This is a genomic window from Cellulomonas sp. P1_G12_2, from assembly GCF_056405535.1.
Genome location: NZ_JBFUBX010000001.1, coordinates 901832 through 1359732, shown reverse-complemented (window position 1 = coordinate 1359732; position 457901 = coordinate 901832). Strand labels below are relative to the sequence as shown.

The window sequence follows — 457901 nt, the reverse complement described above, 5'->3', positions numbered from 1 at the left end:
GACGCGGTTGTGCGCTCGCTCCGGGTCAAGGCCGGAGTCACCGGTCTTCGTCCGGAGCAGCTCCACGTCTTCGACGACCCCGGCCGTGACGACCGCGGATGGGTGCTGTCGGTCGCCCACCTCGACGTCGTCCGCGCGGACCGCATTCCTCCCCGGCCCGAGAGCCGGCTCGTGCCTGTCGCCGAGGTTCCCGACCTTCCGTTCGACCACCGCGCCATCATCGACTTCGCGGTCGACGATCTCCGCGGGCGCTACGAGTCCTCGGCCGACCCGTTCCTCCTCGTCGAGCACGCAGAAGCAGACGGCGCTTTCACCCTGCTGGAGCTGCGGGCCGTCCACGAGGCGGTGGCCGGCCATCGCCTCCTGCCCGACACGTTCCGTCGCGCGATGCGTGGATCTCTCGTCGAGACCGGACGGCGGAGCCAAGGGCGACGGGGGAAGCCAGCCGAGCTGTTCCGCAGACGACCTAGCTGAGGGGTCTGTGTCGGACAGCCCTTTGCCGACAAGGTGCGGACGTCAGCCGTCGTGTCGCACGTCGACCACCACGCGGATCGGGTCGGTGAGCGCGAAGACGCGGAACGGGTGGTCCGGCGTGTCGACCCCGAGGAACGCGAGCTCCTGCCCCTCGAACTGTCCGCGCACGTTCACCTCTCGCAGCGTCGCGTACGTGGGCGTGAGGATCGGGTTGGTGCCGGTCCACGCGAGACCCTCGGCACCCGGCATCTGCACCCCGAGCAGGACCACCTGCAGCGTGCCGTCGCCCGCGATGTCGAGGATCGTGTCCGCCGGGTCGTCGGTCGCGACGTCCGTGTAGCGCACCATCCAGCCGGGTGTGCCGGTGCCGTCGAAGCGGAAGACGACGCGGTCGTAGCCCTCGTGCTCCCCGGTGGTCACGTCGGTCAGCGTCAGCGCCACGTCACCCGAGGACGGCTGCTCGTCCAGCTCCAGGTCGGCCGGGAAGGGCACGGGCTCCTCCGACTCGGTGGCCGTGGGCGCCGGCGGCGTGCTGGTGGGGGTGGCGCTCGGAGCCCGTGAGTTCGTCGACGTCTCCGTCGCTGAGGGCGTCGTCGGCCCGCCGTCCGCGCACGACGCCAGCAGCAGGCTCGCGCAGACGACCAGCCCCGCAATGTGGCGCCGCCGTGCGGTCATGGCTCTCCTCGCGTCGTCGACCCCGACGCTCGGAGCCGGCAAGGCCACCGTACGATGCGAGCACGTGCTGAGCAGGGAGGACACGATGCCCGGACCCGCGCAGCTGCTCCTCGTCGAGGACGACCGGCAGCTCGCTTCGATGCTCGAGCAGATCCTCGTCGGCGAGGGCTACGACGTCGACGTCGCCAGGGACGGTCAGCGCGGTCTGCACCTCGGCCTGACACGGACCTACGACGTGATCGTCCTCGACCGCGGCCTGCCCGCCATCGAGGGTCTGGACCTGCTGGGCCGGCTGCGGTCCAAGGGTGTGGTGACGCCCGCGCTGGTGCTCTCGGCGCTGGGCAACCCCGCCGACCGCGTGGCCGGGCTCGACGCGGGCGCCGAGGACTACATGAGCAAGCCGTTCGACGTGGACGAGCTGGCGGCGCGCCTGCGGGCGCTCCGGCGCCGGACACGCGAGCACGTGGGGATGCTGCACGTGCCGGACGGCACGCTGGACGCGGATACGCGGCAGGTCACGACCACCTCCGGCGCCGTGGTGGACCTGTCGGAGCGGGAGTGCTCGCTCCTGGAGCTGCTCGCCCGGCATCCTCGGCAGGTGTTCAGCCGCGCTGAGATCCTCGACCGGGTGTTCACCGACGCCGAGGACGACGGCGTGGTCGACACCTACGTCTACTACCTGCGCCGCAAGCTGGGCCGGTCCGTCGTCGCGACCGTGCGCGGTGCGGGGTACCGGCTGGGTGCCGGATGACCACCCCGCCCACCACCGGCGCCGAGCGCGAGGCGCTGCGTCGCACGGCCCGACGGCTCGGCCTGCAGACCGCGCTGCTCGTCCTGGGGTGCCTGCTCGTGGTCGGCGCCGCGGTGCTCCTGGTGGTCGTCCGGGCCCAGATCGAGTCGGGACGGTCGCAGCTCGAGGGTGCCGTCCGCTCGATCGACGACGCCCACGACGCTCCACCCGGCATGTGGGTCGCGGTCGCGTCCCCGCGCGGGCTCTCCACCTCCGAGGAGCTGCCGGAGAGCCTCCCGGACCTCGACACGATGCGGCAGGTCGCGCGGTCGGGCGACGAGGTCTGGACGACCGCACCCACCGAGGTGGGCACGGTCCGCGTGCTCACGGGCAGCCACGACGGCACGGTCGTCCAGGCCGCTCTGGACCCGTCGGAGGGCCGCGAGGAGCTGGCGCGGCTCGTGCTCGCGCTCCTGGCGGCGGGTGCGGTCGGGGTGGTCCTCGCGGGGCTCGGCGCCGTGTGGCTGACCCGCCGGGCCGTGCAGCCGATGGTCGCGGCCCTGAGCCTGCAGCGGCGGTTCGTCGCGGACGCCAGCCACGAGCTGCGCACCCCGCTGACGCTGCTGTCCACGCGGACGCAGCTGCTGGACCGCCACATGACCGCCGACTGGGGCACCGCCCCGCCCGACCGCGTGCAGCACGACGTGGACGGGCTGCTCGCCGACGCCGCGGCGCTCACCGCCGTCCTCGACGACATGCTGCTGGCGGCGGACGCGCGCTCGGTGGACGCGGTGCCCGTCGACGCCGCCGAGCTGGCGCACGAGGTGGTCGACGCGGCCCGGGCCTCGGCGGCGGAGCGCAGCGTCGGGATCGAGCGTCAGGGAGCGGACCACGCCGTCGCGCTGGCCTCACCGGTGTCGGTCCGCCGTGCCGTCACCGCGCTGGTCGACAACGCGATCGACCACGCCCGCAGCAGCGTCGAGGTGCACGTGAGCACCCGTGACGCGCGCGTGGTGATCCAGGTCCGCGACGACGGACCCGGGATGCCGCCCGAGAGCGCCGAGGTGTTCCGGCGCTTCGCGTCGCACCGCGACGACGACGCGGACGGCACGCGCCGGCACTACGGCATCGGGCTCGCGCTCGTCGCGGAGGTGGCGGCGCAGCACGGCGGCACCGTGACCGCAGCCGCGCGCGAGGACGGCCGGCCCGGCGCCGCCATCACGCTGGAGCTGCCTGCAGCGAGGTGAGCAGCTCACCGTCGGCGTCCACGGCGAGCACCGCCGCGGCGCCGTGCTGCGAGGCCCACGCGATCCCGTCGGGACCGAGGGCAAGGACGCAGGTGGCCAGGACGTCGGCGGTGGTGAGGTCGGCGGCGACGACGGTCGCCGAGCGCAGCCCGGTCGCCACCTGCCCCGTGCGGCCGTCCCAGACGTGCTCACCGCGCTCGTAGGTGCCGGAGGTCGCCACGGCCCCGTCGCGCACCTCGAGCACCGTGAGGAACGACTGCGGGTCGGACGGGTCACGCACGCCGACGTTCCAGCCGCGACCGGGCTCGGGCTCGCCGCGGACCACGACGTCCCCACCGGCGTTCAGACAGAACGTCGTCAGCCCGGCCGCGGTGAGGGTGTCCGCCGCCCTCTGGGCCGCCCAGCCCTTGACCACCCCGTCCGTGTCGAAGGAGCCGTCCGGCCGCCGGACCGAGAAGGCGCCGCCCGAGAGCTCGCCGTAGCGCTCCGCGATGCCGAGGACCTCGCGCAGGTCGCTGCTCGCGCCGCCGCCGTCGTACCGGCTCACCTCGCTGTCCGGCAGGTAGCGGCTGAACCGTCGGTCGGCGTCGTGCATCCGGTCGAACGCGTCCCGGACGGCCGCTCGCTCGACGTGCTCGTCCACCGCGTCCCGGACGTCCACCGACATCGGGATCCCCATCACCAGCTCCAGGTGGCGCACGGGTCAGCCCTGCTGGTCGATCGCGGACTGCACGGACTCGGCGTACGCCTCGGACGTGTAGGTGGCGCCCGAGACCGTGTCGATCTGCGCCGACTGCGCGGCGACCACCTCCTGCGCGAGGATCGGCGTCGCGCGCGCGTTGATCTGCACGCTCTCGTGGTGGCCGCCGGGGACCTGCAGCGCCTGCACGTCCGTGATCTGGCCCGCGGTGAACGTCACCGACACCTGCACCGGGCCGTACCGGGTCTGCACCGAGGAGCCGACGATCGTGACGGTGTCCGTGGCGGTGGACCCGGTGTCGGTGCTCGTCGCGGGATCGGTGGTCGACCCGGACTGGCCGGTGCCGGCCGCCGCGTCGTCGTCGGACGACGTGCTGTCGGAGGACGAGACCGACGACGACGTGCCGTCGGTGCTCGACTCCGCGACGGTGGCCGGCGGCGCCAGGACGGCGAACTTGGTGAAGCCCGCCGCACCCATGGCTGCCAGCGACCCCACATAGATCAGCGTGCCGCGCCAGCGTGGTGTGGTCATGAGTCGAGCTCCTCTCGGTGGATGGCGGACCGCGGCACGCCCAGGGCGCGCGCCGAGCGGGCGACGGCGTCGGCCATCGCGGGCGGGCCGCACACGAACACGTCACGCGACGCGATGTCGGGCACGAGCCACCCGAGGTGCTGCGCGTCGAGCGGGTCGTGACCCAGCTGGGCACGCCGGCCGGGGACGGGCAGGTATGTGAGGCTCGGAGACGGTGTGAACTCGGCCGCGAGCGCGAGCCCGGCGGCGTCACGCGCGCGGTGCAGGACGACGAGCTGACGGCCTTGTGCCAGCAGCTCCTCGGCGAGCGCGCGCACGGGCCCGATCCCGGCGCCACCGGCCACCAGGAGCACCCGGTCGGAGGTCGCGCGGTCCGCGGTGAAGTGCCCGAACGGCCCCTCGACCAGCACCTTCGTCCCCGGCCGCAGGTCCGCCACCGCGGTCGAGTGGTCCCCGAGCGCCCCGATGGTGAACCGCAGATGGTCGTCGGTCGGCGCCAGGGACAGTGAGTACGGGTGGGCCGTCGCGCGGTGCCCGGGGGTGAGGAAGCGGACCAGGAAGAACTGGCCGCCCCGGGCCTCCAGTCGCGAGAGCCCGCGGCCGTGCACCCAGACGCTGGCCAGACCGTTCGCCTCGGGCACCACGGCGGACACCCGCATCGCGTACCGGCGGTGCGACAGCAGGGGCAGCACCACGCGCCAGGTCAGCAGCGCGGCGGCCGTGCCGGCGTAGAGCAGGATCCAGAGCCCACGGGCGATCGGCGAGTCGACGAAGTGCGTGCCACCGGCCACCTGGTGGGCGAAGGCGAGGAAGATCCCCACGTAGATCGACAGGTGCACCGCGAACCAGACCTCGTAGGAGAGGTGGCGGCGGGCCAGCCGGGCGCTGGACACCCCGACGGCGAGGAACAGGACCGTGCCGATCAGCGCGGGCCACAGGTACGGCTGCGTCGCCAGCACGGAAGGCACCTCGGACCACACGCTCAGACCGTCCAGCAGCGACCCGCCGACGATCATCAGGGCCACGTGGGTGAGCACCAGCAGCACCACGGAGGTGCCGAGCGAGCGGTGCCACGCGACGAGCCGGTCGAACCCGATACCCCGCTCGAACCACGGCACCCGGCCGATGAGCAGCAGCTGCGCGCAGACGAGGTAGGAGGCGAGCAGCCCCGCCAGCTCGCCGAGCGACATGAGCGCACCGCCGGGGGTCGTGCCGGTGGCCGTGGGGGTGCCCGTCCACCAGAACAGCAGCACCGCGACGACGCCGAGCCAGAGCGTCGGAAGGACGGCACTGCGGGTGCGGGTCGGTCGCGGCTGGGCGATCGGCGCCAGAGGCGGCGCCTCCCAGGTCGTCGTGGTCATGAGACGAGTCTGGGCGGGGGTTCTCAGAGGATTCTCGGAGCTACCTGTCCGCGCGCTGTGCGATGGCCCGCGGCGGCGAGGGGACCGCCGCGGGCCATCGTCGGTCAGCTGGCGCCGGCCCGGGCCGATCAGTCGTTGCGGTAGCGCTCCACGAATGCCCGCAGGATGCGCGGAGGCGCCCAGACGTCCGCGCTGCGCACCCGGGCGATCACCTCGTCGTACTCCCCCGGGCGGTAGTAGCCGTAGTCGCGGTAGACCCCGATCCGGGTGGTGATGCCGTCCAGGTCGAGCTCGGGGTGGAACTGCGTGGCGTACAGGTTCTGGCGCACCCGGAACATCTGGACCGGGCACGTGGGCGAGGAGGCGAGCAGGACCGCGTCGGGTGGCAGGACACGGCACGCCTCCTTGTGCCCGACGAACGCCTCGAACGACTCCGGCAGCTCGGTGAGCAGCGGGTCCGCGCGGCCCGCGTCGGAGAGGGTGACCGTCACGGCACCGATGGGCTCGGCGTAGGTGCCGTCGATGACCGCGCCCTGGTGCACGCCCAGCGTGCCGACGCCGTAGCAGGCACCGAGGAACGGGAGGTCCCGGTCCACGATCTCGTCGAGGAGCGACGACATCTCCGCCTCGACGCGGCGTTGCGCCGCCGACTTCTGCGCCTCGGGCTTGCTCGCGTCGTACGGGCTGCCGCCGACGAACACGCCGTCGTACCGGTCCAGGTCGATCGGCAGGAACGGCGCCGCCTCCATCCGCACCTGCTCCAGCTCGTCAGCCTGCAGGCCGCCGAACCGCAGGAATGCCGCCCGCTCCCCGACGGACGCCACGTCCTCGGCACGGGAGCTGAGCAGCAGGAACCGGGTCATCCGACCCCCGCCACCCGGCTGGCGTCGTCGGGCCCGAGCATCCACCGGATCGAGCGCGTCGCCACCGCTCCCGCGGTCCGGGCCGCAGCCAGCCCCACCGGGCCCGGGCGGTCCAGCCCGAGCAGGTCGAACGTCCACTCCGGCATCGACGCGACCGCGGCCCGGGCCAGCAGCGTGTACCCGGGCCGGAGCGAGCGCGGCACCGGCGGCTCGTGCAGGAGGAAGTCGGCCGCATCGCGCGCTGCGGTGGACGGGCCCAGCGCGGGCCGGAACTCGTCGAGCGCCTTGGCCAGCTCCGCCACGGACTCCGGCACCCGCTCCGCGCCGAGCGCGACGGCCACGCGCGAGGCCTGCGCGACGTACTCGTCGGCCCCTGCGGCGTCGAGCGGTCGCTGCCCGTACACCCGGTGCGCCCGCAGGAAGCTGTCGACCTCGGCCACGTGCACCCAGCGCAGCAGCGTCGGGTCACCCGCGAAGTACGCCAGCCCCTCGGGCGTGACGCCGCGGATCCGCTCGTGCACCCAGCGGACCCGGTCGATGGCCGCCGTGGCGTCGTCGATCGTGCCGAACGTGGTGACGGCCAGGAACGTGCTGGTCCGCGCGAGGCGGCCCCAGGGGTCTCCCCGGTAGCCGGAGTGCGCGGCGACGGCCGCCATCGCGGCCGGATGCAGCGACTGCAGGAGCAGCGCGCGCATGCCGCCAACGAACATCGAGGCGTCGCCGTGCACGGTCCGGATGGCGGAGCCCGGCGGGAACCACCGGGGGCCGGGGGTGCCGTGGATACGTTCGCGGCTGGCCAGTCCGTCCGGCCCCGCGACGCGCAGGAACAACGCCGTCCCTGCCCGGTCCCGCACGTCGGCGAGGCTCTGCACCATGGGCCCTTCCGGTCAGCGGATCCCCTGCTCGACGATGCTAGGCGGCTCACCGCCGACACGCCCGTTCCCCCACGTCACGACGGGCAGATGGGCCGTCCGGGTGAGTGCCCGCCGGACCTCCCGCCCGAGGGCCCGGTCCGTCGCCACGATGGGCGCGTGAACCGCCGCCACCTCGTCGTCGTCCTCGTCGGTGCGCTCGCACTGGTCGGCGCCGGCGCCACGGCCTGGGCGAACCGCACGCCTGCGCCCCTGCCGCCCCTCGCGGTGGAGACGCTGGCCCCGCCGGCGGGCATCGACCTCCCGGTGCACGTCGTGGCCGGCGGTGACGACGGGGCCGCCTTCTCTCTCGACTCCCCCACGTCCGGCACCCTCTTCGAGAGCATCCTCACCCTCCCGCTCGCCGACCTGCCGGTGCTGTCGTCGCTCGGCGTGAACTGGGTGCCTCTCTCCGGGGCCTTCTCCTCCGTCGAGGCCTTCACCGACTGGCAGCGGCGCCATCCCGAGGATGCGCAGTTCGGCGGTGACCTCGTGATCGAGCACAGCGCCCTGGGCGCCGCGGTGCGCAAGGACCTGGCGATGACGAGCGGGGTGACGCTCACCCAGTGGGCCGTCGAGCACGACGGGTACCTCTACCTCGTCGAGTGGATGCACCACCCCGATGACGACACGGATCGGCCGACGGTCGAGGCCATGATCGCGTCCTGGCGCTGGAGCTGAGCTCAGGCCCTCGCCCGCACCTGCTCCACGCCCCGGTTGGCCAGCTGGTCCGCACGCTCGTTGCCCGGGTCCCCCGCGTGCCCCTTGACCCACACCCAGCTGATCGTGTGCCGGGCGGTCTCGGCGTCCAGCGCCTGCCACAGCTCCTGGTTCTTCACCGGCTTCTTGTCGCCCGTGCGCCAGCCGTTGCGCTTCCAGCCGGCGATCCACTTGGTCACGCCGTTCATCACGTACATCGAGTCGACGTGCAGGATCACGTCGCACGGCTTGGTCAGCGCCCGCAGCCCCTCGATCACCGCGGTGAGCTCCATGCGGTTGTTCGTGGTCTCCGGCTCGCCGCCGAACAGCTCGCGCTCGTGGTCGCCGTAGCGCATCCAGGCGCCCCAGCCGCCGACGCCCGGGTTGCCCTTGCAGGCGCCGTCGGTCCACATCTCCACCGTCGGGCGCTCGCTCACGGCCCACACCCTAGACGCACGTACGCATGGGACCATCGACGCACGATGAGCACCCCCACCCTGGCCGACCGCATCCCCGCCGACCCCACCGACCCCGACGCGCTGTACGAGGCCTTCACCGGCTGGGCCACCGACCAGGGCCTGACGCTCTACCCGCACCAGGACGAGGCCCTGCTGGAGCTCGTCACGGGCGCGCACGTGATCCTGTCGACGCCGACGGGCTCGGGGAAGTCGCTGGTCGCGGTCGCCGCGCACTTCGTGGCACTCGCGCAGGGTCGGCGCACCTACTACACCGCCCCGCTCAAGGCGCTGGTCAGCGAGAAGTTCTTCGCGCTCGTCGAGGCGTTCGGCTCGGCCAACGTCGGGATGATGACCGGCGACTCGGCGGTCAACCCGGGGGCGCCGATCATCTGCTGCACCGCGGAGATCCTGGCCAACGTGGCCCTGCGCGACGGCGCCGGCGCGGACGTCGGCCAGGTGGTCATGGACGAGTTCCACTTCTACGCGGACCCGCAGCGCGGCTGGGCGTGGCAGGTGCCGCTGCTCGAGCTCACCAACGTCCAGTTCGTGCTCATGTCGGCCACGCTCGGCGACGTCGGCTTCTTCGCCGAGGACATCACGCGCCGCACGCACCAGCCGGTCGCGGTCATCGCGAACGCCGAGCGTCCCGTGCCGCTGACGTTCAGCTACGCGATCGAGCCGCTGCACGAGCTGCTCGACGAGCTGGTCAAGACTCGTCGCGCCCCCGTCTACGTCGTGCACTTCACGCAGAAGGAGGCCGTCGAGCGGGCGCAGTCGCTCATGTCGACGCCCCTGGCCAGCCGTGAGCAGCGGGACCGGATCGCCGACGAGATCGCGGGGTTTCGCTTCGGTCCGGGCTTCGGCCGCACCCTCAACCGGCTCCTGCGGCACGGGGTGGGCGTGCACCACGCGGGGATGCTGCCCAAGTACCGCCGGGTGGTCGAGCGGCTGACCCAGCGCGGCCTGCTGCCGGTGGTGTGCGGCACGGACACGCTCGGCGTCGGCATCAACGTGCCCATCCGCACGGTCCTGCTGACCAGCCTGGTCAAGTACGACGGGGTCCGCATGCGGCACCTGTCCGCGCGCGAGTTCCACCAGATCTCCGGGCGGGCCGGGCGGGCCGGGTTCGACACGGTCGGCGAGGTGATCGTCCTGGCGCCCGAGCACGTGATCGAGAACCGCAAGCTGCTGGAGAAGGCGGGCGACGACCCCCGCAAGCTCAGGAAGATCGTCCGCAAGAAGGCCCCCGAGGGCCAGGTCAACTGGACGGACAGCACGTTCGAACGCCTCCGCGACGCCCCGCCCGAGCCGCTGACCAGCAGCTTCGCGGTCTCGCACGCCATGGTGCTGCACGTGCTGGCCCGCGAGGGCGACCCGGTCGCGGCCATGACCAAGCTCCTCACCGACAACCACGAGCCCGAGGGCGCCCGGGGCCGGCACGTCCGCCAGGCGATCGCGGTGTACCGCTCGCTGCGCACCGCCGGTGTGATCGAGCGCCCCTGGGTGGAGGACCCGACCGCTCCGCACGGCCGCCGTCGGGCCGTCCAGCTGACTGCGGAGCTGGCCCCGAACTTCGCGCTCAACCAGGCCCTCTCCCCGTTCGCCTACGCGGCCCTGGACCTGCTGGACCGGGACGACCCGGCGTACGCGCACGACGTGGTCTCCGTCATCGAGGCCACCCTCGACGACCCCCGCCAGGTGCTCTCCGCGCAGGAGAACCGCGCCCGCGGCGAGGCCGTCGCACAGATGAAGTCCGACGGCCTCGAGTACGACCAGCGGATGGCCCTGCTCGAGGACGTCGGCTACCCCAAGCCGCTCGCCGAGCTGCTCGAGGCCATGTTCGTCACGTACCGGCAGACCAACCCGTGGGTCGCCGACCTCGCCCTGTCCCCCAAGTCCGTGGTGCGCGACATGCACGAGCGCGCGATGGGCTTCGCCGAGTACGTCGCCTACTACCAGCTGGACCGCACCGAGGGCGTGCTGCTGCGCTACCTGGCCGACGCCTACCGCGCTCTGCGCCAGACGGTGCCCGAGGAGGCCCGCACCGAGGAGCTGTGGGAGATCATCGAGTGGCTCGGTGACCTCGTCCGCCGCACCGACTCCAGCCTGCTCGACGAGTGGGAGCGCCTGAGCAACCCGCTGGACGAGCGCGGCGCCGACGCCCCAGGCGGCATCGACGAGGACGTGCCCGAGCCGATCACGGCCAACCCGCGTGTGTTCCGGGCGCTGGTCCGGGGCGCCCTGTTCCGCCGCGTGGAGCTGGCCGCGCGGGAGTCCTACGGCGGGCTGGCGCAGCTGGGCGACGTCGACCCGGACGACGTGCCGTGGGACGCCGACCGCTGGCGGACCGCGCTGGACCCGTACTTCGACGACCACGACGAGATCCTCACCGGTGCGCCCGCCCGCGGCCCGGCACTGTTCCAGGTCACGCCCGGCCGGGGCACCTGGCAGGTGCGCCAGCTGCTGGACGATCCCGAGGGCGACCACGACTGGCGGATCGACGCGGTCGTGGACCTGGCCGGCTCCGACGAGACGAGCGAGGTGCAGCTGCGGATCGTGGCCGTGGGACCGCTCGGCGACCTCGCGGACTGAGACCGGGCGGACCGGGCGCACGGGTTACCGTTCGCGCATGAGCACCCAGCCCTCCGAGCCCCCGGCACGCACCACCAGGTCGCCGCGGTTCGTGTTCCTCATCTGCCTGGCCGCCGCGCTGGTGTCCGCCATCTGGGTGCTCGGGATCCTCACGATCGTCGCCGCCGTGGCGCTGGTGGTCACGGCGATGGTGCTGCAGGCCCGCGGCAAGAACCCTGCGCTCTGGTTCGCGGCGAGCACGGGCGTCGCGGCCGGCACCCTGATCTACCTGCTGATCGTGCTCATCACCGGCCAGTAGTCACTGCCCGTAGGCCGCCATCATGCGGTCGGACGGGACGATCTGCTTGCCCAGCGGGAACAGGGAGATCGGCACCATCTTCCAGTTGGCCAGCGCCAGCGGGATGCCCACGATCGTGATCGCCTCCGCGATGCCCGTGATGATGTGCATGAGCGCCAGCCACCAGCCCGCGACGATCACCCAGATGACGTTCCCGATCACGGACCAGGCACCGGCGGTCGGCTTGTCGACGACGGTGCGCCCGAACGGCCACAGCGCGTAGCTGGCCATCCGGAACGAGGCGATGCCGAACGGGATCGTCACGATGAGGATGCAGCAGATGATCCCGGCGAGCACGTAGCCGAGCGCCAGCCAGAAGCCCGCGAGCACGAGCCAGATGATGTTGAGCAGGGTCTTCACGGTCCCAGCCTGCACCCGGCGCGGTCGCGGACGGTATCCGGGATGACCCTGATCCGCCCCTATCGTGGCTCCGTGGCAAAGAAGGAGCACGCGCCCACCGGCACGCCGGCACTCGTGGCACTGACCGCCGCGGACGTGCCGCACACGGCGCACGCCTATGTGCACGACCCGGCCAGCACGCTCGGCTACGGGCTCGAGGCGGCGGCGGCACTGGGCGTCCCGCCCGAGCAGGTGTTCAAGACGCTGATGACGGTGGTGGACGGCACGCTCACGGTGGCCGTCGTCCCGGTGACCGGTCAGCTGGACCTCAAGGCCCTCGCACAGGCGGTCGGCGGGAAGAAGGCGTCGATGGCGCCGAAGCCCGATGCCGAGCGCGCCACCGGGTACGTCCTCGGCGGGATCTCACCGCTCGGGCAGCGCAGCGCGCACCCGACGGTGATCGACGAGACCGCGTGGCTGTTCGACACCGTCCTGGTCTCCGGCGGACGTCGCGGGCTCGACGTGGAGCTCTCCCCCGACGACCTCATCCGGCTCACCTCGGCGACCGTGGCCGACATCGCCCGGTCCGACGCGTGATCGCCGAGCGGCTCGCCCTCGTGCGTCGCCGCGTGTCGCAGGCCGCGCTCGACGCGGGCCGTGACCCGCGGGACGTCCGCCTGCTGCTGGCGACCAAGACGCAGCCGGCCGCCCTGGTGCGCCAGGCGCTGGACGCGGACGCGCGGGCGCGCGCCGACGACCCCACGCTGAGCGCCGTCCTCGTCGGCGAGAACCGGGTGCAGGAGCTGGTCGCCAAGGGCCCCGAGCTCGCGGGTCTGACCGCGCTCCACCTGATCGGGCCCCTGCAGTCCAACAAGGTGAACGCGGCCCTGCGCTGGGCCTCGTGCATCGAGTCGCTGGCGTCGAGAGACCTGGCCGAGCGGCTCTCCGCACGAGCGACGGACCCCTTGGACGTCTACGTGCAGGTCAACGTGTCGGGCGAGGACACCAAGCACGGCGTGGTGCCCGGCGAGGCGGTCGCGTTCGCCCGGACCGTCGCCGCCCTGCCGAACCTGCGCGTGGCGGGGCTCATGACGGTCGGGGCGCGGTCGGACGACCCTGCGGTGGTGCGCTCCGGCTACGCGCTCCTGCGCGACCTGCGCGACGAGATCGCGGCGTCGGGGACTCAGACCGCCACGGAGCTGTCGATGGGCATGAGCGGGGACCTGGAGCTGGCGATCGCCGAGGGCGCCACCCTGGTGCGCGTCGGCAGCGCGGTCTTCGGTGCGCGCGTCACGTGACCGCCGCGCAGCAGCACCACCTCGGCGGTGCGAGCGGACGCACCCGGCACCCGGCGGCGGACGGCAGACAGCTCGCGCGCGTGCAGCACGCTCAGTCGGCGCAGCTGGCGGTCCAGGTCCGTGTCCATCGATCTCCCCTTCGTCGACGAGCAGGAGCGCGCGGCGGGGCACCTGATACACGTCCGCACGCGAGGATGGGCGCATGAGCGACGAGCGACGGTTCCCCCGGTGGGTCTACGGCACCGGCACCGACCCGGACGCGCGGTTCTCGCTGGCCAACGAGCGCACGTTCCTGGCGTGGATCCGCACCTCGCTGGCCCTGCTGGCGGGCGGCGTGGCGCTGGAGGCCCTCGACCTGCCGGTCCAGCCCGACCTCCGGTTCGCCGCCGCGCTGGTGCTCGTGACGATCGGCGTGCTCGCCCCGGTGCTCGCCTGGATCAGCTGGGCCCGCGCCGAGCGCGCCATCCGGCAGAGCTCCGCGCTGCCGGCCCCGTCCGCCTTCGGGCTCCTGGTGGTCGGCGTGTGCGTCGCGGGTGGCCTGGTGCTCGTCGGGCTGATGGCCGCGTGAGCACCGCCGGCGACGCCCCGACCCTGGCCGCCGAGCGCACCCACCTCGCGTGGCGGCGCACCGCGATCGGCCTCACGGGCGGTGGGGTGGCCGCCGCGCACCTGCTCCAGGAGTTCCTGGGCCCCGCGGCCTGGAGCCTGGCGGCCACCGCGCTGGTCGTCTCCCTCGCCCTGACGGTCGTCTCGCACCGTCGTCACGTCGCCGACGGCGCCCTCCCTCCGGGCGGACGGCTCGTGACCGCCAGCGCGCTCGGCGTCGTGGTCATCGGCGTCGCGGCGGTGGCGTTCGTCGTGCTGCGCGGCCGCTGACTCAGGGCACCCGGGCGGTCCAGTCGGGGTCGGTGAACTTGCTCCGCATCAGCTCGGTCGCCCGCTCCAGCTCCTCGGGCCGGAGCGCTCCGTCGACCGTCGGGTAGCGGCTGCGGAAGTACGCGGCGAACGCGGAGATCACCTCCTCGCGCGGCAGCTGCGTCTGCGAGCGCACCGGGTCCACCCGCTTGTTCGCGCTCGTCGTGCCCTTGTCCGAGAGCTTCTCCCGGCCGATCCGGAGCACCTCGAGCATCTTGGCGGCGTCGATGTCGTAGGACATCGTCACGTGGTGCAGCACGGCCCCGCCGACCATGCGCTTCTGCGCCGAGCCCGCCAGCTTGCCCGCCGGTGACGCGATGTCGTTCAGGCCGCTCGTGAACGCCTGCACCCCGACGTCCGCGAGCGCACCGAGCACCCACTGGTTGAGGAACGCGTACGAGTCCTCGAAGGTCATCCCGTCCACCAGCGACGCCGGCACCACCAGCGAGAACGTGATGCAGTTGCCGGCCTCCATGAACATCGCACCACCGCCGGAGATCCGGCGGACCACCGTGATCCCGTACCGCTCGGCGGCCTCGAGGTCCACCTCGTTGCGCAGCGACTGGAACGAGCCGATGATCACCGCCGGCTCCACCCACTCCCAGAACCGCAGCGTGGGGCCGCGACGGCCGGCGCCGAGCTCCTCGGTGAGCACCTGGTCGAGCGCGGCGTGCAGGGCCGGGGGCAGCGGACCCGGGTGGATCAGCTCGAACGTGTGGTCCGCCCAGGCGGTAGAGAACCCGAGCGCCCGCCGGACGGCCACGGCCACCGCGTGGGCGTCGAAGCCGACCATCGTCACCGGCTGGTCCTCGTGGGCCAGGGCGGTGGTCACCGCGTCCGCCAACCGGCTCACCGGCGAGTCCCGCGGCAGCCCGTCCAGCGACGACGACACCACCGCGAGCGCCTCGTCCGGCTCGAGGAAGAAGTCCCCGCTCACGCTGACGCCGCTCAGCAGCCCGTCCACCACGTCGAGGTCGACCGCGACGAGCTTGCCGCCGGGCACCTTGTACTCACCATGCACGGGCCCAGCGTAGGTCGACTGCTCAGCCGAGCGCCCGGACCGCCTCCTGGGCCGTCTCCTGCACCATCGCGGCCAGGTCCGCCGGGTCGCCCAGGGTGGCCAGCGCAGCGTCGCGGTCACCGGTCGTGAGCGCCTCGGCCGTCCACGTGACGATCGTGTTCCCGACGAGCAGGTGGCCGCGGTACCCCGGGACGTCGGAGCCCTCGCCGGAGTGCGTCACCTCCTGCACGATCGACGGGTAGACGCCCTGCCCCTCGATCGCCGGCTCAGCCGTCCAGGTGGCGCCGTCGATGTCAGGGTTCACCTGGCTGTACTCCGGGCACGCGTCCACGGTGGTCACCAGGGTGCGGAACGCCTCACGGGCCGCCGCGGGGTCGGCCAGCAGGACGACCTCCTGCTGGAACGAGAGGGTGTCGTTGCCCCACAGGCGCGTGTCGTACCACGGGGGCGGCATCGCGACGACGGTGGCCGCGACGAGGCACTCCGGGGGCTCGATCGTCGACCCGATCGGCAGGCCCCACGACAGCTGGCCCGAGGGGATCTGCAGCTGCACCTCGGGGTCGGCCGCGGGGATCTCGGCGAGCAGGTCGTCGGCGGTGACGAACAGGGCGAGGGCAGTCGTCGGGTCGAAGACGGCGTCCGCGCCCGGGACGGCGACCGAGGGCGACGCCGAGCCGGGGGGCGACGACGGCGCAGGGGTGGGGCTGGTGACGGTCGGCGTCACCGACGGCTCGATCTCCACCGGCGCCCACGGCTGCGCCACGAGCGCCGTCACGAGCGCGAACGCGAGCAGGGCGACGAGCAGCCACCACCAGCCGATCCGCGATCGGCCCGGTGTCGGTCCCGGGTCGAGCGGCGGCACGCTGCCGGACACGACCGCTCCCTCCGCACGTCGGCGGCCGCACTGCAGCGGCCGGTCCCCCGAGGCTAGGCCGCTCCGGTCGAACGCGCAGGGATGAAGTTCAGCGCGGGGTGACTCCGCGGTGGCGCAGGCCCCAGATGGCGGAGTCCGTGAGCGCCTCCCACGACGCCTCGAGCAGGTTGGGACCCACTCCCACGGTGCTCCAGGACCGCTGGCCGTCCGTCATCTCGATGAGCACCCGCGTGACGGCGTCGGTGCCGTGCATCGAGTCGAGGATGCGCACCTTGAAGTCGATGAGCTCGAACGACTCGAGCTCCGGGTAGACGGTGACCAGTGCCTGCCGCAGCGCGTGGTCCAGCGCGTTGACCGGCCCGTTGCCCTCGCCCGTGCTGACGATCCGCTCGCCGCCGGCGTGCAGCTTGACGGTCGCCTCGGCGGTGGCCGGTGTCCCCCGACCGCCGGAGCGCTCGACGATCGTCCGCCACGACTCGACGCGGAAGTACTGGGGCCGCTGGCCGTCGATCTCCTCGAGCAGCAGCAGCTCGAACGACGCGTCGGCCGCCTCATAGGTGTACCCGTTGGCCTCGGCGTCCTTGACCCGGTCGGTGACGCGGCCGAGCAGCTCCGGGCGCCCCGCGAGGTCGAAGCCGAGCTCGCGGCCCTTGAGCTCGATCGAGGCGCGGCCGGCCATGTCCGAGATGAGCATGCGCATGTCGTTGCCGACGTTGGCCGGGTCGGTGTGCTGGTACAGGTCGGGGTCCACCTTGATGGCCGACGCGTGGATGCCGGCCTTGTGCGCGAACGCGCTGGCGCCGACGTACGGCGAGCGGGCGAACGGCGAGATGTTGGTGATCTCGCTGATGGCGTGAGCGATCCGGGTGAGCTCGGGCAGGCCGCCCGGCAGCCCGTCGGCGACCTTGAGCACCGGCAGCCCGTACTTGAGCTGCAGGTTGGCGACGACGGACAGCAGGTCGGCGTTCCCGGTGCGCTCGCCGTACCCGTTGACGGTGCCCTGGACGTGCGAGCACCCGGCCTCGACCGCGGCGAGCGTGTTGGCGACCGCGCAGCCGGAGTCGTTGTGCGCGTGGATGCCGAGGACGGCGTCGGGCCCGACGGCTCCGCGGATCTCGTGCACGATCTCCGCGACCCACGTGGGGACCATGCCGCCGTTGGTGTCGCACAGGGCGACCACCTCGGCGCCGGCCTCGAACCCGGCCAGGACGGCGGCGCGCGAGTAGGCGGGGTCGAACCGGTAGCCGTCGAAGAAGTGCTCGGCGTCCACCACCACGCGGCGGCCCTCCCGCACCAGGAACGCGACGGTGTCCGCGATCATCGCGATGTTCTCGTCCCCGGTGGTGCGCAGAGCGCGCTCCGCGTGCCGCAGGTCGTGCTTGGCGACGAGCGCGACGACCGGCGCCTCGGAGTCGACGAGCGCGCGCACCTGCGGGTCGTCCACCGCGCGCGTGCCCGCCTTGCGGGTGCTGCCGAACGCCGCCAGCTCGGCGTTGCGGAAGTCCAGCTCCTTGGCGGCCCGCTTGAAGAACTCCGTGTCCTTGGGCACCGCGCCCGGCCAGCCGCCCTCGATGAACCCGACCCCCAGCTCGTCGAGCAGCGGCGCGATGGCCAGCTTGTCGGAGACGGAGAGGTTCATCCCCTCCTGCTGGGCGCCGTCGCGCAGGGTCGTGTCGTAGACCTGGAACGGGGTGCTGGCGGGGACGGACACGATGGGCTCTCTTCGGTGCTGGGACGGACGACGTCGGTGCTGCGAGCTGAAGGTCTGCCGGCGGGGGTGTGCCGGTGCAGTCGACGGTAGCCGGGGCGGTGGTGGTGCCCCGACCAACAAAAAGACCCCCCGGGGTACGGGAGGTCTGCGCGTCAGCTGGTGGGCCGACGCGCTACTCGATAATGAGGGAGGAGCGGGTCACCCGTGCATCGTGGCACAGGTCACCATCCGTGGTCACGCGTTCCACGCCTTGGACAGGCCGAGCCGCAGCGAATGTCCGATCCCACCGTGTCCGGGCTGTCCGATTCGCTACCGTGGACACGGACCGTCATCGGCGGTACGCAAGGTGGGTCGACCTACCAGGAGGCACCATGTCCACCCCGACTCCCCCTCCGGATCGTCAGTCCGCCTTCCCGCACTCCACGCCGGCCCCGTCGCCCGCCCCGCCGCCACCCCCGGCACCGGAGCCCACCGCGGTCTTCCCGGCCGCGTTGCCGCCCGCCCAGGTCCCGCCCGCGGCCGCACCCGCCCCCGTGCGCCCGGCGCGCCCGGCGGATCCGTCGGTGGACGCCGGGCGGTTCTGGGCCGGGGTCGTCGCCACGGCCCTCGTCGCGGCGCTCGTCGGCCTGGTCGGCGTCGTCATCGTCGACCAGATCCTCTCGATCGAGCTCGCCGTGAAGGACCTCTTCGGCACGAACTCGACCGGAGCCGCCTACGTGGTCGGTGCCGCCGTCCTCGCGGTCCTCGCCGGCGGGCTGCTCCACCTCCTCGTGCTCACCACCCCGAAGCCCAAGGCGTTCTTCGGCTGGATCATGTTCCTCGGCACGCTCACCGCCGCGCTCCTGCCGCTCACCTGGACCGACGAGCTCGAGTCGTCGATCTCCGCGGGCATCGTGAACGCGCTCATCGGCATCGCGATCTGGTCGCTGCTGCTCGGCGTGCTGAGTCGCACGCTGCGCGCGGGGGCCCCGATCGACTGAGGCGGCTCAGTCGATCAGCTGCGCCTGGAGCGCCTTCGCCAGGGGCCACGCCGCCTCGGCGGTCGTGCCGGCGACGGTCACCGTGAGCCCCTCGGCCGGGTCGTGGGTGCTCAGGAACGACGCTCCGGCGTCGTACCCCTCGAGCTGGACGACGTCGCGTGTCGGGTGCACCCAGAACCCGAGCCCGTACCGCCGGGCGTCGTACGGCGCCGTGCTGCGCGGATACACCATCTGGGCGACGGTCTCCGGGCGGACGATCTCGCCGGCGAACAGCGCGGTCCAGAACCGGTGCACGTCCGCGCCGGTGGTGTAGATGCCGCCGTCGCCGGTCCCGAGCACGGGCAGGTGGAACACGTTGGTCCGCCACTCGCCGTCCATCTCGACGTACCCGAGGGCCGCGCGGCCGGGCAGCGCGTCCGACCGCAGGAAGTCGGTGTCCACGAGGCCGGCGGGCGCGCAGACCCGCTGGCGTACGAGGTCGTGGAACGGGACGCCGGACTCACGCTCCGCAAGCAGGGCGAGCACCACGTAGCCGCCGTTGCAATAGAAGAACTTCTGCCCCGCGGGGAACGCGGTCGGGAACCCGTCCAGGACCGCCAGGAACTGCTCCGTCGCGGCCAGGTGCTGCACGGGGACCGTCATCGCGTACGCGCTGATCGGGACGTCGTCGTCCTCGTCGAGGTAGTCGCCGATGCCCGAGGTGTGCGCGAGCAGGTGCTCGACGGTCACGTCGTCGGCGATGAGCGGGAGGTCGGTGCCCAGCAGCGAGCGCGCGGTCGTGCCGAGCGCGAGCGTGCCGTCCTCGACCAGGCTCATCACGGCCAGCGCGGTCATCCCCTTCGACCCGCTCGCGATCGCCACCTGCGAGTCGGGCGTCACGGGGATGCCGTGCCGCCGGTCCGCCAGACCGTACGCGGCCGAGAGCTCCGTGGTCCCGGCGCGGTCCACACGCACCACGCCCGCGAAGTCGCTCTCGGCCGCGATGCGGTCGACGTCCGCCACCAGGGTCATCAGACGAGGCGGTGCAGCCAGCCGTGCCGGTCCGTGGCGCGGCCGTACTGGATGTCGGTGAGCTCCGCGCGGATCCGCGTGGTGACCGGCCCGGCCCCGCCGTCGCCGACCGTGAGGTCGAAGTCGTCGCTGGCCATGCGGCCGATCGGCGTCATCACGGCGGCCGTCCCGCACGCGAAGACCTCGCGCACCGAGCCGTCGGCCAGGCCCTCGCGCAGCTCCGTGAGCGGGATCTGACGCTCGGAGACCTCGTGCCCCGCGTCCGTGAGCAGGCGCAGGATCGACGAGCGCGTGACGCCCTCGAGGATCGAGCCGGTGATCGGCGGGGTGGCCACGCTGCCGTCGGCGTAGACGACGAAGACGTTCATGCCGCCGAGCTCCTCGAGCTGCGTGTTCGTCGACGCGTCGAGGAAGCACACCTGCTCGAAGCCCTTGGCGTACGCCTCCTGCTGCGGGAGCAGGCTCGCGGCGTAGTTGCCGCCGCACTTGGCGTCGCCCGTGCCCCCCGCCCCGGCGCGGTGGTAACGCTGGTCGACCCAGATGGCCACCGGTCGCACCCCGCCCGCGAAGTACGGACCGACCGGCGACGCGATGACCAGGAACTCGGCCTCGAGCGACGGGCGCACGCCGAGGAAGCTCTCCGAGGCGTACATGAACGGGCGCAGGTACAGGCTGGTCTCCTCGCCGGACGGCACCCAGGCCAGGTCCGTCGCGACGAGCGCCTCGATCGCACCGAGGAAGTCGGCCTCGGACAGCTCGGGCAGCGCCAGGCGCCGGGCCGACCGCGCGAACCGGGCGGCGTTGGCCCGCGGCCGGAACGTCCACACGGACCCGTCGGCGTGCCGGTACGCCTTCATGCCCTCGAAGATCTCCTGCGCGTAGTGCAGCACCGCGGTCGCCGGGTCCAACAGCAGCGGTCCGTACTTCTCGACCCGCCGGCCGGTCCAGCCGCTCTCCTGCGAGTACGAGATCCGGGCCATGTGCTCGGTGAACACGGTGCCGAACTTCGGCGACGCGAGCAGGGCCTCGCGGTCGGCGTCGGCGACGGGGGTGTCGGTCCGCGTGATCTCGAAGAGGTCGGCAGACGTGGGGTGGGACGTGGGGTCGGTCAGGGTGCTCATGTGCGGGGCCTTTCACCAGAGTCGGGTTCGACGGTACCGGTGAGGACGGCCGGGTGGTATCCGGGCGGGGCTCAGGAGCCCCGAGGAGTGGGATCAGCCGGCGATGCGCGCGGCGAGGTCCTTGCCCACCTCGGCCGTCGACCGTACTCGGTCGGTCGCGCGATCGGCGATGTCGTCGCCGACCGCCTTCTCGACACGCGTCGCGGCCTCCGGGAGACCGAGGTGCTCGAGGAGCAGCGCGACCGACAGCACGGTGGCCGTCGGGTCTGCCTTGCCCTGGCCCGCGATGTCCGGGGCCGAGCCGTGCACGGGCTCGAACATGCTCGGAGCCGTGCGGTCGGGGTTGATGTTGGCCGACGCCGCCAGCCCGATGCCGCCGGTGATGGCCGCCGCCAGGTCCGTGAGGATGTCGCCGAACAGGTTGTCGGTGACGATGACGTCGAACCGCGCCGGGTTGGTGACCAGGAAGATGGTCGCCGCGTCCACGTGCAGGTAGTCGACCGTCACGTCGGGGAACTCGGCGTTGACGGCCTCGACCGTGCGGCGCCACAGGTGGCCGGCGTGCACGAGCACGTTGTGCTTGTGCACGAGGGTGAGCTTCTTGCGCGGACGGGCCGCGGCACGGGCGAACGCGTCACGGACCACGCGCTCGACGCCGAACGCGGTGTTGACGCTCACCTCGTTGGCCACCTCGTGCGGGGTGCCCACGCGGATGGCACCGCCGTTGCCCACGTACGGTCCCTCGGTGCCCTCGCGGACCACGACGAAGTCGATCTCGCCCGGGTGTGCCAGCGGTGAGGCCACGCCCGGGTACAGCCGGCTGGGGCGCAGGTTGACGTAGTGGTCCAGAGCGAAGCGCAGCTTGAGCAGCAGACCGCGCTCGAGCACGCCCGACGGCACGCTCGGGTCACCGATGGCGCCCAGCAGGATCGCGTCGTGCCCGCGGATGGCCTCGAGGTCCGCGTCCGTGAGGGTCTCGCCGGTCGCGTGGTAGCGGCGGGCGCCCAGGTCGAAGTCCGTGGTCGAGACCGTGATCCCGCTCCCGTGCAGCGCCGTGTCCAGCGCCAGCAGACCCTGCTCGACGACCTCCGTGCCGATGCCGTCACCAGCGACGACGGCGAGGCGGATGTCCCGGGCAGCAGCGGTGTCGACCATGGATCGAGCGTAGACCCCGTCCCACCGCTCGGGACGGGTGTCTCACCTGACGGAACGTGACGCTCAGTCGACCGCGGGCGTCGGACCGCTCGTCGGGTAGATCAGCTCGAACCGCTCGAGCATGACGTCCAACGACGGCGAGAATGCCTCGCCCAGCACCCGCCGCCACGACTCCTCGTGGTGCACCCGCCACTGTTCCAGCGATCCGTCGTCCTCAGCCTCCGCCGCGGCATGCTCGGCACCGACCTGGTCGAACGGGACGACCTCGACCTCCGTCGTGCGCAGCAGCGCGCGCGGCGTGCCCTCGCCGTCGACGACGATCGACAGGTCACCGACGCGCGGGAGCTCCAGACCGACCTGCTCCAGCTCCGCGACCGCGAGCGCGGTGGCCGTCTTGCGTCCGTCGAGGACGCGGGCCAGCAGGTCGTCGGCCTCGGCGTCGTCGCCGTACGACCACGACGGCGGCGGGACCACGTCCTCGGGCGTGCCGCCGACGATGGCGTCCAGCTTGCCGAACCCGACGTGTCCCCGGGCTGCCTGCCAGAACGCCGCGATCCGCTCGTCCTCGACGGCGCCCTCGACACCCTCGGGCGGCTCCACCTGCTGGTCGGTCATCGTCGTCCCCTCCGTCGTCGTCCGCCCATCCTTGCGTACCCGCAGGTGACCGGCACGACCACGCAGCACGGCACCCGGTCGCAGGGACCGGGTGCCGTTCGGTGGTGCAGCGGGATCAGCGCGCGGCGCTGCCCTCGACGTAGTCGGACTCCGCCGGCTTGACCCAGGCGAAGAGCTTGCGCAGCTCGCGGCCGACGGGCTCGATCGGGTGGTTCTGGCCCTTCTCGCGCAGCTCCTTGAACTCCGGCGCCCCGGCGTCCTGGTCGTTGATGAACCGCTCGGCGAAGGCACCGTTCTGGATGTCGGCCAGCACGGCCTTCATGTTCTCCTTCACGTCCGGCGTGATGACGCGCGGACCGGAGACGTAGTCGCCGTACTCGGCCGTGTCGGAGACGGACCAGCGCTGCTTGGTGATGCCGCCCTCGAAGATGAGGTCGACGATCAGCTTGAGCTCGTGCAGGACCTCGAAGTACGCGACCTCGGGCTGGTAGCCGGCCTCGGTCAGGGTCTCGAAGCCGTACTGGATGAGCTGCGAGACGCCACCGCACAGCACGGCCTGCTCACCGAACAGGTCGGTCTCGGTCTCCTCAGTGAAGCTCGTCTTGATGCCGGCGGCGCGCAGGCCACCGATCGCCTTGGCGTAGGAGAGCGCGAGGTCCCAGGCGGAGCCGGACGCGTCCTGCTCGACCGCGACGATGACCGGCACGCCGCGCCCGTCGACGTACTCGCGACGGACCAGGTGACCGGGGCCCTTGGGGGCGACCATGAGCACGTCGTGCTGCGCGGCCGGCTTGATGTAGCCGAAGCGGATGTTGAAGCCGTGACCGAAGACGAGGGCGGCGCCGTCCTTGAGGTTGGGCTCGATCTCGTCGCGGTACACGATGCGCTGCACCTGGTCGGGCGCCAGGATGACGACGACGTCGGCCTCGCGGACCGCGTCGGCCACCGAGGCGACCTTCAGGCCCTGGTTCTCGGCCTTCGCGCGGGACGCCGAGCCCTCGCGCAGGCCCACGGTCACGTCGACGCCGGAGTCGCGCAGGTTGAGGCTGTGCGCGTGCCCCTGGCTGCCGTAGCCGATGACGGCGACCTTCTTGGACTGGATGATCGACAGGTCGGCGTCGTCGTCGTAGAACAGCTCGGCCACGATGGGTCTCCTCAGGTTGGTTCAGGGTCGGTTCTGCGGTGGGACGGAAGTCAGGCGCTGCGGTTGACGCGCTCGAGGGCGCGGTCGGTGATCGAGCGCGACCCGCGGCCGATGGCCACGGTGCCGGACTGAACGATCTCCCGGATGCCGAACGGCTCCAGGGCGGCGAGCAGGGCGTCGAGCTTGCCCGGTCCGCCGGTGGCCTCGATGACGACGGTGTCCGGCACGACGTCCACGACGTGCGCCCGGAACAGGTGGACGACCTCGAGGACCCCGGTGCGCTGCGTGGCGTCGGCCTTGACCTTCACCAGCAGCAGCTCGCGCTGGACGGACGCGGAGTCCTCCAGCTCGACGATCTTGATGACGTTGATCAGCTTGTTCAGCTGCTTGGTCACCTGCTCCAGCGGCAGGGCGTCGACGTCCACGACGACCGTGATGCGGGAGATCTCGTCGTGCTCGGTGGGACCGACCGCGAGCGAGTGGATGTTGAACGACCGCCGCGCGAACAGGCCCGCGACGCGCGTGAGCACGCCGGGCTTGTTCTCCACGAGGACCGACAGGGTGTGACGGGACATGGCTCAGTCCTCCCGGTCCCACGCGGGGCTGATCCCGCGCGCGTACTGGATGTCGTCGTTGCTCACGCCGGCGGCGACCATCGGCCACACCATCGCGTCGCGCGACACGGTGAAGTCGATGACGACCGGCTGGTCGTTGATCTCGAGGGCGCGCTTGATCGTCGCGTCGACGTCACCGACGGTCTCGCAGCGCAGCCCGGCGCAGCCGTAGGCGTCGGCCATCTTCACGAAGTCGGGGATCCGCACCGTGCCGTGCCCGGTGTTGAGGTCGGTGTTGGAGTAGCGGGACTCGTAGAACAGGGTCTGCCACTGCCGCACCATGCCGAGCGACGAGTTGTTGATGATCGCGACCTTGATCGGGATCTCGTTGATGGTGCAGGTGGCCAGCTCCTGGTTGGTCATCTGGAAGCAGCCGTCGCCGTCGATCGCCCACACCGTGCGGGACGGGTCGCCGACCTTGGCGCCCATCGCGGCCGGCACCGCGTAGCCCATGGTGCCCAGGCCCCCGGAGTTCAGCCAGGAGTTGGGCCGCTGGTACTTGATGAACTGCGCGGCCCACATCTGGTGCTGGCCGACGCCCGCGGCGAAGATCGACTCCGGCCCGGACAGCTCACCGATCCGCTGGATGACGTGCTGCGGGGCCAGGTGGCCGTCGGCCGGCTCGTCGAACCCGAGCGGGAACGTCGAGCGCCACTCGTCCAGCTGGCGCCACCAGCCCTCGAGGTCCGGCTTGCCGTGCTGCGTGTGCTCGCGGGCGAGCTCGGGCAGCAGGTCCGCCATGACCTCCTTGAGGTCCCCGACGATCGGCACGTCGACCGTGCGGTTCTTGCCGATCTCGGCCGGGTCGATGTCCGCGTGCACGATCGTCGCGTTGGGCGCGAAGCTGGACAGCAGGCCCGTCACGCGGTCGTCGAACCGGGCGCCCAGGGCGACCACGAGGTCGGCCTTCTGCAGCGCGGCGACGGCGGCGACCGTGCCGTGCATGCCGGGCATGCCGAGGTTCTGCGGGTGCGAGTCGGGCAGCGCACCGCGCGCCATCAGGGTGGTGACGACCGGCGCGCCGGCCGCCTCGGTCAGCGCGCGCAGCTCGGCCGACGCCCGGGCGCGGATCACGCCGCCGCCCACGTAGAACACGGGCCGCCGGGACGTGGCGATGAGCCGGGCGGCCTCCCGGATCTGCTTGGCGTGCGGCTTGGTGACCGGGTGGTAGCCGGGCAGGTTGAGCTCCTGCGGCCACGAGAACGTGGTGCGCGACTGCATGGCCGACTTGGCGATGTCCACGAGCACCGGGCCGGGACGACCGGTCGACGCGATGTGGAAGGCCTCGGCGATCACCCGCGGGATGTCGTCCGGGTCGGTCACCAGGTAGTTGTGCTTGGTCACCGGCAGCGTGATGCCGACGATGTCGGCCTCCTGGAACGCGTCCGTGCCGATGAGCGAGGCGCCCACCTGCCCGGTGATCGCGACCAGCGGCACGGAGTCCATGTGGGCGTCCGCGATGGGGGTCACCAGGTTGGTCGCACCCGGGCCGGACGTCGCCATGCACACGCCCACGCGGCCGGTCGCGGCGGCGTAGCCGGCAGCCGCGTGGCCACCGCCCTGCTCGTGCCGGACCAGGATGTGGCGGACCTTGGTGGAGTCCATCAAAGGGTCGTAGGTGGGGAGGATCGCGCCGCCGGGGATGCCGAAGACGACCTCGACGCCGGCCTCCTCGAGCGAGCGGACGATCGACTGCGCGCCGGTGACCTGCTCGACCGTCGTCGGGACCGGGACGCGGGACGCGGCGGAGGAGCCGGGCGCGGATGTTCGCGGCGGTGCCGGGTGAGGGCCCTGGACCATCGATGTCTCCCTGGGTGGTGCTGCGTGGGTACTGCCTGAGCACGAAAAAGCCCCTCGAGCCGCGTACGGGCTGGACGAGGGGCGAGCGCGCTGACGAGGCCTGTGCGGGAGGCCTCTAGCCGGCGCGCTCAGGAAGTACTACGAGAAGGATCGTCTGCACGCTGTGGACACTACGCCCACGTTTCCGATGTGTCACGTCGCCCCCCGCCGATCTCACATCGTGGTTCACGGGATCATCACGTGGACAGTCCGGGATCCATGTCGAACGCCGGCAGCCCGTCGATGCTGGTCCGGTTCTTGAGCCGTCGGTAGTCGGCCTGGCCCTCCACACCCTTGCGCTCCATGTACGGCGGCAGCAGGTCCCGCTCCCCCTCCAGCGCCATCCGCGGGACGCCGTAACCGCAGGAGTCGGAGACGCGGTCCACCTCGACGACGATCACGGCGCGCGCGCCGCGGGTCTCCGGGAACAGGGCGGCCAGCTCGGCGAAGCCGTCGTCGTAGAGCGTGACGAAGCGGCCGCGGCCGTACAGCCGGACGATGTTGGGCGGGCCCTCGAACGCGCAGAACATCAGCGTGATGCGGCCGTCGTCCCGAAGGTGCGCGATGGTCTCGGCGCCGCTGGCAGTGAGGTCCAGGTACGCCACCGTGTGCTCGTCGAGCACGACGAACGAGCCGGCGATCCCCTTGGGCGAGAGGTTGACGTGCCCGCCGGGGCCGCTCGGGGCCGTCGCGACGAAGAACATCGGCTGCGCCTCGACGAATGCCCGCAGCCGGCCGTCGATGCTCTCGTGCACCTTGCCCACGCCCGCTCCTACCTCTCGACGACCTCCGTGCGAGCGTAGCCAGCGGCCGCCGTCGCGGGGTCGACGATCCGCAGGGCGGGCAGCCCGCGGCGGCGCACCATCAGCTCGGCGACCACGAGGTTCGGCAGCCACGCGAGGAAGGGCACCGCCGCGTAGGCGTTGGCGAACGCCGCCTCGATGCCCGCCTCGCCGTCCACGAACGGGATCTGGATCACCAGCAGCAGGCCCGTCCAGGCCCGGAGCGTGACCGCCGCGAACGTGCACGCGAAGTTCCGGATCATCCAGGCCTGGTGCGCCCGGACGTCGCCGGAGCGGATCGCCCGGTAGCCGCGCCAGCCGGTCCAGAGCCACAGGACGCCGAGCGTGCCGAACCCGAAGAACCCGACGAAGCCCACGCTGGTGAACGGCGCCATCACCAGCGAGGCCACCCCGCCCACACCGACCGCCACCAGGTACGTCCGCCCGGTCCACCGGTGCACGCGCGGGAGACGCCGGCGCAGACCGGCCCAGAACTGCCACGGGCCCAGCAGGAGCGCCAGCCCTCCGCCGACGACGTGGACGTAGAACGCGGCTCGTACGATCGCGGGCTGGTCGACGTAGGCGGGCGCGAGCCCGAACCCCTCGTCCGTGAGCGCCCGCAGCGAGGACGTCAGGTACGGCGTCACGGAGTACGCGACGATTGCGAGCGAGGTCAGGAGCACCGCCGTCCACCCGGCCCGGTGGCGGCGCGTCCGGACCGGCAGCGGGTGGGGCGGGGCCGTCGCGATCGTCATGATCGGGACGCTAACGAGCCCGGAACGCCCCGGTCTGTCCCGCCAGCCCCCGGGTCGGCACGGTGGCAGACCCGACGGTCAGGACCGGTGGACCCGCGCCTCCCACGGTCGCAGGGCCGGGCCGGCCGGGTCCGCGTAGTTGCCCAGCACCAGCTCGCCCAGCTCGCCCAGCTCGAGCCCGGTCTCCTGGACCTCGCCCGAGAAGTTGCCCAGGACCGTGAGCGTGACGTCACCGAGCCGGCGGGTGAACGCGTACACGTGCTCGTGGTCCGGCAGGAGCATCGTGAAGTCGCCGAGCGCGACGACCGGGTCCTGATGCCGCAGGGCGATGAGCGCCCGGTAGTAGTGGAAGACCGAGTCGGGGTCGGCGCGCTCCGCCTCGGCGTTGACCGTCGGGTAGTTCTCGTTGACGGAGATCCACGGGGTGCCCGTCGTGAAGCCCGCGTGCGGGGAGCCGTCCCACTGCATCGGCGTGCGGGCGTTGTCGCGGCCCATCGCGCCGATCCCGGCCAGCAGGTCCTCGTCGGACCCGGTGCCCACCGTCTTCGCCACCGCCACGTGGTTGAGCGTCTCGATGTCCCGGTACTGGTCGAACCGCGTGAAGTGCGCGTTCGTCATCCCGAGCTCCTCGCCCTGGTAGACGTACGGCGTGCCGCGGTGCAGGTGCAGGACGGTCGCGAGCATCGTCGCCGACTCCCGCCGGTACCGACCGTCGTCGCCGAACCGCGACACGATCCGCGGCTGGTCGTGGTTGTCCCAGTAGAGGCTGTTCCAGCCGACGTCGGCCAGCGCGGCCTGCCAGCGCCCGAACGAGGCCTTGAGGTCGCGCAGCCGCAGCGGACGGACGTCGAACTTGCCGCCGGGTCCGTGGTCGAGGCCGACGTGCTCGAACTGGAACACCATGTCGACCTCCCGCCGGGACGGGTCGGTGAAGTCGCGCGCCTGCTCGACCGTGACCCCTGGCATCTCCCCCACGGTCAGCAGCCGCTCGGGACGGCCGGCGAACACGGACTCGTGCATCTCCGCCAGGAACTCGTGGATGCGCGGACCGCACACGTACGACGCCGAGCCGTCGGCGAGCAGGCCGTCGGTGACCACCCCGTCCGGCAGCGCGGTGTCCTTGGAGATGAGGTTGATGACGTCCATCCGGAAGCCGTCGACCCCCCGGTCCAACCACCAGCGCATCATCGAGTACACCGCCTCGCGGACCTGCGGGTTCTCCCAGTTGAGGTCCGGCTGCTTGCGGCTGAACAGGTGCAGGAAGTACTCGCCGGAGCGCTCGTCGAGCTCCCAGACGGGCCCCTGGAAGAACGACCGCCAGTTGGTCGGCTCGGCCCCGGGGGCGCCCGCCGCCATGCCCGCGCGGGGTGGGCGCCACCAGTACCAGTCGCGCTTCGGGCTCGTCGGGTCGCGGGACTCGACGAACCACGGGTGCTCGTCGGACGTGTGGTTGACCACGAGGTCCATCACCAGCTTCATGCCCCGGTCGTGCAGGGCCACCAGCAGCTCGTCGAGGTCCTCGAGCGTGCCGAACACCGGGTCGACCGCCTGGTAGTCGCTGATGTCGTAGCCGTTGTCGTCCTGCGGAGAGGCGTAGATGGGCGACAGCCAGACGACGTCCACCCCCAGCTCCGCCAGGTGGTCGAGGCGCCCGAGGATGCCCCGCAGGTCACCGATCCCGTCGCCGTCGGAGTCGGCGAACGAGCGCGGGTACACCTGGTACACGACGGCTCGGGTCCACCACGGGGCGTCCTGGGTCGTCCACGTCATGCGAGGGGTCCTCTCGTCGGGACCGAGGCGGGCACAAGGACCTGCACCTCCTGGTCCAGGTCGATGCGGTCGACGGCGTCCTGGATCGCGATGGTCGCCGCTCCCCGGGCCCAGGCAGAGAAGCCCGACTCGTCGACGAACAGCTGGACGGGCTCGGCGCGGGGGTCCCGATCGGCCGCGATCGCCGCACGCACCCGCTCCTCCGCGAGGGAGAACAGCGCGATGCCCTCACCGGCGAGCACGGCCGCGGGCTGCAGGGTCAGGTTGGCGGCCATCGCGACGAGACGTCCGAGGGCAGCGGCTGCCTCGTCGACGACGGTCGTCGCCGCCGGATCGCCCTGCGCCGCCAGACGCAGCACCTCGTCGTAGTCGACAGGGCGCTGGAGGGCCGCCGACACCTGGGCGGCGATCGACCCCGAGGTGAGCATCGCCTCGGCGCACCCGCGGTGGCCCGCGTGGCAGACGGGTCCGGTGGTGGCGAGCGGGATGTGCCCACCCAGCCCGACGCCCGCCTCGCGCGAGTGCACCGCCTGACCGTTCACGACGAGCGCGTAGCCGATGCCGGCGCCGATGGTGATGACCACGAACCCGGGGATGCCCCGGCCCATGCCGAACCAGCGCTCGGCCTCGGCGAGGGCGACGAGGTCGTTCTCGATCGACGCGGGGACACCGAGCTCGGCCTCGACCAGCGTCGCGAAGGGCACGTCCGTCCAGTCGAGGAAGGGCGCGAACTCGACGCGACCGTCGCGGACGGCCCCTCCGAGCGAGACACCGACGCCCGCGAGGCGGTCGACGCCCAGCCCCCGCACCGCTCGGGCGATCTCGGCGGCGACGCCCTCCGGGTCGCGGCGCTCGAGGCGGTGCTCCTCGTAGGCGAGGAGCCCGGCGCGCACGTCCGTCGCGACCACGTGCAGAGCCTCTCCCGTGACCTTGACGCCCGCGAACTGGGCCAGGCCCGGCCGCACGTCGAGCGGCCGGACGGGGCGGCCGACCGAGCCGTCGGTGCGGTCGTCGAGCTCGATGAGCAGTCCGCGGTCGAGGAAGGGCTTGGCCAGTCGCGTCAGGCTCGGCGGCGACAGACCGAGCCGGCTGGTCAGCTCGCTGCGCGAGATCGGCCCGTGGATCAGGACCGCGCGCGCGAGGGCCCGCTCGCTCTCGCTCAGCACGCGCTCCACCCGTTCATTGATTCCATCATGACATGAAGGACTGCTCGAACGGGAGGGAATCGCCGAATCGCACGGCTTGTGGACCTTGTTTCTTCCGTGTTAGAACTATCTCATGCACTCTCACGACGAGGTGATCCCCGACGACGGCCCCCGCTCCACCGCGGAGGGACGGGTGCTCCACCTGCACCGCGGCGGCACCAGCGTCGTGATCGACCTCGACACGGCCCCGAACCCCGCGATCGTGCACTGGGGCGAGGAGCTGACCGGTTCGACCGACCAGACGCTGCGCAGCCTGGCCGTCGCCGCCCGTCCGCAGCGGGTCTCGGGCGGGCTGGACGAGCCCGCCCGCGCCACGCTCGTCGCCTCACCTGCCGGTGGCTGGCTCGGCACTCCCGGCCTCGAGGGCCACCGCGACGGGGCGTCGTTCAGCGTGCGCCTCGAGCTCGTCGGCGTCGAGGTCGACGAGCACCGTGCAGTGCTGTCGCTCGTCGACCGGGAGGCACGGCTCACTGCGAAGCTCGAGCTCAGCGTCGGAGTCTCCGGTCTGCTCCACCAGCGGATCACCCTGCGCAACTCCGGCGACTCCCCGTACACCGTCCAGCACCTGCACCTCGCGTTCCCCGTCCCGTGGGACGCCACCGAGATCCTCGACACCACGGGCCGCCACCTGCGGGAACGCTCGCCGCAGCGGCACTCCTTCGGCTTCGGGACGTACCTGCGGGAGAGCCGCCGCGGACGGCCGGGCGCGGACGCCACGCTCCTGCTCGCCGCGGGTCGTCCCGGGTTCGGCTTCGAGCGCGGCCGCGTCCACGCGGTCCACGTCGCATGGAGCGGCAACCACCGGCTCGTCGCGGAGCGGTCCGTGTCAGGCGAGTCGTTCCTCGCCGGCGGCGAGCTGCTCGCCCCCGGAGAGGTCGTCCTCGCGCCGGGTGGGTCGCTCACGTCGCCGGAGGTCATCGGGTCGTGGGGTGACGGCCTGAGCGAGCTGGCCCACCGGTTCCACGACGAGTGGCGCAGCCGACCGGCCCATCCTCGCCGGCCGCGGCCCATCACCCTCAACACGTGGGAGGCCGTCTACTTCGACCACTCGCTCGACCGGCTGACCGCGCTCGCCGACGCCGCGGCATCCGTCGGGGTCGAGCGGTTCGTGCTCGACGACGGCTGGTTCGCCGGCCGTCGCGACGACACCGCGGGCCTGGGCGACTGGTACGTCGACGCGACGGTCTGGCCGCACGGGTTGCACCCGCTGGTCGACCACGTCCACGCCCGGGGCATGGAGTTCGGCCTCTGGGTGGAGCCCGAGATGGTCAACCCGGACAGCGACCTCGCCCGGCGGCACCCCGACTGGATCCTGCGCGCGCGGACGACGCTGCCCCCGGCCGCGCGCCAGCAGCAGGTGCTCGACCTCGCGCACCCCGATGCCTACGCCTACGTGGCGGAGCGCTTGCACTCCTTGGTGGAGGAGTACCCGATCGCCTACCTCAAGTGGGACCACAACCGCGACCTGCTCGACGCCGGCAGCGGCCCGGACGGGAGCGCCCGGGTGCGCGAGCACACGCTCGCCCTCTATCGCCTGCTGGACGACCTCAAGGAGGCGCACCCCGGGCTGGAGATCGAGAGCTGCGCCTCGGGTGGTGCGCGGGTCGACCTCGGCATCCTGGCTCGCACGGACCGGATCTGGACCAGCGACACCCTCGACCCGCTCGAGCGTCTGGTCAACCAGCGGTACACGGCGCTGGTGGTCCCGCCCGAGCTCATGGGCATGCACCTGACGAGCCCCGTCGTGCACTCCACGGGCCGGACGGTCGACCTCGACTTCAGCGCCGCGGTCGCCCTGTTCGGTCACGTCGGGATCGAGTGGGACCTCACCGCCACCGACGCCGAGACCCGAGGCCGCATCGCCACGTGGGTGGAGTACGCCAAGCGCATCCGCCCGCTCGTGGCGACCGGCCGGACCGTCGACGTCGACGGCACCGAGGCCGGCATCGACGTCCGCGGTGTCGTCGCGCCCGACGGCACGACGGCCGTCTTCACCCTCACCCAGACCGACACCACCGCCGCGTACCCCCCGGGACGGGTCCGGATACCCGGTCTCGACCCCGGCCGGCGCTACCGCATCGAGGTTGTCGGCACCCCGACGAGCGCCGCTGCTCAGTCCGAACTCCACTGGGAGGTCTACGACACCACCGTGACGGGTCGCGAGCTCGAGACCGTCGGCCTCCGCCCCCCCGTCCAGTACCCGCAGAGATCCACCGTCATCGAGCTGGTCGCTCAGGACTGAGCAGCCAGCACCCGGCGCAAGGAGGCGCACGATGAGACACCGAATGACGCGACGAGGTCGCACCGCAGCCGCGGTCGGCACGATCGCCCTGCTGGCCGCCGTCAGCGGCTGTGCGAACGAACCGTCCGACGGCGTCACCACCCTGAACTTCTTCCAGTTCAAGGGTGAGGCGCTCGAGGACTTCACTCAGATCATCGCCGACTTCGAGGCGGAGAACCCTGACATCCGGGTGGTGCAGAACCAGGTCGCCGACGCCGACACCGCCATCCGCACGCTGCTGGTGAAGGACAAGGCGCCCGACGTCATCACCCTGAACGCGAGCGGGAACTTCGGCCGCCTCGCCCAGGCCGGGGTCTTCTACGACTTCTCCGACGAGCCGGTGCTCGACACCATCAACCCGGCGGTGCAGGAGATCATCGCGGACCTGGGCACGTACGGCGACGAGGTCAGCGGCCTCGGCTACGTCAACAACGCCAACGGCGTCATCTACAACCAGGACATCTTCGAGGAGCAGGGCCTCGAGGTCCCCGAGACCTGGGACGAGCTGGTCGCTGCCTGCGACGCGCTCGAGGCTGCCGGCATCACCCCGTTCTACGGGACCCTCGCCGACTCGTGGACCGGGCTGCCCTCCTTCAACGCGCTCGGCGCCTACCCCGCCGGCGACGACTTCTTCGACCAGATGCGCGAGCAGGGCGAGGAGACCGGCCCGGACTCGGCGGTGTCGTTCCAGAAGGACTTCGCCGAGGCGATGGACCAGCAGTACCAGCTGTTCGAGTACATGCAGGACGGCTACCGCGGGGCCACGTACGACGACGGGAACGCCGCGTTCGCCAACGGCGAGGTCGCCATGCTGCTGCAGGGCATCTGGGCACTGAGCCCGATCAAGGGCATCAACCCGGACATCCGGGCGGGGATCTTCCCGTACCCGGCCACGGACGACCCCGCCGACCGCGTGCTGGTCTCCGGCGTCGACGTCGTCGTGACGATGGCGAGGGACACCCCCCGCCAGGAGGAGGCGCTTCGCTTCATCGACTACCTCTTCGAGAAGGACGTGATCGAGGAGTTCGCCGCCTCGCAGAACATGATCCCGTCCGTGGAGGGAGCCGAGCTCAGCGACGAGCCTGCGATCCAGTCGGTCGCGCCGTACTTCGACGACGGCCGCATCGCAGGGTTCATCGACCACCAGATCCCGCCCAGCATCCCGCTCGCGGCGATCGACCAGCAGTTCCTGTTCAGCGGCGACGCCGAGGCCGCGCTCGCCACCCTCGACAGCGAGTGGAGCAAGGTCGCCGCTCGCACCATCCCCGTGACGGGAGATTGACGATGACGTCCTCCACGCAAGCCCTGCCCGCGGCACGAGGGGCCGGCGACGCCGGAACCCCCCCGCCGCGACGCGCCACGAAGGACCGTGCACAGTCCACGTTCTACTGGATGGTCTGGCCCGCGGTCATCGCGTTCTTCCTGTTCCACACCGTCCCGGTGCTCGTCGGCATCTTCTTCAGCCTGACGAACTACGCCGGGTACGGCGCCTGGAACCTCGTCGGCCTGTCCAACTACGTCAACCTGTTCAAGGACGACCGGGTCCTGCAGGCGTACGGGTTCTCGTTCCTGTTCGCGATCGCGGCCACGGTGCTGACCAACCTGATCTCGTTGTCCATCGCGATGGGCCTCAACACCAAGATCATGGCGCGCAACTTCTGGCGGGGCGTGTACTTCGTGCCCTACGTCCTGGCGATCCTGGTCATCGGCTACGTCTTCCAGTTCTTCTTCTCGAGCTCGCTGCCCAAGATCCTGTCGGGCATCCCGCTCTTCGCCGACAACATCCTCACCAACGAGACCTGGGCGTGGACCGCGATCGTCGCCCTGGCCGTCTGGCAGTCCTGCGCCTTCGCGATCATCATCTACCTGTCCGGGCTGCAGACGATCCCGCGCGAGCTCTACGAGGCGGCGTCGCTGGACGGCGCGAAGGCGTGGCGGCAGTTCCGGTCGATCACGTTCCCGCTGATCAGCGCCTTCTTCACGATCAACGTCGTGCTGAGCCTCAAGGGCTTCCTGCAGGTCTTCGACCCGATCGTCGCCCTCACCAACGGCGGGCCCGGCACGGCCACGGAGTCGGTCACCCTGCTCATCTTCCGCGGCGGGTTCTCCGGCGGGGAGTTCGCCTACCAGACCGCGAACGCGGTGATCTTCTTCATCGTCATCACGATCGTCTCGCTCTTCCAGTTCCGGGTCCTTCAGCGCAGAGAGGCGGACTTCTGATGACCACCGCCGGAACCATGCTCGGCCAGGCCGAGCCGGTCCTTCCCGAGCCGCGGCGACGACGCACCAAGAACGTCGCCGACGACGACACCCGCAAGATCAACTGGTGGGTCACCGCACTGATCGCGGTGTGCTCGCTGACGATCCTCGTCCCGCTCTACCTGGCCGTGGTCGTGGCACTGAAGACCCCCGACCAGCTCGCGGCCGGCACAGGCTTCGAGTGGCCGAACCCGGTGAGCTGGGGGAACTTCGCCGAGGCGTGGGAGCGGACCAGCTTCCCGCAGGCCCTCATGAACACGGCGATCATCACCGTCGGGTCGGTCGTCTTCACGCTGCTGACCAGCTCGGTCGTCGCCTACGGCATCGCGCGGAACATCCACCGGCCGTTCTTCAAGGGTGTGTTCTTCTACCTGCTGGCGGCCCTGTTCATCCCGTTCCCGATCATCATGCTTCCGCTGGTGAAGCAGACGTCGCTCCTGGGCCTGGACAACCAGGCGGGGATGATCGTGCTCTACACGATCTACGGGTTGTCGCTGAACATCTTCATCTACACCGCCTACATCCGCTCGATCCCGATCGAGCTCGAGGAGGCGGCGCGGGTGGACGGTGCGTCGACCTGGCGGGTGTTCCGGCAGATCATCTTCCCGCTGCTGACCCCGATGAACGCGACGGTCGGCATCCTCACGTGCGTCTGGGCGTGGAACGACTTCATCATGCCGCTCGTGGTCCTCACCGACCCCGGGGCGCGGACGCTGTCGCTCGCGCAGTACGTGTTCCAGGGGCAGTTCAACACCGACTACACGGTGGCGTTCGCGTCCTACCTCATGGCGATGGCGCCCCTGCTGGTGGTCTACATCTTCAGCCAGCGCTGGGTCATCTCCGGGGTCACCCGGGGGTCGATCAAGTAGGCCGACGTGACGACGGGCCCGCTCCCCGAGAGGAGCGGGCCCGTCGCTGCGTGCAACTCAGATGAGCACGGCGCCCTTCGACGCCGACTGCACCAGCTTCGCGTACTTGGCCAGCACCCCACGCGTGTAGGTGGGGGGCAGCGGCGCCCAGCCGACCTTGCGGCCGTCGAGCTCCGCGTCGCTGACCAGCACGTCGAGGGTCTCGTTCGCCACGTCGAGCCGGATCCGGTCGCCGTCCTTGATGAACGCGATCGGTCCGCCGTCGACGGCCTCGGGGGCCACGTGGCCGACGCACAGGCCCGTGGTGCCGCCGGAGAAGCGGCCGTCGGTGAGCAGCAGGACGTCCTTGCCCAGGCCGGCGCCCTTGATCGCACCGGTGATGGCGAGCATCTCGCGCATGCCCGGACCGCCCTTGGGGCCCTCGTAGCGGATGACGACGACGTCGCCGGCCACGATCGTCCCGTTCTCCAGCGCGTCCATCGCGGCGCGCTCGCGCTCGAACACCCGCGCGGTGCCCTCGAACACGTCGGAGTCGAAGCCGGCCGACTTCACCACGGCGCCGTCGGGCGCCAGCGAGCCGTGCAGGATCGTGATCCCGCCGGTCTTGTGGATCGGGTTGTTCATGGCCCGCAGGATCTTGCCGTCGGGGTCCGGCGGGTTCACGTCCGCCAGGTTCTCCGCGATCGTCTTGCCCGTCACGGTGAGGCAGTCGCCGTGCAGCAGGCCTGCGTCGAGGAGCGCCTTCATGACGACCGGGACGCCACCGATGCGGTCGATGTCGTTCATGACGTAGCGGCCGAACGGCTTGAGGTCGCCCAGGTGCGGCACCTTGGCGGCGACGCGCGAGAAGTCGGCGAGCGTGAGGTCCACCTCGGCCTCGTGCGCGATGGCCAGCAGGTGCAGGACCGCGTTGGTGGAGCCACCGAAGGCCATGACCACGGCGATGGCGTTCTCGAAAGCCTCCTTGGTCATGATCTGGCGCGCGGTGATGCCCTTGCGCAGCAGCTCGACGACGGCCTCGCCGGACTTGTGCGCGAACGCGTCGCGGCGGCGGTCGGCGGACGGCGGGGCCGCGGAGCCGGGGATCGACATGCCGATGGCCTCGGCCACCGACGCCATGGTGTTGGCGGTGTACATGCCGCCGCAGGCGCCCTCGCCGGGACAGATCGCGCGCTCGATGCGGTCCACGTCCTCGCGGCTCATGAGCCCACGGGCGCAGGCGCCGACGGCCTCGAACGCGTCGATGATCGTGACGTCCTTCTCGGTTCCGTCCTCGAGCTTGACCCAGCCCGGGGCGATCGACCCGGCGTACAGGAACACGCTGGCCAGGTCGAGGCGGGCCGCCGCCATGAGCATGCCCGGCAGGGACTTGTCGCAGCCGGCCAGGAGCACGGAGCCGTCGAGGCGCTCGGCCTGCATGACGGTCTCCACGGAGTCGGCGATGATGTCGCGGCTCACCAGCGAGAAGTGCATGCCCTCGTGGCCCATCGAGATGCCGTCCGAGACCGAGATGGTGCCGAACTCGAGCGGGAAGCCGCCCGCCGCGTGCACGCCCGACTTGGCCGCCTGCGCGAGACGCTGGAGCGACAGGTTGCACGGCGTGATCTCGTTCCACGAGCTCGCGACGCCGATCTGTGGCTTCGCGAAGTCGTCGTCACCCAGGCCGACCGCGCGGAGCATGCCGCGCGAGGCGGTGGCTTCCAGGCCGTCGGTGACGGTCCGCGAACGGGGCTTGATGTCGACTGCTGGTGGGGTGGAGCTGGAGGCGTTGTCCGACGTCACGGTCATGCTCGCGAGTGTATGACTGCCGTTCCGCCTGGCCACGGGAGGGTCACTCTGCGGACCACGAGGCGGGCGGGCAGCCGTCGGGCGTCAGCGGGGCGGTGCCGTCGATCCCCGCTCGACGAGCGAGGTCACGAGCCGGACGTGGGTCTGCTCGACCGGCTGCCCGGCCATGAGCGTGATGAGCAGCGCGATGGCTGCGGCACCCATCTGCTGGATCGGCTGGTGCACGGTGGTGAGCGCCGGCGTGGTGAGCGTCGACTCCGGGATGTCGTCGAACCCGATGATCGACAGCTCGGACGGGACGTCCAGGCCGAGCTCTTGGGCGATCTCGAGGGTCCCGATCGCCGAGAGGTCGTTGGCGGCGAAGATCGCGGTCGGCCGCTCCGGGAGGGTGAGGAGCTCGCGGGCGGGCTCGTGCGTCGAGTCCTTCCGGTAGTCACCGGCCCGCATCAGGCCGGGCTCGACCGCGATGCCCGCGTCGGCGAGAGCCTTGCAGTAGCCGGCCTCGCGGAGCCGCGAGGACTCGAGGTCGGACCGGCCGCCGATGAAACCGATCCGCCGGTGCCCGAGCCCCAGGAGGTGCTCGACGGCCTGCACGGCCCCGTTGAAGTTGTCCGAGTCGACGGTCGGCAGGCCCGAGGGCCCGGCGTGCGGGTCGATCGCGACGACGGGGACCCCGGCGTCGGCCTCCAGGACCGTCGGGGTGACCAGCACCGCGCCGTCGATCAGGGTGCCGCTGAGCCGGGACAGGTACCGCCGTTCCCAGCCGACCCCGCCGGTCAGCTGTCCGCCGGTGTAGGCGAGGAGCGCGTAGCCGGAGTCGCCGAGCCCGGTCGACGCGCCCTTGAGGATCTCGGCGCTGAACGGCTCGAACTCGGCCACGAGGATGCCGATCACGTTCGTCTTGTGCGAGCGCAGGCTCCGGGCGACCAGGCTCGACTCGTAGCCGAGCTCCTTGATCACCTCGCGCACGTGCGAGGTGGTGCCGCTGGCCACCCCGTACCGCTCGTTGATCACCTTCGAGACGGTCGCGGTGGAGACGCCCGCCCGTCGCGCGACATCGGTGATCGTCACCCGTGGACCCATGGCCTGAGACTACTGCAACGAAAACGTTATCGATAACGTTTGACACGCCCGTCTTTGGGATGCCCGTACTGGTGAGATCCCCAGGATGGCGCGCGGGACCGGCCTCTGTCACCCCACCCGGAGGTACTCGAACCGTTCCACGTGCGCCGTCGTCGTCGTCGGGCGCCCGTTGCTGGTGGCGTACACCCCGATCCACAGCCCGAGGAAGCCGCCGGTCGCGACCGAGTCCAGCGCGCGCCCGTCGACGGTAGCGACCAGCACCGGCTCGCCCTCCCCCTCCCCGGCGAGGAGCGCGTAGTCCTGCCCGCGTGCACGCACGACCAGCGCGACGGGTCCCTCCGCGCCCAGGGGCAGCTCTCCGAGCGTGGACTCGACGCCGCCGCGGCGCTGCACGGCCACGACCCTGCGGCCCCGGGCACCCTCGGGGCCGGTGACGAACAGCCGCACGTGGTCAGCCTCCGACTGCCGCACCGCGAGGCCCACGTCCTCGCCCGCACCGAGCGCGGCCCGCACGAGCACGCGCACGTCGACGTCGGCGTGCTGCTGACGCACGCCGAGGAACGCGGGCGTACCCGGCTCGCTCAGGGTGGTCGGCCGCAGCCTCAGCTCCCACCCGTCCGCCCGGGGCGACGCGAACGCGTCAGCGGGCGCACGCAGGGACGTCCACCGGAGGTCGTCGGGAAGGACCGCTCCGGACACGACACCCTGAGCCGCGCCGAGGCGCGCCGGTCCCGCGAACGGCACCTCGACCTCGGCGGGGACCCGACCGGCACCGGGCGCGAGCACGGGCCACCCGTCCTCCCAGACCACGGGCACCAGGAACGTCTCGCGGCCGAGGTTGTAGTGGTACCCGCCGTACGGGCGCATGCCCAGCAGGACCGCCCACCAGCTGCCGTCCGCCGCCTCGACGAGGTCGGCATGCCCGACGCCGACGACCTCGGACCCCTTGCCGAGGTGCCGGTGCGTGAGCACCGGGTTGCCCTTGTTGCCCACGTAGGGACCGGTCACGGCGTCCGACCGCGCGACCGACACGGCGTGGTGGAACTCGGTCCCACCCTCCGCGGCCACGAGGTAGTACGTGCCGTCGACCTTGTACAGGTGCGGTGCCTCGGCCCAGACGACGCCTCGCAGCGCACCGTTCCAGATGACGTGCTCCGGCCCGACGAGGGTCATGGTCTCGCGGTCGAGCTCGCGCACCCAGACCTCGGTCTGGTCGTGCCACTCCGGCTCGCGCGCGAGGCGGGTGCCGTGCACCCAGACCCGGCCGTCGTCGTCGAAGAAGATCGACGGGTCGATGCCGTCGGCRTCGAGCCAGACCGGGTCGGACCACGGCCCGGCCGCGTCGGTCGCGGTCATCAGGAAGTTGCCGCCCCGCGTCGCGTCCTGCTGGTCGACGAGGGTGCACACCAGCCAGAAGACGCCGTCGTGGTGCCTCAGTGTGGGTGCGTACAGGCCGCCCGAGGACGCGATGCCGTCGAAGTCGAGCTGTCCTGCTCGGTCGACGACGTGACCGACCTGCTCCCAGCTGACCAGGTCCTCGCTCCGGAGCACGGGCAGGCCCGGGAAGTACTCGAACGTCGACGTGACCAGGTAGAACGTCTGCCCGACGCGGCAGATCGACGGGTCGGGATAGCACCCTGGGAGCAGGGGGTTGCGGGCCACCGTCATGAGGAGACGATCTTCACTTCCACCGTGCGGGGGTCGTCGATCGTGACGTCGTGCACCGCGCCGGTGATGGCGAGCCGCGCGCGGTCTGTCGCCGTACCCGGGATCTCGCGGCGCTCCGTGCCCTTGCCGTTGGAGATGACACCTCCGGTGGAGTCCTTGGTGCTCGTCCCGGCGTGCGACGCCGCGGCGTGCGCGCCGATCCACACCTCGACCTCCCCGGGCTCGACGATCCTGACCATGCGACGGTCGGAGAACGCAAACCGGGTGGTCGGCACCGAGAACGTCACGCGGCTGGAGGCGCCGGGCTCGAGCTCCACGCGCGCGTAGCCGAGCAGCGCCGCCACCGGCCGGGTCACCGTGCCGTGCACGTCGTGGCCGTAGAGCTGGACGGCGTCGGCACCGGCCACCGGGCCCGTGTTGGTCACCGTCACCGCCGCCGTGAACGTGCCGCTCGATCCCACGGACGAGTCGACGACCAGGTCGGAGTACGCGAACTGCGTGTACGACAGGCCGAACCCGAACGGACGCAGCGGTGTGGAGTCGGTCGAGGTGACGTCGGACGGCCCCCCGAGGATCGGGTGCAGGTAGGAGTACGGCTGCGAGCCCGAGGAGCGCGGCATCGAGACCGGGAGCCGGCCGGACGGGTTCACCGCTCCGGTGACGACGTCGGCGACGGCCAGCCCGCCGCCCTCCCCCGGGAAGAACGCCTGCATCACGGCACCCGGACGCGCGCCCGGCCCGTCGAGCGCCCAGTCGATCACGTAGGGCCTCCCCGTCAGCAGCACCATCACGACGGGAGTGCCCGTGGCCACCAGTGCCTCGACGAGCTCGCGCTGGACGCCGGGCAGGTCGAGCGACTCCGAGTCGTTGCCCTCACCCACGGTGCCGCGGCCGAACAGCCCGGCCTGGTCGCCGACGACGACGACCGCGACGTCGGCGCCCTGGGCGGCCGAGACGGCCTCGGCGAACCCCGAGGTGTCGTCGCCCTCGACGGTGCAGCCCTCGGCGAACACCAGCTCGGGTTGCGCCATGCCGGCCCGGTCGAACGCCCCGCCGAACGCGTCGAGGACCGTCGGGATCTCGAGGCCCATCGGCAGCTCGGGGTGGTGCGGCAGCACGTGGTTCACGAACGAGTAGCAGCCCATGAGGGCCTCGGCGCGGTGCGCGTTCGGGCCGACGACGGCGACGCGCGACGGCGCAGCGGTGCCCCGGTTCAGCGGCAGCAGCCCGTCGTTCGACAGCAGCACGACCGACTCCTCGGCGAGGCGGCGAGCCAGCGCCTGGTGCTGCGGCGAGTTGAGGTCGATGTCCGTCGGCGGCTCGTCCTCGAACGCGTCGGGGTCGAGGAGGCCGAGCTCCTCCTTCTGTGCCAGAGCACGCAGGACGGCCCGGTCCACGAACCGCTCGTCGAGCTCGCCCGCACGCACGCGGTCCGCCAGCGGCTGCAGGTACGCGTCTCCGGTGGGCAGCTCGACGTCGATGCCGGCCTCGAGCGCGAGTGCGGCCGCCTCGCCCCGGTCGGCGGCGATGGCGTGCATGACCTGCAGGAACGCGATCGCGAAGTAGTCCGCGACGACGACACCGTCGAAGCCCCACCGCTCGCGCAGGAGGGTCGTCAGGTACTCCACGCTCGACGCCAGGGGCACGCCGTCGATGTCGACGTACGCGTTCATCACCGACCGCGCGCCGCCCTCGATGATCGCCATCTCGAACGGGGGCAGGAAGTGGTCCGCGATCTCGCGCGGTCCCGCGCTGACGGGTGCGTGGTTGCGGCCGGACCTCGACCCCGAGTACCCGACGAAGTGCTTGAGCGTCGCGTGGACGCCGGCCTCCTGCAGCCCGCGGACGTACGCCGTACCGATGGTGCCGACCAGGTACGGGTCCTCCCCGATGCACTCGTCGACACGACCCCAGCGCGGGTCGCGCACGACGTCGAGCACCGGCGCGAGACCCTGGTGGATCCCGAGCAGGCGCATCGAGTCGCCGATCGCACGTGCCGCCTCGTGCACGAGCTCGGGGTCGAACGTCGCGCCCCAGGCGAGCGGGGTCGGGTAGGTGGCGGCCTGCCACGCGGCCAGGCCGGTGAGGCACTCCTCGTGGACCAGGGCCGGGATGCCCAGGCGGGTCTCGCGCTTGAGGCGGCGCTGCTCCGACCACAACCAGGCCGCGCGCTCGCCCGGGTCGACCGGACGCGTGCCGTACACCCGCGTGTAGTGGCCCAGACCGTCCCGGGTCACCTCGCCGAGCTTGCTCGAGGTCTGCTGGCCGGCCGCCATCTCGGACTGCATCGGCGCGACCGTGCCGTCCTGGTCCAGCCAGTAGCCCACGATCTGGGCCAGCTTCTCCTCGAGCGTCATCTGCGCGTGCAGGGCACGCACGCGTTCGGACACGTGGGGCATTGCAGGTACGACGTCGACCACGGGGCCCGTCTCCTTCGTCATGGCATTGGGGTGTGTGTCGCCTCGCGACGCACGGACAGCAGGACTGCTCGATGGCACGGCGACCCGGACGCGCGGACGCACCGGCGCCAGGCTCGGGCTGCGGTCAGCCCTTGACCGCACCCGTCAGGCCACCGACGATGCGGCGCTCGAAGAGCGTGAAGAACAGGAGGGCAGGGATCATCGACAGCGACGTGAACGCGAGCACGCGGGCGGTGTCCACGGAGTACTGCGACGCGAACGCCTGGACCCCGAGCGGGAGCGTGTAGCTGTTCTCGTTGTTGAGGATGAAGAGCGGGAGGATGTAGCTGTTCCAGCTCGCGATGAACGCGAGGATCCCGACGGTCACCACGCCCGGGATCGACAGCGGGACCACCATGCGGAAGAAGAACCCGAGCCGGCTCGCACCGTCGATCGACGCCGCCTCCTCGAGCTCCTTCGGGATCGCCCGCAGGAACGGCACCAGGATGATGATCGTCGTCGGTAGGGCGAAGGCGATCTGCGGGAGGATGATGCCCCACAGGCTGTCGCTCAGGCCCAGGCCCCGGATCATGATGTACAGCGGGGTGATCGCGACCGTCATCGGGAACATCAGACCGGCGGCGAACAGGGCGTACAGAGCGGCGCGGCCGTTGAAGTTGTAGCGAGCGAGCACGAAGCTGGCCGCCACGCCCAGGACCACGACACCGATAGTCGTGAAGACACCGCAGATCACGGAGTTGGCGACCTGCCGCCAGAAGATCGAGCTCTGCAGGACCTCGGAGTAGTTGACGAACTGCCACGTCGACGGGAAGCCGGACGGGTCCACGGTGATCTCGGCGTTCGTCCGGAAGCCACCGATGATGATGTAGAGCACCGGGCCGATGCACAGACCCACGAGGGCCCAGGCGGCGACGTAGGTCGCCCAGCCGGCGCGGCTCAGGCTCGGGCGCTTGCCGCCCTTGAGCGGGCGCGGTGCCGTCGGGCTCAGTGGGGGCGCGGTCGTCGTGGCCATCACTTCTTTCCTTCCGTGAGGGCACCCTCGGTGTCACGCCGGAGCACGAACCGCTGGTAGGTCAGGGCCACGACGAGCGAGATGATGAACAGGACCACCGCGACGGCGCTGCCGTAGCCGTAGTTCGCCGCGTTGCGGCCGTTCACCACCATGTAGGTGGCCATGGTCGAGGTCCCGGCCGTGGCGGCCACGTACTGGCCCCAGATGATGTAGACGAGGTCGAAGAGCTGGAGCGCTCCGATGATCGACAGGAACGCCCAGATCCGAATCGTCGGGCCGAGCAGCGGAAGCGTGATGCGCCGCTGGGTCTGCCAGTAGCTCGCGCCGTCGATCGCCGCCGCCTCGAAGAGCTCCTCAGGGATGCTCTGCAGGCCGGCCAAGAAGAGGATCACCGCGAACCCGATGTACTTCCACGTGATGATGATCATCAGCGAGGCCATCGCGACCTTCGGGTCGGACAGCCAGTCGACCGTCCAGTCCGGCAGACCGATCTTGGTGAGCACGTCGTTGACCGCGCCGTTGGTCTGGAGCATGAGGCTCCAGCCGGTGCCGACGATCACCTCGGAGATCACGTAGGGCACGAAGATCAGCACCCGCACGATCGAGCGTCCGCGCATCTTCTGGTTGAGCAGGAGCGCGAGCAGCACCGCGGCCGGGCCCTGGAGCACCAGGGACAGGATCACGATGACGAAGTTGTGCCGGACCGCGTCGTGGAACGTGGTGTCCTTCAGGATCACCAGGTAGTTCTGCAGTCCCACGAAGTCGGTGGGCGGGCCGAAGCCCTTCCACTTGAAGAACCCGTAGTACCCGGCCAGGAGCACCGGGAAGATCACGAACGTGAGGAACATCAGGACCGCAGGGCCTGCGAGGAGCAGGACCTCGAGCCGCTGGCGTACCTTCGACGCGCCGACCCGGTGGACCGGGGACGGCGCCAGGTCGGCGCCGTCCCCGGCCGAGGAGGAACCCCCGGGCGAGGAGGTCACGGCGAGCTTGCCCTCGCCCGAGGAGTCACTCATGGTGTCGTCTACTCCTTCGCCGCGGCGTCCACGACGCCCTGGACGATCGCTTCCGAGTCACCCTGGCCGGCGAGCAGGTTCACCACGCCGGTGTTGAGCGCGTTGCCCACGTTCTGGCCGTACAGCGTGTCCAGCCACAGCGACACGTAGGGCGCGTCGTTGTAGGTGTTCAGGACGTCCACCAGAGCGGGCTCGGTCACGACGCCCTGCGCCTCCTTGCTGGCGGGCAGCGTGTGGAACGCGTTCGCGTAGCCCTCCTGGTACTTCTTCTGCATCGCGAAGTTCAGGAACTCCGAGCACTCCGCCGGTGCGTCCTTGGAGCAGGAGAAGCCGTCGAGGCCGCCCATCATGGCTCCGGCCTCACCGTCGCCGCCACTGATCTCCGGGAAGGGGAACCAGGCCAGGTCGGCCAGCGGCTTCTGGTCCGGCGTCAGGGACGCGATCACGCCCGGGTCCCAGGCGCCCATGAGCTCCATGGCCGCCTGGTGGTTGGCGACGAGGCCGGCCGACGAACCTGCACCCTGCTGGGCAGAGGTCGTCAGGAAGCCCTCGTTGAACGGGTCGGTGTCGGAGAACGCCGCGAGGTCGTCGCCGGCCTTCTGCCAGCACGGGTCGTCGAACGTCATGTCCGCGGCGGCCTTGTCCAGGGTGTCCTGCGAGCACGCGCGCAGCGCGAAGAAGTAGTACCAGTGCGCAGCGGGCCACGCGTCCTTGGCGCCGAGGGCGATCGGGGCGATCCCGGCGGCCTTCAGCTTGTCGACAGCGCCCTCGAGGTCCTCGATCGTCTTCGGGGTCTCGGTGATGCCGGCCTGCGCGAACAGGTCCTTGCTGTAGTAGATGCCGCCCGGGAGGATCGACATCGGCATGCCGTAGACCTTGCCGTCGATCGTGAAGGCGCTGTACGCGGCGTCGCCGGTCGCAGTCTTCGTCGCGTCGTCGACCACGATCTCCTGCGCCTGACCGGCAGCGACGACGTCGGCCAGCTTGCCGCCACCGCGTGCCATGAAGATGTCCGGCGCGTCGCCCGAGTTGAGGGCGGTCTGGAGCTTGCCGTCCATGTCCTCGTTCTGGATGGCCTGGATCTTGATCGTGACCCCGGGGTTCGCGGCCTCGAAGTCCTTCACGGTGGAGTCCCAGTAGGCCTTGCCCTCACCGGTGGTGGAGTTGTGCCAGAAGGTCATCTCCACGTCGCCGCCGGACGTGCTGTCGCCGCTGCCACCGTCGTCGCCACTACAGGCGGTGAGCCCGGCGGCACCCATCACCATGACGGCTGAGACCGCCAGGAGCTTGCGAGCAATCATGAGATCTGTCCTCTTCGTCGAGTTGCACAGAGTGGAAAGCTGGCCCCTTGCTGGGCGAACTGCTACTGCCACCGAGCATCAGCCCGTGTAGGCCGTGCTGCCCGCACTGCCCGTCACCGACGCAGGTCGGCATCGGTGCCGGTTCTGCGCCCGCCTTGCAAGGGCGGCACCACGTGGAGCGTGGTGCAGTCTCTTCATCACGCACGCCCGGTCTCCGCTGACGGTGGGCGCAGACGCCACTGTTGCAGCCGCTGAGCCCGATCGTCAAACGTTATCGATAACGTTTTACTAACGGTCCCCTACGTCAGGTCCGACGACCTGCCCGCGCCGGCCGCTCCGAAAGTATCGGGCGGGCTCACGATTCGATAACGTTATCAATAACGTTGTCGAGAACCCTGGCGCTCGTGTCCGGTTGATGCGTAATCTCCCGCCCGGAGTGGAGACGATCGCGCAAAGGAGCGCTGATGAGACGTGCACGAGTCCTCACCGCGGTGGCAGCAGCTGTGGCACTGGGTCTGACGACGACCCCGCCCGCGCTGGCCGCCGAGACCGAGCCGACAGTGGTCCTGCAGAACGACTTCGAGACACCCGACCCGGCCCCGTGGGGACCCCGGGGGCCGGTCACGCTGGCGGTGACCGCGGACGACGCGCACGCCGGGACCGGGAGCCTGCTCGTCAGCGGGCGGACCGGCGACTGGAACGGGCCGGCGACGAACGTGGCGACCCTGTTCGACGCCGGCACCACCTACACGGTGTCGGCCTGGGTGAAGCTCGCCCCCGGCACGGTGGGGACGGCTCCGGTGCACTTCACGGTCGAGCAGACGCCCGCCGACAACCAGTACGCCTGGGTCGGCTCCCCCGTCGACGTGACCGCGGACGCCTGGGTGCAGGTGGGCGGCACGTACACCAAGGACGCAGCCGTGACGGCCGCGACCCTGTACCTCGAGGCCGGCGTGATCGGCGCGGCGCACCCGAGCTTCCTCGTCGACGACGTGCTCGTCACCGCTGCCGGCGGCACCGATCCCGTGCCCGGCGTCGTGCCCGGAGGTGCCGTGAACCCGACAGCCACACCCGTCACCGCCGCCCGCGGCACCGGCGACGTCGCCGCGCTGACCTTCGACGACGGCCCCAACGGCGCCACCACGGAGGCGCTGCTCGACTACCTCGGTGAGCAGGGCATCCACGCGACGTTCTGCGTGATCGGCCAGAACATCACCGCTCCCGGCGGCGCCGCGGTGCTGCAGCGCATCGTGCGCGAGGGCCACACCCTGTGCAACCACACCACCAGCTACGCCGACATGGGCAGCTGGACGCCGGAGCAGGTGCAGGCCGACCTCGTCGAGAACCTGCAGATCATCCGGACCGCGCTGGGCGACCCGAACGCCAAGGTGCCGTACTTCCGAGCACCCAACGGCAGCTGGGGTCAGACGCCCGCGGTCGCGGTGGCGCTCGGCATGCAGCCGCTCGCGGTGATCAACACGATCAGCGACTGGGAGACGCAGGACGTCCCGACGCTCACCACCAACCTGCGCGCGGCCATGAAGCCCGGTCAGGTGGTGCTCACGCACGACGGCGGCGGTGACCGCTCCGGCACGCTGGCCGCGGTCCGCACGGTCGTCTCCGAACGGCTCGCCGCCGGCTGGCAGTTCACGCTCCCCGCGGGCGGCTCCGACGACCCGGGCGTCCCGACGACCTCCCTGTCGACCGGGTTCGAGGACGGTCTCGGCGTGTGGGGCGCGCGCGGCAACGGCACCGCGCCGATCGTCGCGACCACCACGGCGGAGGCGCACGGCGGCACCCAGGCGGCGTCTGTCTCCGGTCGCACCGACACGTGGCACGGCCTCGGCGCACCGGTCACCGGCGGCTTCCAGCCCGGCCGGACCTACCAGATCTCCGCGTGGGTCAAGCTCCCCGCGGGCGAGGCAGGTTCCGCCGACCTGCGCGTCAGCGTGCAGCGTGACAACGCCGGCACGTCGTCGTACGACACCGTCGCCACCGCGACCGGCGTGACGGCCGGCGCCTGGGTGCAGGTGCAGGCCTCGTACGTGATGGCCGCGGCCGACTCCGCTCTCCTGTACGTCGAGTCGGCGTCCGGCACGGCACCGTTCCTGGTCGACGACATCGTCGTCACCGGGTCCACCGCTCCCCCGGTCCAGCAGGACATCCCGTCGCTGCAAGACGCGCTCCCGTGGCCCGTCGGGGTCGCCATCGACGCCCGCGAGACCATGGGCACGGGCGCCGAGCTGGTCACCAAGCACTACGACCAGCTCACTGCCGAGAACGCGATGAAGCCCGAGGCCATCCAGCCCACGGAGGGCACGTTCACGTTCGAGGCGGCCGACGAGCTCGTCGACTTCGCGCTCGCGCACGGCATCCGCGTGCACGCGCACACCCTGGTGTGGCACAGCCAGACGCCGGACTGGTTCTTCCAGCACGCCGACGGCACCCCGCTGACGGACAGCGCCGCGGACCAGGACCTCCTGCTGGCACGGATGCGGACGCACATCGAGACGTTCGCGGACCACTACCGCACCAAGTACGGCGAGTTCGGCACCGCCGGCAACCCGATCGTCAGCGTCGACGTCGTCAACGAGGTCATCGCCGAGAGCGAGGCCGACGGCCTGCGCCGCAGCGCCTGGTTCGCCACGCTCGGGGCGAGCTACATCGCGGACGCGTTCGAGATCGCCTCCGAGGCGTTCAACGGCGGCGACCCCGACGGACCGGTCCAGCTCTTCATCAACGACTACAACACGGAGCTGCCCGCCAAGCGGCAGGCGATGTTCGACCTGGTCGAGGGCCTGCTGGCCGACGGCGTGCCGGTCGACGGCGTCGGGCACCAGTTCCACATCAGCCTGTCGCAGTCGGTCGACCAGATGCGCACCACGCTCCAGACGTTCGCCCCCCTGGGCCTGCTGCAGGACGTGAGCGAGCTGGACGTGCAGATCGACGGCACGGTCACTCAGGAGAAGCTCGTCGAGCAGGGCTACTACTACGCCAGCGTCTTCGCGATGCTGCGGGAGTTCCCGGACCTGTTCGCGGTCACCATCTGGGGCCCGTACGACAGCCGGAGCTGGCGGGACGGCGCGCCGCTGCCGTTCGACGACGACCTGCAGGCCAAGCCGGCCTACTGGGGCATCGTCGACCCGACGCAGCTGCCGACCCTCACCCGGCAGGCGAACGCCCCGCAGGCCGACGCCCCGGACGCCCTGCAGTGGAGCCTGCTGCCGCTGCAGACCATCTCGGGCGGGACCGGGTTCCAGCTGCGCTGGTCCGGTGACCGGCTCACCGCGTACGTGCACGTGGTCGACGCGACGGACGACGCCGCGGCCGACACCGTCACGTTCTTCGGCTCGGGCGATCCCGTGGTGGTGACTCGCGACGCGGGGACACAGACCGCGGACGGCTGGACCGCCGTGGCGGAGCTGCCCCTGGCCGCACCCGGAGCCGTCGGTACCACCGTGCCGTTCGACGTCCGCGTGGCCGACGGCAGCGGAGGGCTCGTGTCCTGGAACGACCTGGCCCACCACCAGGAGACCGGCGGCCCGCTCGGCGTCGTCACCCTGGTGGAGCCGGTCGGCTACGTGGCGGTCCCCCAGGCCTCTGCGGCACCGGCCATCGACGGTGCGGTCGACGCCGCGTGGGCCGACGCCCCCGTGGTGCGGACCGAGGTGCAGGTCGAGGGCACGCCCGGTGCCACCGCGGACGTGCGCATCCTGTGGCACGACGACCGCGTCGACGTGCTGGCGCAGGTCACGGACCCGTCGCTCGACGCGACGAGCTCCAACGCCTGGGAGCAGGACTCGGTCGAGATCTTCCTCGACCCGGTCAACGCCAAGTCCGGTCCGTACAACCCGGCCGACGGGCAGTACCGGATCAACTACCTCAACGCGGTGTCGATCAGCGGGGACACCGCGGTGATCGGCGACCGGCTGACCAGCGCGACCGCGGTGGTCGACGGCGGGTACGTGGTCGAGGCGTCGCTCTCACTGGGGCGCACCGTCACGGCCGGTGACCTGGTGGGCCTGGACTTCCAGGTCAACGACGGCACCGCCGGGGTGCGCGGATCGGTGCGGACGTGGTCCGACCCGACCGGGCGCTCGTACCAGAACACCTCGCGGTGGGGCGTCGCCCAGCTGGTCGCACCCGTGGCCCCGGAGCCGACGGCCCCGGTGGTGACCGAGCAGCCGACGTCCGTCGCCGGTGACCTCGGTTCCGAGGTCACGCTCACCGCGGCGGCGTCGGGCTACCCCGCGCCGACCGTCCAGTGGCAGGTGCGCGGCCGCTTGCCGTGGCAGTGGAAGAACGTGGCCGGTGCGACTTCGCCGTCCCTGACGCTCACGGTCACCGAGCGCATCGACGGCAGCCGGTACCGCGCGGTGTTCACCAACACCGAGGGGTCGGCCACCACCGAGGTCGCCACCGTGCGGATCGCCCGCACGGCCCCGGTCGTCACGGTGCAACCGACCTCGGTCACCGCCAAGGCGGGCTCGAGGGTGACGCTCACAGCGGCGGCCACCGGGTACCCGCAGCCCACCGTGCGCTGGCAGCAGCGCTCCGTCGGCGGGCACTGGAGCTGGGTCCGGGGTGCGCACAGCACCTCGCTCACGGTGAAGGTGGCGACGCGGGCGACCGAGTACCGGGCGGTGTTCACCAACACCGAGGGCACGGCCACCACGGCCGCCGCGGACGTCTCGCCCAGCCCTGCGCCTCCGCGGCACCACGGGAGGTGACCGGCCGCTGACGGCACGCCTCCCCTGAATGTCGAGGGCCCCGGATCAACCTCCACTCCGATCCGGGGCCTTCGGCTTGCCCCTCAGCTCCTGCCGCGCGCCTGCCACGTGCACACGCAGACCTCGTTGCCCTCGGCGTCGGCCAGCACCCAGAACGCGGGCGCCCGCTCGTCGCTGACCAGGTGGCCGCCCGCGGCCACCGCCGCGGCCACCCGCGCCTCCGCCTGGTCGTGCGCCACGATCACGTCGAAGTGGATCCGGTTGCGCTGCGGACGGGGCGAGTCCATCTGCTGGAACCAGATCGACGGCCCGATCCCCGCCGGGTCCACCAGATCCTCCGCGGCGGTCAGGTCGTACCCCATCACGGCCGCCCAGAACGGCCGCACCGCCGGGATGTCGAGCGCGTCGACGGCGATCTCAAGCATCTCGCTGCGCGGGACGTCGCCGGTCACCCCGAGCTCGTCGGCCAGCGCGCTCACGGTGGCGGCCAGGTCGACGTCGCGCTGGGTCAGCCCGCCGGCGTCGTGGCTCGTGGTGGTCACGGTGACCTGTCCCCAGCGCAGGACGACGTCGGGGTGGTGGTTCGCCGCGTCGGCGGCCGCCGCGATCCGGGCGACGAACGCCGCGGCGGTACTGAAGTCGGGGGTCGCGAACGTCGCGCGCAGCGACTGCAGGAGTACGCGCCAGTGCCGGGAGTCGACCGCGGCCGTGACGTCGGAGTGACGCAGGAGGGTGGTGTCAGCCATCCGTCCACCCTGCCACCGGACGCCCACACGCGTCGCGGTCAGTGCTGCAGGGCCGCCTCCTCGGCCGAGTCCGCCCCGGCCCGGATGTGCCGGGTGACCCACGGGGCGAGCGCGAACATCGCCCCGGCGAACACGAGCGCGATGAGCCCGATGGTGCCGAAGTACGCCGCCGGGCTGGCGTCCGGCGTGGACTGGATGACCTGCGCGGCGATCGCGTTGCCCGCCGACGGCGCGAGGAACCACAGCGCCATCGCCTGCCCACGGAACGCCTTCGGGGCCAGCAGGGTGGTCGCGGCCAGGCCCACCGGGGACAGGCACAGCTCACCGATCGTCTGGATGACGTAGACCACCACGAGCACCCACGCGGGGGTCTTGCCGCCGTCCGCCAGCCACGAGGCACCCGCCAGGAACACGAAGCTCAGCGCCGCGAACGTCAGCCCGAGCGCGAACTTCACCGCGGTCGGCGGGCGGTCGTCGAGCTTGATCCACAGCCACGCGAACACCGGCGCCAGCAGGATGATCGCGGCCGGGTTGATGGACTGGAACAGCTCCGGCGACACCGCCGTGCCGAAGATCGTCAGCTCGGTGTTGTCCTGCGCGTACGACGCCAACGTGCTCGCCGCCTGCTCGAAGATCATCCAGAAGATCATGGCCGCGACGAACAGCGGGATGTAGGCGCGCAGTCGGGTCCGCTCGTGGTCGTTCACCTTGGGCGACCGGAACATGACGATGAACGTCGCGACGGGCGCGGCGAAAGCGAGGTAGGAGATCGCGTCGATGAACGTCGGCAGGCCGAACCCGCCCTGGACCAGCCAGGCGAGGGCGACCGCCGCCGCGATCCCCACCAGCACGGCGGCGAAGAGCCGGACCACGCCCGGGCGGTCCTGCGGCGTCAGCGGGTTCGGTGGGACGTCCCCGGCGCCGCCCAGGTACTTGCGTCCGAGCACGAAGAACACGAGCGCGATCGCCATGCCGATCGCCGCGACGGCGAAGCCCCAGTGGTACCCGCCGACCGCCCGGGCGGCACCGACCAGGAACGGCGCCGCGAGCGAGCCGATGTTGATGCCCATGTAGAAGATCGAGAAGCCCGAGTCGCGACGCGGGTCCTCCCGGTCGTACAGCTCGCCCACCATGCTCGAGACGTTGGGCTTCAGCAGGCCGGTACCCAGCGCGACCAGGACGATGCCGAGGTAGGAGAAGCCGGCCGACGGGACCGTGAGCGCCACGTGGCCCGCGGCGATGATGATGCCGCCGTAGAGCACCGACCGCCGTGCACCGATCACCCGGTCAGCCAGCCAACCGCCGAGCACCGACAGCAGGTAGACCGACGAGCCGTAGATGGCGACGAGCGCCTCGCCCGACGTCTGCTCGATCCCGAGGCCGCCGTTGGCCAGGGTGTCGGTCAGGTAGAACAGCAGGATGGCGCGCATCCCGTAGTAGCTGAACCGCTCCCACAGCTCGGTCCCGAACAGGGTGAACAGACCCATCGGCTGACCGAAGAAGGCCCGGTCGCCGGGCAGCGTGTCCACCTTGCGAGCCGGCGCCGAGCCCCCCGCGTTCGCGTCGCTCATGGGCCCATCGTGGCCTCGCACCCCGCGAGCCACCACCCCCGGGCGCTCGGGCGGCGGCGCGGCGGTCCCCCGGCTACCGTCGCCGGGTGCCCTCGATCCACTGGTTCCGCCGCGACCTGCGGCTCGCGGACAACCCCGCGCTGCTCGCCGCCGTCGAGGAGGCGCGGGCCGCCGACGACGAGATCGTGCCGCTCTTCGTCGTCGATCCGGCCCTCTGGCGCTCGGCGGGCGCACCGCGGCTGGCCTACCTCGCGCGCAGCCTTCTGGCGCTCGACGAGGCGCTCGACGGCCGCCTCGTCGTCCGGCACGGCGCTGCCTCGGCCGTGGTCCCCGCCGTCGCGCGCGAGGTCGGCGCGCCGAGCGTGCACGTCACGGCAGCGACCGAGCCGTACGGCCGGCGTCGCGACGAGGCGGTCGAACGCGCGCTCGACGTCCCCCTGGTCCGCACCGGCTCGCCGTACGCGGTGGCGCCCGGTCGGCTGAGCACGCAGGCGGGCACCCCGTTCCAGGTGTTCACCCCGTTCCGCGGTGCCTGGCTGGACCACGGCTGGTCCGCCCCGGCGCGACGACCGCAGCGCGTCCCGTGGGCCGACCTCCCCTCCGACGGCGTCCCCGCGAACCCGGCGACGGACGTCCGGCTCCCCCCGGCCGGGGAGCACGCCGCCCACGCGCGCTGGTCGGAGTACCTGCGGGACGGCCTGGAGGAGTACGGCACCCTGCGCGACCGGCCCGACCTCGACGGCACGTCGATGCTCTCCATCCCGCTCAAGTACGGGGAGCTGCACCCGCGGACGCTCCTCGCCGACCTGGCGCAGGCGCCGTTCGACACGGCGACCTTCCGGTCCGAGCTGGCGTGGCGCGAGTTCCACGCCGACGTGCTCTGGCACCACCCCGGCGCGGCGCGGCGGTCGCTGCGGACCGTGGTCCCGGAGGACTCGTGGGACGACGGGGACGCCGCGTTCACCGCCTGGGTGGACGGCCGGACCGGGTACCCGTTCGTCGACGCGGGAATGCGCCAGCTCCGCGCGCTCGGCTGGATGCACAACCGGGTCCGCATGGTGGTGGCATCGTTCCTGGTCAAGGACCTGCACGTGCGCTGGCAGCGGGGTGCGCAGCACTTCATGGACTGGCTGGTGGACGGCGACGTGCCGCAGAACCAGCTCAACTGGCAGTGGGTGGCCGGCACCGGCCGGGACGCCGCACCGTACTTCCGGGTGTTCAACCCCGTGACGCAGGGCCAGAAGTTCGACCCCGACGGCTCGTACGTGCGGCAGTGGGTGCCGGAGCTGCGCGGGATCCCCGGGCGCGCCGTGCACCAGCCGTGGACGCTGGGGCTCGAGGCGCCCGAGGACTACCCGGACCCGATCGTGGACCACGCGGCGGAGCGCAAGGTCGCCCTCGACGACTTCCACCGCGGCCGCGGAGGCTAGGCCGCGACGAGCTCCGGGGCGGCCTCCTCGAGCGCCTCGTGGGTCGCGGCGCCCGTGTCGCGGAAGTGTCCGACCGTGGCGAGCAGGAGGCCGAGGACCGCCCACGACGCCAGCGCGACCCAGAGCTGGGTGGTGTCCGCGCGCGGGAAGTACGACTCGTCGCGCAGCAGGGCGGCTGCTGCGCCGGGGGGCATCCACTGGCCGATCGCTCCCCACGGCGCCGGCAGCATCTGCCACGGCTGCGCGGCGGACGCGATCGGGTTGGCGACGAGCAGGAAGAGCACCGGACCGATCGCGATCCCGGCACGGCCGACCACCGACACGCACCCGACGATCACCCCGGCGATCGCCAGGATCGCGAGCGCGACGATCCCCGCGTTCACCGCGTACGAGCCGGCCAGCGCCCCGAACCACCCCTGCAGCACGCCCGCGACCGCGAACCCGCCCAGGACCGAGTACCCGACGACCGCGGTCACCCGACGCCACACGCCGACGACCCCCAGCGAGATCGCGATGCCGCCGATCATGCCGCCGATCACCAGCGGGAACGTGACCGCGCCGAGGATGGCGCCGCGAGGGTCCCCCTCCAGCAGGGGCACCACGTCGGTCACTGGGACCGGCGCACCCACCTGCGCCTGCAGGGCGGGGGCGAGGGCGGTGAGCTGCTGCGCGACGAGCGGGCTCCCGCCCGACGCGGTGAGGATCTCCGGCTGCGCGCCGAGCACGACCGCGCCGTAGATCTCGCGCGTCTGCACGAGGTCGACCGCAGAGGTGCGGTCCTGCGCGGTGACGACGTCGAACACGCCTGGGGCGCGCTCCTCGAGCGCCTGTGTGAAGGGCACGACTGCGGCAGCCGGCCCGGCGACGGCGACCGGCAGGTCGTGCGGCTCGGAGGTGACCGCCGGCCACAGGAAGGCGAGCACCAGCACGGTGAGGGCGCCGGCGAGGCCGACCCCCAGGCCGAGGAGGCGACGCCACGGGGTGTGGGGCTGCGCGTGCATGACAGGGTCCTCTCGTCTAAACCGAACGTTCGTTCTTCTAGACGATCGTCGTCCCCGCGTGTCGCAGTTGTCAAGAACGATCATTCGTTTTTATGCTGCCTCGTGCCCAAGGTCACCGAGGAGTACCGCGTCGCCCGCCGGGACGAGATCGCCGAGGCCGCGCTGCGGGCTTTCCGCCGCAAGGGGTTCCAGGCCACGTCGATGGCGGAGATCATCGCCGAGTCCGGGCTCTCCGCCGGCGCGATCTACGGGCACTACGCGAGCAAGGACGCGATCATCGTCGACGTGGCGTCCCGCGTCGTCGGCAACCGGATCCTCGACGTCGAGCGGCTGGCGGAACGCGATCCCCTGCCAGCGCCGCCCACGATCCCCCGCGTGCTCATCGGCGGCATGCTTGACGCGATCGGCAACCCCGCGATCATGCTGCAGCTCTGGGGTGAAGGGGTCACCGACCCGGCGGTGCGCACCGTGGCGTTCGACGTCATCGTGCGCCTGCGCGGGGCGCTCGAGCGATACACGTCGCTCTGGCACCAGCGCACCCACGGCACCCCGCCCGACGACGCCGACGCCCTCGCCGCCGAGCAGGTCCCGCTGCTGATCGCCGCGGTGCAGGGCTTCGTGGTGCAGTCGGCGATGGTGCCGGACTTCGACGCGGAGGCGTACCTGGCCAGCGTCGAGAAGTACCTGCCGCAGTAGACCCGCCTACGTCGGGATCTGGCTCGCCCGGAACTCGTCCTCGAGCAGCCCCATGAGGATGCCGTCGCACCAGCCCTCGCCGTCGCGGTACGCGTCGCGCTTGCGACCCTCGATGCGGAACCCGAGGTTCTCGTACAGGGACTTGGCGCGCGCGTTGATGCTCAGCACGTCCAGCTCCACCCGGTGCAGGCCGAGCCCGTCGAAGGCGAGCCCGAGCATGAGCTGGATCGCCTCCGTGCCGTACCCGCGGCCGCGGTAGCCCGGACGCATCGCCAGCCGCAGGTTGGCGGAGAGCACCACGTCGTCGATGTCGTTGAGCACGATCTCGCCCAGGTACTCGTCCGCGCCGTTCACGGTCACCGCGAGGTCGATCCGGCCCTCGGCGGAACCCACCGAGGCGCACCAGGCATCGATCTCCGGACGGGTGAACACCGCCGTGGTGCCGGTCAGCCGCCGCCCGTCGGGGTCGCTCACCGACTCCCACACCGCGTCCGCGTCGTCCGCCCGGATGGGTCGGAGCACGATCATCTCGCCCTGGAGCGTGGGCTTCTCCATCGGTGCCTCCTGTCGCCGCGGCGAACGCTACGGCCCGGGTATGGCGGGGACGTTACCGGCGGATCACCGGCACCGGCCCGCGCCCCGCCGTCCGGCGGGGCACGGGGGTGGCTAGGAACCGATCCGCTCCAGCAGCAGCTCGCGCACGCGACCCGCGTCGGCCTGCCCGCGGGTCGCCTTCATGACCGCGCCGATGATGGCGCCGACCGGTCCGAGGTTGCCGGACCGGATCTTCTCCGCGATGTCGGGCTGCGCCGCGAGCGCCGCGTCGATGGCCTCGAGCAGCGGACCGTCGTCGGACACGACCTCGAGGCCGCGCGCGACGAGCACCTCCTCCGGGTCACCCTCGCCGGCCAGCACGCCCTCGAGCACCTGGCGGGCCAGCTTGTCGTTGATCCGGCCGTCGTCGACCAGCTTCTGCAGCTGCCCGACCTGCGTCGGGGTCACCGGCAGGTCCGCCAGCTCGACCTCCTGCTGCTTTGCCGTGCGGGCCAGCTCGCCCATCCACCACTTGCGCGCGGCGGCAGGGCTCGCACCCGCCGCGATCGTGGTCTCGATGAGCTCCACGGCGCCGGCGTTGACCACGTCACGCATCTCGGCGTCGGCGTACGCCCACTCCCCCTGCAGCCGGCGGCGACGGGCTGCGGGCAGCTCGGGCAGCGAGGCCCGGATCTCCTCGACCCATGCGCGGTCGGGGGCGATCGGGACCAGGTCGGGCTCCGGGAAGTACCGGTAGTCCTCGGCGTCCGACTTCACGCGGCCGGAGGCGGTGGTGCCGGTGTCCTCGTGCCAGTGGCGGGTCTCCTGGATGATCGCGACGCCGTCGTCGAGCACGCCCGCCTGCCGGCTGACCTCGTAGCGCACGGCCCGCTCCACCGACCGGAACGAGTTGACGTTCTTGGTCTCGGTGCGGGTGCCCAGCGGCGACTCGGGCGTCGGGCGGATCGACACGTTCACGTCGGCGCGCACGTTGCCGCGCTCCATCCGCGCCTCGGAGACCTCGAGCGCCCGGAACAGGTCCCGCAGGGTCTGCACGTACGCGCGCGCCACCTCGGGGGCCCGCGCGCCCGCGCCGGTGATCGGCTTGGTGACGATCTCCACCAGCGGGATGCCCGCGCGGTTGTAGTCGACCAGCGAGTACTCGGCGCCGTGGATGCGCCCGTCGGAGCCGCCGATGTGGGTGTTCTTGCCGGCGTCCTCCTCCATGTGCGCGCGCTCGATCTCGACGCGGAAGATGCTCCCGTCGTCCAGCTCGACGTCGACCCAGCCCTCGTACGCGATGGGCTCGTCGTACTGCGACGTCTGGAAGTTCTTGGGCACGTCCGGGTAGAAGTAGTTCTTCCGGGCGAACCGGCACGTCTCGGCGATCGAGCAGTTCAGCGCGAGGCCGATGCGGATCGCGTACTCGACGGCCTTGCCGTTGACCACCGGCAGCGAGCCCGGGAGCCCCAGCGAGACGGGCGTGACCGAGGTGTTCGGCTCCTCGCCGAACCCGGCCGGCGCACCGTCGAACATCTTGGTCTTCGTGCCGAGCTCGACGTGCACCTCGATGCCGATGACCGTGTCGTAGCGGGCCACCGCGTCGTCGTAGTCGACCAGCGCGCTCATCGTCCGACCTCCAGCTCGGGAGCCTTGCTGAGCAAAGGTCCGCCCCACTCGTTCTCCAGCAGCGCCTCGAGCGCCGCACCCACGCGGTACAGCCGGTCGTCGGCCTTCGCCGGGGCCAGCACCTGGAACCCGACCGGCAGGCCGTCGTCGGACAGGCCGCTGGGCAGCGACAGCCCGGGGACGCCGGCGAGGTTGGCGGGGATCGTCGCGACGTCGTTGAGGTACATCGCCAGCGGGTCGTCCAGCTTCTCGCCCAGCTTGAACGCGGTGGTCGGCGCCGTCGGCGAGACCAGCACGTCTGCGGCCTCGAACGCGGCGGTGAAATCGCGCTGGATGAGCGTGCGGACCTTCTGCGCCGAGCCGTAGTAGGCGTCGTAGTAGCCGGCCGACAGCGCGTAGGTGCCGAGGATGATCCGGCGCTTGACCTCGTCGCCGAAGCCCTGGCCGCGCGTCGCGGACATGACGCGCTCCGCGGTGGGGTTGTCCTCGGGGACGACCCGCAGGCCGAAGCGCATGCCGTCGAACTTGGCCAGGTTGCTGGACGCCTCGGCCGGGAGGATCAGGTAGTAGGCCGCGAGCGCGTAGGTGAAGTGCGGGCAGGAGACCTCGACGATCTCGGCGCCCGCGCCGCGCAGCAGCTCCAGCGACTCCTCGAACCGTGCGAGCACCCCCGGCTGGTAGCCCTCGCCCTGCAGCTCGCGGATGACTCCGACGCGCACGCCGGACAGGTCGCCGTTCGCGCCCTGGCGGGCCGCGGCGACGAGCGCGGGCAGCGGCTCGTCGATGGACGTGGAGTCGCGCGGGTCGTGCCCGCCGATGAGCTCGTGCAGGAGCGCCGAGTCGAGCACCGTGCGCGTGACGGGACCGGCCTGGTCCAGCGACGACGCCAGCGCGATGAGCCCGTACCGGGACACCCCGCCGTAGGTGGGCTTGACGCCGACCGTGCCGGTGACGGCGGCCGGTTGGCGGATCGAGCCGCCCGTGTCGGTGCCGATCGCGAGGGGTGCCTCGTACGCGGCGACCGCCGCGGCGGACCCGCCCCCGGACCCGCCGGGGATCCGGTCCAGGTCCCACGGGTTGTGCGTGTTGCCGTACGCGGAGTGCTCGGTGGACGACCCCATGGCGAACTCGTCCATGTTGGTCTTGCCGAGGATCGGCAGGCCCGCGGCCTTGATCCGCTCGACCAGCGTCGCGTCGTACGGCGGGATCCAGCCCTCGAGGATCTTCGAGCCGGCGGTGGTCGCCAGGCCCTTGGTGACGACGACGTCCTTGACCGCGATCGGCACGCCGGCGAGCGCGTGCAGCGACTCCCCGGCAGCGCGGCGCGCGTCGACGTCGGCTGCCGTGGCGAGCGCGGCATCTCCGCTGACCTGCAGGAACGCGTGGATCGCACCGTCCACGTCGGCGATCCGGTCGAGGTGCGCCTGCGTCGCCTCGACGCTGGACACCTCCTTCGCGGTGAGCTTCTCGGCCAGGGCCGCCGCGGAGATGCGCGTCAGGTCGCTCACGCGTCCTCCCCCAGGATCTGCGGGACCGCGAACTTGCCGTCGATGTGCTCGGGCGCGGCCGCGAGCACCAGGTCGCGGTCGACCGGCTCCACGAGGACGTCGGGGCGGAACACGTTGGTCAGCGGCAGGGGGTGGCTGGTGGCCGGCACGTCGGGCGTGGCGATCTCGCTCACGCGGGCGACCGACTCGACGATGACGTCGAGCTCGCCCGCGAGGCGGTCGAGCTCCGCCGGCGTGAGGTCGATCCGTGCCAGGCCCGCCACGCGCGCGACCTCGTCGCGAGAGAGGGTGGACATGGCTCGGAGTCTAGACGTTGGGGACCGGCTCCCTACGCTGGGCAGCATGGCGACGAGTCCCGACGACATGCGGGCCGCGGTCACCGCGAGCATGGCGGACCGCACCGGCCGCACCCTCGACGAGTGGGCGACCCTGGTGCACGACACCAGCGGCGTCGACCCGCTCGACCAGAACGCTGTCCGGCGCTGGCTCAAGGACGTGCACGGCGTCCCGCAGAACACCCAGTGGACGATCGCGTTCGAGGTCGCCGAGCGAGCGGGGTGGGAGCGTCCGGACGTGGACGGCTACGTCGAGATGCAGTACACGGGCCGCACGGCCGGGCTGCGGCCGATCTACGACGCGCTCGAGCGCGCCCTGCTCGCGCTGGGCGACGACGTGCGCCGGGAGGGCCGGTCGACCTACGTGCCCTTCGTCCGCGCCCGCCAGTTCGCCGCCGTCGCCGCGACCACGGCCACGCGCGTCGACGTCGGTCTGCGGTTCGTCGACCCGCCCGACGACCCCCGCCTCGTCCCCGCGAAGGCGCCCGGCTCGGCGACGCACCGGGTCGCCGTCACCGACGTCTCCCAGGTCGGCGACCTGCTCGGGCTGCTGCGCGCCGCCTACGAGCAGAACGGATAGTCGGACAGGCGTTCACTTTCCCCGGTGTGTGCTCCCCGATCGACGCCGCCCGGTAAGTACGATTTGCCGAGACTGGTGGTGCGTGGCCGGCCCCTGCCCCGCGGGTCCGATCCGCCGCCTGCTCCCGACCGTGCTCCCCCGACAGGGCCACGCGCCCCCGACGACGCCCCTGCGAGGCCGCCCATGCCACCGAAGCTCAAGACCGCCCTCTTCTGGATCATCGCGATCTTCCTCGTGTACGCCATCGTCACCAGCCCGGACCGCGCCGCCGACCTCGTGCGCGCCCTCTGGGACATCATCGTCAGCGCGTTCTCCAGCTTCGGTCAGTTCTTCTCCAACCTGACCGAGTGACATGGGCACCGTCGAGCAGACCCTGGCGGGGCACCGGACCCTGCGCAAGTACGTGCTGCCCGGCGAGCGCGTCGTCCTGACGCGCCGGTCCCACTGGGCCAAGCTCCTGGAGCCCACCCTCACCACGCTCGTCGCCTTCGTGCTCGTGGCGTGGCTCGTCGACGTGGCCGGCACCGCCGTCGGCGACCGGTCGGCGTGGCTCTGGTGGCTGTGGCTCGCCGTGCTGGCCCGCCTGGCCTGGCGGGTGCTCGACTGGCGCAACGAGTGGCTCGTCGCCACCGACAAGCGGATGCTCATGCTCTACGGGCTCATCACGCACAAGGTCTCGATGATGCCGCTGGTCAAGGTCACCGACATGCGGTACTCCCGGTCCATCCCCGGTCGCATCCTCGGCTACGGGGAGTTCCTGCTGGAGTCCGCCGGACAGGACCAGGCACTGGGGCGCATCGCATGGGTGGCCGATCCCGACGCCACCTACCGCGAGCTCTGCGCGATCATCTTCACGCCCACCCAGTCGCCGCACGTGAGGCCACCGTCCGTCGCGGTGCGCCAGCCCGTGCCTGAGGGGCGTCCTGCCTGGCCGGCCATCCGCGAGCACCTGCCGGGAGACACCCAGCCGATCCGCATCCCGCCGCGGGCGACCACGCGCGACGACGGCCCGGGGTGGGCGGTGTCCGGGGACACCGGCACCTACGTCCCGGTCGAGGACCCCGTCCGCCGCTACGACGACTGACTAGACCCGCTCGATCGCGGCGGCTACCAACGCGAGCAGCGCCTGCGCGTAGGCGTCCGCGGCCGTGTCCCCGGTGAACAGGCGCTCCGGCCGGCCCGAGTGCTCGATGACCACCCCGTACTGCCCGTCGGTGGACCGCGCCAGGCTCCGGAACGTGCCACCCAGCAGCTCGCGCAGCTGGTCCTCGCGCGGCAGCCACAGCGCGTCCTCCTGCGCGACCGAGTCGAGCGCCCACTCGGTGGTCCCGTTGAAGCCCAGGACGGTGCCGGTCGGGTACTCGTGCGGCTCCACCACCATGTCCGAGATGGTGAACACCTGGTCCTCGAGCGTCCGGACGGCGAACCGGTCACCGGGTCGGGGGTGCCAGCTCAGCCCGGCCTCGTGGAGCTGCTGGGCGCGCGCGACGGAGATCATCGATCAAGTATCCGCCCGCGTCCTGATGATCACCCTTCGGCGAGCGCCGCGACGCACTCCCGCAGCAACCGCCTCAGCTCGGCACGGTCCCCCGCGGGCAGCGCCCCGATCATCCGGGACTCCACCGCGGCGACCGCGGCGCTCGCGCGTGCCAGCCGCTCGCGCCCCAGCACCGTGATCTCCGTCGGCAGGACCCGCCCCACCGGCGCCAGCTCGGCGCGCGAGACCAGACCGTCCCTCGCCATCTGCTGCAGGAGCACGTTCATCGACTGCCGGGACACGAACGCGCCGCGGGCGAGGTCGCTGCTCGACAGTCCGGGCCGCTGCGCGAGCAGCTCCAGGCACGAGTACTGCGTGATCGTCATGTCCAGCGGACGCAGCACGGCGTCCATCGCCGCGTGCAGGACGCTCGACGCCTCCTTGAGCAGGTAGCCGATCGACGTCTCGAGCTCCACGCCTTGACCCATGTCAGTAGTCTGACATAGCCTGACGATGTCAGTTAATTGACACGAATCCCGATCCCAGGAGCTCACCATGCCCGTCACCGGCCCCGACTTCGTCTCCCTGCAGGTGCGTGACCTCGAGCGCTCCGCCGCCTTCTACGAGCGGTTCCTCGGCGTGGTCCGCGCGGCGTTCAGCCCACCGCACGCCGTGGTGTTCGACACCCGCCCGATCGCGTTCGCCGTGCGCGAGGTCGCACCGGGGGTCGACCTCGACGCGACCGCGCAACCCGGGCTCGGCACGGCCGTCTGGCTGCACGCACCGGACGCGCAGGAGATCCACGACGCGCTCGTCGCGGCGGGGGTGCCGATCGCGTCCGCCCCGGTCGACGGACCGTTCGGTCGCACGTTCACGTTCGCCGACCCGGACGGGTACCACGTCACGCTCCACGACCGGGGCTGAGACTGAGACCTAGCGGGTGCTGAACGCGGCGTCGAACGACGCGGCCGGCGGGTCGAACGCGTTGCGCTTCACGAACTCCAGCGCCTCGGGAGCACCCAGCAGCCGGTCCATCCCCGCGTCCTCCCACTCCACGGAGATCGGCCCGTCATACCCGATGGAGTTGAGCGCCCGGAACGACGCCTCCCAGGGCACGTCGCCGCGTCCGGTGGACACGAAGTCCCACCCGCGGCGCAGGTCTGCCCACGCCAGGTGCGAGCCCAGCCGCCCGTTGCGGCCGTTGCCCAGCCGGAGCTTCACGTCCTTGCAGTCCACGTGGTAGATCCGGTCACGGAACTCGAGGATGAAGTCGACCGGGTCCAGCTGCTGCCAGATGAAGTGGCTGGGGTCCCAGTTCAGCCCGAACGCCTCGCGGTGGCCGATGGCCTCCAGGGTCCGCACGGTCGTCCAGTAGTCGTAGGCGATCTCGCTGGGGTGCACCTCGTGCGCGAACCGCACGCCCACCTCGTCGAACACGTCGAGGATCGGGTTCCACCGGTCGGCGAAGTCCTGGTAGCCCGCGTCGACGGCCTCCTGCGAGACCGGCGGGAACATCGCGACGTACTTCCAGATGCTCGACCCGGTGAACCCCACGACGGTCTTCACGCCCAGCTTCGCGGCGATCCGGGCCGTGTGCTTCATCTCCTCGGCCGCCCGCTGCCGGACGCCCTCCGGGTCGCCGTCCCCCCAGACGACGTCGGGCAGGATGTCGCGGTGCCGCTGGTCGATGGGGTCGTCGCAGACCGCCTGGCCCTTGAGGTGGTTGGAGATCGCGTAGACCTTCAGGCCGTACCTCTCCAGCAGCGCGAGCTTGCCGGCGACGTACTCCTCGTCGTCCCAGCGCCACGGATCCAGGTGGTCGCCCCAGCACGCGATCTCGAGGCCGTCGTACCCCCAGCCGCTGGCCAGCCGCGCGACCTCCTCGAACGGCAGGTCCGCCCACTGGCCGGTGAACAGGGTGATCGGTCGCGCCATGGTCAGCTCTCCTTCGCCACGGATGTCCACGTGCTGTTGTCGGCCGCGGACCGTTCCACGGCGTCGAGCACCCGCTGCACCGCGAGCCCGTCGGCGAAGCTCGGCTCGGGCTGCCGACGCGACGCGATCGCCGTGATCAGGTCCACCGCCTGGTGCGTGAACGCGTGCTCGTACCCGAGACCGTGACCCGCGGGCCACCAGGCTGCCACGTAGGCGTGCTCGGGCTCCGTGACGACGATCCGCCGGAACCCGGCCTCCCACGCGGGCTGTGACGCGTCGAAGTAGTGCAGGACGTTCATGTCCTCGAAGTCGAACGCGAGCGAGCCCGCCGAGCCGTTGATCTCGAGCCGGATCGCGTTCTTGCGGCCCCACGCGAAGCGGGTGGCCTCGAAGGTCGCCAGTCCCCCGCCGGACATCCGGCCCAGGAAGATCGCCGCGTCGTCGACCGTCACCGGACCGGTCTCGCTGCCCGCCGTGCCGTGCAGGCCGGAGTGCTCCGAGGCGACCGGACGTTCCTTCACGAACGTCTCCAGCACGGCCGAGACACCCGTGACGGACTCGCCCGTGACGAACTGCGCGAGGTCGATGATGTGCGCGCCGATGTCCCCGAGCGCCCCCGAGCCGGCCTTCTGCTTGTCCAGCCGCCACGACAGAGGCGCCTGCGGGTCCGCGATCCAGTCCTGCAGGTACTGCGCGCGCACGTGCCGGACCGTGCCGATGCGCCCGTCCGCGACGAGCGTGCGGGCCAGCTGGATGGCGGGGACGCGACGGTACGTGAAGCCGACCATCGCCAGCCCGGGGGCGCTCTGCGCGGCGCGGACCATCGCCTCGGCCTCCTCGACCGAGTTGGCGAGCGGCTTCTCGCACAGCACGTGCTTGCCCGCCTCGAGCGCGGCGATCGCGATCTCGGCGTGGGTGTCGCCCGGGGTGCAGATGTCGACGAGGTCGATGTCGTCCCGGGAGACGAGGGCCTTCCAGTCCGTCTCGGTGCTGGACCACCCCAGCCTCGCGGCCGCGGCGGTCACCGCGGCGGCGTCGCGGCCGGCAACGGCCGCCATGTCCGGGTGCAGCGGCAGGTCGAAGAACCGGGGGGCGTTGCGCCAGGCCTGCGAGTGCGCGATGCCCATGAACGCGTACCCGACCATGCCGATGCCCAGGCGCGGGACTGCTTGTGTCACGACTCCTCCTCGAGTCCTGTGGGTCCGGGCGGGCCGCTGCGGAACAGCCCGCCCGGACGGGTCAGGCTGGTCAGGACTCGAACGCGGTCGGCAGGTACTGCTCGACGTTGTCCTTGGTCACCACGGGGGCGAACAGCTGGATCGTGCGCGGCACCTCGACCTCGACCAGGTCGCTCATCGACTTGCCCTGCACGAGCAGCCGGGCCAGCTTGATGCCGTCCGCGGCCTGGGTGGACGGGTAGATGACCGTGGCCTTGAGGACGGTGTCGTCGGCCTGGATGGCCTCCATGACGTTCTTGGAGCCGGCGCCGCCGACCATGAAGAACTCGTCGCGACCGGCGTTCTCGATGGCGGCCATGACGCCGACACCCTGGTCGTCGTCGTGGTTCCAGATGGCGTCGAGCTTCGGCGCCGCCTGCAGCAGGTTGGCCGCTGCGGCCTCGCCGCCCTGGACCGTGAAGTCGGCCGCGACGCGGTTGCTCACCTCGAGCCCGCAGGCAGCGAGCGCGTCGGAGAAGCCGCGGCTGCGGTCCTGCGTCAGGGGCAGCGAGTCGATGCCGGCGATCTCCGCGACCTTGGCGTCGGCGTTCCCGCCCAGCTCGCCGCAGATGTACGCACCGGCGCTGACGCCCATGCCGTAGTTGTCGCCGAGGATCGTCGTGCGGGCGGCGTCGGAGTCCTCGAACTCGCGGTCGACGTTGACGACGACGATGCCGGCCTGCATGGCCTTGATGGCGACCTCGGTGAGGGCGGCGCCGTCGAACGGCAGCAGGACGATCGCGTCGACCCCGTCGTTGATGAACTGCTCGATCTGGCTGATCTGCAGGTTGACGTCGTTGGTGGCCTCGGCCTGCACCAGCTCGACGTCGGAGTACTTGGCGGCCTCGGCGACGGCCGACTTGGTGATCGAGCCCATCCAGCCGTGGTCGGCCGCCGGGGCGGAGAAGCCGATGACGACCTTGTCGCCGGGCTCGTCGTTGCCGGTGGCTGCGGCCGCCGGCGCCTGCGCGGTGCCGGTGTCCTCGGCCTCGGGTGTGTTGGACGTGCAGCCGACGACGAGTGCGAGGGCGGCAGCGGTGCCGGCGGCTGCGAGCCACTTCCGGCGGAGCTGTACAGACATGACGATCCTCCTTGATCGGACGGGCGTGGTGCGGGGGGCAGAGCGGGGAGAGGTCAGGTTCCGGCGCGGGAGCGCTCGGCGATGCGCTGCTGGAGCAGCACGGCGACGACGATGATCACGCCCTTGGCGATGGCCTGCGCCGAGATGGACAGGTTGTTCTGCGTGAACACGTTGCTGAGCGTCGTGAAGATCAGGACGCCCAGGAAGGTGCCGACGATGGTGCCGCGGCCGCCGATGAGCAGGGTGCCGCCGACGACCACGGCGGCGATGGCGTCGAGCTCGTAAAGCTGGCCGTTGGTGGAGCTGCCGGCCGTGGTGCGGCCGAGCATCATGACGCCGCCGATGCCGGCCGTGAGACCGCACAGCGCGTACAGGTACATCGTGTGGCGCTTGACCTTGATACCCGCCAGCCGTGCGGCCTCGGGGTTGCCGCCGACCGCGATGGTGCGGCGACCGAACGTGGTGCGGTTCAGCAGGATCCAGCCGGCGACGGACACCAGAACGAAGATCCACACGAGCATCGGCACGCCGATGGGCGACGACCGGAAGAAGTCGAGGAACGGGTCGACCTTGACGATCTGGGTCTGCCGTCTGGCGATGATCTCCGCCAGGCCGCGGGCGGACACGAGCATGGCCAGCGTCGCGATGAACGCGACCACCTTCCCGTACGCGATGAGCACGCCGTTGATCAGTCCCGCGCCGATGCCGACGCCGAGCGCGCAGAGCACGATGATCGTCCAGTGGAAGTCCTCCGCCATGGTCTGCGTGGCCAGCGTGGAGGCCCACACCGACGCCAGCCCGATGACGGAGCCGACGGACAGGTCGATGCCGCCACCGGTGATGACGAAGGTCATCCCGATGCTGATCACCCCGAGCACCGACGCGAGCCGCAGGATGGTGAGGAGGTTGTCGATGCTGGCGAACCGCTCGCCGGCGGTGATGACGCCGAAGACGCAGATCGCCACGAGGGCGATGACCAGGCCGAGGTTGCGCCCGGTGGCTCCCTGGAGGAGTCCCCCACGAGACGTCTCCCCGGCCTTGGCCACCTGCTCCACCCGAGCGGACTCGTCGGCGGCGGGGACTGTCAGGTCCTGGTCGCTCACGCGGCACTTCCTTCCATGACGAGATCGAGCACGCGGTGCTCGTCGATGCGGGACGCGGGTCCCTCGTGGACCACCCGACCCTCGGAGATCACCAGGACGCGGTCGGACAGGCCGATCACCTCCGGGATGTCACTGGACACGACCACCACGGCGGCACCCTGGGCGGCCAGGTCGGCGATCAGCGCGTAGATCTCGGCGCGGGCGCCGACGTCGACGCCGCGCGTGGGCTCGTCGAGGAGCAGCACCGTGCAGCCGTGCACGAGCCAGCGAGCGAGGAGAACCTTCTGCTGGTTGCCGCCGGACAGGGTGCGCGCGCTGCGCTCGGGGTCCGACGGCCGGACGTCGAGCGCGTCGATCTGCTCGCGCGCGATGCGCCGCTCGGCGCCCTCGTCGAGGAACGACGCGGTGGCGTTGCGCGTGAACGTGGAGAGCGTGATGTTCCGGTACACCGGCTCGTCGAGGATCAGGCCCTGGCTCTTGCGCTCCTCGGGGCAGAGCCCGATGCCGGCGGCCACCGCGTCGCTCACGGAGCCGGCGCGCAGCTGGTCCTCCCCGACGTGCACCGTGCCGGCCGTCGCCCTGCGCGCGCCGAAGACGGTCTCGAGGATCTCGGTGCGTCCCGACCCGACAAGCCCGGCGAGCCCGATCACCTCACCGGCGCGGACCTGGAACGACACGTCGGTGAACGCTCCGCGCAGCGCGAGCCCCTCGACCCGCAGCACCGTGGGGGCGTCGTCGGCCACGGCCGGCCGCGGCGGGATGGCGTACTCCACGGTGCGGCCGGTCATGAGCTTGATGAGCTCGGCGGTCGGTGTCTGCGCCGCCGGGAGCCCGGTCGCGACCGTCCGCCCGTCCTTGAGGACCGTGATGCGGTCGCCGATCTGGCGGATCTCGTCGAGGCGGTGCGAGATGTAGACGACGGCGACACCGGACGCGGTGAGCTCGCGGACCACGCGGAAGAGGTTGGTGACCTCCTCGGCGTCCAGCACGGCCGACGGCTCGTCCATGACGATCACCCGGGCGTCGTGCGAGAGGGCGCGCGCCATGCTGACGATCTGCTTGCCCGCGGCCGAGAGCCGGCCGACCTCACGGTGGGGCGAGATGTCACCGTGGCCGAGGCGGGTCAGGAGCGCCCGCGTGCTGGCCGTCGCCGCGCGTCGCTGCGAGAACCCGGCGGTGGCCAGCTCGTGGCCGAGGTAGATGTTCTCCGCGACGGAGAGCCCGTCGACGACGTCGAGCTCCTGGTACATCGTCGCGATGCCGAGCTTGAGGCCCGCGACGGGGTGCGCGATGGTGACCGGCTGCCCGTCCAGGAGGATCTCGCCCTCGGTCGGCTGGTGGGCGCCGGCGAGCACCTTGATGAGCGTGGACTTGCCCGCGCCGTTCTGGCCCAGCAGGCAGTGGACCTCGCCCGCCCGGATCTCCAGGTCGACGCCGTCCAGCGCCCGGGCTCCCGGGAACTGCTTCACGATGCCGCGCATCTGCAGCAGCGGCGGGTCCTCGTTGACCATGAGCAGGAACGTAGAACCACTTCTGCCGCTGGTCAAGCAAAAGTCGCCACTGCTGTGTCATGGTTACGTGAACGTGACCTACGTAAGGCGGAATGGTTCACTGTGCGCATGGACGAGCTCCTCAAGTTCGCTCCCCGGCCGACGGGCGCCGGGGAGATGTTCCAGCTCCTCCGTGACCGCCAGCCGCGCACGCGCTCCGACCTGGCCACGCTCACCGGGCAAGCGCGTTCCACGATCGCCGCCCGCGTCGACCTCCTGCTGTCCTCCGGGTTCGTCGCGCCCGCGGGCGAGGCCAGCTCCACCGGCGGCCGTCCGCCCGCCACCTTCGCGTTCAACCCGGCGGCCCGGGTGGTCCTCGCGGTCGACCTCGGTGCCACGCACTCCCGCCTCGCCCTGACCGACTTGGTGGGCACCGTGCTGGCCGAGCACCACGAGCCCATCGCGATCGCCGAGGGTCCGGCGCCGGTGCTCGACCGTGTCGTCGAGGTCGGCCTCGACCTGCTGGCCACCGCTGGCCGGCCGGTCAGCGACCTCGTCAGCGTGGGCGTCGGCCTGCCCGGTCCCGTCGAGCACTCGACCGGCCGGCCCATCAACCCGCCGATCATGCCCGGGTGGGACGACGCGGACGTCCCCGCGCTCCTGTCCCGCAAGCTGCGCGTCCCCGTGCTGGTGGACAACGACGTGAACGTGATGGCGCTCGGCGAGCACACGTCGCAGTGGCCGGACGTCGACCACCTGCTCTTCGTCAAGGTCGCGACGGGCATCGGCGCCGGGATCATCTCCGACGGCCAGATCCGTCGCGGCGCCCAGGGCGCGGCCGGCGACCTCGGGCACATCGCCGTGCCGGGCGGCCTGGACCTGCCCTGCCGGTGCGGGAACACCGGCTGCCTCGAGGCGGTCGCCAGCGGACCTGCCATCGCGAGCGCCCTGAAGAACGCCACGACGAGCGCCGACGTCGTCGCGCTGGTGCGCGCCGGCGACCTGGACGCCAGCCGCGAGGTGCGCGAGGCCGGTCGGCACATCGGCGAGGTGCTCGCCGCGTGCGTGAGCATGCTCAACCCGTCGGTCATCGTCATCGGCGGCGTCGTGGCCGAGGCGGGCGAGCACCTGCTGGCAGGCATCCGCGAGGTCGTCTACCGTCGCTCGCTGCCGCTGGCCACCCAGCACCTGCGCATCGTCGCGTCCCGCACCAAGGGCCGCGCCGGAGTGCTCGGCGCCTCCGCCATGGCCTCCGAGCACGTGCTGTCCGCCGCCGCCATCGACGCCCTGATCAGCTAGGAGACCCCGCCGTGACCGATCAACGTCGAGCCCTCGTCGTCCGGGGCGGATGGGACGGGCACGCGCCCGAGGAGGCCGCCGAGCTCTTCGTGCCGTTCCTGCGGGAGCACGACTTCGACGTCGTCGTGGAGGGATCGCTCGAGGCCTACGCGGACGCCGAGCTCATGGCCGCGACCGACCTGGTGGTGCAGTGCTGGACCATGGGCGACATCCTGGCCGACGAGCTCCGCGGCCTGCGCACCGCCGTCGCTGCGGGCACGGGGTTCGCCGGCTGGCACGGCGGGATCATCGACTCGTTCCGGATCGCCACCGACTACCTGCAGCTGGTGGGCGGCCAGTTCGCGGCACACCCGGGCGGCGCGCTGGTCGAGCACACGATCAACATCACCGGCGACCACCCGATCGTCGCGGGAGTCCACGACTTCACGCTGCGCTCCGAGCAGTACTGGCTGCTCACCGACCCGCTCAACGACGTCCTCGCCACGACGACGATCGCTCCCGGGCCCGACGACCCCTGGCACGCGCCCGTCACGTCGCCGGCCGTCTGGACCCGCCGCTGGGGCGCCGGTCGCGTGTTCGTCTGCGCACCCGGACACCTGCTGGCCGACCTCGAGGTGCCCGCCGTGCGGACGATCATCGAGCGCGGCCTGCTGTGGGCCAGCCGGTGAGTCAGCCGCGCTCCCGGTAGACGTACCGCTCGGCCGGCTGGAACCCGAGGCCGGAGTAGAGCGCCGCCGCGGCCGTGTTCTCGGCCTCGACCTGCAGGAACGCCCGTCGCGCCCCCCGCTGGGCAGCCTCCCCGAGGGCCCGCACGGTGAGTGCCCGACCCAGCCCGTGGCGACGGGCAGCCGGCGCGACGACGAGGCAGGACAGGGCGACCCACTCCTCCGCGAACGCGGCGCGGACCACGCCGACCAGCCCCGAGGGGTCGGTGGCGGTGAGGTAGAGCGCCGGCGCCCCGCCGAGCACCGCGCGAGCCAGACGCAGGCTCGTCTCGTCGGCCTCCGATGCTGCGCCGGTGGCGTGCAGCCGGGCCTTCGAACCGGACCACGCAGCGAGCCAGGCGTCGTCGGGCCGGTCGACGACCGAGATCCGCACCGGCCCCGCGGCCGTGCGGGCGGTGCCGCGGGGAGTCTCGATCCCGTCCAGCTCGCGGACCAGGACGTCGGTACGGGACATCACCTCGTAGTCGCGCAGGGCGAGCAGGTCGTCCAGACCTCGCGGCGCCGCCCGGCACACGCGCACGATCGACGGCTGCCCCTCCTGCGCGTACAGCTCCTCGACGCGGTCGAGCGTCGCGGTGATGTCGGACGGCGTGCCGAGTGGCAGGACGCTGTTGGCCCGCCGGGTCAGGCCGCCCGAGAGGCCCACGCGCCAGCCGTCCAGGTCGACCACGCGCGCGGGCGGCCACGTCGCGGACTCGACCAGGGCACCGGGCGCGTCCGGCGGGGTCCACGTGTGCACGCGCAGGTGGACCTCGACGTGCCCCCAGTCCCGCTCCGGCACCGCGACGAAGCCGAGCCGCTCGTACAGCCGCTGGGCGGCCTCCATCGAGTCGAGCGTCGAGAGCACCACGCGCTTCGCCCCGCCGGCGACCGCCTCGCGCAGCGCCGCGGTCATGAGCACCTCGGCGATCCCCCGCCGCCTCGCCTCCGGGGCGACCGCGAGCATGCGGATCTCCAGCTCGCCCGGCTCGGCGATCTCCGCGTACGACGTGCCGTAGGGCGCGAGCGTCACGGTGCCGACGACCACCGGCTCGCCGTCGTCCGTGGGCAGCGTGGCGACCAGCAGGGTCGCCTCGCGTGCCCGCCGCTCGGCGTCCCGCAGCTCGTCCGCGTAGGAGTCGGTCGCGTCCAGCAGCCGGTCGGCCAGGTACGCCTCCGCGGTCAGCGCCCCGGCGTCCGCCACCTGCGGACCGACCGCCACCCGCACGACGGCGCCTGCGGCCACCTCACGCCTCCGCGGGTTCGGCCGCGGCGTCTCCCACGCCGGAGGGCCCCTCCGCCAGCAGCCGCTCGAACCCGGCCTCGTCGAGGATCCGCAGCCCGAGCTCGCGCGCCTTGGCCTCCTTGGATCCCGCGTTCTCCCCGACCACCACGTAGTCGGTCTTCTTCGACACGCTCCCCGCCGACTTGCCGCCGCGAGCCAGGATCGCCTCCTTGGCGCCGTCGCGGCTGAACCGCTCCAGCCCGCCGGTGACCACGACCGTCAACCCCTCGAGCGTGCGCGGCGCCGACTCGTCGCGCTCCTCCTGCATCCGCACGCCCGCCGCCGCCCACTTCTCGACGATCGCCGCGTGCCACTTGTCGTCCTCGCCAGGCTGCTCGAACCATCCCACGACCGCGGACGCGATCGTCGGGCCGACGCCCTCGGCTGCGCCGATCTCCTCCTCGGTGGCCGTCGCGATCGCCGGGATGGACGCGAAGTGCTGCGCGAGCGCGCGGGCCGCGGTCGGACCGACGTGCCGGATCGACAGGGCCACGATCACCCGCCAGAGCGCCGCCTGCTTGGCCTTCTCCAGGTTGCCGAGCAGAGCCGTCCCGGTCGCGTTCAGGTCCCCTGCCCCGCGGACCACCCCGCCGACCTTCGAGCTGGTGGACAGGGTGAACAGCGGGACCTTGCGCAGCGCGTCCGCATCGAGCGCGAACAGGTCGCCCTCGTCGGTGACCACGCCCGCGGTGAGCAGCGCGTTGGCGGCCTCCCAGCCGAGCGCCTCGATGTCGAACGCCCCGCGCGAGGCCACGTGGAACAGCCGCTCGCGCAGCTGCGACGGGCAGGACCGCTGGTTGGGGCAGCGGATGTCGACGTCGCCCTCCTTGGCCGGCGCCAGCGGGGTGCCGCAGGAGGGGCACTCGGTGGGCATGACGAACGCGCGCTCCGTGCCGTCGCGCAGGTCGACGACCGGACCGACGATCTCAGGGATCACGTCCCCGGCCTTGCGCAGCACCACGGTGTCCCCGATGAGCACGCCCTTGCGCGCGACCTCGCTGGCGTTGTGCAGCGTCGCCATCTCGACGGTGGACCCCGACACGAACACCGGCTCCATCACCCCGTACGGCGTCACGCGACCGGTGCGCCCGACGTTCACGCGGATGTCGAGGAGCTTGGTGTTCACCTCCTCGGGCGGGTACTTGTACGCGATCGCCCATCGCGGCGCCCGGCTGGTGGATCCGAGCCGGCGCTGCAGCGCGATCTCGTCGACCTTCATCACGATGCCGTCGATCTCGTGCTCGACGTCGTGCCGGTGCTCGCCGTAGTACGCGATCATCTCCCGCACTCCGTCGAGGCCCTCGACGATCCGCGTGTGCCCGGACACCGGCACGCCCCACGACGCCAGCAGGTCGTACACCTGCGACTGCCGCTCGATCCCGGTCCCCCGCCCGGCACCCCAGACGAGCGCGCCGATGCCGTGCGCGTACATCCGCAGGTCCCGGGACGCGGTGACCCGCGGGTCCTTCTGCCGCAGCGAGCCCGCAGCCGCGTTGCGCGGGTTGGCGAACGGGCTCTTGCCCGCCTCGACCTGGGACGCGTTGAGCTCGGTGAACGCCGCGACCGGCAGGAACACCTCGCCGCGGATCTCGATGCGGTCGGGGTGCGTCGCGGGGTCCCCGCCGAGGACGTCGGGGATGGTCGAGATGGTCCGGACGTTCAGGGTGACGTCCTCGCCGGTGCGCCCGTCCCCACGCGTCGCGGCCCGGACCAGCCGGCCCTTCTCGTACAGCAGCGCGATGGCCAGCCCGTCGATCTTCAGCTCGCACAGGTAGTGCAGCGCGGCGTCCGACTCGAGGTCCCGGTGCAGCCGGCCGGCCCACGTGGAGATGTCCTCGTCGGAGAACGCGTTGTCCAGCGAGAGCATCCGCTCCACGTGCTCGACGGACGCGAACTCCGTGGAGAAGGTGCCGCCCACCCGCTGCGTCGGGGAGTCCGGGGTGCGCAGCCCGGGGTGCTCGTCCTCGAGGGCCGTCAGCTCGCGCAGCCGCTCGTCGTACTCCTTGTCCGACGACACCGGGGCGTCGCGGATGTAGTACGCGAACTGGTCCGCCTCGATCAGGCCGGCCAGCTCGGCCCACCGGTGTCGTGCCTCGGCGGGGATCTCACGCGTGGCGGCGGGGTCGTCGATCTCGTTGCTCACCGTCACATCATGTCGCGCGGGACCCACACGCGCGGCGACCTACCGGCGGACCCGCGCAGCGACCAGCAGCCCGACGCTGGTGAGCACGCCACCGACCGCGAGGACCGCCCCGACGGCGAAGAGCGCTGTCGACGCCGACGCCACGACGACCTCCGTCGGCTCCCCCGCGACGTCCCACGTGCAGATGGCCTGCGGCGGGACGACGGTGTACCGCACGGACGCCGAGTCGGTGCCGGCCGAGTAGGCCGCCACGCACGGATCCATGTCGTCGTTCTGCGAGGTCAGGGTGGTCACGCCGATGCCGGTGTAGCAGACGACCAGCAGGACCATGCCGACGATCGCCGCCCCCGACGCCACCAGCAGCGCGAGTGCGCGCGCCACGCTCGGCTGTGCTGCAGCCACGCTCAGTCCTCCGCTCGTTCGGCCACGATCCGGGCGGCGCGCACCAGACCGGCCAGCACCGCGCGCGCGTCGTCCGGGCTGCCCTTGCCGGTGACGTCACCGGCCAGCAGCACGACGTCGCGCAGCCCCGCCATCGCCAGTCCCACGGACCGCCACGGCCGGGTGAGCGTATCGGCCTGACCGGTCACGTCCGGACCGGCGCACTGGGAGGACGCCTGCGGGGGCAGCTCGGGCCAGAACGCGAGCCCGCCCTCGACGACCTCGGCGACCTTCTCCCAGCTGCGCTCGTCCAGCGCGGTGACGGCCAGCCCGAACCCGTCGACCTCGGCGGCTCGGATCGCCCCGAGCGAGGTCCATGCCGTGCCGCCGTGCACGATCACGCGCACGCCGTCCAGAGCGCGCGCCACCGCGCCGATGCGCTCGGCGGCCACCGGCCCGGGGACCGAGCGCAGCGCGGAGTAGCCGGAGAACGACGGCAGCACGCCCGCCATCACCTGGGCGAGCAGCGGCTCGTGCAGGAGGACGGTCGGCTCGGCGCCGGGGACGGAGCGGCGGATGGCCGCGAGGTGCTCGGCGATGCCTGCGGCCAGCGACGCGGTGAGCTCGCGGACGGCGCCCACGTCGGAGACCACCCGGTCGCCGCGCGCGAGGTACAGCGAGGCGGCGAGCGTCATCGGCCCCAGCACGGGGACGACCAGCGGACCGCTCCACCCGTGCCCGGCGACCGCGAGCGCGTCGACGTCCTCGCGCACGTACGCCTGAGCCCGGGCGAGGTCCCGGCTGGGCCGGTCGGCGAGCTTCCAGCCGTGCGGTCCCAGCTCGGTGGGCAGCTCGGCGAGGAGCGCGGACGCCCGGCCGACGCGATCGCTCCACGGCCCGCGTTCGGCGAGCGTCACCGTGAACGGGAGGCCGACCACCTCGGACGGGGTGTCGACGAGGTCACCGACCACCACCGTCTGCGCCTCGAGCACGTCGAGACCGGGCCACGGCCCTGTGCCCGTGACGCCCGGCAGCCCCCCGCTCACCGGGTGACGCCGGCGGTGGCGCGCTGCGCTGCGGTCACGGTGGCCTGACCGAGCACGCGGGTGCCGTCGTACAGCACGGCCGACTGCCCGGGGGCGACGCCGCGCAGCGCACCGGCCTCGTCGAGCGCGATCTCGACGACGCCGTCCCGCACGACCGCGCGGCCGGGCACGGCGGCACCGTGCGCCCGGACCTGCAGCGCGCAGTCGAAGGAGCCGTCCGCGTCGGCGAACCACACGGCCCGGTCCGCCTCGACGCTGCGCACGGCCAGGTCGTCCGCGGACCCGACCACGACACGGTTGTTCACCGGCTCGACCGAGAGCACGTACCGAGGCTTCCCGTCGGCGGCGGGCCGCCCGATCGACAGCCCCCGGCGCTGCCCCACGGTGTACGCGTACGCGCCGTCGTGGGCGCCCAGCACAGTGCCCGAGGCGTCGACGATCTCGCCCGGCTGCGACCCGAGCCGCGAGCGCAGGAAGCCCTGGGTGTCGCCGTCCGCGACGAAGCAGATGTCGTAGGAGTCCGGCTTGGCGGAGACCGACAGCCCGCGGGCGGCTGCCTCGGCGCGCGTCTCCTCCTTGGAGGCGACGTCGCCCAGCGGGAACATCGAGCGCGCCAGCCGCTCCGGGCCCATCACGGCGAGCACGTAGGACTGGTCCTTGGCCAGGTCGCGCGCGCGGTGCAGCTCCCGGGTGCCGTCGGCGCGGGTCTCGATGCGCGCGTAGTGGCCCGTGCACACGGCGTCGAACCCGAGCGCGACGGCCTTGTCCAGCAGGGTGGCGAACTTGATGTGCTCGTTGCAGCGCACGCACGGGTTGGGGGTCCGACCGGCCTCGTACTCGGCGACGAAGTCCGCGACCACCGTCTCCTCGAAGCGCTCGGACAGGTCCCACACGTAGTACGGGATGCCCAGCACGTCCGCGGCACGGCGTGCGTCGCCGGCGTCCTCGATCGAGCAGCACCCCCGCGAGCCGGTGCGGAACTGGTCGCGGGTGCGGGACAGCGCCATGTGCACGCCGACGACGTCGTGCCCGGCGTCGACCGCGCGCGCCGCGGCGACCGCCGAGTCCACCCCGCCGGAGAGTGCTGCGAGGACGCGCATCAGGAGCCCGCCCCGACGGTCGCGAGCCCGGCCGCGCGGGCGCGGTCCACGACGCCGGGCAGCACCGCGAGCAGCGCCTCGACGTCGTCGACCGTCGACGTGTGACCCAGGCTGAACCGCAGCGCGCCGCGCGCCGCGAGCTCGTCGACCCCCATCGCCAGCAGCACGTGGCTCGGCCGCGGGACCCCGGCCTGGCAGGCGGAGCCGGTCGACGCCTCGATCCCGGCGGAGTCCAGCAGGTAGAGCAGGGAGTCGCCCTCGCAGCCCGGGAAGGTGAAGTGCGCGTTCGCGGGCAGTCGCCGGGAGATGTCCCGCGGACCCCGCAGGACCGCGTCCGGAACCAGCGACTCGACGCCGGCGACGAGGGTGTCGCGGAGCGCTCCCACCCGCTCGGCGAACGGCTCCCGGCTCGCGACCGCGCGCTCCACCGCGAGGCCGAAGGACGCCAGCAGCGCCGCGTCGAGCGTGCCCGACCGCACCCCGCGCTCCTGCCCTCCGCCGTGCAGCACGGGCGTCAGGTCGAGCCCCCGCCGTGCCAGGAGCGCACCGGCACCGCCCGGACCGCCCACCTTGTGCCCGGTGACCGTCAGGGCGTCGAGCCCGGACGCGCCGAAGTCGACGGGGACCTGCCCGACCGCCTGCACCGCGTCGGCGTGCACCGGCACCCCGAACCGCCGGGCGAGGGAGACCACGTCGTCGAGCGGCTGCAGCGCGCCCACCTCGTTGTTGGCCCACATCACCGAGATCAGCGCGGCCTGGTCACCGTGCCGCTCCAGCTCCTCGCGCAGCGCGTCGACGTCAAGGACGCCGTCCGCGTCGACGGGCAGCAGGACCAGCTCGGCCCCGGCGTGCTCGGCCATCCAGAACGCCGGGTCCAGCACCGCGTGGTGCTCGACCGCGGACACGAGCAGGCGACGGCGTCGCGGATCCTGCGTCCGACGGGCCCAGAAGAGCCCCTTGACCGCGAGGTTGTCCGCCTCCGTGCCGCCCGAGGTCCACACGACCTCGCTGGGGCGGGCGCCGAGCGCGGCGGCGAGGCGCTCGCGCGACTCCTCCACCACCCGGCGGGCGGCTCGCCCGGACGCGTGCAGGGAGGAGGGGTTGCCCGTGCGCGCGAGCTGCTCGGCGAGCACCCGCGCGGCCTCCGGGAGCATGGGCGTGGTCGCCGCATGATCGAGATACACGCTCATCGCCTCCAGTCTACGAACGGAACGGCCCAGACCCCGACCGCACACCTGGTGGGATCACCCACCGGGTGCCGCGCGCGAACTGGCAGGATGTGCCGCGTGAGTGCCGACGACGTCATTGCCCTCCCGCTCGCCTTCAGCGGCCAGCGGTTGGACTGGCGTGATCTCCCCCGCCACGTGCGGGCACGGATCGCCGAGCTGGCCGGCTCCCAGGTGACCGCGGAGATCAGTGCGACCAGCGGGTTCAGCCCCGGGTTCGCCGCGGTCCTGGAGCTCGCCGACGGCCGCGGGGTCTTCGTCAAGGCCGTCTCCGCCGAGCAGAACCCGCTGTCCCCCGACCTCGCCCGCAACGAGATCCGCGTCTCGCACGCCCTGCCCCCGCAGGTGCCCGCGCCGCGCCTGCTGTGGTCGTCCGACGACGACGACTGGGTCATCCTCGGCTTCGAGGTGGTGCACGGTCGCTCCCCGGAGCTGCCGTGGAAGCCGGCCGACCTGCAGGCGGTCGCGGACGCGCTGGGAGCGCTCGCAGACGCGGAGCCGCTGCCGGGCCACTCGCTGCCCCGCACGGACGACCAGCTGGCCGACGACTTCACGGGCTGGCGCAAGCTGCGCGCGCTCGACCTCGAGACCCAGACCAGCTACGCCGAGCTGGCGGGTGACGTCGGACGGTGGGCCCTGGACCACGTCGAGGAGCTGATCCGCTGGGAGCAGGACTCGCTGCGGGTCTGCGCCGGCGACGCTCTGGTGCACGGCGACCTGCGCGCCGACAACGTGATGATCGACCCCGACCACAACCACCGGGTCTGGCTGATCGACTGGCCGCACGCCAGCGTCGGCGCCCCCTGGCTCGACCTCGCGTTCATGCTGCCCAGCGTGGCGCTCCAGGGTGGCGGGGACCCGGCCACCAACTTCCGCAACCACGCGGTCTCGGACGGCGTCCACGACGACGACCTGCGCGCGGGGCTCGCCGGCCTCTCGGGCTACTTCGCCTGGAGCTCGCGGCAGCCCGCCCCCCTCGGCATCCCGAACCTGCGCCGGTTCCAGGCCGCGCAGGGCGTCGCCACGGTGCGCTGGCTGCGCGAGCTGTCCTGATCAGACCGTCGGGGGCTCGTCCGACCTCAGCCTGTGCTCCCGGTCTCGCAGCTGCGCCTCCCAGTCCTTGAGCATCTTCTCGTGCTCGTCGTCGGACGCCCGCATGCCCGCCAGGAACTCGGGGTCGTCGTCGGGGGACGTCCGGCGGGGCCGCTCGTGCTCGGGGAACCCGGCGGTCTGCGTCGACGGCCACGGCACGTTCCGCGGAGCCCGGTACTCGGGCCGTCCCGCGACGAGCCACGCGATCCCGCCGACCAGCGGCACCAGGATGATCACGAACACCCACGTGGTCTTCGACAGGTTCCGTGGGACGTCGGTCTGGATGCAGTCGATCAGGCAGTAGACCAGCAGGCCCAGCTCGATCACGTACGGCAGGTAGCGGATCACGGTCTCTCCTCGGGCGCCCCTCCCGGCGCACCAGGGCCGGGACCGAGCGAGACGCTAGCGGAGCGGTCACGCCCCTGTCCGGCGCTTCGCCGCGGTCACCCGGACGGCGCAGTCAGCCGAGCACGATCGCGCCCGCGTCGCCCGAGCCGACGAGCGTCGACCCGGTCGACCAGATGCCGAACAGGCCGTCGGGCAGCTCGGCGCGCCAGTCCTCGCCCCCGTCGGTGAGCCGGTACGCGACGAGCTCGTCGACCTCGGGCCAGTCGTCCTGGGTCACCTTGCCGGTCGCATCGGGCCGCTGCTGCGCGCTGAGCAGGTGCCGGCCGTCGGTGACGAGGGCGCCGATGCTCCGGCCCGCCGGCGCGGACGTGCGCCACAGCTCCTCGCCGGTGCGGCCGTCGACCGCGAGCAGGCCGGCCTCCGTGCTCAGGTAGACCCGGCCGCGCAGCACGAGCGCGTTCCCCGCGGTGGCGTTCCGGATCGACCAGCGCGGGGTCGAGCGGCCGCGGTCGTACGCGCGCACCGTCGTGTCGGACATCAGGACCAGTCCGGGCACGCTGCCGTCGTCGGCCGACAGGATCACCCGGCTGCCGGTGAGCACGACGTCCGGCCCGCGGCTCAGGAACGTCGTGCGCAGGAGGCCGTCGGGCGCGAACGCCATCGCCGCCACGGCCCGGGTGGCCGGGTCGACCTCGTAGCCGGCGCGGGCGTCGATGCCTGACCGGACGACGGCCCCCTCGCCGTCGAGCAGGGTCATCCTGCCCGGGGACTGGATCACGGCCACCCCGTCCGCCGTGCCGAACACGGAGGTCCGCCCGTCGACGTACAGGTCGTCCTCCGCGTCGTGGGGCGCGGCCGGGAGCGTCGTCTGCCACCGCTGCTGCCCGGTCTCCAGGTCGGAGGCGGTCACCACCAGCCCGCCGCCCTCCACCGGGACCCCCACCACCGCGAGGCCCGGCCGGGCCGTGAACGCGACGACGCCCGGCGCTGGGTGGTCGGCGAGGACGGCCCCACCGTCGGTGTCGAGCAGGACGACCCGGCTGAGCGTCCCGGTGACCACCTGCACGGACAGCTCCCCGTACTCCAGGTACGTGTCGCTGACCAGGCACAGGACGCGACCGGACACCTCCGGGACAGGCACGCAGCCGCCCACGCCGCTCCCACTGCTGTCGCCCGGGTCGACGGGGCGCGCCGGGGCCAGGGCTGTGGTCCACCGGCGGTCACCGGTCAGCCTGTCGATCGCGACCAGTGCCTGGGAGCCGTCGCGCGCGTGCTCCAGACCGACCATCGCGCCCGCCGACTCGATCCCGGACCAGAGCACCTCCTCGGTCCCGTCCTCGAGCGTCCAGAGCAGCCGCACGTCCTCGTCGACGGGGCGGACGATGCCCGGCACGGTGGCCAGCTCCGCGAGGAGTGCGCGCTCCCGGGCGTCGGTGACCGCCTGCATGCCGGCGAGCGCCAGGACCAGCGCCACGGGGAGCGCGACCCATCGCCACGACGGCCGCCACCGGGCGCCCGCGGGCGTCGACGGCGCGTCCTCGAGCTCGTCGTGCTCGACGAGCTCGACCGCCAGCATCTGCGCGCGACGAGCCATGAGCGCACGGTACTGCGCGGGGATCAGCCCTTGAGGCGCCGGATCTCCGCGGCGGCCTGGGGAACGACCGTGAACAGGTCACCGACCACGCCGAAGTCCGCGATCTCGAAGATCGGGGCATCGGGATCGGAGTTGATCGCGACGATCGTGCCGGACGCCTGCATGCCGCCGCGGTGGTGCACGGCGCCGGAGACCCCGACCCCGATGTACACCCGCGGGGCGATGGTGACGCCGGTCTGGCCGATCTGGGCGTCGTGCCCGATCCAGCCCTCGTCCGTGGCGACGCGCGTGGCGCCGACCGCACCGCCGAGCACGTCTGCCAGCTCCTCGACCACCGAGAAGTCGCCCTCGGTGCCGCGACCACCGGCGACGACGATGCTCGCGCTGCCCAGGTCGGGCCGCCCGCTCGCGGGCCGCTCCGTGCGCTCGACCAGCGTCACGCGACGTGCCTTGTCGCTGACCGCGACCACGTGCTCGCCGATCTGCGGCGCGGACGCACCGTCGACCGGGGCCGGCTGCACCGAGTTGGGCTTGAGGGCGACGATCGCCAGCGGCGCGGTGATCGCGCACGCGGTGGTCCAGGTGCCCGCGAAGACCGTCTTGGACGCCACGTACCGGCCGTCGACGAGCGCGAGGCCGTCGGCGTCGGTGACGACACCCGCGCCGGTGCTCACCGCGAGCCGCGCGGCGGCCTCCTTGTTCTCGAACGACGAGACGACCAGGAGCAGGCCGGCGCCGGTCGCGTCGAGGAGCGAGCCCAGTGCCTCGGCCAGCACCCCGGACAGGTGCAGGTTCGCGTCGGCGACGACCCGGTGGACGTGCGTGGCACCGAGCGCGCCGAGCTCGGCGACGACCTCGGCGGACGGCTCGACGCCGTCGACGGCCCACGCGGCGTGCACGCCGGCGTCGCCCGCCAGCTGCCGGGCGAGCGTGAGCAGCTCGCGCACGGGGGCGCGGACGGCTCCGCCCTCGGTGTGGTCGACGAGCACGAGCACGGGTGCGGTCACGGCGGCGATCCTCTGTTCTTCGAGAGCCGGGTCAGACGAGCTGGTTGTCGACGAGGTACGCGGCGAGCCGGACCCCGGCGTCGCCCGTGTCCGTGACCAGCACGCGGTTGTCGCGGGGCGGGCGGGCGGCGGCCTCGAGCACCTCGGTGCGCGCGCCCGGGGCGCCGACGCGCGACGCGTCGACCTCCAGGTCCGCCAACGTCAGGGTGGTGATCGGCTTCTTGCGGGCCGCCATGATGCCCTTGAAGTTGGGGTAGCGCGGCTCGTTGGCCTGGTCCGTCACGGAGACGAGCGCGGGCAGCGGGGCCTCGAGCACCTCGGACGCGTGGTCGAGGTTGCGACGGACCCGCACGGTGCCGCCGTCGACGGTGAGCTCGGCGGCGAGCGGGAGGGCCGGCAGGTCCAGCAGCTCGGCGAGCGCGGTCGGCAGGAGCGAGGTCAACCCGTCCAGGCCCGCCATGCCGGTGATCACCAGGTCGACGTGCTCCTGGGCGTCCAGGTGCCGGATCGCCGCGGCGAGCACGCGGGCGGTGCCGATGACGTCCGAGCCGGCGATCGCGTCGTCGACCACGTGGACCGCCTCGTCGGCACCCAGCTGCAGGCCGCGGCGGACCGCGTCGGCGGCGTCGTCGGGACCCACGGTCAGGGCGACGACCGATCCCTCGCTCGCCTCGACCAGCGTCAGCGCCGCCTCGACGGCGTTCTCGTCCAGCTCGTTGATCGTGCCGTCCCCGCCGTCGCGGACCACGCGACCGTCGGGGCCCAGGGCCCGCTCGGACTGGATGTCAGGGACATGCTTCACGCAGACGACGATCCTCACCCGCGGAACGTTACCGCCCGTCCCGGACGCGGCCGACACCGGTCCAGGGGCGGAGACACCCGACACGTGTGGGGTTGTGTCCCGCACAATGTGCGGGTGACCCCGCCCTCCTTGCGCCGCCGAGCGCCCCGCCTCGGTGTGCACGTGACCGAGACGGGCGTCGATGTCGCCGTCTACGCGGCCCACGCCACGAGGGTCGACCTGTGCCTGTTCGACGGTCAGACCGAGCGACGCATCCCGCTCGGCGACCCGCTGCACGGCGTGTTCAGCGCCTCCGTCCCCGGCGTCCGTGCCGGCCAGCGGTACGGGTTCCGCGCGCACGGCCCGTGGGAGCCCGCGGCCGGCCTGCGCTACAACCCGGCCAAGCTGCTGGTCGACCCGTACGCCCGCGGTCTCGACGGCGAGGTCGCGCACACGCCGCAGACGTACGGCCACGTGGTCGGCCTCGACCTGGCGGGCGACCCGTACGGCCCGGCCGACCCGCGTGACTCGGCGGGCCACGTGCCGTACTCGGTGGTCGTCGACACCCGCGACCTGCCCGGTCCGGACCCCACCACCAACCGGCCGTGGACCCCGTGGTCGCACACGGTGGTCTACGAGGCCCACGTCCGGGGCCTGACCATGCTCGACGACCGGCTGCCGGAGGAGCTGCGCGGCACCTACGCGGGCCTGGCGCACCCGGCGGTCGTCGACCACCTGCTCGGCCTGGGCGTCACCGCCGTCGAGCTGCTCCCGGTGCACGCGTTCTCCTCCGAGCCGCACCTGGTCGCCAAGGGCCTGACCAACTACTGGGGCTACAGCACGCTGGGCTTCTTCGCCCCGCACGCGGCGTTCGCGACGGCCGCCGCACAGGCTGCCGGCCCGGCGGCCGTGCTCGCCGAGCTGCGCGGCGCGGTGCACGCCCTGCACGAGTCCGGGCTCGAGGTGCTCCTCGACGTCGTCTACAACCACACCTGCGAGGGCGGCCTGCCCGGCCAGCACCTGTCGTGGCGCGGGCTCGACAACGCCACCTACTACGCGCACGACGGCGGGGCGCCGGCCGCGCTGGCGGACGTCACGGGCACCGGGAACTCGCTGGACTTCCGCCGGGCCGAGGTGGTCCGGATGACGCTGGACTCGCTGCGGTACTGGGCGGACGTCGTCGGCGTCGACGGGTTCCGGTTCGACCTCGCCGTGACGCTGGGCCGCGACCCGTCCGGCTTCTCGCCCGACCATGCCGCGCTGGTCGCGATGGCCACCGACCCCTCGCTGCACGGCCTCAAGCTCGTCGCGGAGCCCTGGGACGTCGGCCCCGGCGGGTGGCGCACCGGGCAGTTCCCCGTCCCGTTCGCGGAGTGGAACGACCGGTTCCGCAACGCCGCCCGGTCGTTCTGGCTGGCCGACCCCGGCCGCGCCGCACACGGTCTGCCGGGCCACCGCGTCCGGGACCTGGCCACCCGCCTGTCGGGCTCGGTCGACCTGTTCGGCCACAGCGACCCACCGCTGGTGCGCGGACCGGGTGCGTCGGTCAACTACGTCACCGCGCACGACGGGTTCACGCTCGCCGACCTGGCGGCCTACGACCACAAGCACAACGCGGCCAACGGCGAGCAGAACCGCGACGGCAGCGACGACAACCGGTCCTGGAACCACGGGATCGAGGGCCGCGTGGGGCCGGACTCCCCCGCGGTCGACATCGTGCCCCTGCGCCGGCGCTCGATCCGCAACCTGTTCGCCACGCTCGTGCTGGCGGCCGGCACGCCGATGATCACGGCGGGCGACGAGATGGGGCGGACGCAGCGGGGCAACAACAACGCCTACTGCCAGGACAACGAGATGTCCTGGGTGCACTGGGACCTGACCCCGTGGCGCAAGGACATGCTGGCCACCGCGCGCTGGCTGCTCCTGCTGCGCCGCGAGCACCCCGCGCTCCGCACCGAGAAGTTCTACTCGGGCCGGCCCGCGGTGCCCGGCCAGCGCCCGGACCTCGCCTGGTTCGACTCGTTCGGTCTGCCGTTCGACCACGACCGGTGGCACGACCCGTCCGTCCGCACACTCCAGATGGTGCGCACCGCGCCGCTGCCCGAGCGGGACACCGTGCTCCTGGTCATCAACGGCTCGCTCGACGCGGTGCACCTGATCCTGGCCGACGACCACGGCGGCCGGTGGCGCCTGGCGTGGGACTCCGTCTGGGAGAACCCCGCGGAGGAGCGCGCGGCGGCGATCGAGGGCAGCCTGCACGCCGAGCCCGGGGAGGCCACGGTCGTCGAGGCGCTCAGCCTGCGGGTGTACGTGCTCGTTCAGCCCTGACGGCCCGGGCGGACCATCGCGGTCTCGTCCGGCTCTGCGAAGCCGTACTCCCGGTACAGGCCGTGGGCGTCGCCGGTGAACAAGGTCCAGCGGAAGTCGGCGCCCGGTCCCTCGTCGACCATGGTGGCGACGATCCGCCGGCCGAGCCCGGCTCCCCGGTGGGCGGGGTCGACGATGACGTCCGCCAGATAGGCGAAGGCGACGGCGTCGGACACCGCGCGGGCGAACCCGACGAGCTCCCCCGTGGACTCGACGTAGACGCCGACCACCCGCCACGCGCCGTCGATCTGGCGCTCGACGTCGTCGCGGCTGCGCCACCGCCCCCAGTACGCCTCGGTGGACAGCAGGCGCCAGACCGCGTCCCGGTCCACGCGGTCGACGTCGTCGCTCAGCACATAGGTCACGACACGGATCGTAGAGTTGCCCACCATGACGCACTCCGATGTCGTGGTCGTCGGCGCGGGCCTGGCCGGGCTCGTCGCCACCGCCGAGCTGGTCGCCGCCGGGCGCCGGGTCACGCTCCTGGACGCGGAGCCTGCCGCGAGCCTGGGCGGGCAGGCGTTCTGGTCGTTCGGTGGCCTGTTCCTCGTCGACTCCCCCGAGCAACGGCGCCTCGGCGTCAAGGACTCCGCGGAGCTGGCGCTCGCCGACTGGCTGGGGTCCGCCGACTTCGCGGCCGACGGCTCCGACCGGTGGGGCCGCGCGTGGGCCGAGGGCTTCGTCGACTTCGCCGCCGGTGACCTGCGGTCGTGGCTGCACGCCAAGGGCGTCCGCTGGTTCCCGCTGGTCCAGTGGACCGAGCGGGGCGGGTACCTGGCCGACGGGCACGGGAACTCGGTCCCGCGGTTCCACATCACCTGGGGCACCGGGCCGGGCATCCTGGAGCCGTTCGTCCGCGCCCTGCTCGACGCCCGCCGCGACGGCCTGGTGGACGTGCGGTTCCGGCACAAGGTGACCGACCTGGTGACGACCGACGGCCGGGTCACCGGCGTGCGGGGTGACGTGCTCGTCGCGGACCCCGTGGCGCGCGCGGTGCCCAGCTCCCGCGAGGTGGCTGCGCCGTTCGAGATCTTCGCGGCCGCCGTCGTCGTCGCCACCGGGGGCATCGGCGCCAACCACGACCTGGTGCGCTCGACGTGGCCGGCCTCGGCCGGCCGGCTGCCCGCGCGGATGCTCGCCGGGGTGCCGGACCACGTGGACGGCTCCGGCATCGCCGCCGCGAAGGCGTCCGGCGCGGCCGTCGTGCACGAGGACCGCATGTGGCACTACCCCGAAGGCATCACCAACCACTCGCCGGTGTGGTCGCAGCACGGCATCCGGATCCTCGCCGGGCCGAGCAGCCTGTGGCTCGACGCCGACGGGCACCGCCTCCCCGCCCCGCTGTTCCCCGGCTTCGACTCGCTCGGCGCGCTGCGGCATGTCACCGAGCGCGGCGACGACCACTCCTGGTTCGTGCTGGACAAGACCATCCTCGGCCAGGAGTTCGCGCTGTCCGGCTCGGAGCAGAACCCGGACCTGACCGGCAAGGACGTGTCGCTGCTGCTGGAGCGCGTGAAGCCCGGTGCGGTCGGGCCGGTCGAGGCCTTCGCGGAGAAGTCCGACGAGTTCCTCTGGGCGGACACGCCCGCGGAGCTGGCCGCCAAGATGAACGCGCTGTCGGGCACCGGCCGGATCGACGCGGACGCGCTGGAGCGGACGATCGTCGCGCGGGACCGCCAGGTGGAGACCGGCCTCGGCAAGGACTCCCAGGTGGTGGCCACCGCGATGGCCCGCCGGTATGTCGTCGACAAGCTCATCCGCGTGGCCAAGCCGCACCGGCTGCTCGACCCCGAGCACGGGCCGCTGCTCGCCGTGCGGCTCTCGGTGCTCACCCGCAAGACCCTGGGCGGGCTGCACACCGACCTCGAAGGTCGCGTCCTGCGCCCCGACGGCGAGGTGCTCCCGGGCCTGTGGGCCGTGGGCGAGGCCTCCGGTTTCGGCGGCGGTGGCGTGCACGGCCACCGCGCGCTGGAGGGGACGTTCCTGGGCGGCTGCCTGTTCACGGGTCGGACGGTGGGCCGCGCGCTCGGCGCGTAGTCGGCGCTGCGGATGCCCCCGACCTGGACCAACGGATAGGTTCGGGAGCGTGACGATCAGCCCCGTGCCCCTGGGCACCTCCGTCGGCCGCATTCCCGTCGTCGATGTCTCCCCGGTCGCGGAAGCCGGACGGTTCCCGGCGAAGGCCGTCGTCGGTGAAGCCGTGCCCGTCCGAGCCACGGTGTTCCGCGAGGGGCACGACGCCGTGGCGGCCACCGCGGTGCTCACCGACCCCGCCGGCGTCGACCGCGCGAGCGCCCGCATGGTCGACATCGCGCCCGGCCTGGACCGCTTCGAGGCCCGCCTCGTCCCGACGAGCACCGGCGAGTGGACGTTCCGCGTCGAGGGCTGGTCGGACCCGTACGGCACCTGGGTGCACGACGCCACCATCAAGGTCGAGGCCGGGGTGGACGTCGAGCTCATGCTCGCCGAGGGCGCCCTCCTGCTCGAGCGCGCGGCGGCCCGCACCGGCAAGGACGCGATGCCCCGGGCGGCCGCCCGCGTGCTCACGGACGCGGTGATCGGCCTGCGCGACATCCGCGACACCCCGCGCGACCGGCTCTCCGCCGGGCTGTCGGCACAGGTGCACGCGGCACTGGCCGCGCACCCGCTGCGGGAGTCCGTGACGCGGTCGGCGGCGTACCCGCTGGTCGTCGACCGTCCGCTCGCCCTCGCCGGGTCCTGGTACGAGCTCTTCCCCCGCTCGCAGGGCGCCAGGTACGACCCCGAGATCGGCAAGTGGCACTCCGGCACGCTGCGCACCGCCGCGCTCGACCTGCCCCGCATCGCCGGCATGGGCTTCGACGTGGTCTACCTGACCCCCGTGCACCCGATCGGCGAGAAGTACCGCAAGGGCCCCAACAACTCGCTGTTCGCGGACCTGGGCGACCCGGGCTCGCCGTACGCCATCGGCTCCCCCGCCGGCGGGCACGACGCCATCGAGCCCTCGCTGGGCACCTTCGAGGACTTCGACGCCTTCGTCGCCGCCGCCCGGGGCCACGGGATGGAGGTGGCCCTGGACATCGCGCTGCAGTGCTCGCCCGACCACCCGTGGGTGACCTCGCACCCGGAGTGGTTCACCACGCGGGCCGACGGGACGATCGCGTACGCGGAGAACCCGCCGAAGAAGTACCAGGACATCTACCCGCTGAACTTCGACAACGACCCCGAGGGCATCTACACCGAGATCCGCCGGGTCCTGCAGGTGTGGATCGACCACGGGGTCACCCTGTTCCGCGTCGACAACCCGCACACCAAGCCGCTCGACTTCTGGGAGCGGATCCTGCGGTCCGTGCGGGCCGACCACCCCGACGTCATCTTCCTGTCCGAGGCGTTCACGCGGCCGGCCATGATGCAGACCCTGGCCAAGATCGGGTTCCACCAGTCGTACACGTACTTCACCTGGCGGAACACCAAGGACGAGATCGACGAGTACCTCGCGGAGGTCTCGGGCGAGCAGGGCGCGTGGATGCGGCCCAGCTTCTGGCCGACCACGCACGACATCCTGCCGCCGTACCTGCAGGCCACGGGCGTCCGCGGGTTCGCCGTGCGCGCGGTGCTGGCCGCCCTGGGCGCCCCGACCTGGGGCATCTACTCCGGCTACGAGCTGGTCGAGGACGTGCCGCGGCCCGGGGTCGACGAGCAGATCGACAACGAGAAGTACGAGTTCAAGCCGCGCGACTGGTCCAAGGCCGACGCCATCGGCATCAACCTGCTGCTGGGCCGCCTGAACGAGCTGCGGCACACGCACCCGGCCCTGCAACAGCTGCGGAACCTCAAGGTGCTCCCGACGTCGGACGACGCGCTCGTCGCGTTCTCCAAGCACCTGGACGCCGAGCACTCCCCGACCGGCCGGGCCGACACCATCGTCGTCATCGTCAACCTCGACCCGTGGAACGCACGGGAGGGCTCTGTGCAGCTCGACCTGCACGCGTACGGCCTCGACCCGAACCGGCCGGTGGTCGCGCACGACGTCCTGTCGGACGAGACCTACGACTGGGGCCCGTCGGTGTTCGTCCGGCTCGACCCGATGATCCGGGCCGCCCACGTGGTCAACCTGGTGGCACCGTGACCGAGACGCCTCCCACCGGTCGGCACGCCCGCGAGCCCGCGCCCACCACCGCGCAGATCGTGCTGCCCGGCCACCGTCTGCCCGCGATGCCGCACCCCGTCGAATCCCCCGGGGGTCTCACGGAGGATCGCGAGTGGTACCGGACCGCGGTGTTCTACGAGGTCATGCTCCGCACGTTCTCCGACTCGTCCGGCCAGGGCAGCGGCGACCTGCGCGGCCTCATCGACCGGCTCGACTACCTGCAGTGGCTCGGCATCGACTGCCTCTGGCTGCCGCCGTTCTATCCGAGCCCCCTGCGCGACGGCGGCTACGACGTGGCCGACTACACCGCGATCGCCGGGCAGTACGGCACGATGGCCGACTTCACCGAGCTCATCGAGCAGGTGCACGCGCGCGGCATGCGGATCGTCGTCGACCTGGTGATGAACCACACCAGCGACCAGCACCCGTGGTTCCAGGCGTCCCGCTCGGACCCCGAGGGTCCGTACGGCGACTTCTACGTGTGGAGCGACGACAACACCAAGTACCCGGACGCCCGCATCATCTTCGTCGACACCGAGACGTCCAACTGGACCTTCGACCCCGTGCGGCGGCAGTTCTTCTGGCACCGGTTCTTCGGCCACCAGCCCGACCTGAACTTCGAGAACCCGCGCGTCGTCGAGGCGATGATGGACGTCGGGCGGTACTGGCTGGGCATCGGCGTCGACGGGTTCCGCCTCGACGCGGTGCCGTACCTGTTCGAGGCCGAGGGCACCAACTGCGAGAACCTCCCCGAGACGCACGCGTTCCTGCGCAAGGTCCGCAAGATGATCGACGAGGAGTTCCCGGGCCGGATCATGCTGGCCGAGGCCAACCAGTGGCCCGAGGACGTCGTGCACTACTTCGGCACCGAGGAGGAGCCGGAGTGCCACATGTGCTTCCACTTCCCGGTGATGCCCCGGATCTACTACTCGATCCGCGACCAGCGGGCGACGCAGATCATCGACATCCTGGCCGACACCCCGCCGATCCCGAACAACGGCGCCCAGTGGAGCACGTTCCTGCGCAACCACGACGAGCTCACGCTCGAGATGGTCTCCACCGAGGAGCGCGCGTCGATGTACGGCTGGTTCGCGCCGGACTCGCGGATGCGCGCCAACGTCGGGATCCGCCGCCGCCTGGCCCCGCTGCTGGACAACTCCCGCAAGGAGATCGAGCTCGCGCACGCCCTGCTGCTCAGCCTGCCCGGCAGCCCCTGCCTGTACTACGGCGACGAGATCGGCATGGGCGACAACATCTGGCTGCCCGACCGCGACTCCGTCCGCACGCCGATGCAGTGGACGCCGGACCGCAACGCCGGCTTCTCCACCGCCGACCCGGGCAAGCTCTACCTCCCGCTGGTCCAGTCGCTGGTGCACCACTTCAGCCACACCAACGTCGAGGCCCAGCTGGCGCAGCCGACGTCCCTGCTGCACTGGGTGCACGGCATGCTCACCGTGCGGCGTCAGCACCCGGCGCTCGGCGCCGGCGACTTCGAGGTGCTGGCCTGCGACAACGACTCGGTGCTGGCGTTCTGCCGGCGCACGGCCGACGAGACGATCCTCGTCGTGGCCAACATGGCGTCCACCGCGCGCGCTGCCACGGTGACCCTGAAGGACCGCGCCGGCTGGTCGGTGCACGACGTGTTCGGCGGGGCGCCGTTCGCCTCGATCCGGCCCGACGGCACCGCGTCGTTCACGCTCGGGTCGCGCGACTTCTACTGGCTGGAGCTGACCGCCCCGTGAGCCTGACCGCCCGCACCTCGCCCGACGCCGCGCGCCTGCTGGACGTGCTGCGCCAGTGGCTGCCCACCCGCCGCTGGTTCCCCGCCAAGGGTCAGGTCGCGGAGCTGTCGGCGGTGGCGTCCCTCCCGTTCGCCCCCGACGTGACCGTCCTGCTGGTCCGCGTCCGGGCGGGATCGATCGACGCGGTCCTGCAGGTGCCGCTGGTCCTCACGGACGAGCCCTCCCCCGACGCGCTCGGCACGCTGGACGGTCGCACCGTCCTGGACGGCGCGCACCACCCGGCGTTCCTGCGCGCGTGGCTCGCCGCCGCGGACGGTCCGGGGGCCGACGTCGACGTGTCCGCGGCCCGGCTCGTCTCCGGCGAGCAGTCCAACACCTCGGTGATCCTGCCGGGCGCACGGCCGGGCATCCTCAAGGTGCTGCGCGCGGTCGCGCCGGGCGAGAACCCCGACGTCGACGTCCCGCGCCACCTGGTCGACGTCGGGTGGGAGCACGTCCCCGCGCCGCTGGCCTGGCTGCAGGCCGAGTGGCCCGGTCACGACGGCGAGCCGGTGACCGGCTACCTCGGGGTGCTCGCCGCGTTCGTCGACGCGGCCGAGGACGGCTTCGAGCTGGCCTGCGCCTACGCGGGCCGCGGCGACTCGTTCGCCGAGCTGGCCGACGAGCTGGGTGCGATCACCGCCACGATGCACGACGCGCTCGTGACGGCCTACGGCGTCGAGGACACCGACCAGGGCCCCGAGGAGGTGGCCCGCGCGGTGGCCGCCCGGTACTCCTGGGCGCTGTCCGCCGTGCCGGCCCTGGCGCGCTTCGCGGACGGTGTCGCGGCCGTCGTCGCCGAGGTCCGCGCGCTCTCGTCGGCACCACCGCGCCAGCGCGTCCACGGCGACCTGCACCTCGGCCAGGTGCTCCGGTCRCACGACGCCTGGTTCATCATGGACTTCGAGGGTGAGCCCCTCGCGCCCCTCGCCCAGCGGACGCGCCCTGACCTCGCCCTGCGGGACGTCGCCGGGCTGCTGCGCTCGATCGACTACGCCGCGGCCGTCGGCGGGCTGACGGGTGCCGACGCCGCAGGCTGGACGGCCGACGCCCGCGCCGGCCTGCTGCGCGGGTACGGCGGCGGGGACCAGACGCTCCTGCGCGCGCTGGAGCTGGACAAGACGCTCTACGAGGCCGTGTACGAGTCCCGCAACCGGCCGACGTGGCTCCCGATCCCGATCGCGGGGCTCGAGCGTCTGACCAGCTGATCAGCCCGCGGTGACCTCGAGCGGCAGCTCCAGCGGCATCCGCACGCCCACCTGCCGCGGTGCCAGCTCGCTCTGCAGCACCAGCGCAGCGGCTCCGACGGCCGCGGCCTCGGGGGCGTTCGAGGAGATGACCACCCGCACCGGGTGGCTGCCGCGGGCGAAGAACGACTGCCCCAGCCGACGCTCGATCTCGGGCAGGTACAGCGACCCCGCCAGCGCGAACGCGGGTCCGGTGAGGATGACGAGCTCGAGGTCGAGCACGTTGGCGAGCGTCTGCGCGGCGACCCCGAGGTAGCGCGCCGACCGCTGCAGGAGCTCCATAGGGAGGGCCTCGCCCCGGCTCGCGGCGCGCGCGAGGGAGCCGAAGTTCTCCGCGACGTTCCGGCCGGCGAGCTCGAGGCCCGCGTCCCGGGCGGCCGCGACCACCGCGGCCGGTCCGGCCAGCGCCTCGACGCACCCGCGGTTGCCGCACCAGCACTCCGGGCCGTCGAGGTCGACGCAGATGTGCCCGACCTCCCCGGCGTTCGAGCTGGAGCCCCGGTACACCGTGCCGTCGACGAGGATCCCCGCGCCGATCCCGGTGCCCATGTAGAGCGCGGCGAACGCCGAGCCGGTCGAGATGCCGCCCGACCAGTACTCGCCGATCGCCGCTGCGGTGGCGTCGTTGTCGAGCAGCACGGGCAGGCCGATGGCCTCCTCGAGCGCGGCGCCCAGGGGGAACTCGGTCCAGCGCTGCATCACCGGCGGGGTGAGGGTCATGCCGGTGGACGCGGAGATGGGACCGGGCGAGACGACACCGAGCCCGAGGATGCGCGCCGGGTCGACGCCCACGCGCGTGACGGTCGTGCGGATCTCCGCGGCGATGCGGGCGACGACCTCCCGCGGGTCGTCCGAGCCCGCGCCCGGCCGACGCCAGCGGGCGACGATCGCGCCGCCGAGGTTGGCGATGACGTAGGTGATGCCGGCGTGGTCCAGGTGGACGCCGATGGCGTAGCGCGCCGACGGGTCCAGCTGCAGGAGCATGCGGGGCTTGCCACCGGTCGACTCGGCGCGGCCGACCTCGAGCACGAGGCCGTCGTCGATGAGCCGGCGGACGACGGTGGAGATGGTGGCTGCGGTGAGACCGGTCGCGCGCGTCAGCTCGACGCGGCTGATCGTGCCGGCGGCCCGGATGAGGTCGAGGATCGCCGACCGGCTGCTCGCGTGCGCGGCGCCGAGACCCGGCTGGGAGCCGCTCACCCGTCCTCCTCCATGGGGTGTCCCCCTCGTCGCACACCATAACGATCCGGGAACGGACGCCCATGCCCACGACACGCCCGTTGACTTACTTTGTTCACTTGCCTAAGAATGCCACACGGAGCACAGCGGCTCGACACCGGGCCGCTCTGCCTCATCAGACCCCCGGTCGGCACGCGGAGGTGCCGGCACGACGAGAGGATCAACGATGTTCCCTCAGAAGCGACGCACACGCCTCATGGCGATCGCGGCCGCCAGCTCGATCCTCGCCCTCAGCGCATGCTCCGGCGGCGGGAGCGGCGACGACGAGGCCAACGACGACGGCACCCCCTCCGGGGAGATCACCGTCCTGACGTGGCGTACCGACCTCGTGGAGGACGGCACGTTCGACACGTACGTCGAGGAGTTCAAGGCCTCGTACCCCGAGGTCACCGAGGTCAAGATCGAGGGCCTCACCGACTACGAGGGGGAGGTGAAGACGCGCATGAACACCGAGAACTACGGCGACGTGCTCGCCATCCCTGGCTCGGTCACCCCCGACCAGCTCGGCGACTTCTTCGAGCCGCTGGGCGACCAGGAGGAGCTGGGCAAGGAGTACCGCTGGATCAACGACAAGTCCTTCGAGGGCAAGTCGTACGGCATCCCGGTGGTGGGCAACGTCCAGGGCTTCGTCTACAACAAGCGCGTGTGGGAGGAGGCCGGGGTCACCGAGTTCCCCGACACCCCCGAGGCGTTCCTCGCGGCGCTCCAGGCCATCAAGGACAACGGCGTCGAGATCGCGCCGCTCTACACCAACTACAAGGACGGCTGGCCGCTGTCGCAGTGGGACGGCTGGCTCGGTGCCGTCACGGCCGACCCCGACTGGAAGAACAAGATCGTCGAGTCGGACACCCCGTGGACCGAGGACAGCGACTACGGCGTGGTCGACGGCGTGGTCTACGACGCCGTCGCGCAGGGCCTGACGGAGGCCGACCCGACGACGACCAACTGGGAGGAGTCGAAGCGACTGCTCGGCACGGGCGAGGTCGCGACGATGGTCCTCGGCTCGTGGGCGATCCCGCAGATGGCGGCCGCCGCGGAGGCTGCCGGCGCGAGCGGCGACGACATCGCCTACGCACCCACGCCGGTCCAGGTCGACGGCAAGTTCCACTCCGTCGCGGGCGGTGACTACAACCTGGGCATCAACGTGAACTCGACGAACAAGGCGACCGCGCGTGCGTGGATCGACTGGTTCAACAAGGAGTCCGGTTTCTCGGAGTCGCAGGCCGGCCTGTCCCCGTTGATCGACGGTGCCGTCCCGGCGGCCCTCGAGGGCTTCGTCGCGGAGGTCGAGCTCATCACGCTGAACGCCGCGCCCGAGGGCAAGGAGTCCCTGTTCGCCGACATCGACACCGCGTCCGGCATCGTCACGACGGACCCGAAGTTCCGCCAGAAGAACATCGACGACGCCCGCTCCGGCGCCCGCACCAAGCAGCAGATCTTCGACGACCTCAACGCCCAGTGGGCCGAGGGTCGGGCGTCGGCAAGCTGAGGCTGCTCCCATGACGACCGCTCCTTCGGGTCTGTCCGACCCGACGACGGCGGCCGCGCAGAAGTCCGACGCGGCCCGCACCCCCCGGAAGCCCCGGGGCGGTGCGGGCCGCGGCACCGCGTGGTATCGCCGGCTGACGCCGTACTACTTCCTGCTGATCCCTGTCGGGCTCCTGCTTCTCCTGACGTTCGTCCCCGTCATCAACATGTTCTGGTACTCGGCCACGGACTGGGACGGACTCGACAAGACCAAGAACATCGTGGGCTTCGACAACTACGTCGAGGTCTTCACGGACCCGGACAACGTCCGCGTCTTCTACGTCTCGCTCTACTACTTCGTCGCCTCGTTCGTGCAGATGGCGCTCGCCCTGTACTTCGCGACGATCCTGTCGTTCAAGATCCGGTTCAAGAACCTGTGGAAGGGCATCCTGTTCTTCCCGTACCTGATCAACGGCGTCGCGATCGGCCTGATCTTCCTCAACTTCCTCAAGCCGGGTGGCGGCCTCGACACGGTCCTCATGACGGCCGGTCTCGAGAGCCTGGTCCAGCAGTGGACCGGAGACCCCGACGTCGCGAACTTCTCGCTCGCCGGGGTGTCCGTGTGGCGCTACATGGGTCTCAACTTCGTGATGTTCCTCGGCGCGATCCAGTCGATCAACTCCGAGATCTACGAGGCGTCGGACCTCGACGGCGCCAACCGGTGGCACCAGTTCCGGTACATCATCCTGCCGTCGATCCGCCCCATCATCGGCCTGTCGCTCATCCTCGCGATCTCCGGCTCGCTCTCGGTGTTCGAGGTCCCGTTCGTCATGACGGGCGGCGCCAACGGCACCGAGACGTTCGTCATCCGCACGGTCTGGATGGCGTTCAACCGCAACCTGGTCGGTCTCGCGTCGGCGATGGCCGTCGTGCTCCTGCTCATCGTCCTGATCGTCACCTGGATCCAGCGCAGAGTGATCCCCGACGAGGAGGTGGACCTCACATGATCCGCGCAGCCACCAGCACCGCGAAGTACGTCTCCCTGGTCATCGCGTCGATCGCGATGCTGCTGCCCCTCGGCCTCATCCTGTTCGGGTCGTTCAAGACCGGTCAGGAGTTCCTCGCGACGGGACCGATGACCCCGCCGGCCAGCTGGGGCAACGTCGAGAACTACGTCACGGCGTTCACGCGCGGCAACATGCTCGCGGCCTTCGGCAACACCGTCTTCATCTTCGCCGCCGCGATCGTCGGCACGATCCTGATCGGTGCGGCCACCGCGTACGCGCTCGACCGGTTCCGCTTCGCCGGGCGCTCCGCGGTGCTCGGGCTGTTCCTGCTCGCCACGCTGGTCCCGGGCGTCACGACGCAGGTGGCGACCTTCCAGATCATCAACGGGCTGGGCCTCTACGACTCCCGCTTCGCGCTGATCCTGCTGTTCATGGGCACCGACATCATCTCGATCTACATCTTCCTGCAGTTCATCCGGGCGATCCCGAAGTCGCTGGACGAGGCCGCGATGATCGAGGGCGCCGGGCACCTGCGGATCTTCTTCCAGATCATCCTGCCCAACCTGAAGCCGGCGATCGCGACCGTCGTGATCATCAAGGGCATCGCGATCTACAACGAGTTCTACCTGCCGTTCCTCTACCTGCCCTCGAAGGAGCTGCGGCCAATCTCGACGACGCTGTTCGACTTCAAGGGGCCGTACGGCTCGCAGTGGGAGGTCATCTCGGCGGGGGTGGTCATCACGATCATCCCGATCCTCGTGCTCTTCCTGTTCCTGCAGCGGTACATCTACAACGGGTTCACCTCGGGCGCGACGAAGTGACGGATGGGGGCAGCCGGTCCGGCTGCCCCCATCCCCGTCTCACACCCGCGTGGCTCGCACCAGGGCGATGCGCTCCGGCAGCTGCAGCGGCGCCTCGAGGCCCACACCCGACAGCAGGCGGCCCGGCAGCCGCACGCCCTGCGGGGTCCACCAGGCGGGGGCATGGTCGACCGCGTCGCCCGGCGCCTGCGGACGCACGTCGTAGAGCGCGTCGGGGTCGAGCCCCGGGAGCGTCACGCGCGCCAGGGCGGTGTTCGTCGACCGGCCCGTCATCGCGATCGCGAACAGCGCGTCCGCCCGGTCAGGCGCCACCACCCCGTGCACGGCCAGCACGGGATCGACCGCGTCCGCGTGCACGGCCGTCCCGGAGTGCAGCAGGGGCCGCAGGTCCTTGTAGAGCGCGATCCACGCGGCGAGGTCGGCCCGCTCGGAGTCGTCGGCCTCCTGGAGGTCCCACTCGATCCCCAGGTGCCCGAACAGCGCGGTCGCCGCCCGGAACGGCAGCTCGTGCCGGCGGCCGGTGCTGTGGGCGTGCCCGGACCCGATGTGCGCGCCGATGAGCTCGAGCGGGATCAGCAGGTTGGTCCAGCGCTGGATCTGCTGGCGCTCGAGCGCGTCGATGCAGTCGCTCGCCCACACACGGTCGGTCCGCTGCAGGATCTCGAGGTCCACCCGCGCGCCGCCGGACGAGCAGGACTCGATCTCGACGCCGGGGTGCAGCGCACGCAGCTCGTCGAGCAGCCGGTAGACCGCGCGCGTCTGTCCGTGCACGCCGGGGGCTCCCCCGTGGCCGGCGTCGACCAGGTCCCGGTTGTGGTCCCACTTGAGGTAGCCGATGGGGTACTCGGTGAGCAGCGCGTCCAGGCGCTCGAGGAGGTACGCGTAGGCCTCGGGGACGGCCAGGTCGAGCACCTGCTGGTGCCGCGCCTCCCGGGGCAGCCGGGACGGCACGCGCAGGATCCAGTCGGGGTGCGCGCGGGCCAGGTCCGAGTCGGGGTTGACCATCTCCGGCTCCACCCACAGGCCGAACTGCAGCCCGAGCCCGGTCACGTGCTGGACCAGGGGGTGCAGCCCGTCGGGCCACACGTCGGCGGACACGTACCAGTCCCCCAGAGCGCGGGTGTCGTCGCGACGGTCACCGAACCAGCCGTCGTCGAGCACGAAGCGCTCGGCACCGACCGCGGCCGCGGCGTCCGCGAGCGCGGTCAGCCGGCCGAGGTCGTGCTGGAAGTAGACGGCCTCCCACGTGTTGAGCGTGACGGGCCGGGGCGTGGCCGGGTGTTGCGGACGCGCCCGCATCCAGGCGTGGAACCGCCCGGCGAGCGCGTCGAGTCCCACCCCCCACGACCCGTACACCCACGGGCTGGTGTACGACTCCCCACGGGCCAGCCGGATCTCGCCGGACCCGAGCAGCTCGCCGCCGCCGAGCAGGCCACAGTGGTAGTGGCTGCGCTCGGCGAGCGACCGGTGGTTGCCGGACCACGCCGTGTGCAGGCCCCAGACCTCGCCGGTCCGGTTCGCGAATCCGGGGGTGCCGGCGACGAGCACGAACGCGGAGTCGTACCCGGTGCGCCCGCGGCGGTTCTCGCGCAGCCGCGTCCCGTGCGTGAAGGCGGTGCGCTGGGGGCTGCGCTCGCGTGCCCACCGACCGGAGAAGTCGAGCAGCTCGGTCGCGGTGGCCGGCACGGGGAGCGTGAGGAGGAGCCCGTCGAGCCCGTAGACGTCGTCCGCCTCGTTGGTCAGCACCGCGTGCTGCCGGACCAGACCCTGCGCGGTCAGCTCGAGCACCAGCGTGAGCGCCAGGCGGGCGGCGGCGTCGGCCGCGTCCACGGTGAGTCGCTGCGTCCCGTCGTCGGTCGTCGCCACCTCGTGCGTGCGGACGGCGAACTGCGTCGAGAAGTCCTGCCCCGCCCGGCTCCCGACGAGACCCGGCGTCCCGAGGAAGCCGGCGGACTCCTGCGGGAGCACCGCGATCTCCACCTCGCCGTCGACCGGGAACCCGTGCGCCACGGGCCGCCAGGCGCTGCGCGCCGCGTCGAGGGCTGCCTCGTCGAGGTCGCCGAGGTCGCTCCCCCAGTGCAGGATCCGCGGCAGCGTGCCGCCGGTGAGGTCCACCACCACGCTCACTCCGGAGGCGCGCAGGTGGAGCAGGTCGGGGGGCGTGAGGGCGTCGGTCACGGGCGTGTCTCCAGGTCGGTGCGAGCGTGCGGCTCCACGCTACGTGCGCGCGTCATTGACTTACTTTATTCAGTTGTCTAAGAATGACTCCAGGGTACTTGCCAGACGATCGGCCCCTCCTGAGGGTGCCGACGACGTGCGTCGCGAGGATGCGGCGGACACGCGCCGGACCCCCGGACCCCAGGAGCTCGACCATGCACACCCAGGACCTGTACGACGGCTGGACGCTGACCGCCGTCGCCGGCCCCGTCCCGGCGGAGCTCGTCGGACGCCGCGTGCGTGCGCGCGTCCCCGGCACCAGCCACACGGCGTTGCTCGAGGCGGGTCTGATCCCCGACCCGTACCTCGACCGCCACGAGGAGGACCTCGCCTGGATGCGCCGCGCCGACTGGGTGTACGAGCGCGACCTCGACCTCGCGCCCGCAGCCGACGACGAGCGCGTCGACCTGGTGTTCGACGGCATCGACACGGTCGCCACGCTGACCTTCGACGACCACGAGATCGGTCGCACGGCCAACCAGCACCGCTCCTACCGGTTCGACGTGCGCAGCCTCGTGCGCCCCACCACGCAGCGCCTGCGCGTGCTCCTGAGCTCGGCGCTCGTGCACGCGGAGGCCGAGGCCGCACGCCTCGGCCCGCGCCCGCTGGCGTACCAGCAGCCGTTCAACATGGTCCGCAAGATGGCGTGCTCGTTCGGCTGGGACTGGGGGCCGGACCTGCAGACCGCCGGGCTGTGGCGACCGGTCCGCGTCGAGCGCTGGACGGTGGCGCGCCTGGCCGCCGTCCGCCCGCTCGTCACGGTCGACGCCGCGGGTACGGGCCACGTCGAGGTGCACGTCGACGTGGAGCGCTCCGGCCTGCCCGGCAGCGACCGACCCGTCACGGTGCGCGCGCACGTGGCCGGCGCCGACCTCACGGTGACCGTGCCCGGCACCCAGGACACCGCCGTCGTCACCCTCGAGGTGCCGCACGCGCCGCTGTGGTGGCCCGTCGGCCACGGAGCGCAGCCCTTGGCGGAGCTCGTCGTCGCGCTCGCGGAGCCCGACTCCGAGGAGCCGCTGGACACGTGGACCCGGCGGATCGGCTTCCGCACGGTCGAGCTCGACACCAGCACCGACGAGGACKGCACCGCCTTCACGTTCCGGATCAACGGACGCCCGATCTTCGTCAAGGGCGCCAACTGGATCCCCGACGACCACCTGCTCACCCGGATCACCCGCGAGCGCCTCGCGCACCGGCTCGACCAGGCGGTGGACGCCAACCTCAATCTGCTGCGCATCTGGGGCGGAGGGATCTACGAGTCCGAGGACTTCTACGAGCTCTGCGACGAGCGCGGCCTGCTGGTGTGGCAGGACTTCCTGCTCGCGTGCGCCGCCTACCCGGAGGAGCAGCCGCTCTGGGACGAGCTCGAGGCCGAGGCCCGCGAGCACGTCGCCCGCCTCACCCCGCACCCGTCCCTGGTGCTCTGGAACGGGGGCAACGAGAACCTGTGGGGCTTCCTCGACTGGGGCTGGCAGGAGGAGCTGCAGGGCCGCACCTGGGGCTTCCGGTACGCCACCGAGCTGCTCAAGGGGATCGTCGCCGAGCTGGACCCGACGCGGCCGTACGCGGACGGCAGCCCCTACTCCCCCGGCCACGCCCTGACGGACGTGCACCCCAACGACCCCGACCACGGCACCCACCACCAGTGGGAGGTGTGGAACCGCGTCGACTACCGCGTCTACGGCGACGAGGTCCCGCGCTTCTGCTCGGAGTTCGGGTTCCAGGGACCGCCCGCCTGGGCCACGCTCACCCGTGCGGTGCACGCGGTCGACGGCGGCCCGCTCACCAAGGACGACCCCGCGTTCCTGCTGCACCAGAAGGCCGAGGACGGCAACGGCAAGCTCGACCGCGGCATGGAGCCCCACCTGGGCGTGCCCGACGACTTCGCCGACTGGCACTGGGCCGCCCAGCTCAACCAGGCGCGCGCCGTCCAGTTCGCCATCGAGCACTACCGCTCCTGGTGGCCCCGCACGGCGGGCGCGATCGTCTGGCAGCTCAACGACTGCTGGCCCGTGACCTCGTGGTCGGCGATCGACGGCGACGAGCGCCGCAAGCCCCTCTGGTACGCCCTGCGCACCGCGTACGCCACGCGCCTGCTCACCGTGCAGCCCCGCGACGGCCGTGAGGTCCTGGCGGTCGTCAACGAGACCCCCGCCATCTGGCAGGGCACCGTCCGGCTCTCCCGCCAGCGGCTCGACGGCACGGTGCTGGCGGAGGAGAACCTCGCGCTGGCCGTCGGGGCGTGGTCCGTCGGGCACTTCGCTCTGCCGACCACGGTCGCGAAGCCCGACGACGCGGCGCAGGAGGTGCTCGTCGTGCGGCTCGGCACGCTGCAGGCGGTCCACACCTGGGTCGAGGACGTCGACCTCGACCTGGACCCGGCCCCGCTGCGCGCGTCGGCGACGCCGGTGCAGGACGGCTTCCGCGTGGACGTCACGGCGAGCTCGTTCGCGCGGGACGTCACGCTGCTCGTCGACCGCGTCGACCCCGACGCGATCGTCGACACCGCCCTCGTCGACATCCCCGCGGGGACCACCGCGTCGTTCCACGTGCGCACCCGCGGCGCGTTCGACCCCGCCGAGCTCACGCGGGCGCCGGTGCTCCGGTCGGCGAACGACGTGGTGGTGCGACGGCTCGGTGCGCGTGACCTCACCCAGTCGCGGGCCTGACCGGACGCCCACCGCAGGTACGCTCGCGACCATGGCGAATGGTCTCGACGCGGTGGGCCTGGTCCTGGCTCGGCCCGCCCGGATGCTCGGCTTCGAGCCGTTCTTCATGGAGCTCATCGGCGGCATCGAGGAGTCCCTCGCGGTCGAGGGACGGTCGCTGCTCCTGCACGTCGTGCCCGACCACGACGCCGAGATCCGCACCTACCGTCGCTGGGGCGAGGGCAAGCTCGTCGACGGCGTCGTGGTGGTCAACGTGGCGCTCGAGGACGCCCGGCTCGACGTCCTCAAGGAGCTCGGCATCCCCACCGTCGTCGTCGGCGGACCACGCCCGGACCTGCCGTTCGCGAACGTGTGGATCGACAACGCCCAGGCGATGCGGACCGCGGTCACCCACCTCGTCGGCCTCGGCCACCGACGCCTCGCCCGCGTCAGCGGCCCGCGCCACCTCGCCCACACCCAGGCCCGCACCGACGCGTTCATGGGCGAGTGCGCCCGCCTCGGGGCGCACGGCGTGGTCGTCGAGGGCGACTACGGCGAGGAGTCCGGCACCCGGGCCACCCGGGTCCTGCTCGGTCGCGGGACGCCGCCGTCCGCGATCATCTACGACAACGACGTCATGGCCGTCGCGGGCCTCGGCGTCGCGCACGAGATGGACGTCGCCGTCCCCGAGCGGCTCTCCCTGCTCGCCTGGGACGACTCGGCCCTCTGCCGGCTCTCCCACCCCGCCCTGTCGGCCATGAGCCTCGACGTGCACGCCATGGGCGTCCAGGTGGCCGACTGCGTCCTCAACCTGCTCGCCTCGGGCACCGTCCGCTCGTACACGGCCCCGCTCCCGCGGCTCGTGGCACGCGGGACGACGACCACCGCCCCTCGGGACGACGCCTGAGACGCAGGTCACCCGGAGGACCGTCCTGCGCTCGCACCCTGCGGGTGGTTGGGTAGGGGCATGAGCCCGTCCCCGGTCCCCGTCGACGTCGACACCCTTCGTACCGTCGCCCATGGGGCCCACTACTCACCGCACGACGTCCTCGGCCCCCACGTCGGAGGGGGCGGCGTCACCATCCGCACCCTGCGCCCGCTGGCCGAGTCCGTCGTCGTCACGACGTCGACGTCACGGGTCGCCGCGCGGCACGAGCAGGACGGCATCTGGGTGGCGGTGCTCCCCGGCGCGGACGTCCCGGACTACCGGCTCGAGGTCACCTACGACGGCCACGCCTCCGTCGTCGACGACCCCTACCGCTTCCTGCCGACGGTGCAGGAGCTGGACCGCCACCTCGTGCGCGAGGGCCGGCACGAGCAGCTGTGGACCGTGCTCGGCGCCAACACGCGCAGCTACCCGGGCGAGCTCGGGGACGTGGCGGGCACGGCCTTCGCCGTCTGGGCACCGAACGCCCGCGCCGTGCGCGTGGTCGGTGACTTCAACTACTGGCAGGGCGCGTCCCACGCCATGCGCTCCCTCGGCGACAGCGGCGTCTGGGAGATCTTCGCCCCGGGCGTCGGCGCCGGCGCGCGATACAAGTTCGAGGCGCTCGGCAACGACGGGTCGTGGCGCCAGAAGGCCGACCCCCTGGCGCAGGGCACGGAGATCCCACCCGCGACCGCCTCGGTCGTCATCGAGTCCCACTACGAGTGGTCCGACGCCGACTGGCTGACCGCCCGCAGCTCCCGCGACCCCCACACCGCGCCCATGAGCGTCTACGAGGTCCACCTCGGCTCGTGGCGCGTCGGGCTGTCCTACCGCGACCTGGCCGTCCAGCTGACCGAGCACGTCGTCTCCCTCGGCTTCACGCACGTGGAGCTGCTGCCCGTCGCCGAGCACCCGTTCGGTGGCTCCTGGGGCTATCAGGTCTCGTCGTACTTCGCGCCGACCTCCCGGTTCGGCCACCCCGACGACTTCCGCCACCTGGTCGACACGCTGCACCGGGCGGGAGTCGGCGTCATCGTCGACTGGGTCCCTGCCCACTTCCCCAAGGACGAGTGGTCGCTCGCGCAGTTCGACGGCACCCCGCTGTACGAGCACCCGGACCCCCTGCTGGGCGAGCACCCCGACTGGGGCACCTACGTCTTCAACTTCGGCCGCTCCGAGGTCCGCAACTTCCTCGTCGCGAACGCCACCTACTGGCTCGAGGAATTCCACGTCGACGGCCTGCGGGTCGACGCCGTCGCCTCGATGCTCTACCTCGACTACTCCCGCAAGCCCGGGCAGTGGCGGCCCAACCAGTACGGCGGCCGCGAGAACCTGGACGCCATCTCGTTCCTGCAGGAAGCCAACGCCACCGCCTACCGGCGCACCCCGGGGATCATGATGATCGCCGAGGAGTCGACCGCGTGGCCAGGCGTCACGGCCCCCACCGACGGCAACGGCCTCGGGTTCGGCCTGAAGTGGAACATGGGCTGGATGAACGACACCCTCCGCTACCTGGCCGAGGAGCCCGTCCACCGGCGCTACCACCACAACGAGATCACCTTCTCGATGGTCTACGCCTACTCCGAGCGCTTCGTGCTCCCCATCAGCCACGACGAGGTCGTGCACGGCAAGGGCTCGCTGTACGAGCGGATGCCCGGCGACCACTGGCAGAAGCTCGCCGGCGTCCGCCTGCTGCTGGGCTACCAGTGGACCCACCCCGGCAAGCAGCTGCTCTTCATGGGCTCCGAGTTCGCGCAGCAGACCGAGTGGGCCGAGTCGCGCTCCCTCGACTGGCACGCGCTCGACGACCCCGCCCACCAGGGCGTCCTGCGCTCCGTCGCGGACCTCAACCGGGTCTACAAGGAGACACCGGCGCTCTGGCAGCTCGACCACACGCCCGACGGCTTCGAGTGGATCGACTCCGACGACGCCTTCCGCAACACCCTCGCCTACCTGCGCAAGGGCTACGACTCCCCGCCCGTCGCGGTGGTCGTCAACTTCGCCGGCATCCCGCACGAGGGCTACCGCCTGGCACTGCCCCGCGGTGGCCGGTGGCGCGAGATCTTCAACTCCGACTCCGAGGCCTACGGCGGATCCGGCGTCGGCAACCTCGGCGAGATCGAGGCCCTGCCCGAGCCCCACTACGGTCGGCCCTACTCCGCCTCGATCCGCGTCCCCCCGCTGGGCGTCGTCGTGTTCGAGGCCGGCTGACCCACTACGCGGAGTCGAGACGAGAAGGGGCCCGCACCACTCGGTGCGGGCCCTTTCTCGCTACGGTCGATCCCATGGCGCGGGTACTGGTGACAGGCATGTCCGGCGCGGGGAAATCCACTCTGCTCGCAGCACTGAGCACGCGGGGACACCGGACCGTGGACACCGACCACGACGGTTGGCAGCTGCCCGACGGCACGTGGGACGAACCGCGGATGGCGCAGCTGCTCGCCGCTCACCACGACATCGTCATCTCCGGGACCGTCGAGAACCAGGGCCGCTTCTACGACCGCTTCGAGCACGTCGTCCTGCTCACTGCACCGCTCGACGTCCTGCTCGCACGCGTCGCCACGCGGACGACCAACCCCTACGGAAGGAATGCGGCCGACCGCGCGCAGATCATTGAATACGTCACCACCGTCGAACCATTGTTACGGCGCGGAGCCACGCTCGTTCTCGACGGCCAGCTCTCGGTCGAGGCGCTCGCCGACACCGTCGAGGCACTCCTCTGACCTGCACCGACGCACTCAGAGGACAGCCCGAGAACCCGCACGCAGCTGTCCGGGAAACAGAAAGAGCCACCCCCGAAGGGATGGCTCTTTCTGAATGATGTCCGGCGGCGTCCTACTCTCCCACACCCTGGCGAGTGCAGTACCATCGGCGCTGAAGGGCTTAGCTTCCGGGTTCGGAATGGGACCGGGCGTTTCCCCTTCGCTATGACCGCCGTAACGTTGTCGAGTTGTCAAACGGGTTCCCGTTCGTCTCTCGGGAACCGCACAGTGGACGCGTAGCAACAAATGAATGAAGTGGTGAAGTTGTCGGCTTATTAGTACCGGTCAGCTGCGAGGGTCGTTAGTCCCCTCTTCCACATCCGGCCTATCTACCCAGTGGTCTAGCTGGGAGCCTCTCACCCCTCAAGGGGGCATGGAAACCTCATCTTGAAGCAGGCTTCCCGCTTAGATGCTTTCAGCGGTTATCCCTTCCGAACGTAGCTAACCAGCCGTGCTCCTGGCGGAACAACTGGCACACCAGAGGTTCGTCCGTCCCGGTCCTCTCGTACTAGGGACAGCCCTTCTCAAGTTTCCTGCGCGCGCAGCGGATAGGGACCGAACTGTCTCACGACGTTCTAAACCCAGCTCGCGTACCGCTTTAATGGGCGAACAGCCCAACCCTTGGGACCTACTCCAGCCCCAGGATGCGACGAGCCGACATCGAGGTGCCAAACCATGCCGTCGATATGGACTCTTGGGCAAGATCAGCCTGTTATCCCCGGGGTACCTTTTATCCGTTGAGCGACGGCGCTTCCACAAGCCACCGCCGGATCACTAGTTCCGACTTTCGTCCCTGCTCGACCTGTCAGTCTCACAGTCAAGCTCCCTTGTGCACTTGCACTCGCCACCTGATTGCCAACCAGGCTGAGGGAACCTTTGAGCGCCTCCGTTACATTTTAGGAGGCAACCGCCCCAGTTAAACTACCCACCAGGCACTGTCCCTGGTCCGGATCACGGACCGAGGTTAGATATCCAGAGCGACCAGAGTGGTATTTCAACGTTGACTCCACCGACACTGGCGTGCCGGCTTCACAGTCTCCCACCTATCCTACACAAGCCGCACCGAACACCAATACCAAGCTATAGTAAAGGTCCCGGGGTCTTTCCGTCCTGCTGCGCGTAACGAGCATCTTTACTCGTAGTGCAATTTCGCCGAGTTCGCGGTTGAGACAGCGGAGAAGTCGTTACGCCATTCGTGCAGGTCGGAACTTACCCGACAAGGAATTTCGCTACCTTAGGATGGTTATAGTTACCACCGCCGTTTACTGGGGCTTAAATTCTGAGCTTCGCCTTGCGGCTGACCCGTCCTCTTAACCTTCCAGCACCGGGCAGGCGTCAGTCCGTATACATCGTCTTGCGACTTCGCACGGACCTGTGTTTTTAGTAAACAGTCGCTTCTCCCTGGTCTCTGCGGCCCTTCACGCTCCCCGAGCAAGTCGGTTCACGCTTCAGGCCCCCCTTCTCCCGAAGTTACGGGGGCATTTTGCCGAGTTCCTTAACCACGATTCTCTCGATCGCCTTGGTATTCTCTACCTGATCACCTGAGTCGGTTTGGGGTACGGGCGGCTAGAACCTCGCGTCGAGGCTTTTCTTGGCAGCATAGGATCACCAGATTCCCGCATTCGCGGTCACCGTCAGCTCTCAGGCTATATGAGGTGCGGATTTGCCTACACCTCGCCCTACGACCTTGGACGTGGACTACCATCGCCACGCTTGGCTACCTTCCTGCGTCACCCCTGTTAATACGCTTACCTACTACCGGTTCGGGTCACGCGCTCCACGCCACGGTGTCCCCGAAGGGACGATGTGACGTCTCGGGCGTTTAGCATCACCGGGCTCGGTATGGGCGGTTCTTCGCCGGTACGGGAATATCAACCCGTTGTCCATCGACTACGCCTGTCGGCCTCGCCTTAGGTCCCGACTTACCCAGGGCGGATTAGCCTGGCCCTGGAACCCTTGATCATTCGGCGGACGGGTTTCTCACCCGTCATTCGCTACTCATGCCTGCATTCTCACTCGTGTGGCGTCCACCGCTGGGTTCCCCCGCGACTTCACTCGCCACACGACGCTCCCCTACCCATCCACACGCCTGAACACACCCGAAGGTGCGCTGAGCTGATATGTGAATGCCACAGCTTCGGCGGTATACTTGAGCCCCGCTACATTGTCGGCGCGGAATCACTTGACCAGTGAGCTATTACGCACTCTTTCAAGGGTGGCTGCTTCTAAGCCAACCTCCTGGTTGTCTGTGCAACTCCACATCCTTTCCCACTTAGCATACGCTTAGGGGCCTTAGCTGGTGGTCTGGGCTGTTTCCCTCTCGACTACGGAGCTTATCCCCCGCAGTCTCACTGCCACGCTCTGGCTTACCGGCATTCGGAGTTTGGCTAACGTCAGTAACCTGGTGGGGCCCATCGGCTATCCAGTAGCTCTACCTCCGGCAAGAAACACGTGACGCTGCACCTAAATGCATTTCGGGGAGAACCAGCTATCACGGAGTTTGATTGGCCTTTCACCCCTAACCACAGGTCATCCCCCAGGTTTTCAACCCTGGTGGGTTCGGTCCTCCACGCGGTCTTACCCGCGCTTCAACCTGCCCATGGCTAGATCACTCCGCTTCGGGTCTAGAGCACGCGACTGAGACGCCCTATTCGGACTCGCTTTCGCTACGGCTTCCCCACACGGGTTAACCTCGCCACGTACCACTAACTCGCAGGCTCATTCTTCAAAAGGCACGCTGTCACCCCTGCTAGGGAGGCTCCAACGGATTGTAGGCACACGGTTTCAGGTACTATTTCACTCCCCTCCCGGGGTACTTTTCACCTTTCCCTCACGGTACTTGTCCGCTATCGGTCACTAGGTAGTATTTAGGCTTACACAGTGGTCTGTGCAGATTCACTCCAGGTTTCTCGGGCCCGGAGCTACTTGGGATCCCCTTCGGGAGGCCACGCCATTTCGTCTACGGGGGTCACACCCTCTGTGCCGGGCCTTTCAATGCCCTTCGACTATGACGCGACTTTCTGACTCCCTGTCGGATCGGCAGATCCAACGGAAAGGTCCCACAACCCCGTGCACGCAACGCCTGCCGGCTTGAACACGTACACGGTTTGGCCTGATCCGCTTTCGCTCGCCACTACTCACGGAATATCTCTTCCTGGCGGTACTGAGATGTTTCACTTCCCGCCGTTCCCTCCACACACCCTATATATTCAGGTGCGGGTCACACGACATGACTCGTGCGGGGTTTCCCCATTCGGACATCCTCGGATCACGGTTCGTTTGCCAACTCCCCGAGGCTTATCGCAGGCTACAACGTCCTTCTTCGGCTCCTAGTGCCAAGGCATCCACCCTGTGCCCTTATAAACTTGACCACAAAAATCATTCAAAAAAGATGCTCGCGTCCACTGTGCAGTTCTCAAGCTACGACCGGGAAACTGCCACCCTCACCCCAGCACCTACCCGCACCACCCACACCAAGGTGTGGACCATGCCGGCGGTTTGACTGAGCGGTACCAGCCCGCAGCCACCCGCACCCGCCCCACACCCTCAGGTGYAGACCGCGTGCGTAGCGACCCTGAACGAACAACCTTCCGGCTGTTCCCTCAGGACCCAACAGCGTGCCCAGCCGACCCCTCCCCAGCAGCSSACCGTTCCCACCCAGAACCCCGWAGGGCCTGGCGTACTAGGTCGCCACCAGCTCGAAAGCCGGCCAACAGTCGATGTTCCACCCTCGAGCACCGTCCCCCACTCGTTCGGCAGGGACAACGGGCCTRGACACCCTCCACCACCCATGACAGGCGATGTGGCTGCCAGATGCTCCTTAGAAAGGAGGTGATCCAGCCGCACCTTCCGGTACGGCTACCTTGTTACGACTTAGTCCCAATCGCCAGTCCCACCTTCGACAGCTCCCTCCACAAGGGTTGGGCCACCGGCTTCGGGTGTTACCGACTTTCGTGACTTGACGGGCGGTGTGTACAAGGCCCGGGAACGTATTCACCGCAGCGTTGCTGATCTGCGATTACTAGCGACTCCGACTTCATGGGGTCGAGTTGCAGACCCCAATCCGAACTGAGACCAGCTTTTTGGGATTCGCTCCACCTCGCGGTATCGCAGCCCTTTGTACTGGCCATTGTAGCATGCGTGAAGCCCAAGACATAAGGGGCATGATGATTTGACGTCATCCCCACCTTCCTCCGAGTTGACCCCGGCAGTCTCCCATGAGTCCCCGGCATAACCCGCTGGCAACATGGGACGAGGGTTGCGCTCGTTGCGGGACTTAACCCAACATCTCACGACACGAGCTGACGACAACCATGCACCACCTGTACACCGACCTTGCGGGGCAACCATCTCTGGAAGTTTCCGGTGTATGTCAAGCCTTGGTAAGGTTCTTCGCGTTGCATCGAATTAATCCGCATGCTCCGCCGCTTGTGCGGGCCCCCGTCAATTTCTTTGAGTTTTAGCCTTGCGGCCGTACTCCCCAGGCGGGGCACTTAATGCGTTTGCTGCGGCACGGAACTCGTGGAATGAGCCCCACACCTAGTGCCCAACGTTTACGGCATGGACTACCAGGGTATCTAATCCTGTTCGCTCCCCATGCTTTCGCTCCTCAGCGTCAGTTGCGGCCCAGTGACCTGCCTTCGCCATCGGTGTTCCTCCTGATATCTGCGCATTCCACCGCTACACCAGGAATTCCAGTCACCCCTACCGCACTCTAGTCTGCCCGTACCCACTGCAAGCCCAAGGTTGAGCCTTAGGTTTTCACAGCAGACGCGACAAACCGCCTACGAGCTCTTTACGCCCAATAATTCCGGACAACGCTTGCGCCCTACGTATTACCGCGGCTGCTGGCACGTAGTTAGCCGGCGCTTCTTCTGCAGGTACCGTCACTTGCGCTTCTTCCCTGCTGAAAGAGGTTTACAACCCGAAGGCCGTCATCCCTCACGCGGCGTCGCTGCATCAGGCTTGCGCCCATTGTGCAATATTCCCCACTGCTGCCTCCCGTAGGAGTCTGGGCCGTATCTCAGTCCCAGTGTGGCCGGTCGCCCTCTCAGGCCGGCTACCCGTCGTCGCCTTGGTAGGCCACTACCCCACCAACAAGCTGATAGGCCGCGAGCCCATCCCAGACCGATAAATCTTTCCAGACACCACACATGCGCGTGTGTCTCGTATCCGGTATTAGCCATCGTTTCCCATGGTTATTCCAGAGTCTGGGGTAGGTTGCTCACGTGTTACTCACCCGTTCGCCACTGATCAGACCAGCAAGCTGGCCATCACCGTTCGACTTGCATGTGTTAAGCACGCCGCCAGCGTTCGTCCTGAGCCAGAATCAAACTCTCCGTAAATGTCTACATGGCACCCCACCACCCAAAAGCAGCAGAGCAACCGACACACGAAATGGTCCCGATAAGGACCGTTCAGATTCGGCTGAATTTTGGCACCGCACCCCACGGAGGTGGAGAAACGGCACCTATCTCAACCAAGACCCACCACCCTCGAACACCCCACCCCGAACGGGACAGAACATCCTCCGATAGCGAGCCATATGGCATCGACTATTTGGCACACTGTTGAGTTCTCAAGGAACAGACGCGCATCCTTCCAGGCCTTTCAACCTGTCCGGAGGCAACTGCTCTAACTTAGCGGAGCGGCCCTGCCTCGTCAAATCCCCTGGTCAGAGGAGATTCGGCTTGGCGAGAGCCTGGGCTCCGCGTCCGGACGCTCCTGATGACCGACGATCTGGCCGCCGGTCGAAGAGTCCGAGGATGTCGCTCCGGGGGACCAGCCACTGCGGTTCGATCCGCGGTGTCCGTTCCTCCCTGCCGGGCGACGTCGAGAAGATTACGCAGGCATCCCGCCGGAGAGCAAATCCGCGAGCGGTGACGCGGGTCACTCGGCCTCGAAGCCTCCGACCTGCGCAAACGCGCTCAGTACAACGCGCTGGCCATCGCACGTCGGGCGGCGATCACCCGGGGGTCCTCGCCGCCGATGACCTCGAACAGGTCGACCAGACGGACGCGTACCCGCTCGCGCTCCGGGCCGGCGGTGGTCCGCAGGACGTCGACCAGGCGTGCGAACGCGTCCTCCACCTTCCCGCCCAGGATGTCGAGGTCCGCGACCGCCAGCTGGGCGTCGACGTCCGACGGGTCGTCCGCCGCCGCGGCGCGCGCTGCCTGGAGGTCGGCGTCCCGGGTCCGGTCCAGTAGTCCCACCTGGGCCAGTCCTGCACGCGCGAGCGAGTCGCGCGGGTTCTCCTTCAGCGCCTGCTCGTAGGCGGCGGTGGCTGCGGCGAGGTCGTCGCGCTCGATCGCGTCGTACGCCGCCTGGTGCAGGGGCGGGAGCTCGGGCTCGGCCTCCGGCTCGTCCTGGGCGGCGGCGCCCGTGCTCGGCGCCGCACGGCCGGTGATCCCGTTGGCCTCGGCGGCGGCGAGCACCTGGTCGAGGACGGCACGGACCTGGTCCCGGGGGTACGCGCCCTGGAACAGGGGAAGCGGCTGACCCGCGAGCACGGCGACGACGGTGGGCACGCTCTGCGCCTGGAACGCCTGGGCGACCTGCGGGTTGGCCTCGGCGTCGATGCGCGCCAGCTGCCAGCGGCCACCGTCCTCGTCGGCCAGGGAGGCGAGGTCGGCGGCGACCGTGGCGCTCGCCTCGCTCCGTGGCGACCAGAGCACCACGACCACCGGGTACTGCGTGGAGCTCTGCACGAGGTCGGGGAACGACTCCTGGTCGACGTCCACCACGTAGGTACCGGGCGACGGCAGCCCACCCGGGCTCCCGGGCGGGGGGGTCGCGGGTCGGTTGAGCGTGGAGAGGTCCACCGCCCCGCGCACGTCGAGGCGGGGGCGGGGTCCGGTCGGCTGGGACATGCGTCGGTCTTCCTTCGGCTGCGCGCTGGAGTCGCTGGGGAGTGCGGGGTGCCTGTCGGTCTACTGGGCCGTCGCGGACGTCACGGCGTGCTCGGCGGCGAGCAGCTGCACGAGTGCGGGGCTGCCGGCCGGCGGTACGTACATGACGAGCACGTCGGTGAACGTCCGGACGAAGTTGCTGCCGGCGCTCGTCTTGCCGGTGAGCGCCGCGTAGAACGGGTCGGAGATCGGGATCGTGCCACCCGCGACGGTGAGCGTCACGGTGGACACGGTGGTGAGCTGGCCGACGACGATCGCTCCCCCGTCCACGGTCTGGAGGCTGACCACCGGCGTCGTCGGGTCCGGCGTGTACGTCTCGACCGCGGACCCCGCCGCCTGCACACCGGCTGCCGTCGCCGCGCGCGCCGCCTCGACGCTCGACCTGAAGGTGTCGGGCAGGAAGCTCGCGGCGAACGCCGAGGCGTCCCCGTTGGCCAGGACGTCCGCGTACTGCTGGAAGGCCTCGACCGGGGTCATCACGAGACCGGTGGCGTCCGGGGCGAGCACCGGGCTGCCCGTCTCCGGGGCGGCGGTGGCCGGCATCTGGATGCCGGCACCCATGCGGCCCCATCCCCACAGCTTGTACGGCTCGCGGGGGGTCGCCTGCTGCATCACGAGGATGCGTGGCGCCTGGAGGTCGTCGGGCTGCTTGGTGACGACCAGCTGCGTCCGCGGCCAGGTGTCGGTCTGCGGCACGATCAGCGCCTGCTCGTCCGTGGGCAACGGCGTCGGCGGCTTGGCGCCGGCGGTCGCGGTCGCGCGGACGTACTCCGCGGTACGCACGGCCAGAGCCGGCCCGGCGACGCGTGCCGGCAGCTGCGTAGCGTCGAGGGCCGCGTCGGACGCCGTGAGCACGGCGCCGAGGTCGGCCAGCACGTCCTGGGACTGGACCACGGTGGTGACCGCGGGCGCGACGGCGGGGACGGGTTCGGGCTGGGCCTGCGGCAGCGGGGTGCTGCAGGCGGCGAGCCCGAGCACCAGCAGGCCGCCGAGGGCCGCGACGAGGCGGCGGGACCGCGTTCGGCGTGTCATCGGTCCTCCTTGTTCGTGTCGCTGGGCCGCGCACCCTCGTCCGTGGGGGGCAGCCCCCACGCCCGGCGCCAGGCGTCGGCCCGTGATCCCGCGGTGGCGGACTCGTCGGGGTCAGGCTCGTGAGGCGTCGTGGTCCGCACCCAGGTGGGGCGGCCGGTGTGCACGGGCTCGGCGTCTGGCCCCGCCGGTGAGCCCGGACGCAGCCGGGCGCCCGGCGGCGGTGGGACGGCCGACCACCCGGCGGGGCTGCTCGGGCCGGGGGCTGCGGGGGGCGCCGCCGGTGCGGCGGTGGGCGGGACGGGCGACGTGCCGCGCTGCGCCCACGACGGACGGCCGTGCGGGACCGTGCTGTGCTCGGCGGGTGCGCTCGGCGCAGGCGGACCGGAGACTGCGGAGGCCGACGGACCGGGGGGCGCGACCGGCGCGGGCTGGCGGGCCGACCAGGACGCGGTCGGCACGGGCACCGGCGGGCGCACCGACGGGGTCGCCGTCGGTGCGGACGGACCAGTGGTCGGCGTCGGAGCCGGGGCGGGCACCGTGCGCCCGGGCGTCGGGCTCGTCGGGCCCGGGACGGGGACTGTGCGCTCGGGCGTCGGACCCGTCGGACCCGGGGAGGGGACCATGCGCTCGGGGGTCGGGCTCGTCGGGCCCGGGACGGGGGCCGTGCGCTCGGACGTCGGGCCGGCCGACGCCACCGGGACGGCCCCGGTCGGCGGGCGGAGCGCGCGGCGGCTGGTACCGACGGGTGCGGGCGTCGTCGGGGACGTCGGCGCGGGCTCCCCTGCGGGCGCGCTCGTGGGCGAGGGCACCGCGGGGACGGAACCTGTGCGCGGTCGGGCGGCACGGGCCTGCGACGCCTCGCGCAGCTGCCGACGGGTGAGCACCGGGATCGTGTCGATGTCCGCGGCGCCGATGACCACGGCGGGCGTCGCACCCGTGTGAACGGCGGTCCACTCCGGCTCGTCGAGCCCGGCACGGCGGCGGCGCACGTCCCGCAGCAGGAGCCACCCGGCGAGCAGCACGAGCAGCGTGCCGACGGCCACGCACGGCCACAGCCACGGGGTGGTGACCACCCGAGGCCAGGCGAGCGAGAGGGTCGGCGCGGACTCGCCGGTGCTGACCGCGAGCAGGCTCCAGCGACCCTCCTGCGCGGGCCAGACGAGCGTCGCAGACCCGGTCCCGGTCTCCTCGGCGACCCACAGGTCGGAACCCGTCGGGTCGGCGACGGTGACCGGGGCCTCCGCCTCGCCCTCGGAGGGCGCCGGGGTGGCCGCGTCTGCCGGCGGAGCGGCGGCGTCGGTGGGTGTGACGGCGGGGGTGGGTTCGGGCGCGGCGACGTCGTCCACGGCCAGCGTGTGCCAGCCGGACAGGCCGGTCACCCGGGCGTGCGCGTCGGTCCCCACCCAGCCGTCGACGTCCGTGTCACGGCCGACCGCGAGGACGACGTCGCCACCGTCCGGCACGCTCACCGTGACGGTCACGGGGTCGCCGCCGAGCTCGAGGACGCCGGGGTCGGTGACGAGGGTGTGCGAGCCACCGGACGTCGTCGCGACGAGGACGTCGTCGGCCCGCCACACCGTCGCGGACGCGATGCCGAGACCGATGATGATCAGTCCGGCGACGCCGACGGCGGCGATGATCAGACGCTTGAGCACGCAGGATCCTCCAGGGAAGAGAAACCCCAGGATAGGCAGAGGGGCACGTCACGGCCGAACCGGGATCGAGTGGACGGATCCTCCGCGGTGTGCGTACCGGGCAGGGTCCTGACCACAGCACCGCGAACACGCGTATCCTGACCGGCGGGCTCCGGAAGTCGACGAGCGCCTCGACCGAGGCCGCTCGCACGGAGCCCCGTGCCCAGGAGGACTGCTCGTGCCCGACGCCCGGACCCCCTTCCCCGTCGTCAACTTCCGCGGCTACGAACGCGAAGCCGTCGACGCCCGCATCTCCGGGCTGGAGAAGGCCCTCGCCGACGCCCGCGCCCAGGTCGAGTCCCTCGACGGACGCGCCATGCAGGTGGCGGGTGAGCTCTCCGAGGCGCACCGCCAGCTGCGGGAGGCCGAGCGCCCCACCTACTCCGGTCTGGGCTCGCGCATCGAGCAGCTGCTGCGGTCCGCAGAGGAGCAGTCCTCGGACGTGGTCACACAGGCCAACGCCCAGGCGGCCGACGCGCTCGCCCGCGCCAAGCTCTCGTCGGGCCAGCTGAGGGCGCGCGCGGAGAACGAGGTCGCCGAGGTCGTCGCCACCGCCCGCCGTGAGGCCGACGAGGTCAAGACGACGGCCGCGGCGGAGGCCGAGAGCACGCTCCTGGCCGCGCAGCGCCGCGCGGAGGAGCTGGTCGGCTCCGCGGAGCGCGAGGCCGCCCGCATCCAGAGCGCGATCACCACCGAGGAGAGCGAGCGTCGCAGCTCGCTCGAGCGCGAGCTGGGCACGCTGCGCGCGAGCGTCGAGCACGAGGCGACGCAGCTGCGCATCGCGACCGAGCGCACCGCGAGCGAGCTCCGTGCGCGCTCCGAGGCCGAGACCACCGCCCAGCGCGAGGAGGCCGAGCGCTACGCGCAGGACCTGCGCCAGAGCGCCGACGCCGACACCACCGAGCTGCGCCAGCGGGTCGAGGGCGAGCTCGCGGCGGCCCGCATCGAGGTCGACCGGTACGTGGCCCAGCAGCGCAGCGACGTCGCGGCCGAGGTGGGAGCCGCCCGTCAGCAGGCTGCCGAGGAGGTCACCTCCCTGCGGGTGCAGACCCAGGAGTACGCGGACGGCGTGCGCGCGGCCGCCGAGCGGGACGCGGCTGCCCTCCAGCAGCGGGTCGCGGCCGAGGTCGCGGCGCTGCGGGTCGAGGCCGAGCAGTACGCGGCCTTCGTGCGCGCCCAGGCCGAGCGCGAGACCGGGGAGCTGCGCTCCAAGACAGCCGACGAGCTCGGGGCCCAGCGGGCCGACGCCGAGCAGACCGTCGTCGCCCTGCGCGGCGACGCCGAGCGGTACGCCACCGACCTGCGCGCGCAGGCCGAGCGCGAGACCACCGAGCTGCGCGAGCGGGCCACGCACGAGACGTCGCACCTGCGCGACGTCACGACCCGCGAGGCGGCCGAGCTGCAGGAGGTCACGGCGCGCGAGACCGGCGAGCTGCGCGCGTCCGCTGACCGCGAGACCTCGGAGCTGCGCGAGCGCACCCGCCTCGAGGTCGAGCGTGCCCTCACCGAGGCGCGTCGTGCCGCGGCCGAGCTGACCACGTCGGCGAAGACCCACGCCGACGAGATGGTCCGCTCCGCGGAGCAGCAGCTGGCCGACGCCGAGCTGACGATCGCATCGCGTCGCGAGGCCGCCGAGCGCGAGGACGCCGACCGCCACGAGACCGCGCGCGCCGAGACCGAGCGTCTGGTCCGCGACGCCGAGGCGCACGCCGCCGAGGCCGAGCAGCGGGTGGCCAAGGCGCTGGCGCAGGCCGACAAGGTGCGCACCGACGCCGAGCAGCACGCCAAGGAGCTCATCTCCAACGCCCGCAAGAACGCGGACCGGGTGGTCGCGGAGGCCCGCGAGCACGCCGAGAAGCAGATCTCCGACGCGATGATCGAGTCGGAGCGGGAGCGAACGTCCGCGACGCGGCAGGTCGAGGACCTCAACCGCCAGCGCGAGTCGATCACGTCCTACCTCGACGAGCTGCGCAACCTGCTCGGCCACAACCCCGACCGCGCCACGCTGGACCGCGCGACACGCGCCGAGGCAGCGTTCGAGAAGGAGCAGAAGGGGAAGCCGGCGAACGCGGGGTCCAGCGAGGCTTCCGCGGCGAAGGCGTCGAGCGCGACGTCGGACGACTCAGCCCCGGCCCCCGCCGGGAAGCCGGCCCGGCCTGCGTCCCGACCCACGAAGTCGCGCCCGGCGCCGGTGTCGGCCGCGGTGCCCGTCGTCCCGGAGCCGCGGACCGACGAGGCGGAGCCGTCCAAGGACGCCCCCGTCGACGACGCCGAGCCGGAGAGCCCTGAGGTCAAGGACGCTCCCCCGGCTGCCGATGCCCCGGACGAGCAGCCCGCCAAGGACGACGCAGCCGCGTCCTCCCACTGACGGGTCCACCCGCGAGGGGTCGACGTGACCGAGGAGAAGGCTGACGCGGCCGCGGCCTGGCGCGAGGAGCGTCGGGCAGCGGCGGCGGCGCACGGCGAGCTGCTGGCGGGCCGGCAGCGCGCCGAGTCGGCGCAGGCGCAGGAGCAGATCGACGCGTTCCTGCGCCGTGCACTGAAGTTCGGACCCGCGCCGGTCCCGCTGTCGGCACGCAGCTACGACGGCCGGACCCGCTACCGGACTCCGCTGACCGGCTGGTACCTGCGCCGCGACGAGACCGTCGCCGTGGACACCGAGGGCAGGTTCTACGTGCTGACCACGCCGTCGAGCCTCGCCGCGCGGTTCCGCGGCGTCACCCCGGAGCCGTCCGCTCCCCCGCTGGTCATCGGGGCCGGGGGCAAGGACGGAGAGTCGCTCGACATGTCGGAGGCCCTCGCCCGGGTGCTCGCCCGCTGACGTCTCTCGCCGCGCGCGCTCGGACCGCCCGTGCAAGGCTCCCAGAGGCAGCAGGGGGCCGGCGGACAGGGGCGTCGCTACATGACCGAGATCGTGCACGTCGTCGTCATGGGGGTCGCCGGATCGGGCAAGACGACCGTCGCCCGCATCCTGGCCGAGCGGCTCGGGTGGCCGTACGCGGAGGCGGACGAGTTCCACCCGCCGCAGAACATCGCCAAGATGTCCGCCGGCGAGCCCCTCACCGACGAGGACCGCTGGCCGTGGCTGCGCGCCATCCGGGACTGGATGACCGCGAGGTCGCGGGCCGGTGAGAGCGCCGTCGTCACGTGCTCGGCACTCAAGGTCGTCTACCGGGACCTGCTGCGCGAGGCCGAAGGGCGCGTGCGGTTCGTGCAGCTCGAGGCTCCGGCCGCGCTGCTCGAGGACCGCATGGAGCACCGTGCCGGGCACTTCATGCCGACGTCCCTGCTCACGTCCCAGCTCGCCACCCTCGAGCCGCTGACGGACGCCGAGGACGGCGTGACGATCTCCGTCGAGGAACCGCCCGACGCCGTGGCCGACCGCGCGATGGCTGCCCTCCACCTGTCCGAGGAGCGCTCATGATCTCCCAGCAGCTCGTCACCGCGGCCGCGGAGGGGGTCGGCGAGACCCAGCTCATCATCGCGGCGATCATCGGCATCCTGGTCATCGTCGCGCTCATCGTCGGCCTCAAGATGCACCCGTTCCTGGCCCTGACGCTCGGCGCCGGTGTGCTCGCGGTGCTGGCCGGGATCGGCTACCAGGACGCGTTCACCAGCTTCGTCGCCGGCGTCGGGACCACCGTCGCCGGTGTCGGGCTGCTCATCGCGCTCGGCGCGATCATCGGCAAGCTGCTCATCGACAGCGGCGGCGCGGACGAGATCGTGGACGCGATCCTGTCCCGGACCCCCGTGCAGCGGCTGCCCTGGGCGATGGCCCTCATCGCGTTCGTCATCGGGATCCCGCTCTTCTTCGAGGTCGGCGTCGTCCTGCTGATCCCGGTCGTGATGCTCGCGGCCCGGCGGTCGAAGCTCTCCATGATCGTGCTCGGGATCCCCGCCCTGGCCGGGCTCTCCGCTCTGCACGGGCTGGTGCCGCCCCACCCCGGGCCGCTCATCGCGATCGACGCGCTGGGCGCCGACCTGGGCACGACCCTGGGCCTCGGCCTCCTGGTCGCGATCCCCACCGTGATCATCGCCGGCCCGCTGCTGGCCAAGCCGCTGGCCCGGTGGGTCGTCCTGCCGCCGCCCGACGTGTTCCTGGGCGAGGCGCGCACCGACGAGGACGCCCGCCGTCCCCGGTTCGGGGTCGCGCTCATGGTCGTGCTGCTGCCCGTCGTGCTCATGCTGCTGCGGACCGTGGTCGAGGCGTCCGGCTCCGACGACAACACCGTCGGTCAGGTGCTGGTGTTCCTCGGGACACCGCTGGTCGCGCTGCTCATCACGACGTTGGTGGCCATGGTCGCCCTCGGGACGGCGCTGGGGAACACGCGCTCGCAGGTCAGCAAGCTCGTCGACTCCTCGTTCGCGCCGATCGCGAGCATCCTGCTCATCGTCGCCGCGGGCGGCGGGTTCAAGCAGACGCTCGTCGACTCCGGCGTCGGCGACGTCATCGCCAGCGGGATCACCGACGCCGCGATCCCCCCGCTGCTCGCCGGGTGGATCGTCGCGGTGCTCATCCGGCTCGCGACGGGGTCGGCCACCGTGGCCACGATCACCGCCGCCGGCATCATGGCCCCGCTCGCGACGGACCTCTCGACCACCCACGTCGCCCTGCTGGTCCTCGCGATCGGCGCCGGGTCCGTGTTCCTCAGCCACGTGAACGACGCCGGGTTCTGGCTGGTCAAGGAGTACTTCAAGATGACCGTCGGCCAGACGTTCAAGACGTGGTCCCTCATGGAGACCGTGCTGTCGGTCACCGCGCTGATCTTCGTCCTGCTGCTCAGCCTCGTGATCTAGCCGGGCACGTCAGGCGGAGCCGGCCGCCTGGGCGAGCTCGGCGATCGCCTCCGCGACCGCGGCCGGCTGCTCGACCGACGACAGGTGCCCAGACTGCGGGACCACGACGAGCCGGGCGCCCTCGGCGGTGGACACGAGGTGCTCGGCGGCGGCGACCGGGGTGACGGTGTCCTCGTCGCCGACCACCACGACCACCGGGCCCGTGAACGCCCGGAGGACGTCCGAGCGGTCGGGCCGGGCCGCCATCGCCCGCTGCGACCAGGCGATGCCCGCGGGTTCCTGCTGGTCGATCCAGGCGGCGACCTGGTCGGCCACCTCGGGCCGCGCGGTCCTCGTCGTCTCCCCCAGCAGCGACGTGGCCATGGGTCGGACCGGGTCGACCGACCCCGTCGACTCCGCCTCGGCGGCGATCCGCAGCCGGTTGGCGCGCGCCTCCGGGGCGTCGGCGGTGGACTTCGTGTCGACCAGCGCCAGCCCGGCCACCAGCTCCGGGTGCCGCTGGAGCAGCGCGAGCGCGACGTAGCCGCCCATGGACAGGCCGGCGATCACCGCGCTCGTCACACCGACGCCGCGCAGCACCTCCGCGACCTGGTCCGCCGACGCCTCGAGCGACGGCTCGGGCAGGTCGGTCGCGTGTCCGGGCGTCCCCGCCAGGTCCACGGCGTGCACCGGGTGACCCGGCGGCAGCAGCCGGGCGACGTCGTCCCACATGCGGTGGTCGAGCGGGAAGCCGTGCAGGAGGACGATCGGGACGCCGTCGCCCTCGGCGCGGTAGGTGTGCAGGCTCATGCGTCGTCCTCCGCTGTCGTGCTCGGGCCGGCCCAGTGGGTGGGCAGCGGGATCTCGTGGTCGGGCAGCACGTGCGCGACGATCTCGTCGAGCACCCGGCGGACCGCCGCCTCGCCGACCCACAGGTGCTTGGCGCCGTCCACGCCGATCACCTCGGCCTGCGGGACGCGCGCGAACCGGCGGCGCGCCTCGTCCGGGCGCAGGTAGTCGTCCAGCTCCGGGACCAGCACCACGAGGGGCTTGCCGAACTCCGCCCACGCGTCGAGGTCCGCGTCCGTGGCGCGGTGCAGGGGCGGCGAGAGCAGGATCGCGCCCTCGATCGACGGGTCGCGGCCGTGCATGAGCACCAGCTCGGTGCCGAACGACCAGCCGACCAGCCACCTGTTCGGCAGGTCGTGGAACTCGGCGAACTCGATCGCGGCGTGCACGTCGAACCGCTCGCCGACCCCGCCCTCGAACGCCCCGCCGCTCCTCCCCCGCGGGCTGACCGTGCCGCGCGTGTTGAACCGGAGCACCGCGAGGTCCGCCAGCGCAGGCAGTCGCCAGGCCGCCTTCCGGAACACGTGCGAGTCCATGTAGCCACCGTGGGTGGGCAGCGGGTGCAGGGTCACCAGCGTCGCGGCGGGTGGCGCCTCGGCCGGACGCGCCAGCTCCCCGACGAGCGTCAGGCCGTCGGCGGTGTGCAGCTCGACGTCCTGGCGCGCGGCGGGCAAGACCGTCAACGAGCGGATGAGGCCGGGGTCCTGCGTGTTCGTCGTCATCGCGACGAGCCTAAGGCGCCCTCGGCCAGCGCACCCGCGAGCTCCAGGACGTCGGCCACCCCGTCGTCGGCGTTCGACGCGCACCGTCGCGTCGCCGCGGCGAGCACGGACGCGTGCGCGTTGGCCATCGCGAACGAGGTGCCGGCCCAGCCGAGCATGGACAGGTCGTTGGGCGCATCGCCGACGGCCCAGACGTCCGCCGGGTCGATGCCCCGCGACGCGGCCCAGTCGGCGAGGGTGGCCGCCTTGGTGATCCCGGGACCCGAGATCTCGCCCAGTCCGACGGCGCCGGAGTCCGCGACGACCGCCAGGTCGCCGACGACGGCCGCGAGCTCGTCGGCGAACGTCGCGGTCGGCGGCCGAGCGGTGCGGACCAGCAGCTTGAAGGTCGAGGGGCGCAGGACCTCCTCGATGCGGTCGGCCGCCGGGCTGCCTGCCGGGACAGGATGGCTGGACCGGAACCGGGTCTCGTGCGCGAAGCCGTCCGCGCTCTCCGCTGCCAGGTGGACCATGTCCTGGCCACCCCAGGCCGTTCGGACGCGGTGCGCGATGCTGCCGACGAGCTCCGGGGGCATCCCGCGTTCGGCGAGCACCCGCCCGCTGCCGACGTCGAGCACCGCGGCACCGTTGGCGCAGATGGCGACCCCGTGACCGGCCACGTGCGACGCGAGCTCACGCAGCCAGCGCGGCGGCCGTGCCGTCACGAACACCACCTCGACCCCGGCGTCGGCTGCGCGCACCAGGGCAGCCGCCGTGCGCGGGGAGACCGTGCCGTCGGGGCGCAGGAGGGTGCCGTCGAGGTCGGTGGCGACGAGCCGGGGGGCGCGAGTCATCGTCGGGTCGGTCCCCGTCGGGCACGTGCCTGCCAGCAGGAGGGGTGCCAGTGCCGGCGGTCGTCGAGAGCCTCGCCGAACAGCCCGTCGGACCGCCACGCGACGACGTGCGAGGTGCCCGCGGTCACCAGCTGGTCGCAGCCGGGGCACCGGTACTCACGGTCGGACCCGCGCACCCGCTGGACCACCCACTCGCCGTCGGCCGCGGACTCGGACTGCCGGCCGCCCGTGGCGCGATCGAGGTCGAGCTCGACGTGCTCCGCGCCGTACGGCCGCTTCGTCGATCGTCGTCCCACCGCCCCATCCTCCCCCACGACCCACGGGACGTCCGCACTCCAGCAGGCAGGAACCCACACGAGTGCGGACGTCCGGATGGGGAGACGGCAACGTCCGCACTCGAGGGGTTCGGGACCCGACGGAGTGCGGACGTTGCGGGAGCGGAGTGGGTCAGAGGGCGGCGGACTCCGGGGTCGGGATGGTGTTGGTGCGCAGGAGCTCGCGGTACCAGAGGCCCGAGTCCTTCACCGTGCGCTCCAGGGTGTCGTAGTCGACGCGGACCACGCCGAAGCGGCGGTCGTAGCCGTAGGACCACTCGAAGTTGTCCATCAGCGACCAGACGAAGTAGCCGCGCACGTCCGCGCCGCGCTCGATGGCCTCGCCGACCGCGTCGATGTGGTCGTGCAGGTAGGCCACGCGTCCGGCGTCGTGCACGCGGCCGTCCTCGCTGACCTCGTCGTAGAACGCGGCACCGTTCTCCGTGATCGCCATCGGGATGCCCGGGTAGCGGTCGTGGATCTCGAGGAGCAGGTCCACCAGGCCCTGGGGCTCGATGTTCCAGCCCATCGCGGTGTGCGGCCCCGGCTGCGGGAGGAACTCGACGTTGGCGGCGCCGACCCACGGGCTGTTCTCGGACGAGCGGTGGCCGTCCGGACCCGGGGTGCCGTCGCCGCCGGCGGGCGTGCCGTGCTGCACCCGACCGGTCGAGTAGTAGTTGATGCCCAGCAGCGCGAGGGGGACCTGGATCAGGTCGAGGTCGCCGTCGAGCACGAAGGACCAGTCGGTGATCGCCTCGGTGTCGGCGAACACCTCCTTGGGGTACGCACCGTCGAGGATGGGGCCGAGGAAGACCTCGTTGGCGATGGTGTCGATGCGGCGCTTGGCCTCGACGTCCTCGGGGGCGTCGGTCGCGGCGCGCGTGACGTGCAGGTTGAGCGTCACCGAGATCGGGGTGTCCTGGCCGAGCACGTCCTTGATGGCGCGGCCGGCGAGGCCGTGCGCGAGGTTGAGGTGGTGCACGGCGGCGAGCGCCTTCGCGTCGTCCGTCACGCCGGGGGCGTGGACGCCGGACGCGTAGCCCAGGAACGACGAGCACCACGGCTCGTTCAGCGTGGTCCACAGGTGGATCCGGTCCCCGAGCACCTCGGCGAGCTTGCGCGCGTACTTCTCGAACTGCAGCGCGGTCTGCCGGTTGGCCCAGCCGCCCTCGTCCTCGAGCGCCTGCGGGAGGTCCCAGTGGTAGAGCGTGGCGACAGGCTTGATGCCGGCGGCGATCAGGCGGTCGGCGAGGTCGACGTAGAAGTCGAGGCCGGCCTGGTTGAACTCGCCCGAACCGGTGGGCTGGACGCGGGGCCACGCGATCGAGAACCGGTAAGCCTGCAGGCCCAGGTCCTTCATGATCGCGACGTCCTCGGCGACGCGGTGGTAGTGGTCCGCCGCGACGTCACCCGTGTCGCCGTCGAGCACCTTGCCGGGCGTGCGGGAGAACGTGTCCCAGATGGACGGGCCGCGACCGTCCTCGTCGAACGCACCCTCGATCTGGTACGAGGCGGTGGCCGAGCCCCAGAGGAAGTCGGCGGGGAACTGGCGTCCGGAGGGGCGCGAGGTCGTCATGAGCGGGTCCTTCGATCGTGCGGACGGATCCGGGTGATGGTGGCGGGCGCACGGTCCTCGACCGGCTCCTGCGCCGGACGGCCACGAGCCGCGCCGTGGTGTCGAATCGATACGATACACGTCGTGGGAACGCTCCCGCCACCCCAGGTTCCCCTGGGGTGACGGGACCCGTCAGAGCGTGAGCTCGACCGTGGTCTGCCCCGCGATCGCGCTCGCGCCGGGTCCGTCGAGACCGACCTGCACGTTCCACGGACCGACTGCGCCACGCGCCTCGACGCGGACGGCGTCGCCGGTGCGCTCGACCACGAACGTCGTCGGGTCACCCCCGTCGGAGGCCGGCACGACGACGACCGACCGGTGCTGGTCGGCCAGCTCGAACAGGCGCAGCGTGACGCCGTCGGCCCACTCGTAGTCCGGACGGTCCGTGCGGGCACCCACCGGCAGCACCGAGTCGGGCCGCACGTACACGGGCAGCGACGAGAACCCGTGCTCCTCGCGCACCCAGCGCGGACCGGTCACCTGGTCGCCGGTGAGCAGCGACGTCCAGGTCCCCTCCGGCACGTAGACGTCGACGCGCCCGTCGGCGGAGAACACCGGCGCCACCAGCACGGACTCGCCCAGCATGTACTGCGTGTCGACGGTGGCCGCCCCGGGGTCGTCGGGGAACTCGAGCACCATCGGGCGCATCACCGGCAGGCCCTGCTCGTGGGCGTCGAGCCCCACCCGGCCGAGGTACGGCATGAGCGCGAGCTTGAGCTCGGTGAAGGTGCGCGTCACGTCGACGGCCTCCTCGTCGAACGCCCACGGCACCCGGTAGGAGTCCGAGCCGTGCAGGCGGCTGTGCGACGAGAGCAGGCCGAACGGCAGCCAGCGCTTGAACACCGCGGCGTCGGGCGTGCCCTCGAAGCCCCCGATGTCGTGGCTCCAGTAGCCGAACCCGGACGACGAGAGCGAGAGCCCGCCGCGCAGCGACTCGGCCATCGAGACGAACGTCGACTCGCAGTCGCCACCCCAGTGCACGGGGAACTGCTGGCCACCCGCGGTCGCCGACCGGGCGAACAGCACGGCCTCGCCCGGACCGCGCTCGGCCTCGAGCAGCTCGAAGACCGCGCGGTTGTACTGGTGCGTGTAGTGGTTGTGCATGCGCTCGGGGTCCGAGCCGTCGTGCCAGACCACGTCGGTCGGGATCCGCTCGCCGAAGTCCGTCTTGAAGGCGTCGACCCCCTGGCCGAGCAGCCGGCGCAGGTGCCCCTGGTACCAGGCGACGGCGTCCGGGTTGGTGAAGTCGACGAGTGCCATGCCCGCCTGCCACTGGTCGGTCTGCCACACGGACCCGTCGGCGCGCTTCACCAGGAAGCCGCCCGCCCGCCCCTCCTCGAAGAGGCCCGAACGCTGCGCGATGTACGGGTTGATCCAGACGCAGACCTTGAGGCCCTTGGCGTGCAGCCTCTCGAGGAGGCCCTCGGGGTCCGGGAACGTCGCCGGGTCCCACGTGAAGTCGGTCCAGTGGAACGCGCGCATCCAGAAGCAGTCGAAGTGGAAGACGCTCAGCGGGAGCCCGCGCTCGGCCATGCCGTCGACGAACGACATCACGGTGGCCTCGTCGTACTGCGTGGTGAACGAGGTCGACAGCCAAAGGCCGTACGACCAGGCCGGCACCCGCGCCGGACGGCCGGTCAGCGCGGTGTACCGGCGCAGCACCGCCTTGGGCGTCGGACCGTGGATCACGTAGTACTGCAGGGTCTGGCCCGGGACGGAGAACTGGGTGCGGGAGACCGCCTCGGAGCCGATCTCGAAGGAGACCCGGCCCGGGTGGTCGACGAACACGCCGTAGCCCGCGTCGGACAGGTAGAACGGCACGTTCTTGTACGCCAGCTCGCTGGCCGTGCCGCCGTCCTCGTTCCAGACGTCGACGGACTGGCCGTTCTTCACGAAGGCACCGAACCGCTCGCCGAGCCCGTAGACGTGCTCCCGGATGCCGAGCGAGAGCTGCTCGTGCACGTAGGAGTCGCCCTGCGCGTCCGTGACCACGCCGATGCTGCGCGCGGTCGACGACGTCAGCACCCGCCCGTCGGCCTCGAACTCGACGCCCCACTCCCCCTCGGTGGACACCCGGGCGGTGAGCCCACCGGACCGCAGCGACGCCACGGGGCCGTCGACGACCACCTTGACGTCCGCGGGCGACGTCGCGACCTCGAAGGCGGGGCCGCGGTCGACGCCGCCGACGTGGTGCTCGATGCGGACGCCGATCACGTCGTCCATCGGCGACGAGAACGTCACCGTGACGAGCGGGCGGTTCAGGGTGTCGCCGCGCGACGTGAGCGGGACCGTCGCGCTGTAGACCGTGAGCGTGTCCTCGCCGACCACGACGTCCGCGACGCTGCGCGGGCGCAGCACCTGGACGCCGGGGAGGAGCTGCCAGTACCCGTCGGTGAACTTCATGGTCGCTGCCTTTACTTGACCGCGCCGGCGGTGACGCCGCGGGTCAGGGTGCGCTGGAACAGGAGGAAGAAGATGACTGCCGGCACGAGCGAGACCAGGGCACCGGCGTTGGTCGTCGGTGCATCCATCATCCGGTCACCCTGCAGGGACGCGAGGGCCACGGGGATCGTCTGCGTGTCGTTGGACGTGAGCATGACCAGCGGGATGAAGAACTCGTTCCAGGTCCAGATGAAGAAGAAGATCATCAGCACCGAGAGCGTCGGCCGGACCACCGGGAAGACGACCTTCCAGAGGACCTGCCAGCGGGTCGCGCCGTCGAGCGCGGCCGCCTCGAGCAGCGCCTTGGGGAACGTGCCCAGCACCGAGGAGAGCAGGTAGGTGCCGAACGCCGACTGGATGACGGTGAAGATGATGATCACCGACCACGGGGAGTTCGACAGCCCGGCCTGCTGCGCCATGGTGAACAGCGGGTAGATGAGGGCCTCCTGCGGCAGCATCGTCGCCAGCAGGAAGAGGGTCACCACCCACAGTCGCGCCTTGATCCGCCCGATGCCGATCGCGTACGCGTTCAGCAGCGAGAGCAGGGTGCCCGCGACGGCCACCGCGCTCGAGATCCAGATCGAGTTGACCAGCTTCTGAGGGAAGTCCACGCGCTCCCAGAACGCCTTGACGCCCTCGGTGTAGAACTCCTGCGGCCAGCTGAGCGGGCCGTTCAGGGAGTAGTCGGCGGGCGACTTGAACGCGTTGAGCAGCATGATCAGGAACGGCACGATCATGAGCACGGCCACGAGCACCGCGAACGCCAGCACGAACCAGCGGGTCGTCCCGCGACGGTGACGAGCACCGGCCGGCAGGTCGGCGGGCATCCTCGTCGCCGGAGCGTCGATCACGTCGACGGCCATCAGCCGACCCCTTCCTTGCGCTCGCTGCGCGCCTGCGCCACGAGGATGATCCCGGCGACGATGACGATCACGAGCGTGAGCACGTTGGCCACCGCGGCGCCGTAGCCGACCTTCGACTTGTCGAAGAAGTTGAGGTACGAGTAGTAGCTGGGCACCAGGGTCGAGCTCTCCGGGCCGCCGCGCGTGAGCACGTAGATCGGGCCGAACACCTTGAGCGCGGCGACCGTGCAGGTGAGCACGACGACGAACGTCTCAGGCTTGATCTGCGGGATCGTGATGGCACGGAACCGGCGCCACCAGTTCGCACCGTCCAGCTCGGCCGCCTCGTACAGCTCGGGGTCGACGCGCTGGAGGGCGGACATGAAGATGACGACCGGGTAGCCGATCTGCACCCACACCAGGACGAGCATGACGCTGGGCAGCGCCGTCGTGGGCGAGCCCAGCCAGTTCGGGGGGTTCTCGATGCCGATCGACCGCAGGATCTCGTTCACGGCGCCGGTCTGCGCGTTGAGGATCCAGTTCCACAGCACACCGGCGACGGCGACGGGCAGGATCTGCGGCAGGTAGTACGTGGCCCGCAGCACCGAGGCGGAGCGGGCGCCGAACGTCTTGCCGAGGTAGTCGAAGAGCACGGACGCGAGCAGGAGGCCGATGAGCGTCGGCACGATCACCATCGCGACGATCATCGAGATCGAGTTGCGGAACGAGGTCCAGAACTGCTCGTCGTGCAGCAGCGCCGCGTAGTTGTCCAACCCGACCCAGGTGTGCGGGGCCATTCCGCCCTTCCACTTCTGGAAGCTGTAGACGACGTTCGTCCCGAACGGGATGCCGATGACGACGACGAACCCGATGAGACCGGGCACCAGGTACGGCAGGTAGGAGACCCAGGTGGGGCGGGTCCGGCGGCGACGAGGTCCACCCGTGGCGGGGGGCGCGGCGTCGATCGTGCGGTCGTGCAGAGCGTCGGTGCTCATGGGGTCCTCCGTAGGGCGGGCCTGACGGCCCGGGCGGGTGCTGACTGCGGGCAGCTCCCGCCCGGGCACGGCGGGGTCACTCGCCGAGCAGGTCCTGCTTGCCGGACACGTAGGCGTCCTCGAGGCCGGTGAGCACCTCGTCCGGCGACTTGGACTGGTTGACCAGCGACTGCAGCTGGCTGACGATCACGTCGTAGAAGCCCGCGACCGGCCAGTCGGGGTAGTACGCCAGGCCGTCGTCACCGAGGATGTCGGCGAAGTTCTGCGTGAGCTCCGCCGTCTTCGGGTCCGTGATGGCCGTCGGGTCGCCCGCGACCGGCAGACCGCCTGCCTGGCCGAGCACGTCCTGCACCTCGGGGCGCAGCGTGATGTCGATGAACTCCTCGGCCAGCGACTTCGAGTCGGCGTTCGTCGGGACGACCCAGAGGTTGCCGGACGAGCCCGGGTGCAGCGCGTTCTCGGGGAACAGCGTCTGCGCCCAGTCGAACTGGATCTCCGACTGGAGGCGGCCGAACCACCACGAGCCCGAGACCATGATCGGGTAGGTGCCGTCGATGAACGACACGCCCATGTCCTCGGCGGTCAGGCCGGCCGAGTCGGACGCGATGTAGCCGTTCTTGACCCACTCGTCGAGCTTCTCGGTCGCCTGCGTCATCGCCTCGCCGTGCCAGTCGACGTCGTTGGCGAACAGCTGGTAGTCGTCGACCAGCGCGCGGTCGCCGTAGTGCAGGACCAGCTCGTACCAGAGCTGCCCGAGGGGGTACTCCGCGCCGGCCTCGGCGAGCGGCGTGACGCCGTTCTCCTTGAAGGTCGCCAGGGCGGCCTCGAAGTCGTCGAACGTCGTCGGCACCTCGATGCCGTACTGGGCGAACATGTCCTTGTTGAGGTAGACGCCCACGAACTCGCCGTAGTTGGGCACGCCGTACCACTCGCCCGAGCCCATGAGCCCGTCCTCGTCGTACTGGGCGGTCGTCGCGATGGAGCCGCTGAGCGCGGTGTCCCAGCCCTTCTCCTTCGCGGCGTCCGTCAGCGGCGTGAGCAGGCCCTGCGAGGCCAGCTGCCCGGCGGTCGCGTTGCCCTTGTTGTACTCCATGACGTCCGGGACGTCGTCGCCGGTGAGCACGATCTTGGCGTTCTTCTGGATCTGCTCGAAGGTCTGCTTCTCGACCTCGACGGTGACGTCGGGGTTCTCCTCCTCGAAGATCTCGATGGCCTTGGCCCATGCCTGGCCCATCGCGGACTCGTCGTTCTCGTAGTGCCAGATCGTGAGCGTCTTGGTGTCCGCGTCACCGTCTCCGCCGCCGCTGTCACCGCCGCTGCTGCTGCAGGCCGTCAGTGCGAGCGGGGCCAGGAGGGCGGCGGTACCGACAGCCGCCCATCGCCGTGTGCTGATCCTCATCCGGGTTCTCCTCATCGAGTGGATGGTCGGGTGGGGGTACCCGATCGTCGAAGCGCTTCGATAGGCTAACTGCCGATTCTCATCTTGTCCACCACGAATGCGCGCTTCGCCTGGGAGCGCTATCGTCGAAGCGCTTCGCCTTGGACGACGCCGTCCAGGCGATAGTTCCCCAGCGGGTCGGAGGGGGCCCGCTAGGGTGACTCCCGGCACCCGGCGACCGGGGCTCGACGACTTGGAGGAGCACCGCGGTGAGCACGATCGACGACGTCGCCCGAGCCGCAGGCGTCTCCGTCTCCACCGTGTCGTACGCGCTCTCGGGCAAGCGCCCCATCTCGGCCGAGACCCGCGCCCGCGTCGAGCGCGCGGTCCGCGAGCTCGACTACCGCCCCCATGCCGGCGCCCGCGCGCTCGCCTCACAGCGCACCCAGGTGCTCGCGCTCATGGCCCCCCTACGCGTCGACGTGAACGTCGGCGTGATCATGCAGTTCGTCACCGGCGTCGTCACGCGCGCGCAGTCCTACAAGCACGACGTCCTGCTGCTCACCCAGGACGACCACGACGGGATCGAGCGGGTCGCGGCGGGCTCCATGGTCGACGCCGTGCTGATGATGGACGTCGAGGCCGAGGACCCCCGGCTGCCCATCCTGCGCCGGCAGCGGCAGCCCGCCGTGCTCATCGGGCTGCCACGCGACGCGACCGGGTTCTCGTGCGTCGACCTCGACTTCGAAGCCGTCGGACGGGTCACCGTCGCGCACCTCGCGGAGCTCGGGCACCGGCAGGTCGCACTGATCGGCTCCCCGCGGGCGGTGCTGAGCCGGCGCACCACCTACGCCGTGCGGCTCGTGCGCGGGTTCACGCAGGAGGCCAACCGGCTGGGGATCGAGTCCGTCTTCGAGACCTGCGAGTCGTCGCACAGCGGGGCCATCGAGGCGGTCGACCAGGTGCTCGCCGCTCTGCCGGACGTGACCGCCATCGTCGTGCACAACGAGGTGGCACTGCCCGCGGTCCTCGAGACGCTCCGGTCGCGCGGCAAGGACGTGCCCGGCGACATCTCCGTCGTGGCCGTGTGTCCCCAGGACGTGGCCCTCGGGCAGACCCAGCCGCTGACCTCCGTCGACATCCCGGCGCACGCCATCGGCAGCGTCGCGGTCGACATGGCGATCGGCCGGCTCAACGGGGACCAGCCCGCCGAGACCCGCCTCCTCGCGCCCGTCCTCACCACGCGGACCAGCACCGCTCCCCCGCGCCGCTAGCACCGCGGCACCCCCGGGCGGGACGTGCAGCCGGCCCGCCACCGGCGATCCCGTCAGAAGGTCCTCGCCGTCGGCCGGCAGCACGGCCCGTCGTCGGCGGAACTCCCGCTCGTGGTCGGGGTCGACGTCGCGGGCGAGCCCCTCCCGCCACGACGCCTCCTCGACACGGAGGTCCGGGCCATCGACCACGACGAGCGCGAGGGCGTGACCTTCACGGCGCGCACCCGCGAGGCCGGCGACGCCCTCGAGGTCACGCGGGGCCGCCGCACCGGCCGGGTGCTGTTCCGGGACGTCGACCGTCGCCGGGGGCGGTTCCGTGCGGGTCGAGGTGCGCGACGGACGGTCGTGGCGGCTGCTCGGTCACGTGGACGTCCCCGGGAGCGACCGCTACGACTGGTCGTCGGCGGAGGTCTCCGTGGCGGCGGTGGGTGCACGACCTGCGTCTCGTCCTGGTCGGTGCGGTGCGGCTGGCCTCGCTGCGGGGCCGCGCGTGGCGGCCGCTACGGTGGGGCGATGACGACCCCGGAACGTGCTCCGTGGCTCCCGCCGTCGTGGTTCATCCGGGTCGCCTGGCGGGTGCACCGGGGCCTCTACCGCCTCAGCGGCGGACGGTTCCTCTGGACGCCGTCGAACAAGCGCGGCTGGGGCGCCCTGCGCCTGACGACGACCGGCCGGGCCTCCGGGCAGGAGCGCAGCGTCATCCTCGGCTACCTGGAGGACGGTCCCCACCTCGTCGCGCTCGCGATGAACGGCTGGATCGAGGGGCACCCCGCGTGGTGGCTCAACCTCGAGGCCCACCCCGAGGCCGTCGTCAGGCTGGACGGCCAGCAGGCGCGGCCGGTACGCGCCCGCACCGCGGTCGGCCAGGAGCGTGAACGGCTCTGGAGGCTCTGGTCCGTGGTCGACCCGAAGCTCGACGCCTGGGCCGCCACGCGGACGACCGAGACGCCGGTCGTCGTGCTCGAACCCCGCTAGACCCAGGCGCCCCCGCGCATCACGCGGACGGGGACGAGGTCGTCGTCGGTCACCACCAGGTCGGCTCGGCGGCCCGCGGCCAGTGCGCCCAGGTCGCGCCGGCCCAGGACGTCGGCCGGCACGGTCGCCGCGGCGAGCACGGCGTCCTCCAGGGGGACCCCGGCGGCGACCACCCTGCGCACGATGTCGAGCAGGTGTGCCACTCCCCCGGCGATCGCGCCCGTCTCGTCGGCGATCCGGGCCACCCCGTCGGCCACCCGCACCGCCATCGGTCCCAGCCGGTACTCGCCGTCCGGCATGCCCGCGGCGGCCATGGCATCGGTCACCAGGGCGATCGAGCCCGCGCCCACCAGGTCGAACACCGACCGGACCGTGCCGTCGGCCAGGTGGGTGCCGTCGGCGATCAGCTCGACCACCAGCTCGCCGCGGGCAGCGGCCGCCAGGCACGCGGCGATCGGGCCCGGGTCGCGGTGGTGCAGCGGGCGCATGCCGTTGAACAGGTGGGTGGCCGTGAGTCGACGGTTGGAGGTCGCGGCGAGCAGGTCGAACGCGCGGTCCACTGCGTCGTCGACCTGCTCCGCGGAGGCGTCCGTGTGGCCGATCGACGGCACCGCGCCGACGTCGACGAGGGCCTCCAGCACCGCCTCTGCGCCGGACACCTCCGGCGCCACGGTCATCGTCGCGAGGTGCCCCCGCGCGGCCCCGGCGATGGCGCGGACCAGCTCGGGGTCTCCCGCGAGCATGTCGGCCGGGTTCTGGGCGCCGCAGCGGTCCGCGGACAGGAACGGGCCCTCGAGGTGGATGCCGACGATCTCGCCGGCGTCCGCCAGGTCCGCGAGCAGAGCGGTCTGCGCCAGCAGGACCTGCGGCGCGGCCGTGACCAGCGACGCGACGAGGCTGGTGGTGCCGTGCCGGCGGTGCTCGTCGACCGCCCGCTGGGCGTCCGCGGCATCGGCCGCGTCGGGGAAGCTGGCGCCGCCGCCGCCGTGGCAGTGCAGGTCCACCAGCCCCGGCAGGATCGTCGCGTCGCTCACCGACGGCAGCACCCAGCCGCGCGGCAGCCGCTCGGAGGGGCCCACCCAGACGATCGTCCCGTCGTCGACGACCACGACACCGTCGTCGAGGACCCCCCGGGGGAGGACGAGCCGACCGCGCAGGACCAAGGGGGTCTCGATGCTCACGGGGTCATCCTTCCCCATGGGAGCGCCGCGCCCTGCTCGTCCGTCCATCGGGTCTGACCGGCGTGCACGCGGCCGGTCCACCACCGGGCGACGCCCGCGCCCAGCGCACCCTCGGCGGCGGCCACGAGCGCGTACCAGCCGACGACGCTGAGGTAGTTGAGCATGCCGAACAGCGTGACCGACAGGACCGCACCGACCAGGGCGAACACGGTCACGTGGACCCACTCCCGGGTGGATCCCTGCAGCAGGTGCGCGGTCAGCACGCCCATCGGGAAACCCACCGCAGCGATCGGGACGATCGCCACCAGCAGGCCCACGACGAGGATGTAGACCCCGATGCTCGGGACACCGGCCACGGGGTCGTGGAGATGGCTGATCACGCCGAGCACGGCGAACGCCACCAGGTTGACCACGGTGAGCACCGCCAGGCAGCGCAGGCACAGGGCCGCGATCGCGCGCGGGCCACGGACGTTCATGCCACGCTCCCGACCGTGCGCCGGTCCGCGGCGAGCACCCGGCGTGCGCCGCGGGCGAGCAGTCGCAGGTAGGCGCGCTGCGCGACGACGGTGAGCGGGCCGACGGCGCGCACCCACCAGAGGTCGGGGACGGAGTACGCGCCCACGACGAACCAGAGGTCGCCCGCCGCGTCGCGCTCGACGGTGAACGACTCCTCGCCGCGGAACAGGTGGCCCGACACGGTGCCGTAGCCGAAGCCGACCCGGTCCGCCGTGCGCTCGACCCAGACCACCTCGCACGGCTCGTGCAGCCGGACCGGCCCGATGCCGAGCCGGCTGGCGACCCGCACCCCCGGGGCAGCGGCGTCGGCGTCGTGGAGCAGCCCGATGCCTGCGGCCGCGTGCACCTGCCAGCGCAGCAGCGCGTCGCCGACCCGGGCGAGGTCGTCGGGGCGCGAATCGGGAGTGAGCAGGTGCCGGACACGCAGGTGCCGGTACCCGGCGGGGAGCGGACCGCCCTGGGTCGCACCGACCTCGGTGTACGTCAGCCCGGTCGGTTCCGGGACCGGGCCCCGGAGCCGGAGGCCGAGCAGCGTGCACAGGACGAAGCCGAGCGCGTTGGCCACCCCGTGCGTCGCGGCCATCGACGACAGGCTCGGGTGCGCGATCCCGGTGGCCTCCCCGAGCGCCCACCACAGGGCGAGCACCATCGAGGCGACGATCGTCGCCGCCCCCACGCGGAGCAGGGCGCGCGCCGCCCCAGAACCGGTCAGCCCCAGGGTCGCCGCCGCGGAGCACCAGAGCCCGAGGGTCAGCATCGCGGCGCCGACCAGTTCGGCGGCATCCGAGAAGAAGTAGCCGACGAGGACGAGGACCACGCCTGCGGGTGCCGCCGTCGCGGCGACCCGTGTCACGGGCCCGGCCGCCGCGTGCGCCACGAGGCCGACCACCAGGCACGCGCCGAACCCGGCGAACAGCATGTGCGGAACGGTGAGGGCGAGGTAGTCGCCGGAGAACCCGAGCAGGCCCCAGCCCGCCCGCTCCGCGACGAGCGCCAGCGCCCCGACCAGCGGCGTCGCCAGCGCGACCGCGGTGGACACGAGTCGCACCCGCAGCACGCAGCCGGCCAGGACGACCGCGGCCGCGGCGAAGGGCACGGCGAGCGCGGCCGCGGCGGGACCCACCGGCAGCCAGACGCTCACCGCGGCGAGCAGCCCGACCAGCGGCCAGAGCATCGACGCCGAGCGCGGGACCGCCCGGTCGCCCAGCAGCCGCAGCCCGAGAGGCAGGACGACGACCGTGCCGAGCCCGACGACCACGCGGACAAGATCCCCGGCCACCGGCGACAGCTCGCTCACGCCCGCACCGCCCGCACCAGCGCGAGCACGTCGTCCGCCGCGCCGCGCAGCACCGGCAGCCGCGACAGGCGCACCAGCCGACCGATCAGCGGGGCGATCCCCTCGATCAGCGTCCGCGTCCGCCGCTGGCCCGGCGAGCCGTCGTAGACCCAGAAGAGGGTGACCCCCAGCTGGGCCAACCACAGCAGCTCCGGGAGCTCGTCGCGCAGGACGGTGGGCACTGCGGGCGTCGCGCCGTCCACGAGCTCGCGGAAGATCGCCTGGCTCATCTGCCGGGACTCGCTCGACTCGGCGGAGAACGGGCTCGCCGCCGAGCCGGGGCGGATGGCGACGGTGATGAACTCGCCGCCGAACGCGTGATAGCCCTCGAACGCGTCGACGCCGGCAAGGAGCACTCCGCGCAGTCGGGTCGCGAGGTCTCCGCCCTGCGCGAGGACCGCACGGGCGGCCACGGTCTGCTCGCGGTTCACGTCCAGGTACAGCTCCTGCACCAGGTGGTCCTTGGACGCGAAGTGGTAGTACGCGTTCCCCGTGGCCACCCCGGCCTCCTGCGCGATCGCCCGCATCGTCGTGGCCGCGTACCCGCGCTCCCGGAACAGCCGCAGGGCCGTGGACCGGACGAGGGCCTTCGTGTCGTCGCTCATGCAGCCAGTTGAACATGTTCAACTGAACATGTTCAAGAGCACCAGGATGTGACGTGGTCGGGCTAGAAGAGGCGTGAGCCGCTGTCGTCGACGCCTCGCATGGCGTCGTAGTCGAGCACCAAGCAGCCGATGCCCCGGTCGGTGGCCAGCACGCGGGCCTGCGGCTTGATCTCCTGGGCGGCGAACACCCCGCGCACCGGCGCCAGGTGCGGGTCGCGGTTGAGCAGCTCCAGGTACCGGGTCAGCTGCTCCACGCCGTCGATGTCCCCACGGCGCTTGATCTCGACGGCGACGGTGCCGCCGGCGGGATCCTTGGCCAGGATGTCGACCGGTCCGATGGCCGTCGGGTACTCGCGACGGACCAGCGTGTGCCCCGTGCCGAGCAGCAGGATCTGCGCGGCCAGCAGCTCCTGCAGGTGGGCCTCGACGCCGTCCTTGACCAGCCCCGGGTCGACACCCAGCTCGTGCGCGGAGTCGTGCTGCACGCCGTACAGGTCGATCTCGAGGCGGTCGTCGGACTTCTGGTGCTGGACGGTCCACACGGCCGTGACGCCGGCGGCACGGGCCTCCTCGGACGGCTCGGAGACCGCGAGCGTGCACGGCGGGCTCATCCAGTTCAGGGGCTTGTACGAGCCGCCGTCCGAGTGCAGCAGCACGCTGCCGTCCGCCTTCACGACGAGCAGGCGCGTGGCCAGCGGCAGGTGGGCGTTCAGACGGCCGCTGTACCGAGCGGAGCAGGACGCGACGACGAGGCGCATGAGCTCGCTTCCGGGTGTGAGGCTCAGATGACCGAGCCCACGCGCGACGGCGTGGCCTCGATCCATGACGTGAGACCGGCGTAGGCCTCGGCGCTCATCAGCAGGTGGACCGGCTCAAGGGCCGAGCCCGGGCGACAGGTCACCAAGACCTGGCCGCCGTGCCGCTCGCTGCGCTCCACGACCGTGAGGCCGACGCGCTGCCAGCGGGCGCGGGGCCGCGCCGAGAGCGAGCGGTAGCGCCACCAGTAGAGGCGGTCGGCCCCGTACTGGGCGACGCCCGAGGACCACGGCCCCTGGGCGGTGCGGCCGAGCGAGCACGCGAACGACCCGACCCGGCGGTTGAGCGTATGGACCCGCGAGGCCCAGACGAAGGCGACGGCGAGCAGCAGGACGACGACCACACACGCGAGTGCGACGCCGTGTCCGCTCACCGTCCCGGCGCCCTCAGTGCGTGGCCGGCGAGGTCGCGGGGCGTGCGCCCTCCACGACCTTGTCGGCGACGATGGTCAGGTGGTTCGAGTCGAAGGAGATGAACCCGCCCTCGACCTGCCAGCGCTTGGGCTCGCCGCCGTCCACGGGGAACACGCGGACCTCACCCGGCTGGAGCACGGACAGGATCGGCTCGTGACCGGCCAGGATGCCGATCTCGCCGTCTCCGGCCTTGGCCGAGACCATGCGGGCGGTGCCGGACCAGAGCTTGCCGGCGGTGGCGACGAGCTCGACCTCGATGTCTGCCACGGGACCCTCCTTCGATGTTGTGCGGGACTACGGGTACGCAGGGGCGTCCGTGGTGGACGCCCCTGCGTTGGCCGAGGCGGTCAGACGCCGTAGTCCTTCTGGATGCGGGCCCAGTTGCGCTCGAGGTCCTCGAGGCCACCGATGTTGAAGAAGGCCTGCTCGGCGATGTGGTCGAACTCGCCGTCGGCGATCTTGCCGAAGGCCTCGACCGTCTCCGTGAGCGGGACCGTCGAGCCGACGACACCGGTGAACTTCTCGGCCATGTACGTGTTCTGCGAGAGGAACTGCTGGATGCGACGGGCGCGTGCGACGACCGTCTTGTCCTCCTCCGACAGCTCGTCGACGCCGAGGATCGCGATGATGTCCTGGAGCTCCTTGTTGCGCTGCAGGATCGACTTCACGCGCGTCGCGGCGTCGTAGTGCGCCTGGCCGACGTAGCGGGGGTCGAGGATGCGGCTGGTCGACGTCAGCGGGTCCACAGCCGGGTACAGACCGCGCGACGCGATCTCGCGCGACAGTGCCGTTGTCGCGTCGAGGTGGGCGAACGTCGTGGCCGGTGCGGGGTCGGTGTAGTCGTCGGCGGGCACGTAGATCGCCTGCAGCGAGGTGATCGAGTGACCACGCGTCGAGGTGATGCGCTCCTGCAGGAGGCCCATCTCGTCGGCGAGGTTCGGCTGGTAGCCGACGGCGGACGGCATGCGGCCGAGCAGCGTCGACACCTCGGAGCCGGCCTGGGTAAACCGGAAGATGTTGTCGATGAAGAGCAGCACGTCCTGCTTCTGCACGTCGCGGAAGTACTCCGCCATCGTCAGGGCCGACAGGGCGACGCGCAGACGCGTGCCCGGCGGCTCGTCCATCTGGCCGAAGACGAGCGCCGTCTTGTCGAAGACGCCGGCCTCCTCCATCTCGACGATGAGGTCGTTGCCCTCACGGGTGCGCTCGCCGACACCGGCGAACACCGACACACCACCGTGGTTGAGGGCGACGCGCTGGATCATCTCCTGGATGAGGACCGTCTTGCCGACGCCCGCACCACCGAACAGACCGATCTTCCCGCCGAGCACGTACGGCGTCAGCAGGTCGATGACCTTGATGCCGGTCTCGAACATCTCGGTCTTGCTCTCGAGCTGGTCGAAGGCCGGGGGCTTGCGGTGGATGGGCCAGCGCTCGGTGATCTCGAGCTTCTCGCCCTCCTTGAGGTTCAGCACCTCGCCGATGACGTTGAAGACGTGACCCTTGGTGATGTCGCCGACGGGCACGCTGATCGCCTCGCCGGTGTCGCGCACGAGCGCGCCGCGGACCAGGCCGTCGGTCGGCTTGAGCGCGATGGCGCGGATGAGCGAGTCGCCGAGGTGCTGCGCGACCTCGAGCGTCATCGTCGTGACGCCCGCGGCCTCGCCCTCGCCCTGCGCCGACAGGTCGATGTCGACCTTGAGCGCGTTGTAGATCTCGGGGATCTGGTCGGACGGGAACTCGATGTCGACGACGGGGCCGATGACCCGCGCGACCCGACCCACGCCAGGACCCGACGCGTGCTCGACGGCAGCTTCGGTGGTGGTAGCAGTCATGGTGTTTCTCCGGTTCGTCTGTGGGGACGTAGTCGTCAGGAGGCGAGCGCGTCGGCACCCGACACGATCTCGCTGATCTCTTGGGTGATCTCGGCCTGGCGGGCCTGGTTGGCGAGCCGGGTGTACATGCGCACCAGGTCCTCGGCGTTCTCGGTCGCGGTGTGCATCGCGCGCTGCCGGGCGGCGAGCTCGGAGGCCGCCGCCTGCAGGAGGCAGGTGTAGATGCGGCTGCGCACGTACATCGGCAGCAGCGCGTCGAGCACGGCTTCCGGGGACGGCTCGAACTCGTACAGGGGCGGGATCTCGTTCTCGTCGCGCGCCTCGACGCCCTCGACGATCTCGAGCGGCAGCAGCCGGATGACCCGAGGGGTCTGCGACACCATGTTCCGGAAGTGCGTGAACACGACGTGCAGCTCGGAGACGCCACCCTGGTCCGCCGGCGCCTCGAACGCCGCCAGCAGCGTGTCTGCGATCTCGGCGGCGACCTCGACCGACGGCGCGTCCGAGTTCCCCGTCCACTCACCCGCGAGCTCGCGCCCGCGGAACGAGTAGTACGAGACGGCCCGGCGTCCGGTCGCGTACACGACCGGCTCCTTGCCCGCCTCGGTCAGGCGACCGATGAGGCGCTCGGCCTCCCGGATCGCGCTCGCCGAGTAGGCGCCCGCCATGCCGCGGTCGGACGTGACGACCAGGACCGCGACCCGGTTGGTGTCGCTCCGCTCGGTCACGAGCGGGTGCGTCACGTTCGAGTGCGTGGCCACGGCCGACACCGCACGGGTCAGCGCCCGGGAGTACGGCGTCGCCGCCGTCACCCGGTCCCGCGCCTTGCCGATGCGCGAGGCAGCGATGAGCTCCATCGCACGGAAGATCTTCTTCAGCGACTCTGTCGACCGGATCCGCTGCCGGTAGACGCGCTGCTGACCTGCCACGTCAGCCCTTCTTCTGCCGGACGATCTGCTCCTGCTCGACCTCGACCTCGGCGCCGTCGTCGGACGAGCCGACCAGCGTCGTTCCGTCGCCCACCAGGAAGCCGTTGCGGAACTCGTCGATCGCGTCCCCGAGAGCCTTCTCGGTGTCGTCCTCGAGCTTGCCCGACGACGCGATGGTCGACAGGACGTCCGTGTTGCGACGCAGGTGGTCGAGCAGCTCGGTCTCGAACCGGCGCACGTCGGCGATCGGGACGTCGTCCAGCTTGCCCTTGGTGCCGGCCCAGATCGACGCGACCTGATCCTCGACCGGGTACGGCGTGTACTGCGCCTGCTTGAGCAGCTCCATGAGCCGGGCGCCACGGGTCAGCTGCGCGCGCGAGGCGGCGTCGAGGTCGGACGCGAACATCGCGAACGCCTCGAGGGACCGGAACTGCGCGAGGTCCAGCTTCAGCGTGCCGGAGACCTTCTTCATGGCCTTGACCTGCGCGGCACCACCGACGCGGGACACCGAGATGCCGACGTCGACGGCCGGGCGCTGGTCCGCGTTGAACAGGTCGGACTGCAGGAAGATCTGACCGTCCGTGATGGAGATGACGTTGGTCGGGATGTACGCCGACACGTCGTTGGCCTTGGTCTCGATGACCGGCAGGCCCGTCATCGAGCCGCCGCCCAGCTCGTCCGAGAGCTTGGCACAACGCTCGAGCAGACGGGAGTGCAGGTAGAACACGTCACCGGGGTACGCCTCGCGGCCCGGCGGGCGGCGCAGGAGCAGCGACACGGCACGGTAGGCCTCGGCCTGCTTGGACAGGTCGTCGAACACGATGAGGACGTGCTTGCCCTGGTACATCCAGTGCTGGCCGATGGCCGAGCCGGTGTAGGGCGCGAGGTACTTGAAGCCGGCCGGGTCCGACGCGGGGGCCGCGACGATGGTCGTGTACTCGAGCGCGCCGGCCTCCTCCAGGGCGCCGCGGATGGCGGCGATGGTGGAGCCCTTCTGACCGATGGCGACGTAGATGCAGCGGACCTGCTTGGTCTCGTCGCCCGACTCCCAGTTGGCCTTCTGGTTGATGATCGTGTCGATCGCGATCGCCGTCTTGCCCGTCTGGCGGTCACCGATGATCAGCTGGCGCTGGCCACGGCCGATCGGGATCATCGCGTCGATGGCCTTGAGGCCGGTCTGCAGCGGCTCGTCGACGCTCTTGCGCGCCATGACGCCCGGGGCCTGCAGCTCGAGGGCGCGGCGGCCCTCGGTCTCCAGCTCGCCCAGGCCGTCGATCGGCGTGCCCAGCGGGTCGACGACGCGGCCGAGGTAGCCGTCACCGATCGGGACCGAGAGGACCTCGCCCGTGCGGCGGACCTCCTGGCCCTCCTCGATGCCCGTGAACTCACCCAGGACGACGACGCCGATCTCGCGGACGTCGAGGTTGAGCGCCAGGCCGAGCGTGCCGTCCTCGAACCGCAGCAGCTCGTTGGCCATCGCGCCCGGGAGGCCCTCGACCTGCGCGATGCCGTCGGCGGTCAGGGTGACCCGACCCACCTCTTCGGAGGCGACGCCGGTCGGCTCGTAGGACTTCACGAAGCTGTCCAGCGCGGCCCGGATCTCGTCCGGCCGGATCGTCAGCTCAGCCATTGCTCTTCTCCTGTCGTGACCGCCGGTCGGGCGGTCGTACGTTCGTGCACGTCGTTCAAGGGGCCGGCCTGGGGCCGATACTCAGCTGGCAAGTCGTCGTCGTGCGTCGGCGAGCCGGGCGAGCACGGTCGAGTCGACCACGTCCGCGCCCACCTGGATGCGCAGTCCCCCGAGGATCTCGGGGTCCACGGTCACGTTCAGCTGCAGCTCCTGCCCGTAGGCCTGCTGCAGGATGCCGCCGAGGCGGTCGAGCTGCGCCTGCGAGAGCTCGCTGCCCGAGGTCACAGCCGCCACGAGGCGCTCGCGCCGTGCGGCGGCGAGATCGCCGACGAGGCCGAGCGTCGCGACGAAGCGCCGACCGCGGGGTGCGGCAGCAGCCCGCTTCGCCACCGCGAGGGTGGCGTCGGCCACCTTGCCGCGCAGCAGGTTCTCCGCGAGGACCGCCCGCTTGTCGCCGGGGACCCGCGGGTCGAACAGCGCCTGACGCACCTCGCGCTGGCCGACGAGCGACCGCGTGATGCGGAACAGCTCGTCCTCGACCCGCACGAGCTCGTTGCCGGCCTGCGCCGACGCCAGCACGGCGTCGAAGCCCAGGTGCTCGACGGCCTCGATGAGGTCGTCGGCCGAGGACCAGCGTTCCTGCACGAGCCCGGACACCACGTCGACGACGCGGGGGTCGAGCCGGCCGAGCACGCCCTCCACCAGCCCCGCCTTGGCGCCGCCATCGACCGCGGGGTCGGACAGGGTGCGCCGCAGCGAGCCCGAGGAGTCCAGCGCGTCGACGACGGCGAACAGCTGCTCGCCGAGCGTGAGCGCCTGGGTGCCCACCGAGGCGAGCACCGGCTCGAACCGGAGCTGTGTCGCACGGAGCGACGCCAGGCTCGTGCCGCGCATCAGTTCTCCTTGCCGGCGCTCGTGGTCGCAGACGTCGACGCCTCGAGCTCCGCGAGGAACCTGTCGACCACCCGCGACTGACGGGCGGTGTCCTCGAGGGACTCGCCGACGATCTTGGAGGCCAGCTCGGTGGCGAGAGCACCGACGTCGTTGCGCAGCGAGACCGCCGCCTGCTGACGCTCGGCCTCGATCTGGCGCTGGGCCGTCTCGACCGTGCGTGCCGCCTCGGCGGCCGCCTTCGCCTTGAGCTCCGTGACGATGGCACCACCCTCGGCGCGGGCGGCCTCCTTGATGCGGGCTGCCTCCGTGCGGGCGTCGGCGAGCTGCTGCTCGTACTCCGCGCGCAGCTCGGCGGCCTCGGCCTGGGCGGTCTCGGCGTGCCGCAGCCCGCCCTCGATCTTCTCCGCGCGCTCGTCGAGGACCACCTGGAACTTCGGCAGCACGTACTTGATGAACACGACGGCGATGATCGCCACGATCACCGACGACCAGATGAGGTCGTAGGCGTGCGGGAGGAGGGGGTTGACCTCCTCGACTTCCTCGGCAGCCACCACCGCGCTGTGCGCGGCAGCGACGAGCGGCGCGGTGATCACAGGAAGAACGGGGTGACGATGGCCAGGAGGGCGAGGATCTCGATGAAGGCCAGGCCGACGAACATGGTGGAGCGCAGCTGGCCGGCCATCTCGGGCTGGCGCGCCATGCCCTCGATCGTCTTGCCGATCATGAAGCCGAGGCCGATGCCGGGGCCGATGGTGGCGATGCCATAGCCGATGAGGGCGAGTCCGGTGATTTCCACTGGGTGGTTCCTTTCATCTGCGCGCCGCGCGGCGCGTCCGAGGGGGGCGACGGTCCGGGGATCAGCCCGCCGCGTCGAGACGGTCGGTCAGTGCTCTTCGGTGACGGACATCTGCAGGTACACCGCCGTGAGGATCGCGAACACGTACGCCTGCAGGGCGGCCACGAACACCTCGAACAGCAGGAAGCCGAAGCCGGCGACGAACGTGACAGCGCCGAAGCCCCGGAGCGCACCCGACGCCTCGAAGAAGAGGAACGAGGTCGCTGCGAAGCACAGGGCGAGCAGGAGGTGGCCGGCCATCATGTTGGCCAGGAGCCGGATGACCAGCGTCGCGGGCCGCAGGATGAAGACCTGCAGGATCTCGACCGGGGTGAGCAGGAGGTAGATCGGCTTCGGGACGCCCGGGGGGAACAGGCTGTGCTTGAGGTAGCCGCCGACACCGAACTTCTTGACGCCCTCCGACAGGTACAGGACGTACACCCACAGGGCGAGGATGATCGGCATTCCGATCACCGAGGTTCCCGCGATGTTGAGGAACGGGACCACGCCGGTGATGTTGAAGAACAGGACCGCGAAGAAGATCGTCGTGATGACCGAGGCGTACTTCTTGCCGTCCTTCTCACCGAGGATCTCGATGGAGATCGAGTTGCGGCAGAAGTCGAGCCCCATCTCGAGGACGCTCTGGAAGCGTCCGGGGACCAGCTTGGCGCGGCGGGCGCCGATGACGAAGATCAGCAGGATCGCGATGGCCGCGACGAACCGGACCAAGATGATCCGGTTGATCTCGAACGGGGTGCCCTCGAAGAAGATGGCGGGCGGGAAGAAGTCGGCGATCGTGGGGCCATGGAACTCGGCCCCGCCGTCTTCCGCGGCGAGCGGCAGGATCGTCGCAAGGCTGAACAGGGCGTTCTCCTGTGGTCGTGTGCGCCGAGTGCCGCATCAGTGCGGGCACGAGCACGGCGCCGGGCCGTCATGGATGGGGGAAGCCTAACCCATGCAGGCGTCCACCCCCGACCCGCGCGGGGCTCCTGCGGACCCGGCCGGAATCAGGACTGGAAGTACCCGACCCGCCCGCGCTGCACCGCTCGCGCGTCCAGGACGGCCGACCCGATGACCCCGGCGACCGACACCAGGAAGAGCATCATCGGGTTGTAGAAGTCGTACTGGCGCAGGATCACCAGCACGACGATGACGACGACGAGCTTGGCCAGCCAGGCACCCATGATGACGGCCATCATCATCGTCGGCTCGGAGTTCGCGGTCTTCAGGACCGAGACCACCGTCGTCCCCGAGAAGATCAGTGCGATGCCCACCCCGAGGAGCGCGCCCCAGACCCCGGCCAGGCCGTCCACCAGGTAGCCGACGCCGACGCCGACCACCGCGAGGATGCCGAGGAGCACGAGCATGTCGCGCAGGGCCTGACGGAGGACCGCCGTGGAGGCGGTGGGGGGCGGAGTGGGGACGGGCACGGTCACAGCGGAGCCTCCAGGGGCGGGGTGGCGGCCCGGCCGCGCAGCGGTCCGAGCGTCAGCAGGGTGGCGACGACGACGGCCGCGCCGAACGTGATCAGCACGACGGTCGTCTCCCACCGGACCAGGGCGGCGACCCCGAACGCGAACACCGCCGTCCAGACGTACATGATCGCGACGGCGCGGCGGTGCGAGTGCCCGAGCTGGAGCATGCGGTGGTGCAGGTGCATGCGGTCGGGGTGGAACGGGGACTTGCCGGCACCGACCCGGCGCACGATCGCGAGCCCCATGTCGAGCAGCGGGAGCAGGAGCACCGCGAACGGCAGGAGCATCGGCAGGAACGCCGGGAACCGCTGGCGCACGAGCACCTGCTCCGGGTCGATCTGACCGGTGATGATGATGGCCGCGGCGCTGAACACGAAGCCGAGCACCATCGCGCCCGAGTCGCCCATGAAGATGCGCGCCGGGTACACGTTGTGGGGCAGGAACCCCACGCACGCGCCGACGAGCACCGCGAGCACCAGCGCCGCCAGGTTGGCGTTGGCGTAGGCACCGGGGTTGGCGCCGGCGGTGAGCAGGTAGGCGTAGAGGAAGAACGCGGTGCCGCCGATCGCGAGCACCCCCGCGGCGAGCCCGTCGAGACCGTCGACGAAGTTCACCGCGTTCATGGCGATGACGACGGTGAGCACCGTGAAGAACGTGGCCATCCGCGTGGACCCGAGGATCGGCATGCCCGCGGTGGGCAGCTGGTAGAGCAGCACGCCCTGCCACGCGAGGAACCCGCCGGCCAGCACCTGGCCCATGAGCTTGGTGAGCCAGTCGAGGTCCCAGATGTCGTCGGCGATCCCGAGCGCGCACACGATCGCGGCGCCGCCCATGATGCCGACCAGGGGACGGATGTTGTCGTAGACCCCCGAGAGGAAGGGCAGCGAGCTGACCATGAGGATCGCGACGAGCATCCCCGCGAACATCGCCATGCCGCCCAGCCGGGGCGTGGGGATCGCGTGCACGTCCCGGTCCCGGACGGCGGTGATCGCCCCCCAGCGCAGCGCGCACCAGCGGGCCAGCGGGGTCATGAGGTAGGCCACCGTGGCGGAGATCAGCAGCGCGAGCAGGTATACCCTCACGCGGTGGGTCCCTCGACCGGGGTGACCTCGTTCAGCTGCTCCAGACTCAGGGCGCCGACGCGGACGAGCCGCAGCGTGGCTCCCGTGGCGTCGACGATGCTCGACGCCACCTGGCCGGGGGCGTCACCGGCGTCGAGGTAGACCGCCACGGAGTCGCCGAGCTGGTCGTACGCGGTCCGCGCGGTGACGGCGGCGGGCGAACCCGTCGTGTTCGCGCTGGAGACCGCGAGCGGTCCCGTGCGGCGCAGCAGGGCCAGCGCGGTCTCGTGGTCCGGCACCCGGAGCGCGACGGTGCCGCGGGTCTCCCCCAGGTCCCACGCGAGCGACGGCTGCGCACGGACGATGAGCGTGAGGCCGCCGGGCCAGAACGCCTCGGCCAGCGCGCGGGCACCCGCCGGCACGTCGGTGGCCAGGCCGTCGAGCGTGCGCACGTCGGGGATCAGCACGGGCGGTGGCATCTGCCGGCCGCGGCCCTTGGCGTCGAGGAGCGCCTGGACGGCGGGCGGGGTGAAGGCGTCGGCGGCGATCCCGTAGACCGTGTCCGTGGGCAGGACGACGAGGCCCCCGCGGGACAGCACGTTGACCGCCTCGTCGAGCGCCGGGCCCCAGGTGGTCGGGTCGCTCGCGGGGGTGATCCGGTCGTTCACGGCGCCGAGTCTGTCACGTGCGGCTGAGCGGCTCGCCGCGCGACGAGCATCCGCGGGCGGCCGGTCAGGTCCGGGCGGGACTCCACGTCGACGAACGCGCCCGTGGCCAGGGCGGCCTCGCGCGCGGCCGCGTCCTGCACCTCGGCGTGCTCCATCACCAGCAGCCCGCCGGGGACGAGCAGACGAGCGGCGGCGCGCAGGACGTCACGCGGGACGTCCAGCCCGTCCAGACCGCCGCCGTACAGGGCGAGGTCGGGGTCGTGGTCGCGCACCTCGGGGTCCACCGGCTCGGCGTCGGGCGGGATGTACGGCGGGTTGGCGACGAGGACGTCGACGGTGCCGTCGAGCTCGCCCAGCAGCGTCGGGTCGGCGACGTCGCCGTGCTCGACCCGGAGGTCCGCGCCGACCGCGACGGCGTTGCGCCGGGTCAGGTCCACGGCCTCGGGCGAGAGGTCGACGGCCACCACTCGGGCCGCGCGGACCTCGGTCGCGACGGACAGCGCGATCCCGCCCGCACCGCAGCACAGGTCCACGACGAGCGGGTCCGTCAGCCGCGCGGCCTCGTCGATCGCCACCTGCGCCACCACCTCGGTCTCGGGCCGTGGCACGAACACCCCGGGCTCGACCAGGAGGGTCAGATACCGGAAGCCCGTGGTGCCGACGAGGTGCTGCAACGGCTCACGGTTCCGCCGCCGCTCGACCAGCCCGGCGAACTGCTCCGCGAACCCGTCCGGCACCGGCGGCGGAAGGACCAGCTCGAGCCGGTCCAGGCCCAGCACGTGGGCGGCCAGCGCGGTGGCGTCGTGGCGCGGCGAGGGCACGCCGGCCTCCGCGAGGATCGTCGTCGCCCCCTCCACCAGCGCGCGCAGGTCGGGGGCGGTCATGCCTCCCCCGCCGCGGCCAACCGGGCCGCCTCGTCGGCGTCGATCGCCGACTGCACGACCGGCGACAGCTCCCCGCCGAGCACGGCGTCCAGGTTGTAGGCCTTGTAGCCGGTGCGGTGGTCGGCGATGCGGTTCTCCGGGAAGTTGTACGTCCGGATGCGCTCCGAGCGGTCGACCGTGCGCACCTGCGACCGGCGGGCCACGCTCGCGGCGGCGGCGGCCTCCTCCTGCCGGGCGGCCAGGATCCGGGCGCGCAGCACGCGCATGCCGGCCTCGCGGTTCTGCAGCTGCGACTTCTCGTTCTGCATCGACACGACGATGCCGGTGGGCAGGTGCGTGATGCGGACGGCCGAGTCGGTGGTGTTGACCGACTGGCCACCCGGACCCGACGACCGGTACACGTCGATGCGCAGGTCGTTCGGGTCGATCGCCACCTCGGCCTCGTCCTCCGCCTCGGGGAACACCAGGACGCCCGCGGCCGACGTGTGGATCCGGCCCTGCGACTCCGTGACGGGCACCCGCTGCACGCGGTGCACACCGCCCTCGTACTTCAGGTGCGCCCAGACGCCGTCCTCCGGCGCGACCGTCCCGCGGGCCTTGATGGCCAGCTGCGCGTCCTTGTAGCCGCCCAGGTCGGACTCGGTCGCGCCCAGCAGCTGCGTCGCCCACCCCATCTTCTCGGCGTACCGGGTGTACATCCGCAGCAGGTCGGCGGCGAACAGCGCCGACTCCTCGCCGCCCTCCCCCGCCTTGACCTCGAGGATGACGTCGCGGGAGTCGTCGGGGTCGCGCGGGATGAGCACCTCGCGCAGGCGCGCGGACGCGGCGTCGGCGGCCTGCTGCAGGCTCGGCAGCTCGGCGGCGAAGCTCTCGTCGACCTCGGCCAGCTCGGCGGCAGCCTCGGCGTCGTCGGACGCGGCCCTCCAGGCGGTGTAGGCCTGCGCGACCCGGCCCAGCTCGGCGTACCGGCGGCCCAGCTTGCGCGCGTGCGCGGCGTCCGCGTGCACAGCGGGGTCGGCCAGCTGCGCCTCGATCTGCGCGTGCTCGGCGAGCAGCGGTTCGGCGGCGGCGAATGCCTCGCTCATGCGGGTGTCCTCAGGTGGCTCGATCGGCTCTGGCAACGACGCAGCGCCGGTGCCCACGCGGACACCGCCATGGAGGGCGGTCGTCCGCGCCGGGCACCGGCGCTGCGGGGTTGCTAGTTGGCGGCCTTCTTGCCGTACCGCGCCTCGAACCGGGCCACGCGGCCGCCGGTGTCGAGGATCTTCTGCTTGCCCGTGTAGAACGGGTGGCAGGCGCTGCAGACGTCGGCGTGGATCTTGCCGCTGGTGACCGTCGAGCGCGTGACGAAGGTGCTGCCACAGGTGCAGGTGACCTCGGTCAGGACGTACTCGGGGTGGATGTCAGCCTTCACAGAACTATCTCCTTGGGTGGGTGTCTCCGGGTCCGGACGCGCGACTGGCGCCGGTGAACCGCAGACCAGCGAACCATTGTGCCAGAACAGCGACGGGGCCCGAAATCATCCCGTCGGAGGGCTCAGAGCGTCTGCGCGTCCAGCCGCGCCTTCTCGGCCTCGATGTCGAAGTCCGCCGCCGGCCACTCGAGGTGCAGGTCCTCGAGCGTCTCGCGCAGCAGCCGTCCGATCGCCAGCTGCGCGTACCACTTGTTGTCCGCCGGCACCGCGTACCAGGGCGCGTGCTCCGTGCTCGTCCGGTCCAGGACCGCCTGGTACGCCTCCTGGTAGAGGGGCCACTTGGCGCGCTCGTCGATGTCGCCCGGGTTGAACTTCCAGTACTTGTCCGGGCGCTCGAGCCGCTCGCGCAGCCGGGCCTTCTGCTCCTCGGGCGAGACGAGCAGGGCCACCTTGACGATCACGGTCCCGGCGTCGACGACCTCGCGCTCGAACGCGTTGATCTCGTCGTACCGCGGCTCCCAGACCTCCTGCGGCACCAGCTCGTTCACGCGGACCACCAGCACGTCCTCGTAGTGCGACCTGTCGAACACCCCGATGCGCCCGGGCGTCGGCAGCGCCTCACGGATCCGCTGCAGGTAGTGCTGCGACCGCTCCTTCTCGGTCGGCACCCCGAACGAGCGCAGCTGCACCCCCTGCGGATCCACCATGCCCAGGACGTGCCGCACGATCCCGCCCTTGCCCGAGGTGTCCATCCCCTGGAGGACGAGGAGGACCGAGCGCGTGCCGCCCGAGCGGCCGTCCGCGAACAGCCGCTCCTGCTCCTCGCTGAGGTGCTCCCCATCCTTCAGGAGCCGCTTCTCGGCCGCCGTCTCGCCGTGCTCCCAACCGGGTGTCGCGGCCAGGTCGGCCTTCGCCAGGTCGAAACCCGGCCGGACCCGGAGGGCCTCCCGGGGTGGTGTGCTCCACGACTTCGCCATCGAACGACTCCCCGGACTCGCGCCAGTGCGGACGAGTGCACGGTAGCGGGACGACGACGGCCCCGCCTTCGTACGGAGGCGGGGCCGTCGTCATACGTCATCTGATCCGTCGGCGACCACGGAGCGACGCGTCACGCACACGTGGGTTGGTACGGCACCGGAAGCCTCTCCGAGTCCTAGATGCGCCGGGTCTCATGAGCCCACATGGCGAGCTCCACGCGGTTGCGGGCGCCGAGCTTCCTCATGAGGCTGGCCAGGTGGGCCTTCACGGTGCTTGTGCTGATGTAGAGCTCAGTGGCGATCTCGTCGTTGGTGCGCCCCTGCGCCACCGGGAGGAGAACTTCCTCCTCACGGGCCGTGAGCGGCTCAAGGGGCTGCCGTGCAGGGCCGGCCTGTGAGTGCGCGAACGCTGCGAGGAGGCGGACGGTCACGCTCGGAGCGATGAGCGCATCTCCGTCAGCCGCGGCGCGGATCGCCTGGGTCAGCAGAGCGGGACCGGCGTCCTTGAGCAAGAACCCGCGGGCCCCGGCCTTGAGTGCCTCGTGGACGTACTCATCGAGATCGAAGGTGGTGATCACCACGATGGGCAGAGGGTCGGTGACGTGGGGTCCGGCAAGGTGATGGGTGGCTTCGATGCCGTCCATCAGAGGCATTCGGACGTCGAACAGGCCGACGTCCGGGCGGAGCTGGAGCGCGAGGTGCACCGCCTCGCGGCCGTCCGCGGCCGCGCCGACCACCTCGATATCGGGTTGGGCGTCGAGGAGCATCGTCAGACCGGAGCGGACGATGTGCTGGTCGTCGGCGATCAGTACCCGGATGCTCATCGTGCGGCCCCGGTTCGGGGCAGCGTTGCTTGGACCCTCCAGCCACGGTCGGCGGTCGGGCCTGCGTGGAACGTCCCGCCGAGCAGCGTGGTGCGTTCCTGCATCCCCACCAGGCCGTATCCCGCAGTACCGCCGTCGGCCGTGCTGGGCGCACCATCGTCGTCGACGGTCAGCCGCACGCCCTCGGCGTTACCGACGACAACCACGGTGACCCGCGTCGCGTGGCGAGCATGCCGACGAGCGTTCGTGATCGATTCCTGGGCCAGGCGGTAGATCGCGGCCCCGACGGCCGGGCTGAGATCCCTGAGCTCCCCGGAGAGCGTCACCTGGACATGAGGACGCGCCTCGAGACCGCTGGTCAGCCGCTCGAGGTCGGCCACTGAGGGCTGCGGCGCGAACTCCGCATCCTGCGAGGCGCGGAGGACGCCCACCATGGTGCGCATCTCGCTGAGCGCCTGGGTGGCGGCGTCCTCGATGATGACCAGGGCCTCGACGGCACGCTCGGGGTCCGAAGCCGCTATCGCACGTCCCGCCTGAGCCTGGATGGCGATGCCGGAGACGTGGTGGGCGACGGTGTCGTGGAGCTCGCGAGCAATCTGCTCGCGCTCCCGGGCCTTGGCTTCGTCGATGTCGCGGATGCGGGCGCTCGCGTGGTACCGGATGGCAGCGCCGAGCGCCGCGGAGAACAAGAAGAAGGCGTAGGCGCCCACCGCATCCGCCAGGCTGGTCGGGTCCGCCACGTTGGTGACGGCCAGCCAGACGAGGATGACGCCGAGCCCGATCACTGCCTCACGACCGGCTCCCCACCGGAACAGTGCGTAGGCCAGGACCAGCGCTGCCGCGGTGCTCGTCAGCAGACCGCCCTCCGAGCCCGTCCCGATCCTGACGAGGTCGACCACGGTCAACGCGCCGAAGGAGACCACGACCGCCCGGAGCGGGTGAGTGCGTCGCCAGAGCAGGGGGACGACGATCACGAGCGCGGCGACGAGGACCAGCGAGAGCGGCGCAAGGCCGTCACGGAGCACCGCTTCGGCGACGGACCAGACGGTCAGCACGGCGATGAGCGCCCAGTCCCGGGGGACGCGGGCGGGAGGGTTCGCCGGTCGAGGTTCGGCCCACAGCGCGCGCAGCACGTTGGTGACCATCCGGTCAGCCTAGGGATGCGCCGTGAGCGGCGTATCGGCCGAAAGCACAAGAGGGCCACTGAGCGAACGGCCAGGACAGGTCAGGCTCTGGGGCCGGTGTGCCCAGCACAGCGGTCCGTGATCGTGGAGGAGCCACGCCTCACGACGACAACGGAGCACATGATGAGCATTCGCCGAGACACCACCACCGCGCTGGACGACTCGCGCCTACCCGTGAGAGCGAAGCTCGTCGCAGCGTGGACGAGCTTCGTGTTCCTGTACGCCTACGTGGACATCTTGGGCTTCTTCGTGCCGGGCAAGATCGACGACATCCTCGTCGGCGTCGTCTTCGAGTTCGACATCACCCAGACGTTGTTGACCGCTTTCCTCGCGCTCATGGCCATCCCGATCCTGATGGTGGTGCTGTCCGCCATGCTGCCGGCCCGCGCGAGCCGGGTCACGAACCTCGTCGTGGCATCGGTCCAGGTCCCGTACGCGATGTTCAACGCGGTGGGCGAGTCCTGGACGTACTTCTACTGGTTGGCCGTCGTCCTGGAGGTGATCGTGCTGGCCGTCATCCTTCGGCTTGCCTGGACCTGGCCCCGCCGCGTCGCATCGCCGGTGACCACGGCAGCCAGCGAGCCTCTTCAGACGCAGCATCACGCGTGAGTCCCTCAGGCAGCCTCCTTCTCGAACGCGACGGCCCCGCCTCCCGCGCGGGAGACGAGGCCGTCTGCACGACGAGAGACGGTCAGTCGCTGCCGGGCGTCGTCTTCTGCACCTGGAGCAGGAACTCGACGTTCGACTTGGTCTCCTTGAGCTTGCCGATGAGCAGCTCGATGGCCTGCGTCTGGTCGAGCGCGCCCATCACGCGGCGGAGCTTGTAGATGATCTTCAGCTCGTCGTGCGGCATGAGGATCTCCTCGCGGCGGGTGCCCGACGCGTTGACGTCGACCGCCGGGAAGATGCGCTTGTCCGCCAGACCGCGGGAGAGCCGGAGCTCCATGTTCCCGGTGCCCTTGAACTCCTCGAAGATGACCTCGTCCATCTTGGAGCCGGTCTCCACCAGCGCCGAGGCGAGGATGGTCAGCGAGCCGCCGTGCTCGATGTTGCGGGCCGCGCCGAAGAACCGCTTGGGCGGGTACAGCGCCGAGGCGTCGACACCACCGGACAGGATGCGCCCGGACGCCGGGGCGGCCAGGTTGTAGGCCCGCGACAGACGCGTGAGGGAGTCGAGCAGCACGACGACGTCCTGGCCCAGCTCGACCAGCCGCTTGGCGCGCTCGATGGCGAGCTCGGCGACGATCGTGTGGTCGGAGGCGGGGCGGTCGAAGGTCGAGGCGATGACCTCGCCCTTGACCGTCCGCTCCATGTCCGTGACCTCTTCGGGGCGCTCGTCGACGAGCACGACCATGAGGTGGACCTCGGGGTTGTTGGTCGTGATGGCGTTGGCGATCTGCTGCATGATGATCGTCTTGCCCGCCTTGGGGGGCGCGACGATGAGGCCGCGCTGGCCCTTGCCGATGGGCGCGACGATGTCGATCACGCGCGGCGACAGCTTGCCCTGCTCGCTCTCCAGGCGCAGGCGCTCCTGCGGGTAGAGGGGCGTCAGCTTGTTGAACTCGGGGCGCACGCGGGCGCCGTCGGGCTCGAGGCCGTTGACCGAGTCGAGGCGGACCAGCGCGTTGAACTTGCTGGGCCGGTTGCCCTGCGCCTGCGGCTGCTCGCCCTCGCGCGGCTGGCGCACGGCGCCGGTCACCGCGTCACCGCGGCGCAGGCCGTACCGCTTGACCTGGTTGAGGGACACGTAGACGTCGTTCGCGCTGGGCAGGTAGCCCGTGGTGCGGACGAACGCGTAGCTGTCCATCAGGTCGAGGATGCCCGCGACGGGCAGCAGGACGTCGTCCTCGTTGACCTCGATGTCGTCGAGGCCCGCGAGCTCGCCCGCACCGGGGCGGCCGCGGGTGCCGCGGCCCTTGCGGTCACGGTCGCGGTCCCGGTAGCGGTCGCGCGAGCGCCGACGACGGCCGCCGCGCTCGTCGAGTCCGTCCTCGTCCTGCTCGCGACGCGGTGGGGTGCCCTGCGGGGCGCCCTGCGGCGGGTTCGCGGCCTGCTGGCGGGTGTCGCGCTGCTGGCTGCCCTGCTGGCGGTCACCCTGCTGGCGGTCACCTTGCTGGCGGTCCGCCTGCTGGCGGTCACCCTGCGCACGGTCGGCCTGCTGGCGGTCGGCCTGCTGGCCGTTGCTCTGCGCGCGGTCGGCCTCGTCGCCCTGCGGTGCACCCGCCCCGCGGCCGGCCCGGCGCGAGCGCCGCTCACCGGTCACGACGCCGACGGCGTCGGCCGCACGCGCGGCACGGTCGTCCCGCTGCTCGACGGGAGCGAGCTTGGCGTCCAGCGCGGCCTCGAGGCCGGCGAGCGCGTCGCCGCGCGGTGCCCTGCTCCCGCGGTCCTGCTGCGCCGGGGCGGAGTCGCCACCGAGGTCGAGCTGGGGGGCCTCGGTCCGGGGTGCGCGCGCGCTGCGCGTCGGCTCCTCGGCCACGGCGACACTCTGGTCACGGCGCGGCTCGAGCGCCTGCGGGCGCGAGCCGCCACGAGCGTCCGCGATGGCCTGGACGAGGTCGCCCTTGCGCATCTTGGACGTGCCCTTGACGCCCAGCTGCGAGGCCATGGCCTGCAGCTCGGGCAGCCGGAGCGCCGAGATGCCGGCGCTGCGGGCGGACCCACCGGAGTTGCTCACGGCGGGCTCGATGATGTCTGTCACGAAGGACCCTTCCCCTCGTCAGTGGCCGGGACCCGATGGTTCGGGGATCGGCCGACGTCCGGTCGAGGTGACCTGGACGGTGCTGGAGCCACACACGCGCTGCGTACGACGACGTCTGCGCACGGTGGGCTGGATCGTTCTCGGGTCGTCTACTCATTCTGCGGCGGCCGGTCACGTACGACGCGGGTTACCAGAGGACGAGATCCGGGGAACGTTTCGATGCTATCACTGTCGGAACCGCCGCCAGACCGAGTGAACAACCGGCGTGTACTTCACCCGTCAGACCACGCGCTGGACGGTCGCGCCGGTGCGATCCACCGGGAGCGGCAGGATCTGCCAGCCCCCCATGGCGCCGCCGAACGCGGCGCGCACGGCGTCGTCCGCGTCGGTCGTGCCGGTCCCCGTGCGCCTCGCGAGCACCAGGACGGTCGGCCCGGCTCCGGACACCACCGCGGCCACGCCATTCGCCCGGAGCACGTCGACGAGCGCGAGCGAACCGGGCATCACGGCACGCCGGTACTCCTGGTGCAGCCGGTCCTGCGTCGCGGTGAGCAGCAGGTCCGGACGCCGCCCGAGCGCCTCGACCAGCAGAGCTGCCCGCCCTGCCTGGAACGCGGCGTCGGTGTGCGGGACGGTCGCGGGCAGCACGCCCCGAGCGGCCTTGGTGGACAGGTGGTTCGGCGGGACGACCGCCAGCAGCGCGAGGTCGTCGTGGACGGCGAGATCGATCGCCCGGAACCGGTCGTCACGCCACGCGAGCGTCGCGCCGCCGAGCACCGCCGGAGCCGCGTTGTCGGGGTGCCCCTCGATCTGCGCGGCGAGGTCGATCACCACGTCGTCGGACAGGGCGTACGGCTCCGCGATCAGCCCGCGCGCGGCGACGATCCCCGCGACGACCGCCCCGGCGGACGAGCCGAGCCCCCGACCGTGCGGGATGCGGTTGTGGCAGACCAGGTGCAGGCCCGCCTGCGAGGCCCCGACGAGGTCGAGCGCGGCCCGCAGCGAGCTGACCACCAGGTGCTGCTCGTCGTCGGGCACCTGACCGGCGCCCTCCCCCGTGACCTCGACCTTGACGCCCGGTGCACCGAGCGCCCGCACCTCGAGCTCGTCGTACAGCCCGAGGGCGATGCCGAACGCGTCGAAACCGGGACCGAGGTTGGCGCTGGTCGCGGGGACGCGGACGCGGACGTGGTCCGCACCCAGGCGCATCGCGGGGCCTCAGTCCAGGCCGAGGGCGGTGGCGATGGACACCACGTCGGACGAGATGCGCACGGGGACGACGTCGCTGCCGTCCGGCGTGCGCAGCGCCCACTGCGGGTCCTTGAGGCCGTGCCCGGTGACCGTGATGACGATGCGGGCCCCGGCGGGCACGCGACCCTGCTCGCTGAGCATCAGCAGGCCCGCGACGCCGGACGCCGAGGCGGGCTCCACGAAGATGCCGACCTCCGCGGAGAGCACGCGGTGCGCGGCGAGGATCTGCTCGTCGGTGACCGCCTCGATGAGCCCGCCGGACACGTCCCGCGCCTCCTCGGCCTGCAGCCAGGACGCGGGGTTGCCGATCCGGATGGCCGTGGCGATGGTCTCGGGCTGGTCGATCGGGTGGCCCTTGACGATGGGCGCGGCGCCGGCGGCCTGGAAGCCCCACATGATCGGGGTGCGCGTGGCGACCGCGGGGTGCGCGGCACCGGCGTCGAGCCCCGCGTACTCGCGGTAGCCCTTCCAGTACGCGGTGATGTTGCCGGCGTTGCCCACAGGGAGCACGTGGATGTCGGGGGCGTCGCCGAGGGCGTCGACGATCTCGAACGCACCGGTCTTCTGGCCCTCGATGCGGTCGGGGTTCACCGAGTTCACCAGCTCGACCGGGTACGCCTCGGCGAGCTTGCGGGCGGCGATCAGGCAGTCGTCGAAGTTGCCGTCGACCTGCAGCAGCGTGGCTCCGTGGGCGATCGCCTGGCTGAGCTTGCCCATCGCGATCTTGCCGTCCGGCACCAGCACCGCGCAGACCATGCCCGCGCGGGTGGCGTAGGCCGCCGCGGACGCGGACGTGTTGCCGGTGGACGCGCACACCACGGCCTTCGCGCCACGACCGGCCGCGGCGGACATCGCCGTCGTCATGCCGCGGTCCTTGAACGACCCGGTCGGGTTCATGCCCTCGACCTTGATGAACACCTCGGCGCCCGTGCGCTGCGAGAGCGTCGGCGACGGGACGAGCGGCGTGCCGCCCTCCCCCAGCGTGATGATGCGCTCCTGGACGTGCGCGGGCAGGCGGTCGGCGTACTCGGCGATGACGCCGCGCCACTGGTGGGCCATCAGGCTCCCTCGACTCGCAGGACGGACACGACACGACGCACGACGTCGAGGCCGGCGATGGCGTCGACAGTGCTGCGCAGCGCGTGCTCGGGGGCCGCGTGCGTGGTGATCACCAGGCGCGCGAAGTCGGCCTCGGGCGTCTCGGAGGCCGGCGACTGGCGCACGGCCTCGATCGAGACGTCGTGCGAGGCGAGGACGGTGGCCACCTGCGCGAGCACGCCCGGGCGGTCGGCCACCTCGAGGCGCACCTGGTAGCGGGTGCGCGCCGCAGCGGCAGGCAGGACCGGAAGCTCGGCGTAGCGCGACTCGATCGGACCCTTGCCGCCGAGCACGCGGTGCCGGGCGACCGAGACCACGTCCCCGAGCACGGCTGACGCGGTGGGCTCCCCGCCGGCGCCGCGGCCGTAGAACATGAGCTCACCCGCGGCCTCCGCCTCGACGAAGACCGCGTTGTAGGCACCGCGCACCCCGGCGAGCGGGTGGCTGACCGGGACGAGGGCGGGGTGCACCCGCACCTGCACGCCGTCCACCCCGTCGGCGGTGCCGCGCTCCGCGATGGCCAGCAGCTTGAGCACGTAGCCGGTGCGCTCGGCCCACAGGACGTCGTCGGCCGTCAGCGACGTGATGCCCTCGCGGGACACGTCGTCGATCGAGACGCGGGTGTGGAACGCGAGCGAGGCGAGGATCGCGGCCTTCGCGGCGGCGTCGTACCCCTCGACGTCGGCGGTCGGGTCCGCCTCCGCGTAGCCGAGCGCCTGGGCCTCCTTGACCGCCTGGTCCAGGTCGAGGCCCTCGGAGGCCATCTTGTCGAGCACGTAGTTGGTGGTGCCGTTCACGATGCCGAGCACGCGCGTCACGCGGTCCCCCGCGAGCGACTCGCGCACCGGGCGGACGATCGGGATCGCCCCGGCGACCGCCGCCTCGAAGTACAGGTCCACTCCGGCCTCGTCGGCAGCCGCGTAGAGCGTGGGGCCGTCCTGCGCGAGCAGGGCCTTGTTGGCGGTCACCACGGACGCGCCGCCGGCGATGGCCCGCAGCAGCAGGCTCCGCGCGGGTTCGATGCCGCCCATGACCTCGACCACCACGTCGGCGCGCTCGACCAACGACTCCGCGTCGGCGGTCAGCAGGGCGCGGTCGACCACCGGGTCGCGCTCGACGTCGACGTCGCGCACCGCGACCCCGACCAGCTCGAGGGGCGCGCCCGCACGGGATGCCAGGTCCGACGCCTGCGTCGTGAGCAGCCGCACCACCTCCGTGCCGACGACACCGCACCCGAGGACGGCGACGCGCAGGGGCGGATGGGCGGGCACGGGCGAGGGCACGGGACGGCCTCCAGTCGGATGGGTCGAGAGCGCCCCCAGGATAGGGGTGCGTCCCGACGGGCGGGACGCCTGGTCCGACGGGTGGGCGGCTCAGCCGAGGTCGAGCGCCAGGAGGTCGTCCTCGGTCTCGCGGCGCACGATCACCCGGCTGGTCCCCTTCGACACCGCGACGACGGGCGGGCGCGGGACGTGGTTGTAGTTGGACGCCATCGACCGGCCGTACGCGCCCGTGGCCGCGACGGCGAGCAGGTCCCCGGCGCGCACGTCGGCAGGAAGCTGGACCTCGTGCACGACGATGTCGCCGCTCTCGCAGTGCTTGCCGACCACCCGCGCGAGCACGGTCTGGGTGCTCGCCCGCCGGCCGACGACCTCCGCGTGGTACCGCGCGCCGTACAGGGCGGGACGGAGGTTGTCGCTCATCCCGCCGTCGACCGACACGTAGGTGCGGGTGCGGCCGTCGTCGAGCCGGACCGGCTTGACCGTGCCGACCGTATAGAGGGTCAGTCCCGCGGGGCCGACGATCGCGCGACCCGGCTCGATGGAGAACCGCGGCAGCGCGGTGCCCAGCTCCGCGTTGGACGCCTCGACGGAGCTGGCGACGGCCTTGGCGATCCGGTCGGGGTCGAGCGCGACGTCCCCGGGCAGGTACGCGATGCCGTACCCGCCGCCGAGGTCGACCTCGTCGACCTGGATCCCGGTGCGCTCGGCCAGCCGGGCGCGCAGGGTGAGCACCGCCCGCGCCGCCACCTCGAACCCCGAGGGGTCCAGGATCTGCGAGCCGATGTGCGAGTGGATGCCCAGCAGGCGCAGCTCGGGCCGGGCGAGGACCTTCAGCAGGCCCTGCATCGCCGGGCTGTCGCCGTCGGACGACGCGATCGAGAGGCCGAACTTCTGGTCCTCGTGCGCGGTCGAGATGTACTCGTGGCCGCCGGCGTGCACCCCGGTGGTCACCCGCACCATCACCGGCGCCGGCGCTCCCCCGCGGGCGGCGACCGCGTCGGCCACCCGGTCGATCTCCACCAGCGAGTCGACGATGATCCGGCCGACCCCCGCGTCCAGCGCCCGCGCGATCTCCGCGTCCGACTTGTTGTTGCCGTGCAGCCCGATGTGCGCACCCGGGACCCTCGCACGCAGCGCGACCGCGAGCTCGCCGCCGGTCGCGGTGTCCACGCGCAGGCCCTCCTCGTGCACCCAGCGCGCGACCGCCACGGACAGGAACGCCTTGCCCGCGTAGTAGACGTCGATGCCGGCGCCGATCTCCGCGAACGCGGTCTCGAACGCGCGCCGGTAGCCGCGCGCACGCGCGCGCAGGTCCGCCTCGTCGAGGACGTAGGCCGGGGTGCCGTGCTGCGCGGCGAGCGTGCGGACACCGACGCCCCCGACCGTGACCGACCCGTCGGCCGCCCGCGCGACCCCGGTGGACCAGGGCTCGCCGGGGATGAAGGTGGTCACATCCGCTCCGGGGCGGTGACGCCGAGCAGCCCCAGACCGTTGGCCAGCACCTGGCGGGTGGCGTCGTTGAGCCACAGGCGGGTGCGGTGCACGTCGCCGACCTCCTCGTCGCCGAACGGCGCGACGCGGCGCTGGTCGTACCACTTGTGATAGCTGCCTGCGAGCTCCTCGAGGTACCGCGCGACGCGGTGCGGCTCGCGCAGCTCGGCGGCCTGCGCGACGACCCGCGGGAACTCGGCGATGCTGCCCAGCAGCACCGACTCGCTCTGGTGGTCGAGCAGCGCCGCGTCGAACCCGTCCTCGCGGCGCACCCCGGCCTCGGCGGCGTTGCGACCGACGTTGACCGTGCGCGCGTGCGCGTACTGGACGTAGAACACGGGGTTCTCGTTGGTCGCACGGGTGAGCAGGTCGAGGTCGAGGTCGATCATCGAGTCCGCAGACGAGCGCGCCAGCGCGTACCGGGCAGCGTCCACGCCGACCGCGTCGACCAGGTCGTCGATGGTGACCACGGTGCCGGCGCGCTTGCTCATCCGGACCGGGGCGCCGTTCTTCACCAGGTTGACCAGCTGGCCGATGAGGATCTCCAGGTTGACGCCCGGGGTGTCCCCGAACGCCGCGCAGATCGCCATCATGCGGCCGATGTACCCGTGGTGGTCCGCGCCGAGCATGATGACGACCCGGTCGAAGCCGCGCTCCCGCTTGTCCAGGTAGTACGCGATGTCGCCCGCGATGTACGCCGCCTCGCCGTTGGACCGGATGATCACGCGGTCGCGGTCGTCGCCGAACGTCGTGGTGCGCAGCCAGGTGGCGCCGTCCGCCTCGAAGATGTGGCCGAGCTCGCGCAGCCGGGCGATCGCGTGGTCGACGGCACCCGACTCGTGCAGCGAGTCCTCGTGGAAGTACACGTCGAACTCGACGCCGAAGCTCTCCAGCGACTGGCGGATCTCGGCGAACATGAGCTCCACGCCGCGCGCCCGGAACGCCTCGTTGGCGTCGTCCGTGGGCAGCGTGCGCGGGTCGGGCTCCCCCGCGGCGAGGGCGTCGGCCACCACCTGCTCGGCGATCTCCGTGATGTAGGCGCCGCCGTAGCCGTCCTCGGGCGCATCCTGGCCGAGGGCGCGGGCCAGCAGCGAGCGGGAGAAGCGGTCGATCTGCGCACCGTGGTCGTTGAAGTAGTACTCCCGCGTCACCGCCGCGCCGGACGCCTGCAGCACCCGCGCGAGGCTGTCGCCGACGGCCGCCCAGCGGACGCCGCCGATGTGCAGCGGGCCCGTCGGGTTGGCGGACACGAACTCGAGGTTGAGCGCGACACCGGCCAGCGTCTCGTTCTGCCCGTACTGCGTGCCCTGCGCCACGACGGACCGGGCCAGCTCGCCGGCCGCGGCCGCGTCGAGCCGGATGTTGAGGAAGCCGGGGCCGGCCACCTCGACGGCGGAGACTCCCTCGGTGTTCGTGAGTCGGCGCGCCAGCTCCTCAGCGAACGCGCGCGGGTTGGTGCCGGCCTTCTTGGCCAGCTGCATCGCCACGTTGGTGGCCCAGTCGCCGTGCTCGCGCTGCCGCGGTCGCTCGAGGTGCACCGTCGCGGGGATCGCGGCGGGGTCGAGGGCGAACGTGCCGTCGTCGACGGCGTGCACGAGGGCGGCCCGGAGGGCCTCGGAGAGCTGAGCGGGGGTCACCGGAGAAGGGTACCGAGCCGGACAGAGCCCTTATGCAGCGGGAACGGGGATCCCGCAGATCATCCGCTGGAGGTATGGCGCCGGCCGATCCCCCGGTGTTGACTGCACCGCATGCCTGGGAACGGAGCCTGACCGGATGGTGCGACGGACCGGACTCATCGACACCGCGGTGGAGGAGCTCCGCAGACGGATCGAGTCGGAGCAGTGGCCGGTCGGGGCACGGATCCCGCCCGAGCCCGCCCTCGTTGACCTCCTCGGTGTCGGCCGCAACACCGTGCGCGAGGCCGTGCAGTCGCTCGTGCACGCCGGGCTCCTCGAGCGGCGCCAGGGCTCCGGCACCTTCGTCGTCTCCCGCTACGAGCTCGCCGCCAGCATGGGCCGGCAGATCGGCGACGCCCGGCAGCGCGACGTCGTCGAGGTCCGACGAGCGCTCGAGGTGGAGGCCGCCCGCCTCGCCGCCCGGCGCCGCACCCCGACGGACGCGACCGGCCTGCTCCAGCGTCGGGACGACCGTGCGGCCGCCTACCACGCGGGCAACCTCGAGGCGATGGTCGCGACGGACCTCGACCTGCACCGCGCGATCGTCCGCGCCGCCGCCAACCCCGTCCTGGTGACCCTGTACGAGAACCTCCTCGACGCCATCGGCGAGAACATCCGGTTCAACTTCGTCACGGACACCCACGGGCACGACGCCCACGACGCCCTGGTGGAGGCCGTCGTCGCGGGCGATGACGGCAAGGCCGCCGACGAGACCACCCGCTACCTGTCCGCGCTGCTGGGCGAGTGAGCCGCGGCTGGTAGTGTCGTGCACCGCATGGACCCCCGGGTCCGGTGCCCGGCCCGCGTAGCTCAGTGGATAGAGCGTCTGCCTCCGGAGCAGAAGGTCGAAGGTTCGAGTCCTTTCGCGGGCACACATCAGTGCAGGTCAGATCGAGCACGAATCGGACGGTCACCTGCAGTCCTGCAGCGATCTTGGCGACGGAGGGCACTCCACGGTTCAGGAGCGCTCAAGCTCGCAAGGCATCGCGACGTTCTTGTGCTGCAGCGATGGCCACGTCGAGCCAGTGGGCGCCCTCGGGGTAGCCGTAGGTCATGTCCGCGGGGTCAATCGTGCGGGCGGCCCATCCGATGGCCTTGAGGTGTTCGAGGGCCGGAAGCAGGACAGGGTCGGGCATCGTGGCCGCCACGCCGATCCACAGGTCGGAGACGTCGTCGTGGGCGAGCTGCCGCAGCAGCACTGGGATCACACGGGTGTCCCCACGCTGGGCCAGTGCGTCGGCGGCTTCCGCCGCGGCTTCGCCACCAAGGTCTTGCGTCGCGACGGCGAGCAGCTCGTCGCGGATTCTGGGCGAATCGACCGTCAGCTGGTCGGTGAACGCGAAGACCGCCCAGCTGCGGGCCTCGGGGTCGTGAAATAGGCGCACGAGGGCTTCGACCCCCGGGTCCATGGGTTCAGCGTCCGCGCCGAGCAACCCGGGAAGTCCGACGGCCACCTCGTGACGGACCTCGTCGTCCTCATCCTCGGCGAAGCGCAAGAGCTCGGCCAGGGCCGCGTGCCGCAACGTGTCGGCGACGTCCGGACGCATTGCCGGCAGGGCGTGCGCAACGGCCCACACAGCACCCGCGGCCCGCCAGCGCAGCCAAGCGTCGTCCGGTTCCGAGACCCGACGAACCTGCTCGAGGATCAGCGCCGCTGCGCGGGGAGCCTCAGGGCTCGCCATGTCGCCCAGGGCACCGAGGGCGATACCTCGGACCTCAACGTCGTCGGAGGACCCCCACGACTCGGCCAGCGCCAGCACTGCCTCGACGCCTTCCGAGGCAACGAGCTCCTCGACTGCGCCGGAGAAGTAGTCCGCTCCTCGCAACCTGCTCAGGTGGTCGTCGGCCGTCGTCGTCACACGTACCAGTGTCCTCGAGAAGCGATCGACTCCACCTGCCAACGGCACGGATGCCTCAGCCCATGGACTGGATGTACCGGACGGCCGTGAACCCGCCCAGGACGGCGAGACCCAGGACACCGAGCACCGCGCCGGCCATGAGAGCCCACCCGATGCGCTCTCCCCAGGTGGGCCCGACGACCACGTGGGACGTCGCCCGCGGCTCTGGAGTCGGGAGGGGTACCGCGAGCCACAGTGCCGCGTGTTCCTGACTGCAGAAGATGACGTCGAGCCACTGCCAGTCGTCGACATGGCGTCCCGGCACTCGCGGCCGCGGCTGCTGCACTTCGAGTCCGAACCATGCCTTCGGCACTGGCGCGCCGCAGTAGTCGCACGGCGACGATTCTCCGTCTGGTCGACCAAGTGGCTCCGACATGGGCGGACGCTACCTCGCGATCGCCACTCAACTCGCCGTCAATTCGCTCGGCCTGTCCGGCACCGACGATCCACACGCGGCCTCTCCCGCTGATCTGCCAGCCCGGGCGATCGCCTTGTCCGGGGTCAGTCGCAGGCTGACGGCGGGGACGCGACGCTCGTCAGGCCTCGTCGAGCCGGGTGCGCAGCTCGTCGTCGAGCACGAGGTCGAGCGCGCCCAACGACTCGTCGAGCTGCGCGACCGAGTGGGCGCCGACGATCGGGATGACGGGCGTCGGCCCACCGAGCAGCCACGCGAGCGCGACCTGGTTCGCCGTGGCGCCGGCGTCGCGCGCGATCTCGCGCAGCACCTCGACCCGACGCCGGCTGCTCGGGTGGTCGGCGCCGCCGAACAGGGACTTGTCGTTGCGCGTGTACGCCCCTTGCTGCAGCGGCGAGTACACGGTCACGGCGAGCGGCGGGCGACCGTCGGCACCCGCGGACGCGGCGTAGTCGAGCAGGTCGCCGGACACCCAGTTGGACCGGAACGGCGTCGGGCTCGGGTACACGTAGCCGCCCTGCTGCTGGACGAGGCCGTACGGTTCGACGCCCAGGCGGGCGGCGGTCTCGCGTGCCTCGACGACGCGCCACGTCGTGACGTTGGAGATGCCCGGCACGCCGATCACCCCGTCGGCCACGAGCTTGCCGAAGGCTCCGACGGTCTCCTCCAGGGCGGTGTCGCGGTCGTCCACGTGCCCGTAGAAGACGTCGATCCGGTCGACTCCCAGGTGGCGAAGGCTCGTGGCGGCCTCGCGGTGGATGGTCTCGGCGGCCAGGCCCTGGTAGTTCGTCGGGGGTGTGCCCGACAGGGGCAGCGCCGGGTCCTTCTTGGCGGCGCCGCACTTCGTCGCGATGCGGACGCGGTCCCGCAGCCCGCGCGACGCCAGCCAGGCGCCGATCACGTCCTCGCTCTCGTGCCCGTGGCCGCCCGCGTCCCAGGCGTTGTAGTTGTTCGCGGTGTCGAGGAACGTGCCGCCGGCATCCACGAAGCGGTCGAGGACCTCGAAGGCCGTCTCGCGCGGGGTGTGCGTACCGAAGCGCATGGTGCCGAGGCACAGAACGCTGACGTCGGTGGAGGTGGGGCCGGAGCCGATGGTGCGCTGCTGCATGGTGTTCTCCTCGTGCGTTCTGGTGACAGGTTCGACGCTAGGCGCGCAGCGGACCGGGAGTACGGTCCATTCCTGTGGCAGACGACCAGACCAATCGGTGGGTCGGCGACGCGCTCGTCAGCCTCGAGGGCGGCCAGCCGGTTCATGTCGCGCTCGAGCGGGCACTGCGTGCTGCGGTGCGCGAGGGACGCCTCCGCCCGGGCGACCCGGTGCCGCCGAGCAGGGCCCTGGCCCGTGACCTGGGCGTCTCGCGCTGGGTGGTCACGCAGGCGTACGGCGGCCTCGTGGCCGAGGGCATGCTGGACGCCCGCACGGGCGCAGGCACCCGCGTCGCGTCCACCTCGTGGCCCACCCTCACGCCGACCCGAGCTCCCGACCACGCGGTCCACCCGCGGGCCGCGTACGACCTCGGGCCGGGCGTGCCGGACCTGCGCCACCTTCCGCGTGCGGCCTGGGTCTCGGCGGTGCGCACCGCCGTCGCGTCCGCCACCCCGGGCGACCTCGTCGCGCCGGACCCCCGCGGTGTGCCCTCGCTGCGGCAGGCTCTCGCCGATCGCCTGGCCGTGACCCGTGCGGTGCTCGTCGATGCGGACGCCGTCGTCGTGACGCACGGCGCGACGGAGGGCATGACGCGCCTGGCGAGATCCCTGCGCGCCGCGGGCCACGGCTCGGTGCTCGTCGAGGACCCGAGCTGGCCGCGACTGCGCGACGTCGCCGCGGCTGCCGGCCTGCACCCCGTGCCGGTGCCGGTCGACGAGGACGGGGTGGACACCGACGCGCTCGTCGAGGCGGCCGAGCGCACCGGCGCTCGCGCCGCTCTGGTGACGCCCTCCCACCAGTTCCCCGTCGGCGCCGCGCTCGCCCCGACGCGGCGTGAGGCGCTCGTGCGATGGGCCCGCTCCGTCGACGGAGTGATCGTCGAGGACGACTACGACGCCGAGTTCCGCTACGACCGCCGCCCGGTGGCGGCCCTGCGCGCGCTCGCGCCGGACCGCGTCGCCCTGGTGGGTTCGTGGAGCAAGACGCTCGCTCCAGGGCTCGGGGTGGGGTGGCTGGTCCCTCCTGACGACGTCCCCGCCGCGCGCGCGGGGCTCGACGTCGACGCGAGCGCTCCGCCGTCGCTGCACCAGCTCGCCTGCGCCGCGCTGCTCACCGACGGGGGCTACGACCGGCACCTCCGCTCGGCCCGCGCTCGGTACCGGCGCCGACGGGCGGCGCTGCTCGCCGCGCTCGAGCGATCGCTGCCGGGCCTGCCCGTGACGGGGCTCGCCGCGGGACTGCACGTCGTGCTGGGGCTGCCGCCCAGGGTCGACGAGGACCGCGTGGCCCGGCTGGCTGCGCGACGCGACGTGCGTGTGGTGCCGGCAGGTCGCTATCGCGTCGGGGCCACGGCCCGTCCCCCGGCGCTCGTCGTCGGGTACGGCAACCTGGTCGACGCACGCCTGGATGAGGCGGTGGACCGCTTGGCCGCGGCCGTCCGCGAGGCGGCGTCGTCCTGAGCACGCGAGCTCGCCGACGGCCGCGGCCAAGCGGCGACAGGGCCATGGCCGGTCACGTCTCGAAGATGTACCCCATGCCCGGCTGCGTGATGATGTGCCGCGGGTGCGCCGGGTCCTCCTCCAGCTTGCGGCGGAGCAGTGCGGAGTACACGCGCAGGTAGTGGGTCTCGTCGGAGTACCCCGGACCCCAGACCTCCTGGAGGAGCTGGACGCGGCCCACGAGCCGGCCGCGGTTGCGGACCAGGACCTCGAGCATCGACCACTCGGTGGGGCTCAACCGCACCTCGACACCGTCCCGGAGAACACGCCGGCGCGCGAGGTCGACGGTCAGTGATCCCGCGGTGACGACCGCGTCCTCGGTGTCGGAGGGGACGGACGCCCGCCGGACCGCGGCGCGCAGGCGGGCGAGGAGCTCGTTCATGGCGAACGGCTTGGTGACGTAGTCGTCGGCCCCGGCGTCGAGGGCGTCGACCTTGTCCTCGCCGTGCTGCCGGGCGGAGAGAACCACGATCGGCACGTGGCTCCAGCCGCGGATCGCCGTGATGACGTCGAGCCCGCTCATGTCCGGCAGGCCGAGGTCGAGCAGCACGACGTCGGGGGCGTGCGACGCCGCGGCCGAGATCGCCGAGGCTCCGTCGCCCGCCGTCCTCACGTCCCAGCCGGCGGCGCGCAGCGTGATCGACAGGGCGTGCGCGAGCCCGGGCTCGTCGTCGACCACGAGGATCTTGTTGCCGGCCATCAGGCTGCCGACGCCGCGAGGGGAACCGTCACGAGCATCGTGAGACCACCGCCGGGGGTGTCCTCGACGCTCAGCTCGGCTCCGACGGCGGTCGCGAGCCCGTCGGCGACCGCGAGCCCCAGTCCCAGCCCGTTCCCGGTGGTGTCCCCCAACCGCTGGAAAGCCGCGAACATATGCTCCTTGACGTCGTCGGGCACGCCCGGGCCGTCGTCGACCACCCGGACGACGACGTCGTTGCCGACCACGGCCGACGCCACCACCACCGGGCTGCCGGTCTTCGCGTGCCGCACCGCGTTGGAGACGAGGTTGGCGACGACGCGCTCCAGGAGCCCGGGGTCGGTGTGCACGAGCGGCAGGTCGTCCGGTACGTCGAGCACGACCGTGCCGGGTGGGTAGCCCTCGATCGCGAAGGGCACGATCTCGTCGAGACTCGTCGCCCGCAGCACGGGTCGGACGCTACCGGTCTGCAACCGGGACAGGTCGAGCAGGTTGTCGATGAGGCGCTCCAGGCGCGCGGTGGACTCCTCGAGGGTCCCGACCAGGGCCGCCCGGTCGGCGTCGTCGAGGTCGAGGTCCGTCGACGTCAGACCGTCGACCGACGCCCTGATGGTCGCCAGCGGGGTGCGGAGGTCGTGCGAGACGGCGGCCAGCAGCGCCGTGCGGGTCGCGTCGGCCTGGCCGAGGATCCGTGCCTGCTCCGCCTGCGCCCGGAGGCGCTCCTGCTCCAGCACGATCCCGACCTGCGAGGCGAACGCCTCCAGCACCCGTCGGTCGCTCGCCGGCAGCACGCGACCCGTCAGGGCGAGCACCCGCTCGTCGTCGACGACGAGCACCACCTGAGCCGCCTCGGGGTCGCGCGCGGGGTCGACGCCGTCCGTCGCCAGGACCTCCCACCCGGCGCCGCTCCTCGCGAGCAGCGAGACCGCCTCGAGCGTGAACGTCTCCCGCAGCCGGGCGACCAGCGCGGCGGCGGTGTCCTCCCCCGACAGGACCGACCGGGAGATGGCAGCCAGGGCGGACGCCTCGGCGCGGGCCCGGAACGCCTCGGTCGTCCGCCGGGCCGCGAGGTCCACCACGGAAGCGACACCGGCGGCGACCAGCACGAACACCCCCAGGGCGAGCGCGTTCTCGGGTTCGGCGATGGTGAGCCTCCCGGTGGGGAGCGTGAAGAACCAGTTGAGCAGCAGGAAGCCGACGATCGCGCTGACGATGGCCGGCCAGAGCCCGCCGACGAGGGCGACCAGCACGGTGAGCGCGAGGAAGAGCATGAGGTCGGTGGGAAGGCTCACGAGGTCGCCCATGGCCGAGAGCAGCAGCGTGAGCAGGACGGGACCGAGCAGGGCGACCAGCCAGCCGGCGGTCCGGCGCGGGCCGGACAGCGCGGAGCCGCGGCCCGTCCGTCGGCCTCCGGCGCGGGCACGCTCGTGGGTCACCAGGTGCACGTCGATCATCCCGGCGAGGCGCGCGACCTCGGTGCCGTTGCTCTCCCGGACCGCCTCCCGCCACCGGCTGCGCCGGGACACGCCCACCACGATCATCGTGGCGTTCACCCCGCGCGCGAAGTCGACGACGGCGCTCGGGACGTCCTCCCCGACGACCGTGTGGAACGTGCCGCCGAGGGACTCGACGAGCCTGCGCTGCTCGGCGATCCTGGCGGGCGGGGCGCTCGGCAGCCCGTCGGTGGCCAGCACGTGCACGGCGAGGAGCTCCGAGCCGGCCGCGCGCTGAGCGATCCGCGCCCCGCGCCGCAGGAGGGTGTCCCCCTCCGGTCCGCCGGTGACTGCCACGACGACGCGCTCGCGGGCGGGCCACGGCGACTCGATCCGGTGGTCCCGTCGGTAGGTGGTCAGCGCGTCGTCGACCCGGTCCGCCAGCCACAGCAAGGCCAGCTCGCGCAGCGCGGTGAGGTTGCCGACGCGGAAGTACTGCGTGAGCGAGGCATCGATCTGCTCGGCCCGGTAGACGTTCCCGTGCGCGAGCCGGCGGCGCAGGGCCTCCGGCGCGAGGTCCACCAGCTGGATCTGGTCCGCATCGCGCACGACGTGGTCCGGCACCGTCTCCCGCTGTCTCACTCCGGTGATGGCCTCGACGTCGTCGTTCAGTGACTCCAGGTGTTGCACGTTGACCGTCGTGACCACGTCGATGCCGGCCGCGAGGATGTCGTGCACGTCCTGCCACCGCTTGGGGTGCGCGCTGCCGGGAACGTTGGTGTGCGCGAGCTCGTCGATCATCGCCACCTGCGGCGCCCGCGCAAGGACCGCGTCGACGTCCAGCTCGGTGAACTCGCTCTCGCGGTAGGTCAGGACCCGGCGCGGCAGGACCTCGAGCCCGTCGAGCAGCGCCGCCGTCGCGAGCCGCCCGTGGTCCTCGACGAGGCCGACCACCACGTCCGTGCCACGGGACAGCCGGCGGTGGGCCTCGTCCAGCATCGCGTACGTCTTGCCGACGCCAGGGGCGGCACCCAGGTAGACGGTCAGCCGCCCCCGTCGGGGAGCGGAGCCGCCGTCGGCAGGTCGAGTCATGAGCCCATTGTCTGCAGTGCGAGGTTCAGGCGGAGCACGTTCACCCGGGTCTCGCCGAGCACACCGAGGTCACGGCCGACGGTCGCGGCGTCGACCACCGCCCGGACGTCGTCCTGGGACAGCCCTCGCTCACGTGCGACGCGGGCGACCTGGAGCTGCGCGTACTCCGCAGAGATGTCCGGGTCGAGCCCGGATGCGGACGCCGTGAGCGCGTCGACCGGCACGTCGACCGGGTCGACGGACTCCTCGGCTGCCACGGCTTCCCGTCGTTCCTCGACGGCCGCGAGGAGGTCCGGGTTGAGCGGGCCGAGGTTCGACCCGGCCGACGCCAGGGTGTCGTAGCCGTCGCCGGCGGCCGACGGCCGCGGGTGGAACCACTCCGGGCCGTCGAAGGCCTGCCCGATCAGCAGGGAGCCCACCGCGTCGTCGGGCGACGTGACGCGCTCCCCCGTCGATGACACGAGCGATCCGTTCGCCTGCCAGCGGAACAGCAGCTGGGAGATGCCGGTGACCGCGAGGGGGTAGGCGAAGCCGAGCACGACGGTGAGCACGAGCAGCACCCGCAGCCCGGCCCAGGTCTGACGGGCGAAGGAGATGGTGTCGGAGCCGGTCGAGTAGTGCGGGCGGGTGGCGGTGGTCATCAGGACATCCCCAGGGCAGTGACGAGCAGGTCGATGAGCTTGATCCCGACGAACGGGGCGATGACGCCGCCGAGCCCGTAGACCAGGAGGTTGCGACGCAGCAGCGCCGTGGCCGACGACGGGGTGTAGCGCACCCCGCGCAGCGCCAGCGGGAGCAGCGCCACGATGATCAGCGCGTTGAAGACGACGGCCGAGAGGATGGCCGACTGCGGGCTGCTCAGGTGCATGACGTTCAGCACGCCGAGCTGCGGGAACGTGACGACGAACATCGCGGGCAGGATCGCGAAGTACTTGGCGACGTCGTTCGCCACCGAGAACGTCGTCAGGGCGCCGCGGGTGATGAGGAGCTGCTTGCCGATCTCGACGATCTCCAGCAGCTTGGTGGGGTTCGAGTCGAGGTCGACCATGTTGCCGGCCTCCTTCGCGGCGGTCGTCCCTGTGTTCATCGCGACGCCGACGTCGGCCTGGGCTAGCGCAGGTGCGTCGTTGGTGCCGTCACCAGCCATCGCGACGAGCCGACCGCCCTCCTGCTCGCGCCGGATCAATGCGAGCTTGTCCTCCGGCGTGGCCTCGGCGAGCACGTCGTCCACGCCCGCCTCGTCGCCGATGGCCTTCGCGGTGAGCGGGTTGTCGCCCGTGACCATCACGGTGCGGATGCCCATGGCGCGCAGGGCGTCGAACCGCTCGCGCATGCCCTCCTTGACGACGTCCTTGAGGTGGATGACGCCGAGGACGCGCGCCGACCCGGTGCCGAGCTGTTCTGCGACGACGAGGGGTGTGCCGCCCGACGCGGAGATCGCGTCGACCGTCGCAGCAACCTCGGCGCCCGCGTGGCCACCCGTCGACCGGACCCAGTGCGTCACCGCCGCGGCGGCACCCTTGCGGACCTGCCGAGAGGGCCGGGCACCGGTCGCGGGGAGGTCCACGCCGCTCATCCGGGTCCGCGCCTGGAACGGAACCAGCTCGGCGCCGAGGAGGTCGCCCTCCGGCCGCTCTCGGAGCCCGAACCGCTCCTTGACCAGGACCAGGACCGAGCGGCCCTCGGGGGTCTCGTCGGCCATCGACGAGAGCTGGGCGGCGTCCGCGAGCGCCGCCGGGTCGACTCCCGGCGCCGGCAGCAGGTCCGCCGCCTGGCGGTTGCCGAGCGTGATCGTGCCGGTCTTGTCGAGCAGCAGCACGTCCACGTCACCCGCAGCCTCGACCGCCCGTCCCGACATCGCCAGCACGTTGCGGCGCACCAGGCGGTCCATGCCCGCGATGCCGATCGCCGACAGCAGCGCGCCGATGGTCGTCGGGATCAGACAGACCAGGAGTGCGACCAGCACGATGAGGGGCTGCCGGGCGCCCGAGTACACGGCGAACGGCTGCAGGGTGACCACCGCGAGCAGGAAGATGATCGTCAGGGTGGTGAGCAGGACGTTCAGGGCCACCTCGTTGGGCGTCTTCTGCCGCTCTGAGCCCTCGACCAGCGCGATCATCCGGTCGACGAAGGTGTGACCCGCGGGTGCCGTGATGCGCACGACGATCCGGTCCGAGAGGACCACCGTGCCACCGGTCACGGCGGACCGGTCACCTCCCGACTCGCGGATGACCGGCGCGGACTCCCCGGTGATCGCGGACTCGTCGACGCTGGCGACGCCCTCGATCACGTCCCCGTCACCGGGGATGGTCTCCCCTGCGACGACGACCACGACGTCACCCACCCGCAGCGACGACGACGGCACCTCGGTGGTGTCGTGTCCCACGAGCTTGCGGGCCGTCGTCTCCCGCTGCGTGGCCCGCAGGCTCGCGGCCTGCGCCTTGCCGCGCCCTTCCGCCACGGACTCGGCGAGCGTCGCGAACACGACCGTGAGCCACAGCCACACGGCGATGGACCACGCGAACGCGCTGGGCTCGGCGACCGCGAGAACGGTGGTGAACGCAGCGCCGACCTCGACGACGAACATGACCGGGGACTCCCACAGCCGGCGGGGGTCGAGCCCTCGCAGGGCACCGGGCACCGCAGCGAGGAGCTGCCGAGGAGAGAGCGTCGACGGTGCAGCAGCGACCTTGTGAGGCTTCACCTGCGACGCCTGGAGAGTGGTTGTGCTCATGACAGGGACTCCACGACGGGACCGAGGGACAGGACGGGAACGAAGGTGAGGCCGACCACCACAAGGGTCACGGTGACCAGGAGGCCGACGAACAGCGGCGTGTGGGTCGGCAGGGTGCCGGCGCCCTCGGGCACCCTCCGCTGGCTCGCGAACCGGCCCGCCAGGGCCAGCACGAGCGCGATCGGCACGAACCGTCCGATCAGCATCGCCAGCCCCAGCAGCGTGTTGTAGAACGGCGTGCCGACGGTCAGCCCCGCGAACGCGGAGCCGTTGTTGTTCCCGGCGGAAGCGAAGGCGTAGACGATCTCCGATAGCCCGTGCGGACCTCCCTGCAGCTGCCCGGCCAGCCCGGCCGGCGTCGTGATGGCGATGGCGGAGCCGATCAGGACGACCGCGGGCATCGTCAGCACGTACAGCGCGACGAGGGTGATCTCCTGGCGGCCGATCTTCTTGCCCAGGTACTCGGGAGTCCGCCCGACCATCAGGCCGGCGAGGAACACCGCGACGATGATCAGCACGACCATCCCGTACAGGCCGCTGCCGACGCCCCCCGGCGAGACCTCACCGAGCAGCATCCCCACGAGGGCGACACCGCCTCCCTGGGCAGTCAGCGAGTCGTGCATCGAGTTCACGGCACCGGTCGAGGTCATGGTCGTCGAGGCGGCGAAGAGCGCGGACGCGGCCTCGCCGAAGCGGACCTCCTTGCCTTCCATCGCTCCCCCGGCCGCCGCAGGCACCAGCCCGGGACCGGCCATCTCGGCCCACGTGAGCAGGCCGACGGCCGCAACCCACAAGGTCGACATCGCCGCCAGGATCGCCCACCCCTGTCGACGGTCGCCGACGATCCGGCCGAACGTGCGGGGCAGGCTGAACGGGATGAGCAGCAGGAGGACGACCTCGAGGGCGTTGGTCCACGGGGTCGGGTTCTCGAACGGGTGGGCGGAGTTGGCGTTGAAGAACCCGCCGCCGTTGGTCCCGAGCTCCTTGATGGCCTCCTGGGAGGCGACCGGTCCTCCGAGCACCGACTGCGTTCCACCGGCCAGAGTCGTGATCTCGACGTGCGCGCTCAGGTTCTGGATGGCGCCTGCAGACACCAGGACGATCGCCGCCACGAACGCGAGCGGCAGCAGGACGCGGACGGTCACTCGCACGAGGTCGGACCAGAAGTTGCCGACCCGGCCGTCGGTGCCCGACCGTGCGAACCCGCGTGCCAGCGCCGCGACGACAGCCACACCGACGGCCGCGGACAGGAAGTTCTGCACGGCGAGCCCGGCCATCTGCATGAGGTGCCCGATGGCGGCCTCACCGGAGTACCACTGCCAGTTCGTGTTGGTGACGAAGGAGACGGCCGTGTTCCAGGCGCCGGCCGGGTCCAGCGGCGACATGCCGATGTCGAGCGGAAGGCGGTCCTGCAGGCGCCCCAGCCCGAACAGGAGCAGGACGGACGCGAGGGAGAACCCGAGAAGGGAGAGCAGGTAGGTGCTCCACTTCTGCTCCGCGTCGGGGTCCACGCGCATGATCCGGTAGCCCACGCGTTCGACGGCGAGATGTCTCGTCGAGGTCATCACCCGGAACATGTAGTCACCGAGCGGCCTGTGCGCGGCGGCCAGGACCAGGACGACGATCCCGATCTGACCGACGGCGGTCCACGTCGCGCTCATCGGACCTTGTCCGAGCGCAGCAGCTGGGCGACCAGGTACACCAGGAGTGCGCCGGCGATCACGAGGCCGGCGATGTCGAACCCGCTCATGAGCGGTCTGCCCGGCGGGCGAGGAGCGCGACTGCGGCGAAGAACGCCACGGTCAACGCGAGGAAGGCCACATCGGCCATGGGTCTCACAGCACCTTCGACGGCGGACGGGCGGAAGCCCGTGGCTGCCACCCGGCGACCCGCACCACGGGCCGCATCCGCTGGTCTACCCCTCCGATCGGGGCGTCGCCGGGGGCCTTGACGGGATCTTGACGGCACCGCCGCAACTCTTAGCGCAACGTTGTCGGCGCACATCGCTTCATCGCCGCCATGCTCGAGAGACACCTGGAACGGACCGTCGGTCGACCTCGACCTCCCCAGCCGTTCCTGGGACACGCACAGGAGCAGGAGTGATGGTGGACAGTCCGTCGTTCGTCCGGTCTCATCGACAGGTGGTGCTCGTCTACGCGGTCACCGCACCCCTGATCGTCGCGGCGACCCTGCACGCACTCCGGGACCAGGTGACCTCCACCACGGCGGCACTGGTGCTGGTGCTGCTGGTCGTCACCGCCGCGGCCACGGGGATGCGTTCGGCCGGCATCGTGGCCGCGCTGTCGGCGGGCGTGTGGTTCGACTTCTTCCTCACCGAGCCCTACGGCAGCTTCAAGGTCACCAACGGCGACGACATCCAGGCCACGGTTCTGCTGCTGATCGTCGGTGTGGCCGTCAGCGAGATCGCGTTGTGGGGCCGCCGTCAGGAGGCCCGGGCGAGCAGGCGCGCGGGCTATCTCGACGGTGTCTTCGGCACCGCGGACATCGTCGCCCAGTCCGAGGCCTCGCCGGAGGCTCTGATCAACCGCGTCCGGGAGCAGATCGTGGCCATCCTCGACATCGACGACTGCCGCTTCGAGGCCCGGGGGGCGCTGGGGCGCTCGACGACCCGGCTGAACCACGACGGCTCGGTCACGCAGCGCGGTGCCGAGTTCGACGTCGACCGGCACGGCTTGCCGACCGACGACGTGATCGCGCTGGACGTCAGCCACGGCGGCGTCCTGCAGGGCCGGTTCGCGCTCACCGCGTCGACCCGGGTGGTGCGGCCGACCGTCGAGCAGCGCCGCGTCGTCGTCCTGCTCGCGGACCAGGTCGGCTCCGCGCTTGGCACCCGAGCGCAGGCCCATCGTGCAGACGGAGCGTAGTCAGGCGACCGGGCAGGCTCAGCGCGCCAGCCGAAGGCCGTCCCCGAGGGCGACGACCTGGCCCCTTGATCCCGACTGGTCACGCGTATAGCGTTCTGGTTGTGCGTATAGCCGCGCCGGGCAGCACTCCGGCGTCCGATCTCACCGCGCGGGCCAGGATCCGCGACGCGGCGATCTCGTGCTTCGCCGAGGAGGGCTTCGACGCCTCGTTCCGCACCATCGCTCAGCGGGCCGGCGTCTCCCCCGGGCTGATCACGCACCACTTCGGCTCCAAGGCCGCGCTGCGTGCGGAGTGCGACGCCGAGGTGCTGCGCCACTACCAGGCGCTGAAGACCGACAGCCTCGCCGACCCCAGCGCCTACCTGCTCGCGAACCTCACCGGGCCGAGCGCCGCCGCGCCGCTCGTCGTCTACCTGCTCCGCGCCATCCACGCCGGGGGCAAGCCCGCCCAGGAGTTCCTCGAGCACCTCATCGACAGCGCCCGGGAGGTCATGCGGGCGGGCGTCGAGACGGGCCTGGTGCGCCCGTCGCGTGACGAGGAGGCGCGTCTGCGCTACCTGACCTACCAGACGATGGGCGCGCTGCTCATCCAGTTCCTCACGACCCCCGGCGCCACCCCGGACGAGTTCGTGATGTCGGCCCGGGACGGTCAGCGCGACCAGATCCTCCCGACGCTCGAGCTGTTCTCCGAGGGCCTCCTCACCACCCGACGGATGCTCGACGACTACCTCCTCTACATCGGGGACCCGCCGCGGTCGGAGTCCGAGCCCGACCCTGACGAGCGCAGCGCGTGACGCACTGCACCCCCATCCACGCAAGGAATCGAAGGAACCAGGCATGTCCACCACCGCGATGGCCCTCCAGGTCGAGGGTCTCGAGAAGAGCTTCGGAACCGTCCGCGCCCTGCGCGGCCTCGACCTGGCGGTCCCGACCGGCCAGGTGACCGGCTTCCTCGGCCCCAACGGCTCGGGGAAGACCACGACGATCCGCATCCTGCTCGGCCTGCTGAAGGCGGACGGCGGGCGAGCCAGCCTGCTCGGTGGGGACCCGTGGGCCGACGCGGTCGCCCTGCACCGGCGGGTCGCCTACGTCCCGGGAGACGTCACGCTCTGGCCGAACCTCACCGGCGGCGAGGCGATCGACATCCTGTGCCGGCTGTCCGGCCCGCTGGACCCGAAGCGCAAGAAGGCGATGCTCGAACGGTTCGAGCTCGACCCGACCAAGAAGGCCCGCACGTACTCCAAGGGCAACCGGCAGAAGGTCGCGCTCGTCGCGGCGCTGGCCTCCGACGCAGAGCTGCTGCTCCTCGACGAGCCGACCAGCGGCCTCGACCCGCTCATGGAGGCGGCGTTCACCGAGTCGATCCGCGAGGTGAAGGCCGCCGGACGCTCCGTCCTGCTGTCCAGCCACATCTTCTCCGAGGTCGAGAAGCTCGCCGACCGGGTGACGATCATCCGCGAGGGCGTCACGGTCGAGTCCGGCACCATCGCCGAGCTCCGCCACCTGACGCGCACCCAGGTGAGCACGGTGCTCGAGCGCGGGGCCGACGGCCTCGCGACATTGCCGGGGGTGCACGACCTCCTGGTCGTCGACGGCCGCGTGACGTTCGCGGTCGACGACGCCGAGCTGCCGACCGTGCTCTCCGCGGTGGCGGCCCTGAGCCCGCGTTCGCTCGAGGCCAACCCGCCGTCGCTGGAGGCCCTGTTCCTGCGCCACTACGGCGACGAGCTCGCGGCGCTGGCCACCGGGAGCGAGCGATGACCGCCACCGTCCGGGTGCCGGAGGTCACGTCCACCGCACCCCGTCCGAGCTCGGCGACGCTCGCCGGCGTCGGTCCGATGGCGCGGTTCGTGGTGCGCCGCAACCGCGTGCGGCTCGCGGTGTGGTTCGTCGTGCTCGTCGGCATGTTCGCCTACGTGGCGTCGTACTACACGGAGATGTTCCCGACCCAGCAGTCGCTCGACGACTTCGCGGCCCTCTCCAACACGCCCGGCATCAAGGCCCTGACGGGCCTCTCCGCCGCGGCGGACACCCTCGGCGGCGCGGTGTGGACCAAGAGCTGGATGACGATCGCCCTCGGGCTCGCGATCGGCGCCGCGTTCCTGGTGACCAGGAACGGCCGGGCCGACGAAGAGGTGGGACGCACCGAGCTGCTGCGCTCGCGGATGCTGGGCGTGCACGCCTACTCCACCGCGTCGTGGCTGGTCATCGGCCTGCTCTGCGTCGCGGTCGGGCTCGGCATCGCCCTCGTCTCCGCGTCGAACGGACTCGACCCCGACGGAACCGGGATCGCGGGGTCGTTCGTCATCGGCGCCTCCGTGACCGGCGTCGGCCTGTTCGGGCTCGGCGTGGGCGCGGTCGCGGGCCAGGTGGCGTCGACCTCCCGCGGTGCCAACGCCCTCGCGTCCGCGGTGATCATCGGCTTCTACGTCCTGCGGATGGTCGGCGACCTCGGCAACGGTGCGCTCACGTGGGCCTCACCCATCGGGTGGGGCCAGAACATGGAGCCGTACGCCGGCAACCGGTGGTGGCCGTTCGGGCTGCTCCTGCTGGCCACCGTCGCGCTGCTCGCCGTCGCGACCAGGATCGAGTCGACGCGCGACCACGGCGCGGGCCTGCGTGCCGAGCGCCCCGGCCCGGCCGATGCACCCCCGCGCCTCGCGTCGCCGCTCGGGCTCGGCCTGCGGCTCCAGCGCGGTCCGATCATCGGGTGGACCATCGCGGTGGTGCTCGCGGGGCTGCTCTACGGCTCGGTGATCGACGCGATGACCGAGCTGCTGGACGACGCCGCCGGCGGGGTGAACGACCTCCTGCGGGGCGTGGGCGTCCAGGCGCTGCTCGCCCTGCTCGCCGGGATGATCGCGCTGGTCACCGCGATCTTCGCCACCCAGCAGGCCGTGTCCCTGCGCACCGAGGAGGCGAGCGGGCTGATCGAGCCCCAGCTGGCCGGCTCGCTCTCCCGGACCCGGTGGGCGCTGCAGCGGCTGCTCATCCCCGTCGTCGGGTCGGCGGTGCTGCTGCTCGTCGGCGGCGGGCTGCTCGGTGCGGTCTACGGCTCGGTGATCGGCGACTCGTCGGAGGCCGGGACGATGGCCGGCGCCGCACTGGTGTACTGGCCCGCCGTCATGGTGCTCGTCGGCATCGCCGTCGCGCTGTTCGGCTGGCTGCCCCGCCTGGCGATCCCCGTGACGTGGGGCGTGCTCGCGGCGATGTGGTTCGCGGCGATGCTCGGCGACGTGTTCGGGCTGCCGCGGTGGCTCCTCGACGGGCTGCCGTTCTCGGCGGTGCCCTACCTGCCGCTCGAGCCGATGTCGTGGACGCCGGTCGTGATCATGACCGCCGTGGCGGCCGCGCTCGTGTGGACGGGCGTCGACCGGTTCAACCGCCGCGACGTGCAGACCGGGTGACGCGATGCACCCGCCGCGTTGCCCCGACGGACGTGGTCGGTAGTGTCCGGCCATGGCGCGACGTGGCGAGCTCCAGGAGGTGGAGCTCCTCGACGAGGGCGACGAGGGCGACGGCGGCGATCCTGGTGCCGCACCGGTGCGGCGGCGCCGGCGCACCGCACTGGTCGTCGTCGCACTGGTCGTCGTCGTCACCCTGGCCTGTGTGCAGTGGTTCGTCACCGCCCGTGAGCGCTCCGCGATCGCCGCACTGGCCGCGGTGCCCGGCGTGCTCGCCCCGGTCGACGAGCACCTCGAGATCGAGCGCCGCGTGCCCTCCGACGACGCCGCGGAGCTGTTCGGCTTCGGCGGCGGCTCCTTCGAACGTGCCGCGGACGGGTCGCAGTCGTTCACCTGGGCACCCGCCGGCGACGAAGGACCCACCTGGACCACCGCGCTGGCGGGCCCGTCCCCCGCGCTCGCCCAGCACGCGGCCGACGACGTCATCGCCGGCAGCTACTGCGTGCCCGACAACGCGCCCGGCACGGAGCCGAGCGCTGCGGGCACGATCGTCTGCGTCGTCTCGGACGGCGGCTTCGTCATCGACCACGCCAACAACGACGGCCTCGCGCGCGTGCCGGCCACGACCACGCGGGTGATGGTCCTGTCCGCGGCAGACGGCACGATCGCCTCGACCTGGCCCGTGGAGGCGGGTGACGAACCGGCCGTGTTCGCGGTGCTGGACGACGCCGTCGCGATCGCGTCCACCGCGGCGACCGGCACCACTCTGACCGTCTACGACGTCGTCACCGGCGACTCACGCTGGTCGCGCTCGAGCCCGACACCCGACGGCGCGGAGCGCACCCCGCTCTCGAACGTCGCTCTGTTCCGGGTGGGTGCCGTGCTCGCCTACGCACCGCCGGAGCAGCCGCTGACGCTGATCGCCGGCGACGGCACCGTGGTCCGCGAGCTGGCCGGCTCGATCGGTGACAGATTCGGGTTCGTCACCGACGAGCGCGGCAGGATGAACCTGCAGTCCGCGGTCGACGGCGAGCCGCGCACGATCCTGCTCGCCGACGACGCCGAACCCGCGCACGACGTGACCGTCGACGGCAACGTCGCCTACACCGCGGTGGACGACGGCTCCGTTCCTGACCTGCTCCTGAGCTACGACACCGAGCTGCACGCGTGGGACAGGAACACGGGCGAGCGACGCTGGTCGAACGAGACCGTGGTCAGCGCGTCCGGCGTCCTGATCATGCGAGGTCGCGTCTTCGTGCTGGCCACCGGGTTCGTCGCCGCGTTCGACGGAGTCAGCGGCCGGAAGCTGTGGGCGACGACCCCCGAGGACGCGCTGATGCCGAGCACGATCTCGACCGACGGCCGACACCTGCTCGCCACCCTGGAGCCGACGACGTCCGCGGACGAGCAGCCGACCCTGGTCGCGTACGACCCGGCCAGCGGGACGGAGGTGTTCCGTGCGCCCTACCCCGCGGGGGTCGGCGACGTCTCGCCCGTCAACGGCCGGCTCATCGGGCGCGACACCACGACCGACGGCGCCGACTTCTCCTACGTCCTGCTCCGGTGAGCCGCCCTACCGGGAGCTCGCCGACCTGAGCTCGCCGTCGACCTCGTCGACCCAGCGGGCGACGTGCTCGGCGTCGCGCCAGTCCCCGGCGTGCGTCTTGGCCATCGCGCTCGCCGGGAAGCCCGTGGCGTCGGGCTCGAGGCGGCCGCCGAAAGTCTGGACGCCGCGTGCACCGATCTTCGCCGCCGCATCCTTGACGTGGGGAACCGGCGGGATCTGCCTCGTCGCGGCCGACCCGTCGAGCGGGCCCGTCGCGACGAGCCACACGGGCAACGTGGAGAGGCGATCAGCCTGACGCTTGACGAGCCGCCGCGCGTCCTTGTTCCAGCGGCCCGCGTAGAGGGCGCCCGCGACGATGACCGCGTCGACGTCCTGGAGGTCCGTGACCTCGGCGGCCGGCCGGACGACCGGGTCGTAGCCGCGGCTGCGCAGGTCGTCACCGATCAGCTCCGCGAGGCCTTGGGTGCCTCCCCTCGACGTCCCATAGGCAACCAGCACGTGCGTCATGTTGTCCTCCCACCCGCGAGCGACCCGCGCACCTGCGCGGCCCTCCTCGATGGTCGATCAGGCGCGTCGCGCGCAGCAGGGCCGGAGGTCCCTTGCCTGTGGCCTCCACGAAGCGGCGGACCACAGGAAGAATGAGCCCGTGACGACCGCCGCGCCCGACCACCGACGCGCCGAGGTGCTGCCCGCACCGTGGTCCCTCCCCCCGGAGGAGGTGCTGGCAGGGGTCGCCGGCTCACCCGGCGGGTTGACCGGACGCGAGGCGGAGGCACGGCTCGCCCGGGACGGCCGCAACGAGCTGCCCGAACCGCCGCAGCAGTCGGTCTGGAGGCGCCTGCTGAGCCAGTACGCCGACGTCCTGATCTACATCCTGATCGGCGCGGCGGTGCTCAAGGCCCTCACCCAGGACTGGGTCGACTTCGCCGTGATCGTCGTGGTGATCGTCGCGACCGGCCTGATCGGGTTCGTCCAGGAGGGGCGCGCGGCGTCGGCGCTCGCGGGTCTGCGCAGGATGCAGTCGCTCGACGCGCAAGTGAGACGCGACGGTGACTGGGGGGTGGTCGACGCCGCGAGCCTCGTGGTCGGTGACGTCGTCCGGGTGCGCGGCGGGGACCGCGTGCCGGCCGACGTGCGCCTGCTCGCCTCGGCCCAGCTGCAGGTCGACGAGTCCGCCCTGACCGGGGAGTCGGTGGCGGCGACCAAGTCCGCCGAGGCCAACGAGGCGGACGCGGGCATCGGCGACCGGACGTCGATGCTGTTCTCCGGGACGATCGTGACCGCCGGCAACGGCGAGGGGGTGGTCGTCGCGACGGGGTCCGGTACCGAGATCGGGCGTATCTCCGCGCTGGTCACGGAGCAGGACGCGATCGACACGCCGCTGGCCCGGCAGCTGGCGCACCTGGGCACGCAGCTCTCCGTCCTGATCGGGGTGCTCGCCGTCGTCATGCTGCTGGTCGGCCGGTTCGTGCACGGCCTGGGGGTCGACGAGCTGATCTCGGCGGCCATCGGGTTCGCGGTCGCCGCGGTGCCCGAGGGCCTGCCCGCGCTGGTGACGATCACGCTGGCGCTCGGCGTGCAGCAGATGGCCCGCCACCGCGCGATCACCCGGCGGATGGAGGCCGTCGAGACGCTCGGGTCGACGACGACCATCTGCTCGGACAAGACCGGCACGCTCACCCAGAACGAGATGACCGCACGCACGGTGGTCACCACCGCCGGCGCCTACGACGTGGAGGGCACCGGCTACGACCCCGTGGGCCGTGTCGCCACCGCGGAGGGCACGACGGCGGCGCTCGACGTGCACCGCGACCTCGCCGCCCTGGTGCTCGCGGTCAGCCTGTGCAACGACGCACGCGTCGAGCAGACCGAGGACGGCTGGCGCGTGGTCGGTCAGCCCACCGAGGGCGCCCTCGACGTGCTGGCGACGAAGGCCGGGGTGGACGTCCGCCGGTCCGCGCGCGTCGGCGCGGTGCCGTTCGACTCCGCGCACAAGTTCGCGGCGACCCTGGACGACCTGCCCGGCGGCTCCCGGGTGGTGCACGCGGTCGGCGCCCCGGACCGCCTGCTCGACCGGTCCGGCACCGAGCTCGCGCCCGACGGCGTCGTCAGGCCGCTGGACCGGGAGGCGTGGGACGAGCGGATCGACGCCCTGTCCGCCCTCGGCCTGCGCGTGCTCGCCGCGACCGTCCGCCCGGCCGACGGCGTCCACGAGATCGCCCTCGACGACCTCGACGAGGGCCTCACGTTCCTCGGCGTCGTCGGCATCGTCGACCCGCCGCGCCCCGAGGCCACCGCGGCGATCGCGGAGGCCCACGCGGCGGGCATCCGCGTGAAGATGATCACCGGCGACCACCGGGGCACCGCGACGGCGATCGCCCGCGAGCTGGGCATCGCCCCCGAGCGCGGCATGGTCCGGGCTCTGACCGGCGCAGACCTGCAGGGCATGGACGACGACGAGCTGCGCGAGGTCGTGCGCGACGTCGACGTCTTCGCCCGGACGTCCCCCGAGCACAAGCTCCGGATCGTCCGCGCGCTGCAGTTCCACGGTGAGGTCGTGGCGATGACCGGCGACGGCGTCAACGACGCCCCCTCGATCACCCGCGCGGACGTCGGCGTCGCCATGGGGATCAAGGGCACCGAGGCCACCAAGGAGGCCGCCGACATCGTCCTGGCCGACGACAACTTCGCGACGATCGAGCGCGCGGTCGAGGAGGGCCGGCGGATCTACGACAACATCCGCAAGGCCGTCGTGTTCCTGCTGCCCACCAACGGCGCGCAGTCCCTGGTGATCCTCGTCGCCGTGCTGGCCGGGCTGGCCCTGCCGCTGTCGCCCGTGCAGATCCTCTGGATCAACCTGGCCACCGCGATCACGCTCTCGCTGACGCTCGCGGGCGAGCCTGCGGAACCCGGCATCATGGCGCGGCCGCCCCGGTCGCCGAGCGAGCAGGTGCTGTCCTCGCGCGCCATCGCGGTGGTCCTGATCGCCTCGGTGGTCCTCGGTGCCGCGACGCTCGTCGTCTACCTGCTCGAGCGCGCGCGGACCGGTGACTACGCCGAGGCGCAGACGTCCGCGGTCATGATGCTCGCCCTGGGCCAGCTCGCCTTCCTGCTGAACTGCCGCCTGCTCAGCACGTCCGCCTTCACCACGCGGGTGCTCACCGGCAACCCCAGCCTGTGGGTCTCCGCCGGAGCCCTCCTCGGGCTGCAGCTCGTGTTCACCTACGCGCCCTTCATGAACGCGTGGTTCGGCTCCACCCCGATCGGGCCGCACAGCTGGGCGCTGACGGCGGGGATCGCCGTGGTGGTCTTCCTGGTGATCGAAGCCGCGAAGGCGGTCCTGCGCGCTACGCGTCCGGGGCCTGGTAGAAGTTCCGCTCCCACCGGTGGCGCCGGATGACGTCGCGCTGGGTCTCGGTCAGCCTGCGGCCGTCGCTGGTCGCGGCGTTCCGCTCCACGTTGCGCACGGTGCGCATGCCCGCGATCACGGTGGACACGGCGGGCTGGTCGAGGACGTAGCGCAGGGCGAGGTCGGGCAGCTCGTCGGTGCCGACGCCCAGGTCGGCGACGAGCGCCTCCACGTGCTACTGGACCTGTGCGGGCCGGTCGCCGCCGAAGTACCTGTTCCGGAAGTCGCCCTCGGGGAACGTGGAGTCCGCCGTGATGCGCCCGGTCAGCCCGCCCTCGTCGAGCCCGACGCGCACGATGACCCCGACGCCGTGCTCGGCGCAGGCGGGCAGCAGGTGCTCCTCGGGCTGCTGGTGCCACGCGTTGTAGATCACCTGGACGGTGTCGACCGTGCCGCTGCGGACGAGCTCGAGCGCGTTCTCCGGCTGGTAGTCGTTGATCGAGACGCCGAATAACCGGATCTTGCCCTCCTGGCGCAGGTCGGCGATCGTCTCCAGCCAGTCGCCCCTGCCCACCCACTCGTCGCTCCAGACGTGGAACTGCAGGACGTCGAACGCCTCCAGGCCCGACGCAGCCAGGCTGGTCTCGAGGCTCGCGCGGATGTGGTCGCCGGGGAACGTCTCGTCCGGGTGCAGGCCGTCCGGTGCCGGCCAGATGCCGTTCTTCGGCGGGACCTTCGTGGCGACGAGCACGTCCGGGTGGTCCCGCAGGACGCCGCCGACGATCCGCTCGCTCTCGCCGTAGCCACGCGCGGTGTCGATGAAGGTGACGCCCAGCTCGATGGCGCGGTGCAGCGCCGCCACCGACTCGTCCTCCTGCGCCCCGATCCACGCCGAGGCACCGATGCCCCACGCGCCGTACCCGATCTCCGAGACGGTCAGACCCGTCTTCCCCAGCTGGCGGTACTCCATGCGCACTCCTCGTCAGGTCCGTCCCGGTCGTCGGCGACGCTACCCACCCTCCCTCTCCCCGGACCGCTGCGCGAGCCGCTCCCCGCCGTCCGCTCGCCCGGCCCGCCCGTGCGCTGACCGGGGCCGATGCATGTTCTTCGGTCAGATCGCCGTAATTTCTCACCCGCACGGGGTCCCGTGCCGATAGGACCATGGGGGCAGAGACTTACCGACGCCAGACGGGACCGCTCCCCCAGCGGGCATCGTCGCCGCAGGAGGTAGACCGTGACGAGTCAGTATTTTGCACCGACGCCGATCACGGGCGTCGCCGCCCTGACCACCCGTGAGCGTGTGGTCCTGGCGCACCTGAGCGAGGACATCACGCTGCAGGACATCGCCGAGCGGCTGTGGGTCACCCGGAACACGGTGAAGTCCCAGCTCCGCAGCGCGTACCGGAAGATGGGCGTGTCCACGCGCGCTGACGCCGTGGCCTGGGCGCGGGCGCACGGTATCTGAGCCCCCGCAGGACCCACCGCCAGGGACGTAGTTCCCACCCGTGTGACGGGAATCTCACCTGCGCTGGTACACATTTGACAGTCGCGGAGCGCGTCGGTTTCACTGCCTCCGGGCGTCCTGACGCCCCCACCCCGGCCGTTCGAGGCCCGGGGGGTCGTCGGCTCCGAGCCGACGCACGACGAGAGGTCGACCGATGGACACGCGCATGACCCGCACCCGGACTGCCGAGCCCGCTGGGCCGGCCGTCATGTGTGCCGTGCGCCTGCGTGCCTGTCCGACCTGTTGTCAGCACTGACCTGCTGACAACCCCCCGTGCCCACCGGGCACACCCGTAGCTCCCCTCGCCCGCGCGATCACCTGCGCCTGGCGTCCCCCCACGCAGCCCCGGCCGTCGCCGTGACGGCCCGCACCCAGGAGAACCCATGTCCGAGTCCGTCCCCGTCCTCCCGCCGAAGAGCAGCGGCAACCGCACCGGGCTCATCGCCGGCATCGTCGTCGTGGCCCTCGTGATCGTCGGCGCCATCGTCTTCCTCGCCACCCGCGGCTCGTCCGACGAGCCCGCCGCCTCGGGCGGCTCCACCCCGGCCACGGTCGTCAAGCTGGGCACCACCGACGTGTCGCAGCCCCACTGGGAGATCCTCAAGGACCTCGCCGCCAAGGAGAACATCGACCTCGAGATCGTCGGCTTCTCCGAGTACACGCAGCCCAACCCGGCGCTGACCGAGGGCGAGATCGACCTCAACGCGTTCCAGCACATCCTGTATCTGGCCGACCACAACAACAACACCGGTGACGACCTGCAGCCGATCGGCTCGACGCTGATCGTGCCGCTGCCGCTGTACTCCGAGAAGCACCAGGAGGTCAGCGAGTTCACCAAGGGCGAGCAGGTGGCGATCCCGAACGACGCCACCAACCAGGCGCGCGCACTGTTCGTGCTCGAGAGCGCGGGGCTCATCACGTTCACCGGCGAGCCCAAGGTGCCGACCCCGGACGACGTCGACACCGCCGCGTCGACCGTGGTGGTCCGCTCGGTCGAGGCCTCGCAGACCGCCGGCCTGATCAGTGACCCGGACATCGCGGGCGTCGTCGTGAACAACAACTTCGCCTCCGACGCCGGCTTCGACCTCGACGGCTACGTGTACGCGGACGACCCGTCCTCTGCCGGGGCCCAGCCGTACATCAACGTCATCGCGGCCCGGCCGGACGACGTCGACAACCCGGTGTACCAGCGGATCGTCGAGCTGTACCACGACGCCACCGTCGCCGACTCCGTCGTCGAGTCCTCCGGCGGCACCGCGGTGATCGTCGAGGGCTACGACGCGGCGAAGCTGCAGCAGGTCCTGAAGGACACCCAGGTGAACCTCAAGGCCGCAGGCTGATCCCCCGCCCGGGCAGGGACACCCCCGCACCGTCCCTGCCCGGGCGCACCCTCTGAGAGGCAGTGCGTGTCCCCCATCATCGAGTTCCGCGACGTCAGCAAGGTGTTCGAGTCCCCGTCGGGACCCATCCGCGCCGTCGACGGCGTCGACCTGTCCATCGAGGCCGGCGAGGTCTTCGGCGTGATCGGCTACTCCGGCGCCGGCAAGAGCACGCTGGTGCGTCTCATCAACGGCCTCGAGCGGGTCACGTCCGGGCAGCTGATCGTCGACGGTTCCGACGTGGCGACGCTCAGCGAGCGCCAGCTGGAGCTCAAGCGCCGGGACATCGGCATGATCTTCCAGCAGTTCAACCTCTTCTCCTCCCGCACGGTGGCCGGCAACGTGGCGTTCCCGCTCAAGGTCGCCGGCTGGCCCAAGGCGGACCGCGACCGCCGGATCGCGGAGCTGCTCGACTTCGTCGGCCTCCTGGACCGGGCGCACTCCTACCCCGACCAGCTCTCCGGCGGTCAGAAGCAGCGCGTCGGCATCGCCCGCGCGCTCGCGGCGTCGCCCAGGATCCTGCTCGCCGACGAGTCCACCAGCGCGCTCGACCCGCAGACCACGCAGGACGTGCTGCGGCTCCTGCGCAAGGTCAACACCGAGCTGGGCGTCACGATCGTGGTGATCACGCACGAGCTGGAGGTGGTCCGCGCGATCGCCGACCGGGTCGCGGTGCTGGAGGACGGCCGCGTGGCGGAGCACGGCACGGTGTTCGACATCTTCACGCAGCCGCAGGCGGAGGTCACCCAGCGCTTCGTGTCCACGGTGGTCCACGACCGGCCGCGGGGAGCCAACCTGGAACGCCTGCGCCAGACGCACGAGGGCCGGATCGTCACCGCCACCATCGCGGACGGCAGCCGGCTCGGTGCGATCCTCGCCTCCGCCGGTGCGCTGGGCGTGACGTTCGAGATCATCTACGGCGGCATCGGCACCCTCCAGGACCAGTCGTTCGGCTCGCTGACCCTCGCGCTCGACGGGCCCGACGAGGCCGTCGAGACCGTCGTCGGACGGCTGCGCGAGGTCACGACGATCGAGGAGGCGTCCTGATGCGCTCGCTGCTCCCGACGGCCAACGAGTTCGACTGGTCGTTCCACGGCCCGAAGCTGGTCCAGGCGCTCGGCGAGACGCTCTACATGGTCTCGGCGACGCTGCTCATCGGCGGGCTGCTCGGCCTCGGTCTCGGTCTCGCGCTCTACACCACCCGACGCGGCGGGCTGCTGGCCAACCGAGCGGTGTTCGGGGTGGCCAACCTGCTGGTGAACATCTTCCGGCCGATCCCGTTCCTCATCCTGCTCATGGTGATCGCGCCCGTGACCGTCGGCCTGATCGGCACGCGCCTGGGCAGCACCGCCATGATCGTGCCGCTGTCGTTCGCGGCGACGTTCGGCGTGTCCCGGATCGTCGAGCAGAACCTCGTCGCCATCGACCCCGGCATCATCGAGGCGGCGCGCGCGACCGGAGCGAGCCGGTGGCGGATCGTGAGCACCCTGGTGGTCCCCGAGGCGCTCGGTCCGCTGATCCTCGGGTTCACCTTCGTCTTCGTCGCCATCGTGGACATGTCCGCGCTCGCCGGCACGCTCGACGGTGGCGGGCTGGGTGCGTTCGCCCTGGACTACGGCTACAAGCGGTGGAACTACGCCGTCGTGTGGATCACCGTGCTCGTGATCATCCTGCTGGTCCAGGTGGCGCAGGCGATCGGCAACCGGCTGTCCCGACGCGTGCTGCGCCGCTGACGTCCTGAGCGCGTGTGGGTGCCGCGGGCCAGGATGGCGTCGTGCCCCAGGACCTCAGCGCCGTCCCCTGGCCCGTGCGCACCGCACGCCTCTGCCTGCGCCCGGCGACGCCGGACGACGCCGACGCCATCTGGCAGGTCCGCCGGCGGCCTGGCGTCGACGAGTGGCTCAGCCACGACGTCGGCGACCGGGACGCGTACGTCGCCCGGCTCCGTGACCCCGACCGCCTCGCCGTCACGCTCGTGATCGAGCTCGACGGCCATGTCGTCGGCGACCTGATGCTGCAGGTCGAGGACTCCTGGGCGCAGGGCGACGTCGAGCGTCCGCAGCAGGCGACCCTGGGCTGGGTGCTCGACCCCGACCACGGCGGGCACGGCTACGCCACGGAGGCGGTCGCCGAGCTGCTCCGGATCAGCTTCGAGGACCTCGGGCTGCGCCGGGTGCGGGCGTACTGCTTCGCGGAGAACGCACCGTCGTGGCGCCTCATGGAGCGGCTCGGGATACGTCAGGAGGAGCACAGCGTCCGGGACTCGCTGCACCGCACCCGGGGCTGGCTGGACGGCTACGCGTACGCGCTGCTGGCCGACGAGTGGCTCGCGCGGGAGTGAGCCCCGAGCGGTGACCGCGCCAGCGGCTCCCCCGGGGGGTGCGCCTGATCCCGGTTCACCCTCCCGTCCGGCGTCCTGGGGGTATCCCCCGAGGCGGACGGTCCCCTCTGCACACGACCGTGGGTGTGCAGGAACGGACCGGAGGAGCGCACGGTGTCGACGACCACGAGCGGGACGAGCAGGCCGCGGGGGTGCCCGTGAGCCTGTTCGTCGAGCTGGTCGGCTTCCTGGCGTCGGCCGTGTCGCTCGTCCTCTGGTGGCCCCAGGCCGTGCGCGTGTGGCGCTTCCGCCACGACCCGAACGGCCTGGGCGGCGTGTCCGTCCCCACCCAGGTCCTGCTGCTCGCCAACGCCGCGCTCTGGGCCGTGTACGCGCTGCTCACGGAGTCGTTCTGGGTGGGGGCGCCCGGGCTGGTGAACGCGCCCCTGGCGGTCGGCACGATCGCGCTCGTCCGACGATCTCGAGTGCCGCGCGTGTACGAGGAGGCGGTCCGCTAGCGCCCGTCCGGCGCCGGTTCCTCGAACCGCGCGAGCCACCGCCGCAGCACGCGCTCGAGCTGCACGACGTCCTCGGGCTCGAGCGCGTCGAGCAGGCGCCGCTCGTTGGCCATGTGGGCGGCGAAGGCCGCGTCGATGACCTCCACCCCGCGCGGGCTCAGGGCGACGACGCGCCCGCGACCGTCCTGCTCGCTCGGTCGCCGCGTGACGAACCCCGCGCGTTCGAGCCGGTCGATCCGCTTCGTCATGCCGCCGGACGTGACGAGGGTGTTCTCCGCCAGGTCCCCGGGGGTCCGCTCGTAGGGGGCACCCGCGCGCCGCAGGGTCGCGAGCACGTCGAAGTCCCCCTCGCTCAGGCCGTGCGCCCGGTACACCGCGACGAGCTCGTCCGTGAGGTGGCCCGCCACCCGGTGCAGGCGGCCGATCACGCCCTGCGGCCGGACGTCCAGGTCAGGACGCTCGCGCGCCCACGCCTGCTGGATGAGGTCGAGTCGGTCGGTCACGGGGACGACATTACCTTCCAGGCAAGATACTATGTCTTCCATGGAAGATAATCGGTGGCGCTGGTCGCTCCTCACCGCGATCGCACCCGTGGCCTGGGGCACCACGTACGTCGTGACACGCCACGCCCTGCCCCTCGACGCACCGCTGTGGGGGTCGGTGCTGCGCGCGCTGCCCGCCGGGCTCCTGCTCCTGGTCGTCTCGCGGCGAGCACCTCAGGGATCGTGGTGGTGGCGGTCCGCGGTGCTCGGCACGCTGAACATGGGCGCGTTCTTCGCCCTCGTCTACGTCGCGGCGCAGGCGCTGCCCACGAGCGTCGCGTCGACCGTGATGGCCACGTCGCCGGTGGCGATGATGCTCGTCGCCTGGGCTCTGCTCGCCCAGCGACCCCGGCTGGTCGCCCTGGCCGGCGCCGCTCTGGGCCTCGTCGGGGTCGCGGCGATGCTCCTGCCGGGCGGCACGGAGGTGAGCGCCGTGGGCGTCCTCGCCTCGGTGACGGCGATGCTGATGTCGAGCCTCGGCTTCGTGCTGGCCACCCGGTGGAGCGCCGGCGTCGACGTGGTGTCGTCGACCGCCTGGCAGCTGGTCGCCGGCGGCCTCGTGCTGCTGCCGTTCGCCGTGGCCGTCGAGGGCGGACCGCCCGCGCTCGACGGTCGCGCGCTGCTCGGCTTCGCCTACGTCTCGTTCGTCGCGACGGCGGTCGCCTACCTCGCCTGGTTCACCGGGCTGCGGCACCTTCCTGCCAGCACGGTCGGGCTCCTGGGCCTGCTCAACCCGATCGTGGGGGTGCTGCTCGGGGTGCTGTACGCGGGCGAGCGGCTCACCGGGGTGCAGGTGCTGGGGGTGCTGGTGGTGCTCGTCGGGGTGCTCCTCGGTCAGCCCTCCCTGCGGGCGCTGGTCGCCCGGCGCCGCGGCCGAGGGACTGCGGGGGCGAGCCCCGCCGCGGCGCCGCTTGTAGGGTCGCGATGAACCACGAGCCGTCGTGACGGGAGGGGCACGCCGTGCAGCACGTGCACGTCTTCCTGCTGGTCGCCGGGGCTGTCGCGGTCACCGCGGTGTGCCGCAGGAGGGGGTGGCCGGCGCCGCTGGTGCTCGTCGCCGTCGCCATCGTGGTGTCGTTCGTGCCAGGCGTGCCGCGGTTCGAGATCGACTCGCACGTCCTGCTCGAGTTCGTCCTCCCGCCGCTGCTGTACTCCGCCGCGCTCTCCAGCTCGTACCGCGACTTCCGGACGTCGCTGAACTCGATCACCCGGCTCGGCGTGGGGCTCGTGCTGGTCAGCGCGGTCGCCGTCGCGCTGGTGTTCTGGTCGCTGGAGCCGTCCGTCCCGTTCGCGGCCGCGCTCGTCCTGGGCGCTGTCGTGGCGCCGCCGGACGCGGTGGCCGCGGCCGCCGTCGGCAAGCGGCTCGGCCTTCCCCGCCGCGTGATGACCCTGCTGTCCGGCGAGAGCCTGATCAACGACGCCACGTCGCTGACCCTCTACAAGGTGGCCCTCGCCGGCGTGGCCACCGGCGCGTGGGCGTTCGCCGACGGGCTGGTCACGTTCGCGCTCGCCGTCGGGGTCGGCGTCGCGGTCGGGCTGGTGATCGGCTGGGTGGTGCACGCGGTCCGGCTGCGGCTGGACGACCCGGTGGTCGCGTCCGCGATCGGGCTGCTGACCCCGTTCGCGGCGTACTGGTCGGCCGAGGAGATCGCGGGCTCCGGGGTGCTCGCCGTCGTCGCGGCGGGGCTGTACCTCGGGCACACCTCGCCGCGGGCCGGCTACGCGACGCGGCTCTACGAGGAACCGATCTGGTCCACCGTCGACCTGCTGCTCGAGGCGTTCACGTTCGCGCTCATCGGCATGCAGCTGCCGTGGGTGGTGCGCGACGTCATCGCCTCCGACCAGGGCCTGCGCCACGGCGTGCTGGTCTCGCTGGTGGTCCTGCTCGTCGCCGTCCTGGTGCGGCCGGTGTACATCTTCGGCACCGCGCGGTTCGACCACCTGCGCATGCGCGGGAGCCACCGACCACCCCAGGACTCGCTGTCCGCGCGCGAGTCCGCCGTGGTGTCGTGGGCCGGGATGCGCGGCGTCGTGACGCTGGCGGCGGCCGCCGCGATCCCGGTGACCAGCGCGGGCGCACCGTTCCCCGAGCGGGCCACCATCCTGCTCGCCGCCTACACCGTCGCCATCGGCACCCTGCTGGTCCAGGGGCTGTCGCTGCCGTGGGTCATCACGCGGCTCGGCGTCGGCTCGGCGGACGAGACCGCGAGCGATGCCGCGCAGGAGGCCGAGGTCCGGGTGGCGACCGCCGACGCGGTGCACGACGTGCTCGAGCGCCAGCGGGACGACTGGAGCCGGGACCTCGGAGCAGAGCGCGCCGACGAGCTCATCGACCGGCTGTCCGGCGTCTGGCGCGCGCGGGCCACGGCAGCGGCCGGCCTGCTCGACCCGGACTCCGCCGACGAGCGCGTGCCCGACCGGCCGGACGGCACCGGGCCCTCGCGCCGTCTCTCCGCGGAAGAGGGAATGCGCACCCAGCGGCTTCGCCGGGAGATCGTCGCCGCGCAGCGGGAGGTGCTGATGGACCGGCGGGACTCCGGTGACCTGGACGAGGCGGTCATGCGGCGGATGATGCGCGAGCTGGACCTGGAGGACGAGAGCCTCGCGTCGTCATGGCTCACTCGCGTGCGGCCAACCTGAGACGTTCGGCCCATTCATCGGGCATGTCGGTTCCGTAGCGTCGTAGGCAGAGGGTCGCAGAGCGGCCCTGACCGGCCTCGACTAGGAGTTGAACGGTGACCGTGACCAAGCCCGACACTGCGATCGACCAGCTGGTGGCGAACGCCAGCAAAGCCCTCGACGAGTACGCCCGCTTCACTCAGGCGGACGTCGACCACCTGGTGAAGAAGGCGTCCGTCGCCGCCCTGGACAAGCACGGGGAGCTCGCGCTCCTCGCGGTCAAGGAGACCAGCCGCGGCGTCTTCGAGGACAAGGCCGTCAAGAACATCTTCGCGTGCGAGCACGTCACCAACTCGATGTCCACGCTCAAGTCGGTCGGCGTCATCAGCCACGACGAGCTGACCGGCATCACCGAGATCGCGGAGCCCGTCGGGGTCATCTGTGGCGTCACCCCGGTGACCAACCCGACCTCCACGACGATCTTCAAGTCCCTCATCGCGCTGAAGACGCGCAACCCCATCGTGTTCGCCTTCCACCCCAGCGCGCAGGCCTCGTCCGTCGCCGCCGCTCGCGTGGTCCGCGATGCCGCAGTAGCAGCGGGTGCGCCCGAGCACTGCATCCAGTGGGTGGAGTCGCCGTCGATCACGGCGACGAACACCCTCATGAACCACCCCGGCGTCGCGCTCATCCTCGCGACGGGCGGCAACGCGATGGTCCGCGCGGCCTACTCGTGCGGCAAGCCAGCGCTCGGCGTCGGGGCGGGCAACGTTCCCGCGTACATCGAGAAGACCGCGAAGCTCAAGCGAGCGGTCAACGACGTCGTCCTGTCGAAGGCATTCGACAACGGCATGGTGTGCGCCTCTGAGCAGGCGGTGATCCTGGACGACGTCATCTACGACGCCGCCATGGCCGAGTTCGCCATCCTGCACGCCTACCGGGCGAACGCCGCGGAGAAGGCCCTCCTGGAGAACTTCATCTTCGGTGTCGAGGCCGACGGCAAGAACTGCGCGGACGCGAAGCTCAACGCCTCGGTCGTCGGCCAGAGCCCCCAGTGGATCGCCGAGAAGGCCGGCTTCACTGTTCCTGCCGACACCTCGATCATCCTCGCCGAGGTCAGCAGCGTCGGCCCGCACGAGCCGCTGACGCGCGAGAAGCTCGCCCCGGTGCTCGCGGTCCTGCGCGCCGAGTCCACCGAGCACGGCATCACGCTGGCCGAGCAGATGGTGGAGTTCGACGGTCTCGGTCACTCCGCGGCCATCCACACCCAGAACGACGCCCTGACCGAGGAGTTCGGCAGCCGCGTCAAGGCTGTCCGGGTCATCGCCAACGCGCCCTCCTCGCTGGGCGGGATCGGCGACATCTACAACGCGTTCATCCCGTCGCTGACGCTCGGCTGCGGTTCGTACGGCTCCAACTCCGTGTCCAACAACGTCTCGGCGGTCAACCTGGTGAACATCAAGCGGATCGGCCGGCGCAACAACAACCTGCAGTGGTTCAAGGTTCCGGCCAAGACGTACTTCGAGCCGAACGCGATCCGCTACCTGGCCGACATGCCCGACGTCGAGCGCGTCACCATCGTCACCGACGCGACCATGACCACCCTCGGCTTCGTCGACAAGATCATCGACGTGCTCGGCCGACGGATGAACAAGGTCGCGCTGCAGATCATCGACCAGGTCGAGCCCGAGCCCTCCGTGAAGACGGTCCAGGCCGGCGCCGCGCAGATGCGTCACTTCAAGCCGGACACGATCATCGCGCTCGGTGGTGGCTCGCCCATGGACGCCGCCAAGGTCATGTGGCTGCTCTACGAGCACCCGGAGATCCAGTTCTCCGACCTGAAGCAGAAGTTCTTCGACGTCCGCAAGCGTGCGTTCAAGTTCCCCGTCCTGGGCGAGCTCGCGCAGCTGGTGTGCATCCCGACGACGTCCGGCACGGGCGCCGAGGTCACGCCGTTCGCGGTCATCAGCGACCCGGACGCCGGCAAGAAGTACCCGCTGGCCGACTACGCGCTGACCCCGTCGGTCGCCATCATCGACCCGATCCTCACGTCGAAGATGCCGCCCTCGCTCGCGGCGGACTCCGGCTTCGACGCCCTCACGCACGCCACCGAGGCGTACGTCAGCGTCTACGCCAACGACTTCACCGACGGCATGGCGATGCAGGCTGTCCGCCTCATCTTCGAGAACCTCGCGGCGTCCGTGAACGGCGACCCGACCGACCCGGCCACGCAGGACGCCCGGGAGTCGATGCACAACGCGGGCACGATCGCCGGCATGGCCTTCGGGAACTCGTTCCTGGGGATCGTGCACGCCATGGCCCACGTGGTCGGCTCGACCCACCACCTGGTGCACGGCCGCACGAACGCGACCCTGCTGCCGCACGTCATCCGCTACAACGGCACGGTGCCCACCAAGCTCACCAGCTGGCCCAAGTACGAGCACTACGTGGCACCCGAGCGGTTCCAGCAGCTCGCCGCGATGCTCGGGCTGCCGGCGGCCACCCCCGCCGAGGGCGTCGAGTCCTACGCGCTGGCCGTCGAGTCGCTGCGGGCGAAGGTCGGCATCCCGGCGTCGTTCCAGGCGCAGGGCGTGTCGGAGCACGAGTTCATCTCGCGCCTCGACGAGGTGGCGATGGGTGCCTACGAGGACCAGTGCGCCCCCGCGAACCCCCGCATGCCGATGATCGACGACATGAAGGACCTGATGACAGCGGCCTACTACGGCACCTCCCTGGAGGATGTCCGTGCCCGCCGCAGCGCGCAGCCCACCGACGAGCTGGAACCCCTCCCCGCCGTCTGACTGCGCACCCCGACGTCCCGCCCGCGCACGAGTGGGCGGGACGTCGGCGGCCGGCAGCCACTGCGGAACGGGATCCCCCCCCGCCCGGTGAGCGCCCGCCCCCCGACGCCCCGCCCGCTCACCAGCGCGCGGGGCGTCGGCCTGTCTCCGTCGGGCGTGTCGTCGGCCAGGCGGGCAGACTGTGGGACCGAACCTGCCCACGACTGCCACCGGAGGACGACATGCCCACCCCGACCCGCCCGCGACTCGCTCGTGCCGGCGCGCCCGTCATCGCCGCCCTGCTCGCCCTCGGCATGGCGGGGTGCTCCGACGCGGACATCGACGACGCCGCGCAGCAGGCCAAGGACGCTGCGAGCGACGCACGCAGCGCGATCGACGACCTCAAGGCGCAGGTCGACGACGCCAAGGCGGAGGCGGACGCCGCGCAGCAGAAGATCGAGGACGTCAAGGAGCAGCTCGGGTCGCTCGACGAGACGGCCCGGGCGCAGGCCGACACCGCGGTGGCCGACGCGCAGACGGCGGTGCAGGACGCCCAGACGGCGCTCGAGCAGGCGCAGGCCGAGGGCGCCGCCGCCTCGCAGCAGGCGCTGGCCGACGCCCAGGCACAGGTCGCGGACGCCCAGGCCGAGCTCGAGGCTGCCAAGGCGAACGCCGCCGGGTCGGCCGCGGACTCCCTCGACCAGCTGGCGCAGCAGCTCACCACGCTCGGTGACAAGCTGGAGACCGCCGCGGGCAGCTGAGATCGACGGCCGGTGTGACGTCGTGGCGACTCGTCGCCCTCGCCCGTTGCGCGACCACCCTCGACGAGCGACGCGGGCGTGTGCCCGGACGACGATTCGTTGCGTGGTGGTCGGGTGAAATTCACGCTCGTCGGCGCGGGCAGTTGTACGTAGCGCGGTCCGTGCCGATCTTCTAGGTATGGCCGAACGACAGGCGCAGCGGGTTCTGCGGCGACACCACGTGGAGTGGTGGATCGTCGCAGCCTGGGCGTCCCTCGCACTCGTCGTGGTCGCGGGTCTGACCGCCGCGACCGGACTGGTGAGCTGAGCGCTCCCGCTCCCGGACCCGTCACCGACGGGTTCCCCTCGAGGCACCGCCTAACCTTCTGGGCATGACAGCGCGCTGGCAGGACGTCGCCCGGGCGACGGGGCTCATGGGCGACGACGGAGTCCCCCGGGCCACGGTGTTCGCGGAGATGTCCGCGCTGGCCGCGCGCACCGGTGCCGTGAACCTCGGGCAGGGCTTCCCGGACGTCGACGGCCCCGCGTCGGTGGCCCGCGCCGCGCAGGACGCGATCGCGGCCGGCGCCAACCAGTACCCACCGGGTCCGGGCATCCCCGCGCTGCGCGAGGCGGTCGTCGAGCACCAGTCGTCGCGCTACGGCCTGACCTGGGACCCGGACCGCGAGGTGCTGGTGACGGCGGGAGCGACCGAGGCGATCGCCGCGACGGTGCTGGCGCTCGCCGGTCCGGGCGACGAGGTGCTGACGCTCGAGCCCTTCTACGACTCGTACGCGGCCGTGATCGCCCTCGCCGGCGCCACCCACACGACCGCGCCGCTGCGCGCGACCACGGACGGCTTCCGCCTCGACCTCGCCGCGCTCGCCGCCGCGTTCACGCTCCGGACCCGGCTCGTGCTGGTGAACACCCCGCACAACCCGACCGGCACGGTCCTGACGGTCGACGAGCTGACGGCCATCGCCCGGCTGGCGGTCTCCCACGACGCGGTGGTGGTGACCGACGAGGTGTACGAGCACCTGGTGCTCGACGGGTCCGCGAGCGCGCACGTGCCGATCGCGACGCTGCCGGGGATGGCGCAGCGGACGCTGACCATCTCGTCGGCGGGCAAGACGTTCTCGTTCACGGGCTGGAAGATCGGCTGGGTCACCGGCCCCGAGCAGCTGGTGACGGCGGTGCGGACCGTCAAGCAGTTCCTCACCTACGTGTCCGGGGCGCCGTTCCAGCCGGCCGTCGCGTTCGCCCTGCGGGACCCGGACGTCGCGGCGTGGGTGGTCGAGCTGGCCGGTTCGCTGTCCCGGCGCCGCGACCTGCTGTGCGCGGGACTGGAGGACGCCGGGTTCACGGTCGTCCGGCCGCAGGGCACGTACTTCGTGCTCGCCGACGCGGCACCCCTCGGGTACGACGACGGAGCCGAGCTGTGCCGCGACCTGCCCGGGCTGGCGGGGGTCGTCGGCGTGCCGGTGTCCGCGTTCACGCACTCCGGCTCGGACGTCGACCGAGCACTGCGGTCCTGGGTGCGGTTCACGTTCGTCAAGCGCGACGAGGTGCTGGCGCAGGCTGTCGAGGGGCTGCACCGGCTGCACCGCGGCTGACCCCGGCCAAGGAGCCCGCGAGGCGGGCCGACGGTCAGACCGTCCAGGCACCGTCGCGGTGGTACGCCGGCGTGGCCAGCGCGAGGACCAGGAGCGCAGCGACCGAGGCTCCGACCATGACCGCAGCCATGGCGACGGCGTCACCGCCGAGCAGCCCCGACAGCGGGCTCACGAGGCCGGAGACCCCGGCCTGGGTGGCCCCGATGACGGCCGCCGCGGTCCCGGCGACCTCGCCGTGCCTGCTGAGCGCCAGCGCGGAGGCGTTGGGCGGCACGAAGTTGACCATCGCCAGGATGAGCCAGAGCACGACCAGGAGCGCGATCAGCCCGCCCCAGCCGGTGATCGCGATGGCCAGCAGCACGAGCGTCAGCCCCAGCGACACGGGCAGGACGACGCGCACGATCCGGATGGGGGCGACGCGACGCACCAGGGCGGCGTTCACCTGTGCGCCCGCGACGAGTCCGACCCCGTTGACGGCGAACAGCAGGGAGAACTGGTGGGCGGACAGCCCGTACCCCTCGCGGAGCACGAACGGCGACGCGACGACGTAGCTCATCAGCACCGCGACGCCGAGGCCGGGCAGGATGGCGAGCGCGACGAAGTGGCGGTCCCTGAACAGCTTCTTGTACCCCGAGAGCGCGGACTTCAGGCCACCCTGGCGGCGCCGCTCCGGGGGAAGCGTCTCGGGCAGCCGGCGCCACACGACGACCCAGAGGACGACGCCGAAGATCGCCAGCGCCCCGAACACGCCGCGCCATCCCCACTGGCCCGCGATGACTCCGCCGACCGAGGGCGCGAACAGCGGCGCCACCCCGATCACGAGCATGAGCCGGGACATGAGGCGCGAGGCGTCCGCGCCGACGAAGCGGTCCCGGATCACCGCCATCGCGACCACGCTGGCCGACGCGTTGAAGAACCCCTGCATGGTGCGCAGCGCGATGAGCGGCACGATCGCCGGCGCGACCGCGCACAGGATCGACGTCACCACGTGCAGCGACACCCCGACGAGCACCGGCTTGCGGCGGCCGAACCGGTCCGACAGCGGACCGATCACGAGCTGGCCCACGGCACCGCCGATGAGCATCGCGGTCATGGTCAGCTGGGCCGCGGTGGCGGAGGTGTTCAGGTCCCGCGCCACGTCCGGGAGCGACGGCAGGTAGATGTCGGTGGAGATGGCCGGCAGCGCGCACATGAGCCCCAGCAGCAGCACGTACTTGGCGTTGGGGCGGTACTGCGGGGTGGGCGCGGAGTCGACCGTCGGCACCACGCCGGGGGGTACGACGCCCGTGACCGGCACGGGGCCGGTCGGCGCGGGAAGGGTGGGGCGCGAGCTCATCGGAACGATTCTCCCACAAGAAACGAATCGATTCGATCCGGATGTCCGTGATCCCTGGCACGCTGGTCCCCATGTGTGGTCGCTATGCCTCCTTCCGCGAGGACCAGGCGCTGGCCGACGAGTTCGCCATCGCCACGGTTGCGGACGACGTCCGGCTGCTCGGCCCGTCCTGGAACGTCGCCCCGACCGACGGCGTGCGCATGGTCGTCGAGCGTGCCGACAAGGAGACCGGGGAGATCACCCGGCAGCTGCGCGTGGCGCGCTGGGGCCTCGTCCCCTCATGGGCGAAGGACATCTCGGTGGGCAACCGGATGATCAATGCGCGCGTGGAGTCGATCGGGGACAAGCCGGCGTTCGCCCGCCCGTTCGCCGTGCGCCGGGCGCTCCTGCCGGCCGACGGCTACTACGAGTGGAAGAAGCCCGCGCCCGGCGCGGCCAGCAAGCGCAAGCAGCCGTACTACCTGCACCCCGCCGACGGTGACGTGGTGGCGCTCGCCGGCCTGTACGAGTTCTGGAAGGACCCGAGCAAGGCCGACGACGACCCCGCGCGGTGGGTGGTGAGCGCCACGGTCATCACGCGCCCGGCCTCCGACGAGCTCGCGCACATCCACGACCGGCAACCCCTCATGCTCCGGCCCGAGGCGTGGTCGGCCTGGCTGGACCCGGCAGTCGGCGCCGACGGAGCGATGGAGCTGCTCGAGGCCCCGGCACCGGAGATCGTCGCCACCCCGGTCTCGACGGCGGTCAACGCGGTCGCCAACAACGGCCCCTCCTTGGTGGACGAGATCGACCCGGAGGACGAGCCGGCGTAGCGCGCCCTACGCCCCCGCCGCCCGCAACCGCACGGGCGCCACGGACCCGATCCCCGCCAACCGCCGCGCCGGCCGAGGCTCCAGCACGAACCGCGGGTCGGCTGCGAGCACCTCGGCGGTGGAGGCGTCGACCAGCACGGTGCTCGGGTCGGCGATGTCGGTGAGCCGGGCGGCAAGGTTCACGTCGGGGCCGAACACGTCGCCGAACCGCGACAGCACCCGCCCCCAGACCAGCCCGACCCGGACGGGCGTGACACCCCGGGCGCCCTCGAAGAGGCCCCCGGTCGTGGTCTCGCGGTCCACGTCGAGCTCCTTGCCCAACGCGTCCGCCAGGCCGAGCGCGATGAGCGCCCCGGTGGCGGCGCTGTCGGCGACGAAGAGGATCGCGTCGCCGATCGTCTTGACCACGCGCCCCCCGTTCGCGGACACGACGTCGCGCGCGGCTGCCTCGAACCGCTGCACGAACTGCGAGAGGTCGGTGGACCCGAGGCCGGCGGTCCGGCGGGTGAACGAGACCATGTCCGCGAACCCGACGGCGCGGGCGAGCGGGAGCTCGGAGCGGTCGGGGCCGGGGTCGCGGAGCTGGCCGAACTCCCCCGCGTACCGACCGGCGATCGCGGCGAGCTGGCGGCGGTAGGAGTGCACCAGCTGCGCCTCCAGCACGGGCGCCAGGGACGCCAGCCGGTCCAGCACGAGCAGCCGCGCGGAGGTGTCGTCGAGCTCGTACCGCGTCGCCATGTCCTCGACCAGCGCCTCCACCTGCCAGAGCGCGAGGCGGTCGGAGGTGTGGCCGAGCGCGCGGGTGACGGTGATGACCGTGCGCAGGTCGAGCCCGTGCTCGCGGACCAGCGCGGCCGCACGCTCCACGGCCTCGGCGTCGCGCTCGGTGTAGATCGGGTCGTCCGGGTCGGCGTGCGGCAGGCCCATGGTCGTCCAGAACGCGCGGACCACGTCGATCTCGATCCCAGCGCGCTCGGCCAGGTCACGGGCCGTCAGGGTGCGCGGGCCGCCCAGCAGCTCGGCGTCGAGCTCACCCACTGTCGTCTCGAGGAAGTCGAGCTCCTGCGATCGATCGTCCGGCACGGGACGAGGGTAGTTCACGTGGCCGAGCGGACGTGGCGTACGTCACCCGCGAGCACCCGGTGCGGGTCGCCCGCGTCGTCGACGACCACCAGCGCTCCGTCGTCGTCGAGACGCGCGGCGAGACCGCTCACCGAACCGCCGCCGGGCAGCTCGACCCGCACCCGCGTGCCGAGCGTGCTGCAGACGGCCGCGACCTCGTCGGCGAGCCCGGACGCGACCGCGTCGCCGCCGGACTCGCGCCACCGGAGCGCCACCTCCTGCTGCGCCGCGACGAGCGCGACGAGCAGCCCCTCGCGGTCGACGTGCCGCGCACCAGCGAGCGCGAGCGACGTCGCGCTCGGCACCGGGAGCTCGTCGACGGACTGGCTGACGTTGATCCCGATCCCGATCACCACCGCGGGCGGCTGGCCGGCGGGGAGCGGGACCACCTCGGCCAGGATCCCGCCGACCTTGCGCGCGGCCCCCCACCCCTCGACCTCGGTCTCGGCCGGCACCAGCAGGTCGTTGGGCCACTTGAGCGTCGCCGGGACGCCCGCCGTGGCGCGCAGGGCGTTGACGGCTCCGAGGCCGGCCAGCAGCCCGATCCAGCCGAACCGGTCGGCGGGGACCGGGGGGTGGAGAACGAAGCTGCAGGTCAACGCGGTTCCCCGGGGGGTCTCCCACGAGCGCCCCGCGCGCCCGCGGCCCCCTGCCTGGTGCTCCGCGACGAGCACGCTCGCGTCCGGCCACGAGGTCGGGTCGGCGCGCAGCGCGTCGGTGAGGTCGGTGTTCGTGGACTCGGTGACGTCGACCACCTCGACGCGCGTCAGGGGCCCTGCGGGAGCGAGCAGGAGGTCGCGGAGCTCAGCGACGCGCAACGAGGGCATGACGCCCATCTTGACGCCCCTTGTGGGAACCCGACACCCCGACGCGGGCAACGCGGTCATCGCACTGCACGTGCATGGTGGGCATCGACAACTAGCCTCGGTCGGGTGACCGACACCCAGCAGCCCGTCGAGACGGCCCCGCGCACCACCGCCGCCAAGCTGGCGGACCTCGCCTCGCGCTACGAGGCGGGCGCCGCGGCCGAGCAGTCCGCCGTCGACAAGCAGCACGCGCGCGGCAAGCGGTCCGCCCGCGAGCGCATCGAGCACCTCCTCGACCCGGGCTCGTTCACCGAGCTCGACGCGTTCGTCCGGCACCGCTCCACCAACTTCGGCCTGGAGAAGAAGCGGATCGCCGGCGACGGCGTCGTCGTCGGCCACGGGACGGTCGACGGCCGTCCGGTCTGCATCTACTCGCAGGACTTCACCGTCTTCGGCGGCAGCCTGGGCGAGGTGCACGGCCAGAAGATCACGAAGGTCATGGACCTGGCCCTGCGCACGGGCGTCCCGCTGATCGGCATCAGCGACGGCGGCGGGGCGCGCATCCAGGAGGGTGTCGCCGGCCTGACGCAGTTCGCGGAGATCTTCCGGCGCAACGTCGCGGCCTCCGGGGTGATCCCGCAGATCAGCCTCATCCTCGGCCCGTCGGCGGGCGGCGCGGTCTACTCCCCCGCGCTGACCGACTTCATCGTCATGGCCGACGGCACGTCCAACATGTTCATCACCGGCCCCGACGTCATCCGCGCGGTCACCGGCGAGGACGTCGGGTTCGAGGAGCTGGGCGGCGCGACCACGCACAACACCCGCTCCGGCGTCGCGCACTACATGGCCTCCGACGAGGACGACGCGCTCGACTACGTCCGGTCGCTGCTGACCTACCTGCCGCAGAACAACCTCACGGACCCGGTGACGTTCGACCACGAGACGGACCTCGAGGTGAACGAGACCGACGAGGAGCTGGACACCCTCCTGCCCGACTCGGACAACCAGCCGTACGACATGCGCACGGTCCTGGAGCACGTGCTGGACGACGGTGTACTTCTCGAGGTGCAGCCGTTGTACGCCCAGAACGTGCTCATCGGGTTCGGCCACGTGGAAGGCCACCCCGTCGGGATCGTGGCGAACCAGCCGATGTCCATGGCCGGCACGCTCGACATCAACGCCGCCGAGAAGGCCGCCCGCTTCGTGCGCACGTGCGACGCGTTCAACCTCCCCGTGCTCACGTTCGTCGACGTCCCGGGCTTCCTGCCGGGCACCGACCAGGAGTGGAACGGCATCATCCGGCGCGGCGCCAAGCTCATCTACGCCTACGCCGAGGCCACCGTCCCGCTCGTCACCGTCATCACCCGCAAGGCGTACGGTGGCGCGTACATCGTCATGGGCTCCAAGCAGCTCGGTGCCGACGTGAACCTGGCCTGGCCCACCGCGCAGATCGCCGTCATGGGCGCCGGCGGTGCGGTGAACATCCTGCAGCGCGGGGCATTGAAGTCCGTGGCCGAGGCCGGCGGCGACGTCGAGGCGGAGCGCCGACGCCTGACCGCGGAGTACGAGGAGGCGATCGTGAACCCCTGGGACGCCGCCGACCGCGGCTACGTGGACGCGGTGATCGCCCCGGCGAAGACCCGCTCCGAGATCACCAAGGCCCTGCGCCTGCTGCGCACCAAACGCGCCAGCCTCCCCCCGAAGAAGCACGGGAACATCCCCCTATGAGCGAGCACCAGCACGACGAGCACGGCGGGCACGACGACCCGGCGCACGGCCCCGAGCCGCTGGTCGGCATCGACGCCACCGACCTGCACGCCGCCGTCGCAGCGCTCTCCGCTGCCCTGCACGGGTACGTCGACGCCGCGGTGGGCGTCCGCGCCGAGTTCGGCTCGACCGAGGCCGACGAGGACCCGCGCATCCTGGTCCTGGAGTCGGAGATCGGCGGCCTGAACGCGCGGCTGTACGACCTGCTGCACGAGCGCCTGGGCGTGCACGCGGACCTCACGGGCATGTCGTGGGGCGAGGACGAGCACGGCGACGCGGACGCCCCACGCAGCGACGCCGAGATCGACACGTTCCACCTCGGGTTCGTCGTCGGACCTCCGCCCGGCACGTCGGACCTGTCCCTGGAGTCCGTGCTGGACCTGGTCGAGCAGGGGGGTGCCGAGCTGGCGCAGCGCCTGGTCGACGCCGGGTTCGAGGTCGGCGAGTGGGGTGCGTCCCGCGGTGCGGCCGTCGAGTTCGAGGAGGACCTCGAGGAGGCCGACGACGAGGACGACGACGGCGACGTGACGGGGCTGACGTGACGGAGCGCGACGCGCACGTGCAGGTGGTCCGCGGCACGCCGGACGACATGGAGCTCGCGGCACTGGTGGCCGGGCTGATGGCCGCCGCGTCCGAGCGTGCGCGGCTGGCGGAGGTCACCGACCGCGCGGTCGCGGCTCCGTGGGCGGACCGCAGGCGCACCATGCGCGGCTCTCGTGTCGTGCTGCGTCCGGGCCCGGACGTGTGGCGCTGGAGCCTGCGCGGCTGACCCGGAAAGCGCTCCGACCGCGGCGGTACCGACGAGTAGGGTCGTGCGGGTGACAACGACGCCCACCACCCCGAGCGCGCCGGCCGAGCGCGCAGCCTCCCCGATCGACACGATCGCGGAGACCTACATCGCCCAGTACGCGACCCTCGACCCGCTCGGCGCCACCGCCATGGGGATCGCCGGTCACGACGCCGAGATGACCGACCTCTCGCCCGCCGGGCTCGACGCCCGAGGAGCTCTCGCCCGCGACACGCTGCAGATCCTCGACGGCGTGGCCCCGACCGACGAGATCGACGAGATCACGCTCGCCGCCATGCGCGAGCGCCTCGGCCTCGAGGTCGAGCTGCACGAGGCCGGCGAGTTCCTCCGGGACCTCAACAACATCGCCTCGCCCGTGCAGGGCCTGCGCGACATCTTCGACATCATGCCCACGGGCGACGTCGAGGCCTGGTCCAACATCGCCGCCCGCCTCAACGCGCTCCCGGGGGCGGTCGACGGCTACATCGAGTCCCTCCGCCTCGCCGCGAGCACCGGCAACGTCGCCGCCGTGCGGCAGGTCGAGGAGTGCGCCCGCCAGGCCGCCGAGCAGGCCGACCCCGAGAGCTCGTTCTTCACCACGTTCATCACCGGCGAGGCCGTCGACTCCGTGCTCGACGAGTCCGCCGCGTGCTCGCTGGTCCGCGCCGAGCTGGAGCACGGCGCCACCGCCGCGCGCAGCGCCTACGCGACCCTGGCGGCCTTCCTCAAGGACGAGCTCGCCCCGCAGGCCCCGCAGGAGGACGCCGCCGGACGTGCGCGCTACGCCCTGTGGTCCCGCGCGTTCCTCGGTGCCGCCGTCGACCTCGAGGAGACCTACCAGTGGGGGCTCGAGGAGCTCGCCCGCGTGGTGGCCGAGCAGGAGGCCGTCGCCACGCAGATCGCCGGTCCGGGCGCCACGGTCGAGCAGGCCGTCGCCAAGCTCGACGAGGACCCGGCACGCACGCTGCACGGGACGGCAGCGCTGCAGGCCTGGATGCAGGAGACGTCCGACGCGGCTATCGACGCCCTCAACGGCACGCACTTCGACATCCCTGTCCCCGTGCTCACACTCGAGTGCAAGATCGCCCCGACGCAGAGCGGTGGCATCTACTACACCGGTCCCAGCGACGACTTCAGCCGCCCGGGCCGCATGTGGTGGTCCGTGCCGCCGGAGGTCACCACGTTCAACACGTGGCGCGAGAAGACGACCGTCTACCACGAGGGTGTCCCGGGGCATCACCTCCAGGTGGGGCAGGCCGTGTTCGAGCGCGCGACGCTCAACACGTGGCGCAGGCTGGCCTGCTGGACGTCGGGCCACGGCGAGGGCTGGGCCCTGTACGCCGAGCGCCTGATGGCCGACCTGGGCTTCCTCGACGACCCGGGCGACCGGCTCGGCATGCTCGACGGCCAGCGCATGCGGGCGGCCCGCGTGGTCTTCGACCTGGGCGTGCACCTCGGTCTGGAGGCCCCCGAGGAGTGGGGCGGCGGCACGTGGGACGCCGACAAGGGCTGGGAGTTCCTCAAGGCCAACGTGAACATGCCCGAGGCGTTCATCCGCTTCGAGTGGAACCGGTACCTGGGCTGGCCCGGTCAGGCTCCCTCGTACAAGATCGGCCAGCGCCTCTGGGAGCAGACGCGCGACGCCGCTGCGGCGAAGGCCGAGGCCGCCGGTGAGGAGTTCGACATCCGCGCGTTCCACGCCCGGGCGCTGAGCATGGGCTCGCTGCCGCTGGACGTGCTGAAGACCGCGTTCGCGGGCTGACGACCGACGACGAAGGGCCGGTGGCATGCGCCACCGGCCCTTCGTGCGTCTGTCGCGTCAGACGATGAGCGTGGAGCCGTACTTGGCGAGGACCGCGACGGCCAGCAGGACGATGAGCGCGGCGGTGACGAACCAGTCGTTGCCGTGCGCCACGAACCGGCGAGCGGCCGGTCCCCACCGACCCGGGAAGGTGATCACTCCTTCGCGTACGTTCAGCCGGGTCAGCCCGGCCCACACCAGCGTCGTCGTCACGGTGATGAGCAAGCACCACGGGCACAGGGCCTTGATGACGAAGAACGCCTCGAAGAACAGCCACCAGGCGAAGAGGAAGCCGAGCGTGTAGATCGCCTGCGCGCAGAGCATGTACCAGCGCGGGAACCGGACGCCGCCGGCGATGGCCACCGCCACGGTGATCACCACGGCCTCGGCGGCGATGCCGAGGTACGCGTTGGGGAAGCCGAACAGCTGCGCCTGCCAGCTCCTGGCGACCGTGCCGCAGCTGATGACCGAGTTGAAGTCGCACGCGAAGGTGGCGTTCTTGTCCGCCGCGAGCGCCAGTGCCTCGATGGAGAGCACGAACGACGCCAGCAGCCCGAAGAGGCCCGAGACGGCCATCTCGATCGCGGTGCGCGTCCGCCACGTCTGGCTCGGGGGCTCGAGCAGGTCGGGGTCGGGATCGACCTCGAGCTCGTCGAGCTCGTCGAACTCGTCGACGGCGACGTCGCCCACCTCGCTCGACGGCCTCGTCGTGTCAGCCACGGTGTCTCCTTGCGTCCCTCGTGGTCCCGGACCGGCGGTACCGCCCGCCGCGCCCGACCACCCGCGCGCCCATTGTGCCTCGCGGAACTGTGCCACGACCCAGGACCTTCGGACGACCGACGAACTAGGCTCCCCACCCGTGACCCGTCTGCTGCTCGCCTCCGCCTCCCCCGCCCGCCGCGCCACCCTGCTCGCCGCGGGGATCGACCCGCTGGTCGCCGTGTCGGACGTCGACGAGGACGCGGCGCTCGCCGCGGCCACGGCCCGGTTCGGGGCGCTCGACCCGGCCGACGCGGTGCTCCTGCTGGCGCAGGCGAAGGTCGAGGACGTGTCCCGGAACCTGCCCGAGGAGCTCGAGGACGCCGACGACCTGCTGCTGCTCGGCTGCGACTCGATGCTCGAGCTGGACGGCCAGATCTTCGGCAAGCCCGCGGACGCCGCCGAGGCGACGGCCCGGTGGCGGGTGATGCGCGGGCGGTCCGGCGTGCTGCACACGGGGCACTGGCTCATGGACGAGCGGGACGTGCCGGCGATGCTCGGGGCGACGTCGTCGACCACCGTGACCTTCGCCGCGCTGTCCGACGAGGAGATCGACGCCTACGTCGCTACGGGCGAGCCTCTGTCCGTGGCGGGTGCGTTCACGGTCGACGGCCTCGGCGGCCCGTTCGTGGATCGGATCGAGGGCGACCACCACGGCGTCGTCGGGCTGAGCCTGCCCCTGCTGCGCGAGCTGCTCGGCGAGGTCGGAGTGACCATCCCGAGCCTCTGGAACAAGTCCTGACCTAGGTCCCAGGGAGGACCCTGGGGGCCACGTCACGATGTTCACGTGAGCCAGCCCGCAAGGTTCACCGGGTCCGGGTAGGCCGGGACCGCCCAGGGCACCCAAGGACTCATCATGTCGACCGTCTCGAACCCCCGCTTCGTCCGCCTCGCCGGACTCCTCTCGATCATCGCCGGCGCGGTCTTCCTCGTCGCCGGCGCCGTCACCTGGAGCCAGGTGTCCAGCCACCTCGCCGCAGAGAACATCACGGTCTCCGACGACGCAGCCGCCTTCGGTGGCGAGGCAGTGAACACCCCGTGGGAGGCGTTCGCCCAGGCGGACATCATCAACCACCACGCTCTGACCGCGACCGACGGCAAGACCTACGCCGAGCTGGACAAGGAAGACCCGCTGCGCGCCGTCGCGATGAACGGCTCGTTCCTCCGCGCCTCGCTCTTCACCTCGGTGGTGGCCTTCGGTGTCGCCGCCCTGGTCATGGGCATCGGCGTCGTCTTCGGCCTCATCGGCTTCGCACTGCGCCAGGTGGCGCCGGCCACCGCCGCCGTCGTCAAGGACGACAACGCGCTCGCCGCGGTCTGACGACCTCACCGCACACCGAGAGAGCCCGGTCCCCCAGGGGGCCGGGCTCTCTCGCGCTTGTGCCCACCGGACAACCGCGCAGCCGCAGAGCGGTCATCGCGCCCGCGTCGCCTGAGGATCCCTACAAACGACCGCCCTAGACGGTTGGCCGGATCGACAATCTTGGTGAGGCACGGGCGACGGGCGAGGGTCCGGAACGCCCCGGGCGTTACGGTGAGCCGTGCCCGCCATCTCCAAGGTCCTCATCGCCAACCGCGGTGAGATCGCCGTCCGCATCGCCCGAGCCTGTCGCGACGCCCGGATCGGCTCTGTCGCCGTCTACGCCGACACCGACCGGGAGGCGCTGCACGTGCGCGTCGCCGACGAGGCGTTCGCGCTGAATGGTGCTCGCGCGGCCGAGACGTACCTGGACATCGACAAGCTGCTCGACGTCGCCCGGCGCTCCGGTGCCGACGCCGTGCACCCCGGCTACGGGTTCCTGGCGGAGAACGCCGGCTTCGCCCAGGCGGTGCTGGACGCCGGCCTGGTCTGGATCGGTCCCCCGCCGTCGGCCATCGACGCCCTCGGGGACAAGGTCAGCGCGCGGCACATCGCCCAGCGTGCGGGTGCCCCGCTGGTCGCCGGCACCTCCGACCCGGTGGCCGGCGTCGAGGAGATCCACGCGTTCGTCGCCGAGCACGGCCTGCCCGTCGCCATCAAGGCGGCGTTCGGCGGTGGCGGCCGCGGCCTGAAGGTGGCCCGCGAGTCGGGTGAGATCGACGAGATGTTCGAGTCGGCCACCCGGGAGGCCGTCGCGGCGTTCGGGCGCGGCGAGTGCTTCGTCGAGCGGTACCTCGACCGACCGCGCCACGTGGAGACGCAGTGCCTGGCGGACCAGCACGGCACGGTCGTCGTGGTCTCCACGCGCGACTGCTCGCTGCAGCGCCGGCACCAGAAGCTCGTCGAGGAAGCACCCGCACCCTTCCTGACGGACGCGCAGAACACCCAGCTGATCGAGTCGTCGAAGGCGATCCTGCGCGAGGCCGGCTACGTCGGCGCCGGCACGTGCGAGTTCCTCGTCGCGGCCGACGGCACCATCTCGTTCCTCGAGGTGAACACGCGCCTGCAGGTCGAGCACCCGGTCACCGAGGAGATCAGCGGCATCGACCTGGTCCGCGAGCAGCTGCGCATCGCCGCCGGCGAGCCCCTGGGCTACGACCACGTGGAGACGCGCGGCCACTCGATCGAGTTCCGGATCAACGGCGAGGACCCGGGCGCGGGCTTCCTGCCGGCGCCGGGGCGGATCGCCACGCTGCGGTTCCCCTCCGGCCCGGGGGTCCGCGTCGACTCCGGCGTGGTCGAGGGCGACAGCGTGTCCGGGCTGTTCGACTCGATGATCGCCAAGCTCGTCGTCACCGGCGCCGACCGCCCGCAGGCCCTCGCCCGTGCCCGTCGCGCCCTCGCCGAGCTCGAGGTCGTCGGCATCCCGACGGTCGTCCCGTTCCACCGCGCGGTCCTGGACGCCGAGGCCTTCGCGCCCGCCGACCCGGCGCAGCCGTTCTCGGTGCACACCCGCTGGATCGAGACGGAGTTCGCGGAGACCGTCGCGGCCCTCGCCCCCGCCGCCCCGCAGGAGGAGGACGACGAACCCGCGGCGCTGGAGCGCGTCGTCGTCGAGGTCGGCGGCAAGCGGCTCGAGGTCGTGCTGCCCGCGGCGCTCGCGCTGGGCCGCGGCCCGAGCGGTCCCGGTCGCGGCTCCAGCGGACCGGGCGCGCGCCGTCCGGTGCGCCGGACCGCCCGCACCAACGGAGGCAGCAACGGCACCACGCTCGCCTCGCCGATGCAGGGCACGATCGTCAAGGTCGCCGTGGCCGAGGGCGCGCTCGTGGCCGAGGGCGACCTCGTCGTCGTGCTCGAGGCCATGAAGATGGAGCAGCCGCTGGTCGCGCACCGCGCCGGAACCGTGACGGCCCTGACCGCGGGCGTCGGGTCGAGCGTGAGTGCCGGCACCGCCATCTGCGAGATCGTCGGCTGACGATCCACCACCCACGACTCCCCGGCGACGGCTGGGTGGAGTGCGCCTGCGGGCGCCGGCACTGGGGCCTGCACGGTGCGGCGGGGCTGCTGCTCGTCCGGCGGGACGCCGAGGGGAAACCGCTGGCCGTGGTGCTGCAGCACCGAGCGCTGTGGAGCGACCAGGGCGGCACGTGGGGGGTACCCGGCGGCGCGCGGATGCCCGGCGAGACCGCCGAGGACGCCGCCCTGCGCGAGGCGGAGGAGGAGGCGGGCATCGACCGCCAGGGCGTCCGGCTGCGCGAGTCGCGGGTGCTCCAGCACCCCGACTGGTCCTACACCACGGTGATCGCCGACGAGATCCTCCCGATCCACCCCGCGGTCACGGACGCGGAGAGCGTCGAGCTGAGGTGGGTCCCGCTCGACCAGGTGCCCGCCCTGCCCCTCCTGCCCGCGTTCGCCGACGCGTGGCCGCGGCTGCGTGAGCGGATCGAGGCGCTCGGCGGTCGGTGAGCCGCGTCACAGCACCGGCTGGCGGGACACTGTCGCGCCCGGTGCGTCCGCAGGGGTAGTGTCCGGGCGGTGAGGTAAGCCTGTCCTCATCTGACCCAGAGTCAGCCCCCTGCACCCGGAAGCGTTCATGGTCGCCAACTACCTCATCGGTCTGCGCGAGGGCCTCGAAGCCGCACTCGTCGTCAGCATCCTCGTCGCGTACCTGGTCAAGTCCGGGCGCCGCGAGCAGCTGCCGGCGCTGTGGGCCGGGGTCGGGGTCGCGATCGGGGCGTCGCTGGTGTTCGGGGCCATCCTCACGTTCGGCCCGTCCGGGCTGTCGTTCGAGGCGCAGGAGGCCATCGGCGGCACGCTCTCGATCGTCGCGGTCGGCCTGGTGACGTGGATGATCTTCTGGATGGCCCGCACCGCGCGGCACATGAAGGCCGACCTGCACCACAAGCTCGACGACGCGCTCGGCGCCGGCAAGCGCGCCGTGCTCGTGGTCGCGATGCTCGCCGTCGGGCGCGAGGGCCTGGAGACCGCCCTGTTCCTGTGGGCCAGCGCGCAGGCGACCAGCGGCACCGCCGTGAACACCGGCCCGAACTTCGCGCCGCTCGTCGGTGCCGCCCTGGGCCTCGGCACCGCGGTGCTCGCCGGGTGGCTGATCTACCGCGGCGCGCTCAAGCTCAACCTCCGCGTGTTCTTCGCCTGGACCGGGCTGTTCCTCGTCGTGGTCGCCGCGGGCGTGCTGGCCTACGGCGTGCACGACCTCCAGGAGGCCGGGATCCTGCCCGGCCTGAACACCCTCGCCTTCGACGTCTCGGCGACGATCCCGCCCAGCAGCTGGTACGGCTCGCTGCTCAAGGGCGTCTTCAACTTCTCGCCGGCCACGACCGTGCTCCAGGCGGTCGCCTGGACCGCCTACCTCCTGCCGACGATGTACTTCTTCATCCGCACCACGTGGGGCTCTGCGCCCGCCCGCCCGTCGGCACCCGCCGTCGCGCCGGCCGTGCGCGCCACCGCCGCCTGATCTCGCTGCCGCACCACCCCGCCAGTTCTTCTCCGAGGAGACCCATGTCCCGCCGCACCACCACCGTCGCCGCCGCCCTGGCCGCGCTCGTCCTCCCGCTCGTGGCGGCCTGCGTGCCCAACGGCACCGCGGAGCCGGGCGCGTCGGGCAGTGCGGGGGTGCTCACGGTGACCTCGACCGCCGACACCTGCGACGTGTCCGCGACCGAGGCCGACTCCGGGACGGTCCGCTTCTCCGTGACCAACGCGGGCGACGACGTCACCGAGTTCTACCTGCTCGGCGAGGACGGCCTGCGGGTCGTCGCCGAGGTCGAGAACGTCGGCCCCGGCCTCTCGCGCGACCTCATCGCGCAGGTCAAGCCCGGCACGTACTACACCTCCTGCAAGCCGGGCATGGTGGGCGACGGCATCCGCGCCGAGTTCACCGTGAACGACTCGGGCGTCGAGGTGGGCCCGACGGGTGACACCGCCGACCAGCTGGCCGCTGCCGAGGCCTCCTACGTCGCGTACGTGAAGGACCAGGTCGGCGCACTCATCGCCGGCACGCAGGCCTTCGCCGACGCCTACACCGCGGGCGACGACGAGACCGCGAAGTCGCTGTACGCGGACACCCGCGCGCACTGGGAGCGCGTCGAGCCCGTGGCCGAGTCGTTCGGCGACCTCGACCCGCTGCTCGACCTGCGCGAGGCGGACGTCGAGGAAGGCGCCGCGTGGAGCGGCTGGCACCTCATCGAGAAGGACCTCTGGCAGCCCGCCCCGGACGCGAACGGTGGCGTGACGTACGTGCCGCTCACGCCCGAGCAGCGCGACGCCGCCGCGGCGGACCTGGTGACGTCCACCCAGCAGCTGGTCGACGAGGTGAACGCCCCCGACTTCGCGTTCGAGGCGTTCCAGATCGCCAACGGCGCCAAGGAGCTGCTCGACGAGGTCGCCACCGGCAAGGTCACCGGCGAGGAGGAGATCTGGTCGCACACCGACCTGTGGGACTTCCAGGCCAACGTCGACGGCGCGCGCGTCGGGTACGAGGTGCTCGCGGACATCGTCGAGGCCGAGGACCCCGACCTGGCGGAGACGCTGACCACCCGCTTCGCCGAGATCGACGCGCTGCTCGCCGAGCAGGGCTCGCTCGAGGACGGCTTCACGTACTACGACCAGCTCACCGACGCGCAGGTGAAGGAGCTGGCCGCGGCGGTCGACGCCCTGTCCGAGCCCCTGTCGCGGCTCACCGCCACGGTCACGGGCGCCTGACCTTGGCCTCCCCCACCGACCCGCACGACCAGCCGGGCGGACCTCGCCTGTCGCGGCGTGCCGTGCTCGGCCTGGGCGGCGGCCTGGCCGCAGCCGGGGTCGCCGTCGGCCTCGGGGTCGGGCGTGCGACGGCGCCGGAGTCGTCGGCGGCCGTCACGGCCGCGGGCACCTACCCGTTCACGGGGGCTCACCAGGCCGGCATCGTCACGCCCGCGCAGGACCGGCTCTACCTCGCCGCGTTCGACCTCACGACGACCTCGCGCGACGAGCTGGTCGAGCTGCTGCGCCGGTGGACCACGATCGCCGCGCGGCTGACCCAGGGCCTCTCGGCCGGGCCGTTCGGCCCCGCGTCGGGACCGTACGACGCACCGCCCGACGACACCGGCGAGGCCGCCGACCTGTCCCCCGCGGGCCTGACGATCACGTTCGGGTTCGGGCGGTCGCTGTTCGTCGGCACCCCCGGCCCCGACGGCACGCCCGGCGAGGACCGCTTCGGCCTCGCGGACCGGCTGCCCGGCGGGCTCGTCGCACTGCCGCACTTCGCGGCCGACGACCTCGACCCCGCGCGCAGCGACGGCGACCTCGTGGTGCAGGCGTGCGCCGACGACCCGCAGATCGCTGTGCACGCCATCCGGAACCTCTCGCGGGCGGCGTTCGGCACCGCGACGATCCGCTGGACCCAGCTGGGCTACGGCCGGACCTCGTCCACGAGCACCGCGCAGCGGACCCCGCGCAACCTGTTCGGGTTCAAGGACGGCACCGCCAACGTCAAGGCGGAGGAGACGGACGCGCTCGAGGAGCACGTGTGGGTGCCCGCGAGCGCGGCAGCTGCGGACGACACCGACTCGGCGTGGCTCACCGGCGGTTCGTACCTGGTGGCGCGGCGGATCCGGATGCGGATCGAGACGTGGGACCGCACCTCGCTGCGCGAGCAGGAGAACCTGGTCGGCCGCACCAAGGGCGAGGGCGCTCCCCTGTCCGGCGGCACCGAGTTCACCGATCCCGACTTCGCCGCCCAGGGCCGCGGCGGCGCACCCCTCATCGCGGTCGACTCGCACGTCCGACTGGCCCACCCGGACTTCAACGACGGGGTGCGGCTGCTGCGGCGCGGCTACAACTTCACGGACGGGAACGACTCGCTCGGGCGCCTCGACGCCGGGCTGTTCTTCCTCGCGTTCGTGCGCGACCCCCGCACGCACTTCATCCCGATGCAGACCACGCTGTCGAGCAACGACACGCTCATGGAGTACCTCACTCACACGGGGTCCGGCCTGTTCGCGGTGCCCCCGGGCATCCCCGAGGGCGCGCTGGTCACCGGCCAGGACGGCACGCCGGTGACGACCGACGAGAGCCCGTTCGTGGGGCAGCAGCTGTTCGCCTGACGGCCCCGGTAGTCTCGCGCGCGTGACGACCACCCCACCCGCCGGCACGCCCGTCCGCACCCCGCCCGACGCCGGCACCCCGACGCGCGTGTGGCTCGTCGCCCTGCTCACCGTGCTGTGCCTCGAGCTCGTCCGCGCCAGCGGCCCCCTCCTGGACCGCGCCTTCGCGGCCGGCGTGGTCGAGGCCGCGGTGACCGCGCTCGGCGCGTACGCCGCCGCGGGGGCCGTCGCCGCGCTGCTCCTGCTCGCGGCACGCCGCACGTCCGGCACTCCCGACGCCCGCACCCTGCTGGTCGGCGCCGGGGCGCTCGCCGTGCTGCGGCTGGTCGTCCAGGCGCTCGACGGCGAGGCGCTGTTCGTCGTGGGACTCGTGGCGGTCGCCGTGGCGGTCGCCGTGCTCACTCTCGCGGTCGCGTTCGTCGCCGGGCGTCCCGCGGGTGGTCGCGAAGCGGCGATCGGGCTGGTCCTGGGCTGCGGCCTGTCGGTCGGGCTCCAGCTGGTGCTCGGGACCTGGGACGCCGTGTGGCGCGACGGGTGGACCGGCTGGGTGGTCGCCGTGGTCCTCGCGGTCGGGGTCGTGGTGACGGCCCGCGGGCTGGTCGCGTTCACCGCGTCGACGTCGTCGGAGGCGACCGGGCGGCCCCGGCGGCTCTGGGTGCTGGGCCTGTTCCTCGCGCTCGCCGCGATGATCGTCGCCAACCCCGCGTTCGTCGCCTCGCAGACCGGCGTGGCCCTCGGCTGGGCGGGCCTGGTCGTCGTCGCCGCGAACAGCCTCGGCGCCCTGTCCCTGCTCCGGCCCGACCCGTGGCCGGCCGCCGTCCGCGTGGGTGCCGCCGTCCTGCTGGTCGCCGGCGTCGGGTGCGCGCTCTGGCTCACGGGCATCGCCGCGCTGACGGCCGTCGTCGTCCTGCAGCTCTCCCTCGGCATCGTGCTCTCAGCCGCCCTCAGCGCCCACCGACCGGCGGCGCGCGGGATCACCCGGACGGCCGCGGCGACGCTGGTCGTCGGCCTCGGCACGATCGGTCCGCTGCTGCTCTACATGCTCGACTACGACGTCCCGCTGCCGGTCGACAACGTCTGGGTGATGGTGCTCGCCGCGCTCGGCCTGGCCCTGTCCGGCCTGCGCCGGCGCACCCCCGGCGCGGTGCCCGCACTGACGAGTCCGGACCGGCTGCCCCGGCGGATGAGCTCCGTCCGGCTGCTCGTCCTGCCCGCGCTGGTCCTGGCCGCGCTCGGGCTCGTGCCGTCGACGACGAGCACCACCGGCGCCGACGTGCCGGCACGCGCGGCCGACGAGCCGCTCACGCTCATGGACTGGAACCTGCACTACGGCGTCTCGCCGCTCACCGCCGTCGACCTCGAAGGCATCGCGGCGACGATCGAGGCGGAGGACCCGGACGTCGTCACCCTGCAGGAGGTCAACCGCGGCTGGGTGTTCGGGGGCGGCACCGACATGGCGACGTGGCTCGCGCACCGGCTCGGGATGACCGTCCACTTCTCGCCGGCGGCCGACCACCAGTTCGGCAACGCGGTGCTCGCGCGGTCCGAGCTCACGGACTCCGTCGTCCACGCGCTCCCGTACGGAGCCGGCCCGCAGAGCCGGTCCGCCCTGTCGACCACCCTGACGACGGCCGACGGGACGGCCCTGCGCGTGACCTCGATCCACACGCAGCACCGGGAGGCCAACACCCCGACGCGGCTCGAGCAGCTGCAGGCGCTGGCCGACGCCGAGCCGGTCACGCCGCCCGCGCTGCTCGCCGGAGACCTCAACGCCGAACCGGGCTGGCCGGAGATCGAGCTGCTCGAGTCCGCGGGGTGGGTCCCGGCGGAGTCCGAGCTGCTCACGTCACCCGCGGACGACCCCGCACACAAGATCGACTGGGTGTTCGGACAGGGCGTGAGCTTCGGCACGACCACGGTCTCGATCACCACCCACTCAGACCACCGCCCCGTCGTCGCCGAGTTCACTATCGACTGAGGCCGGTCCCGTCGACTCCCGCACCACGAGCTCGACCCCGAGATGCACGGTCCCGTCGGGCATGCTCGCGCGCAGGTCGGCGCCGTGGATGAGCTGGAGCAGCAGCTCGGCGGCCGCCCGTCCCTTGCCGGCGGTGTCCTGCCGGATCGTCGACAGGCTCGGGCTGACGTAGCGGGCGATGTCGGCGTCGTCGAACCCGAGCACGGACACGTCCTGCGGCACCCGGAGGCCGGCCCGGACCAGCCCCGCCTGGACACCCGCGGCCAGCACGTCGGCCGTCGCGAACACCGCAGTCACGTCCGGGTGCTCGCGCGCGATGCGCTCCCCGGCCGCCAGCCCGTCCTCGTAGGTGGTGTTGGCGTGGAGCGTGACCGGGTCCGCTCCGAGCGCGCCGCGCAGACCCTCGAGCCGAGCCGCGACGACCTGGCTGCGAGCATCCACCGGGCCGCAGAACAGCACGTGCCGGTGGCCGAGCGCGCGCAGGTGCTCCCCCGCCAGCCGCCCGCCGTCGACGTCGTCGGCGCGCACGGCGCCGGCGTGCCCGTCGCCCACCGAGGCGTCGATGACGACCGCCGGGACGTCGTCGGGGATGGCCAGCGACCGCAGCTCGTCGTCCGTGAAGCCCATGACGACCACGCCGTCGAGGTTCCACCGCTGCACCGAGTCCTGCACCTCCCGGGTGCTCTCGACGGCGCGCAGCATGAGGTGGTGGTCCCGCTCGCGCAGTGCCGCCTCGAGCGCGCCGGCGACGCTGACGTCGTGCGGGCTGCCCAGCAGGGCCGTGCCGTCCTGGCGTGCGGGCAGGAGCAGCCCCACCAGGCGGGTGCGACCGGCGGCCAGGCTCTGCGCGGCGCCGCTGGGCACGTAGCCGCGCTCCTCCACGATCCGCTCGACGGTCGCGGCCGTGGCGGGTGACACGCGGCCGAGGTTCCCGTTGACCACGTTGGACACGGTCATCACGGAGACCCCCGCCTCACGGGCGATGTCCTTGAGCGTGACGCGCGGCACCCGGTCCTCCTTCGGCTCTTGACGCCGGATCCTATCTGCGTTTAGCGTTAAACGTATAGCGCTAAACCTTCGTGGACGACGCCGTCCACCCCCCGAACGAGGAGCGACGATGACGTCTTCCGGCAAGGCAGCCGCGCTCGGCTTCGCGGCCGCGCTCAGCCTCGGCACGCTGGCCGCCTGCAGCACCCCGAACGATGAGCCCTCCGACGGCACGGTCGCCATCCAGGTGGCCATGGACACCGGGCTCGACGCACCCGCGATCGCGGCGTTCGACGCCCGCATCGAGCAGTTCGAGAAGGCGAACCCCGGCATCAGCGTCGAGCACGTGGAGTACACGTGGGACGCGACGACCTTCGCGGCCGGGCTCGCGGGTGGCACGCTGCCCGACGTGTTCCCCGTCCCGTTCACCGACGGGCGCGGGCTGATCGCCCACGAGCAGATCGCGGACGTGAGCGCCCTCGTCGCCGAGCTGCCCTACGCCGACAGGTACAACCCGCACGTGTCCCAGGCGGGCGAGGACGAGGACGGCGACATCTGGGCGATCCCGATCGCCGCGTACAGCCAGGGCCTGCACTACAACCGCGCGCTGTTCACGCAGGCCGGGCTCGACCCGGACGACCCGCCGAGCACGTGGGACGAGGTGCGGCAGGACGCCAAGGCGATCGCGGACGCCACCGGCCAGGCCGGGTACGCGACGATGACCCAGAGCAACACCGGCGGCTGGATCCTCACCACGCTGGTGAACGCGATGGGCGGCTCGGTCGAGGAGTTCGACGGTTCCGCGGCCACCGCGACGATCGACACCCCGGAGATGCGGTCGGCGCTCGACTACCTGCGGACCCTGCGCTGGACGGACGGCTCGATGGGCTCGAACTTCCTCTACGACTGGGGCGGCATCAACCAGGCGTTCGCGTCGGGCCAGATCGGCATGTACGTCTCGGGCGGCGGCAACTACGGCAACCTGTTCACGCAGAACGCCCTCGACCCGTCGGTGTACGGCTTGACGGTCCTCCCGCTGGAGGGTGCCGACGCCGGGGTGCTCGGTGGCGGGACGCTCGCGGCGGTGAACGCCAAGGCCACCGAGGCCGAGCAGGCCGCCGCGGTGAAGTGGATCGACTTCTACTACATGCAGAAGCTGTTCGACGAGGAGGCCGCGGTGCTCGACGCGCAGACCTCCGCGGCCGCCGACCAGCCCGTCGGCGCCCCGCAGCTGCCCGTGTTCGACCAGGCCACGTACGCCGAGCAGCAGTCCTGGATCGCGGAGTACGTCAACGTGCCCCTCGAGCAGATGACCGGCTACACCGACCACGTGTTCGAGCAGCCGCTCCTGGCCGAGCCCGCCCGGTCGACGCAGGACCTCTACACCCCCCCCCCCCCCCCCCCCCCCCACCACTGCCCGTTTGTCCCCCGCACCACCCGAGAGGACCCTCGATCACATGACGCCCCGGAAGCCCCTGCCCTCCCGCCCGGTGGCGGACCCTCGCGCGGTGGTCCTGGGACCGCAGTTCCGGATCACGGTGCTCACCGCCGGGCTCGTGCGGCTCGAGCACTGTGCGGACGGCGTGTTCGAGGACCGCGCGTCGACGTTCGCCCTGAACCGCGAGCTGCCGGTGCCGGACTTCCGGGTGATCGAGTCCGACTCCCACGTCGAGGTCCTCACCGACCGGTTGCACCTCGTGTACGACCGCGGTCCGTTCTCCACCAGCGGCCTGAGCGTCTCGGTGCTCGGCGGCGTCAGCGCGTACCACTCGGTGTGGCGGTATGGCGACGACTCCCCCGACTCCGTCGGCCTCGGCGGCACCGCCCGCACGCTGGACCTGGCCGACGGCGCCATCCCGCTCGAGCCCGGCATCGTGTCCCGGCAGGGCTACGCGGTGCTCGACGACTCCCGGTCGATGGTGTTCGACGACGAGGGCTGGGTGGCACCCCGCGACGGGTCCCGGACCGACCTGTACGTGTTCGCGTACGGCCACGACTACCGCGAGGCGCTGCAGGCGTTCTACGCGGTCTCCGGCCCGACGCCCGTGCTCCCCCGGTTCGCCCTGGGCAACTGGTGGAGCCGATTCCACCGGTACACCACCGACAGCTACTCGGCCCTCCTCGACCGCTTCGGCGCCGAGGGCATCCCGTTCAGCGTCGCCGTCATCGACATGGACTGGCACGTCACCGACGTCGACCCCGAGATCGGCAGCGGCTGGACCGGCTACACGTGGAACCGGTCGCTGTTCCCCGACCCCGCCGCATTCCTGTCGGCCCTGCACGACCGCGGCCTGCGCGTGACGCTCAACGTGCACCCCGCCGACGGCGTCCGCACGCACGAGGAGGCCCACCCGGCGATGGCCGCCGCGCTCGGCCGCTCGCCGCACGACCCGATCCCGTTCGACGTCACCGACCGGGAGTTCCTCGACGCCTACTTCGACGTGCTGCACCGCGGGCTGGAGGCGGACGGCGTCGACTTCTGGTGGCTCGACTGGCAGTCCGGCCCGCACTCGCGCGTCGCCGGGATCGACCCGCTGTGGATGCTCAACCACTTCCACTTCCTCGACAACGCGCGCGAGGGCCGTCGGCCCCTCACGTTCTCCCGGTACGCCGGCCCCGGCAGCCACCGCTACCCGGTCGGGTTCAGCGGCGACACCGTCATCTCGTGGGCCTCGCTGGCGTTCCAGCCGTACTTCACCGCCACCGCCTCGAACATCGGCTACGGCTGGTGGAGCCACGACATCGGCGGCCACATGTTCGGCGGCAAGGACGACGAGCTGGCCACACGCTGGCTCCAGCTCGGGGTGTTCTCGCCGATCCTGCGCCTGCACTCGGGGGCCAACGCGTTCACCGCCAAGGAGCCGTGGACCTTCGAGCCGGCCGCGCGCGCCGTGATGACCGAGCACCTGCGGCTGCGCCACCGGCTCGTGCCCTACCTGCACACGATGAACCACCGCGCCGCGATCGAGGGGCGCCCCCTGGTCGAGCCGCTCTACCACGCGTGGCCCTCGGAGGCCGAGGCGTACGAAAAGCCGAACCAGTTCCTGTTCGGCAGCGAGCTCGTGGTCGCGCCGCTGACCAGCCCGGCCGACCTGCGCACCCGCCTGGCCTCCGTGCGCGCCTGGCTCCCGGCCGGGACGTGGGTGGACGTGTTCACCGGCCTGGTCTACGACGGGGGCCGCGAGCTCCTGCTCCACCGCGACCTGTCGACCATCCCCGTGCTTGCACCGGCCGGCGCGATCGTGCCTCTGGACGGCGCCGAGGTGCCCGGCAACGACCCGGTGAACCCGTCGAGCCTCGAGGTCCTCGTCGTCGTCGGCGCGGACGGCTCGTTCACACTGGTCGAGGACGACGGCTCCGCCTCCGGCACCGCCTCGACCCCGCTCTCGTTCTCGCAGAGCACCGGCACGTTCACCGCCGGCCCCGCGGTCGGCGCACTGGACTGCCTGCCCGCCACCCGGTCGTGGACGGTGACGTTCCTGTCGTTCGACGGCACACCGTCGGTCAGCGGAGGCACAGTGCGTCGCGCTGACGGCCGGGTCTCGATCACGGTCGACGACGTCCCCGTAGACGCGACCCTCACCGTCACCGTCGGTCCGGACCCGCAGCTGTCGGCGAACGACGTCGCGGCGCGCCTGTTCGCCCTCCTGGACCGCGCGCAGATCAGCTACGACCTCAAGACGCGCATCCACCAGATCGCGACGTCCGACGCCCCCCTGACGGTCCGGGCCTCGCACCTGCAGTCGCTCGGGCTGGACCCTGCGCTGGGCACCGCGGTCGGCGAGCTGCTCCTGGCCCGCTCCTGACGGCCGACCGAGCCGTGAGTGGCGTCGCGAGAGCTGTGAACGTCACTCGGGCTCGCTCGACACCGCAGAGGGTTCAGGACCGCCCGAGCCGACAAGCTGCGCGAACGGGGCGAGCGCTGCGTCGTCGAACAGGACGAACCGCACCAGCTCCACGCCGCCGTTCGCGGTCGCGTCCCATCCACGCACCGCTGTGATCGCGACCTCCGCGACATCGCGAGGCGACCAGCCGTAGCTTCCGGCACTCACCGCGGGAAACGCGACGGATCGCGCGCCGAGCCCCGCCGCGACGTCGAGCGACCGCGTGAAGCACGACGCGAGCCGAGCGGGATCACGGTCGCCGCGGTTCCAGTTCGGTCCGACCGTGTGGATGACCCATCGGGCGGGGAGCCGCCCCGCGCCAGTGGCCACGGCCTCCCCCACCGGCACACCGTCGGGGAACGAGAGCCGGCGGACCCGTCGGCACTCGGCGAGAAGCTCGGGACCCGCTGCGGCGTGGATCTTCCCGTCGACGCCGCCGCCCCCGACCATCAAGGAGTTCGCGGCGTTCACGACGGCATCGACGTGCTGCCGCGTGATGTCCCCACGACAGGCTTCGATCCACATGCACCTATGGTGCCGCAACGCCAATCCCGGCTTGTCGACCAGGACCGACGCCGACCATGTGGTCATGAACGCGGAACGACCGCAGAACGGAGCCAACGACATGGTCGACGGCCGGATCAGTCCCTGGGTCAGTGGTCGGACCGACCCTCCGGTGCGCTCCGGGTCAGTCCTCCGCGCGGTGGTGGAGGATGCGGGCAACCTCGGCGATCGTGCCCGACATCGACGGGTAGACCGTGGCGGTCTCGGCCAGCTGGTCGGTGGTCAGGCGGTGGGTCACGGCCACGGTCAGCGGGTAGATCGACTCGCTGGCGCGGGGTCCGACCACCACGGCACCGAGCACGGTCCCGGTGGCGGCGTGGGCGAAGATCTTGATGAACCCGTCGCGGACGCCCAGCATCTTGGCGCGCGGGTTGCGCGCCAGCGGCAGCATGCTCACCGAGTACTTGACGCCCTGCTCCTGCAGCCGCGCCTCCGACGAGCCGACGGTGGCGATCTCGGGTGAGGTGAAGATGTTCGCGGACACCCCGCGCAGCGACAGCGGCTTCACGGCGTCGCCGAGCGCGTGCGCCATCGCGAGCCGGCCCTGCATGGCGGCCACCGACGCGAGCGGCAGGACGCCGGTCACGTCACCTGCGGCGTAGATGCCGCGGACGTTGGTGCGGGAGACCTTGTCCACCTCGATGTGCCCGGACGGGGTGAGCCGCACGCCCGCCTCCTCCAGGCCGAGGCCGCTCGAGGTCGGGATCGAGCCGACCGCGAACAGCACGTGCGACCCCTCGATGACTCGGCCGTCGGACAGGGTCACCTCGACGCCGTCGGCGGTGCGGCGCGCGCCGGCGGCACGGGAACGGGACATCACCGTCATGCCGCGGGTCTTGAACACGTCCTCGAGCAGCTGGGCGGCGTCGGCGTCCTCACCGGGCAGCACGCGGTCGCGGCTGGACACGAGCACCACGTCGGCGCCCAGCGAGGTGTACGCACCGGCGAACTCGGCACCCGTCACGCCCGACCCGACGACGATCAGACGCTTCGGCAGCGCGTTCAGGTCGTACAGCTGGGTCCACGTGAGGATGCGCTCGCCGTCCGGACGGGCCTCGTCGAGGGTGCGCGGCGTGGCCCCCGTGGAGACGAGCACGACGTCGGCGTCGAGCGTGAGGTCGTCGTCGCCCTGCGGGGTGGTCACGACGACCTTCGACGGGCCCTCGAGGTGGCCGTGCCCGATCACGATCTTCACGCCCTCGCGCTCGAGGCGGGCGCGGATGTCGGCGGACTGCGCGGCCGCGAGCGCCTTGACTCGCGTGTTGACCGCGGCGAGGTCGATGCGGTGCCGCAGCTGCTCGAGCGTGCCGCCGACCGCGCCGGACAGGAGCGTGCCGTCGAGCCGGATGCCCAGCTCGGGGGCGCGGTCCGCGATGGTCATCCACTCGGCGGTCGCGATGAGGGTCTTGGACGGGACCACGTCGGTGAGCACGGCAGCGCCGCCCATGCCGGCCGCCTCGACGACGGTCACGTCCGCACCGAGCCGACGGCCGACGAGGGCCGCCTCGTAGCCTCCTGGTCCGCCGCCGATGATGACGACGCGGGGTGCGGCCGATTCCTGCGCGGGGGTGCTCACGGTCACCCATTCTGCCGGTCCGGCGGCGAGCGGCCAGGCGGGCGGGGGGCGTTAGCCTTCGACCATGAGCGACGTCACACCCGTCCCCGACCTCGACGACCCCGCGACCGACCCGTTCGACGTCGCCCGCGCCGCCGCCGCGTACATCGCCCAGGCGACCGGCGTGGAACGCCACCACGTCGCCCTCGTGCTCGGGTCGGGCTGGGGTGGCGCCGCCGAGCTGCTGGGCGAGACGGTCGCCGAGCTGCCCAGCCACGACGTCCCGGGCTTCGCCGCGCCGGCCGTCGTCGGGCACGTCGGCACCATCCGGTCGATCCGCATCGAGGGCACCGACCGCCACGCCCTGGTGCTCGGGTCCCGCACCCACCTGTACGAGGGCCGCGGGGTCCGGCGTGTGGTGCACGGGGTCCGGACCGCCGCCGCGGCGGGCGCGTCGACCGTGGTGCTCACCAACGGCTGCGGGGGGCTCAACCCCGCGTGGGGCCCCGGCACCCCGGTGCTCATCAGCGACCACCTCAACCTCACCGCCACCTCTCCGCTCGAGGGTGCGACGTTCGTCGACCTCACGGACCTCTACAGCGCACGGCTGCGCGGCGTCGCGCGGGAGGTGGACGCGTCGCTGGACGAGGGCGTCTACGTGCAGTTCCGCGGCCCGCACTACGAGACCCCCGCCGAGGTCCGGATGGCCGGGACGCTCGGCGGCGACCTGGTCGGCATGTCGACGACGATCGAGGCCATCGCCGCGCGGCACGCCGGTCTCGAGGTGCTCGGCATCTCCCTGGTCACCAACCTCGCGGCCGGCATCAGCGCGGAGCCCCTCTCCCACGAGGAGGTCCTCGAGGCCGGTCGCGCGGCCGGTCCGCGGATCAGCGACCTGCTCGCGCGGGTGGTCCGTCGCCTCTAGGTGCAGGAGGCCCCGCGGCTTGAGTACGTTGAGCCCATGACCGGCGACGACGCATGGGCAGGCCTCGAGGCGCGGGTACAGACGTGGATCGACGACGACCCCGACCCGCAGACCGCGCAGGAGCTGCGCGACCTGCTCGACCAGGCCCGCTCCGCACCCCCGGCGATCACGCCCGGGTACGAGCCCGACCCCACGCAGCGCCAGGCGCTCGACGCACGCTCCGCCGCCCGCGAGGAGCTGGCTGACCGGTTCACCGGTCTCCTGCAGTTCGGCACCGCCGGTCTGCGCGGCCGGCTCGGGGGCGGACCGCACCGGATGAACCGCGCGGTCGTCATCCGCGCCGCGTCCGGGCTGGCCGACTACCTGCTGGGCGAGCTCGACGGGGTGAGCCCCCGCCCGCGCGTGGTCATCGGGTACGACGCCCGGCACAAGTCCGTCGACTTCGCGCGCGACTCGGCAGCGGTCCTCACGGCCGTCGGCATCGAGGTGCTGGTCCTGCCGTCGGCGCTGCCCACGCCCGTGCTGGCGTTCGCGGTCCGCCACCTCGGCGCCGACGCCGGGATCATGGTCACCGCATCCCACAACCCGCCGCAGGACAACGGGTACAAGGTGTACCTGGGCGGCCGCGTGGTCACGGACTCCGGGCAGGGTGCGCAGATCGTGCCGCCCGCCGACGCGGCGATCGCGGCCGAGATCGCGCACGTGCCGTCCGTGGCGTCGGTGCCGCGTGCCGCGAGCGGCTGGACCGTGCTCGGCCCCGAGGTGCTCGACGCGTACGTGTCCTCGGCCGTCGCGCTGGCCCCCACGGACGACGCCACGCGCGCGGCCGCGAAGAACCTCCGCATCGTGCTCACCCCGCTGCACGGAGTCGGCGGCGCGGTGGCCCAACGGGTGCTCGCCGAGGCCGGCTTCACCGACGTGCTGGTGGTGCCCGAGCAGGCGGAGCCCGACGGCGACTTCCCGAGCATCGCGTTCCCCAACCCGGAGGAGCCCGGCGCCATCGACCTGGCGATCGGCCTGGCCAGCGACGAGGGCGCCGACCTGGTGATCGCCCTCGACCCGGACGCCGACCGCTGCGGCGTGGGCATCCAGGACCTGCGCCACCGGTCGTTCCGCGGCCCCGACACCGCGGAGGCGGAGGGCTGGCGCATCCTGCACGGCGACGAGACCGGGTCCCTGCTCGGGGCGCGCCTCGCGTCGGCCCCGCACCCGAACGGGTCCGCGTTCGCCAGCTCGATCGTCTCGTCGCGCCTGCTCGGCAAGATCGCGAGCGCCGCGGGCTACCGGCACGCGCAGACGCTCACGGGCTTCAAGTGGATCTCGCGCGTCGACAACCTGGTGTTCGGGTACGAGGAGGCGCTCGGCTACTGCGTGGACCCCGCGCACGTGCGCGACAAGGACGGGATCTCGGCGGCCGTGCTCGTCGCCGGCCTGGCCGCACGCCTCAAGGCAGAGGGACGCTCCCTCACGGACGCGCTCGACGACCTCGCCCGTGCGCACGGCCTGCACCTGACCGACCAGGTCTCCGCGCGGTTCGCCGACCTGTCGCAGATCGGCGCCACCGTGCAGCGGCTGCGCAACCGGCCACCGAGGTCGCTGGGAGGGTCCCGCGTCACCGAGGTCGTCGACCTGGCGGCGGGGACCGAGGACGACCGGGACGGCCTGCCTCCCACGGAGGGCCTGCGGCTGCTCACCGCGGACGGGACCCGCGTCATCGTCCGGCCGAGCGGGACCGAGCCCAAGGTGAAGTGCTACCTCGAGGTCATCCTCCCGCTCGACCCGGCGGCGGACCACAAGGCGGTCGGGCACGCGCGCGCGGAGGCTCGCACGCGGCTGGACGCCGTGGCGGCCGACGTGCGGACCGCGCTGGGCATCTAGCGCGTCCGGGTACAGCTGACGGCGGGGACCTGGAGGCCCGAGTCACCGGGCGCTGTGAGGTGGAACCCGAACGACGCGGAGTCTCCCTCGCGCAGGGTGCCGTTGTAGCTCATGTTCTCCGCGGTCACCTGGGATCCGCTGACGCCCACCCGGGCGTTCCAGACGGAGGTGATCTGCCCACCCGCCGGGAGCGCCCAGGTGACCGCCCAGCCCTCCACGCCGGTGCTTCCCGCGGTGACCACGACCTGCGCCTGGAACCAGTTCTGCCCCTCCGAGGTCCAGTGATTGGTGACCGTGTAGGCCGCCGTGCACGCGCTCGCCGGCATCGGCTCCGGCGGTTCGACGCCGCCCTCCGTCGGGCCGGGGGGCGGGCTGACGGCGGGCGGCGGCACCACCGGGGTCCTGGTCGGAGCGGGCGTCGGGGTCGGCGTCGCGGACGGTTCGGTCGTGGGTGTGGGCGTGGGGGTGGGCTGAGGTGCGTTCTTGAGGGTCAGGTCAGCGGCGGTGAACGGCGTCGGGGACGGGTTGACGTCCGGCACGCTGGTCCGCCCGTCGCACCAGCGCGCGGGATCGAAGCTGGTGTAGGACCCGGAGGTGCAGGAGAAGTCGACGGCCGCGTCGCCTCCCACGAGCACGGTGCCACCGAGCCGCGCGGACGAGCGGACGAGCGCGACGTCGCGCACGACAGCGCTCCCCTCGACCACCGCACCGGCCTGGACCCAGGCGCGGCCCTCGATCCGCGCGCCGCCCAGCACCTGCGCGTCCCCCCGCACCACGGCGTCCGGGCCGACGAAGGCGGTCGGGTCGACCGTCGCATCGTCGTCCACCCAGCCGCCTCCGTTCGCGTGCCGGTGACCGCCGTCCACGGGGGGATCCGCGGCGTCGTCGGCCACGCTCGCCCCGTGCACGCGGAACTCGTAGGGGTAGCGGGCGACCTCCCCGAACCCGGCGTCGGAGCCGCGCGCGTGGTGTTGCGTCGGCGTACCCACGACGACCAGGTACACCTCGCTCTCCCCGGCGCGGAGCGTGAGCTGCACCTCCTGGTCGAGGCTCTCGGTCACCGGGCTGTACCGGGGCACCCCGTTGCGCAGCACGACGAACCCGAAGCTCAGCCCGGCGTCGGGCGCGTCGTCGTGGCCGCGCAGGCGCAGGTGGATGTCGCGCACTCCCGCGTCCGGCTCGAGGCGGACGATCGTGAAGCCGTAGTCGGACGGTGCGAACCCGTCGAGCACGCGGTAGTGCCCCGGATCGCCGTCGACCGGCTCGACGGGGGTCGTCCGGTCCGCGAGCAGGACGGGGTCGAGGGCGTCGACCGTGGCGGCGATCGCGGTGCGGTCCGTGAAGTCCCACGTGACGGTGCGCAGCGCGTACTCGGCGACCCGCCGGTTCAGGTCCGCCTGCCCGAGGCCGGTGAGCCGCTGGTAGGTGCTCAGCGGATCCTCGCCCTCCTGCGCCTCGCGCCACATGTTCCCGAGCAGCTGCTCGCCGTCGCGCTCCGCCAGGTACTGCAGCAGCAGCCAGCCGCCGTCGCCCAGTCGGGGGCTCGCCCAGTGCAGCTGCGGGCTGCGCACCACGTCAGCAGGGTCCCCGATCCCGCCCGGCGCGGCCACGGTCGCCAGGTAGGCGGCGCTGGCGGACCAGAAGGTGGCGGCGTCGTCGGACGCGAACCCGCGACCGGGTGCGTCGAGGGACGCGAAGCCCTGCACCACCTCGGCGAAGCCGCGGGCGAGCTCCCACGACGGGTCGAACTCCGAGCCGCCCGCGGGCTCGGGCTCACCGGTGGAGGGTGCCGTCGCGGACTCGTGCCCCCGCGCGGTCAGGGACGGCACGTCGACCCGGAGCAGCCCGACGCCGTCGGCCACCGAGCCTGTCGCGCCGCGCAGGGGTTGCGAGAGCCCGCCGACCGAGGGGACGACAACCTCGCTCGACGGCGCGCCGGGCCCGTCGGACCAGGTCCCGTCGACGACGACGACGACCTTGTGCCGAGCGATCGCCCCGTCCTCGTCGACGACGCGCAGGTCGTGCACGTCGAGCGCGTACAGCGCGTCGAGCTGGGCGACGGCTCGGGCCGGGTCGAACCTCAGCTCCGCCGGCGCCGTCGTGGGGTCCGGGCCCGCCCGGTCTCCCCACGCGAGGACGACGTCCTGGCCCTCGCGGACATGAGCACGCTTCCACGACTCGGTCCACGCGGCCGGGACCACGAGGGTCTTGTCGGAGCGGAGGTGTCGCAGGGTCGTGGCGGTCCCCACGCCGGCCAGGAGGGCGACCAGGACCACGACGGCGACGATCCCGCCGCGTCCCCATCGCCCCATCCGTGCTCGTCCCCTCGCCGTGACGCACGCCGTGTGCGCGCACCCGAGGACTCGGGCCCGCCGGACGGCCGCCCCACTGTCGCCGACCGCCCCGGTCGAGTCAATTGGGGGCAGAAGTACCGAACGGGTGATTCTGCCGGCCGGGATCGCTGCCTGCTCTTTTGAGCAAAGATCGCAACAGGTGTTGCAGGGCCCGGTGCCCGTGCCTACCCTGGGACGACATGAGAGGAACGGGATGATCGAGTCGGACGAGCTGCTGTCCATCCGCGCGGCCGAGCTGTACTACGAGGAGGACAAGACCCAGGACGAGATCGGGTCGATCCTCACGCTCACCCGCTGGAAGGTCGGACGACTGCTCGCGCAGGCCAAGGCGAGCGGGTTCATCCGCATCGAGATCGTCCACCCCCGCGCCCGCCGCCTGCCGGTCGAGCGCCGGCTGCGCGAGACCTGCGGGCTCACCGACGCGATCGTGGTGTCCACGGCGGGCGTCGACGACCAGGACGAGCTCCAGGTGCGCACCGCCCAGGCTGCGGCCGACTACCTGGCCTCGCTGCGGCCGGCCCCGCGCACGCTCGGGATCAGCTGGGGCCGCACGCTCGACGACGTCGCCCGGCACCTCCAGGACGGCTGGGCCGCGGGGGTGGACGTCGTCCAGATCAACGGGGGCGTCAGCCTGAACCGGCGCGCCGGCACCGCCGCGTCCACCGCCGTGACCATGGCGCAGAAGGCGGGCGGCCACGCCACCCTGCTGCCGAGCCCTGCGATCCTCGAACGGCTGGAGACCAAGCAGGCCATCGAGTCCGACCGCGCCGTCGCCGCCGTCCTCGACCTGGCGTCCGGCGCCGACGCCTACCTGTTCAGCGCCGGGGCGGCCGATGCCGGCTCCGTGCTCGTCGACAGCGGCTACCTCACCCCCGACGACATCGCCGGGCTCGTCCGCGCAGGCGCGGTCGGTGATGTCGTCGGCCGGTACGTCGACGGCTCCGGCGCCATCGTCGACCCGCGGCTCGACGAGCGGACCGTCGGCCTGTCGCTGGAGCGCCTGCGCGCCGCGCAGCTCAGCATCGCGGTCGTCGCGGGGGCGGCCAAGCACGCCGTCGCGAGCGCCGTCGTCAGCAGCGGCCTGTGCACCGTCCTCGTCACCGACGAGGACACGGCCCTGCACCTCATCGAGAACCACCCATCGGTCCAGGACAGCGAGGAACCCGCATGACAGGCACCCAGATCGTCCCCGGGGAGCGCGCCATCGCGCTCCTGGGCGGCGAAGCGAACGACGCCAACCTGCGTCGCTACCTGCACGGCATCCCCGGCGTCGACGCCGTCGGACTGGAGCAGCGGGCCGCGGGGCTCGGCACACGCTCCATCAAGACGACCTCCAAGGCGTGGGCGCTCGACCGGATCATCGGGCTCATCGACCTGACCACCCTCGAGGGCGCCGACACACCGGGCAAGGTGCGCTCGCTCGTCGCCAAGGCGGTCACCCCGGACCCGTCCGACCCCGGCTGCCCCCGCGTCGCCGCGGTGTGCGTGTACGGCGACATGGTGGGCCACGCGGTCCAAGCGCTGGGCTCCGCGCACGGCGACCCAGACCAGGGCAAGATCGCCGTCGCGGCGGTCGCCACGGCGTTCCCGAGCGGCCGCGCGTCGCGGTCGATCAAGCTCGAGGACACCGCCGACGCGGTCGCCGCGGGCGCCGACGAGATCGACATGGTCATCGACCGCGGGGCGTTCCTCGCGGGGCGGTACGGCCAGGTGTACGACGAGATCATCGCCGTGAAGGAAGCCTGCCGCCGCGCCGACGGGACCTCCGCGCACCTCAAGATCATCCTCGAGACCGGCGAGCTGAACACCTACGACAACGTCCGCCGGGCGTCGTGGCTGGGGATCCTCGCGGGTGGCGACTTCATCAAGACGTCCACGGGCAAGGTGTCCCCGGCGGCCACGCTGCCCGTGACCCTGCTCATGCTCGAGGTCGTGCGCGACTGGCACCGGCTCAGCGGCGAGAAGGTCGGCGTCAAGCCCGCCGGCGGCATCCGCACGTCCAAGGACGCGATCAAGTACCTGGTGACCGTCGCCGAGACCGTCGGGGAGGAGTGGCTGACGCCGCACCTGTTCCGGTTCGGCGCCTCCAGCCTGCTCAACGACGTGCTGATGCAGCGGCAGAAGATGACGACCGGGCACTACGCCGGTCCTGACTACGTGACGATCGACTGAAGGGCCACTGATGTCATTCCTCGAGTACGCCCCGGCCCCCGAGTCGCAGGCGATCCTGAACCTGCGCAGCGAGTACGGCCTCTTCATCGACGGTGAGTTCCGCGAGGGGCACGGCACGCCGTTCGCCTCCATCTCGCCGGCCACCGAGAAGCACATCGCGACGATCTCGACCGCTGACGCGGCGGACGTCGACGCCGCCGTGGCCGCCGCGCGCCGCGCCTACGACCGCACCTGGTCGCGCATGTCCGGTGCCGACCGCGGCAAGTACCTGTTCCGGATCGCCCGCCTGGTCCAGGAGCGCAGCCGCGAGCTCGCCGTGGCGGAGAGCCTCGACAACGGCAAGCCGATCAAGGAGAGCCGGGACGTCGACGTGCCGCTGGTCGCGGCCTGGTTCTTCTACTACGCCGGCTGGGCCGACAAGCTCGACCACGCCGGCCTCGGCGCCAACCCCGCGTCCCTCGGTGTCGCCGCGCAGGTCATCCCGTGGAACTTCCCGCTCCTCATGCTCGCGTGGAAGATCGCTCCGGCGCTCGCCGCCGGCAACACCGTCGTCCTCAAGCCGGCCGAGACCACCTCGCTGACCGCGCTGCTGTTCGCGGAGATCGTGCAGCAGGCCGACCTGCCGCCGGGGGTCGTCAACATCATCACGGGTGCGGGCGCCACGGGCGTCGCGCTGGTCGGGCACGACGACGTGAACGCGGTCGCGTTCACCGGGTCGACGCCCGTCGGGCGGGCGATCGCCAAGTCCGTCGCCGGCACGCACAAGAAGGTGACGCTCGAGCTGGGCGGCAAGGCGGCGAACATCGTGTTCGACGACGCCCCGATCGACCAGGCCATCGAGGGCATCGTCAACGGCATCTTCTTCAACCAGGGTCACGTCTGCTGCGCGGGCAGCCGGCTGCTGGTGCAGGAGTCGATCCACGACGAGGTCGTCGACCGGCTCAAGGCCCGGCTGTCCACCCTGCGCCTCGGTGACCCGCTGGACAAGAACACCGACATCGGCGCCATCAACAGCGCCGCGCAGCTGGACCGCATCCGGTCGCTGAGCGACATCGGCGAGGCCGAGGGTGCCGAGCGCTGGACGGCCGAGTGCACCATCCCGGAGAACGGGTTCTGGTTCGCGCCGACCATCTTCACCAACGTGTCCACCAGCCACCGGATCGCCCAGGAGGAGGTCTTCGGGCCGGTCCTGTCCGTGCTGACGTTCCGCACCCCGGCGGAGGCGATCGCCAAGGCGAACAACACCCCGTTCGGCCTGTCCGCGGGCATCTGGTCCGACAAGGGCAGCCGCATCCTGGCCGTCGCCGACAAGCTCCGCGCCGGCGTGATCTGGGCCAACACGTTCAACCGGTTCGACCCCGCCAGCCCGTTCGGTGGGTACAAGGAGTCCGGCTACGGACGCGAGGGTGGCCGCCACGGCATCGCCTCGTACCTGACGAGCGGTACGGCCGCTCGGCCCGCGGTCGCTGCTGCCGCCACGAAGCCCAAGACCGTCACCAAGGGAGCCACCAAGTGACCCGCCTCGCCGTGCCCAAGACCTACAAGCTGTACATCGGTGGGGCGTTCCCGCGCAGCGAGTCGGGTCGGACGTACGAGATCGTCAGCGCCAAGGGCGCGTTCCTCGCCAACGCGTCGAAGGCGTCCCGCAAGGACGCGCGGGACGCGGTCGTCGCCGCCCGTGCCGCCGTCGGGGGCTGGTCGGGTGCGACCGCGTACAACCGCGCCCAGGTGCTCTACCGCGTCGCCGAGATCCTCGAGGGCCGGCGTGCGCAGTTCGTCGCCGAGATCGTCGATGCCGAGGGCGTCTCCACCGCAGTCGCGACCGCCCAGGTCGACACCGCGATCGACCGCTGGGTCTGGTACGCCGGTTGGGCCGACAAGTACGCGCAGGTGGCCGGCAACGCCAACCCCGTCGCGGGGCCGTACTTCAACATCTCGGTCCCGGAGCCCACGGGAGTGGTCGCGATCATCGCCCCCCAGGACTCGTCGCTGCTCGGGCTGGTCTCCGCGGTGGCCCCGGCCCTCGTCTCCGGCAACACGGTCGTCGTGGTGGCCTCCGAGAAGCTCCCCCTGTCGGCGATCAGCCTGTCCGAGGTGCTCGCCACGAGCGACGTGCCCAAGGGCGTCGTCAACGTGCTCACCGGGTCGCCCGCCGAGATCGCGCCCTGGCTCGCCAGCCACCAGGACGTCAACGCGCTCGACCTGGTGGGCGCCGGCGCCCTGGACTGGGTGGACCTGCAGATCGCGGCGGCGGACACCCTCAAGCGCGTCCTCCCGCCGGAGAACGGCCCGGACGCGGCGGCGCCGACGCTCGGCCGCATCACGGCGTTCGTGGAGACGAAGACCGTCTGGCACACGAAGGGCCTGATCTAGGCGCGACGACGGCCCGCACCCGAGCTCGGGTGCGGGCCGTCGGGCTGCTCAGGCGCGGTGGCGTCCGCCGCGGGCCGCCACGTACGCGGGCCGGATGACCTGGTCGATCAGGGCGGACCGCTCGTCGTGGTGCAGGAACGAGTGCGCGGCGGCGGTGACCGCCACGTCGCGCAGGTCGACCAGGTCCCAACCGGCCTCCTCGACCAGGAGCGTGAGCTCGCGGGTCATCGAGGTGCCCGACTGCAGGCGGTTGTCGGTGTTCACCGTGACGGCGAAGCCCAGGTTCCGCAGCCGCGTGACGGGGTGCGCGGCCACGGACTCCGCGGCACCGGTCTGCACGTTGGACGACGGGCACAGCTCCAGCGGGATGCGCCGGTCGCGCACCCAGTGCGCGAGGGGGCCGAGCTTGTCGCCCAGCTCGTCGGCGGTCACGTCCTCGATGAGCCGGACGCCGTGGCCGATCCGGCAGGCGTGGGCGACGTGCACGGCCTCGGCGATCGACTCGACCCCGGCCGCCTCGCCGGCGTGCACGGTCGCGGGGAAGTCGGCGTTCGCGAGCGTGTCGAACGCGGACGCCTGGCGTGAGGGCGGGAAGCCCGCCTCGGCACCGGCGATGTCGAAGCCGACCACCCCGTTGTCGCGGTTCTCCAGGGCGAGAGCCGCGATCTCGTCCCCGCGGTCGGCGTGCCGCATCGCGGTGATGAGGGTGCCGATCCGGATCGAGCGGCCCTGCGACGCAGCCTCGGCGATCCCCTCGGCGAACCCGGCCTGCACGGCGTCGACCACCTGCTGGAGCGAGAGCCCCTTGCTCAGGTGCTGCTCGGGCGCGTACCGCTGCTCGGCGTACACCACCCCGTCGGCGGCCAGGTCGAGCACGGACTCGCGCGCGACCCGGCGCAGCCCGTCCTCCGTCTGCATGACCGCGACCGTGTGGTCGAACGTCTCGAGGTAGCGCTCCAGCGTCCCCGAGCTCGCAGCCTCGACGAACCAGCGCCCGAGCTCGTCGGGGTCGGTCGCGGGCAGCTCGTACCCGATCTCGGCCGCGAGCTCGATGATCGTCGCCGGGCGCAGCCCACCGTCCAGGTGGTCGTGCAGCACGACCTTCGGAAGGCTCGGGATGAGCGCGACGAGCGCGGAGGTGGCGTCGGCCTCGGACGACTCGGACGAAGCGGGCACGTCAGCGGTCGCAGCCGCCGAGGGCTCGGAGGGGGAGGTCATGCGCTCACCGTACCGGGACGGCCGTTCCTGAGCAGGCTGTCAACTCTCGGCGCCGTCGTCCTCGGGCACCTCGGTGTCCTGCTCCACCACGTCGGCCTCGTCCGCACGCCCATCCCGGTCCGCCCGGGCGAACCCCGGCTCGTACTCCTCCGGGTCGGTCGTGTCCGCGTCGTCGGACGTCTCGTCGGCGAGGCTGCGCGGCCCGTCCGGGTCCACCGGCACCAGGCCGGCATCCCGCCAGGCTTCGTTCCCGGGCACGGTGCTCATCACCCCATCCTGCCCCCGCCGCAGCGCCTCCGCGAGGGTCAGGCGTCGATGCGGTCGATCACCAGCGGGCGCTCGGGCACGGCAGTCCCGGCGGGTGCGACGACGACCTTGCCGACGAGCGCCTCGCGCGCCCGCCCGAACCGCTCGGGCGTGTCGGTGTGCAGCGTCAGCAGCGGCTGCCCGGCCCGCACGACGTCCCCGGGCTTGGCGTGCAGCTCGACACCGGCGCCCGCTTGCACCGGGTCCTCCTTGCGCGCGCGTCCCGCCCCGAGCCGCCACGCGGCGATCCCGACCGCGTAGGCGTCGAGCTCCGTGAGCACGCCGTCGGACTCCGCCAGCACCTGCTCGGTCTCGCGGGCCACCGGCAGGATCGCGTCCGGGTCGCCGCCCTGGGCCGCGATCATGCGCTTCCACGCATCCATCGCGCGGCCGTCGGCCAGTGCCGCCGCGACGTCCTCACCGGGGCGTCCCGCGGCGTCGAGCATCTCGCGCGCCAGCGCCACCGTGAGCTCGACGACGTCGGCCGGTCCCCCGCCGGCCAGCACGTCGACCGACTCCCGGACCTCGAGCGCGTTGCCGGCCGTGAGCCCGAGCGGCGTCGACATGTCGGTGAGCAGCGCGACGGTCTTCACGCCGGCGTCCGTGCCGAGCGCGACCATCGTGCGGGCCAGCTCGCGGGCGCGGTCGACGTCCTTCATGAACGCGCCGGAGCCCACCTTCACGTCGAGCACGAGCGCACCCGTGCCCTCCGCGATCTTCTTGCTCATGATCGAGCTGGCGATCAGCGGGATGGCCTCGACCGTGCCGGTGACGTCGCGCAGCGCGTACAGCTTGCGGTCGGCGGGTGCGAGGCCCGAGCCGGCCTGGCAGATGACCGCGCCGACGTCGTCGAGCTGGGCCATCATCTCCTCGTTGCTCAGGGCGGCCCGCCAGCCGGGGATGGACTCGAGCTTGTCCAGCGTCCCGCCGGTGTGGCCCAGCCCGCGGCCCGACAGCTGCGGCACCGCGACGCCGAACACCGCGACGAGCGGCGCGAGCGGCAACGTGATCTTGTCTCCCACGCCGCCGGTCGAGTGCTTGTCCGCGGTCGGGCGCGACAGCCCCGAGAAGTCCATCCGCTCGCCGCTGGCGATCATCGCGGCGGTCCACCGGGCGATCTCCGCGCGGTCCATCCCGTTGAGCAGGATCGCCATGTTGAGCGCCGACATCTGCTCCTCGGCCACCACGCCGCGGGTGTACGCGTCGATGACCCAGTCGATCTCCGCGTCGCTCAGGCGGTGCCCGTCACGCTTGGTGACGATGACGTCGACGGCGTCGAATGCCTCGGTGCTCATTCCCGTTCCTCCAGGTCGGCGGGCCCGAACGCGTCCGGGAGCACCTCGGTCATCGGCTTGATGCCGTGCGTGGTCTCCACCAGCAGCCGGGCTCCCCCGTGCTCCCAGAGCAGCTGCCGGCACCGGCCGCAGGGCATGAGGACGTTCCCGTGCTTGTCCACGCACGTGAACGCGACCAGCCGCCCGCCGCCCGAGACGTGCAGGCCGGAGACCAGCGCGCACTCGGCGCAGAGCGTCACGCCGTACGACGCGTTCTCCACGTTGCAGCCGACGACCACACGACCGTCGTCCACCAGCGCGGCGGCACCGACCTGGAAGTCCGAGTACGGCGCGTACGCCTTGTGCATGACCTCGGTGGCGGCGGAACGCAGGGCGTCCCAGTCGATCTCCACGTTCTCAGCTCACTTCGTGTAGGGGATGCCCTCGGCGGCCGGCGGGCGCACGCGTCCGACCAGCCCCGCGACGGCGAAGATGGTCACGATGTACGGCGTCATCAGCATGATCTGGCTGGGGATGGGCGTCTGGATGATGCTCAGCTGCAGCTGCAGGTTGTTGGCGAACCCGAACAGCAGGGCCGCCGCCAGCGCACCCTTGGGGCTCCAGCGGCCCAGGATCATGGCGGCGAGCGCGATGTACCCCTTGCCGTTGGTCATCTCCTTGCCGAACGCGAGCCCCGCGGCCACCGTGAAGAACGCGCCACCGAGACCGGCGACCGCGCCGCCCAGCACGGTGGAGCGCAGCCGCGTGCGGTTGACCTTGATGCCGACCGTGTCCGCGGCCTTCGGGTGCTCGCCGACGGAGCGCAGGCGCAGGCCCCAGCGGGACCGGAACACCATGATCTGCAGCACGATCACGACGACGTACATGATGTAGACGAGCGCGGTCTGGCGAAACAGCACCGGGCCGATGATCGGGATCTGCGAGAGCACGGGGATGCTGATGACGGGCAGGCCCGGAGGGTTGTTCCAGGTGTCGGGGTTCTCCTTGAGCACGGTGGAGAACAGGTAGCTCGTCACGCCGATGACCAGCACGTTGAGCACCACGCCGACGATGATCTGGTTGACCACGTACTTGATGGAGAAGAGCACCAGCAGCAGCCCGACGAGCGCACCGGCGATGGGCGCCGCGATGAGCCCCGCGTACGCGCTGCCGGTCAGGGTGGCGACGACCGCGGCGAGGAACGCCCCGCCGAGCAGCTGACCCTCGATGGCGATGTTGATGATGCCCGAGCGCTCGCACAGCAGACCTGCGAGGGCGCCGAACACCAGCGGGATCGCCAGGAACAGGGAGCCCTGCAGCAGGCCCGTGAGCGGCAGCGCGCTGTCCTTGCCGGCGACCGCCCAGACGAGGAACGCGAAGACCATGAGCACGCCGTACGTGATCGGCAGCCAGACGCCGGCCTTCTCACGCCGGCGGGTCTCGTAGAACGACACGCCAGCAAGAGCCAGCGCGCCGAGGCACAGGATGATCGCGGTGAGCTTCGAGGGCACCGAGAACGGCGTGAACTGGACGAAGTCGCGCGACGTGGAGATGCCGAACGTGCTCGTCTCCCCGCTGGGGCCGAGCAGACCGAAGACGACGAGCCCGAACAGGGCGACGACCCCGTAGGCGATCGGCGCGTGCCACCGGATGGGGGGCAGGACCTGCGGGGAGGCGGGGCGTGCCGACGCCGGGGCGTCGATCGTGGGGGCGCTCACGCGCTGACCTCCTTCGCGGTGACGGGCACGACGGGCTTCGGTGCGCGGGGCACACCCGGCGAGGGCAGCCGGAACACCGACCGCACCAGCGGCGGGGCCGCGATGAACAGGACGATGAGCGACTGCACGACGAGCACGATGTCGATGGGCGTCCCGGTACGCGCCTGCATGACCACGCCGCCGGCGCGCAACGCGCCGAACAGGATGCCGGCGAGCACCGTGCCGAGCGGCTTGGACCGACCGAGCAGGGCGACCGTGATGGCGTCGAACCCGTAGCTCGCCGCGACGCCGGCCGTGAGGACCCGCTCCGTGCCGAGCACCTGCGCCGAGCCCGCGAGACCCGCGAACGCACCGGCCGTGAGCATGACCCACACGTAGGTCGCGTTCACCGAGATGCCGGCGGTGCGCGCCGCGTGCGGGTTGGAGCCCACGGCACGGAACCGGAAGCCGATGGTCGAGCGCTCCATGAGCCACCACGTGAACACCGCGGCGGCGATGGCCACCAGGAAGCCGGCGTGCAGGCGGTACCCGCTGCCGAGCAGCAGGGGGTATACCGCGCTGTCGGGGATCGGCGGACTGACCGGGTTGTTGCTGCCCGGGCGCTGGAACGCGTCGAGGCTCAGCAGGTACGCGACCAGGTAGATCGCGATGTTGTTGAGCATGATCGTCACGATGACCTCGTGCGCGCCGGTGCGTGCCTTGAGCACACCGGCGATGCCCGCCCACAGCGCACCACCGAGCGCGGCGCCGATGACGCAGAGCAGCAGGTGCAGCACCGGCGGCAGGTCGAACGTGAAGCCGATGAACCCGGCGAAGATCCCACCGAGGATGATCTGGCCCTGGGCGCCGATGTTGAACAGGCCGGCGCGGAAGCCGATGCCCAGGCCGAGACCGGCCAGGATGAGCGGCGTCGCGACGGTCAGGGTCTCGGTGATGGGGCGGACCGCACGGCCCAGCTCCTCGGCGCGCGGGTCGAAGACCGCCCCGGCGAACAGGGCCGCGTAGGCCTCGGAGACGGCGGACCACGCTGCGGCGAGCAGGTCGCCCGGGCGTGAGAAGAAGTAGCCGGCCGCCTCCTGGACGGCCGCGTCCGCCGCGGCGATCAGCAAGCCGCCGATGAGGAGCGCGAGCACGACGGCGAGCACCGAGACGAGCCAGCTGCTCGTGAGCATCTCGTGCAGGATGCGGCGCCCGCCGTCCGGCTCCTCCGCCGGGGCGACGACGCCGGTCTGCCCGGGGGGCGGCACCTGCGCGTCGGGCAGCGGGGTGGGCGTCGGGCTGCTCACAGCTCCTCCTGGGGGGTTGCCGTGTCAGCGGCTGTCGTGGTCGGTGCGGGTGCGGGCGGGGCGGCCTCGAGATCGGCCCCGCCGAGCGCCGTGTGGTGCTCGGCGGCCTGGCGCACGGCCTCGTCCTCCGGCACGCCCGCCATCATCAGGCCCAGCACGTCGCGGTCGGTCCCACCCGGGACGTCCCCGACGACGCGGCCGCGGTACATGACCAGGATCCGGTCGGCGAGCGCCAGGACCTCGTCCAGCTCGGTCGACACGATGATCACCGGGGTGCCGTTGTCGCGCTCCTGGACGATCCGGGTGTGCACGAACTCGATGGAGCCGACGTCGAGGCCTCGGGTGGGCTGCGACGCGATGAGCAGGCGCAGCGGCCGTGACATCTCCCGCGCCAGCACGACCTTCTGCTGGTTGCCGCCGGACAGGGTGCTCGCGTGCGCGTCGATCGACCCGGTGCGGACGTCGAACTCGGCGATCCGCCTGTCGGCGTTCTCCCGCACGGCCGCGGGCCGCAGCGCGACGCCTCGGGCGAACGGCTCGTAGCGGTGCAGGTCGAGGATGAGGTTCTCCGCGATGGAGAAGTCGGCGATGACGCCGTCGGTCGACCGGTCCTCCGGGACGAACCCGACGCCGGCATGGAGCACGTCCCGCACCGAGCGGCCGACCAGCTCGACGCCGTCCAGCTGCACCGACCCGGCGACCGGCGACTGCAGGCCCAGCATCACCTCGGTGAGCTCGGTCTGACCGTTGCCCTGCACGCCTGCGATCGCCAGGATCTCGCCGCGGGCGACGTCGAACGAGACGTCGTCGACCTGCCGGATGCCCGCCTCGTCGATGACCGTGAGGTTGCGCACCTGCACGGTGGCCTCGCCCGGCACGGCGACGGAGCGGTCGACGCCCAGGTCGACCGAGCGGCCGACCATGAGGGACGCGAGCTCGGTCTCCGACGTCGAGGGCTCCGCGGTGCCGACGACCTTGCCCCGGCGGATGATCGTGATGCGGTCCGCGACCGCGCGCACCTCACGCAGCTTGTGCGTGATGAAGACGATCGAGGTCCCCGACTCCTTGAGCTGGCGCATGATCCCGATGAGCTCGTCGGTCTCCTGCGGCGTGAGCACGGCGGTGGGCTCGTCGAGGATGAGGACCTTCGCGTGGCGGGAGAGCGCCTTGATGATCTCCACGCGCTGCTGGACACCGACGGGCAGGTCCTCGATGTACGCGTCGGGGTCGACGTGGAACCCGAACTGGTCGGAGATCTCCTTGACCCGGCGGCGTGCCTCGGGAAGGTCGATCAGGCCGGCGCCGCGCACGGGCTCGTGGCCGAGCACCACGTTCTCCGCGACGGTGAAGACCGGGACGAGCATGAAGTGCTGGTGGACCATGCCGATCCCGGCGGCCATCGCGTCACCGGGCCCGACGAACCTCACGGGCACGTCGTCGACGAGGATCTGGCCGTCGTCGGGGTCGTACAGGCCGTACAGCACGTTCATCAGCGTGCTCTTGCCGGCGCCGTTCTCGCCCAGCAGGGCGTGGATCTCGCCGGGCTCGACCACGAGGTCGATGTGGTCGTTGGCGACCAACGGCCCGAAGGTCTTGGTGATGCCCTGCAGCTCCAGCTTCACCGGTGGTCTCCTTCGACGTCACGAGCGTTCCTAGACACTACTCATCTGCGTGGCGCGGGTGCGCCGGACAGGCCGACGGCCCGGGCATCTCGCCCGGGCCGTCGTGCTGTGTTCGTGCGTGCTTCGTCCTGCGTCAGATCACTTCGGGGAGGCGTCGGACTCGACGACGATGTCACCGGAGATGATCGCCGCCTTGAGCTCGTCGACCTTGGTGACGACGTCCGCGGGGACCTTCGACTCGAAGTCGTGGAACGGCGCCAGGCCGAGGCCCTCGTTCTCCAGCGTGCCGACGTACGGGTCGGAGCTGAAGCTGCCGTCGACGGCCTCGCTGATCGTGTCGAAGACGGCCGGGCCGATCTCCTTCATGACCGAGGTGAGGACGAGGGAGCCGTACTCCGTGGTCTCGAACCAGTCGGCGTCGACGCCGATGATCGCGACGTTGCCGGCCGTCTGCGCGACGGACGCGGTGCCCAGTCCGACCGGACCGGCGACGGGCATGATGATGTCCGCGCCCTGGTCGATGAACGACTGGCCGATGTTCTTGCCGTCGTCCTGGCTGTCGAAGTTGCCGGCGAAGACGCCGGTCTGCGCGGCCTTGTCCCAGCCGAGGAGCTGGACGGAGCCGCCGTTGTCCTCGTTGAACTTGGCGACGCCGTCGGCGAAGCCGTCCATGAAGATGGTGACGGACGGGATCTGGATGCCACCGAAGGTCGCGACCTTGCCGGTGGTCGTCGTCGCCGCGGCGACGTAGCCGGCGAGGTAGGCCGCCTGCGCGGTGTCGAACAGGATCGGCTTGCCGTTCTCCAGGGTGACCGGCGCGAAGTCGGCGTCGGAGAAGGAGCTGTCGACGAGCGCGAAGTTCACGTCCGGGTTCGCCTCGGCGGCGGTCTGGATCGGGTCCTCGAGCAGGAAGCCGACGCCGATGATCAGGTCGCAGTTCTCGGCGACGAGGCTGTCGATGTTCGGCGTGTAGTCGGTGTCCGCGGCGGACTCGACGCTGGCCACCTCGATCCCGAGCTCGTCCTTGGCCTGCGTGAGGCCCTCGAAACCGGCCTGGTTGAACGACTTGTCGTCGAAGCCACCCGCGTCCGAGACCATGCACGCCTTGAAGTCGACGCTCGCCGCGGACGACTCGCCGCTGCCGGCCGTCTCGTCCGTGTCCTCCGGAGCACTGCCACACGCCGCAAGCGCGAGGGCGACCGCCCCGCCGAGCACGGCCACTCGAATGATCTTCTTCACGCGACTCTCCTGAATCTCGTCAGCAGCCGGTCCGGCTGGGCCGACCGTGCGGTTGGCACGACGGTGTACCACCACAAGGTCTGGGGCTGCCCGGCATTGATTCTCGGACCATAACGAGCAAGAGGTGTCGGGCAGGTTACCGGCGGGTATCCGCGCAGGTTCCGTTACCGACTTGGTATGTCCGCCCAGGTGACGGACGGGGTGTCTCAGCCTGCGAGAAGGGCGGTCCGCGCCAGGAGCAGGGCGCCGACCTCGACCGCGCGCTCGTCCACGCGGAGGTCGCCCTGGTGGATGTCGTAGGTGTGGCCGCCCGGCGTGCGCGTGCCCAGCCGCGCCATCGCCCCCGGCACCTTGGTCAGGTACCAGGCGAAGTCCTCGCCGCCCAGCGACTGCTCCGTCAGCAGGACCGACCCGCGGCCGAGCACGTCGTGGGCCGCGGCCTCGAGGATCCCGGTCGCGTGCGCGGCGTTCTCCACCGGCGGGACACCGCGGTGGTGCCGCACCTCGACCTCCACTCCCAGGGGAGCCAGGACCTGCTCGACCGCCGAGTGGAACACCTCCGACGCCTTCTCCCACGCGCGGACGTCCAGGCACCGCAGCGTTCCCTTGACCGTGCCGGTCGACGGGATCGCGTTGTGGGCCGACCCCGCCTGCACGGCGCCCCACGTCAGGTTGACGCCGGAGCGCGGGTCCAGGCGGCGGCCCAGGATCGCGGGCACCTGCGTGATGACCTGACCGAGCGCGAACACGACGTCGCCGGTCAGGTGGGGCCGGGACGTGTGCCCGCCCGGCCCGGTGACCGTCACGGTGACCTCGTCGCTGGCGGACGTGATCGGGCCGATGCGGGTGCCGACCTGGCCGACGTCGACCTTGGGGTCGCAGTGGAACGAGTAGATCTCCCCGACGCCGTCGAGCCCGCCGGCGGCCACCACGTCGAGCGCGCCCCCGGGCTGCACCTCCTCGGCGGGCTGGAACACCAGCCGCACGCCGGTCCGCAGCTCGTCGGCCAGCTGGGCGAGCACGAGCCCCGCACCGAGCACCGCTGCGGTGTGCACGTCGTGCCCGCACGCGTGCGCGACGCCCCGGACGGTCGAGGCCCACGGCAGACCGCTGGTGTCCTGCACGGGCAGGCCGTCGAGGTCGGCGCGCAGGGCGATCCGCTTGCGCCCGCTGGTGGCCGGGCCGGGCCCGATGTCGCAGACCAGCCCGCTGCCCGGCAGGAGGTGCGGCTCGAGGCCCGCGGCGCGCAGCCGCTCGGCCACCAGCTTGGTGGTCCGCACCTCCGTGCGCCCGAGCTCGGGGTGGGCGTGCAGGTCGCGGCGGACGGCGGCGAGCTCGTCGCGCAGCTCCGCGACCAGGGCAGCGAGCCGGGCCGACACGGGATCGGTGGGGTCGGGTCGCAGGCTGGTCAGGGGGGCGACGACGGGATCGGGGTGAGCAGAGGACACGCTTCGACCCTAGCCGCGACCGCCCGGACCAGCGGCGGGTGTCCGCGTCAGAGCAGGTCCTCGCGGCCGCGCGCCCGCCAGGCGTCCACCGCGGACTTGACCGCCTGGGCGTGCGCGAGCGTGGTCACCAGCACCGCGTCGGGGGTGTCGACCACCACCGCGCCCGGCAGCCCGACCACCGACACGGTGCGGCCCGTCCGGGGCACGACGAACGCACCGTCCGAGTCGATGCGCAGGACGACGCCCTCGTCGCCGAGGGTGTCGCCCGGCAGCAGCGCGGCGAGCGACTCGAAGTCGCCGACGTCGTCCCACGAGAAGTCCCCCGGCACGACGGCCACTCCCCCGGCGGCGGCGACCGGCTCCGCGATCGCGTGGTCGATCGCGATCTTGGTCAGCCCCGGCCAGACGCGCTCGAGCACCTCCGCGCGGCCCGGCCCGTCCCACGCGGCCGCGATCTCCTGCAGGCCGGCGGCGAGCGTCGGCAGCTGCGTCGTCAGGTGGTCCAGCAGCACGCGCGCCCGGACCAGGAACATGCCGGCGTTCCAGCGGTACTCGCCGGTGGCCAGGTACGCGGTCGCGGTCTCGGCGTCGGGCTTCTCGGTGAACCCGGCGGCGTGCGCGACGCTCGGAGCCTCGTCCAGGCCCAGCGACGCGCCCGACCGGACGTACCCGAAGGCGGTCGACGGACCGGTCGCGGCGATGCCGATCGTCACCACGTACCCGGCACGCGCCGCGACGACGCCCTCGCGCACCGCGCGCTCGAAGCCCTCGGTGCCGGCGATGACGTGGTCGGCCGCGAACGACCCGAGCACGACGTCCTCGCCGTGCCGCTCGAGCAGGACCGCGGCAGCCAGCCCGATCGCCGCCATCGAGTCGCGCGGCGAGGGCTCGGCCAGCACGTCGTCGGCCCCGACCTCGGGCAGCTGTCCCTCGACGGTCTCCGCGTGCCGCGCCCCCGTCACCACGAGCACGCCCCCCGCCCCCGTGAGCGGGAGCAGCCGGTCGACCGTCGCCTGCAGCAGGGTGCGCCCCGAACCGGTCAGGTCGAGCAGGAACTTCGGGTGGCCGGCACGGGACAGAGGCCACAGGCGCGTGCCCGCACCGCCCGCCGGGACGACGGCGTGGAATCCGGGGATCGCGCGGGCCAGGGTCGACATGGGGGTCAGGGTAACGAGGCCCGGGTTGTGCAATACCTCACAGCAGGGGCCTAAGGACCCTTGCCGAGCGGTTGCGTACTGATCGGTTCACTACAGTTGGGGCGACAAGGACGCCGTCGTCCGAACCTCTGATCCGCCAGGAGGCCCCCAGTGCCTGCAGCGCCCGCTCCGAGCGGAGTGCCGGCCACCCGCAAGGTGCCCGCCGGAACGCTCTACCGAGGGCGCGAAGGCATGTGGTCCTGGGTCGCCCACCGCGTCACCGGTGTCGCGATCTTCTTCTTCCTCCTCGTGCACGTGCTCGACACCTCGCTCGTGCGCGTGTCGCCCGAGGCCTACAACGACGTGATCGGCACGTACAAGAACCCGATCATGGGGCTCGGCGAGGCCGGGCTCGTGGCCGCCATCGTGTTCCACGCGTTCAACGGCATCCGGATCATCCTGGTGGACTTCTGGGCCAAGGGCCCCAAGTACCAGCGCGTGATGCTCTGGGTGGTGATGGGCCTGTTCGTCCTGACCATGGCCGGCTTCCTGCCCCGTCACCTCATGCACGTGTTCGGAGGCGAGTGATGACCACGATCGCCGACCCGAAGGCCCCGCGTCCCCCGAAGCCCCGCCCGGCCCGCCTCACCACCCGCGGCAACACCGAGCTCTACGGCTGGGTGTTCATGCGCGCGTCCGGCGTGATCCTCGTCGTCCTGATCTTCGGGCACCTGTTCGTCAACCTGGTCGCCGGTGAGGGCATCTCCGCGATCGACTTCGGCTTCGTCGCCGGCAAGTGGGCGTCACCGTTCTGGCAGATCTGGGACCTGCTGATGCTCTGGCTCGCGATGATCCACGGCACCAACGGCGTGCGGACGATCATCAACGACTACGCGGAGCGCGACGGCGTGCGGCTCGCTCTCAAGGCGTCGCTGTACCTCGCGTTCGTGGTGGTCGTCGTGCTCGGCACGCTCGTGATCTTCACGTTCGACCCGTGCCCGGCGGGCTCCCCCGCGGACCTGCTGCCCTCGTTCTGCACCACGGCCTGACGCTCTCCCCTCAGAAACAGGAAGGCATCGACCCCGATGCAGACCCACCAGTACGACGTCGTGATCGTCGGCGCGGGCGGCGCCGGCATGCGCGCGGCCCTGGAGTCCTCGACGCGCGTGCGCACGGCCGTCATCTCCAAGCTCTACCCGACGCGCTCCCACACGGGCGCGGCGCAGGGCGGCATGTGCGCCGCGCTGGCCAACGTCGAGGAGGACAACTGGGAGTGGCACACGTTCGACACCGTCAAAGGCGGTGACTACCTGGTGGACCAGGACGCCGCCGAGGTCATGGCCAAGGAGGCCATCGACGCGGTGCTCGACCTGGAGAAGATGGGCCTGCCGTTCAACCGCACGCCCGAGGGCAAGATCGACCAGCGCCGGTTCGGCGGGCACACGCGCAACCACGGCGAGGCGGCCGTGCGCCGGTCCTGCTACGCCGCGGACCGCACGGGCCACATGATCCTGCAGACGCTCTACCAGCAGTGCGTGAAGAACGACGTCGAGTTCTTCAACGAGTTCTACGTGCTCGACCTGCTGGTGGACCACGACCTCGCGGCCGGGCACGTGCCGGACGGCGAGGAGGTCAACGTCTCGGGCGTCGTCGCCTACGAGCTGGCCACCGGCGAGATCCACGTGTTCCAGGCCAAGTCCGTGGTCCTGGCCACCGGCGGCGCCGGGAAGATCTACAAGACGACCTCCAACGCGCACACCCTCACGGGCGACGGCATGGCGCTGGCGTACCGCCGCGGCATCCCGCTGGAGGACATGGAGTTCTTCCAGTTCCACCCGACCGGCCTGGCCGGGCTCGGCATCCTCCTGTCGGAGGCCGCGCGTGGCGAGGGTGGCATCCTGCGCAACTCCGAGGGTGAGCGCTTCATGGAGCGCTACGCCCCGACCATCAAGGACCTGGCGCCTCGCGACATCGTCGCCCGGTCCATGGCCAACGAGGTGCGCGAGGGCCGCGGCGCCGGTCCCAACAAGGACTACGTGCTGCTCGACCTCACGCACCTCGAGCCCGCGCACATCGACGCCAAGCTCCCGGACATCACCGAGTTCGCGCGGACGTACCTGGGCATCGAGCCGTACACCGAGCCCGTGCCCGTCTACCCGACGGCCCACTACGCGATGGGTGGCATCCCCACCAACATCGAGGCCGAGGTGCTGCGCAACTCCACCGACGTCATCCGCGGCCTGTACGCGGCCGGCGAGGTCGCGTGCGTGAGCGTGCACGGCTCCAACCGCCTGGGCACCAACTCGCTGCTCGACATCAACGTGTTCGGCAAGCGCGCCGGGATCTCGGCCGCCAAGTACGCCCTGACCGCGTCGTTCCAGGAGCTCCCCGAGGATCCCGCCGCCACGGTCGTCGCCGGCCTGGAGGAGATCCGCACCCGTCCCGACGGCGAGCGCGTGGCGGACATCCGCAAGGCGCTGCAGGAGTCGATGGACCTCAACGCGCAGGTGTTCCGCACGTCGGAGTCGCTGATCCAGGCGCTCGACGACATCAAGGACCTGCACAAGCGGTTCCGCCGGGTGTCGGTGCAGGACAAGAGCACGATGTTCAACACCGACCTGCTCGAGGCCGTGGAGCTGGGCTTCCTGCTCGACATCGCGGAGACGGTCGTCGTCGGCGCCCTCAACCGCGAGGAGTCCCGCGGCGGGCACTTCCGCGAGGACTTCCCGGACCGCGACGACAAGGGCTACATGCGCCACACCATGGCCTACCGGCGCCCGCTGCCCGTCAAGGGGCACCGCCTGTGGGGCACCGAGGGCGACGGTGACCACAAGGGCTCGTTCGCGCACACGACGCTGTTCGAGGACTACCAGCTCGTGCTGGGTTCCAAGCCCGTCACGATGACCCGCTACCAGCCGATGGAGCGTAAGTACTGATGACCGCCACGCTCGACGCGCCCTCGGCCGCTCCCGTGATCCCGTCCTTCGACGTCACGCTCAAGATCCGGCGCTACCTGCCGGACGACGGCGCCGGCGCACCGGAGCCGTACTGGGACGAGTTCACAGTCCGCGCCCACGGCACCGACCGCGTGCTCGACGCGCTGCACAAGGTGAAGTGGGAGGAGGACGGCTCGCTGACGTTCCGCCGCTCCTGCGCCCACGGCGTCTGCGGCTCCGACGCGATGCGGATCAACGGCCGCAACCGGCTGGCCTGCAAGACGCTCCTCAAGGACCTGGACCCCAGCAAGCCGATCATCATCGAGCCCATCAAGGGCCTCCCGGTGATCAAGGACCTCGTCGTCGACATGGAGCCGTTCTTCGCCTCCTACCGCGAGATCATGCCGTTCCTCATCACCACCGGGAACGAGCCCACCAAGGAGCGCCTGCAGAGCGCCGAGCAGCGCGAGCGGTTCGACGACACCACCAAGTGCATCCTCTGCGCCGCGTGCACCTCGTCGTGCCCGGTGTTCTGGACCGACGGTCAGTACTTCGGCCCCGCCGCGATCGTCAACGCGCACCGGTTCATCTTCGACAGCCGCGACGAGGGTGGCGCCCAGCGCCTCGAGATCCTCAACGACAAGGAGGGCGTGTGGCGCTGCCGCACGACCTTCAACTGCACCGAGGCGTGCCCGCGTGGCATCGAGGTCACCAAGGCGATCCAGGAAGTGAAGCGCGCGATGATCACGCGCGCCTTCTGATCCCCTCGTGACCTCCGACGGCACCGTCGACGAGATCCCGCTGCCCGGGGGCAACGTCGGCGGGGCCGTCCGCGTCGGGGACACCGTCCGCCGCCCGACCGGCCCGTGGACACCCGCGGTGCACGAGCTGCTCGACTTCCTGGCCGCCGCGGGACTCCCCCGCATCCCCCGGGTGCTCGGCATCGACGAGCGCGACCGCGAGATCCTCACGTTCCTGCCAGGCCGCGTGCTGGACATCGGCCGCGAGACGCTCAGCGACGCCCAGGTCCGGTCGGCCGTGCACTGGCTGCGCGAGTACCACGCCACCGTCGCGGGCTTCCCGCGGGACAGCCGTCGGTGGCGGTTCGTCGAGCGCGCGCTCGAGCCGGGCGAGATCGTCTGCCACCACGACTCCGCGATGTACAACATGGCGTTCGACGGGGACGAGCTGGCGGGCGTCTTCGACTGGGACGTCGCCGGCCCCGGCATCCCGCTGGACGACGTGGCGATGTTCACCTGGAACAGCGCGGTCCTGTTCCCCGACGCCGACGCCGGCGAGGTCGCGCACGTCCTGCGCACGATCGCGGACGGCTACGGCGACCTGGACCCGCACGCGGTCCTCGACCACGTGATCACCCGCATGACGGACGCGGCCGACCGCATCGCGGCCGCGCAGGCGGCGGGAGACCCGGGGATGCTGCGGCTGGGCGAGGTCGGTGAGCCCGCGAGCACCCGCGCACGCCTGAGGGTGCTCGCGTCGCGTCTGCCGGAGCTCCACGCCGCGCTGGACGCCGCGCGCTGACGGCTCAGGCCGGCGTCCCCGGGGGCTCGACGTACGGAGGATCCGCGGTCCAGGCGGCCGCGAGCAGCATGATCCGCGCGATCAGGTTGACCCACACCAGGAGCGTGACGAGCACGGCGACCGAGGTGAACAGCGGGTTCTTGCTCACGCTCCCCGCCACGACCGTCGTGCCGAGCGTCCGCACGACTCCGAGGCCGGTTGCCGCGATCAGCGCGCCCCGGAACAGGTCGCGCCGCGGCGGATGCTCCGCGGCCAGCACCGTGACGACGAGCACGAAGAGCGCGACGTCGATGGCGAAGGCGACGAGGATGCCGAGCGCCCGGACCACGACGGTGGTCAGCCCGTCCCAGCCGAGGGCGTCGAGGATCCAGGACGCCACCGTCCCGAGGCCTGTGGTGAGCGTCGCCGACAGCAGCACGGCGAACGCCATCCCGACGAACCCGCCGAGGTCGCGCGCCTTGCCGAGCATCGGGTTGCCGCCGAGCTCCGTCGCGAACATCGCGCGCACCGACCTGCGCAGAGCCGTCATCGCGGCGATCGCGCTGAGCAGCAGCACCACGACGGCGACGATGCCCGCGACGGTCAGGTTGGTGGACAGCTCGAGCACCTCCGGGTCGATCGCGCCCTGGCCGTCCCCGGTGTCGAGCAGGTGCGGGTACGTGGTGTCGACGGCCTTCAGCACCCTCTCGCGCAGCTCGTCGTTGTCGCCGAGCACCGCGACGAACGCCGTGTAGCTGATGGTCAGCGCGGCGAACACGGAGAACAGCGCCGCGTAGGCGATGCCGCCCGACAGGACACCGCCGCTGCGGGCACGGAAGCGCGCATTCGCCCGACCGGGTCGGGTGTGCTTCCACCACACGAACAGCGCCCTGCCCCGCGCAGCCGGCGACGGTGCACCGACCACTCCGCCTGCGACCTCGTCGGCTGCCATGCGCCGACCCTAGGTCGGCGCCACGAGGCCGGTACAGGCCGCACCGCCGCGTCCAGGGGGTCGCGTCAGGCGGGTTCCTCCGCCGCCGGGTCGACGAACGGCGGGTCAGCGGTCCACGCGGCCGCCAGCAGGACGATCCGGGCGATCAGGTTGATCCAGACCAGCAGCGTGACGATGACCGCGACCGAGGTGAACAGCGGGTTCTTGCCCACGCTGCCGGCCACCACCGAGGTGCCGAGGATCCGCACGATCCCGATGCCCGTGGCCGCGATGACCGCGCCCCAGCGCAGGTCCCACCACGCCGGGCGCTCGCCCGCGAGGACCCACACGATGAGCAGGAACGTCGCCGCATCGATGACGAACGCGACGAGGATGCCCAGCACGCGCGCCACGACCGTCGCCGCGCTCCCCCAGCCGAGCGAGTCGAGGATCCACGACGCCGCACTGGCCACGCCCGTGGTCACGAGCGCCGAGAGCAGCACCGCGAACGCCATGCCCGCGAAGCCGCCCAGCTCGCGGGCCTTGCCGAGCACCGCGTTCCCGCCCGCGCCCACCTCGGCGAACATCGCCCGCACCGCCGTGCGCAGGGCTGCCATCGCCGCGATCGCGCTGAGCAGCAGCACGACGACCGCCACGATGCCGGTGACGGTCAGTCCGCCGCTGAGCTCGAGCGAGTCGGGGTCGATCATCCCGCTGCTGCCGTCACCGGTGTCGATGAGCCCCGGCAGGGACGCGTTCACCGAGTCGAGGACCTTCTGCCGCAGCTCGTCGTTCCCGCCGAGCACCGCCATGAACACCGTGTAGCCGATGGTCAGGGCGGCGAAGACCGAGAACAGCGCCGCGTAGGCGATCCCACCGGTGAGCACACCACCGCCCCGGGCGCCGAACCGGGCGTTCGCGCGGGCCGGTCGGGTGCGCTGCCACCACGCGAGCAGCGCCTTCGCCTTCTGGATCAACGACTGCTTCGGCCCCCGCTCCACCGGGTCCGGCGACGTCGCCACGGCGCGGGCGTGGGCGGCTCCGGCACCGACGGCGGGGCTCGTCTCGTCCGCCTGCGCGGAGGTCCCGTCGGCTGCCATGACCCGACCCTAGGTCGCGGTGATGACCCCGGCATCCGCGGGAGAACCGGTGAGGCTGAAGTCACGCGCGGGCCGCCACACGCCGTCGTCGCCGTGGGCGTAGCTGTGGAAGCTGTCGACGACGAACGAGGCGTCGAAGTCGGCCATGCCCTCGAACGCGGCGTCCAGCTGCTCGTCGGGCACCTCGTGCGCGACGGTCACGTGCGGGTGGTACCGGAACCTGAGCTCCTGGGTCAGCACCCCCGACCGCACGCTGCGCTCGAGCGCCTCGCACCCGTCGGCACCCTCGGTGACCTGGACGAACACGACGGGCGACACCGGCCGGAACGTGGCGGTGCCGCGCAGGCGGAGGACGAACGGGGCATGGTGCTGCGCGATCGTCGCCAGGTGCTCGTCGACCGGCACGATCTCGCCGTGATCGATCACGGTCGGCCCCAGCAGCGTGATGTGCGGCGGGATGAACTGCGCCCACGGGTCACCGAACCGCGCGCGGGCGGCCTGCAGCACCGACCCGTACGGCTCGGGCACCGTGATGGCGACGCCGATCCGGACCTGGTCGCCGGACCGTTCCGGCAGCCTCACGCGCCCACCCGGGCGCGCGTGCGACGCGGCAGCAGACCGCTGCGGTCGTAGAGCCGCTCGAGCGTGCCGGCGGCGAGCTCGCTGGCGCGGTCCGCACCGTCCGCCAGGACGTCGTCGAGCGTCGCGGGGTCCGACAGGTAGCCGTGCACGCGGGCCTGGAACGGGGTGAGGAAGTCGACCACCACGGTGGCCAGGTCCACCTTGAGGTCGCCGTAGCCCTTCCCCGCGTAGTCGGCCTCGAGCGCCGGGATCTCCCGGCCGGTCAGGGCCGAGTAGATGGTGAGCAGGTTGGAGACCCCGGGCTTGTGCTCGGGGTCGAACCGGATCTCGCGCTCGGCGTCCGTGACGGCCGACCTGATCCGCTTGGCCACCACCTTCGGGTCGTCCAGCAGCTCGATGAGACCGTTCGGGCTCTCGGCCGACTTGCTCATCTTGGCCGTCGGGTCCTGCAGGTCGTAGATCTTGGCGGTGGCCTTGACGATGTGCGGCTCCGGCACGACGACCGTGTCCGGGCCGAACCGCGCGTTCAGCCGCTGCGCCAGGTCCCGGGTGAGCTCCAGGTGCTGGCGCTGGTCCTCACCCACGGGGACGAGGTTGGTGTCGTAGAGCAGGATGTCCGCCGCCATGAGGACCGGGTAGGTGAACAGCCCGACGGTGGTGCCCTCGGTCCCGTGCTTGCCGGACTTGTCCTTGAACTGCGTCATCCGGTTGGCCTCGCCGAACGCCGTGTGGCACGAGAGCAACCAGGCCAGCTCCGCGTGCTCAGGCACCTGCGACTGCACGAACAGGATCGAGCGCGCGGGGTCCACGCCGGCCGCCAGGTACTGCGCGGCGGTGCGACGCGTGCGGTCGCGCAGGACGGACGGGTCCGGGCTCACCGTGAGCGCGTGCAGGTCGACGACGCAGTAGATGGCGTCGTGCTCCTCCTGCAGGGCGACCCACTGGGTCAGCGCACCCAGGTAGTTGCCCAGCTGGAGGGAGTCGGAGGTGGGCTGCATCCCGGAGAAGATGCGCGACTGCTGCGGCGCCAAGACCATCGGACCATTCTGTCAGGGCGGGAGGACCCGTCGTGCCGGGTGCCGTCCCGGTGGAGGGGGGCGAGATCGGGAGCCGGCGTCAGGTGGCCTCGTCGTCGTACGGCGTCGGCTGGGGCGGGGGCCCGGAGGCCGCAGCCCCGCCGGTGGCTGCGCGGGCTGCGGCGGCGCCGGTCACCGGGCGGGTGGCCGGCGTGCTCACGCGCCGCACGGGCGGGTCGTCCTCGAGGAGCGCGTCACGCACGATCCGGCGGGGGTCGTACTTGCGGGGATCCAGCGCGGCCCAGTCGACGTCGCCGACCTCGTCGCCCAGCTCCTCGTCCACGCGCGCTTTCGCGTCTCGCACGAACTGGCGGCCGCGGCGCACCCACTGACCGAGCTGCTCGGCATAGCCGGGCAGCCGCTCGGGGCCGATGACCAGCGCGGCGACGACGAGCAGCACCAGCAGCTCACCGCCGTTGATCCCGAACACCGGGTCAGAGTACCCCCGCGCGCTGAGCCCCCCGGGGTCAGTCCGTGGGCGACTCGTCCAGCTTCACGCGGACGTCGCGCTCGCTGGAGCCGCTGCGCACGTGGAGCACGATCGTGTCTCCCGGCGTCCGCGCGCGGATGGCCACGATCAGCTCGTCGGGGTCGGTGACGGGGCGTCCGTCGATGGCCAGGATGACGTCGCCGGGGTGGATGCCGGCGCGCTCGGCAGGACCGTTCGCCGTGACCGGCTGCCGGTCCTCCTGCGCGTCCGACGAGACCTGGACACCCTCGCCCGTGTACCGCTGGTCGAGCAGCACCCCGATGATCGGGTACGTCGCGCGCCCCGTCTCGATGAGCTGGTCGGACGTGCGCCGCACCTGGTTCGACGGGATCGCGAACCCCAGCCCGATGCTCCCGCCGACGAGCGACGTGGACCCCGGGGGCTGCGCGATCGCCGAGTTGATCCCGATGACCTCGCCCGCCGCGTTGACCAACGGGCCGCCGGAGTTGCCCGGGTTGATCGCGGCGTCGGTCTGGATCGCGTTGATGAACGCCTGGTCGTCCGGGTCCTCGGAGTCGCCCGCCGAGACCGGCCGGTTGAGCGCGCTGACGATGCCGGTGGTCACGGTCCCCGCCAGGCCGAGCGGCGCCCCGACCGCGACGACGGCGTCGCCGACCACGACCTGGTCGGAGTCACCCAGGAGCAGCGGCGTCAGGCCCTGCACCGCCACCTTGAGCACGGCGAGGTCGTAGTCGGCAGTCCGACCGACGACCGACGCCTCCTGCTCGCTGCCGTCGACGAACGTCACGGTGATGGTGGTGGCCGCGTCGTCCGCCTGCGCGATCACGTGGTTGTTGGTCACCAGGTAGCCGTCGCCGCGGAGCACGAACCCCGAGCCCGTGGCGCTGCCCTCCGGACCGTCGACCTGGATGGAGACGACGCTCGGGAGCACCCCGGCCGCGATCCCCGCCACCGACTCGGGCGACCGCACGATGGTGTTCGAGCCCGCGGCGGCGACCGGCAGCCCCGCGTCGGCCAGGTGGTCGTCCTCGCCCAGCCGGGAGCCGACGACCCCGCCGATCGCCCCGGCGGCGAGCGCGAGCACGAGGAGGGGCACCAGCCAGGCGGCCGAGAGCGTGCGGCGGCGCTTGCGGTGCAGGACGACGGTGTGGGGCACGCCGCTCGTCCCGGGTGCGGGCTCCTGCGTGGGAGGCGTCATCGCGTACGGGACCCCCGCCCAGTGGTCCGGGGCGGGCTGCGGCGCGGGCGTGCCGTACGGGTTCGGCGGCGCGAAGGGCGAGGTCGGCACCGAGCCGTGGGGCACCGACCAGTGCGTTCCCGGGGGGTGGACCTGCTCGGGGGCCGCGGCGGGGCGCGGGCTGCTGGTCGGAGCCGCCTCGGGCTCGGCCGGGCTCGGCGCTCGGTCCTGCGCGGTGGGCGTGCCGGGCGTCGGGGGCAGCGGTCGGCGGCCCGACGGCGACGCGAACGGGCTCTCGGTCCGGTCTGCCGGCGCCTCTCCGCCGGGCACCGCGACGGGCTGCGCGTCGTCGGGGGTGGTCATGGCCGTTCGAGCGCTCCTGTCACCGTGGCCCAGCCGCGCGTGATGCGCGCCGGTACGCCGTCGTCGAAGGCGCCGCCCGGAAAGGCTCCCACAAGTGTCGCGGTGGAGTCCGAGGACTGCGAGCCGACCACCTGCACGACCGTCCCGTCCGCCTGCCACACGACGTGCCACGGCTCGAACGAGAGCACGTAGACCTCACGTCCACCGACCTCGGCGGTCGGCGCACCGGCCAGCGCGGTCGTGTCGAGGCGGCCCTGCTGCTCGGTGACCACGAGCGAGGTGTCGTCCGGTCCGAGCACGTCGATCTCAAGCACCCGGGAGTCGTCGCCGGACCAGCGCACCGCGGTGACCGACCAGCCGTCGGGCAGCTCGGACGGGAACGACCAGGCGTGCGACCGCAGCCACGTGACGGTGTCGCCCGCGCTGTCGGCGACGGGCACGGTCGACGAACCCAGGTCGCCTGCCGAGGACGGGTCCACGGTGATCGCCTGGCCGAGCAGGCCGAGGTCCACCCCGGGGTGCATGGTGGGCACCACGTCGGGACGCTCGCCGAGCACGAAGAGCATCGCCGCGACCGCACCGACGCCCGCCATCGAGCCAGCCGCGATGCGCACGGACGACCGCCGGTGCCCCACGTCACCGCGCAGCGAGCCACCCGAGCGCCAACCCCGGCTGCCGAGGCCGCCGCTGGCGACGCCGTAGGACGCGAGCTCGTCGCGGGACTGCCGCACCGGGGGCGCGAAGAGGTCCGACGCCACCGGGTCGGTGCCGCACCCGAGGGAGAGGAGGCGCGCGGTCAGGTCGGGCGCAGGGGCGACCTCGTCGGCGGAGGCGAGGGCACGGCGGGCTGCGCGGGATGCGGTCAGCTCGGCGGAGCACTCGGGGCAGACGGCGACGTGCGCGAGGGCCTTCTCGGTCTCCGCCACCGAGAGCTGCCCGTCGACAAGCGCGCTGATCCGCGACCCGAGGTGGCTCATCCGAGGACCGTCAGCGGGGACTCGTCGGTGAAGGCGTGCGGCGCGCGGTGCTCGAGGGACACGCGCAGCCGCGCGCGGGCGCGGTGGATGCGCGAGCGGACGGTGCCCAGCTTGATGCCGAGCGTGACGGCGATCTCCTCGTAGGAGAGGCCCTCGATGTCGCAGAGGACGACGGCGGCGCGGTACTCCGGCGCCAGGTCGTCGAGGGCCCGCTGGATGTCCAGGTCGAGGTTGCCGTGCTCGAACGCGCGCTCGGGGGCGCCCAGCTGGTCGCCCGAGGCGTACCGCTCAGCGTCCTCGCCCATGGCGTCCATGCGGATGCGCTGCTTGCGGCGTGCCTGGTCGAGGAAGAGGTTGGTGGTGATGCGGTGCAGCCAGCCCTCGAACGTGCCGGGCGTGTAGGAGTGCAGCGAGCGGAACACCCGGACGAACGTCTCCTGCGTGAGGTCCTCGGCGTCGTGCTTGTTGCCCGTGAGCCGGTAGGCCAGCCGGTACACCCGTGCGGAGTGGTCGCGGACGATCTCCTCCCATGACGGTGCCTGCCAGGCGGCGGGCTGGGTGCTCATGGGGTCGGTCTCCTCGGTGCGTGCCATCGTGCTCCAGTGTCCCAGGTGGAACTGTGAGCCTCGAACGGTAGGAACGCCCACGGCGGGCGAGAAGTTCCGCCGGTAGCGGAGGCGCCCGCCTCCCGCATCGGTCGCGAGGGCGCGACTACGCTTGCCGACGACCGCCGGACCACCTTCGTCATCCGCCCCAGGAGGCAGCCATCTCCACCGACAAGGCCCAGAGCTGGGTCTACTGCGAGGAGTTCCTGCAGGAGGACGACATCGTGCTGCGCGCCCGCGAGCGCGCCGCGCAGCTGGGGTGCACCCCCGTCCTGCCCGGGTCCGGCGCCGCCCTGAGCGTGCTGGCGGCCGCCGTCGCCGCCCGCGCCGTCGTCGAGATCGGCACCGGCGCCGGCGTCGGCTCCCTGTACCTGCTGCGCGGCATGCCCGCCGACGGCGTGCTCACCACCATCGACCTCGAGGTCGAGCACCAGCGCGCCGCCAAGGAGGCGTTCGCCGAGGAGCGCGTCAAGCCCACCCGCACACGCACCATCTCCGGCCGCGCCCTCGACGTCGTGCCCCGCCTCACCGACGGCGGCTACGACCTCGTGTTCATCGACGCCGACAAGGAGAACTACCCCGGCTACGTCGAGCAGGCCGTGCGCCTGCTCCGGCCCGGCGGCGTGCTCGCGGTCGACAACGCCCTCTGGCACGACCGGGTGGCGGACCCCGCGCGCCGCGACGAGACCACGACCACCATCCGCGAGGTCGGCCGGATCGTCCGCGCCGACGACCGCCTGCTGCCGGCGCTGCTGCCCACCGGCGACGGGCTGCTGGTCGCGGTCAAGCGCTGACGCGGTACGGCCGGAAGAAGTCGCGGAGCTCCTGCGCGTAGAGCTCGGGCTCCTCGATCGGCGCGAAGTGCCCGCCGCGCGGCGGCTCGGTGACCCGGACGACGTTCGCCGTGCGGTCCAGCCACGCCCGCGGCGGCCGGACGAGGTCGCCGGGGAACAGCGAGAACCCGGACGGCACCTCGACCCGTCGGGCGTGCTGCTCCACCGGGATCGCCGAGTTGGCGCGGTACATCCGCATCGACGAGCCGATCGTGCCGGTGAGCCAGTAGATGGTCAGGTTGGTGAGGATCTCGTCCGCCGTGAGTCGGCGGTCGCTCCAGGACCGGAGCTTCTCGACGATCCACGCGGCGAGCCCCGCCGGTGAGTCCGTGAGGCCGACGGCTGCGGTCTGCGGCTTGGTGCGGTGCATCGCCGCGTACGCGCCCTCCGACCCGCCCCACGCGGCGGCACCCGCGAGGAAGTCGCGCTCCTCGGGCGTGAGGATCGACGGGTCTCCGGTGAAGACCGGCAGGCCTCCGTCGGTGCGGTGGACGGCGACGACACGGTCGGGATGGTCCAGTGCGAGGAAGCGGCTCACCCCGCTGCCGATGTCGCCGCCCGCGGCCCCGAACCGCTCGTAGCCGAGCACCGTCATGAGCTCCGCCCACAGGCCGGCCACGGCGACCGTGTCGAGCGCCGGACCGGTCGGGCGGTCGGAGTAGCCGTAGCCCGGCATGTCCGGGACCACCACGTCGAACGCGTCCGCGGGGTCGCCGCCGTGCGCGCCCGGGTCGGTGAGCAGCGGGATCACCTGGCTGTACCGCCAGAACGAGTCCGGCCAGCCGTGGCTGAGGACCAGCGGTAGAACAGGCCCGGTCGGCGCGACCGCGCGGGCGTGCACGTAGTGGATCCCGAGCCCGCCGATCCGGACCCGGAAGTGCGGCAGCCGGGCGAGCTCCGCTTCCTGCGCCGGCCAGTCGAAGCCGTCCGGCCAGTACGAGACCAGCTCGCGCAGGTACGCGACGTCGGTCCCGAGCGCCCAGCCCGCGTCGTCGGGTGCATCCGGCCAGCGCGTCGCGCGCAGGCGGGTGCGCAGGTCCGCCAGCGCGTCCGGGGCGGTGTGCAGGGTGAACGGCTCGGGGCGGGGCGTCACGTCCGGCATGCCGTCAGCCTAGGGCGGCGATCCGCAGTGCTAGGGGATGTGACACGAGCAAGAGGAGCGCGATGCCAAGTGGCGTCGGCCGGTGCTACCGTGGCAAAACCGACCGGTCGGTTTGTACGCTCACCACCTGCGGGTCTCGTCCGTCCGCGGGCTCCATCCAAGAGAGGACACACCGTCGTGACATCTCTGAGCTCGTGGCGCCGAGCCGTCGCCACCGCACTCCTGACCACCACGCTCGTCGCCGGGAGCATCGCCGCTCCGGCCGTCGCCGCGGACAACCCGTACCAGCGGGGCCCGGAGCCCAGCAGGACCAGCATCGAGGCCGCCCGCGGCCCGTTCGCCGTCGCGCAGACCTCGGTCTCCCGGTACGTCGTGACCGGGTTCGGCGGAGGCACCGTCTACTACCCCACCGACCAGTCCCAGGGCACGTTCGGCGCGGTCGTCGTCTCGCCCGGCTACACCGCGCGGCAGTCGAGCATCGCGTGGCTCGGTCCGCGTCTCGCGTCGCAGGGCTTCGTCGTGTTCACCATCGACACGACGACCGTCTACGACCAGCCGGCCTCCCGCGGCGACCAGCTGCTCGCCGCCGCCGACTACCTGACCCGGCGGAGCTCCGTCACCGGTCGTGTCGACGCCGCCCGGGTGGCCGTCATGGGCCACTCCATGGGCGGCGGCGGCACGCTCGAGGCCGTCAAGGACCGACCGTCGCTCAAGGCGGCGATCCCGCTGACACCGTGGAACGCGGACAAGACCTGGCCGGAGGTCACGACGCCGACCCTGGTGATCGGCGCGGAGAGCGACTCCATCGCCCCTGTGGCGTCGCACGCGCGGCCGTTCTACCAGACGCTCCCGGCATCCACGCCGCGCACCTACCTCGAGCTGCGCGGGGCGAGCCACTTCGCCCCGAACTCCGCGAACACCGCGATCGCGTCGTCGTCGATCTCCTGGCTCAAGCGGTTCGTCGACAACGACGCCCGGTACACGCAGTTCCTCTGCCCGGGACCGTCCGGCTCGGCGTACTCCGCGGTGAGCACGAGCTGCCCGTTCTGACCCGCAGGGCCGTGCACCCCGTGCCGTGACGAGACCCGTCACGGTGCGGGGTGCCCTCAGCGCAGGTCGTCGAGGTACCGCAGCAGGAGGCGCGCCCCGAAGCCGGTCGCGCCCTCGGTGACCTCGTGCTTGTCGGAGGTCGAGCGCGCGGGTCCGGCGATGTCGAGGTGGGCCCAGGTGCGCGCCCCGACGAAGTGCCGCAGGAACAGCGCCGCCGTGATCGACCCGCCGCCGATGTGCTTGTCGACCGGCACGTGCCGCAGGTCGGCGACCTCGGAGTGCACCGCCTCCTCGTACTCCTCGACGAGCGGCATGTGCCACGCCAGCTCGCCGGAGGCGTCGGCCGCCGCGAGGAGCGAGGAGACCAGCTCGTCGTCGGCGGAGTAGAGCGCGGCGTGCTGCTTGCCGAGGCCCAGGGTCGCGGCGCCGGTGAGCGTGGCGACGTCGATGAGCACGTCGGGGTCCAGGGTGGCGTCCGCCCAGGCCAGCGCGTCGGCGAGGACCAGCCGGCCCTCGGCGTCGGTGTTGGCGATCTCGACGGTCGTGCCGCCCCACATCGTCAGGACGTCACCGGGGCGGTACGAGGCTCCACCGAAGTGGTTCTCGGCGAGGGGCAGCACCGCCGTGACCCGGTGGGCGACACCCGCGGCGGCCGCACCGAGCACCGTGGCCAGCGCGACGGCGGCACCGGTCATGTCGGTCTTCATCGGGACCATGCCCTCGCGCGGCTTGATCGATAGGCCGCCCGTGTCGAAGGTGATCCCCTTGCCGACGACGACGACGTGCTTGCCGCCGGCGTTCGACGGCGTGTACGAGACGGTGACCAGCCTGGGCGACGACGCCGACCCGGCGCCGACCGCGAGGATGCCGCCGAAGCCCTCGGCCGTCAGCTCGCGCGGGCTGCGGACCGTGACCTCGAGGCCGGCCTTCGTCGCCAGGCGCTTGGCCTGGTCCGCCAGCCACGCCGGGGTCTTGGTGCTGGCCGGGGTGGTGGCCAGGTCCCGGACCAGCCACGTGGCGGTCGCCGCAGTGTGCCCCTCCGCGACCGCGGCGGCGGGTCGCATGCCGTCGCGCCCGAGCAGGACGAGCTCCGCCGCCCCGCGCGCCGGGGTGTCCGAGGTGGCCGCCGTCGGCGGGACGTAGGCGGCGAGCAGGTAGCCCTCGGCGACCGCGCGGGCAGCCGTGGCAGCCGTCGAGTCGTCCTGGGCGGCCTCGGCCCCGAGGGTCGTGACGACCCGCCGCAGGCCGCGCGTCGACCGGGCGAGCGCCGCACCGGCCCGGCGCAGGTCGGCGGGACGGCCGGAGCCGACGCCGACCAGCACGAGCCGCGGCGGGAGGCCCGACCACGGCAGGGTCACCGACGAGCCGACCGGCCGGGGCAGCTGCAGGACGTAGATGTCCCCCGCTGCGCCCGTCAGCCGTGCGCGCTCGCCGATCTCCGCGAGGTCGACCCCGTACCGCGCTGCGGCCTCGGCGGTCCCCTGGAGCGGGCGCAGCGCGTCGTCGCCCGCACGCGCCGGTGCCACCGGAACCGCGACCGCGTCGGTCGAGCCGTCGGTCAGCAGCGTCGTCGTCGCGATGCTGCCGCCGTCGACGGTCACCGCCGGGGGCGTGCGACCGATCGAGGAGCTCGTGCTTGCCCGTGCCATCGTCAGCTGACGACGGACGTCAGGGCCTCACCCAGCTCCGCGGCCTCGGTCGCGTTGAGCTCGACCACCAGCCGTCCACCGCCCTCGAGCGGCACGCGCATCACGATGCCGCGCCCCTCCTTCGTGACCTCGAGCGGGCCGTCACCGGTCCTCGGCTTCATCGCGGCCATGCGGGGCCTCTCCTTCAGCTCGTGCGTCCGGTGCGCGACTCGTGGGGGCGTTTTCACGCACCCCACGTCGGCCTCGTCTACCGGTTGTCCGCGGTCCATCCTAGTTCACCCGAGGCCCCTCACCTGTCCCGATGCCGGTCAGGCCACCGATCGGACGAACGTCCAGCAGCCGCCGCGGGCCGCCGGACCCGTCACGGGGGCCAGTCGGCCACCGGGTTGGCGTGCCACATCTGCCGGACCCACAGCACCTGGAGGCCGAGCATGAGGACGACGACCGCGCCGAACCACCACCGCCGGGCCGCGGGGGGCCGCGTGACGACGCCGGCGGTGACCGCCGCGAGGGGGAACGCCAGCAGGAGGAACCGCGCGAGGCTGCTGCCCGGCTCGACGACCGCCGCGATGTAGACGACGTAGGCGGCGGCCCACGCGTGCAGCTCGTTGCCCAGGCGCCAGGCGGCGGGCACGACGAGCACCGCGACCACGAGCGCGAAGCTGAGGACCACCACCAGCAGCGCGCGCGATCCGAACCAGAACTGCGGTACGTAGAACCAGCCACCGAACGGGGCGACCTCCCGGACGCCGCGCCACGCCTCCTGCGTCTGGAGGTACCCGTCCGGCACGCCGGTGACCCAGCCGCAGATGGCGGGCCACAGGAAGCCCGACGCGGCGGACAGGACCGCCAGCGCCCCCAGCCCCACGCCCGTGCGCCAGGTCCACGTGTCCGTCTCGCGCCGCGCGGACCACCAGCGGACCGCGGCGTGCACCACGACGACCGCGGCCATCGGCAGCGCGACCGCCCGCGTGAACCCCAGCGCGACGACGACGAGCGCCATCCACCCGTAGTCGCGGCGGATGAGCAGGAGCAGCGCGCCCGCGATGAGCAGCAGGGCGAGCGCCTCGGTGTACGCGACCTGGAGCACCGCCGCGGTGGGGAACACGCTGACCAGGGCGACCGACGCGAGCGGGAGCCCGGGCCGTGCGGCGACGGCCCGCGGTGCTCCCCGGACGACGGTCTGGTGGATCGCCAGGACCGCACCCGCGCCGAGCACCAGCGCCAGCAGGGGCGCGACGACGTCCCACGAGCCACCCGTCAGCTGCATCAGACCCCGCGCGAGCATCGGGAAGAGCGGGAAGAAGGCCCAGGCGTTCTGCTGGACCAGCCCGTCCTCCCCTCGCGGAAGCTCGGCGGGGTACCCGTTCTCCGCGACGGTGCGGTACCAGGAACCGTCGAACATGAAGCCGACGTACGGGAAGTAGTCCGGGTGCTCGGCGGTCCAGGGGTTCTGCTCCTGGACGCTCGCCACCCAGAGGAACACCACCGTCGTGAACACCCGCGCCGCGGCGTACACGGCGAGCACCTGGACCCACCAGGGCCGGCTCACCATCCACGCCCAGGCGCCGCTCGTCGTGCGTTCCGAGACGACCTCCTGCACCTCGCTCACGCCAGCCCCCTGACCGCCCGGGCGGGGGGTCGGTCCCCGCGGATGGACGCGACCATATCGAGGGTGCGCCGGGTCGCGCGCACGTCGTGAGCCCGGAACACCCGGGCGCCGAGCCACGCGGCCACCGCGGTCGCGGCGAGCGTGCCCTCGAGGCGCTCCTCGGCGGGCAGGTCGAGGGTCTCCCCCACGAAGTCCTTGCGCGACAGGGCCATGAGGACCGGGAAGCCGAGCGCCACGAGCGCCTCGGTGCGCCGGACCAGGTGCAGGGAGTGCCACGTGTTCTTGCCGAAGTCGTGCGTCGGGTCCACCAGCACGCTCGCGGGGTCGATGCCGAGCATGACGGCCCGGTGCGCCGCGGCGGACACCGTGCGGACGACGTCGTCGAGCACGCCGTCGAGCGGCACCGGACCCGGGTACTCGACCCGGAAGGGGTCGGTGCGGGGCCGGGCGCCGCCGGTGTGCGAGCACACGATGCCGAGACCGCGCTCGGCCGCGACCTCCATCAGCGCCGGGTCGTGCCCGGCCCACGTGTCGTTGACCAGGTCGACGCCCTCGTCGGCGGCCGCGCGCGCCACCTCCGCGCGCCAGGTGTCGACGCTGACCAGCAGGTCCGGGTGCCGGGCACGCACCCGCCTGACCAGGGGGATCACGCGCGCGATCTCCTCGTCGACCTCCACCCGCGGTCCGCGGCCGGCCCGCACCCCGCCGAGGTCGACGATGTCGGCGCCCTCGTCGACGGCGCGAGCGACTGCCTCGTCGGCCGACGCGTCGTCGTGCCGGGCGGGGGCGTAGAACGAGTCCGGCGTCCGGTTGACGACCGCCATGACGACCGGCCGGTCGGGTCCGATCTCGCGCCCGCGGAGGCGCAGGACGGCGCCGGCCGGGGGCGTCGTCACCGGCCCGAGTCCTCGGCAGCCCGTTCCGCGCGGGCGTTCGCGACGGCGGCCGCCTCCTCCGCCGCCCGCAGCTCCGCACCGCGCTCGAGCACGATCTTCACGGCCTCCTCGGCGGTGTCGACGACCTGCAGCAGCTCGAGGTCGGCGGCCGAGATCATGCCGCGGTCCAGCACCGTGCTGCCCACCCAGTCGAGCAGGCCCTGCCAGTAGTCGCGGCCGACCAGCACGATCGGGAAGCTGATCACCTTGTGCGTCTGCACCAGGGTCATGGCCTCGAAGAGCTCGTCGAACGTGCCGAACCCGCCGGGCAGCACCACGAAGCCCTCGGAGTACTTCACGAACATCGTCTTGCGCGCGAAGAAGTACCGGAAGTTCACGCCGAGCTCGACGTACTTGTTCATGCCCTGCTCGAAGGGCAGCTCGATGCCGAGCCCGACCGACAGCCCACCCGCCTCGAGCGCACCCCGGTTGGCGGCCTCCATGATCCCCGGACCGCCGCCGGTGATCACCGCGTACCCCGACTCGACCAGCAGCCGGGCGACCTCCGTGCCGAGCGCGTAGTCGGGGTGGTCCACGGGCACGCGAGCAGAGCCGAACACGCTCACCGCCGGACCGACCTCGGCCAGCGCGCCGAACCCCTCGACGAACTCGCTCTGGATCCGCATCACGCGCCACGGGTCTCCGTGCACCCAGTCGGCGCTGCCGTGGCCGCTCAGCAGGCGCTGGTCGGAGGTGGTCTTCGGGATCTGCTCGCCGCGCAGCAGGACCGGACCCTTCCGGTAGCCGTGGCCGGGCGCGGACACACCGTCGTCGCTCATGGCCCCGACTCTAGGTCGGTCGGGGCGCCGCTGCGGACGAGTCGCCCGACGTTCACCTCATGCGGTCAGCCACGCCCGCAGGGCCGCGTGCGCCAGGGTGATCTGGCCGACCGGGCAGTGCTCGTCGTCCTTGTGCGCCAGCAGCGGGTCACCGGGGCCGAAGTTCACCGCGGGCACCCCCAGCTCGGAGAACCGGGCGACGTCCGTCCAGCCGTACTTCGCCGCGGGCACACCGCCCGTCACCCCGAGCACCGCCCGCGCGAAGTCCTGCGCCGCCGGGGCGTCGAGGCCCGGTCGCGCGCCCGGGGCGGCGTCGACGATCTCGACGTCGTACCCGTCGAACAGCTCCCGCACGTGCGCAGCTGCCTGCTCGACCGAGGCCGACGGGGCGAACCGGTAGTTCACCGTGACGACACAGGCATCGGGGATGACGTTCGCCGCGGTGCCGCCGGAGATGAGGACCGCGTTCAGGCCCTCGCGGAACACGAGCCCGTCGACCTCGACCTCCGCGGGCGTGTACGCCTCGAGCCGCCGCAGCACCTCGCCGGCGGCGTGGATCGCGTTGCGGCCCATCCACGCCCGCGCCGAGTGGGCGGCCACGCCCGCCAGCCGGACCTCCGCCCGCAGGGTGCCGTTGCAGCCACCCTCGAGGCCTCCGTTGGTCGGCTCGCACAGGACGGCGAAGTCGCCCGCCACCCAGTCAGGGTGGTTCTGCACGAGCCGCCCGAGGCCGCTGAGGTCGGCCGCGACCTCCTCGTGGTCGTAGAACACCCAGGTGACGTCGTGCGTGGGCTCCGTCAGCTCGGCCGCGAGCGCGAGCTGAACGGCCACCCCGGCCTTCATGTCCACGGTGCCGCGACCCCACAGCTCGGCCAGCGCGCCCTCCCCGATGAGCCGCGTCGGCAGGTTGTCCGCGATGGGCACCGTGTCGAGATGCCCCGCGATGACGACGCGCGACGGACGTCCCGTCTGCGTGCGCGCGACGACCGCGTCGCCGTCGCGCAGCACCTCCAGGTGGCCGTACCGGGACAGCGCGTCCTCGACGGCGTCGGCGATCGCGCGCTCGTCGCCGCTGACGGACGGCAGGTCGCACAGGGCGCGGGTGAGGGACAGGAGATCGGTACCGAGGTCGAGGGTCGCCACGTCGCGACCCTAGCCCGCTCCGCCGTTGACCTAGGGTTGTCGCCATGACTGCACGGACGGCCTGGGGCTTCGGCCTGGCCACGGTGACCGACGACGGCACGACGCTGGACGTCTGGTACCCCTCGCCGGCCCTCGGTGCGCCCGACGACGACGCCACCGCACCGCCGTCGCTCACCGCGGCCGAGCGCGTCGACGAGGCCCGCGGCGTCCGCGTCGTGGTGGTGCGCACCGTCTCCGACCTGGACGCCCCGCTGGTGGACACCGCCGACGCCTACCTGCGCCTGCACCTGCTCTCGCACCGCCTGGTGCAGCCGCACGGCCAGAACCTCGAAGGCCTGTTCGGCGTCCTGCCCAACGTGGTCTGGACCGACCGCGGACCGTGCGCGGTCGACGGCTTCGAGGAGACGCGCGGTCGCATCCGCGCGGCCACCGGCGTGCCCCCCACCGTGCTCAGCGTCGACAAGTTCCCGCGGATGGTCGACTACGTGCTGCCGTCGGGCGTGCGGATCGCCGACGCCGACCGGGTCCGGCTCGGCGCGCACCTGGCGGCCGGCACCACCGTCATGCACGAGGGCTTCGTCAACTTCAACGCCGGCACGCTGGGCACGTCGATGATCGAGGGCCGCGTCTCCGCGGGCGTCGTCGTCGGCGACGGCTCGGACATCGGCGGGGGCGCCTCGATCATGGGCACCCTGTCCGGCGGCGGGCGCGAGGTCGTCTCCATCGGCTCGCGCACCCTGCTCGGCGCGAACGCCGGTATCGGCATCCCGCTCGGCGACGACTGCGTGGTCGAGGCCGGGCTCTACGTCACGGCCGGCACCAAGGTGTCGCTCGTCGGCTTCGAGGACGCGCCCCGCGTCGTCAAGGCCCGCGACCTGGCCGGACGCGACGGCGTGCTGTTCCGCCGCAACTCCCTGACCGGCGGCGTCGAGGCCGTCGCGCGCGCCGGGTCCGGTGTGCAGCTGAACGCGACGCTGCACGCCAACGAGTGAGCGCACGACGCCGGCGCCGCGCACGGCGGGCCGGGTTCGCCGTCGCCGCGGCCTCGGCCGTGCTGGTCGCGGGCATCGTCGGCGTGGTCGTCACGCTGAACCGCATGCACCCCGGACCGCCCACGGTCGAACGGTGCGTCGCCCAGCTCGACGGCACGGCGTGGTCCCTCAGCCCTGACCAGGCCCAGAACGCCGCCCTCATCGCCGCGACCGGCGTGCAGCGCGGACTGCCCGCCCGGGCCGTGACGATCGCGCTGGCCACCGCCCTGCAGGAGTCCAGGCTGGTCAACATCACCTACGGCGACCGCGACTCCCTCGGGCTGTTCCAGCAGCGCCCGTCGCAGGGCTGGGGAACCGCCGAGCAGGTGCAGGACCCCGTCTACGCGACCGGCCGCTTCTACGACGGCCTCGTCACCATCGACGGGTACGAGGACCTGCCCATCACCGAGGCCGCCCAGGCCGTGCAGCGCTCCGGCTTCCCCGATGCGTACGCGCAGCACGAGACGCGGTCGCGGGCGTGGGCGTCGGCCCTCACGGGATGGTCCCCGGCGACCCTGACCTGCGACCTGCACGACCCCGACCCGGCGGCCTCGTCGGCCGACGCGGTCGTCGCACGGGTGCAGCGCGACCTCGGCCCGCTCCCGGTCACCGCCGACGCCACGGGCGCCCTGGTGGTCGACACCTCGATGTTCGGGGCCGCGCAGGACCGTGCCCGGCTCGACTGGGCGGTCGCGCAGTGGGCGGTGTCCGTGGCCCAGCCGCTGCAGCTGACGTCCGTGACCGTCGCCGACCGCACCTGGGACCGCGACAGCGGCACGTGGGAGCCGACGACCGGCGAGCCGCTCCCCGCGGGGACCGTGCGGCTCACCCGCGCGAGCTAGCGGGCGTCGGCCTCGACGTAGTCACGGGCCGTCGCACCCGTGTAGATCTGCCGCGGACGGCCGATCTTCGTCTGCGGGTCCGTCATCATCTCGCGCCACTGCGCGATCCAGCCGGGCATCCGGCCGAGCGCGAAGAGCGGCGTGAACATCTCCTCGGAGAAGCCCATCGCCTTGTAGATGAGGCCGGTGTAGAAGTCGACGTTCGGGTACAGCTTGCGCGAGATGAAGTAGTCGTCGGAGAGGGCGATCTCCTCCAGGCCACGGGCCAGGTCCAGCAGCTCGTCGTTGTGGCCGAGGGCCTCGAGGACGGAGTCGGCGCTCTTCTTCACGATGGCGGCGCGGGGGTCGTAGTTCTTGTAGACCCGGTGCCCGAAGCCCATGAGGCGGACCCCGGGCTCCTTGTCCTTCACGCGCTTCATGAAGTCGGTGGCGTCGCCGCCGTTGGCCTGGATCTCCGTGAGCATCTTCAGCACGGCCTCGTTGGCCCCGCCGTGCAGCGGCCCCGACAGGGCGTTGATGCCGGCCGCGACGGACGCGTACAGGTTGGCCTGGCTGGAGCCGACGATGCGCACGGTCGACGTCGAGCAGTTCTGCTCGTGGTCGGCGTGGAGGATGAGCAGCTGGTCGAGGGCCGACACGACGACCGGGTCGGCCTCGTACTGCTGGTACGGCACGGCGAACGTCATGCGCAGGAAGTCCTCGACGTACCCGCGGGAGTAGTCGGGGTACAGCAGCGGCTCGCCCTTGGACGCGCGGTGCACGTAGGACGTGATGGTCCGCGTCTTGGCCAGGATCAGCACGGTGGCCAGCTCGACCGTCTCCGGGTCGAAGGGGTCCAGCGACTCCGGGTAGAACGTGGACAGCGCGTTGATCGCCGACGACATGACGGCCATCGGGTGCGCGTGGCGCGGGAACGTCCCCATGAACGTGCGGAAGTCCTCATGCACCAGCGTGTGGCGGTTGACCCGCTCCTCGAACGCGTCGAGCTCCGCGGGCGTCGGCAGCGCGCCGTGGATCAGCAGGTACGCGACCTCGAGGAACGTGGAGTGCTCGGCCAGCTGCTCGATCGGGTACCCGCGGTAGCGCAGGATGCCCTCGTCGCCGTCGATGTAGGTGATCTTCGACTCGCAGGACGCCGTGTTCATGAACCCCGGGTCCACGGTGACCAGGCCCGTGTCGCGCAGCAGCGAGGAGACGACGATGCCGTCGTTGCCCTCGGATGCGGTCACGATCGGCAGGTCCTTCGACTGTCCGTCGACGATCAGCTGGACCGGCGCGGTGACGACGTCCGACATGGTGTTCCTCTCCTGCGACGTCCGTCCTTGCGGGGGGTCCCGCGCGTCCGGTCATCAGCGACGACGGCCTGATGGGCGTGCGCGTGCGCGCCCTCGTTGGCGTGGATCGACGGTACCCGCGCTTGGCCGGGCGTGACCAATCCTCGATGAGACGTTGGTGCTGGTGTGACCACGATCACACGTTCGAGCTCACGCCCCCGACAGCCGGGCGGCCGCCTCGGCGATCCGCTCGTCCGGCGCCGTCAGGGCGACCCGCACGTGGACCGGATCCCCGTAGAACGCGCCCGGCGCGACGAGGATTCCGAGCCCCGCCAGGTCCGCGACCGTGGCCCAGCTGTCCTGGTCACCGGCCTCCGGGCGGACCCAGAGGTACAGCCCGGCGTGCGAGCGGTCGACCGCGTAGCCCGCGCTCTCGAACGCCGCCCGCAGCACCCGGCGCCGACGCCCGTAGACGGTCCGCTGCGCCTCGACGTGCGCGTCGTCGGCCAGCGCCGCGGTCATGGCCGCCTGCACCGGGCCGGGCACGATCATCCCGGCGTGCTTGCGGATCTCGAGCAGCCGGGCCACCAGGGCGGGGTCGCCGGCGACGAACGCGGCCCGGTACCCCGCGAGGTTCGACTGCTTGGACAGCGAGTACACCGCGAGCAGGCCCGTGAGGTCGCCCCCGGTCACCCGGGGGTCGAGGATGCTCGGCACGCCCGACGACACCCACGGCTCGTCCCACCCCAGCTCGGCGTAGCACTCGTCGGAGGCGACCACGACCGGGTGCGCCGACGCCCGCGCGGCATCGACGACCGCGCGGAGCTGGTCCACACCGAGCACCGAGCCGTCCGGGTTGCCCGGGGAGTTCAGCCACACCAGCCGGACGTCGTCGCGCTCCGTGAGGCGCACCGCGGGGTCGTCCGTCGGTGCGGGCGTCGCGCCCGCCAGGCGGGCGCCGACGTCGTACGTCGGGTAGGCGGCCGACGGGTGCAGGACCACGTCACCCGGACCGAGGCCCAGCAGCGACGGCAGGAACGCGACCAGCTCCTTGGACCCGACCGTCGGCAGCACCGCGGCCGGGTCGAGGCCAGGCACGCCGCGTCGACGTGCGAACCAGTCGACGACGGCGTGCCGCAGCGCGGGGGTGCCGTGCGTCGTCGGGTAGCCCGGCGAGTCCGCCGCGTCCGCCAGCGCCTGCTGCACGACCGCGGGCGTCGGGTCGACGGGCGTGCCGACGGAGAGGTCGACGATGCCGCCGGGGAACGCGCGGGCCACCTCACCGAACGGGGTCAGGGTGTCCCAGGGGAAGTCGGGCAGGGACCCGGTCTGCAGGCCCACGGGGCGGGATCAGTCGCCGTGCACGCGCAGCGGGAGGGTGGCGATGATCGGGTGGTCCTTCTGGATCTCACCCATCTTCGCGGCGCCACCCGGCGAGCCGAGGTCGTCGAAGAACTCGACGTTCGCCTTGTAGTACTCGGTCCACTGCTCGGGGACGTCGTCCTCGTAGTAGATCGCCTCGACCGGGCACACCGGCTCGCACGCGCCGCAGTCCACGCACTCGTCGGGGTGGATGTACAGCGACCGCTTGCCCTCGTAGATGCAGTCCACGGGACATTCCTCGATGCACGCCTTGTCCTTGACGTCCACGCAGGGCTCGGCGATCACATACGTCACGGTCGGTCCTCCACAGGCCAGGGGTCCTCTTAGTATCGCTCACATGCACATGCCCGCGACGCGCTGTCCACGGCTGGGACACGGGCGCCTCCCATGACCACCGCCGAGTGGCGCACCTGGTCACCCGGGGTCCGCGTCGTCGTCCGCCGGCTGCGCGACGACCTGCCGGCGCCGCACACCGCGCGACCTGGCGAGCACGTCCCCCAGCACACGGACGTGCTCGGGGACCTGCTCGCGGTCGACGACGACGGCGTCCTGGTGCGCACCCGACGCGGTGACGTGCGGGTCCCCGCGGCCGACATCGTGCTCACCAAGCTGGTCCCGCCCGCCCCCGTCCGCGGGCGTCGCCGGCCGACCGACGCCTAGCTACGGCGTCGCGGGCGGCGTCGCGGTGGGCGGGGCGCCACAGATGATCTTGTTCTGCGGCTTGTAGCGCCACGAGTTGGACTCGGTCTTCTCGAGCGTGCCGTTCAGGTACGTCCGACGCGTGACGGTCACCGAGAAGCCCGGGTTCCCCGCACCCTGCGCCTCGCACGTGGGCGACTGCGAGTACACGGTCGTGGGGGCGACGACGCCCGAGCGAGGGCTCGTGCTCGACTCGACCGTCCAGTACTTGGTCCCCCACACGCGGACGTAGACGCGCCCGCCCGACACCCAGGCCTGCACCAGCGCGCCGTGCGGGGTGTTGTTCTTCCAGCGCATGTCGAGCGTGCCGGTGAAGATCGTCGCCTCGCGACCCTCGGGGTACCGCGCGAACCACTCGCTGTGCGGGCGGTGCTCGATGTCCTCGAAGCCGGCCAGGTAGCCGGCGTTGTAGGTGGTCGTCGAGACCTGGCTCAGACCGCCACCCCACGCGTCGGTGTGCTCGCCGCTGACGATCGCACCGGCCTCGACGTAGCCGTGCGCCGCGTCGATCGGCCCGAGGGCCTCCGTGAGGCTGAACGTCTCGCCGGGGCGGATCAGCGTGCCGCTGATCTTGCTCGCGCCGTTGGTGATGTTGATCGTGCGCCGCGGCTCGCTGTTCAGCGGCGTGGAGAACTCCGAGACGATCTCCTTGACGCCCAGCGCCTCGAGCTCCGCCGTCGACTGGGACGGGTCGGCCTGGACCAGCTCCACGGGTGCCGTGCGGTCGCTCCCCGTGGCGGCGGTCGCCACGCCCGCGGCCAGCGCCGCAGGATCCAGGGACGTGCCCGGCGTGCCCGGGATGATCACCGGGGCGTCGTTCACGAACTCGAAGTGGGCGTCGGCTGACTGCGTCAGCAGGTCGGGCAGCTGCGCCAGGACGACGGCGGCGAGGCCCTCGCCGTTCATCTGCAGCGCCAGGTTCCCGTCCGTCGGCACGAACGAGGCGTTCGCGGCGAGGGTGGCCGCATCGAGCATCGCGGTCCGCCCCTCGACCGCCACCGACACCGGCGACGACGTGACCTTCTGCGCCGTCGCGAGGGTGGCGTCCGTCTCCGCCTGCGTGATGTCCGGCTCGACGGTCGCCGTCGGCAGCTCGATCGGCCGGGCCGCCGCCAACCAGTCGGACGCCAGCACGTCGGCCGCCGCCGACTGGTCGAGGTCCCACCCGTCCACCGCGTCCGTCGACTGCGCGGTGGCGTCGACGAACACGACGGTCCCGTCCACCGGCGCGAGGGCCAGCGACGTCCCGAGGTCGCCGATCGCCGCCGCCAGCGCGTCGTCGTCCACCGACGTGACGGGGTCCTGGGCGCCCACTCCCACGAGGTGCGCCCAGAGCCGCTGCGGCTCGGCCAGGTCCACCCCGGTCAGCGTGTCGACGGTGGCCGCGGCGTCGAACGTGAGGCCGGCGGCGGTGGGGTCGATGGTCGCCTGCACGTCGTTGGCGACGACCTCGATCGGCTGGGTCGTCGCGTCGGCGAGCTCGTCGTCCAGCCGTGCGACCGCGTCCTCGGACGGCAGGCCGCCGATGTCGACGCCCGCCACCGACGCGCCGCGCGGCACCCGGTCCGCGAACGCGTACGACGCCCCGACGTACACGGCGCCGAGCACCAGGACGATGCCCAGGACGATCAGGAGCCGCCGCGGCCAGCGCCGCTTGCCGTCCTCGGCCTCGAACACGTCGAGGGGGGACTCCTTGCGCTCCGACGTCGACTGCGGCACGGGGCCGGACGGGATGGGTCCGCCCGACGGGCGCGCGTCGGCACCTGCCCGCGCGGCCGTGCTCGGCGGCACGGGGCCCGACGGGATCGGTGCCGTCGGCGCAGGAGTGGGCGTCGGTGCGGCAGCGGTTGTCGGTGCGGCTGCGGCTGTCGGTGCGGGGGCGGCTGCCGCTGCGGCGGTTGCGGCTGTCGGTGCGGGGGCCGCTGCAGGCGCGGCGGCTGCTGCAGTCGGTGCGGCGGTGGATGCGGCAGCGGCAGCTGCGGCGGCTGCCGCAGCGGTCGTGGAGACGACCGCCGGGGCGGATCCCGCCTTGGCCGGCACGGTGCGCGTCACCGGGGCCACGAGCGTGCCTATCGGGGCCGGCGGTGCGGCCGGCGGTGCGGCCGGGGGTGCGGCTGTCGGCGGCGTCGCCGCGTTCGCAGCGGCTGCCGCGACGACCGGCGCGATGACCGCGGTCGCATCATCGCGTCCTGCAGCCGGAGACTCCGGCGCGCCCGGAACCGGCGCGGTCGGGGTGGTCGGTCCAGCGGGGGTCGGGTCCGCGTCCGCCGGGTTCGCGGACTGCTCGGCCGTGGTGACGGACTCCCGCGCTGCAGCGTCGTCGGGTGCGGCCGCGGCCTCGTCAGCGACCGCGTCGACGTCGTCGTCGGCGTCGGTCTCGTCCAGCGCGACCTCGTCGGCATCTGCCTCACCGGGTGGGAGCGCGTCGTCATCGGCCGCGCTGGGCGCCACGTCGACGCCGTCCGCCTCGACCAGCGCGACGTCGTCGTCCCCGTCGACCAGAGCGACCTCGTCGTCGTCCACGGCGACCTCGTCGTCGTCCCCGTCGACCAAGGCGATCTCGTCGCGGTCCGCTGCCCCGCCCAGGGTGGTGGCCTCGTCGGCACCTGTCTCACCGGGCACGACCGCTGCGTCGTCAGCTTCAAGTAGTGCGACGTCGACGCCGTCCACAGCGTCCGGGGCGACCTCGTCGCCGTCCGCCTCGTCGAGCGTGACCTCGTCCGCGGGCGTCTCGGCTGCCACAAGACCGGCCTCGGGAACCTCGACCTCGTCGGCGACGGCCGTGGGCTCGTCAGTCACGTCGGCGGCGCTCTCAACGCCGGCGGAAGGGGTCTCGACGACCGCGGGATCGTCGAGCTCGGCATCCTTCGCGTCCACCTCGACGGAGTCGTCCACACCGACCGGAGCGGACGCCTCGGAGGACTCGACCGGGACGTCGACGGGCTCGTCGGCGCCGGAACCGTCGCGCTCGTCGACGACCACAGCGGAGTCGGGGTCCTGCGTCGTCTGCTCGTCGGCGCTCACAGTCTCGGAGGCATCGCCGGCGACCGGGTCCTCGGCGACCTCGGCGGTCGGCTCGTCGGCCGCAGTCTCGGCACTCGCCAGCTCGTCGGCGGCGAGCCCGTCCGGCTCGAGGTCGGGGCCAGCCTGCTCGTCGTCGGCCCCGTCGACCGCCACGTCCGCGACCGGCTCCCCATCCGTCGGCTCGCCAGCCGCGATGCCGTCAGTGGCGGGCTCGTCGGCGGCGGGCTCCTCGGTGGCGGGCTCGTCGGTGGCGGCCTCGTCACCTCCGGCCTCGACAGGGGCCACGTCGTCAGGGGCCACGTCGTCAGCGACCGGCTCGGCGGCGCTCTCGTCCGCAACCTCGTCGGCAGAGCTCTCGGCCGCAGGGGTCTCGGCCGCAGGGGTCACGGCACCCGCTCCGCCCCACACCGGCCAGACCGGGTCGGACGTCGGACGGCTCGCATCGGCCGGGGCGGGCGTCTGCTGCTCGTCCTCGCTGCGCTGCCCGGGCTCGTCGCGGTTGGTGCCGTTGCTCATCCTGCTCCCCTGCTGCTCCACACGCGCACAACGCGTCCGCGCGAGTCTACGGGTCCAGGCTGAGCCGCGAGCCCGCGCCGCCACCTGCGACGGGACTTCTCACCCGGCTGCGCGCCGTGACCACAGCGCCGCGCGTCCGGCGCCTGCCGTGAGCGTCCGAGCGAGCCGTGCTTGGTGCTGGTGGTGCGGAGGGGGCTCCTGAGGCGTCCGGGCCGACCCGTGCGCCGTCCGGGTCACCAGTGCGCCCCGTTCGGTGGGGGGCACGGGCGGCCGCGCGGATCGCCGACGGACTGGGGGACCTGCCAAGACTGCGCTGACAGACCCCTCAGCGGACGGGGCGGAGGCGTCCGCGCAGGTGAACGAGCCCGCCCGCGTCGGCCGACCCCTGCTCCGCGGCGAGCACCGACCCGACCACCACGTCATGGTCCCCGGCGCGGTGCACAGCCGCCGTCCGGCAGTCGAACCAAGCGGCCGCGCCGTCGACCCACACCGCGTCGGCGACCGGGGCCGACCGGTGCGGGACGCGCGCCAGCTGGTCGATCGCGGGGCGCCCCGGGGAGGCGAGCCAGTCGGCGGCGTGCGCCTGGTCGTCGGCGAGGACGCTCACCGACCAGGTGTCCACGTCGTCGAGCGCGTCCCGGAACCGGGCGTCGGTGTGCACGCAGAACAGGAGCATGGGCGGCTCGAGGGAGACCGACGTGATCGCGCTGGCCGTCATCGCGTGCAGGGTGCCGCGCCACCGCAGGGTGATCACGGCGACCCCGGCGGGGAGGCGTCCGACCGCCGCCCGGAACACGTCGGGGGTCACGGCCTCGCTCACGGCGCCGCGTCCGCCCCGTCGGTGTCCGCCACAGCGGGCCGCGGCCGCGGTGCACGCGGCCGGTCGTCGAACAGCCCGCTCGGCAGGACGCCCACCAGGATCGTGACCGCGATCGAGCCCAGCACCCACACCCAGCCGATCACCTGGCCGTCCGGCACCAGGACGTCTCCCCCGGGACCCTTCTGGGAGAGCACCTGCACGGAGACGACGAGGCCGAGCGCGTAGCCGGCGAGGGCCCCGAACCCGGCCCAGGCCCGAGCGGTCACGGCACCGGCGAGTGCCAGCGCCAGGCAGAGGATGACGCCCCAGGGTTCGATGCTGCGGTGCATCACGGTGCCGAGCGCGCCGACGACGACACCGAGCACCAGTGCCAGGGCGGCTGTGCCGAGGGCACCGGAGGAGAGGCGTTGCACGCGCGTCAGGCTACCGGCCGCACGCCGTCGGGCCAGGCGACGTCACCTGAGCCACCCGGGCCCCGACGGTACGTCTCGCTCGGCAGCACCGGCGCGAGGATGCGGTTGCTCAGCGCGTAGCAGGCGACGAGGGCACGGTCGTCGTCGATGGCGCGCACCGCCTGCACCTGCGTGACGTGGGCACGCAGGGCATCGAGGACGCGGGCGCGCACGGGCAGCACGTCGACCTCGACCTCGATCTCGTCGTCCGGCACCGCGACCGACGGCAGCTCCGCCGTCGGGTCGGGCAGCTCCAGGTCGTCGCGCAACGCGCCGAGGGCGGCGAGGACCGCGTCGCCGCCGAGGGCGCGCATGCCGCGCTGCAGGGCGAGCCGTCCCTGCACCGACCAGAGGACGACCGGCACGTCGAACGCCGGCGACGCGTCGTCCGTGCGCGACCGTGCGAAGTCGACGGCCCACTGGGTCACCTCGTGTGCGCGGACGTGGTCGGGGTGCCCGTAGCCGCCGTCCGGCTCGTACGTGACGACGACGTCCGGCCGGCGGGAGCGCAGGACGCGGGCGAGGCGCTCGGCGGCCTCCTCGAGGCCCACGCCGACGAACGCGCCGGGCGGGATCTCGTCGGGACGGCCGGCCCTGCCGGTACCGACCCACTCCATGCCGGAGTCCTCGAAGCGCTGGTCGACCGACCCGCGGACCATGTCGAGATAGCCGCGATCGACGACGCCTAGCGCGGCCAGCGCCCGGCCCAGCTCGTGGTCACGGTGCTCGGCGAGCGCCGGCCCGTCCCCCTCGAGGTGGGCCAGGCGCTCGCCGATGACCTCACCACGCTCGCCGCGCGTGCAGGTCACCACCGTGACGGGACGACCGGACGCTGCCCAGGTGGCCAGCAGCGCGCCGGTCGTCAGCGACTCGTCGTCCGGGTGCGCGTGCACCGCGACGAGCCCGCCGGAGGTTGCCGTCATGCAGGGATCAGGAACGCTTGGAGCGTGCCGTGATGCGCGCGCGCTCGGTCTGGTCGAGCACCACCTTGCGGATGCGCACCGTGGTCGGCGTCACCTCGACGCACTCGTCCTCGCGGGCGAACTCCAGGGACTCCTCCAGCGTGAGCTTGCGCGGCGGGACGAGGTTCTCGAAGTTGTCCGCGGTGGCGGAGCGCATGTTGGTGAGCTTCTTCTCCTTGGTGATGTTGACGTCCATGTCCTCGTTGCGCGAGTTCTCGCCGACGATCTGGCCCTCGTAGACCTCCTGCGTGGGCTCGACGAAGAACGAGCCGCGCTCCTGCAGGTTGATCATGGCGAAGGGCGTCACCGCACCGGCGCGGTCCGCGACGAGCGACCCGTTGATGCGGGTGTCGATCGGACCGGCCCAGGGCTCGTAGCCCTCGGCGATGGACGACGCGATCCCGGTGCCGCGCGTGTCGGTGAGGAACCGCGTGCGGAAGCCGATGAGGCCACGGGCGGGGACCAGGAACTCCATGCGGACCCAGCCGGTGCCGTGGTTGGACATGGTCTCCATGCGGCCCTTGCGCTGCGCGAGCAGCTGGGTCACGGCGCCGAGGTACTCCTCGGGGACGTCGATGGTCATGCGCTCGACCGGCTCGTGCACGTGGCCGTCGACCTTCTTGGTGACCACCTGCGGCTTGCCGACGGTGAGCTCGAAGCCCTCGCGGCGCATCTGCTCGACCAGGATGGCCAGCGCCAGCTCGCCGCGGCCCTGGACCTCCCAGGCGTCGGGACGCTCGGTGGGCAGGACGCGGAGCGAGACGTTGCCCACGAGCTCCTTGTCGAGGCGGTCCTTGACCTGGCGGGCGGTGACCTTGTGGCCCTTGCCGCCGCGACCGGCCAGCGGGGACGTGTTGATCCCGATGGTCATGGAGATGGCCGGGTCGTCGACCGTGATGAGCGGCAGCGGGCGCGGGTCGTCGGGGTCGGTCAGCGTCTCGCCGATGGTGATGTTCTCGATGCCGGCGACGGCGACGATGTCCCCGGGGCCTGCGGACTCCGTGCTGACGCGCTCGAGCGCCTTGGTCTCCAGCAGCTCGGTGATCTTGACGTTCGCCAGCGTGCCGTCGGCCTTGGCCCAGGCGACGGTCTGACCCTTGCGGATCGTGCCGTTGAAGACGCGGAGCAGGGCGAGGCGGCCGAGGAACGGCGACGCGTCGAGGTTGGTGACGTGCGCCTGCAGCGGCGCGCCCTCGGTGTAGGTGGGCGCGGGAATCCGCTCGAGGATGGTCTTGAACAGCGGCTCGAGGTTCTCCGAGTCCGGCAGGCCACCGTCGGCGGGCTGGTTCAGCGACGCGCGGCCGGCCTTGGCGGCGGCGAAGACGACGGGCACGTCGAGGATCGCGTCGAGGTCCAGGTCCGGGACGTCCTCGTGCAGGTCGGACGCCAGGCCCAGCAGCAGGTCCGTCGCCTCGTGCACGACGTCGGTGATCCGCGCGTCGGGACGGTCGGTCTTGTTCACGACGAGGATGACGGGCAGCTTGGCGACGAGCGCCTTGCGCAGCACGAAGCGCGTCTGGGGCAGCGGGCCCTCGGACGCGTCGACCAGCAGGACGACACCGTCGACCATGGACAGGCCGCGCTCGACCTCGCCGCCGAAGTCGGCGTGGCCGGGGGTGTCGATGACGTTGATGGTGATGCCGCCGGGCTCGCCGATCTCCGCTGCCGCGGGACCCGTGTACCGGATCGCCGTGTTCTTGGCGAGGATCGTGATGCCCTTCTCGCGCTCCAGGTCACCCGAGTCCATCGCGCGCTCGTCCACGTGGGCGTGGGAGCCGAAGGAGCCGGACTGCCACAGCATGGCGTCGACGAGCGTCGTCTTGCCGTGGTCGACGTGGGCGACGATGGCGACGTTACGCAGGTCGGCACGCACGCTCGTTCCGGCAGACGACGTGTGCGCTGCCGGCGCAGTCGTGGGCTCAGACATGGGGGAACTCATCTCAGAAGGTGGGGAGCGCGCCGAGTCGTCGGCCGCGCCGATCGATTCTACCCGCCCACCCGTCCGCGTGCGTCAGAAGGTGACCGGACGCACGTCAGGCCGCGGTGCGCGCCCAGGACCACCAGTCCGTGAGGTCCGCACGGCCGAGCGCCAAGGGCTGCACGTCGGGCGCGGCGGGGGTGCTCCCCGCGGTTGCTGCCGCGGACCCCCGGGTGGCGACGACGATCGGCTGCCGGACCAGCGAGAGCGCCGCGCCACCGGCGTCGAGGCTCTCCGCGACGGCGGCGAGCTGGTCGTCGACTGCCGCGGGGTCGAGGGTCTGCGCGAGGGTGGCGGTCGCCGCGTCCGTCGCGGCGTCGGTCCAGCCGGTGACGTTCGTCGCGCCGCCCGTCCGCCACCGTGCGACCACCGAGTCGACCGGCAGGTCGGCCTGCGGCACCGGGACGAGCGCCGCGTCCCACGCGTCGGGTGCCCCGGCCAGGTCAGGACCGAGTCCCTCGACCGGGGTGTACGGCTCGACCTCGAACCCGACGTCCGACGCCGAGGCGGTGATCAGCGAGAGCATCGCCGCGCGCACGGGATCCGTGGTGTTGGCCAGCACCTGCACCGTGACCGGCGCGGTCACCCCGGCCTCCGCCAGCAGCCGGCGCGCCCCCGCGATGTCCGCCGGACCGCTCGGCGCGACGTCACCTCCGGCGTCCGGGCCCACCGTCGGCAGCACCGCACCGGCCACGACCGCCTCCGGCCAGAGCGGGGCGACGACGGTGGCGACAAGGGCGTCCCGCGGCACGGTGAGCAGGAACGCCCGGCGCACGGCCGACGCGACCGCCGCGTCTCCCCCGTACGTGGCGGGATCGAACGCTCCCCCGCCGGCGGACTGGAGCTGGAGTTGGAGCGTGCTGTCGCCACCCGTGCGCACCTGCGCCCCGGTGACGTCGGCCAGCGCGTCGAGGACGTCCGTCGTGTCCGCGGGCGTCACCACGTCGACCGAGCCGGCGGCCAGCGCCTCGACCTCCTCGAGCGGGTCCAGGTCGCTGCGGACGACCACGCGCTCGTACCGCGCGGCGTCGTCGCCCTGGTACTCGTCGTTGCGGACCAGCTCGACGCGCTCCCCCGGCACGATCAGGTCGACCGCGTACGGCCCCGTCGAGACCGCCTGGTCGACGTGCTGCGCGAGCGCGTCGGCGTCGAAGTCCGCGCGCCAGGTCTTCGAGATCGAGCTCAGCGCAGCCTTGTCCTGCTCGGCGATGGCCCTGGACACCGCCGCGGCCGCCTCCGTCGGGTCCTCCACACCGAGCGCCACCTGCCCGACCACGTGCGCCGGGAGGTTCACGTCGAGCGCCACCTCCCAGTCCGCCACGGGCGTGGCGTAGGTGAAGGTGAGCGTCGCGCCCTCCACGGCGGGCAGCTGCTGCGCCTGCACGAGCGCGGGCGACGCGGCCGCGAACGCCACGCCGGCGTCGAGCTCGTCGTTGTTGACGATGCCCCCCTGGGCGTCGAGCTCGGGCGTCACGTCGTCGAGCTGGCCGCTGCGCGCCGCCCACTCCAGCAGCAGGTCCGCGGTGGTCACGGCCGTGCCGTCCGACCAGGTCGCCGCCGGGTCGATCGTGTACCTCACGGTCAGGGGTGCGTCGCTGACCTTCTCGACGGTGCCGAAGCCCTCGTCGCGGACCGTGGAGCCGTCCTGGTCGAGCGAGACGAAGCCGGCCTGCACGAGCGACCGCACCAGGGTGCTGCCCGGACCGCGGCCCTCGGCGGTCCCGCCGTTCAGGGAGGTGAACGGCGCCGCGACGGCGACCACCACGGTGTCCGTGCGCGTCGGCTCCGGCGTCTGCGAGGTGCACGCCGCCACCATCACCAGCGCGACCACGGCCCCCGACCCTGCCAGCCACCTACGCCGCACCACGACCTCCGCTCCGGACGAACCACCCATGCGAGCGATATCGGTCGATCACACCCGCAACTGAACTCTCCCGGACATCTCGTCCACGTCGCGGACGCCACGCGGGCCCGGCCGGAGCGATCCGACCGGGCCCGCGAGTCCGTCACTGCACCGGCGTCAGGACCGGTCGAGCAGGAGCGCCCGCAGCTCGCGGCGCTCGCGCTGCTTGTCCGGGTCCGGCAGGGGCACCGCGGCGATGAGCCGCTGCGTGTAGGCCTCCTGCGGGTTGCGCAGGATCGCGTCCCGCGTGCCCTGCTCGACGATCACGCCGCGCCGCATGACCGCGATGCGGTCGGCCAGCACGTCGACCACCGCCAGGTCGTGCGTGACGAACAGGCACGCGAACTTCAGCCGCGCCTGCAGGTCCTGCAGCAGCTCCAGCACCGTGGCCTGCACCGACACGTCCAGCGCCGACGTCGGCTCGTCGGCCACCAGCAGCTCCGGCGACAGCGAGATGGCACGAGCGATGCCGACGCGCTGCTTCTGCCCGCCCGACAGCTCGTGCGGGTAGCGGTTGCGGTAGCTGCGCGGCAGCTGCACCTGGTCGAGCAGCTCCTCGATCCGCTTCTGCAGCGCGTCGCCCTTGGCGACCCCCGCCAGGTACATCGGCTCGCCGATGCTCTCGCCGACCGGCAGCCGCGGGTTCAGCGACGACGACGGGTCCTGGAAGACCATGCCGACCTTGCGCCGCAGGGAGCGCAGCTTCTTCGAGTCCCGCTTGGTCAGCTCGACGCCGGCCACCGTGAGCGTTCCCTCGACCACGGGCAGCAGACCGACGGCCGCGCGCCCGATGGTCGTCTTGCCGGAGCCCGACTCGCCGACGAGACCGACGACCTCACCGGGCCGGATCACCAGGTTGGCGCCCTCGACCGCGCGGAAGGCCGGGATGCGTCCCTGCTTCGGGTACTCGATGGCCACGTCGACCAGCTGGAGGATCGGGGTGGTGCCCTCGACCTCGGCCGCGCGCCGCGCCCGCTCGGAGACCTCCAGCGCCCGCTTGTTCGCCGCCTCCCGGCGCGCGAGCTCCTCGGCGTCCACCGCGATGGCGTCCTCGTTGCCGGTCGCCGCCGCGAGCGCCGCCGTCAGGTCGATCTCCTCGCCAGTGGAGTCCGCGGCGCCGAGGTGCGGCACCGCCGCGAGCAGCTCCTGGGTGTACGGGTGCTGCGGGTTGGAGAAGATCTCCCGCGCGGTCCCCGTCTCGACGATCAGCCCGCGCCGCATGACGGCGATGCGGTCGGACAGGTCCGCGACCACGCCCATGTCGTGCGTGATCAGGATGACCGCGGAGTGCAGGTGGTCGCGCAGGTTGCGCATGAGGTCGAGGATCTCGGCCTGCACCGTCACGTCGAGCGCCGTCGTGGGCTCGTCGGCGATGAGCAGCACCGGGTCGTTGGACAGCGACTGCGCGATCATCGCGCGCTGGCGCTGGCCGCCCGAGAGCTGGTGCGGGTAGGAGTTGAACGCCTTGACGGGGTCCGGCAGCTCCACCATCGTCAGCAGCTCGAGCGCCCGGTCCTTGGCCTGCGTCGGCGACATCATGTTGTGCAGCCGCAGGGCCTCGATGATCTGCGCACCGATCGTGTAGACCGGGTTCAGCGCCGTCATGGGCTCCTGGAAGATCATCGCGATGTCGTTGCCGCGGATCTCCCGGACCTTCGACGACGACATGTCGCTCATCTCCTGGCCCATCAGCTTGATGCTGCCCGTGATGCGCGCGTTCTTGGGCAGCAGGCCCAGGAGGGCCATCGAGCTGACGGACTTGCCGGAGCCCGACTCGCCCACGATGGCGAGGACCTCGCCGGCGTGGACCTCGTAGCTCACGTCGATCGCCGCGGGGATCCACTTCTTGTCCACGGCGAAGTCGACGGACAGGTCCTTGACCTGGAGGACGGGTGCGTCCTGGGAGGTCGTATCGGTCATCGTGTGACTCCTGAGATCATGCGGGCATGCGTGCCGAGAGTGGCGACCTGACATACAGGCCGCGCAGCAGATATGTGACCACGATCGCCTCGTGGGCGGTGATCGCGGGTCTGACGGCCGCACGGGGGTTCGAGGATGGACCGGTCGCGGTGCTGCAGGCCCTGCCGCTGGCCATCGCGCTCGGTCTGTTGGCGTGGCTGGTCTTCTGGCACCCGCGGGTCGATGTCACCGGGGACGGCGTGACGCTGGTCAACCCGCTGCGCACCGTCACGGTGCCGTGGGCTGCGCTCATCAACGTCGAGACGCAGTACTCCCTGACCCTGGTGACCCCCACCGGCCGCTACCGGGCGTGGGCGGCACCGGGTCCCGGACGCCACCACGTGATCACCGCGGGCAACGAGGAGCTGTCCGGCGTGTCCCGCCTCGCACGCGACTCGCGCGGCGCCGTCGCCATCGGCGACCTGCCCAGCGCGCCGTCCGGCCACGTGGCCGGCATGGTCCGCCGCCGCTGGGAGCAGCTGGCCGAGAACGAGCAGCTGCCCATCGGTGTCGCGGACGACACCCCGGTGGAGACTCGCTGGAACGTCCCTGCGATCGGTCTGCTGAGTGCGGCGACGGTCGGTGTTCTGGTCGTGGCGCTGACCTGACGTCACCGCCGGCCCTCGCCGTCGTCGTTCTCGTCGCCCATGTCGGCCGGCCGGTCGAGCGACTCGTAGAGCCCGCCGGAGGCGATCGTCGTCGAGCCACCGGTCGTCAGGTGGTCCGGCGCCTTGCTGCCGCGGTACAGGTCCGGACGATCGCGCGTCTCCTTGACCCTGCGCAGCGCGAACTTCTTCTGGCGCGGGTCGAACGCGTCGCGCAGACCGTCACCGATGAAGTTGATCGTCAGGCAGATCACGACGATGAAGATGCCGGGCCACCAGAACAGCCACGGGCGCGTCGCGAAGGCCGCCTGGTTGGCGCTGATGAGAGAGCCCAGCGAGACGTCCGGGGACTTCACACCGAGTCCGACGTAGCTCAGCGCAGTCTCCGTGAGGATGGCCGCGGACATCAGCAGCGTGGTGTTCACCGTGATGACGCCGACCGCGTTCGGCAGGATGTGCTTGAAGATGATCCGGCTGTTCGACGCGCCGGCCAGGCGGGCGGCGTCCACGAACTCGCGCTCGCGCAGCGTGAGGAAGTCACCGCGCACCAGGCGAGCCATGCCGGTCCACGACACGAGGCCGAGGAACAGCGCGAGGGCGATGACGCTCTTGGCCGAGTTGGCCACGACCGCCGCCGCGATGAGCGCCGGGATGATGATGATCATGTCGGTGAACCGCATGAGCACGGCCTCGGTCTTGCCGCGGAAGAAGCCCGCGCTCGACCCGATGAGGACCCCGACGAGCGCAGCGATCGCGCCGACGAGCACCATGATGAACATCGAGATCTGGGTCCCGCGCATGGTCATCGCGAACAGGTCGCGACCGACGCGGTCCTGTCCGAACGGGTGGTCACCCAACGAGAACGGGAAGACCTGCAGAGTGGGCCGACCACCGTCCACCAAGGGCGGCGTCTGCAGGTAGCTGTACTTCCACCATCCGGGGATCGGGCCCAGCCCGATCGCGGAGACGGCCAGGATCAGCACCCCGAGCAGCACGATGATGCTGACGACGGCTCCGGTGTGGCCGAAGAACCGCTTCAGGACGATGCGTCCCTGGCTGAGGCCCTTGACGTCCTCGCCGCTCTCCGGGGCTGTCGGGTTCGGCGGGACGTCCGCCGTGTTCTCCAGGATGGCGGTCATGCCTTCACCCTCACTCGCGGGTCGAGGGCCGAGTACGTGAGATCGGCCAGCAGGTTGAACGTCACCGCGGTGATGCCTGTCACCAGGAACACACCCATGACCGGGTTGGGATCGATGTTGTGCAGTCCGGTGAGGAACAGCTGTCCCATGCCCTTGAACGAGAAGACGTTCTCGGTGATCACCGCACCGCCGATCAGGCCGCCGATGTCGATGGCGACGATCGTCGCGAGCGGGATCATCGCGTTGCGGAACGCGTGGCGCGTGACCACGACGCGCTCGGAGAGGCCCTTGGCGCGCGCCGTGCGGACGTAGTCCTGACCCATCACCTCGAGCATCGACGCGCGGGAGTAGCGCGTGTACGAGGCGAGCGAGATCAGGATCAGCGCGATCGTCGGCAGGATCAGGTGCGTGTACTTGTCGAGGCCGGTGATCCAGAAGTCACCGTTGAGGTTGGGCGTCTCGGCACCGATGGTCGCGATCGGGCGGTTCCGGATGCGCGGGTTCGCCATGTACGCCGGCCACGACTGCATGTAGCGGTCGAGCAGGATGAGGAACGCGACCGTGAAGCTGGTGAGCGCGGCCGCCTTCATCGACTGGCCTCGGTCGTAGCCGCCCATCAGGTAGCCGACGAGGATGCCGACGCCGATGGCGAGGATCCCGAGGCCGATGATCATCCACAGGTTGGCGTTGTCCAGCAGCGGCTGGATCGCGAAGTACATGACGAGCCCGATGCCCACCGTGATGAGGGCCGAGTAGAGCGCCCTGCGGTTCTGCAGGCCGGCGAACAGCACCGTGAAGCCGTACGCGGCCGCGATCCCGGTGACCGCGACGATCACGACGCCCAGCTGCGGGGTCGTGAACCAGCGCGTCACCGACAGGTAGTAGAGGACCAGCACGGTGACCAGGAAGGCGACGCCGAAGGTCAGCAGCCGACGCTTGAAGGTGCCCGCGATGATCACGGTCCACACCGCACCGACGATCAACGAGATCACGAGGATCGTGCCGTTCGCGATGAACGGGTCTCTCAGGAAGTCGTTGAAGCCGATGGCCCCGAACTCCTTGAGCAGCACCGCGACCCAGAACACGGGGAGCGAGAAGAAGAGGAACGTGATGAAGGTGACCGAGTAGTCCAGCGTGCTGTACTGCCGCAGCGCGGTGATGACACCGATCGTCACGCCGAGCAGGATCGCCAGGAGCGCCGCGGTCGTCACCAGCTGGAGCGTCGTCGGGATGGCGCTCGACAGGGCTGCGGTGACCGGCTGGTTCTGGAGCGTGACGCCCAGGTCGCACTGGCCGGCGAAGGGTACGACGCACTTCACGGCGCCGCTGAGCCAGATGAAGTAGCGCAGCGCGGGCGGCACGTCGAGGTGCAGCAGCTCCGTGCGTCGGGCCATCTGGTCGGCCTTGCTCGGCGAGTTGCTCGACCGGATCTCGGCCAGCGGGTCGCCCGAGTAGGCGATGAGCATGTAGACGATGAACGACGCGCCCAGCAGGATCAGCAGGGACGCGAGCAACCGTCGAAGGATGTAGGTGGTCATCGTTTCTCAGGTGTCGGTGTCGGGGGCGGCACGTCGATGGGCGTGCCGGGAGTAGTCAAGCGTAATTCAGTCGCCACCCGTGCACCGCCACGAACCCCGTCGTCCCTGGCCAGCGTGCTGTGGGCGGACCCGAAGGTGCCGGGCCCCCCGCGCGAGGCGGGCGACCCGGCACCTTCGGTCGTTCAGGCGACTGTCACACAGTCGTCCGGTGAGGCGCTACTGCGGCCAGGATCAGCCGTCGTTGACGCTCCAGTTCCAGACGTTCCACCAGACACCGTTCTGGTTGGGGTTGTACGCGTCGATGCCCTCGACGCGCTCGGCGACGGCGTCGACACCCACGCTCTGGAAGAACGGCAGGCCGTAGTCGGCGGCGAAGATCTTCGCGTCGATCTCCTGCTGCAGGCTGGTCTGCTCGTCGACGTCCGTGGTGGTGATGAGCTGGCCCATGAGCTCGTCCGCGGACGGGTCCGTGAAGCCGTTGAAGTTGGACGCAGCGCCGGTGCCGAAGATCTGCGGCACGCCGCTGACGCCGACACCCGAGTTGATCCAGCCGAAGATCGACGCGTCGTACGAGCCGTCGCCGAGGCGCGAGCCCCACTTGGCGTCGCCCTGGTCGTCGATGATGAAGCCGGCCTCGGAGGCGGACTGCTGGATCAGCGTGAACGCGTCAACGCGGTTCGGGTTGTTGACGTTGTAGAGGATGCGCACCGTCGGCGTGGCGCCGGCGAGGAGCTCCTTGGCACCCGCGATGTCGGGCTCGGCGAAGTCGGCCGAGCCGTTGTTCGCGACCGCGTCGGCGTAGCCGTCCTGGGCCGGCACGAACAGCTGCGAGTCGAGGACCTTGGCCTCGGGGTCCAGCGGCGTGATGATCGCGTCGAGGATCGCCTGGCGGGGGATCGTCTTGAGGAACGCCTTGCGGACGTTCTGGTCGGCGAAGACACCCGAGAAGTTCAGGTCGATGTGGTCGTACGCGAGCTGGTTGCCCTTGTGGACCTCGACACCGTCGAGACCCTCGAGCGCGGCGAGCGTGTCGGCGTTGGCCTGCGGCGAGATGACGTCGACCTCACCGTTCTGCAGGGCCTGGACCATGGCGGACGGGTCCGCGATGGTGCGGACGGTGATCTCGTCCAGCTTCGGACCGAAGTCACCCTCGTACTTGTCGTTGGCGACCATCGTGACCGACTGGCCCTCGACGACGTCCGAGACGATGTACGGGCCGCTCGACAGGTACAGCGACGGGTCGCTGGGCAGCGTGCGGGAGTCGAAGCCGGTGTTGTAGAAGTCGGCGACGGCCTTGAGGGCCGTGTCCGTCGCGACCGGCGCCGCCGCGTCGCCGCGGGGCTTGTCCTTCAGGAGGTCGATGAGCGCCTGGCCGTCGGCGAGGCCGCCGCCCTTGGCGACGACGTGGGCCGGGCGGTCGAGACCGAACGACACCTCCCAGTCGGAGAACGGCTTGGAGTACGTCAGCGTGATGCTGCGGCCGTCGTCGCCGATCTCGGGGAACTCGGTGAGGCTCAGGCCCTCCGTGGAGCCGGCGTAGCTGAAGTAGCTGGTGCCGGTCGTGGGGTTGCCCTCCTCGTCCGGGTTGCCACCGTCGTCGTAGAAGCCGGAGTACACGGCCCACGCGAGGATGAGGTCGTCAGCGTCGATCGGCTCACCGTCGGACCAGGTCTCGCCCTCGTTGACGGTGTACTTGACCGTCAGCGGGTCGTCGCTCGTCTTCTCGATGGTGCCGAACGACTCGTCGCGCTGAACCTTGAGCTCACCGTCGATGTAGTAGAAGTTCGAGTTCGTCGCGAGCGAGATCTTCGAGTTGATGTCCGTGTTGCCGTTGGCCGTCGAGGAGTTGAACGAGAAGAACTCGTTCGTCTCGGCGACGACGATGTTGCCGCCCGTCGTCGCGGCGGCCGACTCCGACGGAGACGCGGTGTCCGTCGGGGTGTTGGAGCACGCGGTGAGCACCAGGGCGCCGGCTGCGAGGACCGCAGCCGCGGCGCTGATTCGCCTGATCTTCAATGTTCCTCCTGGGAAGGGGTGGACGCTGACCTGCGCGCCTCAACCGTGCGATGTCGCTGCGGGCTGAGGCGGTCCGGCGTGAAGCGCGTCCGCCGTGAGTTGAGAGACAAGGTAAGTCACGGTGGCTCGGACATATCGGCCTGGTGTAAGCCTGACGCCGGATCGTTACCTGATTGATACTGGCCAGTACCGTCCAGGATGCGAGATGGCGACCCGCGGAAACATCACCGTAACGTGTCCGATCCTGGGGCCGGAGGGGTGGTGTGACTCCTGCGGCGGCGCGAGCGACGCGCTGGTCTGCTATAGGGGTTCATCACGCGCGGCAGGGGTCCTCACCTGCTGAGACGTGGGTCACAGACGGTACCCGTCGGTCACACTCGTCCGATGGATCTCACCTCGGCCGTCCGCCGGCTCGGCCGCACCCGGTGGTTCGCCCGCGCGGGACGCGCGACGTCCGGCCTCGACCGGCGGTTGCAGAAGGCGTCGCGCGGGCGGTGGAGCATCCTCGGCAGGCCGAACCTCCCGCAGCTGATCCTCACGACCACCGGCCGCCGGTCCGGGGAGCCCCGGGAGGCCGTCCTGCTGTACGCCGTTGACGGCGACGGCTGGGCGCTCATCGGCTCCAACTGGGGTCAGGAGCACCACCCCGCGTGGTCGGGGAACCTCCTGGCGGACCCGCGGGCCACCGTCACGATCGCCGGGGTGACGACGCCGGTCGTCGCAACCCTGGCGGACGACGCCGAACGCACCCGCCTGCAGCCGGCCCTGCTCGCGGTCTGGCCCGGGTACGCGGACTACGCCGCACGCGCCGGCCGGGAGCTCAGGGTGTTCCGCCTGGCACCGGCATGAGCCCCTACTGGCGCGAGCGCCGGCGGTAGGCGCGGGCCTTCATCACGTCGCCGCACTCGGTCATCGAGCACCAGCGGCCCGAGCGGTTGCGTGAGCCGTCGTAGTAGACCCACTGGCAGTCGGGGTTCGCGCACGCCTTGAGCCGGGCCCACTCCCCCGCCGCGTGCGCCCGGTGCACCTCCGCGAGCAGTCCGGCCACGACGGCGTCGTGACCCGCGGGCGCGAGGGCTTCCCCACCGCCGAAGCTGACGACGAGCGGGTGCTCGGCCGCGAGCACGTCCAGCTCGGTCGCGTCACCGGAGGACAGGTAGCGGCGCAGGGTGTCGCGGAACGCCACGAGGCCCGCGGGTGCGCCGACCAGGTGGTCGACGCCGTGGAACCGGTCGTCGGTGTTCAGCAGCGCGCGGACGCGCTCGACCGAGCCGGGGGCCACGCCGGGCTCGCTGTCCAGCTCGACCCATCGCAGCAGCTGGTCGGGCACGGGAACCTCCTTGACGTCGTCGACGGCTCGCCACCATAGTCATCACCAGCGTACTGGTTTTACTGGTGACGCACGCACGACCCGACGAGCCGACGCACGAGAGCGAGACGCACGATGACCACCGTCACCAGCACCGAGAAGCTCGGCTGCGACACCTCCGACATGCTCACCATCCACGCGCTGTTCCGGCGCGCGTTCACCGACGTCCCCGGTCTGGTGCGCGGCGTGGCCGACCGCGACACCGACCGGATGCTCCCGGTGGCCGACCACGTGCGTGAGCTCGCCGGCGCTCTGCGCCACCACCACGAGGGCGAGGACCTGCTGCTCTGGGACACCCTCGAGCAGCGAGCGCCGTCCTGCGCCCTGCACGTCGGCCTCATGCGCGCCCAGCACGCAGCCACCGCCGCCCAGCTGGATCGGCTCGACGACCTCATGGACGCCTGGGAGGCCGCCGCGGGTGCCGCCGAGCGCGAGGCGGTCGCGGAGCTGCTGGACGAGGTCCGCGACACGCTCCTGCAGCACCTCGGCCAGGAGGAGACGCAGATCCTGCCGACCGCCGCGACGGTGATGTCGCAGCGTGAGTGGGGCCTGCTGCACGAGCACGGGATGTCCGCGATCCCGAAGGACCGGCTGTTCCTGCAGCTGGGCTGGATCCTCGAGGTCGTCCCTGCCGACGAGCGGGCGGGCTGGCTCCGCACCAACCTCCCGGCGCCCGCGCGCGTGCTCTGGCGCCTGATCGGGAAGCGTCAGTTCGCCGCGCACCGCGCCCGCATCTACGGCTGATCCGTGGCGTCGGTCACGCAGATTTCTCTTGCAGGGCGGATTCATGCGGCGAATGCTCGGGAGGGCGCAGCCTCGCCGTCCGGGTGACGGACAGCGGCGGGGCGACTTGTTACCGACTGGTAACCAGGGGGTGGGCCGCACACGGCCCCGTTCGTCGAACCACCGCAAGGAGATCCATCGTGAAGCGCGCTGCCACGTTCCTCGTCGCCGTCCTGACCGCCACCACCCTCGCCGCCTGCTCCGACAACGGCTCCGACTCGAGCGGGGACGCCACCGCGACCTCCTCCGCCTCGTCGTCGCCCACCGCGAAGAGCAGCGCGGCACCCGCCGAGCCGAACGCGGCCCTCGCCTGCGGTCGCTACTTCAACGGCGGCGAGGGCTCGCTGAACGCGCGCGTGGCCGCGGCCGTCCCCGTCCTCGAGGCTCAGGACGCCGGGACCGCGCTCGACGAGGACCAGACGGAGGAGCTCGCCGCGATCACCTCGGCGCTGGCCGACGCGATCAAGGTGTCCCCTGAGGAGCTGGCCGCCGCCTACACGTCGATCCAGGACCGGGTGCAGGGCGCGCTCGACGCCGCGGAGGCCGGTGGCGCCAACGCCGCGACGCTCGACTACCCGACCGTGTCCGCGACGATCGCCAGCGCGTGCACCGCGGCGGGCTTCCCCGTCAGCTGACGCCCGAGCGGGTCGCGACGAGGGTCGCGACCCGCTCCGCCGTCATCGGCGGGCGACGAAGACCATCTCTCGCCCGGGCCGGTCCGGCGCCTCCCGCACGTCGACCGGCGCGAACCCGGCCGCCGCCAGAGACCGCTCGACGGTCCCGCGGTCCCGGAACCTCAGCGTCGAGTCGGAGGTCAGCACGGCGCCGTCGGACGCGAAGACGTAGGACGCGCGGAAGGTCACCAGGTCGCCGACGACCTCGGTCGCGTCGACCCACGTGTCCACCCGGCCGACCCCGTCGACCTCCGTCGACTCGTACGTCGCGTCGCGGGTCCACTCCCGCCACGCCGCACGCTCGGGGACACGGGTCTCGAACACCAGGTGGCCGCCGTCCGCGAGCGCGGCGCGCACGCCCGCCAGCGTCGACGCCCACTCCTCGTCGGTCACGAAGACCTGAGCGACGTTGCCGGTCATCGTCGCGAGATCGACCTGCAGCGGTGGCAACGTCGTCGCGTCGCCCTCCAGCCACCGGACGCTCTCCGCTCCGGCCTTCCGGCGCGCCACGTCCAGCGACGCCCGCGCCGGGTCGAGCCCGACGACGTCGAGCCCGCGCGAGGCGAGCATCAGCGCGAACGTGCCGGTGCCGCAGCCGACATCGAGCACGCTGCGGGCGCCCAGCTCGTCGACGATCGCGGCATACACGTCGAGATCGCCGCGGTCCGGGTCGAGCGGGGCGTACAGCTGCGCGAGGCGGGGCACCTCGAACCCGTCGTCGGCCATGCGCGCGACGCTAGGTGCGACGCGGCCGTCGGTCACGTCGTTTTCAGACCGGGGCCGGCCCTGGCGGGTCGAAGCGGTGCTCGTCGGACCAGGGGCTCAGCAGCCCGATCTGGTGGCCGTCGGGATCCGCGAGGACGGCGTACCGGGATCCGAAGAACGCGTCGAACGGCCGCTGCCGGGACTCGTGTCCGAGGCCGGTCATCCGCGTCCACACGGCGTCGACCTCGTCGCGGCTCGCCAGATGGATCGACAGGACCGTCGCCGCGGCGTCGTCGTCGGGGTTGCCACTGTTCCAGTAGGCCACCGACGACCGCTCGTCCAGCTCGACCTGCAGCCCGTCGAACCTGATCTCGGCGTGCGGGTCGACGGGGTCGCCGACGTCCCAGCCGAGGTCCCGGTAGAACGCTCCGGCCCGAGCCACGTCGGCGACGACGAGGTTGATCTGCGTGGGACCCGGCAGCGAGTGCCGCCTCGGCTCGTCCTGCGGCGTCTGCTGGTGGAGCAGCAGCCGCCACCGTCCGGAGTCGTCACGCGTGTAGGTCGACGAGAGCGTCGCGCGGTACGTCGTGCTCCGCCGCCTGCCGACGAACGGATACACCACCGTCGCGGTCGCCGTCGACTCGACCAGGCGCGGCTCGCCGAGCTCGACCTCGTCCCACCCGGGCGACGCGTCCATCGCGCGCACGCACTCGTCGCGGGTCAGCACCGCGCCGGGCACGACGACCAGCGCGTCCCCATGGAGCGCCCGCTCGTACTCGGCTCCGCGACCCTGTGCGAGGGTGCTCTCGATCGCCATCAGCTCGTCCACCACCGCCATGCGTCCAGGCAACCACCGTGGCCGCCTCCAGGTCGAGAGGGTGGCTCCCGGTGCCAGACTGCTGGGCGTGAGCGACGATGCGATCCCCCGCACACCTCCCTCCGTCGGTCGCGCCGTCCAGTCCCGCATCTACCGCGCCGGGGTGTTCGGCCGACGGCCAGTGGTCCCCGTCGAGCCCGCCGCTCTCGAGTCCGCCGCCCGACGACGGATGAGCGACGTCGCCTGGGCCTACGTCGCCGGGAGCGCCGGTCGCCAGCGCACCGCGCAGGCGAACCTCGACGCGTTCGACCGGCACCGGATCGTGCCCCGCATGCTCGTCGACGTCGAGCACCGGGACACGTCGACCGAGCTGTTCGGCCGCCGGCTGCCCGCACCGCTGCTCTTCGCGCCGATCGGGGTCCTCGAGCTGGTTCACCCCGACGCCGACCAGGCGGTCGCGCGAGCGGCACGCGCGCTGGGCCTGCCGATGGTGATCTCGTCGCAGGCCTCGGTCCCCATGGAGGACGTCGCGCGGACGCTCGGCGACGCCCCGCGCTGGTTCCAGCTCTACTGGAGCAAGGACGACGGCGTCGTCGACTCCTTCGTCGACCGGGCAGAGGCCATCGGGTGCGAGGCGGTCGTCGTCACGCTCGACACGCACGTGCTCGGCTGGCGCACCCGCGACCTCGATCTCGCATACCTGCCGTTCGCGCGCGGCGAGGGCATCGCCCAGTACACGAGCGATCCCGCGTTCCGCCGCCTCGTCGAGGCTCGCGCCGCCGCACCCCGACCGGCCGACGAGCCGTCGCCGCGCCCGACCCCCTCCGCGGTCCGCGCCCTGCACTCGATGGCCAGCCACTACCCCGGCCGCCTGCGCGACAACCTGCGCTCCCCTCTCCCCCGAGCCGCCGTCGAGACGTTCCTCGACGTCTTCTCGCGCTCGTCCCTGACATGGGACGACCTCGGCCGCCTGCGCGAACGCACGTCGCTGCCCCTGGTGCTCAAGGGGATCCAGCACGCGGACGACGCCCGCCTCGCGCTCGACCACGGGGTCGACGGGATCATCGTGTCCAACCACGGCGGGCGTCAGATCGACGGTGCGATCGCCTCGCTCGACGCCCTCCCGGCCGTGGTGGACGCGGTCGACGGCCGCGTCCCCGTGCTCTTCGACAGCGGGATCCGCAGCGGCGCGGACGTCGTGACCGCCCTCGCGCTGGGCGCGCGCGCCGTCCTGGTGGGTCGACCGTGGGTCTACGGGATGGCCCTCGCCGGGGCCGAGGGCGCGCGGGCCGTGATGCAGCACCTGTGGGCCGAGCTCGACCTGACCATGGCGCTGTCGGGGGTGCGGTCGGTCGACGAGATCGGACCGGACCTGCTGGCCCCGGCCGCACCGTGACGAGTCGACCGACGCTGTTCCTGACCGTGGGGCTGCCGGGTACCGGGAAGACGACCGAGGCGCGGCGGATCGAGGCGGAGCGGGGCGCGCTCCGCCTCACGAAGGACGAGTGGATGAAGGCCCTCTACGGGCTCGAGAACCCGTCGGCGGCCTCGGACGTGATCGAGGGCCGGCTCGTCGACATCGCGCTGCGCGGGCTCGAGCTCGGGATCGACGTCGTCGTCGACTTCGGCCTCTGGGGACGGGACGAGCGCTCCGCCCTCCGGCACGCGGCAGCCGCCCGGGGTGCGGGGGTGGAGATGCGCTACTTCGAGCTGGCGCCGGCCGAGCAGAGGCGACGCCTCGACCAGCGGCACGCCGAGGAACCGCACACGACGTGGCACATGTCCGACGAGGAGCTGACGACCTGGGCCGCCGTCATCAGCGTCCCCACGCCGGAGGAGCTCGACGGCAGCGAACCTCTCGATGCCCCGCCAGCCGGGTTCGTGTCCTGGGACGAGTGGCGCACGCACCGGTGGCCTCCGTCGGTCTCGTCACCCTCGGGCCAGGTCAGCGGGTGATGTGGCGCGCCGAGGCGTGGGAGTAGCGTTCGCCTCGCACCGCGACGACGCCGATGTCGAAGATCGGGTGGTGGAGACCGATGGCCAAGACACTGCCTCCCCCGGGACCCCTGCCTGCGGGGGAGCACGCCGGCTGCGACACGTCGGGCATGCTCCTCGTTCACCGGATCTTCCGCTGGCTGTACCGGGAGCTCCCCCAGCTGGTGCGTGAGGTCGAGCCCGGCGACACGGCACGCTCGGCGATCGTCGGCCGCTACGCCCACCTCGACTTCTTCGCCCTGCACATGCACCACGAGACCGAGGACATGGTGCTCTGGGACAGGCTGGAGGCGCGCGAGCCCGCCTGCTCCTTGCACGTCGGTCAGATGCGGGCGCAGCACGCCGAGGTGGCGGTGCGGCTCGCGCGGATCGAGCCGCAGCTGGAGCCCTGGGTGGTCAGCGCCGATCCCCGGCTTCGCGACGCCTTCGCCACCGATATCGAGGGTCTGCGCGACCTGCTGACGGCACATCTCGGGCAGGAGGAGGACGACATCCTCCCGGTCGCGGGCGAGGTGATGTCCCAGCAGGAGTGGGACTTCATGGAGGAGCACACCCGCGCCACCCTCATGGCGCACCGCAAGGAGCTCGGGAAGGACGTCATGTCGCTGCAGGTCGGCCTGCTGATCGCGAGCGTCCCCGAGGCCGAGCGGGAGGACTGGGTCCGCGCCAACGTGCCCGCCCCGATCCGGCTCCTGTACGCCCTCCTCATGAAGCGGAGGTACGACAACGCCATGAGGGAGCTCTACCCGGACCGTCCCGTGCCCTCGATGGTGTGACGACAGATGTGGCGACGCGTGGTCCTCGACGTGCACCTCGATCACCCGCCGTCACGCGTCTACCCGTACTTCGCCGATCCCGGTCTGTGGCCCGAGTTCGCGCCCGCGGTCGACTCCCGCCGTCCGCTGGACAGCGGTCCGCTGCAGGTGGGGAACCGGTGGGCCGGTGTCGACCGCATCGGGCCGTTCCGGATCCATTTCACCGACGTGCTCGAGGTCCTCGAGCCCGAACGGCGGGTCGTCTGGCACTCGACGTCGCCGTGGAACTCCCGCGTCGAGTACGCGCTCACGCCCGACGCCGGGGGCACGCGCATCCACGCCGACTACGGCGGCGACGTCGCCGACTGGCTCCGGCTGGTGGCGCTCCTGCCGACGTTCGTGCTGGCGCGGATCCTGCTGCGCGACTTCACCGGCCTCCGCCGGGTGCTCGAGGCGGAGGACCGGGCTCGCACTCCCCGGGCGTGACGCTCCGGCTCAGAACCTCACGCGGTCGAGATAGTCGAAGCCTTCCTGGGCCGCCTCGAAGGGGTCGAACGTCGGGTCGCCGAACCGCGGGTCGTGCTCGACGACGTAGTACTTCGTGCTGCCGCCGGCCGCGGCGAAGATCGACGGGAAGTCGATGATCCCGTCGCCGACGATCTCGATCCGACCGGGGAACGGGCCGTCCGCCATGTCCTTCACGTGGAACAGCTTGATCCGGTTGCCGTACCGCTCGATCACGGCGAGCGGGTTGTCGACGCCGCCGCCGTTGGTCGCCCAGTAGAGGTCGAGCTGGAACACGACATTCTTCGGGTCCGTGTGGGCCATGAGGATGTCGAACACCGTCCGGCCGCCGAAGACCGTCTCGAACTCGATGTCGTGGTTGTGCACCATCAACCTCTGGCCGTGCCGACGGGCCACGGCGCCGAGCTCGTCGAGGTACTCCGCGTACGCGATCCACTCAGCCTCGGTGGTGTAGACCGGCGGGAAGATCGGGGTGGCTCCGGAGCCGAAGTACGTGATCCCCAGGACCTTGTTCTCCGCCAGGATCTGCCCGATGTCGGCCGGGTTCTGCGGCGTCCCGACGTCGACGTGCCGCGCGGAGGCCTTGAGCCGGTACTTGTCGAGCAGCGCGCGGTACTGCTCTGCGGTCAACCCGCTCAGCGTGAACGGCTCGACGTTCCGGTACCCCATGTCCGCGAGGCGGCCGAACACCTCGTCGGTCCGGGCGATCGTGGCGGCGTCGGTGCCGAAGCCGATGTACTCGGCGAAGGTCCAGAGCTGGACCGAGATCTTGCTCGTCGGCACCCCTCTGCCGTGCCGGTCCGGCGGTGCTGCAGACGCGGTACCGATACCAGCGACGACGAGGCCGAGAACGACCACCGTCGCGACGATCACGCCGCGCACTGTCCGGGTCAAGGATCGATACATGGCTTCCATGGGTGCCTCCCCAGGGCACGACCGAGCCTCGTTGCCCGGTTCGAGTTCGAGCTCTCTGCACGGTAACCCGCGCCGAAGGGGAGAGCATCTGGCGAGGAAGCAGGCGGTCAGGCGTTGAAGCGGACCTCCACCACGTCGCCGACGGCCATCACGTCATCCTTGCCCTCGATGCGGCGATCGTCCCCCCAGCGACCTACGCGCTGAACCACGTCGGCAGGACACCGCGCCGCTCGAGCTCGAAGATCGCGAGCTGCCGGCGCTGGTGCAGGTTGATCGAGTACACGAATGTCCTGTCCAGGGCCTCGGCCTCGAACGCGCGGGCCGACTCGGCTCGGGCCTGGAGCTTGGCCTTGTCGGCGTCCACCTGCGCCTGCATCTCCTGGAAGGCGTCGCTGCCCGGCCACTGGTTCGCGAGGCCCGCGAGACCCGCCGTGACGGACTCGAACAGGGCGGCGTGCTTCTGCGCCTCCGAGGAGGACGTGACGGGCCCGCCGATGCGCTCGATCTCCTGTCGTACCCGCTCCGAGAGCGTGTCGATCAACGGCAGGAGCGCCAGGAGCGCGCTCGTGTCGAGCGTTGCATACAGACGTTCCACATTGGCGAGCTCCTCGGCCTTGTTCATGTCTGCGAGCCTATGGCGCCCACGTCAGGGCGGGCCGGGTCGGCGCGGCGTCCCAGGGATGTCACCCGCCCGAACCGGGGCGCACCGGGACAACCGTCCGAGGTTCACCCGCTCGGCGTGCCCGACGGCGTCACACGTTGAAGCGGAACTCCACCACGTCGCCGTCGGCCATCACGTAGTCCTTGCCCTCGATCCGGGCCTTGCCGGCGGCGCGCGCTGCGGCGACGGACCCGGCGGCGACGAGGTCGTCGAACGAGATGACCTCGGCCTTGATGAAGCCCTTCTGGAAGTCGGTGTGGATCACGCCGGCGGCCTGCGGGGCGGTCCAGCCCTGATGGATCGTCCAGGCGCGGGACTCCTTGGGGCCGGCGGTCAGGTACGACTGCAGGCCGAGCGTGTGGAAGCCGACGCGGGCCAGCTGGTCCAGGCCGGCTTCCTCCTGGCCGTTGTCGGCGAGCATCTCGCGGGCCTCGTCGGGCTCCAGCTCGACCAGCTCGGACTCGAACTTGGCGTCGAGGAAGATGGCGTCGGCGGGGGCGACGAGCGCGCGGAGCTCGTCCTGCATCGCGGTGTCGGCCAGGCCGGCGTCGTCGGTGTTGAAGACGTAGATGAACGGCTTGCTCGTCATGAGCTGGAGCTCGTCGAGGTGCTCGATCTTCTTCCCGCTCTGCGAGAGCGTCTGACCCTTCTCGAGGATCGCGAACGCCTCCTGCGCGGCGGCGAGCAGACCGGCGTCCGCCTTCTTGGCGCGGACGTCCTTCTCGAGGCGCGGGATCGCCTTCTCGAGGGTCTGCAGGTCGGCGAGGATCAGCTCGGTGGCGATGATCTCGATGTCGTCCTTGGGGTTCACGTCACCGGAGACGTGCACGACGTCCGGGTCGGCGAACACGCGCGTGACCTGGCAGATGGCGTCGGCCTCGCGGATGTTGGCGAGGAACTTGTTGCCCAGCCCCTCCCCCTCGCTCGCGCCCTTGACGATGCCCGCGATGTCCACGAACGACACGGTCGCCGGGAGGATCCGCTCGGAGCCGAAGATCTCGGCGAGCGTGGTCAGCCGGGGGTCGGGCAGCGGGACGACACCGACGTTGGGCTCGATCGTCGCGAACGGGTAGTTCGCCGCGAGGACCTGCGCGCGGGTCAGCGCGTTGAAGAGGGTGGACTTGCCGACGTTGGGCAGGCCGACGATGCCGATGGTGAGTGCCACGGGGGGGAAGTCTACGGGGGTGCCGTGGCCGCCCCGGTCAGGCGAACGCCACGATCCGGCGCAGCAGGTCCGGTCCCGTGCGGTCGAGGGTGCGTCCTCCGATGCGCACGCCGAGCGCGAGCAGCACGGACCCGAGCACCAGCCCGACAGCCAGCGTCACCCAGCCGAGTGCCGCGGACCCGCCGCGGACCGCGATCACCCCAAGCACGATCTCCGGCAGGCTCAGCGCCATGACGGCGAGCCAGCCGGCGAACTGGGAGACCACGCTCGCCATGGACGCGCCCTGCCTCGTCTGGAACGGGTTCTCGCCCGGGAGCTGCACCGGGTAGACGACCAGCGCGGACAGCACGCTCGACCCGCCGAGCGCGGTGAGCAGCACGCCGAACGAGAGCCCGAGCAGGGCAGGGATGACCTCCGGCTGCCCGGTCAGCACCGCGGACCCGATCGAGAGCACGACGACCGCCGGCCCCGCGATGGCACCCGCCGCGATGACCCGGCCCAACCGGTCGGCACTGCCGCGCAGGGGTGCGGCCACGTGCGTCCAGAAGGCCGTGCCGTCGTACGCGACGTCGGCCGAGATGCCCCAGCCCATCAGGTATCCCGCGATCGGGCCGATCAGGAGGACCAGGCCGCCGTCCGGGCTGACGACGTAGAACACGATCGCGAGGACCGGGACGATCGCGACGGCGAGGGCGTACCGGGGGTCCCGCGCCCAGTACGTGAGGCAGCGTGCGGTGACGGCACCGAGCGGGGTCGCAGGGAGCCGGTCGAACCATCCGAGGCCGTGACCACGGGTGGAGACCTTCTCGTGGGCGGGGTTCACGAGCGCGTGCGCGAAGGCCCGGTCCCACACGACGACCACCACCAGCAGCGTCACGATCGCGATCGCGAACCGTGCCGCCGCCGTCGCCCACTGACCGTCGGCGACGTCGCCGGGAACCGCCCAGGCGGCACCGAGGGGCGTCCAGGACAGCACCTCCGCGATCTGCTCGACGGTCTGCGCGGTGAACGCCGCGCTGTCGGACAACCGCCCGAGGACCGGTCCGATGACGACGAGCGGGAGCACCACGACGCCGGCCATCACCTCGCGGAACCGCCGGCTCGCCACGAGCGTGGAGGCCGCCGAGGTGGTCGCCCGCGCGCCGATGACGCAGGTGGCCAGCCCGACGACCGAGCAGACGATGCCGACGGCGAGGGCCGCGGGAGTACGCCACCACACGCCCGCCAACGCGAGCGCCGAGCCCGCGCTCACCACACCGGGGATGCCGATCAGTCCGGCCAGCGCCAGCCCGGTCAGCAGGGACCGGCGCGGGATGGCGAACGTGACGAACCGCGCCGGGTCGATGGTCGAGTCCAGCCCGAACGCGAGCAGGGGGACCAGCCACCAGCCGAGCACGAGCACGGACCCGACGAGCACCACCACCAGCCCGCGGATGTCCGGCTCCTGCACGCTCAGCACGGCCATGGACACGACCACGACGGCGAGCGCTCCGAGGCCGTAGAGCGCCGCCACGACGAGGCCGATCACCTGCCACGCGCTGCGCCGCAGGCCGTTGCGCAGCAGGGTCAGCTTCAGGCGGACGAGGTGCGCAACCACGCGAGACCCTCCCCGCTCACCCGGCCGCCGACGAGGTCGACGAAGCGGTCCTCGAGGCTGCTGTCGCCGCGGACCTCGTCGACCGTCCCCGCCGCCAGCACATGACCAGCGGCGATGACCGCGACGTGGTCGCACATCCGCTGCACCAGGTCCATGACGTGCGAGGACACGATGACCGTGCCGCCCGAGCGGACGTACGAGGCGAGGATGTCGCGGATGTTGGCGGCGGACACCGGGTCGACCGCCTCGAACGGCTCGTCGAGCACGAGGAGGCGCGGCGCGTGCACGAGCGCGCAGGCCAGCGCCACCTTCTTGGTCATGCCCGCGGAGTACTCGACGACCAGCTTCTTGGCGTCGGTGGTCAGGTCCAGAGCCGCCAGCAGGTCGGTCGCACGCGCGGCGACGGTCTCCCGGTCCAGGCCCTGCAGCAGACCCGCGTACGTGATCAGCTGCTCGCCGGTGAGCCGGTCGAACAGACGGACGCCGTCGGGGAGCACACCGAGCATGCCCTTGACCTCGACGGGCGACGCCCACAGGTCCTGCCCGTGCACCAGCACCGTGCCGAAGTCGGGCTGAAGGAGGCCGGTGGCCATCGACAGGGTGGTCGTCTTGCCGGCGCCGTTGGGGCCGACGAGCCCGTAGAACGATCCGACCGGGACGACGAGGTCGATCCCGGCGACGGCGATCTTGTCCCCGAACTTGCGCCACAGTCCGCGCAGCTCGAGGGCGGGTGCGTTCGACATCGGACCACCGTAGTGGCGCCGGGGCCTCGGATCCTCCCCCTTCCCGCGGATGTCAGTGGGTGCTGTCAGCCTGCACCCATGGACACAGGACTGCTGCTCGGACTCGCGATCGGTGCCGTCGTCGGCGCGCTCGTCGGCTGGACGTTCGCGTCGGCCCGCCTGCGGGCGGCGGACATCGAGGCCGCCCGGACGCGGGCGACGCTCGAGGCCGAGCGGCGGACCGCTGCCGACACCGGTCGGCTCGCCGACCAGTTCCGGTCGCTGGCAGCCGACGCCCTGGCGACGAGCTCCGACCAGTTCCTCGCCCTCGCGCACCAGCGGTTCGCCGCCGACCACCAGACGCAGGTCGGCGAGCTGGCCCAGCGGGAGCAGGCCGTGCGCGCCATGGTCGAGCCGCTGTCGCGCACCCTGGACCAGGTGCGCGTCGAGCTGTCGACGGCCGAGCAGGCGCGGGCGGCCGGCCAGGCGGCGCTCGGCGAGCAGGTGCGCGCGATGCACCTGGCCTCCGAGCACCTGCGCGGGGAGACCGCGCAGCTGGTCACCGCCCTGCGGTCGTCGCAGGTGCGCGGGAAGTGGGGTGAGCTCCAGCTCAAGCGCGTGGTGGAGGCCGCGGGGATGCTCGCGCACGTCGACTTCGTGGAGCAGGACCAGGTGCGGACCGACGACGGGCTGCTGCGGCCGGACATGGTGATCAAGCTCGCGGGCGGGAAGAACGTGGTGGTCGACGCCAAGGTCGCGTTCCTCGGGTTCCTCGACGCTGCGCAGGCCACCGACGAGCGCGTCCGCACCGAGCGGCTGGCGGCGCACGCCCGGCACGTCCGGGCCCACGTCGACGACCTCTCCGCCAAACGCTACTGGGACCAGTTCGCCCCGGCGCCGGAGTTCGTGGTGATGTTCGTGCCCGCCGAGTCGTTCCTGCACGCGGCAGCGGAGCAGGACCCGCTGCTGATCGAGTACGCGTTCGAGCGCAACGTCGTCATCGCGACGCCGACCACCCTGCTCGCGCTGCTGCGGACGGTCTCGTACGCCTGGCGGCAGGACGCGCTGGCCAGCAACGCGCAGGCCGTGCTCTCACTGGGCAAGGAGCTGCACGGGCGGCTGGCCACCATGGGATCCCACCTGGCCAAGCTGGGCCGGGCCATCGACTCGGCGGCCGGCGCGTACAACCAGACGGTGTCCTCGCTCGAGACCCGCGTGCTGGTCAGCGCCCGGCGGTTCGCAGACCTGCACGTGGTGGACGCCGACCTGCCGACGCCCGACCCGGTGAACCCGCAGCTCTCGGCGGTCAGCGCCCCCGAGCTCGTGGCGTCCGCGGAGGAGCAGATCGTCATGTTCGACGGACGCGCCGACCGGGACGAGCGCGCGCTGCGCGCGGAGGCGGTACGGCCGACACCGGACGCGTCGACCGCCTGACGTGTCCGGCGCCGCGGCCGGCGCGACCATGTGGTTGGCATCGGGATGCAGCCCGATCCGGATCCAGGGACATGGTCGACGCCGGACGGTGCGGTCCGGGCGGCAGCGTCGGGCGGACGCGAGCGGTCAGGCGGGCTGGACGTCCAGGGACCGGCGGCCGTCGCGGCGCGGGGTGACAGGAGCCTTGCCGGCGGCCTTGAGGTCCGCGCGCAGCTCGCGGGGCAGCGAGAACATGAGGTCCTCGGTAGCCGTGCGGATCTCCTCGACCTCGCCGAAGCCGTGCTCGGCGAGCAGCGACAGGACGTCGCGGACCAGGATCTCGGGGACCGAGGCGCCGGACGTGACTCCGACGGTCGTCACCCCGTCGAGCCACGCGAGGTCGATCTCGGAGGCCTTGTCCACGCGGTAGGAGGTGCGGGCGCCGGCATCGAGGGCCACCTCGACCAGCCGCACGGAGTTCGACGAGTTCGCGGAGCCGACCGTGATGACCAGGTCGCACTCCGGCGCCAGCTTCTTGACCGCGACCTGCCGGTTCTGGGTGGCGTAGCAGATGTCGTCGCTGGGCGGGTCCTGCAGGTTCGGGAACCGCTCGCGCAGGCGGCGGACGGTGTCCATGGTCTCGTCGACCGAGAGCGTCGTCTGCGAGATCCAGATGAGGCGGTCGGGGTCACGGACCACCACGTCGGCGACGGCGTCCGGGGAGTTCACCACCTGGATGTGGTCGGGTGCCTCGCCGTAGGTGCCCTCGACCTCCTCGTGCCCGTCGTGGCCGATGAGCAGGATGTCGTAGTCCTCGGACGCGAACCGCACGGCCTCCTTGTGCACCTTGGTGACCAGGGGGCAGGTCGCGTCGATCGTCTGCAGGTTCCGCGCGGCCGCCTGCGCGTGTACGGCCGGGGACACGCCGTGCGCGGAGAACACGACGCGTGCACCCTCGGGGACCTCGTCGGTCTCGTTCACGAACACCGCGCCGCGGGCTGCGAGCGTCTCGACGACGTACTTGTTGTGCACGATTTCCTTGCGCACGTACACCGGGGCGCCGTAGTGCTCGAGGGCCTTCTCGACGGCGATGACCGCGCGGTCCACGCCGGCGCAGTAGCCGCGAGGGGCAGCCAGCAGGACGCGCTTGCGGGGAGCGGTCGCGGTGCTGGGCGTGCCGGTGGTGGAGACGGTCGGGGAGGTCACGGGTCCGAGTCTAGATCGGCGGCTCGCGACGCCCCCTGCGGGGAGGCGCCCAGCGGGTGTGACCTGCACCCGACCCGCACGGCGTCGACACACGCCGGTCGCCTCCGACGGGCCGGGGCGACCGGCGTGACCGAGCCTGTCGGTGGGATGGGGCAGGCTGGGCGCGTGAGCACCGGCCCTCTGAGCACCCCGGCGACCGCCGGCCCGCCCCCGCTGCGCGCCGCGGACACCACCCCGGACCGCCCGTGGCCGGTCCGGCACCTGGCGCCCAAGATCGCCGACTACATCGCGAAGATGCCGCCGGTGTGGGTCGAGGGACAGGTGCTCAACCTCAAGAGGTGGAACACCCTCTACTTCCTCACGCTCCGGGACACCGACCTGGACATGTCCCTGTCGGTCACGGCTCCGGCCTTCGCCATCGACAAGCTGGCCGACAAGCTCGCCGACGGTGCGCACCTCGTGGTGCACGCCCGGCCGCAGTTCCACGCCAAGAAGGGCACGCTGACGTTCGCGGCCGACGACGTCCGCCTGGTCGGCCTCGGCGAGCTGCTGGCCCGGATCGAGCACCTCAAGGGGATCCTCGGAGCCGAGGGGCTGTTCGAGCCGTCGCGCAAGCGCGCGCTGCCGTTCCTGCCCACGGTGGTGGGGCTGATCGTCGCGCAGCAGGGGGACGCCGAGCACGACGTGGTGTCCAACGCCCGCGCCCGCTGGTCGGCGGTGCAGTTCGAGATCCGCCGCGTGACCGTTCAGGGTCCGCGCGCGGTCCCCGAGGTCAGCGCCGCCATCGCGGAGCTCGACCGGGACCCGCGCGTCGACGTCATCGTGGTCGCGCGCGGCGGCGGCTCGTTCGAGGACCTCCTGCCCTTCAGCAACGAGTCGCTCGTGCGCGTGGCGGCGGCCTGCCGGACCCCGCTGGTCAGCGCGATCGGGCACCACCTGGACACGCCGCTGCTCGACCTGGTCGCCGACTTCCGCGCGTCCACGCCGACCGATGCCGCCAAGCGGATCGTGCCGGACGTGAGCGAGGAGCGCGCACGCGTGTCCCAGGCCCGCCTCCGTGCCCGAGCCGCGCTCACCATGCGGCTGACCCGGGAGCAGACCGGCCTCGACCACTGGCGCAGCCGACCGGTGCTGGCCAACCCCACCACGCTGGTCGACGTCCACGAGCACCGGGTCGTCGCCCTGCGGGAGAGCGCCCGGCGCTCGCTGCACACCGCGCTCGTGCACGGCCGGGCGGAGGTGGCCGGGCTCGCGGCCCAGGTGCGCGCGCTCTCGCCGGCGGCCACGCTCGACCGCGGGTACGCCGTGGTGCGGCGGACCGACGGGCACGTCGTGCGCGACCCGGAGGAGGTGACCGCGGGCGACGCCTTGCGCGTCCGCGTGGCCCGCGGAGAGATCGCCGCCCAGGTCGTCGGTCCCTGAACCCGGTCGTGCGGTGCGCGGCGCGGTCCGCGCAGCCTTCGACCTCTTCTGACCGCGGCACCCTGGCGGCGTGGCCGCCCCGCCCGACGGGTTGCCGACGGTGTGGGCACATCCTGGTTGACTGTCCCCGTGCCGAAGCCGTCCCAGTCCCCACCGTCCGACCCGAACGCCGACGTGGCCGCCCTCGGCTACGAGGAGGCCCGCGACGAGCTGGTGGCGGTCGTCGCCCGGCTCGAGGCCGGCGCTGCGACCCTCGAGGAGTCGCTCACGCTCTGGGAGCGCGGCGAGGCGCTCGCCAAGCGCTGCCAGGAGTGGCTCGACGGCGCACGCGAGCGGCTCAGCGCGGTGCGTGACACCGCCGTGACCACCCCCGACGAGGAGTCCTGATGACCACGCCCACCGTCGACCGCGCACTCGTCCTCGGCGAGGCGCTCATCGACGTCGTCACCCGGCCGGACGGCAGCCGCGCGCAGCACCCCGGTGGCAGCCCCGCGAACGTCGCGCTCGGGCTGGGGCGCCTCGGCCGGCGCGTCGACCTGCTCACGTGGCTGGGGCACGACACCGACGGCGACCTCGTCCGCCGCCACCTGCGCGGCTCGGGAGTGAACGTCCTGCAGGGCAACCGCTCGGCCCTGCGCACGCCGGTGGCGACCGCCCACATCGACGAGACCGGCGCGGCGACCTACGAGTTCGACCTCGAGTGGGACCTCCCCGAGACGTGGGATGAGGACCCGGGCGACCCGGTGGTCATCCACACCGGCTCGATCGCGACGGTGCTGCAGCCCGGCGGGGCCGCGGTCGCCAACATCGTCGCGCGGCGCCGCGCGACGTCGACCATCACGTACGACCCGAACCTGCGCCCGGTGCTCATGGGCTCCCCCGCGCAGACGCTGCCCGTGGTCGACGCGCTCGTCCGGCTGGCCGACGTGGTCAAGGTCAGCGACGAGGACCTCGCCTGGCTGCACCCGGGCGTCGCGCCCGCGGAGATCGCCGAACAGTGGAGCCGGTCCGGGCCGTCGCTGGTCGTCGTGACGCACGGGGGCGAGGGGGCGTTCGCCAGCACGTCGGCCGGCGCGCGGATCTCCGTGCAGGCACCCAAGGTGCAGGTGGCGGACACGGTCGGCGCCGGCGACTCGTTCATGGGCGGCCTGATCGACGGGCTGTGGTCGGCTGGGCTGCTCGGGGCGGGTCGTCGTCAGGCGCTCGCCGACGTGGATGCGGCCACCGTCCAGGCAGTGCTCGAGCGGTGCGCGCGGATCGCGGCCATCACGGTGTCCCGGGCAGGCGCCAACCCGCCGCGTCTCGCCGAGCTGGCCTGACCCGTCAGGCGCTCGCCCTCTCCCGGGCCTGCGCGCGCTCCAGCGACGCCTTCCGGTCGGCCTCGTTCTCGCGGTCGAGCGCCTCGGCGGCCGCGCCGTCCCAGGTGAGGTTCTCGCCGCTCTCGGGGTCGAACACCATCATCCGGGCGGGGTCGAACCACAGGTCCGCGTCGACGCCGTCCCGGATCTTGGTCTCCGACGGGAGGGCGACGATCAGCTGGGTGCGCAGTCCCTCGCCGTCCAGGTCGCGGTCGAGCTCCTCGAGCGTCGTCGCGACGTCCGGGTTCGTGTCGAACGGGATGTAGGCGTAGAGCTCGGAGCCGAGCCACTCGGTGACGTCCACGGGCGCCTTGAAGGTGACACCGGCGTCCTTCTTGGCGTCCTCGACGAGCGCGGCATCCTCGAAGTGCTCAGGGCGGATGCCGACGATGACGATCTCCTTGCCCTGCAGCTTGGGGGCCAGGTCCGCGGAGATCGGGACCTCGGCGAACGGCAGCGTCATCGTCGACCCGCTGATCTCCCCCGGCAGGAAGTTCATGGGCGGCGACCCGATGAAGCCGGCGACGAACAGGTTGACCGGCTGCTCGTACAGACCCCGCGGGCTGGCCACCTGCTGGAGCTCCCCCTTGCGCAGGACGGCCACCCGATCGCCGAGGGTCATGGCCTCGGTCTGGTCGTGGGTGACGTAGACGGTCGTCGTGCCCAGTCGGCGCTGCATGCGCGCGATCTCGGTCCGCATCTGCCCGCGGAGCTTGGCGTCGAGGTTGGACAGGGGCTCGTCGAAGAGGAATGCCTCCGCCTCGCGGACGATCGCGCGGCCCATCGCGACACGCTGCCGCTGACCGCCGGACAGGTTGGCGGGCTTGCGCTCGAGGTGGTCCTGCAGCTCGAGCGTCTTGGCGGCGAACTCGACCTTCTCGCGGATCTGGGCGTCGGTGAACTGCCCCTTCTGCAGGCGCAGCGGGAACGCGATGTTCTCGAAGACGGTCAGGTGCGGGTAGAGCGCGTAGTTCTGGAACACCATCGCCAGGTGCCGGTCGCGGGGGGCCTTGTCGTTGACCCGCTTGCCGCCGATGTGCAGGTCGCCCGCCGTGATGTCCTCGAGGCCGACGATCATGCGCAGCAGCGTCGACTTCCCACAGCCGGACGGCCCGACGAGGATGACGAACTCGCCGTCGGCGATATCCAGGCTGACGCCCTTCACGGCGAGGAAGCCGTCGCCGTACTGCTTGACGATGTCCTTGAGAGTGATGGCGGCCATCGGATCTCCTTCGTGGTCAGCCCTTGACGGCGCCCTGGGTCAGGCCGGACACGATCTGGCGTTGGAAGAGCAGGACGAGGATGACCACCGGGATGGTCACGATGATGGCGGCGGCGGAGATCGACCCCGTGGGCTCCTCGAACTGCGAGGCGCCGGTGAAGAACGCCAGCGCCGCCGGGACGGGACGGGCCCGGTCGGTCGACGTGAGCGAGATGCCGTAGACGAAGTCGTTCCACGCGATGAAGAACGCGATCAGCGCCGTGGTGAACACACCGGGCGCCGCCAGCGGCACGATCGCCTTGCGGAAGGCCTGCCACGTGGTCGCCCCGTCCACCTGCGCGGCCTGCTCGAGCTCCCACGGGATCTGGCGGAAGAACGCTGCGAGGGTCCAGATGGAGATCGGCAGCGTGAGCGAGAGGTACGGGATGATCAGGCCGAGCCAGGTGTCGTAGAGGCCGATGTTCCGCCACAGGTTGAACAGCGGCGTGACGATCGAGATGACCGGGAAGATCGAGACGCCCAGCGCGGTGAGCAGGACCATCCGCTTGCCCGGGAAGTCGAGCCGCGCGATCGCGTAGGCGGCGAGCGTGGCGAGCACAACCGCGATGGCCGTGGCGATCAGCGAGATGCCGATCGAGTTGCGCAGCGAGGACAGGAACAGGGTCTGCGCGGACCCGCCCGGCGCGAGGATCTCCTCGTAGTTCACGGTCGTCCAGGTCTTGGGCCAGAACAGCCCGAGGTTGAGCTGGCTCGGCAGCTTGAACGACGTCGCGAAGATGGACACGATCGGGAACAGCGCGTACGCGAGGACGAAGATCGTGATGAGGGCCCAGGCGATCTTGGCCCTGGTCGACAGCTGCTTCATCAGCCCGCCCCCCTCGCGCCGCCGGCCAGATCGACCTTGAACAGCTTGACCGCGACCCAGCAGATCAGGATCACGCACAGGAAGAGCAGCACGGAGATCGCCGACCCGAGGCCGATCTCCAGCCGTCCGATCGAGGTCCGGTACGCCAGCAGCGACAGCACCTCGGTGCCGTTGGCCCCGTTGGTCATGATGAACACGTTGTCGAAGATGCGGAACGCGTCGAGGGCACGGAACAGGACAGCCACCATGATCGCGGCCTTCATGTTCGGCAGGACCACCCGTGTGAGGCGCTGCCACCAGGTCGCGCCGTCGACCTCGGCCGCCTCCTCCAGCTCGGTCGGCACCTGCGAGAGGCCCGCGAGGAGCAGGAGCGAGATGAACGGCGTGGTCTTCCAGATCTCCGACATGATGATGACGAAGAGGCTGGTGCCCTGCTGGGCGAACCAGTTGAGGTCCGTGCTGATCCCGGGCACCCACGCGAACCAGTGGTTGACGTACCCCGAGTTGATGTCGAACGCGTAGAACCACGCGAAGGCGGAGACCACGGTGATGATCCCGTACGGCACCAGGATCGCCGTGCGGAGCAGGCCGCGGAGCTGCGTGATGGCGCGGTGCATGACGAGCGCGAGCCCGAACCCGAGGAGCAGCTCGACGACCACGGTCACCACGGTGATGAAGACGGTGACGCCGAGCGCCTGCCAGAAGAGCGGGTCGGACAGCACGACCGAGTAGTTGGTCAGACCGGCCCAGCGCTTGTCGTCCGGAGCGGTGAGGCGGAAGTGGAAGAGGGAGTCGTAGAAGGCCTGCAGGATCGGGTACAGGGTGACGGCGAGCATGACGACGAACGCGGGCCCCGCGAGCAGCCAGCCGAGGCGCGCCTCGGACTTCGCTCGATCGCTGCGGCCGGCCTTCGCTGCGGCGTCGCGCAGATCCGGTCTCTTGTCGGCGACCGTGGTCATAGCAGCTGCTCCCCTCGAAGCACAGCGGTGATCAAGTCCGTCGACTCGGTCGGCGTCGTCTCCGGGCTGACCGCGCTCGGCGGGTGCCAGGTCTGCTGCAGGCCGGTGGACACCTCGTTGTAGTACGGCGTCTGCGGCCGCGGGACGGCGAGCTCGAGCGACTCCCGGATGACGTCCGCCATCGGGAACGCCTCGGTGACCGCGGGGTCGTCGTAGGCCTCGGTGTTGGACGGCGGGTTGCCGTTGGTCGCGAAGTACTGCGCCTGGTGCTCGGGCGTGACGATGCACTCCGCCGCCTGGTAGGAGAGGTCGACGTAGTTGCTGAAGGCCCCGATCCCGAGGTTGATCCCGCCGTACGGGGGTGCGCTCGGCTGCCCCTCGGTCACCTGCGGGTACAGCGCCCAGCCGATGTCGTCGAGCAGCGCCTGCTCGAACGTGCCGTCCTCGACGCCGGCCTTCGTGGCGGACCAGACGAACGGCCAGTTGACCATGAACGAGCCCTTGTCGCCCTGGAAGATGGACAGCGACGCCCCCTCGTCCTCCGTCGGCAGGGCGGGACCACCCAGGCCTTCCTTGCCGATGGTGCCGATGATCGTCGCGGCGGCCTCACCGGCCGGGCTCTCCAGCCCGAGCGTCAGCTCGTCCGCCGGCGCCTCGGGGTTCTCGAGGATCGTGCCGCCGGCGGACGCGACGAGCGCGTTGATCCACACGGTGAGCGACTCGGCCTTGGTGCCCTGGACGGCGAGGTACTTGTCCTGGTCCTTCGACGCGGTCATGATCTGGTCCCACGTCACCGGTGCCTTGGCCGGGTCGAGCCCCGACGCTGCGGCGACCGACTTGCGGTACCAGAGCAGCTGGGTGTTCGCCCAGAACGGGACGGAGACGAGCTTGTCGTCCCACGTGRCCCCGGCCAGGGCGCCGGCGACGACGTTCTGAGTCACCCGCTGCGCGACGTCGTCGGGCACGGGGGCCAGGAACCCGGGTTCGGCCATCTCGGGGACGAACGGCGGGTCCAGGCTCATGATGTCGATCGACGAGTCCTTGGCGGCCAGGCGTCGGGCCAGCTGCTCGCGCTGGGCGCTGGCGTCGCGCGGCAGGACCGACGTCTCGATCACGTACTTGCCCTCTGCGGCCTCCGTGCACTGCTTGGCGATCTCGGCCTGGCCGCCGTCGTCCGGGTTGATGTACCAGGTCAGCACGGGAGTTCCGGACCCGGATCCTGCGCATGCGGCCAGCGGGACCGCCACCGCCAGCCCGGTGACGAGGGCCAGAGCACGTCTGCGTCGTCCCACGGAACACCCCCCAAGGCTGAGACGTCGGCGTCTCACCCCCTTGGCTACACCCTCCGGGTGAAGACCCGCCACCGGAACGGGTCGCCCGACTGCTGGAACGCGCCCTGCGGACGGTCCGCGGACCTGCGAGCATGACGCCGTGACCCGACCCACGACGCCTGCCGAAGCCTGGTCCGCGCTGCGCGAGGGGAACGAGCGGTTCGTCCGCGGCGAGATGCTCCACCCGTCGCAGGGCATCGACCACCGCTCCGAGCTCAGCGTCGCGCAGTATCCGTTCGCGGTGATCTTCGGCTGCTCGGACTCGCGCGTCGCCGCCGAGATCATCTTCGACCAGGGCCTCGGTGACGTGTTCGTCGTCCGCACCGCCGGGCACGTGCTGGACACCACCGTCATCGGCTCGATCGAGTACGGCGTGGACGTGCTCGGCGCCTCGCTCGTGGTGGTCCTCGGGCACGACAGCTGCGGCGCGGTCGCGGCCGCGACGACCGCGCTCACCACCGGCGAGCTGCCCACCGGCTTCGTGCGCGCCATCGTGGACCGGGTGATCCCGAGCATCGTCAACCTGGCCGGTGGGGGGTTCGGCGCCCTCGACACCCTCGACCCGGCGGTCCTGGGTCACGAGCACGTGCGGCACACCGTGCAGATGCTCCAGGGCTACTCGCGCTCGCTCGCGGAGGCGGTCAAGGAGGGGCGGGTGGCGATCGTCGGGCTCGAGTACACGCTGGCCGACGGGACCGTGCACCTGACCGAGTCGCTGGGGGACGTCGAGGTCTAGACGTGCGGCAGGATGGCACGCATGACTTCTGAGTACCGCATCGAGCACGACACGATGGGTGAGGTGCGCGTCCCGGTCGACGCGCTCTACCGCGCGCAGACGCAGCGTGCCGTGGAGAACTTCCCCATCTCCGGCAGCCGCCTCGAGCGCAGCCACATCGAGGCGCTGGCCCGCATCAAGAAGGCAGCGGCCCGCGCGAACGCCGAGCTGGGCGTGCTGGACCAGGACATCGCCGACGCCATCGTCGCTGCCGCCGACGACGTCGCGAGCGGGGCGCACGACGGCGACTTCCCGATCGACGTCTACCAGACGGGCTCAGGGACGAGCTCGAACATGAACACCAACGAGGTGCTGGCCACGCTGGCCACGCGGCGGCTCGGCCGCGACGTGCACCCGAACGACCACGTGAACGCGTCGCAGTCCTCCAACGACGTGTTCCCCACGTCGGTGCACGTGGCCGCGACCGCCGGCGTCGTGCGCGACCTGATCCCCGCGCTGGGCCACCTCGCGGAGGCGCTCGAGGCGAAGAGCGTCGAGTGGGCGCAGGTGGTCAAGTCCGGCCGCACGCACCTCATGGACGCCACGCCCGTCACGCTCGGCCAGGAGTTCGGCGGGTACGCCGCCGCGGTCCGGTACGGCATCGAGAGGCTCGAGTCGGCGCTCCCCCGCGCGGCCGAGGTCCCCCTCGGCGGCACCGCGGTCGGCACGGGCATCAACACCCCGGCCGGCTTCCCGCAGCGCGTGATCGAGCTGCTGCGCGAGGACACCGGGCTGCCGCTGACCGAGGCGCGCGACCACTTCGAGGCGCAGAGCTCCCGCGACGGGCTCGTCGAGCTGTCGGGCGCGCTGCGCACCATCGCCGTCAGCCTCACCAAGATCTGCAACGACCTGCGCTGGATGGGCTCGGGCCCGAACACCGGCCTCGGCGAGATCGCGATCCCCGACCTGCAGCCGGGCTCGTCGATCATGCCCGGCAAGGTCAACCCGGTCATCCCCGAGGCGGTGCTCATGGTCGCCGCACGCGTCGTCGGCAACGACGCCACGGTCGCGTGGGCCGGCGCGAGCGGCTCGTTCGAGCTCAACGTGCAGATCCCCGTGATCGCCGCGGGGGTGCTGGAGTCGGTCCGGCTGCTGGCCAACGCGTCACGGCTGCTCGCGGACAAGACGGTGGTCGGCCTGGTCGCCAACGTCGAGCGCGCCCGTGCGCTGGCGGAGTCGTCGCCGTCGATCGTCACGCCGCTCAACCGGGTGATCGGGTACGAGGCGGCGGCGAAGATCGCCAAGCACGCCGTCAAGCACGGGATCACGGTGCGCGCCGCCGTGATCGACCTCGGCTTCGTCGAGCGGGGCGAGGTCACCGAGGAGCAGCTGGACAGCGCGCTCGACGTGCTCAGCATGACGCGCCCGCCCCAGCGCTGATCCCCTCCCGGTGACGTGGCCCTCCCGGGCCACGTCACCGTTCGGTCACGTTCTGCGGAATCGCTCCCACACCCACGGCCTGCTCGTTTACGCTCTCTGGACCGCGCGCACCTGACCGGTACAGGAGCGCGTCCACGGTCGGACGACGAGGTCACGAGGGGGGTCGGATGGGCTGGAGCCTGCGCGTGCTGCGCCATCGCGCCGCCGCACAGCGGACCCTTCTGGCAACCGTCCTGGCCGTCGCTCTGGTCGGCGCCTGCCTGCTCGGCACCTTCGCCCTCCTGCTGTTCACCAGCGAGCACCACGCGCTGGACACCGCGCTCGACCAGGCCCCGGCCACAGCGACCGACGTCGACGCGGTGCTCACCCTCGACCAGTCCAGCCCCGCGCCGGCCATCGCGTCCGGGGAGGCGTTCCTCGACGAGCTGCTCGGCGACGTCCCGGCCGAGCGGACGCGGTGGCTCACGTCGCCCATGTACCGGCTGCCGGGCGACGGCCCACCGATCACGGCACCCCTGGCCTACCTCGCGGTCTACCCCGACGTCCCGGAGCACGCCACGCTGCTGGCAGGCGCGTGGCCGACGGCGGGCGCCGACCACCAGGGTCGTGTGCAGGTCGCCATCCCCCAGGTCGCAGCGGAGCGCTACGGGTGGACGGTCGGCACCGAGCTGCCCGTGCAGAACCTCGGCTCCTACACGGACGGCACGGTCGTCGTCGTCGGCATCCACGAGCTGTCCGGGCCGCGCAGCCTGTGGACGCGTGACCTGCTGCAGGGCGCGCAGCACGACCCGGCCTATCCGGTGCCCGGCAGCTTCGGGTTCGTCACCACCAGCGCGTGGGGTCCGTTCGTCGTCGCCCCGGAGGCCATGACCACCGCCGGGACGGTCGCCACCGCCGCCCTCGTCGCCTCGCCGCGGCTCGCCGACAGCCCGCCGGGTGCGGTCGAGGGAGTGCGAGGGAGGCTGGACGACGCGCAGGCCACCCTGGTCTCCCGGTCCGAGGGCGGCGTGCTCTCCGCCCAGTTCCGCTCGCGCCTCGAGTCCACGATCGACGTCGCGCAGGGCAACCTGGCGGTGACCCGTGTCAGCCTCGTCATCGTCGGTCTGATGCTCGTCGTGCTCTCGGTCACCGTGCTGCTGCTGGCCGCGCGCCTGCTCGCCGAGCGTCGCGCCTCGGAGCAGACGCTGATGTCGTCGCGAGGCGCCTCCGGGCGGCAGCTGCTGGCGCTCGCGGCGCTCGAGGCGACCGGCGTCGCGCTGGTCACCACGCTCGTGTCACCGTGGCTGGCCGGCCTGCTGTTCCAGGGGATCACCTCCGTCGGCCCCCTCGCGCGGGCGGGCCTGCACCACGACCCGGGCCACCCGCCCATCCTGTGGATCACGTGCGTCGTCTCGTCGTTCGTGCTCGCGACCGTGCTGCTGGGGCCGCTGCTGCGGCGCCGCGGCAGCGCGGTGGACGCCGAGCAGCGACTCGTGCGGCAGGACGGTCGCGGTGGGCTCGCCCGCTCCGGCGCCGACCTCGCGCTCCTGGTGCTCGCGGGGCTCGCGGTGTGGCAGCTCAGCTCCTACCGGTCGCCCGTCGACCAGGCGGGACCGGGACGGCTCGACCCCGTGCTGGTGGCGGCGCCCGCCCTGCTGCTGCTCGCCGGCGCCGTCCTGACGCTCCGGCTGCTGCCCCTGGTCGCGCACGCGGGCGAGCGCCTGGCCGCCCGGAGCACGTCGCTCATCTCCCCCCTCGCCGCGTGGGAGGTCGGCCGCCGGCCCGGCCGGGCGGCCGGCGCGGTGCTCCTGCTGACGCTGGCGCTGGGCGTCGGCTCGTTCTCGCAGTCCTTCCTCAGCACGTGGCGGACGTCGCAGGGCGACCAGGTGGACCTCGCCGTGGGGACCGACGTGCGGCTGGACCGCCTGGAGGGCTCCGGGATCGCGCAGGCGGGCGCCGTCGGCGAGCTCCCCGGCGTGCAGGCCATGAGCCCGGTGACGAACCGGACGGTCACCCTGGGGCAGCCCGCGGAGTCGCCGGGCGAGAGCCGGGGACGTGCGGTGAACCTCCTCGCGCTCGACACCACCCAGGCCGACGCGCTGCTGCGCGGCAGGATCACGCCGACGTGGGGCACGCTCGCGGAACCGCTCCGGCCGGCGACACCCGCCGTCGGCATCCCCCTGCCCGGTGCACCCACCGGGCTCCTGGTGGACGTCGAGAGCTCCGTCTCCCCCGCGCTGGCCGGGGTCGTGCTGCTCAGCCTGGTCGTCGAGGACCCGAGCGGCACCCGGACCCCGCTCGAGCTGGCGCCGCTCCCGCTCCTGGGCAGCTCGGACGACGTGGCCGTCACCCTCCCGGCCACCGCCCCCGGGCTGCGACTGGTGGGGGTGCTCGCGCAGCTCCTCCCCGAGTCCACGGACCCCGGCGACCTGTTCGGGCTCGGCCAGGCCGACGTGCGGCTGGATGTCCGCGTAGGTGACCTGCGCGTCGTCGAGCGGCCCGAGGGGGCCACCGCGGACCAGGTCACCGCGGTCCCGCTCACCACCGCCTCGTGGACCGTGCAGGGCGCCCTCCAGGACAACAACAAGCGGCCGCTGCTGTCGGTGCGGACCGACGACGACGTCCTGCGCGTCACCGGCGGGATCGACCCCTTCGAGCTGCTCTTCGGCCGCTCCGGGTTCGCCGCCGCCACGTTCCCGGTGCCCGGCCCGGTCCCGGTGGTCGTCACCGACACGCTGGTCGCGGCGTTCTCCGCGGCGGTGGGCGACGAGCTCGAGCTCGACCTGGGCGACGTCCGGGTGCCGGTGACCATCGAACGTGTGGTCCCCTACCTGCCCGGCCTGCCCACGGGGTCCGCGCTGCTGGCCGACCGCGACCTGCTCACGCGCGCGGCCCTGCTCGGTTCGTCGACGAGCCCGCTCCTGGACGAGTGGTGGCTCCAGGTCCCCGATGCGAGCGCACCCGCGCTGGTGGAGGACGTCCGTCAGACCGACCTCGGCGTCGCCGTCGACCGGGCGACCGCACGAGAGGTCGCCACCGACGGACCGCTGCGGGTCGGTGTGCAGGCCGCGCTGTGGATCGTGACGGTGGCCGCGGTGGCGCTCGCGGTGGCGGGCTTCGGGATGAGCGCGACGGTGTCGGTGCGCACCCGCCGGCTCGAGCTCGCCCGGCTGCAGGCCCTCGGCGCCCCGCGCTCCGGCCTGGTCCGCTCGGTGCTCGTCGAGCACGCGATCCTGGGCGTGCTGGGCCTGCTCGCGGGGCTCACCCTCGGTGCCGTGCTCGGCCAGGTGGTCGCTCCGCTGGTCACCGTGTCCGTCCAGGGCGGCCGGCCCGTCCCCGGCGTGATCGTGCAGTGGCCCTGGCCCACACAGGCGGCCCTGGTCGCCGTCCTCGTGGTGCTGGTCGGCGGAGCGGTCGCGCTGACCACGAGCTCGCTGCTGCGCCGGGCGTCCGGCGAGCTGCTGCGGCTGGGGGACGAGCGATGACGATCACCGAGCTCCGCGCGCGGACCACCGTCGGTTGGCGCTCGACCACGGGCGATGCGGTCCTCGTGGCACGCCGGCGCAGCCGGCAGGACGCCGGCCTGCTGGCGCTGGCCGCCGTCGTGCTGGCCGTCACTGTGCTCATCGCGCTGGCCGTCCCCCGGATCGTGCTGCGGACCGCGGACGCGGGGGTGCAGGGTGCGGTCCGGGATGCCGGACCTGCGGCGGACGTGGTGATCGTCCTGGGCAGCGGGCCCGGGGTGGGCACGTTCACGGCCACCGGGCAGCCCGCCCGCGTCGAGAACGCGTCGACCCTGGTCGCGAACTCGGCGACGACCACGCGGTCCTCGCTCCCGGAGTCCGTCCAGGCCGTGGTCGGGCCCGTGGTGACCGCGGTCCAGAGCTCCCCGCTCACCGCCCGGCTGGGCGACGACCTCGTGTCCACCCGGCTCCTGCACCTCGGCACCCCGACCACCTCCGACCCGGTCGTCCGGTGGGTCACGGGGATCGAGCCGCGGATGTCCCCCGAGCACCCCGCCGGCTCGTCGGAACCGCGCGTGGTGGAGGTCGGGATGTCGGCCGCCGCCGCGGACGAGCTGGGTCTGGTCGTCGGCCAGCGCCTGCCGCTCACGGGGCCGACCCGGGGCGACGTCGTGGCGGTCGTGACGGGCCTGTTCGAGCCGGCCGACCCCACGTCGCCGGTGTGGTCCGGCTACGCGGACCTGCTCGATCTCCAGCCCCCGCCGGCCGGCGGCACCGTGGTCGGCCGCGCGGGACTCCTGGCGTCGGACGCCTCGCTGCCCGACGCGCTGCTCGCGATGCAGACCGCGCGCTCGGTCTCCACGGCGTTCCGCTTCCCGGTGGAACCGGATGGCCTGCGCGCCACCGACTCCCGCGCGGTCGCGCGCGCGGTCGCGCAGATCATCGCGCTGCCCGGTCCGTTGACCGGGTCCGACGGGCGCACCCCGTCGGTGGTCAGCGAGCTGGACACCGTGCTGCGGGCGGCCGACGTCCGCCTGCTCGCCGGGACGGCCCAGACCTCGGTGCTGCTCGTCGGGCTCGCCGCGGTGGGCTCTCTGGCCCTCATCCTCGCGGCACGGCTGCTGGTGGTCCGGCGCGAGACGTTCCTGCTCGCGGAGCGCGCTCGGGGGGCGTCGACCGCCTCCGTCGCCCTGCGCGCCCTGGTCGAGAGCGTGCCCCTCGTCGCCCTGGCCACCGCGGTGGGTGCTGCCGGTGCGTGGCTGGTCGCACCCGATCCCCGCGGGACGTGGGCGATCGCCGCGGCGATCGTGGCGGTGGCCGCGACAGCTCCCGCGATCGCGTCGGCGGTGGTCGTCGCCGGCGCCTGGACCGGCCGTCGGCTGCCCGCCAACCGCGTGGACCGCGAGCGCGTGCTCGGCCGGCGCCGTGTGCGCCGCCTGACCGCCGAGCTCGCGCTCGTCGCGATCGCCGCGGCGGCTCTCGTCTCGGCGCGGGGGCGCGGGCTCGTGCAGACCGCGACCGGAGGCGTCGACCTCCTGCTCGCCGCCACCCCCGTCCTGCTGGCCGGTGCCGCGACCGTGCTGGTGGCGCGGGCGCTGCCGCCCACGCTGCGCGGGCTCTCCGGCTTCGCCGCGCGTCGGCGGGGGCTGGTACCCGTCGTCGCGACCGCCCGCGCGGGCCAGACCGCCGGCACACGCATCCCCCTGCTCACCCTCACGATCGCGATCGCCCTCGTCGTGTTCTGCGGCACGACCGCCGTCACCGTCACCGCAGGGCAGGACGAGGCCGCGGACCTCGTGGTCGGGGCCCAGGTCCGCGTGGACGGGGACCTCGACCCGCTCGTCGTCGCGCAGCTGCGGGACGCTCCGGGCGTGACCGCCGTCGCGGGCGCCACGACCCTCAGCTCGCGGACCTTCGGCCGGTCGAGCGGCGTCAAGGCCCAGGTGCTGCTGGTGGACTCGGCCGCCCTGGCGCAGATCCTGGCCGCCCACGACCGCCCGGTGGACCCGGGCCTGAGCACTCTCGGTTCCGCCGTCGACGACGGTGTCCCCGCGCTGATCTCGCCGTCGTTGCTGAGCACCGCCGAGCTCATCGCACCCGCCCTCATGGGCGAGGAGGACTTCGTCGACCTCCGGGTGGTCGGCACCGCGGAGAACCTGCCCGTCGTCCCCCAGAGCTCCTCGACCCTGGCGGGCACCGCGGGCGTCGTGCTCGTCGACCGCGAGGCGTTCGCCGCCGTCTCGGGGGACGAGGTGGCCGTGACGACGACGTGGGTGGACGGGCCGGGTGCCCTGACCGCCGTGCGGGCGGCGGGACTCGCCGACGAGGCCGGCACGACCGTGACCGAGCGTGACGAGTGGTTGAGCACCTGGCGGGCGTCGCCCCTCAACGCGGGCCTCCTCGCGCTCCTGGTCGCGACGGGTCTGATCCTCGCGGGGTACGCGGCCCTCGGGCTCGTGCTGACGGTCGTCGCCACGAGCCGTGAGCGCGGCCGCACCCTGTCGGCCCTGCGCACGCTCGGCCTGGACGCGCGCACGGCGCGGGCGATGACGTTCGGGGAGCTGGCGCCGCTGGCGCTCGCCGCGGTGCTGACGGGGACGGCCATCGGCATCGTCGTGCCCTGGCTGCTCACCGGCGCGCTCGGGCTCGACCTGCTCACCGGCCACCCCGCGGCGACGTCGTTGCAGGTCACCTGGGTCCCGATCGTCGGTGCGGCGGCTGTCGTGCTCGCCGCCCTGGCGATCGCGGTGGCGGTGGAGTCCGCCGTGCGCCGGCGGGACCGGCTCGGCGAGGTGCTGCGGGTGGGCGAGAGATGAACCGGACGACACGGTGGAGGCACCGATGACAGTCACGCAGGACGAGCCCACCCTCAGCGCGCTCGAGGAGCGCGCCCGGCAGCGCACGGGGGCGTTCGGCGAGCACGCGCTCATCGTGTGCGATTCGCTGGTGCGCATCTACCAGTCCGAGGGCGTCGAGGTGCAGGCCCTGCAGGGCCTGGACCTGCTGGTCGAGGACGGCGAGCTGGTCGCGATCGTCGGGGCCTCCGGTTCCGGCAAGTCGACCCTGCTGTCCGTGCTGTCGGGCCTCGACGTCCCCACGGCGGGCAAGGTGCGCGTGGGGCCGTGGGACCTCATGGCGATGTCCAGCGCGCAGCGCGTGGAGTACCGGCGCTCGATGGTCGGGTTCGTCTGGCAGCAGACCGCCCGCAACGTGGTGCCCTACCTGACCGCCACGGAGAACGTGGCCTTCCCCATGGCGCTCGCCGGGGTCCGCCGCAAGGAGCGCGACCGCCGGGCCGCCGAGCTGCTGGACGTCCTCGGCGTGGGCTACTGCTCCGACCGCCGACCGGGCCAGATGTCCGGCGGTGAGCAGCAGCGCGTCGCCATCGCGGTCGCCCTGTCGAACGCCCCGCGGGTGCTCTTCGCCGACGAGCCGACAGGGGAGCTCGACTCCGCCACCTCCCACGACGTCCTGGAGGGCCTGCGGACCGTGAACCGCGAGCTGGGCACCACGGTCGTCGTCGTCACGCACGACCCGGGTGTCAGCGAGCACGTGCAGCGCACGGTGGCCATCCGCGACGGGCGCACCAGCTCCGAGACCGTGCGGCGCACGCACACCCGGGAGGACGGCAGCGAGCACGTGGTCAGCGAGGAGCTCGCGGTCCTCGACCGGGCGGGCCGGGTGCAGCTGCCTCGCGAGTACCGGGAGGCCCTGAACCTGGTGGGCCGGGTCCGGCTCGCCCTGGAGGAGTCGCACGTCTCGCTCTGGCCGGACCGGCCGGCACCGCACACCGCCCCCCGGGCACCGGGCCGGCACTCCGTTCGCACGGACGAGGACACCCCATGACCGTCATCAGCACCGAGCCCGTCGTCCGGGTCGAGGGCGTCAGCCGGACGTACGGCTCGGGCTCGGCCGCGGTGCACGCCCTGCGGGACGTCTCGTTCACGATCGCTCCCGGAGAGCTGGTCGCGCTGGTGGGTCGCTCGGGCTCGGGCAAGACCACGTTGCTGAACGTGGTCGGGGGCCTGGACCGGCCCGACGAGGGCCGCGCGGTCGTCGACGGCCGCGAGGTCTCGTCCCTGGACGAGCGCGGGCTGGTGGAGCTGCGCCGGGACGTCGTCTCGTTCGTGTTCCAGACGTTCGGGCTGGTGCCCGTGCTCTCGGCCGCCGAGAACGTCGGGGTGCCCCTGCGTCTGCGCAAGCTGCCGGCCAAGGACCGCGAGGCCCGGGTGCAGCTCCTGCTCGACCTCGTGGGTCTGGGTCCGCACGCGCTGCAGCGCCCCGGCGAGCTGTCCGGAGGCCAGCAGCAGCGCGTGGCGATCGCCCGGTCGCTGGCCAACTCGCCGCGGCTGCTGGTGGCCGACGAGCCCACCGGTCAGCTGGACACCGAGACCGGCACCGCCGTGATGGCCCTCATCCGCGCGGTGGTCGAGGCCGAGGGGATGACCGCGATCGTGTCCACGCACGACCCGCTGATGGTGTCGCTGGCCGACCGCGTGCTGCACATCGCCGACGGGCGGCTGGTCGAGGGCTGACGCCGACAGGTCAGGCGGGACGCAGCACGAGGCGACCGACGGGGTTCAGCCACGACGTGCGGGCGAGCCGCCGCTCGCGCACGACGGACGTGCCCGTCCCGAGCGACGCGGCCACGGACTCCTCCTGCGGGAGCGCCCACCGGACGTCGTAGACCCACGCCTGCCCGCCGGGCCGGAGAACCCGTCGAACCTCCCGCAGGCCGGCGTCCACGTCGGCCCAGTGGTGCTGGCTGAGGGTGGACACGACGACGTCGAAGGTGGCGTCGGGCCAGGGCAGCGCCGCGACGTCGGCGACCGCGAAGGTCACGCCAGGGGTCGCCGTCTGCTGCGCCCAGGCGATCATCTCGGGCGAGACGTCGATCGCGTCGATCCGGAGCCCCGGAGCGGACTCGGCGATGCGACGCGGCATCGTCCCGGGTCCGGTGCCGACGTCGAGCACGCGCGCTCCGTCGGGCAGCCGCAGGGAAGTGACGTCGCGGGCGACCCGACGGTAGAGCCGGCCCGACAGGTGACCGGAGACGCGCTCGTACCGGCCCGGGTCGTTCATCGGCCCCATCCCGTGGCCGTGCGGGGTCAGGCGGCCGTGCAGACGGCCACGCCCGTGCTGGTGGCTGGGGTGCTGGTCGGTGTCGGTCATGGAGCTTCTCCCCTACAGTTGTGCGTCACAACTCTTACGACGACAGTAGGCGAAACAGTTGTACAACACAACCTTTCCCGACGACGACCTGAGCCGGTTCTTCCAGCAGCTCGCGCGCTCGAGCGGCCTGCTGGAGACGGTCCAGACCCCGCACGAGCACGCCGGGGTGCGGCTCTCGATGTCCGAGACCTTCGCGCTCGGCGAGCTGGCCGCCGCCGGGCCCCTGTCGCAGCAGGAGCTCGCCGACCGGATGGGGCTGGAGAAGAGCACGGTCAGCCGCCTCGCCGCCGGGATGGAAGGGCGTGGGTGGCTGCGCCGGGAGCGCCAGGCCGACAACCGTCGCCTGTACCGCCTGGAGCTCACGTCGGAGGGCAGCGACGTCGCCGAGCGCGTGGGCGCGGAGCTCCGGGAGCACCACGGCCGGCTGCTCGCGCGCCTGACCGCGCAGGAGAGGCACGCGCTGGGCGTCGGGCTCGGCGCGCTGGTCCGCGAGCTGGACGCGGCGCACAGGCGCAGCTGAACGCCCGGGCTCCCGGCGTGCGGGGAGCCCGGGCGTCCAGGGTCGATCAGACCTCGATGCCCTCCAGCAGCTCGGTGACCAGCGCGGCGACCGGCGAGCGCTCCGAGCGGGTGAGCGTGATGTGCGCGAACAGCGGGTGGCCCTTGAGCGCCTCGATCACCGCGGCGACCCCGTCGTGCCGGCCGACGCGCAGGTTGTCACGCTGGGCCACGTCGTGCGTGAGCACCACCCGCGAGCTCTGCCCGATGCGGGACAGCACGGTCAGCAGGACGTTGCGCTCGAGCGACTGGGCCTCGTCGACGATGACGAACGCGTCGTGCAGCGAGCGTCCGCGGATGTGGGTGAGCGGCAGGACCTCGAGGATGTCGCGGTCCATGATCTCCTCGACGACCTCCTTGGACACCAGCGCCCCGAGGGTGTCGAACACGGCCTGCGCCCAGGGGTTCATCTTCTCGTCGGCGCTGCCGGGCAGGTAGCCCAGGTCCTGGCCGCCGACCGCGTACAGGGGCCGGAACACCATGACCTTGCGGTGCTGCCGACGCTCGAGCACCGCCTCGAGGCCCGCGCACAGGGCCAGCGCCGACTTGCCGGTGCCCGCCCGGCCGCCGAGCGAGACGATGCCGATCTCCTCGTCGAGCAGCAGGTCGATCGCGATCCGCTGCTCCGCGCTGCGGCCGTGCAGGCCGAACACGTCCTGGTCACCTCGGACCAGCTGCACGTGCTTGTCCGCGGTCACGCGGCCGAGGGCCGACCCGCGCGGGCTGTGCAGCACGACGCCGGTGTGGCAGAGCATGTCGTTCGGGGACTGGTTGCCGCCGCTGAAGCCGCTGGCCACGTCGGCCAGGGGCACCGACTCGTGCTCCCAGAGCGCCGCCATCTGCTGCTCGGCCAGGTCGAGGGCGTCCATCCCGGTCCACCCGGAGTCGACCGCCAGCTCGGCGCGGTACTCCTCGGCGCACAGCCCGACGGCCGACGCCTTGACGCGCATCGGGAGGTCCTTCGACACGACGACGACATCGCGCCCCTCGGCCGCCAGGTTGGCCGCGACGGCGAGGATCCGGGTGTCGTTGTCGCCCAGGCGGAAGCCGTCCGGCAGCACGGAGGGGTCGGTGTGGTTGAGCTCGACCCGCAGGGTGCCGCCGTCGTCGTTCAGGGGGATGGGGGTGTCGAGCCGGCCGTGCTCGATCCGCAGGTCGTCGAGCATCCGCAGCGCGGACCGGGCGAAGTAGCCGAGCTCGGCGTGGTGCCGCTTGCCCTCGAGCTCCGTGATGACGACGACGGGGAGGACCACGTCGTGCTCCGCGAACCGCAGGATCGCCCGCGGGTCTGAGAGGAGCACCGAGGTGTCGAGCACGTGGGTCTTGCGGCCATCGGCCGTGTGGACGTCCAGCTGGTCGGTCGTGGACTGGGGGTCGTTCTGCGCCTTGCTGACCACGGCAGGCTCCCTCCGGCGCTACGTGCGCCGTGACGGGCACCGGACACCGGCGTCCTGCCAGAGCAGGACCACGCACCGACGTACGGCGACGGGACGGGGGCGGTCGGCCCCTCCGGGAACAGAGGGCCGGATCCGGCCCTCCTCCCGGAGCGGATGCTCCATGGGCTGGCCTCCCGGGGACAACGGTCGCTGTCCTCTACGGCGGAACATAAGCCCGGGGTCCGAGGTCTCCGGCACGACACGCGAAGTGGTTACACGCTGTTCACCTGGCAGGTTCGGCCGCCGATCGGCGACACATGGCAGAACCCCAGGTGAGGGCGGCTGTCAGGGCCCAGGGGGGCTCGTCGGCCCCCGACACAATTAACCCGGACGGAGTCAGCGACCGCCGCGACGCTCCCGGGCGGCGTAGGCGCGGACCGCCCGCAGGAAGTCCACGCGCCGGAAGTCGGGCCAGTAGGCCTCGCAGAAGTAGAACTCCGAGTGCGCGCTCTGCCAGAGCAGGAACCCGCCGAGCCGCTGCTCCCCCGAGGTTCGGATCACCAGCTCGGGGTCCGGCTGCCCCTTGGTGTACAGGTGCTCGGCGATGTGCTCGACGTCGAACGCCTCGGCGAGCTCGTCCAGGCTGGACCCGGCATCCGCGTGCTTGCGCAGGAACGACTTCACGGCGTCGGCGATCTCGCGCCGACCCCCGTACCCGACGGCGATGTTGACGTGCAGACCGACGACGCCGGCGGTGGCGTCCTGGGCCGAGACGAGCGCCTTGACCGTGTGGTCGGGGAGCAGGTCCAGCGCGCCCACCGCCTGGATCCGCCAGCGTCCGGTGGCGGCGAGCGCCCCGACCGCGTCCTCGATGATCGCGAGCAGCTGCTCGAGCTCGTCGGCGCCCCGGGAGAGGTTGTCCGTGGAGAGCATCCACAGCGTCACCACCTCGACGCCGATGTCCTCGCTCCACTCGAGCAGGTCGGCGATCTTGTCGGCCCCGGCCTGGTGCCCGTGCCGCGTCGACTCGCCCACGCTGCGCGCCCAGCGCCGGTTCCCGTCGAGGATGACCCCGACGTGGCGCGGGAGTCCGTCCTTGGGGAGCGACGCAGCGAGCTGGCGTTCGTACAGCCCGTAGAGCGGACGGGGCAGACGCACGCGCACTCCCTTGGATCAGGCGACCGGAACCCGCTCACCGTACTCGCCGAGCGGGTCGTCCGGGCCCGGTCGGCCGTCCCGGAAGGAGTGCGCCGGGTAGGTGGACGCGGCCGTGCGCGGTACGTTCAGGAGGGTGCCGACGAGGTCCGGGATCGACCGCGTCACATCGAGCCCCACGCGGTCGACACCCTTACCTACGGTGTCGTAACCTACGGAGTCGTAGGTTCCCCGCTGACGAAGAGAGTCCGGCTCATGAGCTCCACCCCCGCGTCCGCTCCGGGACAGAAGCCGGGAACGGTCCTGGGCGGTCATGACGAGCCGGACGGCGTCGTCGAGCGGGTCGCCGAGAGCATCAAGCCGCACCTGCGGGGCTGGATCCACGCGGGCGTCACGCCGTTCGTGATCGTCGCGTCGATCGTGCTGGTCGTGCTCTCGCCCACGCCGATGGCCAAGTGGTCCACCGCGGTGTTCGGCCTCACCGCGATCATGCTCTTCGGCACCAGCGCCGTGTACCACCGGGGCCACTGGTCCCCGACGACCGCAGCCGTGCTGCGCCGGCTGGACCACACCAACATCTTCCTGATCATCGCGGGCACCTACACCCCGCTGTCGGTTCTCCTGCTGCCCGCGGACACCGCCCGCACGCTGCTGATCGTCGTGTGGACCGGCGCCCTGATCGGGACGCTGGCACGCATCTTCTGGCTGGGCGCACCGCGGTGGGTCTACGTGCCCGTGTACGTGGCGCTCGGCTGGGTGGCCGTCTGGTTCTTCCCCGAGTTCTACCGCTCGGGAGGGCTCGCGATCGTCCTGCTCATCGCCGGCGGCGGGCTCGCGTACACGGTCGGCGCGATCGTCTACGGCACCAAGCGGCCCAACCCGAGCCCGCGCTGGTTCGGGTTCCACGAGATCTTCCACGTGCTCACCGTGGTCGGGTACGGGTGCCACTACATCGCGGTGTCGATCGCGTCGTACGGCTCCGCCTGAGCCTCAGGCGACCGGCACCACCGTGTAGCGCCGGTTGGCCAGCGACGGGTTCTGCTCCCGGACGCGCAGCAGCGCCGCACCGTCCAGGTCCACGGTCCGCACCTGCGGCGTGTCGTCCATCTCCAGCCCGACGACGCCGTCCGGCGCGACGACGAGCGAGCGACCGGTGACGCCCTTGCCTGCCTGCCCGACGGCCACCACGGCGGCGGTGTTCTCGATGGCGCGCGCGATCGCGAGCGTGCGCCAGTGCATGGCCTTGAGCTCCCCGGCGGCCCAGGCGGCGGGCACGACGAGCACCTGCGCGCCCGCGTCGACCAGCCGGCGCGCCGACTCCGGGAACCGCAGGTCGTAGCAGGTCAGCACCCCGAACGTGAGGCCGCCGATCTCGAGCACCAGCGGCGGGGCGTCCACGGGACCGGGCACCAGCCGGTCCGACTCCCGCTGCCCGAACGCGTCGTACAGGTGCACCTTGCGGTAGACCCCGGCCAGCTCCCCGGCTCCGTCCACCGCCACGACCGCGTTCACCGCGCGGCCGTCGTCGCCGTCGCCGGGCAGGGTCGTGCCCGCCAGCACCGCCACGCCCGTCGCCCTCGCGCGACTGCGCAGCATCGTGACGAACGGTCCGTCGAGCGGCTCCGCGTGCTCGGCGCCGACGCCGCGGGGGTCGAAGCCGGAGGCGTACTCCGGCACCACGAGCAGGTCCGCCCTGGTCCGCGCCGCGGTGCGGAACGCGTCCTCGACCACCTGGCGGTTGGCCGTGTGGTCGTCGCTGACCTGCAGCTGCGCCACGGTCACCCGCACCGACGGGCGCTGCGGCGGCTCGGGCACGGTGCTCACCGAGAGGGCCTTCCCGGCTCGTCGTCGGGGTGGACGTCCTTGGGCGCGACCTCGACGTCCGCGTCGACCTCGAGGTCGGGGCCGGCCGCACCCGCGTCGACCAGGCCGAGGTCGGCGTGCGGCTCGCTCGACGGGTCGTCCTCGTCGTCGTCGAGCCCCAGGGCCTTGGCCCGTCGGTCGACGATGCGCAGCTGCTTGGTCAGCGAGAGAAAGAGGAACACGACGGCGATCGCGAGCGCGAACGTGAACACGAAGCCGAGGAACCCGGGCGACCCGACCGGCGTCCCGTCGATGGTGACGTCCGACGGGGTGGGGCTCGGCGCGACGAGCAGCACGGCGATCATGACCGCAGCCCGGCGAACAGGTCGTCCTCGGGGAGCCGGACGGGCACGCGCGAGCCGGCCAGCTCGTACTCCTCGGTGGGCCACTGGGCGACCTCGAGCTCACGCGGCACCGCGAAGAAGAAGCCGTCCGGGTCGATCTGGGTGGCGTGGGCCCGCAGGGCGTCGTCACGCTGGCCGAAGTACTCGGAGCACTCGATCCGGGTGGTCACCTCGCGCTCGGGCACCTCGCGGGCCTGCCGCGAGTCGAGCCAGTCACCGAACGGGGACTCCCGGCCGGCGGCGACGATCGCGTCGTGGACCGCCCGCATGCGCGCCAGGGAGAACCCGTGGTTGTAGTAGAGCTTCGCGGGCGCCCACGGCTCACCGAGACCGCGGTAGCGCTCGGGGTCGCCCGCCGCCTCGAAGGCCTCCTTGGAGACCCGGTGGCACATGATGTGGTCGGGGTGCGGGTAGCCGCCCGACGGGTCGTACGTGGTGATGACGTGCGGCCGGAACTCGCGCACCAGCTGGACCAGCGGGGCCGACGCCTCCTCCAGCGGGACCAGCGCGAAGCACCCCTGCGGCAGCGGCGGCAGCGGGTCGCCCTCGGGCAGCCCGGAGTCGACGAAGCCCAGCCAGCGGTGCTGCACGCCGAGCGCGGCCGCGGCGGCCGCCATCTCGTGGCGCCGGTACTCGCGCATGCCGTCCAGGCCGCCCTCGACGGGCGGGTGCTGCGGGTTGAGCACGTCGCCGCGCTCCCCACCGGTGCACGAGACGACGAGGACCTCGACACCCTCGGCCGCGTACTTCGCCGTGGTCGCGGCACCCTTGCTCGACTCGTCGTCGGGGTGGGCGTGCACCGCCATCAGACGCAGCCGCTCTCCGGTCACCTCGGGCCTCCCGTCGGTCGCCCGCCGATGGCCCGCCGGGATCGCGGAGTCGCGGTCCGCTCGGCACGGGCGGGTGGTTGGACGAGAGACAATGATCGCCTACCCGGCGCCTTCGTCGCGCCACCGAGCGCGCGCCGCGCCTGCCAGCACGAGGAGCTCCGTGACCGAGTCGCCCACCACCCGCCCACCGGCCGGGCGCTACGGCCCCGAGCCCACGGCGCGGTCCGTCCGGCGGGGTCGCCTCGGGCTCGTCGCCGCCGGGGTGCTCGGCGTGGCGCTGGTGATCTGGGTCGGGCTGAACATGGCCGGTCAGCCGGTGTCCTGGAAGGACGTCGGGTTCCACGTCGAGGACGCGCGCGCCATCGAGGTGACGTTCGAGGTGACCAAGCCCAAGGAGTCGACGGTGGAGTGCACGGTCACCGCTCTGTCGGAGTCCTACGGCCAGGTCGGCGTCCGGACCATCGAGGTGGGACCGGCCGACTCGGCAACCCGACGCGTGACGGCGACCGTGCAGACGACCGAGCTCGCGGTGAGCGGGACCGTGGAGCCCTGCGAGCTGGTCGAGGAGCCCTGACCCCGCCGTTCTGCGGCGGAACGGGGCCTGCGTCTGCCCGTCCTTGCTATCCTGTTCGTTTCACCGCCGCCCCGGTCCGGCGCCACGACTGGCGTCCAGAACGAGCGGGGAGCGGCGGTAGCACCCCTCAGTACCCGCACACCGGACGCGTCCCTCGATGCGTCCGCCCGCTCGGACTGCCGTGCGCTGCTCCCCCCGGGGCAGCGCGGACCGGCACGTCCGGCACACGTCAGGAAAGGAGCGATCGTGACCGATACGACTGCGGCCACATGGTTGACCCAGGAGGCCTACGACCGCCTCACGGCCGAGCTCGCGCACCTCGAGGGCGAGGGCAGCGCCGAGGTCATCGAGCGCATCGCCGCAGCCCGCGACGAGGGCGACCTCAAGGAGAACGGCGGCTACCACGCCGCTCGTGAGGAGCAGGCGAAGCAGGCCGCTCGCATCCGAGAGCTCAAGGAGAAGCTGCGCAACGTCCAGATCGGGACCCCGCCGGACGACGGCGTCGTGGAGCCCGGCATGGTCGTGACCGCGCTCGTCGCCGGCGACGAGATGGTCTTCCTGCTCGGCTCGCGCGAGATCGCCGGGACCTCGGACATCGAGGTCTTCTCCCCCACCTCGCCGCTCGGCGCCGCGATCAACGGGTCCAAGATCGGCGACTCGACGACGTACCTCGCACCCAACGGGCGCGAGATCCCGGTCGAGATCACCGACGCGAAGCCCTTCGCGGGCTGACGCACGACGCTCACGAGGCGCCACCCCGCAGGGGGTGGCGCCTCGTTCGCGTCTCAGCCGTCGGTCAGGCGGTAGCCGGCCTCGCGCAGGTGCTGGAGCACGTACTCGCAGTGGTCCGGGCCCTTGGTCTCCACCTGGACCACGATCGCGACCTCGTCGAGCTGCAGGTCGCCCACCGTCCGTGCGTGCGACACGTGCATGACGTTCCCGCCCGTGTCGGCCAGCGCGCGCAGCAGGTCCGCGAGCGCACCGGGTGTGTCGTCGATCCGGACCTGCAGCTGCAGGAACCGCCCGGCGGAGGCCAGCCCGTGCCGGACCACGCGCATGAGGACCAGCGGGTCGATGTTGCCGCCGGACAGGATCGCGACCACCGGGCCGGTGAGCGGCCCGACCCCGGCCATCAGGGCCGCCGCGGCAGCAGCCCCGGAGGGTTCGACCAGCATCTTGGCGCGCTCCGCGAGGAGCAGGAGCGCGCGCGAGAGGTCCTCCTCCGAGACGCACTGCACCTCGATGTGGTTCGAGGCGAGGATCTCGAACGGCACCGACCCGGGCATCCCGACGGCGATCCCGTCGGCCATCGTCCGCAGCTCGGGCGCCGGGATCGGGTGCCCCGCGGCGAGCGACGCCGGGTACGCCGCCGCGCGGGCGGCCTGCACGCCGATCACCCGCACGTCGGGTCGCAGCTCCGCGAGGGCGGCGACCACGCCGGCGGCCAGCCCACCACCCCCGATCGGCACGATCACGGTGGCCACGTCCGGCACCTGCTCGACGATCTCGAGGGCGATGGTCCCCTGACCGGCGACGACGTCCTCGTGGTCGAACGGGTGGATGAGGACGGCGCCCGTGCGCTCGGCGAACTCGCGCGCGTGCACCAGGGCCTCGTCGACGGAGGCGCCCACCAGCTCGACCTGGGCGCCGTAGTCGCGGGTCGCGGCGATCTTCGGCAGCGCCGCGTCGGCCGGCATGAACACGACCGCCGTGAGCCCGAGCATCCGGGCTGCGAGCGCGACGCCCTGCGCGTGGTTGCCGGCGCTCGCCGCGACGACCCCCCGCGCCTGCTCCTCCGGGGACAGCCGCGCCATCCGCACGTAGGCGCCGCGCAGCTTGAACGAGCCGGCGCGCTGCAGGTTCTCGCACTTGAGCCAGACCTCGGCACCGCACACCTGCGAGAGGGCACGGCTCAGCTGCACCGGCGTCCGGTCCGCGACGCCGGCGAGGAGCTCGGCCGCGGCGCGGACGTCGGCCAGACCGGTCATCGGGGGTCCGGCGGCGAGGTGGGGCCGCCCGGTTCGCCGGCGTCGTCGGCCTCGACGCCGACCACCGGGGCGGGCGGGTCGTCGTCGGCCCGGTCCGCGGCCTCCGCCTGCGTGGCGACGCGCTCCGACGTCGCCTCGGCCACCTGCGCGATCGCGCGGTCCAGCACCGGATGCCCTCGGCCGCGGACGGGCACGTGGTCGTCGATCCCCAGCTGCGGGAACTTGTCGTGCCCGTGCAGGTACAGGAGCACGGTGTTCAGGGTCGCCGCGATCGGCACCGCGAACAGCGCACCCACGATCCCGGCGACGAACGACCCGGCGGCCACCGAGAGCAGGACCGCGACCGGGTGCAGCGAGACGGCGTGGCCCATGAGGAACGGCTGGAGCACGTGGCCCTCGAGCTGCTGCACGAGCACCACGACGGCGAGCATCCAGATGGCCGATGCCGGCCCGTTCGACACGAGCGCCACGAGGATCGCGACGGAGCCGGTGACGACGGCGCCCACGATCGGGATGAACGACCCGAGGAACACCAGCACGGCCAGCGGCAGGGCGAGCGGCACCTGCAGGATCGCTGCCCCGAGGCCGATGCCGACGGCGTCGACGGCGGCCACGAGGATCTGCGTCCGCGTGTACGCACCGAGCGTGACGAGCCCGCGACGGCCGGCCTGGTGCACGTGCTCGCGGGACCCGCGCGGGAGCAGGCCGACGACCCACGCCCAGATGGTCCGGCCGTCGAGCAGGAAGAAGAACGTGCAGAACAGCGCGATCAGCGCGCCGGCGGCCACGTGCGCGACGGTCGTGGTCGCGTGCAGCGCCCCCGAGACCAGCTCGGAGCTGCCGCCGCTGAGCGACCCCTGGATCCGTTCCATCCAGCCCGAGATGTCGGCGGTCGTCAGCTGCAGCGGACCCTCGGCCAGCCACGTGGTCAGCTTGTCGATGCCCTGGGCCGCCTGGTCCCACAGCTCGCCGAAGCCCTTGACGATCGACCGTCCCGCGAGCGTCAGCAGGCCGGCCACGAGGGCGACCAGCCCCACCAGCGCGATCCCCACGGCCGCGACGCGCGGCATGCGGGTCCTGCGCTGGATCCAGCCCACGAACGGCGCCAGCAGCACGGTGAGCAGCAGGGCCACCGCGATGGGGACGACGACGACCTTGAGCTCGCTCAGCAGCCAGAGCAGCACCGCGAGCGCCGCGCCGATGAGCAGCAGCCGCCACGACCACGCGGCGGCGTTGCGCACCGACGGAGGGACGGACTGGTCGCCGGAGGGCCTGGCGGTGTCGACCGGGGCGCTCACGCGTCGCGCCCGGCGGCCAGCGCAGCGTCGAGGTCGGCGATGAGGTCGGCGACGTCCTCGATGCCGACCGAGAGGCGCACCAGGTCGTCGGGCACCTCGAGCTCGGTGCCCGCCACCGACCCGTGCGTCATCTTGTGCGGGTGCTCGACCAGCGACTCGACGCCGCCCAGAGACTCGGCGAGCGTGAACACGTGGGTGGCGCCGCAGAACGCCAGCGCCGACGACTCGCTGCCGGTGCGGAACGACACCATGCCGCCGAAGCCGCTCATCTGCCGCGCGGCCACCTCGTGCCCGGGGTGGCTCTCCAGGCCCGGGTAGATCACGGACGTGACGGCGTCGTGCCCCTCCAGGAACTCCGCGACCGCCCGCGCGTTGCTCTGGTGCCGGTCCATGCGCACCGCGAGCGTCTTGAGCCCGCGCAGGGTCAGCCACGCGTCGAACGGCCCCGCGACCGCGCCCGACGCGTTCTGGTGGAACCCGACGGCGTCCGCGAGGTTCGTCGTCCCGGTGGGACCGTCCAGCCCGACGGGGAGCTGGGCACCGTCCGCGACGACGAGCGCACCGCCGACCACGTCCGAGTGCCCGCCGATGTACTTGGTGGTCGAGTGCACGACGACGTCCGCCCCGAGCGCCAGCGGCTGCTGCAGGTACGGCGTCGCGAAGGTGTTGTCGACGACCAGCAGCGCGCCGGCCGCGCGGGCGTGGGCCGCGAGCACCGCGATGTCGGCGATGCCGAGCAGCGGGTTGGTCGGCGTCTCGACCCAGACCACCTTGGTGCGGCCCGGCTGGATCGCGGCCAGCACCGCGTCAGGGTCGGACAGGTCGACCGGCGTGTGCTCGATGCCCCACGGCCCGAAGACGCGCGCGATCAGGCGGTACGTGCCGCCGTAGGCGTCGTTCGGGACGACGACGTGGTCGCCCGGGCGCAGGGTCGCGCGCAGCAGCGTGTCCTCGGCCGCGAGGCCCGACGAGAACGCGAAGCCCGCCGCTCCCCCCTCGGCCGCGGCGAGAGCCGACTCCAGCGCGGTGCGCGTGGGGTTGGCCGAGCGCGAGTACTCGTACCCGCCCCGCAGCCCGCCGACGCCGTCCTGCTTGTACGTCGAGGTCGCGTAGATGGGCGGGACGACCGCCCCGGTGGTGGGGTCCGGGTCCTGACCTGCATGGATGGCGCGGGTCGAGAAGCCTGCGGAGGCCCAGTCGTCGTCGTGGGGGTGCGCGTGGTTCGTCACGGGTCCCAGGCTAGGCGCTCGCGTGGGAACCGCCCCGCTGGGCGCTCCCGGTGCGGTCCTGGTGCGGTCCCGGTCATGCGAGGGTGCGCTCTAGGTCAGGTATTGGTTCGGTCAAGAGATTCCCACGCTCGCGGGAACACGGACCGCATGCGTGCCGTTGCAGATCCCGGGAGGACCCAGGTGACCAACCGGGCTCCCGGAGAGGATCACGACCATGAACTGGCTGTTTGGATCTGCCCTCAAGACCACGATGGTGGCCCCCGAGAAGGCTCTCGCCGGACGCGACCACTACGCCTACATGATCCCCACGACGCACACCGTCCTCGGCACCCCGCTGCAGGGCCCGTGGCCCGACGGCACCGAGGTCCTCTACGTCGCGATGGGCTGTTTCTGGGGCGCCGAGCGCACCTTCTGGAAGATCCCCGGCGTGGTGACCACGGCGGTCGGCTACCAGGGCGGCTTCACGCCCTTCCCGACCTACGAGGAGACCTGCACCGCCCTGACCGGGCACACCGAGATGGTGATGGTCGCGTACGACCCGACGGTCGTCTCGGCGGGCGACCTGCTGCGCACCTTCTGGGAGTCGCACGACCCGACGCAGGGCTACCGGCAGGGCAACGACGTCGGCACCCAGTACCGCTCGGCCGTCTACACGACGACGCCCGAGCAGGAGCTCGCCGCGCGCACCACGCGCGACGAGTACCAGCCGCGGCTGACCCGGTCCGGCTTCGGTGAGATCACCACCGAGATCCGGTCGGCCGAGGACGCCGGCACGTTCTACTACGCCGAGGGCTACCACCAGCAGTACCTCGACAAGAACCCGAACGGGTACTGCGGACTGGGCGGCACGGGCGTGTCCTGCCCCCGTCCGACCGGCGCCTGACGTGGTCGCGTCCCGCTCGCCGGCTCCGCTCGCGAGCGGGACGCACTCGTCGGTCGGTGCGCGGGTGGGTGGCCGACGTGCCCCCGCTGTCGGCCACCCACCCGCCACGGGGCCGGCCAGGGTCCCCGTCGTCCCGGCCAGCCGCCCTCGGCGTCGTCCTTGGCGGACCGACCGGGTCGCTCCCCCTGTCGGTCCGCGGCGAACGTATCGACGCCCGCCGCGGGCCGTCTACGACTGTCCACCTGGTGCTGGACCCCGGTCCACCTGCACATATGTCCAGGTATGACCGCCGGGATCACCCCTCGGAGTGCCCCAGCGGCTTGTCCGGCGCGACCAGGTCCCGCACCAGGCGCTTCAGCTCCGGCAGGTCGGGGAAACCACCCCGCTCGCCCCGGTCCCACACGAGCGCACCGTCCACCTCGACGCGGAACACGCCCCCGGTCGCCGGCCGCAGCGCCACCTCCCCGAGCTCCCGGTGGAACGTGGTCAGCAGCTCCTGCTGGTACCAGGCGGCCCGCAGGAGCCAGCGGCACTGCGTGCAGTAGGTGATCGCGATGCGCGGGAGGTCCATCGCGCAAGTGTCGCCCAGCGCGGGGTGACCAGACAGACTTCAGGTCGACCCTCTGGAGGCTGACCGTGCACGACGCAGTTCCCGCCGTCGACATCCCGAAGCCGACCCTCCACACCGCTGGACGCGTCGCCGCCGCGGTCCTCGTGTGCGGCGCGGCGGTCCTCCTCTTCGCGGTCCACGTGCGACCGCTCGGTTATGTGCCCCTCGTCCTGGGCGTCGCGCTCGGGCTCGCCGTCGATCGGCGGCTGGGCAAGGACCTCGCCCTCATCGCCCTCGGCCAGACGATCATCAGCACGATCTCGCTGAAGGCGGACCTGTCCAACGTCGGCATGCTCAAGTTCACCGTCGCGCTCGGGCTGGCTGTGGTCGTCCCGACGCTCCTCTCGCGCAGGGCCTTCCACGACGACAAGATCCACTTCCCCGTCCGGACGGGCCGACGATGGGACCGCTGGCAGGCGCTCTACCTGGTGGCGGTCGCGATCGCGGCGTACCTGATCCTGCCCGCGTACTTCCTCGGCTCGGGAGTGTGGCAGAACTGGCCCGACCTGGACGGGTCCGGGGACATCGCGCGGCTGTTCGTCGGGGTCAACGCGGTGGGCATCTGGGACGAGCTGTTCTTCATCTGCGTGGTGCTGGCGCTGCTTCGGCCGCACTTCCCGTTCTGGCTGGCCAACGTCCTGCAGGCGACCGTGTTCGTCTCGTTCCTGTGGGAGCTGGGCTACCGCGAGTGGGGTCCGCTGCTGACCATCCCGTTCGCCCTGATCCAGGGCTGGATCTTCCGCCGGACCGCGTCGCTGAGCTACGTGGTGGCCGTGCACCTGCTGTTCGACCTCATCGTGTTCCTGGTGCTCGTGCACGCGCACGACCCGAGCCTGTTCGACATCTTCGTCACGGGCGGGTCGTAGGTTGGACCGGTGACACTGACCAACTGGGCCGGCAACTACACCTACCGCGCGGGGGTCGTGCACCACCCGAGCACGGTCGAGGAGCTGCAGGAGCTGGTCGCGGGGTCGGCCCGGATCCGCGCCCTGGGCACCCGGCACTGCTTCAACGACCTGGCCGACGATCCCGCCGCCCTCGTCGTCCTGGACGGCCTGGAGTCGGCCCCCGAGATCGACACCGACGCGCGGACCGTGACGGTCACCGGCGGCACCCGGTACGGAACGCTCGCGCAGCACCTGCACCCGGCGGGCTGGGCCGTGCACAACCTCGCGTCCCTGCCGCACATCTCCGTCGCCGGCGCGGTCGCCACGGCCACGCACGGCTCGGGCGACCGGAGCCGGAACCTCGCGGCCGCGGTGGCCGCCCTCGAGCTCGTCGGACCCGACGGCACGGTTCGGACGGTCCGCCGCGGAGACGGCGACTTCGCCGGTTCCGTCGTCGCGCTCGGGGCGCTCGGCGTGGCCACGCGCGTGACGCTGGACATCGAGCCCACGTTCGACGTCGCCCAAGAGGTGCATCTCGACCTGCCGTGGGCGGCCGCGCTGGACCACCTCGACGAGGTGACCAGCAGCGCCGACTCGGTGAGCCTCTTCACCGACTGGACCGGCGACACGATCGCGCAGGTCTGGCGCAAGACGCGCGTCACGCCCGGCTACCAGCTGCGCACCGAGCTGTTCGGCGCGACCCCGGCGGACGGCCCCCGCCACCCGCTGCCCGGCATCGACCCTGTGAACTGCACCGCGCAGCTGGGCGAGCCCGGCCCGTGGCACGACCGCCTGCCGCACTTCCGGATGGACTTCACGCCGAGCAACGGCGACGAGCTCCAGTCGGAGTACCTCGTCCCGCGCGCTCACGCGGTCGCGGCGCTGGAGGCGGTGCGGGCCCTGGCCGACCGGATCTCGCCGCTGCTGCAGGTCACGGAGGTCCGCACGATCGCCGGCGACGACCTGTGGCTGTCCACGGCCGAGGGCGGCGACCGCGTGGGCCTGCACTTCACCTGGCAGCCGCGGCAGGCCGAGGTCGAGGCGCTCCTGCCGACGATCGAGGCGGCGCTGGCCCCGTTCGACGCGCGCCCGCACTGGGGCAAGCTCTTCGCCGACGACGGCCGCGACCTCGCGCGCCTCTACCCGCGCTGGGACGACTTCCGGTCACTCGTCGCCCGCACGGACCCCGACGGCGTCTTCCGCAACGACTTCCTGGACCGGCACGTGCTCTAGGACGTCCGAGGATGAGCGCGCCGGGGCGCTCGGTTCCTCGGACGCTCGGCGGATCAGGACCGCCAGCGGTTGACCTTGGCCTTCAGGTCCGCGTCGCCGACGCGCCCGGTCGGCGAGAGGGTGACGACGGAGGCGCCCGGCTGCAGCCGGGGATCGCTGTCGTACCGCTCCGCCAGCTTCACCTCCGCGGAGACGTCCCCGGCGTCCGCAGCCACCAGCAGCTCCGCGACCTCGTCGGCGAGCCGGTCGAGCTCGTCGGCGGGCGTAGGCGTCTCGGGCAGGGTGTCCCCCCACACGTCCCACAGCAGCAGTTCGTCGCGCTCGCGGTGCGCGAGCTCGGTGACCACGTACCCCCGCACGAACTCCGGCCCGCACAGGAACGGCAGCGAGGGGTCGACGCCGTAGGTCGCCACGTCGAGGCCGTCGCGACGGTGCGCCAGCCAGACCTCCGCCGCGGTCTCGAACGGCGCCCCGATCCCGTTCGCCATGTCGTGCGAGTCGAACCCGAACCAGTTCTCGGCCATGTCGAGCTCGGGGTCGAACCGGACCCAGCGCGACCCGTCCCAGTACTCGCCGACCACGTGGTCGTGGTGGAACCCGGGGCGGAAGTAGCCGGAGAACCCGACGCGGCTGCGCGCGGGGATCCCGTGCTCGCGCAGCACCGCGATGGCGACCAGCGTGTGGTCGCGGCAGCACCCGGCGAGCTGCTGGGCGGGCTCCCGGGCGCTGGTCAGCGGGCCGGAAGAGCGCCGCTGCGACTCGTCGAGCAGGTCGGAGAGCCACCGGAGGTCGATGTCCGCGTCCTGCCCCGGCACCAGCTGGTCCGCCGCGCCCCGGTAGTGGATGACCACGGAGCAGGCGGCCGCGTGCAGCGACCCCGGGTCGGTGGCCACGGCGGCGAGCAGGGGCGCGTGCCGGCCGGGGTCGGAGTAGCGGCTGTGGGTGGCGTAGTCGGCGAGCTCAGGCATGCCGCCAGCCTGGAGCCTGCCCCAGGGGCAGGGTCAAGGGACGGGCCGGGCGACGCGCACGACCACGCCCTCGTCGGACCACGGCACGGGGTAGATCTCGCGCTCCGGGCCACCGTGCGCGTGGCCGCGGGACACGAACCACGTCTCCAGCGCGACGTACGCGCCGATGATCTCCGGGTACCGGCAGTCGGCGGCGGTCACCGGGACGGACGCCAGGGTCTGCGCGGGCTCCTCGCGCAGCGTGACGGCACCGGCGGGCGCGATCGCACCCTCGTACGGCACGCACGTCTCGATGGGCCCGTCGCCGTCGAAGCCCACCGCGCCGTGGAACAGCACCCAGAACTCGGGCCCGTACGCGGCGCCGCCCGCGTCGAGGAACGCCCGGAGCTGGAGCACGTCCGACGTCAGCGACGCGACCAGGTCCTCCTGCAGCACGTGGTGCCGGACCGACGCCACCGTCCGCGGACCCACCTGCTCGACCACGACGTCGTCGACCCCGAACCGGCCCCTCCGTGCGGGTGCGTCCGGCTCGCCGAGGACGTGCAGGACCAGGTCCAGCTCGGGCCCGCGCTCGGTGAGCTCCCGCTGGCGCCCGTCCCACCAGGACCGGATCGTGGCCGCCTGCCCGTTCTCCGCGGCGAGCACGTCGGCGATCGACCCGAGGGGCATCTCGAGCCGCCGGAGCAGCGAGATCGTGTGCGCCCTGCCCAGCTGGTCGAGGTCGTAGTAGCGGTACCCGCTGTCCGGGTCCACGCGCACGGGCTCGAGCAGCCCCCGGGCGTCGTACAGCCGCAACGCCTTGAGCGAGAGCCCCGACCGGCGAGCGAACTCGCCGATGGTCACCACACCGTCCGCCACGGGCCGAGGATAGCGACGGCCCCCACGTGTGGGCTCAGTCGGGGGCCGAGGGGGCCGTCGCTCTGTGACCTAGTTGCTGGTGCCGACGATGTCGACGACGAAGACCAGCGTGTCCCCGCCCTTGATGCCGGCCTGCGGGACACCGCGGTCGCCGTAGCCCAGGTGCGAGGGGATCGAGACGAGCACGCGCGACCCGACCTGCTGGCCGACGAGCGCCTCGTCCCACCCGGCGATGACAGCGCCGACGCCGATCGGGAAGCTGATCGAGGAGCCGCGGTCGTACGAGTTGTCGAAGATCCCGCCCTGCCAGGACTGGCCGAGGTAGTGCACCTCGAGGTCGTCCCCGGCCTCGACGAGGGCGCCGTCGCCGCGGGACAGGACCAGGACCTCGAGCTCACCCGACGCCGGAGCGTCCGGGAAGGTCAGCGTCGGCTTCTGGCCGAAGGAACCCGAGACCTCGGGCAGCGCTGCGGACATGACGTACTCCTTCAGTGGATGACAGTGCGCGCCCATCTTGCCAACCTCGACCGACAGACGCCGAACCGAGGGGTTGACGCGGTTGGCTAATAGCATTAGCTTTCTGTCCATGACGACCATCCAGCACCTGCAGCGCCCCGAGGGGCGGATCGCCTACACGGTCGACGGGCCCGCGGACGGCCCGCTCGTCGTCCTCATCCCGGGCATGGGTGACCTGCGCAGCACCTGGCGCGAGCTCACCGGCCCGCTCGCCGACACCGGCCACCGCGTCGCCGTGATGGACCTGCGCGGCCACGGCGACTCCGACACCACGTTCTCGACCCACGGCGACGTCGTGACCGGCCAGGACGCGCTCGCGCTCGTCGAGCACCTCGGCGGCCCGGCGGTCCTCGTCGGCAACTCCATGGGCGCCGGGGCTGCCGGCTGGGCCGCCGCCGAGCGACCCGACCTCGTGGCCGGCCTCGTCCTGACCGGACCGTTCCTGCGCGAGCGCCCGATGCCGGCGATCGCCGTCGCGGTCATGCACGGCCTCGAGCGGGCGCTCTTCTCGCGCCCGTGGGGTGCGTCCGTCTGGGCGTCCTACTACCGCGGCTACCTCAACCGCGGCACCAAGGCACCGTGGCTCGACGAGCACGTCGCCGACCTGCGGGCCGCGATGAAGGACCCCGCCCACCTGCGCTCCTTCCGGCACCTCACCGTCCAGCTCACGCACGCCCCGGTCGAGGCGCGCGTGCCGGAGATCGTCGCGCCGGCGGTCGCGTTCGTCGGCGCGATCGACCCCGACTTCCCGGACCCCGCGGCGGAGGCCGAGTGGCTGCGCAGCGTGCTCGACGGGGAGGTCGTCGTCATCCCGGACGTCGCGCACTACCCCCAGAACCAGGCCCCCGAGGTCGTCGCCCCGCGCACGCTCGCGTTCCTCGCCGGCCTGTCCCGCGACGCCGCCGGCCGGTTCCAGGTCCGCGCGGACGCCCGTGCCTAGGGCGGGCCTCGACCGGGCCGTCGTCGTCGACCTCGCCCTCGCGGTCGTCGACGGCGGCGGACCCACCGGCTTCGCCGACCTGACGCTCGCGGCCGTGGCCGCCCGGGCCGGCGTCGCGGTGCCGAGCCTCTACAAGCACGTCGCCGGCCTGCCCGCGCTGCGCCGGGAGGTGGCGCTCGTCTGCGTCGTCGACTTCGTGCACACCCTCGAGGCGGTCCGGGAGCGGCACGGCGGCGCCGACCTGCTCCCGGCCATGGCCCACGCGACCCGAGACCTCGCCCGGCGCTCCCCCGGCCGCTACCAGGCGGTCCAGGGCACCTCGTGGGTCCGCGACCCCGACGCGGGCGCCGTCCAGCAGGCGGGCGCCCGGGCGGTCGCCGAGCTGTCCGCCGCCGTGGCCGCCCTCGGGGTGCCCGACGAGCGACGCATCGACGCCGTCCGCGCGGTCCGCGCCGCGGTGCACGGGTTCGTCGTCCTCGAGCTCGAGGGCGGCTTCGGCATGCCCGACGACGTCGACGAGAGCTTCGACTTCCTCGTCGCGGGCCTGGTCGGCGGTCTGGAGCGGCTGACCGTGCCCTAGCCGGGGGCGGACGTCCGGTGCTGGGATGGGTGCATGAAAGGTGTCCGCACCGGCTACGGGCTCGCGTACCGCGTCGGGTTCACGCCGTGGGAGCACTACGGACGAGTCGCGGAGTCCACGATCTCGGCGCTGCTCGACCGCGAGGAGGCGGACCGGCCGACCCCACCGGGCAGGGCGCTCGACCTCGGCTGCGGCCGTGGCCAGAAGTCGCACGAGCTCGCCCGCCGCGGGTGGGACGTGGTCGGCATCGACACCGCCGCGCCCGCGATCGAGTCGGCCAGCCGGAGCGGCCAGTCGGACGCGAGCTTCCTGGTGGGCGACGTGACGCACCTGGAGCCCGCCGTCCTGGGCACGTTCGACTTCTTCCTCGACGTCGGCTGCTTCCAGCACCTGGACCGCGACGAGCGGGCGGCCGCCGGGCGGGGCATGACCGCACTCGCCCGCCCCCGCGCGACCGTGCTGATGCTCGAGTTCGGGGAGACCCGTCTGCGCTCGCTGTTCGGAGGCGTCTCCCAGGCGGAGATCGAGGCGGCGTTCGCAGGCTGGGAGCTGATCGCCGTCGAGCCCGCCGACACCACCGGGCTGGGGTGGCCGCTCACCCGGACCGCTCCACGGTGGTACCGGCTCCGCCGGGGCTGAGCCGGGTCAGACCCCGAAGACCGCCTCGGCGGGGACCGCGTGCGGCGCGACGAACCCGCGCAACCAGCGCAGCTGGCGGTCGAGCTGGAACGCCTGGCCGCCCTCGTGCTGGTTGTAGGCGTAGACCTCGATCTCGGTCTGCGGCCGGGCAGCCGCCAGGCCCGCGTAGTGGTTGTACGCCGCGAACACCGTCGACGGCGGGCAGGTCTGGTCCCGCAGGGCCACGGAGAACAGCGCCGGTGCCGACGCGCGCCGGGCGAAGTGCACCCCGTCCAGGTACGACATGGTCCGCAGCACGGTGGCCTCCTGGTCACGGTGCACCGCGAGGTACTGCACGAGCTCGCCGTACGGGAAGGCGTCCGTGATCGCCAGCGCCCGCGGGTAGTGGCACAGGAACGGCACGTCGGGCATGACGGCCACGAGTCCGTCGGCCAGCCCGCCCACCGCGAGCGCCAGCCCGCCGCCCTGGCTGCCCCCCGCGACCGCCACCCGGGACGCGTCGACGCCCGGCAGCGCGCGCACCGCGTCGACGGCCCGCACGGCGTCCGTGATGAGCCGCCGGTAGTAGTGCTCGTGCGGGTCGAGGACCCCGCGCGTCATCACGCCCGGCGACGCCGGCCCTGAGCCCGCCGGGTCGGGGGTGTGACCTCCGCCGCCCCAGACCGACCCCTGCCCGCGCGTGTCCATCACCAGGTGCACGTACCCCGCGGCCGCCCACGCGAGCCGCTCGTGCGCGAACCCCCGACCGCCGCCGTACCCGACGAGCTCGACCACGGCCGGCAGATCACCGGACGTGCTGGCCGGCCGGGTCACCCACGCCTTGATCGGGTGCCCGCCGAACCCGGAGAACGTGACGTCGAACGCGTCGATGACGGTCAGCCCGGTGTCCACCGGCACCACGGTCAGCCCGAGGTCGAACGTCCGCGCCTCGGCGAGGGTGCGGGCCCAGAACGAGTCGAAGTCCTCCGGCTCGTCCAGCTCGGGCAGGTAACGCTCGAGCTCGGGCAGGGGCAGGTCGAACAGGGCCATCGTGCTCCTTCGCAGCGACCGGTGGGACAGCGTTTGCCGGGCAGCAACCTACCGCGCGAGGAACCCCAGCAGGTCGTGTCGCGTGAGCACGCCGACCGGCGACCCGTCGTCGACCACCATGAGCGCGTCCGCCTTCTGCAGCGCCGATCGCGCCGACTCCACCGACTCCCCGGACCCGATCAGCGGCAGCGCCGCGGACATGTGCCGGTCCACCCGGTCGGACAGCTCGGCCTCACCCGAGAACACGGCGTCCAGGAGCTCGCGCTCGCTCACCGCGCCGGCCACCTCGCCGATCTTCACCGGCGGCTCGGCACCGACCACGGGCATCTGCGAGACGCCGTACTCGTGCAGGATCTCGATGGCGTCGCGCACCGTCTCGTTCGGGTGGGTGTGCACCAGGTCGGGCAGCTCGCCGGTCTTGGTGCGCAGCACGTCGGCCACGGTGGCGCCCTCGTCGGCGGCCAGGAACCCGTACGACCGCATCCAGGAGTCGTTGAAGATCTTCGACAGGTAGCCGCGCCCGCTGTCGGGCAGGAGCACGACGATCACCGCTGCGGCCGCCGCCTCCGGATCCTCCTCCTGCAGCCGACGCGCATACCGCAGGGTCGCCTCGACGGCCATGCCGCACGAGCCGCCGACCAGCAGCCCCTCCTCGCGCGCCAGCCGTCGCGTCATCGCGAAGGAGTCGGCGTCGGAGACCGCGATGATCTCGTCGGGGACCGTCGGGTCGTAGGCGGCCGGCCAGAAGTCCTCGCCGACGCCCTCGACCAGGTACKGCCGCCCGTCGCCGCCGGAGTACACCGAGCCGGCGGGGTCGGCGCCGATGACCCAGACGCGGCCCTCGGAGACGTCGTGCAGGTAGCGGCCGGTACCCGTGATGGTGCCGCCGGTGCCGACGCCCGCGACCAGGTGCGTCACGCGCCCGTCGGTGTCCGCCCAGATCTCCGGGCCGGTCGACTCGTAGTGGCTGGCAGGGCCGTTCGGGTTGGCGTACTGGTTCGGCTTCCAGCCGCCCGGGATCTCCTTCGCCAGGCGGTCCGACACCGAGTAGTAGGAGTTCGGGTGGTCGGGGGCCACGGCGGTCGGGGTCACGATGACCTCCGCGCCATAGGCCCGCAGCACGTCGCGCTTGTCCTGGCTGACCTTGTCGGGGCAGACGAACACGCAGCGGTAGCCCTTGCGCTGGGCGACGAGGGCCAGGCCGACGCCCGTGTTGCCGCTGGTCGGCTCGACGATCGTGCCGCCGGGCCTGAGCTCTCCGCTCGCCTCCGCGGCCTCGATCATCTTCAGGGCGATGCGGTCCTTCACCGAGCCGCCGGGGTTCATGTACTCGACCTTGGCGAGGATCGTCGCCGTCAGGCCTGCCGTCACGGACGTGAGCTGGACGAGCGGGGTGCCGCCGACGAGCTCCGAGATGTGCTTCGCGTACTTCACTGTCCTGCGCTCCCATGGGTGGCGGGGTCGGGCCGACGTCAGTCAGTTCAGGCCGGGGTCAGTCGCCACGCAGGATCGCGAAGATCCGCAGCAGCTCCAGGTACAGCCAGACCAGCGTCACGACGAGGCCGAACGCCGCCGTCCACGCGAGCTTCGCCGGCACGCCGGCCTCCACGCCACGCTTGATGGAGTCGAAGTCGACGATGAGCATGGCGGCCGCGAGCACGACCGCGATGAGGCCGACGGCGACGCCGAGCCACCCGGACCGCAGCGGGCCGTAGTCGCCCCCGCCGACCCCGAACAGCATGGCCACGACGTTGATCAGCGAGAACACGAGGTAGCCGACCATCGCGATGAGCAGGGTGCGCTGGAACTTCGGCGTGACCCGGACCCGGCCGGACTTGAAGAGGAACAGCGAGACCGCGAACACCGAGAGCGTGGCGAGGACGGCCTGGCCGACGATGCCGTCGTAGAACGACTCGTAGAACTGGCTGATGCCACCGAGGAACACGCCCTGCGCCGCGGCGTACAGCACGATGAGCGGCGGGCTCGGCTCCTTCTTGAACGCGTTGACCAGGCCGAGGACCAGGCCGACGATCGCGCCGAGGACCCACAGGCCGGGCGCGAGCACCCAGGTGGCTGCACCGGTGACGACCAGCACGGCCAGCAGGCCCGCGGTCTTCATGATGACGTCGTCGTACGTCAGGCGGCCCGTCTCGCGCGTCGTCGCAGCGGGGGCGTCGTACATCTGGTCGAGCGTGGCGGCGTCGGTCACCTGGGCTCCGGCGGTGCCGTAGGAGACCGTCGACGCGGGCGACTTCTGGCCCCGGCGCTGGACGGGGTCCTGGAAGACCGGACTGTTGTTGAAGATCGGATTGGCCATGGCGTCCTCCTGGACGGATCGGGCGCTGTCAGACAAGGCTGTCACCGTAGCGAACGTGGACAGGGGCGCGTTCGTTCCCGGGTCTTCTCCCCCTCGGCCTTTCGGCTGGGCCGCGATCCCCCCATGGTCCGATGTATGAGGTTGCGACGCACCCCTAGGGTCGTCTCGGCTCCACTCCCGACGACGAGGACAAGCGATGATCGAGGCCCACGACCTGACGAAGAGATATGGCACCAAGCTGGCGGTGGACGGGATCTCGTTCACGGTGCAGCCCGGACGGGTCACCGGCTTCCTGGGCCCCAACGGCGCCGGGAAGTCGACGACGATGCGGATGATCATGGGCCTCGACCGGCCCACCCGCGGCACGGTGACCGTCAACGGTCGCCCCTACGCCGAGCACCGCTCCCCGCTCACCGAGGTGGGAGCGCTCCTCGAGGCCAAGGCCGTCCACACCGGCCGCAGCGCGCGCAACCACCTGCGCGCCATCGCGGCGACGCACGGCATCGGCGACAAGCGCGTGAACGAGGTCATCTCGATGACCGGGCTCGACACGGTCGCCAAGCGGCGGGTCGGCGGGTTCTCGCTCGGCATGGGCCAGCGCCTCGGCATCGCGGCCGCCCTGGTGGGCGACCCCCAGACGCTGATCCTCGACGAGCCGGTCAACGGGCTCGACCCCGAGGGCGTCCTGTGGGTGCGCAACCTGGTCAAGTACCTGGCCGCCTCCGAGGGCCGCACGGTCTTCCTCTCGTCGCACCTGATGAGCGAGATGGCCGTCACGGCCGACCACCTGATCGTCATCGGCCGCGGCAAGATCATCGCCGACGGCCCCGTCGACACGGTGATCTCGCAGGCCACCAAGGCCAGCGTCCGCGTCCGGTCGCCGCAGGCCTCCGACCTTGCGGCGCGCCTGGCAGGCCCGGCGATCACGGTCACGCCCAGCGAGGACGGGCTCCTCGAGGTGCACGGAGCGACCGCCGCCGAGGTCGGCGAGATCGCCGCACGGTCGGCCATCGTCCTGCACGAGCTGACCCCGCTCACCGGCTCCCTCGAGGACGCCTACATGTCCCTGACGTCCGAGTCCGTCGAGTACCACTCGGCCGCCCTGCCCGGCGAGCCGTCCCGGTCGACGGGCGCCCACGCCGCCGTGCCCGCCCCGGCACCCGTTGCCGCACCTGACGAGACCACCGGAGAGGACGCCCGATGAGCACCGCCGTCGCCACCGAGCCCCACCGCCACGCCACCGCCCCGACCAGCTACAAGCTGAGCTTCGGTCACCTGCTGCGCGGCGAGTGGATCAAGTTCTGGTCCGTGCGCTCCACCACGTGGACGCTCTCGATCTTCCTGATCGCCACGGTCGGGCTGGTCGTCCTGATCAGCCTGGCCTTCGTGAACGTGCCCAGCCCGGCGGAGGGCGGCCCGCCGGAGGGCACCGCGGGCAACCCGCTCGACCCGCTGAGCATCGCCGTGACGCTCGCCCAGCTGGCCGTCGCCGTGCTCGGTGCGCTCACCATCACCAGCGAGTACAGCACCGGCATGATCCGTTCGAGCCTGACGGCCGCACCCAAGCGGCTGCCGGTGCTCTGGTCCAAGGGGATCGTGCTCGTCGTCTCGGTGTTCGTCGTCGCGCTGGTCGCTGTCGCGCTGTCCGTGGCGCTCCAGTGGCTGTTCTTCGACAGCCAGGACTTCTCGATCGACGTGACCGACCCGGAGATGATCCGGCCGCTGGTCGGGACCGCGGTGTACCTGGCGACGATCGCGCTGTTCTCGTACGCCCTCGGCGCGCTCCTGCGTCACTCGGCGGCCGCCCTGGCGACCGTCCTCGGGCTCCTGCTCGTGGCGCCGATCCTGTTCAGCGCGATCCCGTGGAAGCCGTTGCAGTACGCCAACCCCTTCCTGCCGGGAGTGGCAGGTCAGCAGTTCACGCAGACGACCGAGCAGCTCGAGGCCGCGGCCTCGTTCAGCGACGTCGGTGTGGACCTGACCGCCTGGCAGGGCTACGGGGTGCTGGTCCTGTGGATCGTGCTCGTGCTCGGGGTGGCCGCGGTGCTGCTGAAGCGGCGCGACGCCTGACCCCAGGCACACCGACGGGGACGGTCCGGAGGGGGCCGTCCCCGTCGTCGTGCCCGGGGGGACGCGCCTGACAGCGGGCTCGGCTAGCGTGGGCGGCCGCACACCCGCCCCCGGACGAAGGACCTCGATGACCGACGCACCGGCCCGCCCTCGCCCCGCCCCGCTCGTGGCGCACGTGGTCCGGACCGAGCACATCGCCGCGACGATGGTGCGCGTGGTCGTCGGCGGCCCCGGTCTGGCCACCTTCACGCCGTCGCCGCACGCCGACTCCTACGTCAAGGTGCTCTTCCTCCCCGACGGCACGCCCCGTCCGCTCCGCCAGGACGGCCGCCTCGACCTGGACGCCGTGCGCGCGAGCCTCCCGCCCGAGGACCAGCCCCGCCAGCGCTCCTACACGGTCCGCGACTTCGACCCGGTGGCCGGTGAGCTCACGCTCGACTTCGTCGTCCACGGCGACGAGGGGATCGCCGGGCCGTGGTCGGCGAGCGCCGCGCCCGGTGACGAGGTCCTGCTCAGCGGCCCCGGAGGCGCGTGGTCGCCGGACCCGACCGCGGCGTCGTACCTGTTCGCCGGCGACGCGAGCGCCCTGCCGGCCATCGCCGTCGCGCTCGAGCGGCTCCCCGCCGACGCCGTCGGGCACGCCGTGATCGAGGTGCACGGTCCCGAGGACGAGATCCCGCTGGCCCGACCCGCGGGTGTCCAGGTCCTCTGGGTGCACCAGGGTGTCGCGGTGGCCGGCCTGGCCCTCGTCGACACCGTCGTCGCCCTCCCGGAGCTCCCCGCGCCGGTGAGCGCGTTCGTGCACGGCGAGGCCGGGGTGGTCCGCGAGCTGCGCCGGCACGTGCGCACCGACCGCGGGGTCGGCCGGGAGCAGCTGTCGGTCTCGGGCTACTGGCGCCTCGGCACCGACGACGAGGGCTGGCGCGCGACCAAGCGGGACTGGCTGGCGACGATCGAGCAGGCGGAGGCGGCGGAGGGCCTCGCCTGACGGACGAGCCGGGCCTTTCGTCATGCTCGGGGCGACGATCCCGGCGAGACGATGGACACCATGCAGACGACGTATCCCGAGGGCTGGCTGCGACTCACCCAGAACGACAAGCAGCAGCACTTCTTCCGGGACGGCATGAGCATCTGCGGCGTGTTCGTGACGCCGACCACCAAGTTCCCCGAGGACGACGGCCCCGACGGTGGCGAGTGCCCCGGCTGCCGCTCGATCTTCGACAACGAGCGAGGCGCCGCCCGCTACTGAGGCCCGGTCCGCTCCGTCGCGATCGTGCCCCCGCCGGGGTTCGAACCCGGACTGTGCCGGGTTTAAGCCGGCTGCCTCTGCCAGTTGGGCTACGGGGGCCGCGCCACATCCTGCCAGGGCCGGCGAGGCGCGCCGTCGACCTGCGCGCCTCACCGCGTCACGGCGGGCCGGGCGTCAGCTGACCGGCGCCTGGCTGAGCAGGCCACGCAGGTGGGCCAGCAGCTCGCCGCGGGAGTGCAGGTCCAGCCGCTGACGCATGCGCGCGACGTGGTGCTCGACGGTCTTCGGGGAGATGTACAGCCGCTCGGCGATCTGCCGGTACGTCTGGCCGTCCACCACCAGACGCGCGACCTCCAGCTCGCGACCGCTCAGCAGCGGCTTCGCCGCGGGGGTCGACACCCGGGCGCGACGCCGTGCCGGGGCCGGCGGTTCCTCGCGAGCGGGCCGCATCGACCGGGCGGTCTGCAGCAGGCCGACCATCGACGCGCGGTCGGGCGTGCGCGCAGCCGCGTGCCCGACGAGCCGGGCCCCGTCCCAGGCCATGCCGACGGCGACGAGCCTCCGGGCGGCCCGTTCGACGGCGGGCGGGTCCACCCGTGCGCCCAGGACCTGGAGCCAGATCCGGGCGGCATCCGACAGGACCTCGGCGTAGTGGCTCTCCCGGGCGGCGGCGGCGAGGGGCCTGGTGTGGCGCTCGAGCCAGTCGGGCCGCTCCGCCACGACCGCGACCTGGATCCCGTACCAGTGGTGCGGGACCGACCAGAGCACCGGGTGGCCCAGCCCCCCGAGCAGCACGGCGGCCTGCTCGAGGTGTGATGCCACCCGGTCGGCCTCGCTCAGCCGGGCGGCGGCCACGGCGATCTCGCCGAGCGGCAGGAGCCCGAACAGGTCCGGCGGCCGCCGCACCAGCGCGTCGAGCGCGGTCGGCCACACCTGCACCAGGGCAGCCAGGTCGTTGGACCGGCGAGCGAGCCCCACGTCGATCGCGCGGGCGAACAGCTCGTCGCGCGTGCCGAACCGACCGCCGGCCGCACGCTCGGCGAGGGACGCCGCCTCCGCCGCCTCGTCCAGGCGCCCGTCCAGCATCGAGGACCACGCGAGCAGCAGGTGGTGGCGCGGCTGCGCCACCGGGCCACCGAGCCCCGCGGCGATCGCCTCCCGCAACGTCGTCACCGCGTGCACGCTCGCGCCGCAGTGCAGGGCCACGAGCGCCGCGAGCGCCGCCGGTGTGTCGGGGAGCAACGCCCCGCGTCCGCGCGGGCGCAGCATCGCCGCGGACTCGAGCAGGGTCGGGAGCGCGACCATCCCGTCGCCCTCGAGCGACTGCTGCACGCCGCGCACCATGGCTTCGCGCGACCCGTCCTCGAGGCTCGGCGGGTGCCCGTCCGCGGGCCAGTCGGGGCGCTGCCCGGCGGCACGCCCGGTGGCGAGCGCGGCCAACGACCACAGCTGTGCCGCGGCGACGTCGCCGGCGTCCGCGAGCGGCCGGTACACCGCGGCGGCGTGGCTCTCCAGCCCCTCGAACGCGAGCGCCGCACCGAGCACGCGGGCCGCGTCGGCGGCCCGGGCGCCCGTGGCGTGCGCGAGAGCCTCGTCGGCCAGCCTCGTCGCGGTCTGCACGTCCCCGGCCAGCGCGGCGCTGCGCGCACGGTCGACGGCGAGGGCCTCGCCGTCCGCACCGGCGGCGACGGCGTCGGCGAACAGGCCTGCTGCGCGCGCCGGGTCCTGGTCGACCTGCTCGTGCGCGGCGCGCGTGCGCAACGCGGCCAGCCGGGCGTGGTGGACGGTGACGCCCGCGGTCCGGCCGACGATCTCGAGCACCGGGGTGCCGTGGTCCTCGAGCGTGGTGAGCACGCTCGCCAGGACCGAGTCGCTGCGCTCCGGCGAGGTGGTGGCCAGCGCGGCGTCGCGCACGGCGGGGACCACGGAGCCGTCGGGGCACAGCAGTCCGCTGACCCGGACGTGCTGGAGCGCCTCGGCCACCTCGGTCGGCCCGCACCCGAGCACCGTGGTCAGCGTGCCGGGATCGGACGGAGCGCCGAGGCACATCGCCAGCACCACGTCCCGCATGAGCGGGAGGTCGGCGTCCCCGACTCCCGCGAGCCGCCTGACCGGGTCCCAGGCGGCGAGCACGCCAGGACGGTCCCACGGCTGCGGCCCCACTCCGTCGGCCCCGTCGAGCACCGCGTCCACGAGGCACAGGACGCCACCGGTGAACGCCGTGAGCGCGTCGACGGCCGCACCGTCCAGGTGGTGGCCGAGGCGGTGGCGCGCGCGGGCCTCGACCTGGCCACGGTCCAGCGAGTCGAGGCTGACCGTCGTCCCGCGCTCTCCGATGAGGTCGCGCAGCTCCCCCAGACCGCGCTCGACGGGCCACGGACGGAACGCCACGGTCACCTGCGCCCCGGGGCGGTGCGCCGCGGCGACGATGCGCCGCACCGCGTCGTCACCGAGCTCGTGCACGTCGTCGACGATCAGCGGACCCTCGTCGAGGTCGTCGCGCGGACGGCCCCGACCGTTCCCGTCGCGCGCGTAGAGCGTCTGCAGCGACCGGAGCGCGAGGGTCTTGCCGCTGCCCCCCGGACCGGTGACCGCGACGAGGCGGGGCGCCCGCGGGTCCTCCTCGATAGTCCGGAGCAACCGTTCCACCTGAACCACGCCGGTGGCGCCCACATCGTCGGAGTGCATGCCGTCGTCCCCCACTGCGCCGACCGCGCGCTACTGCACGGCTCGTCGGTACGTTCGGTGCGGGCCTGGCCACGTCGCCGGGCCCCCTCCCCCTCGCATGATGCTCTCCGGCCGGGCGAAAAGCACCTTCCGTCCCGATTGCCCCTAATGCCCGGGGTCCTGCGCTCTCCGCGGGGGGCGGGCGTAGCCGCTGGTCAGACCTCTCCCGTGAACCCCCGGTGCCGGGTCGGCCTCGAGTGCGGACCGGACGATTTCACCCCTGCCGGCACGGGCCCGGAACCCCCCGTCGTCCGGCCACCAGGCGTCCGGAGCCCCCAATGCACCGGTCGCGCGAGGGGGGAGGCCCCCGATGGACGCCCGCCACGGCCTCCCTAGCGTCGACGTGAGCCGACCGGGATCGGCACTCCGACCGAGAGGAACACCATGTCCAGCGTCGCGAGCACCCTGCTCGACTTCATCCTCAACCTCCTGCGCGACCCGGAGACCGCCGCGGCCTTCGCCAGAGACCCGCAGGGCACGCTCGAGGACCACGGCCTCGGCGACATCACGTCCGTCGACATCGAGGACATCATGCCGGTGCTGATGGACGCGTCGCCGTCCAGCTTCGACCGCGACTACACCACGGGCGGCAACACGCTCGGCGCCACGCAGTCGTCCACGGGCGGCGGCGGATCGGCCGGCGGTGGCGGTGGCGGCGCGAGCGACGGAGGGTCGTCGGCGGCGCTGGCCGGAGGCGGGAGCGTCGGGGTGAGCGCCGCGATCCCCGCGCTCCAGCAGGTGTTCCAGACGTACACGTACAACACCACCTCGATCGACGACCGGGACACGATCGTCGACTCGTCGGTCAACCAGAACATCTGGGCGGACGGCGACGTGCACCAGATGTTCGACCTCGACACGGTGGTCGCGTCCGGCGGCGGGGTGGCGGCAGGGCGGGACATCTCCGGCACGGTCGTCGTCGGCGACGAGAACGTGGTCGGCGAGGGGAACTCCGTCGGCAACACCGACAACTCGAACCAGGGCAACACCACCGACTCGTACAACCCGAGCGACTCGTACAACGACAACTCCGACAACTCCGACGACGACGGGGTCGACAACGACAACTCGCACAACGACAACTCGACGGACGACCACACCGACAACTCCGTCGACGACCACAGCGACAACTCGGACGACGACGGCATCGACGTCGACAACTCGCACAACGACAGCTCGACGGACGACCACTCCGAGACCGACAACTCCGTCGACGACCACTCCGAGACCGACAACTCGATGGACGACCACTCCGAGACGGACAACTCCGACGACGACGGCATCGACGTCGACAACTCGGGCAACGACAGCTCGACGGACGACCACTCCGAGACCGACAACTCGGTCGACGACCACAGCGAGGTGGACGACCACAGCGACAACTCGATCGACGACCACACCGACAACTCCGACGACGACGGCATCGACGTCGACAACTCGGGCAACGACAGCTCGACCGACAACTCGGACGACGACTTCATCGACGACGACAGCTCGTACACGGACCAGTCCGACGACGACTTCGTCGATGTCGACGTCTGACCCGACGCACCACCGACCGGTCCCGGGGCGCCAGGCCCCGGGCCGGTCGGCCGCGCGCTGTGCACCCGCCCGTGCGCGCGGCGACCTGGAGGAGCTGCCGTGCTGCCGCTGATGGATCTGCTGGACCGCGCCGAGGCGCTGTCCGGCGACGCCGACCGCGCCGACCTGCTGGAGCGCCTGCGCCACGCCCGCCGGCGGCTGCACGACCCGCACGTCCGCGTGCTGGTGGTCGGGGAGCTCAAGCAGGGCAAGAGCCAGCTAGTCAACGCGCTGGTCAACGCCCCGGTGTGCCCCGTGGACGACGACGTCGCGACGTCCGTGACCACGGTCGTCGGCTGGTCGGCGGCACCGACCGCGGTGCTCATCGGTCTGCCCCCGTCCGCGGACGGCACGCGGGACGTGGATCCGGCGCGCCTGCGCAGGACGACGATCCCCATCGACGCGCACGCGCGGTGCGTCGCGGAGCGCCGGGCCCCGGACGGCTCGCCCGTCGACTGCTCGGAGGTGGGCCTGCCCCGGCACGTCCTCGCCGGAGGCCTCGTCCTCGTGGACACGCCGGGCGTGGGCGGGATCGGCTCGGCCGAGGGCGCGGCGACGATGGCCGCGCTGCCGTCGGCGGACGCCGTCCTCCTCGTCTCCGACGCCGGGCAGGAGTACTCCGCACCCGAGATCGAGTTCCTCCAGCAGGCGCTCGCGGTGTGCCCGAACGTCGCGTGCGTGCTCACCAAGACCGACCTGTACCCGCACTGGCGGGCCGTGGCGGACCTCGACCGTCGCCACCTGCAGCGGGCCGGCGTGCGCGCGCCGCTCATCCCCGTGTCCTCGAACCTCCGGCTGCTCGCCGCGCGACGCCAGGACCGCGACCTGCACGACGAGTCCGGCTTCCCCGAGCTGGTCCGCTACCTGCGCGACGAGGTCGTCGACAACGCGGGCGTGCTCGCCCGGCGCTCGGTCGCCCACGACGTGCTGACGGTCACCGACCACCTCCTCATGGCCGGCCGCGCGCAGCTCTCCGCGCTGGAGGACCCGGCCGGCGGCGAGACGCTCATCGCCGGCCTGCAGACCGGGCGGCAGAACGCGGGTGAGCTGCGCCGGCGCAGCGCCCGCTGGCAGCAGGTGCTCCAGGACGGCGTGACGGACCTGACGGCGGACATCGAGTACGACCTGCGCGACCGGTTGCGGCGGATCGGGCGCGAGGCCGAGGAGGCGATCGACGAGACCGACCCCGGACCGGTGTGGGACGAGTTCGACGACTGGCTCGGCCAGCGGGTGCGGGCCACGGTCGCGGCGAACTTCGTCTGGGCTCACGAGCGCGCGCAGTGGCTCGCCGCGCAGGTCGCGGCCCAGTTCGACGCGACCGACGTCGCCCTGCCGGAGCTCGTGGCGGGCGACGACGACGAGGCGCTGGAGCTGGTCGCGCGGCTCGAGCGCGTCGAGGTGGACCGGGTGTCCCGCACCCAGAAGATCATCGTGGCGCTGCGTGGCTCCTACGGCGGCGTGCTGATGTTCGGCATGGTCACCGCGATCGCCCTCGGCATGTCGCTGATCAACCCGATCTCGGTCGGCGTCGGCGTCATCCTGGGGGGTCGGGCGTACCGCGAGGACAAGGCCAACCGCGTACGCAAACGCCAGGCCGAGGCCAAGGTCGCGGTGAAGCGGCACCTCGACGAGGTCGTCTTCCAGGTCAGCAAGGACTCCAAGGACCGGCTGCGGCGGCTGCAGCGGGTGCTGCGCGACCACTTCACCACCCGTGCCGACGAGCTCGTGCGGTCCCTGGACGAGTCGATCCGTTCCGCGCGCGAGGCCACCCGGACCGGCCCCGGTGAACGTGCCGGGACCCTGGGCGAGCTGCGCGCCCGCGTCGCCGACCTCGAGCAGCTGCGCGCCGACGCCGAGCGGTACGCGCTGCCCGCGCTCGAGGCGGTGCCGGCATGACCGACGAAGACCTCCGGGTGCGGACCACGGGCCGCCGTCGCCGGCAGGGGGACCCCGGGGACCTCGACGGGCCGCTGCGCCCGACGGCTCGCCGCACACGCGAGCTGCTGCAGGCCGCCGCGGACGCCTGCGCCGGCGACCCGCTGGTCGCCACGGAGCTGCGCGGGCTGGTGGAGCGCTTCGAGCGACCGCTGACCGTCGGGTTCGCGGGACTCATCAAGTCGGGCAAGTCGACGCTGCTCAACGCGCTCGTGGGTGCGCGGGTGGCGGCGTCGGACCTGTCGGAGTGCACGCAGACCGTCACCTGGTACCGGTACGGGGAGACGCCGCGCGTCGCCGTGCACCCCCGGTCGGGCCGCTCGTGGGAGAGCCCCGCGATGGCGGGTCGGACCGGGCTCCAGCTCGACCTGCGCGGAGTGCCCGTGGACGAGATCGACCACGTCGACGTGTGGTGGCCCGCGCCGGTGCTGCGCGAGCGCACGCTCATCGACACCCCGGGGCTCGACGCCCTCTCCGGGGTGGCGTCGCGCCGGTCGCACGAGTTCCTCGCCACGGACGCGGTCACGTCGGCCGTCGACGTGGTCGTCTACCTGGTGCGCCAGGTGCGGCGCGCGGACGTGCGCTACCTCGAGGACCTGGCGCGGCTGCGCGGCGAGGGTTCCGTCGCCAGCACGATCGCCGTGGTGGCCCGCGCGGACGAGGTCGGCGCCGGACGGATCGACGCCCTGGTGTCCGCGGAGCGCCTCGCCCGGCGCCACCGGGAGAACCCGGACGTGACCCGGCTGTGCGGGGTCGCGCTGCCCGTGGCCGGCCTGCTCGCCGAGACCGCGCAGACCCTGCAGCCGGACGAGGCGGCCGACCTGCGCGCGCTCGCCGCGCTGGACCGCACGGTCGTCGAGGAGCTGCTGCTGTCCGTGGACCGCTTCCGGCGCCCGTCCCTGTCCGTACCGGTGTCCGCGCACGCGCGCGCCGAGCTGCTGGACCGCCTCGGCATGTTCGGTGTCCGCACCTGCCTGGCCCTGCTGCGCGGCAACCAGCTCGACACGGCCGAGCTGACCACCGAGCTGTCCCGGCGCAGCGGCGTGGAGGAGCTCCGCAGGTCGCTCGACGTCGCCGTCGAGGGCCGCGACCGGCGGCTCGCGCAGGACGCGCTCGCCCGGATGCTCGACCTCGTGGGCGACGACCGGGTGCCCGAGGTGGCTCGCGCGGCACGCCGGCTGCTCTCCGCGACGCGTCCGCTGCACTCCGACAGCCCCACGGTCAGCGCCGGCGCCGCAGCTCCCTGAACCATCGGCCCGAGGGTCGGGAGGCCAGGATGACCGAGCCGATCAGGGCGAGCCCCGCCTGCGCGAGCAGCGCCACCCGGTTGAGGTCGCGGATCAGATAGACGTCGGAGTCGGCCAGGACGTCCTGCACGAGCAGGACGATCGCCGCGCCGAGCAGCCCGAGCAGGACCAGGCCCCAGCGGGCTCCCCCGTGCCCACCGGCCGTGCGGAGCACCAGCACCAGGTGCACCAGCCACACCAGGACGAGACCACCGACCATGATCCAGACGAGCACGCTGGCGGCGTCCTGCGCGGTGGCGAGCGTGGTCGTCGGGTCCCGCTCGACCACCTCGGCGGCGAAGCGGTCGCGCAGCTGCGGCTGCGAGCGCACGATCGACCCGGCCGCGAGCAGCCCCGCCGCGAGGCTGCCGACCCAGAAGCTGATCCCGGTCGAGACCGCCCCCGGCATCGGCGGCGGCGCGCTCGTCGCGACGAAGCCCACCCCGCCGACCTCGGGACGAGGGGGCGGCTCGGCGCCCACGGGCGGGCGCTGCGGCTCCTCGTCGGTCGTGGTGGACTCGTCGACGGCGGCGTCCTCGTGCGCCGGCGGGGTCGCCTGGCCCTCGGGCTCGCGCGCTGCCGGCGGTGACATGCTCCCCACGCTAGTCGCGACCCCGGTGGCACCGCCGGGGTTCGGACGGGAGGGGTGCCGCCCGTCCGAGAGACGACACGAGCCCCCGACCCGGCGGGGGTCAGGGGCTCGCTCGCGGGCGGTCAGGCGCTCTTGGTGCCCTTCGCGGCCTTCTTCTCGGCAGGCGACCCCGCCTCGGCCTTGATCGCCGGCAGCGCCGGGTCGGCCTCGCCGGGCTCGACCGCGCGGGGCTTCGCCGGCACCGACGCGGCGCGGAACTCGGCCCGCGGGTCGTGCAGGGTGCCGAGCGCGACCACCTCACGGCGGAACAGCAGGGAGCCGGTCCAGCCGGCGGCGATCTTGATCTTGCGGTTGAAGGTCGGCATCGCGGCCACGTGGTACGTGCGGTGCAGCACCCACGCGAGGAACCCGCGGACCTTCAGGCGACCGAACATCTGCGCGACGCCCTTGTACATGCCGAGCGACGCGACCGCGCCGATGTTCTTGTGCTTGTACTCCGTCACGTCGGCCGAGCGCAGGACGCGTGCGAGGTTGTCGCCCAGGTGGTTGCCCTCGCGCAGCGCGTGCTGGGCGTTCGGCGGGCAGAACTGGCCCGGGTTGTACAGGTCCGGCACGGCGGCGCAGTCGCCCGCGGCGTACGCGTCCGGCACCGGCGTGCCCTCGGCGTCGACCACCTGGAGGAACGCGTTGCAGGTGACCCGGCCCAGCTTGTCCAGCGGCAGGTCCGAGTTCTGCAGCACCGGGTTGGCCTTGACGCCGGCCGTCCAGACGATGGTCTCGGCGTCGAACTCCATCTTGTTCGAGAGGACCACGTGGCCGTCGACGCAACTGTTGAGGAAGGTCGACAGGTGGATCTCGATGTCCCGCTTGCGCAGCTGCTCGAGCGTGTAGCCGCCGAGCTCCTCGCTGACCTCGGGCAGGATCCGCGGGGAGCCCTCGACCAGGACGAAGCGGACCTCCTCCTGCTCGATCGCCTTGTAGTACTTCACCGCGGCGCGGGCCATGTCCTCGACCTCGCCCAGCGCCTCGATGCCGGCGAAGCCGCCGCCGACGAAGACGAACGTGAGCATGCGCTTGCGCAGGTCCGGGTCCCAGGTGCTCGCCGCCATGTCGATCCGGTTGAGCACGTGGTTGCGGACCGCGATGGCCTCTTCCACGTTCTTGAACCCGATGCCCTGCTCCGCCAGCCCGGGGATGGGCAACGTGCGCGCGACCGAGCCGAGCCCGACGACCAGGTGGTCGTAGGTGATCCAGTAGGGGTCGCCCTCCTCCGGGGTGATCTGCACGGTCCGCCCGCCGTGGTTGATCTCGCTGACCTTCCCCTGCAGCACGTCGACGCCCTTGAGGGCGCGGCGGTGCGGGGCGACCACGTTGCGCGGGTCGATCGAGCCGGCCGCCGCCTCGGGAAGGAACGGCGCGTACGTCATGTACGGCCGCGGGTCGACGACGACGATGGCCGCCTCGCGCTTGCCGAGGCGCTTGCGCAGCCGCCGGGCCGTGTACAGACCGACGGTGCCGCCGCCGAGGATCACGACGCGGGGCACCTTGCGGGGCTTGCCCGACCGGGCCGTGGCGCCCGCGGCGGCTGGCGTGGTGGCGACGTCGGAGACAGGCGTAGGCATGCCTCAACGGTAGCCGCGCGGGGATGGTGCCGCCCTACGGGGAGCCGGTGACCCTGGGCACAGTGCGGCTCAGGACGGCGCCACCGCGTTGGCGCGGACCATCGTCGAGTACCACCGCGCACTGTCCTTCGGGGTCCGCTCCTGCGTCTCGAAGTCGACGTGCACCAGCCCCCACCGCTGGCTCAGGCCCTCGGCCCACTTGAAGTTGTCCAGCAGCGACCAGGCGTAGTACCCGGTCAGCCGCACTCCGTCGCCGATCGCACGGGCGGCCTGCTGCAGGTGCGCGCGCAGGAACTCCAGGCGCTCGGCGTCCTCGACCGTGCCCTCCGCCGTCGGGTCCGGGATCCCGTTCTCGGTGATGACCAGCGGCGGGGCGTCCGGGTAGTCGATGAGCAGGTCCATGAGCTGGTCGTACAGACCCTCGGGGTGCACCTGCTGCCAGGTGGCCACCGAGGTCGGGTAGAGCGGGACCTGGTTGCCGGCGTCGTCGACCCCCGTGACCCCGTAGTACTGGATCGCCAGGAGGTCGAGCGGCGCGGAGATCACCTCCAGGTCGCCGTCGCGGACGAGTCCCTCGAACGCCTCGGCGTCGGCCGGCAGCTGCCCCGCCAGGGTGCCGATCGCGTCCGTCGGGTACCGCCCGAGGAGGACGGGGTCCAGGAACAGCCTGTTCTCCACCGCGTCGACGCGCACCGCGGCCGCGTCCGCCCCGCGGTCCACGGGGTAGACCGGCAGGAGGTTGAGAGCGATGCCGATGCCACCCGCCGCGCCGCTCGCCCGGAACGCCTGGACGGCCCGGCCGTGCGCGAGCAGCTGGTGGTGGACGGCGGCCGCCGCCTGGTCCACGTCGGTGATCCCGGGCGCGTGCGCACCCCACCGGTAGCCCACGTAGGCGGTCGTCTTCGGCTCGTTGAGCGTCAGCCACGTGGCGTCGACGTCGCGCAGGGCCTCGAACACGATCGCCGCGTAGTCCGCGAACCGGTCCGCGGTGTCGCGCGCCGCCCAGCCGCCGGCGTCCTGCAGGGGTTGCGGCAGGTCCCAGTGGTACAGGGTGATCGCAGGGTGGATGCCCCGCGCGAGCAGGCCGTCGACCAGCCGGCGGTAGAAGTCGACCCCGCGCTGGTTGACCGCCCCGGACCCCGTCGGCTGGATGCGCGGCCACGCGACCGAGAACCGGTACGCCGGCAGACCCAGGTCGGCGAGGAGGTCGAGGTCCGACTCCCACCGGCGGTAGTGGTCGGCCGCGGGGTCGCCCGTCGCACCGTCGGCGATGCGTCCCGGCTCGGCGGCGAAGGTGTCCCAGATGGACGGCCCGCGGCCGTCGGCGGTGGTGGAGCCCTCCACCTGGAACGCCGACGTCGCCGCGCCCCAGACGAACCCCTCAGGGAAGGCCATCGGCTCGGCGGGCGGCTCCCAGCCGGAGTCCGTCGCGGTGGGCTCCGGGACCGACGGCGCCCGCGAGCAGGCGGCGAGCACACCCGCGGCCGCCCCCAGCTGCAGGAGCAGTCGTCGGTCCAAGACCGGACCGGCACCGTGGTCGGGCACGCTGTCAGGGAGTCGCGGTCGGCGAGGGGATGACGCCCTCGGCCCCGATGGAGACATCCGCGGGGGCGTCGAGGGCCGGGGCCTTCGCGAACGGCCACGGCGGCGTGGACGCGTTGGTCCCGACGGGGAGCACCTGCACCCCGTCGTCGCCGTAGACGAACTGCGACGTGGGCGCACCCCGCAGCGGGTACACGTTCCAGCGCGCACGGCCGTCCGCGTCGGTCCGGCTGACGAACGACCACGGCTCGGTGCCCTCGGGGAACCAGTACTGCTCGTAGCCGTTGTCGTAGGTCGTCCGCACCGGCCGGCCGCGGTCGTCGTAGACCTGGACGTCCGTGAGCGGGTTGCCCTCGGCGTCGTAGACGAACAGGTTGCTCACCTGCATGCCGTCGACGACGACCCCGTCGATCGCCTTCTCCTGGAAGATCGTCCGGGTGCCGTCGCCGCCGAACGCGCCGGCGACGTAGGAGTCGTAGACCTCGTCGCGCTGGTGGGCCTGGTCCTGCACCGTGACCAGGACCGGGAGCACCAGGACGACCGCCGTCGCGTTCCCCAGCACGGCGACCCAGGAGACCGACCGCGACTGGAACCAGGCGCCGCGACCCCACTGCACGCTGAGCAGCACGCACAACGCGAGGATCAGCCACAGGGCCAGCTCGGTGGGCAGGAACCGGAGCCGCGCCCCACCGAGCACGTACACGAGCGCCGAGTAGGCGACCCAGCCGCGCGCGATCCACCAGACCGGCCGCAGCGCGACGAGGAACGCCTCCACGGGCGCCCACCACATCAGTGCGCGGAGGCGTCCCAGGGCCCAGCGCCCCAGCCGCCGGGCGTCCTCGACCGGGTCGCCGAGCACCCGCACGCGGCGCGCGCCGGTCGAGGCCGGTGCCAGGCCGGCGGCCGCGCGCAGCTCGGCGGCGTACGCCTCGGGTGGGCCGAACTGGTCCAGCAGCCCGCGCCCGTGCGCCACGTGGCGCTCGTCGTCCAGCGCCTCGGCCAGGTCCGCCTCGAGGTCGTCCGTGAGGTCGTCGACGAGCTCCGGCCCGAGGTCGACCAGGCTCCGGCGCACCGCTGCGGCGTACCCCGCCACGTCCAGCACGTCCGTGGTGTCCAGCACGCTCATCGCACGACCTCCGTCTTGAGCAGGCGGCCCATCGTGCCTGCGAACTCCTGCCAGTCCTTGCGCTGGGCCTCGAGCATCGCTCGGCCCTGGGCGTTGATCCCGTAGTACTTGCGGTGCGGACCCTCGTCGCTGGGCACCACGTAGGACGTCAGCGCGCCCGACGAGTACAACCGCCGCAGCGTCCCGTACACCGACGCGTCGCCGACCTCCTCGATGCCCGCGGCGCGCAGCCGGCGGACGACGTCGTACCCGTACCCGTCCTCGTCGGCGACGACCGCGAGCACCGCGAGGTCGAGCACGCCCTTGAGCAGCTGTGTGGTGTCCATCCGTCCTCCGGTCGACGTCCCTGCCGCCGAGCGCCCCACCTGGGCGATCGACCGTACCGGGCCGGGAAGCTGGTGCGGGAGCCCCCTCCGGCTCCCGCAGACGCGACGCTATTACACAGTGCGCACTACCGTCCAGAACGCGGCAGGCGTGTCGCGGACTGGCACCCCCGGCAACGTCCGCACTCGTGCAGGCTGGAACCCACGGGAGTGCGGACGTCCCGCCGAGTGCCTTCGTAGCGTCCGCGCTCGTGCGGGTTGGGGGACGCGGGAGTGCGGACGTCAGTCCCTGGGCCTGCCGGAGGCGCCGGTCAGCGGGTGGCGATGCTCCACGCGATGCCGTCGAGGATGTCGTGCTCGGACGTGACCACCTCGGTGAGCAGTCCCCCGGCGGCGGCGACCTCGTCGCGCACCCGTCGGACCACGTCCGCCCAGACCAGCGCGCCGGCGCCGATCACGTCGACGCGACCGGGGTGCATGAACCCGAGGGACGCACGCTCCGCCCGGGACCGGGTCAGCAGGTCGTCGCACGCGGCGAGCACCACGTCCACCGGCAGCACCGACCCGTCGATGACCGCGGGGTCGTAGGCGGGCAGGCCCAGCCCGTGCGCGGTGACCGTGGTGACCGTCCCGGCCAGGCCGACGAGCGTGACCGTCTTGCCGAGCGGCACGACGGCCGACGCCGTGTCCAGCGCCGCGGCGACGTCGGCGTGCGCGGCGGCGATCTCCGCGGCGGTCGGCGGGTCGCTGCGCAGGTGGCGCTCGGTCATCCGCACGCAGCCGACGTCCATCGAGTAGGCCGCCTCGGGCGCGGTGGTGCCCAGCACCAGCTCGGTCGAGCCGCCGCCGAGATCGACGACGAGGAACGGTCCCGGGTGCCTCGCGCCGAGCACGCCGGTGGCCCCACGGAACGAGAGCTCGGCCTCCTCCTGCCCGTCGACGACCTCGGGCTCGACGCCGAGCGCCGCGTGCACGCCGGCGACGAAGTCCGCGCGGTTCTCGGCGTCGCGCGACGCCGACGTGGCGACGAACCGGATCGCCTCGACGCCCAGCTCGGTGCACACGTCGTTGTACCGGCGGGCCGCGTCGAGCGTGCGCTCGAGGGCCTCGGGGGCGATGCGCCCGGTCCGGTCGACCCCCTGACCCAGGCGGACGACCTCCATGCGACGGTCCAGGTCCACCAGCGTCCCGGCGTCGGGATCCACGTCGGCGACGAGGAGTCGGATCGAGTTGGTCCCGCAGTCGATGGCAGCCACACGCGTCACGCGGACCATCCTCGCACCGGTCAGCAGGTGCAGCGGTCAGGGCGCCACTCGTCGCGGATCAGGGCCAGTGCCTCGTCGCCGATCGGGTTGACCCCCGGGCCTGCAGCGAGCGCGTGCCCCACCAGGACGTGCAGGCACTTCACGCGCGTCGGCATCCCCCCGGCCGAGATGCCGGCGATCTCCTCCACGTGCCCGAGCGCCTCGCGGTCCACCAGGTAGGCGTCGTGGGCGCGACGATAGGCCGCCGCCAGCTCCTCGTCCTCCCCCAGCCGGGCCGTGAGCTCCTTCATGAGACCGCCGGCCTCGAGCGTGCTCACGGCCGCGACCGCGGGCGGGCAGGTGAGGTAGTACGTCGTCGGGAAGGGGGTGCCGTCGTCCAGCCGCGGGGCGGTGCGGACCACCAGGGGACGTCCGCAGACGCAGCGCGCGGCGATGCCGACGACGCCGCGCGGAGGGCGGCCCAGCTGCTCGGCGAGGACGGCGAGGTCCTGGTCGGACACGGCATCGAAGGAGGGAGGCACTGAGAGGTCCGTTCGTGCGGGTGGGTCAGCCGCCTGCGGGCGCAGCGGGCGTCCCATTGTCGCCCGCGACCGGCGTCTGACCCGCCACCTCGACCGACTCCCAGACGTTCGCGTACCAGGGCAGCGTCGAGCCCGCGTCGAGCACCGGCGCAGAGCCGTCGGTGGCGGGCGGGGCGTCGGGGACGGTCTCGGGGTCGACGACGCGGAACGCCTTCTCCCCCGGCAGCACGAACGAGAGCCGCTCCCGCGCCTGTGCCGTCACGTACGCGGGGTCGTCCCAGCGTCGCAGGTCGGCCTGGAGGTCGTCGTTGCGCTGCCGGGCCGCCTCGACCTGGCTGCGCAGCTGGTCCACCTCGACGCGCTGCTGCAGGTAGGAGTGCAGGGTCGGGTAGACCAGCACGAAGGCCAGCAGGAGCACGCAGGAGAACACCATCGCGCGCACCGTGAACAGCCGGGGCACGCGCACCTGCACCCGCTCCGCGCGGGGCGTGCCGCGCGGCGGCGTCGGGGCTCCCCGGGTGGCCGGACGGGACGCGGCGGGCCGCGACGAGGAGGGCCGGGCGGACGACGAGGGCGTCGGGCCGACGCGGGGTGTCGCGCCGGATCGGGGGGACGACGACCGTGGCGCCGCGGGGCGTCCGCCGGTGTTCCCGCGCGGCACGTTCGCCGCGGGCGTCGGCGCCCCGGGACGCGGGACCGCCGGGCGCCGACCCGGGGCGCTCGGGGACGCCGGGCGTCGGGGGGCGGACATGCGTCGATTCTGCCCCGGACCGTCCCGACCTGGGCGGAGGTCGCTCTCCGTGGCGCGCCGGACGCCGTTGACAGGTTCCATGCGTCACTCGCTACCATGCGACACATGGAACCGGAAGGATCGGACGCGCACGCGGTTCTCACCCAGCTGCGCCGCGGCACCCTCGAGTACTGCGTGCTCGCGCACCTCGACGGCGGGCCCTCCTACGGTCAGGACATCGCCCGCGCGCTCGGGGGCGACGACATCCTCTTCGGCTCCGAGGGCACGCTCTACCCGCTGCTCACCCGGCTGCGTCGTCGCCGCTGGGTGGACACCACCTGGCAGGAGTCGCCCACCGGCCCGCCCCGCCGGTACCACGCGCTCACCGACGAGGGCCGCGAGGCGCTGCGCGCCTTCGTCGCGGTCTGGGAGCCGTTCCGCTCCGGCGTCGACCACCTCATGAAGGGAATCGCCTGATGCGCACCGCCTCGCCGCTCGTCGCGGCCTACCTCGCCGACCTGGACCGCAGGCTCGCGGGCGCCGACCCGGCCGAGCGGGCGGACATCGTCGACTCGATCCGCGAGCACATCGACGCCGCCGTCCAGGAGCTCGGCCACGAACCGACTCCCGAGGACGTCCACCGGATCCTGTCGGACCTCGGCCCGGTCGACGACGTCGCCGCAGCCTGGAGCCCGGAGACGGCTCCCCCGGCCGCGCCCGCCCGTCGGTCTGCCACCGACTCACCGCTCGGAGTCGTGCTCGTCGCGCTCGGAGGCCTGGTCCTCGGGCTCCTGCTCGCACCGCTGAGCGTCGTCGCCTGGCTCGCCGCGCCCGCGGCGGTCGCGCTCGCGGTGGCGAGCGCGATCCTCTGGCGGCGCGGCGGCCCGCACGGTGCGGCCTGGCGGACCACGTTCGTCGCCACCGTCCCCGTGGCCGTCGTCACGTCCCTCGTCGCGGTCGCGGCCTCGATGTTCTTCGCCGTCGTCTCCGACGAGGTGGCGCCCGAGCCCGTCGTCTCCGTCCACGCCACCCCCTGACCCCGGGCACGCCGACGGCCGGCCACCCGTGCGGGTTACCGGCCGTCGAGGTGTGTCAGGCCGTGAACCGCGGGAAGGCGGAGCGACCGGCGTAGCGTGCGGCGTCGTCCAGCTCCTCCTCGATGCGGAGCAGCTGGTTGTACTTGTTGATGCGCTCGCCACGGGCCGGGGCACCGGTCTTGATCTGGCCGGCGTTCGTGGCCACCGACAGGTCCGCGATCGTGGTGTCCTCGGTCTCGCCGGAGCGGTGCGAGGTCATCGTGGTGAAGCCGCTGCGCTGGGCCAGCTCGACGGCGTCGAACGTCTCCGTCAGCGTGCCGATCTGGTTGAGCTTGACCAGCAGCGAGTTGGCGGCCTTGAGCTCGATGCCCTTGCGCAGGCGCTCGGGGTTGGTGACGAACAGGTCGTCGCCGACGATCTGGACCTTGTCGCCGATGGTGGCGACCAGGTGGGACCAGCCCTCCCACTCGTCCTCGGACAGCGGGTCCTCGATGGAGACCAGCGGGTAGTCCTTCACCAGCTGCTCGTAGTAGGCGGACATCTCCTCGTTCGACAGGGCCTTGCCCTCGAACTGGTAGGCGCCGTCCTTGAAGAACTCCGTCGCGGCGACGTCGAGCGCGAGGCCCAGGTCGACGCCCGGCGTGAAGCCGGCCTTCTCGATGGCGATGAGGATGAGGTCGAGCGCCTCGCGGTTGCTGCCCAGGCTCGGGGCGAAGCCGCCCTCGTCGCCGAGGCCCGTGGACAGGCCCTTGCTCTTCAGCACGGACTTCAGGGAGTGGTAGACCTCGACGCCGGTGCGCAGCGCCTCGCGGTACGTCGTCGCACCGATGGGGGCGACCATGAACTCCTGGATGTCGACGTTGGAGTCGGCGTGCGACCCACCGTTGAGGATGTTCATCATCGGGACCGGCAGCACGTGGGCGTTCGGGCCACCGAGGTAGCGGAAGAGCGGCAGGTCGGCCGAGTCGGCGGCGGCCTTGGCGACCGCGAGCGAGACACCGAGGATCGCGTTGGCGCCGAGCTTGCCCTTGTTGGGCGTGCCGTCGAGGTCGATCAGCGCACCGTCGACCAGGCGCTGCTCCGTGGCCTCGAAGCCGATGAGCTCGGGGGCGATCTCGTCGATGACGGCCGCGACGGCCTCCTCGACGCCCTTGCCCAGGTACCGGGCGGAGTCGCCGTCACGGCGCTCGACGGCCTCGAACGCGCCGGTCGAGGCACCGGAGGGGACCGCGGCGCGGGCGATGGTGCCGTCGTCGAGTGCGACCTCGACCTCGACAGTGGGGTTGCCGCGCGAGTCCAAGATCTCGCGGGCGCCGACGGCCTCGATGCTGGCCATGGGTGCTCCTTCTGAAGCGGGTGGGTTTACGACCTCACCCTAGTGGCGTGGCCGAACGGCCGCCCTAGGCCCTTCGACTGGTGGACGTTCTCCGTCAGAGGGCGAGCATGATGTGCTCGACCTGGTCCTTGGCGTCCCCGAACAGCATCGAGGTGTTGTCGCGGAAGAACAGCGGGTTCTGCACGCCCGCGTAACCCGTGGCCATCGACCGCTTGAACACGATGACGCGCGCGGCCTTCCACACCTCGAGCACCGGCATGCCGGCGATCGGCGACGACGGGTCGTCCAGCGCGGCCGGATTCACCGTGTCGTTGGCGCCGATCACCAGGACGACGTCGGTCTCCGCCAGGTCGCCGTTGATCTCGTCCATCTCGAGCACGATGTCGTACGGCACCCTCGCCTCGGCGAGCAGCACGTTCATGTGCCCGGGCAGCCGGCCCGCCACCGGGTGCACGCCGAACCGCACCTCGATGCCCCGCGCCCGCAGCTTGGCCACGAGCTCGGCCACCGGGTACTGCGCCTTGGCCACGGCCATGCCGTACCCGGGCGTGATGATGACCGTGCGGGCCTCCGTGAGCAGCTCCGCCGCCTCCGGGGCCTTGATCTCGTGGTACTCCCCCAGGTCGACGTCGGACGCCACCACGGTGCCGCCCTCGGCCCCGTACCCGCCGAGGATCACGGAGATGAAGGACCGGTTCATGGCCGTGCACATGAGGTAGGACAGGATCGCACCGGAGGAGCCGACGAGGGCGCCCGTGACGATGAGCAGGTCGTTGCTGAGCATGAAGCCCGCCGCAGCGGCCGCCCAGCCGGAGTACGAGTTGAGCATCGAGACGACCACCGGCATGTCCCCGCCGCCGATCGAGGCGACCAGGTGCCACCCGAGCAGCAGCGCGACGGCCGTCATCAGCAGCAGCGGCAGCACGGCACCGGTGCCCAGGAACCAGGCCATCAGCCCCCCGGAGACCACGACCATGCCGAGGTTCAGCCAGTTGCGGCCCGGGAGCATAAGCGGCGCCGAGCTGATCCGCGTCGAGAGCTTGAGGAACGCGACGATCGACCCGGTGAACGTCACGGCGCCGATGAGCACGCCGAGGAACACCTCGACCAGGTGCGCGGGGTCGGCCGGCTCGGTGAGGAACGAGTTGTACCCGACGAGGACGGCCGCGAGACCGACGAACGAGTGCAGGATCGCGATGAGCTCGGGCATCTGCGTCATCTCGACGCGACGCGCCTGCCACGTGCCCACGGTGGAGCCGACGAGGAACACCACGAGGATGAGCACCGCGGTCACCTCGACCGGACGCTCGGAGCGTTCCAGGGCGAGCGCGACGGTCGCGGCGAGCGCGAGCCCCATGCCCACCATGCCGGCGAGGTTGCCGCGGCGCGCGGTCTCCTGCTTGGACAGCCCCGCGAGGCTGAGGATGAACAGGATGGCGGCGCCGAGGTAGACGGCCTGGGCCAGGGAGGTCAGCACGAGCTCAGGCGTCCTTCCGGAACATACGGATCATGCGGTTGGCGACGAGGAACCCGCCGAACACGTTGATGCTGGCGACGGCCGCGGCGACGACCGCGAGCACGGTCACCAACCAGCTGTCGTCGCCGATCTGCAGCAGCGCGCCGACCAGGATGATCCCGGAGATGGCGTTGGTCTGGGCCATCAGGGGCGTGTGCAGCGAGTGGCTGACGTTGGAGATGACGTAGTAGCCGACGATCACCGCGAGGACGAACACGGTGAAGTGGCCGAGGAACGCGGCCGGCGCGAACGAGATCCCCAGCAGCACGACCACGGCCAGGAGCGCGAGGATCACCGACCGGCGCTGCCGACGACGGTTCTTGTCCCCGAGCGCGGCGGCCTCGGCCTGCGCCCGCTCCTCGGGGGTCGGACCGGCCACGGCGGCCGGCGCCGCGGACACCTGCACGGGGGGTGGCGGCCAGAGCAGGTCGCCGTCGTGCGTCACGGCCATTCCGCGCTGCACCGGGTCGTCCAGGTCCAGGACCAGCTGCCCGTCCTTGCCGGGGGTGAGCAGCTGCATCAGGTGCACGATGTTGGTGCCGAACAGCTGGGACGTGTGCTGGGGCATCCGGCTGGTCAGGTCGGTGTACCCGATGACCGTCACGTCGTTGTCGCTCACGACGACCTGCCCGGGGACGGTGAGCTCGCAGTTGCCGCCACCCGACGCGGCCAGGTCGATGATCACGCTGCCCGGCCGCATGCCCGCGACCATGGCCGCGGTGATCGTCGTCGGCGCCTGACCCCGGACCAGCGCGGTCGTGATGACGATGTCCGCGTCCGCCGTCTCGGCGGCGTACATCTGCGCGGTCAGCCGCTCCTGCTCCTCGGTCAGCGCGCTCGCGTACCCGTCCGAGCTGACCGCCTGCTGCGCGGCCTCGGCCTGCACGAACGTCGCGCCCATCGACTCGATCTGCTCACCGACCTCGGGCCGCACGTCGAACGCGCGGACGCGGGCTCCCATGCTGCCCGCGGCCCCGATCGCGGCCAGTCCGGCCACTCCCGCACCGATGACGAACACGCGCGCCGGCGGCGTCTTGCCCGCCGCGGTGACCTGCCCGGTGAACATGCCGCCGTAGACCTCGGCGGCCTCGACGACCGCGCGGTAGCCCGCGACGTTCGACATGGTGCTGAGCACGTCGAGCGCCTGTGCCCGCGAGATGCGCGGCACGGCGTCCAGCGCCAGCGCGGTGACGCCCCGCGCGTGCAGGCTCTCCACCAGGGCGGGCGCCGCCGCGGGCGCGAGCATGGCGACGAGCGTGGCGCCCGGGCTCAGCGCGGCGACCTCGGCCTCCGTGGGCGGGTGGACCTTGGCCACCACGTCGCTGGACCAGACGTCGGCCGCGTCGCCGACGGTCGCGCCCGCGGCCTCGTAGGCCTCGGCACGGAACGTCGCCGCGTCACCGGCTCCACGCTGGACGACGACCTCGTAGCCGAGATCGACCAGCTGGCCGACCGTCTTCGGGGTCGCGGCGACGAGCCGTTCGCCGGCTCGGCTCTCGGTCGGGATACCGATGCGCATCGCTGCGGTCCTCCGTCGGATCGTCTGTGGTGGCCTGTCGCGGGGGGACGACCGGCCGCGCCCATCATGGCGGGCACCGGAAGGTTATGGGGTCGGACCGACTCTCGGCAAGCGCTTTCCTTCCCTCTGTCGGATGATCGCCCGAACCTTCATAGCAACTGCGGGCGGCCGCGTCCCTGGTCCAAAGTCCTGGGGCACCGGCTGCACAGCCGACGAGGAAGGGCGCACGTGGCGCCCTTCCTCGTCCGGCGGATGACGGTGGGGACGGTCAGTAGGCGGTCGGCGTGGCGAAGCGGACCACCGAGCGGGCGAGCTACCTGTCCGAGCTCGGGCCGCGTCGCGACACCTGCTCGACCGCCCGCACGGAGTCCTCGAGCTGACGCACCGCACCGCGCAGCGCCGCCTCGGCGTCGACGCCGTCCGCCTCCGCGTCGACGAGGACGGCGAGGAGCCGCCGACCGACCTCGTCGGCCGGGTCCACGTCGCGAGCGAGTCCCGCGGCGTCGATCCCGGCCCGCTGCGCACGCGCCAGCACCTTCTGCCCGCGCGCGAGCGCGCCGATCGCCAGCGGGATCCCGTCGAGTGCCGACCCGCGCTGCTTCTCCGCGTTCTTCAGCCGGTCCCACTGCACGTGCACGTCGCCCTCGACCGGAGCGCCCTCGAAGACGTGGGGGTGCCGGCGCACCAGCTTGGCGGCGAGGTCCGCGGCGACGTCGTCCACGTCGAACGGGTCGGTGGGGTGCTCGGTGGCGATGCGGGCGTGGAACACCACCTGCAGGAGCAGGTCACCCAGCTCCTCGCGCAGCCCGGCGCGGTCGTCGGTCTCGATCGCCTCCGCCAGCTCGTGGGCCTCCTCGAGCACGTACGGCACCAGCGACTCGTGCGTCTGCTGGGCGTCCCACGGGCAGCCGCCCGGCGAGCGCAGCCGGTCCATCACGCGCACGAGGGCGCGCAGGGGGTCCGGCTGCGGGTCCGTCACGACGCCGAGGGCGTCGGCTCCGGCGTAGGCTCCGTCGACTCGTCGTCGGGAGCCGGAGCCGCGGAGGTGACCAGCCACGGGGCGGGGACGGGTTCGGCCACCTGGTTGCCGTCCGCCAGCGAGGCGAACCGCGGGTTCACCTCCACGTCGAGCTCACGCAGGCGCGCGTCGATCTCGTCGCCGATACCCTCGTCCTCCGGGAGCCCCTGCAGGTTGGTGTACGCGATCGAGTAGCGGGCGACGGCCAGCGACGGGTCGGTGAACGTGGCCGTCGCGCCCTGCACCTTCTGCTGCACCACCTGGGCGAGCAGCGCCTCGGCGTCCTCGTCCGAGACACCGACGCCCTTCTCGGCCGCGAGCTCGACCACGGTGGGCTCCTGCACGAGCACGGCGAGGACGTTGGTCGTCGTCACGCCCTGGAACCACGGTGCGAGCTCCTCGAGCGCCGCGCTCACGTCCGCGGTGGGGATCGCCGTGCCGTCGACCACCGCGGCCGCGCCGGGCKGCCCGGCGCACCCCGCCAGACCGGCCGTCGTCGCGAGCGCGACGAGCACACCCGCTGCCCGCACTCCCGCACGCCACTGCACCGCCACCTGAGACCTCCTGCGTCGTCGCTCGTCGATCGGGGTCATCGTAGGGCCCTCACCTGCGCGCGGCGCCCACCGTCGCCGCCGCCGAGACGTCGCCCCGCACGATCGCGTCGATGAACTGCCTGGCCCAGAGCATGACCTCGCGGCCCTGCACCGGCTTGCCGCCGATGCGTGCCGTCATCGGCCAGGGCACCAGCACCGTCCGCACCGCGGGCTTGAGCACCGACCCTGGGTAGAGCCGCTTCAGGCGCAGCTGGGCGGACTCGGGCAGATCCACCGGCGCGAACCGGATGAACTTGCCCTGCGCGGTCACGTCCGACAGCCCGCTGTTGCGCACGTGCTGGCGGAACTCGGCCACCTCGAACAGGTTGTCGACCGCGGCCGGCACCGCGCCGTAGCGGTCCACCAGCTCGGCCCGGACCTCGCCGAGGGCCGCCGAGTCCGCCGCCGCCGCGATCTTCCGGTACGCCTCGAGGCGCAGCCGCTCGTGCGCGATGTAGTCGTGCGGGATGTGCGCGTCGACCGGCAGCTCGATGGTGACGTCGGGGACCTCCTCCTCCACGTCACCGCGGAAGTTGGCCACCGCCTCGCCGACCATGCGGATGTAGAGGTCGAAGCCGACGCCCTCGATGTGCCCGGACTGCTCGCCGCCCAGCAGGTTGCCGGCGCCGCGGATCTCGAGGTCCTTCATCGCGACCGCCATGCCGGCGCCGAGGTCGGTGTTCGCCGCGATCGTCTGGAGCCGGTCGTGCGCGGTCTCCGTCAGGGGCTTCTCCGGCGGGTACAGGAAGTAGGAGTACGCCCGCTCGCGCCCTCGGCCCACCCGGCCGCGCAGCTGGTGCAGCTGAGAGAGGCCCAGCAGGTCGGCGCGCTCGAGGATCAGGGTGTTCGCGTTGGAGATGTCCAGGCCGGTCTCGACGATGGTCGTGCAGACCAGGACGTCGAACCGCTTCTCCCAGAAGTCGACGATCACCTGCTCGAGCTGGTGCTCGTTCATCTTCCCGTGCGCCACCGCGACCCTCGCCTCGGGGACCAGCTCCATCAGGCGCGACGCGGTCTTCTCGATCGAGTCGACCTTGTTGTGCACGTAGAACACCTGGCCCTCGCGCAGGAGCTCACGCCGGATCGCCGCGCTGATCTGCTTCTCGTCGTACGCGCCGACGAACGTCAGGACCGGGTGCCGCTCCTCGGGCGGGGTGGCCAGCGTCGACATCTCACGGATGCCGGTCACCGCCATCTCCAGCGTGCGCGGGATCGGGGTCGCGCTCATCGCCAGCACGTCGACGTTGGTGCGCAGAGCCTTGAGCGTCTCCTTGTGCTCGACGCCGAACCGCTGCTCCTCGTCGATCACCACCAGGCCGAGGTCCTTGAACCGCACCTCGCCGGTGATGAGCCGGTGCGTGCCGATGACCACGTCGACCGTCCCGTCGGACAGGCCGGCGACGACCTCCTTCGACTCCTTCGGCGACTGGAACCGGCTGAGCGCCTTCACGGTGACCGGGAACGCGCTGTACCGCTCGGAGAACGTGTCGAGGTGCTGCTGCACCAGGAGGGTCGTCGGCACCAGGATCGCGACCTGCTTGCCGTCCTGCACCGCCTTGAACGCGGCCCGCACGGCGATCTCGGTCTTGCCGTAGCCGACGTCGCCGCAGACCAGGCGGTCCATCGGGATCGGCTTCTCCATGTCGGCCTTGACCTCGTCGATGGTCGCGGCCTGGTCCGGGGTCTCCACGTACGCGAACGCGTCCTCGAGCTCGCGCTGCCACGGGGTGTCCGGGCCGAACGCGTGCCCCGCCGTGGCCATGCGCGCGGAGTACAGCCGGATGAGCTCGGCGGCGATCTCCTTGACGGCCTTCTTGGCCCGGCCCTTGGTCTTGGCCCAGTCGCCGCCGCCCATCTTGGACAGCGACGGCGCCTCGCCGCCCACGTACTTGGTGACCTGGTCCAGCTGGTCGCTGGGAACGAACAACCGGTCCCCGGGCTGGCCGCGCTTGCTCGACGCGTACTCGATCACCAGGTACTCGCGCGTCGCCGCGTTGGCACCGGTGCCGATGGTCCGCTGCACCAACTCCACGAAACGGCCCACGCCGTGCTGCTCGTGCACCACGTAGTCGTGCGGGCGCAGCTGCAGGGGGTCGACCACGTTGCGGCGCCGGCTGGGCATGCGGCGCATGTCGCGGGTGCTGGTCCCGGCACGGCCCGTGAGGTCCGACTCGGAGAACACCGCGAGGTGCAGGGGCTCGGCCACGAAGCCGGGGCCGACGGGGGCGGGCACGACGAGGACGACGCCGCCCTCGGGCTCCTCGGTGATCGTGCCGACGAGCCGCGCCGGGACCTCCGCGGCACGCAGCTGCTCGACCATGCGCTGCGCGGGACCGTGCCCCTCGGTGGCCAGCACCAGCCGCCAGCCGGACTGCTGCAGCACGCGCACGTCGGCCACCGCGCGGGCGACCTCCCCGCGGTAGCGCTCGACGTCCCGCGCCGCGATCACGAGGGTCTGCGCGGTCGCCGCGAGGTCGTCGGCCATCGGCTGGATCTCGCCGGGCGCGAGGTTGCGCGCCGCGGTGTGCCCCGTGCCGGTCGCGCCCTCGTAGAAGTCGTCGGGCTTCGCCGCCTCCGTGGCGTCGACGTCCAGGGAGAACGGCGACAGCGTCCACCAGCCGAGGCCGCGCACGGCCGCGAGCCCGCGGATCTCGGCGAACGAGGCGAAGCTCGCCGCCGAGAGGTCCAGCGGGGTCGCCGCACCGGCCGCGGCGGACGTCCACGCGGCCTCGAGGAACTCCTGCGTGGTGGCCACGAGGTCGTGCGCCCGTCGCCGCACGCGCTCCGGGTCGACCATGACCAGCAGGCTGTCGTCGCCCACCAGGTCGAGCACCGGCACCATCGACTCCACCAGCGCGGGCGCCAGCGACTCCATGCCCTCGACCGCGATGCCCTGCGCCAGCTTGTCCAGCATGTCGACCGCGCCCGGCAGCTGCGGGATGAGCTCGGTGGCCCTGGCGCGCACGGCGTCGGTCAGCAGGATCTCCCGGCACGGCGGCGCCCACACGCCGTGGTCGGCCACCTCGAGGCTGCGCTGGTCGGCGATCGAGAACCAGCGGATCTCCTCGACGTCCTCACCCCACAGCTCCACGCGCAGCGGGTGGTCCTCGGTGGGCGGGAACACGTCGATGATCCCGCCGCGCACCGCGAACTCGCCGCGCTTCTCCACCATGTCCACGCGCGTGTAGGCGGCCGCGACCAGCTTCTCCGCGAGGTCCGCCAGGTCCACCCGGTCGCCCGTGCTGATCGAGACCGGCTCCAGCTCTCCGAGCCCCTCGACCACGGGCTGCAGCAGCGCGCGCACGGGCATCACCAGCACCCGGACCGGACCGGCGTGGCCCTCGGTCTCCGGGTGCGCCAGCCTGCGGAACACCGCCAGCCGGCGGGCGACCGTGTCGCTGCGGGGCGAGAGGCGCTCGTGCGGGAGCGTCTCCCACGACGGCAGGACCGCGACGTCGTCGGCCGGCAGGTAGCACCGGACCGCGGCGGCCAGCTCGTCGGCGTCCCGGCCGGTGGCGGTCACGACGACCAGGGGCCGCCCCGACGCCAGCGCGGCGAGCAGCGGCGGACGCACGCCGGCGGGGCCGACGACGTCGAGCTCGCCGCGGGCGCGGACGTTCTCCACCGCGGCGGCGGCGGCCGGGTCGGCGAGCAGGGCGGGCAGGAGGCCGGTGAGGTCCATGGAGTCCTTCACATGGTCGGGGGCGTGCGCACAGCACGACCGCCCCGGATCCAACGGACCCGGGGTGCTGCGCCAGTCTACGAGCCGCCGCCCACACGCGACCGCTAGCCTGCGCGCAGGGACGCCGATGCGAGGACCAGGAGGAGCCGTGCACGTCGTGGTGGTCGGGGCCGGGATCGTCGGTCTGGCGGTGGCGGCGCGTCTGACGCGCGACGGTCACCACGTCACGGTCGTCGAGAAGGAGCCGGCCGTCGCCGTGCACCAGACCGGCCGGAACTCGGGGGTCATGCACTCCGGCCTCTACTACCCGCCGGGCAGCCTCAAGGCGCGCATGTCGGTGGCCGGCCAGCGCAGCATGACCGACTACGCCCGCGAGCACGGGGTCGACGTCGAGATCACCGGCAAGCTCGTGGTCGCGACCGCGCCCGACCAGGTGCCCGGCCTGCACCGGCTCGCCGAGCGCGCCCGGGCCAACGGGGTCCCCGCCCAGCTGGTGGGGAAGGCCGGCGCCCGCGAGCGCGAGCCGCACGTCGAGTGCGTCGACGCGCTGTGGGTGGAGAGCACGGGGATCGTCGACTACACCGGCATCTGCCGGGCGCTCGCCGCGGAGGTGTCCGACGGGGGCGGTGTGGTGCTGCTCGGCGCCTCGGTCGCCGGGGCGACCGAGACCGAGGACCGGGTGCACCTGCGGATCGAGCGGGGTGACGCGTTCTCCGAGCTGCGGGCGGACGCCGTGGTGGCCTGTGCCGGCCTGCACGCCGACCGCGTCGCGCGGGCGTGCGGCCTCGAGCCGAGCGCGCGGATCGTGCCGTTCCGCGGCGAGTACTTCGAGCTGTCCGCCACCGCCGCCGAGCTGGTCAACGGGCTCGTCTACCCGGTGCCCGACCCGCGCTTCCCGTTCCTCGGCGTGCACCTCACGCGGATGATCGGCGGCGGCGTGCACGCGGGCCCGAACGCCGTGCTCGCCCTGGCCCGTGAGGGCTACTCGTGGCGGGAGGTGAACGTCCGCGACGCGGCCGACGCCCTGACCTGGCCCGGCCTGTGGCGGATGGGCGCGCGCAACCTCGTGCCGGGCGCGCGCGAGGTTGTCCGGTCGCTGTCCCGGCGCGCGTTCGCGCACAGCCTGGCGCAGCTGGTGCCCGCGATCGTCCCGGACGACCTCGTCCCCTCGCCCGCCGGGGTGCGCGCGCAGGCCGTGGCACGCGACGGACGGCTGGTCGACGACTTCCTGCTGCAGCGCACCGCGCGGCAGGTGCACGTGCTCAACGCCCCCTCACCGGCGGCGACGTGCGCGCTGGAGATCGCCGACCACGTGGTGGACGAGCTCGCCGTCGCCTGACGCACCCTCTGGACCGAACGTGTGACGGCACCCTTCTGACCCGGGTGAAAAGGGTCGCGCACGGTCGGAACCGGGTCTCTGCGTCGGTACCGTGAGCACCTTCCACCTGTCCGCTTTCTGGCGCTTTGGTCGGTCGTCGATCCGCTGGACCCCACCCTGCCGAGGTCGCCGATGTCCACCCCGCACAGCCCGTCCCGGGCCACCGCCGCAGCCGCCGGTCGCGGCCGCGCGCTGGTGCTCGCGGCCGTGCTCGTGCTGGGCACGACGGCGGGGTGCACCTCACCGAGGTCGGAGCCGGACGCCACCGCCTCGCCGTCGTCGAGCGCCACCCGCGACCGCGCCGGTGCCACCGCCACGGACCGACCCTCGGACGACCCCTCCGCCCCCGACTCGGCGAGCACGGGGACTCCGGGGAGCGGCGGTGCGGAGGTGCTCGCGGGCGAGATCCTGCCGTCGCAGCCGCCCGGTCCGTCCGGGCTGCCCGACACCACGGCACCGGGTCCGTCGCTGACGGGACCGCTGCCCGCGACCGGCGCGGCGAACGGCGCCGTCGTGAAGGGCTTCCCCACCGGGGTCGTCCCGATCCTCGACGGGCTCACCGTCGTCTCCAGCTCGGTGTCCGCGTCCGGCGACCGGCTGCAGGTCGGGCTCCAGGCGAGCAGCGACTCCGCGCCCACCGACGTCCAGGCCGCGTACGTCGCCGCCCTCAGCGCCGCCGGCTTCACCGTCGAAGACTCCCCCGCCCTGCCCGGCTCCCTCGCCACGTCCTTCACCCGCGGGCCCGACGCCCTGGTGCTCACCGTGCGCGACCGCCTCGGCGGCGGCACCGAGCTCTCCGTCGCCGGCGCGCTGACGACGGCCGGGTGACGCGCGGTGTACCTGTCCCTGCGCGACCGTCCCGCCCGCTCCGACGCCGCGTCACCCGAAGAGGCGCGCGCGGTCAGGGCCGCCAAGCGCGGTCGGGTCTCGTCGGTGGTCATCACGCTCGGCGTGGTGAGCATGCTCACCGACATCTCGTCGGAGTCGGTCGCCGCCGTCCTGCCCCTGTACCTGACCACCGCCCTGGGTCTCTCGACGCTCGCGTACGGCTTCGTCGACGGCCTCATGCAGGGCGCCAGCGCACTGGTCCGGATCGCGGGCGGCTGGGCGGCGGACAGGGGCGACCACCCCAAGTGGGTCGCGGTCGTCGGGTACGGGCTGTCGGCGGTCACCCGGGGAGTGCTCCTGGTCGCCAGCAGCTTCGCGGCGGTGACGGCGATCGTCGCGATCGACCGCGTCGGCAAGGGGATCCGCACCGCGCCGCGCGACGCGATGATCACCGCCTCGTCGGACCCGCGCACGCTCGGTCGGTCGTTCGGGGTGCACCGCACGCTCGACACGATCGGTGCCGCCCTCGGACCGCTCCTCGCGTTCGTCGTCCTGTGGGCCATCCCCGACGGCTACCAGACCGTGTTCGTCATCTCGTTCGGCTGCGCCGTCATCGGGCTCGCCGCCCTGGTCCTGCTGGTGCCCGACCTGCGCCCGCGCCGGGCGGCCTGGCTCACGCAGCACCGGTCCCGCGAGGCCCGCAAGCTGCCGAAGTGCAAGGGCTGCACCTGCGACATCCCCGGGCTCGAGCCGGCCGGCCGGCCGTTCAGCTGGTCGTTCCTCACCGAGCCGGGGCTGCGGCGGATCTTCGTCATGGCCGGCATCCTCGCGCTGCTCACCGTGGGTGACGGCTTCATCTACCTGTCCCTGCAGGCCCGCGACGGGTTCGCGACGCAGTGGTTCCCGCTGCTGTACGTGGGCACCAACCTGGCCTACATGTCGCTCGCCATCCCCGTCGGTCGGCTGGCGGACCGGGTCGGCCGGGCGCGGGTGTTCGTGTGGGGTCATGCCGCGCTGGTGGTCGCCTACGTGTGCGCCGGCGTCGCGACCGCCTCGGCCGTGACCACCGTGGCGGCCCTGCTCCTGCTCGGGCTCTTCTACGCCGCGACGGACGGGGTGCTCGCCGCGCTCGTCGGGCGCCGGGCCGCCCCGAACGCCCGGGCGTCCGCGATCGGCACCGCCCAGACCGTGGTGGCCGTGGCCCGCATGGCCTCGTCCGCACTCTTCGGCCTGCTCTGGTACACCGTGGGCCGCGGACCGGCGATCCTCTCCGTCGCGGTCCTGCTCGCGTGCGCCGTGCCGGTCGCGTGGTACGTCGTCCGCGGGCTCGACGCGGCGCCCCAGGACGCCGACGCGGGACCCGAGCTCGTCGACGCCGAGGACGGCCGGTGAGGCGTGTGCCGCCGCGCGTGGCGATCCTCGTCGCCGTCACGGTCGTCGTCCTGGTCGGCGTGGGCGCCTACGCCGTCGCCGCCTGGCGCGCCAACCAGGCCGCGATCGAGTCCGCGCCCGCCGTCGAGTCGACCGACCTGGACGCCGTGCTCGCCGCGCCGCACATCGTGTTCCGCTCGACGCTGCCCGGCAACGAGTACGGCCTGGTCTCGGCGGTGCCCCTCGACGACCCCGGCGGCGCACGCGCGTTCACGGACGTCGCCTGCGACCGCGTGGACGTCGCCGGCCCTGTCGCCTCGTGCCTGCGCACGATCGCCGGCATCGCCACCCGGTGGGAGGCCGAGGTGCTCGACACCGACTGGCAGCCCGTCGAGACGTGGGGCCTGCCGGGCATCCCCAGCCGCACGCGCCTGTCCGACGACGGCACCCTGGTCGCGACGACCTCGTTCGTCACCGGCCACTCCTACGCGACGGTCGGGTTTTCGACCCTCACCGAGATCCACCGCGCCGACGGCACCTCGCTGGGCAACGTGGAGGACTTCGCGCTGACGGTCGACGGAGCCCCGTTCACCGCCGCGGACCGCAACATCTGGGGCGTGACGTTCGTCGACGACGACGAGTTCTACGCGACCGCCGCCTCGCAGTCCGTCGGCACCACCTGGCTGGTGCGCGGCTCCGTCGAGGACCGGACCCTCACGTCCCTGCGCACCGACGCCGAGTGCCCGTCGATCTCCCCGGACCGCACGCAGGTGGCCTACAAGAAGGTGGTCGACACCGTCGGAGGGCAGCCCGTCTGGTCGCTCGCCGTGCTGGACCTGGCCGACGGCACCGAGACGTTGCTGCCGGCCACCCGCGGGGTCGACGACCAGGCCGCGTGGCTCGACGACGACACCCTCCTGTACGGCCTGCCGCGGGCGGACCTGCCCGGCACCACCGACGTGTGGGCGGTGGACACGACGCCCGACGCGACCCCTGCCGTCCTCATCCCCGGGGCGTGGTCGCCGGCGGTGGTGGAGTGATCGCGGCGGGGGGCGAGGTGCGGTGCCTGGTGTACGCGCCGTACTCGTTCAGCGGACGCGGACCGGCGGAGAGCTGTGCGCAGATCGCCGGTGGGATGGCGGCCGCCGGCGTCCGCACCGAGGTCCACGCGGGCCGCAGCAGGACCGCGCTCCCCGAGGGGGTGACGGTGCGCACCCCCGTCCCGCCGGTGACCAGCCGGCTCCCGTGGCGCCGGGTCGAGCGGCCCGCGCTGCGCCTGCTCGACCGCCGGTTCCGCCGCACCGTGGACGCGGCGGACCCCGGGTCGACCGTCGCCCACTTCTGGCCCGGCACACCCGGTGCCGCCGTCGAGGCCGCACGCGACCGGGGCATCGTCACGGTGCGCGAGATGATCAACTCGGCCTGCGCGACCTCCGGACCCCTCCTGGACCGGGCCTACGCCCGGTTGGGCATGCCCCCCACGCACGCGGTGACCCGGGACGTCATCGAGGGCGAGACGGCCGAGCTGCGGCTCTACGACTACTACTTCGCGTCGAACCCGGAGGTCGAGAAGTCCCTCCTCGCGCTCGACGTCCGGCCCGAGCAGATCCTGCGGACGTCGTTCGGCTGGCGACCCGAGCGGTTCGCGCTCGGTGCCCCGGTCGAGCGGGGGCCGGGGTTCCGGGCCGTGTTCGTCGGCCGGATCGGCGTGCGCAAGGGAGTGCCCGAGCTGCTGGAGGCCTGGGCGTCCCTGGACGTCGAGGGCGAGCTGGTCCTCGTCGGCGCCGTCGACGACGAGATCCGTGACCTCGTCGACGCGCACGCGCGGTCGGGCCGCGTCCGGCTGGCCGGCTACGTCGACAACCCCGCAGTGCTGTACTCCGGGTCCGACGTCTTCGTCTTCCCCACCTGGGAGGAGGGCGGGCCGCAGGTGACCTACGAGGCGGCCGCCTGCGGCCTCCCGGTCGTCACGACGCCGATGGGTGCCGCCCGCCTGGTCGAGCAGGGGCGCACGGGTGTGGTGGTCGAGCCCGGCTCCGCGCCCCAGATCGCTGCTGCGCTCCGGCTGCTGGCCGAGGACGCCGAGACCCGGCGCGCGTACGGAGCGGCCGCGCGTGCGGCCGCCGACCGGTTCACGTACGGCCGGGTGGGCGCTCAGCGCGCAGAGCTGCTCCGCGGGGTGCTCGGCGGCTAGTCCCCGCTCACTGGTCGGCGCCCGGGCGGCGGCGGTCGATGTTCGCCGCCGGTCCGGACGCGACCACCTTGGCGTCGTTCGGCGCCAGGTCCTGCGGCGGAGCCGGTCGCTTCCCACGCGGCGGCGGTCCTCCCGGCTGGGCGCGTCGCCGGCCCGCCCCCGGCGCCGACCGGCGTCCGTGCCGGGGTCCTGCTGCTGCGCTCGGCGCCGCGGGGACCACCCCCGACCACGGCTGGCGGGCCGAGCGCGGCTCGAGGATCTGGATCGCGGCGAGCACCCCGACCCCCACCAGCACCCAGATCATCGCGAGCGCGCGGACCTTGCTGCCGTGCATGTAGGAGATCGACGGGGTAGCCGGCACGACCGCCGTGGTGATCAGGTCCGACGGTGCGACGCCCTCCTGCAGCCCCGCGAGCTCGGCGTCGATGCGCTCGATGAGCTCCGCCCGACGCACCCGGACAGCGTCGGCCGTGGGGCCGCTCACCTGGATGTCGAGCACCTGGCGGGGGTACACGCGGGACCACTGCCCGCCGTGGTCCGGCAGCTTGACCTGCCACCCGTCGAGGATGCCCTGGCCGACGATCGTCGCCGCCGGGTCGGCCATCTGGTTCCACGTCGCGTTCCCGTTCACGCGCTTCGCGACGGCACCGGCGGCGATGATGAGATCGCTCGAGGTGGTCCGCAGGGCGTTGGGGTTGATCGCGCTGGTGGGCGCCAGGAACGTGACCTCCGCGTGGGACCAGTACGCGCCCTCGGCGGTGACGGCGACGTAGCTGGCGAGCACGCCGATGAGGACAGCGCCGAGAAGCACGTACCACCGGCGGACGAGCGCTTGGAGCGCGTCCCAGATCGTCATCGCCCGCCACCTCCTGCCACCTCGTCGAGTCTGGCATGCAGACCCGGGCGGACCGCTCGGCGACCGGATGAAGATATCGTGACGAATCGGACATGATTCCGAGTGCCTGTGCCACCAGCGCGGGACCCGGCACTAACCTCGAAGGACCGCCGCCAGCCCGTCCGCTCGCGGGTCGATCTGGACAGGAGCAGCCATGGAGTTCACCGCTGTCGCTGCTGCACTGCTGCGGCGGTGGTACGTCGTGCTCGTGGGTCTCGCCATGACCGTGGGACTCGTGTACGTCGCCAACGACGCCGTCCCGCCGACGTACAGCGCGACCGGCAGCGTGCTCCTCCTGCCGCCCGGCGCGTCCCTCGAGGACGGCTCGAACCCCCTGCTCCAGCTGGGCGGGCTCGAGCAGCCCGCGGCGCTGGTCGTCGCGTACCTCGCGGGTGACGAGGCCCGTCAGGTGTTCGCGAAGGACTTCCCGAACACCACCTATGACATCGTGCTCGACCCGCTGTCCCGCGGCCCGCTGGTCCTGATCACCGTGGAGGACCCCTCGAAGGACGACGTGATGGAGGCCCTGAACTCGGTCCTCGCCACGCTGCCCGAGGCCCTGTCCATGCTGCAGGACCAGGTCGACGCCCCGGCCGACTCGCGGGTCACCTCGATGCCGCTGTCGGTCGACAGGGAGCCCACCACCGAGCGCGGCGACTCCCTGCGCGCGCTCATCGCCGCGGCGGGGTTCGCCCTGGTGCTCACGCTCGTCGGTGCGATCGCCTTCGACGCGCTGGCAGCCCGGCGACGTGAGCGCCGCCGTGCGACGGTGCGCGCCGACGAGCCCGAGGCACCCGCCGCCGCGGCCGTCGAGACGGAGCCCGTCGAGGCGACCGCCCCCGAGGACGCCGCGCCCGACGTGACGCCCGTCGTGGTCCCCGAGCTCGTCCCCGACGTCCCCGAGGTCGCCCCGGAGCCGGCGCCGGGCCAGGCGGAGCGCGGGGCGCTGTCGGACGCCGCCAAGACCTGGCCCGCCGGCGTCCCGCACATCGAGTCGCGCGACTTCGCCCGGTCGGAGGAGCAGTACGGCTCCGAGTGGCCGCCGCGGGCGCTGGACGGGCCGTCCCGCGACGACGAGTCGCGCGTCGCGCGTCGTGGATAGCTCGACCGTCTCGACCGTCACGACCGCGCGGTCGCGCGACGCCCTGCGCACGACCGGCGTCCTCACGTGGCTGACCGTCTACCTCGTCCTGCTGTTCGGCATCCCGTCGCGGCTGGTGTTCCACCCGCTGGGCAGCGCCGGCGCACCCTCGACGCTGTTCGGGCTCGCGAGCGCCCTCGTGTGGTTCCTCGCGCAGCTCTGGCGCTCGGCGAGCGTGGCCGGCCCTCGTCGACCGGTCCGGATCGCGCTCACGTACTTCCTGGTCACCGTCGGGATCAGCTACGTCGCGGCGATGACGCGGCCGATCGACTCCGACGAGGTCAGCCCGGCCGACGTCGCGGTGCTCGTGGTCATCTCCTGGTCCGGCGCGCTGCTGACGGCGCACGACGGCCTGACCAAGCTGCGGGACGTCGAGGTGCTGGTGCGCCGGTTCGCCTTCATCGGCGGGCTGATGGCCCTGGTGGGGCTCGCCCAGTACGTGACCAAGCAGCCGCTGGTCGACCGCATCGCCATCCCGGGCCTGACCGCGGTGAGCGATGTCAGCGCGGCCTTCCGCAACGGTCTGGTGCGCATCTCGGGGACGGCGACCAGCCCGATCGAGTTCGGCGCGCTCCTGTCGATCCTCCTGCCCCTCGCCCTGCACGGGGCGCTCCACCCCGCCGGGCGCGGGTTCGTGCGGCGCTGGTTCCCGGTCGCGACGATCTCGCTGGCCCTGGCCCTGTCGATGTCCCGCTCGGCGTACATCGGCCTCGCGGTCTGCATGCTCGTGCTCCTGGTGGGCTGGCCGCCTGCCCTGCGCTGGCGGGTGGGCGGGTCGTTCGTCCTCGTCGCCGGCGTGCTCGCGGCCGGCGTCCCCCGCCTCTTCAGCTCGGTCCGCGGCATGTTCAGCGGGGTGAAGGACGACCCGAGCATCACGTCACGGACCGACAGCTACGCGGTCGCCTGGCAGTTCTTCACCGACGCGCCCTGGTTCGGTCGCGGCCTCGGCACCTTCCTGCCCAAGTACCGGATCTTCGACAACAACTACCTCGGCCTGCTGGTCAGCGCCGGGATCGTCGGGACGGTCGCGTTCCTCGCCATCCCGGTCACCGCGATCGTCGTCCTGGTGCGCCGTCGGCGCCGGTGGGCGGACCCGCAGTCACGCGACCTCGCGCTCTCCCTCGTCGCGGGGATCCTGGCCGGTGCGGTCTCGCTCGCCTTCTTCGACGGGTTCGGGTTCCCGATGACGATGGGGACGCTGTTCCTGGCGCTCGGCATCGCGGGGGCGCTGATCCGGCTGCATCCGAGCGACCGCGACACGGGCCGACCACCGCCGGCGGTGGACGTGGAGCCGGCACCCGCCCTGCCCGCCCCGCCGCCCGCGGTCACGCCACCTACCGAGCCGCTCGACACGCGCCGAGCCCGGCGTGTGGGCTCGGCCGACGCACCGCGCTGACGGCTCCGGCTCAGCGCGCGGGGCCCCGGGACCGGACGAACGACTCGAGCTCGCCGGGCGTCTCGAGGTCGATGTACGCGCGTCCCCACGGGTCTGCGGGGTCGGGCGCGGGGTCGTCCGACGGGACCCTCGAGCGGAACCCGAGCAGGCCGTCGAACACCCCGAGGTACCGGCGCCGCTGCGGACGCCAGTCGAGCTCCGCGACGGCACGCTCGCGCGCGGCCAGCGACAGGGCGACCCGCCGGTCCTCGTCGTCCAGGAGCTCCTCGACCGCGTCCGCGAAGGCGCCGACGTCCCCCGACGGCACGATGACGCCGGTGTCGCCCGCTGAGAAGCGGGTCTCGGTGAGGTCGAACGAGATGGCCGGCACGGCGTAGGCCATGTACTCCATGGTCTTGTTCATGGTCGACGCGTCGTTCAGCGGGGTGTTGCGGTCCGGCCCGACCCCGATGCTCGCCGCGCTCAGGTAGTCGCCGATCTCCCGCGGACCGACCCGGCCGGTGAACTCCACCACGTCGTCGAGCCCGAGCGCGGTGCACTGACGGCGCAGGTCCTCGAGGGTGTCCCCGAAGCCGAGCAGCGCCGCGCGCACGTCACGACGCCCGCGCACGCGGACCAGCTCGTCCATGACCTCGAGCACCACGTGCACGTCGTCCTGCGGGCCCATGATCCCGAGGTAGGCCAGGAGGTGCCCGCCGCGCGCGCGATCCGACTCGGGCACCACCGGCCGCATCCTGCGGGTGTCCGGGCCGCTGCGCACGACCTCGGTGTGCTCACGCGGCACCCCGCCGCGCTCCAGGGCGACGCGGCGGTACGACTCGTTGGTCGAGATGACCCGGTGCGCCGCCCGGAACGTGCGGCGCTCGAGCCAGAGCAGCCCGGCGTACTGCGCGCGCGCCCCGGCCGAGCGCGGCTCACCGAATCGCGACCGGAACAGCTCGGGGTTGAGGTCGTGGTGGTCGAACACGAAGCGCACCCCGGCGACGCGCCACAGGAGGGCCAGGAGCCAGTAGGTGTCCGGCGGGTTGCACGCCTGGATGACGTCGAACCCGCGCTCGCGCCGCACCACCACCGACAGCCACGCGGTGCGCAGCCACGAGTACGCGAACTCGACGACGAACCCGAGCAGGCCGTTCGCCTCGGGCGCCGGGCGGTACTTGTAGATGCCGACCCCGTCGAGCACCTGCCGGGCGGGATCGTCCGGCCCCTTCGGGCAGATGACGCTCACCTCGTAGCCCGCGGCGGTCAGGGCCTGGGCCTCCAGCCACACCCTCCGGTCCAGCGGGACCGGCAGGTTCTGGACGATGATCAGGACGCGTGGCGGGCGCATCAGGCCGACGGGAGCTTGCCCTCGACGAACTGCGCGAGCGCGCCCAGGGTCTCGAAGATCTCGCCGGAGAACTCCTCGTCGTCGATCGTGATGCCGAAGTGCGACTCGAGGTTGGTGACCACCTCGAGCACGCCGAGGGAGTCGAGCTCGGGCACGGCGCCGAAGAGCGGGCTGGTCGCGGTCAGGGTCGCGGCCCGGTCCTCGATGCCGAGGGTGGTGACGACGATGCCCTTGACACCCTCGAGTGTTGCGTCGGTCATGAGGCTCCTTGGTGGTGGGTCAGACGAGGATCTCGACGGGTGCGGGGTGGCCCAGGAACGCCGTCGGGCTGGCTGTCAGGCCGTACGCGCCGGCCTGGAAGACGACGACGAGGTCGCCGACGTCGGCCCGCGGCAGCTCGACGCGGTCGCCGAGCAGGTCGAGAGGGGTGCAGAGGCAGCCGACGACGGTCGCGGTCTCCTCCGGCTCGGCCGAGATCCGCTCCCCGACCGCAAGCGGATAGTTGCGGCGGATCACCTGGCCCAGGTTGCCGGACGCGGCGAGCTGGTGGTGCATCCCGCCGTCGACCACGAGGTACGTGCTGCCGCGCGACACCTTCCTGTCGACGACCCGCGTGACGTAGACGCCGGCCTCGGCGACGAGGTAGCGGCCGAGCTCGATGACGAACTCGGCGTCCGGGAGCGCCGGCGCGAGCCGCGTCTCCACGAGCTCGGTCAGGTGGGCGGCGACCGCGACGACGTCCAGCGGCTGGTCGGTCGGGAAGTACGGGACGCCGAACCCACCGCCGAGGTTGACGTACCGGACCGGCTGCGGCGCGTCGGCGCTCAGGGCCAGCACCAGCTCGACCGTGCGCGTCTGCGCCTGCATGAGGAGGTCCGCCGAGAGGTTCTGCGACCCCGCGAAGACGTGGAACCCGACCAGGTCGACTCCCGCCGCGTCGAGCTCGCGCAGGAGGTCGGGCACCTGCTCGGCGTCGACGCCGAACTGCTGCGGACCCCCACCCATCCGCATCCCGGAGCCGCGGACGGCGAAGTCGGGGTTGACGCGCACAGCGACGCGCGGTCGCACGCCCAGCTCGGCGCCGGCGGCGACGACGCGGCGCGCCTCACCCTCCGACTCGATCTCGATCGTGACGCCCGACGCGACCGCCTGCTCGAGCTCCGCGGTGGTCTTGCCCGGGCCGGCGAAGCTCACGCGGGACGGGTCGGTCCCGGTATCCAGGGCCACCCGCATCTCGTAGGCGCTCGCGACGTCGAGCGAGTCGACCAGAGAGGCGAGCAGATGCACGACGGCGGGCATGGGGTTGGCCTTGACGGCGTAGCCGAGGCTCAGCTTCTCGGGGAGCACCGAGCGCAGCAGGGCGACGCGCTCCTCGATGAGCTTGCGGTCGTACGCGAAGAAGGGGGTCGAGCCGACGCGGCGCGCGAGCCGGTCCACGCCGATCCCGCCCACGGTCAGCACGCCGTCGACCTCGCCGAACGAGGTCACGGTGGTCGAGGCCGTCACGACGCGTACTCCGCCCGGACGCGCGGTCGGTCGTACTTGCCGTTCGGCGACCGGGGTACCGAGTCCCGGACCACGATCTCGGCGGGGACCATGAACGTCGGCAGCGCGCTGCGCAGGGCGGCGAGGAGGGTCGCCGGATCGAGCGTCGCGCCCGCCGGCGGGGCCACGACCAGCACGATCCGCTGCCCGAGCCGGTCATCCTCCACGCCGAAGGCGACCGCGTCGACGGCGAGCTCGGTGCGCAGCGCCGCCTCCTCCACCTCCGACGGGCTGACCCGGTAGCCGGACGTCTTGATCATCTCGTCGGCACGCCCGACGAAGTAGAGGAAGCCGTCCTCGTCGGACACGACCGTGTCTCCCGACCACACCGCGAGCTCCGGCAGCCGGTGCCCGGTGGTGGGCCCGGGGACCGGGCGGAACCGCTGAGCGGTGCGCTCCGGGTCGCCCCAGTACCCGAGCGAGACGAGGGCGCCACGGTGCACGAGCTCGCCGGGCTCCCCCGGGTCGCAGCGGGTGCCGTCGGGCCGGACCACGAGGATCTCCGCGTTCGGGATCGCCTTGCCGATCGAGTCCGGCCGACGGTCCACCTCGGCGGGATCCAGGTAGGTCGACCGGAACGCCTCGGTCAGCCCGTACATCAGGTACGGGCGCGCGTCCGGGAACAGGGCGCGCAGCTTGTCCAGGACCGTCTTCGGCATCCGGCCCCCGGTGTTCGCGAAGTACCGCAGCGACTCGCGCGCCTCCGCCGACCAGTCGAGGCCGGCGATCTGGATCCACAGCGGTGGCACGCAGGTCAGCCCGGTCACCTTCCACCTCGCGCACGCGCGGGCCACGTCGGCGGGGACGAGGTAGTTGAGCAGCACGACGTGCGCGCCGACGGCGAGGGCCGTGGTCACCTGCGACAGACCCGCGTCGAAGCTGAGCGGCAGGACGGAGAGGATGACGTCGTCGGCGGTGTTCTCGAGGTACTGGCTGACGCTCTGCGCCCCCACCACGAGGTTGCGATGGCTGAGGACGACGCCCTTCGGCAGGCCGGTGCTGCCGGACGTGTAGAGGATGGCCGCGACGTCGAGGTCCACCCCGGAGGCCAGCGGCTCGACCGTCGCCCCGCTCAGGAGCGAGTCCCAGCCGTGCACCGCGATCCCGTCGGGCGCCGCCCCGGGCTCGTCGACCACGACGACGTGCTCCAGGGCGGGGCACTGCGCGAGCACGTCCGTGAGGAGGTCGAGGCGCGCGGCCGACGTGACCAGGACGCGAGCGCCCGAGTCGGTCAGGATGTGCCCGACCTGCGCGGGCTTGAGCAACGGGTTCACGGGCACGAACGCACCACCGGCGACCGACGTCCCGAGGAACGCCGTGACGGTCTCGGGGCGCTTCTCCAGGAACACGGCGACGCGGTCCTCCCGCGCCAGGCCGAGACCGGCGAGCGCGGAGCCGCAGCGACGTGCGGCGGCCCACAGGTCCGCGTAGGTCAGCGTGTCGTTCTTGAACGAGAGCGCGGGTGCGTGTCCGGCCAGCTGGGACCGTGCCGCGAGGAGTTCGTGCCAGACCGTGACCACGGCGTCAGCGTAACGACCGCTCCTGCCCGGATTCGGGGCACAAGGGGTGAAGTCACCACGGCACGGAGGTGATCTCGCTGTAGAGGTCGTCGATGTCGCCGGCCTCGACGTCGGCCCCGCGGAACAGCTTCGGCCGCCCCGTGACCGTGCGCGACAACCCGACCGGGCCGCCGACGATCCGCCGCTCGGCGAGCAGGACCGGCATGCCACGGACCAGCAGGTGCGCGCCGAGGCGGCCTACCCCGCGCAGGAACAGGGCGGTGTCGCCGACGTGCACCAGCGCGGCGAACAGCGGCAGCCGCTTGCGGCGCACCCGCCGGTACATCACGTAGCAGGGCCGGTCGTCGACCAGCAGGACGACGTGCCGCACGGCCGCGGCGCCCACGTGGTCACGGAAGATCTCGGCGTCGCGCCCCGTGAGCAGCGCGGCGATGCGCCGCTCGTCGGTGACGACCTTCACCCGCGCTCGCCAGAGGGGGAGGTTCGGGCGGACGTCCGTCGTCGTGTCGAGCCTCTGGAACCCCAGCCGCAGGTCGATCGGCACCACCGACCCGCTGGGCGAGAGGTCGGTGAACACCTCGGCGCCGCTGGACAGCAGGGCGCGCAGCAGCCGGAGGCCCTGCGCTCCGTACCCGTCGAGGACGCACCAGGCCGCGAGGTTGCAGACGCGTCTCTCCCGGCCGGCGACCACACGCTCCGAGAAGAAGGCGGCGTAGACGCCGACCAGGACGCCGTCGGCCCGCAGGCAGTAGCCGTGGGTGGTCTCGGCCGTGCGCCAGGAGGGCACGAGCGCACGCGCCCACTCGTCCGCCGACAGCCCCTGGTTGAGGTTCTCGTGCAGGAAGCGAGCGATCTCGGGGAGGGAGTCGTCGTCGACCGGGCTGAGGCGCACGGGGGTCGTCACGGTCGTGCAGCCTGCCATGACGTGCCTCGCGTGTCACCGCGCCCGCGCCGCCGCAGACCGTCACACGTCCGGGTGAGGCTTGTCCGAAGATGCCCGGTTTCATGGGGCAACCGGTGCAGTTCGTCTCAGATAGTGAGACAAAGTCCATAACGAGTTTTGTTGGACGTTCTTCCAGTTCAGCCCAAGATCAGGGGTTTACACCCATTGCTCCATCCGGGTGAAGGTTTGTCGGTAAGTTCACCCATGCGAGCATGAGGGCCGCTTCGTTATCCAACAGTGACAAAACGGCGCCCCTCCGCACGGAGGCATGAGATATCGGCCCACCCGGGTCTCTCGCGGCGCCGCGATGGTAGGGAGACACACCTCGTGAATCGATCGAGCACGCACAGAGCGCCCATGCGGCGCGCGCCCTTGGCGCGAGTCATCGCGACCGTCGCAGCAGCAGCGGTCGTGGGGGTCACTCTCAGCATCGCCAGCTCCGGGGCCACCCTGACCCCGGCCCAGGCTGCGGCCGCGATCGAGCCCAAGGTCACCGTGTGGGGCGACTCCGTCCCCGCCGGCGGCACCGTCGACGCCGACCAGGACAGCGTCGAGCTCGGCACCCCGTTCACCCCCGCGAAGGACGGCGTCGTCCTCGGTGTCCGGTTCTACAAGACCCCCGAGAACTCCGGCGCCCACGTCGGCAACCTCTGGGACGCCTCCGGGAAGCGCCTCGCGTCGGTCACGTTCAGCGCCGAGACCTCGCGCGGCTGGCAGACCGCCTACTTCGACCAGCCCGTGAAGCTGAAGGCCGGCTCCGGCTACGTCGCCTCGTACCTCGCCCCGAAGGGCCGCTACCTCCAGACGCAGCAGTTCTGGTCCGGCTCGCAGACCGACCTCCTGTCGGTCCCGCGCGGCAGCTCGGGCGTCTACTCGTACGGCAAGTCCAGCTCGTTCCCGAAGCAGACCTGGAACCGCAGCCAGTACTGGGTCGACCCGGTGTTCGCGCCGTCGACCGGCTCGGGCAGCACGCCGACGGCATCGCCGACCACGAGCCCCACCGCGACCCCCACCAAGACGCCGACCCCGACGCCCACCGTCACGCCGACGCCCACCCCGACGGCCACGGCGACCCCGACGCCCACGCCGACGGCCACCTCGACGCCCACGCCGACCCCGACGCCGACGGCCACCCCGACGCCGACCCCGCCGCCGGCCACGGGTGCCTACCCGAGCGCGTCGACCACCGGTGTCCCCGCGGGCGTCGCCCTGACGCCGTACACGGGCCCGTCCCGCATCACGCAGCCGGGCACGGTCATCGACTCCAAGCTGATCACCACGCCGCTGGTCATCACCGCCACGGCGAGCGACGTCGTCATCCGTAACTCGGTCGTCCGTGCGAGCGGCTTCTGGCTCGTCCTGAACGACGAGGGCGCGAAGAACCTCCAGATCGTCGACACGGAGCTCGACGGCAACGGCAACACGAACAACGACGCCGCTGTCGCCGGACGCAACTACACGCTCACCCGCGTGAACATCCACGGCACGATCGACGGCCTCAAGATCGGCGACAACGTCACCGTGCAGGACTCGTACATCCACGACCTGCTCATGACGTCCGACTCGCACAACGACGGCATCCAGTCGCTCGGGTCCGACAACGTCAAGCTCGTGCACAACACGATCCTGGTGGCCAAGGGCTCGACGTCCGCGATCATCCTGTCCACCGGCTCGGCCGACTCGATGAAGAACATCCTCATCGACCGCAACCTGATGGGCGGCGGCGCGTACACCGTGTACGGCGGCTACCAGCAGGGCACCGACGTGCTGTCCCGGGTGAACAACGTGGTCATCTCGAACAACCACATCACGACGACGATCTTCCCCAACGGCGGCGCCTACGGACCGTTCTCGTCCGTCAACGCCCCCGCCGTGACCCTCTCGGGGAACGTGTGGCACGACGGCCCCAAGGCCGGCCAGCCCGTCGGCTGACCCCAGCACGCAGGGCATGACCCGCACCGGACGTGATCCCGTAGTCTCGGGCTCGCGTCCGGTGCGGCTCTGTCTCCCCGCCTGACGGTCCGTACCGGCAGGACGAGGAGGAGCGGCCCGATGACCAGCGTGATCATCGCCGCGTACAACGAGGCGGCGGTCATCGGTCGCAACCTCGACCGGCTCCTGGCGGGGACGGCACCCGGCGAGCTCGAGGTGATCGTGGTGGCCAACGGGTGCGTCGACCAGACGGTCGCCGAGGCGAGCGCCCGCGACGTCCACGTGCTCGACCTCCCGGCACCCGGCAAGGCGGCCGCCCTCAACGCCGGGGACGCGGTCGCGACGAGCACCCCCCGGGTCTACCTCGACGCCGACATCGCCGCGACGCCCGCCACGGTCCGCGCCCTCGCCGCCGCGCTCGAGCAGCCCGGCCCGGACGGCGCCCCGGCCCCGCTCGCGGCGGTCCCCGACCGGCACCTCGTCCTGACCGGCCGCCCCCTCGCGGTCCGCTGCTACTACGCGATCCAGTCACGGCTGCCGGCGGCGCAGACAGGCCTCTACGGCCGAGGGATGATCGCGCTGTCCGCCGCCGGCCGGTCCCGCTTCGCGCGGTTCCCGGACCTCCAGGCCGACGACCTCTTCCTCGACTCCCTCTTCTCCGCCCAGGAGCGGGTGGTGGTGAGGTCGGTGGCCACCGAGGTCGAGACGCCCCGCAGGACGCGCGACCTCGTCGCCCGGCTGACCCGCGTGCGCCGCGGGAACGTCGCCCTGCGCGCCCGCGCGGCCGCGGAGGGCCGGGCCGGGGTGCGCCCGTCCAGCCGCACCAGCTGGTTGTCGGACGTCGTCCTGCGTCGCCCGTGGCTCGCGCCCGCAGGCGTCGTCTACGCGGTGCTCACCCTCGTCGCCGACCGCCGCGCACGCCGGGGCGGGGACCAGTGGGAGCTCGACGCGTCGTCGCGCCTGGCAGGGGGCACGCGCTGATGGGCCGCCGGGACGTGCGCAACATCTGCTTCCACGGCATCGGGACGCCGGGCCGGACGATCGACGACGACGAGGCCCGGTACTGGATCACCGCGGACGAGTACCTGCGGATCCTCGACGAGATCGCGACGTGGCCGTCGACGGTGATCTCGTTCGACGACGGCAACGCCTCGGACGTGGAGCTCGGCCTGCCCGGGCTGGTCGAGCGCGGTCTGACCGCCACGTTCTTCGTCCTCGCAGGCCGGCTGGACACCGCCGGGAGCGTGACGACCCCGCAGGTCGCCGAGCTCGGTGCCGCGGGGATGCGGGTCGGGTCGCACGGCATGGACCACGTGTCGTGGCGGGCCATGTCCCCCGCCGTCCGCCACCGCGAGCTCGTCGAGGCCCGCGACGTGATCGCGGCCGTCGCGGGCGACGTCACGGAGGCCGCCCTGCCGCGAGGTCAGTACGACCGCGCGACGCTGCGCTCGCTGCGGCAGCTGGGGTACACGGCCGTGCACACCTCCGACCGGCGCCTCGCGACGGCCGGCGCGTGGCTCCAGCCGCGGTTCAGCGTGACGCGCGACGACACTCCGCAGACCCTGGCCCGAGCGGCGCTCGTCCCCCCGCCGGTCCATCGCCGTGCGGCCCTCGAGCTCAAGGGACTGCTCAAGCGCTGGCGGTGACCGGCGCGATGCTGTGCGGGCCCGGCGTCTCACGCAGGTAGCGCGGGCTGAGCAGTCCGCGCAGCGCCGCCCGGCTCGTCTGCTTGCCGAGCAGTGCGCGGCTGCCCTCGCGGCCCACCAGCACCACCCAGAAGGCGGCGGTGGCGACCGGACCGTGCCGACGGCTGTACAGCCGGAGCCGGTTGGCCACCAGCAGCCGCCACAGCGCGGGGTTGCCGGCCGAGCCCCCCTCGAGGTGCACGGCGTGCGCGGTCGGGACGAACCACGTGGGGTACCCCGCGTCACGGGCGCGCAGGGCGAAGTCGGTCTCCTCGGAGTACAGGAAGTACGACTCGTCCCACGGGCCCACGGCGTCCCAGCACGCGGCGGAGACGAGCTGCGTGGACCCCTCCGCCCAGTCGGTGGGCGACTCGGCCTCGTAGTCGCGCGGGTCGGTGATCACCTCACCCAGGTCGGCGACCGAACCCGCGCGCTCCGCGCCGAGCACGGCGTCCGCCACGGCCCGCCGCAGGGTGGGTTCGCGGCGTCGGGACGAGATGAGCTTGCCGCGGGCGTCGTCGAGCCTCGGGACGGCGATCCCAGCACCGGTGCGACCGAGGGCGGCGACGAGCTCGGGGACGCAGCCCGGGCCCAGCCGGACGTCCGGGTTGAGCACGAGGACGGCGGACCGGTCCGGCACCTGTGCGGCACCCAGGTTGATCCCGGCCGCGTACCCCCCATTGCGGCCGGACCGCACCACCACGGCGTCCGGCGCGAGCTCCCCGACCACCTCGACCGTGCCGTCGCTCGAGCCGTTGTCGACCACGACGAGGGTCCAGTCGAGGGGTCCCAGCCCGGCCGGGAGCGACTCCAGCAAGCCCGGCACGACGTCCGCGCTGTTGTACGTCACGACGACGACCGCCACCCGACCGGGGGCGCCGCGCGGATCAGCAGGCACCGTGGTCATCCTCGGGTCGACGGGCTGGAGCGGGCTGCGGGCATCGTTGCACGCGACCCGATCGAGCCGCATCACCCGTCCGCGCGCGGGCCCGGCGGATGCTCGCCACCACCCGGGTGAACCTCGCCGCCAGGTGTCCAACCTGCCCCTTTCGTCCCCTATCGTCGACACGTCGATGCGACGCACGAGCGCTCGGGGGGAGGTCACGATGCCAGGCACGCAGCCGCGCCGCACACCGGTGTCCATCGTCTGCGTCTTCAACGACCTCGACGTCCGCACGACGTGCCTCGACGCCTCGATCACCGCGGGGATGCCGGACGCCCCGGACACCGAGTACCTCCCCGTCGACAACCGCGAGGGCCGTTTCAGCTCCGCCGGGGCGGCGCTCAACGACGGGGCCCGCCGCGCGCGGCACGACGTCGTCGTCTTCGTCCACCAGGACGTCTACCTGCACTCCCTCGTCGCGCTGGAGGTCGCCGCGGCCGCGCTGCAGGACGACCCGGACGCGGGCCTGGTCGGCGCCGTGGGCATCACGTCGTCCGGCTCGGTCGCCGGCGTCGTGCGCGACCGCGTCGTGATGATCGGGGCGGCCTCGTCACCGTCGGTCCAGGTGGACAGCGTCGACGAGGTCCTGTTCCTGATCGAGCGCGAGCGTGTGCTCGCGGAGCCGCTCAGCGAGCACCCCGACCTGGCGTGGCACGCCTACGCGGTCGAGTACGGCGCGCGCGTCCGCAGCCAGGGACTGCGCGTGCGGACCGACGACGTCGTCCTGACGCACAACAGCATGACCACGAACCTCGACCGGCTCGCCGAGGCGCACGCGCGCGTGGGGCAGGCGTACCCGGACCTGCTCCCCCTGCGGACCACGTGCGGCGTCGTGCGCGCCGCGCAGCACCGCGGCCGGTGGAGCACCGCGTGGCGCCGCCGGCACGGGGTCGCCACCTGGCTCCGGGAGTCCCTCGCCGCGGCACGGCTCGCCCGGCTCGACGGCCGTGGCATCCGGGACGTCGTGATCGGCGACATCCGGCTGACCGTGGACGACGTGCTGGACCTCGGCGACGTCGGGCACCTCGACGTCGTGAACCTGCTCCCGAGCCGCGCGGACGCGCAGCCGTGGACCCCGGTGTCGGTCTCGCGTCGAGGCCGCGACGTCTCCGCGGCCGCCATGACCGTCGACGAGCTCGCCCGGTCGGTCGTCGCGCCCGAGCCCGGCCGGGCGCTCCTCGTCGCCGGCGTCGACGAGGGCGCGCTGCGCGCACTGGCCCCCGCCCTGCGCACCGTCCCGCACCTCGTCGGGCTGGCCCAGGACACCGGCGCCTGGATCCTGGTCGGCTCGGCCGTCGACCAGGTCCGCGCACCCTGGCCGACGCGCCGCAACGCGCCCTTCGGGCTGCGCCCCCGTCCTGCCACCGCCCCGGAGAGCTCCGCAGGTGCACCCGCGGAGCTCGCCCGGTAGCGGGGTCCCGATGTCGGTGCACGAGTCGATGCCGCGCCCGGTTCGCGGTGCCGCCGGGCGTGCCGCAGCCCGCGTCGCCGCCGGTGCGCTCGGTGTCGCCGTCGGGCTCGTCGACCTCACGTCCCCCGGTCTGCGCTACGGCTACGTCCACCCGCTCGCGCGCGCACTCCTGCGCCGTCCGCTGGTCTCGCTGCCCGCGGTCGACGGCGCCGCGTTCTGCCCGCTGCCGACCGGCGACGCCGCGCGCGAGACCGACCTGCGCTGCGGGCTCGTCGCCGACTCCCTCGACGTGGGCGGGATCGGACGCGTCGTCGAGATGCTGGCCGAGGGGCTCGCGGCGGAAGGGATCGAGCCGGTCGTCGTGTGCCCGGCCGAGGGGCTGCGGACCGCACGGCTCCGGGAGCTCGGCATCGAGGTGATCGTCGCTGCCGACGCCCGGTCGGCGGTGCAGGCCCTGGCGGCGGCGCGGCTCGACGTCGTCCAGGTGCACAGCGCACCCGACCACCTGGTCGCCGCGGCCGACGCGGCAGGGGCGCCCCTGGTGCCGGTCCTGCACAACACGGAGATCCACTACTCGCCCGAGAAGTGGCGGAGCACCGCGGAGCTGTTCGACCGGGCCGACTCGGTGATCGCGGTCAGCGCGCTCGTCCGCCAGTTCCACGTGGAGCGCGTGCCCGCGAGCGCCGGCGAGAAGATCGTCGTCGTCGCCAACGGGGCCATGGCGCTGCCCGCCGCGACCGAGCAGGTGCGGGCCGCGGCCCGCGCCGCGCTGGAAGGAACGCTCGGCACGTCGCTGACCGGCGAGGTGGTGTTCGCGTGCCTCGCGCGGTACGACGCGCAGAAAAACATCGCCGGGACGGTCGCCTCGTTCCTGGCCGCGGCGCACGGTGCGCGCGCGCACCTCGTGGTGGCCGGCGACCCGTCGGACTGGCTCGAGTACCGCCGCGCCGACGCGATCCGGCGCAGCCACCCGCACGGCGACCGCGTGCACCTGCTGGGCACCTCCGACGCCGCCACCCTGCTGTGCGCCGCCGACGCGTTCGTCCTCGACTCGTTCTTCGAGGGCTGGCCCCTGGCCGCCACGGAGGCGGTCTCTGCCGGGCTGCCGCTCGTCATCAGCGAGGCCGGCGGCGCAGCGGAGCTCGTGGCACGCGCGGCTCCCGGGTCGACGCTGGTCAGCAACGCGAGCGGTGCGGCGGCGGCGGTCACCGACCGGCGGGCGTCCGCGGCGCGCCGGCGGGCCACCCGGCAGTCGAACGCGGCGGAGATCGCGGCCGCCGTGGCGCACGTCGCCGAGACCGTCCGGGTGCAGGGCCGCTCGACGCCGCCTGCCGACGACAGCTTCGCCGCCATGGTCGCCGGGCACGCCGGTGTCGCCCGTGCCGCGGTCGCCCGCCGTGCCGACGCCGCGACGCACGACAGGGCGGCGCGATGACCGCGGACCAGGGGCAGGTCGCTCCGCCCGCGCCCGAGGGCGACCAGCCGTCGAGCAGCCTCGGCCGTGCGGCCGCGTCCGGCGCGGCCTGGCTGACCGCGCAGAAGTGGATCGTCCGCCTCTCCGGGCTGGTGACGATCGCGGTCCTGGCCCGCATGGTCACGCCGGAGGAGTTCGGCGTCGTCGCGGTGGCCTCGGCGGTCATCCCCTTCGTCCTCCTGCTCTCCGACCTCGGCCTGTCCACCTACCTGGTGCAGGCCGACGACCCCGACGAACGCATGCTGAGCACGGGGTTCTGGTTCTCGCTCGTCGCGGCCTTCGTCATCGGCGGAGCCCTGTTCGCCTGCGTGCCGCTGGTGGTCACGGTGCTGGACGCACCCGAGGCCGGACCAGTCCTGCGCGTGCTGCTCGCGTCCGTCCCCCTGGTGGTCGTGGCCGCCGTGCCGACCGCGCTGCTGCGGCGCCGGATGGCGTTCCGCAGGCTCGCGATCCAGGGCACGGCCGCCGCCGCGCTCGCGCAGGTGGTCGCGGTCGTGATCGCCCTGGCGGGCGGTGGGGTGTGGGCCCTCGTCGCGCAGGCGATCACCACCACGCTGGTGACCACGACCGCCGCGTGGCTCGCGGCCGGCTGGCGACCGACCCGGTCGTTCTCGCGCAGCGAGTTCGGCACCATGGCGCGGTTCGGCTACAAGGTCGTCGGCGTCGAGCTGGTCGCCGTGCTGCGGAACTGGGCGGAGACGGCGATCATCGCGGTGTCGCTGGGGACGGCCGCGCTCGGGTACCTCACGATCGCGCAGCGGCTCGTGCAGGTGGCCCAGGAGCTGGGCGGGTCCGCGGTCGCCCCCGTCTCCGTGGTCGTGCTCGCCCGCGTGCGCGACGTGCCCGAGCGGCTCCGCCAGGCGTACCGGCGCGCGTCCTCGTTGACCTACGGCGCCGTGACTCCCGTCCTCGTCTTCGTCGCGGTCGCTGCCCCGGTCGTCATCCCGCTCCTGTTCGGGGCTCAGTGGGACGAGAGCGTGCCGGTGACCCGCGGCCTCGCGGTGGCAGGGATCCTGACCATCGGCGCCCTGCTCGACCACGGCCTGTTCTACGCGCTGGGCCGCGCCGGCAAGTGGTTCGTGTACGCCACGATCACCGACGTCATCACCGTCGCGGCGACCGCCCTGGTGGTCTCCCAGGGCCTCACCGCGGTCGCGTGGGCGTTCGTCGGCGTCGCGGTGGCCGCGACCGCGGCGCGCTGGGTGCTGGTGTCGAAGGAGATCGGGACGACCGTCGGCGAGCTCGCCCGGTCGTTCGGGTCGGTCGCGGTGTGCGCGCTCGTCTCCGGCGGCGCCGGCCTGCTCGTCCTCATGCTGGTGCCGGGTCCGCTGGTGGTCCGCACCGCGCTCGTCGGCGTCACGGTCCTCGCGACCCACCTGCTGCTGCTGCGGCTCGTGCTGCGGGACACCTACCGGGACGCGCTGGTGCTCGCTCCCCTGCCGTCGGCGGTGCGCGGTCGTCTGCAGCGGTTCTCGAGGCTCGAGACCACCTGAGCCGTCAGCGGGCTCCCGCGACGCGCGCGAGCTTGTCCGGGACCCGCCGTGCCTCGACCGGCAGGTCCGACCACCACGAGCGGGCCGTGTACGAGGTCAGCGCGGTGTCGTAGAGGCCGACGAGCTTCTCGGCCATCGCCGTGAGGCCGAAGCGCTGCTCGGCGAACGTCCGGCTGAACTCCCCGAGCCGTCGCCGTCGGGCCTCGTCGTCCACGAGCGTGAGCAGGTTCTGCGCCAGCAGCGCGTCCGGCTCTGCCACGGCCTGAGGGCTCCAGTAGCTGCTCCGCGCGAGCAGGGCGGCGTTCTCGGGCTCGAGGACCGCGCTCCAGCCGGCCTCACCCTGGACCACGAGCGGCTTGCCGTGGGCGAGCCCGCGGGCCGCGGAGCCGCCCATCCCGAGCACGATGTCCGCGCGCGCGTAGGCCGGCCGGGGGTCGGACATCGCGCCGAGGAACCGGACGGCAGGGCGACCGAGGTCGGCGTTCGCCTTCTCCCCGAGCGTCCGCAGCCGCGACTCGGCCGCGCCCGTGCCGACGATCTCGAGCACGAGGTCGTGGTCGGCGAGCCGCCGGACCGCGCCGATCGCGGCCTCGACCGGCACCGACTTCATGTCCTCCTCGAGCCGGGACACGATGACGATCGTCACGCTCTCGTTCGGCGACGCGTCCGCGGACCGGGGGCGGTCCCGCAGCATGTCGACCGGCGGGCTGATGAGCACGGTCGGTCCGGGCCGGTCCTCGCACTCCTCGAGCAGGTACTCGGTCCCGACGATCAGCGGGTGGTGCCGGTGGACCGAGTGGTGGAGCTCCATCTCGTACATGGTCTGCACCCACGGGAGCCGGCCGAACCTGCTCGGCCCCCAGTAGAACGCCCGAGCGGCACCCCAGGTGCCGTAGGCGTGCAAGAGGTCCGCGCCGATCTCGTCGGCGGTCCGCCGCAGCACCCGGCTGTAGGCGAGGGCCGTAGACGGCTCGCGGTACGGGGTCACGCGGACCCCGCGCTCGGCGGCGACGTCGAGCAGGTTGGCGCCCGGGCCGGTGGGCTCCGGGCCGATGAGGTGCGACTCGTACCCGAGGGGCACGACGGCGGCTGCCAGGTCCACCGCGTTGATCTGCGTCCCGCCCAGCTCGAGGCTGTTGAGGTGCACGAGCACGACGCGGGGCCTGGCGGCCATCAGACCGCTCCGGCCAGCACGTCCACGACCCGCTCCTGCTGGGCCGCCGTGAGGTGCGGGAACATCGGCAGCGACAGGATGCGGTCCGCCGCGGCCTCCGTCACGGGAAACGCACCGGCGTGCAGCCCGAGGCCCGCGTAGGCACCGGTCAGGTGCACCGGCGTCGGGTAGTGGATGCCCGCACCGATCCCGGCCTCGTTGAGCTCACGCAGCACGCGGTCCCGCTCGTCGACCTGGACGACGTACAGGTGCCACACGTCCTCGTTGCCCACGGCGCTCACCGGCACGCGCACACCCGGCACCCCGGCGAGCAGCGCGGAGTACCGCGCCGCGGCGGCACGACGAGCGGCGTTCCAGCCCGCGAGCCGGCGCAGCTTCGCCTCGAGCACCACGGCCTGCACGGTGTCGAGACGCGAGTTCATGCCGATGGCCTCGTGCTCGTACTTGCGCGCGGAGCCGTGGGCCGCGAGCACGCGCACGGTCCGGGCCACCTCGGCGTCGGACGTGGTCACCGCTCCCGCGTCTCCCGCCGCGCCCAGGTTCTTGCCGGGGTAGAAGCTCGTGCCCGCGGCCAGCCCGAAGGAGCCGGCGGCGCGACCGTGCCGCAGCGCGCCCTGGGACTGGGCGGCGTCCTCGATCATGGGCACGCCGGCGTCGGCGGCCAGCTTGCTGATCTCCTCCACGGGCGCCACCTGGCCGAACAGGTGGACGGGGACGATCGCCTCGGTCCGGGGACTGATCGCCGCCCGCACCGCGGCGGGGTCGATGAGCAGGTGCACGGGGTCGACGTCCACGGGCACCGGGACGGCGCCGATCCGGGAGGCCGCCTCCGCGGTCGCGATGAAGGTGTTCGCCGGCACGATGACCTCGCCGCCCGGCCGCACCCCCGCCGCGCGCAGGGCGAGCTCCAGCGCGTCGGTGCCGTTGGCCACGCCGACACAGTGCGTGACCTGCGAGAACGCTGCGTACGCGGCCTCGAACCGGCCGACGGCGGGTCCGCCGACGAACGCCGTGGTCGCGAACACCTCGTCGAGACCGGCGCGCACCTCCTCGGCGATCTCGGCCTGCTGGGCCACCAGGTCCACCAGCGGGATCGTCGTCATGCCCGTGCTCCTTCGTCGATGTGCTCGGTGAGGCCCGCGGTCGCGGGCCACCCGTCGTTGCGGTGCCGGGCGATCCCGGACGGGACGCCGAGCGGTCGCGCGGGCACCCCCGCCCACGTCTCGCCGTCCGGCTGGTCCACCAGGAGCGCTGCGCCCATGCCGAGCGTCGACCCCTCCCCCACGCGCACGTTCTCGCGCACGGAGGCGTTCATGCCCAGGTAGGCGGCTCGTCCGACGACCACGCCACCGCCGAGCGCCACGCCCGCGCACACCGTGCTGAAGTCCTGGAGCACGCAGTCGTGGGTGAGGGTCGCGTTCGGCATGACGACCACGTGCGAGCCGACCGTGACGGCGGCGGTGAGCGCCACGCCGGCCAGCACGATCGAGCCGACGCCGATCTCGCACCCCGAGGGCACGTCGACGCCCGGGTGCACGACCGTCGCGTACCGGATCGGGAACACGCCGAGCTGGTCGAGCCGGTCCACGATCTGCGCGCGGACCGTCCCCTTCCCCGCGCAGACCAGCAGCTCGGCGTCGGGGTGGTCGGTCACGGCGTCGAGGCTGCCCAGCACGGGCAGACCGTCCAGCGTCGTGCCGTGCCGCGCGACGTCGTCGTCCAGGAAGCCGATCACCTCGTGCCCGCCGTGCTCGCGCACGAGCGCCAGGACCTCCCGGGCCAGCCCGCTCGCCGCGACGAGGATCAGGGGCGTGGCCACCTCAGCCACCCGCCGAGCGCAGCGCGTCGACGACCCGGGACTGCTCGGACTCCGACATCTGGTGGAACACCGGCAGGATCAGCGTCGTGTCGGTGAGGTGCTCGGTGACCGGCAGCGGGGCGTGCGTCGCTCCCGCGTAGGCGGGCTGGCGGTGGGTGGCCATGATGCCGCGGCGGGCGGAGATCTCGGCGTCGGCGAGGTGCGCCAGGAGCCCGTCACGGTCGAGCGGGAACTCCGGTCCGACCTCGACCCAGAACGACTGGAAGTTGCAGGTGCCCCAGTCCGGGTCGGCCACGGCCCGCAGGCCGGGCAGCTCGGCGATCTGCTTGGCGTAGGTCGCGGCGATCTCGCGGCGCCGGGCGACGACCTCCGGGAGCCGGCCCAGCTGGACGATGCCGACGGCCGCCTGCAGGTCCGTCATCCGGTAGTTGTAGCCGACCTCGAGGTACTCCTCCGGGGGCGCCAGCACGCTGGCGTGCCGGGCAGCGGCCGAGACGCTCATCGCGTGCTCGCGCAGCCGGCGCGCCCGCTCGGCCCACTCGGCGTGGGGCGTGGTGAGCATGCCGCCCTCACCCGTGGTGACGATCTTGCGCGGGTGGAACGACCACGCGGCGACGTCCGCGCCGGCACCGACGGGCCGGCCGCGGTAGGTCGAGCCGGCCCCGCACGCCGCGTCCTCGACCACCACGATGCCGCGCGGGTCGGTCACGGCGCGGATCGCGTCGAGGTCCACCGGGACCCCGCCCTGGTCCACGACGATCACCGCGCGGGTGGCGTCGGTCAGCACGGCCTCGACGGTCGCGGCGGTGAGGTTGCCGGTGACGGGGTCGACGTCGGCGAACACGGGCCTCGCACCCACGTACACGGGGGCGTTCGACGTGGCGATGAACGAGAACGACGGCACGACGACGTCGTCACCGGCCTGCACGCCCGCCACGATCAGTGCGAGGTGCAGCGCGGTCGTGCAGGACGACGCGGCGACGGCGTGCTCGACCTGCATGGCCTCGGCGAACGCGGCCTCGAACGCCGCGACCCGCGGTCCCTGCGCCACCCAACCGGACGCGATGACCTCGCTGACCGCGGCGATCTCCTCCGGACCGAACCACGGCTGCATGACGTTGACACGGCTCACGGGCGTGCACCCGCACTGCTCAGCGCCCGACCCGCCGCGATCTCGCTGCGCAGCGGGCGCCACCAGGCGACCAGCTCCCGCAGGCCCTCCTCGAGGCCGATCTGCGCCTCGAAGCCCAGGTCGATGCGCGCGGCGGAGGTGTCGGCCAGTCGGCGCGTCACGCCGTTGACCGCACGGTCCGGACCGTGCTCGACGGACAGGTCGGAGTCCATGGCCCGCAGCAGCGCCTGCGCCAGGCCCAGCAGGCTGGTCTCGGTGCCGCTCGCGATGTTGTAGACGCCGTCCACCACGTCGCTGGTCGCCGCGAGCAGGTTGGCGCGGGCGATGTCGGTGGTCACCACGAAGTCCATGGTCTGCAGCCCGTCGCCGAAGATCAGGGGCGGCTGGCCGTCGGCGATCCGCTCCATCCAGCGCACCAGGACCTCGGTGTACAGGCCGTGCACGTCCATGCGCGGGCCGTACACGTTGAAGTAGCGCAGCAGCACGTAGTCGAGCCCGTACATCGCCCGGAAGCTGCGCGCCATGCCCTCGTTGAACGACTTGGCGGCCCCGTAGAACGTGTCGTTGTTGTGGTGGTGGTGCCGCTCCCCCGTCGGGAACTGCTCCGCCAGCCCGTACACCGACGCGCTCGACGCGGCGATCACCTTGTCGACCTTGTGCTCCGCCGCGGCCTCGAGGACCGTGAACGTGCCGTCCACCAGCACCTCGAGCGCCAGGCGAGGCTCCTCGGCGCACTGCGTGATGCGGATCGCCGCCTGGTGGAACACCAGGTCCTGCCCGCGCGTGACGTCGTGCACCAGATCACGGTCGCGCAGGTCACCCTCCACCAGCTCGACCTTGCCGGTCGCGAGCGCGTCGGCGAGGTTCTCGCGCCGCCCACGGACCAGGTTGTCGAGGACGACGACGTGGCCGGCGCCGGCGTCGACGAGCTGGTCGACGATGGTCGAGCCGATGGTGCCGGCCCCGCCGGTGACAAGGACGCGTGCCCCCTGAAGCGTGCTCATGCGACGGTCTCCAACGTAGGTGCGGACGAGGCGACGGGGGTCAGACGACCGCCGTCGGCGAGGCTCAGTGAGGCGGACTCGAGGACGTCGAGCACGCGCAGGCCGGCGTGCCCGTCGGTGCGTGGCGCACGACGCTCGCGGATGGCCGACGCGAACTCGGCGACCATGACGCCGAGCGCCTCCTTCTCCGGGAGCGCGGGCGCCCAGGCGTCGCCCAGGCGGTACGAGATGTTGGCGGTCGTCTTGTCCGGCAGCGGCTGCCCCAGCTCGACGCCGCGGTCGTACACGGTGAGCCGCTGCTGCGGGGACAGGTCGTCCCAGACGAGCGTCCGCTTGCTGCCCCCGACCACCATCTGGCGGATCTTGGTGGGGCTGAGCCAGTTGACGTGCACGTGCGCGATGGCACCGCCCGGCAGCGGCAGGGTCAGGTACCCGACGCAGGACTGCCCGGTGCCGAGCGGGTCGGCGCCCTGGGCGGCCACACCCGACGGCACGAGCCCGCCCGGCAGGATGAAGTCGAGGATCGACAGGTCGTGCGGGGCCAGGTCCCAGAACACGTCCACGTCCGGCTGCACGATGCCGAGGTTGATCCGCACCGAGTCGACGAACAGGATCTCGCCGAGGTGGCCCTCCGCGATCAGCTCGCGCATCTTCAGCACCGGCGCCGTGTAGCAGAACGTGTGGTCGACCATGAGCACCCGGTCCAGCTCGGCCGCACGCGCCACCATCGTCCGGGCGCCCGCGCCGCGGTCGGCGATCGGCTTCTCGACGACGACGTGCTTGCCGGCCTCGAGCGCGGCGAGCGCGATCGGGGCGTGGGTGCGGGCCGGCGTCGCGATCGCGACCGCGTCGACGTCGTCGCGGGCGAGCAGGTCGCTCACCGACGTCATGACGTCCACGGTGGAGCGCGCCCCGACCACCTTGCGGGCTCGGTCGGCGTCCAGGTCGCACACGGCGACGAGGTCCCAGTCCGGGCTGTTCCGGAAGTTGCGGGCGAGGTTGGGGCCCCAGTAGCCCGCCCCCACCACAGCCGCACGCAGCTGGTCGGTCATGTCATRCCCCTCACGTCTCGGTGGGCTCCAGTGTCACGAACCCGAGGGGGCATGTCCGTAGAAACCGGACATTTTCACCCCGCTGCGACAGGGTGAACACCCGAACGGCGGCATCCCGTAGCAGGACCCGCGACCGCGGACGCCGGGGGGGACGTCTCACGGCCGCGGGCCGTGCGGCGGCTCAGCCTGCCGGGACGAAGACCAGGTCGACACCGAAGAACGTCGAGGTCGACGATGCCGGGAAGGTCGTCCCGTACACGTACGCACCACCCGTCGCGATGGTCGACAACGGACCGACGGTGCGCACCGCGGCGAGGCCGTTCGACGTCACCGCGTACCGGCCCGACGTCGAGTGGTAGGCGGCCGTGTAGACCTGCCCCGGCACGAGGACGGCCGGGCTCGTCAGCGGGACGGTCTGCCAGCCGGACGCCGACTCCGCCGTGGAGGGCCCCTCCGCCACCTTGGCGCCCGCCGCGTTCCACAGGCTGACGGTGTGCGTGCCGGTGTTGGTCGCGCCCTTGTAGAAGCGGATGGCGGTGACCGAGCCCGCGACGCTCGCCGTGAACCGCGTGCCCACCATGACCGGGTCGGGGTCGTTCCACGCGGCGACCGTCGGTATCTCGGAGTCGGTCCACAGCGACACGGCCGATCCGGTCGCCGCCGCCGTGCCGAACGTCCACGCGCCGCCGGAGAGCGGCGTGCCGGCCAAGGTCGTGGCCACCGAGATCGTGCTCCCGGCCGGGAGCGCGGAGCTCGGGGTGAACGCCACGCGCCGGGTCGCCGGGTCGTAGGAGCTGGCGCCTGCGATCGCCCCGAACGGGCCGGACAGCGCCAGCGTGGGCGTGCCCGACGCGGGTGCGGCGGAGAGCGTCGCCGCGACCGTGGCCGTGGTGGAGATCCCCGTCGCCCCTGCGGGCGGTGCCTGCGCCGAGACGGTGGGCAGGTCCGGCGCCGCCGTGGCGAACACGACGTCGACGAAGTAGTTCGTCTGCTGCCACGTCTCTGTCGGGGCGACGCCTCCGCTGCCGTAGCGGTAGCGGCCGTTCCCGACGGCGGGCGTGGTCAGCGGCCCGACGGTCCGGTTGACCGTGAAGTCGTTCGCGGTCGCTGCGTAGTGGCCCTGGGGTGCGTAGTAGGACACGACGTAGCTGGTCCCGGGCGCGACCTGGTACGGGCTGGAGAACAGTGCGGTCTGCCACCCCGAGGCCGACTCGTCGGCGAACGTCACGGTCCGCAGCTGCTCACCGGTCGAGCTCCACAGCGATCCCGTGTGGGTCCCCGTGTTGCCGGCTCCCTTGAAGAACCGGACGCCGGTGACCACGCCCCAGGCGGTCGGGCTGAACGAGACCCCCAGCTCGACCGCGGACGGGTCGTTGACCGAGCTGCTCGCCGGAGTGAGCCCGCTGAACAGCGTGCAGGGGCACCCGTCGGAGCTGGCGGTGGTGAACGACCAGACCACGTCGGCCAGGGTGCTCCCCTCGGTGGAGACCAGCCCGCTCGCCGTCGCGGTGTACGCCGTGGACCGGGCGAGCGCCGCGGACGGGGTGAACACCAGCGTGCGGTTGTCGGTCGAGCGCGTCGCGGTGCCCGGCACCGTCGTCGACCCGGCCTTGAGGCCCAGCGTCGCGCCGGCCGCGAGCGGGGCGTTGAACGTCACCGTCACGGGTGCCGAGATCGACGCGCCCGGGTCCGCCGACGCCGGGGTCCGCGCGGTCACGGCCAGCGCCTGGGCGTCCTGCGTGAACACGACGTCCACCAGGTAGCTGGTCGAGCTCGTGGACCCCGGGTAGCCGGTGCCGTAGGTGTACGCGCCGCTCAGCGACTCGGTGCGCAGCGGCGCGCGCTGCAGCCCGGTCCCCGAGAAGGCCCCGGCCGTCGACGAGTACCGGCCGACGGGCGCGCGGTAGGCGACGACGTACTCGGTGTCCTTGGAGATGCGCACCGGCGTGGTGAACAGGACGGTCTGCCAGCCGGACGTGCTCTCAGTGCCGAACGTCGCCTGCGCGAGCGGCGCCGAGCCGCCCACGGCCCACAGCTGCCCGACGTGCGTGCCGGTGTTGTTGGGGCCCTTGTAGAACCGGACGCCCGTGACGGAGCCGTCGACGCTGCTGGCGAACCGGGTGCCGAGCGTCACGGCGTCGGTGTCCGGGTCCTGCAGCGTGGTGGGCACGGCGGAGTCGTCGTAGAAGCTGACCGTGCGTGCACCAGGCACCTGCGCCGGTGCGGCCGTGGTGAAGGACCACGTCGACGGGCCCGAGATGCTCTCGCCGTTCGCCGACGCGCTGATCGCGGCCGTATACACCGTCGACGCCGCGAGCGCCGCCGACGGGGTGAAGGTGGCGCGACGGGTGGTCGCGTCGTAGCTCGTCGCGCCGGCGACTGCCGCCCCGCCCTGGGCGGTGAGCGTCATGGCCACCGAGCCCGCGGTGACCGCCTTGTTCAGGACGGCGCTGACCGTGGAGCCGACGGGCACGCTCGACGACCCGCCGAGCGGCGACTGGCCGCCGACGGTCAGGGGCGTGGTGTCGGCCGAGGAGAAGACGACGTCCACGTAGTAGTGCGTCGACCGGTAGCTCTGCGCCGGGAACGTGCCGGGCGCTCCGAACGTGCCCGAGCCCGAGGCCCCGAACCCGCCGGCGACCTCGAGGGGCGGTGCGGACACACCGCGGTACCAGAACGCGTCGTCCTGCACCGAGTAGTGCCCGGCCGGAGCGGTGTACGACACGACGTACGTCGTGCCGGCGGCGATCTCGACGGCGGGCGACAGCGTGGCCGTCTGCCAGCCGGCGGCGGTCTCGTTCTGGAACGTCGCGGTCGCGAGGCGCGCACCGGTCGCGCTCCAGAGCGCACCGGCGTGGGCGCCGGTGTTCCCCGTGCCCTTGTAGAAGCGCACGCCCGTGACGAAGCCGTTGCTCGTGGCGGAGAACTTCAGCCCCAGCTCGACGGGGTCCGGGTCGCTGGCGGCGGGCACCTTGGGCACCGCCGTGCCGAAGATCGAGCACGGGCACGCCACGGTGAACGACCGCGTGGCGACCGCGCCGATGTTCGCGCTGTCGTCGACCGCGCGCACGCGCACCGGCGTCGACCCGGTGCCGGACTGCACGTAGGTGTAGCTCCACGCGGTCGTCCCCGTGGCCGGGTGCCAGGACGCACCGGCGTCGATGGACACCTCGACGCCCGCCACGCGCCCGCCGACGTCCGTCGCCGAGCCGCTGACCGTGACCGTCGTGCCGTTGGCGATCGCCGCGCCGGACGCCGGCGAGCCGATCGTGGCCACCGGGCCGGTCGTGTCGGTCGAGGCGCTCGCGGCGACCAGGCCGGACATCAGGGTCCCCGGCTGAGCCTTCATGTCCGCGAGAAGGTTCACCGTGGCCTGCTGCATCCGCGGGTCCGCCGCGGCGCCGTCGCCGTCGTGCTCCTGGTCGAGTCCCCACGCCCACTGGATCGAGCCTGCCGAGAACACGAGCGCGCCGCTCGCGGCGCGGTAGAGCGTCAGGTGGTGGTTCGTCGTGCCCGCCGCGACCACGTTGCCGAAGTCCTGGAGGTACTCCGGGACGGCACCCGTGGTCGTCGACAACCGGACGAGGCCCTGCGGGCGCGCCCCGTTGTCGACGTCTTCGTTCGACTCGTAGCCGATGGTGTGCGGCGCGAGCGCGGCCTTCGTCCCCGTCGCCAGCGACGTCAGCGAGGTGTTGCGCCACAGCCGGTACTTGCCCTCGTCCGCCGAGACGGTCACGGGCAGGTCGGAGTAGTTCGCCACGTACATCGTGCCGGTCAGGGCGTTCTCCGGCCGGCCTCCGCCGTTCGCAGGCGACGCGAAGCGCGGGTCGCGCCACGTCCCGGTCCACTCCGGGGAGCTGTCGTCGACCTTCTGGTTCGACCAGGTCTCCTTGTACGACGTCAGGGTCCGGTACGCCGTCGCGGTGCCCGCGATCGAGTTCTCGTAGCGCGTGCGCCAGTACGCCTCGTTGCCGCTGAAGAACGCGAGGCTCACGCCGGCGTCGCGGGCGGCCTCGATGTTCGCCCGCTGGGCGCCCGACCAGTACTCGTCGTGGCCGACCGACATGAAGACCTTGTGGTTCTTGATGAGCGCACCGCGGCGGTCGGAGTCGACGCCCGACATGTAGCTCACGTCGTACCCGTTGCGCTCGAGGAACCGCACCATCGCGTACTCGGAGCTCATGTAGAAGTCGCGCCCCTGCACCCAGTTGCGCGTGGCGAACGGCCGGTTGTAGCTGACCTTGTACGCGCGCCCGACGGCACCGCCCTGGTAGAAGCTCGAGCCGCCGTAGGTGTTGTACGCGTGCCAGGTGGTGTCGGAGGTCTGGAACACCACGTTCGAGGTGCTGGCGTCGTTGCGGACGATGAACGTGATGTGGCTCGTGTCGTCGGTCACCGGGTCGGTGAGCTTGGCCAGGTAGACGCCGGACACCGCGGTCGCCGGGACCGCCCAGCTGGCCGAGACCGCCCACGCCCCGCAGTCGTAGTTGCCCGTGTCGTCGTCCGAGGTGCAGCCGGGCTGCACCTGGCGGACCGAGGGCGACGGCACCGACGTGATGAACCGCGCGCCGTCCCCGCCGTACCAACCGGTCCGGTAGATGTCGATGTCGTAGTTGATGGCGGTCGTCTTGATCTTGAACTGGACCGTGCTGCCCACGTTCACCGAGATGTCGGTGGCGAACCCCTGGATCCCGTCGTCGCCGGCGCCGGTGATGTCCCACACGTCAGGGTCGGTGCCGGCCTTGGAGTTCTCGCAGACGACGGGGTTGCTCCCGACCGCGCACGGGTCGGCGGCGGCACCGGGTGTCGCGGCCACGACGACGAGCGAGACACCGGTCGCGAGCGCAGCGATCAGCCCGACGAAGCGGCGGTGGGCGGGACGGGCACTCATGGGACGCTCCGTGGGAAGGGGATCGGGCTACGGTCGAGCGCAGCTGCCCGCATGCGCTCTCGTCGACCAGGGAGTCTCCGGGAGCACTCCTGATACCGGACGATAAGGGACATCTCGGACTCTCCGGGCGTTCGCGGGGAGATATCACCCGGCGTGACACGGATGGCCCAGCGCATGACGCCCCGACCGTCGACGCGCACGCCCGGAGCGCGACAGAATCGCGGTCGACGCCTGACGACGAGGAGCCCGCCGTGCCCGACACCACCCCGACCGTGGCAGCCACCGCCGACGTCGACCCGCGCGCGAGCATCGGCCCCGGGACGCGGGTCTGGCACCTGGCCCAGGTCCGGGAGGGCGCGCGCGTCGGAGCGGACTGCATCGTCGGCCGCGGCGCGTACATCGGCCCCGGCGTCGTCGTCGGCGACCGGTGCAAGATCCAGAACCACGCGCTGGTGTACGAGCCCGCGGTGCTCGAGGACGGGGCCTTCGTCGGGCCGGCCGTGGTGTTCACCAACGACTACTACCCGCGCGCGGTCAACCCGGACGGCAGCCTGAAGTCGGCCGACGACTGGCACGCGGTCGGCGTCACGGTCCGCACGGGCGCCTCGATCGGGGCGCGGTCCGTCTGCGTCGCACCCGTCACGATCGGCCGCTGGGCGCTCGTCGCGGCCGGCTCCGTGGTGACCAAGGACGTCCCGGACTTCGCGCTCGTCGCGGGCGTGCCCGCGCGGCGGATCCGCTGGGTCGGCCGCGCGGGCGCTCCCCTCGACCCCGACGGCGACCACACGTTCGTCTGCCCGACGACCGGCGAGCGGTACGTCGAGCAGGACGGCGAGCTCCGGCTGGCTCAATAGGCTCCGGAGCCGCCGAACACCGCGCGGCCCGTCTTCCACAGGATCATCAGGTCCATCGCGACGGACCAGTTGTCGACGTACCGCAGGTCCAGCCGGATCGACTCGTCCCACGAGAGGTCGGCGCGGCCGCTCACCTGCCACAGGCCGGTCAGTCCCGGACGCACCCGCAGCCGGCGGTAGACGGCGTCGTGGTACTCGTCCACCTCGGCGGGCAGCGGCGGGCGGGGCCCGACCAGCGACATGTCCCCGCGCACGACGTTCCACAGCTGCGGCAGCTCGTCCACGGAGTAGCGGCGCAGGAGCTTGCCGACGCGGGTGATCCGCGGGTCGTCGTGCATCTTGAACATCAGCCCGTCGCGGTCGCTGCGGGCCAGCAGGGCCGCCTTGCGCTCCTCCGCGTCCGTGTACATGCTGCGCAGCTTCCACATGGTGAACTCGCGCCCGTCGACGCCGATGCGCCGCTGCCGGAAGAACGCGGGTCCGCGGCTGCTCAGGCGCACCGCCAGGGCGGCCACGGCGATGACCGGGGTGGCCGCTAGCAGGATCATCGCGCCGAGCGTGCGGTCCAGCGCGGACTTGGCGAACATCCGGCGACGCGGCGACGAGGTCTCCACCTCGAGCAGGGACAGGCCGGCGGTCGGGCGCAGGTGCACCCGCGGACCGAGCACCTCGACGAGGCCGGGAGACACCACGAGATCGACCCCGGCGCGGCCGAGCGCCCACGAGAGGCGGCGCAGCGCGTCCCCCGACAGCTCGCTGCCCGAGACGATGACGACGTCGACCTGGTGGTCGTAGGCGACCTGCGGGATGTCGGCGAGCGCGCCCAGCGTCGGGACGCCGTCCTGCGGGGGCCGGTCGGTGATGGCCGGCAGGCACACGCCGATCACCTGGTAGCCGTGGTAGGTCGCACCGCGCAGGTCGTGGATCAGGTGGTGGACCGAGGTGGCGTCGCCCACGACGAGCGTCCGCGACATCGCGACCCCGCGGCTGCGCCGCCCGTGCAGCGATCGACGCAGCGCGTGACGACCGACGGCGGTACCGACCGACAGCAGCACGACCGTCGCCGCCACCTCGAGCCGCGGCAGCGGGACTGCCAGGGCGACGCTGGCGAGAGCGACGATCGCCGCGGAGCCGAGGCCCGCCCGGAGCACCGCTTGGAACTCGACCGGTCCGTCACCGAGCGTCTTGCGGTCGTACCCGCGGCCGAACGCGACGACGAGCAGGAAGACGGCGGCCGCGACGGCGGGCCATCCCGAGGAGGCACCGGCGACGAGGACGACGCCCGAGACGACCAGCGCCGCGACCACGGCGTCCAGCGCCATGGCCTGCCGGACGTAGTGCCCGGCCACGGAACCCCAGTGCTCGGCGTCGAACGCGGCCAGCGCCTTACGGGGGTGGGTGACGAACGGTTCAGCGGATGCCCACGACCGCCGCGGCCCGGTGGCCGCCCTTCGCCGGTCGAGGAGAACGTCCATGTTCTCTGCCGGATCCTCGAGGATCGTCATTCCGATAACCGTCCGCCCCAGGTGTTCGACTGCATCTGGCTTGGAGGCTATGCGGGGGCATTGGTAGGAGATAGACCCTTTTGTCCGTTTTCACCCACAGTTCACCCTCTTGGGCTGCTTTGCGGCGTCAGCCCTTCGTGTGGAACTTCAGCTGCGCCGCCTCGAGCCCGTCGAGGACCACCAGCTCGATCGCGTCGGCCGCCTGGTCCAGCAGCCAGGGCAGATCCTTCAGCTCGTTCTTGGCGAAGTCGCGCAGCACGTAGTCCGCCGGGTCCATCCGACCGGGCGGTCGACCGACCCCGACGCGCACCCGCACGTAGTCCTTGGTGCCCAGCGCCTTGGTGGTGTCGCGCAGGCCGTTGTGGCCGCCCTCGCCCCCGCCGCGCTTGAGCCGGACGTCGGCGAACGGGATGTCCAGCTCGTCGTGCACCAGCACGGTGCGCTCCGGCGGCACGTCGTAGTACTTGGCCAGCGCCGCGACCGGACCGCCCGACACGTTCATGTAGGTGGTCGGCTTCGCGAGCACCACCCGCGGGCCCGGCGCGCCGCCCGGCAGCACGCCGAGGCGCGCCTCGGCCACTGCGGCCTGGGGCCGGCGCGAGAGCAGCCCCGAGGCGCGGGCGCCGAACGTGGCACCCGTGCGGCGGGCCAGCTCGTCCAGCACCATCTGGCCGACGTTGTGCCGGTTGCCCGCGTACTGGGTTCCGGGGTTGCCCAGGCCGATGACGAGCCAGGGTCCGTCGCTCATCGGGTCTCCTCTACGGGTGGGTGCGGGAACGACGACGCCCGGCACCGTCAGGAACGGTACCGGGCGTCGCGCAGCGTGCAGCTGGGTCAGCCGCCCAGCGTGGTCTCGGCGGCGGCGGCGGACGCAGCGGACTGCGACGCGGCGAGGTCCGCGGCCGCGGCGTCGGCGGCGACGTCCTCGGCCGAGGCGTGCGGGACGCTGATCGCGATGACGGTGAGGTCCGGGTCGCTGAGCAGCGTGGCGCCCTCGGGCAGCGTGATCTCGCCGGCGGTGATGGTGGAGCCGCCGGTCAGGCCCTCGATCGAGACCTGGACCTCGGAGGGGATGTGCGTGGCCTCGACCTCGAGCGACAGCGCCTGCGTCTCGAAGATGTGGATCGTGCCGGGGTAGGACTCGCCGACCACCGCGACCTGGACGTCGACGGTGACCTTCTCGCCGCGCGTGACGATGAGCAGGTCGACGTGCTCGATGGTGTTCTTCACGACGTCGCGCTGGACGTCCTTCGTGATCGCCAGCGTGGTCTTGCCGTCGAGCTCGACGGAGAACAGGGCGTTGGCCTGCTTGACCGCGAGCATCGTGGCGTGGCCCGGGAGGGCGACGTGCAGCGGGTCGGAGCCGTGCCCGTAGAGGACGGCCGGGATCTGGTCGGCGCGGCGCAGGCGGCGCGCGGCACCCTTGCCGAACTCGGTACGGGTGGTGGCGACGAGCTTGACCTCGGACACGTGTACTCCCCAGTGCTGACGTCGGCGCAGTGTCGCCGACGTGACGGTGTGATGGCGTGGCGTGCGCGGCCAAGGAGCCGTGCGACGCGGATCTAGACAGGTGTGGTGGCCTCGACGCGGGACGCAGGACGGGCACGCGGAGGCGCTCGCCCAGTCGATCACGGAGCGCAGGTGGTCGTGGAACTTCGTCGACCGTCCTTCGTCCCTCGCCGAGGCAACCTGGAGAGCCTACCCGGTCGAGCGGGCAGAGCCCAACCCGCCGGTCAGACGGACGGGTCGGCCCAGCCCCAGCGGACGGTCACGTCGGCGGACACGGTCTGCTGACCTGCCTCAACTGGCACGGACATGGCCTTGGCGACGCCCATCGCGCGGCCCATGCGCAGCGGCACCGCGTCGGACCCGCCCTCGGTCACCCACTGGACCTCGCCCAGCCGCCGACCGGACAGCGTGGCCCAGTGCGTGGCGCGCGCGACGGCGTCCGCCCAGGCGGCCTCGCGTGCCTGCTCACGCGGCTGCGTGGGATCGCTGACCTCGAACCGGATCCCGTCCATCCGTGCGGGCTCCCCGCCCGCCACGACCGCGGCACCGACCACGTCGCCCGCGACCGCGACGTCGTGCAGCGTGACCTGCAGCCCCAGTCGCGCCACGACGCGGGAGGACCCGCGCGCGGACCCGTCGGTCCAGGTGCTCGACTGGGTGGTCCGCAGCCAGCGGTCGTCGACGCCGGCCTCGCGCAGCACGGCGCGCATCCGGTCCAGGCACTCGCCGGCCTCGGCCAGCGCACGCTCGGCGTCCACCGCCCGCGCCTCCGCGCCCAGGTCCGCGATCGCGACGTCCGGCACGGCCTCGGCCTCGCCGAACCCCGTGACGGTCACCCCGCCCCGCGGCCCGCGACGGCCACCGTGCTCGTCGTCGCGCCCGGTCATGGGGTCAGGCCTGGCCGTCGAAGAGGGACGTCACCGAGCCGTCGTCGAACACCTCGCGGATGGCCCGCGCGATGAGCGGCGCGATCGACAGCACGGTCAGCTGCGGGAAGCGGCGGTCCTCGGCGATCGGCAGCGTGTCCGTGATGACGACCTCGCGGGCGCCGCAGTTCTGCAGCCGGTCGACCGCGGGGTCGGAGAGCACTCCGTGCGTGGCGGCGACGATGACGTCCTTCGCCCCGGCCTCCATGAGCACGCGGACGGCCCCGGTGATGGTCCCGGCGGTGTCGATGAGGTCGTCGACGAGCACGCAGCTGCGGCCCTCGACGTCACCCACGACGCGGTTGGCGACCGTCTTGTTGGGGCTGCGGATGTCGCGCGTCTTGTGCACGAAGGCCAGCGGCCCGCCGCCCAGCTTGGCGGCCCACTGCTCGGCGACGCGGATGCGTCCGGCGTCCGGCGAGACCACCGTGACGTTGGACGTGTCGACGCGGCTGCGCACGTACTCGGTGAGGATCGGCATGGCCCACAGGTGGTCCACCGGCCCGTCGAAGAAGCCCTGGATCTGCGCGGCGTGCAGGTCCACGCTCATCAGGCGGTCGGCGCCGGCCGTCTTGAAGAGGTCCGCCATGAGCCGCGCGGAGATCGGCTCGCGGCCGCGGTGCTTCTTGTCCTGCCGGGCGTACCCGTAGAACGGGGCGACCACGGTGATCGTCTTGGCGGACGCACGCTTGAGGGCGTCGACCATGAGCAGCTGCTCCATGATCCACGTGTTGATGGGCGACGAGTGCGACTGCAGCACGAACGTGTCGGCGCCGCGCACGGACTCCCCGAACCGGGTGTAGATCTCCCCGTTCGCGAACTCGTAGGTGGTGGTCGGCAGCAGGTCGATGCCGAGGTGGGCCGCGACGCTCGTGGCGAGGTCGGGGTGCGCCCGCCCCGTCAGGAGGACGAGTCGCTTCTCGCCGTCCGAGGAGATGATCCCGGTCATCGTGCGGAGTCCTTCGGGTTCGAGCCGGCAGAGTCCGGCAGTGCAGGCGGCGGGGTCGGCGGTGCGTCGGCGGATGCTGCGGCGGCACGGTCGCGCTCGGCGCGGGCCTGCGGGGAGAGCTCGGGGTCGTCGCTGCCCGGCCGGCGCACGACGGCGTCGGCGGCCGGCGTCCCGGCGCGGGCGCGCGCGACCCAGCCCTCGATGTTGCGCTGGGCGCCGGCGCTCACGCCGAGCGCGCCCGAGGGCACGTCGCGGCGGATCACGCTGCCGGCACCCGTGTACGCACCGTCCCCGATGGTCACCGGGGCGACGAACATGTTGTCCGCGCCGGTGCGGGCGTACGAGCCGATGGTGGTGCGGTGCTTGTTGACGCCGTCGTAGTTGACCGTCACCGAGGCCGCGCCGATGTTCGTGTGCTCGCCGATCGTCGCGTCGCCCACGTAGGACAGGTGCGGGATCTTCGACCCGGTGCCGATCTGGGCGTTCTTGGTCTCGACGAACGTGCCGATCTTGCCGTCGTCGCCGAGCACGGTGCCGGGCCGCAGGTAGGCGAACGGTCCGACGCTCGCACCGGTGCCGATGACGGCCAGGCTGCCGTGGGTGCGCACGACGCTGGCCCGGGGACCGACCTCGACGTCCGTCAGGGTGGTGTCGGGGCCGACCGTCGCGCCCTCGCGGACCACGGTGGCGCCGTGCAGCTGTGTGCCGGGCAGGAGCGTCACGTCCCGCTCCAGCTCGACGTCGACGTCCACCCAGGTGGTCGCCGGGTCGATGATCGTGACGCCCTCGCGCATCCAGTCCTCGAGGATGCGGCGGTTCATCTCGGCCCGCAGCACCGACAGCTGGACCCGGTCGTTGACGCCCTCGACCAGCACCGGGTCGTCGGTCCGCAGCGCGCGCACGTGGCCACCGTCGGTGCGTGCGATCGCGAGCACGTCGGTCAGGTACACCTCGCCCTGGGCGTTGTCGCGGCCCAGCCGGCCGAGCGCGCCGCGCAGCACGTCGGCGTCGAACACGTAGATGGAGGAGTTGATCTCCGCGATCGCGCGCTGCGCGTCGTCGGCGTCCTTCTCCTCGACGATCCCGAGCACGTCGCCGGTGCCGGGCTCGCGCAGGATGCGGCCGTAGCCGGTGGGCTCAGCGACCTCCGTGGTGAGCACGGTGACCGCGTTGCCGTCCGCGTGGTGGGCCGCGAGCAGCTCGTGCAGCGTGGCCGCGTCGAGCAGCGGGACGTCGCCCGCGATGACGACGACCGCACCGGAGACCTGCGCGTGCGTGGCCGAGCCCGCCGTCGGGTCGTTCGCGGCGTCGGCCTGCGCGGCGGCGTCGAGGGCGCGCATGGCCACCTGGACGGCGCGGCCGGTGCCGGGGATGTCGTCCTGGTCGGCCAGCAGGGCCTGGGGGTCCACCTCGCGGACGTGGGCGGCGACCCGCTCGCGCTCGTGCCGGACGACGACCAGCACGCGGCCGGGGTCGAGGGCGCGGGCGGTGGCCAGCGCGTGGCCGACCATGCTGCGGCCGGCCAGGGTGTGCAGGACCTTGGGAGTCGCCGAGCGCATCCGGGTTCCTTCACCTGCGGCGAGGACGACGACGGCGGCCGGGCGGGGGAACGTCACCTGCGGGTGCTCCTCGCGGATCTGCCCGGGTCTCGGGCGGTGGATCTCGTGCGCACCGTGCACTCTACCCGGGGACGGAGGTGGCTCCGGCCGGACCATGGTCCTCCGGCACCTCCTCGGGTGCCGGGGTGATCAGTCGCGGCACGGGCGGCGGGATCCGTCGCCGGCGGGCGATCAGCACACCGGTGACCGCGGCACCGACAGCCGCCACGGCGATCACACCGGTCCGCACACCCACCTCGCTGGCACCTGCCAGGAGGTCGACGATCTGGGACACCACCGCGAACAGGAACAGCCCGAGCACGAGGTACAGAGCACGCGTCGAGCGCGTCGTCGCCATGGACGCACCGTACCGCGTGGCTCCGCCCCCAGGATTCGAACCTGGACTGCACGGCTCCAAAGGCCGGCGTGCTGCCGTTACACCAGGGCGGACCGACACCTGACGCGTCGTGGCCGCCAAGTCTGCCAGGCAGGACGCACGCCTCACGGCATGATGGGCGCGTGGCCCCCGACTCCAAGCGTGCAACCCGCTCCCGCATGACGGGGACGCAACGGCGCGCGCAGCTGCTCGACGTGTCGCGTCGCCTGTTCGCCGAGAAGGGCTTCGACGGCACCAGCGTCGAGGAGATCGCTGCCCGCGCCGAGGTGTCCAAGCCCGTCGTGTACGAGCACTTCGGCGGCAAGGAGGGCGTCTACGCCGTCGTCGTCGACCGCGAGATCCAGGCCCTCACGAGCGCGCTGACCGGCGCGCTCGAGGGCGGCGGGCACCCGAAGGTGCTGGTGGAGCGGACCGCGCTGGCGCTGCTCGGCTACATCGAGGCGTCCGAGGACGGGTTCCGGATCCTCGTGCGCGACTCCCCCGTCGCGCAGGCGACGGGCACGTTCTCCAGCCTGATCGGGGACGTCGCCACGCAGGTGGAGCACCTGCTGGCGGACCAGTTCAAGAAGCAGGGGCAGGACCCGAAGACGGCGCCGATCTACGCGCAGATGCTCGTCGGCATGGTCGCGCTCACCGGGCAGTGGTGGCTCGACGCCCGCAGCCCCAGCAAGAACGTCGTCGCGGCGCACCTGGTCAACCTGGCGTGGAACGGGCTGTCGGCGCTCGAGCGGCGGCCCACGCTCACCCGCACGGTGTGAGACGGATCTCTGTCGACGTCGAGTAATCTCGCGTCATGGTGACACGCACCTCCTCGGACGCCCCGGGGGCCCGCGACGAGGTCGATCGCATCGTCCTCGCCTGGGAACGCGAGCGCCCCGACCTGGACGTGCGCCCCCTGACCGTCCTGTCCCGCGTGAGCCGGCTGGCGCGGCACCTGGACCTGGCCCGGCGCTCCGCGTTCGCGCGGCACGACCTGGAGACGTGGGAGTTCGACGTGCTCTCCGCCCTGCGGCGGGCGGGCGCCCCGTACCGCCTCTCCCCCGGCGCGCTGCTCACCCAGACGCTGGTCACCAGCGGGACCATGACCAACCGGATCGACCGCCTCGCCGAGCACGGCCTCGTGCAGCGGCTGCCCGCCCCCGACGACCGCCGCGGGGTCCTGGTGCAGCTCACCCCGGCCGGGCTGGAGCGCGTCGACGCAGCATTCTCCGACCTGCTGGACGTCGAGCGTGGCCTGCTGGGCGACCTCGACGAGGCCGACCGCGACAAGCTCGCCGACCTGCTGCGCGAGGTGACCGCGCCGTTCGACGCGTCGTGAGGGCATGACGGCGGCACGGTCCGCCGCCCGGGGTCTGCTCCTCGCCGCCGTCCTCCTCTACGCCCTCAACCTGCGGGCGCCGATCACGGCACTCGCGCCCGTGGTCGACGACGTGCGCAGCGACCTGGGCCTGAGCGCCGCCGGTGTCGGGGTGCTCACGGGCGTCCCCGTCCTCTGCTTCGCCCTGGCCACGCCGTTCATGGCCGTGCTGCTCGGGCGCCTGGGCACCGGGCGCGTCGTCGCGGCGTCGCTGGTCACCGTGCTGGCCGGGACCCTGCTGCGCTCGGCGGACGGGTTCGGCACCGCGCTCGTCGGGACCGTCCTCATCGGGGTGGCGATCACCGCGGGCAACGTCGCCGTCCCGGTGGTGATCGGCCGCGACTTCCCCGGGCACGTGCCCCGCGTGACCGGCCTGTACACCGCCGCGCTCAACGGCGGCAGCGTGCTGACGACCACCCTGACGGCGCCCCTGGCCGACCTGGTCGGCTGGCGATGGGCGCTGGCGTCCTGGGGCCTGCTGGCCGTGGTCGCCCTCGTGGTCTGGCAGCGGGCGTACCCGTTCGGGCGGCCCGAGCCGGCCGTGGTCGTCGCCACCTCCGCGGCACACGACGTGTGGCGGCGGCCCGTCACCTGGTTCCTGGCGGTCGCGTTCGCCGGGCAGGCGTTCGGCTACTACGCGGTCAGCGCGTGGCTGCCGTCCCTCCTGCACGACACCCTCGGCCTCGAGCGGGCTGCGTCCGGCGGTGCCGCGGCGCTGTTCCAGCTGTTCGGGATGGTCGGCGGCATCGCCGTGCCGATCGCCCTCGGGCGGCGCGCCCCCGTCGCTGCCGTGTCCGCGGCGATCACCCTCGGATGGGTGGCCCTGCCCGTCGGCCTGCTGCTCGCGCCGTCCTGGTGGCCGGTGTGGTGCACGTTCGCGGGCGTGGCGCAGGGCGGGAACTTCGCGGTGATCTTCACCGTCATCGCCTCGAGCGCCGGGTCGCCCGCGGCCGCACGGCGCATGTCCGCCACCGTGCAGAGCATCGGCTACGGCTGCGCCGCCCTGGGTCCGAGCGTGCTGGGGGCGGTGCACGCGTCCAGCGGCGGGTGGACGGCGCCCCTGCTCGTCGTGCTCGCCGCGGTGCTCACGATGGGGGTCTCGTCGGGCCTCGGGCTGCGGAGCATGCGCCGGAGCGGCTAGCCGACGATCTCGGCGGCCTCGAGCCAGGCGGCCTCGAGCTCGTCCTTCTCGGCGGCGAGCGCCCGGAGCTCCTCGTCGAGCGCGGCCACGGCCTGGTGGTCGGTGGCCTGGTCGGACATGCGCTGGTGCAGGGCGGTCTCCTGGTCGGCGATCCGGGACAGCCGCCGCTCGATCCGGGCGATCTCCTTGCGGGCGGTGCGCAGGTCCGCGGTCGAGACCACCGCGGGGGCCTGCGTGCTCGCCGGGCGGGCGTCCAGCGGGGACGACACCGTCGACTCCGCGGCGCGGCGCAGGTCCAGGTACTGCTCGACCCCGCCGGGCAGCTGGCGCAGCAGGCCGTCGCCGAGCAGGGCCATCTGCGTGTCGCACACCCGCTCGAGCAGGTACCGGTCGTGCGAGACGACGATCAGCGTGCCCGGCCAGCCGTCGAGCAGGTCCTCGAGCGCGGCCAGGGTGTCGGTGTCGAGGTCGTTGGTCGGCTCGTCGAGCAGCAGCACGTTGGGCTCGCCTACGAGCAGCCGCAGCAGCTGCAGCCGTCGACGCTCCCCACCCGACAGGTCCCGCACGGGGGTGCGAGAGCGTTCGCGGTCGAACCCGAGCCGCTCCACCAGCTGGGCCGCGGTGAGCTCCTTGCCGCCGACGACGACCGAGCGCTTCTCGCTCTCGATCACCTCGATCACCCGCAGGCCGGCCAGCTCGTCGAGGTCCTCGACGTCCTGCGTCAGCTCCGCCACCTGCACGGTCTTGCCACGCTTCACGCGTCCGGTGGTCGGCTGCTGGCGGCCGGACAGCAGTCGTAGCAGGGTGGTCTTGCCGGCGCCGTTGACGCCCACGAGGCCCACCCGGTCGCCCGGGCCGAGCCGCCAGGTGATGTCGTGCAGGAGCGTGCGGTCGCCGTAGACCACGGACGCGTCCTCGATGTCGAGCACGTCCTTGCCCAGCCGGGCCGTGGCCATCCGGGTGAGGCTCAGCTGGTCGCGCGGCGGCGGCTCGTTCTCGATGAGCGCGTTCGCGGCGTCGATCCGGAACTTGGGCTTGGACGTGCGCGCCGGCGCCCCCCGGCGCAGCCAGGCGAGCTCCTTGCGCAGCAGGTTCTGCCGCTTCTCCTCGGTGGTCGACGCCGTCCGAGCCCGCTCGGCCCGCGCCAGCACGTAGGCCGCGTAGCCGCCCTCGTACTGGTCGACGTCGCCGCCGTGCACCTCCCACGTGCGGGTGCAGACCGCGTCGAGGAACCAGCGGTCGTGGGTGACCACCACCAGCGCGCCGTTGGACCGGGTGTACCGGTCGACCAGGTGGGCGGCCAGCCACGCCACGCCCTCGACGTCCAGGTGGTTGGTCGGCTCGTCGAGGACGAGCACCTCGTCGTCCCGGACCAGCAGCGCGGCCAGGGCGACCCGGCGGCGCTGACCACCCGACAGGGTGGCCACGTCGGCGTCGAGCGCGACGTCGGCCAGCAAGCCCGCGTGGACGGACCGGATGCGGGAGTCGGTGGCCCACTCGTGCTCGTCGGCGGACCCGTGCACGACGTCGAGGACCGTGCTCCCGGCCAGCAGGTCGTCACGCTGGTCGAGGATCGCGACCCGCACGCCGCCGGCACGGGTGACCCGACCGTCGTCGGGCTCCTGCAGCCCGGACAGCACGCGCAGCAGGGTGGACTTGCCGGCACCGTTGGGGCCGACGACGCCGATCCGCTGGCCGTCGTCGAGTCCGAGGGAGACGCCGTCGAGGAGGGTGCGCGTGCCCAGCGTGAGCGTGACGCGGTCCGCGCCGAGAAGGTGAGCCATTTCCTGTGAAGGCTACCCGCACACCCGCACAGGTCCTCCACGCAGACCGCCGGTACCGCCACTGACCTGCGCACTAGCGTCCGGAGCATGACGCAGCACGCGCGTGCCCACGGGCGGACCTGGCCCCGGGCGGTCGGCCTCGCAGCCGTCGGCGTCCTGGCGTTCGGCGTCGCCGGCGCAGCCGCGGTCTACCTAGAGCTCCAGTCGAACATCGGTGAGGTCGACCTGACCGGCCTCGTGGGCGACGACAGTGCGCGGCCCGAGGTGACGGAGCCGCCGCCCGGGGACGCCCGCGCGGGATCGCCCGTGAACCTGCTGATCATCGGGTCCGACGACCGCAGCGGCGAGAACGGCACGATCGGCGGTGCGGAGGAGGGGATGCAGTCCGACACGACGATCGTCGCGCACGTGGCGGCGGACCGGTCCCGCGTCGAGCTGGTCTCCATCCCGCGGGACCTGCTGGCCGACCGGCCGTCGTGCACGATGTCGGACGGCAGCACGACGCCGGCACGCGAGGCCCGGCAGTTCAACGAGGCGTTCCGGATCGGCTGGGACCACGGCCACGACGTCCGGTCCGCGTCGGCGTGCACGTGGAAGACGGTGGAGAGCCTCACGGGGGTGCGCCTGGACGGTCTGGTGCTCGTGGACTTCGTCGGTCTGCGCGACATGGTCGACGCGATCGGCGGCGTCCCCATGTGCCTGGCGACGGACCTCGACGACCCCGAGTACACCGGCCTGCACGTCAAGGCCGGCCCGCAGGTGTTCGACGGCCCCACAGCCGTGCAGTTCGCCCGGGCCCGGCACAACATCGGCGACGGGTCCGACACCGGACGGATCGAGCGCCAGCAGGACCTCATGGCGGCCATGGTCCGCTCGGTGCTCAGTCGCGACGTGCTGACCAGCCCGACCGCCCTGTTCCAGTTCGCGCAGGCCGCGACCGGCTCGCTGACGGCGAGCACGGGGTTCCGGGACCTCACCGACCTCACCGGGTTCGGGCTCTCGCTGCGCGGCGTGCAGGCGGACCGGATCGTGTTCGTCTCGATGCCCACCGTCGCGTCGACCAGGCAGCGCTACCGGGTCGAGGCCACCGCCGAGGCGGCACAGCTGTGGGCCCGGGTCGCGGCCGACCAGCCGGTGGCCGAGGCCCCGGCGACCGACGACGCGCCACCGGCGGACCCCGCAGCCCCGGCTACCCCGCCCCCGACCGTCGAGACCCCCTGGACCCCGCCGGGCGACGTGCTCACCTCGGCGGACGACTCGTCCACCTGCGCCTGACCGGCGTCAGCCCGCGAGGTACTCCGCGAGGGTGTCGAAGATGCCCTGGAAGCCTGCCTCGCGCTGGCTGCCGTCCTCCTGGCCGTCCAGGAACACGCCCTGCTCGGTGTACGTGAGGCGGGTGCCGCCCTCGACGGCGGTGAGCTCCGTCGTGGTCAGGGACGTGGACAGGTGCGTGCCGCCCACCCACATGTCGTAGGTGGAGACGATCCGTGCGCGCTCGACGATGTCGGTGTAGGTGGCGACGTACCGGCTGGTGGGGCCGTCGTGCCACTGCCCGTCCTGCACCGCCTGGCCGCCCACGCGGAAGTCCTCGGAGGCCTCGGTCTCGGTGAAGCCGGGGTCGGAGCCGAACCACCGGGCGTGCTGCTCCGGGTCGGCGAACGCGTCCCACACCCGGTCGAGAGGCGCGTCGAACGTGCGGTCGACGACGAAGGTCGCGTGGGCGACGGTGCTGGTCGCGGTGGTGTCGGTGGACTCCGTGGTCATGGTCAGGCTCCTGTCGTCGAGGTGTCGGTGGCGAGGAAGTCGCCGAGCCGGTCGAGCCGGCGCTCTGCCGGGAGTCGTTGGCGGCCCATCCACTCCCCGGCGCCGGTGAGGGCGTCGGGGGCGAGCTGGACCGTGCGGACGCGGCCGATCTTGTGCGAGGTGACGATGCCGGCGTCCTCGAGCACCGCGAGGTGCTGGTGCACGGCCGGGAGCGACATCGCGAACGGTGCGGCGAGCCCGCTGACCGAGACCGGGCCGCGCACCAGCCGTTCGACCATCGCGCGGCGGGTCGCGTCGGACAGGGCCTTGAAGACCTTGTCCAGCTCGCCATGGTTAAGCATGTACTTAAGTATTGCCGCGAGCCCGCAGATGTCAAGGGGGCAGGACGAGGTCAGTCGGTCGAGCTGACCACGCGTGCGCCGGCGACCGGGCCGGAGGCGGTCAGCACGCGGTCCGCGACGCCCGAGGCCGTGAACGCGGCCGCGAGGACGAGCGCGTGCTGGCGGCTGCGGCCGAGGGCGGCGACCGTGGGCCCGGAGCCGGACACGACCACGCCGAGCGCCCCGGCGTCCTGCGCGACCGCGAGCGGCTCGGCGAGGCCCGGGTCGAGCTCGAGCGCCGCCATCTGCAGGTCGTTGTGCAGCGCGGCACCGAGCGCGCGAGGGTCCCCCGCCCGCAGCGCCTGCATCAGGGGCACGTCGTCCTCCGGGTCGGGCACGATCGCACCCGCGTGCAGGTCGTCGAAGGCGGCGTACACCGCGGCGGTCGACAACCCGCGGTCCTGCACCGCGAACGCCCAGTGGAACTCGCCCCGGCTGAGCGCGGCCGTCAGCAGGTGGCCGCGGCCCGACCCGACCGCCGTGTGGCCGGCGAGCGAGAACGGCACGTCCGACCCCAGCTGGGCCGCGAGGTCGAGCAGGTCGTCCCGGCTGAGCCCGGTGCGCCACAGGGCGTCGCACGCCACCAGCGTGGCGGCCGCGTCCGCCGAGCCGCCCGCCATGCCCCCCGCGACCGGCACGCCCTTGGTCAGGTGGAGGTGGACGCCGTCGTCGATGCCGGCGTGCTCGGCGAGCAGGTCCGCCGCGCGCAGGGCGAGGTTGGTCCCGTCCGTGGGCACCAGCTCGGCCTGCGGGCCGCTCACGGAGAGCGTGCGGCCCTCGGACGAGGTGGCGACGACCTCCTCGAACACCGACACGGCCTGGAAGATCGTCGACACCGGGTGGTACCCGTCGTCCTCCCGCGGGCCGACCCGCAGCGAGAGGTTGACCTTCCCGGGCGCGCGGACCCTGACCTCGTGATCGGGCAGCGGGGCCACGGGGGTCAGCGTCACGGCTCCACTGTGCCAGGTCGGGCGCCGCCCGGCCCGAGGGGCCCGAGGTGCTCGGCGATGCGCGCGAACCCGGCGATGTCCACCCGTTCGCCGCGAGCCTGCGGGTCCACACCGGCCGCCTGCAGCGCCGCCACGGCCGCATCGGCCGAGCCGGCCAGGGTCGACAGCGCGGACCGGAGCATCTTGCGGCGCTGTGCGAACGCGGCGTCGACCACGGCGAACACCGCCTCCCGCGACGCGTCGGTGGCGGGCGGCTCGCGGCGGTCGAAGCGGACCAGCGCCGAGTCCACGTTGGGGGCGGGCCAGAAGACCGTGCGTCCGACCGTGGCGGTGCGGCGGGCCGACGCGTACCAGGCCGCCTTGGCGGACGGCACGCCGTAGGTGCGGCTGCCGGGGGGCGCGGCGAGGCGGTCGGCCACCTCGGCCTGCACCATCACGAGCACCCGTTCGAGGGAGTCGAACCGCTCGAGGAACGTGAGCAGGACGGGGACCGAGACGTTGTACGGCAGGTTGGCGACGAGGGCCACGGGCGGCGGCCCGGGCAGCTCGTGCAGGTCCAGGGCGTCGGACAGCACGATGGTCAGACGGTCCCGGCCGGCCTCGTCGCGCAGCACCACCGGCTCGTCGTCGGCACCGTCGTGGATGGTCAGCCCGGGCACGTGGCGGGCGACCGTGCCGGGCAGGAGCCGGGCGAGCGTGGGGTCGATCTCCACGGCGACGACGTCGGCACCGGCCTCGAGAAGCCCCAGGGTCAGCGATCCCAGGCCGGGGCCGACCTCGACCACGCGGTCCCCCTCGGCGACGTCGGCCTGCCGCACGATCTTGCGTACGGTGCCGCCGTCGAGGACGAAGTTCTGGCCGAGGGCCTTGGTCGGGCGCACGCCCGCGCGCTCGGCGAGCTCGCGGATCTCCGCAGGCCCGAGCAGCGTGGTGGTGGTCGGCATGCGCACGAGCCTAGGCGAGCACGACGAGACCCCCGCCCAGGAGGCCTGGACGGGGGTCTCGCGTGTGATCAGCTGAAGAGGTTCTTCCCGCAGACCGGCCACTGACCGGCGCCCGAGCGGTTGTAGAGCATCTTGGCGCGGGCGGTCTGCTCGTCCGGCGAGGCCGCCGAGGGGAGCCCCGCGCCGCCGACGCCCTTCCACGTGGACAGGGAGAACTGGTACAGGCCGTAGTAGAGGCCGTTCGACGACACGATGGTGGGGTTGCCACCGGACTCGCAGCGCGCCAGGGCCGCCCAGTTGAGGGAGTCGGCACTGCCGCCGGCGGCAACCGGCGTGCCGGTCGCGGCGGGCGCCGCCGCGGTGGGGGTCTTGACGACGACCGGACGCTTCTTGGTGCCGACGCTGAGGACCTCGTCGACCGGGACCTGCGTGACGGCGTCGGAGACGGTGACGCGGCCGGACTCGACCCCGTCCACCGTGGTGACGCGCTCGACGAGCGTGCGGACGCCGGGCACGCCGGCCGTCAGCGTGCGCTTCTGGTCGGTGTAGCGCGAGGCGTCCTGCTGCGTGGTCGACGCGAACGCGACCTCGTGCGTGGTCGTGACGTCCTGCACGGCCACACGGTTGACGACCACCTGGACGCGCCCGGTGTCGCTCTGCACCACCGAGACGCGGTCCAGCGGGTTCAGCGTGATGCCCAGCTCGCCGAGCACCTGCGCGACGCGGGCGTCGGCGTCCGGGACGGCGAGCGTGGTGCCGTCGACCAGGACGTCGGCCGGGCCGTGCAGCGCCAGGTCCAGGGACAGCTCCGGGCGACCGCCGGCGGCGGACCGGGACGCGACGAGGGCCACGGCCTGACCGCGCGCGGCGAGCGAGTCGAGCGCCTCGTCGGCGGACAACGCGGTCGTCCACACGGACGTCTCCTGGCCGTCGATGCTGACCGCCACCTGGTGCGCGTGGCGCACGACGATCTCGGCGCCCTCGGGCAGCGCGCCCGTCAGGCTCACCTCGTCCCGGGCTCCGACGACCACACCCTGGTCCTCCAGGAGCCCGTCGACCGAGCCGGCGAACGTGCTGAGGTTCGTGATCTGGCCGTCGACGTCGAGCGACACCGACTTCTGCGCGTGCGCGAACGCTGCCGAGCCGCCCGCGAGGACGAGCGCGACCGCCGCGGCGGTGATCGGGAGGATGCGTGTCCGACCGGACCGCTGGTCCGTCGGGGAGAGCTCGTCCGGGGTGTCAGGCTCGGACGTGGCGCGGGATCGCGCGGACAGACCAGGGATCAGGGTCGAGAACTGCACGGGGCTCCAGCCGTCGAGGTGCCCGGGCACGGGGTGCGGAGCGTGCCGCTAGCGGCACCCGACGGTGGGCCTCTGGTTCGAAGCTCTGCGGACACCCGGAGGGGGGTGGCTCCCGTCGGTCCCGGATCCCCGATCCGGCCGTCACGGCGGCCCGCCTGGAGCGGGCGCCGACCACCCGGCAGGAAGGACAGCGGCACAGGTGGGCCACCGTCCAGATCGCCGAGCGTGACCGACCGTAACCGGATCGTGACCGAAACGCCAGGCGCGCCTCCCGCGCGATGCGCTAGAAGCGTGGCCCGTTCAGCCGTTCTCGCACGTCAGCGGCGTGAGCACCGTCACAGGGGCAATTGCCCCCGGAGGCGGACAGATCAGTACCAGCCCTTGGCCTGGCTGTGCGCGTAGGCACCGCACGGATCGCCGTAGCGGCCGCCGATGTAGTTCAGTCCCCAGGTGATCTGGGTGGCCGGGTTGGTCCGCCAGTCGTCGGCCACCGTCGCCATCTTGGTGCCCGGCAGAGCCTGCGGGATGCCGTAGGCGCCCGACGACTTGTTCTCGGCGTTCACCCGCCAGCCGCTCTCCTTGTTCCAGAGCGCGAGCAGGCACGCGAACTGGTCGTCGCCCCACCCGCGGGCCGCCGCCATCTCCTTGCCGAGCGCCTGCGCGGTGCCCGGCTCGACCGCAACCACGGACGGGTCCGGAAGCTCGGCCGTGCCGACCTTCGTGATCTGCGTGACGGGCGCGACCGTGACCACCGAGGCGATCGGCGTGCGGCCGGTGACGACGCCGCCGACCACCTGCAGCTCGTACGTCGTGGTGCGGACGCCGGCCTTGCCCTTCGTCGCGATGACCGTGTTGCCCTTGACCATCCCCGGGTCCTCGACCTCCTGGGACTCGAACGGCATGGCCTCGGTCACGGTCTCGCCGCCGGTGCTCGCGCGGGTCACCAGGACCACGAGCCCGTCGACCGCGGTGGCGTCGAGGGAGACCGACACCTGGTCGCCGTCGCCCAGCACGAGGCCGATGTCGCGCAGCGAGTCGCGGACCGTGGCAGCGCTGCTCACGCCGTCGATGACCTGGCCGTCGACCACGAGGTGCAGGGTCTTGAGCGTCGAGACGCGCAGGGTGTCGCGGCCGAGCGACGCGGACCGGGACGCCGACAGGCGCACGTCGTCGCCGCGCAGGCCGAGTCCGTCGACCGCCTCGCCGACCGTCAGCGCCGTGGTCCACACCGAGCGCTCGGAACCGTCGACCTCGACCGCCAGCTCCCGCCCGTGCCGGACGACGATCTGGCCGGACCGCGCGATGGGCTGGTCGACGGCGGGGGCGACGAGGTCGCGATCCCCCACCTCGATCTCCGCGCTGGCGAGCATGTCGCCGACCGTGCGACCGAACGCCTCGACCTCGACCGAGGTCCCGTCGACGTCGACCGTGACCGTCTTGTGCAGGACCGCGAACGCGCTGGTCGCTGCGGCGACGACGGCGAGCACGGCCGCCTGGGCCACCACGCGCGCGGCACGTCGACCACGGAGTCCGCGACGCTGGGTCGCACGCTCCTGATCGGGCCTCACGCGGTGGGTCCTCTCGACACAAAGGATGCGTCCGTCCTGGACGCAGGTCCGACCGTAACCGATCCGTGACCGAGGCGGTAACCCGAGGTCCGGCCTCCGGGCCCGGGATCACCCGACTGTCCGCCGACAGACCGGGTCAAACCGCTCACCACGAGCCGTAGACGGCCTCGGACGTGGCCGCGAGCGCGGTGCACACGTCTTCGAGAGACCGGCCGGTCACCTCCGCGACCGTCCGGACCGTCCCGGGCAGCAGGTAGGGCGCGTTCGGGCGGCCGCGGAACGGGTGCACGGTCAGGTAGGGCGCATCGGTCTCGACCAGCAGCTGCGACGGCGGGACCTCGCGCAGGGCGGCGCGCAGCTCGTCGTTGGCGCCGAACGAGACCGGACCGGCGAACGACAGGTACCAGCCGTGCGAGACCGCCAGGCGCGCCAGCGACGCGTCGCCCGAGAAGCAGTGGAAGACCGTGCGGTCCGGGGCACCGTCGGCCAGGAGCACCTCCACGACCTCGTCGTGCGCGTCTCGGTCGTGGATCTGCAGCGCGAGGCCCAGCTCCTTGGCCAGCGCGATGTGGGTGCGGAACGCCTCGCGCTGCACCTCACGCCCCTGGGGACCGGCGCGGAAGTGGTCGAGGCCGGTCTCGCCGATCGCGCGGATACGGGGGTTGGCGCGCGCGACGAGCTCGACGAGGTGGAAAGCCTCCTGGAAGCGCCCCATCGCTGCGAGGTCGTCAGGGTGCTCGGGCAGCTTCCCGTCGGGCGCGATCTCGCGGACACCCTCGTGCAGGACGGCCTCGTTCGGGTGGATCGCCACCGCCCCGAGCAGCTCGGGGTGCTCCTGCACAACCGCGTGGGTCCACCGGATCGCCTCGACGTCGCACCCGACCTGCACCATGCGCGTCACGCCGACCGCCGCCGCCCGCGCCAGGTGCGCAGCCAAGTCGGCCGAAGGACCGTCGACCGCCGTGCCGTCGTCATCGCGGGTCCAGCCGGGCGCTTCCCACGTCACCACCGAGTCGAGGTGCGTGTGGTTGTCGACGACCGCGAACGGCAGCGGCTCGGGCGGCGCGGGCCAGCCGCGCTCCCCCTTCGACCTCGCCATCACGCCTGGCGCAGCCGCTCGAGCTCCTCCTCGACGATCGAGTCGTCGAGCTTGGTGAACACCGGCACCGGCTTGGCCACGGGGGTGCCCGGCACCACCTGCTCGGAGCGCCACGGCGCGACCGTGCGGCCGAGCTCGTAGTCGCCCGTGATGATCGGGTAGTGGCGCGAGTCGTCGTCCAGGTCGGTGACCTCGTCGATGCGCGGCAGCGGCGAGAACGTCCCCGTGCGCCCGAACGTCTCGTGCACCTGCTGGGCCGAGTGCGGCAGGAACGGCGACAGCAGCGTGTTGGCGTCGCTGACCGCCTGCGCGGCCGTGTGCAGCACCGTGCCCAGGCGGTCGCGGTCCTGCGTCAGCTTCCACGGCTCGGTCTCGGAGATGTACCGGTTGGCCTCCTGGACCACGCGCATCGCCTCGCTGACCGCGGCCCGGTTGCGGTGGGTGCCGAGCAGCTCGCCGACCTTGCCGAAGCCCGCCGACGTCGTCGCGAGGAGGCCCTGGTCCACCGGCTGCAGCTCGCCCGGCGTCGGGATCTCGCCGAAGTTCTTGGCGATCATGCTCGCGGTCCGGTTGACCAGGTTGCCCCAGCCGGCCACCAGCTCGGAGTTGGTGCGCGTCTTGAAGTCCGCCCACGTGAAGTCCGAGTCCTGGTTCTCCGGCCCGGCGACCGACAGGAAGTACCGCAGCGCGTCCGGCTGGTACCGGGACAGGACGTCGCGCACGTAGATGACGACGCCGCGCGACGAGCTGAACTGCTTGCCCTCCATGGTGAGGAACTCGCTCGACACCACCTCGGTCGGCAGGTTCAGGGTGCCGAACTGCCCCGGCGAGCCGCCCTTCGTCCCGCGACCGTCGTAGGCCAGCAGCTCGGCCGGCCAGATCTGCGAGTGGAACGTGATGTTGTCCTTGCCCATGAAGTAGTAGCTCAGGGCCTCGGGGTCGTTCCAGAACGGGCGCCACGCGTCCGGGTCGCCCTTGCGGCGCGCCCACTCGATCGACGCCGACAGGTACCCGATGACCGCGTCGAACCACACGTACAGGCGCTTGTTCGGGTTCTCCTCCCACCCGGGCAGCGGCACCGGGATGCCCCAGTCGATGTCCCGGGACATGGCCCGCGGGCGCAGGTCGTCGATGAGGTTGAGCGAGAAGTTCAGGACGTTGGGCCGCCAGTCGGTCCGCGTCTTCAGCCACGCCTCCAGGGCGCTCGCGAACGCCGGCAGGTCCAGGAAGAAGTGGTTCGACTCGACGAACTTCGGCGTCTCACCGTTGATCCGGCTGTGCGGGTTGATCAGGTCGATCGCGTCCAGCTGGTTGCCGCAGTTGTCGCACTGGTCGCCGCGCGCGCCGTCGTACCCGCAGATCGGGCAGGTGCCCTCCACGTACCGGTCCGGCAGGGTGCGGCCGGTGCTCGGCGAGATGGCGCCCATGGTCGACTGCTCGATCATGTAGCCGTTCTTGTGCACCGTGCGGAACATCTCCTGCACGACCGCGTAGTGGTTGCGCGTCGTCGTGCGCGTGAACAGGTCGTACGACAGGCCCAGGTTGGTCAGGTCCTCGACGATCACGCGGTTGTACCGGTCCGCCAGCTCCTGCGGGCTCACACCCTCCTGCTCGGCGAGCACCAGGATCGGCGTCCCGTGCTCGTCGGTGCCGGAGACCATGAGCACCTCGTTGCCCGCCATCCGCATGTACCGGCTGAAGATGTCGGAGGGGACACCGAAGCCGGCGACGTGACCGATGTGGCGGGGGCCGTTCGCGTAGGGCCACGCGACGGCCGAGAGGATGCGAGACATGCGCCGATCCTAGGTGAGCGGCGCGACGGCTTTCAGTCGACCACCACGCGCAGGATGCGGTCGTCCCCCGGGCGGATGCTGCCGCGGCCGTCGGTGTTCCCCGTGACCACCCACAGTGACCCGTCCGGGGCGGGCTCGACCGCACGCAGCCGGCCGCGCTCGCCGTCGAGCAGCGCGTGCGGGGTGCCGACGCCGTCGTCGGTCAGCGGGACCCGCCACAGCCGCTCGCCGCGCAGCCCGGCCAGGTAGACGGCGTCGGCAGTGACGGCGAGGCCGCTCGGCGACGCGTCGTCGGTCCCCCACACCGCCACGGGCGCCACGAAACCGGAGCCGTCGCCCATCCCCTCGACCTCCGGCCAGCCGTAGTTGCCGCCCGGCTCGATCAGGTTGAGCTCGTCCCACGTGTTCTGGCCGAACTCCGAGGCGAACATCCGCCCGTCGGGCGCCCAGCCGAGCCCCTGCACGTTGCGGTGCCCGAGGCTCCACACCGGCGAGTCCTCGTCCGGGTTGCCGGGGGCAGGGTCGCCGTCGGCGGTGATGCGCAGGATCTTGCCGTTGAGGCCGTCCGGGTCCTGAGCCGAGGGCGGGTCGCCCGCGTCGCCGGTGGTCACGTACAGGTACCCGTCGGGCCCGACGGCGAGCCGGCCGCCGTCGTGGTTGCCGGCCTTGGCGATGCCGGTGAGGATCGGGCGCAGCTCGCCCAGGGTCGACCCGTCGAGCGTCCCCCGCAGGACCCGGTTGTCGTTGGCTGCGGTGGCGTACAGGGCCAGATCCACTGCGCCGTCCGACGACCCGAGCACGGCGACCCCCAGCAGCCCGCCCTCCCCGCCGGGGACGACGACGTCGGCGAGCTCGTCGGCACCCGGACCGGTCACGTCCGTCGCCGCACCGTCCGGCCCGACGAGGACCAGCCGCGCGGCGTCCCGCAACGTGACGACGGCCCGCTCGTCCGGCAGGAACGCGATCCCCCAGGGGACGGCGAGGTCCCCGACGATGTCGTCGACCTCGCTCACCTGACCGGTGGGCGGGCTCGACGCCGACGGGCTCGCGGAGCTGGCCAGGCTCGGCGTGGTCGTCGGGTCCGGGCTCTCCGCCGGGGACGTGCAGCCCGCGAGCGCCACGACGGCTGCTGCCAGCCCGACCCACGCCGTCCGTCGCACAGTCATGCCTCAGCCGATCACGCAGCGGGCAGCCGCGCACTCCGGGATCGCCCTGACCAGCCGTTCGGCGGTGGTCCTCGACCCAGGTCAGCCGGGCGTCGCTGCCGACCGGGACGGCTTCGCCGCCAGCGCGGCCGCGTACAGGTCACGCTTCGGGACGCCGGCCGCGGTCGCCACCTCGGCGACCGCGTCCTTCAGTCGCTCGCCGCTGTCCGCGCGGGACAGCACCTCGGCCACGAGGTCCGCGGTCGACAGCTCCACCGCCTTCAGCGCCCCGCCGACCACCACGACGATCTCCCCGCGCACCTGGTCGGCGGACGCCCAGGCGACGAGGTCCGCGAGTGGTCCCCGCACGATCTCCTCGTACGTCTTGGTCAGCTCGCGGCACACCGCGGCGGGACGGTCGCCGCCGAACGCGTCGGCCATCGCGGCCAGCGTGTCGTCGAGCCGGTGCGGCGCCTCGAAGAAGACCATCGTGCGGCGCTCGTCGGCGAGCAGCTCGAACGCCCGCGCGCGCTCCCCGGGCTTGCGCGGGGGGAAGCCCTCGAAGCAGAACCGGTCGGTGGGCAGTCCCGAGAGCGCGAGGGCGGTCAGCACGGCGCTCGGTCCCGGCGCGGCCGTGACCGGGAGGCCCGCGGCCACGGCGGCGCCCACCACCCGGAACCCCGGGTCGGAGACGGCGGGCATGCCGGCGTCGGTCACGACGACCACGGTTCCCCCGCCGGCGACGACCGCGAGGACCTCCGCGGAGCGCTCGACCTCGTTGTGCTCGTGGAAGCTGAGCACGCGACCGCCGATCTCGACGCCCAGTCGCGCCGCCAGCGCGCGGAGCCGTCGGGTGTCCTCGGCGGCGACCACGTCGGCCTCCGCGAGCAGCCGGCGCAGGTGCGCGGACGCGTCCTCCGTGTTGCCGATCGGCGTCGCAGCCAGCACGAGGCGGCCGGGGGTCTGCTGCTCTGCGGGGCTCACGCGGTCAGCCTGCCACCTCCCACAGCACAGTCGTCGCCCCTACGATGACCGCGTGCCGCCCCTCGACGACGACGCCTCGACCCTGACCGCCCGTCGGGGAGACGCCGCCCCCACCCAGGATCCCGACGAGCTCGGCGCTCCTGAGGAGCTGGTTCCCCCGGGGGAGCCGCGCGAGGTCGAGGGGCCGGTGGAGTCGCACCACCGCCGGTTGCTGCGGCGGCTGGTCGGCGACGACTCGCTCGCCCTGGACGCCACCCCCGGCGCGCGCCTGACGGGCTGGCTGTGGCCGCTCGCGGTGACGGCGCTCGCGGCGGTGCTGCGGTTCTGGGACCTCGGACGCCCGCACCACCTCGTGTTCGACGAGACGTACTACGTCAAGGACGCGTTCTCGCTGCTGGTCAACGGCTTCGAGGCCACCTGGGGCGAGGAGCCCAACCCGGCGTTCGAGGCCGGCGACACCAGCGGCCTGACCACGACGGGCTCCTACGTGGTGCACCCGCAGGTGGGCAAGTGGCTGATCGCGCTCGGGATCCACGTCGGCGGCGGGGTCGGCAGCTCGGCGGCGTGGCGGCTGGCGGCGGCGGTCTGCGGGGTGCTGGCGGTCCTCATGGTGGCGCGCATCGGCCGGCGGCTGTTCGCGTCCACCGCGCTGGGCACCCTGGCCGGCCTGCTGATGGCGGTCGACGGCGAGGCGATCGTGATGTCGCGGATCAGCCTGCTCGACCCGTTCCTCATGTTCTTCGTGCTGGCCGCGTTCGGCGCGCTGCTGCTGGACCGCGACCAGGCCCGACGACGCCTGGCGGACCGGACCGCCCGGATCCTCGACGCCGGAGACGACCTCGGCGACGGCCCGCGGCTCGGCATCCGCTGGTGGCGCCTCGCCGCGGCCGTGCTGCTCGGGCTCGCGCTGGGCACCAAGTGGTCCGCGATGTACTTCCTCGCGGTGTTCGGGCTGCTCAGCGTGGCGTGGGACCTCACCGCCCGCCGCGGCATCGGGGTGCGGCACTGGTGGCGCGCCGGGATCCTCAAGGACGGGGTCGTCGCCGGGATCTCGATGGTCGGCATCGCGGTCGTCGTGTACGTCGGCTCGTGGTGGTCGTGGTTCGCGCACCGGGGGGCCTACGGCCGGCTGTGGGCCGAGCAGAACCCGGACCTGGGCGTCCAGTGGCTGCCGCCCGCGCTGCGCTCGTTCTGGAAGTACCACCAGGACATGTGGGCGTTCCACAACGGCCTGGAGACGCCGCACTCCTACGCGGCGCACCCGCTGGGCTGGATCGTGCAGTGGCGGCCGACGTCGTTCTGGTACCCGACGGAGGTCTCCGGGCTGACCGGACAGGCGGCCCAGGACGCGTGCGGTGCGGACAGCTGCTCGCAGGCGATCGTCGCGCTCGGCAACCCGGTGCTCTGGTGGTGCGCCGCAGCGGCAGTCCTGGTGGCGGCGGTCTGGCTGTTCCGGTACCGGGACTGGAGGGCGGGCGCCGTGCTGTCCGGCATCGTCGCCGGCTGGCTGCCCTGGTTCGCCTACGCGCACCGCACGATCTTCACGTTCTACTCGATCGCGTTCACGCCCTGGGTGGTGCTCACCCTGGTCTACGTCATCGGCCTGGTGGTCGGGCCGAAGTACGTCGACGAGCGCGGCCGGCGCTGGGCGATCGTGGGGTGCGGAGTGCTCGTGGCCCTGATCCTCGGGGTCAGCGCGTTCTTCTACCCGGTCTGGACGGCGTGGATCGTGCCCTACGACTTCTGGCACTCGCACATGTGGCTGCAGACCTGGGTCTAGCCGCTCAGCGCTGCGGCCAGTCCACCTGCGGGCTTGCGTACCAGGACAGCCCGAGGCGGTCCCAGAACGGCGCCTGCTGCGCGACCCGCGTGCGGAAGTCCTCCCAGTCGCGCCGCTCGGGCGCCGACCAGGCCACCTCCGCGATCGCCGCCAACCGGGGCAGGAGCATCTGCGTGAGGGCGGGCAGGTCGCGCAGCGTCTCGGTCCAGATCGCCGCCTCGACGCCGATCACCGCGTCCGCCGGCACCCCCTCGACGAGCGTCGACGGCTCCCAGTCGTAGGCGTCGCGCAGCTCGATGTGACCCGCCCACTCCAGGCCCAGCTCGGTGCTCGCGTCGTACTTCATGTCGAGGTAGGCCTTCGACCCGGGAGACATGAGCAGCAGCGCGCCCGCCTGGGCCGCCGCGACGAACGGCGCCGCGTCCACCCGCGTGTCCCAGTACTGCACGACCGTGCCGGGCTCCAGCGGGGTGTGCGCGATCTCCTGCCAGCCGACCACCTTCTTGCCGGCGGCCCGGACCGCGGCGGACGCGGCTGCGACGAGCGTGGCGTACTCGTCGGCCTCCATGGTGAGCACCTCGTCGCCGCCGATGTGCACGTAGTCGCCCGGCGTCATCGCGGCGACGTCACCGAACACGTCGGTGAGGAAGGCGCCCGTGGCGGGCAGGTCCGCGTGGAGCCGGCTGAACCCGACCTCGATGCCGGTGTACGTGTCGGTCGGCTCGCCGGACGGGGTGAGCTCCCCGTACGCGTGGGTGGCGGCGTTGACGTGACCGGGGACGTCGATCTCCGGCACCACCCGCACCCCTCTGGCCGCGCCGAAGCCGACGATGTCGGCGAAGTCCTCCGCCGAGTAGAAGCCGCCCGGGTCGCCGTCGACCGACGTGCTGCTGGACAGCCGGGTGAGCAGCGGACGCGACGGCACCTGGAGCCGCCACCCCTGGTCGTCGGTGAGGTGCAGGTGCAGGACGTTCAGCTTGTAGTGCGCCATCACGCCGATGACGACCTTGAGGTCCGAGACGGTGACGAAGTGCCGCGCGACGTCGATCGACAGGCCGCGCCAGTCATAGCGCGGCGAGTCCTCGATGCGCACCGCGGGCACCCGCAGGACGCCCCCGGGCGCGGACACGATCAGCTGGCGCAGCGTGACGATGGCGCGGACGAGGCCGGCGGTGGTGCGGGCCTCGAGGTCGATGCGGCCGTTCCGCGAGATCAGGCGGTACGCCTCGTCGCCCGGCGGCAACGACTCCACGAGCCGCAGGCGCACGATGTCGGACGCGCCGCTCTCGGCGTACCGCACCTCGACGGCCCGTCCGCCCACGCGGCCGAGCAGGTCGGCGACCAGCACCGCGATGCCGATCAGGTCAGGGCGGCCGTCGGCGACCACGGTGGTCGCCTCGGTCAGGACGAACGGGGCGTCCCCGGTCCGCTCCAGCACAGCGGGCTGCGGGATGACGGCGATCACGTCGGGCACGGGGCTCCTCGGCGGGGACGGGCGGTGGACGACCCTGATCGAATCGTTCCGGGGAGACGCTACTCGACCTGCGCGGCGAGGCGGCGCGCGAGCACCGCGCACGTTGCCAGCTGCAGCTGGTGGAACGCGATGACGGGCAGCGCGACGCTGGCCGCGAGCACGGGGTCGAACAGGACGGCGGCCATCGGCAGGCCCGTGGCCAGGCTCTTCTTCGACCCGCACATGAGCAGCGCGATGCGGTCGCCGCGCTCGAGCGAGAGCCACCGTCCGCTGTTCCACGTGAGCAGGAGCATCGCCGCGAGCATCACCGCGCACACCACGAGCAGGACCACGAGGGCCACCCAGGTGACGTGCGACCACGCACCCGACACGGTCGCCTCGCTCACCGACGTGTACGCGACGAGCACGAGGGTGCTGCGGTCGGTGACCCGGGTGAGCTGCGGCCGGGCACGCAGCCACGGGCCGATCCAGCGCTGCACCAGCTGCCCGAGCGCGAACGGCAGCAGCAGCTGCAGCAGGATCCCGCCGACGTTGCTCCCCGACACCGCGGCGGTGCGGACCATGAGGAGCGCGACGAGCAGCGGCGTGAGCACGATGCCGACGACGTTCGAGATCGTGGCGCCGGTGATCGCGCCCGCCACGTTGCCGCGCGCGATCGACGTGAACACGACCGACGACTGCACGGTCGACGGCAGCAGCGACAGGTACAGCAGCCCGGTCTTGAGCTCGGGCGAGACGACCGCGTCGGGCAGCAGCTGGACCAGCAGGCCCAGGACGGGGAACGCCACGTACGTGGACGCGAGCATCGACCCCTGCAGCCGCCAGTTGCGCAGCCCGGCCCAGACGTCGCCGGTGGCCATGCGCGCGCCGTACAGGAAGAACAGGACGATGATCGCCGCCGTCCGGACCCCGTCCAGGACGTCCGCGACGGCACCCTGGGCCGGCAGCAGGAGCCCCAGCAGCAGGGCCGCCAGGATCATCACGACCAGCGGGTCGATCCAGGACCGGACCCGGTTCCAGCGGCTCTGTGCAGCGATTCGGGCGGGCACGACAGAAGGCACGGCGACAGTGTGCCACCGCGCTCAGCGCGCGGATCCGACGGATCCCCCCTAGATTCATCGGTCGTACCCGATAGAACCCCTCGAAGTCAAGGAGTTCCACATGACACCCGAAGGCATCATCTCCGCCATCATCATCGGCGCCGTGATCGGCATCCTGGGCCGTCTCCTCGTGCGCGGCCGTCAGCGCATCTCGCTCCTGCTGACCATCGTGATCGGGATCGTCGCCGCCCTGATCGGCACCTACCTGGCGTCGCTGGTCGGCGTCCAGGACACCGCCGGCGTCGACTGGATCGAGCTGCTGTTCCAGGTGGTGCTCGCCGCGATCGGTGTGGCCGCCGTCTCGGGCAACCGCAGCCGCCGCCGCAGCCTGCTCTGAGCCTGCGCGCACACCCCCGTACACGACGAAGGCGGCCTCCCGATGGGGGGCCGCCTTCGTGCTGCGGGTGGAGCTGAGGGGATTCGAACCCCTGACCTTCTCATTGCGAACGAGACGCGCTACCAACTGCGCCACAGCCCCGCGAGCGGGCTAAAGACTAACACCAGCGCCCGGTGGATCGCGAAATCCGGCGGGTCACTCCCCGGCGACGCGACGCTTGGCCAGGACCGCGTTGAGGTCGATGCTGCCGGTCGTCTCGACGGGGGGCTCGAGCGGCGTGCGCTCGGCGTCGGCGGGGTTCTCGACGTCGGCGGTGCGGGCGGCGGTCGACCCCTCGAGGTTCTCCAGCGGGACCGGCTCACGACGCGGCGCGGACGCCTTCATCGTGTAGGTGGGGCGCGGGACGGGCACGGGCGACCAGGCCTCGTCGTCCGCGGAGCCGGACTCTGCGGTGCGGTCGCTCACCGAGCGGCGGACCACGGGAACCTGGCCGGTGGACGCGTGCCGCGCGGGGCCCTCGGACTCGCCCTTGTCCTCGACGATGCGCGCGAACACCTCGGTGCTGGCGTCGGACGGGTGGACGGCGCGGCCGGTGACGAAGGGCATGGGCGCCTCGAGCGGAGCGACCTCCGCAGGGGCTGCCGCGGGCTTGGCGGTGGGCTTGGCGGTGGGCTTGGCGGTGGGCGCGGTGCGGGACGCGGTGGCCACCGCGCGCATCGCACCCGTGCGAGGACCGGAGGCCACCCGGCGCTCGTCGGCGATCTTCTGCGCCCAGGCCTCGTCGGCCTCCCGCCCGGCCAGGACCGCACGGCGGCCGAGCACGAGGACGGAGCCGAGCAGGACCGTGGGCACGGCTCCCGCGACCCAGGTGACCAGCGGGTTCAGCCCGACGAGAGTCCAGCCGACCACGGTCGCGACGACCAGGAGCCCGGCCAGGAGCGCGCGACGGCGCGCGGCGGCGCCACGACGGGCGACCGAGGCCGCTCTCGCGGCACGTGCCTGCGCAGCGCGGCGCGCCGCGTCGGTGGTCATCCGGTCCTGGGTGCCGTGCGGTCGGTCCACGGTGGTGCCTCCTGTCGCGCTCCCGGTGGCCACCGGGAGCCCCTTGCCCGGGGTCAGCAGCCCCGCGGTACTGCTCGCCGTCGGCCCGCACTCCGCGGACGAGGCCTCCTGGCGGATGCGCCGGTCGCTCACCGCGACCACGCGCAGCGCCTCGGAGAACCGGTCGTCCGCCCGGGACTCGAGCAGCTGCTGCCGGTGCCGCAGCTTGTGCGGTACCAGATATGCCACCCACAGGCCGACCAGCGCGAGCGCGACCGGTCCTGCGAGATCGTTCACGTCACGACGGTAGGCGTCCCGACCGCGCCCACCCGGGACCAGCGCGGCGTGTCGGCCTCTGCGTCACCCGTTCCGGGCTCGCCACCGCTCCAGCAGCCCACCCGGCACGTCCTCGACCGTGAGCGCGAACGAGCGGTGGTCGCACCAGCGGTCCTGGATGTGCAGGTACCGCTCGCGCAGCCCCTCGTCCCGGAACCCCAGCTTCTCGACGACCCGCAGCGACGGCCCGTTCTCCGGGCGAATGTTGATCTCCACCCGGTGCAGGCCGAGCGCGTTGAAGCAGTGGTCGGTGGCCAGCGCGACGGCCGTGGGCGTGACGCCCAGCCCGGCGACGTGCTCGGACACCCAGTAGCCGACCGCCGCGGACCTCAGCGACCCGTAGGTGATCGACGACACGGTCAGCTGCCCGACGAGCCGACCGTCGAGGTCGATGGCGAACGGCAGGGTCACGCCGGCGCGCGCCTGCGAGGACAGCGACCGCACGAAGGTGCCGAACGACGGCCGGGGGCCGGTGACCGGCACCGGGCTCGTGGCGTCCCAGGGCTCCAGCCACGCGGCGTTCTGCGCCCGCAGCGCCATCCACGTGTCCTGGTCGCGCCGGCGCAGGGGGCGCAGCCGGACGTTCCCCTCGACCAGGACCGCGGGCCACCCGGCCGCCATCAGCCCTCCAGGACCAGGCAGTGGACCACCTGTCCGGGGTGCACGGTCAGGTCCTGCTCGCCGACGACAGCGAGCGCGTTGGCGTGCGCGAGGGCGCTCACCGTGGGGGCCGAGGGGTCTCCGAGCGGCGTCACGCGGTAGCCCTCGTCGGGCGAGCCCAGCACCGTGGCCGGCACGAACTGGCGCAGCCCCGGCGGCGAGACCCAGCCCTCGGCGACCTCGGCGGCGACCGAGGGGCGGAACAGCTCGGCGTGCCCGGCCATGGCCCGCAGCGCCGGCCGGACGAACACCTCGAACGACACCTGCGCGGCGACCGGGTGGCCCTGCAGCGCGAAGATCGGCACGGACTTGTCGCTGGCCAGGTCGTCGGCCACGGTGCCGAACCCGTGCCGCTGGCCGGGCGTCATCGCGATCTGGTCCAGCCGGACGCTGCCCATCGGGGCCAGCACGTCCTTGACCGTGTCGTGCGTCAGCTCGGACAGCCCGCCCGTGATGACGATGAGGTCGGCGCGCACCAGCTGGTCCTCGATGGCCTCGCGCAGGATCGCGCGGTCGTCGCCGAGGATGCCGACCCGCACGGCGGCCGCCCCGGCGTCGCGGACCGCCGCCTCGAGCGCGTGCCCGTCCGCCTCGAAGACCTCGGCCCCCGTGCGGTCCGCGTGGGTGCCCGGCTCGATCAGCTCGTCGCCGACCGACAGCAGCACCACGCGGGGCGTCGGGTGGACGCGCAGCCGTCCCCGGCCCATCGCGGCGGCCAGAGCCAGCTGCCGGGCGCCGAGCCGGGTGCCCGCCTCGAGCACCACGTCGCCCGCACGCACGTCGGAGGCCGCCGCGCGCACGTGCTGGCCGGCGATGGCCGGACGCTGCATGGCGACCCGAGCGGTCCCGCGGTCGGTCTCCTCCAGGGGCACGACGGCGTCGGCACCCAGCGGCAGCGGCGCGCCGGACGCGATGCGGACCGCGGTGCCGGGCACCAGCCGCAGCGGGCCGCCGGAACCCGGGCGGACGTCGTGCGCGACGGGGAGCGCCTGCGCGCTGGCGTACCCCGCGCCGGCCGTCTCGTGCGCGGCCACGGCGTACCCGTCGCGCGCCGCCACCGCGAGGGCGGGCAGGTCGTGCGTCGCCGTGACGTCGGCCGCGAGGATGCAGCCGACAGCGTCGCGCAGCACGACGTCGAGCGGTGCGACCGGTCCGACGGCGGCCAGCACGGCCGCGAGGTGATCCTGGACCGATCTCATGCGCGCATTCTGCCCCGCCCGGGGGGTCAGTCGGTGAGGGTCTGCGCGAACTCGCCCAACCACGTGCGGAAGTCGGGGCCCAGATCGGGGCGGTCGACCGCGATCTGGACGACGGCCTTGAGGTAGTCGAGCCGGTCGCCGGTGTCGTAGCGCCGTCCGCGGAACACGACGCCGTAGACGCCGCCGCCCTCGCTCGCCGGCAGGCCCGCCAGCGTGGCCAGCGCGTCGGTCAGCTGGATCTCGCCGCCGCGGCCGGGGGCGGTGCTCTCGAGCACCTCGAACACCRCGGGGTGCAGGACGTAGCGCCCGATGATGGCGAGGTTGCTGGGCGCCTCGTCCGCGGGGGGCTTCTCGACGAGCCCGGTGATCTTCACCTGGTCCACGTCCGCCGCGCCGTCGAACGCCTCGACGGCGGCGCACCCGTACATCGAGATCTGCGCCGGGGGCACCTCGAGGAGGGCGATGACCGACCCGCCCGTGCGCTCCTGCAGCGCGAGCATGGTGCTCAGCAGCTCGTCGCGCTCGTCGATCAGGTCGTCACCGAGCAGGACGGCGAACGGCTCGTGCCCGACGTGGTGCTTGGCCTGGAGCACGGCGTGGCCGAGGCCCTTCGGCTGGCCCTGGCGGACGAAGTGCACGTGGCCGAGGTCGGTGGACTCGCGGACCTTGGCGAGCCGTTCGAGGTCACCCTTCGCCTCCAGCGCCGCCTCGAGCTCGGGCACGGCGTCGAAGTGGTCGGCGAGGGTGCGCTTGGAGCGGCCCGTGATGAGCAGGACGTCGTCGAGCCCGGCCCGTACGGCCTCCTCGACGACGTACTGGATGGCCGGCTTGTCGACGACCGGGAGCATCTCCTTGGGAGTCGACTTCGTGGCGGGCAGGAACCTGGTCCCGAGGCCCGCGGCGGGGATGACTGCCTTGTGGATGGTCATGTCCGGACGATAGCCGCGGGTGCGGGCGGTGCGCAGTGGCGTCCGTCACCACCTGGACGAGGAGACAAGTCATACCCCGGTCGGTCGTGGGCGGCCTCCGGGTTTGCGACACTGGTCCCATGAGCAGCGTCGCCCAGCCGTATCCGCGCGTGTCCGAGGGAGACGAGGTCGAGGACGTCAAGGAGCGGCTCCGCGTAGCCATCCGCAATGCCCGCAAGATCCGCTCCGTGCGCCTCCGCGAGGCAGCCGCCCAGCAGCTCGCCGACGTGGTCCTCACCATCCCCGCCGTCGCCGACGCCTCCTGCGTCTCCGTCTACGCCGCGCGGGCCACCGAGCCCGGCACCGGTCCCCTCCTCGAGGCCCTGGCGGCCCGCGGCGTCCGCCTGCTCATGCCCGTGCTGGGCAGCGGCCTGCAGCGCGACTGGGCCGAGTACTCCGGTGCCGACGACCTGCGCGAGCGCGCCCCCGGCCGTCCCCCGGAGCCGGGCGGCCCCACCCTCGGTGCGGCGGCGCTGGCGGAGGCCGACGTCGTCATCGCCCCGGCGCTGGCCGTCGACACCACCGGCGCGCGGCTCGGTCAGGGTGGCGGCTGGTACGACCGGGCGCTGGAGCACATCCGGCCCGGTGCCCCCGTCATCGCCCTCGTCTTCCCCGAGGAGCTCTACGACGCCGACACGCGCCCGCTGCCCCGCGAGCGGCACGACCGGCTGGTCGACGCCGTGGCGACGCCCGAGGAGTGGCACCGCATCACGGAGTGAGCGTCAGCCTGTCCCGGGCGTCCGCCTCGGTGGCGACCTGGGTGAACGGCCACGGGAACGTCTCCCCGCGGGACCACGGGCCCAGCTGGTCGGCGTAGTGCACGCTCGCCGGGTGCCCCGAGGTGCCGGTGAAGGTCACCCACGTCGAGGCGTCGAGGTCTCCGAGGTCGACGACCATGCGCATGGACGGCGCGGCGGTCACCCCGAACGACTCGGAGCTGGCGTCCCAGGCGGTGGCGTTCACGATCGAGGACCCGCCGCCCACCGCGACCGGGTCGGGGTTGACCAGGTTGCGGATCGCGCCGGGCAGTGACGCACCACCCAGCACCGGGTGCTCCGGCGCTGCGGTGTGCACCAGGCCCCACCGCCAGTCGGACGCGTCGCGGCCCAGCTGCGCGGTGAGCTGACGACGCGCCTCGACCATCGCGCGGGTCAGCACCTCGTCGCGGCCCTCGACGACACCTGCCGTCGTCTTGTCGTCCCACCACGGTGACGCCGGCTCCTCGAGCAGGCGCCGGACCACCTCCAGCCAGCGCGACCCCCCGTTCGGGCCGTAGCCGTCCGGCAGGTCGTCTGCGAACGCGGACGAGAGCACGTCGACCCACACGGCCGCGAAGTAGGCCGCCGCGGCCGAGTCGGACGACTGCACCCGGTCCCACGTGCGGAGCAGCTCCTGGCCGTCGTCGTAGAACGAGTCGTCGATGTCGAGGGTGAGCAGGACCGGGACCAGCACGTCCGCGAACGGGCTGTGCTCGTCACTCTGGATCCTGCCCATGTCCGCCACGTCGACCTTGTCGTCGGTGGTCGCCGCCGTGAGCAGGGTGCGGATCCGCTGCGCGCGGTAGCCGTAGTCCCAGTCGTCCGTGAGGAACGGGCCCACACCGGCGGGGGTGACCGCCTGGTTGGCCGTCACGATGAACCCCTCGACCGGGTCGAGCGCGCGCGGCATGGCGGCCGCGTCGACGAAGCCCTGCCAGTCGTACCGGCTGTCCCAGCCCGGCCGCGGCCACGTGCCGTCGGACGGGACCGGGCCGTCGGAGACGTTCGCGCGGACGGGGATCCGCCCGGGTGCCTGGTAGCCGATGTGGCCGTCCGTCGTCGCGAAGACGATGTTCTGCGAGGGCACGTCGAACAGCGCGGCGGCCGCCTGGATGTCGGCGGCGGACCGCGCGACGTTGATCGCCAGCACGGCGTCCATGGTCCGGCCCGGCTGCAGGGCGGTCCACGCGAGCGCGACCTCGAAGGTCCGGCCGGGAGCACCCTCGGGCACGGGGGCGGTGCCGACGCCCACGAGGTCCAGCACGTCGGACACCAGCGGGCCGTGCACGGACTCCCGCACGGTCAGCCGCACGTCCTCGCCGCCGTTGACCTTGATGACCTCGGTGCGCTCCGCGATCGGTGCCGACGCGCCGTCGAGCCGGGTCGTGTCCTCGTCGACCCGCTCGAGGACGAAGTCGGTGACGTCGGCGCCCAGGTTGGTCAGACCCCACGCGAGCGAGGCGTTGTGCCCGATGACCACGCCCGGCATGCCGGCGAACGCGAACCCGGAGACGTCGTACGGGCACGCGGCGGAGACGTCGTCGCACCGCAGGCCGATCTGCTCCCAGATGCCCGGCGCCGAGATGCCGAGGTGCGGGTCGTTGGCCAGCAGGGGCTTGCCCGACTCGGTGAGGGCGCCCGAGACCACCCACGAGTTCGAGCCCACGCCCTCGCCGTCGCCCATGAGGTGCGGCACCGCCGCGAGCGCCGCGGACGCCGACGCCATCGCGTCCTGGAGGTCCGCGCTGTCGAGGTCGAGCGTGGTGGTCCTGGACGCCGCCTGCTCCACCGCGGTGACGGGCAGGTCCGCTGCGGTGAGGATCGGCAGGTTGAGGTCCTGCGGGTAGGTGGGGAAGAGCTCGTCGACGCGGGCCACGTCACCGATGGTCGAGTACGAGGCCGCGCGCTCCAGCTCGGCGTCGTAGTTGCCCCGCAGGTCCCAGGCCATCGCCTTGAGCCACGCGAGCGAGTCGATCGGGTCCCACTCCTCCGGCGCCGGGACGTCCACCTGCAGGCCGAGGACGCTGTACTCGACGGCAACAGCGCCGGGGTCGCGGTCGGCGAGGTAGTCGTTGACCCCGTCGGCGTAGGCCTGCAGGGCGTCACGCGTGGCGGGCTGGAGGAGGTCCCACTCCTGCTGGGCCACGCGGCGCCAGCCGAAGGTCCGGATCACCTTGTCGGCCGCGAGCGCGTCCTCGTTCTCCCCCACCAGCTCCGACAGCCGGCCGGAGGTCACGTGCCGGCGGTAGTCCATCTCGAAGAAGCGGTCCTGCGCGGCGACGTAGCCCTGGGCGCGGAAGAGGTCCCGCGAGGTCGTCGCCGTGATCGTCGGGACGCCGCGGTCGTCGCGGGTCACCGTGACGTCCGCGTCGAGGCCCGTGAGCTCCTTCTCGCCGGAGACCTCCGGGAGCGGGCGCCGCACCACGATCACGGCGGTCACCATGACGGCGACGAGCGCGACGACGACCACCGCGGCGACGGTGACCAGGGAGACACGGAGGAGGCGACGACGAGACACGCTTCGGAGGGTACTTCGCCGCCACCGGTCCGGCTGGCGTGGCGCCCGGCGCGGACGGTCGGAATGTCCCGAGCGGCGCAGCGGTTACGATTGGCACTCGGACGACGCGAGTGCCAGACCGTCAGACCCGCTCGATGAGCTGCCAGGAGAACTTCAGTGCCCACCTACGCCTACGCCTGCACGGCATGCGGTCATGCCTTCGAGACGGTGCAGTCGTTCAGCGACGACTCGCTGAGCGTCTGCCCCGAGTGCGACGGACGCCTGCGCAAGGTGTTCTCCTCGGTCGGTGTCGTGTTCAAGGGCTCCGGCTTCTACCGCAACGACGCGCGCGCCGGTGCGAAGTCGTCGGCCCTGAGCCCGGCCGCGAGCACGCCGAGCCCCGCCGCGGCGGCGTCGTCCTCGTCGTCGGACTCCTCGACGTCCTCGACGCCCGCGCCGGCAGCGAAGCCCGCCGCCTCCGCCTGACCGACTCCTCCTGAGCCTCGGCGCCGTCACCTGCGGGTGGGGGCGCCGATCTCGTCTGTCGAGCCGCCCGCAGCCCCGGGCTCGCTGGCGCTCTCCACACCGTCGCCGTGCTGAGCCTTCCGCGCCCGCGGCCGCTCTACCGTCGGCCGTCATGCACCCCCACCTGCTCGCCGGTCGCCCGCCGCCGCTCCCCCACCGTCGCCGCCCGTGGCAGGTGACGTTGCGGTCCGCCCTGTGGCGAGCCCGGTTCGCGGTCGCCGCGGCTCTCCTGGGCGTCGCCGCCGCCTGCACGGCGCAGTCACTGCGCCCGCCGGACCCACCGACGTCCGCGGTGGTCGTCGCGGCGCGAGAGATCCCGGCCGGGACCACGCTGACCAGCGCCGACGTCCGCGTCAGCCGGTTCCCCCGGTCCGTCGCCCCCGACGGAGCGGTTGCGGACCCTGCGGACGTGGTCGGCTCCGCCGCCGCCGTCCCGCTCGCGGTCGGTGTCCCCGTGCTCTCCGGTCTGCTGGCCGACGACGAGGTGCGCGGACCGCCCGGCACCGTGGTGGCGACGGTCAGGTTCGCCGACCCTGCGGTCGCGGGGCTCCTGTCGCCCGGCGTCCGGGTGGACGTGCTCGCAGCAACTCCCGAGGGCGGCCCGGGCGGGGTGGTGGCGACGAGGGCGCTCGTCCTGCCGGTCGCCCGCCAGGACGGCCCCGGCGGTGCGCTGGGTCTGGGCGGCTCCGGCGACGCCTCCGTCCCGGTCCTGCTCGCCGTCTCCCCGACCGAGGCACCCGCTCTCGCGGGAGCGGCCGCTTCCGCCTTGCTGTCCGCGGTCGTCGTGCCATGATCGTGCACTCCGGGCGCGTGCCGCCGACGGAGCACGACAGAACCCCCACTGACGACTCTCCTCAGTGGCTGCAGAAGGCGGCCACCGACCGAAGGGAACCGTGACGATGCTCCAAGGATTCAAGGACTTCATCTCGCGCGGTAACGCGATCGAGCTGGCCGTCGGCGTCGTGATCGGTGCCGCGTTCGGCCAGGTGGTCGCGGCGCTGGTGGCCGGGTTCATCGGGCCGCTGATCGCGGCCATCCTCGGCCAGACGGACCTGAGCGCGGTCTGGACCTTCGAGATCAACAACGCGGTCTTCTCGTTCGGACTGATCCTGCAGGCGCTCATCCTGTTCCTGTTCACGGCCGCCGCCGTGTACTTCTTCATCGTCGTGCCGATGAACGCCCTGGCCGCACGTCGCAAGCGTGGCGAGGAGGCCGAGCCCGAGGCGCCGGCCGAGGACATCCTGGTCCTGCAGGAGATCCGCGACCTGCTGGCCCGCAACCTCACCCCGGCGATCGTCAACGACGCGGGCACCGGCGCAGCAACGCGTCCGACCACGCCGCCGCCGTCGATCCCGCCGACCGCCTGAGCTGACCGTCGCGAACGCCCCGGGTGAGCATCACCCGGGGCGTGCGCGTTCCTACCGGAGCGCGGCGAGGAACGCGAGGGTGCGCTCGGTGAGCAGCTGCGCCGCCGCGGGGTCGTACGAGGACAGGCTGCTGTCCGCGAAGAGGTGCTGGTCGCCGGGATAGACGAAGAGCTCGGCCTGGTCGGTCTCCTTCACCAGCGCGCGAGCCGCGTCGATGTCCCCCTCGCCCGCGAAGAACGGGTCGGCGTCCATCCCGTGGATCTGCACCGGAACACCCGCCGGCCACGGGCTGTCGAACTCCGCCGTCGGCACGCACGAGTGGTAGAACAACGCCCCCCGAGCTCCGGGGCGCGTCTGGGCCAGCATCTGCGCGGGCAGCACCCCGAGGGAGAACCCCGCGTAGACCAGCTCGGCGGGCAGCGTGTCCACCGTCTGCTGGCCGCGGCCCATCACGGTGCCGAACCCGACCTCGCCGGCGTACGCGAGCCCCGCCTCGAGGTCGTCGAACACGTGGCCGTCGAACAGGTCCGGGACGTGCACGGTGTGCCCGGCGGCACGCAGCGTCTCCGCGAACTCCTGGACGCCGGGCGTCAGACCCTGGGCGTGGTGGAACAGCAGGACCTCGGCCATCGACTTCTCCTTCGTGGGTGCATCTGGTCGGCTCGGCGATCCTCCCGCACGGGTCCGACACGCGCGCGCTACCAGTGCGGTGGCTTGTCCTGGCTCAGCCGGTCGTCGTTCGAGCCGGTCTCGCGGTCGCCCCAGCCGACGTCAGAGTCGTCGACGCTCCGCCGCGCGACCACCGGCTCGGGCGCAGGTGCCGGCGGACGTGCCGGGGCGGGCGGCTCGTCAGAGGGCGCGGGGTGGGTGGACACGAGGTTCGCGTCGTCGCCGCCGACCGTGCCGGCGTGACGGACCGCCCGGCGTGGGCGACGTGCAGGATTCTCGGACGCGGTCACGCCCCGATGATCCCACCCCGGTCGGTCAGCGCATCGCCCGGGTGATCGCGCTGCGCACCGCGGTGTCGATCCGGTACGACCGGCGCGTGATGCCCAGCTCGTCCCGGAGGGCCGCGGCGAGCTGCTCACGCGTCCGCTCCTGCTCGTCGGACTGCAACCACGTCACCAGCTCGTCCAGCTGGTCGTCGCTGTAGGCGCCGATCGGCAGACCGCGTCGCACGTCGGGCCGCTGACGTGTGGGCACCGCGAGCGCGAGCTGGCGGGCACGGCTGGGCGGTTGCGAGTCCTCACCTGGCTCGTCGGCGACCTCGGAGACGGTCCCGGCTCCGCTGTCAGCAGGCCCAGCAGGCGCAGCGGGAGCGGCAGGCTCCGCGTCGGCGGCCTCGATGACCTGGACCGTGGACCACACGCCCGTCGCAGGACGCGGCTCGTCCGGGTGGGCGGATGCCCGCGCTGCCGCCCGAGCAGCAGAGGACTCGGGCGTCGGCAGCTCCTCGGCGTCGTCTGCCTCGTCGAGCAGCCCCAGCTGGAGCGGTGCGCTGCGCGGCGCGGCCGGGGCGGGGACGCGCGCGTGCACGGCCCGGCGGATGCGGTCCACCTCGGCCTGCGGGTCCATGAACGCGGCCGCGGACCAGACGCGGATGACGCTCCAGCCCACGCGCTCGAGGCGGTCGGCGGTGAGTCGGTCGCGGACACGGACGCTGCGCTCGGCGGTGTACTCGGCGTCGTCGGTGAGGACGGCGACCAGCATCTCGCCCGGCAGGTCCGGGTGGCCGACCACCAGCGGGATCCGGTCGCCGCCGGGGATGCCGTGGTCGGCCTCGACCAGCAGCCCGTGCTTCCAGAGGCGCTCGGCGAGATCGAGCAGCAGGCGGTCGGGCTCGGCCGCGGCGGCGAGGGCCGCGTCCGCGGCAGCCGTCGCGGCCGCCAGGCTCCGCAGCAGCGGGTCGGTGGGCTCGGGCGGCGTGACCAGGTCGGTGACGTCCTGGCCGGCACCGCGGCGGGCGGCGAACGCCAGCAGGTCGGCCAGCAGCCGCGGGCCCGGACCGCGCAGCCGCTCGGCGTCGAGGTCGTCGGCGCCGAAGCACGCGACGACGGTCAGCCGGTGCCGCGTGGAGCCCAGTGCGTCGAGCAGCAGGGCGTCGCCGCCGGGCGCGGAGATCGGCCCGAACGTGTGCAGCACCCGGCGGTGGGGGGTCCGCCCCAGACCGAGCGACAGGATGATCGCCTCGCGGCGCAGACCGGCCACGTTGGGCAGGTCGGTGACCACGAACGGGTCGACTCGGCCGGAGTCGAAGAACGCGGCGAGCGCCGGGTTGCCGCGGACCTCGGACAGGACCGCCTCGCGCACGGCCTCGGCGTGGGTGGAGGTGGCGGTGATGACCGCGAGCGACTCGTCCGGACGCAGCAGCGCGTGCGTGAGCACCAGCTCGACGACGTGCTCGACCTCCTCGCGCGTCGAGTCCACCGACCCGGTGTCGCGGTCGGGCATGCCCGTGCCGTCCACCAGGTCGAGGCCGACCAGCGGCCGGTACTGCGGCAGGGGCGTCGCGCGGAGCACGCCGGCGTAGCCGTGGGCCGCGAGGAACGCCGTGAGGTAGGGGTCCCGGCGGGACGTGTCGGCGCGCAGCGCCACCGACGGCAGCACGTCGGCCAGCTCACGGACCGCGGAGCCGGAGGCGCACCGGGCGTCGCCGACGACGACCACCTGCCGCCCGCGCGCGACCGCGGCGAGCGCGACCTCGACGGGCAGGTGCGCGGCGGAGTCGATGACCACCAGGTCGACCGTGCGTGTCGGCGGCAGCACCTGCGGGACCAGCATGGGGCTCGCTGCGATGACCGGCCGCAGCCGCCTCGCCACCTCGGGGTGGCGCACCACCGTGTCGCGCAGCGACGTGAGCCGATCCTCCACCAGGTCCGCGAAGAGCGCCTCGGCCTGCTCGCGGTGCTGGCGCAGCGCGTGCGAGACGTGACCGACGACCGCGCCGAGCACCGGTCCGGACAGGCTCTTCACGTGCGCGCGGTCGAGCGTCGCGTACTGCGCGGACATCGCGCCGAGCGCGGTGCCGTCGTACCCGGCCAGCGCGGGGTCCTCGGAGAGGATCTGCTCGATGACGGTGCTCCACCAGGCCAGGTCGAGCTCCGCCGGGGCGAGCGCGGGGTCGATGCGGCGGGTCGCCAGGTCGTCGACGAGCGCGCCGAGGCCGGCCGAGCGCAGGCGGTGCAGGAGACCGGTCCGGTCGGGCAGGTCGGAGAGGGCGTCGGTGTCGGAGCGCAGCCGCGTGAGGCGCTCGGTCAGCGCCGCGAACGGCAGGCTGGACAGGCCGGCTCCGCCGGGGGTCGTCGCGAGCACCTCGTCGAGCGCGTCGAGGTCGGCGCGCACCGCGGCGAACTCCTCCTCGATGTGCTCGAGGCCGTCGGGCAGCCGCGGCCAGCCGCCGGACGGGCAGTGCGCCTGCCAGATCTCCCGCTGCGCCTGGACCTCCAGCAACCCGGCGTGCAGGTCGGCCACCGGGCGGCCGGGGCGGACCATGTCCTTCGACTGCTTGCGCAGCCGGCGGCGGAGCCAGTAGCCCATCTCCATCCCGCGCTCGGCCCGCCACTCCTTGGTGGCCGTGGCGGCGACGAGGTCGGCGGCGGTGCGCTCGAACACGATCGGCTGGAACACGTCGAGCGCTGCGCGGACGCCGTCGAGCATGGTCAGCTGCTCGGCCCACGCCACGACGGTGGTCGCCTGCGTCAGACCGGTCTCGGCGGCCACCTGCGCCGTGCGCTCGACGAGCGACGGGAGGGTGGAGTCGAGCACGCGAGCCAGCCGGCGGACGACGTTGTCGGCGTCGGCACGCGTGCGCAGGTCGGCGCCGTACCAGGGGGTGTCCGTGGGCCGCAGGCGGAACGCGCCCAGCTCACCCGCGCGCACCAGGTCGGCCGTGAGGTCGGCGCGGCGCTCCGCGTCGAGCACCCGGGCCACGTCCGGCGACAGCCGCACGGTCGTCTTGGGAGTCGGGCGCGTGGAGGTCAGCCGGGCGAGCTGTTGCAGCGCGTCGTACGCCGAGACGCCCCAGGGGGCACGCTCGGCGTGCAGGGCGTCCACGTACGCCCGAAGGCGTTCCCGCGTGGCGACGAGCTCGCCGCGCAGGGCCACGACCCCGTGCGCGTCGACCGCGGGCGCCTCGAGCGTCATCGCGCCGAGCAGGCGTCGCGCGATCGCGGACCGCCACCCCGCATCGGGTGCGACGTCGAGCAGCAGGTCGCCCAGGCCCAGCGCACCCAGCCGGTCGGCGAGTGCGGTGGCCGCTCGGCGGTGCCCCGGCACGTACAGGACGGTGCGACCGCTCGCGGCGGCATCCGCGACGAGCGCGGCGAGCGTGCCCGTGACGTCCGCGCCGGCGGGGGCGTCGACGAACAGGTGCGTGCCCGTGGCCACCACGTCCAGAACGTGCTGCTGCGCGGGGTCGAGGTCCCCGACACCGCGCTCGTGCCCGGGGTCCCGGTCGCCGCGGACCGGGACGGGCAGCACCCGGCGCAGCCGCGTCCGGGACTCCTCGACCCCTGCGAGCGCGGAGACGACCTCGTGGCGCTCGAGCGTGCCGGACAGGTTGTCCAGGTCGTCCACCAGGATCTGGCCGGGGTGGACGAAGGTGCCGACGACGACGCGCTCGCTCAGGGAGAAGTCGTCGAGCACGGCCTCCCCCAGCGACGTGAGCCGCTGGAGCGCCCCGCGCGGGTCGAACCCGTTCGACGTGAACGTGCCGCGTGCGACCGCGCCCGGGTCGAGCAGCGCGCCTCGTGCCCGCAGGGCCCGTGCGAGCACCGGGTTCACCTCGAGCGACGGCTCGAGGGCCAGCTCGTAGTCACTCTCGCCCGAGCCGCGGGCGCGCAGGGTGACGGGCCGCAGGAGGACGGGTGCGCGGACGGTGCGCGGGGCGGCGGCGTCGTGCTGCTCGCCCTCCCCCGACCGCTGGCGCGTCACCGAGGCGAGGGCGGCGACGTCGTCGCTGGCGATGTCCGGCGTGGTGCGCTCGGTCCAGGTGGCGACGCCGATGGCCAGCGACGTGGGCGCGATCCCGTAGCGCTGCGCGTAGACCGCGGCGCGCGCGCTGACCGCGCGGGCGCGGCGGCGGGCGGTCGACAGGGCCGACCCCTCGCGGATGAGGTTGGACAGGCGCGTCTCGCGGCCGGCGAACAGCTGCGAGATGCCCGACGGGTGCGCGGCGGACAGGTCGAGCGCGGCGTCGCCGAGCAGCTCGACGTCGACGAGCGTCGACCCACCTGCGGCCTCGACCAGAGAGGCGCGCCAGGTGGCGACCGCTCCTTCGAGGAGCTCGGCAGGCGTGGGGGGCTCGACGAGCACCGGGCGGTCGGCTGGGTCTGCGCCGGTCTCAGGAGCCTGGTCGGGTCCCGGGCCGGAGGCGCGCACGGGGACGGTCACGCTGGAACGCTAACCGCGCTGCCGCGTGATCTCGGGCATGGCGCGCCGTAGGCGCCCGACCCGGACACACAGAGAGCGGGACGGGTCAGGGGACCCGTCCCGCTCTCCGGACGCGAAGACGGTGCGCACCGCGCAGGGGGCAGGCGATGCGCACCGTCATGACGAGTGTGCGGCACGAATACGGTGCTGGTCAAACGTCCAGGCCGCCCGTGCGGGTGAATCCCGCGGGTGGATCTGCCAACCTGGGAAGACCCTGAGATGCACCCCGGTGGGCGCGAGGTGGCGCCCACCGGTCCGTGTGACGCGCGTGGGCGTCACCGCACCGTGGTGGAGGCGTCGGAGGCCTCAGGTTCCGCTGGTCACGAGCCACCCTTGCAGCACGGCTGAGCGAGCACGGAGACGCCGGCCGCGTGCGGCGTGGCTGCTCCGGCGACACCACCCGTGAGGGCGGCGACGGCGAGGACGAGGGTCAGGGCGATGCTGCGCTTCTTCATGAGAGACCTTCCCGAGTGCGTGTCGTACCTCTCGCGCCGCCGCATCAGAGGGCGGGTGCGGCGACGCGTCCTGGCGGTGGTGTCAGAACGTGCCCTTGCAGCACGGCTGAGCGGTGACGGGGGCGTCGGCGGACGAGCCCGTGGCGCCTGCGACCCCCGCGAATGCGGCGAGGGCGATGGCCAGGGCGATGCTGAGCTTCTTCATGAGGGTGCCTTCCCGAGGACGTACGGGGCTGTCCCGTACACCTGGAATGGTCCCTACCCCGTGTCTGGACCGCAATGACGCAGGACAGCGGGGGGGTAGACATCGGCTGGAGGCCGGGTTCAGACCCGTCTGGGCGGCGGGAGGACCCCGCGGATGCCAGCCGCAGCGAGCGCTCGGCCGTACGCCTCGACCACGCGCTCGTCCTCGTCGCCGGCCACGCGGAGGCGATCGCCGATGCGGCGCCAGAGCACCGCGGCGGACCGTCCCGACGAGATCATGTCCAGCAGCTCGGCGGCGGAGCGGTACTGCTTGACGGCCTCGGTGCGGGCGCTCTGCGCGAGCATCGCGTCGCCCAGGGCCTCGTGCGCGGACGCGGCGTCGCGACGCACACCCTCGCGGAGCAGGTCGACCGACTGCTTGGCGTACTGCTGGGCCCGCACCGGGTCCTCCAGCAGCAACCACGCGCGGGACCGGACCGAGTCGGCGCGGGCCAGCTCGATCTGCGACTCCCCCACCTCGAGCGCGGTCTGCGCGGCGTCGAGGTCGGCGAGCGCCTCGGCCGGCCGCGGCGGGTCCACGGAGACGAGCAGCAGCGCCCGGTCGAGCCGGAGGCGCGGCAGGTCGCGGTCGATCTCGTCGGCACCCGCGAGCGAGATCGCCGACTCGAGCTGCGCCAGCGCGGCGTCCGGCTCCCCCAGGGCGTCGTCGACGAAGGCCAGGTTCCAGTGCACCGACGACACCGCACGCGCCGAGCCGTGCCGGCGCGTGTGCTCGAGCAGCTGCCGGCCGCGGTAGCGCGCGTACGTGGTGTCCCCCCGGGCGATGTAGGCCCAGATGATCGTCGACTCGAGGCGCACCACCTCGTCGGTGCCGGCCACCGACTCGGGCAGCTGCGCCAGCAGGGCCTCCCCACGTGCGACGGCCCGGTGCAGGTCCGCGAACTCGGTCAGCGCCATGACGATCCGCATCGCCGCGTAGGCGGCCTGGGTGTACCGGTGCGCCTCCATCAGCTGCGCGCAGACGCCCTCCAGGGCCTCGACGGATGCCTCCAGGTCGCCCGCCAGGTCGAGGGCCTCCGCGTGCGCGAGCCCGACGCGCGCGGCGGTGTCCACGTCGAGACCGGACAGCTGCACCTGCGCGAGCGCGTCGGCGGCCTGGCTCGCCTCGCCCATGCGGGACAGCCGGCGTGCCTCGACGAGCGCCCCCTCGGCGGAGCGGTACTCGGGTGCCTCCTCGCCGTCGAGCAGGAATGCCACGGACACGCCCAGCACGTCGGCCACCCGCGCCAGGGCGTCCTCGCCGAGGGTGCGGCGGTCGCGCTCGACGTGGGAGATGTAGGTGGGGTGCACGCCCGCCCGGCGCGCGAGCTCGCCCTGGCTCAGCCCGGCCTTCTGCCGCGCGTCGCGCACACGTCTGCTCAGCGGGTTCACGTACTCACGATAGGGACCGTCGCCGCGACGGGCTACATCGTGATGACCACCTTCGCCCGTGCGTGGTCGCTCTCGAGGTACCGCAGGGCGTCCGCCGCGGCGGGCAGCGGGTACGTCCGGTCGATGGCGGGCGTGATCGTCCCGGCCTCCGCCAGCTCGCGCAGGGTGTCGAGGTGCTCGGCGCCGGGCCTGGTCGACAGGGAGACGATCCTCTGCGGCCGCGCGAACGGTGCCGCCAGCCGGCTCCGCAGCAGCAGGACGATCGGGCCGAGGACCGAGCCCCCCTCGAACACGCCGCCGCCGGACAGGACGAGGGTCCCGTCGGACGTCAGCGCCCGGCGCAGGTCGCGCAGGGAGCGGTTGCCGACGAGGTCGAGGACGACGTCGTACCTGCGGTCGCCGCGGAACGCGTCGTCGCGGGTGTAGTCGACCACGTGCGCCGCGCCGAGCGACCGGGCGAGGTCCACGTTGCGGGTGCTGCACACGGCTGTCACCTCCGCGCCCCACCCGTGCGCCAGCTGCACCGCGAACGTCCCGACGCCCCCGGACGCGCCGTTGATCAGCACGCTCCGACCGGGCTGGACCAACCCCTGGAGCCCCTGCAGGGCGGTCGTCGCCGCCAGGGGGACGGCCGCGGCCTGGTCGAACGTGAGGTTCGCCGGCTTGCGCGCCACGAGCCGCTCGGGGGCGCTCACGTACTCCGCGAGCGCTCCGTCCGACTCCCCGTACACCTCGTCGCCGACCCGCAGGCCGGTGACGTCCCGGCCGACCGCCTCGACGGTGCCGGCGAAGTCGGAGCCGCGGATCGGCTCCTTCGGTCCTCGTCGGCCGAACTCCGGGGACAGCCGTGCGATGTACGGGTCGCCCCGCATGAGGTGCCAGTCGCGGGCGTTCAGTGACGCCGCGCGCACGCGGACGAGGACCTCGTCGGCCGCGGGCGCCGGCTGGTCGACGTCCTCGAGAGTGAGCATGTCCGGGGAGCCGTAGCGGCTCTGCACGATCGCCTTCATGACGGTCCTCCTTACGTCGTAAGGGAAGACTGTCTTACAACGTAAGGTTGGTCAAGACCCCGCGCGCCGACGCTCCAGACCGTCGAGCAGCAGGTCCAGCCCGAACTCGAACTCCGTCCGGTCGTCGCACCAGCCGATGGTCGAGTCCGGGTCGTCGTGCGCGACCTCCGCCAGCATCGCGGTGAGGAACGGGAGGTCGGCGGCGAGGTGGGCCGGCACGGGCGCGGCGGACTCGCCGGCGCCGGGGTCGAACAGCTCCTGGGAGAAGCCGAGCGCGCGGCTGCCGAGGGCGTGCAGCGCGTGGTGGATGAGGTCGTAGGACAGACCGCCCTCGTGCAGGACGCCGACGAGCCGGTCGTGGTAGCGCACCACGTTCGGGCTCACCGCCGAGCCCGACTCCAGCACGCGCGGGGCCCAGCGGTGCCGGAGCAGCACCCCGCGGGCGGTGAGGATCCGGGCACGCACGGCGGCCTTCCAGTCGTCGCCGCGATCCAGGGCGTCGACGGCCTCGTTGATCTCGGCGACCACCAGGTCGACCGCGCCGTCCAGCAGGTCCGACTTGCTGGCGACGTGGTGGTAGAGCGACATCGCCTCGGCGCCCAGCACCTCGCCGACCCGGCGCATGGTGACCGCGTCGATCCCGTGCTCGTCGGCGATCGCGACCGCCGTGCGCAGCACGCGCTCGCGGCTGAGCGGGAGGCGCTGCTCAGGCACCTGGACCGGATGGGCCGACACGCGACATCACCTCTCTCCTCAGCGGATCGTACGAGGTGCGGGTCGGGTCAGTGCGAACGGACCCGGCTCCGGACGCGTGCCGGCACGCCGCGGCGGCGCACGCGCGTGATCCGCCGCGGTGCCCCGGCGCCCCGCACCACCGACAGGTCGCCGGCGGCGAGCCGGCGCTGCGCGGCCGCGTAGGCGGGCACCAGCAGGACGACCGCCCCGATCCACGCCAGCGGGTTGCCCCAGACCACGCCGCTGTACCCGTAGGCCGCCCCGAGCACGCCCGCGGCGCCGACGCGGCAGACCAGCTCGATCACGCCGGTCATCGTCGGGACCACCGTCTGTCCGAGGCCCTGCAGCGAACCACGCAGCACGAACAGCACGCCCAGGACCACGTAGAGCACCCCGTTGACCAGGAGGTAGTGCGCGGCCATGTCGACCACACGCTGCTCCCCCTCGCCGACGAAGACGCCGATGATCGCGGCACCCCCGGCCACGAGCACGACGCCGAGGACCGCCGAGCCGACGACCGAGATCCACATGCCCTGCACGACGCCCTCCCGGATGCGGTCCGGCCGGCCGGCGCCCAGGTTCTGCGCGACGAACATCGACATCGCGATGCCGAGCGACGACAGCAGGGCGACCGCGAGCCCGTCCACCCGCGCGGCCGTCGTGTACGCGGCGACCGCGTCGGACCCCAGCGCGTTCAGGCGCACCTGCACGGCGAGCGTGCCGATCGCGATGATCGACGCCTGGAACCCCATGGGCAGGCCGAGCCGCAGGTGCTTGCGCAGCTCGGCGCCGCTCACCCGCCAGTCGGCACGCTGCACGTGCAGGACCGGGACCCGTCGCCGCACGAACTCGAGGCAGAGGGCCACCGAGACCCCCTGCGAGAGGATCGTCGACGCCGCCGCACCGGCCACGCCCATGCCGAGGCCGGCCACCGCGCCGACCACCAGGACGACGTTCAGCACGCAGCTGAGCGTGAGGAAGATCAGGGGCGTGCGCGAGTCGCCGATGGCCCGGATGACCGCCGACAGGAAGTTGAAGAACATCATCGTGCTGGCGCCGAGGAAGCTGATGACCGCGAAGGTCGTCGCCTCCGGCAGCAGCTCCTCGGGCGTGTGCATCAGCCGCAGCGCCGGACCCGCGAGCAGGGGCGCCGCCACGGTGAGCACCACGCTCGTCGCCGCCGACAGGACCGCGCCGGCCGCGACCGACCGGCGCACCGCCGCGTGGTCCCCCGCGCCGAACGCGTGCGCGGTCGGGATCGCGAAGCCGTTCGTCATGCCCCACGCGAAGCCGAGCAGGAGGAACAGCAGCGCGCCCGTGGCGCCGACGGCGGCCAGGGAGTCGACGCCGAGAACGCGACCGACGACGACGGCGTCGGCCGCCTGGTAGAGCTGCTGGACGACGTTGCCGACGAGCAGGGGGACGGCGAACAGGAGGATGACGCGCCAGGGGCGACCGGCGGTGAGGACCTTGGGCACAGCGGAACCTTGAGACGGAGGGGCGGGGGTCGTACGTCCGCGGGGGTCGGGGTTCCGGGTCGCGTCGCACGCCGATCGTATCGATACGATCCCGCGCCGACGAAGCTAATTGATGCAGGTCACAGCATGGACCGCCGGGATCCGGGCATCTCGGACGCCGGACACGGCTGCGGGCGTCGGCGATGGTCGCCGACGCCCGCAGTGGTGATGCCCTCCGCGCCTAACCGGCACGGTTCCGCAGGCTCCTCGCGTGGCTGTACGCGTTGACCAGCGCCTGGTCCCAGATGCCGGTCGGCGCGCGGCCGAGCGCCCGCTGGATCGCCGCGGTGGTCTGGTCGTGAGCCGCGCGGGACTGGTTGCCCCACACGCCGTCGTCGCCGACGCCGACCACGCGCTGCGTGAACTCGATGCCGAACGGGAAGGTGACGCCCATCAGGTTGCTGGCCGCCCTCACCGCCTCGGCACGCATGTCGGTGTCCGCACCCCACACCTGGTCCGCGCCCGCACGGACCGCGCGCTGGACCGCCTCCGTCAGCACGTCACCGCCGCCTCGTGGCGTGAACGAGCTCTGCCCCAGGTGGCTGAACGGTCCGACGTCCACGTGCAGGTGGTTCTTGTGCTGGCCGGCGATCCCGTTGACGCCGTCGCGTGCGTAGATGACGCCGAGACCGAGCTCCTGCGCCCGGTCGACGGCCGCGATGAGCTGTTCGCGCTCGTCGGGACCGTTCTTGTTGATGTCGGCCGCCTTGCCGAAGCCGCCATCGCTGTCGAAGTGCCACGAGCCGTGCGTGTGCACGGGGTGGACGGCGGAGAAGCCGTGCATCTCGCCGACCGAGTAGCCGTTGCGCCGGGCCCACAGGCAGAACGTCACGAGCGTCTGCGTGGGCGACAGCTGATTTCCGAGTGCCATGAGAAGACCGTCCCTTCCGGTTGACGCGCCATGGCGACGCGCCGTGATGTAGAGGAAGGGAGGGCCCGGAGGGTCCAGATACGTCAGTCGGTGGATGCCGCCCGGATCGTGTCGAGGTCGCGCACGGCGTAGCGGTGGTGCTCCCACTCCTCCTCGAGGATCGTGTGCAGGCACGACAGGACGGTCTCCGGGTACTGCGGCGCCCACGGGTTCGTGCGCGGCGCCGCCAGCTCCTGCGGCGTGACGGTCGCGAGGAAGTCACGCACCATCGCGACGCGCTCCGCCCGGACCGCGAGCACCTCGCCGTACGACGGCCGCTCGGTGACGAAGATCGACAGGTCCAGCCCGTCGCCCCCGTCCCCCGTGTTCGGTTGACCGATCGGGTGGTACGGCTGGTCGACCTGCAGGATCGCCCTGCGCAGCCAGGTGTCCGTGGCCATGACCAGGTGCCGCAGCGTCTGCGCGAACGACCACTCGCCGTGCACCGACACGTCGACCGAGCCGGCCGGCATCGCGTCGACCCGCGCGAGCGTCGCCGCCCAGGTGCGCTGCAGCACCTCCCAGGCCGCCCGCAGACCGGCCGGGTCGGCGGCGCGCTGGTCTGCCCGCCCGGGGAACCGGCGGTTGAGCTCGGCCTCCACGAACGGCACCACGTTCACCCCGTTGACCAGGAGCACGCCGTCGCCCTCGAGCAGCCACGGAGCATCGATGTCGACACCCGCCGCGTCCACCCCGCGCATCACGACGCCGGACAGGTCACTGCCGACGAACCGGGCTCCACTCAGGTCCGCGCCGCGGAACTGCGCGCCCTGCAGGTCGTCGGACCCGGTGAAGGTGGCCACGCGCTCCAGTGTCGTGGCGACCGCTCGGGGCTGTCCACGACCTACGCTGATCGCGTGGAGTCGACAGTCAGCGGCGTGCTCGCCGAGCTCGCGGCGTTGGAGGACCCGAAGATCCGGGCGGTGAACGAGCGCCACGGCGACGACCACGGGGTCAACCTCACCAGGCTGCGGGCGGTCGCCAAGGAGCTCAAGATCCAGCAGGACCTCGCCGGCGAGCTGTGGAAGACCGGCGACACCGCCGCGCGGCTCGTCGCGATCCTCATCAGCCGCCCCAAGCTCTACACCGCCGC

General features: G+C 72.4%; 407 protein-coding genes, 4 tRNA genes, 3 rRNA genes and 1 pseudogene (2 of these 415 running past the window's edge). 158 read left to right on the top strand and 257 right to left on the bottom strand.

The window, feature by feature from the left end:
- Nucleotides 1–474, top strand: partial view of an NUDIX hydrolase gene (locus AC1DXT_RS06460; protein WP_477060508.1) — the 3' portion only. 192 nt of this gene lie to the left of the window's left edge; only the last 474 of its 666 coding nucleotides appear in the window; the start codon falls outside the window, past its left edge; its stop codon occupies nt 472–474.
- 42 nt (nt 475–516) lie between these two features.
- Here AC1DXT_RS06460 and AC1DXT_RS06455 read toward each other — a convergent pair whose 3' ends face one another.
- Nucleotides 517–1149 carry an AMIN-like domain-containing (lipo)protein gene (locus tag AC1DXT_RS06455; RefSeq protein ID WP_477060507.1) on the bottom strand — a complete coding sequence of 211 codons (633 nt, stop codon included), beginning with the start codon at nt 1147–1149 and terminating at the stop codon, nt 517–519.
- Between AC1DXT_RS06455 and AC1DXT_RS06450 the strand changes: the two genes are divergently transcribed.
- Nucleotides 1148–1900, top strand: a complete 753-nt coding sequence (locus AC1DXT_RS06450; protein WP_477060506.1) for a response regulator transcription factor — start codon at nt 1148–1150, stop codon at nt 1898–1900. The two genes, AC1DXT_RS06455 and AC1DXT_RS06450, sit on opposite strands and share 2 nt — an antisense overlap.
- Nucleotides 1897–3126 (top strand): sensor histidine kinase, encoded by a 1230-nt coding sequence (locus AC1DXT_RS06445; RefSeq protein ID WP_477060505.1) that lies wholly within the window; start codon nt 1897–1899, stop codon nt 3124–3126. Before AC1DXT_RS06450 ends, AC1DXT_RS06445 begins: the two co-directional genes overlap by 4 nt.
- Here the strand turns inward: AC1DXT_RS06445 and AC1DXT_RS06440 are convergent.
- The 5 genes from AC1DXT_RS06440 to AC1DXT_RS06420 form a co-directional block, all read right to left on the bottom strand.
- A complete protein-coding gene (locus tag AC1DXT_RS06440) occupies nt 3098–3826 on the bottom strand; it encodes an FAD:protein FMN transferase (RefSeq protein ID WP_477060504.1) in 729 nt (242 codons plus the stop codon). The two genes, AC1DXT_RS06445 and AC1DXT_RS06440, sit on opposite strands and share 29 nt — an antisense overlap.
- Before the next feature lie 3 nt (nt 3827–3829).
- Complete coding sequence (locus AC1DXT_RS06435) at nt 3830–4357, bottom strand: FMN-binding protein (RefSeq protein ID WP_477060503.1); 528 nt, start codon at nt 4355–4357, stop codon at nt 3830–3832.
- A complete protein-coding gene (locus tag AC1DXT_RS06430) occupies nt 4354–5718 on the bottom strand; it encodes a ferredoxin reductase family protein (protein WP_477060502.1) in 1365 nt (454 codons plus the stop codon). The genes AC1DXT_RS06435 and AC1DXT_RS06430 overlap by 4 nt, the downstream gene beginning before the upstream one ends.
- A 128-nt stretch (nt 5719–5846) precedes the next feature.
- A complete protein-coding gene (locus AC1DXT_RS06425) occupies nt 5847–6581 on the bottom strand; it encodes a glutamine amidotransferase (protein ID WP_477060501.1) in 735 nt (244 codons plus the stop codon).
- Complete coding sequence (locus AC1DXT_RS06420; RefSeq protein WP_477060500.1) at nt 6578–7456, bottom strand: oxygenase MpaB family protein; 879 nt, start codon at nt 7454–7456, stop codon at nt 6578–6580. Before AC1DXT_RS06420 ends, AC1DXT_RS06425 begins: the two co-directional genes overlap by 4 nt.
- Before the next feature lie 156 nt (nt 7457–7612).
- Here AC1DXT_RS06420 and AC1DXT_RS06415 point away from each other — a divergent pair, with 156 nt between their 5' ends.
- Entirely contained in the window at nt 7613–8173 is a 561-nt protein-coding gene (locus AC1DXT_RS06415) for a hypothetical protein (protein ID WP_477060499.1), read from the top strand.
- Between the two features lie 2 nt (nt 8174–8175).
- Here AC1DXT_RS06415 and rnhA read toward each other — a convergent pair whose 3' ends face one another.
- Nucleotides 8176–8664, bottom strand: a complete 489-nt coding sequence (rnhA, locus tag AC1DXT_RS06410; RefSeq protein WP_477060498.1) for a ribonuclease HI — start codon at nt 8662–8664, stop codon at nt 8176–8178.
- Nucleotides 8665–8673: 9 nt separating this feature from the next.
- Between rnhA and AC1DXT_RS06405 the strand changes: the two genes are divergently transcribed.
- Nucleotides 8674–11241 (top strand): DEAD/DEAH box helicase, encoded by a 2568-nt coding sequence (locus tag AC1DXT_RS06405; RefSeq protein WP_477060497.1) that lies wholly within the window; start codon nt 8674–8676, stop codon nt 11239–11241.
- A gap of 37 nt (nt 11242–11278) precedes the next feature.
- Complete coding sequence (locus AC1DXT_RS06400; protein ID WP_477060496.1) at nt 11279–11539, top strand: hypothetical protein; 261 nt, start codon at nt 11279–11281, stop codon at nt 11537–11539.
- On the opposite strand, the gene AC1DXT_RS06395 is transcribed toward AC1DXT_RS06400, so the two are convergent.
- Nucleotides 11540–11938 (bottom strand): YccF domain-containing protein, encoded by a 399-nt coding sequence (locus AC1DXT_RS06395; protein ID WP_477060495.1) that lies wholly within the window; start codon nt 11936–11938, stop codon nt 11540–11542.
- 42 nt (nt 11939–11980) lie between these two features.
- Between AC1DXT_RS06395 and ybaK the strand changes: the two genes are divergently transcribed.
- From ybaK to AC1DXT_RS06375, 4 genes are all read left to right on the top strand, one after another.
- Nucleotides 11981–12514 carry a Cys-tRNA(Pro) deacylase gene (gene ybaK / locus AC1DXT_RS06390; RefSeq protein WP_477060494.1) on the top strand — a complete coding sequence of 178 codons (534 nt, stop codon included), beginning with the start codon at nt 11981–11983 and terminating at the stop codon, nt 12512–12514.
- Nucleotides 12511–13215 carry a YggS family pyridoxal phosphate-dependent enzyme gene (locus AC1DXT_RS06385; protein WP_477060493.1) on the top strand — a complete coding sequence of 235 codons (705 nt, stop codon included), beginning with the start codon at nt 12511–12513 and terminating at the stop codon, nt 13213–13215. The genes ybaK and AC1DXT_RS06385 overlap by 4 nt, the downstream gene beginning before the upstream one ends.
- Nucleotides 13216–13417: 202 nt before the next feature.
- Nucleotides 13418–13783: a YidH family protein gene (locus AC1DXT_RS06380; RefSeq protein ID WP_477060492.1), complete on the top strand. Its 366-nt coding sequence runs from the start codon at nt 13418–13420 to the stop codon at nt 13781–13783.
- Nucleotides 13780–14091 (top strand): DUF202 domain-containing protein, encoded by a 312-nt coding sequence (locus tag AC1DXT_RS06375; RefSeq protein WP_477060491.1) that lies wholly within the window; start codon nt 13780–13782, stop codon nt 14089–14091. The genes AC1DXT_RS06380 and AC1DXT_RS06375 overlap by 4 nt, the downstream gene beginning before the upstream one ends.
- A gap of 1 nt (nt 14092) precedes the next feature.
- Here AC1DXT_RS06375 and AC1DXT_RS06370 read toward each other — a convergent pair whose 3' ends face one another.
- The 3 genes from AC1DXT_RS06370 to cimA form a co-directional block, all read right to left on the bottom strand.
- On the bottom strand, nt 14093–15151 hold the full coding sequence (locus tag AC1DXT_RS06370; protein ID WP_477060490.1) for a lipoate--protein ligase family protein: 1059 nt from the start codon (nt 15149–15151) through the stop codon (nt 14093–14095).
- 22 nt (nt 15152–15173) lie between these two features.
- Nucleotides 15174–16025: a hypothetical protein gene (locus tag AC1DXT_RS06365; RefSeq protein WP_477060489.1), complete on the bottom strand. Its 852-nt coding sequence runs from the start codon at nt 16023–16025 to the stop codon at nt 15174–15176.
- Between the two features lie 88 nt (nt 16026–16113).
- Entirely contained in the window at nt 16114–17736 is a 1623-nt protein-coding gene (cimA, locus tag AC1DXT_RS06360; RefSeq protein ID WP_477060488.1) for a citramalate synthase, read from the bottom strand.
- 371 nt (nt 17737–18107) lie between these two features.
- Here cimA and AC1DXT_RS06355 point away from each other — a divergent pair, with 371 nt between their 5' ends.
- Nucleotides 18108–18716 (top strand): hypothetical protein, encoded by a 609-nt coding sequence (locus AC1DXT_RS06355; RefSeq protein ID WP_477060487.1) that lies wholly within the window; start codon nt 18108–18110, stop codon nt 18714–18716.
- Nucleotides 18717–18722: 6 nt separating this feature from the next.
- Here the strand turns inward: AC1DXT_RS06355 and AC1DXT_RS06350 are convergent, their stop codons facing one another.
- From AC1DXT_RS06350 to AC1DXT_RS06300, 11 genes are all read right to left on the bottom strand, one after another.
- Entirely contained in the window at nt 18723–19727 is a 1005-nt protein-coding gene (locus tag AC1DXT_RS06350; RefSeq protein WP_477060486.1) for a serine hydrolase domain-containing protein, read from the bottom strand.
- Nucleotides 19727–20848, bottom strand: a complete 1122-nt coding sequence (locus AC1DXT_RS06345; RefSeq protein ID WP_477060485.1) for a branched-chain amino acid aminotransferase — start codon at nt 20846–20848, stop codon at nt 19727–19729. The genes AC1DXT_RS06350 and AC1DXT_RS06345 overlap by 1 nt, the downstream gene beginning before the upstream one ends.
- Nucleotides 20849–20941: 93 nt before the next feature.
- On the bottom strand, nt 20942–22003 hold the full coding sequence (locus AC1DXT_RS06340; RefSeq protein WP_477060484.1) for a 3-isopropylmalate dehydrogenase: 1062 nt from the start codon (nt 22001–22003) through the stop codon (nt 20942–20944).
- Nucleotides 22004–22066: 63 nt separating this feature from the next.
- Nucleotides 22067–22618, bottom strand: a complete 552-nt coding sequence (locus AC1DXT_RS06335) for an ASCH domain-containing protein (protein ID WP_477060483.1) — start codon at nt 22616–22618, stop codon at nt 22067–22069.
- Nucleotides 22619–22733: 115 nt separating this feature from the next.
- Nucleotides 22734–23762 carry a ketol-acid reductoisomerase gene (gene ilvC, locus AC1DXT_RS06330; protein ID WP_477060482.1) on the bottom strand — a complete coding sequence of 343 codons (1029 nt, stop codon included), beginning with the start codon at nt 23760–23762 and terminating at the stop codon, nt 22734–22736.
- Between the two features lie 50 nt (nt 23763–23812).
- Complete coding sequence (ilvN, locus tag AC1DXT_RS06325) at nt 23813–24337, bottom strand: acetolactate synthase small subunit (RefSeq protein ID WP_056096860.1); 525 nt, start codon at nt 24335–24337, stop codon at nt 23813–23815.
- 3 nt (nt 24338–24340) lie between these two features.
- Nucleotides 24341–26176 carry an acetolactate synthase large subunit gene (locus AC1DXT_RS06320; protein WP_477060481.1) on the bottom strand — a complete coding sequence of 612 codons (1836 nt, stop codon included), beginning with the start codon at nt 26174–26176 and terminating at the stop codon, nt 24341–24343.
- A 236-nt stretch (nt 26177–26412) separates the two neighbouring features.
- Entirely contained in the window at nt 26413–26979 is a 567-nt protein-coding gene (locus tag AC1DXT_RS06315) for a pyridoxamine 5'-phosphate oxidase family protein (protein WP_477060480.1), read from the bottom strand.
- Between the two features lie 8 nt (nt 26980–26987).
- Entirely contained in the window at nt 26988–27752 is a 765-nt protein-coding gene (locus AC1DXT_RS06310) for a DUF2306 domain-containing protein (protein WP_477060479.1), read from the bottom strand.
- A gap of 78 nt (nt 27753–27830) precedes the next feature.
- Complete coding sequence (locus AC1DXT_RS06305) at nt 27831–29522, bottom strand: glycoside hydrolase family 13 protein (RefSeq protein WP_477060478.1); 1692 nt, start codon at nt 29520–29522, stop codon at nt 27831–27833.
- Nucleotides 29519–30688: an ROK family protein gene (locus tag AC1DXT_RS06300; protein WP_477060477.1), complete on the bottom strand. Its 1170-nt coding sequence runs from the start codon at nt 30686–30688 to the stop codon at nt 29519–29521. The genes AC1DXT_RS06305 and AC1DXT_RS06300 overlap by 4 nt, the downstream gene beginning before the upstream one ends.
- Nucleotides 30689–30800: 112 nt before the next feature.
- On the opposite strand from AC1DXT_RS06300, the gene AC1DXT_RS06295 reads away from it, so the two are divergent.
- Genes AC1DXT_RS06295 through AC1DXT_RS06280 form a run of 4 tightly spaced genes read left to right on the top strand, consistent with a single transcriptional unit; the run spans nt 30801 to nt 36136 of the window.
- Nucleotides 30801–32969, top strand: coding sequence for an alpha-galactosidase (locus tag AC1DXT_RS06295; protein ID WP_477060476.1), 2169 nt, complete (start codon nt 30801–30803; stop codon nt 32967–32969).
- A 43-nt stretch (nt 32970–33012) separates the two neighbouring features.
- Nucleotides 33013–34290 (top strand): ABC transporter substrate-binding protein, encoded by a 1278-nt coding sequence (locus AC1DXT_RS06290; RefSeq protein WP_477060475.1) that lies wholly within the window; start codon nt 33013–33015, stop codon nt 34288–34290.
- Nucleotides 34291–34292: 2 nt separating this feature from the next.
- A complete protein-coding gene (locus AC1DXT_RS06285; protein ID WP_477060474.1) occupies nt 34293–35228 on the top strand; it encodes a carbohydrate ABC transporter permease in 936 nt (311 codons plus the stop codon).
- Nucleotides 35228–36136 (top strand): carbohydrate ABC transporter permease, encoded by a 909-nt coding sequence (locus AC1DXT_RS06280; RefSeq protein WP_056096887.1) that lies wholly within the window; start codon nt 35228–35230, stop codon nt 36134–36136. The genes AC1DXT_RS06285 and AC1DXT_RS06280 overlap by 1 nt, the downstream gene beginning before the upstream one ends.
- 57 nt (nt 36137–36193) lie before the next feature.
- Here AC1DXT_RS06280 and ilvD read toward each other — a convergent pair whose 3' ends face one another.
- From ilvD to AC1DXT_RS06245, 7 genes are all read right to left on the bottom strand, one after another.
- On the bottom strand, nt 36194–37924 hold the full coding sequence (ilvD, locus tag AC1DXT_RS06275; protein ID WP_477060473.1) for a dihydroxy-acid dehydratase: 1731 nt from the start codon (nt 37922–37924) through the stop codon (nt 36194–36196).
- 84 nt (nt 37925–38008) lie between these two features.
- Nucleotides 38009–39007: a LacI family DNA-binding transcriptional regulator gene (locus AC1DXT_RS06270; protein ID WP_477060472.1), complete on the bottom strand. Its 999-nt coding sequence runs from the start codon at nt 39005–39007 to the stop codon at nt 38009–38011.
- 108 nt (nt 39008–39115) lie between these two features.
- A complete protein-coding gene (locus AC1DXT_RS06265) occupies nt 39116–40675 on the bottom strand; it encodes a glycoside hydrolase family 43 protein (protein WP_477060471.1) in 1560 nt (519 codons plus the stop codon).
- Nucleotides 40672–43116, bottom strand: a complete 2445-nt coding sequence (locus AC1DXT_RS06260) for a beta-xylosidase/alpha-l-arabinosidase (RefSeq protein ID WP_477060470.1) — start codon at nt 43114–43116, stop codon at nt 40672–40674. The genes AC1DXT_RS06265 and AC1DXT_RS06260 overlap by 4 nt, the downstream gene beginning before the upstream one ends.
- A 103-nt stretch (nt 43117–43219) precedes the next feature.
- Nucleotides 43220–44107 (bottom strand): carbohydrate ABC transporter permease, encoded by an 888-nt coding sequence (locus AC1DXT_RS06255; protein WP_477060469.1) that lies wholly within the window; start codon nt 44105–44107, stop codon nt 43220–43222.
- Nucleotides 44107–45123, bottom strand: a complete 1017-nt coding sequence (locus tag AC1DXT_RS06250) for a carbohydrate ABC transporter permease (RefSeq protein WP_477060468.1) — start codon at nt 45121–45123, stop codon at nt 44107–44109. The genes AC1DXT_RS06255 and AC1DXT_RS06250 overlap by 1 nt, the downstream gene beginning before the upstream one ends.
- Nucleotides 45124–45131: 8 nt before the next feature.
- Nucleotides 45132–46424 carry an extracellular solute-binding protein gene (locus tag AC1DXT_RS06245; RefSeq protein ID WP_477060467.1) on the bottom strand — a complete coding sequence of 431 codons (1293 nt, stop codon included), beginning with the start codon at nt 46422–46424 and terminating at the stop codon, nt 45132–45134.
- 464 nt (nt 46425–46888) lie between these two features.
- Here AC1DXT_RS06245 and AC1DXT_RS06240 point away from each other — a divergent pair, with 464 nt between their 5' ends.
- On the top strand, nt 46889–51154 hold the full coding sequence (locus tag AC1DXT_RS06240) for an endo-1,4-beta-xylanase (protein ID WP_477060466.1): 4266 nt from the start codon (nt 46889–46891) through the stop codon (nt 51152–51154).
- Nucleotides 51155–51237: 83 nt separating this feature from the next.
- Here the strand turns inward: AC1DXT_RS06240 and AC1DXT_RS06235 are convergent, their stop codons facing one another.
- Together AC1DXT_RS06235 and AC1DXT_RS06230 are read right to left on the bottom strand one after the other, a co-directional pair.
- Nucleotides 51238–51900, bottom strand: coding sequence for a 4a-hydroxytetrahydrobiopterin dehydratase (locus tag AC1DXT_RS06235; RefSeq protein ID WP_477060465.1), 663 nt, complete (start codon nt 51898–51900; stop codon nt 51238–51240).
- A 38-nt stretch (nt 51901–51938) separates the two neighbouring features.
- On the bottom strand, nt 51939–53471 hold the full coding sequence (locus tag AC1DXT_RS06230) for a peptide MFS transporter (RefSeq protein ID WP_477060464.1): 1533 nt from the start codon (nt 53469–53471) through the stop codon (nt 51939–51941).
- Between the two features lie 86 nt (nt 53472–53557).
- On the opposite strand from AC1DXT_RS06230, the gene AC1DXT_RS06225 reads away from it, so the two are divergent.
- The gene (locus tag AC1DXT_RS06225; protein ID WP_477060463.1) at nt 53558–54901 is read left to right on the top strand and encodes a cryptochrome/photolyase family protein; all 1344 of its coding nucleotides are present in this window, start codon (nt 53558–53560) and stop codon (nt 54899–54901) included.
- On the opposite strand, the gene AC1DXT_RS06220 is transcribed toward AC1DXT_RS06225, so the two are convergent.
- On the bottom strand, nt 54898–55902 hold the full coding sequence (locus tag AC1DXT_RS06220; RefSeq protein WP_477060462.1) for an ABC transporter permease: 1005 nt from the start codon (nt 55900–55902) through the stop codon (nt 54898–54900). The two genes, AC1DXT_RS06225 and AC1DXT_RS06220, sit on opposite strands and share 4 nt — an antisense overlap.
- A gap of 102 nt (nt 55903–56004) precedes the next feature.
- On the opposite strand from AC1DXT_RS06220, the gene AC1DXT_RS06215 reads away from it, so the two are divergent.
- A complete protein-coding gene (locus AC1DXT_RS06215; protein WP_477060461.1) occupies nt 56005–56598 on the top strand; it encodes a TetR/AcrR family transcriptional regulator in 594 nt (197 codons plus the stop codon).
- Nucleotides 56599–56604: 6 nt separating this feature from the next.
- On the opposite strand, the gene AC1DXT_RS06210 is transcribed toward AC1DXT_RS06215, so the two are convergent.
- From AC1DXT_RS06210 to gatC, 4 genes are all read right to left on the bottom strand, one after another.
- Nucleotides 56605–57153: a GNAT family N-acetyltransferase gene (locus tag AC1DXT_RS06210; RefSeq protein ID WP_477060460.1), complete on the bottom strand. Its 549-nt coding sequence runs from the start codon at nt 57151–57153 to the stop codon at nt 56605–56607.
- Between the two features lie 111 nt (nt 57154–57264).
- Complete coding sequence (gatB, locus tag AC1DXT_RS06205) at nt 57265–58761, bottom strand: Asp-tRNA(Asn)/Glu-tRNA(Gln) amidotransferase subunit GatB (RefSeq protein ID WP_477060459.1); 1497 nt, start codon at nt 58759–58761, stop codon at nt 57265–57267.
- Nucleotides 58758–60269: an Asp-tRNA(Asn)/Glu-tRNA(Gln) amidotransferase subunit GatA gene (gene gatA / locus AC1DXT_RS06200; protein WP_477060458.1), complete on the bottom strand. Its 1512-nt coding sequence runs from the start codon at nt 60267–60269 to the stop codon at nt 58758–58760. Before gatA ends, gatB begins: the two co-directional genes overlap by 4 nt.
- The gene (gatC, locus tag AC1DXT_RS06195) at nt 60266–60565 is read right to left on the bottom strand and encodes an Asp-tRNA(Asn)/Glu-tRNA(Gln) amidotransferase subunit GatC (RefSeq protein ID WP_056096944.1); all 300 of its coding nucleotides are present in this window, start codon (nt 60563–60565) and stop codon (nt 60266–60268) included. The genes gatA and gatC overlap by 4 nt, the downstream gene beginning before the upstream one ends.
- Before the next feature lie 46 nt (nt 60566–60611).
- Between gatC and AC1DXT_RS06190 the strand changes: the two genes are divergently transcribed.
- The 3 genes from AC1DXT_RS06190 to AC1DXT_RS06180 all read left to right on the top strand — a co-directional run bounded on the left by AC1DXT_RS06190 (nt 60612) and on the right by AC1DXT_RS06180 (nt 62268).
- Nucleotides 60612–61184, top strand: coding sequence for a DUF5655 domain-containing protein (locus AC1DXT_RS06190; protein WP_477060457.1), 573 nt, complete (start codon nt 60612–60614; stop codon nt 61182–61184).
- A 183-nt stretch (nt 61185–61367) separates the two neighbouring features.
- Entirely contained in the window at nt 61368–61535 is a 168-nt protein-coding gene (locus AC1DXT_RS06185; RefSeq protein ID WP_200938657.1) for a hypothetical protein, read from the top strand.
- A 1-nt stretch (nt 61536) separates the two neighbouring features.
- A complete protein-coding gene (locus tag AC1DXT_RS06180) occupies nt 61537–62268 on the top strand; it encodes a PH domain-containing protein (protein WP_477060456.1) in 732 nt (243 codons plus the stop codon).
- On the opposite strand, the gene AC1DXT_RS06175 is transcribed toward AC1DXT_RS06180, so the two are convergent.
- Nucleotides 62269–62682 (bottom strand): pilus assembly protein CpaE, encoded by a 414-nt coding sequence (locus AC1DXT_RS06175; protein ID WP_477060455.1) that lies wholly within the window; start codon nt 62680–62682, stop codon nt 62269–62271.
- Between the two features lie 29 nt (nt 62683–62711).
- The gene (locus tag AC1DXT_RS06170; RefSeq protein WP_477060454.1) at nt 62712–63149 is read right to left on the bottom strand and encodes a MarR family winged helix-turn-helix transcriptional regulator; all 438 of its coding nucleotides are present in this window, start codon (nt 63147–63149) and stop codon (nt 62712–62714) included.
- Nucleotides 63150–63216: 67 nt separating this feature from the next.
- Here AC1DXT_RS06170 and AC1DXT_RS06165 point away from each other — a divergent pair, with 67 nt between their 5' ends.
- Entirely contained in the window at nt 63217–63585 is a 369-nt protein-coding gene (locus tag AC1DXT_RS06165; protein ID WP_477060453.1) for a VOC family protein, read from the top strand.
- A 9-nt stretch (nt 63586–63594) separates the two neighbouring features.
- Here the strand turns inward: AC1DXT_RS06165 and AC1DXT_RS06160 are convergent, their stop codons facing one another.
- The 5 genes from AC1DXT_RS06160 to AC1DXT_RS06140 all read right to left on the bottom strand — a co-directional run bounded on the left by AC1DXT_RS06160 (nt 63595) and on the right by AC1DXT_RS06140 (nt 69508).
- Nucleotides 63595–64596, bottom strand: coding sequence for a sugar phosphate isomerase/epimerase family protein (locus AC1DXT_RS06160; RefSeq protein ID WP_477060452.1), 1002 nt, complete (start codon nt 64594–64596; stop codon nt 63595–63597).
- Nucleotides 64597–64598: 2 nt separating this feature from the next.
- Nucleotides 64599–65741, bottom strand: coding sequence for a Gfo/Idh/MocA family protein (locus tag AC1DXT_RS06155; RefSeq protein ID WP_477060817.1), 1143 nt, complete (start codon nt 65739–65741; stop codon nt 64599–64601).
- Nucleotides 65742–65844: 103 nt separating this feature from the next.
- On the bottom strand, nt 65845–66894 hold the full coding sequence (locus tag AC1DXT_RS06150) for a substrate-binding domain-containing protein (RefSeq protein WP_477060451.1): 1050 nt from the start codon (nt 66892–66894) through the stop codon (nt 65845–65847).
- Between the two features lie 53 nt (nt 66895–66947).
- On the bottom strand, nt 66948–67997 hold the full coding sequence (locus AC1DXT_RS06145) for an ABC transporter permease (protein ID WP_477060450.1): 1050 nt from the start codon (nt 67995–67997) through the stop codon (nt 66948–66950).
- Nucleotides 67994–69508, bottom strand: coding sequence for a sugar ABC transporter ATP-binding protein (locus tag AC1DXT_RS06140; RefSeq protein WP_477060449.1), 1515 nt, complete (start codon nt 69506–69508; stop codon nt 67994–67996). Before AC1DXT_RS06140 ends, AC1DXT_RS06145 begins: the two co-directional genes overlap by 4 nt.
- 108 nt (nt 69509–69616) lie before the next feature.
- On the opposite strand from AC1DXT_RS06140, the gene AC1DXT_RS06135 reads away from it, so the two are divergent.
- Nucleotides 69617–70786, top strand: coding sequence for an ROK family protein (locus AC1DXT_RS06135; protein WP_477060448.1), 1170 nt, complete (start codon nt 69617–69619; stop codon nt 70784–70786).
- Between the two features lie 11 nt (nt 70787–70797).
- Complete coding sequence (locus AC1DXT_RS06130; RefSeq protein ID WP_477060447.1) at nt 70798–71454, top strand: ThuA domain-containing protein; 657 nt, start codon at nt 70798–70800, stop codon at nt 71452–71454.
- A gap of 1 nt (nt 71455) precedes the next feature.
- On the opposite strand, the gene AC1DXT_RS06125 is transcribed toward AC1DXT_RS06130, so the two are convergent.
- The 6 genes from AC1DXT_RS06125 to AC1DXT_RS06100 are packed head-to-tail and all read right to left on the bottom strand — an operon-like array spanning nt 71456 to nt 78635.
- Nucleotides 71456–72736: a GNAT family N-acetyltransferase gene (locus AC1DXT_RS06125; protein WP_477060446.1), complete on the bottom strand. Its 1281-nt coding sequence runs from the start codon at nt 72734–72736 to the stop codon at nt 71456–71458.
- A 1-nt stretch (nt 72737) separates the two neighbouring features.
- Nucleotides 72738–74918 carry an NAD-dependent DNA ligase LigA gene (gene ligA / locus AC1DXT_RS06120; RefSeq protein WP_477060445.1) on the bottom strand — a complete coding sequence of 727 codons (2181 nt, stop codon included), beginning with the start codon at nt 74916–74918 and terminating at the stop codon, nt 72738–72740.
- Between the two features lie 39 nt (nt 74919–74957).
- Complete coding sequence (locus AC1DXT_RS06115; RefSeq protein ID WP_477060444.1) at nt 74958–75320, bottom strand: hypothetical protein; 363 nt, start codon at nt 75318–75320, stop codon at nt 74958–74960.
- Nucleotides 75321–75322: 2 nt separating this feature from the next.
- Entirely contained in the window at nt 75323–76345 is a 1023-nt protein-coding gene (locus AC1DXT_RS06110) for a uroporphyrinogen decarboxylase/cobalamine-independent methonine synthase family protein (protein ID WP_477060443.1), read from the bottom strand.
- Entirely contained in the window at nt 76342–77445 is a 1104-nt protein-coding gene (gene mnmA, locus AC1DXT_RS06105; RefSeq protein WP_477060442.1) for a tRNA 2-thiouridine(34) synthase MnmA, read from the bottom strand. The genes AC1DXT_RS06110 and mnmA overlap by 4 nt, the downstream gene beginning before the upstream one ends.
- A complete protein-coding gene (locus AC1DXT_RS06100; protein ID WP_477060441.1) occupies nt 77445–78635 on the bottom strand; it encodes a cysteine desulfurase family protein in 1191 nt (396 codons plus the stop codon). The genes mnmA and AC1DXT_RS06100 overlap by 1 nt, the downstream gene beginning before the upstream one ends.
- 96 nt (nt 78636–78731) lie before the next feature.
- On the opposite strand from AC1DXT_RS06100, the gene AC1DXT_RS06095 reads away from it, so the two are divergent.
- On the top strand, nt 78732–79724 hold the full coding sequence (locus AC1DXT_RS06095) for a phosphotransferase family protein (RefSeq protein WP_477060440.1): 993 nt from the start codon (nt 78732–78734) through the stop codon (nt 79722–79724).
- On the opposite strand, the gene AC1DXT_RS06090 is transcribed toward AC1DXT_RS06095, so the two are convergent.
- From AC1DXT_RS06090 to AC1DXT_RS06075, 4 genes are all read right to left on the bottom strand, one after another.
- Nucleotides 79725–80111: a PLD nuclease N-terminal domain-containing protein gene (locus AC1DXT_RS06090; RefSeq protein WP_477060439.1), complete on the bottom strand. Its 387-nt coding sequence runs from the start codon at nt 80109–80111 to the stop codon at nt 79725–79727.
- A 112-nt stretch (nt 80112–80223) separates the two neighbouring features.
- A complete protein-coding gene (locus AC1DXT_RS06085) occupies nt 80224–81705 on the bottom strand; it encodes an outer membrane protein assembly factor BamB family protein (protein ID WP_477060438.1) in 1482 nt (493 codons plus the stop codon).
- A 23-nt stretch (nt 81706–81728) separates the two neighbouring features.
- Nucleotides 81729–82712 carry an electron transfer flavoprotein subunit alpha/FixB family protein gene (locus AC1DXT_RS06080; RefSeq protein ID WP_477060437.1) on the bottom strand — a complete coding sequence of 328 codons (984 nt, stop codon included), beginning with the start codon at nt 82710–82712 and terminating at the stop codon, nt 81729–81731.
- Nucleotides 82713–82743: 31 nt separating this feature from the next.
- Nucleotides 82744–83532: an electron transfer flavoprotein subunit beta/FixA family protein gene (locus tag AC1DXT_RS06075; protein ID WP_477060436.1), complete on the bottom strand. Its 789-nt coding sequence runs from the start codon at nt 83530–83532 to the stop codon at nt 82744–82746.
- 96 nt (nt 83533–83628) lie between these two features.
- Between AC1DXT_RS06075 and glgX the strand changes: the two genes are divergently transcribed.
- The gene (gene glgX / locus AC1DXT_RS06070) at nt 83629–85821 is read left to right on the top strand and encodes a glycogen debranching protein GlgX (RefSeq protein WP_477060435.1); all 2193 of its coding nucleotides are present in this window, start codon (nt 83629–83631) and stop codon (nt 85819–85821) included.
- Here the strand turns inward: glgX and AC1DXT_RS06065 are convergent.
- Nucleotides 85812–86225: a GNAT family N-acetyltransferase gene (locus AC1DXT_RS06065; protein ID WP_477060434.1), complete on the bottom strand. Its 414-nt coding sequence runs from the start codon at nt 86223–86225 to the stop codon at nt 85812–85814. The two genes, glgX and AC1DXT_RS06065, sit on opposite strands and share 10 nt — an antisense overlap.
- Before the next feature lie 25 nt (nt 86226–86250).
- On the opposite strand from AC1DXT_RS06065, the gene AC1DXT_RS06060 reads away from it, so the two are divergent.
- The 4 genes from AC1DXT_RS06060 to AC1DXT_RS06045 all read left to right on the top strand — a co-directional run bounded on the left by AC1DXT_RS06060 (nt 86251) and on the right by AC1DXT_RS06045 (nt 92978).
- Entirely contained in the window at nt 86251–87897 is a 1647-nt protein-coding gene (locus AC1DXT_RS06060; protein WP_477060433.1) for an FAD-binding dehydrogenase, read from the top strand.
- Between the two features lie 49 nt (nt 87898–87946).
- On the top strand, nt 87947–89968 hold the full coding sequence (locus AC1DXT_RS06055) for an alpha-1,4-glucan--maltose-1-phosphate maltosyltransferase (RefSeq protein ID WP_477060432.1): 2022 nt from the start codon (nt 87947–87949) through the stop codon (nt 89966–89968).
- An 86-nt stretch (nt 89969–90054) separates the two neighbouring features.
- Complete coding sequence (gene treS / locus AC1DXT_RS06050; RefSeq protein WP_477060816.1) at nt 90055–91731, top strand: maltose alpha-D-glucosyltransferase; 1677 nt, start codon at nt 90055–90057, stop codon at nt 91729–91731.
- Nucleotides 91728–92978 carry a maltokinase N-terminal cap-like domain-containing protein gene (locus tag AC1DXT_RS06045; protein WP_477060431.1) on the top strand — a complete coding sequence of 417 codons (1251 nt, stop codon included), beginning with the start codon at nt 91728–91730 and terminating at the stop codon, nt 92976–92978. The genes treS and AC1DXT_RS06045 overlap by 4 nt, the downstream gene beginning before the upstream one ends.
- Here the strand turns inward: AC1DXT_RS06045 and AC1DXT_RS06040 are convergent, their stop codons facing one another.
- Nucleotides 92979–94217 (bottom strand): ROK family transcriptional regulator, encoded by a 1239-nt coding sequence (locus tag AC1DXT_RS06040; RefSeq protein WP_477060430.1) that lies wholly within the window; start codon nt 94215–94217, stop codon nt 92979–92981. It abuts the gene before it with no gap.
- Nucleotides 94218–94422: 205 nt separating this feature from the next.
- On the opposite strand from AC1DXT_RS06040, the gene AC1DXT_RS06035 reads away from it, so the two are divergent.
- From AC1DXT_RS06035 to AC1DXT_RS06025, 3 genes are read left to right on the top strand one after another with little or no spacing between them, the layout of a single operon-like run.
- The gene (locus AC1DXT_RS06035) at nt 94423–95745 is read left to right on the top strand and encodes an ABC transporter substrate-binding protein (protein WP_477060429.1); all 1323 of its coding nucleotides are present in this window, start codon (nt 94423–94425) and stop codon (nt 95743–95745) included.
- Between the two features lie 10 nt (nt 95746–95755).
- The gene (locus AC1DXT_RS06030; protein WP_477060428.1) at nt 95756–96730 is read left to right on the top strand and encodes a carbohydrate ABC transporter permease; all 975 of its coding nucleotides are present in this window, start codon (nt 95756–95758) and stop codon (nt 96728–96730) included.
- Complete coding sequence (locus AC1DXT_RS06025; RefSeq protein WP_477060427.1) at nt 96727–97551, top strand: carbohydrate ABC transporter permease; 825 nt, start codon at nt 96727–96729, stop codon at nt 97549–97551. The genes AC1DXT_RS06030 and AC1DXT_RS06025 overlap by 4 nt, the downstream gene beginning before the upstream one ends.
- Before the next feature lie 39 nt (nt 97552–97590).
- Here the strand turns inward: AC1DXT_RS06025 and AC1DXT_RS06020 are convergent, their stop codons facing one another.
- A complete protein-coding gene (locus AC1DXT_RS06020; protein WP_477060426.1) occupies nt 97591–99729 on the bottom strand; it encodes an alpha-galactosidase in 2139 nt (712 codons plus the stop codon).
- 194 nt (nt 99730–99923) lie between these two features.
- Between AC1DXT_RS06020 and AC1DXT_RS06015 the strand changes: the two genes are divergently transcribed.
- From AC1DXT_RS06015 to AC1DXT_RS06000, 4 genes are all read left to right on the top strand, one after another.
- Nucleotides 99924–102440, top strand: a complete 2517-nt coding sequence (locus AC1DXT_RS06015) for a glycoside hydrolase family 2 protein (RefSeq protein ID WP_477060425.1) — start codon at nt 99924–99926, stop codon at nt 102438–102440.
- Between the two features lie 31 nt (nt 102441–102471).
- On the top strand, nt 102472–103326 hold the full coding sequence (locus tag AC1DXT_RS06010; RefSeq protein WP_477060424.1) for a LacI family DNA-binding transcriptional regulator: 855 nt from the start codon (nt 102472–102474) through the stop codon (nt 103324–103326).
- Between the two features lie 60 nt (nt 103327–103386).
- On the top strand, nt 103387–105558 hold the full coding sequence (gene glgB, locus AC1DXT_RS06005; protein ID WP_477060423.1) for a 1,4-alpha-glucan branching protein GlgB: 2172 nt from the start codon (nt 103387–103389) through the stop codon (nt 105556–105558).
- A gap of 74 nt (nt 105559–105632) precedes the next feature.
- Nucleotides 105633–106070 carry an AAA family ATPase gene (locus AC1DXT_RS06000; protein ID WP_477060422.1) on the top strand — a complete coding sequence of 146 codons (438 nt, stop codon included), beginning with the start codon at nt 105633–105635 and terminating at the stop codon, nt 106068–106070.
- Between the two features lie 99 nt (nt 106071–106169).
- On the opposite strand, the gene rrf is transcribed toward AC1DXT_RS06000, so the two are convergent.
- From rrf to AC1DXT_RS05970, 6 genes are all read right to left on the bottom strand, one after another.
- Nucleotides 106170–106286 (bottom strand): 5S ribosomal RNA (rrf, locus tag AC1DXT_RS05995).
- 78 nt (nt 106287–106364) lie between these two features.
- Nucleotides 106365–109480: ribosomal RNA gene (locus AC1DXT_RS05990) — 23S ribosomal RNA — on the bottom strand.
- A 453-nt stretch (nt 109481–109933) separates the two neighbouring features.
- A 16S ribosomal RNA gene (locus AC1DXT_RS05985) occupies nt 109934–111454 on the bottom strand.
- Together the 16S, 23S and 5S rRNA genes form the textbook arrangement of a ribosomal RNA operon.
- A 582-nt stretch (nt 111455–112036) precedes the next feature.
- Nucleotides 112037–112978: a co-chaperone YbbN gene (locus AC1DXT_RS05980; protein WP_477060421.1), complete on the bottom strand. Its 942-nt coding sequence runs from the start codon at nt 112976–112978 to the stop codon at nt 112037–112039.
- A 60-nt stretch (nt 112979–113038) separates the two neighbouring features.
- On the bottom strand, nt 113039–114049 hold the full coding sequence (locus AC1DXT_RS05975) for a DUF8094 domain-containing protein (protein WP_477060420.1): 1011 nt from the start codon (nt 114047–114049) through the stop codon (nt 113039–113041).
- Nucleotides 114046–115704, bottom strand: a complete 1659-nt coding sequence (locus AC1DXT_RS05970) for a hypothetical protein (RefSeq protein ID WP_477060419.1) — start codon at nt 115702–115704, stop codon at nt 114046–114048. The genes AC1DXT_RS05975 and AC1DXT_RS05970 overlap by 4 nt, the downstream gene beginning before the upstream one ends.
- A 217-nt stretch (nt 115705–115921) precedes the next feature.
- Between AC1DXT_RS05970 and AC1DXT_RS05965 the strand changes: the two genes are divergently transcribed.
- The 4 genes from AC1DXT_RS05965 to AC1DXT_RS05950 all read left to right on the top strand — a co-directional run bounded on the left by AC1DXT_RS05965 (nt 115922) and on the right by AC1DXT_RS05950 (nt 120540).
- A complete protein-coding gene (locus AC1DXT_RS05965; protein ID WP_477060418.1) occupies nt 115922–118111 on the top strand; it encodes a hypothetical protein in 2190 nt (729 codons plus the stop codon).
- Nucleotides 118112–118135: 24 nt separating this feature from the next.
- The gene (locus tag AC1DXT_RS05960; protein ID WP_477060417.1) at nt 118136–118564 is read left to right on the top strand and encodes a hypothetical protein; all 429 of its coding nucleotides are present in this window, start codon (nt 118136–118138) and stop codon (nt 118562–118564) included.
- A gap of 81 nt (nt 118565–118645) precedes the next feature.
- Complete coding sequence (locus AC1DXT_RS05955) at nt 118646–119167, top strand: gluconokinase (RefSeq protein ID WP_477060416.1); 522 nt, start codon at nt 118646–118648, stop codon at nt 119165–119167.
- Nucleotides 119164–120540, top strand: coding sequence for a GntT/GntP/DsdX family permease (locus tag AC1DXT_RS05950; protein WP_477060415.1), 1377 nt, complete (start codon nt 119164–119166; stop codon nt 120538–120540). Before AC1DXT_RS05955 ends, AC1DXT_RS05950 begins: the two co-directional genes overlap by 4 nt.
- 9 nt (nt 120541–120549) lie before the next feature.
- Here AC1DXT_RS05950 and AC1DXT_RS05945 read toward each other — a convergent pair whose 3' ends face one another.
- The 9 genes from AC1DXT_RS05945 to AC1DXT_RS05905 form a co-directional block, all read right to left on the bottom strand.
- Entirely contained in the window at nt 120550–121329 is a 780-nt protein-coding gene (locus tag AC1DXT_RS05945) for an alpha/beta fold hydrolase (protein ID WP_477060414.1), read from the bottom strand.
- Nucleotides 121326–122090 carry an alpha/beta hydrolase gene (locus tag AC1DXT_RS05940; RefSeq protein ID WP_477060413.1) on the bottom strand — a complete coding sequence of 255 codons (765 nt, stop codon included), beginning with the start codon at nt 122088–122090 and terminating at the stop codon, nt 121326–121328. The genes AC1DXT_RS05945 and AC1DXT_RS05940 overlap by 4 nt, the downstream gene beginning before the upstream one ends.
- Nucleotides 122087–122923 carry an HAD family hydrolase gene (locus AC1DXT_RS05935; RefSeq protein WP_477060412.1) on the bottom strand — a complete coding sequence of 279 codons (837 nt, stop codon included), beginning with the start codon at nt 122921–122923 and terminating at the stop codon, nt 122087–122089. The genes AC1DXT_RS05940 and AC1DXT_RS05935 overlap by 4 nt, the downstream gene beginning before the upstream one ends.
- Nucleotides 122920–123219, bottom strand: coding sequence for a hypothetical protein (locus AC1DXT_RS05930; RefSeq protein ID WP_477060411.1), 300 nt, complete (start codon nt 123217–123219; stop codon nt 122920–122922). The genes AC1DXT_RS05935 and AC1DXT_RS05930 overlap by 4 nt, the downstream gene beginning before the upstream one ends.
- A gap of 151 nt (nt 123220–123370) precedes the next feature.
- A complete protein-coding gene (locus tag AC1DXT_RS05925; protein ID WP_477060410.1) occupies nt 123371–124813 on the bottom strand; it encodes a GH1 family beta-glucosidase in 1443 nt (480 codons plus the stop codon).
- Between the two features lie 171 nt (nt 124814–124984).
- Nucleotides 124985–127255 (bottom strand): alpha-xylosidase, encoded by a 2271-nt coding sequence (yicI, locus tag AC1DXT_RS05920; protein WP_477060409.1) that lies wholly within the window; start codon nt 127253–127255, stop codon nt 124985–124987.
- A gap of 11 nt (nt 127256–127266) precedes the next feature.
- Complete coding sequence (locus AC1DXT_RS05915; protein WP_477060408.1) at nt 127267–128157, bottom strand: carbohydrate ABC transporter permease; 891 nt, start codon at nt 128155–128157, stop codon at nt 127267–127269.
- Complete coding sequence (locus tag AC1DXT_RS05910; RefSeq protein WP_477060407.1) at nt 128157–129131, bottom strand: carbohydrate ABC transporter permease; 975 nt, start codon at nt 129129–129131, stop codon at nt 128157–128159. Before AC1DXT_RS05910 ends, AC1DXT_RS05915 begins: the two co-directional genes overlap by 1 nt.
- A gap of 76 nt (nt 129132–129207) precedes the next feature.
- Nucleotides 129208–130530: an ABC transporter substrate-binding protein gene (locus AC1DXT_RS05905; RefSeq protein ID WP_477060406.1), complete on the bottom strand. Its 1323-nt coding sequence runs from the start codon at nt 130528–130530 to the stop codon at nt 129208–129210.
- A gap of 248 nt (nt 130531–130778) precedes the next feature.
- Between AC1DXT_RS05905 and AC1DXT_RS05900 the strand changes: the two genes are divergently transcribed.
- Both AC1DXT_RS05900 and AC1DXT_RS05895 read left to right on the top strand, forming a co-directional pair.
- Complete coding sequence (locus tag AC1DXT_RS05900) at nt 130779–131783, top strand: LacI family DNA-binding transcriptional regulator (RefSeq protein ID WP_477060405.1); 1005 nt, start codon at nt 130779–130781, stop codon at nt 131781–131783.
- Nucleotides 131784–132296: 513 nt separating this feature from the next.
- Complete coding sequence (locus AC1DXT_RS05895; RefSeq protein ID WP_477060404.1) at nt 132297–132758, top strand: nitroreductase/quinone reductase family protein; 462 nt, start codon at nt 132297–132299, stop codon at nt 132756–132758.
- Here the strand turns inward: AC1DXT_RS05895 and AC1DXT_RS05890 are convergent.
- From AC1DXT_RS05890 to AC1DXT_RS05780, 23 genes are all read right to left on the bottom strand, one after another.
- Nucleotides 132755–133957 carry an N-acetylglucosamine-6-phosphate deacetylase gene (locus AC1DXT_RS05890; protein ID WP_477060403.1) on the bottom strand — a complete coding sequence of 401 codons (1203 nt, stop codon included), beginning with the start codon at nt 133955–133957 and terminating at the stop codon, nt 132755–132757. The genes AC1DXT_RS05895 and AC1DXT_RS05890 overlap by 4 nt on opposite strands.
- The gene (locus tag AC1DXT_RS05885) at nt 133936–134415 is read right to left on the bottom strand and encodes a hypothetical protein (RefSeq protein ID WP_477060402.1); all 480 of its coding nucleotides are present in this window, start codon (nt 134413–134415) and stop codon (nt 133936–133938) included. The genes AC1DXT_RS05890 and AC1DXT_RS05885 overlap by 22 nt, the downstream gene beginning before the upstream one ends.
- Nucleotides 134412–135752, bottom strand: a complete 1341-nt coding sequence (locus AC1DXT_RS05880; RefSeq protein WP_477060401.1) for a YndJ family transporter — start codon at nt 135750–135752, stop codon at nt 134412–134414. Before AC1DXT_RS05880 ends, AC1DXT_RS05885 begins: the two co-directional genes overlap by 4 nt.
- The gene (locus AC1DXT_RS05875) at nt 135749–136396 is read right to left on the bottom strand and encodes a TetR/AcrR family transcriptional regulator (protein ID WP_477060400.1); all 648 of its coding nucleotides are present in this window, start codon (nt 136394–136396) and stop codon (nt 135749–135751) included. The genes AC1DXT_RS05880 and AC1DXT_RS05875 overlap by 4 nt, the downstream gene beginning before the upstream one ends.
- 62 nt (nt 136397–136458) lie before the next feature.
- A complete protein-coding gene (gene nucS / locus AC1DXT_RS05870) occupies nt 136459–137154 on the bottom strand; it encodes an endonuclease NucS (protein ID WP_056096343.1) in 696 nt (231 codons plus the stop codon).
- Nucleotides 137155–137177: 23 nt separating this feature from the next.
- Nucleotides 137178–137555: a DUF2550 family protein gene (locus AC1DXT_RS05865; protein ID WP_477060399.1), complete on the bottom strand. Its 378-nt coding sequence runs from the start codon at nt 137553–137555 to the stop codon at nt 137178–137180.
- Between the two features lie 43 nt (nt 137556–137598).
- Nucleotides 137599–137892 (bottom strand): F0F1 ATP synthase subunit epsilon, encoded by a 294-nt coding sequence (locus tag AC1DXT_RS05860; protein ID WP_477060398.1) that lies wholly within the window; start codon nt 137890–137892, stop codon nt 137599–137601.
- A gap of 80 nt (nt 137893–137972) precedes the next feature.
- Nucleotides 137973–139460 carry a F0F1 ATP synthase subunit beta gene (gene atpD / locus AC1DXT_RS05855; protein WP_056096334.1) on the bottom strand — a complete coding sequence of 496 codons (1488 nt, stop codon included), beginning with the start codon at nt 139458–139460 and terminating at the stop codon, nt 137973–137975.
- A gap of 35 nt (nt 139461–139495) precedes the next feature.
- Nucleotides 139496–140389, bottom strand: a complete 894-nt coding sequence (locus AC1DXT_RS05850) for a F0F1 ATP synthase subunit gamma (protein WP_056096331.1) — start codon at nt 140387–140389, stop codon at nt 139496–139498.
- A 1-nt stretch (nt 140390) separates the two neighbouring features.
- Nucleotides 140391–142019 carry a F0F1 ATP synthase subunit alpha gene (atpA, locus tag AC1DXT_RS05845; protein ID WP_477060397.1) on the bottom strand — a complete coding sequence of 543 codons (1629 nt, stop codon included), beginning with the start codon at nt 142017–142019 and terminating at the stop codon, nt 140391–140393.
- 81 nt (nt 142020–142100) lie between these two features.
- Nucleotides 142101–142913 carry a F0F1 ATP synthase subunit delta gene (locus AC1DXT_RS05840; protein WP_477060396.1) on the bottom strand — a complete coding sequence of 271 codons (813 nt, stop codon included), beginning with the start codon at nt 142911–142913 and terminating at the stop codon, nt 142101–142103.
- Nucleotides 142913–143506, bottom strand: a complete 594-nt coding sequence (locus AC1DXT_RS05835) for a F0F1 ATP synthase subunit B (RefSeq protein ID WP_477060395.1) — start codon at nt 143504–143506, stop codon at nt 142913–142915. The genes AC1DXT_RS05840 and AC1DXT_RS05835 overlap by 1 nt, the downstream gene beginning before the upstream one ends.
- Entirely contained in the window at nt 143503–143709 is a 207-nt protein-coding gene (atpE, locus tag AC1DXT_RS05830; protein ID WP_056096321.1) for an ATP synthase F0 subunit C, read from the bottom strand. Before atpE ends, AC1DXT_RS05835 begins: the two co-directional genes overlap by 4 nt.
- An 87-nt stretch (nt 143710–143796) precedes the next feature.
- A complete protein-coding gene (atpB, locus tag AC1DXT_RS05825) occupies nt 143797–144477 on the bottom strand; it encodes a F0F1 ATP synthase subunit A (protein ID WP_477060394.1) in 681 nt (226 codons plus the stop codon).
- Nucleotides 144478–144755: 278 nt separating this feature from the next.
- A complete protein-coding gene (locus tag AC1DXT_RS05820; RefSeq protein WP_477060393.1) occupies nt 144756–145184 on the bottom strand; it encodes a hypothetical protein in 429 nt (142 codons plus the stop codon).
- Complete coding sequence (locus AC1DXT_RS05815; protein ID WP_477060392.1) at nt 145181–146305, bottom strand: glycosyltransferase family 4 protein; 1125 nt, start codon at nt 146303–146305, stop codon at nt 145181–145183. Before AC1DXT_RS05815 ends, AC1DXT_RS05820 begins: the two co-directional genes overlap by 4 nt.
- Complete coding sequence (locus AC1DXT_RS05810; RefSeq protein WP_477060391.1) at nt 146302–146952, bottom strand: L-threonylcarbamoyladenylate synthase; 651 nt, start codon at nt 146950–146952, stop codon at nt 146302–146304. Before AC1DXT_RS05810 ends, AC1DXT_RS05815 begins: the two co-directional genes overlap by 4 nt.
- A complete protein-coding gene (prmC, locus tag AC1DXT_RS05805; protein WP_477060390.1) occupies nt 146949–147836 on the bottom strand; it encodes a peptide chain release factor N(5)-glutamine methyltransferase in 888 nt (295 codons plus the stop codon). The genes AC1DXT_RS05810 and prmC overlap by 4 nt, the downstream gene beginning before the upstream one ends.
- Nucleotides 147833–148921: a peptide chain release factor 1 gene (gene prfA, locus AC1DXT_RS05800; protein ID WP_477060389.1), complete on the bottom strand. Its 1089-nt coding sequence runs from the start codon at nt 148919–148921 to the stop codon at nt 147833–147835. The genes prmC and prfA overlap by 4 nt, the downstream gene beginning before the upstream one ends.
- A 113-nt stretch (nt 148922–149034) precedes the next feature.
- Entirely contained in the window at nt 149035–149250 is a 216-nt protein-coding gene (gene rpmE / locus AC1DXT_RS05795) for a 50S ribosomal protein L31 (RefSeq protein ID WP_056096298.1), read from the bottom strand.
- 122 nt (nt 149251–149372) lie between these two features.
- Nucleotides 149373–150227 (bottom strand): PPK2 family polyphosphate kinase, encoded by an 855-nt coding sequence (locus tag AC1DXT_RS05790; protein WP_477060388.1) that lies wholly within the window; start codon nt 150225–150227, stop codon nt 149373–149375.
- Nucleotides 150228–150403: 176 nt separating this feature from the next.
- Nucleotides 150404–151051: a response regulator gene (locus tag AC1DXT_RS05785; protein WP_477060387.1), complete on the bottom strand. Its 648-nt coding sequence runs from the start codon at nt 151049–151051 to the stop codon at nt 150404–150406.
- Entirely contained in the window at nt 151048–152196 is a 1149-nt protein-coding gene (locus tag AC1DXT_RS05780) for a sensor histidine kinase (protein ID WP_477060386.1), read from the bottom strand. The genes AC1DXT_RS05785 and AC1DXT_RS05780 overlap by 4 nt, the downstream gene beginning before the upstream one ends.
- Before the next feature lie 162 nt (nt 152197–152358).
- On the opposite strand from AC1DXT_RS05780, the gene AC1DXT_RS05775 reads away from it, so the two are divergent.
- Nucleotides 152359–152844, top strand: a complete 486-nt coding sequence (locus AC1DXT_RS05775) for a DUF6326 family protein (RefSeq protein ID WP_477060385.1) — start codon at nt 152359–152361, stop codon at nt 152842–152844.
- Nucleotides 152845–152926: 82 nt separating this feature from the next.
- Here the strand turns inward: AC1DXT_RS05775 and rho are convergent, their stop codons facing one another.
- From rho to argS, 6 genes are all read right to left on the bottom strand, one after another.
- Nucleotides 152927–154936 (bottom strand): transcription termination factor Rho, encoded by a 2010-nt coding sequence (gene rho, locus AC1DXT_RS05770; protein WP_477060384.1) that lies wholly within the window; start codon nt 154934–154936, stop codon nt 152927–152929.
- A gap of 279 nt (nt 154937–155215) precedes the next feature.
- A complete protein-coding gene (thrB, locus tag AC1DXT_RS05765) occupies nt 155216–156145 on the bottom strand; it encodes a homoserine kinase (RefSeq protein ID WP_477060383.1) in 930 nt (309 codons plus the stop codon).
- Between the two features lie 9 nt (nt 156146–156154).
- Complete coding sequence (gene thrC, locus AC1DXT_RS05760) at nt 156155–157246, bottom strand: threonine synthase (protein ID WP_477060382.1); 1092 nt, start codon at nt 157244–157246, stop codon at nt 156155–156157.
- A complete protein-coding gene (locus AC1DXT_RS05755) occupies nt 157246–158568 on the bottom strand; it encodes a homoserine dehydrogenase (protein ID WP_477060381.1) in 1323 nt (440 codons plus the stop codon). The genes thrC and AC1DXT_RS05755 overlap by 1 nt, the downstream gene beginning before the upstream one ends.
- Before the next feature lie 90 nt (nt 158569–158658).
- Nucleotides 158659–160020, bottom strand: a complete 1362-nt coding sequence (gene lysA, locus AC1DXT_RS05750) for a diaminopimelate decarboxylase (protein ID WP_477060380.1) — start codon at nt 160018–160020, stop codon at nt 158659–158661.
- Entirely contained in the window at nt 160017–161696 is a 1680-nt protein-coding gene (gene argS, locus AC1DXT_RS05745; protein WP_477060379.1) for an arginine--tRNA ligase, read from the bottom strand. Before argS ends, lysA begins: the two co-directional genes overlap by 4 nt.
- A 136-nt stretch (nt 161697–161832) precedes the next feature.
- Between argS and AC1DXT_RS05740 the strand changes: the two genes are divergently transcribed.
- On the top strand, nt 161833–162483 hold the full coding sequence (locus AC1DXT_RS05740) for a FadR/GntR family transcriptional regulator (protein WP_477060378.1): 651 nt from the start codon (nt 161833–161835) through the stop codon (nt 162481–162483).
- A gap of 51 nt (nt 162484–162534) precedes the next feature.
- Nucleotides 162535–162607, top strand: a tRNA-Arg gene (locus tag AC1DXT_RS05735).
- A 96-nt stretch (nt 162608–162703) separates the two neighbouring features.
- Here the strand turns inward: AC1DXT_RS05735 and AC1DXT_RS05730 are convergent.
- The 3 genes from AC1DXT_RS05730 to AC1DXT_RS05720 all read right to left on the bottom strand — a co-directional run bounded on the left by AC1DXT_RS05730 (nt 162704) and on the right by AC1DXT_RS05720 (nt 165156).
- Complete coding sequence (locus AC1DXT_RS05730) at nt 162704–163594, bottom strand: hypothetical protein (protein WP_477060377.1); 891 nt, start codon at nt 163592–163594, stop codon at nt 162704–162706.
- 55 nt (nt 163595–163649) lie between these two features.
- Complete coding sequence (locus AC1DXT_RS05725) at nt 163650–163778, bottom strand: hypothetical protein (protein WP_477060376.1); 129 nt, start codon at nt 163776–163778, stop codon at nt 163650–163652.
- Nucleotides 163779–164169: 391 nt separating this feature from the next.
- On the bottom strand, nt 164170–165156 hold the full coding sequence (locus tag AC1DXT_RS05720) for an aldo/keto reductase (RefSeq protein ID WP_477060375.1): 987 nt from the start codon (nt 165154–165156) through the stop codon (nt 164170–164172).
- 74 nt (nt 165157–165230) lie between these two features.
- Between AC1DXT_RS05720 and pdxR the strand changes: the two genes are divergently transcribed.
- Nucleotides 165231–166655: a MocR-like pyridoxine biosynthesis transcription factor PdxR gene (gene pdxR / locus AC1DXT_RS05715; RefSeq protein WP_477060374.1), complete on the top strand. Its 1425-nt coding sequence runs from the start codon at nt 165231–165233 to the stop codon at nt 166653–166655.
- Between the two features lie 52 nt (nt 166656–166707).
- On the opposite strand, the gene AC1DXT_RS05710 is transcribed toward pdxR, so the two are convergent.
- From AC1DXT_RS05710 to kdpA, 5 genes are read right to left on the bottom strand one after another with little or no spacing between them, the layout of a single operon-like run.
- On the bottom strand, nt 166708–167394 hold the full coding sequence (locus tag AC1DXT_RS05710; RefSeq protein ID WP_477060373.1) for a response regulator: 687 nt from the start codon (nt 167392–167394) through the stop codon (nt 166708–166710).
- Nucleotides 167394–169916, bottom strand: a complete 2523-nt coding sequence (locus tag AC1DXT_RS05705; RefSeq protein ID WP_477060372.1) for a DUF4118 domain-containing protein — start codon at nt 169914–169916, stop codon at nt 167394–167396. The genes AC1DXT_RS05710 and AC1DXT_RS05705 overlap by 1 nt, the downstream gene beginning before the upstream one ends.
- The gene (kdpC, locus tag AC1DXT_RS05700) at nt 169913–170557 is read right to left on the bottom strand and encodes a potassium-transporting ATPase subunit KdpC (protein ID WP_477060371.1); all 645 of its coding nucleotides are present in this window, start codon (nt 170555–170557) and stop codon (nt 169913–169915) included. The genes AC1DXT_RS05705 and kdpC overlap by 4 nt, the downstream gene beginning before the upstream one ends.
- On the bottom strand, nt 170557–172650 hold the full coding sequence (gene kdpB, locus AC1DXT_RS05695; RefSeq protein ID WP_477060370.1) for a potassium-transporting ATPase subunit KdpB: 2094 nt from the start codon (nt 172648–172650) through the stop codon (nt 170557–170559). The genes kdpC and kdpB overlap by 1 nt, the downstream gene beginning before the upstream one ends.
- On the bottom strand, nt 172647–174311 hold the full coding sequence (gene kdpA / locus AC1DXT_RS05690; protein ID WP_477060369.1) for a potassium-transporting ATPase subunit KdpA: 1665 nt from the start codon (nt 174309–174311) through the stop codon (nt 172647–172649). The genes kdpB and kdpA overlap by 4 nt, the downstream gene beginning before the upstream one ends.
- Nucleotides 174312–174752: 441 nt before the next feature.
- Between kdpA and AC1DXT_RS05685 the strand changes: the two genes are divergently transcribed.
- From AC1DXT_RS05685 to AC1DXT_RS05665, 5 genes are all read left to right on the top strand, one after another.
- The gene (locus AC1DXT_RS05685) at nt 174753–175535 is read left to right on the top strand and encodes a DUF4118 domain-containing protein (RefSeq protein WP_477060368.1); all 783 of its coding nucleotides are present in this window, start codon (nt 174753–174755) and stop codon (nt 175533–175535) included.
- A 101-nt stretch (nt 175536–175636) separates the two neighbouring features.
- Nucleotides 175637–176329 carry a TetR/AcrR family transcriptional regulator gene (locus tag AC1DXT_RS05680; protein WP_477060367.1) on the top strand — a complete coding sequence of 231 codons (693 nt, stop codon included), beginning with the start codon at nt 175637–175639 and terminating at the stop codon, nt 176327–176329.
- 43 nt (nt 176330–176372) lie between these two features.
- A complete protein-coding gene (locus tag AC1DXT_RS05675) occupies nt 176373–177296 on the top strand; it encodes an ABC transporter ATP-binding protein (RefSeq protein WP_477060366.1) in 924 nt (307 codons plus the stop codon).
- The gene (locus AC1DXT_RS05670; protein ID WP_477060365.1) at nt 177293–178942 is read left to right on the top strand and encodes an ABC transporter permease; all 1650 of its coding nucleotides are present in this window, start codon (nt 177293–177295) and stop codon (nt 178940–178942) included. The genes AC1DXT_RS05675 and AC1DXT_RS05670 overlap by 4 nt, the downstream gene beginning before the upstream one ends.
- A gap of 52 nt (nt 178943–178994) precedes the next feature.
- Nucleotides 178995–180506: an outer membrane protein assembly factor BamB family protein gene (locus AC1DXT_RS05665; protein WP_477060364.1), complete on the top strand. Its 1512-nt coding sequence runs from the start codon at nt 178995–178997 to the stop codon at nt 180504–180506.
- Nucleotides 180507–180512: 6 nt separating this feature from the next.
- Here the strand turns inward: AC1DXT_RS05665 and AC1DXT_RS05660 are convergent, their stop codons facing one another.
- The gene (locus AC1DXT_RS05660) at nt 180513–181013 is read right to left on the bottom strand and encodes a flavodoxin domain-containing protein (protein ID WP_477060363.1); all 501 of its coding nucleotides are present in this window, start codon (nt 181011–181013) and stop codon (nt 180513–180515) included.
- A gap of 139 nt (nt 181014–181152) precedes the next feature.
- Between AC1DXT_RS05660 and AC1DXT_RS05655 the strand changes: the two genes are divergently transcribed.
- Nucleotides 181153–183906 (top strand): cation-translocating P-type ATPase, encoded by a 2754-nt coding sequence (locus AC1DXT_RS05655; RefSeq protein ID WP_477060362.1) that lies wholly within the window; start codon nt 181153–181155, stop codon nt 183904–183906.
- Here AC1DXT_RS05655 and AC1DXT_RS05650 read toward each other — a convergent pair.
- Nucleotides 183854–184087 carry a hypothetical protein gene (locus AC1DXT_RS05650; RefSeq protein ID WP_477060361.1) on the bottom strand — a complete coding sequence of 78 codons (234 nt, stop codon included), beginning with the start codon at nt 184085–184087 and terminating at the stop codon, nt 183854–183856. The two genes, AC1DXT_RS05655 and AC1DXT_RS05650, sit on opposite strands and share 53 nt — an antisense overlap.
- A gap of 3 nt (nt 184088–184090) precedes the next feature.
- Entirely contained in the window at nt 184091–184825 is a 735-nt protein-coding gene (locus AC1DXT_RS05645) for an aldo/keto reductase (RefSeq protein WP_477060360.1), read from the bottom strand.
- Nucleotides 184826–185089: 264 nt separating this feature from the next.
- On the opposite strand from AC1DXT_RS05645, the gene AC1DXT_RS05640 reads away from it, so the two are divergent.
- The 6 genes from AC1DXT_RS05640 (at nt 185090) to AC1DXT_RS05615 (ending at nt 189576) form a co-directional block, all read left to right on the top strand.
- Nucleotides 185090–185320: a LuxR C-terminal-related transcriptional regulator gene (locus AC1DXT_RS05640; protein WP_477060359.1), complete on the top strand. Its 231-nt coding sequence runs from the start codon at nt 185090–185092 to the stop codon at nt 185318–185320.
- Nucleotides 185321–185742: 422 nt separating this feature from the next.
- Nucleotides 185743–186699 (top strand): MetQ/NlpA family ABC transporter substrate-binding protein, encoded by a 957-nt coding sequence (locus tag AC1DXT_RS05635; RefSeq protein WP_477060358.1) that lies wholly within the window; start codon nt 185743–185745, stop codon nt 186697–186699.
- A 66-nt stretch (nt 186700–186765) separates the two neighbouring features.
- The gene (locus tag AC1DXT_RS05630) at nt 186766–187785 is read left to right on the top strand and encodes a methionine ABC transporter ATP-binding protein (RefSeq protein WP_477060357.1); all 1020 of its coding nucleotides are present in this window, start codon (nt 186766–186768) and stop codon (nt 187783–187785) included.
- Entirely contained in the window at nt 187785–188471 is a 687-nt protein-coding gene (locus AC1DXT_RS05625) for a methionine ABC transporter permease (protein WP_477060356.1), read from the top strand. Before AC1DXT_RS05630 ends, AC1DXT_RS05625 begins: the two co-directional genes overlap by 1 nt.
- 41 nt (nt 188472–188512) lie before the next feature.
- On the top strand, nt 188513–189079 hold the full coding sequence (locus AC1DXT_RS05620) for a GNAT family N-acetyltransferase (protein ID WP_477060355.1): 567 nt from the start codon (nt 188513–188515) through the stop codon (nt 189077–189079).
- Nucleotides 189080–189198: 119 nt separating this feature from the next.
- Nucleotides 189199–189576 (top strand): hypothetical protein, encoded by a 378-nt coding sequence (locus AC1DXT_RS05615; RefSeq protein ID WP_477060354.1) that lies wholly within the window; start codon nt 189199–189201, stop codon nt 189574–189576.
- On the opposite strand, the gene AC1DXT_RS05610 is transcribed toward AC1DXT_RS05615, so the two are convergent.
- On the bottom strand, nt 189573–190079 hold the full coding sequence (locus tag AC1DXT_RS05610) for a MarR family winged helix-turn-helix transcriptional regulator (protein WP_477060353.1): 507 nt from the start codon (nt 190077–190079) through the stop codon (nt 189573–189575). The two genes, AC1DXT_RS05615 and AC1DXT_RS05610, sit on opposite strands and share 4 nt — an antisense overlap.
- Before the next feature lie 40 nt (nt 190080–190119).
- Between AC1DXT_RS05610 and AC1DXT_RS05605 the strand changes: the two genes are divergently transcribed.
- The 6 genes from AC1DXT_RS05605 (at nt 190120) to AC1DXT_RS05580 (ending at nt 197867) form a co-directional block, all read left to right on the top strand.
- The gene (locus tag AC1DXT_RS05605; protein ID WP_477060352.1) at nt 190120–191046 is read left to right on the top strand and encodes an EamA family transporter; all 927 of its coding nucleotides are present in this window, start codon (nt 190120–190122) and stop codon (nt 191044–191046) included.
- Nucleotides 191047–191078: 32 nt separating this feature from the next.
- A complete protein-coding gene (locus tag AC1DXT_RS05600) occupies nt 191079–192758 on the top strand; it encodes a cation:proton antiporter (RefSeq protein WP_477060351.1) in 1680 nt (559 codons plus the stop codon).
- 95 nt (nt 192759–192853) lie between these two features.
- Nucleotides 192854–195535, top strand: a complete 2682-nt coding sequence (adhE, locus tag AC1DXT_RS05595; RefSeq protein WP_477060350.1) for a bifunctional acetaldehyde-CoA/alcohol dehydrogenase — start codon at nt 192854–192856, stop codon at nt 195533–195535.
- Between the two features lie 221 nt (nt 195536–195756).
- Nucleotides 195757–196275: a hypothetical protein gene (locus AC1DXT_RS05590; protein WP_477060349.1), complete on the top strand. Its 519-nt coding sequence runs from the start codon at nt 195757–195759 to the stop codon at nt 196273–196275.
- Nucleotides 196276–196453: 178 nt separating this feature from the next.
- Nucleotides 196454–196582 (top strand): molybdopterin oxidoreductase, encoded by a 129-nt coding sequence (locus AC1DXT_RS05585; RefSeq protein WP_175346467.1) that lies wholly within the window; start codon nt 196454–196456, stop codon nt 196580–196582.
- Between the two features lie 64 nt (nt 196583–196646).
- Complete coding sequence (locus AC1DXT_RS05580) at nt 196647–197867, top strand: pyridoxal phosphate-dependent aminotransferase (protein WP_477060348.1); 1221 nt, start codon at nt 196647–196649, stop codon at nt 197865–197867.
- A 34-nt stretch (nt 197868–197901) separates the two neighbouring features.
- On the opposite strand, the gene AC1DXT_RS05575 is transcribed toward AC1DXT_RS05580, so the two are convergent.
- Nucleotides 197902–199203: a multidrug effflux MFS transporter gene (locus AC1DXT_RS05575; protein ID WP_477060347.1), complete on the bottom strand. Its 1302-nt coding sequence runs from the start codon at nt 199201–199203 to the stop codon at nt 197902–197904.
- Between the two features lie 71 nt (nt 199204–199274).
- On the opposite strand from AC1DXT_RS05575, the gene AC1DXT_RS05570 reads away from it, so the two are divergent.
- Entirely contained in the window at nt 199275–200015 is a 741-nt protein-coding gene (locus tag AC1DXT_RS05570) for an SOS response-associated peptidase (protein WP_477060346.1), read from the top strand.
- Between the two features lie 6 nt (nt 200016–200021).
- On the opposite strand, the gene AC1DXT_RS05565 is transcribed toward AC1DXT_RS05570, so the two are convergent.
- Entirely contained in the window at nt 200022–201098 is a 1077-nt protein-coding gene (locus AC1DXT_RS05565; RefSeq protein ID WP_477060345.1) for an adenylate/guanylate cyclase domain-containing protein, read from the bottom strand.
- 14 nt (nt 201099–201112) lie between these two features.
- A complete protein-coding gene (locus AC1DXT_RS05560) occupies nt 201113–201964 on the bottom strand; it encodes a biotin--[acetyl-CoA-carboxylase] ligase (RefSeq protein ID WP_477060344.1) in 852 nt (283 codons plus the stop codon).
- Between the two features lie 105 nt (nt 201965–202069).
- Here AC1DXT_RS05560 and AC1DXT_RS05555 point away from each other — a divergent pair, with 105 nt between their 5' ends.
- From AC1DXT_RS05555 to AC1DXT_RS05540, 4 genes are read left to right on the top strand one after another with little or no spacing between them, the layout of a single operon-like run.
- Nucleotides 202070–203671: an acyl-CoA carboxylase subunit beta gene (locus tag AC1DXT_RS05555; RefSeq protein ID WP_477060343.1), complete on the top strand. Its 1602-nt coding sequence runs from the start codon at nt 202070–202072 to the stop codon at nt 203669–203671.
- Nucleotides 203668–204252: a hypothetical protein gene (locus tag AC1DXT_RS05550; protein ID WP_477060342.1), complete on the top strand. Its 585-nt coding sequence runs from the start codon at nt 203668–203670 to the stop codon at nt 204250–204252. Before AC1DXT_RS05555 ends, AC1DXT_RS05550 begins: the two co-directional genes overlap by 4 nt.
- Nucleotides 204249–204479, top strand: coding sequence for an acyl-CoA carboxylase subunit epsilon (locus AC1DXT_RS05545; RefSeq protein WP_477060341.1), 231 nt, complete (start codon nt 204249–204251; stop codon nt 204477–204479). Before AC1DXT_RS05550 ends, AC1DXT_RS05545 begins: the two co-directional genes overlap by 4 nt.
- A 49-nt stretch (nt 204480–204528) precedes the next feature.
- Entirely contained in the window at nt 204529–206259 is a 1731-nt protein-coding gene (locus tag AC1DXT_RS05540; protein WP_477060340.1) for a DUF885 domain-containing protein, read from the top strand.
- 57 nt (nt 206260–206316) lie between these two features.
- Here the strand turns inward: AC1DXT_RS05540 and AC1DXT_RS05535 are convergent, their stop codons facing one another.
- Nucleotides 206317–207018 (bottom strand): vitamin K epoxide reductase family protein, encoded by a 702-nt coding sequence (locus tag AC1DXT_RS05535; RefSeq protein WP_477060339.1) that lies wholly within the window; start codon nt 207016–207018, stop codon nt 206317–206319.
- A gap of 139 nt (nt 207019–207157) precedes the next feature.
- On the opposite strand from AC1DXT_RS05535, the gene AC1DXT_RS05530 reads away from it, so the two are divergent.
- From AC1DXT_RS05530 to AC1DXT_RS05495, 8 genes are all read left to right on the top strand, one after another.
- The gene (locus AC1DXT_RS05530; RefSeq protein WP_477060338.1) at nt 207158–207799 is read left to right on the top strand and encodes a Maf family protein; all 642 of its coding nucleotides are present in this window, start codon (nt 207158–207160) and stop codon (nt 207797–207799) included.
- A gap of 114 nt (nt 207800–207913) precedes the next feature.
- The gene (locus tag AC1DXT_RS05525) at nt 207914–208378 is read left to right on the top strand and encodes an aromatic ring-opening dioxygenase LigA (RefSeq protein ID WP_477060337.1); all 465 of its coding nucleotides are present in this window, start codon (nt 207914–207916) and stop codon (nt 208376–208378) included.
- A gap of 220 nt (nt 208379–208598) precedes the next feature.
- Nucleotides 208599–210392 carry an acetyl/propionyl/methylcrotonyl-CoA carboxylase subunit alpha gene (locus tag AC1DXT_RS05520; RefSeq protein ID WP_477060336.1) on the top strand — a complete coding sequence of 598 codons (1794 nt, stop codon included), beginning with the start codon at nt 208599–208601 and terminating at the stop codon, nt 210390–210392.
- 35 nt (nt 210393–210427) lie between these two features.
- Nucleotides 210428–210883 carry an NUDIX domain-containing protein gene (locus AC1DXT_RS05515; protein WP_477060335.1) on the top strand — a complete coding sequence of 152 codons (456 nt, stop codon included), beginning with the start codon at nt 210428–210430 and terminating at the stop codon, nt 210881–210883.
- A 127-nt stretch (nt 210884–211010) separates the two neighbouring features.
- Complete coding sequence (gene efeU / locus AC1DXT_RS05510) at nt 211011–211892, top strand: iron uptake transporter permease EfeU (protein ID WP_477060334.1); 882 nt, start codon at nt 211011–211013, stop codon at nt 211890–211892.
- A gap of 44 nt (nt 211893–211936) precedes the next feature.
- A complete protein-coding gene (gene efeO / locus AC1DXT_RS05505; protein ID WP_477060333.1) occupies nt 211937–213139 on the top strand; it encodes an iron uptake system protein EfeO in 1203 nt (400 codons plus the stop codon).
- A gap of 2 nt (nt 213140–213141) precedes the next feature.
- Complete coding sequence (gene efeB / locus AC1DXT_RS05500) at nt 213142–214521, top strand: iron uptake transporter deferrochelatase/peroxidase subunit (protein ID WP_477060332.1); 1380 nt, start codon at nt 213142–213144, stop codon at nt 214519–214521.
- Between the two features lie 22 nt (nt 214522–214543).
- Nucleotides 214544–216499 carry an endonuclease/exonuclease/phosphatase family protein gene (locus AC1DXT_RS05495; RefSeq protein ID WP_477060331.1) on the top strand — a complete coding sequence of 652 codons (1956 nt, stop codon included), beginning with the start codon at nt 214544–214546 and terminating at the stop codon, nt 216497–216499.
- Here AC1DXT_RS05495 and AC1DXT_RS05490 read toward each other — a convergent pair.
- A complete protein-coding gene (locus AC1DXT_RS05490; protein ID WP_477060330.1) occupies nt 216458–217507 on the bottom strand; it encodes a LacI family DNA-binding transcriptional regulator in 1050 nt (349 codons plus the stop codon). The genes AC1DXT_RS05495 and AC1DXT_RS05490 overlap by 42 nt on opposite strands.
- Nucleotides 217508–217616: 109 nt before the next feature.
- Here AC1DXT_RS05490 and AC1DXT_RS05485 point away from each other — a divergent pair.
- Nucleotides 217617–218573, top strand: a pseudogene (locus AC1DXT_RS05485) (ABC transporter substrate-binding protein); the annotation flags it as partial.
- Nucleotides 218574–218629: 56 nt separating this feature from the next.
- On the opposite strand, the gene AC1DXT_RS05480 reads toward AC1DXT_RS05485, so the two are convergent.
- Complete coding sequence (locus AC1DXT_RS05480) at nt 218630–218779, bottom strand: hypothetical protein (RefSeq protein WP_477060329.1); 150 nt, start codon at nt 218777–218779, stop codon at nt 218630–218632.
- A 164-nt stretch (nt 218780–218943) separates the two neighbouring features.
- Here AC1DXT_RS05480 and AC1DXT_RS05475 point away from each other — a divergent pair, with 164 nt between their 5' ends.
- Nucleotides 218944–221292 (top strand): glycoside hydrolase family 31 protein, encoded by a 2349-nt coding sequence (locus AC1DXT_RS05475; protein WP_477060328.1) that lies wholly within the window; start codon nt 218944–218946, stop codon nt 221290–221292.
- Nucleotides 221293–221334: 42 nt separating this feature from the next.
- Here the strand turns inward: AC1DXT_RS05475 and AC1DXT_RS05470 are convergent, their stop codons facing one another.
- The gene (locus tag AC1DXT_RS05470; protein ID WP_477060327.1) at nt 221335–221895 is read right to left on the bottom strand and encodes an O-acetyl-ADP-ribose deacetylase; all 561 of its coding nucleotides are present in this window, start codon (nt 221893–221895) and stop codon (nt 221335–221337) included.
- A 163-nt stretch (nt 221896–222058) separates the two neighbouring features.
- The gene (locus tag AC1DXT_RS05465; RefSeq protein WP_477060326.1) at nt 222059–223516 is read right to left on the bottom strand and encodes an NAD(P)H-quinone dehydrogenase; all 1458 of its coding nucleotides are present in this window, start codon (nt 223514–223516) and stop codon (nt 222059–222061) included.
- 58 nt (nt 223517–223574) lie between these two features.
- On the opposite strand from AC1DXT_RS05465, the gene AC1DXT_RS05460 reads away from it, so the two are divergent.
- Together AC1DXT_RS05460 and AC1DXT_RS05455 are read left to right on the top strand one after the other, a co-directional pair.
- On the top strand, nt 223575–224414 hold the full coding sequence (locus tag AC1DXT_RS05460) for a purine-nucleoside phosphorylase (protein WP_477060325.1): 840 nt from the start codon (nt 223575–223577) through the stop codon (nt 224412–224414).
- Nucleotides 224415–224450: 36 nt separating this feature from the next.
- On the top strand, nt 224451–226292 hold the full coding sequence (locus tag AC1DXT_RS05455; protein ID WP_477060324.1) for a phospho-sugar mutase: 1842 nt from the start codon (nt 224451–224453) through the stop codon (nt 226290–226292).
- On the opposite strand, the gene AC1DXT_RS05450 is transcribed toward AC1DXT_RS05455, so the two are convergent.
- Nucleotides 226289–228604, bottom strand: coding sequence for a DUF6055 domain-containing protein (locus AC1DXT_RS05450; RefSeq protein WP_477060323.1), 2316 nt, complete (start codon nt 228602–228604; stop codon nt 226289–226291). The genes AC1DXT_RS05455 and AC1DXT_RS05450 overlap by 4 nt on opposite strands.
- Nucleotides 228605–228839: 235 nt before the next feature.
- Between AC1DXT_RS05450 and AC1DXT_RS05445 the strand changes: the two genes are divergently transcribed.
- The 4 genes from AC1DXT_RS05445 to AC1DXT_RS05430 are packed head-to-tail and all read left to right on the top strand — an operon-like array spanning nt 228840 to nt 233191.
- Entirely contained in the window at nt 228840–229817 is a 978-nt protein-coding gene (locus AC1DXT_RS05445; RefSeq protein ID WP_477060322.1) for a sugar-binding transcriptional regulator, read from the top strand.
- On the top strand, nt 229814–230818 hold the full coding sequence (gene deoC / locus AC1DXT_RS05440) for a deoxyribose-phosphate aldolase (protein ID WP_477060321.1): 1005 nt from the start codon (nt 229814–229816) through the stop codon (nt 230816–230818). The genes AC1DXT_RS05445 and deoC overlap by 4 nt, the downstream gene beginning before the upstream one ends.
- Nucleotides 230819–230828: 10 nt before the next feature.
- Nucleotides 230829–232334, top strand: coding sequence for an aldehyde dehydrogenase family protein (locus tag AC1DXT_RS05435; RefSeq protein WP_477060320.1), 1506 nt, complete (start codon nt 230829–230831; stop codon nt 232332–232334).
- Nucleotides 232331–233191 (top strand): aldehyde dehydrogenase family protein, encoded by an 861-nt coding sequence (locus AC1DXT_RS05430; protein ID WP_477060319.1) that lies wholly within the window; start codon nt 232331–232333, stop codon nt 233189–233191. The genes AC1DXT_RS05435 and AC1DXT_RS05430 overlap by 4 nt, the downstream gene beginning before the upstream one ends.
- 48 nt (nt 233192–233239) lie before the next feature.
- Here AC1DXT_RS05430 and AC1DXT_RS05425 read toward each other — a convergent pair whose 3' ends face one another.
- From AC1DXT_RS05425 to AC1DXT_RS05380, 10 genes are all read right to left on the bottom strand, one after another.
- Entirely contained in the window at nt 233240–234409 is a 1170-nt protein-coding gene (locus AC1DXT_RS05425; protein WP_477060318.1) for an adenosine deaminase, read from the bottom strand.
- 39 nt (nt 234410–234448) lie between these two features.
- Nucleotides 234449–234676: a hypothetical protein gene (locus tag AC1DXT_RS05420; RefSeq protein WP_477060317.1), complete on the bottom strand. Its 228-nt coding sequence runs from the start codon at nt 234674–234676 to the stop codon at nt 234449–234451.
- A gap of 38 nt (nt 234677–234714) precedes the next feature.
- Nucleotides 234715–236010 carry a thymidine phosphorylase gene (locus AC1DXT_RS05415; protein WP_477060316.1) on the bottom strand — a complete coding sequence of 432 codons (1296 nt, stop codon included), beginning with the start codon at nt 236008–236010 and terminating at the stop codon, nt 234715–234717.
- Nucleotides 236007–236402, bottom strand: a complete 396-nt coding sequence (locus AC1DXT_RS05410; RefSeq protein WP_477060315.1) for a cytidine deaminase — start codon at nt 236400–236402, stop codon at nt 236007–236009. The genes AC1DXT_RS05415 and AC1DXT_RS05410 overlap by 4 nt, the downstream gene beginning before the upstream one ends.
- Before the next feature lie 9 nt (nt 236403–236411).
- On the bottom strand, nt 236412–237707 hold the full coding sequence (locus tag AC1DXT_RS05405; protein ID WP_477060314.1) for an ABC transporter permease: 1296 nt from the start codon (nt 237705–237707) through the stop codon (nt 236412–236414).
- The gene (locus AC1DXT_RS05400) at nt 237704–238993 is read right to left on the bottom strand and encodes an ABC transporter permease (protein ID WP_477060313.1); all 1290 of its coding nucleotides are present in this window, start codon (nt 238991–238993) and stop codon (nt 237704–237706) included. Before AC1DXT_RS05400 ends, AC1DXT_RS05405 begins: the two co-directional genes overlap by 4 nt.
- Nucleotides 238990–240615 (bottom strand): ABC transporter ATP-binding protein, encoded by a 1626-nt coding sequence (locus AC1DXT_RS05395; RefSeq protein WP_477060312.1) that lies wholly within the window; start codon nt 240613–240615, stop codon nt 238990–238992. The genes AC1DXT_RS05400 and AC1DXT_RS05395 overlap by 4 nt, the downstream gene beginning before the upstream one ends.
- 138 nt (nt 240616–240753) lie before the next feature.
- Nucleotides 240754–241854: a BMP family lipoprotein gene (locus AC1DXT_RS05390; RefSeq protein ID WP_477060311.1), complete on the bottom strand. Its 1101-nt coding sequence runs from the start codon at nt 241852–241854 to the stop codon at nt 240754–240756.
- Nucleotides 241855–242060: 206 nt separating this feature from the next.
- Nucleotides 242061–243266: an amidohydrolase gene (locus tag AC1DXT_RS05385; protein ID WP_477060815.1), complete on the bottom strand. Its 1206-nt coding sequence runs from the start codon at nt 243264–243266 to the stop codon at nt 242061–242063.
- Between the two features lie 83 nt (nt 243267–243349).
- The gene (locus AC1DXT_RS05380) at nt 243350–244459 is read right to left on the bottom strand and encodes a mannose-1-phosphate guanylyltransferase (RefSeq protein WP_477060310.1); all 1110 of its coding nucleotides are present in this window, start codon (nt 244457–244459) and stop codon (nt 243350–243352) included.
- A 177-nt stretch (nt 244460–244636) separates the two neighbouring features.
- Here AC1DXT_RS05380 and sdhC point away from each other — a divergent pair, with 177 nt between their 5' ends.
- Genes sdhC through AC1DXT_RS05355 form a run of 5 tightly spaced genes read left to right on the top strand, consistent with a single transcriptional unit; the run spans nt 244637 to nt 248916 of the window.
- A complete protein-coding gene (gene sdhC / locus AC1DXT_RS05375) occupies nt 244637–245026 on the top strand; it encodes a succinate dehydrogenase, cytochrome b556 subunit (protein ID WP_421736062.1) in 390 nt (129 codons plus the stop codon).
- The gene (gene sdhD, locus AC1DXT_RS05370) at nt 245026–245487 is read left to right on the top strand and encodes a succinate dehydrogenase, hydrophobic membrane anchor protein (RefSeq protein ID WP_057207982.1); all 462 of its coding nucleotides are present in this window, start codon (nt 245026–245028) and stop codon (nt 245485–245487) included. Before sdhC ends, sdhD begins: the two co-directional genes overlap by 1 nt.
- 36 nt (nt 245488–245523) lie before the next feature.
- On the top strand, nt 245524–247374 hold the full coding sequence (gene sdhA / locus AC1DXT_RS05365) for a succinate dehydrogenase flavoprotein subunit (RefSeq protein WP_477060309.1): 1851 nt from the start codon (nt 245524–245526) through the stop codon (nt 247372–247374).
- Nucleotides 247374–248135, top strand: a complete 762-nt coding sequence (locus tag AC1DXT_RS05360; RefSeq protein ID WP_057207985.1) for a succinate dehydrogenase iron-sulfur subunit — start codon at nt 247374–247376, stop codon at nt 248133–248135. Before sdhA ends, AC1DXT_RS05360 begins: the two co-directional genes overlap by 1 nt.
- A 7-nt stretch (nt 248136–248142) precedes the next feature.
- Nucleotides 248143–248916 (top strand): phosphotransferase, encoded by a 774-nt coding sequence (locus AC1DXT_RS05355; RefSeq protein ID WP_477060308.1) that lies wholly within the window; start codon nt 248143–248145, stop codon nt 248914–248916.
- A 4-nt stretch (nt 248917–248920) separates the two neighbouring features.
- On the opposite strand, the gene AC1DXT_RS05350 is transcribed toward AC1DXT_RS05355, so the two are convergent.
- From AC1DXT_RS05350 to sigE, 8 genes are all read right to left on the bottom strand, one after another.
- A complete protein-coding gene (locus AC1DXT_RS05350; RefSeq protein ID WP_477060307.1) occupies nt 248921–249847 on the bottom strand; it encodes a YihY/virulence factor BrkB family protein in 927 nt (308 codons plus the stop codon).
- Between the two features lie 65 nt (nt 249848–249912).
- Nucleotides 249913–250926 carry a YihY/virulence factor BrkB family protein gene (locus tag AC1DXT_RS05345; protein ID WP_477060306.1) on the bottom strand — a complete coding sequence of 338 codons (1014 nt, stop codon included), beginning with the start codon at nt 250924–250926 and terminating at the stop codon, nt 249913–249915.
- 9 nt (nt 250927–250935) lie between these two features.
- Entirely contained in the window at nt 250936–251508 is a 573-nt protein-coding gene (locus tag AC1DXT_RS05340; RefSeq protein ID WP_477060305.1) for a 2'-5' RNA ligase family protein, read from the bottom strand.
- Nucleotides 251505–252545, bottom strand: a complete 1041-nt coding sequence (gene trpS, locus AC1DXT_RS05335) for a tryptophan--tRNA ligase (RefSeq protein WP_477060304.1) — start codon at nt 252543–252545, stop codon at nt 251505–251507. Before trpS ends, AC1DXT_RS05340 begins: the two co-directional genes overlap by 4 nt.
- A gap of 79 nt (nt 252546–252624) precedes the next feature.
- Nucleotides 252625–253014: a twin-arginine translocase TatA/TatE family subunit gene (locus AC1DXT_RS05330; RefSeq protein ID WP_477060303.1), complete on the bottom strand. Its 390-nt coding sequence runs from the start codon at nt 253012–253014 to the stop codon at nt 252625–252627.
- Between the two features lie 37 nt (nt 253015–253051).
- The gene (locus AC1DXT_RS05325; RefSeq protein ID WP_477060302.1) at nt 253052–254575 is read right to left on the bottom strand and encodes a S1C family serine protease; all 1524 of its coding nucleotides are present in this window, start codon (nt 254573–254575) and stop codon (nt 253052–253054) included.
- Nucleotides 254572–255552: a zf-HC2 domain-containing protein gene (locus tag AC1DXT_RS05320; RefSeq protein ID WP_477060301.1), complete on the bottom strand. Its 981-nt coding sequence runs from the start codon at nt 255550–255552 to the stop codon at nt 254572–254574. The genes AC1DXT_RS05325 and AC1DXT_RS05320 overlap by 4 nt, the downstream gene beginning before the upstream one ends.
- Complete coding sequence (gene sigE, locus AC1DXT_RS05315; RefSeq protein ID WP_421740579.1) at nt 255549–256118, bottom strand: RNA polymerase sigma factor SigE; 570 nt, start codon at nt 256116–256118, stop codon at nt 255549–255551. The genes AC1DXT_RS05320 and sigE overlap by 4 nt, the downstream gene beginning before the upstream one ends.
- 200 nt (nt 256119–256318) lie before the next feature.
- Between sigE and AC1DXT_RS05310 the strand changes: the two genes are divergently transcribed.
- Nucleotides 256319–256951, top strand: coding sequence for an O-methyltransferase (locus AC1DXT_RS05310; protein ID WP_477060814.1), 633 nt, complete (start codon nt 256319–256321; stop codon nt 256949–256951).
- Here AC1DXT_RS05310 and AC1DXT_RS05305 read toward each other — a convergent pair.
- Nucleotides 256941–258092: an epoxide hydrolase family protein gene (locus AC1DXT_RS05305; protein WP_477060300.1), complete on the bottom strand. Its 1152-nt coding sequence runs from the start codon at nt 258090–258092 to the stop codon at nt 256941–256943. The genes AC1DXT_RS05310 and AC1DXT_RS05305 overlap by 11 nt on opposite strands.
- Before the next feature lie 177 nt (nt 258093–258269).
- Between AC1DXT_RS05305 and AC1DXT_RS05300 the strand changes: the two genes are divergently transcribed.
- Nucleotides 258270–259142 carry an alpha/beta hydrolase family protein gene (locus AC1DXT_RS05300; RefSeq protein WP_477060299.1) on the top strand — a complete coding sequence of 291 codons (873 nt, stop codon included), beginning with the start codon at nt 258270–258272 and terminating at the stop codon, nt 259140–259142.
- 56 nt (nt 259143–259198) lie between these two features.
- On the opposite strand, the gene AC1DXT_RS05295 is transcribed toward AC1DXT_RS05300, so the two are convergent.
- The 6 genes from AC1DXT_RS05295 to dapE all read right to left on the bottom strand — a co-directional run bounded on the left by AC1DXT_RS05295 (nt 259199) and on the right by dapE (nt 265260).
- Complete coding sequence (locus AC1DXT_RS05295; RefSeq protein WP_477060298.1) at nt 259199–260791, bottom strand: leucyl aminopeptidase family protein; 1593 nt, start codon at nt 260789–260791, stop codon at nt 259199–259201.
- 2 nt (nt 260792–260793) lie between these two features.
- Entirely contained in the window at nt 260794–260961 is a 168-nt protein-coding gene (locus tag AC1DXT_RS05290) for a DUF3117 domain-containing protein (protein ID WP_013772033.1), read from the bottom strand.
- Between the two features lie 191 nt (nt 260962–261152).
- Entirely contained in the window at nt 261153–262403 is a 1251-nt protein-coding gene (locus tag AC1DXT_RS05285; RefSeq protein ID WP_477060297.1) for a hypothetical protein, read from the bottom strand.
- A complete protein-coding gene (folP, locus tag AC1DXT_RS05280) occupies nt 262400–263299 on the bottom strand; it encodes a dihydropteroate synthase (protein ID WP_477060296.1) in 900 nt (299 codons plus the stop codon). Before folP ends, AC1DXT_RS05285 begins: the two co-directional genes overlap by 4 nt.
- Nucleotides 263296–264117: an LOG family protein gene (locus AC1DXT_RS05275; protein WP_477060295.1), complete on the bottom strand. Its 822-nt coding sequence runs from the start codon at nt 264115–264117 to the stop codon at nt 263296–263298. The genes folP and AC1DXT_RS05275 overlap by 4 nt, the downstream gene beginning before the upstream one ends.
- A 57-nt stretch (nt 264118–264174) precedes the next feature.
- Nucleotides 264175–265260, bottom strand: coding sequence for a succinyl-diaminopimelate desuccinylase (dapE, locus tag AC1DXT_RS05270; RefSeq protein ID WP_477060294.1), 1086 nt, complete (start codon nt 265258–265260; stop codon nt 264175–264177).
- Between the two features lie 44 nt (nt 265261–265304).
- Here dapE and dapD point away from each other — a divergent pair, with 44 nt between their 5' ends.
- Together dapD and AC1DXT_RS05260 are read left to right on the top strand one after the other, a co-directional pair.
- The gene (dapD, locus tag AC1DXT_RS05265; RefSeq protein WP_477060293.1) at nt 265305–266252 is read left to right on the top strand and encodes a 2,3,4,5-tetrahydropyridine-2,6-dicarboxylate N-succinyltransferase; all 948 of its coding nucleotides are present in this window, start codon (nt 265305–265307) and stop codon (nt 266250–266252) included.
- On the top strand, nt 266249–267133 hold the full coding sequence (locus AC1DXT_RS05260) for a hypothetical protein (RefSeq protein WP_477060292.1): 885 nt from the start codon (nt 266249–266251) through the stop codon (nt 267131–267133). Before dapD ends, AC1DXT_RS05260 begins: the two co-directional genes overlap by 4 nt.
- Here the strand turns inward: AC1DXT_RS05260 and AC1DXT_RS05255 are convergent.
- From AC1DXT_RS05255 to fdxA, 3 genes are all read right to left on the bottom strand, one after another.
- Nucleotides 267130–268428, bottom strand: a complete 1299-nt coding sequence (locus tag AC1DXT_RS05255; RefSeq protein WP_477060291.1) for a citrate synthase — start codon at nt 268426–268428, stop codon at nt 267130–267132. The two genes, AC1DXT_RS05260 and AC1DXT_RS05255, sit on opposite strands and share 4 nt — an antisense overlap.
- A gap of 189 nt (nt 268429–268617) precedes the next feature.
- Complete coding sequence (gene dapC / locus AC1DXT_RS05250) at nt 268618–269748, bottom strand: succinyldiaminopimelate transaminase (RefSeq protein WP_477060290.1); 1131 nt, start codon at nt 269746–269748, stop codon at nt 268618–268620.
- 9 nt (nt 269749–269757) lie between these two features.
- The gene (fdxA, locus tag AC1DXT_RS05245) at nt 269758–270084 is read right to left on the bottom strand and encodes a ferredoxin (protein ID WP_056096001.1); all 327 of its coding nucleotides are present in this window, start codon (nt 270082–270084) and stop codon (nt 269758–269760) included.
- Nucleotides 270085–270177: 93 nt separating this feature from the next.
- Here fdxA and AC1DXT_RS05240 point away from each other — a divergent pair, with 93 nt between their 5' ends.
- Nucleotides 270178–270450, top strand: coding sequence for a hypothetical protein (locus AC1DXT_RS05240; protein ID WP_477060289.1), 273 nt, complete (start codon nt 270178–270180; stop codon nt 270448–270450).
- Here AC1DXT_RS05240 and AC1DXT_RS05235 read toward each other — a convergent pair whose 3' ends face one another.
- The 7 genes from AC1DXT_RS05235 to AC1DXT_RS05205 all read right to left on the bottom strand — a co-directional run bounded on the left by AC1DXT_RS05235 (nt 270451) and on the right by AC1DXT_RS05205 (nt 282064).
- The gene (locus AC1DXT_RS05235) at nt 270451–274029 is read right to left on the bottom strand and encodes a VanW family protein (RefSeq protein WP_477060288.1); all 3579 of its coding nucleotides are present in this window, start codon (nt 274027–274029) and stop codon (nt 270451–270453) included.
- Between the two features lie 325 nt (nt 274030–274354).
- Nucleotides 274355–274849 (bottom strand): flavin reductase family protein, encoded by a 495-nt coding sequence (locus AC1DXT_RS05230; protein ID WP_477060287.1) that lies wholly within the window; start codon nt 274847–274849, stop codon nt 274355–274357.
- The gene (locus AC1DXT_RS05225) at nt 274846–275262 is read right to left on the bottom strand and encodes a hypothetical protein (protein WP_477060286.1); all 417 of its coding nucleotides are present in this window, start codon (nt 275260–275262) and stop codon (nt 274846–274848) included. Before AC1DXT_RS05225 ends, AC1DXT_RS05230 begins: the two co-directional genes overlap by 4 nt.
- Nucleotides 275263–275267: 5 nt before the next feature.
- Nucleotides 275268–276224 (bottom strand): PIG-L family deacetylase, encoded by a 957-nt coding sequence (locus tag AC1DXT_RS05220; RefSeq protein WP_477060285.1) that lies wholly within the window; start codon nt 276222–276224, stop codon nt 275268–275270.
- A 7-nt stretch (nt 276225–276231) separates the two neighbouring features.
- On the bottom strand, nt 276232–278190 hold the full coding sequence (typA, locus tag AC1DXT_RS05215) for a translational GTPase TypA (RefSeq protein ID WP_056095981.1): 1959 nt from the start codon (nt 278188–278190) through the stop codon (nt 276232–276234).
- A gap of 106 nt (nt 278191–278296) precedes the next feature.
- Nucleotides 278297–280072, bottom strand: a complete 1776-nt coding sequence (locus AC1DXT_RS05210; protein WP_477060284.1) for an ABC transporter substrate-binding protein — start codon at nt 280070–280072, stop codon at nt 278297–278299.
- 189 nt (nt 280073–280261) lie between these two features.
- Entirely contained in the window at nt 280262–282064 is a 1803-nt protein-coding gene (locus AC1DXT_RS05205; protein ID WP_477060283.1) for an ABC transporter ATP-binding protein, read from the bottom strand.
- A 74-nt stretch (nt 282065–282138) separates the two neighbouring features.
- On the opposite strand from AC1DXT_RS05205, the gene AC1DXT_RS05200 reads away from it, so the two are divergent.
- Complete coding sequence (locus AC1DXT_RS05200; protein WP_477060282.1) at nt 282139–282711, top strand: PH domain-containing protein; 573 nt, start codon at nt 282139–282141, stop codon at nt 282709–282711.
- 2 nt (nt 282712–282713) lie between these two features.
- Here AC1DXT_RS05200 and AC1DXT_RS05195 read toward each other — a convergent pair whose 3' ends face one another.
- The 3 genes from AC1DXT_RS05195 to AC1DXT_RS05185 form a co-directional block, all read right to left on the bottom strand.
- Complete coding sequence (locus tag AC1DXT_RS05195; protein ID WP_477060281.1) at nt 282714–283847, bottom strand: ABC transporter permease; 1134 nt, start codon at nt 283845–283847, stop codon at nt 282714–282716.
- The gene (locus tag AC1DXT_RS05190; protein WP_477060280.1) at nt 283844–285385 is read right to left on the bottom strand and encodes an ABC transporter permease; all 1542 of its coding nucleotides are present in this window, start codon (nt 285383–285385) and stop codon (nt 283844–283846) included. The genes AC1DXT_RS05195 and AC1DXT_RS05190 overlap by 4 nt, the downstream gene beginning before the upstream one ends.
- Nucleotides 285386–285616: 231 nt before the next feature.
- Nucleotides 285617–287401, bottom strand: a complete 1785-nt coding sequence (locus AC1DXT_RS05185) for an ABC transporter family substrate-binding protein (protein ID WP_477060279.1) — start codon at nt 287399–287401, stop codon at nt 285617–285619.
- A gap of 384 nt (nt 287402–287785) precedes the next feature.
- Between AC1DXT_RS05185 and AC1DXT_RS05180 the strand changes: the two genes are divergently transcribed.
- Nucleotides 287786–288250: a nitroreductase family deazaflavin-dependent oxidoreductase gene (locus AC1DXT_RS05180; protein WP_477060278.1), complete on the top strand. Its 465-nt coding sequence runs from the start codon at nt 287786–287788 to the stop codon at nt 288248–288250.
- Between the two features lie 4 nt (nt 288251–288254).
- Here the strand turns inward: AC1DXT_RS05180 and AC1DXT_RS05175 are convergent, their stop codons facing one another.
- Nucleotides 288255–288731, bottom strand: a complete 477-nt coding sequence (locus tag AC1DXT_RS05175; protein WP_477060277.1) for a CGNR zinc finger domain-containing protein — start codon at nt 288729–288731, stop codon at nt 288255–288257.
- Between the two features lie 114 nt (nt 288732–288845).
- Between AC1DXT_RS05175 and AC1DXT_RS05170 the strand changes: the two genes are divergently transcribed.
- Entirely contained in the window at nt 288846–289514 is a 669-nt protein-coding gene (locus AC1DXT_RS05170; protein ID WP_477060276.1) for a hemerythrin domain-containing protein, read from the top strand.
- A gap of 179 nt (nt 289515–289693) precedes the next feature.
- Complete coding sequence (locus AC1DXT_RS05165) at nt 289694–290188, top strand: hypothetical protein (protein ID WP_477060275.1); 495 nt, start codon at nt 289694–289696, stop codon at nt 290186–290188.
- Nucleotides 290189–290230: 42 nt separating this feature from the next.
- Here AC1DXT_RS05165 and AC1DXT_RS05160 read toward each other — a convergent pair whose 3' ends face one another.
- Nucleotides 290231–290953, bottom strand: coding sequence for a class I SAM-dependent methyltransferase (locus tag AC1DXT_RS05160; RefSeq protein ID WP_477060274.1), 723 nt, complete (start codon nt 290951–290953; stop codon nt 290231–290233).
- Between the two features lie 43 nt (nt 290954–290996).
- A complete protein-coding gene (locus AC1DXT_RS05155; RefSeq protein WP_477060273.1) occupies nt 290997–291770 on the bottom strand; it encodes a VOC family protein in 774 nt (257 codons plus the stop codon).
- Between the two features lie 67 nt (nt 291771–291837).
- Between AC1DXT_RS05155 and AC1DXT_RS05150 the strand changes: the two genes are divergently transcribed.
- From AC1DXT_RS05150 to AC1DXT_RS05135, 4 genes are all read left to right on the top strand, one after another.
- Nucleotides 291838–293145, top strand: a complete 1308-nt coding sequence (locus AC1DXT_RS05150) for a lactate 2-monooxygenase (protein ID WP_477060272.1) — start codon at nt 291838–291840, stop codon at nt 293143–293145.
- A complete protein-coding gene (locus tag AC1DXT_RS05145) occupies nt 293142–293705 on the top strand; it encodes a P-loop nucleotide/nucleoside kinase family protein (protein WP_477060271.1) in 564 nt (187 codons plus the stop codon). The genes AC1DXT_RS05150 and AC1DXT_RS05145 overlap by 4 nt, the downstream gene beginning before the upstream one ends.
- A gap of 149 nt (nt 293706–293854) precedes the next feature.
- Nucleotides 293855–294520, top strand: coding sequence for a hemerythrin domain-containing protein (locus tag AC1DXT_RS05140; protein WP_477060270.1), 666 nt, complete (start codon nt 293855–293857; stop codon nt 294518–294520).
- A gap of 18 nt (nt 294521–294538) precedes the next feature.
- Nucleotides 294539–294985 carry an SRPBCC family protein gene (locus AC1DXT_RS05135; RefSeq protein ID WP_477060269.1) on the top strand — a complete coding sequence of 149 codons (447 nt, stop codon included), beginning with the start codon at nt 294539–294541 and terminating at the stop codon, nt 294983–294985.
- Nucleotides 294986–294994: 9 nt separating this feature from the next.
- On the opposite strand, the gene AC1DXT_RS05130 is transcribed toward AC1DXT_RS05135, so the two are convergent.
- The 5 genes from AC1DXT_RS05130 to AC1DXT_RS05110 all read right to left on the bottom strand — a co-directional run bounded on the left by AC1DXT_RS05130 (nt 294995) and on the right by AC1DXT_RS05110 (nt 300105).
- Nucleotides 294995–295897, bottom strand: a complete 903-nt coding sequence (locus AC1DXT_RS05130) for a sugar phosphate isomerase/epimerase family protein (protein ID WP_477060268.1) — start codon at nt 295895–295897, stop codon at nt 294995–294997.
- A 235-nt stretch (nt 295898–296132) separates the two neighbouring features.
- The gene (locus AC1DXT_RS05125; protein WP_477060267.1) at nt 296133–296561 is read right to left on the bottom strand and encodes a hypothetical protein; all 429 of its coding nucleotides are present in this window, start codon (nt 296559–296561) and stop codon (nt 296133–296135) included.
- A 130-nt stretch (nt 296562–296691) separates the two neighbouring features.
- A complete protein-coding gene (gene ychF, locus AC1DXT_RS05120; RefSeq protein ID WP_477060266.1) occupies nt 296692–297765 on the bottom strand; it encodes a redox-regulated ATPase YchF in 1074 nt (357 codons plus the stop codon).
- Between the two features lie 37 nt (nt 297766–297802).
- Nucleotides 297803–299362, bottom strand: a complete 1560-nt coding sequence (locus AC1DXT_RS05115; protein ID WP_477060265.1) for a hypothetical protein — start codon at nt 299360–299362, stop codon at nt 297803–297805.
- Nucleotides 299338–300105 (bottom strand): ABC transporter ATP-binding protein, encoded by a 768-nt coding sequence (locus AC1DXT_RS05110; RefSeq protein WP_477060264.1) that lies wholly within the window; start codon nt 300103–300105, stop codon nt 299338–299340. The genes AC1DXT_RS05115 and AC1DXT_RS05110 overlap by 25 nt, the downstream gene beginning before the upstream one ends.
- A 78-nt stretch (nt 300106–300183) precedes the next feature.
- Between AC1DXT_RS05110 and AC1DXT_RS05105 the strand changes: the two genes are divergently transcribed.
- The gene (locus tag AC1DXT_RS05105) at nt 300184–301518 is read left to right on the top strand and encodes a DNA recombination protein RmuC (RefSeq protein WP_477060263.1); all 1335 of its coding nucleotides are present in this window, start codon (nt 300184–300186) and stop codon (nt 301516–301518) included.
- 126 nt (nt 301519–301644) lie between these two features.
- Here the strand turns inward: AC1DXT_RS05105 and AC1DXT_RS05100 are convergent, their stop codons facing one another.
- Complete coding sequence (locus AC1DXT_RS05100) at nt 301645–302703, bottom strand: 4-hydroxy-3-methylbut-2-enyl diphosphate reductase (RefSeq protein WP_477060262.1); 1059 nt, start codon at nt 302701–302703, stop codon at nt 301645–301647.
- Nucleotides 302704–302868: 165 nt separating this feature from the next.
- Between AC1DXT_RS05100 and xseA the strand changes: the two genes are divergently transcribed.
- The 3 genes from xseA to AC1DXT_RS05085 all read left to right on the top strand — a co-directional run bounded on the left by xseA (nt 302869) and on the right by AC1DXT_RS05085 (nt 305444).
- Nucleotides 302869–304125 carry an exodeoxyribonuclease VII large subunit gene (xseA, locus tag AC1DXT_RS05095; protein ID WP_477060261.1) on the top strand — a complete coding sequence of 419 codons (1257 nt, stop codon included), beginning with the start codon at nt 302869–302871 and terminating at the stop codon, nt 304123–304125.
- Nucleotides 304126–304254: 129 nt separating this feature from the next.
- Nucleotides 304255–304512 carry an exodeoxyribonuclease VII small subunit gene (locus AC1DXT_RS05090; protein ID WP_477060260.1) on the top strand — a complete coding sequence of 86 codons (258 nt, stop codon included), beginning with the start codon at nt 304255–304257 and terminating at the stop codon, nt 304510–304512.
- A complete protein-coding gene (locus AC1DXT_RS05085) occupies nt 304512–305444 on the top strand; it encodes a carbohydrate kinase family protein (protein WP_477060259.1) in 933 nt (310 codons plus the stop codon). Before AC1DXT_RS05090 ends, AC1DXT_RS05085 begins: the two co-directional genes overlap by 1 nt.
- Nucleotides 305445–305448: 4 nt before the next feature.
- Here AC1DXT_RS05085 and AC1DXT_RS05080 read toward each other — a convergent pair whose 3' ends face one another.
- From AC1DXT_RS05080 to AC1DXT_RS05065, 4 genes are read right to left on the bottom strand one after another with little or no spacing between them, the layout of a single operon-like run.
- A complete protein-coding gene (locus AC1DXT_RS05080; RefSeq protein WP_477060258.1) occupies nt 305449–306705 on the bottom strand; it encodes an ABC transporter ATP-binding protein in 1257 nt (418 codons plus the stop codon).
- A gap of 16 nt (nt 306706–306721) precedes the next feature.
- Nucleotides 306722–307570 carry a carbohydrate ABC transporter permease gene (locus AC1DXT_RS05075; RefSeq protein ID WP_056095899.1) on the bottom strand — a complete coding sequence of 283 codons (849 nt, stop codon included), beginning with the start codon at nt 307568–307570 and terminating at the stop codon, nt 306722–306724.
- Nucleotides 307570–308529, bottom strand: a complete 960-nt coding sequence (locus tag AC1DXT_RS05070; RefSeq protein ID WP_477060257.1) for a carbohydrate ABC transporter permease — start codon at nt 308527–308529, stop codon at nt 307570–307572. Before AC1DXT_RS05070 ends, AC1DXT_RS05075 begins: the two co-directional genes overlap by 1 nt.
- A complete protein-coding gene (locus AC1DXT_RS05065; RefSeq protein ID WP_477060256.1) occupies nt 308526–309821 on the bottom strand; it encodes a sugar ABC transporter substrate-binding protein in 1296 nt (431 codons plus the stop codon). Before AC1DXT_RS05065 ends, AC1DXT_RS05070 begins: the two co-directional genes overlap by 4 nt.
- Before the next feature lie 139 nt (nt 309822–309960).
- On the opposite strand from AC1DXT_RS05065, the gene AC1DXT_RS05060 reads away from it, so the two are divergent.
- From AC1DXT_RS05060 to AC1DXT_RS05035, 6 genes are all read left to right on the top strand, one after another.
- Nucleotides 309961–310596, top strand: coding sequence for a carbonic anhydrase (locus tag AC1DXT_RS05060; RefSeq protein ID WP_477060255.1), 636 nt, complete (start codon nt 309961–309963; stop codon nt 310594–310596).
- Nucleotides 310597–310617: 21 nt separating this feature from the next.
- Complete coding sequence (locus AC1DXT_RS05055; RefSeq protein WP_477060254.1) at nt 310618–312015, top strand: class II fumarate hydratase; 1398 nt, start codon at nt 310618–310620, stop codon at nt 312013–312015.
- Between the two features lie 167 nt (nt 312016–312182).
- On the top strand, nt 312183–315479 hold the full coding sequence (locus AC1DXT_RS05050) for an FtsX-like permease family protein (RefSeq protein ID WP_477060253.1): 3297 nt from the start codon (nt 312183–312185) through the stop codon (nt 315477–315479).
- Nucleotides 315476–318274 (top strand): FtsX-like permease family protein, encoded by a 2799-nt coding sequence (locus tag AC1DXT_RS05045; RefSeq protein WP_477060252.1) that lies wholly within the window; start codon nt 315476–315478, stop codon nt 318272–318274. The genes AC1DXT_RS05050 and AC1DXT_RS05045 overlap by 4 nt, the downstream gene beginning before the upstream one ends.
- 25 nt (nt 318275–318299) lie before the next feature.
- A complete protein-coding gene (locus AC1DXT_RS05040) occupies nt 318300–319304 on the top strand; it encodes an ABC transporter ATP-binding protein (RefSeq protein WP_477060251.1) in 1005 nt (334 codons plus the stop codon).
- Nucleotides 319301–319993, top strand: coding sequence for an ABC transporter ATP-binding protein (locus tag AC1DXT_RS05035; RefSeq protein ID WP_477060250.1), 693 nt, complete (start codon nt 319301–319303; stop codon nt 319991–319993). Before AC1DXT_RS05040 ends, AC1DXT_RS05035 begins: the two co-directional genes overlap by 4 nt.
- Before the next feature lie 10 nt (nt 319994–320003).
- Here the strand turns inward: AC1DXT_RS05035 and AC1DXT_RS05030 are convergent, their stop codons facing one another.
- Nucleotides 320004–320630, bottom strand: a complete 627-nt coding sequence (locus AC1DXT_RS05030) for a class I SAM-dependent methyltransferase (RefSeq protein WP_477060249.1) — start codon at nt 320628–320630, stop codon at nt 320004–320006.
- Between the two features lie 58 nt (nt 320631–320688).
- Here AC1DXT_RS05030 and AC1DXT_RS05025 point away from each other — a divergent pair, with 58 nt between their 5' ends.
- Nucleotides 320689–321150, top strand: a complete 462-nt coding sequence (locus AC1DXT_RS05025) for a MarR family winged helix-turn-helix transcriptional regulator (RefSeq protein ID WP_477060248.1) — start codon at nt 320689–320691, stop codon at nt 321148–321150.
- A 46-nt stretch (nt 321151–321196) separates the two neighbouring features.
- On the opposite strand, the gene AC1DXT_RS05020 is transcribed toward AC1DXT_RS05025, so the two are convergent.
- From AC1DXT_RS05020 to AC1DXT_RS05010, 3 genes are all read right to left on the bottom strand, one after another.
- Nucleotides 321197–322540: a PhoH family protein gene (locus AC1DXT_RS05020; RefSeq protein ID WP_477060813.1), complete on the bottom strand. Its 1344-nt coding sequence runs from the start codon at nt 322538–322540 to the stop codon at nt 321197–321199.
- Between the two features lie 420 nt (nt 322541–322960).
- Nucleotides 322961–323722, bottom strand: a complete 762-nt coding sequence (locus AC1DXT_RS05015; RefSeq protein WP_477060247.1) for an isoprenyl transferase — start codon at nt 323720–323722, stop codon at nt 322961–322963.
- 15 nt (nt 323723–323737) lie between these two features.
- A complete protein-coding gene (locus AC1DXT_RS05010) occupies nt 323738–323899 on the bottom strand; it encodes a hypothetical protein (RefSeq protein ID WP_477060246.1) in 162 nt (53 codons plus the stop codon).
- 75 nt (nt 323900–323974) lie between these two features.
- On the opposite strand from AC1DXT_RS05010, the gene trhA reads away from it, so the two are divergent.
- On the top strand, nt 323975–324706 hold the full coding sequence (gene trhA / locus AC1DXT_RS05005) for a PAQR family membrane homeostasis protein TrhA (protein ID WP_477060245.1): 732 nt from the start codon (nt 323975–323977) through the stop codon (nt 324704–324706).
- A gap of 3 nt (nt 324707–324709) precedes the next feature.
- Here trhA and AC1DXT_RS05000 read toward each other — a convergent pair whose 3' ends face one another.
- Genes AC1DXT_RS05000 through mca form a run of 3 tightly spaced genes read right to left on the bottom strand, consistent with a single transcriptional unit; the run spans nt 324710 to nt 326756 of the window.
- On the bottom strand, nt 324710–325543 hold the full coding sequence (locus AC1DXT_RS05000) for a carbon-nitrogen hydrolase family protein (protein ID WP_477060244.1): 834 nt from the start codon (nt 325541–325543) through the stop codon (nt 324710–324712).
- Complete coding sequence (locus AC1DXT_RS04995) at nt 325540–325887, bottom strand: hypothetical protein (RefSeq protein ID WP_477060243.1); 348 nt, start codon at nt 325885–325887, stop codon at nt 325540–325542. Before AC1DXT_RS04995 ends, AC1DXT_RS05000 begins: the two co-directional genes overlap by 4 nt.
- Entirely contained in the window at nt 325884–326756 is an 873-nt protein-coding gene (gene mca / locus AC1DXT_RS04990) for a mycothiol conjugate amidase Mca (protein ID WP_477060242.1), read from the bottom strand. The genes AC1DXT_RS04995 and mca overlap by 4 nt, the downstream gene beginning before the upstream one ends.
- 160 nt (nt 326757–326916) lie before the next feature.
- Between mca and AC1DXT_RS04985 the strand changes: the two genes are divergently transcribed.
- Both AC1DXT_RS04985 and greA read left to right on the top strand, forming a co-directional pair.
- Complete coding sequence (locus AC1DXT_RS04985) at nt 326917–327330, top strand: DUF4307 domain-containing protein (protein ID WP_477060241.1); 414 nt, start codon at nt 326917–326919, stop codon at nt 327328–327330.
- A gap of 246 nt (nt 327331–327576) precedes the next feature.
- Nucleotides 327577–328062 carry a transcription elongation factor GreA gene (gene greA / locus AC1DXT_RS04980; RefSeq protein WP_056095854.1) on the top strand — a complete coding sequence of 162 codons (486 nt, stop codon included), beginning with the start codon at nt 327577–327579 and terminating at the stop codon, nt 328060–328062.
- A gap of 53 nt (nt 328063–328115) precedes the next feature.
- Here greA and ilvA read toward each other — a convergent pair whose 3' ends face one another.
- From ilvA to AC1DXT_RS04965, 3 genes are read right to left on the bottom strand one after another with little or no spacing between them, the layout of a single operon-like run.
- A complete protein-coding gene (ilvA, locus tag AC1DXT_RS04975; RefSeq protein ID WP_477060240.1) occupies nt 328116–329318 on the bottom strand; it encodes a threonine ammonia-lyase in 1203 nt (400 codons plus the stop codon).
- On the bottom strand, nt 329315–330616 hold the full coding sequence (locus AC1DXT_RS04970; protein WP_477060239.1) for an AI-2E family transporter: 1302 nt from the start codon (nt 330614–330616) through the stop codon (nt 329315–329317). The genes ilvA and AC1DXT_RS04970 overlap by 4 nt, the downstream gene beginning before the upstream one ends.
- Nucleotides 330613–331845, bottom strand: a complete 1233-nt coding sequence (locus tag AC1DXT_RS04965; protein ID WP_477060238.1) for a cystathionine gamma-synthase — start codon at nt 331843–331845, stop codon at nt 330613–330615. The genes AC1DXT_RS04970 and AC1DXT_RS04965 overlap by 4 nt, the downstream gene beginning before the upstream one ends.
- Before the next feature lie 214 nt (nt 331846–332059).
- Here AC1DXT_RS04965 and msrA point away from each other — a divergent pair, with 214 nt between their 5' ends.
- Nucleotides 332060–332728: a peptide-methionine (S)-S-oxide reductase MsrA gene (gene msrA / locus AC1DXT_RS04960; RefSeq protein WP_477060237.1), complete on the top strand. Its 669-nt coding sequence runs from the start codon at nt 332060–332062 to the stop codon at nt 332726–332728.
- A 295-nt stretch (nt 332729–333023) separates the two neighbouring features.
- On the opposite strand, the gene AC1DXT_RS04955 is transcribed toward msrA, so the two are convergent.
- Nucleotides 333024–333299 (bottom strand): Rdx family protein, encoded by a 276-nt coding sequence (locus tag AC1DXT_RS04955; protein ID WP_477060236.1) that lies wholly within the window; start codon nt 333297–333299, stop codon nt 333024–333026.
- A 59-nt stretch (nt 333300–333358) separates the two neighbouring features.
- On the opposite strand from AC1DXT_RS04955, the gene AC1DXT_RS04950 reads away from it, so the two are divergent.
- Together AC1DXT_RS04950 and AC1DXT_RS04945 are read left to right on the top strand one after the other, a co-directional pair.
- Nucleotides 333359–334204, top strand: coding sequence for a CPBP family glutamic-type intramembrane protease (locus AC1DXT_RS04950; protein WP_477060812.1), 846 nt, complete (start codon nt 333359–333361; stop codon nt 334202–334204).
- Nucleotides 334205–334213: 9 nt separating this feature from the next.
- The gene (locus tag AC1DXT_RS04945; protein ID WP_477060235.1) at nt 334214–335458 is read left to right on the top strand and encodes a D-arabinono-1,4-lactone oxidase; all 1245 of its coding nucleotides are present in this window, start codon (nt 334214–334216) and stop codon (nt 335456–335458) included.
- A 53-nt stretch (nt 335459–335511) separates the two neighbouring features.
- Here AC1DXT_RS04945 and AC1DXT_RS04940 read toward each other — a convergent pair whose 3' ends face one another.
- The 3 genes from AC1DXT_RS04940 to AC1DXT_RS04930 all read right to left on the bottom strand — a co-directional run bounded on the left by AC1DXT_RS04940 (nt 335512) and on the right by AC1DXT_RS04930 (nt 337761).
- Nucleotides 335512–336426 (bottom strand): transglutaminase-like domain-containing protein, encoded by a 915-nt coding sequence (locus AC1DXT_RS04940; RefSeq protein ID WP_477060234.1) that lies wholly within the window; start codon nt 336424–336426, stop codon nt 335512–335514.
- A 33-nt stretch (nt 336427–336459) separates the two neighbouring features.
- Nucleotides 336460–337284 (bottom strand): MerR family transcriptional regulator, encoded by an 825-nt coding sequence (locus AC1DXT_RS04935; RefSeq protein ID WP_477060233.1) that lies wholly within the window; start codon nt 337282–337284, stop codon nt 336460–336462.
- 69 nt (nt 337285–337353) lie between these two features.
- Entirely contained in the window at nt 337354–337761 is a 408-nt protein-coding gene (locus AC1DXT_RS04930) for an FKBP-type peptidyl-prolyl cis-trans isomerase (RefSeq protein WP_082574249.1), read from the bottom strand.
- 109 nt (nt 337762–337870) lie between these two features.
- Between AC1DXT_RS04930 and AC1DXT_RS04925 the strand changes: the two genes are divergently transcribed.
- The 3 genes from AC1DXT_RS04925 to AC1DXT_RS04915 are packed head-to-tail and all read left to right on the top strand — an operon-like array spanning nt 337871 to nt 339959.
- The gene (locus AC1DXT_RS04925; RefSeq protein WP_477060232.1) at nt 337871–338740 is read left to right on the top strand and encodes an alpha/beta fold hydrolase; all 870 of its coding nucleotides are present in this window, start codon (nt 337871–337873) and stop codon (nt 338738–338740) included.
- Entirely contained in the window at nt 338733–339320 is a 588-nt protein-coding gene (locus AC1DXT_RS04920) for a TetR-like C-terminal domain-containing protein (RefSeq protein WP_477060231.1), read from the top strand. Before AC1DXT_RS04925 ends, AC1DXT_RS04920 begins: the two co-directional genes overlap by 8 nt.
- A 33-nt stretch (nt 339321–339353) precedes the next feature.
- Nucleotides 339354–339959, top strand: coding sequence for a class I SAM-dependent methyltransferase (locus AC1DXT_RS04915; RefSeq protein ID WP_477060230.1), 606 nt, complete (start codon nt 339354–339356; stop codon nt 339957–339959).
- 6 nt (nt 339960–339965) lie between these two features.
- Here AC1DXT_RS04915 and AC1DXT_RS04910 read toward each other — a convergent pair whose 3' ends face one another.
- Genes AC1DXT_RS04910 through AC1DXT_RS04900 form a run of 3 tightly spaced genes read right to left on the bottom strand, consistent with a single transcriptional unit; the run spans nt 339966 to nt 343305 of the window.
- Nucleotides 339966–340988: an acetylxylan esterase gene (locus AC1DXT_RS04910; protein WP_477060229.1), complete on the bottom strand. Its 1023-nt coding sequence runs from the start codon at nt 340986–340988 to the stop codon at nt 339966–339968.
- A gap of 48 nt (nt 340989–341036) precedes the next feature.
- A complete protein-coding gene (locus tag AC1DXT_RS04905) occupies nt 341037–342422 on the bottom strand; it encodes a cystathionine beta-synthase (RefSeq protein WP_477060228.1) in 1386 nt (461 codons plus the stop codon).
- 58 nt (nt 342423–342480) lie between these two features.
- Nucleotides 342481–343305, bottom strand: coding sequence for a Bax inhibitor-1/YccA family protein (locus AC1DXT_RS04900; protein WP_477060227.1), 825 nt, complete (start codon nt 343303–343305; stop codon nt 342481–342483).
- A 196-nt stretch (nt 343306–343501) separates the two neighbouring features.
- Between AC1DXT_RS04900 and AC1DXT_RS04895 the strand changes: the two genes are divergently transcribed.
- From AC1DXT_RS04895 to AC1DXT_RS04880, 4 genes are all read left to right on the top strand, one after another.
- Nucleotides 343502–344509 (top strand): ABC transporter ATP-binding protein, encoded by a 1008-nt coding sequence (locus AC1DXT_RS04895; RefSeq protein ID WP_477060226.1) that lies wholly within the window; start codon nt 343502–343504, stop codon nt 344507–344509.
- Nucleotides 344506–345375: an ABC transporter permease subunit gene (locus AC1DXT_RS04890; protein ID WP_477060225.1), complete on the top strand. Its 870-nt coding sequence runs from the start codon at nt 344506–344508 to the stop codon at nt 345373–345375. The genes AC1DXT_RS04895 and AC1DXT_RS04890 overlap by 4 nt, the downstream gene beginning before the upstream one ends.
- A 127-nt stretch (nt 345376–345502) precedes the next feature.
- The gene (locus AC1DXT_RS04885; RefSeq protein ID WP_477060224.1) at nt 345503–346363 is read left to right on the top strand and encodes a siderophore-interacting protein; all 861 of its coding nucleotides are present in this window, start codon (nt 345503–345505) and stop codon (nt 346361–346363) included.
- A gap of 60 nt (nt 346364–346423) precedes the next feature.
- On the top strand, nt 346424–346624 hold the full coding sequence (locus tag AC1DXT_RS04880; RefSeq protein WP_477060223.1) for a hypothetical protein: 201 nt from the start codon (nt 346424–346426) through the stop codon (nt 346622–346624).
- Nucleotides 346625–346649: 25 nt separating this feature from the next.
- Here the strand turns inward: AC1DXT_RS04880 and AC1DXT_RS04875 are convergent.
- Together AC1DXT_RS04875 and AC1DXT_RS04870 are read right to left on the bottom strand one after the other, a co-directional pair.
- Nucleotides 346650–346723 (bottom strand) — tRNA-Leu (locus tag AC1DXT_RS04875).
- Nucleotides 346724–346798: 75 nt separating this feature from the next.
- A complete protein-coding gene (locus AC1DXT_RS04870; RefSeq protein WP_477060222.1) occupies nt 346799–349312 on the bottom strand; it encodes a helix-turn-helix transcriptional regulator in 2514 nt (837 codons plus the stop codon).
- A 423-nt stretch (nt 349313–349735) separates the two neighbouring features.
- Here AC1DXT_RS04870 and AC1DXT_RS04865 point away from each other — a divergent pair, with 423 nt between their 5' ends.
- From AC1DXT_RS04865 to AC1DXT_RS04855, 3 genes are all read left to right on the top strand, one after another.
- Entirely contained in the window at nt 349736–350893 is a 1158-nt protein-coding gene (locus tag AC1DXT_RS04865) for an IniB N-terminal domain-containing protein (protein WP_477060221.1), read from the top strand.
- 99 nt (nt 350894–350992) lie between these two features.
- On the top strand, nt 350993–352828 hold the full coding sequence (locus AC1DXT_RS04860) for a dynamin family protein (RefSeq protein ID WP_477060220.1): 1836 nt from the start codon (nt 350993–350995) through the stop codon (nt 352826–352828).
- Complete coding sequence (locus tag AC1DXT_RS04855) at nt 352825–354114, top strand: GTPase (protein ID WP_477060219.1); 1290 nt, start codon at nt 352825–352827, stop codon at nt 354112–354114. The genes AC1DXT_RS04860 and AC1DXT_RS04855 overlap by 4 nt, the downstream gene beginning before the upstream one ends.
- On the opposite strand, the gene AC1DXT_RS04850 is transcribed toward AC1DXT_RS04855, so the two are convergent.
- The 8 genes from AC1DXT_RS04850 to AC1DXT_RS04815 form a co-directional block, all read right to left on the bottom strand.
- Nucleotides 354089–354745 carry a hypothetical protein gene (locus AC1DXT_RS04850; RefSeq protein ID WP_477060218.1) on the bottom strand — a complete coding sequence of 219 codons (657 nt, stop codon included), beginning with the start codon at nt 354743–354745 and terminating at the stop codon, nt 354089–354091. The genes AC1DXT_RS04855 and AC1DXT_RS04850 overlap by 26 nt on opposite strands.
- A 122-nt stretch (nt 354746–354867) precedes the next feature.
- The gene (locus tag AC1DXT_RS04845) at nt 354868–356367 is read right to left on the bottom strand and encodes an NAD(P)/FAD-dependent oxidoreductase (RefSeq protein WP_477060217.1); all 1500 of its coding nucleotides are present in this window, start codon (nt 356365–356367) and stop codon (nt 354868–354870) included.
- 69 nt (nt 356368–356436) lie between these two features.
- Nucleotides 356437–357885 carry a GH1 family beta-glucosidase gene (locus AC1DXT_RS04840; RefSeq protein ID WP_477060216.1) on the bottom strand — a complete coding sequence of 483 codons (1449 nt, stop codon included), beginning with the start codon at nt 357883–357885 and terminating at the stop codon, nt 356437–356439.
- A 31-nt stretch (nt 357886–357916) separates the two neighbouring features.
- Nucleotides 357917–359035, bottom strand: a complete 1119-nt coding sequence (locus AC1DXT_RS04835) for a hypothetical protein (protein ID WP_477060215.1) — start codon at nt 359033–359035, stop codon at nt 357917–357919.
- Nucleotides 359032–359361: a PadR family transcriptional regulator gene (locus tag AC1DXT_RS04830; protein WP_056095706.1), complete on the bottom strand. Its 330-nt coding sequence runs from the start codon at nt 359359–359361 to the stop codon at nt 359032–359034. The genes AC1DXT_RS04835 and AC1DXT_RS04830 overlap by 4 nt, the downstream gene beginning before the upstream one ends.
- A gap of 308 nt (nt 359362–359669) precedes the next feature.
- Entirely contained in the window at nt 359670–360623 is a 954-nt protein-coding gene (locus AC1DXT_RS04825) for a Ppx/GppA phosphatase family protein (protein WP_477060214.1), read from the bottom strand.
- A 20-nt stretch (nt 360624–360643) separates the two neighbouring features.
- Nucleotides 360644–361123, bottom strand: a complete 480-nt coding sequence (locus AC1DXT_RS04820; protein WP_477060213.1) for a DUF501 domain-containing protein — start codon at nt 361121–361123, stop codon at nt 360644–360646.
- Nucleotides 361124–361169: 46 nt separating this feature from the next.
- A complete protein-coding gene (locus tag AC1DXT_RS04815; RefSeq protein WP_477060212.1) occupies nt 361170–361895 on the bottom strand; it encodes an FtsB family cell division protein in 726 nt (241 codons plus the stop codon).
- Nucleotides 361896–362000: 105 nt separating this feature from the next.
- Between AC1DXT_RS04815 and AC1DXT_RS04810 the strand changes: the two genes are divergently transcribed.
- Nucleotides 362001–362351 carry a PadR family transcriptional regulator gene (locus tag AC1DXT_RS04810; RefSeq protein ID WP_421741971.1) on the top strand — a complete coding sequence of 117 codons (351 nt, stop codon included), beginning with the start codon at nt 362001–362003 and terminating at the stop codon, nt 362349–362351.
- On the top strand, nt 362351–362911 hold the full coding sequence (locus AC1DXT_RS04805; protein WP_477060211.1) for an HAAS signaling domain-containing protein: 561 nt from the start codon (nt 362351–362353) through the stop codon (nt 362909–362911). Before AC1DXT_RS04810 ends, AC1DXT_RS04805 begins: the two co-directional genes overlap by 1 nt.
- A gap of 55 nt (nt 362912–362966) precedes the next feature.
- Here the strand turns inward: AC1DXT_RS04805 and eno are convergent, their stop codons facing one another.
- The 6 genes from eno to mfd form a co-directional block, all read right to left on the bottom strand.
- A complete protein-coding gene (gene eno / locus AC1DXT_RS04800) occupies nt 362967–364247 on the bottom strand; it encodes a phosphopyruvate hydratase (protein ID WP_056095694.1) in 1281 nt (426 codons plus the stop codon).
- 94 nt (nt 364248–364341) lie between these two features.
- Nucleotides 364342–365724 carry a Re/Si-specific NAD(P)(+) transhydrogenase subunit beta gene (pntB, locus tag AC1DXT_RS04795; RefSeq protein WP_477060210.1) on the bottom strand — a complete coding sequence of 461 codons (1383 nt, stop codon included), beginning with the start codon at nt 365722–365724 and terminating at the stop codon, nt 364342–364344.
- 4 nt (nt 365725–365728) lie between these two features.
- Nucleotides 365729–367282: a Re/Si-specific NAD(P)(+) transhydrogenase subunit alpha gene (locus AC1DXT_RS04790; RefSeq protein WP_477060209.1), complete on the bottom strand. Its 1554-nt coding sequence runs from the start codon at nt 367280–367282 to the stop codon at nt 365729–365731.
- Between the two features lie 313 nt (nt 367283–367595).
- Nucleotides 367596–368261: a nucleoside triphosphate pyrophosphohydrolase gene (locus AC1DXT_RS04785; protein ID WP_477060208.1), complete on the bottom strand. Its 666-nt coding sequence runs from the start codon at nt 368259–368261 to the stop codon at nt 367596–367598.
- Nucleotides 368258–368854: a hypothetical protein gene (locus tag AC1DXT_RS04780; RefSeq protein ID WP_477060207.1), complete on the bottom strand. Its 597-nt coding sequence runs from the start codon at nt 368852–368854 to the stop codon at nt 368258–368260. Before AC1DXT_RS04780 ends, AC1DXT_RS04785 begins: the two co-directional genes overlap by 4 nt.
- A 49-nt stretch (nt 368855–368903) precedes the next feature.
- Complete coding sequence (gene mfd, locus AC1DXT_RS04775; protein WP_477060206.1) at nt 368904–372575, bottom strand: transcription-repair coupling factor; 3672 nt, start codon at nt 372573–372575, stop codon at nt 368904–368906.
- 148 nt (nt 372576–372723) lie between these two features.
- Here mfd and lhgO point away from each other — a divergent pair, with 148 nt between their 5' ends.
- The 5 genes from lhgO (at nt 372724) to AC1DXT_RS04750 (ending at nt 378346) form a co-directional block, all read left to right on the top strand.
- Entirely contained in the window at nt 372724–373914 is a 1191-nt protein-coding gene (gene lhgO / locus AC1DXT_RS04770) for an L-2-hydroxyglutarate oxidase (protein WP_477060205.1), read from the top strand.
- Nucleotides 373915–374085: 171 nt separating this feature from the next.
- Nucleotides 374086–374781: a hypothetical protein gene (locus AC1DXT_RS04765; RefSeq protein WP_477060204.1), complete on the top strand. Its 696-nt coding sequence runs from the start codon at nt 374086–374088 to the stop codon at nt 374779–374781.
- A gap of 6 nt (nt 374782–374787) precedes the next feature.
- Nucleotides 374788–376173: an MFS transporter gene (locus AC1DXT_RS04760; RefSeq protein ID WP_477060203.1), complete on the top strand. Its 1386-nt coding sequence runs from the start codon at nt 374788–374790 to the stop codon at nt 376171–376173.
- A complete protein-coding gene (locus tag AC1DXT_RS04755) occupies nt 376170–377192 on the top strand; it encodes a TolB-like translocation protein (RefSeq protein ID WP_477060202.1) in 1023 nt (340 codons plus the stop codon). The genes AC1DXT_RS04760 and AC1DXT_RS04755 overlap by 4 nt, the downstream gene beginning before the upstream one ends.
- Nucleotides 377168–378346: a glycosyltransferase gene (locus AC1DXT_RS04750; protein ID WP_477060201.1), complete on the top strand. Its 1179-nt coding sequence runs from the start codon at nt 377168–377170 to the stop codon at nt 378344–378346. The genes AC1DXT_RS04755 and AC1DXT_RS04750 overlap by 25 nt, the downstream gene beginning before the upstream one ends.
- 7 nt (nt 378347–378353) lie before the next feature.
- Here the strand turns inward: AC1DXT_RS04750 and AC1DXT_RS04745 are convergent, their stop codons facing one another.
- Nucleotides 378354–379202, bottom strand: coding sequence for a hypothetical protein (locus AC1DXT_RS04745; RefSeq protein WP_477060200.1), 849 nt, complete (start codon nt 379200–379202; stop codon nt 378354–378356).
- A 193-nt stretch (nt 379203–379395) separates the two neighbouring features.
- Here AC1DXT_RS04745 and AC1DXT_RS04740 point away from each other — a divergent pair, with 193 nt between their 5' ends.
- Together AC1DXT_RS04740 and AC1DXT_RS04735 are read left to right on the top strand one after the other, a co-directional pair.
- The gene (locus AC1DXT_RS04740) at nt 379396–380343 is read left to right on the top strand and encodes a hypothetical protein (protein WP_477060199.1); all 948 of its coding nucleotides are present in this window, start codon (nt 379396–379398) and stop codon (nt 380341–380343) included.
- Complete coding sequence (locus tag AC1DXT_RS04735) at nt 380336–381778, top strand: O-antigen ligase family protein (RefSeq protein ID WP_477060198.1); 1443 nt, start codon at nt 380336–380338, stop codon at nt 381776–381778. The genes AC1DXT_RS04740 and AC1DXT_RS04735 overlap by 8 nt, the downstream gene beginning before the upstream one ends.
- Nucleotides 381779–381788: 10 nt before the next feature.
- Here AC1DXT_RS04735 and AC1DXT_RS04730 read toward each other — a convergent pair whose 3' ends face one another.
- The 5 genes from AC1DXT_RS04730 to AC1DXT_RS04710 are packed head-to-tail and all read right to left on the bottom strand — an operon-like array spanning nt 381789 to nt 387077.
- Nucleotides 381789–383108 (bottom strand): glycosyltransferase family 4 protein, encoded by a 1320-nt coding sequence (locus AC1DXT_RS04730; protein ID WP_477060197.1) that lies wholly within the window; start codon nt 383106–383108, stop codon nt 381789–381791.
- Complete coding sequence (locus tag AC1DXT_RS04725) at nt 383108–383368, bottom strand: acyl carrier protein (protein ID WP_477060196.1); 261 nt, start codon at nt 383366–383368, stop codon at nt 383108–383110. Before AC1DXT_RS04725 ends, AC1DXT_RS04730 begins: the two co-directional genes overlap by 1 nt.
- Nucleotides 383369–383387: 19 nt before the next feature.
- Entirely contained in the window at nt 383388–384614 is a 1227-nt protein-coding gene (locus tag AC1DXT_RS04720; protein ID WP_477060195.1) for a pyridoxal-dependent decarboxylase, exosortase A system-associated, read from the bottom strand.
- Nucleotides 384611–386173 carry an acyl-CoA ligase (AMP-forming), exosortase A system-associated gene (locus AC1DXT_RS04715; RefSeq protein WP_477060194.1) on the bottom strand — a complete coding sequence of 521 codons (1563 nt, stop codon included), beginning with the start codon at nt 386171–386173 and terminating at the stop codon, nt 384611–384613. The genes AC1DXT_RS04720 and AC1DXT_RS04715 overlap by 4 nt, the downstream gene beginning before the upstream one ends.
- Nucleotides 386174–386225: 52 nt before the next feature.
- On the bottom strand, nt 386226–387077 hold the full coding sequence (locus tag AC1DXT_RS04710; protein ID WP_477060193.1) for a hypothetical protein: 852 nt from the start codon (nt 387075–387077) through the stop codon (nt 386226–386228).
- 396 nt (nt 387078–387473) lie between these two features.
- On the opposite strand from AC1DXT_RS04710, the gene AC1DXT_RS04705 reads away from it, so the two are divergent.
- The 3 genes from AC1DXT_RS04705 (at nt 387474) to AC1DXT_RS04695 (ending at nt 390694) form a co-directional block, all read left to right on the top strand.
- The gene (locus tag AC1DXT_RS04705; protein ID WP_477060192.1) at nt 387474–389048 is read left to right on the top strand and encodes a DUF4082 domain-containing protein; all 1575 of its coding nucleotides are present in this window, start codon (nt 387474–387476) and stop codon (nt 389046–389048) included.
- A gap of 120 nt (nt 389049–389168) precedes the next feature.
- A complete protein-coding gene (locus AC1DXT_RS04700) occupies nt 389169–390029 on the top strand; it encodes a glycosyltransferase family 2 protein (protein ID WP_477060191.1) in 861 nt (286 codons plus the stop codon).
- Entirely contained in the window at nt 390029–390694 is a 666-nt protein-coding gene (locus AC1DXT_RS04695) for a polysaccharide deacetylase family protein (RefSeq protein ID WP_477060190.1), read from the top strand. Before AC1DXT_RS04700 ends, AC1DXT_RS04695 begins: the two co-directional genes overlap by 1 nt.
- Here AC1DXT_RS04695 and AC1DXT_RS04690 read toward each other — a convergent pair.
- Entirely contained in the window at nt 390678–391631 is a 954-nt protein-coding gene (locus AC1DXT_RS04690) for a glycosyltransferase family 2 protein (protein WP_477060189.1), read from the bottom strand. The genes AC1DXT_RS04695 and AC1DXT_RS04690 overlap by 17 nt on opposite strands.
- Before the next feature lie 208 nt (nt 391632–391839).
- Between AC1DXT_RS04690 and AC1DXT_RS04685 the strand changes: the two genes are divergently transcribed.
- Genes AC1DXT_RS04685 through AC1DXT_RS04675 form a run of 3 tightly spaced genes read left to right on the top strand, consistent with a single transcriptional unit; the run spans nt 391840 to nt 396054 of the window.
- Nucleotides 391840–393087, top strand: a complete 1248-nt coding sequence (locus AC1DXT_RS04685) for a hypothetical protein (protein WP_477060188.1) — start codon at nt 391840–391842, stop codon at nt 393085–393087.
- 10 nt (nt 393088–393097) lie between these two features.
- The gene (locus AC1DXT_RS04680) at nt 393098–394522 is read left to right on the top strand and encodes a glycosyltransferase family 4 protein (RefSeq protein ID WP_477060187.1); all 1425 of its coding nucleotides are present in this window, start codon (nt 393098–393100) and stop codon (nt 394520–394522) included.
- Nucleotides 394519–396054: an oligosaccharide flippase family protein gene (locus AC1DXT_RS04675; RefSeq protein WP_477060186.1), complete on the top strand. Its 1536-nt coding sequence runs from the start codon at nt 394519–394521 to the stop codon at nt 396052–396054. Before AC1DXT_RS04680 ends, AC1DXT_RS04675 begins: the two co-directional genes overlap by 4 nt.
- Before the next feature lie 4 nt (nt 396055–396058).
- Here AC1DXT_RS04675 and AC1DXT_RS04670 read toward each other — a convergent pair whose 3' ends face one another.
- The 7 genes from AC1DXT_RS04670 to AC1DXT_RS04640 all read right to left on the bottom strand — a co-directional run bounded on the left by AC1DXT_RS04670 (nt 396059) and on the right by AC1DXT_RS04640 (nt 407126).
- Nucleotides 396059–397228 (bottom strand): glycosyltransferase family 4 protein, encoded by a 1170-nt coding sequence (locus AC1DXT_RS04670; protein WP_477060185.1) that lies wholly within the window; start codon nt 397226–397228, stop codon nt 396059–396061.
- Nucleotides 397228–398331 (bottom strand): DegT/DnrJ/EryC1/StrS family aminotransferase, encoded by a 1104-nt coding sequence (locus AC1DXT_RS04665; RefSeq protein ID WP_477060184.1) that lies wholly within the window; start codon nt 398329–398331, stop codon nt 397228–397230. The genes AC1DXT_RS04670 and AC1DXT_RS04665 overlap by 1 nt, the downstream gene beginning before the upstream one ends.
- Complete coding sequence (locus tag AC1DXT_RS04660) at nt 398328–399056, bottom strand: NeuD/PglB/VioB family sugar acetyltransferase (RefSeq protein ID WP_477060183.1); 729 nt, start codon at nt 399054–399056, stop codon at nt 398328–398330. Before AC1DXT_RS04660 ends, AC1DXT_RS04665 begins: the two co-directional genes overlap by 4 nt.
- Nucleotides 399049–400161, bottom strand: a complete 1113-nt coding sequence (locus tag AC1DXT_RS04655; protein ID WP_477060811.1) for a DegT/DnrJ/EryC1/StrS family aminotransferase — start codon at nt 400159–400161, stop codon at nt 399049–399051. The genes AC1DXT_RS04660 and AC1DXT_RS04655 overlap by 8 nt, the downstream gene beginning before the upstream one ends.
- A gap of 14 nt (nt 400162–400175) precedes the next feature.
- The gene (locus AC1DXT_RS04650; RefSeq protein ID WP_057208137.1) at nt 400176–401183 is read right to left on the bottom strand and encodes an NAD-dependent epimerase/dehydratase family protein; all 1008 of its coding nucleotides are present in this window, start codon (nt 401181–401183) and stop codon (nt 400176–400178) included.
- Nucleotides 401180–402235, bottom strand: coding sequence for a Gfo/Idh/MocA family protein (locus tag AC1DXT_RS04645; RefSeq protein ID WP_477060182.1), 1056 nt, complete (start codon nt 402233–402235; stop codon nt 401180–401182). The genes AC1DXT_RS04650 and AC1DXT_RS04645 overlap by 4 nt, the downstream gene beginning before the upstream one ends.
- A 181-nt stretch (nt 402236–402416) precedes the next feature.
- Nucleotides 402417–407126 (bottom strand): DUF4082 domain-containing protein, encoded by a 4710-nt coding sequence (locus AC1DXT_RS04640; protein WP_477060181.1) that lies wholly within the window; start codon nt 407124–407126, stop codon nt 402417–402419.
- Nucleotides 407127–407377: 251 nt separating this feature from the next.
- Here AC1DXT_RS04640 and AC1DXT_RS04635 point away from each other — a divergent pair, with 251 nt between their 5' ends.
- The gene (locus AC1DXT_RS04635) at nt 407378–407980 is read left to right on the top strand and encodes an acyltransferase (RefSeq protein WP_477060180.1); all 603 of its coding nucleotides are present in this window, start codon (nt 407378–407380) and stop codon (nt 407978–407980) included.
- Here AC1DXT_RS04635 and AC1DXT_RS04630 read toward each other — a convergent pair.
- From AC1DXT_RS04630 to AC1DXT_RS04595, 8 genes are all read right to left on the bottom strand, one after another.
- Nucleotides 407974–409485: a sugar transferase gene (locus AC1DXT_RS04630; RefSeq protein WP_477060179.1), complete on the bottom strand. Its 1512-nt coding sequence runs from the start codon at nt 409483–409485 to the stop codon at nt 407974–407976. The two genes, AC1DXT_RS04635 and AC1DXT_RS04630, sit on opposite strands and share 7 nt — an antisense overlap.
- A 127-nt stretch (nt 409486–409612) precedes the next feature.
- Entirely contained in the window at nt 409613–410233 is a 621-nt protein-coding gene (pth, locus tag AC1DXT_RS04625; protein WP_477060178.1) for an aminoacyl-tRNA hydrolase, read from the bottom strand.
- 86 nt (nt 410234–410319) lie between these two features.
- Nucleotides 410320–410955 (bottom strand): 50S ribosomal protein L25/general stress protein Ctc, encoded by a 636-nt coding sequence (locus AC1DXT_RS04620; protein ID WP_477060177.1) that lies wholly within the window; start codon nt 410953–410955, stop codon nt 410320–410322.
- 263 nt (nt 410956–411218) lie between these two features.
- The gene (locus AC1DXT_RS04615; protein WP_477060176.1) at nt 411219–411881 is read right to left on the bottom strand and encodes an SIMPL domain-containing protein; all 663 of its coding nucleotides are present in this window, start codon (nt 411879–411881) and stop codon (nt 411219–411221) included.
- A gap of 4 nt (nt 411882–411885) precedes the next feature.
- On the bottom strand, nt 411886–412869 hold the full coding sequence (locus tag AC1DXT_RS04610) for a ribose-phosphate diphosphokinase (protein ID WP_056095593.1): 984 nt from the start codon (nt 412867–412869) through the stop codon (nt 411886–411888).
- Nucleotides 412866–414485: a bifunctional UDP-N-acetylglucosamine diphosphorylase/glucosamine-1-phosphate N-acetyltransferase GlmU gene (glmU, locus tag AC1DXT_RS04605; protein ID WP_477060175.1), complete on the bottom strand. Its 1620-nt coding sequence runs from the start codon at nt 414483–414485 to the stop codon at nt 412866–412868. Before glmU ends, AC1DXT_RS04610 begins: the two co-directional genes overlap by 4 nt.
- A gap of 64 nt (nt 414486–414549) precedes the next feature.
- A complete protein-coding gene (locus AC1DXT_RS04600; protein ID WP_477060174.1) occupies nt 414550–414825 on the bottom strand; it encodes a hypothetical protein in 276 nt (91 codons plus the stop codon).
- 17 nt (nt 414826–414842) lie between these two features.
- Nucleotides 414843–414917, bottom strand: a tRNA-Gln gene (locus tag AC1DXT_RS04595).
- 105 nt (nt 414918–415022) lie between these two features.
- On the opposite strand from AC1DXT_RS04595, the gene AC1DXT_RS04590 reads away from it, so the two are divergent.
- The 3 genes from AC1DXT_RS04590 to AC1DXT_RS04580 are packed head-to-tail and all read left to right on the top strand — an operon-like array spanning nt 415023 to nt 417362.
- On the top strand, nt 415023–415622 hold the full coding sequence (locus tag AC1DXT_RS04590; RefSeq protein WP_056096445.1) for a TetR/AcrR family transcriptional regulator: 600 nt from the start codon (nt 415023–415025) through the stop codon (nt 415620–415622).
- Nucleotides 415623–415657: 35 nt separating this feature from the next.
- Nucleotides 415658–416182: a MarR family winged helix-turn-helix transcriptional regulator gene (locus tag AC1DXT_RS04585; RefSeq protein ID WP_477060173.1), complete on the top strand. Its 525-nt coding sequence runs from the start codon at nt 415658–415660 to the stop codon at nt 416180–416182.
- 4 nt (nt 416183–416186) lie between these two features.
- On the top strand, nt 416187–417362 hold the full coding sequence (locus tag AC1DXT_RS04580; protein ID WP_477060172.1) for an MFS transporter: 1176 nt from the start codon (nt 416187–416189) through the stop codon (nt 417360–417362).
- Here AC1DXT_RS04580 and AC1DXT_RS04575 read toward each other — a convergent pair.
- Nucleotides 417359–419146 (bottom strand): ABC-F family ATP-binding cassette domain-containing protein, encoded by a 1788-nt coding sequence (locus AC1DXT_RS04575; protein WP_477060171.1) that lies wholly within the window; start codon nt 419144–419146, stop codon nt 417359–417361. The genes AC1DXT_RS04580 and AC1DXT_RS04575 overlap by 4 nt on opposite strands.
- 87 nt (nt 419147–419233) lie before the next feature.
- Here AC1DXT_RS04575 and AC1DXT_RS04570 point away from each other — a divergent pair, with 87 nt between their 5' ends.
- On the top strand, nt 419234–420421 hold the full coding sequence (locus tag AC1DXT_RS04570; protein ID WP_477060170.1) for an LCP family protein: 1188 nt from the start codon (nt 419234–419236) through the stop codon (nt 420419–420421).
- 6 nt (nt 420422–420427) lie between these two features.
- Here the strand turns inward: AC1DXT_RS04570 and AC1DXT_RS04565 are convergent, their stop codons facing one another.
- The 10 genes from AC1DXT_RS04565 to rsmI all read right to left on the bottom strand — a co-directional run bounded on the left by AC1DXT_RS04565 (nt 420428) and on the right by rsmI (nt 431074).
- Nucleotides 420428–420910 (bottom strand): SRPBCC domain-containing protein, encoded by a 483-nt coding sequence (locus tag AC1DXT_RS04565; RefSeq protein ID WP_477060169.1) that lies wholly within the window; start codon nt 420908–420910, stop codon nt 420428–420430.
- A gap of 2 nt (nt 420911–420912) precedes the next feature.
- The gene (locus tag AC1DXT_RS04560) at nt 420913–421251 is read right to left on the bottom strand and encodes an ArsR/SmtB family transcription factor (protein ID WP_477060168.1); all 339 of its coding nucleotides are present in this window, start codon (nt 421249–421251) and stop codon (nt 420913–420915) included.
- 50 nt (nt 421252–421301) lie between these two features.
- The gene (locus AC1DXT_RS04555; RefSeq protein ID WP_477060167.1) at nt 421302–422240 is read right to left on the bottom strand and encodes a 4-(cytidine 5'-diphospho)-2-C-methyl-D-erythritol kinase; all 939 of its coding nucleotides are present in this window, start codon (nt 422238–422240) and stop codon (nt 421302–421304) included.
- Complete coding sequence (gene rsmA, locus AC1DXT_RS04550) at nt 422237–423184, bottom strand: 16S rRNA (adenine(1518)-N(6)/adenine(1519)-N(6))-dimethyltransferase RsmA (protein ID WP_477060166.1); 948 nt, start codon at nt 423182–423184, stop codon at nt 422237–422239. The genes AC1DXT_RS04555 and rsmA overlap by 4 nt, the downstream gene beginning before the upstream one ends.
- A gap of 68 nt (nt 423185–423252) precedes the next feature.
- Nucleotides 423253–424515, bottom strand: a complete 1263-nt coding sequence (locus AC1DXT_RS04545) for a transglycosylase family protein (RefSeq protein ID WP_477060165.1) — start codon at nt 424513–424515, stop codon at nt 423253–423255.
- Between the two features lie 338 nt (nt 424516–424853).
- Entirely contained in the window at nt 424854–425990 is a 1137-nt protein-coding gene (locus tag AC1DXT_RS04540) for an aggregation-promoting factor C-terminal-like domain-containing protein (protein ID WP_477060164.1), read from the bottom strand.
- A gap of 208 nt (nt 425991–426198) precedes the next feature.
- Nucleotides 426199–427152, bottom strand: coding sequence for a TatD family hydrolase (locus tag AC1DXT_RS04535; RefSeq protein ID WP_477060163.1), 954 nt, complete (start codon nt 427150–427152; stop codon nt 426199–426201).
- Nucleotides 427152–428945, bottom strand: coding sequence for a methionine--tRNA ligase (metG, locus tag AC1DXT_RS04530; RefSeq protein WP_477060162.1), 1794 nt, complete (start codon nt 428943–428945; stop codon nt 427152–427154). The genes AC1DXT_RS04535 and metG overlap by 1 nt, the downstream gene beginning before the upstream one ends.
- 32 nt (nt 428946–428977) lie before the next feature.
- Nucleotides 428978–430111, bottom strand: a complete 1134-nt coding sequence (locus tag AC1DXT_RS04525; RefSeq protein WP_477060161.1) for a PQQ-dependent sugar dehydrogenase — start codon at nt 430109–430111, stop codon at nt 428978–428980.
- An 81-nt stretch (nt 430112–430192) separates the two neighbouring features.
- The gene (gene rsmI / locus AC1DXT_RS04520; protein ID WP_477060160.1) at nt 430193–431074 is read right to left on the bottom strand and encodes a 16S rRNA (cytidine(1402)-2'-O)-methyltransferase; all 882 of its coding nucleotides are present in this window, start codon (nt 431072–431074) and stop codon (nt 430193–430195) included.
- 52 nt (nt 431075–431126) lie between these two features.
- On the opposite strand from rsmI, the gene AC1DXT_RS04515 reads away from it, so the two are divergent.
- Nucleotides 431127–432854, top strand: coding sequence for a dolichyl-phosphate-mannose--protein mannosyltransferase (locus AC1DXT_RS04515; protein WP_477060159.1), 1728 nt, complete (start codon nt 431127–431129; stop codon nt 432852–432854).
- Nucleotides 432855–432858: 4 nt separating this feature from the next.
- Here the strand turns inward: AC1DXT_RS04515 and AC1DXT_RS04510 are convergent, their stop codons facing one another.
- Together AC1DXT_RS04510 and AC1DXT_RS04505 are read right to left on the bottom strand one after the other, a co-directional pair.
- The gene (locus AC1DXT_RS04510; protein WP_477060158.1) at nt 432859–434328 is read right to left on the bottom strand and encodes a family 20 glycosylhydrolase; all 1470 of its coding nucleotides are present in this window, start codon (nt 434326–434328) and stop codon (nt 432859–432861) included.
- A gap of 59 nt (nt 434329–434387) precedes the next feature.
- On the bottom strand, nt 434388–435389 hold the full coding sequence (locus AC1DXT_RS04505; protein WP_477060157.1) for a bile acid:sodium symporter family protein: 1002 nt from the start codon (nt 435387–435389) through the stop codon (nt 434388–434390).
- A gap of 100 nt (nt 435390–435489) precedes the next feature.
- Between AC1DXT_RS04505 and AC1DXT_RS04500 the strand changes: the two genes are divergently transcribed.
- Entirely contained in the window at nt 435490–435765 is a 276-nt protein-coding gene (locus AC1DXT_RS04500; RefSeq protein ID WP_477060156.1) for a GlsB/YeaQ/YmgE family stress response membrane protein, read from the top strand.
- A 68-nt stretch (nt 435766–435833) separates the two neighbouring features.
- Here AC1DXT_RS04500 and AC1DXT_RS04495 read toward each other — a convergent pair.
- From AC1DXT_RS04495 to galU, 5 genes are all read right to left on the bottom strand, one after another.
- A tRNA-Ala gene (locus AC1DXT_RS04495) sits at nt 435834–435906 on the bottom strand.
- 54 nt (nt 435907–435960) lie between these two features.
- Complete coding sequence (locus tag AC1DXT_RS04490) at nt 435961–437103, bottom strand: hypothetical protein (protein ID WP_477060155.1); 1143 nt, start codon at nt 437101–437103, stop codon at nt 435961–435963.
- 63 nt (nt 437104–437166) lie between these two features.
- A complete protein-coding gene (locus AC1DXT_RS04485) occupies nt 437167–437763 on the bottom strand; it encodes a GNAT family N-acetyltransferase (protein ID WP_477060154.1) in 597 nt (198 codons plus the stop codon).
- Entirely contained in the window at nt 437763–439001 is a 1239-nt protein-coding gene (locus tag AC1DXT_RS04480; RefSeq protein ID WP_477060153.1) for a molybdopterin molybdotransferase MoeA, read from the bottom strand. Before AC1DXT_RS04480 ends, AC1DXT_RS04485 begins: the two co-directional genes overlap by 1 nt.
- Nucleotides 439002–439027: 26 nt before the next feature.
- Complete coding sequence (gene galU / locus AC1DXT_RS04475; RefSeq protein WP_477060152.1) at nt 439028–439930, bottom strand: UTP--glucose-1-phosphate uridylyltransferase GalU; 903 nt, start codon at nt 439928–439930, stop codon at nt 439028–439030.
- 119 nt (nt 439931–440049) lie between these two features.
- On the opposite strand from galU, the gene AC1DXT_RS04470 reads away from it, so the two are divergent.
- Entirely contained in the window at nt 440050–440688 is a 639-nt protein-coding gene (locus AC1DXT_RS04470; protein WP_477060151.1) for a 5-formyltetrahydrofolate cyclo-ligase, read from the top strand.
- Here the strand turns inward: AC1DXT_RS04470 and AC1DXT_RS04465 are convergent.
- Nucleotides 440678–443245, bottom strand: coding sequence for a penicillin acylase family protein (locus AC1DXT_RS04465; RefSeq protein ID WP_477060150.1), 2568 nt, complete (start codon nt 443243–443245; stop codon nt 440678–440680). The two genes, AC1DXT_RS04470 and AC1DXT_RS04465, sit on opposite strands and share 11 nt — an antisense overlap.
- A gap of 156 nt (nt 443246–443401) precedes the next feature.
- Here AC1DXT_RS04465 and AC1DXT_RS04460 point away from each other — a divergent pair, with 156 nt between their 5' ends.
- The 3 genes from AC1DXT_RS04460 to mscL all read left to right on the top strand — a co-directional run bounded on the left by AC1DXT_RS04460 (nt 443402) and on the right by mscL (nt 445116).
- Nucleotides 443402–443710, top strand: a complete 309-nt coding sequence (locus AC1DXT_RS04460; protein ID WP_477060149.1) for an FmdB family zinc ribbon protein — start codon at nt 443402–443404, stop codon at nt 443708–443710.
- A 151-nt stretch (nt 443711–443861) separates the two neighbouring features.
- Nucleotides 443862–444542: a Flp pilus assembly protein CpaB gene (cpaB, locus tag AC1DXT_RS04455; protein ID WP_477060148.1), complete on the top strand. Its 681-nt coding sequence runs from the start codon at nt 443862–443864 to the stop codon at nt 444540–444542.
- 106 nt (nt 444543–444648) lie between these two features.
- Nucleotides 444649–445116 (top strand): large conductance mechanosensitive channel protein MscL, encoded by a 468-nt coding sequence (gene mscL, locus AC1DXT_RS04450; RefSeq protein ID WP_477060147.1) that lies wholly within the window; start codon nt 444649–444651, stop codon nt 445114–445116.
- Nucleotides 445117–445167: 51 nt separating this feature from the next.
- On the opposite strand, the gene AC1DXT_RS04445 is transcribed toward mscL, so the two are convergent.
- The 11 genes from AC1DXT_RS04445 to AC1DXT_RS04395 all read right to left on the bottom strand — a co-directional run bounded on the left by AC1DXT_RS04445 (nt 445168) and on the right by AC1DXT_RS04395 (nt 457611).
- Nucleotides 445168–445746, bottom strand: a complete 579-nt coding sequence (locus AC1DXT_RS04445) for a dienelactone hydrolase family protein (RefSeq protein ID WP_477060146.1) — start codon at nt 445744–445746, stop codon at nt 445168–445170.
- Nucleotides 445747–445814: 68 nt separating this feature from the next.
- Nucleotides 445815–446075 carry a hypothetical protein gene (locus tag AC1DXT_RS04440; RefSeq protein ID WP_477060145.1) on the bottom strand — a complete coding sequence of 87 codons (261 nt, stop codon included), beginning with the start codon at nt 446073–446075 and terminating at the stop codon, nt 445815–445817.
- Between the two features lie 25 nt (nt 446076–446100).
- Nucleotides 446101–450507, bottom strand: coding sequence for a hypothetical protein (locus tag AC1DXT_RS04435; RefSeq protein ID WP_477060144.1), 4407 nt, complete (start codon nt 450505–450507; stop codon nt 446101–446103).
- A 359-nt stretch (nt 450508–450866) separates the two neighbouring features.
- The gene (locus tag AC1DXT_RS04430) at nt 450867–451001 is read right to left on the bottom strand and encodes a hypothetical protein (protein ID WP_477060143.1); all 135 of its coding nucleotides are present in this window, start codon (nt 450999–451001) and stop codon (nt 450867–450869) included.
- A gap of 82 nt (nt 451002–451083) precedes the next feature.
- Complete coding sequence (locus AC1DXT_RS04425; protein WP_255355454.1) at nt 451084–451206, bottom strand: hypothetical protein; 123 nt, start codon at nt 451204–451206, stop codon at nt 451084–451086.
- Nucleotides 451207–451325: 119 nt separating this feature from the next.
- A complete protein-coding gene (locus tag AC1DXT_RS04420) occupies nt 451326–452636 on the bottom strand; it encodes a helix-turn-helix domain-containing protein (RefSeq protein ID WP_477060142.1) in 1311 nt (436 codons plus the stop codon).
- 32 nt (nt 452637–452668) lie between these two features.
- On the bottom strand, nt 452669–453646 hold the full coding sequence (locus tag AC1DXT_RS04415; protein ID WP_477060141.1) for an NAD(P)-dependent alcohol dehydrogenase: 978 nt from the start codon (nt 453644–453646) through the stop codon (nt 452669–452671).
- A gap of 51 nt (nt 453647–453697) precedes the next feature.
- A complete protein-coding gene (locus AC1DXT_RS04410) occupies nt 453698–454381 on the bottom strand; it encodes a TetR/AcrR family transcriptional regulator (protein WP_477060140.1) in 684 nt (227 codons plus the stop codon).
- A 47-nt stretch (nt 454382–454428) separates the two neighbouring features.
- Nucleotides 454429–455859, bottom strand: coding sequence for an MATE family efflux transporter (locus AC1DXT_RS04405; RefSeq protein WP_477060139.1), 1431 nt, complete (start codon nt 455857–455859; stop codon nt 454429–454431).
- Nucleotides 455860–456079: 220 nt separating this feature from the next.
- Nucleotides 456080–456769 (bottom strand): hypothetical protein, encoded by a 690-nt coding sequence (locus AC1DXT_RS04400; protein WP_477060138.1) that lies wholly within the window; start codon nt 456767–456769, stop codon nt 456080–456082.
- An 83-nt stretch (nt 456770–456852) separates the two neighbouring features.
- Entirely contained in the window at nt 456853–457611 is a 759-nt protein-coding gene (locus tag AC1DXT_RS04395; RefSeq protein WP_477060137.1) for a DinB family protein, read from the bottom strand.
- Between the two features lie 54 nt (nt 457612–457665).
- Here AC1DXT_RS04395 and AC1DXT_RS04390 point away from each other — a divergent pair, with 54 nt between their 5' ends.
- On the top strand, nt 457666–457901 hold the beginning of the coding sequence (locus AC1DXT_RS04390) for a DNA alkylation repair protein (RefSeq protein ID WP_477060136.1). It continues 436 nt past the right edge of the window; 236 of the gene's 672 nt are visible here — the first part of the coding sequence; its start codon is at nt 457666–457668; its stop codon lies off the right edge, out of view.

What these genes read in the sequence shown, in the direction of transcription:
- AC1DXT_RS06450 (WP_477060506.1), top strand. Translation starts at nt 1,148, where the DNA reads ATGGCTCTCCTCGCGTCGTCGACCCCGACGCTCGGAGCCGGCAAGGCC.
- AC1DXT_RS06455 (WP_477060507.1), bottom strand. Translation starts at nt 1,149, where the DNA reads ATGACCGCACGGCGGCGCCACATTGCGGGGCTGGTCGTCTGCGCGAGC.
- AC1DXT_RS06445 (WP_477060505.1), top strand. Translation starts at nt 1,897, where the DNA reads ATGACCACCCCGCCCACCACCGGCGCCGAGCGCGAGGCGCTGCGTCGC.
- AC1DXT_RS06435 (WP_477060503.1), bottom strand. Translation starts at nt 4,357, where the DNA reads ATGACCACACCACGCTGGCGCGGCACGCTGATCTATGTGGGGTCGCTG.
- AC1DXT_RS06430 (WP_477060502.1), bottom strand. Translation starts at nt 5,718, where the DNA reads ATGACCACGACGACCTGGGAGGCGCCGCCTCTGGCGCCGATCGCCCAG.
- AC1DXT_RS06425 (WP_477060501.1), bottom strand. Translation starts at nt 6,581, where the DNA reads ATGACCCGGTTCCTGCTGCTCAGCTCCCGTGCCGAGGACGTGGCGTCC.
- AC1DXT_RS06420 (WP_477060500.1), bottom strand. Translation starts at nt 7,456, where the DNA reads ATGGTGCAGAGCCTCGCCGACGTGCGGGACCGGGCAGGGACGGCGTTG.
- rnhA (WP_477060498.1), bottom strand. Translation starts at nt 8,664, where the DNA reads ATGGTCCCATGCGTACGTGCGTCTAGGGTGTGGGCCGTGAGCGAGCGC.
- AC1DXT_RS06405 (WP_477060497.1), top strand. Translation starts at nt 8,674, where the DNA reads ATGAGCACCCCCACCCTGGCCGACCGCATCCCCGCCGACCCCACCGAC.
- AC1DXT_RS06400 (WP_477060496.1), top strand. Translation starts at nt 11,279, where the DNA reads ATGAGCACCCAGCCCTCCGAGCCCCCGGCACGCACCACCAGGTCGCCG.
- ybaK (WP_477060494.1), top strand. Translation starts at nt 11,981, where the DNA reads ATGACCCTGATCCGCCCCTATCGTGGCTCCGTGGCAAAGAAGGAGCAC.
- AC1DXT_RS06380 (WP_477060492.1), top strand. Translation starts at nt 13,418, where the DNA reads ATGAGCGACGAGCGACGGTTCCCCCGGTGGGTCTACGGCACCGGCACC.
- AC1DXT_RS06355 (WP_477060487.1), top strand. Translation starts at nt 18,108, where the DNA reads ATGTCCACCCCGACTCCCCCTCCGGATCGTCAGTCCGCCTTCCCGCAC.
- AC1DXT_RS06350 (WP_477060486.1), bottom strand. Translation starts at nt 19,727, where the DNA reads ATGACCCTGGTGGCGGACGTCGACCGCATCGCGGCCGAGAGCGACTTC.
- AC1DXT_RS06345 (WP_477060485.1), bottom strand. Translation starts at nt 20,848, where the DNA reads ATGAGCACCCTGACCGACCCCACGTCCCACCCCACGTCTGCCGACCTC.
- AC1DXT_RS06340 (WP_477060484.1), bottom strand. Translation starts at nt 22,003, where the DNA reads ATGGTCGACACCGCTGCTGCCCGGGACATCCGCCTCGCCGTCGTCGCT.
- AC1DXT_RS06335 (WP_477060483.1), bottom strand. Translation starts at nt 22,618, where the DNA reads ATGACCGACCAGCAGGTGGAGCCGCCCGAGGGTGTCGAGGGCGCCGTC.
- ilvN (WP_056096860.1), bottom strand. Translation starts at nt 24,337, where the DNA reads ATGTCCCGTCACACCCTGTCGGTCCTCGTGGAGAACAAGCCCGGCGTG.
- AC1DXT_RS06320 (WP_477060481.1), bottom strand. Translation starts at nt 26,176, where the DNA reads ATGGTCCAGGGCCCTCACCCGGCACCGCCGCGAACATCCGCGCCCGGC.
- AC1DXT_RS06310 (WP_477060479.1), bottom strand. Translation starts at nt 27,752, where the DNA reads ATGACGATCGCGACGGCCCCGCCCCACCCGCTGCCGGTCCGGACGCGC.
- AC1DXT_RS06305 (WP_477060478.1), bottom strand. Translation starts at nt 29,522, where the DNA reads ATGACGTGGACGACCCAGGACGCCCCGTGGTGGACCCGAGCCGTCGTG.
- AC1DXT_RS06295 (WP_477060476.1), top strand. Translation starts at nt 30,801, where the DNA reads ATGCACTCTCACGACGAGGTGATCCCCGACGACGGCCCCCGCTCCACC.
- AC1DXT_RS06290 (WP_477060475.1), top strand. Translation starts at nt 33,013, where the DNA reads ATGACGCGACGAGGTCGCACCGCAGCCGCGGTCGGCACGATCGCCCTG.
- AC1DXT_RS06285 (WP_477060474.1), top strand. Translation starts at nt 34,293, where the DNA reads ATGACGTCCTCCACGCAAGCCCTGCCCGCGGCACGAGGGGCCGGCGAC.
- AC1DXT_RS06280 (WP_056096887.1), top strand. Translation starts at nt 35,228, where the DNA reads ATGACCACCGCCGGAACCATGCTCGGCCAGGCCGAGCCGGTCCTTCCC.
- ilvD (WP_477060473.1), bottom strand. Translation starts at nt 37,924, where the DNA reads ATGACCGTGACGTCGGACAACGCCTCCAGCTCCACCCCACCAGCAGTC.
- AC1DXT_RS06270 (WP_477060472.1), bottom strand. Translation starts at nt 39,007, where the DNA reads ATGGGTCCACGGGTGACGATCACCGATGTCGCGCGACGGGCGGGCGTC.
- AC1DXT_RS06260 (WP_477060470.1), bottom strand. Translation starts at nt 43,116, where the DNA reads ATGACGAAGGAGACGGGCCCCGTGGTCGACGTCGTACCTGCAATGCCC.
- AC1DXT_RS06255 (WP_477060469.1), bottom strand. Translation starts at nt 44,107, where the DNA reads ATGGCCACGACGACCGCGCCCCCACTGAGCCCGACGGCACCGCGCCCG.
- AC1DXT_RS06250 (WP_477060468.1), bottom strand. Translation starts at nt 45,123, where the DNA reads ATGAGTGACTCCTCGGGCGAGGGCAAGCTCGCCGTGACCTCCTCGCCC.
- AC1DXT_RS06245 (WP_477060467.1), bottom strand. Translation starts at nt 46,424, where the DNA reads ATGATTGCTCGCAAGCTCCTGGCGGTCTCAGCCGTCATGGTGATGGGT.
- AC1DXT_RS06240 (WP_477060466.1), top strand. Translation starts at nt 46,889, where the DNA reads ATGAGACGTGCACGAGTCCTCACCGCGGTGGCAGCAGCTGTGGCACTG.
- AC1DXT_RS06235 (WP_477060465.1), bottom strand. Translation starts at nt 51,900, where the DNA reads ATGGCTGACACCACCCTCCTGCGTCACTCCGACGTCACGGCCGCGGTC.
- AC1DXT_RS06230 (WP_477060464.1), bottom strand. Translation starts at nt 53,471, where the DNA reads ATGAGCGACGCGAACGCGGGGGGCTCGGCGCCGGCTCGCAAGGTGGAC.
- AC1DXT_RS06220 (WP_477060462.1), bottom strand. Translation starts at nt 55,902, where the DNA reads ATGCACGCGCAGCCCCACACCCCGTGGCGTCGCCTCCTCGGCCTGGGG.
- AC1DXT_RS06210 (WP_477060460.1), bottom strand. Translation starts at nt 57,153, where the DNA reads ATGGAGAAGCCCACGCTCCAGGGCGAGATGATCGTGCTCCGACCCATC.
- gatB (WP_477060459.1), bottom strand. Translation starts at nt 58,761, where the DNA reads ATGAGCGCGCTGGTCGACTACGACGACGCGGTGGCCCGCTACGACACG.
- gatC (WP_056096944.1), bottom strand. Translation starts at nt 60,565, where the DNA reads ATGTCCACCCTCTCTCGCGACGAGGTCGCGCGCGTGGCGGGCCTGGCA.
- AC1DXT_RS06190 (WP_477060457.1), top strand. Translation starts at nt 60,612, where the DNA reads ATGGCGACGAGTCCCGACGACATGCGGGCCGCGGTCACCGCGAGCATG.
- AC1DXT_RS06185 (WP_200938657.1), top strand. Translation starts at nt 61,368, where the DNA reads ATGCCACCGAAGCTCAAGACCGCCCTCTTCTGGATCATCGCGATCTTC.
- AC1DXT_RS06180 (WP_477060456.1), top strand. Translation starts at nt 61,537, where the DNA reads ATGGGCACCGTCGAGCAGACCCTGGCGGGGCACCGGACCCTGCGCAAG.
- AC1DXT_RS06175 (WP_477060455.1), bottom strand. Translation starts at nt 62,682, where the DNA reads ATGATCTCCGTCGCGCGCGCCCAGCAGCTCCACGAGGCCGGGCTGAGC.
- AC1DXT_RS06170 (WP_477060454.1), bottom strand. Translation starts at nt 63,149, where the DNA reads ATGGGTCAAGGCGTGGAGCTCGAGACGTCGATCGGCTACCTGCTCAAG.
- AC1DXT_RS06165 (WP_477060453.1), top strand. Translation starts at nt 63,217, where the DNA reads ATGCCCGTCACCGGCCCCGACTTCGTCTCCCTGCAGGTGCGTGACCTC.
- AC1DXT_RS06160 (WP_477060452.1), bottom strand. Translation starts at nt 64,596, where the DNA reads ATGGCGCGACCGATCACCCTGTTCACCGGCCAGTGGGCGGACCTGCCG.
- AC1DXT_RS06155 (WP_477060817.1), bottom strand. Translation starts at nt 65,741, where the DNA reads ATGGTCGGGTACGCGTTCATGGGCATCGCGCACTCGCAGGCCTGGCGC.
- AC1DXT_RS06150 (WP_477060451.1), bottom strand. Translation starts at nt 66,894, where the DNA reads ATGTCTGTACAGCTCCGCCGGAAGTGGCTCGCAGCCGCCGGCACCGCT.
- AC1DXT_RS06140 (WP_477060449.1), bottom strand. Translation starts at nt 69,508, where the DNA reads ATGGTCAACGAGGACCCGCCGCTGCTGCAGATGCGCGGCATCGTGAAG.
- AC1DXT_RS06135 (WP_477060448.1), top strand. Translation starts at nt 69,617, where the DNA reads ATGGACGAGCTCCTCAAGTTCGCTCCCCGGCCGACGGGCGCCGGGGAG.
- mnmA (WP_477060442.1), bottom strand. Translation starts at nt 77,445, where the DNA reads ATGCGCGTCCTCGCAGCACTCTCCGGCGGGGTGGACTCGGCGGTCGCC.
- AC1DXT_RS06100 (WP_477060441.1), bottom strand. Translation starts at nt 78,635, where the DNA reads ATGAGCGTGTATCTCGATCATGCGGCGACCACGCCCATGCTCCCGGAG.
- AC1DXT_RS06085 (WP_477060438.1), bottom strand. Translation starts at nt 81,705, where the DNA reads ATGGCTCGTCGCGCGCAGATGCTGGCGGTCGAGCTCGTCGAGCACGAC.
- AC1DXT_RS06060 (WP_477060433.1), top strand. Translation starts at nt 86,251, where the DNA reads ATGACGCACTCCGATGTCGTGGTCGTCGGCGCGGGCCTGGCCGGGCTC.
- treS (WP_477060816.1), top strand. Translation starts at nt 90,055, where the DNA reads ATGCCGCACCCCGTCGAATCCCCCGGGGGTCTCACGGAGGATCGCGAG.
- AC1DXT_RS06035 (WP_477060429.1), top strand. Translation starts at nt 94,423, where the DNA reads ATGTTCCCTCAGAAGCGACGCACACGCCTCATGGCGATCGCGGCCGCC.
- AC1DXT_RS06030 (WP_477060428.1), top strand. Translation starts at nt 95,756, where the DNA reads ATGACGACCGCTCCTTCGGGTCTGTCCGACCCGACGACGGCGGCCGCG.
- AC1DXT_RS06025 (WP_477060427.1), top strand. Translation starts at nt 96,727, where the DNA reads ATGATCCGCGCAGCCACCAGCACCGCGAAGTACGTCTCCCTGGTCATC.
- AC1DXT_RS06010 (WP_477060424.1), top strand. Translation starts at nt 102,472, where the DNA reads ATGGCGAATGGTCTCGACGCGGTGGGCCTGGTCCTGGCTCGGCCCGCC.
- glgB (WP_477060423.1), top strand. Translation starts at nt 103,387, where the DNA reads ATGAGCCCGTCCCCGGTCCCCGTCGACGTCGACACCCTTCGTACCGTC.
- AC1DXT_RS06000 (WP_477060422.1), top strand. Translation starts at nt 105,633, where the DNA reads ATGGCGCGGGTACTGGTGACAGGCATGTCCGGCGCGGGGAAATCCACT.
- AC1DXT_RS05980 (WP_477060421.1), bottom strand. Translation starts at nt 112,978, where the DNA reads ATGTCCCAGCCGACCGGACCCCGCCCCCGCCTCGACGTGCGCGGGGCG.
- AC1DXT_RS05975 (WP_477060420.1), bottom strand. Translation starts at nt 114,049, where the DNA reads ATGACACGCCGAACGCGGTCCCGCCGCCTCGTCGCGGCCCTCGGCGGC.
- AC1DXT_RS05955 (WP_477060416.1), top strand. Translation starts at nt 118,646, where the DNA reads ATGACCGAGATCGTGCACGTCGTCGTCATGGGGGTCGCCGGATCGGGC.
- AC1DXT_RS05950 (WP_477060415.1), top strand. Translation starts at nt 119,164, where the DNA reads ATGATCTCCCAGCAGCTCGTCACCGCGGCCGCGGAGGGGGTCGGCGAG.
- AC1DXT_RS05945 (WP_477060414.1), bottom strand. Translation starts at nt 121,329, where the DNA reads ATGAGCCTGCACACCTACCGCGCCGAGGGCGACGGCGTCCCGATCGTC.
- AC1DXT_RS05940 (WP_477060413.1), bottom strand. Translation starts at nt 122,090, where the DNA reads ATGACGACGAACACGCAGGACCCCGGCCTCATCCGCTCGTTGACGGTC.
- AC1DXT_RS05935 (WP_477060412.1), bottom strand. Translation starts at nt 122,923, where the DNA reads ATGACTCGCGCCCCCCGGCTCGTCGCCACCGACCTCGACGGCACCCTC.
- AC1DXT_RS05925 (WP_477060410.1), bottom strand. Translation starts at nt 124,813, where the DNA reads ATGACGACCTCGCGCCCCTCCGGACGCCAGTTCCCCGCCGACTTCCTC.
- yicI (WP_477060409.1), bottom strand. Translation starts at nt 127,255, where the DNA reads ATGAAGTTCACCGACGGGTACTGGCAGCTCCTCCCCGGCGTCCAGGTG.
- AC1DXT_RS05915 (WP_477060408.1), bottom strand. Translation starts at nt 128,157, where the DNA reads ATGGCCGTCGACGTGATCGACGCTCCGGCGACGAGGATGCCCGCCGAC.
- AC1DXT_RS05910 (WP_477060407.1), bottom strand. Translation starts at nt 129,131, where the DNA reads ATGAGCACCGACGCTCTGCACGACCGCACGATCGACGCCGCGCCCCCC.
- AC1DXT_RS05905 (WP_477060406.1), bottom strand. Translation starts at nt 130,530, where the DNA reads ATGAGGATCAGCACACGGCGATGGGCGGCTGTCGGTACCGCCGCCCTC.
- AC1DXT_RS05895 (WP_477060404.1), top strand. Translation starts at nt 132,297, where the DNA reads ATGACGACCCCGGAACGTGCTCCGTGGCTCCCGCCGTCGTGGTTCATC.
- AC1DXT_RS05890 (WP_477060403.1), bottom strand. Translation starts at nt 133,957, where the DNA reads ATGGGGAAGGATGACCCCGTGAGCATCGAGACCCCCTTGGTCCTGCGC.
- AC1DXT_RS05885 (WP_477060402.1), bottom strand. Translation starts at nt 134,415, where the DNA reads ATGAACGTCCGTGGCCCGCGCGCGATCGCGGCCCTGTGCCTGCGCTGC.
- AC1DXT_RS05875 (WP_477060400.1), bottom strand. Translation starts at nt 136,396, where the DNA reads ATGAGCGACGACACGAAGGCCCTCGTCCGGTCCACGGCCCTGCGGCTG.
- nucS (WP_056096343.1), bottom strand. Translation starts at nt 137,154, where the DNA reads ATGCGCCTCGTCGTCGCGTCCTGCTCCGCTCGGTACAGCGGCCGTCTG.
- atpD (WP_056096334.1), bottom strand. Translation starts at nt 139,460, where the DNA reads ATGACTGCTACCACCACCGAAGCTGCCGTCGAGCACGCGTCGGGTCCT.
- atpA (WP_477060397.1), bottom strand. Translation starts at nt 142,019, where the DNA reads ATGGCTGAGCTGACGATCCGGCCGGACGAGATCCGGGCCGCGCTGGAC.
- AC1DXT_RS05840 (WP_477060396.1), bottom strand. Translation starts at nt 142,913, where the DNA reads ATGCGCGGCACGAGCCTGGCGTCGCTCCGTGCGACACAGCTCCGGTTC.
- prmC (WP_477060390.1), bottom strand. Translation starts at nt 147,836, where the DNA reads ATGACCGCCCCCGACCTGCGCGCGCTGGTGGAGGGGGCGACGACGATC.
- prfA (WP_477060389.1), bottom strand. Translation starts at nt 148,921, where the DNA reads ATGAGCGAGGCATTCGCCGCCGCCGAACCGCTGCTCGCCGAGCACGCG.
- AC1DXT_RS05790 (WP_477060388.1), bottom strand. Translation starts at nt 150,227, where the DNA reads ATGGCGAAGTCGTGGAGCACACCACCCCGGGAGGCCCTCCGGGTCCGG.
- AC1DXT_RS05785 (WP_477060387.1), bottom strand. Translation starts at nt 151,051, where the DNA reads ATGAGCATCCGGGTACTGATCGCCGACGACCAGCACATCGTCCGCTCC.
- AC1DXT_RS05780 (WP_477060386.1), bottom strand. Translation starts at nt 152,196, where the DNA reads ATGGTCACCAACGTGCTGCGCGCGCTGTGGGCCGAACCTCGACCGGCG.
- AC1DXT_RS05775 (WP_477060385.1), top strand. Translation starts at nt 152,359, where the DNA reads ATGAGCATTCGCCGAGACACCACCACCGCGCTGGACGACTCGCGCCTA.
- thrB (WP_477060383.1), bottom strand. Translation starts at nt 156,145, where the DNA reads ATGCGCCTGGGTGCGGACCACGTCCGCGTCCGCGTCCCCGCGACCAGC.
- thrC (WP_477060382.1), bottom strand. Translation starts at nt 157,246, where the DNA reads ATGGCCCACCAGTGGCGCGGCGTCATCGCCGAGTACGCCGACCGCCTG.
- AC1DXT_RS05740 (WP_477060378.1), top strand. Translation starts at nt 161,833, where the DNA reads ATGGTGCGACGGACCGGACTCATCGACACCGCGGTGGAGGAGCTCCGC.
- AC1DXT_RS05720 (WP_477060375.1), bottom strand. Translation starts at nt 165,156, where the DNA reads ATGCAGCAGCGCACCATCGGCTCCGGCCCCACCTCCACCGACGTCAGC.
- AC1DXT_RS05710 (WP_477060373.1), bottom strand. Translation starts at nt 167,394, where the DNA reads ATGGCCGGCAACAAGATCCTCGTGGTCGACGACGAGCCCGGGCTCGCG.
- AC1DXT_RS05705 (WP_477060372.1), bottom strand. Translation starts at nt 169,916, where the DNA reads ATGACTCGACCTGCCGACGGCGGCTCCGCTCCCCGACGGGGGCGGCTG.
- kdpC (WP_477060371.1), bottom strand. Translation starts at nt 170,557, where the DNA reads ATGACCACCGCCACCCGCCCGCACTACTCGACCGGCTCCGACACCATC.
- kdpB (WP_477060370.1), bottom strand. Translation starts at nt 172,650, where the DNA reads ATGAGCACAACCACTCTCCAGGCGTCGCAGGTGAAGCCTCACAAGGTC.
- kdpA (WP_477060369.1), bottom strand. Translation starts at nt 174,311, where the DNA reads ATGAGCGCGACGTGGACCGCCGTCGGTCAGATCGGGATCGTCGTCCTG.
- AC1DXT_RS05685 (WP_477060368.1), top strand. Translation starts at nt 174,753, where the DNA reads ATGGTGGACAGTCCGTCGTTCGTCCGGTCTCATCGACAGGTGGTGCTC.
- AC1DXT_RS05675 (WP_477060366.1), top strand. Translation starts at nt 176,373, where the DNA reads ATGTCCACCACCGCGATGGCCCTCCAGGTCGAGGGTCTCGAGAAGAGC.
- AC1DXT_RS05670 (WP_477060365.1), top strand. Translation starts at nt 177,293, where the DNA reads ATGACCGCCACCGTCCGGGTGCCGGAGGTCACGTCCACCGCACCCCGT.
- AC1DXT_RS05665 (WP_477060364.1), top strand. Translation starts at nt 178,995, where the DNA reads ATGGCGCGACGTGGCGAGCTCCAGGAGGTGGAGCTCCTCGACGAGGGC.
- AC1DXT_RS05660 (WP_477060363.1), bottom strand. Translation starts at nt 181,013, where the DNA reads ATGACGCACGTGCTGGTTGCCTATGGGACGTCGAGGGGAGGCACCCAA.
- AC1DXT_RS05645 (WP_477060360.1), bottom strand. Translation starts at nt 184,825, where the DNA reads ATGGAGTACCGCCAGCTGGGGAAGACGGGTCTGACCGTCTCGGAGATC.
- AC1DXT_RS05635 (WP_477060358.1), top strand. Translation starts at nt 185,743, where the DNA reads ATGTCCGAGTCCGTCCCCGTCCTCCCGCCGAAGAGCAGCGGCAACCGC.
- AC1DXT_RS05625 (WP_477060356.1), top strand. Translation starts at nt 187,785, where the DNA reads ATGCGCTCGCTGCTCCCGACGGCCAACGAGTTCGACTGGTCGTTCCAC.
- AC1DXT_RS05605 (WP_477060352.1), top strand. Translation starts at nt 190,120, where the DNA reads ATGGAAGATAATCGGTGGCGCTGGTCGCTCCTCACCGCGATCGCACCC.
- AC1DXT_RS05590 (WP_477060349.1), top strand. Translation starts at nt 195,757, where the DNA reads ATGCCCACCCCGACCCGCCCGCGACTCGCTCGTGCCGGCGCGCCCGTC.
- AC1DXT_RS05585 (WP_175346467.1), top strand. Translation starts at nt 196,454, where the DNA reads ATGGCCGAACGACAGGCGCAGCGGGTTCTGCGGCGACACCACGTGGAG.
- AC1DXT_RS05580 (WP_477060348.1), top strand. Translation starts at nt 196,647, where the DNA reads ATGACAGCGCGCTGGCAGGACGTCGCCCGGGCGACGGGGCTCATGGGC.
- AC1DXT_RS05575 (WP_477060347.1), bottom strand. Translation starts at nt 199,203, where the DNA reads ATGAGCTCGCGCCCCACCCTTCCCGCGCCGACCGGCCCCGTGCCGGTC.
- AC1DXT_RS05570 (WP_477060346.1), top strand. Translation starts at nt 199,275, where the DNA reads ATGTGTGGTCGCTATGCCTCCTTCCGCGAGGACCAGGCGCTGGCCGAC.
- AC1DXT_RS05560 (WP_477060344.1), bottom strand. Translation starts at nt 201,964, where the DNA reads ATGCCCTCGTTGCGCGTCGCTGAGCTCCGCGACCTCCTGCTCGCTCCC.
- AC1DXT_RS05550 (WP_477060342.1), top strand. Translation starts at nt 203,668, where the DNA reads ATGAGCGAGCACCAGCACGACGAGCACGGCGGGCACGACGACCCGGCG.
- AC1DXT_RS05525 (WP_477060337.1), top strand. Translation starts at nt 207,914, where the DNA reads ATGTCGACCGTCTCGAACCCCCGCTTCGTCCGCCTCGCCGGACTCCTC.
- efeU (WP_477060334.1), top strand. Translation starts at nt 211,011, where the DNA reads ATGGTCGCCAACTACCTCATCGGTCTGCGCGAGGGCCTCGAAGCCGCA.
- efeO (WP_477060333.1), top strand. Translation starts at nt 211,937, where the DNA reads ATGTCCCGCCGCACCACCACCGTCGCCGCCGCCCTGGCCGCGCTCGTC.
- AC1DXT_RS05475 (WP_477060328.1), top strand. Translation starts at nt 218,944, where the DNA reads ATGACGCCCCGGAAGCCCCTGCCCTCCCGCCCGGTGGCGGACCCTCGC.
- AC1DXT_RS05470 (WP_477060327.1), bottom strand. Translation starts at nt 221,895, where the DNA reads ATGTGGATCGAAGCCTGTCGTGGGGACATCACGCGGCAGCACGTCGAT.
- AC1DXT_RS05460 (WP_477060325.1), top strand. Translation starts at nt 223,575, where the DNA reads ATGAGCGACGTCACACCCGTCCCCGACCTCGACGACCCCGCGACCGAC.
- AC1DXT_RS05455 (WP_477060324.1), top strand. Translation starts at nt 224,451, where the DNA reads ATGACCGGCGACGACGCATGGGCAGGCCTCGAGGCGCGGGTACAGACG.
- AC1DXT_RS05450 (WP_477060323.1), bottom strand. Translation starts at nt 228,604, where the DNA reads ATGGGGCGATGGGGACGCGGCGGGATCGTCGCCGTCGTGGTCCTGGTC.
- AC1DXT_RS05445 (WP_477060322.1), top strand. Translation starts at nt 228,840, where the DNA reads ATGATCGAGTCGGACGAGCTGCTGTCCATCCGCGCGGCCGAGCTGTAC.
- deoC (WP_477060321.1), top strand. Translation starts at nt 229,814, where the DNA reads ATGACAGGCACCCAGATCGTCCCCGGGGAGCGCGCCATCGCGCTCCTG.
- AC1DXT_RS05435 (WP_477060320.1), top strand. Translation starts at nt 230,829, where the DNA reads ATGTCATTCCTCGAGTACGCCCCGGCCCCCGAGTCGCAGGCGATCCTG.
- AC1DXT_RS05425 (WP_477060318.1), bottom strand. Translation starts at nt 234,409, where the DNA reads ATGACCTCCCCCTCCGAGCCCTCGGCGGCTGCGACCGCTGACGTGCCC.
- AC1DXT_RS05420 (WP_477060317.1), bottom strand. Translation starts at nt 234,676, where the DNA reads ATGAGCACCGTGCCCGGGAACGAAGCCTGGCGGGATGCCGGCCTGGTG.
- AC1DXT_RS05415 (WP_477060316.1), bottom strand. Translation starts at nt 236,010, where the DNA reads ATGAGCACCGAGGCATTCGACGCCGTCGACGTCATCGTCACCAAGCGT.
- AC1DXT_RS05380 (WP_477060310.1), bottom strand. Translation starts at nt 244,459, where the DNA reads ATGTCGACCCTGGCCCGCGCGATCCCCGGATTCCACGCCGTCGTCCCG.
- sdhD (WP_057207982.1), top strand. Translation starts at nt 245,026, where the DNA reads ATGACCACGATCGCCGACCCGAAGGCCCCGCGTCCCCCGAAGCCCCGC.
- sdhA (WP_477060309.1), top strand. Translation starts at nt 245,524, where the DNA reads ATGCAGACCCACCAGTACGACGTCGTGATCGTCGGCGCGGGCGGCGCC.
- AC1DXT_RS05360 (WP_057207985.1), top strand. Translation starts at nt 247,374, where the DNA reads ATGACCGCCACGCTCGACGCGCCCTCGGCCGCTCCCGTGATCCCGTCC.
- AC1DXT_RS05350 (WP_477060307.1), bottom strand. Translation starts at nt 249,847, where the DNA reads ATGGCAGCCGACGAGGTCGCAGGCGGAGTGGTCGGTGCACCGTCGCCG.
- AC1DXT_RS05345 (WP_477060306.1), bottom strand. Translation starts at nt 250,926, where the DNA reads ATGGCAGCCGACGGGACCTCCGCGCAGGCGGACGAGACGAGCCCCGCC.
- trpS (WP_477060304.1), bottom strand. Translation starts at nt 252,545, where the DNA reads ATGGTCTTGGCGCCGCAGCAGTCGCGCATCTTCTCCGGGATGCAGCCC.
- AC1DXT_RS05325 (WP_477060302.1), bottom strand. Translation starts at nt 254,575, where the DNA reads ATGACCACCCCCGACGACGCGCAGCCCGTCGCGGTGCCCGGCGGAGAG.
- AC1DXT_RS05320 (WP_477060301.1), bottom strand. Translation starts at nt 255,552, where the DNA reads ATGAGCCACCTCGGGTCGCGGATCAGCGCGCTTGTCGACGGGCAGCTC.
- sigE (WP_421740579.1), bottom strand. Translation starts at nt 256,118, where the DNA reads ATGAGCACCCAGCCCGCCGCCTGGCAGGCACCGTCATGGGAGGAGATC.
- AC1DXT_RS05305 (WP_477060300.1), bottom strand. Translation starts at nt 258,092, where the DNA reads ATGCCGGACGTGACGCCCCGCCCCGAGCCGTTCACCCTGCACACCGCC.
- AC1DXT_RS05295 (WP_477060298.1), bottom strand. Translation starts at nt 260,791, where the DNA reads ATGGCACGGGCAAGCACGAGCTCCTCGATCGGTCGCACGCCCCCGGCG.
- AC1DXT_RS05290 (WP_013772033.1), bottom strand. Translation starts at nt 260,961, where the DNA reads ATGGCCGCGATGAAGCCGAGGACCGGTGACGGCCCGCTCGAGGTCACG.
- AC1DXT_RS05275 (WP_477060295.1), bottom strand. Translation starts at nt 264,117, where the DNA reads ATGAGCGACGACGGTGTGTCCGCGCCCGGCCACGGCTACCGGAAGGGT.
- dapD (WP_477060293.1), top strand. Translation starts at nt 265,305, where the DNA reads ATGACTGCACGGACGGCCTGGGGCTTCGGCCTGGCCACGGTGACCGAC.
- AC1DXT_RS05255 (WP_477060291.1), bottom strand. Translation starts at nt 268,428, where the DNA reads ATGTCGGACGTCGTCACCGCGCCGGTCCAGCTGATCGTCGACGGACAG.
- AC1DXT_RS05240 (WP_477060289.1), top strand. Translation starts at nt 270,178, where the DNA reads ATGACCACCGCCGAGTGGCGCACCTGGTCACCCGGGGTCCGCGTCGTC.
- AC1DXT_RS05235 (WP_477060288.1), bottom strand. Translation starts at nt 274,029, where the DNA reads ATGAGCAACGGCACCAACCGCGACGAGCCCGGGCAGCGCAGCGAGGAC.
- AC1DXT_RS05220 (WP_477060285.1), bottom strand. Translation starts at nt 276,224, where the DNA reads ATGACGGCAACCTCCGGCGGGCTCGTCGCGGTGCACGCGCACCCGGAC.
- typA (WP_056095981.1), bottom strand. Translation starts at nt 278,190, where the DNA reads ATGTCTGAGCCCACGACTGCGCCGGCAGCGCACACGTCGTCTGCCGGA.
- AC1DXT_RS05205 (WP_477060283.1), bottom strand. Translation starts at nt 282,064, where the DNA reads ATGACCGATACGACCTCCCAGGACGCACCCGTCCTCCAGGTCAAGGAC.
- AC1DXT_RS05195 (WP_477060281.1), bottom strand. Translation starts at nt 283,847, where the DNA reads ATGACCGCCATCCTGGAGAACACGGCGGACGTCCCGCCGAACCCGACA.
- AC1DXT_RS05190 (WP_477060280.1), bottom strand. Translation starts at nt 285,385, where the DNA reads ATGACCACCTACATCCTTCGACGGTTGCTCGCGTCCCTGCTGATCCTG.
- AC1DXT_RS05180 (WP_477060278.1), top strand. Translation starts at nt 287,786, where the DNA reads ATGGATCTCACCTCGGCCGTCCGCCGGCTCGGCCGCACCCGGTGGTTC.
- AC1DXT_RS05170 (WP_477060276.1), top strand. Translation starts at nt 288,846, where the DNA reads ATGACCACCGTCACCAGCACCGAGAAGCTCGGCTGCGACACCTCCGAC.
- AC1DXT_RS05160 (WP_477060274.1), bottom strand. Translation starts at nt 290,953, where the DNA reads ATGGCCGACGACGGGTTCGAGGTGCCCCGCCTCGCGCAGCTGTACGCC.
- AC1DXT_RS05155 (WP_477060273.1), bottom strand. Translation starts at nt 291,770, where the DNA reads ATGGCGGTGGTGGACGAGCTGATGGCGATCGAGAGCACCCTCGCACAG.
- AC1DXT_RS05140 (WP_477060270.1), top strand. Translation starts at nt 293,855, where the DNA reads ATGCTCCTCGTTCACCGGATCTTCCGCTGGCTGTACCGGGAGCTCCCC.
- AC1DXT_RS05125 (WP_477060267.1), bottom strand. Translation starts at nt 296,561, where the DNA reads ATGAACAAGGCCGAGGAGCTCGCCAATGTGGAACGTCTGTATGCAACG.
- AC1DXT_RS05110 (WP_477060264.1), bottom strand. Translation starts at nt 300,105, where the DNA reads ATGTCGAACGCACCCGCCCTCGAGCTGCGCGGACTGTGGCGCAAGTTC.
- AC1DXT_RS05105 (WP_477060263.1), top strand. Translation starts at nt 300,184, where the DNA reads ATGGACACAGGACTGCTGCTCGGACTCGCGATCGGTGCCGTCGTCGGC.
- AC1DXT_RS05085 (WP_477060259.1), top strand. Translation starts at nt 304,512, where the DNA reads ATGACCACGCCCACCGTCGACCGCGCACTCGTCCTCGGCGAGGCGCTC.
- AC1DXT_RS05080 (WP_477060258.1), bottom strand. Translation starts at nt 306,705, where the DNA reads ATGGCCGCCATCACTCTCAAGGACATCGTCAAGCAGTACGGCGACGGC.
- AC1DXT_RS05075 (WP_056095899.1), bottom strand. Translation starts at nt 307,570, where the DNA reads ATGAAGCAGCTGTCGACCAGGGCCAAGATCGCCTGGGCCCTCATCACG.
- AC1DXT_RS05070 (WP_477060257.1), bottom strand. Translation starts at nt 308,529, where the DNA reads ATGACCACGGTCGCCGACAAGAGACCGGATCTGCGCGACGCCGCAGCG.
- AC1DXT_RS05055 (WP_477060254.1), top strand. Translation starts at nt 310,618, where the DNA reads ATGACTTCTGAGTACCGCATCGAGCACGACACGATGGGTGAGGTGCGC.
- AC1DXT_RS05050 (WP_477060253.1), top strand. Translation starts at nt 312,183, where the DNA reads ATGGGCTGGAGCCTGCGCGTGCTGCGCCATCGCGCCGCCGCACAGCGG.
- AC1DXT_RS05045 (WP_477060252.1), top strand. Translation starts at nt 315,476, where the DNA reads ATGACGATCACCGAGCTCCGCGCGCGGACCACCGTCGGTTGGCGCTCG.
- AC1DXT_RS05040 (WP_477060251.1), top strand. Translation starts at nt 318,300, where the DNA reads ATGACAGTCACGCAGGACGAGCCCACCCTCAGCGCGCTCGAGGAGCGC.
- AC1DXT_RS05035 (WP_477060250.1), top strand. Translation starts at nt 319,301, where the DNA reads ATGACCGTCATCAGCACCGAGCCCGTCGTCCGGGTCGAGGGCGTCAGC.
- AC1DXT_RS05030 (WP_477060249.1), bottom strand. Translation starts at nt 320,630, where the DNA reads ATGACCGACACCGACCAGCACCCCAGCCACCAGCACGGGCGTGGCCGT.
- trhA (WP_477060245.1), top strand. Translation starts at nt 323,975, where the DNA reads ATGAGCTCCACCCCCGCGTCCGCTCCGGGACAGAAGCCGGGAACGGTC.
- AC1DXT_RS04995 (WP_477060243.1), bottom strand. Translation starts at nt 325,887, where the DNA reads ATGATCGCCGTGCTGCTCGTCGCGCCGAGCCCCACCCCGTCGGACGTC.
- ilvA (WP_477060240.1), bottom strand. Translation starts at nt 329,318, where the DNA reads ATGACCGGTCTGGCCGACGTCCGCGCCGCGGCCGAGCTCCTCGCCGGC.
- msrA (WP_477060237.1), top strand. Translation starts at nt 332,060, where the DNA reads ATGAACTGGCTGTTTGGATCTGCCCTCAAGACCACGATGGTGGCCCCC.
- AC1DXT_RS04955 (WP_477060236.1), bottom strand. Translation starts at nt 333,299, where the DNA reads ATGGACCTCCCGCGCATCGCGATCACCTACTGCACGCAGTGCCGCTGG.
- AC1DXT_RS04940 (WP_477060234.1), bottom strand. Translation starts at nt 336,426, where the DNA reads ATGCCTGAGCTCGCCGACTACGCCACCCACAGCCGCTACTCCGACCCC.
- AC1DXT_RS04930 (WP_082574249.1), bottom strand. Translation starts at nt 337,761, where the DNA reads ATGTCCGCAGCGCTGCCCGAGGTCTCGGGTTCCTTCGGCCAGAAGCCG.
- AC1DXT_RS04925 (WP_477060232.1), top strand. Translation starts at nt 337,871, where the DNA reads ATGACGACCATCCAGCACCTGCAGCGCCCCGAGGGGCGGATCGCCTAC.
- AC1DXT_RS04915 (WP_477060230.1), top strand. Translation starts at nt 339,354, where the DNA reads ATGAAAGGTGTCCGCACCGGCTACGGGCTCGCGTACCGCGTCGGGTTC.
- AC1DXT_RS04910 (WP_477060229.1), bottom strand. Translation starts at nt 340,988, where the DNA reads ATGGCCCTGTTCGACCTGCCCCTGCCCGAGCTCGAGCGTTACCTGCCC.
- AC1DXT_RS04900 (WP_477060227.1), bottom strand. Translation starts at nt 343,305, where the DNA reads ATGGCCAATCCGATCTTCAACAACAGTCCGGTCTTCCAGGACCCCGTC.
- AC1DXT_RS04895 (WP_477060226.1), top strand. Translation starts at nt 343,502, where the DNA reads ATGATCGAGGCCCACGACCTGACGAAGAGATATGGCACCAAGCTGGCG.
- AC1DXT_RS04890 (WP_477060225.1), top strand. Translation starts at nt 344,506, where the DNA reads ATGAGCACCGCCGTCGCCACCGAGCCCCACCGCCACGCCACCGCCCCG.
- AC1DXT_RS04885 (WP_477060224.1), top strand. Translation starts at nt 345,503, where the DNA reads ATGACCGACGCACCGGCCCGCCCTCGCCCCGCCCCGCTCGTGGCGCAC.
- AC1DXT_RS04880 (WP_477060223.1), top strand. Translation starts at nt 346,424, where the DNA reads ATGCAGACGACGTATCCCGAGGGCTGGCTGCGACTCACCCAGAACGAC.
- AC1DXT_RS04870 (WP_477060222.1), bottom strand. Translation starts at nt 349,312, where the DNA reads ATGCACTCCGACGATGTGGGCGCCACCGGCGTGGTTCAGGTGGAACGG.
- AC1DXT_RS04865 (WP_477060221.1), top strand. Translation starts at nt 349,736, where the DNA reads ATGTCCAGCGTCGCGAGCACCCTGCTCGACTTCATCCTCAACCTCCTG.
- AC1DXT_RS04855 (WP_477060219.1), top strand. Translation starts at nt 352,825, where the DNA reads ATGACCGACGAAGACCTCCGGGTGCGGACCACGGGCCGCCGTCGCCGG.
- AC1DXT_RS04850 (WP_477060218.1), bottom strand. Translation starts at nt 354,745, where the DNA reads ATGTCACCGCCGGCAGCGCGCGAGCCCGAGGGCCAGGCGACCCCGCCG.
- AC1DXT_RS04845 (WP_477060217.1), bottom strand. Translation starts at nt 356,367, where the DNA reads ATGCCTACGCCTGTCTCCGACGTCGCCACCACGCCAGCCGCCGCGGGC.
- AC1DXT_RS04835 (WP_477060215.1), bottom strand. Translation starts at nt 359,035, where the DNA reads ATGAGCGTGCTGGACACCACGGACGTGCTGGACGTGGCGGGGTACGCC.
- AC1DXT_RS04830 (WP_056095706.1), bottom strand. Translation starts at nt 359,361, where the DNA reads ATGGACACCACACAGCTGCTCAAGGGCGTGCTCGACCTCGCGGTGCTC.
- AC1DXT_RS04815 (WP_477060212.1), bottom strand. Translation starts at nt 361,895, where the DNA reads ATGTCCGCCCCCCGACGCCCGGCGTCCCCGAGCGCCCCGGGTCGGCGC.
- AC1DXT_RS04810 (WP_421741971.1), top strand. Translation starts at nt 362,001, where the DNA reads ATGGAACCGGAAGGATCGGACGCGCACGCGGTTCTCACCCAGCTGCGC.
- AC1DXT_RS04805 (WP_477060211.1), top strand. Translation starts at nt 362,351, where the DNA reads ATGCGCACCGCCTCGCCGCTCGTCGCGGCCTACCTCGCCGACCTGGAC.
- eno (WP_056095694.1), bottom strand. Translation starts at nt 364,247, where the DNA reads ATGGCCAGCATCGAGGCCGTCGGCGCCCGCGAGATCTTGGACTCGCGC.
- AC1DXT_RS04790 (WP_477060209.1), bottom strand. Translation starts at nt 367,282, where the DNA reads ATGCGCATCGGTATCCCGACCGAGAGCCGAGCCGGCGAACGGCTCGTC.
- mfd (WP_477060206.1), bottom strand. Translation starts at nt 372,575, where the DNA reads ATGGACCTCACCGGCCTCCTGCCCGCCCTGCTCGCCGACCCGGCCGCC.
- AC1DXT_RS04765 (WP_477060204.1), top strand. Translation starts at nt 374,086, where the DNA reads ATGTCCACCCCGCACAGCCCGTCCCGGGCCACCGCCGCAGCCGCCGGT.
- AC1DXT_RS04745 (WP_477060200.1), bottom strand. Translation starts at nt 379,202, where the DNA reads ATGACGATCTGGGACGCGCTCCAAGCGCTCGTCCGCCGGTGGTACGTG.
- AC1DXT_RS04740 (WP_477060199.1), top strand. Translation starts at nt 379,396, where the DNA reads ATGGAGTTCACCGCTGTCGCTGCTGCACTGCTGCGGCGGTGGTACGTC.
- AC1DXT_RS04730 (WP_477060197.1), bottom strand. Translation starts at nt 383,108, where the DNA reads ATGCGCCCGCCACGCGTCCTGATCATCGTCCAGAACCTGCCGGTCCCG.
- AC1DXT_RS04725 (WP_477060196.1), bottom strand. Translation starts at nt 383,368, where the DNA reads ATGACCGACGCAACACTCGAGGGTGTCAAGGGCATCGTCGTCACCACC.
- AC1DXT_RS04705 (WP_477060192.1), top strand. Translation starts at nt 387,474, where the DNA reads ATGCGGCGCGCGCCCTTGGCGCGAGTCATCGCGACCGTCGCAGCAGCA.
- AC1DXT_RS04700 (WP_477060191.1), top strand. Translation starts at nt 389,169, where the DNA reads ATGACCAGCGTGATCATCGCCGCGTACAACGAGGCGGCGGTCATCGGT.
- AC1DXT_RS04695 (WP_477060190.1), top strand. Translation starts at nt 390,029, where the DNA reads ATGGGCCGCCGGGACGTGCGCAACATCTGCTTCCACGGCATCGGGACG.
- AC1DXT_RS04685 (WP_477060188.1), top strand. Translation starts at nt 391,840, where the DNA reads ATGCCAGGCACGCAGCCGCGCCGCACACCGGTGTCCATCGTCTGCGTC.
- AC1DXT_RS04680 (WP_477060187.1), top strand. Translation starts at nt 393,098, where the DNA reads ATGTCGGTGCACGAGTCGATGCCGCGCCCGGTTCGCGGTGCCGCCGGG.
- AC1DXT_RS04675 (WP_477060186.1), top strand. Translation starts at nt 394,519, where the DNA reads ATGACCGCGGACCAGGGGCAGGTCGCTCCGCCCGCGCCCGAGGGCGAC.
- AC1DXT_RS04670 (WP_477060185.1), bottom strand. Translation starts at nt 397,228, where the DNA reads ATGGCCGCCAGGCCCCGCGTCGTGCTCGTGCACCTCAACAGCCTCGAG.
- AC1DXT_RS04665 (WP_477060184.1), bottom strand. Translation starts at nt 398,331, where the DNA reads ATGACGACGATCCCGCTGGTGGACCTGGTGGCCCAGCAGGCCGAGATC.
- AC1DXT_RS04655 (WP_477060811.1), bottom strand. Translation starts at nt 400,161, where the DNA reads ATGCAGCCGTGGTTCGGTCCGGAGGAGATCGCCGCGGTCAGCGAGGTC.
- AC1DXT_RS04650 (WP_057208137.1), bottom strand. Translation starts at nt 401,183, where the DNA reads ATGAGCACGCTTCAGGGGGCACGCGTCCTTGTCACCGGCGGGGCCGGC.
- AC1DXT_RS04645 (WP_477060182.1), bottom strand. Translation starts at nt 402,235, where the DNA reads ATGACCGACCAGCTGCGTGCGGCTGTGGTGGGGGCGGGCTACTGGGGC.
- AC1DXT_RS04640 (WP_477060181.1), bottom strand. Translation starts at nt 407,126, where the DNA reads ATGAGTGCCCGTCCCGCCCACCGCCGCTTCGTCGGGCTGATCGCTGCG.
- AC1DXT_RS04630 (WP_477060179.1), bottom strand. Translation starts at nt 409,485, where the DNA reads ATGACGATCCTCGAGGATCCGGCAGAGAACATGGACGTTCTCCTCGAC.
- pth (WP_477060178.1), bottom strand. Translation starts at nt 410,233, where the DNA reads ATGAGCGACGGACCCTGGCTCGTCATCGGCCTGGGCAACCCCGGAACC.
- AC1DXT_RS04615 (WP_477060176.1), bottom strand. Translation starts at nt 411,881, where the DNA reads ATGACCGGGCGCGACGACGAGCACGGTGGCCGTCGCGGGCCGCGGGGC.
- AC1DXT_RS04610 (WP_056095593.1), bottom strand. Translation starts at nt 412,869, where the DNA reads ATGACCGGGATCATCTCCTCGGACGGCGAGAAGCGACTCGTCCTCCTG.
- AC1DXT_RS04600 (WP_477060174.1), bottom strand. Translation starts at nt 414,825, where the DNA reads ATGGCGACGACGCGCTCGACGCGTGCTCTGTACCTCGTGCTCGGGCTG.
- AC1DXT_RS04590 (WP_056096445.1), top strand. Translation starts at nt 415,023, where the DNA reads ATGACGGGGACGCAACGGCGCGCGCAGCTGCTCGACGTGTCGCGTCGC.
- AC1DXT_RS04585 (WP_477060173.1), top strand. Translation starts at nt 415,658, where the DNA reads ATGGTGACACGCACCTCCTCGGACGCCCCGGGGGCCCGCGACGAGGTC.
- AC1DXT_RS04580 (WP_477060172.1), top strand. Translation starts at nt 416,187, where the DNA reads ATGACGGCGGCACGGTCCGCCGCCCGGGGTCTGCTCCTCGCCGCCGTC.
- AC1DXT_RS04575 (WP_477060171.1), bottom strand. Translation starts at nt 419,146, where the DNA reads ATGGCTCACCTTCTCGGCGCGGACCGCGTCACGCTCACGCTGGGCACG.
- AC1DXT_RS04570 (WP_477060170.1), top strand. Translation starts at nt 419,234, where the DNA reads ATGACGCAGCACGCGCGTGCCCACGGGCGGACCTGGCCCCGGGCGGTC.
- AC1DXT_RS04565 (WP_477060169.1), bottom strand. Translation starts at nt 420,910, where the DNA reads ATGACCACGGAGTCCACCGACACCACCGCGACCAGCACCGTCGCCCAC.
- AC1DXT_RS04560 (WP_477060168.1), bottom strand. Translation starts at nt 421,251, where the DNA reads ATGCTTAACCATGGCGAGCTGGACAAGGTCTTCAAGGCCCTGTCCGAC.
- rsmA (WP_477060166.1), bottom strand. Translation starts at nt 423,184, where the DNA reads ATGCCGACCACCACCACGCTGCTCGGGCCTGCGGAGATCCGCGAGCTC.
- AC1DXT_RS04535 (WP_477060163.1), bottom strand. Translation starts at nt 427,152, where the DNA reads ATGGCGAGGTCGAAGGGGGAGCGCGGCTGGCCCGCGCCGCCCGAGCCG.
- metG (WP_477060162.1), bottom strand. Translation starts at nt 428,945, where the DNA reads ATGTCTCGCATCCTCTCGGCCGTCGCGTGGCCCTACGCGAACGGCCCC.
- AC1DXT_RS04525 (WP_477060161.1), bottom strand. Translation starts at nt 430,111, where the DNA reads ATGACTGTGCGACGGACGGCGTGGGTCGGGCTGGCAGCAGCCGTCGTG.
- AC1DXT_RS04500 (WP_477060156.1), top strand. Translation starts at nt 435,490, where the DNA reads ATGACACCCGAAGGCATCATCTCCGCCATCATCATCGGCGCCGTGATC.
- AC1DXT_RS04485 (WP_477060154.1), bottom strand. Translation starts at nt 437,763, where the DNA reads ATGGCGGCCGGGTGGCCCGCGGTCCTGGTCGAGGGGAACGTCCGGCTG.
- AC1DXT_RS04480 (WP_477060153.1), bottom strand. Translation starts at nt 439,001, where the DNA reads ATGAGATCGGTCCAGGATCACCTCGCGGCCGTGCTGGCCGCCGTCGGA.
- AC1DXT_RS04470 (WP_477060151.1), top strand. Translation starts at nt 440,050, where the DNA reads ATGAGCAGCGTCGCCCAGCCGTATCCGCGCGTGTCCGAGGGAGACGAG.
- cpaB (WP_477060148.1), top strand. Translation starts at nt 443,862, where the DNA reads ATGCACCCCCACCTGCTCGCCGGTCGCCCGCCGCCGCTCCCCCACCGT.
- mscL (WP_477060147.1), top strand. Translation starts at nt 444,649, where the DNA reads ATGCTCCAAGGATTCAAGGACTTCATCTCGCGCGGTAACGCGATCGAG.
- AC1DXT_RS04445 (WP_477060146.1), bottom strand. Translation starts at nt 445,746, where the DNA reads ATGGCCGAGGTCCTGCTGTTCCACCACGCCCAGGGTCTGACGCCCGGC.
- AC1DXT_RS04430 (WP_477060143.1), bottom strand. Translation starts at nt 451,001, where the DNA reads ATGAAGAAGCGCAGCATCGCCCTGACCCTCGTCCTCGCCGTCGCCGCC.
- AC1DXT_RS04425 (WP_255355454.1), bottom strand. Translation starts at nt 451,206, where the DNA reads ATGAAGAAGCTCAGCATCGCCCTGGCCATCGCCCTCGCCGCATTCGCG.
- AC1DXT_RS04415 (WP_477060141.1), bottom strand. Translation starts at nt 453,646, where the DNA reads ATGAAGGCGATCGTGCAGAGCCGCTACGGCTCCCCGGACATGCTCACT.
- AC1DXT_RS04400 (WP_477060138.1), bottom strand. Translation starts at nt 456,769, where the DNA reads ATGGCACTCGGAAATCAGCTGTCGCCCACGCAGACGCTCGTGACGTTC.